Origin of the sequence: Burkholderia sp. Bp9142 (assembly GCF_003853415.1) — a bacterium.
Taxonomy (GTDB): domain Bacteria; phylum Pseudomonadota; class Gammaproteobacteria; order Burkholderiales; family Burkholderiaceae; genus Burkholderia.
Genome location: NZ_QTPP01000003.1, coordinates 1 through 326,046 on the forward strand (window position 1 = coordinate 1; position 326,046 = coordinate 326,046).

The following is a 326,046-nucleotide window of genomic DNA, read 5'->3' on the forward strand; positions in this document are numbered from 1 at the left end:
GGTGGACAGCGACGTGATCGAGCTGTTAGCCGACGAGAGCCCCGTCGACGTCGACGACGAAAGCGAAGTCACCGAGCTATTGGTCGAGCTGAGGCCCGTGGACAACGAATTGATACCCGTCGAAGTCGAGGTGGACAGCGACGTGATCGAGCTGTTAGCCGACGACAGCCCCGTCGACGTCGACGACGAAAGCGAAGTCACTGAGCTATTGGTCGAGCTGAGACCCGTGGACAGCGAACTGATACCCGTCGAAGTCGAAGTGGACAGCGACGTGATCGAGCTATTAGCCGACGACAGCCCCGTCGATGCCGACGTCGACAAGCTCGCGATGCTCGACGTCGTCGTGCTGGCGACAGCAAAAAGCTGGCTGCCGTTGATGGCGTCCGTGCTGTTCGCGCTGACCAGGCCGGCGGCGACGTTCTGAATGCGTCGCTCCGCGCCGGCTGCGCCGACGCTGACCACGCCGGCAGCAGAACTCGCGCCGGCGTAGGTGCCGAACGTCTGGCTGCCGATCGTCGTGCTGCTGACGGTGCCGGTGCCGCCGGTGGCCGTGTTCGCCGTGCCGGTCGTGACCGCATTGGCGCCGAGCGCGACCGAGCCCGCCACGTTCGCGTTGGAACCGGCGCCGAATGCCTGCGCATTGGTGGCGCTGGAAACCGCGGTATCGCCGATCGCGATGCCGCCGGCCGAGGTAGCCGTGCTGCTGTTGCCCAATGCGACCGAGCCTTGGCCGGTCGCGGAATTGGCGTTGCCGATCGCGACGGCACCCTGGCCGTTCGACGAATCGTTCGCGCCGAGCGCGACGGCGCCCGTACCGATCGCCGAGTTCGGATCGCCGATCGCGACCGCGCCGTTGCCCGTCGCCGTCTGGCCGCGACCGATGGCGACGGCGCCGCCTGCTGCCGTGCTGCTGTTGGCCGTCGTGCCGCTCGAGCCGATCGCGACGTTCTGTCCGATTGCTCCGGAGACGACGCCGTCGCCTTGCGCGATGCCGTAAGCACCGTTGACGGTTGCGCCGCGACCGAGCGCGATACCCGAGGTCGCGGTCGACGCGACGGACGACTGCCCGCCGATGGCGATGCCGTCCGTCGCGGCCGATTGCGCTCCCTTGGTTGCGTTGCTGCCGATCGCAATCGAGCCGGCACCGGATGCGATGGTGGAGTTTGCCTGGGACAGCGGCGTCGTGCCGTTGCCGCCCGCGCCGCCGATTGCGACCGAGTTCAGCGCGTTTGCGGTCGAGCCGAAGCCGAGCGCCGTCGCCGCCGTGCCGCTGGCCGTTGTTTCGAGGCCCGCCGCGACGCCCCACAGTCCGGCCGATGACTGCATGCCGTTGGCGACGGCGCCGTTGCCGGTCGCTTGCGCGAACGAGCCATAGACGGTGACGCCGGTCCAGCCGTTGCCGTTGGCGTTACAGCCGGCAACGATCGAATACGTGCCTGAGCCATCCCCGGCCTGGTTCGCCGTGCCGCCCGGGTTGACGCGGCCGACTGCGCCGTTGCTCCCTGTAAAGCAGGTTTGCACGGTTGTCAGGGTGTTGGCCTCGGCGAAGCCCGGCAACCCGATCGCCAGCGCGGCGGCGACGGCGACCACCACGGCCGACTTGTTCGGCTTGCCCCGTGCCGAATCGTGTTCCGATGCAGCGACCCAGGCGCCAAGGGCTTCGTTCCAGATCGAGCGGTATGTGCGGTTCATGTCCTGCTGCCTCCAAATAAGCACGCCACACACCGGTCTCTTTCATTAGATGAATATGCCGTGCGCTTGCGCGAATCTCAAAATTGATGGGCGGAGTTTATTTGAGGTGATATTTGGAGATTGACAAACAGTGAAAAATGGAAGGTTTTGAAACTTAAAAGATAGTTAATAAATCACGTGTTGATGTGTCTGCAAAGAATGAAGTTGAAAAGTCATGGAATGCTTGGTGAATGGTTGTGGATGGTTCGGAGATTTTCTAGATAGTGTATAAAAATCAATGACATACGTGTGTTTTGTGCGCTAGGTGACAATTTGACCCGACATAAAAGTAAGACAAATGAAATGGCAAACGTTTGCGCGTGGCGTTCGTCTTTCAAAACTGTAATGTCAGGTGGTGTGCTAATCGATATCGATTTGAGGTTCTTGTTAAGTTATTAATCTTGTATTTTATTGGGATTTTTAATTCTATTTATAGATTGCGTGGATAATCGAGAAAATATGAAAAGCGAATCGTTGAGGTATGCTGATTTGCGCATCGCGTCGGCCGCGCACGCCCGTGGGGCGGGCCTTCCTCAAGTGGCCGACCTCATGAAGTTGTAAAAAAGTGCTACAGGCGGATCGCCCCTGCAACGGGGATCTGATTTCGAATTTGTCCTATTGATGGCGATTTATGTCGCGCGTTAAGGCCCCATTGAACCGAATGTCTGCTCGCCGTGCGGCGGGCCGGTAACCATAGCCGTTGTGGTGGTGACAGGTTGTGCCCCCGATGACTGGCCGGCGACGCGCAAGGCGGGGGCAACGGGAGGAGCGTCGCCGCGACGATTTGACCCCTGTTCGCAAGGGTTAGCCGGCTAGCGGAAGGGTGACGTTGAAGCGCGTCGAATAGGCATCGTCAGGCTGTGACGGGCGCGCAGTGGCCGGTGTGACGTCGCGCGTGACGCGGCGGATTCCGGCCGGGGTGTGTTCGTTTTCGTCCGAAGGGGAGCCGGCGTGCGGATGGCAACAGCCGCAGGGCGAGTCGGGTTGCGCCACCCCGTCCGGACGACGCAGCACACGATTCCGGACAAGACATCGGTGGGCTGCCATGCGCGCCGGTCCGCGCCGCCTGCAACCCGCCGCCCGCCGCCCGGCGCCGCGGCGTTATTTCCGCAGGAAGCGCAGTGCCAGGCGCGCCATGCGCGGGACGAACATCGGGCGCAGCAGTCGCGCGTCGTACCCGGCCATCCGCCGGTCGTTCTCGGTGAGGCACAGCTCGATCAGCTCGCGCGGGTTCAGCGCATCGCCGATGTCGGCCGTGCTCGTCGCCGGGAAATTTGCGTCGCGCGCGACGCCGTCCGTATCGATCCCGCGCGCGATGCCGGCTCGCTCCCGGATCAGGAACGCCCACACGGCCGCAACCCGTGCAAAGAACCAAGGCCGGCGCCACCACGGCAAGTTGCGCCAGTACCACGCGTACCAGTTCACGAAGAACAGGATGTGGCGGCCTTCCTCCTGGATCACGGGTTCGAAGGTGTCGACGAGTTCGGCAGGGAAATAGCCGGAGCGCTGCGCGGAGCGGAACAGGCCGAATGCGAAGAAGCTGTCGATGCACTCGCTGAAGCCGGTCATCATCCACGCCCACTCGAGGTCCTTCGGCGCCGGATAGGCTGGTTCCGGGGCGAGCTCGATGCCGTATGCCTGGACCAGCTTCGACAGCACGACCTTGTGCCGCGCCTCCTCGCCGCCGTCCATTTCGAGCGCCTGGCGCAGCAGCGGATCATCGACGGTGGCTGCGAAGGTGGCGACGCGGATCGACGCGCGCCCTTCGGTTTGCACGGCGATGTCCCAGATCGGCAGCGACGTGAGGCGCTTGAGTTCGTCGGGTTTGAGCGGCGGCCAGTCGATGACGGCCGGCTTGTACGGGTTGTGCGTATCGAGCAGCATGCGGCAGAACATCTGCCTGTGCGCATCGGAACCGATCCTGACCGGACCCTGACGCTCGAAGGTCCAGTTGCGCATGGCATGATCTGCCGCTGCATGCTGTTCCTGCAGCGTGTCGGACATGGCTGTTGTTATGCGATTACGAGACGAAAGATTCTTGCATAGCTTCCGTAATCGCGCGTTTTCGTGCGGGCACGCGTTGCCCGGCGCCGTGCTCAGGCCTGCGTGTCGACCCAGAGGCGCCCCCAGCGGGACGCATACGCGAGCGCGTGTTCCTCTTCGAAGAAGAAATCGATCGCGTCGAACGACACGGCGCGCGGCGACGGACCGCCGCCTGCCTTTTCGATCGTCAGGTTGGCGGCGAACAGCCCGTTCGGCAGCCGGGCGGCGGCGGGGGCGACTTCGTAGCCCTTGTAGCGGATCGTGCGGTTCATGGCGTACGCATGGAGGGTTCGGGCTTTCAGCGTACGAAAACCCGCGGCCCGCGTGAACCAATCTTTCGGCCAATGCAAATCACGTGGCGGGCCGAATCGTTATCGGCGCGGGGAGCCGGCACGAAGCAGGGGTGTCGCCGCGGTAGGCGCGCCGGACGTTCGGCGCGCGCGGGCGTCGGGAGGACTGCGGTTACTGGTTGGCGATCTTCAGCACGGGGGCGAGCGCGTCGACTGATGCGGCATGCGTGGCCGCGCGATGCGACGCGAACGCGAGTGCGAACTCCGCTGCTTGCGAGCCGACGGTCTCGAGCTGCGCGACGACCTTCGGATCCGAGCAGCTGTCGGCGCTGTCGAAGCGCGTTTCGAGCGTGTTGACGGTCGCGCCGAACGGCGTCGGCCAGCCGCGCAGCGCATGGACGATCGAACGCAGCGACGTCAGCACGGTGCCCGCGGCTTGCCAGCCGTAGGCCGTGACGATCAGGCCGACCGCGCGGCCGTCGAGATACGGACGCTCGTCGGCGCGCAGTTCCTCGAGCGTGTCGAGCGCGTTCTTCACGAGGCCGGACACGCCGCCGTGATAGCCGGGCGTCGCAATGATGATCGCATCGGCTTCGCGCACGGTGTCGATCAGCTCTCGCTGCGCGTCGGTCAGCGTCTTGTGTTCGGGGGCGTAGTGCGGCAGCGTATGCAGGAACGGGCCGTCGAACAGGCGCGTGCGTGCGCCGGCGGCCTGCGCACCGCGCAGCGCGAACGACAGCGCGCGCTCGGTCGACGACGCGGCTCGGGTGGTGCCGCCGATGCCGACCACGAACGGGCGGCGGTGTTGATCGAATGCAGTCAAGGGGCGCTCCTTGGGGATGGCTTGCCCGGCTAAGCACAGGCTTAAAACCAGATGGTAACGACCCCGCCGCCACTCTGAAAACGACTTTTCGTTCTATCGATATGCCATGCACGCGGGTCGGGCGCGTGCGCGGCGACGCAGATGGATAGCAGAAATGCTTGGTTGGGACGGCGGGCCGCGCTCGATAAGATGGGCCCGTCTCCTCCATGATGTCTCTACTGACATGGGTTGGCCCCGCCGCGCGGATGCAGGCGGGGCTTTTTTTCGTGCGGCGCCGGAAAGGGGGCGCGATTCACGGGCGTTACTCGAACACCGGCCGGAAGAAGCTGCGCTCGTAGCTGACGATGCAGCGCGTTTCCTCTGCGTAACGGAATGCGGCCTGGCAGGCGGGATCGGTCTTCGAGCGTTCGCGGTAGCGCTCGTATTCGGCAAGGCTCGGGAACGAGAACATCGCGAGCGCGATGTCGTTCGCGCCTTCGGAAGGCAGGAAGTAGCCGTGATGCGTGCCGCCGAACTGCTCGACGAGCGGAATCCACATCCTGCCGTAGGTTTCGAACTGCTCGAGTTTGTACGGATCGATGACGTAGCGAAGGAAGCAGGTGACCATGGGCGCTCGCGGTGCGGTGAAGGATCAACGAGTCTGGATCGCGTCACTGACCTTGTCAACGAGGAAGCGGCCGGCTTGCGCGAGCATCGTGCATCGCGAGCAAGGGATCGCGCGTGCGGAATCGCGTCGTCGAGGATGTGCGCGTCGCGCATTGCTTGCGTGAACAACGATCGGTATTTTCAGCGAGGTGTCCGAAGCTGCCGAAGGCGCGGACATGCACGCCATCGTGCCGTCGTGCCGTCGTTCCGCTTCGATCCCTCACGATCTTTACGACATTTTTTCTTGCGACGCACCGCGGCACGCTCCTAGACTTCGGCCATCCTGACCACGGAGCGCTGCCATGTCGATACCCCGGAACACGATCGCCGAACGTTCGCCCGCCGCGCCGCCTTCCGTGCGTGCCGACAGGGTCGTCGTGCGGCGCTTCGATCCGGCATTCGACAGCTATGCGCAGCTCACCGCGCTGCTGCATCGTGCGTTCGCGCGACTCGGCGCGATGGGACTCAACTGCACGTGCGTCGACCAGGCCGAGGACGTCACGCGTCGCCGCGCGGAAGCGGGCGAATGTCATGTCGCGGTGTCCGGCGGTCGTGTGATCGGCACGATGACGCTCTACGCAACCGATCCGTCGTCGCCGTGCTCGCTGTACCGACACGACGGCGTCGCGAGCGTGCGGCAGGTGGCCGTCGATCCCGGCTGGCAAGGCGGCGGAATCGGCGCGATGCTGCTCGCGTTCGCCGCGCGGTGGGCCGCGTTGCGCGGTTATTCGCTGCTCGCGCTCGATACGCCGTATCCCGCATCGCATCTGCTGGCGTTCTATCGGGCTCAGGGCTTCGACGTCGTCGATATCGTGCGCTTCGCCGGCAAGCGCTACGACAGCGCAATCCTGTGCAAGCGGCCGGTCGCATGTCTCGCGCGTCGCATGGCGCCGGCATCGCGGCGGGTCGGGCGGCATGTCGCGGTTGCGCAATCTCGTGCGCCTCGCGCCGTCGCGGCGATCCGGGGCGACTGGCGTTTGCGTCGCGGCGTGCGCGCCGCGGCGATGGGCGCGGCCGGCGCGGCCAGCTGCCGCTCGTCGCCGTGGCGAACGCGTCAGCACGGCCGCGCCGCGGCACGACAGGCGCGTGTGGTGCCGGCCTGATTTGGAAAATTCATTCGTGGGGCTGGCCATCAGAAGGGCCGATCGCGGCGTCATGCTCCTCACGAATACGTTGAGTATTCGCTTCGTCGCATTCCTTGCGCTCGGCCCTTCTGATGGCCAGCGCAAGCCCGTTATTAGCGTGAACAGGCCCTGGTGGCGCGGCCTTACTCGTCGCGCTTGCCCGGTTCGCCGCCGCGCGCGAGCCGCCATGCGATCGCGCCGAGCACACCGACCGCGACGACCAGCGCGCCCCACAGCACGTAACGGCGCGTCGCATCCCTATCGGTCGACGGCTCCGGCGTGACCGCCGAGGCCGGCAACGCGGCGCCGACGCGCGCGGGCCGCACTTCCGGCGCCATTCCGACCAGCAGCGCATCGCGGCTCACGGCCGACGACGGCAGCGACGCATTGCCGACGCCGAGCGTGAATGGCGGCGTGCCGCGTGCGACGAAGGTCAGGGCGGCCGGGTGCCAGCCGACCGCGACGGCCGGCTGACCGCCGCCGAGTCCGCCGTTGCGCATGTCGACGACGATCCGCCACGCGCGATCCGGATTCGGCGCGAAGGCCAGCGGCGGGTTGCGCTGTTCGCCGCCCTTGCCCTGCAGCCGGAACAGCACGGCGCCGGCGACGTCGCGCCACGGCGTCTGCGCGTCGGGGCGACTCTGCAGGGTTGCGCGCGCAACGGTATTGGGCTGCGGCAGGTCGATGCGCACGCGGTCGACCGGATACGCGCCGTCGGTGTCGAACAGATACTCGCCGGGCGTGCTCCCGGCCCGCACGTGCACGGCGTCGCGCCATTGGCGCGGCACGGCCGCGGTGTCCGCCGTGCGCGCATCGCGCGGTTGCGTCTCGATCTCGATCGCCCCGATCGCGGGCGCGCCGTCGAGCCAGTCGAGCCGCAGGTAACGCGGCCCCGTGCCTTCCAGCACGATGCGTTCCTGTACCAGCATGTCGCCGCCGCGCCCGACCTTCAGGAGTTGCGTGCTGCCGAGCGAGCGCCAGCTGCGCAGGTCGTCGCTCGCTTCGACGGCGACGCGCCCCTGGTAGCTGTCGTCGCTCACATGCACGAGCAGCGCGTCGACCTCGCCGTCGGCATGCGACAGGTCGACGAGATCGGCCGCGTGCTTCGCGGGCGCCGGTGCGGTGACGGCCGCGCGCAGCGAGCCGTCCGGCGCGACCGACACGCCGAGCGGCGCGTGGCCGTCGTCGGGGCGGGACGGCGGCAGCGGGAACCAGTGCACCGGCGTGCGCGACGGCGGCACGGCGGCCGCCGCGGGTGCATCGAGCGAATACGGCACGGGTTCGCCGGCGCCGTTGAAGATGCGCACGTCGCCGAGGTCGTCGCGCCGGCTGGCCGCATATGCGGCCTGCGGCACGGTGAGCTGGTAATACGCGGCGCTGCCGTCGAGATCGAGCGAGAAGCGCCGGGCGACGCGTTCGGCGCCCGGCGTGCCGTCGGCCGCCGCGAACGACGTCAGCAGGCTCAGGCCGAGCAGGGCTGCGAGTCGTTTCATGGCTGGTTGTCGTCCCGTTGGGCCGCGGCCTTCGGCGGCAGCGGCGAGAAATAGCCGATCAACAGCAGCAGCACGCCGATGCCGATGAACGACACGATGCGTTCGATGCCGGTGACGTGCGACAGGTCGAACAGGAACAGCTTGATCACGGTGAGCGCGAGCAGCGCGGCGCCGACGAACCACAGCGGACGCAACCCGCGACGCGTGGCCCAGATCATCGTCGCGAGCGCGCAAAGCGTCCAGTACACCGAAACCGACGCCTGCACGAGCGTCGATTCCGCCATGGCGTCGAATGCGTACGGCACGCCGGTCCAGTGATGCAGCGTGCGCAGCAGGATCGCGTTCAGCCACAGGAAGGCCGTCGCGCCGGCCGCGCCGAGCAGCTCGACGCGATAGTTGCCGAATGGCCAGCCGAGCTTGCGCGCGCGCACGAACCACGACGCGGCGAGTGCATAGACCACCACGAGCACGAGATCGAGCGGATTGAGCAGCGGGATGCGCGCCCAGCTGCCGCCGTCCTGCGTGAAGTTCGCGTAGAAGGTCCAGACCCACATCACGACGATCAGCGGCAAGGACGCGAGCGCGCATACGCGCGCGATGCCTTCGCGGCGCGTCAGCCACATGCCGGCGAACGCGAACAGGCTCCAGCCGACCATGAACACCTGCTGGATCCCGAACGACGACAGCACGGTGTCGGTGTCATACGCCAGATGGAAACGGTGATGCAGCGTGCGCAGCAGCAGCGCGTTGAACCACAGGAATACGGTCGCGAGCCCCGCGAGATCGGCCGCAAGCGGATGCCAGGTGACGCCGAGCGTCTTCAGGCGGCGCAGCCAGGTGGCGAACGCGACGAAGATCAGCAGTTGCGCGACGTCGAGCGGATTGAGCAGCGGCAGCCAGAACAGCGGCGACGCGTCGCCGTCGCTCGTCACGCTGGCGATGCTCCACAGCCACAGCAGCGCGGCGAGCGGCGCGGCACCCCATACCTGGTACGCACGCGGGAACGCGGCGACCGGCCAGCGCAGCCGCGAGCCGGGGCCCGCCACCAGCAGGAGCAGCGCGCCGAAGCCGTAGGCCCACGCACTCCAGCTCCACGCGCCTTCGGGCACGAACGCGCGCAGGCGCCAGAAGCCTTCGAGCGAGCATAGCCCGCACAACGTCCAGAACATCAGCGTGTGCAGCGGCGCGATCACGGGGACGGGGATGGCCGCGACGGCCGACGTTTCCGTCGCGCCCGTCGTGCCGCGCGACTGACGCAGCAGCAGCGCATAGCATGCGATGACGGCGATCGGCCACGCGAACGCACCCATGCCCGACAGCGGCGCCTCGTGCGAATCGAACGCGCGCATTGCGAGCAGCGCGAGCACCGGCGTCAGCGCGAGCGCCGGCCATTCGGCGATCGGCCAGGCGAGCTTGCGGCGCGCGACGTGCGCCAGCCACGCGGTGCCGGCGGCGAACAGCGCGGTCGCATCGACGACGAAGCGGTCCGCATGCAGATCGACGTGACGGCTCGCGTAGACGAGGATCTCGTGCAGCCCGCCGCTCAGCCACCACAGCAGCCCCCACGCCGCAGCGGCCGCGCCGACATCCGGCATCCACGCATGCCATGCGCGCGCTTCGTCGCGCCCGTGCAGCCACCAGCCGGTGAACAGCCCGGCAAGCGCGATCAGCAGCATCGCGATATACGCGCTGTTGAGCACCGGCAGCGAGCTCGCGTCGGCCGGCCCGAGCAGGCTCGTGAAGAATGCGCCGGCCGCGGCGACCTGCATCAGCAGGCCGAAGCCGAACGGCGCAAGGCGCTTCTCGCGCACGCCGACCCACACGATCGCCGCGCCTTCGATCGCCCATGCGGCGCTCGTCGTCGGACCCGAGAACGCGAGCGGCACCGCGAGCGTCGCGAAGATCACCGCGAGCGCGAGCATCGCTTCGAACAGCAGCGCGAGACGATCGCGGCGCCGTGCGAGCCATGCGGCGACCGCGACGTAGAGCGCAGACAGCGCGACGGCGCTCCACGCGAGCCCGAACGGCATGTCCTTCACGAGCGACGCCTGCAGCGCGGTCGCGACGATCGGCGTGCCGAACACGAGCGTGCCGTCCACGTAGTGGCGCAGTGCCAGTTCGCGTTTCACCGCGTACAGCAGCGCAATGCCGACATACATCAGGAAGAACAGGATCAGGAACGGTTCGGTGGTGGCGAACAGCGCGGGGCGGTACGCCGTCACGCCCCACGCGGAGCCGATCGTGAAGGTGAACACGAAGCCGAGCAGGTTCAGCGGACGCCAGGCCTTGAACCACGCGATCGCGAAGATGCCCGTGTTCAGCAATGCGTAGTAGCTGAACAGCGCGACATGGCTGCCATGGCCGGTCGACAGCAGCACCGGCGCGAGAAAGCCGCCCGCGCTTCCCATGAACGCGAGCGGCAGCGCGTTCTGCTTCACCGCGAGGAAGGCGCTCAGTGCGCACACCGCGACCATCAGCGGGAACGCCGCGCCGACCGGCAGCAGCGCATAGAGCTTGGTCGCCGCGAAGATCGTCAGGTACAGGATGCCGATGCCGCCGCCCTGCAGCACGAGGCCGTACGCCGCGCGGCGCGCACGCACGCGCCAGCCGATCGCGAGCAGCGCGGCCGCGGCGAGCGCCGTGCCGGCCAGGCGGAATTCGATCGGCAGCAGGTTGTTGTCGGCCGCGTACTTGAGCAGGAACGCGACGCCGAAGAACAGCACGACGATGCCGACGCGCACGACCGTGTTGCCGCCGAGCAGCCAGTCGCGTGCGGCGCGGAGCGCGCGTTCGGCGATGCCGGGCTCGCGGGGCGCCGGCGGGGCGGGCGGGGCAGGGCGGGCGGTCGTGGCGGGCGGATTCGTCGTGGCGCGGGCAGCGGCACCCGCTTCGTTCATCCGCGCGGCGGCTGCCGGTGCGGGAGCGGGTGTGAACGTCGACGACGGCGTGTCGGCATTCGCGACGGCGGGCTGCACGGACGGCCGCGGCGGCATTGCGGCGGGCGCGGGCGTGACGGTGACGGACGTCGCCTGCGCGGCGCTGCCTGTTTCGGGGGCACCGGCGGCACCGGCCTTTGCGCCGGCGAGCTGGCCGCGCAGCACGGCGAGCTCGCGCGTGAGCGTGTCGACCGTCGCTTCGAGACGGGCGACGCGATCGGCGAGCGTCGCGGGCGGCTGTTGCGGCGTCGCGGGAGTCGTCGATATTGGGGCCGTGCCGCCGCTGTCGCGCTTGCGTTGTTGCAGCGCGTGGCCTATGCAGAATCCGATGGCCGCACCGAGCAGCGTGCCGTTGGCGGCGGAGAAATCCCCGAACAATGCGGCGATACCGCCCACGATGAAACCGATTGCGGCCAAAGCCCAATTCATCGCCTAGCTCCCTCTCTCATTTCGTTTTCGTCCTTCGATCGCCGCGCGGGCCGATCGAGGCTGTTTCGGCATGGCCGGCAGGCGAACCGGCATGCGTGCACCGCTGGCGCCGCGCCGCGCGCAAGGCGCGCGGCGACGTCGCAATCAGTGTGGTTGCCGGCAATGTATCACAGCGGCCATGCGGGATTTTCTGGGTTGCGCGCGGGCCGCGAAACGTGGCTGTCGCGCGTTCGCCGTCCGCGACTTTCGTATGACCATTCTTTTTGTTCGTACGGGATGAGCCGTACGGTTCGATCGGACGTGAAGTTGTCCCAAAGCGACGCGCGTGAATCACGCCTGGGTGCAAAGCGACGCCGCTCGAGCGCCACGCTGCTGCGCACAACTCCCGCGCGTGATGCCCGTCGTTGCTGGCCGTGCGCGTATTGCATTGCCGCAATCGGGTACCCCCGCGCGCCGCGTCCCGTGTGGCGGGGCTGCCGGGTGTGTCGTATTTGCGCAAGCGTTTGTCGTAATTCGTCGGCAGGTCGGGGTTTTTTCTGGCAACTATGTAGGCACGCTATGACACGCGTGAGTCCCCGCTACACGAGGAGAAGGTTTCAATGGATGCCCCCAAGGTCGTGGTCGAAGGTCTGTGCAAGGTGTTTGGAAGCAATCCGCAGCAGGCGCTCGACATGCTCGCTGCCGGTGCGACGAAAGATGATGTGCTCAAGCGTACCGGTCAGGTGGTCGGCGTGCACAACGTATCGTTCGACGTGCAGGAAGGCGAAATATTCGTGCTGATGGGCCTGTCCGGCTCCGGCAAATCCACGCTGATCCGCCTCGTGAACCGGCTGGTCGATCCGAGCGCCGGCAAGGTGATGATCGACGGGCTCGACGTCGCGTCGGCACGCCGCTCGGCGCTGACCGCGCTGCGCCGCAAGGACATGAGCATGGTGTTCCAGTCGTTCGCGCTGATGCCGCATCGCACCGTGGTGTCGAATGCCGCGTTCGGCCTCGAGGTCGCGGGCGTCGGCAAGAAGGAGCGCGAACGCCGTGCGATGGAAGTGCTCGAGCAGGTCGGCCTCGCACCGTTCTCGCACAAGCTGCCGTCCGAGCTGTCGGGCGGGATGCAGCAGCGCGTCGGCCTGGCCCGCGCGCTGGCCGTGAACCCGTCGCTGATGATCATGGACGAGGCGTTCTCCGCGCTCGATCCGCTCAAGCGCCGCGAAATGCAGGACGTGCTGCTGCAACTGCAGAAGGAGCAGCGCCGCACGATCATGTTCGTGTCGCACGACCTCGAGGAGGCGCTGCGCATCGGCAACCGCATCGCGATCATGGAGGGCGGCCGGCTCGTGCAGGTCGGCACGCCGCAGGACATCATCGCGAACCCGGCCGACGACTACGTGCGCGCGTTCTTCGACGGCATCGACACGAGCCGCTACCTCACGGCAGGCGACCTGATGCAGACGGGTGCCGTGCCGACCCTGTCGAAGTGCGATGCCGCGAACGTCGCGGCGACGCTGAATGGCAGTGCCGAATACGCGTTCGTGCTCGACGCCGGACGCAAGATCCGCGGCTTCGTCACGCGCGATGCGATCGGTCAGGACACGCCGTCCGTGCGGCCGATCGAAAGCATCCGGCGCGATGCGTCGCTCGAACATGTCGTCGCGCGCGTGGTCGCGAGCCCGAATGCACTGCCGGTCGTCGACGACGACGGCTGCTATTGCGGCTCGGTCGATCGTGCGCTCATCCTGAAGGCCATCACGCGTTCGCGAGGCTCCCATGTCTGAAATGATTCCGCTCGGTACCTGGGTCGACCAGTCCGTTCACTACCTGCTCGACCATGACGCGGCGACGTTCGATGCGATCGGCCGCGCGATCGAGGGCCTCGCCGCATTCGTCGAGCACAGCCTGCAGGCGATCCCGATGTGGCTGATGATGGCGATCTTCATCGGCGTCGGCTTGTGGCGCGTGGGCTGGCGCTTCGCGCTGTTCACCACTGCGTCGCTGCTGCTGATCTTCGCGACGGGCTTCTGGGACCAGACGGTCATCACGCTCGGGCTCACGCTGTCGTCGACGATCGTCAGCCTCGTGCTCGGCATTCCGCTCGGCGTCTGGGCCGCGAAGAGCAAGTGGGTCGCCGCCATCGTGCGTCCGATCCTCGACCTGATGCAGACGATGCCCGCGTTCGTCTACCTGATTCCGGCCGCGATGCTGTTCGGTCTCGGCCGCGTGCCGGGGATCCTGTCGACGGTGATCTTCGCGATGCCGCCGGCCGTGCGCCTGACGAGCCTCGGCATCCGTCACGTGAACCGCGAGATCGTCGAAGCCGGCCAGGCATTCGGCTGCACGCCGTGGCAGCTGCTGTACAAGGTGCAGTTCCCGAATGCGCTGCCGTCGATCATGCAGGGCGTGAACCAGACGATCATGATGGCGCTGTCGATGGTGATCATCGCGTCGATGGTCGGCGCGGGCGGCCTCGGCAACGACGTGCTCGCGAGTATCCAGCGCCTCGACATCGGCCTCGGCTTCGAAAGCGGCCTGTCGGTCGTGCTGCTCGCGATCATTCTCGACCGCATCACCGAAAGCTTCGGCCGTGCGCCGGGCACCGCGAAAGCACCGCTGTTCTCGGGCCTGAAGCAGCTGTTTCGCGTGAAGGCTGCACCCGCTCAAGCCTGATCCGCCGGCGGCCGGTTCGTCTTCCGGCCGCCTTCCCCGATTCGACACCGGCTTTCCGCGGCGCGCGCCGCGGGGCTGGCGTCCTGCAACCTGCTCAACCGTTCGCCAGGAGCCCGATGTGACGTCCGCCGCCGCCGCCGTGCCCGCCGCTTGCGTTTCACCGGTTTCGTCCCTTGCCCATTTCGGCTTCCTGACACTGCCGAATTTTTCGATGATCGCGTTCTCGAGCGCGGTCGAAGTGCTTCGGATGGCGAACTATGTCGGGCGCGCCGACCATTACCAGTGGTCGATCTACTCGCTCGACGGCGCTCCCGTGCATGCCAGCAACGGCATCGCGGTGCGGCCGACCCAGGCGCTCGACTACGCGAACCTGCCCGACGTGATGATCGTGTGCGGCGGGATTCGCATCCGTGACGTGGTCGACGACGGCGCGCGCGACACGCTCGCGGCGCTCGCCGAACGCGGGCTGCCGCTGGGTGGCATCTGTACCGGCGCGTATGCGCTGATGTCGGGCGGGCTGCTCGACGGCTATCGCTGTACCGTGCACTGGGAGAACCTGTCCTCGCTGCATGCGGAGTTTCCGCAGGTGGGTTTCGCCGACGAGCTGTTCGTCGTCGACCGCGACCGGCTCACCTGCACCGGCGGCACCGCGCCGCTCGACCTGATGCTGAACCTCGTCGGCATGCGTTTCGGCCAGCAGCTCGCCGCGCAGGTGTCGGAGCAGTTCATCCTCGAGCGCATCCGCAGCTCGACCGACACGCAGCCGATTCCGGTCGATGCGCGCGTCGGCTTCTCGCGCGCGGAGCTGATCGAGGTCGTGCGGCTGATGGAGGCGAACATCGAGGAGCCGCTGTCGCTCGAGGAACTCGCGCGGCTCGTGCGGCTGTCGCAGCGGCACCTGCAGCGAATGTTCAAGGTGTACCTGAACGTGTCGCCGACCCACTATTACCTGACGCTGCGGCTGAAGCGCGCGCGCGACCTGCTGCGCACGACCGACGCGTCGATCGCGCGCGTGACGACGACGTGCGGATTCCATTCGCCGTGTCACTTCAGCAAGGCGTATCGCGCGCAGTTCGGTCACGCGCCGAGCTACGAGCGCCGGCTGCCGGGGCGCTGACACGACCCGCACGAGCCATTCGGTTCGCGACGCCGCCGGGATCGCGGCGCGCGGCTTCAACCATCGATCCCGCACCCATGAAAAACGACGTCACTTTGAGGAGAAGACAGATGAAGCGCCTATTGATCGCAGCGGTATGCGGGATCGGGATCGCGGCACCGATGTCGGCGGTTTATGCGGCCGACCCGCCCGTGTGCAAGAACGTGCGCTTCGCGGACGTCGGCTGGTCCGACATCGCGGCCACTACCGGCATCGCATCGACGATGCTGCAGGGGCTCGGCTACGCGCCGACCAAGACGATCGCGTCGGTGCCGATCACGTTCGCCGGCATCAAGAGCAAGCAGATCGACGTGTTCCTCGGCTACTGGTCGCCGACGATGGACCCGATCATCCAGCCGTTCACGAAGGCCGGCACGATCAAGGTGCTCGCCACGCCTAACCTGACCGGCGCGAAATACACGCTCGCGGTGCCCGACTACGTGTACCAGGGCGGCCTGAAGTCGTTCGCCGACATCCAGAAGTATGCGGACAAGCTCAACGGCAAGATCTACGGGATCGAGCCGGGCAACGACGGCAACGCGCTGATCAAGAAGATGATCGACGGCAACCAGTTCGGCCTCGGCAAGTTCAAGCTGGTCGAGTCGAGCGAGGCCGGGATGCTGGTCGAGGTGAACCGCGCGGTCCGCGACAAGCAGTGGATCGTGTTCCTCGGCTGGGAGCCGCATCCGATGAACGTGCAGATGAAGATCGATTACCTGACCGGCGGCGACGACGTGTTCGGCCCGAACTACGGCGAAGCGAAGGTGCTGACGGCCACGCCGCCCGACTACGCGCAGCGCTGCCCGAACGTCGCGAAGTTCGTGTCGAACCTGCAGTTCACGACGGCGATCGAGAATCACGTGATGGTGCCGATCATGAACAAGCAAGAACCGAACAAGGCCGCGGCCGAGTGGCTGAAGGCGAACCCGCAATCCCTCGACAAGTGGCTGGCCGGCGTGACGACGATCGACGGCAAGCCGGGCCTGCCGGCGGTGAAGGCGTATCTCGGCGTGCATTGAGCAGGGTGTTCGGGATTTTCCCACGTTTGATTGAGATTTGACCGTGGCTATATGCCCCCGAATGACAGGGTAGTGACCTGTGGTTCGGGGGCTTTTTCATGCTTGTCCGTCGTTCACCATTTCAGATGATTGCGAAAATGAACGATGGAAATATAAGAACAATGAGTTATTCGAATTTCGAACTCGTATGATTGAAATCCCCTTCAGGATCGCGCATTTTGGTGTCGTTCATCCATACCAAATTGACGAAGGGGAATCGGCATGTCGCGCGAGCAGATAGCATCTACTCATTCATTCACTGCCATTGGCTCGCTGGCCAAGCGCAATGGGTGGATCCTCGGGGTCAGTAGTGGGCTGACGGTTGCCGGGCTCACAGTCGCCTGCGTGGATGGCATCGTTACAGTTGAGGATGACAGCGAGGCCGCCATTGCGGATGGCGCATGATCCGCTATTTTCTCGCCCGAGGGGATCGCGGCGGTAGCGCGACAATCATGGAAGGCCTGCCGACTGTCACCTGCTCGAATCCACCTCCGAGCGTACATATCGCGACGCTCGATATGAAGACCTACTGCACGGCGTGCGGGCAGGAGGGATTTATCGCCCCGAAAGGGCCTCGGTGGCCCGGTACCGGGCCGAATGGCAAGGCCTGGGCGCTGAGCGGAGATGTCAACGTTTGCGGGTGCAGTCCTGCGCCCGTGTTCCAGGCCAAGCGTGGCATGAGCATGTCATTCACGGCCGAGCAATTGGCGGCGTTGACGGGGCAGGTTCCACATCACTTTCATTCGGCGTCTGCCACCGCCGACGAGCACGATGAGCAGTACGTTTTGTGCGACGAACGAAGCGGTCGACCGCTTGCACATGTTCGGTACCGCATATACACAACGTCAGGTCTGGTCATCAGCGGTGTCACGGATTGGGAGGGACACACGCGACGCATAACAACACGTCGCGCCGAAAAACTCAGGCTTGAGGTCATGGAGAACAATCGCGATGACCTGTAACGAGTATGTATGCGTTCACGATTCGGCGGTGACCAACACGAGGCAGGGTTCGAAGCTCAAAGTTTTCCTTACGCTCGATGGCCCGCCAATCTGCCCGACGATGACCGACGCAGAATTCAGAGAACTGATGATGGAACTTCGCGATGAAGAGGTTGGCCTCGTGGCGGAGCGGCTCAGAAGATTGGCGGAGTGGGCGCCGGCGGAACGTAGGCGTGTCTGGACGTGGTTTGGCACCGATGGCGACGAGATCCGCCTCAGCCTTGTCACCGGATTGACTGCAACGCTCGAAGTTATGCGGTCACTGCGTCCCGGGAATTTCCTGAGAGCGCATCCCGATCTGGATAGATCCCTTGGATGTTTGCCCACCAACAAGCATGTTGGAACCGTTGCGCACGTATGCGGTCCTGACACGGCTACGCACACGATAAGTATTCACGAGGAGTTTTGTATGATTCGTGATCGAAGCCGGGCGGCTACCTCGAAGTTGTCAACTATTATCCACGAGTGTACGCATTTCAAAGATACGTTTGGAGCGGGCGATCCAAAATATGGAATCACGCGCTTTCTCCCGGAGTGGGGGCAAGCTAACCCGGAGCTGGCAATTAGAAATGCGGACAGCATCGCGGCATACGTTATTTGGCTTGATTAGCGGGGCGGTTTTCCTGTTTGTGACGGCAAATTCCCATGCTTGTGCGGGATCGGAGAGTTTTCCAGGGCAAAATTTTGATCTCATGTTCGAGAAGAATTCGGCATCGGTGAGCGCGGAGCAAGTGGCGAAACTGAGGGGCTGGGTTTCGAATATACTGTCGAATTTTCCGAATCGCGAGGGCGTAGCCGTGACCGGCGTAGCCGAATCGGAAGAGGTCGAACCCGAAGCACTTTCTGCCAGACGTGCCGCGATTGCACGCCGTCTATTGCAGCATTTCGGGCTGACGCACGAGCGCTATGCAATTCATGGTTATGTATATAAGCGCATGAGCGTTCATGACAGTGAAAATGCGAAGCGGGTTGAAATTACATTGCTCCCGGGCTGCTCCGATAATTGACGCCCTGTGAGGCGGGGCGGCGTCGGGGATTGTCCCACGCTGTCGCCTCGCGATATCGGGCCCGCCACTCACGACCCCTTGGTCGCCGCCGGCACGTCGAACACGCGATCGAACGCCCACTGGAACACGAACGCGTAGCAGAAGAAGAACGCGAACAGCCCGATGTCGACGACGAATGCGTCGAACCACGAGATGTCGAGCCACCCCGACACGACCGGCACGAGGATGAAGATCAGCCCGCCCTCGAATCCGGTCGCGTGCAGGATCCGCCGCCCGAGCGTGCGCTTCGGCTGCCGGCGCGACGCTTCCCAGCGCTCGAACAGCGCGTTGAAGAGCATGTTCCACAGCATCGCGATCGCGGACATCGTCGCCGACAGCGCACCCGAATAGACCAGGTCCTGCCTGAAGAGCGCCGCGATCACGGGCGAGATGCAGGAAATGGCGATCACTTCGTAGAGCACCGCCTGCGTGACCCTGCGCGATAGGCCTTGCACGTTGTTTCTCCGGTTCGACCGTGGTTCGACGGTTGCTGCCGCGGCACCGTGCCGCGACGTCCCGCAAGGCTACCGGCGTTGCGCACCCGCTTCAATTCACCTAATCTCACCCGGATTGAATCGAATTCAACCCGGCCGGATCCGGCCCGCGAGGCCCCGTGTTCTCGAAAATTCCCCTGACTGCATTGCGTGTATTCGAGTCGTCCGCGCGGCTCGGTGCGTTCAAGGCGGCCGCCGATGAACTCTCCGTGACGCCCGCCGCCGTATCGCATCAGATCAAGTCGCTCGAAAGCCGGCTCGGCGTGCTGCTGTTCGAGCGCGGCGCGAGCGGCGTGCGGCTCACGGAGGAGGGCGAGCGCCTGTTTCGCGCGTGCCACGACGCGTTGCTCGGCATGAGCCGCGGGCTCGACGCGGTGCGCCCCGCGGCGGCCGACGCACGCACGCTGGTGCTGACCACCACGCCCGCATTCGCCGCGATGTGGCTGATTCCGAGGCTCGGCTGCTTCCGCCGCGTCGATCCGCAGTTGCACATCAAGGTGGAAACCGGCAACACGCTCGTCGATCTCGAACGCGATGCGCGAATCGATCTCGCGATACGCGCGACGTCGCGCACGTTTCCGGCGCTGCACGAGATCGCGCTGATCGACGAGTATTTCGGCGCGTACGCGGCGCGCGACTTTGACATCGGTTGCGCCGACGAGCGGCTCGAGTTGATCGAGACCGCGTGGGATACGCCGCTGCCGGTGTCGATCGACTGGGCGTCGTGGTGTCGTGCGGCCGGCCGCGAAGCGTGGCTCGAGCGCGCGGTGTTTCGCCATTACGACGACGAGCATTACGCGCTGCAGGCCGTGCTGCACGGGCAAGGCGTCGGGCTGCTCAGTTCGGTGCTGGCCGCCGAGCACGTCGCGCGCGACGCGCTGACGCCGATCGAATCGTCGGTGCGGCTCGCCGGCGCGCGTTTCGTCGCGCTGTGCCGGCCCGGAAGGGAGCGTGAGCCGCAGGTGCGGCGGTTTCTCGACTGGCTCGAGGCGGAAATCGCACACACGCGTGCGGCGGTCGCGCGAATCGCGCCGGCTGCGTGAAGCAACGGCCGGGCGCTGGCATGCCGCCGCGGTGCGTGCGGGTCGTTCGTTACGCGAAACGCACGCAATACACCGGCGGCAAATGCGCGGAGACCTGCCGCCAGGTGTCGCCGCCGTCACCGGACGTCCATAACCCGCCCGTCGTCGACGCCATCGCGAGACGCGTGCCGGAGTCGTCCACCGCGAGCCCGTGCCGATACACGAGGTCATAGGCCGGCGCAGGCGGCAACCCGTTCGACAGGCTCTCGAAACTGCGGCCGCCGTCGCGCGTGCGCGTGACGACGAACCGGCCGTTCACCGGAATCCGGCACGCATCCTTCACGGCCGGTACGAACCACGCGATGTCGGGGTCCGCCGGATGCACGGCGACCGCGAAGCCGAAGCTCGACGGCTGCGCTTCGATGCGCTGCCAGTACGCGGCGCCGTCGGTCGAGCGGAAGATCGCGCAGTGATGCTGGGTCCACAGCACGTCGGGATTGGCCGCGCACTGGACGACGCGGTGCGGATCCTGCACGTTGGGCTCGCCGCGCCGCTCGGGCGGCATGTAATCGGCTTCCATGCCGTCGGCGCTGACACGCCAGGTCGCGCCGCCATCGAAGGTCTGCCAGACGCCGCCGCACGAGATGCCGATCGTCACGTGCCGGCTGTCGCGCGGATCGACCATCACCGAATGGATGCCGGGCGCGTCGTAGCCGCCGCCGAACCACTCGGGGCGCTCCGGGCGATCCCACAGCGCGCGGTTGAGCACCCACGAATCGCCGCCGTCGCCGGAGCGGAACAGTCCGCCGGGTATCGTGCCGGCCCACAGTACGCCCGGCTCGTCGGCGCCGCCGGTTTCGAGCGACCAGATCTGCTGAAGCGTCCAGGGCGGGCGCGGCGGGGCGGGCGCCTCGTCGTCCGCATCGCCGGCGCCTGCGTGTGCGCCGGCATCGGCGCGCGGCGCGTCGGCGGGCTGCGGCGGATACACGGGAACCGCGCATTCTTCCCATTCGGCCGCGCCGGCGCGTCGGCGGTGCAGTTTGACGCCGAAATGGCCGAGATTGAGCGCCGCATACAGCGTGCCGTCGCGCGGGTCGGCCAGTGCCATGCTGACCGGTTCGCCGATGAAGTGCGGCTCGCCGAGCGACCAGCCGCCGTTGCCGTCGGCGTGCATCACGAACAGGCCCTTGCGGGTCGCGACGAGCAGTCGATCGTTCATGTCGGGTGTCTCCTGTGGGCGCGGTCGGGCACGTGCTTCGATGCGGATGCGTCCCCTTATCCGCCCGACAACGCCTGCACGACGTAGACGCGGCTGGCATCGCCGAGTACATCGGACAAATGCTGCCGGTCGCGCACCGGCTGGCCGTCGATGAATACCGACAGGTGCTTTCTCAGCGCGCCCTGGTCGTCGACGATGTAGCCGCGCAGCCGCGGCTGTTCGCCGAAGACGGTTTCGAGCGCTTCGCCGAGCGTGCGGGCGTCGATGTCGCGCTCGGGCGTATCGATATGCCGCTGGATCGACGCCGCGAAGAAGAGGTGGGCCATGACAGTGGCTGGCAGGAGCCGCGCGGGGGAACGGTCTGTAGTTTAGGCGATCGATCGGGCCGGCGACGCAGCGATGTTGCTGCGCCGCGCAATGGCCGATTCGCGCGTTCCGCCCGGCTATGCGTACTTGTCGCCGACCATGCTGCGGATCGGATGCGTGTCATAGACGATGATCATGCGCTCGATGCGCGCGTCGTCGTCGAATTCGAATACGTCGACGCACTCGAACCGCACGGCGGAGCCGTCTTTCAGTACCCAGTCGTAGACGAAATAGCCGGTGGCCCGACGTGCGCCCGTCGCGCTGACGCAGATGTCGATCGGCGTGATCCGGCTTTGTCCGGATGCCGCCGCGACTTTTTCGAAGAAGGGCTGCGGCGTCATCCAGCCGAGAAACGGCGAGCAGATCCGCGCGTCCGGCGCGAACAACGCACAGATCGCAGCGACGTCGCCGCGTTCGAGCGTTTTCAGGTAGGTATCGACCTGCCGCGTGTATAGTGCGTCGGACGAAGAGACCATGGTATTTCTCCGCTGATTGTTGAACGAGCCATCCGCGACAGCCGTCGCGATCAGGTTCAACCACGATAGCGATGCAGCGATGACCGAACAAACGAAAAATCCGCAACCCGGGTATGCCGCCAGCGCATATCCGCTGGCGGATCTGACCCGCGCGCTGCCGCCGCTGACGGCGTTCCAGGCATTTGTCGCCGCCGCCGAACTTGGCAGCTTCAACCGGGCCGCCGAGCATCTGTGCCGGACCCAGGGCGCGGTGAGCCGTCAGGTGCAGCAACTGGAAGCGCACTACCGATGTGCGTTGTTCGTCCGCCATCCGTCGGGATTGACGTTGACCACGGAAGGCGGCGCGTTGCTGACGGTGGCCGTCGACGTACTCGCGCAACTGGCGCGGCACGCTCACGCCCATGCGCATTCCGCGTCGACGCTGACGTTGCGGTTGCCTTCCACGTTCGCGATTCGCTGGTTGCTGCCGCGGCTGTCGGCGCTCAATCATGCGTTGCCGCGGACCGAACTGCGCATTCACACGTCGGCGGACGACACACCGGATTTCACCGGTGCCGATTTCGATGCCATCGTCGTGCGCGGCACCGGAAGCTGGGCGGGCATGGCGGCGGTCCCGCTGTTCGACGAATGCCTCACGCCAATGTGTACGCGCGAGGCCGGCGCGTCGTTGAAGTCGGTCGCCGATCTCGCGCATGCGACGCTGCTGCATCCCGCGCGCGATCGCGACGAATGGCGATGCTGGCTCGACGCCGTCGGCGCCACGCAGATCGACCCGGGCACCGGGCTCGTATTCGATACGCTCGAACTGACGCTGACGGCCGCGGCTCAGGCCCACGGCGTCGCGATCGGCGACCCGCGCATGGCGGCGGATCGGCTGGAAGCCGGAACGCTCGTCGCACCGTTTCCGGACGTGGTGCGCAACGGTCTCGGCTATTACCTCGTCTACCCGGTGCAGCGCGCCGCGCAACCCGCGATTCAAGCACTCTCGGACGTCCTGACGCGCCTCGCGCGTGAGGATTGAGATCGCAACAAGCGTGCGTCGGGCGGTTGGCTAAACCGGAATCGACCGCCCGCGCATCCGGATCCCGAGCCGCACGAGGCCGATCACAGCATTCGACAGCCAGGTGAGCAAGCGCGGCATGCCGCGCCGGCGGATATCGAGCAGCAGCACGATCCGCACTTCGTCGCTGTCGTTCCATGCCTCGTGCACGAAGGTGTCGTCCCACAGCAGGAAGCGGCCTTCCTCGAGCCGGTATTCGCGGCCGTCGACCTTCAGCACGGCGGCCGGCGTGCCGTCCGCGCGCTTCGGCATCGACAGCACCAGATAACCGCGCAGGATGCCGCGGAACGGCCCGCGGTGCGGCGGGATGTGCTTGGCCGGCGCGAGGAACGACAGCGACGCGGACAGCACGTCCGGCGACGCCGCGACGAGCGATGCGACGGTCGGGCAGCGCGACAGGTTGCGCGGGAACGGCTGGCCATAAGCCTGCATGATGAACATCCGCCAGTCGCGCGCATCGTTGGCCGAGATGTCGTGCTGCTCGCGCATGATCTCGTGAAAACGCGGGATGCGCGGCAGGTCGCGCGCGACCGCCAGCGCTTCCGCACGGATCGCGGGCCACGCCCGGACAAAACGCTCGGCGTCGGGAAACGCGGCCGTGTCGAGCACGGCGCCGCCGTCGATATGGCGGTCATACAGCGTGCGAAGCAGGCCGGCTGCATAGTCGTAAGCGACGGACATGATCGAGGGGCGGTCCACAGGGTGTCGTCAGTCTGCCCCACGCGCGGTGGGGCCTGCGTTACGTCAGGTTACGCCGGCTGACGAAAGAATGACAGTTCGTCGAACGTCCGGCGCGCGCGGTCCGGGACGCCGGGAATAAACGGACGCCTCGCGTCGTCATACGGGATGTAGCACGTCGTCTCGTTGACTTCAGAGGAGTGGAGCATGAATACGCATTGGCTGGTGGCCGCCACGGTGGTGGCGATTTCCGTCGCGACGGTCGCGACGACTGCGTCGGCACAGGCACTGACGCGCGCGCAGGTCAGGCAGCAACTGATCGACGCTGAAAACAACGGGCTGCGCTTCGTGACCGACACGTCGTATCCGGACGTGAGTCCGCTATTGCGGCGGCAGGTCGAACAGATGCCGCAGCATCAGGCCGAGACCGCGGTCGGCAGCGATCCGGCCGCGACTTCCGATGCGGGGAGGCCGGCGGTGCTGCCGGCCCGCCCGCCCTCGGCCGCGTGCGTGGGCCCCGAGAGCTTCTGCACGCCCTATTTCGGAAGCTGACACGGTGGCCCGCGTCGGCGGGTTAGACATTTACCACGTTTGATCGGTACGCAACATTGAAGGAGTTTGTGATGAAAACTTGTATCGTACTACTGATGATGATCGGCGCACTCTCCGGTCAGTCCGCATTCGCGCAATCGAATGCGCCGCTTACGCGTGCCCAGGTTCGCGAGGAGCTGATCCGTCTGGAGGCGGCCGGGTATGACCCGTCGAAGGGCGACGACGGCGAATATCCGGCGGACATCCAGGCCGCGCAAGCGAAGCTCGCCGAGCAGGATCAGGCGAGGATGGCGGCTTCGGCAGCCGCGCATGCGCAGGCCTCCGGCATGCCGGCGCAGGTCGGCAACTAGGGCGCCGATATGTACATATGCGCCTTCAGGCCGTCGTGTTCGCGTTCCGGCAATACGCATGCCGTTCGCGGCGCGCGGCCTGGACGAACGGTACGGACGGCCATGCCGTCGATTGCGCGCCGCTTCGCGCGGCGCCGCGATCGTCTCGTCGTCCGGTTCCGATGGGCGCGCCGGTCGAGCGCAGGATGAGCAGGGATCCGGACGATATCGCGATCCGTACCGGCCGGGTTTGCGCCCGCGACGGCGTGCCGGGAGGCGAGTGGCGAGCCTACCAGGGCATCATCCGTTGCATGACCTGGTCGCGCAGGACGAAACGATGCGCGACCGCGGCCGCGACGTGAAGGCAAATACCGCCGAACAGCACCCACGCGAGGATGCCGTGCACGTCGCCCATCGCGTGCCCGAATCCCGATCCGGCCGCCGACAGCGCCGGCAGCGGGACGATGCCGACCAGCGTCACGGCCCATGCACGCGACGACGCATTGATCCAGCCGAGCAACGGCACCGCGATCAGCAGTGCATAGAGCGCGAAATGCGTTGCGCCTGACAGCGCGCGCATCGTGGGCGTCAGTTCGTCGGCGGGCGGACGATGCGTCGCGCGCCAGAGTACCCGACAGGCCATCGCGGCGAGCAGCGCGGTGCCCACGATCAGGTGCGCGGCGATCAGCCCGACCGGGCGGGTATCGCGATGCACGTCGGGCATCGTCCAGCCGATCACATACTGCGCGACGACAAGCGCCACGATCAGCCAGTGGAGAAGGCGCGCGACGGCGTCGTATCGGGTGGGCGTAGACATGAAAGCTCCTGGCAAGCAGTGGGACCGCATCTTTCGACGGATTCTACGGCGGGATCGTTAACGAGACGTTAAGGGCGCGCCCGCGCGCCGGGTTCGGCCGGTAATGCGACAAGGGCGGAGCCGCATGGTCGATTCGTGTGCAGGCGTCTGCAATCGCGTGCGCCCGACTTGTGCACGCAACGCAGCGAATTGTAATGGCGCCGTCTCACGCGTCGCCGATCATGACGAACGCTTGAGGTTTGCCGCCGGTATTCCCGCTACGATCGGCCGCGATATTCAAGCGGCGTTCTTCGTTTCCCTTCAATTCGGTTTCAGATTGACCCGCGCAACGCGAACGGGAGCATCTTCACCGTGACACCCTCGACGATCGGGCGCTGGCGAGCCCACCTGCTGATCGCTGCGCTGGCCGGCATGTTCATTCAATGTTGCGTGCTGGTGTCGTTGCTCGTATTGCGCGTGCCCGAAGCATTCTTCACCACGATGATGTTTCGCGCGTGGGCCTTCGTTGCTGTCGGGACCGCCATCCTTGCTGCCCGCAAGCTGTCCGAGGCGGCGTTCAGGGCAGCAGCCGTCCGCGGACACGTGCGTGTGACCGGAATCGATCGACGCACGGTAGTCGTGTCATCTGATTGCGCATACCGTTTGCTTGTCGTCCTTCATATCAGGCTCAACGGGAACCGGTTCGCCCGGGTGTACGCGTAAGCGCACCTTCGCGCCTGCCGGTGCCGGTGCCGGGCCGGGATGGCATGGGCAATCACGGGGGGAAGCATGGTTTTGCTGCATCTGTTGCACTGGCTGGGCCCGGCACTGTCGATCGCCTGCGGGATCGGCGCGGTGCTGGGCATTGCATACGTCGCGGTGGCGAGCGTGTTGATCGGCCGGTTCTTTTCGCGGCCGGTGGCGGTGCCGTGCGACTATCCGGGCGTGACCGTCGCGAAGCCGCTGCACGGCGACGAATGGCATCTCGTACAGCATCTCGAAAGCTTCTTCGTGCAGGATTATCCGGGGCCGGTTCAGTACCTGTTCGGCGTGCACGATGCGAGCGACGCCGCGCTCGCGGCCGTCGACGTGTTGCGCGCGCGCTATCCCGGCGCGAACATCAAGGCTGTCGCGGATGCGCGGCTTTACGGGCCGAACCGCAAGATCGCCAATCTCGTCAACATGCTCGAACACGCGGAGTATTCGGTGCTCTGTCTCGCCGACAGCGACGTGCTGGTCGAGCGCGATTATTTGCGCGCCGTCGTCGGCGCGCTACAGCAGACGAATGTCGGGATCGTGACGAGCGTGTATCGCGGCGTCCCATCGCCCGGCTTCTGGCCCGGCGTTGCCGCCACAATGACGAATTTCCACTTCCTGCCCGGCGTCGTCACCGGGCTCTTCATCGGGCGCGCCCGGCCGTGCTTTGGTCAGACGATAGCGATCACGCGCGCGACGCTCGAACGCATCGGCGGGCTGACACGCTTCGCACATCACCTGGCCGAGGATCACGCGCTCGGCGAGGCGGTTCGGCAGATGGGCGCCCATGTCGCGATCCCGCCGTTCGTCGTCGGGCATGCGTGTGTCGAAGAAACGTTCGCGACCCTGTTTGCGCATGAATTGCGCTGGAGCCGCACGATCCGCGCGGCCGATCGGCCCGGTCATGCCGGCTCGGTACTGATGCACCCGCTGCCGCTCGCGCTGCTCGCGGTGCTGCTGTCCGGCGGCGCGGCCGCCGCCTGCTGGCTGACGGTCGCGGCGCTCGTCGCGCGGGCGTTGCTGGTGCTCAGGACGATCCGTGCGGCCCGCGTCGGCATGCGCGGCGCAATCTGGCTGCCGTTCGTGGACATCCTGCAGTTCGTGATCTTCGTATCGAGCTTCTTTTCGTCGCAGGTCATCTGGCGCGGCACGCGCTTTCGCGTCGACCGCGAAGGGATGCTGTCACCGGCGGGCGAATCATGACGCAACGGGAGACGACCGCGGGTGACACCCGCGCGGAGCCGCCGCCCGCGCGCCGCGACGCGCGGCTCCGGCATGCGGGGCGCGCGGCCGCGCTCGCCGGTCTGGCGATCGCGGTGTGGCTGATCTGGCGCGAGCATCCGCTGGAAATCCTGCAGCGCCTGCAGACCGCCGGCGCCGGGCTGGTGGTCGCGGCGCTCGCGCATATCCTGCCCATGCTCGCGAATGCGTGGGACTGGCGGATGCTGATCGGCGGCCGGCGCCGGCCATCCTTCGCGACGATGCTGAAGCTCGTCTGGATTCGCGAGTCGATCAACGGATTGTTGCCGGTCGCGCGGATCGGCGGCGAAATCGTGTCGTTCGGTTTGCTGCGGCAGGCGGGCGTGCGGCCGGCGACCATCGTGGCGAGCCTCGTCGCCGACATGCAACTGACGCTGATCAGCCAGCTGGTGTTCGCGCTGGCCGCGATTGGCTATGTGCTCGGGCATGCGTCGTCCGATGCCGCGCGCGTGGCCGCGAACCTTGCCATCGGCATGGCCGCGCTGGTGCCGGTGCTGCTGCTGTTCGCGCTGATGCAGCATGCGCGGCCGTTCGAGCGCGCGATGCGGGTGCTCAATCGTGTGACGAGCGGCAAGGTGGTTGCACTCGTCGGCGAATCGGCGCGCACCGATCAGTCGATTCGGATGATCTGGCGCAAGACCGGCACCGTGGTCCGCTATCTGGCGATCTGGCAGACGCTGCAATTCATCGGCTATGCGCTGGAAATCTGGCTCGCGCTCCATTTTCTCGGCGCGGATCCGACCTTCGCGCAGGCGCTCGCGATCGAGGCGTTGATCCAGTTGCTGAGCAGTGTCGCGTTCGCGATGCCGGGCGGACTGGGCGTACAAGAGGGCGGGTTCGTGCTGATCGGCGGACTGCTCGGGTTCGACGCGCCGACCTGTCTGGCGCTGGCTGGTGCCCGCCGCGTGCGCGATCTGCTGTTCTATCTGCCGGGCTTGCTGGCGTGGCAGCACGCGGCCGGCGCGGCGCGCTCGCCGGACGGAACGAAGCGCGCATCGATACGCAGCGGGGAATCCGCCGGGCCGCGCTGACGCGGCCTGGCGCTGCCTGCCCGACGAGCGGGCAGCGGCGCTGCCGCCGCGCCGGGCGGCGCGGCCGTCAACGCCGTTCGTCGGCGATGTAGCTGCGGATCACGTCCGCGAACGACGTGTCGCCCGTCAGTCCGAGCGCTTGCGCGCGCGTCGTGTCCCAGCGGCCCGGCCAGCTGCCGACGATCTTCTCGACGCGTTCGTCCGGCGCATGGCGGATCCGCTTCACGACGTCGTCGCCCGCGACTTCGCGCAGCGCCGCGATCATCTCGTCGACCGACACCGACAGGCCGGGCAGGTTGATCACGCGCTTGTTGCCGAGCTTCTCGCTGTCGAGCTCGCAACCGGCGACGAGCGCTTCGATCGCGCCGCGCGGCGACAGCAGCCACAGCCGCGTGGAACCCGGCACCGGGCACACGCTTTCCTCGCCGTTCAGCGGCTCGCGGATGATGCCGCTCGCGAACGACGACGCGGCCGCGTTCGGGCGGCCCGGCCGCACGCTGATGGTCGGCAGCCGCAGCACGCGGCCGTCGACGAAGCCGCGCCGCGCGTAGTCGCACAGCAGCAGTTCGGCGATCGCCTTCTCCGCGCCGTACGACGATTGCGGATTCAGCGCGGTGTCGTCTTGCACGACGTCGGGCAGCACGCCGCCGTAGACGGCCACCGAGCTCGTGAACACGACGCGCGGACGATGGCCGCGCGCGCGGCACACCTCGAGCAGCGTGCGCGACGCGTCGAGGTTGATCCGCATGCCGAGATCGAAATCGGCTTCGGCCTGCCCGCTGACGATCGCCGCGAGGTGGAAGATCGCGCCCGTCTGCGTGTCGATCGCGCTTTCGAGCACCGCGCGATCGGCGATGTCGCCGACGATCGACGTCACGCGCGCGTCGCCGAAATCGCTGCCCTTGACGACGTCGAGCAGCACCAGCTCGTCGATCCTGCCGGTGCGGCCGTCGGGGCCGGTCAGCTCGCCGCGCTCGAGCAGCTTGCGCGCGAGACGCTGGCCGAGAAAGCCGGCGCCGCCGGTGATCAGTACTTTCATGTTGTGAGCCCTCTTCGGAATGCCTGGATTACAGATACGGCTTGAGCCAGCCGAGCCCTTCGGACGTGCCGGCCTTCGGGCGATACTCGCAGCCGATCCAGCCGTCGTAGCCGAGCGCGTCGATCAGCGCGAACAGATACGGGTAGTTGAGTTCGCCGATGTCCGGCTCGTGGCGCTCGGGCACGCCGGCGATCTGGATGTGGCCGATACCCGCGAAATCGCGCTTGAGCTTCATCGCGAGGTCGCCCTCGACGATCTGGCAGTGATAGCAGTCGAACTGCACCTTCAGGTTCGGCGCGCCGACTTCCGCGCAGATTTCATGCGCGTCGTCCTGGCGGCTCAGGAAATAGCCGGGCATGTCGCGCGGGTTGATCGGCTCGATCAGGATCGTGATGCCTCGCGCGAAGGCGGCCTGCGCCGCATGCCGCAGGTTCGCCACGTAGGTGTCTCGATGGCGCGCGCGGTCGGCGCCCGGCGCGACCATCCCGGCCATCACGTGCAGCTTCTTGTTGCCGAGCACGCGCGCATAGTCGAGCGCCTGGTCGATGCCGCGCCGGAACTCGTCCTCGCGGCCCGGCAGCGACGCGATCCCGCGTTCGCCGGCGGCCCAGTCGCCGGGCGGCGCGTTGAACAGCGCCTGCTCGAGGTTGTGCGCGTCGAGGCGCGCGCGGATGTCCTCGGCGGCGAAGTCGTACGGGAACAGGTACTCGACGGCCTTGAAGCCGTCATGCGAGGCAGCGGCGAAGCGTTCGAGGAACGCGTGCTCGGTGTACATCATCGAGAGGTTGGCGGCGAAGCGGGGCATGGCAGCGGCTCCTGTGAATGAATGGGGCGGGGCGCACGGCGCCCCGCGTCGAATGGCGGATCGGCAGGCAGCGGATCAGCGGATCAGCGGTTCACGAGTTTCGCGGGCGTGAGCCACACGGCGATCGCACCGATCACGAGCATCGCCGCGAGCACGTACATGCCGGAGGACGTACTGTGCGTGGCGTCCTTCAGGTAGCCGATCACGTACGGGCTCGCGAACCCGGCGAGGTTGCCGACCGAGTTGATGATCGCGATCCCGGCGGCCGCGGCGGAGCCGGCGAGGAACGCGGTCGGCAGCGACCAGAACAGCGGGGCGCAGGTCAGCACGCCGCCGGCCGCGAGCGACAGGAACACGATCGACACTGCCGTATTGTGCGAGTACGACGCGGCGACCGCAAACCCGGCCGCGCCCATCAGCGCCGGCACGATCAGGTGCCAGCGGCGTTCGCGGCGCTTGTCCGCGCTGTGGCCGAACAGGTTCATCACGACGATCGCGACGACGAACGGGATCGCCGACAGCAGGCCGATCTGGAGCGTATCGGTGATGCCGGTGGACTTGACGAGCGTCGGCATCCAGAACGTGAGGCCATACTGGCCGGTGACGAACGCGAAGTAGATCAGTGACATCCACCACATGCGCGGGTCGGAGAACACGGCCTTCAACGAATGACCGTGCTGCTGCTGTTCCTGCGGCTGCGCGGCGATTTCGTCCTCGAGCAGCTGCTTCTCGCGCGCGTCGAGCCACTTCGCGCTGCGGATGCCGTTGTCGAGATACAGGATCGTCGCGATGCCGACGAGCAGGGCCGGCACGGCCTCGATCACGAACATCCATTGCCAGCCGTGAAAGCCCGAGCCGCCGTGAAAGCGCTCCATGATCCAGCCCGACAGCGGGTTGCCGAAGATGCCCGACACCGGAATCGCCGACATGAACACCGCGATGATCTTCGCGCGGCGATGCGACGGGAACCAGTACGTGAGGTACAGGATCACGCCGGGGTAGAAGCCGGCTTCCGCGAGACCGAGCAGGAAGCGCAGCACGTAGAACTGCGTCGGCGTCTTCACGAACGCGAACACGGCGGACAGCAGGCCCCACGTGATCATGATCCGCGCGATCCAGATGCGCGCGCCGATGCGGTGCATCAGCAGGTTGCTCGGCAGCTCGAACAGGAAGTAGCCGAGGAAGAAGATGCCGGCGCCGAGGCCGAACACGGTTTCGCTGAACGCGAGGTCCTGCGACATCTGCAGCTTCGCGAAGCCGACGTTCACGCGGTCGAGATACGCGACCACGTAGCAGAGCATCAGGAACGGCACGATGCGCCAGAACACTTTCTTGTAGGTGCGGTCGAGCTCGGCCGGTTGGGCGGGCGCGGCGGGCGAGCGGCTTGCGGCCGCGTCGAGTGCAGTCATCGTCGTCTCCAGGGATATTGTGTGCCGGCAGCGCGTACGCCGCCGGATTCGTGTGTGTGCTGACGGAAGGGCCCGCGCACACGGCGGGCATGGGAATCGGTGTGGAGTCCTGCGCGATTCGTGCGCGACGCGTTGCGTTACCAGCGCGCGCCGAAGGTCTGGCGCAGCTCGTCGAGCGCCGCGTCGGACAGCGGCTCGGGCTTCGGGTCCGTCATCAGCCACAGCCGCGCGGTTTCCTCGAGTTCCTCGAGCGCATACGACGCGTGCGACACCGACGGGCCCCACATCACCGGGCCGAGACGGTCGAGCAGCACGCCGCGCACCTGGTCGGCGAGCGCCGCGACTTCGGCCGCGACGGCCGGGTCGCCGGGACGGCGATAGCGGATCAGCGGAATGTGGCCGACCTTCATCACGTAGTACGGCGTGATCGGCGGCAGCACGTCGGTGTCGCGCCACACGCCCGCGAGCGTCAGCGCGACGAGGTGCGTCGAATGCGTGTGGACGATGCCGTTGGCTTCGGTGTTGCGCGCGTAGATCCCGCGATGCAGCGCGAGCGTCTTCGACGGCTTGCCGCCCGATACCGGCTGGCCGTCGAGGCCGACCTTCGCGATGTGGTTCGGGTCGAGCCGGCCGAGGCACGCGTCGGTCGGCGTGATCAGCCAGCCGTCGGCAAGCCGCGCGCTGATGTTGCCGGCGCTGCCGACCGCATGGCCGCGCGCATACAGGCTCGCGCCGACGACGCAGATCTCTTCGCGCAGTTTCGCTTCGTTGCTCATCATGCGGCTCCGTCGAGTGCGCGCAGCGCCTTGTCGAAAAAGTCCACCGTGCCGAAGTTGCCGGACTTCAGCGCGAGGGCGAGCGGCTGCGCGTCAATGGTGGCCGTGGCCGGCACGCCCGGATCGATCTGCGCGCCGATCTGCAGCGACTTCACGTCGAGCGCCTGCACGACCGCGCCGGACGTCTCGCCGCCGGCCACGACGAACTTGCGCACGCCGAGCTCACGCAGGCCGCGGGCGATCGCCGCGAGCGTGCTTTCGACGAGATGGCCGGCCGCTTCGACGCCGAGCGCCTGCTGGACGTTCCTCACTTCGTCGGGCGTCGCGGTCGCATAGATCAGCACGGGTTGCGGCAGGTGCGAGCGTGCGAAGGCGAGCGCGGCATCGACGACGGGTTCGCCGCGTGCAGCCGCGAGCGGATCGACGCGGAAGCTCGGTCGCGTCGCGCACCATTCGGCGACTTGCGCGTTGGTGGCCTTCGACGCGCTGCCGGCGAGCACGGCCGACAACCCGTCGATGCGCGGCAGCGAGGCCGCGTTGTCGCGCTGGGGCAGCAATTCCGCGCGACGGAAATTCGCCGGCAGGCCGAGCGCGACACCCGAGCCGCCGGTGACGAGCGGCAGGCCCGCGCATGCTTCGCCGAGCACGTAGAGGTCGCGATCCGACAGCGCGTCGGCGATCGCGAAGCGTGCGCCTTCCGCGCGCAGCTGCTCGATCCGCGCGCGTACGGCCGCCGCGCCCAGTGCGATCGTGTCGTAGCGGATCAGTCCGACGGGCGACTTCGTCTGCCGCTGCAGCACGCGCACGAGATTCGCGTCCGTCATCGGCGTGAGCGGGTGGTTCTCCATCCCCGATTCGTTCAGCAGCACGTCGCCGACGAACAGGTGGCCGCGGAAGATCGTGCGGCCGTTCTCCGGGAACGCCGGGCAGGCGATCGTGAAGCCGCCGCCGGCCGCATCGAGCAGCGCGTCGGCGACGGGCCCGATGTTGCCCGCGTCGGTCGAGTCGAACGTCGAGCAGTACTTGAAGAAGAACTGGCGGCAACCCTGCGCGCGTAGCCATTCGTAGGCGGCGAGCGATTGCGCGACGGCGTCGGCGGCGGGAATCGTGCGCGATTTCAGCGCGACGACGATCGCGTCGGCGTCGACTGCCGTGTCGACTGCGGCGCCGCCGGCGGGCACGCCGATCGTCTGCACGGTACGCATGCCGCTCTTGACGAGCATGTTCGCGAGATCGGTCGCGCCGGTGAAATCGTCGGCGATGCAGCCGAGCAGGGGACGGGAAGCGGAAGCGGTCATGGCAGGCACGTCGTTCGAATCAGCGGGCGGGCGGCAGCGTGATGCCGGGGAAAGTCTTGATCACGGCGGAATCGTCCTCGCCGCCGTGGCCGGCGCTCGACGCGCTCATGAACATCTGGTGCGCGGTGGCCGACAGCGGCAGCGGGAACTTGCTGCGGCGCGCGGTATCGAGCACGAGACCGAGATCCTTCACGAAGATGTCGACGGCCGACAGCGGCGTGTAGTCGCCGTTCAGGATGTGCGGCACGCGGTTCTCGAACATCCACGAATTGCCGGCGCTGTGCGTGATCACGTCGTACAGCGCGTCGGCATCGACGCCTTCGCGCAGGCCCAGCGCCATCGCTTCGGCGGCCGCCGCGATATGCACGCCGGCCAGCAGCTGGTTGATGATCTTCACCTTCGAGCCGATGCCGTGCGTGTCGCCGAGGCGGTAGACCTTGCCGGCGATCGCGGCGAGCACGTCGTCGCAGGCTGCGTATGCGGCGGCGGGACCCGACGTCATCATCGTCATCTCGCCCGACGCCGCGCGCGCGGCGCCGCCGGACACCGGCGCGTCGAGCATCTGCAGGCCCGCGGCCTCGATGCGCGCGCCGAGCGCGACCGCGAACTCGGGCGCGACGGTCGCACTCGCGATCACGACGCCGCCCGGCTGCATCGCCGCGACCGCGCCGTGCTCGCCGAACAGCACCGTTTCGGTCTGCGCGGCATTGACGACGAGCGTGACGACGACGTCGCACTGCGCGCCGAGTTCGGCCGAGCTCGCGCAAGCCACGCCGCCTTCGGCCGCGAACGCCTGCAGCACGGTGTCGCGCACGTCGCATGCGTGCACGCGGAACCCCGCGCGCAGCAGCGAGCGGGCGACGCCGAGGCCCATCGCGCCGAGGCCGATGACTCCAACATTTCGTGACATGGTCAACCTTGATTGATTCGGGAGAGGTTCGGGACAACGGCGGCGCGGGTTCAGCCCGGGCCGCCGCATTCAGCATTCAGCAACCGGTCATCAGCAGATGCCGGCTTCCGCGAGACGGCGGGCGGCGTTGTACATGTGCGTGCGCGCCGCGTTGCGCGCCGCCATCGGATCGCGGGCGCGGATCGCGTCGGCGATCGCCGCGTGTTCCTCCCGCACCTGCCGCGAGAAATCCTCGCGCGTCGCTTCGTTGCGCCGCGTGACCTTCACGCCGGCCTCGAGGTACTGGTTCAGGAACTGCAGCGTCTTCAGGAAATACGGGTTGCCGGTGACGGCCGCGATCGTGCGGTGGAACGCGACGTCTTCCGCGACGCCGTCGCGCCCTTCCGCCACCGCGTCGTCGATCTTGCGCAGCGCATCGTCGATGTCGGCCATGTCGTCGGCGGTGTGGTGCAGCGCGGCTTCGGCCGCGACTTCAGCCTCGATCGCGCGGCGCACCGCGAGCAGGTGCGGCAGCGAACTCGCCTCGACGGCTTCCGCGTAGTCGATCCGCAGCGGCCGGATCGCGCCGTGCTGGTTCACGTACACGCCGCTGCCCTGGCGCGGCTCGACCACGCCTTCGTTCTTCAGCCGCGAGATCGCCTCGCGGATCACGGTGCGGCTCACGCCGAATTCCTGCGCGAGCACGGCTTCCGTCGGCAGCTTGCCGGTGGCCGAGAAACTGCCGGCTTCGATCTGCTTCAGCAACTGCTGCGCGACGTGGTCGCTCATCGCACGGGCGGGAATTTTCTCGAACATGACGCTCTGGTTTGTAAGGTGATGTGGTCATCATACAAATTTGCGTGTGCGTCGGCATCCGGAATAACCCGCGATTCACGGCGCGCAACGTCGGCCAAGCTGATTGGAACCGGTTCCAATCAACGCGAACATGCGGCGATCGTGCGCGGTTCGACGCGCGCTCGGAGGAGGAAAGGGGGGGCGCGCCGCGACGGCGCGCGATCGTCAGTCGGCGATGTCTTCGACGGGATCGGGATCGGCCGCCACCGGCACGCCGGCTTCCGCGACCTCCCCGCCGCGCTCGCGATAGGTCGCGGGCGGCACGCCGAACTGCTTGCGGAATTCGCGGCCGAGGTGCGATGCGTCGGCGAACCCGCAGCTCGACGCGATATCGGCGACGGTGCGGTCGGAACTGGTCAGCAGCCATGCGGCCGTGCGCAGCCGCACCTGCTTCGCGAACGCCTGCGGGCTCTTGCCCGTCTCGGCCTTGAACAGCCGCTCGAGCTGGCGGGTCGACATGTCGAGCTTGCACGCGAGCTCATCGAGCGGCAGCGCGCGCCCGACATGCTGTTCCATCAGGAGAATCGCGCGCTTGACCTTCGGATGCGTGGCCGGCTCGAGGCCCGGCGGGTGCGGCTGCGGCGCATTGCCTTTCTGCATCTCGCCGACGAGCAGGATGCGCAGCGCCTTCTGCACGGTCGCGTGGTCGAAATGGCGCAGCAGGATCGCGGCGGCGACGTCGATCGACGCGCGGCCGCCCGAGCAGGTGATCCGGCGCCGGTCGATCACGAACAGGCGGTCGGCGATCAACAGGTCGGGATCGGCGCTCGGGAAGCGTTCGATGAAATCCCAGTAGTGGAACCAGCTGACACAGGTGCGGTAGCCGTCGAGCACGTTCGCGCGCATCAGCGTAAACACGCCCGTGCAGATCCCGACCACCGTCGCGCCGCCCGCCGCCGCGCGGCGGACGAACTCGAGCGTTTCCGGACCGGCTTGTGGCCCCGAATGCAGCAGCCCGCCGACCACGACCACGTAGTCGAACGGCTCGGCGCTCTCGAAGGTTTCCCACGGCGTGATCTGGATCCCGCAGCTCGCGCGCACCGGCGCCAGCGTTTCGCCGATCACGCTCCATGCGCAGCGCACGGGCTTGCTGTAGTCGCCGTCGTCGGCCGACAGCCGCAGCATGTCGACGAACCCCGAGAAGGCCGTGAGCGTGAAGTTCGGCAGCAGCACGATGCCGAAGCGGATGCGCCGCGGCGCCGGTTCGGCGAGGGGGGAAGCGGGTACGTCGGGTGTCATCGCGGTCAATCTCGTCACGCCGGGAAGGCGGGTCTCACTCGTTTCACTGGGTTTGCGGGGACGTCTGCCGGGCGCTGCAAACGCCGGTCGACTTGTGCTTTTGCGTCGCCAATCATCGCCAAAGCGCACTTTCGGACCGTCCTGCGCGGGGCTTGGCGGCGCTATCCCACGCCGATGCCGTTTTTGTTCTATCGGCCAATTTTACGCTTTGATGTACTGATGCCAACGACATTTCACGTACGCCCACCCAGAGGAAGCCAGATGAACGTCAGCGCGTTCGACCTGTTCAAGATCGGCATCGGCCCGTCCAGTTCGCACACGGTCGGCCCGATGATCGCCGCATGCCGCTTCGCGTCGCACATCGAGGACGCGAACCTGCTCGGCTTCGTGCGCCGCGTGCGGGTCGAACTATACGGCTCGCTCGGTGCAACGGGCAAGGGCCACGGCACCGACAAGGCGGTGCTGCTCGGCCTCGAGGGCCACCTGCCGGACACGATCGATCCGGACCTGATCGAGCCGCGGCTCGCCGGGATCCGCGCGGAGAAGTCGCTGTCGCTGCTCGGCAAGCAGACGATCCGCTTCGACGAGAAGGAGAACATCGGCTTCTATCGCAAGCTGATGAGCGGCACGAGCATCGTGCACCCGAACGGGATGCGCTTCCAGGCGTTCGACGAGCACGGCCAGCTGCTCGTCGAGAAGGAGTATTACTCGATCGGCGGCGGCTTCGTCGTGAACCGCGACGGCGATCGCGTCAACGGCGTGCGCGCCGCGGCCGACGTGCCGTATCCGTTCCGCACCGGCGACGACCTGATGCGCCAGTGCCGCGAACACGGGCTGTCGATCGCCGAGCTGATGCTGCGCAACGAATGCACGCTGCGCCCCGAGGACGAAGTGCGCGCCGGGCTGCTCGCGATCTGGCGCACGATGGCCGCGTGCGTCGAGCGCGGCTGCAAGGTCGAGGGCGACCTGCCGGGCCCGATGCGCGTGAAGCGCCGCGCGGCCGAACTGAACGCTCGCCTGCGTGAGCGTTCGGAGGAGTCGCTGCGCGACCCGCTGTCGATGCTCGACTGGGTCAACCTGTATGCGATGGCCGTCAACGAGGAGAACGCGGCGGGCGGCCGGGTCGTCACCGCGCCCACCAACGGCGCGGCCGGCGTGATTCCCGCGGTGCTGCACTACTACGTGAAATTCGTGCCGGGCTCGAACGAAGCCGGCATCGTCGAATTCCTGCTGACGGCCGCGGCGATCGGGATCATCTACAAGGAAACGGCGTCGATTTCCGGCGCGGAAGTCGGCTGCCAGGGCGAAGTGGGCGTCGCGTGCTCGATGGCCGCGGCCGCACTCGCCGCGGTGATGGGCGGCACGCCCGACCAGGTCGAGAATGCAGCCGAGATCGGCATGGAGCACAACCTGGGCATGACCTGCGACCCGGTCGGCGGGCTCGTGCAGATCCCGTGCATCGAACGCAACGCGATGGGCGCGATCAAGGCGCTGAACGCGTCGCGGATGGCGCTCAAGGGTAACGGCCAGCACTACGTCTCGCTTGATTCGGTGATCAAGACGATGCGCGAGACGGGTGCCGACATGAAGACGAAATACAAGGAAACGTCGCGCGGCGGTCTTGCCGTGAACGTCATCGAATGCTAACGAAGGATCACTAACATGAGCCGCTACTCGATATTCAGCCTGTTCCGCAACGGCCTCTCGTATCACGAGAACTGGGAAAAGCAGTGGAAGAGCCCGGAACCGAAGAAGGAATACGACGTCGTGATCGTCGGCGGCGGCGGCCACGGCCTCGCGACCGCCTACTACCTCGCGAAGGAGCACGGGATCACGAACGTCGCGATCCTCGAGAAGGGCTGGATCGGCGGCGGCAACACCGCGCGCAACACGACGATCGTGCGCTCGAACTACCTGTGGGACGAATCGGCCGCGCTGTACGAGAAGGCGATGAAGCTGTGGGAAGGGCTGTCGCAGGATCTCAACTACAACGTGATGTTCAGCCAGCGCGGCGTGATGAACCTCGCGCACACGCTGCAGGACGTGCGTGACACCGAGCGCCGCGTGAACGCGAACCGGCTGAACGGGGTCGACGCCGAATTCCTGACGCCCGCGCAGATCAAGGAAATCGAGCCGACGATCAACCTGAACAGCCGCTACCCGGTGCTCGGCGCATCGATCCAGCGCCGTGCGGGCGTCGCGCGTCACGACGCGGTGGCCTGGGGCTTCGCGCGCGGCGCGGACCGCGCCGGTGTCGACATCATCCAGAACTGCCAGGTGACGGGCATTCGCCGCGAAGGCGGCGCGGTGGTCGGCGTCGATACGGTGAAGGGCTTCATCAAGGCGAAGAAGGTCGCGGTGGTGGCAGCCGGCAACACGACGACGCTCGCCGACATGGCCGGCGTGCGTTTGCCGATCGAAAGCCACCCGCTGCAGGCGCTGGTGTCCGAGCCGATCAAGCCGGTGGTCAACTCGGTGATCATGTCGAACGCGGTGCACGCGTACATCAGCCAGTCCGACAAGGGCGACCTCGTGATCGGCGCGGGTATCGACCAGTACACGGGCTTCGGCCAGCGCGGCAGCTTCCACATCATCGAAAGCACGCTGCAGGCGATCGTCGAGATGTTCCCGGTGTTCTCGCGCGTGCGGATGAACCGCCAGTGGGGCGGCATCGTCGACGTGTCGCCGGACGCGTGCCCGATCATCACGAAGACCGACGTGAAGGGCCTCTATTTCAACTGCGGCTGGGGTACCGGCGGCTTCAAGGCGACGCCGGGCTCGGGCTGGGTGTTCGCGCACACGATCGCCCGCGACGAACCGCATCCGCTGAACGCGCCTTTCGCGCTCGACCGCTTCTACACGGGCCACCTGATCGACGAGCACGGCGCAGCTGCCGTGGCGCACTAAACCGACCATTGGAGAAAGAAACATGTTGCTGATCGAATGTCCGTGGTGCGGGCCGCGCGCCGAATCCGAGTTCACGTGCGGCGGTGAAGCCGACATCGTGCGCCCGGTTGCGAACGAGAACATGACCGACCGCGAATGGGGCGAATACGTGTTCATGCGCGAGAACAAGCGCGGGCTGCACCGCGAGCAGTGGCTGCACACGCAGGGCTGCCGCCGCTGGTTCAAGGTGACGCGCGACACGGTCACCTACGATATCAAGGGCTACGAAAAGTTCGGTGGCGCAGCTGCCGGCAACGCACACGAAGAGGGCACGAGCAAATGAGCCAGAAAGACCGCCTCGGCACCGGTGGCCGCATCAATCGCGCGATTCCGTTGACCTTCACGTTCAACGGCCGCACGTATCAGGGCTTCCAGGGCGACACGCTCGCGTCCGCGCTGCTCGCGAACGGCGTGCACTTCGTCGCGCGCAGCTTCAAGTACCACCGTCCGCGCGGGATCGTGACGGCGGACGTCGCGGAACCGAATGCCGTCGTGCAGCTCGAGTCCGGCCCGTACACGGTGCCGAACGCGCGTGCGACCGAGATCGAGCTGTACCAGGGCCTCGTCGCGACGAGCGTGAACGCCGAGCCGTCGCTCGAGAACGACAAGTACGCGATCAACCAGAAGCTCTCGCGCTTCATGCCGGCCGGGTTCTACTACAAGACCTTCATGTGGCCGCGCAACATGTGGCCGAAGTACGAAGAGAAGATCCGCGAGGCCGCCGGCCTCGGCAAGGCGCCCGAGGTGCTCGACGCCGATCGCTACGACAAATGCTACGCGCACTGCGACGTGCTCGTGGTCGGCGGTGGCCCGTCGGGCCTCGCCGCCGCGCATGCGGCCGCGACGGCCGGCGCGCGCGTGATCCTCGTCGACGACCAGCGCGAACTCGGCGGCAGCCTGCTGTCGTGCCGTGCGGAAATCGACGCGAAGCCCGCGCTGCAGTGGGTCGAGAAGATCGAGGCCGAACTGCGCAAGCTGCCCGACGTGACGATCCTGTCGCGCAGCACCGCGTTCGGCTACCAGGACCACAACCTGGTGACGGTCACGCAGCGCCTGACCGATCACCAGCCGGTGTCGATGCGCAAGGGCACGCGCGAGCTGCTGTGGAAGGTCCGCGCGAAGCGCGTGATCCTCGCGACCGGCGCGCACGAGCGTCCGATCGTGTTCGGCAACAACGACCTGCCGGGCGTGATGCTCGCCGGCGCGGTGTCCACCTACGTGCATCGCTACGGCGTGCTGCCGGGCCGCAACGTGGTCGTGTTCACGAACAACGATCGTGCGTACCAGACCGCGCTCGACCTGAAGGCGTGCGGCGCGAAGGTGACGGTCGTCGATTCGCGTGCGTCGTCGAACGGCGCGCTGCCCGCGGCCGCGAAGCGGCAGGGCGTGACGGTGATGAGCGGTGCGGTCGTGACGGCCGCTTCGGGCAAGTGGCGCGTATCGTCGGTCGACGTCGCGTCCTACTCGAACGGCCAGACCGGCGGCAAGCTGCAGTCGCTGCCGTGCGACCTCGTCGCGATGTCGGGCGGCTTCAGCCCGGTGCTGCACCTGTTCGCGCAGTCGGGCGGCAAGGCGTGCTGGAACGACGAGAAGGCGTGCTTCCTGCCGGGCAAGCCCGTGCAGGCCGAGGCGAGCGTCGGTGCGGCCGCGGGCGAGTTCGGTCTCGCACGTGCGCTGCGGCTCGCGCTCGACGCGGGCGCCGAAGCGGCGAAGGCCGCGGGCTTCACGGCCGCGCAACGCCCCGTCGCGCCGCAGGTCGCGGAAACCGTCGAAGGCGCGCTGCAGCCGTTGTGGCTCGTCGGCAGCCGCGAGGCCGCCGCACGCGGGCCGAAGCAGTTCGTCGACTTCCAGAACGACGTGGCGGCCGCCGACATCCTGCTGGCCGCGCGCGAAGGCTTCGAGTCGGTCGAGCACGTGAAGCGCTATACGGCGATGGGCTTCGGCACCGACCAGGGCAAGCTCGGCAACATCAACGGGATGGCGATCCTCGCGGGGGCGCTCGGCAAGACGATTCCGGAAACGGGCACGACGACGTTCCGCCCGAACTACACGCCCGTGTCGTTCGGTACGTTCGCGGGGCGCGAGACGGGCGACTTCCTCGACCCGATCCGCAAGACGGCCGTGCATGAATGGCATGTCGAGCACGGCGCGATGTTCGAGGACGTCGGCAACTGGAAGCGGCCGTGGTACTTCCCGAAGAACGGCGAGGACCTGCATGCGGCCGTGAAGCGCGAATGCCTTGCGGTGCGCAACAGCGTCGGCATCCTCGACGCGTCGACGCTCGGCAAGATCGACATCCAGGGTCCGGACGCGGTGAAGCTGCTGAACTGGATGTACACGAACCCGTGGAACAAGCTCGAGATCGGCAAGTGCCGCTACGGGCTGATGCTCGACGAAAACGGGATGGTGTTCGACGACGGCGTGACGGTGCGCCTCGCCGACCAGCATTTCATGATGACGACGACGACCGGCGGCGCGGCGCGCGTGCTCACGTGGCTCGAGCGCTGGCTGCAGACCGAATGGCCCGACATGAAGGTGCGGCTCGCGTCCGTCACCGACCACTGGGCGACGTTCGCGGTGGTCGGCCCGAAGAGCCGCAAGGTCGTGCAGAAGGTGTGCCAGGACATCGACTTCGGCAACGAGGCGTTCCCGTTCATGAGCTACCGGAACGGCACCGTCGCGGGTGCGAAGGCGCGCGTGATGCGGATCAGCTTCTCGGGCGAACTGGCCTATGAAGTGAACGTGCCGGCCAACGCGGGCCGCGCGGTGTGGGAAGCGCTGATGGCGGCCGGTGCCGAGTTCGACATCACGCCGTACGGCACGGAAACGATGCACGTGCTGCGTGCCGAGAAGGGCTACATCATCGTCGGCCAGGATACCGACGGCTCGATCACGCCGTACGACCTCGGGATGGGCGGGGTCGTCGCGAAGTCGAAGGACTTCCTCGGCAAGCGTTCGCTGTCGCGCTCGGATACGTCGAAGGAAGGCCGCAAGCAGTTCGTCGGCCTGCTGACCGAGGACGAACAGTTCGTGCTGCCGGAAGGTTCGCAGATCATCGCGAAGGACACGCAGGTGTCCGCGACCGATCCGACGCCGATGCTCGGCCACGTGACGTCGAGTTATTACAGCCCGATCCTGAAGCGCTCGATCGCGCTGGCGGTGGTGAAGGGCGGCCTGAACAAGATGGGCGAGAGCGTCGTGATTCCGCTGGCCGACGGCCGCCGCGTCACCGCGAAGATCTCGAGCCCGGTTTTCTACGATACCGAAGGGGTGCGCCAGAATGTGGAATGAAACGAGAAACCAGGCGCCGGTGGCGGGCGCGGGCGTGACGCTTGAATCGCCGTTCGTCGGCGCGGCCGATGTGCTGAAGCCGCACCAGGCGCGCGCATCGAAGAAGTTCACGCTGCGCGAGCGGCCGTTCCTCGACCTCGTGAACGTGCGCGGCGAGCTGAGCGACCCGGCATTCGTCAGCGCGTTCGAGCGCGTGGTCGGCTGCCGGCCGCCGTCGGTGCCGAACACGATCGCGCGCGGCGCCGAGTACGACGTGCTGTGGCTCGGCCCCGACGAGTGGCTCGTGCGCTCGAACGGGCCCGTCCAGGCGGGCGTGCTCGAGGCGCAGCTCGCGGAGGCCGTGCAGGGTTCGTATGCGGCCGCCGTCGACGTCGGCAGCGGCTACACGGTCGTCGAGATCAGCGGCGAACGCGTGCGCGACGTGATCGCGCGCGGCTGCCCGCTCGACCTGCATCCGCGTGTGCTCAAGCCGGGCCAGTGCGCGCAGTCGCACTACTTCAAGTCGCCGATCACGCTGATCCCGACCGGCGACGATACGTTCGAGATCGTCCTGCGTCGCAGCTTCGCCGACTATTTCGTGCGCATCATGCTCGACGCCGCGGCGCCGCTCGCATCATGAAGCCGTTCGACGAACCGTTCGTGGCGATCGACGCGCCGCGCCTGCGCGGGCGCGGCTGGAGCGTGTTCGTCGACGAACTGAAGGTGCCCGCGCGCATCGGCATCCACGCGCACGAGCACGAGGCGCCGCAGCCGATCGTGATCGATGCGCGGCTCGGATATCGCTGCGAGCCGAGCGAGCAGGGCGAGTGGATCGATTACGACGGGTACTGCGCGCGCGTCGCGTCGTTCCTGTCGCACAAGCCGCATACGCGGCTGCTCGAAACGCTCGTCGCCGATCTCGCGGTGCTGTCGTTCCGCGAATGGCCCGCGCTGGAGTCGCTGACGCTGTCGATGTACAAGCCGAAGATCCGGCCGGGGACGAAGCGCGTCGGCGTGTCGCTCGACTGGACGCGCGGGGATTACCTGCGGTGGACGGGGGCGGCGGGGCAGTTGTGACGGGCTGAGCGGCCCGTATCGCTTCGAAGGCGGCGCGTCATGACGATGTCATGACGCGCCGTTTCTCTTTGCAGCGCTTATGCAGCGCCGCTCAGCACCGGGTAATCGACATACCCGCGCGCGTCGCCGCCGAAGAACGTCTCGCGCTGCGCGTCGTTCAGCGGCGCGCCCGTCTTCACGCGCGTCACGAAATCCGGGTTGGCGAGCACCATCTGGCCGTACGCTTCGAGATCGGCGAGACCCGATGCCACATCGGCACCGATCGCGTCGCGCGCGCGGCCCGGGCGGTTCAGGATCAGCGTGCCGCGCCAGCGCGCACGCAGGTCCGCGAGCAGCGATTCGTCGCCCTGATGCATCACGTGCAGGTACGCGAGGCCGAGCGCGTCGAGCTGCGTCGCGAGGTAGCGATACAGGTCGGCGCCTTCCGGACCTTCGTCGATCCCCCACAGCGTGGTGCCGGGCGACAGGCGGATCGCCGTGCGATCCGCGCCGATCTCGTCGGCGATCGCCGCAGCGACCTCGATCGCGAAACGTCCGCGATTCTCGATCGACCCGCCGTACGCGTCGGTGCGCGTATTGGCGTTCGGCGCGAGGAACTGCTGGACCAGATACCCGTTCGCGCCGTGGATCTCGACGCCGTCGGCGCCGGCCTCGATCGCGCGTCGCGCGGCGAAGCGGAAGTCGTTCACGGTGTCGCGCACCTCGGCCGTCGTCAGCGCGCGCGGCGCCGGAATCTGCTGCATGCCCGTCGCGGTGAACATCGGCACGCCCGGCGCGATCGCCGACGGCGCGACGCCCTGCCGGTGATGCGGCGTGTTGTCGGGGTGCGACATGCGGCCGACGTGCATCAGCTGGATGAACAGCCGGCCGCCGCGCGCATGCACGTCGTCGCTGATCGTCTTCCAGCCGGCGACGTGCGCGTCGGTATAAATGCCCGGCGTCGTCAGGTAGCCCTGGCCGTCGTCGGACGGCTGCGTGCCTTCGGTGACGATCAGCCCGAGGCCCGCGCGTTGCGCGTAGTACTCGGCGGCCCATGCGCCGGGCGTGCCGTCGAATGCGGCGCGGCTGCGCGTCATCGGTGCCATCACGAGGCGGTTGTCGAGCATGTACCGGCCGACGCGGACCGGGTCGAACAGTTGCGGCGTGTCCTGGTCGGCACGGACCGGAACGAACAGTTGTTTCATCGCGTTTTCCTCATCGAAGTTCGGGATGCGCCACCAGGGCGATGCCGCATCGGGCAGCGGCCGCACGCGTTGCGCCGGCCTCGCCTCCACGCCTGCATCATCCATTGCTTCTTTTTCGAGATAAACCGGGTATCGTGGAGAACATTGATCCATTGATGGAGCAGTCAGCATGGAACTGCTGAACGACATGGCGCTGTTCGTGGAGGTCGTGAAGGCGCGCGGCTTTCGCAGTGCCGCCCAGACGCTGGGCATGCCGAATTCGACGCTGTCGCGGCGGATCGGCGCGCTGGAAAAGGCGATTGGCCTGCGCTTGCTGCATCGCACGACGCGCCGGATCGAGCTCACGGAGGCCGGGCAGCTGTACTTCGAGCGCTGCAAGCGTATCGTCGACGAGGCGCGGCTCGCGCACGAGCAGCTCGGCGGGCTGCTGGCCGAACCGGCGGGCGTGCTGCGCGCGTCGTTTCCGGTCGATTTCGCGGTGATCTACCTGACGCCGCTGATCGTCGAATTCGCGGCACGGTATCCGAAGCTGACCTTTGATTTCGAGCTGACGTCGCGGCGCGTCGACCTGGTCAGCGAGCCGTTCGACGTCGCGATCCGCATCGGCGAATCCGCGGACTCGCAGCTCGTCGCGCGGCGGCTCGCGACGTTCCGAAACGCCCTGTATGCGTCGCCACGCTATCTCGAACGCTCGGGCGAGCCGCTCGAACCGGACGACCTGACGCGCCATCAGTGCCTGAGCGTGCAACGCGTCACCGCGTGGACGCTGCGCCGCGGCGAGCGCGCGGTCGAGGTGCCGGTGGGCGGACGGTTCGTCGTGAACAGTGTCGGCATGAACCGGCAACTGGCCGTGCACGACGCGGGGATCATCCAGTTGCCGGAGGAAGTGGTGGCCGACGACGTGGCCGCAGGGCGGTTGCGCCGCGTACTGCCTGAATGGGAAGGGGTGCCGGTGCCCGTCTATGCGATGACGGAAACGCGGCTGCTGCCTGCGAAGACGCAGGTTTTCATCGAGTTTCTGCGCGCGCATTTCGCGCGGGAGTGACGGGCGGAGCGTGCCGTCGTGCGTTCTGCTGCTTCAGGATGCGCACGCGCGCATGGCGCGCGGCGCGCTTACCTCGCGTTGCGGCTCGCGGCGGGCGCAGCAGTCGACGAATCGCTGACCGGCACCATGTGCGCCTTCCCGTCGCTCGCGGCGTTCGCGCCGTCTTCGGGTTCGAGCACGAAGCGGAACGTGTCGACCCGCTGCATCACCTTCGCCGCATACGCATTCGATCCGCCGTAGCTCTTCAGCCCGGCCTGCACGTTGCCGCCGGCTGCCCGCACGTAGCCCGACAGGATCTTGGAGCCGACGTCGACGTTCGCATTCGGCTCGGTCAGATCCTTCACGTCGCGCAGCATGCCGCGGTGCGCGGCCGGCACGACCTGCATCAGCCCGGTCGCGCCACGCTGGCCGCGCGCCTTTTCCTGGAAGCGCGATTCGATCGAGATAATCGCGTAAACGAGTGCCGGAGGCAGTGAATATTTCGTCGCAGTGACGCTCACGATATCGGCGAGCTTCGCGGCGCGCTCCTTCGCGACACCGAATTTCTTCGTCAGGTACGAGGTGATGCGACGGTTTGCTTCGTTTGGCTGATCGTTCGCGAGCGGCGCGGAGGCTCCGGTCGGCGCGGATGCGGCGGCTTCGGGCGCGGAGGCAGGCAGCGCGGGTGCCTGCTGCGCCGTGGCCGGTTGCGCAATGCCGAGCGAAAGCACGATCAGCCAGAGAAACCGTCGTCGCATGGTGGAGGGCGGGAAAATGGGAGGCGCATAGTATATCGGCCAATTGTCCGGTGCGTTCGAGCGCAGGCTCGAATGAAAGCGCGATGTAGGCTTGTATCGATGTGCGCCGTGTGCAGGCGGGATCGTTGTACGAACACGCATCGGAGTCCGGATCAAGCGTGGTCCGATTTTTTCGTGCGCCCTTTTTGCGGGCGGAGCCGCGACTGCCGGTGTGCTAGGCCCGCCGTGCGCTCGCCACCCGCCCAAGCGCGCCGATCGCATCGCTGACCAGCACGGCGAGCAGCCCGACGATCACGCCGCCCTGCAGCACGAACGCGGTGTTCGACGTCTGCAGGCCCGCGATGATCACGTCGCCGAGCCCGCGCGCGGCGACCGTCGACCCGATCGTCGCGGTGCCGAGATTGATCACGACCGCGAGCCGGATGCCGTTCACGATCACCGGGAACGCGAGCGGCAGCTCGACCGACACCAGTTGCTGCCAGCCGCTCATCCCCATCCCGCGGGCGGCTTCGACGACGTCGCGCGGCACGTCCTCGAGCCCCGCGATCGTGCTCTCGAAAATCGGCAGGAGCCCGTACAGCACGAGCGCGATCAGCACGGGTTTCAACCCGAAGCCGACGGCCGGCACCGCGAGCGCGAGCACCGCGACCGGCGGAAAGGTCTGGCCGATGTCGACGACGCTGCGCGCAACGGGCAGGAAATCCGCGCCGGACGGCCGCGTGACGGCGATGCCGGCCGCAACCGCGACCAGCGTGCCGATCAGGCTCGACAGCGCGACGGTGCCGAGATGCGCGAGCGTGAGGTCGAGCAGGCTCGCGCGATCGTAGATGACCGGCGCGCCGTTGTCCGCGAACGGCGCGAACACGCCCTGCAGCCACGCAGGCCGCAGCAGCAGCACGAGCAGCAGCACGAACGCGGCCGCACGTGTGACATACACGGGCAGCCGCCGCGGCCGGGGCGAACGCGCGTGCCGCGTCGTCATGCGGGCTGCCTCGCGTGCGCGCGGATTGCGTCGAGCGTGATGCGGCGCGCGTCGCGCCCGTTGCCGTCGCCGACCGGCAAGGCGTCGACGCCGCGCCACAGCAGTTCGGATACCGCATCGCGCAGCGTGCGCGTCGCGGCGATCGGTTCGCCGTCGGCGTGACCGGGTTCGGCCACCGCATCGATCGGCGTCAGCGCCAGCAGGCGCAGCGGCCGGTCGACGCCCGCGACGAGCTGCTCGACCACGCCCGCCGCCGGTTTGCCGAGAATCTCGGCCGGCGACGCGACCTGCAGCAGCCGGCCGCCGTCCATCACCGCGATCGTATCGCCGAGTTTCAGCGCTTCCTCGATATCGTGCGTGACGATCACGACCGTGATGCCGAGGCGGCGCTGCAGCGCGTACAGATCGTCCTGCGCCTTGTTGCGGATGATCGGATCGAGCGCGCCGAACGGCTCGTCCATCAGCAGCATCGCGGGCTCGGCCGCGAGCGCGCGCGCGACGCCGACGCGTTGCTGCTGGCCGCCCGACAGTTCGTGCGGCAGCTTGTCCGCGAACTCGGACGGCGTGAGGTGAAACAGTTCGAGCAGTTCGCGCACGCGCGCGTCGATGCGCGCGGCCGGCCAGCCGAGCAGGCGCGGCACGGTCGCGATATTGCGCGCGACGCTCCAGTGCGGGAACAGGCCGTGCCCCTGGATCACGTAGCCGATGCGCCGCCGCAGCTGCTCGGGCGGCACGCTCGCGGTGTCGACGCCGTCGATGCGGATCGTGCCGCTGGTTGGCGCGATCAGCCGGTTGATCATCCGCAGCAGCGTCGACTTGCCGCTGCCGGACGCGCCGACGAGCGCGGTGATCGTGCCTTGCTTCATCGTCAGCGACACGTCGTCGACGGCGGCGACGTCGCCGAAGCGTTTGCCGATGTGTTCGATCTCGATCATGCAGTACGTCCCTTCGCGAGGGTGGTCGCGGCTTCGAACACGACGGCGGCTGCCAGCGCGAGCGCGATCGTCGGGATCGCGCCGAGCAGCACGAGATCGGCGGCCGACTGGCCGATCCCCTGGAAGATGAAGGTGCCGAATCCGCCGCCGCCGATCAGCGCGGCGACCGCGGTCAGGCCGATGTTCTGCACGAGCACGATGCGCACGCCGCTCAGGATCACCGGCAGCGCGAGCACGAGGTCGACGCCCAGGAGCCGCTGCGCGCGCGTCATGCCCATCGCGCGTGCCGCTTCGGTCACATGCGGCGGCACCTGCTCGAGTCCGACCACCACGCTCGACGCGATCGGCAGCAGCGAGTAGAGAAACAGCGCGAGCACGGCCGGCGCGACGCCGATCCCGCGAATGCCGAGCGCGGCCGCGAGCGGCACGTGCGCGGCGAGCAGGCCGAGCGGCGCCATCATCAGCCCGTACATCGCGATACTCGGGATCGTCTGCACGATATTGAGCACCGGCATCACGACGGTGCGCACCGGTGCCATCCGCGCGCATGCGATGCCGAGCGGCAGGCCCGCGACGAGGGCGGCCGCGACCGAACCGCCCGCGAGCGAGACGTGCCGGATTGCCTCGCGCCAGAAGTCGTCGTTGCGCACCGCGTATTCGCGCATCACGGACAGGCCGTCCCACCCGCCGCTCGCGAGCGGCACCGATATCGCTGCCATGGCGACGGCGAGCGCGACGAGGCGCCGCCACGGGCCGAACGCGAGCCGCGCGAGTGCGTCCGCGACGAGCACGGCCCACGCGAACAGCAGCAGCCAGACGCCTGCCGCGGGCGAAATCCGCGCGAGCATGTCGTCGGGCGGGACGACGTGCGCCGCGGCCGCGCCGACCGCATAGGCGAGCGTCGCGAGCCACGTGCAGCCGGCCGCGAGCCGCCAGGCGGGGCGGCTCGCCGTCATCGCCCACAGCGCGCCGACGGTCCACAGCGCGGCGAGCGCGGCACCCTGGACGGCGGGCAGCGCGGCGAACACCGACAGCCCCGTGCCGGCCGCGATGCGGTTCGGGCGCAGCACCATGAACGGCGTGCCGAATACCGCGACGATCGTCAATACACCGATCAGGATGCCGACCTTGTCGAGCGTGATGCGCCGCGCGGACGCCACCGCGCGACCCGTCACTTAACGAAGCCCTTCGACTTCAGGTAGCTTTTGGCGACGCCGGCCGCCGGCTCGCCGTTGATCTGGATGCGCGCGTTCAGCGTCTGCAGCGTCTTCAGGTCGAGGCTCGCGAACACCGGCTTCAGGTAGTCCGCGATTTGCGGATGCGCCTTCAGCACGGCTTCGCGGATCACCGGCGTCGGCGCATAGACGGGCTGCACGTGCTTGTCGTCGTCGAGCACGACGAGGCCGCTCGATGCGATGCCGCCGTCGGTGCCGTATACCATCGCCGCGTTCACGCCGTCGGTCTGGTTTGCGGCGGCCTTGATCGTCGCGGCCGTGTCGCCGCCCGACAGCACGACGAGCTGATCGGGTTTCAGCTTGAAGCCGTATGCCTTCTCGAACGACGGCAGCGCGGATGCGCTGTTCACGAATTCGGCGGACGCCGCGAGCTTCAGCTTGCCGCCGCCCGTGATCCACTTGCCGAAATCGGAGAAGGTCTTCAGGTGCTGCGATTGCGCGATGGGCGCGAGCACGGCGACGCCCCATGTGTTGTTCGCGGGCGCCGGTGCGAGCCAGACGAGATGGTTCGCCGCGTAGTCGAGCTTCTTCGCGGTGTCGTAGCCCTGGCCTGCGTTCTTCCACAAGGGATCGTCGGCCTTGTTGAAGAAGAACGCCGCGTTGCCCGTGTACTCGGGGTAGATGTCGATCTCGCCGCTCGTGAGCGCCTTGCGCACGATCGGCGTCGTGCCGAGCGCGATCTTTTCGGTGACGGGGATGCCGTGGGCCTTCAGCACCTGTGCGATGACGTTGCCGAGCAGGTTGCCTTCGGTGTCGATCTTCGACGACACCACGACGGGCGTGTCGGCGTGCGCGCCGGGTGCGACGACAGCGGCGGCGAACGCGAGGCCCAGGATCCGGGCGGGCAGGGCGAGCTTCATCAGGGCCATTCTCCAGAACGGGGGGCGTACGCCGAAAGTTACTTGACTGAGCCGGCTTTGGCAAACCGCGTGCGGCAGCACGTCCACAGCACGCGTGGGGGTAACGCGCGCGCGTCACGCGCCGTTGTTACACTGGAACGCATTCCCGTCTGCGGACACTTGCCCACATGAAGCCCGAGCTGCTGGTCCTTATCGCGCTGCGCGGTGACGCGCACCGCCAGATCACCGCGTCGTACGACGTCCACCATGCACCGACTGCCGAGGAGCGTGAGCGCACGATTGCCGAACGCGGCGGCACGATTCGCGCGGTATTGACCAACGGCAGCACGGGCCTGACTGCCGCTGAAATCGATCGCCTGGCGCAGCTCACGTTCGTCAGCGCGCTCGGTGCCGGCTACGAGCACATCGACGTCGCGCATGCGAAGGCGCGCGGCATCACCGTGGTGACGGGCGCGGGCACCAACGACGATTGCGTCGCCGATCACGCATTCGCGCTGCTGCTCGCCGCGGTGCGCAACGTCGTGCAGCTCGATGCGAAAACCCGCGCGGGCGTCTGGCGTGAGGGGCTGCCGATGCCGCCGAACGTATCGGGCAAGCGGCTCGGCATCGTCGGGCTCGGCAAGATCGGCGAGAAGTGCGCGCGCCGCGCGGCCGGCTTCGACATCGAGATTGGTTATCACAACCGTTCCGCGAAGGATGTTCCGTATCGCTATTTCGAGCGCGTCGAGGCGCTCGCGCACTGGGCCGATTTCCTGATCGTCGCGACGCCGGGCGGCGCGGGCACGCGCCACCTGATCGATCGCGCGGTGCTCGATGCGCTTGGTCCCGCAGGGTTTCTCGTCAACGTGTCGCGCGGCAGTGTTGTCGATACCGCTGCTCTGGCGGATGCGCTGCGCGAACGGCGCATCGCGGGCGCGGGGCTCGACGTGTACGAAGGCGAGCCGGAGCCGCCGCGCGCGCTGACGGCGCTCGACAATATCGTGCTGACACCGCACATGGGCGGCTGGTCGCCGGAGGCGCTCGATCGCTCGGTGCAGCAGTTTCTCGACAATGCGGCGCGGCATTTCGCGGGGGAGCCGGTGCTGACGCCGGTGTGAGCGACGCGGGGGCGGCACGTGCGCAAGGCATGAAAGGGCGGGCCGGGGCGAAGCAGTACCGGCACGCGTTTATCGCCACCCGCGCGCGAAGATGAGAAAAAATTGCGTCGAGACCGCGAATTCAGAGCCGAATTATCGATCAGGCTGAAATAACATTTCACTCCATCAAGTCCGGCAACTGGCCGGATGCGTGCCGCACATGGAGACGATCGATGAATCCCCCCGCCATACCGCTGCCGGCGCTCGAGCTGGATGGAGCGCTTCTGCTCGACCAACTGCGACAACTCGGTGAAATCGGTGCCGATCCCGAAGCCGGTGGCCGGACCCGGATCGCGCTGACGGACGACGAGCGGGCCGGGCGCGATCTCGTCGTCGCGTGGATGCGCGAGCTGGATCTCGACATTCAGGTCGACCGGATCGGCAACATTTTCGGGACGCTTCGCTCCGAATCCGACGACGGCAGCGAGCGCCCACTGATGATGGGCTCGCATATCGATACCGTGACGAATGCCGGCGCGCTCGACGGCTGTTACGGCGTGCTGGCCGGCCTTGCCGTCGCACGGGCCTTTCGTCGCGCAGGGATCAAGCCGCGGCGCTCGATCGCGATCGGCGCATTCACGAACGAAGAGGGCATCCGCTATCAGCCGGACATGATGGGTTCGCTCGTCCATGCCGGCGGCATGTCGGTCGACGCTGCGCTGGACACGGTCGGCATCGACGGCACGCGCCTGGGCGACGAACTCGCACGGATCGGCTATGCGGGCGAACTCGAACCCGGCGCGATCGTGCCGCACGAGTACGTCGAACTGCACATCGAGCAGGGGCCGATCCTCGAGGCCGAGCAGATCCGCATCGGCGTGGTCGAGAACCTGCAGGGCATTTCATGGCAGCAGGTCACCGTGCAGGGGAACGCGAACCATGCCGGCACGACGCCGACGCATCTGCGGCATGACGCCGGCTGGACGGCGGCGGCGGTCGCGACCTTCCTGCGCGAACTGACGGTAGCGAGCGGCACGACCCTCGCGACGATCGGCATGCTGCGCATCGAACCGAACGTCATCAACGTGATCCCGCGCAAGGCCGTATTCACGGTGGACCTGCGCGACCCGGACGAATCGCGCCTGCAGGAGGCGGAGAAGCGCCTTGCCGGGTTCCTCGACCAGGTGGCGGCGCAAGAGGGGGTCCGGATCACGACCGAGCGGCTCGTGCGTTTCGAGCCGGTCGTGTTCGACGCGGGCCTTGCCGACGAAATCGAGGCGTCGGCGCGGCGGATGGGGTTTTCGCATCGCCGGATGACGTCGGGCGCCGGCCACGACGCGCAAATGATCGCGCGCATCGCGCCGGCCGCGATGATCTTCGTGCCGAGCCGCGGCGGGATCAGCCACAACCCGCGCGAACATACCGACGACGATCAGCTCGTCGACGGCGCGAAGGTGTTGCTGGACGTCGTACTCAGGCGTCTCGTGGCCGGTTGAGCAGGGTTGGCGATGAAGAAAGGCGCCGCGCGCCGGTGAAGCATCGTCGCGCGGCGCCTGCGGTACGTGGCGTTCGGCACTGGGTGCGTGCGATCGTTCGCGATCGCACGCGCATGGCCGTCACGCGTGCCGGCTGACCTCGCCCGCTCAGGACGACACCAGCGGCACCGTCACCGACGTGCCTGCCGGATCGAGTGCGAGACCCGTGCCCGGTGTCGGCCGCAGCGTCGCCTCGTTGTCGCTCGACAGCACCACGAGGCCGAGCTTGTGGCCCGCTTCGAGCTTGTAGTCGCGCGGCATGAACGTCAGCTTCAGGTCATACGGCATCCCCGGCAGCACGGGCTCCGAGATCCAGTCCGACACGCGATTGCGCGGATCGGTCCATGCCCGCGTGACGATCGTCGCCGTGCCGTCCGGCGCGCGATCGACCAGCAGCGCCGTCACGTTCGCGACGCCGTTGAAGGTCAGCCGCACGCGCGCGGTCGCGGTGCCGGACAGGCGCGTCGCGGCCGTGAACGGGGCCGTCTCGAAGCGGCTGCGATGCTCGCCGGTCGCGGCGTTCGCCAGCGTGAGCGCGGGAATCGACGCATCGTCGGTGAAGCGTGCGAGCGGGCCGCCGTTCGGCATCCGCAACAGCGTGCCGGTGCCGGTGCCGTCGCCGCCCGCGAAATACGCGACCGGCGTGGCGCTGCGCGCGGCCCAGTCAGCTTCCTTCAGCAGCGTGCCGTCGGCCTGCGCGACCACCGCGCGCGGATCGCGCTCGACGCCGTTGTCGACGCCGATCAGGTAGCGCGTGAACCAGCGGTTCACCTCCACCGTCCACGCGTCGGCCATCGCCGGCACGCGGGTCGGGTCGGTGTGCTTCAGGCGGTGCAGCCACAGCTGCGTCGGCACGCCCTGGCGCCGCATCGCGAGATACCACGACGTCGACTGGTCCACGCGCACGTTGTCGTCGGTCAGCCCCTGCGCGACGAGTGCCGGCGCGACGGCGTGCGCGGTCGGGATGTCGCGCGCGGCCCAGAATGGCGAATAGTCGCCGGTCTTGCGGTCTTCCTGCTGCAGCGCCTCGTCGATCAGGTGCGTGCAGCGCTCCGGATGCGCATTCGTCAGCAGCGCCTTGATATAGACATCGACGTCCTCGCCCTGATAGCCCTCCGGCGCGCGCACGAGCCCGCCCGAGCGGTAGTAGCCGTACATGTTCGACAGGCCGGCGATCGGCACGATCGCGTCGAGCCCGCGCGTGCGCAGGCTCGCGACCATCTTCGGCAGCGTGCCGTCGTACGACACGCCGTACATGCCGACGTGGCCCGTCGACCAGTTCGCGACGACCGCCTTGCCGTTCGCATCCTTCGCGCTCGCATCGCGGCCGAGCCAGCGGATCACCGACGCCATCGCGACGGATTCGTCGCGTGTGAGGATCGTCGGGCAGCCGTCGGAACCGGCGGTGCCGAGCGAATCCGCATAGACGATCGTGAAGCCGCGCGGCACGAAGTAGCCTTCGATCCATGAACGGCCGGCCGCGGCTGCTTCGAGCTGCTGCAGCATTTGTACTTGCGGTATCGCGGCCATGATGCGGGCGGAGGCGGCGCCGGCGGCCGCCGCGGGATGCGGCGTGCCGTCGAGTTCGACGTCGACGTCGTGGTTGGGGCTGTCGGCGAGCCCTGCATAGTACGGGCTCGCGAGCACGATGACCGGCGTGCGGGCGCCGTTCGCGGTTTCGGACGGCCGCACGATGCGCACGTGAATGCGGTCGCGCGTGCCGTCGCCGTCGGAATCGACCGGCGTGTCGACCCACGCGTTTTCCTCGATCGTGCCGCCCGACAGCGACGGCTGTACCTGGCCGTTGCTGATCACCGGTTTGTAGCGTCCGCCGCTGGCGGGATTCGCGTACGGAACGCCCGACGGCGACATGCGCGATGCGAGCCCTTGCGCGCCGGCCGCCGATGCGGCGCCGTCGTCCTGCTGACCTTGACCTTGCGCGAGTGCGGACACGCCCGCCACGCTGCCGCCGTCGTCACCGCCGCACGCGGCGAGTGTTGCCGCTGCAACGAGCGCGGGCAGCCATGCGCGACGCGATCCTCTGACATGAAATTGCATTGCCGACCTCGTTCTTTTGATTGTGTGTAGACGACCGGTCCGCGATACGCCCCCTGCGGGCCGGGCCGATTACTGCATGCGACGAAGAGGAAACTGCACCATCGGGAAGACGGCGGCGCCGCGAGTCATGCAGGACTGCGAATCAAGTGAACGCATGCCGCGCGTCCTTCCAGATGAAGCGGAACGACACCACTCGATGAGACGGGGATGTTGCGAGTTGCGGTGCTGCGCTGCGGAAACACGTGACGCGATGCGCGTGCGGCGACGGAATGAAACGGATCGGCGGCTTCGGCCGCGCCGCGCATCGTGATGGCTTGCCGGTTCGCGTTTGCTTTCCGGAAGCTTGCGCAAAACTTATCTCAGTGAAAACGCCGTGTCAAACTTTTTTAGCTGAGGGTAAATAAAGTTTCGGCGCGTTGCCGATGCGGGGCGGGTGGTGCGATTGCGTCGCGCGCGTCCGGCGACGCGCCTGCCGTTGCTTCGTATCGCGTCGCCCGGATGCAAAACGGGCGATGACGAATCGTATTCGCCACCGCCCGCTCGCTGAGTGCCGCCAGCCTTCCTTCCATTCATGCACGCCTGCGTGCCGTCACCCGTCGTCGGCCTTCGCCTGCAGATCCTTCAATCCCTGAATCACGACCAGCAGCGCGCGCCCGTGCTCGTCGGAGCCGTCCCAGGCGTCGACGATCGCGTCGCGCAGCAGATCGTTGTAGCGGCGGCGCGCCGGGCCGGTATCGACGCCGTAGAAACTGCATAGCTTGTTGAATGGCGCGCTGCGCCGCAGCCGATGCCCGTTGGACAGCCGCAGGCGCGACACGGTCGGCTGGCTGACCCCGGAAAGTCGCGCAATTTCGCTGGACGAGCGTGTGTCCGCCATCAGGCGGCGTAACAGGTCTTGTACAGGAAAATCATGGTCCGGGGCTTCCATGCGATGCATTATACCTATACAGTTACGGTTGTTGAATGGGCTTGCTGTCACCAGCGAGGCTGTATCCCGAGAAAGTTGATGACACTGAAACACCTCCCTCCCACGTTCTGCTGGACGAAGATCGGTACCGAGTCCGGCGAGGAACTGCCGACCGTCGTGCTCCGCAAGGAATGGGAGCGCCGGCTCGGGGGCGGGCGTTTTCTGTGGGGCATCAACCAGCCGCTCGGCAGCAGCGCGCAAGTCGCCGCGCATCGCACGGGCTCGCTGCTCGCGCTGTTTTCGCCGGTCGCGTCGCGCACGCGGCCGGGCGAGCGCAAGCGCGAGAACGCGCTGCTGTGGAATGCATGGATCGACGCCAGCGGCCAGGTACGGCCGCTGCCACCGCACACGTTCATCGCGAGCCGTTCGACGCTGCCGTCGGGCCGGCGTCGCGAACAGCACTACGCGCTCGTCTGCGCGTCGTCCACCGCGCTGACGGTCGGCACGCAACTGCGCGTGTTCCCGGATCACCTGCGCAGCGTGAGCACCGGCAAGCCGCTCGGCGTCGCGCAGGGCGCGGCCGTGGTCGACTGCATCGGGCGTGCGAAGGAGCAAACCGGCAAGAGCTATCCGCTCGCGCTGTCGGTCGAACTCGAAGCGCCGTATTTCGTGCGGCTCGCGCAGCCGTGCGTGCTGAAGGCGCGCGATCTCGCCGAGGTGAACAAGGCGACGCGCGCTGGCGATTTCGATCGCTTCGTCGAGCTGGTCGCGCGCTTGCGCGGCGAGTCGCCGACGGATGCCGTGCGCGGCGTCACGCGCGATCTGTTCGACGTGCCGCCGATCGAAACGGCGGCCGCCTACGTCGCGCCCACGCATGTCGCGCGGCTGCGCAGCCGGCCCGCGGCCGAGCATCCGCGCGAGCCCACCGGCGATCTGTTCGATCTGTCGCCCGGTGAAGCGGCGGCGTTCGGCGGTCTCGTGCTTCCGCGCATCGGGCGCGCATGACGTTCGCGCCGCCGATGCGCGGCGCGTGACGCAGGGCAGGGCTGCCGAATGCGCGTGCAACGACACGCGCGGCCGCCGTCTCGGCGCGCGCAAGAATTTGTTGCAATCTCGTCGTAGCGGATCGGCGAGCGTCGCGCGACAATCGCCACGAAGCGCGCCGCGCGCCGCGCGGTGGCCGTGCGTCGACAGGCTGCCTGCCGTCGTTCACGCCGCCGACATGCGCGCCACGCACACTGAGCGTCGGCTTGCTTCACACAGCAACCCTGAGGGAGAAGTGTCGATGTCGACTCGCATCTGTTCGCGGGAAGCCCGGGCCGCGCAACGCTTCGTCGAGGCGACGCGCAACGTCGATCAGGCGTTTCGCGCGGTACGCGGCGAAAGCGACGACGACATCTCGTCGGCCGAATATGCACGTGCGATGTCGCGCCTCGATCGCGCGCTCGACGAACTGGCGCGTGCGCAGGAATGCTTCGATCGCGTGGTGAGCGCCGACACGGCGCGCGGCATCTGAATGCGCGGCTTCTGCATTCGCTTGCGCCGCTGTCGTCTTCCGTTTTTCGTTTTCGTTGTTTCGCCGCGTCGCGTGACGCCTGGCGTGACGACGTGCCATGCACCCGCTTGCCGGACGAGAGCGTCCGGCGCGTCAGCCGTTCATCCCCCACCTCCCAGCCATCGCACGCGCCGCATCATGCCGGCGGGCCGCGCGCATCCGGTTTCAGCGGACGAACATCACACCTTCCGCCCTTCGACCGGATAGCCGGGATCCGTATAACCGTGCGTCGACGCATGCCCCGGCGGCACCAGCGAATCGACGAAGCGTTCGTCGTCGGGGCCAAGTTCGAGCGTCAGCGCATCGACGTAGCTGTCCCAGTGCGCCTCGGTGCGCGGCCCGGCGATCGTCGAGCTGACGATCCGGTTCTTCATCACCCACGCGAGCGCGAACGCGACCGACGTCGTGCCGCGCGCCGCCGCATGCGCGGCCACCTGCCGCGCGACGTGCAGCGACTCGGGCCGCCATTCCGTCTGCTGGATGCGCCGGTCGCCGCGGCCCGCACGCGAATCGGCGGGCGGCTGAGTGCCCGGCGCGTATTTGCCGGTCAGCACGCCGCGCGCGAGCGGGCTGTACGGCACGACGCCGATGCCGTAATGCGCGGCCGCCGGCAGTTGTTCCACTTCGGCCGTGCGATCGACGAGGTTGTACAGCGGTTCGCTCGCAACCGGACGGTCGATGCCGAGCTGGTCGGCGACGCGCACGATTTCGGCGATGCGCCAGCCCTTGAAGTTCGACAGCCCGACGTAGCGCACCTTGCCCTGCCGGATCAGGTCGGCCACCGCACGCATCCCTTCTTCGAGCGGTGCATCGGTCAGCGTGCGATGGAAATACAGGATGTCGATGTAATCGGTGCCGAGCCGCTTCAGGCTCGCGTCGACCGATTCGCAGATCCATTTGCGCGACTGGCCCTGACGGTTCGGCCCGGCGTCCGGTCCGGCCGGATAGCCGAACTTCGTCGCGACGACCCAGCTGTCGCGATGCCGCGCGATCGCGCGGCCGACGATTTCTTCCGAGCGTCCGGCGTGATAGACGTCGGACGTGTCGATGAAGTTGACGCCCTGGTCGAACGCCTTGTCGATGATGCGCGCCGACGTCGCTTCGTCGGTTTCGCCGCCGAACATCATCGCGCCGAGACACAGCGGCGACACTTTCAGCGCGCTGCGCCCGAGATAGCGGTAATCCATGCAAGAGGCTCCATGCGGGCGAGCGCCCGCGCCGGTTCAGGTCAGTTGAATCGGTGCGCAGGTCGCGCTCACACGCCCGCTTCGTCGAACACGCGCTTCGCGATCGGCAGCGCCGAGCTGGCGGTCGGCCAACCCGAATAGAACGCGAGATGCGTGATCGCCTCGATCAGCTCGTCGCGCGTGATGCCGTTGTCGAGCGCCTTCTTCAGATGGAACAGCAGCTCGTTCACGCGATACAGCGCGACGAGGCTCGCAACCGTGATCAGGCTGCGATCGCGCGGCGACAGGCCGGGGCGCTGCCACACGTCGCCGAACAGCACGTTGTCGGTGTAGTCGGCGAGGGCCGGCGCGATCGCGCCGAAGGCCTGGCGCGCGGCGGAAGTCGGTTCGGACATCGAGGGCTCCGGAGGACGTGGAAGACATCGACGATGGTAGCCACCGACGCGCTTATCGATAATCCCCAGGAATGCGCATGCACTTATCGAACCGGCTCATGAATGGCCGGGGTGGCGCAGCGCGTCGACGATCAGCGCGAACGCGCGCGACGATTGCCGCCGGCTCGCGTAGTACAGGTGATGGCCCGGAAACGTCGGACACCAGTCGTCGAGCACGCTGACGAGCCTGCCGGCGGCGACGTGCGGCGCGGCGAGCTCGGCCGGCACGTAGGCCAGGCCGTAGCCGGCGCGCGCCGCGTCGAGCATTTCGTAGGTGCCGTTGAACGTGACCTGGCCGTCGACACGCACCTGCAGCGTGTCGTCGCCGCGCGCGAGTTCCCATGCGTACAGCGCGCCGTGCGTCGGCAGGCGCAGGTTGATGCAGTCGTGCGCGACGAGATCCTGCGGCGTCGCGGGCGGCTCGCGCTCCGCGAAATACGCGGGCGCGCCGACGATCGCCATCTTCAGGTCCGGCGAGATGCGTACCGCGATCATGTCCTTCGCGACCTGGTCGCCGAGCCGCACGCCGATGTCGAAGCGTTCCGCGACGATGTCGGACAGTCCGTAGTCGGTCACGAACTCGACCTTCAGGTCGCGGTAGTCGCGCAGGATCGGCGACAGCTTCGGCCACAGCAGCGTGCGGATCACGTAGTCGGTCGCGTTGATGCGCACGGTGCCGGCCGGCTTGTCGCGCAGCTCGGCGAGCGCGGACAGTTCGGCCTCGATTTCGTCGAAGCGCGGCGCGAGGTTGAGCAACAGGCGCTCGCCGGCTTCGGTCGGCGCGACGCTGCGCGTCGTGCGCGTGAGCAGCCGCACGCCGAGACGCGTCTCGAGCGAGCGGATCGTATGGCTGAGTGCGGATTGCGACACGCCGAGCCGGGCGGCCGCGCGCGTGAAGCTGCGCTCGCGCGCGACGGCGATGAAGGCGAGCAGGTCCGCAAAGTTGTCGCGCGGCATGGAGGAAGTCGGGTGGTCGATGCCTGCGCATCCTACCATCGGGTCCGTCGCGCGATGCAACGGCGCAAGGGCGCGGCAGCGCCGCGCGCGTCGGGCCGCTCGCGTCACGCCTGCCGGATGGCGCGCGACGCGGGGGTGCGGATCCTATGCGTAGCCGCCGTGCTGGAACGACGCCGCGAAGAACTGCATCTGGTAGCGGATCGCATGCGCCCAGTAGTCCCACGTGTGACCGCCTGGACGCTCCGCATAGTCGTGCGGCACGCCGAGTGCGACGAGTCGTTGATGCAGCGTGCGGTTCGAGCCGACGAACGAGTCGTCGCGGCCGCAGTCGATCGTCAGGTCGAGATGCGCACGGACGAACGCGCGCGCGCTTTCGACGATCGCGTTGCGGTTCCAGAACGACGGATGGCGGCCGGGATCGCCGAACACGTGGTCGATGCCGGGCTCGTCCTCGCAGCAGCGCGGATCGACCGCGCCGCTGATGCTGCCGACCGCGCCGAACGTGTCGGGCCGGTCGAGCGCGATGCGCAGCGCACCGAAGCCGCCCATGCTGAGCCCGGTGATCGCGCGCGCGCCCTTGGCCGAGATCGTTCTGAAATGGGTGTCGACATAGGACACGACTTCGTCGCCGACGAAGGTTTCGTAGCGGCTGCCGGAGTCGAACGGGCTGTCGATGTACCAGCTTTCGTGTCCGCCGTCGGGCATCACCAGGATCACGTGATAGCGATCGGCCAGCGCGGCGATCCGCGTGTTTGCGGTCCAGTCGGTGTGGTCGCCGCCGGAGCCGTGCAGCAGGTAGACGACCGGGAAGCGTTCGACGCTGCGCTCAGGCCCGTGGCGCAGGCGCGCGTAGTCGTCCGGCAGCACGACGGTCGCCCTCAGTGTCTCGTTCATCGCCGCGCTCGGGATCGCGACGACCCGCGCCTGAAAGGCGAGGGCCGGGCCCGCGACGGCGAGCAGCAGCAGTAGCCAGAACGTGCGTACCAGGTTCATGGAGCCTCGCATGTGTCGTTTCCGTTCGGCAGTCGGGCATCGGGAAAACCCTGTTGGACGACTCTAGCAACCGCGCCTTTCAGCCAAATTTCGGCGAATCCTACGAGTTGTCAGGTGGCCGGCGCGCAGCCTGGCGGCCGCGCGCGTCAGTCGAGACAGCGCGCGAGCGCCTCGCGGAACGCGGTGGGCCGCTCGGCCGGTATCAGATGCCCGCAGCCGCCGATCGTGTCGAAACCGGCACAGCGCGCGAGCGCCCAGTCCGGCACATGCCAGCCCGCGCGCGAGCGTTCACCGGCGACGAGCCACACCGGATGGCGCTCGAATACTTCAGCGAGCGCTTGCAGATAGCCGGGTTCGCCGGTCGTCGCGACGACCGAGCGCCCCATCGCGCGCAGCGTCGAGGCAGGCTGATGCGCGAGCCAGCGGCGCGCGTCGTCGAGCTGGCGCGGCGACGGATCGTCGATCGCGCCGCGCAGCCAGCCGGACGGATCCCCGCGCAGGCCGTCGAGCATCGCGTCGGCTTGCGCGGGCGACATGCGGCCGACCGACGCCGACCAGAACGCATCGTCGAGCGTGAAGTTGCCTTCGACGTTGACGATCCGGCGCACGCGCGCCGGATGCGCATGCGCGAACAGCATCGCGATCGCGCCGCCGACCGAGTGACCGACGAGGTCGACCGGCTGCGCGCCGTAGTGCGCGTCGACGGCCTGCCGCACATGCTCGACCTGGGCGGCGAGCGTGATCGCGTCGAACGGCGCGCCGCGGTGGATGCCGTAGCCGAGCAGGTCGGGCGCGAGATGCGGGCCGGGCCATTCGGGCACGTCGAACGTGCCGATGAAACCGTGGATGAAGACGACGGGCGGGGTGGGTTCATTCATGCGGCGGCCGAGGAAGCAAGGGGCGGCAATTCGAGTTCGGCGAGCAGTTCGTCGAGTTCGAGCACGTGCGTGCGGTCGTGGTCGAGCAGCTCGCGCACGAGTTCGTCGAGCGACATGCGCCGGATGCCGTCGCGCAACCCGCAGCGTGCGAGTTCCGGCGGGTGCAGCGCCGCGGCCGTCGCGCACAGCGCGGCGCGTCCGGTGCGGAATGCGGCGAGTGCGTCGTCGAGCGGCTGGGCGAGGTAGTCGCGCTGTGCGGCGAGCGCGGTGCCGTCGACGGACGCGATCACCGGCAGCTCGTGCGTGCGCACGACATCGATGCGTTCGGCGAACACGGCGTCGAGGTCGCGCAAGTGACACGCATGTTCGATGAGCGAGAAGCCCGTGCCGGCCGGGCGGCGCGTGGCGAGCGCGGCGGGAACCTGCGCGGCATACGCGGCGATCCGGGCTGGCATCGCGGCCAGCGCGGCAACGACGCCGGCGAACGGCAGCACCTGCGGATACGCGCTGAACACCGCGCCGTAGCTGAACAGTGCGCCGCCGATCCGGCCGCGCGCCTGCACGACGTCGTGCCCGTGACGGCGCATCACGTCGGCGACCATCGCGCCGCAGAACTGGCGGGCGGTCGTATCGGCTTCGATTTCGGGGAACTTGTGCGCGATCTCGTGCTGGATCGCGCCGATCGCGGCGACGCCGACGCGCGACAGCGCCGCGAATTCGACATAGCGCTCGGGCTGCGCGATCAGCGCTTCGAGCTGCGCGCCGAGCGGCGTCGCGCGAAAACGGTCGAAACGGGAATGCATGACGAAAGCACCTCGCTTAGTAACGTGTCAAAACGATACGTTACTAAGCGAGGTGCCGTCAATCCCCGTCGATCCACTGGTTCGGACGATTCGGCCGGGACGCCCGCATCGTTGCCGCGGCGGCGCCCGGCCCGGGCCGGCTCATGCGTTGTGCTGACGGTCCATCTCCGCGCGCAGCCGCGCCTCCTGTTCCTGCAGCTCCGGCGTGAATGCTTCGCCGAAGTCCTCGGGCGAGAAGATCTGGCGAATCTCGATGTCCGATTCGCTCGGCATCGGATTCGGGCAGCGCTTGACCCATTCGACCGCTTCTTCCATTGAATTCACCTGCCATAGCCAGTAGCCGGCGATCAGTTCCTTGGTCTCGGCGAACGGGCCGTCGATGACGGTCCGGTCCTTGCCGGAGAAATGCACGCGCTTGCCGCGCGAACTCGGATGGAGCCCTTCGCCGGCGAGCATCACGCCGGCTTTCACGAGTTCCTCGTTGTACTGGCCCATCGCGGCCAGCAGTTCGGTATCGGGCATCGCGCCCGATTCGGAAAAGGCCGTTGCCTTGACGATCACCATGACGCGCATTGTTGGACTCCTTGAACGGGAAAAGGGGAATCCGCTGTCGCCGGCCGTGCGGACGGCAAAACGAGCGGTTACGACACTACGACGCGCGGCGATCGCGCGAATCGACATCGCACGCCAAGGAAATTCGATGACCGGTGACGGGGGCGGGCGATGGTCGTGGGGACGACATTCAGCCGCGGCCTGACGCGGCGAGCCGCGTAAGCCGATCCATTCCGGTGCGGATCGATCGCGCGGCGGCGTGCCGGAATCGCCGGTCAAAACTGGTATGCTGATCAGCATTACATTCATGCGGAGGGCGCCATGGCAACGAAGGAAGTCTCGAAGAAAAAGTACCTGAAGATTCTGAACAAACGCCTGCGGGCCGAACCGGGCGCACCGGACGGCGCGTCGTTCGTGTTCTTTCCGCTCGGCGCGAAGGCCAAGCAAGCGACGGGCGTCGTGTCCGGCGAGCCGCGCAGCAAGCGCGAACTCGCGGTGATGGCCGCGATCCAGAGCAAGGCGGCCGCCGAATACGTCGTGACCGGCGTTTGACCGGCGAGCCGCCCGCCCGCGGGCGCGTGAGCGCTACGCTGCGGCGGCCGCCTCGCAATGAGCAATCACACCGGCGATCACGCGCGGAATGTCGTGCGTGATCGCCGGGCCGTGCATCGGCAGGATGATGTCGAGATCGAGCGCCTGGATGCGGCGCAGCGCGCTCGCCAGGTGCGCGAGCGACGGCAGGTAGTCCGAGCGCGTGATTGCGTCGAGGATCGCGGGCAGCGGGTCGTCGGTCTCCTCCCTGCCGAAGCGCATCAGGATGTCCGACGACAGCAATGCCTTGTACGCCGGCAGATACACGACGAGCGCATCCCACTGATGCACGTGCTTCGTGAAGACCGGCACGACGCCGGTGCCCGACAGTGTCGTCGGCTCGCCGTCCTTCAGCGCAATCGTGCGCACGCCGAACACGTCGGCGAGTCCCCAGGTACACATCGGATGTCCGTACGCGACGAGCGCCGGGTTGACCGCGAGGAAGTCGGGCAGCGCGCCCATTTCGTCGGCCTCGAAGTGCGGGACGATCACGCTGCTGACCATCGAGGGCGCGATGCCGACGGTGTCGAGCGCCGCGCTCAGTTGCGTGAAATTGGAACGGGTGCCCGTTTCGACGCACAGCACGTCGCCGTGCGGCGATCGTACGAAGAACTGGCTGAAGCACAGGTTCAGCGTGTCGACGTAGGTCGTCGCGCGAAACAGGCCGTCGCGGACGGCGTCGATTCGGGAGGCGCTCATCGGGGATCCTCGCGCAGGGAAGGGGGAGCCGCGCCGCCCGCGCACCGCGGGTTGCGGTGCGGCAAGCGGCAGCGGTCGATCTTCCGAATCAGTCTAGCAGCGCTGCCCCGGATTCGCGAACCGGGGCGACCCCGCGGCCGGGCCGCGTCAGTTCTTCAGCTTGTAGCCGGTGCGGAACATCCACGCGACGATCGCGAGCAGGATCGCGAGGAACAACGTGGTCGCCGCGAGGCTGATCCCCACGTGCACGTCGGCGAGCCCGTAGAACGACCAGCGGAAGCCGCTGATCAGGTAGACGATCGGGTTGAACAGCGTGACGATGCGCCACGCGGGCGGCAGCATGTCGACCGAATAGAAGCTGCCGCCGAGGAACGTGAGCGGCGTGATGATCAGCAGCGGCACGAGCTGCAGCTTCTCGAAGCTGTCGGCCCAGATGCCGATCACGAAGCCGAACAGGCTGAAGGTGATCGACGTCAGCACGAGGAACAGCACCATCCAGAACGGATGCAGGATGTGCAGCGGCACGAACAGGCCGGCCGTCGCGAGGATGATCAGCCCGAGCAGCAGCGACTTCGACGCGGCCGCGCCCACATACGCGATCACGATCTCCCAGTACGACACGGGCGCCGACAGGATCTCGTAGATCGTGCCCGTGAAGCGCGGGAAGTAGATGCCGAACGACGCGTTCGAGATGCTCTGCGACAGCAGCGACAGCATCACGAGGCCCGGCACGATGAACGACCCGTAGCCGATTCCGTTCACGTCGCTGATGCGCGAGCCGATCGCCGAGCCGAACACGACGAAGTACAGCGACGTCGAGATCACCGGCGCGATGATGCTCTGCATCAGCGTGCGGCGCGTGCGGGCCATTTCGGCGCGGTAGATCGCGCGGATGCCGTGGAAATTCCAGTGCGCCATGTGTGTTACGCCCCTTGTGCGCCGTTGCGGCGGTTGTCGATCAGGCTGACGAAAATGTCCTCGAGCGAGCTCTGCGTCGTATGCAGGTCGCGAAAACCGATGCCGGCCGAGCCGAGCGCGTTGATCAGCTTCGCGATGCTCGCGTCGTCGCGCTGCGAGTCGTACGTATAGACGAGCGCCGCGCCGTCGTCCGCGCGGTCGAGCCCGAATGTGGCGAGTTCGGCCGGCACGGTCGCGAGCGGATGCTCGAGCTGCACGGTCAGCTGCTTCTTGCCGAGCTTGCGCATCAGCTCGCGCTTTTCTTCGACGAGCACGAGTTCGCCGCCGAGGATGATGCCGATCCGGTCGGCCATCTCCTCGGCTTCCTCGATGTAGTGCGTGGTCAGCAGGATCGTCACGCCGCTTTCGCGCAGCGAGTCGACCAGCTTCCACATGTCGCGGCGCAACTCGACGTCGACGCCGGCCGTCGGCTCGTCGAGGAACAGGATGCGCGGCTCGTGCGACAGCGCCTTCGCGATCATCACGCGGCGCTTCATGCCGCCCGACAGCGTCATCAGCTTGTTGTCGCGCTTGTCCCACAGCGACAGCGCCTTCAGCGTCTTCTCGATGTGCGCCGGATCGGGCGCCTTGCCGAACAGGCCGCGGCTGAACGACACGGTCGCCCAGACGGTTTCGAACGCGTCGGTCGTCAACTCCTGCGGCACGAGGCCGATCATTTCGCGGGCGGCGCGGTATTGATCGCGGATGTCGTGGCCGCCGACCGTCACGCGGCCTTCGGTCGGCGTGACGATGCCGCAGATCGAGCCGATCAGCGTGGTCTTGCCCGCGCCGTTCGGCCCGAGCAGCGCGAAGATCTCGCCGGGGCGGATGTCGAGGGTCACGTGCTTCAGCGCCTGGAAGCCGGACGCGTAAGTCTTGGAGAGGTCGGAGACGGAAAGGATCGGTTGCATGCTCACGGATGGCACGGCCGGTCGGTCCGACGCCGCGCGCCGCGCGTGCCCGGTGCCGCCGCCGTGAAGCGGCCGGTGTCGGGGGCGGCATGGCGAACGGGCGTCATGTCGAACGGCGTTGTGGTGCGGGATCGCAGGACCGCCATATTAGCAACCGGAAGATGGAATTGCATTTTGACGGAAAGGGTATGTGATGCCGGTGCGGGATTTGCAGGAAATGCCCGGGTGCCAGTCAATAATGCGATGCTTTATTTGAATCGAGCGAACAATGCGCGCCGTTTTCGCTCGATCGGACGGCGATCGCGCGTGCGCACGGCAGCGGGACGGGCGGGGCGGCCGACTGTGCAGCCCGAACGCTACCGCGCCGTACCGGGACGGCACGCGCCACGCGGTGCTGCCCGGCAGCTGCGGCACGCTCGCGATCATCGACTTGCAAGAGGGCGCCGCGGCATGCACGCGGGCCGCCGAAGGCCGGCCCGCCGGGCCTCGCGCGGGTTGACCGCCGTCATTCGAACGCGCGTTGTACCCTCGGGTATTTGTCTGAGCAAATAAATTGAAGGCCGTTTGAAAAATTGTCAAACACCCTGCACGCACTAGGATCGAGGGGGGCGGCGCGTTTGGAACTCTGCATCCATTTACTTGTGCGTTTCGTCCGATCATAGTCTCGAAAACGACGCATCACGATAACGAATCAAGCGTACGTACGGAGACCAATACATGAGACGCCTATCCGAGGGCCCGGCAGCACTGCCGTTTCCGCGTTTTTCGCCGGATGCGGGCGCGACGCGAGTCGCGCGCCTGCATCATCGCATCGCGTTGCCGCTGTAGCGACGCCCCCCATTCCGTTTCGACTTCCCCGATGGCGCCGTGCCGCATGACGGCGCCGCCGGATAGCGCTTGCCTGCCGCGGCGGTCGTGATCGCATCTGCTCGACCTGCAACGCGGCGCGCATTGCGCGCATCGTCATGCGCCGCGCACGCTCGCGGCGGCGCGATACCAACCGGCGGGCCACGCAGCCCGTCCGGACGAGACCTGTCGTATCTGAAAAGGAGGGGTTGATGCTTTGCATTCCTGAATGGCGGAAGGCGGTCCTGTCGTGCGCCGTGCTGGCGCTGCCGTTCGTCGCCGGTTGCGGCGGCGGCGACGATCCGGGCCCGATCAACGTGCCGCAGTGCTCGGGCAGCGCATGCGGGCCGAGCGGTGCCGAAACGACGCCGCCCGTCGTGACGAAGCTGTGTCCGGATTCGCTCGATTACACGACCACCTACACGGGCGGTTCGGGCAGCGGCGAATACGTGAAGGTGAAGTTCGACACGACGAAGCTCACCTACCAGATGCAGTTCATCGAATCGTCGGTGCCGACCTCGGCGGGGCAGGTCAACGACACGCGTGCGGGCCTGACGATCAGCGGCGCGTTCCATCATCCGGCCAACCTGCCGACGGCCGAGCAGAACCGCTGCGCGTTCGTGCTCGACAGCGGCGCGACGAGCGACGGCGCGTATTCGGTGACGATCAAGCGCACCGATCCGCCGATGCTGTTCGTCGGGAACGGGGTGGTCGGCGGCGGGATTCCGGGCGCGACGATCGCGTTTCCAGGCATCGAACTCCTGCCGGGGCTGTTCCTGGGCACCGTGCCGTCGCGCACGTTCGATTTCTATCCGTTCATCGGCTTCACCGACACCGAGACCGATTTCACGAAGGTCGCGGGCAACTACAACGAAGTGGGCATCCACCTGTCGCCGCTCGGCGGCAATGCGCAGAGCGCGAGCGGGCCGGTCGGCTGGGAGCCGGACGTCGTCAACTGGAACCAGACGTTCAATGCGGACGGTTCGTGCACGATCACGCCGAACAGCGACTACTCGTGCCAGACGACCGGATCGCCGTGGACGCTGCGCAAGAACGCGGATGGATCGAGCGACAACGTGTTCGTGAGCAATGCGGTGGCGAACCCGTTCGGCACGCCCGTGTATCCGCTCGCGGGGCAGGGGGCGTCGCTCGTGATCGCGCCGAGTCAGGCGAAGGGCATCATGATCGTCGGCAAGCTGAATGGCGTGCGTGTGCCGGTCGTGATCCGCGTCGGCTACAACCACGTCGATGCGGGCAATCTGCTCGCGTCCGTCGCCGATCCCGAAGTCGGCATCTCGATGCTTTCGTCGACGACCGCGATCGCCGCGAATTCCCTGAAGGGCGGCTACATCGGCGCGACCAGTGCGTCCGCATGCGGCGTCGTGACATCGACCGGCCAGGCGAACGCGCTGGCGACGGCGGGCCCGAGCTTCGACGTACACGTGCCGCACCCCGACCTGCCCGGCACGTTCACCAATGGCGCGTTCTATTCGGAGGCGGGCAGCTGCAACGACGGCACCGCCGTGTCGACGATCGCCGCGAACTACACGTCGACGCTGTTCCAGGGCGCCACCGCGGCGTTCATCGATCCGCAGACGTCGTCGGTGAGCTCGCAATTCGCACTCGACTACACGCAGGCCACGCCCGGCAAGATCAAGGTCACGGTCGCGCAGGACTTCAACGCGAAGGGCGCGAACGGCAACGTGGCGATCTTCGGCAAGGGCGACACGGGCTGGCTCGTGACGGCCGGGAATGTCTACGCGATGGTCGTCAACAACAACAAGGTCAATCCGTTCTTCACGGTCGGCGCATTCGTCCAGTAACGGCGCACTGAACCCGGAACACCGGCGGCGCACGCGTCGCCGCCGGCGAATCAAAATTCAAGAGGATTCCTATGAATGTGAAGAATTGGATGGCCGCGGCATCGCTCGCGCCCGTGCTGGTTGCCTGCGGCGGCGACGGCGACCCGCCGCCCGCGCCGGTAGTCCGGCTGTGCCCGCAGACCATCGACTACAACACGGTGTTCATCGGCGGGTCCGGCTCGGGCGAACTCGTGAAGGTGCAGCTCGACACGACGAAGATGACGTACCGGATGACCTACCTTGCATCGCCGGTGCCGGCCACCACCGGCACGGTGCAGCCGACGCGCGACACGGCGCCGGCCAACGTCGTCGACGGCACGCTGGCCGACGAGACCGGCCTGCCGACCGTGAAGCTGAACCAGTGCACGTTCCGGATGCAGAACGCGAGCCTCGACCCGAGCCGGCCGGCACGCCTGTTCCTCGGCGAAGGCGTGCTGGGCGGCGCGATTCCCGGCGCGACGATCCAGTTCGACGGCGTGATCGGCGTCGGCAGGATTGCGAAGACGACGTTTCCGTATTACCCGTTCATCAGCTTCTCGTCGCTCGAAACCGACCTGTCGAAGATCGCCGGCACGTACAACCAGCTCGGCTACCACCAGGTGCCGTCGCAGAACTTCCAGCCGGTGGCGCTCGACCAGCAGGTGACGATCAACGCCGACGGCAGCTACGTCGAGACCGACAACTTCGGCAGGAAGAACGGCGGGCAGGCGCTCGCGTCGAGCGCGACCGTGAACCAGCCGTTCATGCTGCGTGCCGATGCGCCGGCGTTCCAGTCGCTGAACTACCAGCCGCAGATTCCGCCGACGCTCGCCGCGCTCGATCCGGCGAAGGCCGGCAAGGGAATCCTGATCGTCGGCAAGCTGCGCAACCAGCTCGTGCCGATCTTCATCCGCACCGGCGCCGCGAACGCGGACCTCACGCAGGGCCAGCCGAGCGCGGACGACGAATCGGGAATCTCGTTCCTGAGCCCGCGGGCGGCGGTCGTGCAGGGCTCGCAGAACGGCGAGTACACGGGCGTCGACAGCGCGTTCAACTATCGCGCGACCGCGCTCGTCGGCGCGCAGGCGACGCTGCTCGACCCGTTCAACGCATCGCAGGCCGCGCTCACGCGCGCGCTGAACCTCGATTACACGCAGCAGGTGCCGGGCGTCGTGACGACCGTGCATGCGGACGCGGCATCGGGGCCGGCAACCGGCAAGTTCGTGTTCACCGGCGGTGTGTTCGGCTTCCTCGACATGGCCGATACGAGCAATCCGTACTTCACGGTCGGTGCGTTCGTGCAGTGACCACGCGCGGATGGAGACACGGTGGCGCCGCGCGCAGGTGCGCGGCGCCCGGACAGAATGAGGGGGAGACTTCATGAAGAAGCTGATTGCCGCAGGTGTCGTCGCAGGCGTGTCGACGCTCGCATCGGCCCAGCAGGCGGGCGACAACGTCGCGACGCTGGGCTGGCTGCACATCATGCCGCAGGATTCGACCAACGGGCTGACGACGAATCTCGCAAACATGCCGATCAACGGGCCGCTGCGGCTGCCCGGGTCGTTCACGTCGCCGGGCACGAGCCTGACGGTCAACAACGCCGATACGGTCGGCCTCACGCTCACGCACTTCTTCACCGACCATATCGCGGTGACGTCGGTGCTCGGCGTACCGCCCGAGTTCACGCTGACCGGACACGGCGTGATCCGGCCGCCGGGCCCGGCCGGCGCGCTCGGCAGCGTCAATATGGACAATCCGGCGAATCAGCCGGCCGTGAAGAATGCGCGGCAGTGGAGCCCCACGATCATTCTGCAGTACTACTTCAATGCACCGACTGCGAAGTTCCGTCCGTTCGTCGGGATCGGCGTGGCCTACAGCTGGTTCAGCAACATCGAACTGAACGGCAACTTCGCGAAGGACATCAACGAAAACCTCGGCAGCGTGCTGGCTGCCGGGGCCGGCAAACCGGGGCCGACGTCGGTGGAGGGCAAGGCGTCGTCGTCGTTCACGCCGGTCTACAACGTCGGCGCGAGCTATGCGATCGACAAGCACTGGGGGCTCACGGCGACGCTGACCTACATGCCGCTGAAGACCTATTCGTCGCTCGTGATCAAGGCCGCCGACGGGTCGACGCTCGCGACCACGCGCACGCGGCTGAAGGCCGATCCGCTGATCACGTTCGTCGGGATTTCCTACAAGTTCTGAGCCGCCCGGCGCGCAGCACGCGTGCCGGCGGCTTCCTGCGACCGAGCGGCCGGGGCAATCCGGCCGGGACGTCGCGTTCCTGGCGGCGTGCCGCCATTTGTGAAGAGAGGGGGCAGTTCAAATGAGCATTCGCAAAATCGTATCGCTTGTTGCTGCAGTGGCATTCACCGCGGTGTCGGCCGCGCCTGCATTCGCCGTGACCGTTTCGCGCGCCGATGGTCAGGCCATGAATCCGAACGGGGAGCCGTTCTCCGCGACGGGCCTCACGGTCCTGGCCAAGGGGGCGATCAACGCGAGTTGCAACGCGACGTTCAACGGCACGATCTCCTCGACGGGCATCGTCAACATCACGTCGACCACGTTCACGGGCGGTGCGACGTGCGGCCTGATCAGCGGCAGCGCGACCAGCGCGGCGCCGTGGACGGGCCAGGCCGACAGCACGACGCAACTGTCCATCAACAATGCGAAGGTGACCGTGTCGCTGCTCGGCACCTGCGGGCCGAGCAAGGTCGTGACGACGTGGAGCGATCCGAACTCGTCGCTGACGTTCAACAACGCGGTGCTGACGCCGGACTGCACGGTCAGCGGCACGGTCGCCACGTCGCCGAAGTTCCACGTGCAGTAAGCGTCGCGTGATCGAGGCCGGGCGCCCGCCATGGACGAGGGCCGTGCAAGGATGTGTGGCGGGCGTTCCGGTTTCTCGATGCGTTCGCGTCGTCGCGCGTATCGGCGCGACGACCGGCTGGCCGCCTGCTTCGCGATCCGATGCAGGTGGCCATGCAGCGGGCCGGTGCGACGCACCGCGCCGCCTGCTTCGACCGAAGCCCGAAACGAAACCACCATTCCGATTCGCCAGAACCATTCCGGACCACCCATGCTCACCGACCCAGCGAAGTATGGCGATGCCCGCGGTGCGACGCCTGACCGGCTGCGCACGGCCGCGTGGCTGCAGTACCTGATCGAACATCTGCATGAAGCGGCTTGCGTGACGACGGCCGACGTCGACGCAACGGACGGTCCGCCGTCGCCGCGCGCGGCACGCGTGCGGGCGGGCGTGAACCGGTCGCACGAAGCGATCGCCGTCCTGCACGCACTCGCGCCGTGGATTGCGACGGACGGCGGCGGTTGCGTGTGCGACGCGGGCTATCCGCCCGGCGCGTGCATGCACGTGCCCGACGCGCGGCAGCTTGCGCACGCCGAGCGATGCTGCCCGGGATCGCGCGCGGTATTCGAAGCCGCGCATGGCTTCGTCGATGCGTGGGCCTTCGACGATCCCGACGACGGCTGGGCCGCGCTCGAGCGGATTGCCGTCGGCGTCGGATCCCGCGGCGGCGGCGCCGACGAGCATGAAGTGCGGGAACCCTGCGCGAACGGCGAAGCACCGCCAGCGAAGCACCTGAGAGAACGACGCGCGGCCGTCGCGGCGGCCTGCGTGGAGCCGTCGGCCCGGCCGGGGGCCGTCATCGACGCGATCGTGCTGCGCGTCTGCGGGCCGCGCGACGATGCCGCACGCATCGACGAGATGGCCGCGCTCGCGATGTTCTGCGCGGAGCTGGCCGCCGGCCAGGGGATATCCTTTACCGCGTACGGCGGTCAGCACAATCTCGTGGCGCGCGCGATTCGCGAACGTCGCACCGATCTTGCGTCGGTGGACGGCCTGCTCGCGGCGGTGTCCGCGTGCCGGCTCGACCGGCTCGTCGGCGCGGGCAGCTTCTGGGCGTATTACCTGCTGGCGGGCATCGTGATCGCGGCGCCGGACAGGGTGCGCGAATTCGCACGCCGCTTCCATGGCGACGCGTGGCAGGCGTGGCTCGATGAAACACTGGCGTGGCCGGCGGTCGGCCGCTTCGGATTGAAGGAGGATGTCGCGTTCGACCGTTTGCGCGGCGCGATGAGCCTGACGTCGCGATCGAATCCGATCGTGCGCGCGAAACGCGTGCGGCCGAGGGCGGCGGCCATCACGCGGTTCAGTACGGGCGCCGACAGCGTCCAATGAAAAACGGCTCGAGGCGAGAACGCCCCGAGCCGTGCATGTTGCTGCTGCCGCCGCCGCTGTGCACGGGGGCGGGGTGCTGGCGCGGTTACGCCGTCTCGGGCTGCCGCACCGCCTTCGCGACATTCCGCGCCATCGCTCCGTTGGCGACGAAGTAAGGCACGTCGACCCGCGCCAGCGGCTTGCGGCCGCGGATCTTGTCCGCGATCTTCTCCGCGATCATGATCGTCGGCGCGTTCAGGTTGCCGGTCGTGATGATCGGCATGATCGACGCATCGACCACGCGCAGTCCTTCCAGCCCGTGCACGCAACCTTCTTCGTCGACCACGGCCATGTCGTCATGGCCCATCTTGCACGAGCACGACGGATGGAACGCGGTTTCCGCGCGGGCCCGCACGAACGCGTCGAGTTCCTTGTCGGTCTTGCAGTCGGCGCCCGGGTTCAGCTCGCGGCCGCGATAGCGGTCGAGCGCGGGCTGCCGCATGATCTCGCGCGTCGCGCGGATCGCGTCGCGGAACTCGCGCCAGTCGAGCGCTTCGGCCATGTAGTTGAACAGGATGCTCGGATGGTCGTTCGGATCGCGCGAGCGCAGCTTCACGCGGCCGCGGCTCGGCGAACGCATCGACCCGACGTGCGCCTGGAAGCCGTGCATCTCGATCGCGTTCGAGCCGTTGTAGTTGATCGCAACCGGCAGGAAGTGATACTGGATGTTCGGCCACAGGTCGTCGTCGCGCGTGCGGATGAAGCCGCCCGCCTCGAAGTGGTTGCTCGCGCCGAGGCCGGTGCCGTTCAGCAGCCATTCGAGGCCGATCTTCGGCTGGTTCCACCACTTCAGCGCCGGATACAGCGACACCGGCTCCTTGCACTCGTACTGGATGTACATCTCCAGGTGATCCTGCAGGTTCTGGCCGACGCCGGGCAGGTCGAGCACGACCGGGATGTCGAGTGCCTTCAGCCACGCGCCGGGGCCGACGCCCGAGCGCTGCAGCAGTTGCGGCGACGCGATCGCGCCGCTGCACACGAGCACTTCGCGGCGCGCATGCGCGGTCGCGCGCTCGCTGCCGCGCAGGTACGTGACGCCCGATGCGCGCTTGCCGTCGAACAGGATGCGATCGGCGAGCGCGTGCGTGACGATCTCGAGGTTCGACCGCACCTTCGCCTGGTCGAGGTAGCCGCGCGCGGTGCTGGCACGGCGGCCCTTCGGCGTGACGGTGCGGTCCATCGGGCCGAAGCCTTCCTGCTGATAGCCGTTCAGGTCGTCGGTGCGCGGATAGCCGGCCTGCACGCCCGCATCGACCATCGCCTCGAACAGCGGGTTCACGCCCGGCTTGCTGGTCGTGACCGACACGGGGCCGTCGCCGCCGTGATAGTCGTTCGGGCCGACGTCGCGCGTCTCGGCCTTCTTGAAGTACGGCAGGCAGTCGAGATACGTCCAGTTCTCGAGCCCCTTGTGCGTCGACCAGTTGTCGTAGTCGAGCGCGTTGCCGCGGATGTAGCACATCCCGTTGATCAGCGACGAACCGCCGAGCCCCTTGCCGCGGCCGCATTCCATCCGGCGGTTGTCCATGTGCGGCTCGGGGTCGGTCTCGTAGGCCCAGTTGTAGCGACGGCCCTGCAGCGGATAGGCGAGCGCCGCCGGCATCTGCGTACGGAAGTCGAAGCGGTAGTCGGGGCCGCCCGCCTCGAGCAGCAGCACCGTCACATCCGGATCTTCCGTCAGGCGCGTCGCGAGCACGTTGCCCGCGGAACCGGCGCCGCAGATGATGTAGTCGTATTCGCGTGTCGTCATGACGGGGTATCTCCTATCGTTCTCAAAACACCGGGTTGTAGCGGCCGAGCTCGACCTGTACCGACTTGATTCGAGTGTAGTGTTCGAGCGTCGTGATGCCGTTCTCGCGTCCGACACCGGATTGCTTGTATCCGCCAACCGGCATCTCGGCCGGCGATTCGCCCCACGTGTTGATCCAGCAGATGCCGGCTTCGAGGCGGTGGATCGTGCGGTGCGCGCGCGACAGGTTCTCGGTCACCACGCCGGCCGCGAGGCCGTAGCGCGTGTCGTTCGCGCGAGCGATTACTTCGTCCTCCGATTCGAAATCGAGGATGCTCATCACCGGCCCGAAAATCTCCTCGCGGACGATCTTCATGTCGTCGCGGCAGTCGCCGAACACGGTCGGCGCGACGTACTGGCCGCTGCCGAAGTGACCGTCGGTCAGGCGCGTGCCGCCCGCGAGCAGCTTTGCGCCTTCGGCCTTGCCGCTCTCGATGAAGCCGAGCACCTTGTCGAGCTGCGCGGCCGACACGAGCGGGCCGAAGTTGGTGTCGGCGTCGGTCGGCTTGCCGACGCGAATCCGCTTCACGCGTTCGAGCACGCGCTGCGTGAACGCGTCCTTGATCGAGCGATGCACGAACACGCGCGTGCCGTTCGTGCAGACCTGGCCCGAGCTGAAGAAGTTGGCGGTGACCGCGATGTCGGCCGCGCGGTCGAGGTCGGCATCCTCGAACACGATCAGCGGCGACTTGCCGCCGAGCTCCATCGTCACTTCCTTCAGCGACGACGCGCCGGCCAGCGACATCACCTTCTTGCCGGTCTCGACGCCGCCGGTGAACGACACCTTCGCGATGTCCGGGTGACCGGTGAGCAGCGCGCCGACCGAGCCGTCGCCCTGCACGACGTTGAACACGCCGGCCGGCACGCCGGCTTCCGTATAGATTTCCGCGAGCTTCAGCGCGGTGAGCGGCGTGACTTCGCTCGGCTTGAACACCATCGCATTGCCGGCCGCGAGCGCGGGCGCCGTCTTCCAGCATGCGATCTGGATCGGGTAGTTCCATGCGCCGATGCCCGCGCACACGCCGAGCGGCTCGCGGCGCGTGTAGACGAACGACTCGGCGCGCAGCGGCACCTGCAGCCCTTCGATCGCGGTCGCGAGGCCCGCGTAGTACTCGATCACGTCCGCGCCGGTGACGATGTCGACCGCGAGCGTCTCGCCGATCGGCTTGCCGGTGTCGCGCGTCTCGATGGCCGCGAGTTCGTCGTTGCGCTCGCGCAGCAGGTCGACCGCGCGCCGGAGGATGCGCGAGCGCTGCATCGCGGTCATCGCGGCCCATTCGCGCTGGCCTTCCCGGGCCGACGCGACCGCGCGGTCGACGTCGGCCGCGCTCGCCTGCTGCACCTGCGCGAGCAGTTCGCCGGTGGCGGGATCGACGGTGTCGAAAGTCTTGCCGCTGGTGGCATCGACGTAACCGCCGCCGATGTAGAGGCGCTGCAAACCGTATACGGACATGAGGATCTCCTTGTTGGCGACTGCGTGACGCGTCAGTCGGACGCGAGCAGCAGGTCGATGTAATCGTGGGTGAGCTTCAGTGCAGCCCGGGTGTCGATCGGGCCGCCGGCGAGCGCGCCGCGCAGCCACAGGCCGTCGATCAGCGCGGCGAGGCCGCTGGCGGCTTCCCGCGCCTTCGCGCGCGGCAGGGCCTTGGCGAACTCGGCGCACAGGTTCGAATGGAGGCGCCGCGTGTTGACGTGCTGCAGGCGCTTGAGCATCGGGTCGTGCATGCTCTGCGACCAGAACGCGAGCCAGGTCTTCATCACGGGCGCGCTGACCTGCGTGTCGTCGAAGTTCGCGGCGGCGATCGCGCGCAGCCGCGAACGCGGGTCCTTGCGAGCGGCGACGCGGCGCTGCGTGGTGGCGGCCCACAGATCGCGCAGCACGTGCCGCATCGTGGCTTCGAGCAGGCCGTCCTTGTCGCCGAAGTAGTGGCTGACGATGCCCGTCGAGATGTTCGCGCGCTGCGCGACCGATGCGAGCGTCGTGCCGGGCAGGCCGGCTTCGTCGATCGAGCGCAGCGTGGCGTCGATCAACTGTGCGCGGCGGATCTCCCGCATTCCGACTTTCGGCATCGCGAACTCCTTCGCCCGGACGGGCCGTTCCTGGAAGTCGAGAGCTTAGCGGTTTTTTATTGATCGTTCAATCAACAAAAAATGAGGGTCCGGTGGCGAATTGGCAGGCCGGAGGACTGCGGGCGATGTTCTGCCGCGATTGTGCAGGTGCGAAAAAAGAATTGAAAGGATGTTAAATAATTTTAAGTTTGTTTAAAACGATTCCAGCGAGGATGACTCAATGGTTTGGAAAATTTCCGGATTCGAATCATTACATGTCGAAAGAATGTCTAGTTATGTGAGAATCGCGGAAATCCGTGAATCAGAACGCTTGGTGTCGAGATCGGTGGTTTATGGAAATTCGTTTCAATCGGGCGATTGAATTCATGTATGTGATTGAATTTAAATGGAACAAGAGGCGAATCGGCTTGTATTGTGCCGAGCCGGCAAACGATTGCGGTCGCGTTGCAATCGATTCCGCTTACCATAAAAAATGCCGAAAAAATTTGAATCGGGCGTATTCCAGGGTGGAGTAGAGGGGATCGTTGGGATGACTTGAGCAAGTAATATTGCTCATATTAATATGGCGCCGCATTACGAGGAATGAATCGGCGCCGCGGGTATTTGCCGCGGTGCGTCGGCAATGGGCGCGGCCAACGGCCGCGTCACGGCCGGCGCCAGTCATTGCGCACCTGCAGCATGCCGCGACGCCGAGACGCCGCATCCACCGGAGAACGACGATGCCGACCGAAAAACACTTGGTCCCGCTACCGAATGGTCTGAAGGTCTACGTCGAACGGAACGTGTTCGATCCGTCGTTCGACACGGCGATGCTCGTCAACGGCGCGCTCGCGACGACCGCATCGTTCGGGCAGACCGTCCAGTATCTCGGCGAGCGGATGAACACGATCTGCTTCGACCTGCCGTATGCGGGGCAGTCGCGTCAGCATAACCCCGGCTGCTTCATCCTGACGAAGGACGACGAGGCCGCGATCCTCCAGCATCTGGTCGAACGCTTCGCACCCGCGTTCCTGGTGTCGGTGTCGTGGGGCGGCGTCGCGTCGCTGTTCGCACTCGCGCGCGGCTGCCCGAGCGTGCGGCGCGCGGCCATCTGTTCGTTCTCACCGTTCCTGAATGACGCGATGGTCGACTACGTGACGCGCGCCCGCGACCACATCGCGGCCGGCGAAAACCTGAAGGCCGCGCAGTTGCTGAACGACACGGTAGGCCGCTACCTGCCGCGCATCATGAAGCTGTACAACTACCGCTACCTGACGCGCCTGCCGCGCGACGAGCAGGACCAGGTCGCGTTCCACGTCGACCAGATCCTGTCGCTGCAGCCGGAGCGCTACCTGAGCGAGTTCTCGAACATCGGCTGCGAGCTGCTGTTCGTGAACGGCGAGCGCGATGAGTACACGACGCCGGCCGACGTCCGCCAACTCGTCGCGCACGTGCCGCGCGCGCGCTTCGCGACGATTCCCGATGCCGGCCACTTCCTCGACATCGAAGGCCGCGCGCAGCGCGAGACGACACGCGCGGCGCTGCTCGACTTCTTCTGCGATGCGCCGCCCGTTGCCGCGGGCCTCGCGCTCGGCGCCGCGCACGCGTGCGTGTCCGCGCCAATGCCGGCGATGTCGTCGTGACGCAGCACGTCGCGCACCGGGCACGTCGGGCACATCCGAATTCCTATCCACACGAGGCAGGCCAGCCGTGAATATCGTTCAGACCATCGCCATCGTCGTTCCCTGGGCCGCGTGGCTCGCCTACTGGATCGCGACGTCGCAGGCCGTGAAGACGACCGTGCGCAAGGAGGCGTCGCGCTCGCGCACGCTGCAGTCGATTCCGCTGATCGCCGGCGGCGCACTGATCATCCTGCCCGACCCGACGCTGCACGCGCTCGTGCCCGACTGGCAGCGCTTCGGCCTGCAGGCGCAATGCGGGCTTGCGGTGCTCGTCGCCGGGCTGCTGTTCTCGGTGTGGGCGCGGCTGCATCTCGGCACGAACTGGAGCGTGTCCGTCACGCTGAAGGAAAACCACGAACTCGTGCGCACCGGGCCGTATGGCCTCGTGCGTCATCCGATCTACACCGGCTGCCTGATCGCGCTGGCCGGCGCCGCGCTGATCGGCGGCGAGTGGCGCGGCGCGCTCGGCGTCGCGCTCGTGTTCGCGTCGCTCGCGTACAAGGTGCGCGTCGAGGAAAGCTGGTTGACCGGCCATTTCGGGCCGGCGTATGCACAGTACCGCCGCGAGGTCGCGGCGCTGATCCCCGGCTTCTATTGATCCCCGCGAGGCGCGCGATGGCGAAGGTGATCGTGACCGCGATCGGCTCGGCGGGCGACGTGCATCCGCTGCTCGGCGTCGCGCGCGCGCTCGCGATGCGCGGCCACGACGTCGTGTTCTGCACGCATCCGCCGTTCGAGGCGGCCGCGCGCCGCGGCGGTTTCACGTTCGTGCCGGTCGGCACCGCGGCCGAGTACGAGGCCGCGATGGCGAACCCGGCACTGTGGGATCCGCGCACGTCGTTCCGCACGCTGTGGCAGGTGATCGCGCCCGTGCTGCGCCCGCATTACGACGTGCTGCGCGCGCTGACCGATTGCGACACCGTGCTGGTCGGCACCCTGTGGGCGTTCTCCGCGCGCTTCATGCAGGAGCTGCACGGCACGCCGTACGTGTCGGTGCAGGTGTCGCCGTCGACGTTGCTGTCCGCGCACGTGCCGCCGACGCACCCGCGCCTGACGATTCCGGCGCGCTGGCCGCTGCCGGTGAAGACGGCGCTGATGACGCTGATCGAGCGGCAGGTGCTCGACCGCGTCTGCGGGCCGGCGCTCAACGCGGTGCGCCGCGACCTCGGGCTTGCACCCGCGCGGCGCGTGCTGGGCCGCTGGCTGCATTCGACCGACGGCGTGCTGTGCCTGTTTCCCGACTGGTTCGCGCCGGCGCAGCGCGACTGGCCGGCCCGTCTTCTGCAAGGCGGCTTTCCGCTGTTCAACGATATTGCGAAACCCGACGATGATGTGGCACTCGATGCGTTTCTCGCGGCCGGTGAGCCCCCGGTCGTGTTCACGGCCGGTTCGACACGCGTCGATCACGCGGCCTATGCGCGCGCGGTGGCGGACGCGCTGCGTGCGACCGGCGCGCGCGGGATCCTGCTGAGCCCGCACGATGCGGCACCGGACCGCGACCGGCTGCTGGTGCGCCGCTTCGTGCCGATGCGCACGCTGCTGCCGCGTTGCCGCGCGCTCGTGCATCACGGCGGGATCGGCACCGCGGCGCTCGCGTTCGAGGCCGGCATTCCGCAGGTCGTGACGCCGTTCGCGCACGATCAGTTCGACAACGCGCAGCGCGTCGCGGCAAGCGGTGCCGGCATACGCGTCGACGGCCCGGTCGACGGTGCGCGTCTCGGTGCGGCGCTCAGGCGCGTGCTGAGCGAGCCCGAATTCGCCCTGTATGCGGAGCGCACGCGCGCGCTGATCAACGCCGCGCCGGACGGATGCGAGACGGCCGCGGATTTCATCGAGCGCTTTGCACCGAAGCACGGACGCGCGATCTCGCCGGCCACGGTCGCGATGGCGGGCGCATGAGCACGGCATCGCCGCTTCAGGACACGCCCGCCGCCTTCGATGCGCGCGAACCCGCCCCCGCCGCGCCGCCGGTGCGCGGCGCCCGGCTCGCGCTCCTGACCTTCGCGCTGTCGCTCGCGACCTTCATCGAAGTGCTCGACTCGACCGTGACGAACGTCGCGGTGCCGGCGATCTCCGGCAGTCTCGGCGTCTCGAACAGCCAGGGCACGTGGGTGATCAGCTCGTATTCGGTCGCGGCCGCGATCGCGGTGCCGCTGACCGGCTGGCTCGCGCGGCGCGTCGGCGAGCTGCGGCTGTTCGTCGGCGCGGTGCTGCTGTTCACGCTGACGTCGCTGCTGTGCGGGCTCGCGCGCGACCTGCACGTGCTGGTGGTCTGCCGCGCGCTGCAGGGGCTGTGCTCGGGGCCGATGGTGCCGCTGTCGCAGACGATCCTGCTGCGCACGTTCCCGCCGGACAAGCGCACCGTCGCGCTCGCGCTGTGGGCGATGACCGTGTTGCTCGCGCCGATCTTCGGGCCGGTGGTCGGCGGCTGGATCGTCGACAGCTTCTCGTGGCCGTGGATCTTCCTGATCAACCTGCCGATCGGGCTGTTCTCGTTCGCGGTCTGCACCGCGATGCTGCGCCCCGACGCGCAACGCGGCGCGGCCGGCCCGATCGACGTGCCGGGCATCGTGCTGCTCGTGATCGGCGTCGGCTCGCTGCAGGCGATGCTCGATCTCGGTCACGACAAGGGCTGGTTCGATTCGCCGCTGATCGTCACGCTCGCGGTGGTCGCGGGGCTCGCGATCGTGTCGCTGCTGATCTGGGAGGCGGGCGAGACGCATCCCGTCGTCGACCTGAGCCTGTTTCGCGACCGCACGTTCTCGTTCTGCGTGCTGATCATCTCGCTCGGGATGATGAGCTTCTCGGTGGTGGGCGTCGTGTTTCCGCTGTGGATGCAGGCGGTGATGGGCTACAACGCGTTCCACGCGGGCCTCGCCACCGCATCGCTCGGCGTGCTTGCGCTCGTGTTCTCGATTCTCGTCGGCCTGCATGCGCACCGCTTCGACGCGCGCGTGCTGGCGACGTTCGGCTTCCTCGTGTTCGCGGCCGTGCTCGCGTGGGACGCGCATTTCACGCTGAAGATGACGTTCGCGCAGATCGCCGCGCCCGGACTGATCCAGGGGATCGGGCTGCCGTGCTTCTTCATTCCGCTGACGGCCGCGACGCTGTCGCGCATTCCCGACGACCGGCTCGCGGCCGCGTCGAGCCTGTCGAACTTCCTGCGCACGCTGTCCGCCGCGTTCGGCACCGCGATGAGCGTGACGCTGTGGGACAACCGCGCGACCTATCACTACGACGTCGTGTCGCAATCGGTCACGCATGCGTCGGCCAACACGCAGCGCTTCGTGCACACGCTGAACGCGATGGGCGTGGACGGCGTGCGCGAGCTGACGACGCTGCACCAGGTCGTGATGCAGCAGGCGTACATGATGGCGACGGGCGACATGTTCTGGATGGCGAGCATGACCTGCCTCGTGCTCGCCGCGATGATGTGGCTGACGCGGCCGAAGCGCGGCGCGGCGGCTTCGTTCGGACATTGAGGAGAGGGGCATGGCGACACTCGGCGCACTCGTGATCCTGTATCACCCGACCGACGCGCAGCTCGCGGCGCTCGGCGCGTGGCGGCATGCGTGCGACGCGCTGCTCGTCGTCGACAACACGCCGCGGCCCGATGCGCGCGCAAGCGAAATGTGCGCGCGCGCCGGCATCGCGCTGCTGCATCACGGCAATCGCGGCGGGATCGCGGGCGCGTATAACGCGGGACTTGCCGCGCTGTTTCGGGAGAACGTCGATGCCGTTGCACTGTTCGACCAGGATTCGTCGGTGCCGGCCGGCTATTTCGCGACGATGCGCGATGCCTGCGCGGGGCTCGCCGGGCGCGCGTTCCTCGCCGGCCCGCGCATCTTCGACGAGAACGCGCGCAGCTTCCTGCCCGAACTCGCGACGAACGGGATCGCGTTGCGCCGCTTGCGCCTCGCGCCCGACGCGCCGCTGCAGCGTTGCGCGTTCCTGATCTCGTCGGGCTGCGTCGTGTCGCGCGCCGCGTTCGACGTGCTCGGCCGCTTCGACGAGACGCTGTTCATCGATCACGTCGACACCGAGTACAGCTTCCGCGCGCTCGCGCGCAACGTGCCGCTCTATGTGGTGCCGTCGCTGGTGCTGCCGCACCGGATCGGCGCGAAGCAGCGTCACGCGTTCGGCCCTTTCGAAATGACGTCGATGAATCACTCGTGGCAACGGCGCTACTACAGCGCGCGCAATGCGGTGCAGCTCGGGATGCAGTACGGGCTGCGCTTTCCGGTGGCGATCGTGCCGAACCTGCTGACCGTGTGGCAGGTCGTGCAGATCGCGCTCGTCGAGCGCGACAAGCGCGACAAGCTCGCCGGCATCCTGTTCGGCATCGCGGACGGCCTGTTCGGCCGGCTTGGCCCGCTCGAGCGCACGCGGCCGCGTCTGACCGCTCGCGCGCGGCGCGTCCGGCAGGGATGAGGGCGGAGATGGAACGCATCACGAAAGCGGCGCGACCGGCGCGGCGCGGGCAGGGTGGCTGGACGATCCTCGCGGCGGCCGCGCTGCTGGCGCTGGGCGGCTGCGTGCCGTCGGGGTTCCTGCCGTCGCTGTCACTGCGCGCACCGGCCGGCGACGCGCTCGCACAAACCGCGGGGCCCGGCGCGGACGGCATGTGGCCCGCGCCCGACTGGGTGAAGCAATTGCAGGATCCGCAGCTCGACGAACTGGTCGCGGAGGCGTCGCGGAACAATCCCGATCTGCAGGTCGCGCAGGCGCGGCTGCGGATCGCGCAGGCGCAGCTGCGGCAATTCGATTCGCTGACGGGATTGACCGGCACGGCCGGCGCGACGGTCAGCCGCGCGCGGATGCCGAAGCCGGGCGACGTCGCCGACGTGTCGGCCGGCGGCTATCGCGTGCCGGTCGAGATCTTCGGCGATCCGGTCGTGTCGCCGTCGTCGGTGTTCGTCGGGCTGAACTACCAGCTCGACCTGTGGGGCAGGAACCGCGCGGCCACGAAGAGCCTGATGTCGCTGCGCGACGCGGCGGGTGTCGAGGCCGAGCAGGTGCGGCTCACGCTCGCGGTCGCGATCGTCACCGTGTATTGCCAGCTCGACCAGGCGTACGCCGTGCGCGACCTGCTGCAGCAGAAGCTGAAGATCAGCCAGCGCGTGACGGCCGTACTGCGCGAGCGCACCGCGCGCGGCCTCGACAACGCATACGACGCGAGCGACGCGTCGATCAAGCGCAGCCGCCTGCTCGAACAGATCGCGCTGAACGACGAGCAGATCAAGCTCGCGCAATTGCAGCTCGGCGTGCTGTCCGGCCGCGGCCCCGAGCGCGGGCTCGCGCTGCGGCGGCCGCGCGTCGGCGCCTTCCCCGGCGGCGCGCTGCCCGCGCGGCTGCCCGCCGATCTGCTCGGCCGCCGGCCCGATATCGTCGCCGCGCGGCTGCGCGTCGAAGCCGCGTTCGCGAATGCCGATTCGACGCGCGCGCAGTTCTATCCGGACGTGAACCTCGTCGCGCTCGGCGGCGTGTTCGCGCTGACGCCCGCGTCGCTGTTCTCGCGCGATGCGCTCGCCGGCTCCGTCGGCCCGGCGGTCTCGCTGCCGGTGTTCGATCGCGGCCGCCTGAAGGCGAAGCTCGGCGCCGACGTCGCACAGGCCGACGTCGCGATCGGGCTGTACAACAAGACCGTCGACGACGCGCTCGGGCAGGTCGCGCAGATCGTTACGTCGCTGCAGACCGCACAGACGCTCGTCGCGCAGCAGCAGGACGCCGTCGCCGCCGCGCAGAAGATCGTGCGGATCGCGGCCGACCGACATCGGCGCGGCGTGCTGATGCAAAAGGATGTCGATGTCGCGGACCTGACGCTGATCGACGAACGCGCGCAGCTGATTGCGTTGCTCGGGCGGCAGCGGACGCTGCGCGTCGGGCTGGTCGGCGCGCTCGGCGGCGGATTCGATGCGAGCGCAACGATGGCATCGGCATCGGCATCGACGTTGCCGGTTGCGACGCGGACCGCGCAAGGCGCGCGGCCGAAGCGCGGCGGGGCGGCGAACGCCGCTGCCCGCAACGCGGCGAATGCCGGCACGCAAGCGCGTCGCGCGGACGCGTCCGGCAATGACGCCGCGCCGCTTGCGGCGCGGATCGACCCGCCGGCGGCGATCGTGACGCCGCGCGGGGCGACGAGCGATACCGCGAGCACCGGCACGCGCGGCACGGCACCCGCTGTCGCCGTCGCCGCCGGCTCACACGTGCCCGCGATCCCCCTGTTCCAGCATGACCGCCTGATCGTTACGCAAAGCGACTGATGCACCACGACAACCTTCATACCGCCGCGCAGCCGGCCGCACTGGACGATCCGGCACTCGACGCGCGCCGGGCGACGCGCCGCAAGCGCTTCACGCTGTTCGTCGCGGCCGTGCTGCTGGCCGCGCTCGTCTGGATCGCGTTCTGGCTGCTGCGCGACCGCTATGACGAGGACACCGACGACGCATACGTCGCGGGCAGCATCGTGCAGGTCGCCGCGCAGATCCCGGGCGCCGTGACCGACGTGCTCGTCGCCGATACGCAGGCCGTGCGTTCCGGGCAGACGCTCGTGCGGCTCGACGACACCGAAGCGTCCGTCGCGTTCGCGCAGGCGAAGGCGCAGCTCGTGCAGGCCGTGCGGCAGGTCGCGAACGCGAAGATCTCGAACACGATGTACGTGGAAGCCGTGAACGCGCGCCAGGCCGACCTGTCGCTCGCGCGGCGCGCGCTCGCCGCGCGTTCGGGCGCGTCGGTCGAGATCGTCGCGCCGGAGGAACTGGCCCGCGCCCGCGCGGCGGTCGCCGGCGCGCAGGCGAACCTCGCGGCGGCGCAGGCGCAGCTCGAAGCGGCGCGCGCGCTCGGCAGCAAGCTGCCGGTCGACGAGAGCCCGGCCGTCGTGCAGGCCGCCGCGCAATTCAAGCTCGCGTACCGGAACCTGAAGCGCACGACGATCGTCGCGCCGGTCGACGGCACGATCGGCCAGCGTTCGGTGCAGGTCGGCCAGCAGGTCGGGCCCGGCGTGCCGCTGATGTCGATCGTGCAGCTGAACCGGCTGTGGATCGACGCGAATTTCAAGGAAGGGCAGATCCGCCACATGCGCGTCGGCCAGCCGGTCGACGTCGTGTCGGACCTCTACGGGTCGCGCGTCGTCTATCGCGGCCGCGTGCAGGGCTTCTCGGCCGGTACCGGCAGCGCGTTCTCGATGCTGCCGTCGCAGAACGCCGCCGGCAACTGGATCAAGGTCGTGCAGCGCGTGCCGGTCGTGATCGCGATCGATCCCCGCGACCTGGCCGCGCATCCGCTCAGGGTCGGGTTGTCGATGCGCGCGACGGTCGACACGCGCAACCGCGACGGCCATGCGCTCGACAGCGAGCCGCCGACGCCGGCCGTCAGCACGCGCATGCACGACGGCGTCGCGAGCGACGCGGAAGCGGCCGCCGCCGCGATCATTCGGGAGAATCAGGGCGGGTAACGCGCGCCCGGCTGGCGGGGCCGGCCGATCGCGCCGATCCGCCGGGCCCCGTGGCCGCGCGTTCCGGCCTTCCGCGCGCCCGCCTTCCCGCCGTCTTTCCGGCCCGACTTTCGGGTTTCCGCCATCGATGTCGGTACCGTTCAAACGCATGTCGGGTTTGAGACATCGGCGCCCCCGCCTCCGGGACTACTCTCGAACAGCACGTTGCAGGTGCGCCGCATCCGCCGGCGCGCAGCAGCGCCATCCAACGAGACATGGAGACAATACGATGAGCAGCAATCGAGGTGTCGTCTATCTTGGACCGGGCAAGGTCGAAGTTCAGAAGATCGATTATCCGAAAATGGTCGATCCGACCGGCCGCGCGATCGGCCACGGTGTGATCCTGAAGGTGGTGAGCACGAACATCTGCGGTTCCGACCAGCACATGGTGCGCGGCCGCACGACCGCGCCGGTCGGTCTCGTGCTCGGTCACGAGATCACGGGCGAAGTGGTCGAGGCGGGCCCCGACGTCGAGACGCTGAGGATCGGCGATCTCGTGTCGGTGCCGTTCAACGTCGCGTGCGGCCGCTGCGCGATGTGCAAGGACACGCATACGGGCGTGTGCCTGAACGTGAACCCGTCGCGTGCCGGCGGCGCATACGGCTACGTCGACATGGGCGGCTGGATCGGCGGCCAGGCCGAATACGTGCTGGTGCCGTACGCCGACTTCAACCTGCTGAAATTCCCGGACCGCGACCAGGCGATGGCGAAGATCCGCGACCTGACCTGCCTGTCCGACATTCTGCCGACCGGTTATCACGGCGCGGTGACCGCGGGCGTGAAGCCCGGTTCGACGGTCTATATCGCGGGCGCGGGCCCGGTCGGGATGGCGGCGGCCGCATCGGCGCGCCTGCTCGGCGCGGCGGTGACGATCGTCGGCGACATGAACGCGGAACGCCTCGCGCACGCGCGGGCGATGGGCTTCGAGACGGTCGACCTGTCGAAGGACGCGTCGCTCGGCGAGCAGATCGAGCAGATCCTCGGCGTGCCGGAGATCGACTGCGCGGTCGACTGCGTGGGCTTCGAGGCGCACGGCCACGGTTCGTCGGGCCATTCGGAGGAAGCGCCCGCGACGGTGCTGAACTCGCTGATGGAAATCACGCGGCCGGCCGGCGCGATCGGCATCCCGGGCCTGTACGTGACGGACGATCCGGGCGCGAAGGACAAGGCCGCGCAGCACGGCAGCCTGAGCATCCGCTTCGGCCTCGGCTGGGCGAAGTCGCACTCGTTCTTCACGGGCCAGACGCCGGTGCTGAAGTACAACCGCAACCTGATGCAGGCGATCCTGTTCGACCGTCTGCCGATCGCGAAGATCGTCAACGTCGAAGTGATCTCGCTCGATCAGGCGCCGGAAGGCTACAAGAAGTTCGACGGCGGCGCGCCGCGCAAATTCGTGATCGATCCGCACGGTTTGCTGGCAGCCTGACGCACGAACGACGGGCATGAAGCGGGCGGCACCGGCGACGGTGCCGCCCGTTTTCGCTGTGTTCCGGCGAGCCCATGCACACGAACGGCAAGGACGCGCCCTGGAGCCCAGCGGGCGTCGCGCGTTGCCGTGCATTCGTCGACCGACTTCGTTTCGCGGCGCAAACCCAGGTGTTGCGCATGCCGGTTTGGAGGAATCGGTGCCGCGCAGCGCGCTCAGTGTCCGCGATAGACCATCGCCAGTTTGGCCTCGGTCGCCACGGCTCGACGTCCATGGCGCGTATGCTGGCTCACGCGGCGGATCGCATGTGTGCGCCGCGCGGCGGCACCGTCTTTCCCGTCGGCGACGCGAATGCCGCCTCGCATGCGGGATGGCTCGTGCAGCGGCGGTGCGTGCCGCGCGACCATTGTCGTCGCTTGTCGCGTTGCGGGCGGGCTCGTGTCGGCACCGACGCGCGGCAGGTCGATCTCGTCCTGCTTGGCGTCGGCGTGCTTGGCGCCGGCCTGCATCGCGTCGGCAGGATGAAACGCATGGACGGGCGCGGGCACGACCGGCAACGTCGGCGCGTCAGCCGGCCGCAGACCGGCCTCGATCGCCACCGGGCCCGGCGCGCCCTGGCCGCGACAGACCGGATTGGCCTTGCATGTCCGATCGAACGTCACATAGCCGCCGACCAGGAGCACGAGAGTCAGGATGCTCAGGATCGGCGCGCTCGATGCGCTCGGGCGCCGGACCGCCGCGCTGCGCACCGCGGCCGCGACGCGCGACGACCACGTCGGAACGGGTTGCGCGTCGTGCGCAGGAGCGGACTGCGCGGCATGCGTATCGTCGCTCCGTTCGCGCAGCGGCGCGAACGGCCAGTCCCCCAGTCCGCAGACGGGGCACTGTTCGACGGCGCGGAACGCCATGAAACCGCATTTCCGGCAGCGCTGGCTGACGGCATCGCGCGGCTCGGCGCGCAGGTTCAGTGCGCCGCGCAGCGTGTCGCGCGTGCGGACTTTCCGGGTGGGCAGGACTTGCATGGTCGTTGCTACCACGTCTGTCGTTGCCGCCCCGCGAGTGTCCCGATGGTCTGCATCGCGTCCTCGACTGCAGGGGTCCACGGCCGGCCATAGTTCAGCCGGACATAGCGGTGGAAGGCGCCCGTCATGGAAAAGATCGGCCCGGGCGCGAGGCTGACGCCGTTCTCCATCGCGTCGCCGAACAACTGCATCGCATCCACGTGCGGCGGCAATTCGATCCACAGGAAATACCCGCCGCGCGGAGCATGCACCGCCGTGTCGGGCGGAAAGTACGCGCGAACGGCCGCCAGCATCTGCGCCTGGTGCGCGGCCAGGTTGCGCCGGAGCCTGCGCAGGAAGCGGTCGTACGCACCGTTGCGCAGGTAGCTGGAGACGGCCATCTGCGCGGGCACGTCGGCCGCGGGCGCGCTCGCGTTCTTCACCTGCCGGATCTGCTTCACATAGCGTCCGGCCGCGACCCAGCCGACCCGGAAACCGGGGGCGAGGCACTTCGAGAACGAACCGCAATGCAGCACCAGCCCGCTTTCGTCGTACAGCTTCGCAGGCCGCGTCGGCGTCGGGCCGAAGTGCAGTTCGCCGAACACGTCGTCCTCGATCAGCGGCACGCGGTGCGACGCGAGCAGGTCGATCAGCGCGCGCTTGCGTTCGTCGGGCAGCGTCGCGCCGGTCGGGTTGTGGAACGAGGTCATGAACCAGCACGCGCGCACCGGATGCGTGTCGAGCGCGTCGGCGAGCGCATCGAGATCGAGGCCGGTGCGCGGATCCACTGGAATTTCGATGGCCTTCAGATGCATCCGCTGCACGGCCTGCAGCACCGCGTGGTAGGCCGGACGTTCGATCGCGACGATGTCGCCGGGGCGCGTGAGCGCCTGCAGGCTCAGCGTCAGCGCTTCGGCCGCGCCGGTCGTGATGACGATTTCTTCCATCGGCAGCGATGCGCCCGCGTTCAGGTAGCGCAGTGCGATCTGGCGGCGCAGCGCTTCGTGGCCGGGCGGCAGTCCGGCCAGCAGTTTCGCGCGGTCCATGTTGCGGGCCGCCGCCGCCGCATACCGCCACAGGCTGCCCATCGGAAACAGCGAATAGCTGGCGAACGCGGAACCCAGCGGCACGATGTCGTCGCACTTGAGCGAGTCGAGCAAGCGGAACAGCACATCGTCGTCGCCGGTTTGCGCCGCGGCCGGTTTGCGCGGTGTGTCGTGACCCTCGCGCACGCGTTTGTCATCGACGTTCGCAACGAAATATCCGGAACGCGCGCGCGCGGTGATCAGGCCCTCGCTTTCGAGCGTGTAATACGCACGAAACACGGTGGACGGACTTACACGGTAAGCGCGGCACGCTGCGCGCACGGTCGGGATGCGCGCGCCGGCCCCGAGGTCGCCACGCCGGATCGCGTCGGCAATCGTCTGCGCGAGCACCGCATATCGCTTCATGCCTGCCCTCCGGCCGATCGCGGCCGTCGCTGAGAAAAGAGTAGCACGGCATCCGTCGCGTTCAATCCCGCCCCCCCAATCGCCGATCCGCATGGCGCTGATCCGCATGTTTTCGATCGACTCTGATCCTTTTCTTCAGACCAGCGAACGGGCATTCTTCGCAAGTTTTATTCTCCGATGCCCGATCGATACGGAATTCACACTGCCCGACGGCGGATCCGTGACCTCGCGCACCGCGCGCGGGGTCTTGTCTACAGCGTCCTTACCTTTTTCCGGAAGCAACCCGCGTGAAATCGAAGTTCCTCGCCGCGAGCCTCGTGGCCGGCATCGCCCTAGACCTGTTCAGCGGCGCTGCCGCGGCAGCCTGTATCAACAATCCCCCGACGCAGTCCAATGCGTCGTTTCCCGCCGCGCTGACCGGCAAGCTCGTCTATCACAGCTACGTCAAGTACGGCGACGGTACGAGCCAGCTGTTCCTGTACGACTTTTCCGCCCATGCGCTCACGCAGCTGAGCAAGAGCACGTGGGGCATCACCGATCCGATGAATGGCGTGTTCAGCCCCGACGGCAAGTGGCTCGCGTTCATGGGGATCAGCAACGGCGCCTGGAACGTGTTCATGCTGCAACTCGGCGCCGGCACGCCGCCCGTCAACCTGACGAACAGCACGGGCGCGACGCGCAACGAGGATCCGAAGTTCAGCGCGGACGGCAAGACGCTCGTCTTCAAGCAGAACGGCGACGTGAAGCAGGGCACGCTGTCGTACACGAGCGCGGGCCCGGTGTTCACGTCGGTCGTGAGCCTGACGAACGCGCCGGCCGGCGCCGAATACTCGATGCCGTTCCTCGCGCCGGATGCGAGCGCCGTGTACTACGCGACGGGCACCGGTTCGAACATGGGGCTGATGAAGCGCACGATCGCGACTGGTACGACCGCCACGTTCGATCATCCGGCCGGGCTGCAGACCTACTATCCGATCGTGCGCGGCGACGGCGTGGTGTTCTATGCGCGCTGGAAGGACACGGGCGGCGCGGACCAGATCTATACGAAGACCGCGGATCCGGCGTCGACGCCGAACGCGCTGCCGATCAACGACTGCATGAGCAACAACTCGGACCCGGCGCCGGTGAGCGGCACGAACTACGTGTTTTTCTCGTCGACGACGGCGGGCGGCTACCAACTCTACGTCGGCGACGCGACGACCGGCCAGCGCTGGAGCCTGTCGCAGTTCGGCGTGAACGCGGACACGACCAAGGCGAAGCTCGGCTCGAGCTACCACGGCGGCCCGGCCGCCGCGCAGCCGACGCTGCTGTCGCAAGGGCGTCCGGCCGCCGCGTCGGCGAGCTACAACGCGTCGCTGACGCCGGACAAGGCGTTCGACGGCAACACGACCAGCACGCGCTGGGATTCACCGGAAGGCGCGGGCGTCGATCCGCAATGGATCTCCGTGGATCTCGGCACGGTGAGGAAGATCAGCAGCGTCGATCTCTACTGGGACGCGGGCGCGCTCGTCTACCAGATCCAGACGTCGAGCGACAACGCGAACTGGACGACGGTCTATTCGACGAACAACGGCGTGTCGTACGGTCACGTCACGCTGCCGAACCTGAACGCGCAGGGGCGCTACGTGCGGATGCTCGGCACGAAGCGCGCGACGCAGTGGGGGTATTCGCTCGACGAGATGCAGGTGTGGGGGTCCTAAGTACCAGCAAAAAGGCGGCCTTCGACGAGGCCGCCTTTCTTATCGCGCCGCGCGCGCGTCACGCATGAATCACGTGGGCCGGAAACGCCGACCCGGTAGCCGCCGCCCCCTGCGCGAGCGGCGCGACCTGCTTGCGGCGCTCGCGTGTCGGCGCGACGCCGAACGCGTCGCGATAGCTCTTGCTGAAGTGGCACGCCGACTGGAAGCCGCACGCCATCGTGATGTGCATGATCGACATGTCGGTCTGCAGCAGCAGCTCGCGCGCGCGGCGCAGCCGCAGCGTCAGGTAATAGTGCGTGGGCGTCATCCCGAGGTGCTCGCGAAACAGCCGCTGCAGCTGGCGTTGCGACATGTTCGCGAGCCGCGCGAGCTCCTCGCGCGACAGCGGCTCCTCGATGTTGTTCTCCATCAGCGAGATCACTTCGAACAGCGACTTGTTCGCCGAGCCGAGCCGCGCGACGAGCGGCATGCGCTGTTGCGCGCTCGTGTCGCGCACGTGTTCGACGATGAACTGCTCGGCGATCTGCGTGACGCGCGCGGTGCCCACGCGCGCGGCGATCAGGTTCAGCATCATGTCGAGCGGCGCGACGCCGCCCGTGCACGTGATGCGGTCGCGGTCGACCACGAACAGTTCCTTCAGGAAGCGCGTGTCCGGAAACTCTTCCTTCAGCGCCGACATATTCTCCCAGTGGATCGCGCACGCGTAGCCCGCAAGCAGCCCCGACTTCGCGAGTGCATAGGTGCCCGTGCACAGGCTGCCGAGCGGTAGCCCCATGCGCGCGAAGCGGCGCAGTGTCGACAGATGGGCGGGCGTCGTCGCGCGCTGCACGTCCACGCCGCCGCACACGAAGACGATGTCCGGCTGCCCCACGCATTCGGCCGGGCCCGTGTCGACCGTGAGTCCGTTGCTCGCCGTGACCGGGCCGCCTTCCGGGCTGATCACCGACCAGCGGTAGAGCGGCTGCCCGCTCAGGTAGTTCGCCATCCGAAGCACCTCGATCGCATTGGTGAACGCGATCATCGTGAAGTTCGGTAAGGGCATGAACGCGAAGTGGGATAGCGACGCTGTACGGTCGGGCGACATGGGGGGCGTTCCTTGAATCTCTAATAGCTTTTGGCCCGAGGGGCACAAATCGGGCTACGGTATTGTGTGAGCGAGCGCAACAAGCGTGCCATACGGCTAAACCCTAGCTCCATACGTCGCATGGGCGTCAGGCCGATGTTGCGCTGCACCGTAACCGGGCTGCGCTGCACCCCGGACGCGCAGCACGGGCACCGGCGAAGTGCCTGTCCATGGGTGAACGGCAAACGGCGGTTTCCTGGGTCATCGTAAAAAGCACGACCGGTCACTTGTACAAAACGGACGTGCATGGCGGAAAAGGCAAAGAACGCGTCTAAATTCATCAATCCGCCGAAAATCCGAACGACAAGAATAGAGCCGTCGGCAGCCTTGCACTGGATGCGCTGGAAACCCAGGTACGGCGGGCCTCGAGCTTCGGTTTCACGCCCTTTATTCTTCGTCACGGACGCACTATGTCGAACACCCAGCCTTTCTTCTCGCAGCCCCTCGCCGAGCGCGACGCGCCGGTGCGCAGCGCCATCCTGAAGGAGCTCGAGCGCCAGCAGTCGCAGGTCGAGCTGATCGCGTCGGAAAACATCGTGTCGCGCGCGGTGCTGGAAGCGCAGGGTTCGGTGCTGACCAACAAGTATGCGGAAGGCTATCCGGGCAAGCGCTATTACGGCGGCTGCGAATTCGCGGACGAGGTCGAGGCGCTGGCGATCGAGCGCGTGAAGCAGATCTTCAACGCCGGCTACGCGAACGTGCAGCCGCACTCGGGCGCGCAGGCCAACGGCTCGGTGATGCTCGCGCTGGCCAAGCCGGGCGACACGGTGCTCGGCATGTCGCTGGACGCCGGCGGTCACCTGACGCACGGCGCGAAGCCGGCGCTGTCGGGCAAGTGGTTCAACGCGGTGCAGTACGGCGTGAACCGCGACACGATGCGGATCGATTACGACCAGGTTGAAGCGCTCGCGCACGAGCACAAGCCGAACCTGATCATCGCCGGCTTCTCGGCTTACCCGCGCGCGCTGGACTTCGCGCGCTTTCGCGCGATCGCCGACAGCGTCGGCGCGAAGCTGATGGTCGACATGGCGCACATCGCGGGCGTGATCGCCGCGGGTCGCCATGCGAACCCGGTCGAGCATGCGCACGTCGTCACGTCGACCACCCACAAGACGCTGCGCGGCCCGCGCGGCGGCTTCGTGCTGACCAACGACGAAGAGATCGCTAAGAAGATCAACTCGGCCGTGTTCCCCGGCCTGCAGGGCGGCCCGCTGATGCACGTGATCGCCGGCAAGGCCGTCGCGTTCGGCGAAGTGCTGCACGCGGACTTCAAGACCTACATCGACAACGTGCTCGCGAACGCGCAGGCGCTCGGCGAGGTGCTGAAGGCGGGCGGCGTGGACCTCGTCACCGGCGGCACCGACAACCACCTGCTGCTGGTCGACCTGCGCCCGAAGGGCCTGAAGGGCGCGCCGGTCGAGCAGGCGCTGGAACGCGCGGGCATCACCTGCAACAAGAACGGCATTCCGTTCGACACCGAGAAGCCGACCGTCACGTCGGGCATCCGCCTCGGCACGCCGGCCGGCACGACGCGCGGCTTCGGCGTCGCGGAGTTCCGCGAAGTCGGCCGCCTGATTCTGGAAGTGTTCGACGCGCTGCGCGCGAACCCGGAAGGCGACCACGCGACCGAACAGCGCGTGCGCCGCGAGATTTTCGCGCTCTGCGAGCGCTTCCCGATTTACTGATCGACGACCCCCACAAAAGCAGAGACTGGAGCGAGAGGCAGATATGAGCACGCTGCATCAGGACAGCATCATCATCGACGGACTGAACATCTCGAAGTTCGAGAAGCCGGTGTTCGAGGACATGCGAAAGGGCGGCATCACGGCCGCGAACTGCACGGTATCGGTGTGGGAAAACTTCACCAAGACCGTCGACAACATCGGCGTGATGAAGAAGAAGATCCGCGAGAACGGCGAGCTGCTGACGCTGGTGCGCACGACGGACGACATCTTCCGCGCGAAGAAGGAAGGCAAGACCGGGATCATCCTGGGCTTCCAGAACGCGCACGCGTTCGAGGACAACCTCGGCTACATCGAGGCGTTCGCCGACATGGGCGTGCGCGTCGTGCAGCTTTGCTACAACACGCAGAACCTGGTCGGCACCGGCTGCTACGAGCGCGACGGCGGGTTGTCGGACTTCGGCCGCGAAGTGATCACCGAGATGAACCGCGTCGGCATCATGGTCGACCTGTCGCATGTGGGCGGCAACACGTCGTCGGAAGCGATCGCGTTCTCGAAGAAGCCGGTGTGCTATTCGCACTGCCTGCCGTCGGGCCTGAAGGAACATCCGCGCAACAAGAGCGACGCGCAGCTGAAGGAAATCGCCGACGCCGGCGGTTTCGTCGGCGTGACGATGTTCGCGCCGTTCCTGAAGCGCGGGATCGAGGCGAACATCGACGACTACATCGAGGCGATCGACTACGTCGTGAACCTGATCGGCGAGGACGCGGTCGGCATCGGCACGGACTTCACGCAGGATTTCGCGAAGGAATTCTTCGACATGCTGACGCATGACAAGGGCCGCTATCGCCAGCTGACGAACTTCGGCAAGGTGATCAACCCGGACGGCATCCGCACGATCGGCGAATTCCCGAACCTGACCGCGGCGATGGAGCGCCACGGCTGGAAGGAGTCGCGCATCCGCAAGATCATGGGCGAGAACTGGGTGCGCGTGTTCAAGGACGTGTGGGGCGCGTAAGCGCCCGCCGAGCCGGCCGAACCGCCACCCGCGATTCAACACGAGAACAATCGGGACGTGCCCGCACCAGTCGCGCGGGCGCGCGGACGATCACATGCCAGCGCCCGAGTCGCGCGGCGATTTTTCCTCACGGAGTCACCACGATGCAACCGCAACTGCCGATCAACGTCGATCCCGATACCGGCGTCTGGACCACCGACGCGCTGCCGATGCTGTACGTGCCGCGCCACTTCTTCACGAACAACCACGTCGCCGTCGAGGAAGCGCTCGGCGTCGAAGCGTATGCCGAGATCCTCTACAAGGCCGGCTACAAATCCGCGTACCACTGGTGCGACAAGGAAGCGAAGCTGCACGGGCTGACCGGCATGGCCGTGTTCGAGCACTACCTGAAGCGCCTGTCGCAACGCGGCTGGGGCCTGTTCTCGATCATCGAGGCCGATCCGGCCAGCGCGCGCGCGAAGATCGAGCTGCGCCACTCGTCGTTCGTGCTCCAGCAGCCGGGCAAGGAAGGCAAGCTCTGCTACATGTTCGCGGGCTGGTTCGCCGGCGCGATGGACTGGGTCAACGACACGACGCCGGAAGGCAAGGGCGCGCCGCGCGCGCAGTCGAAGGAAGTGCAGTGTGCCGCCGAGCATCACGACCACTGCGTCTTCGAAGTGTCGCCGATCGCGCACTGATGTACTGACGTAAAGACACAGCAACACAACAACACCCGCAACACGAGACATTCGAACGCCAGAGGTCGCCTGCGATGCGTTATCCCCACCTGTTCAAACCCATGCAGCTGAACCAGCTGACGCTGCGCAACCGGATCGTCAGCACCGCCCACGCGGAGGTGTATGCCGAGCCGGGCGGCCTGCCGGGCGACCGCTACATCCGCTATTACGAAGAGAAGGCGAAGGGTGGCGTCGGCCTCGCGATCTGCGGCGGCTCGAGCCCCGTGTCGATCGACAGCCCGCAGGGCTGGTGGAAGTCGGTGAACCTGTCGAACGACAAGATCATCGACCCGCTCACGCGTCTCGCCGACACGATGCACAAGCACGGCGCGAAGATCATGATCCAGGCGACGCACATGGGCCGCCGCTCGTCGTTCCACGGCGAGCACTGGCCGCACCTGATGTCGCCGTCGGGCGTGCGCGAGCCGGTGCACCGCGGTAACGCGAAGATCATCGAGATCGAGGAAATCCGCCGCATCATCGGCGACTTCGCGGCCGCCGCGAAGCGCGTGAAGGCGGCCGGCATGGACGGCATCGAAATCTCCGCCGCGCACCAGCACCTGATCGACCAGTTCTGGAGCAAGCGTTCGAACCACCGCACCGACGAATGGGGTGGCAGCCTCGAGAACCGTCTGCGCTTCGGCATCGAGGTGCTGACGGCCGTGCGCGAGGCGGTCGGCAAGGACTTCTGCGTCGGCCTGCGGATGTGCGGCGACGAATTCCACGAGGACGGCCTCGATCACGAAGCGCTGAAGGAAATCGCGCAGGCGATGTCGGAGACGGGCCTGATCGACTACCTGAGCGTGGTCGGCTCGGGCGGCGATACGCACAACACGATCGCCAACTGCATGCCGCCGATGGCGCTGCCGCCGGAGCCGTTCGTGCACCTCGCGGCCGGCATCAAGTCGGTGGTGAAGATCCCGGTGATGCACGCGCAGAGCATCCGCGATGCGGGCCAGGCCGAACGCCTGCTCGCGAACGGCATGATCGACCTGGTCGGCATGACGCGCGCGCAGATCGCCGATCCGCACATGGTGATCAAGATCCGCGATGGCCGCGAAGACGAAATCAAGCAGTGCGTCGGCGCGAACTACTGCATCGACCGCCAGTACAACGGCCTCGACGTGCTCTGCATCCAGAATGCCGCGACGTCGCGCGAAGCGACGATGCCGCACATCATCGAGAAGTCGCGCGGCCCGAAGCGCAAGGTGGTGGTGGTCGGCGCCGGCCCCGCGGGCCTCGAAGCGGCACGTGTCGCGAAGCTGCGCGGCCACGACGTGGTGCTGTTCGAAAAGAACACCGAAGTGGGCGGCCAGGTGATGATCGCCGCGAAGGCGCCGCAGCGCGAACAGATGTCGGGGATCATCCGCTGGTTCGACATGGAAACCAAGCGCCTCGGCGTCGATCGCCGCCTCGGCGTCGCTGCCGACGAGAAGATGATCATGGCCGAGAAGCCGGACATCGTCGTGCTCGCGACGGGCGGCTCGAGCTTCACGTGGCAGGTGCCTGCCTGGGGCGTGGCCGAAGGCCTGGCCGTCAGCTCGTGGGACATCCTGACCGGCAAGGTCGAGCCGAAGCAGAACGTGCTGCTGTTCGACGGCGTGAGCACCCATGCGGGCGCCGGCGTCGCCGACTTCATGGCGAGCCGCGGCTCGAAGGTCGAGGTCGTGACCCCCGACGTGAAGGTGGCCGACGATTGCGGCGGCACGACGTTCCCGATCTTCTATCGCCGCCTGTATGCGCTCGGCGTGATCCCGACGCCCAACACCATGCTCGATCGCGTGTATGAGGAAGACGGCAAGAAGATCGCCGTGCTGCGCAACGAATACACCGAGGAACTGGAAGAGCGCGCGGTCGACCAGGTGGTGATCGAGAACGGGTCGTCGCCGAACGACGAGCTGTACTGGAAGCTGAAGCCCGAGTCGGTGAACCGCGGCCAGATCGATCCGCACACGCTGTTCGCGGCCGAGCCGCAGCCGTGCCTGTCGGAAGAACTGGGCAACGGCCGCTTCCTGCTGTTCCGTGTCGGCGACTGCATCTCGATGCACAACGTCCACGGTGCGATCTACGACTCGCTGCGTCTCGTCAAGGATTTCTAAAGATGAATCCGGCTTTCCTCATTACCGCACTGCTGTGGCTGTCGGTGGCGGGGCTCGCGTTCGCGGTCGCGAAGCGCTCGTCCTACTGGCGTCTCGGGCGCGCGACCGCACCCGGCTCGTTCGGCGTCGCGAACCTGTTCGCGATCCCGAAGCGCTACTTCGTCGACCTGCACCACGTGGTCGCCCGCGATCCGTACATCGCGAAGACCCACGTCGCGACCGCCGGCGGCGCGATCGGCGCGATCGCGCTGGTGTTCGTCAACTACGGCCTGGCGATCTACTCGCCGTGGCTCGACAAGCTGATCTTCCTCGCGGCGCTCGCGATGCTGGTCGGCGCGGTGTTCGTCTGGCGTCGCCGTGCGGCGAAGGATGTGCCCGCGCGGCTGTCGAAAGGCCCGTGGAACACGCTGCCCTGGCTGCTCGGCTCGTTCGCGCTCGGCCTCGTGCTGTTCATGGTGGTGCCGACCGCCGCGATGTCGGGTGCGTTCGCGGTGCTCTGCGCGCTGCTGATCGGCGTCGGCGCGTTCGCGATGACGTTCGGCGCCGCGAAGGGCGGCCCGATGAAGCATGCGATCGCCGGCCTGCTGCATCTCGCGTTCCACCCGCGCCAGGAGCGTTTCGCGGCAACGCGCGAGTCGTTCACCGGCAACGGCACGGCCACGCCGCCGACCGCGCTGAAGCTGCCGGACATCGAGCACGAGGAGTATGGCGTCGCGAAGCCGGTCGAATTCCGCTGGAACCAGCTGCTGAGCTTCGACGCGTGCGTGCAGTGCGGCAAGTGCGAAGCCGCGTGCCCCGCGTTCGCATCGGGCCAGCCGTTGAACCCGAAGAAGCTGATCCAGGATCTCGTCGTCGGGATGGCGGGCGGCACCGATGCCGCGTATGCCGGCAGTCCGACGCCGGGCCTCGCGGTCGGCCAGCATCGCGGCGAGCCGAACGGCCCGATCGTGTCCGGCCTGATCGAGGAACAGACGCTGTGGTCGTGCACGACCTGCCGCGCCTGCGTGCAGGAGTGCCCGATGCTGATCGAGCACGTCGACGCGATCGTCGACATGCGCCGCAACCGCACGCTGGTGCACGGCACGGTGCCGGGCAAGGGCCAGGAGGTGCTCGCGAACCTGCGCGAGACCGGCACGATGGGCGGCTACGACACCGCCGCGCGCTACGACTGGTCGGTCGACCTGAACGCGCCCGTCGCGCAACCCGGCAAGCCGGTCGACGTGCTGATCGTCGCGGGTGAAGGTGCGTTCGACATGCGTTACCAGCGCACGCTGCGCGCGTTCGTGAAGGTGCTGAACAAGGCGGGCGTCGACTACGCGGTGCTCGGCGGGACCGAAACCGACACCGGCGACGTCGCACGCCGCCTCGGTGACGAAGCGACGTTCCAGCAGATGGCGAAGCGCCTGATCGGCACGCTCGGCTCGCTGTCGTACAAGCAGATCGTGACGGCCGACCCGCACGTGATGCACAGCCTGCGCAACGAATACCGCGCGCTCGGGCTGCGCGTGACGGTCAAGCATCACACGACCTTCCTCGCGGAGCTGGCCGACAGCGGCAAGATCGCGCCGAAGGCCGTCGAAGCGCTGCGCGAGAAGCGCACCACGTATCACGACCCGTGCTACCTCGGCCGCTACAACGGCGAGACGGAATCGCCGCGCAAGCTGCTGAAGACGATCGGCATCCAGGTCGTCGAGATGGAGCGCAACGGCATGCGCGGCCGCTGCTGCGGCGGTGGCGGCGGTGCGCCGCTGACCGACATCCCGGGCAAGCAGCGTATTCCCGACATCCGCATCGCCGACGCGCGCGCCATCGGTGCGGACGTGGTCGCGGTCGGTTGCCCGAACTGCACGGCGATGCTCGAAGGCGTCGTGGGCCCGCGCCCCGACGTGCTCGACGTGGCCGAACTCGTTGCCGCCTCGCTGGAGTGAATCGATGAACACGATCAAACGAATCGATCCGCGCCGGCCGTTCATCATCACGGCCGCGGGCCTGAAGCGCATCACGCTCGGCGAGGAAGGCAGCGCCGACGCGAGCGCCGCGCAGTGGTCCGCGCACGGTCATGGCGCCGCCGCGAAGCCGCGCCGCGCGGTGCAGGACCCGAAGCACGTGATGCTGGTGGTGGCGCACACCGAGCGCGGCGCGCTCGACGACCATGCGCGGCAGGCGATCGCCGCCGCCGCGGTGCTGGCCGACGCGCAGACGGAAGTCGCGCTGCTGGCATTCGGCGAACTGAAGGATGACGCCGCCGAACTCGGCGTCGACAAGCTGATCGAGCTGGCCGGCTTCGACCGTCGCGCCTTTGCGCCCGAAAGCGAATTGCAAGCCTTGCAGGCATGCGCCGCGGCGCTCGCGCCGAAGCACGTGTTCGTGCCCGACAACGCAACCGGCGACGGCGATCTCGGCCGGCGTTACGCGGCGGCCGCCGGCGCGAGCGTCGCGACCCACGTGGTCGAGATCGACGCGAAGCATGTCGGCGCGTATGCGCGGGCCGGCCGTGCGTTCGCGACGCGCGGATTGCCCGACGTGATCCTGCTCGCGCAGAACGCGGTCGAGCCGAAGCTGCCGTTCGTCGGCGCGGGCGAGCGCCTGGCCGCCGACTTCATTCGCCCGGCCGGCGACGCGGCGCAGCCGTATCGCGACCTCGGCCTCGAGGAAATCGATGCGGCGCAGGTCGCGCTGGAGGAAGCCGACTTCATCGTGTCGGCCGGCAACGGCGTGTCCGACATCGGCGCGTTCGAGCAACTCGCCGGCGCATTCGGCGCGGCGATCGGCGCGAGCCGCGTCGCGGTCGACAACGGCCACTTCACGCGCGACAAGCAGGTGGGCGCGACCGGCAAGACGGTCGAGGCCAGCGTGTACATCGCGTTCGGCATCTCGGGCGCGGTGCAGCACCTGCAGGGGATCAAGGACTGCCGCCACGTGATCGCGGTCAACCTCGACGGCAGCGCGCCGATCGCGAAGCGCGCGAACCTGACGGTGGTGGGCGACGCGCAGGCGACGATCGCCGCGCTGATCGAACAGGTGCAGGCCGCGCGCGCGTCGCGCGGACAATCGTCGACCGCGGTCGGCACCCGTGAAACCGAAGGAGTCGCAGCATGAACGCCCCCCGCCAGTTGCAACGCATCGCGGTGCTCGTGTCCGTGGGCCGGCACCCGGTCAGCGGCACCGCGCGCTACAGCCGCAATGACGCGGCCGCGCTCGAGGCCGGCCGCCAGCTCGCGGAGAAGCATCGCGCGCAGCTCGACGTGATCCATGCGGGCGACCCCGCCAATGAAGCGCTTGCCGAATACCTCGCGCTCGGCGCACGGCAGGTCGAGGTGCTGGCCTGCCGCGACGGCGACGATGCCGTGCACGCACTCGCCGCGCGCGTCGAAGGGTACGACCTGGTGCTGACCGGCACCCGCGCCGAAGGCGCGTACGACACCGGGATGCTGCCGTATCGCGTCGCCGCGACGCTCGGCTATCCGCTCGTCGGCTCGGCCGTCGACGTGACGGTCGACGGCGGCCGAGCGGCGGTCCGGCAATTCTTGCCGAAAGGGCTGCGGCGGCGCGTCGACGCGGCGCTGCCGGCCGTCGTCGCGGTCCATCCGCTCGCCAACGTGGCGCCGCGCTACGCGTATGCGCGGCTGCGGGCCGGCGCGATCCGCCCGGCGCTCACGTCGACCGGCGCGGATGCCGATGCGGCTGCCTGGAAGGTCGGCCCGATCGAGCGTAAACCCGTAAAACTGGTCGCCGCCGAGAAGCGTTCCGGGCATGCCCGGATGCTGTCGGCGACGACGACCGAAAGCCGCGGCGGCAACGTCGTAAATGAAGGGAGTTCAGTCGAAAAAGCACAAGTGATCCTCGCGTATTTGCGCGAGCATCAGCTCATCGACTACTGATGTTGATGCCTGTCGGCAACCACACTGGGATGCAAGGAATCCGGAGCAAACGATGAAAGTATCGGCAGACATTCGTGCACTGATCGAGCGACGCAAGGAAGGCCATAGCCTCGAGGCGCCGTTCTATACGAGCGAGGACATCTTCGCCCTCGACATGGAGGCGATTTTCCGCCAGCACTGGATCCAGGTCGCGGTCGAACCGGACGTTCCCGAGCCGGGCGACTACGTGACCGTGGAACTGGGCAGCGACTCGATCCTGATCGTGCGCGACGATGACATGGAAATCCGCGCGTTCCACAACGTGTGCCGCCACCGCGGCGCGCGCCTGTGCAACGAGGATAAAGGCTCGGTGGGCAACATCGTGTGCCCGTACCACAGCTGGACCTACAACCTGACCGGCCAGCTGATGTTCGCCGAGCACATGGGCGAGCAGTTCGACCGCTGCAAGCACAGCCTGAAGTCGGTGCACGTGCAGAACCTCGCGGGCCTGATCTTCGTCTGCCTCGCCGAGGAGCCGCCGGTCGATTTCGCGCAGCTGCGCGCCGAGATGGAGCCGTACCTGCTGCCGCACGATCTGCCGAACGCGAAGATCGCCGCGCAGGTCGACATCATCGAGGAAGGCAACTGGAAGCTCACGATGGAGAACAACCGCGAGTGCTATCACTGCGTCGCGAACCATCCGGAGCTGACGATCTCGCTGTACGAATACGGCTTCGGCTACCAGCGCTCCGACGCGAACGCCGAAGGCATGGACGCGTTCGCGGAAACCTGCGTGCGCCGCGGCAAGGAGTGGGCCGAGATGGGCCTGCCGTCCGCCGAAATCGAGAAGCTGAGCGACGTGACGGGCTTCCGCACGCAGCGCCTGCCGCTCGACCGCCACGGCGAATCGCAGACGCTCGACGCGAAGGTCGCATCGAAGAAGCTGCTCGGCCAGTTCGACCAGGCCGACCTCGGCGGCCTGTCGTTCTGGACGCAGCCGAACTCGTGGCACCACTTCATGAGCGATCACATCGTGACGTTCTCGGTGATTCCGCTGTCGGCCGGCAAGACGCTGGTGCGCACCAAGTGGCTCGTGCACAAGGACGCGAAGGAAGGCATCGACTACGACGTGAAGAACCTCACGGCCGTGTGGAACGCGACCAACGACCAGGATCGCGCGCTCGTCGAGTTCTCGCAGCGCGGCGCGACCAGCAGCGCGTACGAGCCGGGCCCGTATTCGCCGTACACGGAAGGTCTCGTCGAAAAATTCTCGGCCTGGTACATCGGCCGGCTCGCCGAAAAAATCGGCGTGTAGTACTTAGCAGCGAACAAGCGGAGCAAGACATGATGCGAGATGCGGCCCATTTCGAGCCGGCGGACAGCCGGGTGACGCACCCGGCGTTCTGGAGCGCGCTGCCGGAGCGCTGGACGAGCGACGTCGAGGAAACGCTGGTGTGCTGCCACGTTCGGCAGGAAACCCACGACGTGAAGAGCTTCTTCTTCCGTTCGCCGCAAGGCCGTGCATTCTCGTTCGAGCCCGGGCAGTTCATCACGCTCGAACTCGACATCGAAGGCGAGACGATCAACCGGTGCTACACGATCTCGTCGTCACCGGCGCGGCCGCACACGATCTCGATCACGGTCAAGCGCGTGCCGGGCGGCAAGGTGTCGAACTGGCTGCACGACAACCTGCAGCCGGGCGCGTCGGTTCGCGTGCTCGGCCCGGCCGGCGAATTCACGTGCGCGCGGCATCCGGCGCGCAAGTACCTGTTCCTGTCGGCCGGCTCGGGCGTCACGCCGCTGATGTCGATGAGCCGCGCGCACCATGATCTCGCCGAGGATCGCGACATCCTGTTCGTGCACAGCGCACGCACGCCGGACGACATCATCTTCGCGCGCGAGCTCGACCTGATCGCGTCGAACCATACGAACTTCCGCACGTCGTTCGTCGTCGAGCGCGTCGGTGCGCGCACCAACTGGCCGGGCGTCACGGGCTTCCTGACGCTGCCGCTGCTGAAGCTGATCGCACCGGACTTCATGGAACGCGAGATCTTCACGTGCGGCCCCGCGCCGTACATGAAGGCCGTGCGCGACCTGCTCGACGAAGCCGGCTTCGACCGCAAGCAGTATCACGAGGAAAGCTTCTCGTTCGAAACGCTCGCGCAGACCGCGAGCGACGACGTGCTCGCCGAACTCGTGCCGGCGGCCAACGACGGCGACGTCGCGACGAAGCAGTACACGGTCAGCTTCGCGAAGAGCAACCGCGAGATTGCGTGCGGCTCCGGGCAGCACGTGCTCGATGCGGCGCGCCAGTCGGGTGTGCGGCTGCCCGCGTCGTGCACGCAGGGCATGTGCGGCACCTGCAAGGTGAAGCTCGTGTCGGGGCAGGTGGAGATGAAGCACAACGGCGGCATCCGCCAGCGCGAGATCGATCAGGGCATGGTGCTGCTGTGTTGCAGCAAGCCGCTGTCGGACCTCGTGATCGACAAGTAGTCGAAGCAAGCCATTGGCTGTCCGGGTGCGTCGCGTCCGGACAAGCATCCGTCGGAAAACAACGATACCGCGGATTTGTGGTTGAAGAACCTAGAGAGGCAACGCGCGGTTAGCGCATATCAAGGAGATCGACCATGAAGTTGTTCGGAAAGCTGTTGTGGACCGGCGCACTGTCGGCAATGGTGGCACTGAGTGCGTCGGCACTCGCGGATACGAAGCCGACGCTGAAGATCGGCTATGTAGAAGGCTGGGACGACAGCGTCGCGACGTCGAACGTCGCCGCGCGCATCATCGAGAAGAAGCTCGGCTACCAGGTGCAACTCGTGCCGGTCGCGGCCGGCGTGATGTGGCAGGGCGTCGCGCGCGGCGACCTCGATGCGACGCTGTCCGCGTGGCTGCCGGTCACGCACGGTTCGTACTGGGACCAGTACAAGGCCAAGGTCGTCGATCTCGGCGCGAACTTCAACGACGCGAAGATCGGCCTGATCGTGCCGGCCTACGTGAAGGCGAAGAGCATCGATGACCTGAACGCGGAGAAGGCCGACTTCGGCGGCCGCATCGTCGGGATCGACGCCGGTGCCGGCGTGATGCGCAAGGCCGACGAGGCGATCAAGAGCTACGGCCTCAGCTACTCGCTGATGCCGAGTTCGGGTAGCGCGATGACGGCGGAACTGGCGCGTTCGGTCAACGCGAACAAGCCGGTGATCGTCACTGGCTGGGCACCGCACTGGATGTTCGCGAAATGGAAGCTGCGCTTCCTCGAGGATCCGAAGAAGGTGTTCGGCGGTGCGGAGCACGTCGACAGCGTCGCGAATCCGGGCCTCGAAACGAAGGCGAAGCCGGTGGTCGTGTTCCTGAAGAAATTCCAGTGGAAGCCGGGCGAGATCGACAGCGTGATGCTGGCGATCCAGAACGGCTCGAAGCCGGAAGCGGCCGCGGATGCATGGATTGCAGCGCATGCAGACCGTGTGAATGCGTGGACTGAAGGCGCACAATAAGCCCGCGGCGATTCGCCGCAATAAATAGATGACGAGACAGTCCGGGAAAGGTTGGAAGGAGTGCGAAATAATCGCACTGCGACACGGCCTTATCCCGGAATTATTTTTTTGATTCTGCAAGAAGGCACGTAAGTTGTTACACTAGCGCCCTTGTGCGGAGTCATCTGCTTTGCATCGGACCAGAGTAAGCGCTGAAGCGCTAACTCTGATCGAGAGGAGGAATTGGATGAGTCAAGCAGGACTGCGTGCAAATCGCACCAGTGATGTCGAGGCAACCATCTCACATGATTCGACGGGCCACACGCTGCATCGTGGCCTGACTTGGAAAGACGCATTCTGGGTAACGAGCGGTGTGCCGGCAGGCGTGCTGTTCACGATCGGCGGCGTATGCGCGACGATCGGCCAGCCCGCGTGGGCGATCTGGATCGCCGCGATCACGATGGGGCTGATTCAAAGCGCGACTTATGCGGAAATATCGGGGCTATTTCCTCATAAATCGGGTGGCGCGTCGGTGTATGGCGCGATCGGCTGGGTCCGTTACAGCAAGCTGATTGCCCCGGTTTCCGTGTGGTGCAACTGGCTCGCGTGGTCGCCGATGCTCGCGCTCGGCTGCGGCCTCGCGGCGAGCTATGCACTCACGAGTCTCTTTCCCGCCGACGCGGCGGTGCTGCAGTGGCAGCTCAAGGTTGCGGATCTCGGTTTCATCAAGCCCGGTCTGTCGCTGCGAATCAACGCGATCTTCATCATCGCGACGATTCTGCTTCTCATCACGTTCAAGCTTCAGCACAGCGGCGCGTCGAAGGCTGCGCGCACGCAGCGCATTCTCGGCATCGCATCGCTCACGCCGCTCCTGATCGTCGGCATCGTGCCGTTCGTCACCGGCGACGTGCCGATGTCGAACCTGCTTCCGCTGCTGCCGCTCGGTCACGATGCGCACGGCAACCTCACGGCCGCGACGTTCGGCTCGTGGAACGGGCAGGGCGTCACGATGGCGCTCGGCGCGATGTTCATGGCCGGCTGGGCGTCATACGGTTTCGAGACGGCTGTCTGCTACACGCGTGAGTTCCGCGATCCGCGTCGCGACACCGCGAAGGCGATCTTCTGGTCGGGGGCGCTGTGTCTCGTCGTGATGACGCTCGTGCCGATGGCGTTCCAGGGCGCGCTCGGCACGCAGGCGATGCTCGATCCGGCGATCGGCGACGGCACCGGCGTTGCGGCCGCGATGGCGAAGATCGTCGGCGGAGGCGCATGGGTCGCGAATGCGGTCATCGTGATGCTGATGCTGTCGATCCTGCTGATCGTGATGACGTCGATGATGGGTTCGTCGCGCACGCTGTACCAGGCCTCGGTCGACGGCTGGCTGCCGAAGTACCTGTCGCACGTGAACGAGCACGGCTCGCCCACGCGCGCGATGTGGACCGATCTCGGCTTCAACCTCGTGTTGCTGATGATGTCGGACTACATGACGGTGCTGTCGATCTCGAACGTCTGCTACATGCTGTTCGTGTTCCTGAATCTTCAGTCGGGCTGGATCCACCGGATGGATCGCGGCAACTGGGATCGGCCGTTCCGCTGCCCGACCTGGCTGCTCGTCGCGGGTTCGATCTGCGGCTACGCGAACCTCGTCTATGTCGGCGCGGGCGCGAACCTGCAGGGCGAAGGCACGCTGCGCAACGGGCTGATCGCGATGCTGCTGATCGTGCCGGTGTTCCTGTATCGCCACTACTGGCAGGATCGCGGCCGTTTCCCCGCGCAGATGCAGCGCGACATGGAACTCGAGGTGCCGAAGCGCGCGAGGTGGCTGAACCTGATGCCGTATGCGGCGCTGATCGGGGCCGGGCTCACGATCTGGCTGTCGTACTACTTCGCGTGGGTGAGGTAAGCGGCTGACCGCGGCACGCGCCGTGCGCGACGAATCCGGACACCGCACCCGGGGCCGTCGTGCGAAGCGTCGAACGGCAAGCGATAAAAAACCGACCGGCGAGTGCCGGTCGGTTTTTTTTGCTGCTTGGCGAACCCGTGCGGGGAGAGCGCGCGACGCGCTTACGGAAACACCACCGTCCGATCGCCGTTCAGGAACACCCGCCGCTCGATGAATCCCTTCACCGCGCGCGCGAGCGTGATGCATTCCACGTCGCGGCCGACCGCGAGCAGCTGCTCGGGCCGCAGCGCGTGATCGACACGTTCGACCACCTGCTCGATGATCGGGCCTTCGTCGAGATCGTCGGTCACGAAGTGCGCGGTCGCGCCGATCAGCTTCACGCCGCGCGCATGCGCCTGGTGATACGGCTTCGCGCCCTTGAAGCCGGGCAGGAACGAGTGATGGATGTTGATCGCACGGTTCGCGAGCTTCGCGCTCGTTTCCTGCGACAGCACCTGCATGTAGCGCGCGAGAATCACGAGTTCGGCGCCGCTCGACTCGAAGAAATCGAGCCACTGCGCTTCCTGCTGCGCCTTGGTGTCGGCCGTGATCGGGAAATGACGGAACGGCAGACCGTGCTGCGCGGCGAGCGGCTCGAAGTCGGGATGGTTCGACACGATGCCCACGATGTCCATCTTCAGCTCGCCCATCCGCCAGCGGAACAGCAGGTCCGCGAGGCAGTGCTCGAGCTTCGACACCATGATCAGCACCTTCGGGCGCGCGTTCACGTCGTGGATCGCCCATTGCGTGTCGCCGTCGCGGCCGCCGAGCTCGGCCGCGATCGGCCCGAACTCCTGGCGCAGCGCGTCGATCTGCAGCGTCTCATCCGTCGGATGAAACACGCAGCGCACGAAGAAGTGGTTGCTGAGATCGTCGTCGAACACGTTCAGCGCATCGACATAGCAGCGATGGCGCTCGAGAAAGCCGACGACGGCGGCGACCTGGCCGGCCGCGCTCGGGCACGACAGCGTCAGGACGAATTGATCGGGGCGTGAGTCGGCGGTCATGAGGTTCCTCGAATGTCTTGGGGCGCGAACCCGCGCGGCGGCGCACCGGGCGCCAGGCTACGCGGGTAGCGGGAGACTCAAGTAAATCAGGACGATTCGGGCACGGATAGAACCAACCCGCCGTGTGGCTGGTATCGGCGCGCCAGCCCCGCCCGGGCGGGCGCCGGCGCGCTGGCAGCCGCCCGGCGGACGTCAGGCGGGGGTCTGCTGACCGGTCGGACGGCCGTTCAGGCCGGCGCGCACGCGTCGAGCAGCCAGCGGCGGAACACGTGGGTCGCGTCCGGCTCGGGCCGCTGCGGCGGCCGCACGAGGAAGTAGCCGCGCGACGTCACGACGGGCGCGTCGACGAGCTTCACGAGCTGCCCGGACGCAACGAGCTCGTCGACGAGCGGCGACCAGCCGAGCGCGACGCCCTCGTCGAGCAGCGCTGCATGGATCACCAGCGCATAGCTGTTGAAGGTCACGCCGCGCGCGTCGGCCGGCGCGTCGAGGCCGTGCGCGTCGAACCAGCCGGCCCACGACAGCCAGCGCTCGGGGCGCGTCGGCTGCACGTGCAGCAGCGGCAGCGTATGCAGGTGCTCGGGCCGTGTGACTTGCGGGTGCGCCGCGCGGAACGCGGGCGAGCACACGGGCGTGACGGATTCCGGAAAGAGCCGCGCGGCCGTGCACGACGGCCAGTGGCCGTCGCCGAACAGGATCGCGATGTCGGCGTGGTCGCGCTGCGCGTCGTAATCCTGTGACGTGACGACCCGCACGTCGACGTCCGGCATCACGCGCTTCAGCCCCGCGAGGCGCGGCATCAGCCAGTAGGTCGCGAAACCGAAATCCGTGACGATCGTGAGCGCGCCGTGCTCGCGGCGCGCGCGCAGCGTCGCGGTGGCGCCGCGCAGCGTGTCGAGGCTCACCCGCACGGCTTCGTACAGGCACTGGCCGTCGCTCGTCAGCGTGACGCCGCGCGGGCTGCGCTCGAACAGCGGCACGCCGAGTTCCGCCTCGAGCTGGAACACCTGCTGGCTCACGGCCGGCTGCGTCGAGCCGAGCTCGCGCGCGGCGGCCGTGAAGCTCTGGAGACGGGCGGCCGATTCGAACGCGCGCAGCGCCTGCATCGACGGTAACGGTTCGGATTTCGACATAAGTCTCTCTAATGGCCTCATAAGGGCCGAACGCCTTCCCGCGCGAATTCGGGCGGGTGATAGTGCTTCGGACGGCACGGCGCCGCGCCAGGCCTTCCAGGATTCTAGCCAGTCGCGGCCAGTGCGCGCGGTACTTTCTGCAGGCCGCGTCCGTCTTGCCGGCTGCTTCGCTGCACGAGCGTCGCGCCGTTTCGTTCGAACACCGATTTCCCCACGACCGCGATGACGAACCCGACTCCCAACATCCTGATCCTGATGGCCGACCAGTTGACGCCGTTCGCGTTGCCGGCATACGGCAACCGCGTCGCGCGCACGCCGACGCTCGATCGCCTCGCCGCGCAAGGCGTGGTGTTCGATGCCGCGTATTGCGCGAGCCCGCTGTGTGCGCCGTCGCGTTTCTCGCTGCTGACCGGCAAGCTGCCGTCGGGTATCGGCGCCTACGATAACGCCGCCGAATTGCCGGCGCAAACGCTGACCTTCGCGCACTACCTGCGGGCCGGCGGGTACCGCACGATGCTGTCCGGCAAGATGCATTTCTGCGGCCCCGACCAGCTTCACGGCTTCGAGGAGCGGCTGACGACCGACATCTATCCGGCCGACTTCGGCTGGGTGCCGGACTGGGATCATCCGACCGAGCGGCCGAGCTGGTATCACAACATGAGTTCGGTGCTCGAGGCCGGCCCGTGCGTGCGCACGAACCAGCTCGACTTCGATGACGAGGTCACGTTCGCGGCCAGGCAGAAACTGTACGACGTCGCGCGCGAACGCGCGGCCGGGCACGACGCGCGGCCGTTCTGCATGGTCGTGTCGCTGACGCATCCACACGATCCGTATGCGATCACGCGCGAATACTGGGATCTGTACAGCGACGACGAGATCGACATGCCGGCCGTGCGGCTCGACGCGGAGCAGAGCGATCCGCATTCGCGGCGGCTGCGCTTCGTCTGCGAAAACGACCGCACGCCGCCGACCGACGCGCAGATCCGCGCCGCGCGCCGCGCGTACTACGGCGCGACGTCCTATGTCGACGCGCAGTTCGGCAGCGTGCTGGCCGCGCTCGAGCAATGCGGGTTCGCCGACGACACGATCGTGATCGTCACGTCCGATCACGGCGACATGCTCGGCGAGCGCGGGCTCTGGTACAAGATGACGTTCTTCGAAGGCGGCTGCCGCGTGCCGCTGATCGTCCACGCGCCGGGCCGCTTCGACGCCGCGCGCGTGCGCGGGCCCGTGTCGCACGTCGACCTGCTGCCGACGCTCGTCGACCTGGCCGGTGCGGCGCCCGCCGGCGGCTGGCCCGACGCCGGATGGCCGGACCCGGTTGACGGCGCGAGCCTCGTGCCGCATCTTCAAGGCGCGCCCGCGCACGACGTCGCACTGGGTGAATACCTCGCGGAAGGGGCGGTCGCGCCGGTCGTGATGATCCGCCGCGGCGACTGGAAGTACGTGCATTGCCCGGCCGACCCCGACCAGCTCTACCACCTCGCCGACGATCCGCGCGAGCGCACGAACCTGGCCGGCCTGCCCGAAGCCGCCGACGTGCTCGCCGCGTTCCGCGCGGAGGCCGCGCGGCGCTGGAACCTGCCGGCACTCGACGCGCAGGTGCGCGCGAGCCAGCGGCGGCGCCGCTTCCATTACGCGGCGACGACGCAGGGCCGCATCCAGGCGTGGGACTGGCAGCCGTTCACCGACGCGAGCCAGCGCTACATGCGCAATCACATCGAACTCGACACGCTCGAAGCGATGGCGCGCTTTCCGCGCGTCGGGCGCTGAACGTATCGCATCGCGCTCATTGACGAACGACGGAGGAAGCAAACCATGAAACGGCAATCCCATGCAGCAATCCGGAGGCTCGGCACGGCGCTCGCCACGGCCGCGTGCGTGGCGGCGATGCAGCCCGCACACGCCGCCGACCCGCAGACGTGCCGCGACGTGAAGATGGCGGCGCCCGGCTGGACCGACATCGACGCGACGAACGCGATGGCCGGTGTCGTGCTGAAGGCGCTCGGCTACCGGCAGGACGTCGCGAACCTGTCGGTGCCGATCACGTACCAGGGCTTGAAGAAAGGGCAGGTCGACGTGTTCCTCGGCAACTGGATGCCCGCGCAGGCGCCGCTCGTGAAGCCGTTCGTCGACGAGAAGTCGATCGACGTGCTGCACGCGAACCTGAGCGGCGCGAAGTTCACGCTGGCCGTGCCCGACTACGTCGCAGCCGCGGGCGTGCGCACGTTCGCCGATCTCGCGCGCTACGCGGACCGCTTCGGCGACAAGATCTACGGGATCGAGCCTGGTGCGCCCGCGAACCAGAACATCAAGCGGATGCTGTCCGACCATGCGCTTGGCCAGGCGAACTGGTCGCTCGTCGAATCGAGCGAGACGGGGATGCTCACGCAGGTCGAGCGCGCGGTGCGCGACAAGCGCTGGATCGTGTTTCTGGCCTGGGAGCCGCACCTGATGAACACCAAGTTCCACCTGACCTACCTGTCGGGTGGCGACGCGTACTTCGGGCCGAACTACGGCGGTGCGACGGTCAATACGGTGACGCGCCCGGGCTTTGCCGGCCAGTGCGCGAACCTGGCGCGCTTGTTCCGGCAGATGACCTTCTCCGTCGACGTCGAGAACCGGATGATCGCCGACATGCTCGACAACAAGACGACGCCGTCGCTCGCCGCGCAGCATGCGCTGAAGGCCGAGCCCGCGCTCGTCGCAGGCTGGCTCGACGGCGTGACCACGGCGGCCGGCGCACCCGCGCTGCCGGCCGTGCGCGCGGTGCTCGACGGCCGCTGACCTGCCTCCGGGCGGCCGGTTTTTGCCGCGCCGCCCGTCTCCGTGTTTTCCCGACCAGTCGCATCGAGACCATTTGGTGTCGCCTTCAGACGGGTGGCAGGAAATATGGGTTTGTATTTTTCGCCAATGGCTTCGTTATTGCGGAAAACGAAATGCCGAAGCCAGCGGACGTAACGAATTCGAATCAGCCGGCGTATTGCGGCGCGCGCCAGGCCACGGTTCTTTCCATCGAACGGTTCAGGGAGGGTGGTCGACAATGAAGCAAAAGAAAGTTGCCGTAGCCGCCGCGCTTGCATGCGCGGCCTGTATTCCCGCCATCGGCCACGCGCAGAGCAGCGTGACGCTGTACGGGATCATCGACGCGGGCATCACGTACGTGAACAACACGGGCGGCTCGCACGTGGTCAAGTTCGACGACGGCATCGCGTACGGCAACCGCTTCGGCCTGAAGGGCACCGAAGATCTCGGCGGCGGCCTGAAGGCCGTGTTTACGCTCGAGAGCGGCTTCCACCTCGGCAACGGGCAACTCGGCTTCGGCGGGGCGGAGTTCGGCCGCCAGGCTTATGTCGGCCTGCAGAACGACTGGGGCACGCTGTCGTTCGGTAACCAGCTGGACATCACCAACGAGCTCGTGTCGATCTACAACATCTCGGCATGGGGCAGCGGCTATGCGATCCACCAGGGCGACTTCGACCGCTTCAACGGTGACCGCCTGCCGAACTCGGTGAAGTTCCTGTCGAACGACCTGAACGGCTTCAAGGTCGGCGCGATGTATTCGTTCGGCAACGTCGCCGGCAACTTCCACCGCAACAGCGCATGGAGCGCGGGCGCGAGCTTCACGAAGGGCGACTTCTCGATCGGTGCCGCGTACACGCGCCTGAACAACCCGAACGGCATCTATGCGTTCGACCCGTACGCGATGATCGGCACGCACACGTTCCTCGGCCAGCAGACCGTCACCGTCGATCCGGCGACCGGCGCGCGCACCGACCTGTTCGCGAACACCGCGATGGACGTCGACAGCCAGGGCACGTTCGGCGTCGGCGCGAGCTACACGATCGGCAAGCTGACGCTCGATGCAAACTACTCGTACACGACGATCAAGGGCTTCGGCCAGTCGTCGCACATGCAGGTGTATGAAGGCGGCGGCCTGTACCAGTTCACGCCGGCGTTGAGCTTCATCGCGGGCTACCAGCACACGCGCTTCGAAGGCCACCACTGGAACCAGGGCACGGCCGGCCTGCACTACCTGCTGTCGAAGCGCACCGACGTCTACATTTCCGGCGACTACCTGCGCGCGTCGCAGGGTGTCGATGCGGTGATCGGCTACAGCTTCACGCCGTCGACCACGCAGACGCAGGCCGATGTGCGAATCGGGATGCGGCATTCTTTCTGAGTGGGGTGGGGTAGATCTTTCGACGTCTTCAGCGAGGTCTCTCTTTGGCGCGAACCGCGGTTCGCGCTTTTTTTTTGCGCGGCGGCGGGGCCGCGCAGTGTGCGCCGGGGGCGCCGGCGCGGCGCGAGCGTCCGGCAGGGGCGGGCCGGTTGGCGATATCATCGCCGTTTGGCCGCATCGCACCTCGCCGATCGCCCGCTTCCTTCCGATGACGTCTCTCCGATGACCACCCCGTTACCCGAATCCCGTCCGCCGTCGCCGTTACCCGCCAACCTGTTCCGCCACGCACCGTTCCAGCGCTTCTGGGGCACGCGCGTGATGTCGTCGCTGGCATTCCAGATCCTGTCGGTCGCGATCGGCTGGTACGTCTATGCGCTCACGCACAGCGCGTTCGCGCTCGGTCTCGTCGGGCTCGCGCAGTTCGTGCCGATGTTCGCGCTGACGCTCGTCGTCGGGCAGGTGGCCGACCGCTACGACCGCCGGCGCATCGCGACCATCTGCCAGGGCGTCGAGGCGCTGGCTGCCGGCGTGTTCCTGCTCGGCGCGGCGCAAGGCGGGCTCACCGCAACGGGCGTGTATGCGCTCGCGGCGATCGTCGGCACCACGCGCGCGTTCGAATCGCCGTCGGTGTCGTCGCTGCTGCCGGCCGTCGTGCCGCGCAGCGACCTGCCGCGCGCGACCGCGCTATCGACGTCCGCGAACCAGGCCGCGCAGATTCTCGGGCCGGCGTTCGGCGGGCTGCTGTACGGCGTTGGTGCGCCGGTCGCGTTCGGCACGAGCGTCGTCGCATTCGCGATCGCGGCGGTGCTGAGCAGCACGATTCCGCTGCGCAGTGCGCCGCCCGCGCGCGAGCCGGTTACGCTGCGTTCGGTGTTCTCGGGCATCGCGTTCATCCGGCGCGAACCGGCGATCCTCGGCGCGCTGTCGCTCGACTTGTTCGCGGTGCTGTTCGGCGGCGCAACCGCGCTGCTGCCGATCTACGCACGCGACATCCTGCAGGTCGGACCGTGGGGGCTGGGCGCATTGCGCGCGGCACCCGCGGTCGGTGCGCTCGCGGGCACGCTGTGGCTGACGCGCTTTCCGCTCAAGGGGCGGCCGGGCCGCGCGATGTTCGGCGGCGTGATCGCATTCGGCATCGCGACGATCGTGTTCGGGCTGTCGAAGAATTTTGCGCTGTCGCTCGTCGCGCTGGCGGCGTTGGGCGCGTCTGACGTGGTCAGCGTCGTCGTGCGCCTGTCGCTCGTGCAACTGCGCACGCCGGACGACATGCTCGGTCGCGTGAGCGCGGTCAACTCGCTGTTCATCGGCACGTCGAACCAGCTCGGCGAATTCGAATCGGGCGTGACGGCTGCGTGGTGGGGCGCGCCGGCGGCGATCGTGGTCGGCGGCGCGGCGACGATCGCCGTTGCGCTCACGTGGATGCGCCTGTTTCCGACCTTGCGGAACATGACGTCGCTGGAGCGCGATCATTGAGCCGATGTCACGGCCGGATGCATCCGCCTGAAGCCGGCCTTGTTCACGGCAATTTATTTCAAAACGCTTTCTATTTTCAATCAATTGCCAAACGGAATTCGACCTGGATAATCGTCTGATTAATCAGACGGGCAGCCGTCGTTTCGATTGGGTCGAAGCGATGGCGCCGGAAACCGTGAGCGCCGGCCGGATTCGACGAGGCGGGAAACCGAAAAGGGGCTATTCCATCAATGCCTTGCTGCGCCGGGCTTCGAGCGATTATTCATCGGATGAAATGACCGATGAGAATTACGGAATCTATTCTACTAATTACAATTAACTTTCCGTAATTTTTCGAAACATAGCCCTTTCGTATGACGAAGCGGTTATCAATTGAAACAATAAGAAATATCTGGAATGATACCGATTCTCATTTTCATGACCGCTGCGGCGACTGCGCCGCCGGTCACTCGTCAACCGTAGCCAGCCAGTGTCGTCGTCGGCCTGATCGTCGTCGCCCAGCGAGCCAACGCATCCGTGCCTCGTGCGCGCATCGCCGCGCGTTCCACGCGGGGCGGTTTCATTCCGACTGGATTTCCATGCCGAACAGGACCCCGTTCGCGAGCGCGCTCGCGCTGGCCTTTGCCTTGCCTATTGCTTCGCCCGCACTCGCTCAGAGCACGAGCGCCGAAGCGTCGCCCGCCGCCACCGCGAAACCGGGCGCTGCGTCGCCGGCCGCCGCCGCGACCGCGCGCGACGCGCTGCCGACGATCAGCGTCACGGGGCAGGCCGTGCAGCAGGACTTCCAGGCCGAGCGCTCGACCGTCGGCGCGAAAACCCCCACCGCGCTGCGCGACATTCCGCAGTCGGTCACGGTGATCAACAAGGCGCTGATGGAATCGCAGGGGCTCACGTCGTTCCAGGACGCGCTGCGCAACGCGCCGGGCATCACGATCGGCGGCGCGGAAGGCGGGCAGATCGGCAACAACATCAACCTGCGCGGTTTCACCGCGCAGAACGACATCTATCTCGACGGTTTCCGCGATCGCAACCAGTACTACCGCGACACGTTCGACCTCGATTCGGTCGAGGTGCTGTACGGTCCGTCGTCGATGCTGTTCGGACGCGGTTCGACGGGCGGCGTGATCAACCAGGTGTCGAAGAAGGCGAACCTGAAGCCGTCGGCCGAGGTGTCGACGACGATCGGCACCGACGATCACTACCGCACGAGCGTCGACCTGAACCGGCCGCTCGGCGCGACGTCGGCGTTCCGCATCAACGCGTTCGGCCAGTCGCTCGGCTCGACGCGCGACGTGATGAAGAACAAGGACTACGGGATCGCGCCGGAGCTGCGCTTCGGCATCGGCACGCCGACCGAGGTCACGCTGTCCGCGTTGATCCAGCACAACTACGACATGCCGGACTACGGCGTGCTCGCGGTCAACGGCCATCCGGCGCCGGTGCCGAAGAACACGTTCTACGGCCTCACCGACGACCGCACGATCCAGGACGTGCAGACGGTGTCCGCGCGCATCGATCATCGCGTCAACGACGCGCTGACGATCAGCAACCGCACGTCGTTCTCGCACTCGATGACCGACGCGCGCGAGACGGCCGCGAACGCGGTGCTGACCGGGCCGCGGTCGTCGAGCACCGCGCTGGCGAACGGCAACTACACGTCGTTGCCGATGTCCGCGCTGTATGTGAAGCTCGCGAGCCACGATCGCGTGATCGAAAACCATTCGGTCGACAACGACACGATGGCGCATTTCAAGTTCGACACGGGCTTCGTGAAGCATGACCTGATCGCGGGCGTCGAGTTCGGGCACGACAGCTACACGAACCAGGCGTACACGCGCAGCGGCCTGCCGATCCTGTCGCTGATCAATCCGGCCTACCTGTCGTCGACCGCGGCCAACGCGACGCAGACGCCGGCCAACCATGCCGAATCGGGCGCGACGACGCTCGCCGCCTACATGAACGACACGGTGTCGATCGGCCGCGACTGGAAGTTCGTCGGCGGGCTGCGCTGGGACCGCTTCCAGGCGCATCTCGCGAACACGGTGAGCGCACCCCGCTACGCGTCGCAGACGAACTATTTCACGAGCGTGCGGGCCGGCGTGATCTACCAGCCGACCGAATCGCAGTCGTACTACTTCTCGTACGGCACGTCGTTCAACCCGTCGCTCGAGACGCTGACGGTCACGAACAACACGCAGAACCTGTCGCCCGAACACACGAAGTCGTACGAGGTCGGCGGCAAGTGGGATCTGCTGAACGACAACCTGTCGGTCACGTCGGCGCTGTTCCAGCAGGAGAAGAGCAATGCACGCACGCTGACGTCGACGGGCGAATACCTGCTCGAAGGCGACATTCGCGTGCGCGGCTTCCAGGCGAGCGTGACGGGCCACATCACGCCGAAGTGGCAGGTGTTCGGCAGCTACACGTACATGAACGGCGTGATCCTGAGCGCGCTCGACGGCACGCAGGGCAAGACGCTCGCGAATACGCCGCGCAATACGTTCACGCTGTGGACCACCTATGCATTCACGCCGCACTGGGAGATCGGCGGCGGCCCGACCTACATGTCGGGACGCTACGCGGCGAATACGAACTACGTTCAGGTGGGCGGCTACACGCGCTGGGATGCGACGGCCGCGTATCACGCGAAGCAGTGGGACCTGCGCCTGAACCTGCTGAACCTGACCAACAAGTTCTATTACGATGCGCTGATCCAGTCGGACGGCGGTCGCGCCGTGCCGGGCATCGGGCGCACGTTCCTCGCGACGCTCGACTACCGGTTCTGAGCAGTACGCATGCCGTCCCGTTATTCGATGAAACAGGTGGAACGATGCTTGTACACATACCGAACGTGCTGACGCCCGAGCAGGTGGGCATGATGCGCGACCGGCTCGACCGGGCGGGCGACGCGTGGGTCGACGGTCGCGCGACGGCCGGCTACACGGGCGCGCCGGTCAAGCGCAACCAGCAGATCGCCGAGCACTCGCCGGTCGCGCGCGAACTCGGCGACGTGATCCTGGCCGCGGTCGAGCGCAATCCGCTGTTCATCAGCGCGGCGCTGCCGAACCAGGTCTATCCGCCGCTGTTCAACCGCTACGAAGGCGGGATGACGTTCGGCAGTCACGTCGACGGCGCGGTGCGCGTGCTGCCGAACGGCGTGAAGCTGCGCACCGACGTGTCGGTCACGCTGTTCCTGTCCGCACCGGACGAATACGACGGCGGCGAACTCGTGATCGAGGACGCCTATGGCGTGCAGCAGGTCAAGCTGCCGGCCGGCGACATGATCGTCTACCCGGCGACGAGCCTGCACCAGGTCACGCCGGTCACGCGCGGCGTGCGGGTCGCGAGCTTCTTCTGGGTGCAGAGCCTCGTGCGCAGCGATGCGCAGCGCGCGCTGCTGTTCGACATGGACACGGCGATCCAGCGGCTCAACGCAAGCGGCGCCGATACGCAGGCGTGCCGCAGCCTGGTCGGCTGTTATCACAATCTGTTGAGAATCTGGAGCGAGACGTGAGCGTTGCCGATCCCATCGAAATCGACGCGGCACCCGCATCGCGTGTCGCGCCTGGCGCGCGTCCGGCCGGCTCCGGCGGCACGCGATCGCGCCGCGGCACGTTCATCAAGTGGCTGCGCAAGGTGCACGGCTGGGTCGGCCTGTGGGGCGCCGCGCTCGGCCTGCTGTTCGGCGCGACGGGGTTCCTGCTGAATCATCGTGCGCCGCCGCTGCGGATCCAGACCGGTGCGCCGCATGTCGAGACGTTGCGGCTCGATGTGCCCGATCCCGAACCCGCGTCGCCGCGTGACCTTGCACAATGGTTGCGTACGCAACCGGATCTGCATCTGCCGGAACGCATGGGCCGCGTGCAGCAGGAGCCCGAGCATCCGGTCGCGTGGGGCGACCGCGAGACCGTGCAGCCCGAGCACTGGCAGCTCGTGTTCGCGTCGCCGCGTGAAAGCGTTGCCGTCGACTACTGGGTCGGCAGCGACACGATGACACTCAAGCGCACCGGCAACGGCACGCTCGCGTGGCTGACGAACCTGCACAAGGGCGTCGGGCTGAGCATCGGCTGGGTGTTGCTCGTCGATACGCTCGCCGGCGCGCTGATCCTGCTGTCGCTGACGGGCGTGCTGTTGTGGACGGAACTGAACAAGCGCAAGACGATCGGCGCGGTGCTCGTGGTCGGCTCGATCGTTGCGATCGTGTGCGCGGCCGGCGTGTAACGCTTGACGGTCAGGCGCCGGCGTCGCGCGTGACCTGTACGGCCGTGCCGTAGCAGATGACTTCCGTGATGCCCGAGCCGATCTCGGTCGAGTCGTAGTGCATCGCGACGATTGCATTCGCGCCGAGCTTGCGCGCATCGGCGAGCATCTTGTCGAATGCCTGCTGGCGCGCCTTCTCGCACAGCGACGTATAGAGCGTGATGTTGCCGCCGAAGATGGTCTGCAGCGCCGCGCCGAACGAGCCGACGATCGAGCGCGAACGCACGATGATGCCCTGTGCGACGCCGAGCGAGCGGACCGTCGTATGGCCGGCCAGGTCGAACGCGGTCGTGACGCGCTCGGGCGTGAGATCGCTGATTGAGCGGGAGAAATCGGTCATGGCGGTGCACCGTGGTGCGGAAGTGATCGAACGACGATTCTATCCGGAACGGGAAACGCGTTCGAACGGGCGCCTGACTAGCGCGCCCGTTCTCGGCCGGGCCGGCCGAGCCCCGGTCAGTGCTTGACGGCCGTGCTGGCGTCGCCGCCGAGATCAACCGCATACGCGAGCGCCAGCTTGCCGAACTTCAGCGCGTGGTTCGCCTGCCGATCCGAATTCTCCAGCGTGTCGTTCACGGTATGGATGGTCGGACTGTCGTTCTGGTCGGCCTCGAACGGGAACGACGCCGGGTAGCCCTGCGCATTCCACGACGCATGATCCGAGCACGCATACCCGCACTGCGACGTGCCGATCGAGAGTTCCGGCAGGTAGGTCTTCGCGAGGTTCGTCAGATAGGTGTTCTGTGCGGCGTTCGTGTAGTCGGTGATCAGGTAGATGTCTTTCGGATCGCCCTTGTAGTTCGTCATGTCGAGCTGCAGCACGCCGACCACGTTCGCGTTCTGCGCGCGGAACTGCTTCGCGATCGCCTTCGAGCCGAGCAGGCCGGCTTCCTCGGCTGCGTAGCCGACGAACTTGATCGTCCGCTTCGGCCGATAGTCGTTCGCGAGCAGCACGCGCAGCGCTTCGGTGAGGCTCGCGATGCCGGATGCGTCGTCGTCGGCGCCGGGCGAGCGCGTGTTTTCCGTCGTGCGGCCGACCGTCGAATCGAGGTGCCCGCCGAGCACGATCGTGCCGGCGGCCGGATCGCTGCCGCGGATCGTCAGGATCACCGATTTCTGCGGAAAACCGGTATGCGCGAACTGCTCGACGGCGATGTCGGCACGCGAGCCGGCGAGCTGCTTCCACTGCAGCGCGAGCCAGTCCGACGCGGCGACGCCGTGCGACGTCGTGTAGTAGCGGTTCGTGAAGCCGGACAGCGACGTGATCGTGCCGACGATGTTGCTGGCCTGAAGTTGCTGGAGCCAGGTGTTGATCTGCGGCGCGTTCGATACTGTGTACGCGGTCAGGGCGGCCCGCTTCGCGACTGCCGCAGGCACCGGCTGCAACGCCTGGCGCGCGTCGTCGAACGAATCGTGCACGATGTAGCCGGGCCCGTGGCCGCGCGCATGGTGTACCGCATGCGCGAGTTCGCCGAGCCGGGAATCGTCGATCTCGACGACATGCACGGTTTCGCGGCGCACGGCGCCATCGGCCGCCTTGCCGGCGTCGATTGTGGTGCTGTATTGCGCGGTTGCGCTTGTGTCGATGCGTTGAAGCTGCTTGAGCGCGGTGTCGCCGAGCGTGATCCATACGGGCGTCGCGTGCGCCGCGGCGGCGCTCAGCAGCATGCCGCCGAGTGCGGCGCTCAGGCGGGTCAATGTCAAGGTAGGCATGTTCGATCTCGTGAGGGTAGCGATGTCGAGGAAGAGGGGGTGCCGCAGATCGTGCGACGCTCCCCCGCCTGCTGCGGAATTACGACTTCTGCGGCACGGTCACGCCGTACGTGCAGCTCTGGTTGTACGCATTGCCGATTGCCGTGAGCTGTGCGCTGCTGTAGCCGAGCGCGGCGGCGGCCGTCAGCACCGCCTGCGCGGCGGCCTTCTGGTTCGTCGAGCTGTTGGTCATCGACAGCCCCTTCAGGAACGCCTTGTCCATCGCCTGCGCGCCGATCGCGTCGCGCGCGACGAGGTTGCACGACGCCCAGTACTGGCCGGCCGTGTGGATCTCCGCGCCGCGTGCCTGCGCATACGTGCGCCCGACGTTCCAGTTCGTCACGCGGCCGCCCCAGTATTCGTTGTGGCCGTCCCAGTTGTAGACCCAGTGATACTGCGCGTCGGACGGGCTCCACTGGTTGAAGTCGCGGCTGTACGCGGCGGCGAGGTAGTCGCCGGTGCCTTCCGACAGGCCTTCCTGTTGCGACAGGCCGCCGTTGGTCACCCAGTCGTGGATGCCGTGGCCGAGCTCGTGGATCACGACGTCGGCATCTTCCGCATCGTCGACGCCGCCCTGCCCGAAGGTCAGCCGGCCGCTGCTCGACGAGTACGACGAGTTGTCGTCGCCCGATTCGCCGTGCGGGTCGTACTGCACGCCGCCCGTGTACTGGTACGGCAGCGCCTTGATGCCGAGCGTCTGGTTCACGTAACGGAGGAACGTGTCGATGTGGAAGTACGTGTTCACCGCCTCGAAATACAGGTTGCCGCGCGCGAACTCGAACGCCGGCGTCGCCTGTGCCGGGCACGCGTTGTCGCGCGGCGCGTCGAAGTCGACGCACGACGCATACGGGCCCGACAGCACGTAGCGCGCGCCCGACTGCGCGAGCTCCTTCAGCGTCACGCGCGCGCGCGCGGCCGTGAGCTGCGTGGAATCGGCGTCGCTGTTGTCCTTGTAGCCCGTGCTGCCGTAGCTGCTCTTCGTCGACGAAAGCGGATCGGGCCGGAATACGAAACCGGTGCCGTCGGTCGCATAGAGCGCCTTGTCCTCGGCGCGCAGCACTTCACCGCTGTCCGCGTCGATCAGCAGTTCCCAGTCGCCCTTCGGGCCGTCCTGCGGGCGGCCGCGCACCTTCCACGCGGTATGCGTGCCGGCCTTGTCGACGAACGCGACGCGTTGCGCGTCGAGATTCGTGAAGCCGCTGACGCCGAGATACGCGCGCGCGCGGTCGAACGCCTGCTGCTGGTCGACGGCCTGCGCCTTGTGCGCGGTGGCGACCACGCCGTTGATCGTGTTGCTCGCGACGTACAGGATGCGGCCGTCCTTCGCGACCGTCACCGCGATGTCGCTACCGTACACGGGCAGCCCCGCCGCCTGCTGCTGAAAGCGTACGACGGTGAAGTCGGCGTCGCTGCGCTCCGATGTCACCGCGAGGCTCGCGAGCGCGGCCGGGTCGAGCCCGAGCTGCGTTGCCTGCGACGCGACGAAATCGCGCGCGGTGGCGGCGGGCGTGGCGGCCGCCTTCTTCGCGCGATACGCGGGGTTGTACAGCGTGACGGCGACGCCGTCGGCGCGGAACTGCCCCGCGGCGGTATCGGCCTTGGCCGCGGCCGGTGCCACGCCGCGCGTCAGGCTTTCGCGCAGGCTCGACGCCTGCGGGTTCGCGACCTTGGTATCGGCCGCGCTGCCGCCGACGATGCCGAAACCGAGCGCGAGACCCAGGGCGAGCGGCAATGCTTTGCGTGATGTCTGCATACGTGATCCTCATCTCAACGGTTGGACACGCCTGCACGCTTGTGGCGAGCAGGCACGACACGGCCCGCGCGCCGGCTCGATGGAACCGGTGCGGCGAAGCGGTGCTGGGAGATTCGACTGACTGAGGACGACTAAGCGTCAGGTCGAAGCGAATCGGAAAGGACAGGCGGCGGGGAAGCGAACGGCAGGCAGGTGCGGCGACGGCGAAGCGAGCATCGTCATGTCATACCCCTCGGATCGGCATGGATATCGGTTCGGCAGCCTGCGCGGCGCGACGTGCGTCGGACCCGGGCTCTCATCTCCTTAGGGCTGCCTATCTAATTGCGAGGTATGTTACAGAACATTTTCAGCGACTTTGCAAATTATTTTCGAAGGCCGCTTCGGTCCGTCGATCAATCGCCGATATTGTTCAGAGAATGGCGGGAAACGCTGCCGGCGTGCGCAATAGCGCGCCGGATTGTACGCAAAAGCAGCGCCGTTCAGCGCGTCGCGCGGCGGTCGCTGCGCGGGCTCACGCCGAAACGCGAGCGGTACGTGCGCGAGAAATGCGATGGCGATTCGAAGCCGCATGCGACGCACACCGCCGTGATGCTCATGTCGGTCTGTTGCAGCAGCTCGCGCGCACGATCGAGGCGCAGGTTCAGGTAGAAGCGCGTCGGCGTGTCGTTCAGCGTCGCGCTGAACAGCCGTTCGAGCTGGCGCCGCGTGATCGACACGTCCTGCGCGAGCGCGTCGGAGCCGAGCGGGTTCTCCATGTGCCGCTGCATCGTGTCGATCACCTGGATCAGCTTGCGGTTGTGCACGCCGTAGCGCGCGGCGATTTCGAGCCGCTGGCTGTCCGAGCGCTGCCGGATGCGGCTGACGACGAACTGCTCGGAGATCGCCGCCGCGAGATCGGCGCCGTGCCGCCGGCCGATCAGGTCGAGCATCATGTCGATCGACGCGGTGCCGCCCGCGCAGGTGATGCGCCGGTCGTCGATCTCGAACAATTCCTGTGTCGCGTTCAGGCCCGGGTAGCGTTCGCGGAATGCGGCAAGCGCCTCCCAGTGCAGCGTGAGCGTTTGCGATGCGTCGAACAGCCCGGCCTCCGCGAGCACGAAGCTGCCGGTGTCGATGCCGCCGAGCGTCGCGCCGTGCCGGTTCTGGCGGCGCAGCCAGTCGCCGAGCGCGCGGTCGTAGCACACGAGCGGATCGAAGCCGGCGACCACGAACACCGTCCCGACCTGCGCGACGTCCGCGTATGCGGCTTCGGCCGCGACCGGGATGCCGTTGCTCGCGGCGACGGGCGCGCCGTCCGCGCTGATCACGTGCCAGCGGTACAGCTCGGTGCGAAACCGGTTCGCGACGCGCAGCGGCTCGACCGCGGACATGAAGCCGAGCGCGGAGAAGCCGGGCAGCAACAGGAAGTGGAAATCCTCTGGCATCGGGGCGTGGGGTGGAGTCGGGGGGGCGTCGCGCGCTGCGCGGCGAGCGGCCAGGGCAGCCACACGCCGCGCCCGGCTCGCGGGCGTCGCACGTTCAACCACGGATTATCGCGGGTTTTGCGGGCGGTCAGCGCGTTTTTGCGTGGCGCACCGTCCGGCGCGCCGTCGTCGAGGGCAGTTCGCCGAACTGGGCCTTGTACGCGTTCGCGAAATGCCCGAGGTGGATGAAGCCCCAGCGCGCGGCCGCCTCGCAGATCGGCAGGTCGGACTGCCGCGTGTCGAGCAGCAGGCGTCGCACCTGCGCGAGGCGCAGTGAGCGCGTGTAGTTCAGCGGGCCGGTCTGCACGACCGACTGGAAGCTGTTCTGCATCGTGCGCCGGCTCACGCGCAGCTGCGTGCACAGGCTCAGGATGTCGACGGGCGCTTCCGGGTGCTCGATCACGTAGTCGTGCACGCGGCGCACGATGTCGGCGTGGCACGCATGCGTGAGGCGGTTTGGCGGCTCGGGCATCCGGTAGGTGAGGAGATCGACGAGCACGTTGGCGACATCGCAGCGCAGCTCGGACTGCGCACGGGGCGCGTCGAACATGTCGGGCGCCGACAGTACGCGTTCGAGCAGCGTCGCGAGCTGCACGCTCGCGCGTTCGCGCGCGGCGACCGGCACATCGACGACGCCGCGCCGCAGCGTGCGCGTGTCGAGCCGGACGTCGGCGGCATCCTCGATCTGCTGCGTCAGCTCGGGATCGACAGCCACGCCGATCAGCGACATGTCGTCAGGAGAATGGAGTTCGAAAGGCGCGCCGCCGCGCGCCATCACGATCGTGCCGCGTTCGATGCGCGCATCGCCGAACGCGAAGGTGCCCGAGCCGGTGAGCGGCATCCCGAACACCGTATGGCCGGGCGGCAGGCGCCCGCGCTGGATGACGCGCACGTTCGCCGCCTCCTGGAACAGCTGCACGCCGTCGAGCTCCACGTGCTTGACCGCGCTGCGATACGAGCCGGAGCCGATCTGGTCGTAACGCTGGTCCCAGCCGCGCAGCGCCTCGGCATGCCGGTCTGCGTCGTCGAACCTCTGGTGAAACACGAGCACGGCGCCTCCGGCGATCGTTCGGACCGCGCAAGATTAAACCGACCGCGCGGTCGGTGCAATACGGATGAGCGCTATTCCTCCGGGGGTTTTCGAGGGGTCGGAAGCTGCCGGCAACAGGCGCCTTTCAGGCGGTTTTCCAATATCCCGAATCGGCACGCACGCGTTGCCGGTCCGGGTGCTGAACGGATTTATTGTCGAACTACAGTCGCCCCACATAACGTGAATCCCAACTGGAGGCGACATGAGAACAAGGCGACGCACCGCGGCTTACGCGGCGACGCTGGCGTTCGCGGCGGCGTGGGCCGGCAGCGCGGACGCGACGGAAAAGCCTGAGGAACTGGTCGTGCAGAAGATGCCGCCGTGGCATCCGCACGAGGTGTACGTCGTCGATATCGCGATGCCGACGATGACCGACGGGCGAATCTTCGTGTACGACGCCGACGCGAGGAAGCTGCTCGGCCAGATCGACGGCGGCTTCGCGCCCGGCCTCGCGATCTCGCCCGACCACAAGACGAGCTTCATCGCGACGACCTATTTCTCGCGCGGCTCGCACGGCACGCGGACCGACGTCGTCGAGATGACCGACAACACGACGCTCGATCACACGGGCGAGATCGTGATTCCGGCGAAGCACGGGCAGCACGTGCCGTCGCCGTACAACACCGCGTTCAGCGCGGACGGCAAGCGGCTGTACGTCGCGAACATCACGCCGGCTGCGTCGGTGACGGTGATCGACGCGGTGTCGAAGAAGGTGCTGTCGGAGATCGACACCGCGGCATGCGTGCTCGCGTATCCGTCGGGGAACGACCGCTTCGCCGCGCTGTGCGAAAGCGGCAAGGCGCTCACCGTCACGCTCGACGCGAACGGCAAGGAAGCGAAGCGCACGATGTCGGACGCGTTCATCGACGTCGACAACGATCCGGCCTTCATCAACGCGTCGCGCTACCACGGCGGCTATCTGTTCACGACGTACCACGGCAACGTGCGCGGCGCCGATTTCAGCGGCGACAAGCCCGCGTTCGGCAAGTCGTGGTCGTTGCTGACCGACGCCGAGCGCGCCGAGGGCTGGCGCCCGGGCGGCATGCAGCAGACGGCCGTGCACGCGAAGCAGAACCGCTACTACGTGCTGATGCACAAGGGCGGCGACGGCACGCACAAGGATCCCGGCACGCAGGTGTGGGTGTACGACCTGAAGACGAAACAGCGCGTCGCGCGCTGGGATCTCGCGCAGCTGAAGATCGATCCGCTCGTGTCGATCCAGGTCAGCGAGGATGACAAGCCGCTGTTCTACGGGCTGACGGGCACGTCCGATCTCGTCGTGATGGACGCGCGCACCGGCAAGCTGCAGCACGTCGAGAAGCAGATCGGCAGTACGTCGACGCTGCTCGTGAACCCGTGAGGCCGCGATGACGCTCGATCCCGTACTCGCCACCAGCGCGCAGGCCGGCGCTGCCGTCGTCGTGCTGCTCGGCGCCTTCGCGAAGATGCGCCGGCCTGCGGCGTTCCGGCAGGCGCTCGCCGGCTATCGCCTGCTGCCCGATGCGCTCACCGTACCCGCCGCGTTCGCGATTCCGCTCGCGGAAGCCGTCGGCGCCGCGGCGCTGCTGTTTCACGAGACACGCATGACCGGCGCGCTCGGCCTGATCGCGTTGCTGCTCGTCTTCGCGGCCGGCATGACGATCAACATCCTGCGCGGCCATACCGACATCGACTGCGGCTGTTCCGGTTTTGCCGCCGCGCGCGCGGATGCGCCGCGCGGCATCGGCTGGCTGCATGTCGCACGCGTGCTGCTGCTCGTCGTGCTGGCCGCGACCGCGTTCGTCGAGCCGGGCAGCCGCGCGGTCGTGTGGTTCGACTATCTGACGCTGTTCTCTTCCGTGCTGCTGATCGTCTGCGCGCTGCTCACCGTCGACGTGCTGCTCGCCAACGTACCGCGCCTTTCCCATCTGAGGAATTCATGATGCAAACCGCTCTCACCGTTTCCACCGCCTTGCTGTGGGTCGCCGTTCTCGCGCTCGGCGCGATCTGCCTCGCGCTCGTGCGCCAGATCGGCATCCTGTACGAACGCATCATGCCGGCCGGCGCACTGATGATCGACAAGGGCCCGGCAGTCGGCGCGATGGCGCCGACCTTCGAACTGACCGACATTCGCGGCTCGCAGGTGAAGGTCGGCGGCATCGATGCATCGGGCAAGGCGACGCTGCTGTTCTTCCTGTCGCCGACGTGCCCGGTCTGCAAGAAGCTGCTGCCGCTGTTGCCGTCGCTGCAGGCGAGCGAATCGACGCCGGTGAACATCGTGCTCGCGAGCGACGGTGATCGCGATGAACACACGCGCTTCGCGCAGAAGCACGACCTCGCGCGTTTCCCGTACGTGCTGTCGCAGGAACTCGGCCTCGCGTACCAGATCGGCAAGCTGCCGTATGCGGTGCTGCTCGACGACACCGGCACCGTGCGCGCGAAGGGGCTCGTCAACACCCGCGAGCATCTGGAGAGCCTGTTCGAAGCGAAGGAGCGTGGCGTTGCATCGCTGCAGCAGTTCGTGCACGGCGATCACGACCACGGCGGTCACGAAAAGCACGCGCAGCGCGCGTGATCGGCCGACCCTCTTTCAACGTCAACGGAGGACAACGACATGGGCCTGTTTGATTCATGGTTCGAGCGGTCGGCGCGTGGCGTCGCGCAGCATAGTTCGCGGCGCAGTGCGATGGCGAAGCTCGGCAAGGTGCTGGTGGGGTCGGCGATGCTGCCGCTGTTGCCGGTCGATCGCACCGCGTATGCAGCGGATGCGGCGTCCGGCGCATCGGCGGCATCCGGTGCCGCCGCGTCGGGCGCAAGCGACGATCCGATGAGCTGCGATTACTGGAAATACTGCGCGATCGACGGCTGGCTGTGCAGTTGCTGCGGCGGCACGTCGAGCAGCTGCCCGCCGGGCACGACGCCGTCGCCGATCACGTGGATCGGCACCTGCCGCAATCCGCACGACGGGTCGGACTACATCGTGTCGTACAACGACTGCTGCGGCAAGACGTCGTGCGGCAAGTGCTTCTGCAACCGCAACGAGCGCGAGAAGCCGCTGTACAAGCTGTCGCTGAACAACGACATCAACTGGTGCATGGCGAACGGCAATTCGAATTATCACTGTTCGGTTTCGGTCTTGTTGGGAGCAGCCAAGCAATGAACGTGAAGCAAGCTGGAATGATCGTGGTCGCGTGCGTGGCGGCTGTCGCGGGTTTTGCGTTGCCGGGTTTGGCCGGTGCGCAGCAGGCCGTCCATTACCCGGCGGGCAAGAGCCTGTTCGACGCGCAATGCGCGGTGTGCCACCAGGCGGGCGGCAAGGGGCAGGACGGCCTCGCGCCGCCGCTGACCGAGTATCCGGGCAAGTACGCGACGGCAGAGGCGGGCCGCGCGCAGCTCGTCGCGACGCTGTTGCACGGGATGTTCGGCGAGATCAACGTGCACGACAAACGCTACAACTTCAAAATGCCGTCGTTCGCGAGCGCAAGCGATGACGATATCGCGAACGTGCTCAACTACGTCGTGTTCGATCTCAACGACAAGCACGGCGACGCGAAGCCGTTCACGGCAGCCGACATTCGCGCGGCGCGTGCGAAGGAGATGGACGGCACGGCCGTTCACGCGCAACGTGCGGTCGTGACGAAGGGGCTGGGGCTGTGAATGCCGGATGCATTCGGCGTCGTGGCCGGCGTGCGGTGGCGTTGCGGATCGGGGCATTCGTGACACGCCGTCTGTCTTCGGTGCTGGGGGTTGCTGTCGCGGCATGCGCGATTGCCGTACCCGCACATGCCGACGGCGTGACCGACACCACACGCGCGCACCAGCACTGGGTGCTCAACTGCATGGGCTGCCACACGGCGACGGGCGGCGGCATTCCGGGCAAGGTGCCGCCGCTCGCGAACTCGCTTGGTTATTTCACGCATCTGTCAGCGGGGCGCGAGTACGTGATGCGCGTGCCCGGCGCGTCGAATTCGGCGCTGTCGGACAAGGATCTCGCCGACGTGCTCAACTGGGTGCTCACGACGATGAACCGCGATGCGCTGCCGCGCGATTTCAAGCCTTATACCGCGGCCGAAGTCGCCGCGCATCGACGGCCGGCGTTTTCTGACGTCGCGACGGTACGTGCCGGGCTGGTCCGCGCGCTGCACGAGCGCGGGGTCACGGGTGTGTCGGATCGGTACTGATCGGCTTCGCCGATGAAGCTTCGGTACCGGGAACGGCGGATTGGCGGTATTCAGGGCGGCGCGGTATCCCCGCGCCGTCACGCGCGGATCAACACGACGCCGAGGATCAGGCACGCCGCGCCGGCGATGCGTATTACGTTGACCGGATGCTGCGGCGCGTAGCAGTTTCCCGATCGAGAACACCGAATTGGCAGCGCGCCATTTCCGCGTTACGCTCGTTTCGCCGGTCGACGCCGGCGCTGAATGGATCGTGGGAGGCTCAAATGGCGATCGAATACTTTGCAGAGCGCAATCCGGTCACTCGAAACCAGCCCCGGTCGCTGGCGACCAAGGCTGGCGATCTGGTGTTCGTGTCCGGTCAGGTGGCGAGAAACGAAGACGGGAGCCTCGTCGCAGGCGGGATCGAAGCGCAGACGCGTCAGACATTGAAGAACGTCGCCCACGTGCTCTCGCTGGCGGGATGCACACTCGGCGACGTGGTGAAAACCACTGTCTGGCTCGAGGACGCGCGCGACTTCGCGGAATTCAATCGTGTCTATGCGGAGTTCTTCCCGGGGAACAAGCCGTCACGATCGACCTTGCAGGCGACGAACATGGTCGGTACCAAGATCGAAATCGAGGCGATTGCCTGCAGGCCCTGAGCGCCGAGAGCGGTGTGCCGGGTATCCGGGTGAGCGTCGGATCGATGCCCGCATCCATGAAAATGGATGGCGGATGGCGGCAAGCTCGAAATTTTTCGGCATATCGGTAGTTGCGATGGTCGTGCGTTATCGAGCCGGCGGCTCAAAGCCCCTTTTGCGCAGAACGGCTATCGCTTCGGCCGATGTCAGTAATTGGATCAGCGCCTGCGCCGCGGCGGGATCCTTCGTATCGCGGCCGATGCCGGCGGTGTAGACCGTGTCGTGCTGGAGTTCGCGCGGCAGCAGACCGACCAGCCGGACGCCTGGGACATCGACGATGTTCGGCACCGTGATGACGGTCGCATCAGCCGTGCCATCCGCCACGGCCGCGATGACGTCGCCGCCCCGCACGGGTACGAGATGCGGCCTGACCGTGTCCGAGATGCCAAGCCGGTCGAGTAGTTCGACGAGCCAGGCTCCGCTCCCGCTCTCCGGCGACCACGACAGCGAACGCAAGTTGACCAGTGCCTGCCTGAACGCGTCGACCGTCGCGATAGTCGGCACGGGGACATCCGCGCGCGCGGCCATTCCGACCGAAGCTTTCGCGACGTCGGTACGCGTGATCGATACGATTTTGTCTGCTTTGATCAACGCGTCGATCTGGCCGGGCAGCAGGATCGCGACGTCGAATGCTTCCCCGGCTTCGATCCGGCGCTCCAGCGTCGTGGCGTTGTCGAACGTCGTCACGAGTCGTTGGCCGGTCTTCGATTCGAACGCGGGCGCGAGTTCGGCGAGTGTCGCTTTGAGCGTCGGCGTGCTGAACACCTTGAGGCCGTCCGCGCATGCCACACTGATGCCGGCGAGCATCAGCAACGCAACGAAACACCCATTCAACAGCATCCTGATGATCATCGCCGTCTCCCCGTCCGAAACGTCCACCGGCCCCGGCATGCGGGTGCGCAAGGCCGTCCCGGTTACCATCATAGGCTGGCGCTTGATCCAGATATAATTTCAAATCGGCATGGCGTGATCACGAAATGGAATAGGTTTGGGCATGGACGGCGACCGAATCCGACGACGACTGAAGTTGCGCGATCTCGACACGTTGATGACGGTCGTCAATACGGGTGGGATGCGGAAGGCGGCGCAACAGCTTCACATGTCTCAGCCGGCCGTCTCCAAGGCGATAGCGGACTTGGAAAGCGTTCTCGGCGTACGGCTCGTCGACCGCAGCCACCACGGCGTCGTACCGACCGTGTTCGGACAGGCGCTGCTCAAGCACGGCGCGGCGATCTTCGACGAATTGCGGCGTGGCGCCGTAGAGATGGCGTTTCTCGCTGACCCCGACGCCGGCGAACTCAGCATCGGATGCGTGGAAACGATCACGGCAGGGCTGGCCGCGGCCATCATCGAGGATATGTCGCATCGACATCCGCGCCTGGTTTTCTCGGTCGCGTCGGGTGATGCGCCGGTGCTGCAGACTCACTTCCTGCGCGAGCGAATCTGCGAACTGGTCATCGCGAGACCCTACACGGCCGTGCCCGACCCGGACATGAACGGAGAGCCGCTGTTTCACGAGCAACTGCGGATAGTCGTGTCGAATCACAGCGAATGGGCGGCGAAGCGGCGCCGATTTACGCTCGCCGATCTCGTCGATGCGCCGTGGATTTTGTCGCCGAACGAAGTCGCGCCGCATTCACCGATCTTTGAAGCGTTTCGCGCGATCGGGGCGGAACCGCCGTACGCCCGCGTGCTGACCGGCTCGCTGAATCTGCGCCGGACATTGCTTCGCACCGGGCGTTTCATAACGGTGATGCCGCACTCGCTGCTGCACTTCGGCCCCGATCAGGATTGGATCAAGGTGTTGCCGATCGATCTGCCGACCTGGGCCGTACCGACGATGCTGATCACGTTGAGGAACCGCACATTAAGTCCGGTCGCCGAGCGGTTCGCCGAACACGCGCGCAGACTGGCCAGGTCGCTCGCCGAAAGCTGATCGCTGCCGTCAGGGAGGCGCCGAGGCGATGCGTGTGATGTCGTCAGGCCGATCGATGTACGAAACGCGCATGCGTGTCCGTGTGCCCCAGGCTTCATGTGCGCACCGCACAAATCCCCAAAATCCCCAAGTGGCAGCTGGCATTCGTTAGAATCGTTCGTCGTAGAGGCAAAACGCATATTTGCATCGTGCGCAGCGGTACCGACTCACGCATACCGCGCCCCCTCATCCCATGCTTCATCCTTTACCGGAGGCGAACGTGCCAGGATTACTTCCCGATGTCGACCGCGACGGGCTCCTCGAATATTCGGTGGTGTACACCGACCGGTCGATCAATCACATGTCGCAGCGCTTCCAGGGCGTCATGCGCGATATTTCCGCCGCGCTGAAGAAGGTCTACAACGCGAAGGCGGCCGTCATCGTCCCGGGCAGCGGGACCTTCGGCATGGAAGCCGTGGCCCGGCAGTTCGCGACGAACAAGAAGTGCCTGGTCATCCGCAACGGCTGGTTCAGCTTCCGCTGGTCGCAGATTTTCGACATGGGCAGCATCCCGTCCGAATCGATCGTGTTGAAGGCGCGTCCGGTCGAATCGGGCAGGCAGGCGGCGTTTGCGCCGGCCCCGATCGAAGAAGTCGTCGCCGCGATTCAGGAACACAAGCCGGATCTGGTCTTCGCTCCGCACGTCGAAACCGCATCCGGGATGATGTTGCCCGATACGTATCTGCGCGCGGTGGCCGACGCCGTGCATGCGGTCGGTGGCATGTTCGTGCTGGATTGCATCGCGTCCGGCACGATCTGGGTCGATATGGAGAAGAGCGGTGTCGACGTGCTGATCAGCGCGCCGCAAAAGGGCTGGAGCGCGTCGCCGGGTTGTGCGCTGGTGATGCTCAGCCCGCTCGCGCGCGAGCGCATCGATGCGACGACCAGCACCAGTTTTGCCTGCGATCTGCGCAAGTGGCTGCAGATCATGGAAGCGTATGAGAACGGCGGCTTCGCGTACCACGCGACGATGCCCACGGACAGCCTTGCGACGCTGCGCGACGTCATCAAGGAAACGGAAGCATACGGCTTCGACAAGGTGAGGGCGGAGCAGCTCGAACTCGGCACGCGGATTCGCGCGTTGCTGGCCGAGAAGGGTTTCAGGAGCGTGGCGGCCGAAGGCTTTGAGGCGCCGGGCGTCGTGGTCAGCTACACCGACGACGACGACATCCGGTCCGGCAAGAAATTCGCCGATGTCGGCATGCAGATCGCGGCCGGCGTGCCGCTGCAATGCGACGAGCCGGCGGATTTCAAGACCTTCCGCATCGGCTTGTTCGGTCTCGACAAACTGCATGACGTCGATGCCGCGGTCGCGCGGTTTGCGAGCGCACTGGAACGGGTTCTGTAGCGCGTCGATTCGGTGTAACGGTACATGGCGGCGCATGAAGCGAAGACGTCGATGCCTTCGACTCGACCAAATGCGCCGCCTGAACCGCCGACTCTGGCTCCGGCCGCTTGCAGCGCACGTCAACCATCGGCGTTTGCGGCAATTCATTCAGATCGATTGCAGCCGTTCGACAACGTACTGGCTGACGATGAGATCCAGGTGCGCACCACCGGCATTTTTATAAACCGTGCGCTCTTCAGCCGAACGATGAAACGCCGACATCCGGCACAGATCGAACAGGTCTCCTTCGATATCATTCGCCTGTATCGCTTGCGTCTGCATCGGAATCAGGATGTCACCTGATTGCGCGGCGTTCTCGCGGTCGTCCACGAAAATGCGCGCTCCTCTGAGCACATCGCAATCGGCCTCCTGCATATCCGGCCGGTACCCGCCCACCAGATCGACATGGGTACCGGGCCGCACGAACTCGCCTCGAATCATCGGTGTGGACGTGCTGGTGGCTGCGGTAATGATGTCTGCGCGGGCCACGGCGGCATCCACGTCGTCGACCACGCAGACCTCGATGTTTCTCGCCTCGAGGTCCGCACGCGCGGCATCCAGCCTGGACGCTGTGCGATTCCACAACAACACCTGACGAATGGACGGACGGATGTGGAGATAGGCATCCGTCAACGACCTTGCGACCGGCCCCGCACCCAGGACGAGAAGGACCTCGCTGTTCTCGCGGCTCAGTTTCCTTGCCGCCAGCGCGGAATCGGCCGCGGTCTTCCATCTCGTGATTTCCGGGCCGTCGAGCATGGCGACGATGCCTTTGGTCCGCTCGTCCAGAACCAGAAACGCAGCCTGCTCCGTTGGCAACGGCGGGCTGGCCAGGCTATTGGCGGGAAAGAGGGAGGCAATTTTGAACCCGGCGCCCTTGCCGGGCAGGATGACGCCCCGGCTGAACAAGCCAAAGCTCGCATCCCCGATGAAATAACTGTCGCCGATGGGCCGGGAACCGGCGTGCCCGTCGTGCAACGCGTCGAGCACCCCGTCCCAATCGAGTACCGACCTGATCTGTTCCGCTGAAATGATTTGCACGTTCAACGCTCCTGCTGTTGCGGCCAGATGTCTCCCAGGGTGTAACCCTCGGGGAACGGGTCGTCGTGATCGAGCACGATGGTGCTGATCCCATGGATCCAGCTGGTGCCGGCCAGGGTAGGAACCACGGCGGCCTTGTCGCCGATGCGGGCCTCTTCCACGAGCCGACCGGTGAAGACGGTACCCAGGATGCCCTGGTGCCGGAAATCCTGATGCAGCGGCAATTCGCCCTTGGCGTGCAGCACGGCCATCTTGGCGCAGGTGCCGGTGCCGCAGGGGCAGCGGTCGATCGCGCCGGTCCAGGTGGACGGGTCATCCCAGGAGAGCGGCCCGGTCGGCATGGTGACCACGTTCTTCCAGTCTGCGTTGCGGTCGTCTGCGGGGCCGGACAGTTGCGAGATGGTGATGCCCACGCCCGGATAGTCCGGGTGCGCGACCGGCAACTGCTCGATGGCAGCCTGCCGGATCAGCGCGGAAACCCGCGTGATCTCCTTTCCGTGTTCGGGCTTGAGCTCGAGCCCCGGGAACTGGCGCACGTCGGCAATCGCGTAGAACATGCCGCCCCAACCCACGTCGACCCGCACCTTGCCCAGATGCGGCACGTCGATGACGGCATCCAGGTGCGCGGCAAACGCCGGTACGTTCCTGAACGTCACGCGCTTGACCTTGCCGTCCTTGCACTCGGCGGTGAGGCGGATCAGCCCGGCCGGCGCTTCCAGCGTCAGTTCCGTCACGGGCTCCTGCATGGGCAGCATGCCCATTTCCAGCAACACGGTGGCCACGGAAATGGTGTTGCCGCCCGACATCATCGGATACTCGACCTGCTCGAGGATGATGTAGCCCGCGTCCGCATCCGGGTGACACGGCGGCACGACGATGTTGCAGCAGTGCGCCGGGTAGCCGCGCGGCTCGCGCAACAGCAGCTTGCGCAAGCCATCGTCGTTGGCCTCCAGCCATTTCATCCTGGCGTGGACGGTGTCGCCGGGAATGTGCGGAATGCCACCGGTGACCACCCGCATGGGAATACCCGAATGCGTCTCCACCGCGTGAATGGTTCTCTTGAATCCCATGTGCCGGTTTCCTCTTCAGCGCCGCCGACCGAGTGCGGCGTGAAGGGAAATTTATGCCCGTTTCGCGGATAACTTAAGCGACATTTCCTCCGGCATTCCTTCAACTTTTGGTTGAAGATGCCGCCGCCTTTGCCGGGCAGGGCCGGTTCGGTACAGGCGCTCAGCGTTCCGGTGTGCCGGGGGCGGGGCCCGTTTCATCGGCAGCGGGATGCCGCGCGAGCTGCTGCCTGACCCACTGGCAGAACTGCTTGCACACGACGGCGTCCGCCTTGTCTTTTCGGACCGACAGGTAGTGGCCGCGATTCTTCATCACCGTCTTGTGCGGCAGCGGACGCACGAAGTGGCCGCTTTGCACCAGGTCGCCCACGAGGTGATGCCAGCCCAGGACGACGCCCTGGTGAGCCAGGGCCAACTGCACGATGCCCGGATAGTCGTTGCTGGTGAATAGCTGGCGCGGAATGTCCGCGCGCCAGCTGGTGTCGACGTCATGCAGTGCCAGCCAGACTTTCCAGTCGATATGCTCGGAGATCTGCGAACGACCATAGGCGCTGATATCCAGCAATGACATGTCCAGCAGCCTTTCCGGCGTCTCGACGGGGCCATGATCCCGCAAATACTGCGGTGTGCAGACGGGATAGACCTCGTCGTCGAACAGGTGCTCGCTATCGTATCCGTCGCGCATGCTGGCCAGCTTGGCGATGTAGACGTCCGGCTGCACACCTGCTTCCATCGAGATGAAATTTTGCGTGGCCAGGACCGTGAGCTCGATATCCGGATTGGCTTGAATGAATTCGGGCAGCCGCTTGTGCAGCCAGAGTGCCGAAAATGCCGGTGAGCAGCAGACGATGAGCGTCTGCCTGGCGGGAACCTTCTTCCGCAGGCGCTCGGCGGCCTGATGGATATTGATCAATGAAAGCTGGGCGGCGTCCTTGAACATCTCGCCATCGGCGGTCAGGGTGACGGCCCTGCCTGAACGGACGAAAAGCTCCGTACCCAGGTAGTCCTCCAGTTCCCGCACCTGCTTGCTCACCGCCGCGGGCGTCACGCTCAATGCATTGGCCGCCCCGGTAAAGCTGTTGAATTTAGCGGCCGCAAGAAATGATTTGATGGCGCGCAGAGACAGCGCACCGACCAATGTTTCGCTCATTTCAAACCGAGGCGCCATGGCGATTTCTACAGACGTTAGGGGATGGGACCAAGTCCGACGCACGGACTCGCGTTGGATGGCGGGAAGCGAATGGTCGCTCGCCGTCGAGCCGGCTAATGCACGCCAAAGTCGGATCGAAGCTTTCTCAGCTTGAACGGCGTGACGTTGTATTCGCGTTTGAACCAATGTATCAGATGCGAACTGTCCGTGAAGCCGCACTCGTATGCAATCTGAGTCACGGACCGATCGCTGTTGATGACCATCCATTTCGCGGCTTTCAGGCGCATGCTCCGCCAGTACTGCAGCGGCGCGACGCGCAGATGCTTCTTGAAAAGTCGCGTCAGTTCCCGCTCGGTCGTGCCGATCGACTGTGCAATGCCGGCGATCGAACCCGGTTCGAACGTGCGTTGCCTCATCAGACCCACCGCGTTGACGACTCGTCGATCGGGGCAATGCAGGCCGACCTCGTCGTCATTCTTCAGCGCCTGTATTTCTTCGAAGCCCCGGTCGGCCATCAAGTAATGGAGCGCCTTGTGCGATCGCGTCTTTCCGCAGTGAGTCGTCACCAGGTGCATGGCGAGATTGATCGCGGCAAGACCGCCGGGGCATGTAATGAACTCGCCGTCCGCCACGACCGGCGCATCCGTTACGGCGATGATGTCCGGAAAATTGCGTTGCATCGCTTGCGCGAGCGAGAAGTGAACGGCGCATCGCCTTCCTGCCAGATAGCCCAGCTCGGCAAGCATGAATTGACCCGTGCATAGGCCGATAACGGGAACGTGCGCTTCGACGCAGGATTGTATGAATCGGTAAAGCTCGTCGGGGATCGGCTCCGCACTGTGGAGCAAGCCGCCGTGCACCACGACGTAGTCGTATTCGGACGGATCGCCGAAGAGCCGGGTCGGCACCATCGGAAAGCCGCAACTCGATCGAATCGGCGAATGATCGTGAGACAGCAGGTCCCACGAGCAGTAGATCTGCCTGCTGAAGTCCGCTTCATCTGCCGACAGGCGCAAAAATTCGACGAAGCACGACAGCGACATCAGCGTGAAATCCGGCGTCGGTGCGATGCCGATCCTGAGCGGCGCATCGACCTCGGGTGCGGACTTGCCCGGCCGAAGAAAAGAATAGTCGCCCCGCATCCGATGTCTCCGCCAGTCGTGCCATTGATTGTCCGAAACGTACAATTTTTTCGCTTGGCCGGCAATTATAGTTTTCCGCGTCAACACCCACACGGCGCGGAGGCCCCCATGAAGATCTCGAAAATTTCCCTGTACCAGGTCGATTTGCCCTTGAAGGAGGGCGCCTACAGCTGGTCGACGTTCTCGTTTGCATCGTTCGACTCGACCGTTGTCGTCGTCGAAACGGACGTCGGGCTGGTCGGCGTCGGCGAAATCTGCCCGCTCGGGCCGTCGTATCTGCCGGCTTATGCCGAAGGCGCCCGCGCCGGGCTCGTGAAGATCGCGGAGGGACTGATCGGGGAAGACCCGTGCCAGATCGGCCGGATCAATGTCCGCATGGATGAGCTTCTCAAAGGTCACCCGTACGTCAAGTCAGCCCTGGATATGGCGTGCTGGGACATTCTCGGCAAGGCAACCAGCCAGCCGGTATACAACCTGCTCGGCGGGCGCCTGCAGGACCAGGTCAAGCTCTTCAAGGTCGTCACCCGGCAGGATCCGGACGCAATGGCGACGAAGATCCGCGAGTATCAGGACCAGGGCTTCAGGCAGTTTCAAATGAAGGTGGGCGCCGGAGCGGACGCCGATATCGAGCGGATCCTGAAAGTGTCGGCCGAACTGCGCCCGGGCAATGTCCTGGCCGCCGATGCGAATACCGGTTGGCGGCAGCACGAGGCGCTACGCGTCGTCAAGGCGATTCGCGACGTCGATATCTACATCGAGCAGCCGTGCCCGAGTTACGAGGAGTGCCTCGCTGTCCGGCAGCATACCGATCATCCGATGATCCTCGACGAGTGCATGGAAGACATTCGCGTGCTGATACGCGGCTGTCAGGATCGTGCGATGGATGTCGTCAATCTGAAGGTGAGTCGCGTCGGCGGGCTGACGAAGGCCAGGCAATTCCGCGATCTGGCCGTGACGCTGGGAATCTCGCTCACGATTGAAGACACGTGGGGCGGCGAGATCGCGACGGCCGCGCTTTGCCATCTCGCGCACTCGACGCCATCGGGCTTTCACTTCCAGTCGTCGGCGTTCCACGAGTATCACGGTCTCACGATCGCGTCGGGCGGACCGGAACTGACGGACGGTTATATGTCGGTATCGGATCAGCCGGGTCTTGGCGTCAAGCCGAAGATGGAGGTGCTCGGCGATCCCGTCGCCGTCGTTGGTCGGGCGGGTTAGCCGAAACGTAGCGGGGAAGGCGGCCGTGCTCAGGCAGCGGTCCGCGGGCCGCTGCCCGCGAGGCGATCGATCGTCTCTGTTTCGTTGCAACACGCCTTGCTGCCACGCAGCTTCAAGTGTGTTGCAACGACGGGTCGAATCAGCGCGGTCGGAGTGCAATGACTACATCACTTGTTTCAAAGTGCGTCTCGAAATGGAGCTTGGCAACCCTCTGCCTTATTGCGATAGAACGCGTCGATATAGGTTGTCATGACGTTGCAGTACGCCGCGATCGACAAGATGCCGCCTCAGTCGGGCGTAGTCGGTTGTGAATAGCTGACAGATTCTGGATATCTCCGATTCGGTGTAGGGCGTATCCGGGGCGAAAGCCGTCGCGATCTTTTCGATGGCGAGATCCGTTTCCAGCTGTCGATCGCTCAAATCTTCAGCGCTGCGATGCTGTCGATCGGCAATGTCGTTCCACACGGTGTCGACATCCGAAAGTCCATGCTCGTCCCGTTGAATGAGGCCGATGTTCAGCAGCCGAGTCACGATCTTGCTGACAGCCTTCGCATCGATGCCGGCTTTCTCCGCGATATCGGCGAGGCGATTGACGCCGAGGACGATCGCGGCGTAAACGGCGCGCGTTTCACGCGACGTCATCGCGGCAATGATTGCGTCCTTGCGAAGACGATGGTTCAACGTTTCCTCGCCAATCGTCAAATAGCTGCTGCGAATCGGAATTTCTCCGAGTGCGACAAGGTCGGACTGCAGCGGCTGGGACCGGAACACGCGTTCATTTTGTTGACGCTTCCGAACGATACCCAAGCCACTCTGCCGGTATTTGTGCAACTCCGGCAGTGTTACCAGCTCGAATGAATCGTCCAGCCTGCGAAACAGCTCCTCCCAGATCGGCGTCCTGACTCTGCGAACGCGCTGAGCACCTTCCATGCTGACGGTGGTCAACATGGTCGGCTCGTGCAGGCACAGGTAGCCGCCAGGCGCGATACGGTCCCAAAGTGTCGCGACGAAACGGACGTCGTCGGCCGGCGTGCCCGCATCGATCCACGCGATGTCTATCACGCCCCATGAAGCGATGGTGGCTTCGTCGAGTGCGTAGAAGTTGCGTTTGACGAATGTAACGAGGCCCTCGTCGACATCGTTATTCTTCAACGCATCCCACGCTTCTTCGGCCGAGGAGCCTTCAGCCGTGAAGTCGTCGATGGTGATCAGCCTGGGGTGATAGTTGTCGGGAATTCCGGTCGGGTCGAGGAGCGCGCTTCGCTCCTGCCATGTCGACGCATCCAGCAAATTCTTGTCGTGCTGCCAATCCTGCCGCGCCTGTTCGAGCGCCTTCGCGATGAAAACCGTGCTGTCGCCGGCGCCTATTTCGACGACTGTAGCGGGGCGCGCCATACGAATGAGCGTGGAGATCAGATTGGCGCTGTTCTCGGTACCCATTCCAGGTCTAATCATGTGCACGGGAGTTCTCTCCAGAAATCAATCTCAACATGCCGGCTTCCACAAAGTGGACGATGTTCGGGGGCAGTGATTCAGGTAACTCGGTCGAGGGCTTGGGCGGGGAGAATATATGTCGAGAAGTTTCGCTCAAACGGATGGTTCGACCGTTAAGCTGGTTGATGGCAACGCGTCCGAATCCTGGGGCGTTCGTAATGATGCAGGTGGGTTCGATCAAATAGCGAACCGGTGGAGAAGCAGGGAATACCTGGTCAGTCTCGATGAACCCATGTCGATACAGTGCAACCAATAGCGTGCACGCTTCATGCGCCACGCCATTGATTTCCATGTACTGCAACGCCCCTACGGTTGTCCCTTCGGTGAGCGCCTCGACGTCTTCATGGCGAAACCCTCCAAACGCCTGCGCGCTCTCAACCACGACAAGCGATGATCGAATTCCACGCGTACCGACAAGCTGGGGGGTATTGCGGGTAATGCGTGCTGACCTGGACCATCTGACCGAGCGATCCGGAGCCAGGAATTCAGGACAGGTTGCAAGCGGGTTCCGCAATTCCGGCGGCATTGACTTGCTGAGGGTGTAGCTGACATGACCTTCGGCGTGGTGGCCCAGGAGATACTCGGCGAGCTGCCAGGCATAGCCTCCCGTGCCCTGATAAAAGTTGGGTCGAATAGGGTCTGTTCTCATGGTTGCTCACGCCGATTTCAATATGACAATTGCTGTTGCCATGCCCACCGCGGCCCCGTCTTGCACTTCGGATGCAATCACCTTGTCGACCGTGAGGCCACTGGCCTCCGCGATGGGGGCCAGTGCCGACGGCGTCCACATCCGGTCTCGTAGATCACATACGACCCCTTCGATATTCCCGTGTTCATTTCGTCCCGACTGCGCGAAGACCGATCGATGCATGATCAGTTTGTCGCTGTCGTATTTGTAGGCCCACCAGATGAGCGCGGCTTCCCCGTTGCTCCGCCGAAATGGCACCACCGTGCATCGTTTGTCCATGAACGAAAGACGCTCGGGTGTGCCGTCACCGAAGACGGCGACCATGATCCTCGATTCGGAATTGCGCAACTGCGTCTTCGCGCTACGCAACAGTACTTCGAGCTTATCGTCGTCCAGAACGAAATTGATGGTCGCATCGCCGAACGTCACGACGTCGAAGTGACGTTGTGTGATTGGCGTCGGCAGATCAAATATGTCGCCCTGGAGCGCGTGAATGTGGCTGTGACCGATGAACGCATTGAAGCGATTGATGGCAACGGGGGAGATGTCGACGCCAAAGCTCTCCTGCAGCGCGAATTTCCCGGCGAGGTGCAGGAGCAGCCGGCCATCGCCGCAGCCGAGATCGAGAATACGGTGTCCATCGCGGACAATGGATTCCGCGGCGGCGAAATCCCATGTCGCACGGACTGTCGTCAATTCATACTCGTCGAATAGCGGCTCGTCGAAGTAGTAATGGCTGACTCGGAGATCCGCTATACCCGATGTCACGATGCGATCCAAAGGGGCTTGCAGTTTGATCGATTTCGTATCGTTCGGCTTCGATCCGAAGCGTCCTATGCGATCCATCGTCAGGCTCCTTTTGTGACCATGCTTGGTCGGTTTTTGACATTCAACGCGATGCCGCATGCGCCGATAATCGCCGTTGCGACTCCCACAACCACGAGAGCCATGCTCACGTGTGCCGTACTGATCATGCCGGCGCTCAGAAAGCCGAGAAACACCGAAGTCTGGATGCAAAATATATAGGCTGGCATCAGGTCGACACGCCGCTGCGGATCGATCGCCTTCATCATGAAACTTGCCGTGAGTGCGTTCTGGATGCCGTTGGCCGATCCGATCAGAAACGCGGCGCACATGATGAGCCATGCAGCGTCACTCAATGCGAGCCATAAAATGCCGGCGCCGATGACACTGGCGGCGATCGAGGCGCCGGCGGCATCACCGCGCCTCGCAAACAGACCGGCAAATATCACGGGACCGACGATCAGACCCACACTCAATGCGCTGATGACGAGTCCATAGATTTCTGCACTGAATTGCAGTTCAGTACGCACTCGAAATATCAGCAGCACATTGAGCGTGGATGTCAGCACGACCGTCATCAACAGTGGAGCGACCGCACGGATCACGCCGGCCGTGCGAACGAGACCGAGCAGGTCGAGTCTTCCCTTCTGCTTGGCTTGCATGGAGGCCTGACTGGATGTGTGGCTGAAGGAATCCAGCGCCTTGAAGCATAATGCAGTGACAGGAGCGGCGACCAACACCAGCAAGGCCAGCGTCAATAGCCCCCGTGAGTGGTCGGCCATGCCATACAGCAAACCGCCGAGGGCAGGGCCGCCCACGTAACCCATGTTCCGCACCGATTGCGTAATCCGATTGACGCGATCGATGTGCCGCTCTTCGTTTGTATAGCTCGGAATCGCGACCATGATTGCTGCCCACAGAAGAGACCCCGTGGATCCGAGTGCCATCGACACGACGATGTAGCCCCAGAACTGATTGGCCAGGGACGCTGCTGCGATCAGAAGCGACTGAAGGAGAAATACCGCGGGAATCGTTTTGCGAGGCCCGATCCTCTGGAGGATCAGGGGGGCGATCGGGCCGGACAGCATGCCTCCGATGAGACCGACGGCAAGCAATATCGATACCGATGAAGTATGGTCAGCCAGCCTCAGTGCAAAGGTCACTTGAGCGGCTTCATCAGCGAAGCTGCCAAACGACAGGGAGATGCAGATAAAGACGAACGCCCATCGACCTCTGATGCCCATCAAAGTGCCCCCCACCGTGCCAGCGACGCGGCTACATTCAGCAGATCATCGTTAAGCAGTTTGTCTTTTCCGCTTGATAAATCTGCAATGTCGACTTGCAGCCCGGCAGACAGGTGATTCAGAAAGTCGTGCAGTGCGCGACTGTATCTGAAGCTGCCGCAGTGGCCGTTGGCCGCGATCAGGATCTCGCCGTCTTGCAATACAGGCATCCACTGCAGGGTGCTTATGGCGTTGAGCTCAATGACATCGTCCAGTTCATCGACCTCGACGATCGGACGGCCGACATTCAGGCGGCTGCTGGTGTCCGAGACGAGTTGGGAGATCATCATTCGTCGTTTCAGAGACGTGCCATCAAGCAATGCCTTCAGGGACGAAAGCAAAAGCTCGTCATCGGGATTCAGGCTCGCGATGCCTGAAGAACGTACGTCATGGCGGGTGCGATTGGGTGCCTGGAGCAGGCTCTTCACGTAGTTCGCATTTTGTTGCGAATCGTTGCCGGTTTCCCAGAAAGCGATATTCACGTTGACTGAAACGTCAGATTTCGTTTCGGCAACGTGCAGCCAGTTTTCTGGGAAATAGGTCACTCGATTCGTTTTGTTCTCTAGCGGAATGCCTTCGGATTTGAATGGTTCATAGTCAGGGAATCGCACGCCAACAAGATCCGACCTGGTTCCGGGCCAGGTGAACATCGTTTTTCCGTCACGCAAGGTGAATCCGAAATTATGTGCGTGATCTACATGGATTCCAATATAGGTCGATGAATATCGGCCAATGAAACAATCGATATCGACGCGGCCGCCAGGCCGATAACCTATTGACAAGGCGAGTTGGTCTGAAAATGCCTTTGCGACATCCCAGATGATGGGGCTTGCCGCATGAAGTCCATAGTACATGACCGTCCATTCGTCGCCGCCCGCAAGTCGATCAATTCTCGATACATAATCCTCGATCGTGTCATCGGTGGCCAGTGCAAGAAAATCAGCGAGAGGTTCCGATGTGCGCTTTCCATTCAAAGCGGTTATGGCTTCGGACTGGAGGTTGCGGGATCGAATGTCGTTCGCGCAGGCCGCATATTGCTTGAGCGCGCCCAGTACATCTTTGTCGGTGAATGGAATCTGCGATGTGGTCAGCTCTGTCGCTTTCTTACCCCATAATTCTTTCGCAAATTGTGGCGACAAAAATGTGACCATATTCGACTCTCCATTCACGGGAACATGGATAGGTGAGCAAGAGGCAACATCCCTTGCTCACGGAACAGATTCACTACTGCTTCGGCATTACCGTGCCTCTCATGCAGTCTCGACGATCGCCATTACTTCTTCATCGTTACGCTGCGCATACTTGACATTGGCCATAACCGGCTGGACCTCGGCATCGTTGCGCTGGGCGTATTTGACATTGGCTACAACCGGTTCGATCTCGACGTCGTTACGCTGAGCGTATTTCACGTTGGCCACAACCGGCTCGACTTCGATAGCGGTCAATTCGTGGCTTCTCGTTATGTCTTTCAAGGAAATCGTCATATTGATGCTCCTTTTTAACGAAACGGAATTTAGAGAAAGTGATGCGAACATCCTTGCTTTTTTCACTAAGGGGTTGCCCGCTGAGAAAGAGTGCATCAAGTCCAATCTCTATGTCAAGCATTTGTAAGAAAGATAAATGTAATCGATCCCTATATCTACGGCGCGTGCCGGGTGGCTTTATATGGATAAATGGGGGGCTGTGGAAGTAGGGTGGCTCATTTCGTTTTTGTGCGAAATGGCTATTGTTGGGTGTATTTTTTGTTCGATTGCCTGATAGAAATGCCGGGGCTTATTTATCTGGGCATCGCCGCTGATTGATAATGGTTTTGCATATATCTCAATTATTTCTCAAAGGTAGGGAGAAGGTCATGCTGCGCATGATGATGGCGGCATGGTGGCGTGATTTTGGGAAGCGTTTGCGATTGCAGACGCGCACGCGGCGGTCCTATAGCTCCACTGAGAAACATTGCGTTCGCGGCCGCATGGCGCGGTCCCCGACTCGTGTGTGCGCGCTGTCAGTGAAACGCGTCTGATGGGTGGGCGACGATGAACCGCTGATACGGCACGGTGAAGTTTCGCAACGGGAAGAGGTCGATCTTGGTCTTGCGGTGCGCCACGCTTACTGGACGGGGACGTCATTCGGCGTGGCGCGTCGAGTGTTGGCACCACTGCGATATCGCCGGGCATCGGCGTCTGGGATCGATCTATGGTGCCGTACGGGGTTGCGGCATGTCCTGCGTAGGCATAACGCTCTGGAAGCCCGGCTGCGCCGGCGCCAGCGCGGGAAGCCGCCGTTCAAATCGATGTTCCCGATTTACAAGGAGAAGCCCCGACAGGAACGTGTTTGCCGGTTGACCGCATCGACCAAGCTGCTGCTTTGTCGATGGGACGAGAGGGTGTCTAACGGTGGCCTCTATTGATTGCCATTCGCTCCGAGGGGCGTGCGCCGCGTCTTCCGGCAATGTGCCTTCTATCCGACTCGTAACGAAGCGATTTCCCAATGCAGTACTCGCATAGGCACTGTCAGCGCAGGAGAGCGCCGCTTCAATCGCGTTGGCTTATTGGCCGATTAGGGTATGGGGTGTTCGCTTGCGCCCGCTGATCGACGGGGTCGGCCGCAGCCGACCCGCGTCAAGCGATTGCTTCGGAAGCAATCACACCGCCGCGTTCCGATTGGCCTCGATCACCGTCAACGCCGTCATGTTCACGATCCGCCGCACCGTCGCACTCGAGGTGAGAATGTTCACCGGCCCGTTGACGCCCAGCAGGAACGGCCCCACCGCGACGTTACTACCGGCCTCGGTCTTGAGCAGGTTATAGGCAATATTCCCCGCATCGACGTTCGGACACACGAGCAGGTTCGCGGCACCCTTCAGCGGCGACATCGGCAGCAGCCGCGACCGCAGCGTCTCATCGAGCGCACAGTCGCCATGCATTTCGCCATCCGCCTCGATATCCGGCGCATGCGCGCGAATGATCTCCAGCGCCTGGCGCATCTTCACGCCCGAAGCCGCGCTCCCCGACCCGAAGTTCGACCGAGACAGCAGCGCAGCCTTCGGTGTGAGATTCAGCCACTCCATCTGCCGTGCGGCAGCGATCGTGAATTCCGCGATCTGTTCCGCGTCGGGGTTGTCGTTGACGTGCGTATCCACCAGCGCGACCGTGCGCTGATTGAGCAGCAGGATATTCATCGCCGCGTAGGTCGACGCATCGGGCTTCTTGCCGATCACTTCGTCCACGAACCGCAGGTGATTGTGATATTCGCCGACCGTTCCGCAGATCATCCCGTCCGCATCGCCGAGGCGCACCATCATCGCGCCGATCAGCGTCAGGCGACGCCGCATTTCGACACGCGCCATTTCCTTCGAGATGCCGTCGCGGCAGCGCAGTTCCCAATACGTCGTCCAGTATTGCGGGAAGCGCTCGTCGTATTCCGGATTGGTCACCTCGACATCCTGGCCGAGACGAAGGCGCAGGCCGAACCGCTCGATCCGCGCCAGCAGCACCTCGGGACGCCCGACCAGGATCGGACGCGCGAGCTTCTCGTCGACGATGACCTGCACCGCGCGCAGCACGCGCTCGTCTTCGCCTTCGGTGAACACGATGCGAGCTTTCCCGCCGTCGCGCACGAGCTGGCGCGCGGTCGCGAACAGCGGCTTCATGAACGCGCCGGAGTGGTAGACGAACTGCTGCAACTGCTCGACATACGCATCGAGATCCGCGAGCGGGCGCGTCGCCACGCCGCCTTCGATCGCCGCCTTGGCCACGGCCGGTGCGATACGGACGATCAGACGCGGATCGAACGGCTTCGGAATCAGGTATTGCGGACCGAACGACACTTCGTCGCCGCCATAGGCCGCCGCGACGACATCGTTCTGCTCTTCTTCCGCGAGGCCGGCGATCGCGTGAACCGCGGCAATTTCCATTTCGCGGGTGATCGTCGTTGCGCCCACATCCAGTGCGCCGCGGAAAATGTACGGGAAGCACAGGACGTTGTTGACCTGGTTCGGGAAATCCGAGCGGCCCGTCGCGATCACGACGTCGTCGCGCGTCGCATGCGCGAGTTCCGGGAAAATTTCCGGCGTCGGATTGGCCAGCGCGAGAATCAGCGGACGCGCGGCCATCGCCTTCAGCATGTCCGGCTTCAGAATGCCGCCGACCGACAGCCCGAGGAACACGTCGGCGCCGCCGATCACGTCGGCCAGCGTGCGCGCGTCGGTTTCCTGCGCGAAGCGTTCCTTGGCCGGATCCATCAGCGTGGTCCGGCCGCGATAGACGACGCCCTCGATATCGGTCGCCCACACATTCTCGATCGGCAGCCCGAGGTCGACCAGCAGGTCCAGACAGGCCAGCGCCGCGGCGCCGGCGCCCGACGTCACGACCTTCACGTCCGAAATCGACTTGCCGACCACCTTCAGCCCGTTGATGAACGCGGCCGCGACGGTGATGGCGGTGCCATGCTGGTCGTCGTGGAAGACGGGGATCTTCATGCGCTCGCGCAGCTTGCGCTCGACCGTGAAGCACTCGGGCGCCTTGATGTCCTCGAGGTTGATCCCGCCGAACGTGGGCTCGAGGCCGGCGATGATGTCGACGAGCTTGTCCGGATCGGTCTCGTTGATCTCGATGTCGAACACGTCGATCCCGGCGAACTTCTTGAACAGCACGGCCTTGCCTTCCATGACCGGCTTGGACGCGAGCGCGCCGATGTTGCCCAGACCCAGCACGGCGGTGCCGTTGGTGATCACGCCCACCAGATTCCCGCGGCTCGTGAAGCGGCGCGCCTGCAGCGGATCGGCGGCGATCGACTCGCACACGCTGGCGACGCCGGGCGTATAGGCCAGTGCCAGATCGCGCTGCGTCACGAGCGGCTTGCTGGCGACGACCGAGATCTTCCCCGGGGTCGGAAACTCGTGATAGTCGAACGCGGCTTGCTGCTGGGTCTCTGTCTGTTTCATGTTCTTGGGTCCGGGCATGCGCGTCAGGCCAGTCCCGACGCGATCCATGGCAGTGATTCTAGGGATCGCCCATAAGGAGATGATTCTGTTTTAATATCGGTCCATCACTTTTTCATGATGGGTGCGTGGCCAGGCAATGACATTCGACGCGAACGACGTGGTCAGGCGCCTTGGCGCGCGCCTGAAGATGCGGCACCTGATGCTGTTGCTGCAGATCCAGCAGCACGGGTCGCTGACGCGCGTCGCGGAGCACATGGCCAGCAGCCAGCCCGCCGTGACGAACGCGCTGTCCGAGCTGGAAAGCATGTTCGGCACACCGCTGTTCGAGCGCTCGTCGCGCGGGATGCGGCCGACCGCGCTCGGTTCGGTCGTGCTCGAGCGGGCCAGGGCGATGCTGAAGGACCTCGACCATCTCGCCCGCGAGATGGAGGCGGTCGCGGCCGGCCATGCGGCGCATCTCCATATCGGCGTGATTCCGTTTATTTCGGGCCAGATGCTGTCGGCGGCGCTCAAGCGCCTGCAATCCCGGATGGAACGGCGCCTGACCGTCACGGTCCACGAAGGCACCAGCGACCAGTTGCTGCTGCAACTGAAGGACCACAGCGTCGACCTCGTGATCGGGCGCGCATCGTCGGCGATCGATCTGGGGCAGGTCTCCTTCGAAGTGCTGTACCAGCAGCAGCCGCGGATGATCGCGAGCCGGCGCCTCGCCGCGAAACTGGCCCGCACGCAGCTCGACTGGCACAAGCTGCACGCGCTGGACTGGATTCTCGGCGCGCCCCACACGCCGATGCGGGAACAGGTGACCGACCTGTTCCTGTCGGCGGGGATCGCGCCGCCGGTGCCGATCGTCGAAAGCTACTCGTCGAAACTGATCGGCGAAATGATCGCGTCGAGCGACGACGCGGTGTCCATCGTGCCGGCCGATATCGCGGAAGAAATGGTGCGCATCGCCGGGGTGGCGATCGTGCCTTACTCGCTGGTCTGGACGCTGCCGCCCATCGCGCTGTTTACCCGTGCCGCCGAATCGCATGCGCCGACGCGGGACTTGCTGGTCCAGGCACTGCGCGAGATCTGCAGGGAAACCTACGTCGAAGTCCCGCGATAAGGCTTCGGGAGCCGGTCCATGCCCGCGGGGCCGGGCACCGCATCACGCCCGCTCGAACACCGCCGCCAAGGCACGTCCGGTCTGTTTCCTTCACGCCGCATCCGGACAAACCCCCGCACATCAAAATCCGCCCAGAACCCCCACCGCACAAGCCACTGCCCGCGCATAGTGGTTTCCACCCATAGTCGCAAACAGTCAAGAACAGGTCGCCGCCGGTCGTCTTGCGACCAATATGGCTCGTTACTTTTACACCCACGATGCAGGCCGGGACGCACTCCGCGAACCCGTCGGACATCGGTCCAACCGGGAGAGAAACCTTGAAGTCGACAAAGATCGCCGCGTTCGTCGCGGCCGTGCTGGCGACCGGCGCGTTCGCGACCGCGGCGCAGGCCGAAACGGATGCCGCGACCTGCCGCAACGTACGCTTCGCGGATATCGGCTGGACCGACATCACGTCCACCACCGCGCTCGCCTCGACGGTGTTCGAAGGGCTCGGCTACAAGCCGACGACGACCATCGCGTCGGTGCCGATCTCGTTCGCCGGCCTGAAGAGCAAGCAGCTCGACATCTCGCTCGGCTACTGGTGGCCGGTGCAGCAAAAGCAGCTCCAGCCGTTCCTCGACAGCAAGTCGATCAACGTGGTCGAACCGCCGAACCTGTCGGGCGCGAAGGCGACGCTCGCGGTGCCGAGCTACGAATACCAGGCCGGCCTGAAGACCTTCGAGGACATCGCGAAACACCGCGCCGAGCTCGACGGCAAGATCTACGGGATCGAGCCGGGCAGCAGCGCGAACGCGACGATCCAGAAGATGATCGACACGAACCAGTACGGCCTCGGCGGCTTCAAGCTGGTCGAATCGAGCGAGGCGGGGATGCTCGTCACGGTCGAGCGCGCGATCCGCGAGAAGAAGTGGGTCGTGTTCCTCGGCTGGGAACCGCATCCGATGAACATCCAGATCAGCATGAACTACCTGTCCGGCGGCGACGCGGCGTTCGGCCCGAACTACGGCGAAGCGCGTGTGTACACGCTGACGGCGCCCGACTTCATCTCGCGCTGCCCGAACGCGGGCAAGCTCGTCGAGAACCTGCGCTTCACGACGCAGCTCGAGAACCAGCTGATGCAGTCGGTGATGAACAAGACGAAGCCGGCCGACGCCGCGAAGGCGTACCTGAAGAAGAATCCGCAGGTGCTCGATGCCTGGCTCGCCGGCGTCAAGACGTTCGACGGCAAGGACGGCCTGCCTGCCGTGAAGGCCTATCTCGGCCTGTAACGGCCCGTGCGCGCCGTATGCGTGCGGCGCGCGGCGAGAATCATCTGCAGTACGACGTAAATTGAGCGATACACATCGTATCCAGCACCGAATCAAGCGAGGGCATACAGCATGAACCACGAAGTCATCATCACCTGCGCGGTCACCGGCGCGGGCGATACGGTCGGCAAGCATCCGGCGATTCCGGTCACGCCGAAGGAAATCGCGGCGGCCGCGATCGAAGCCGCGAAGGCCGGCGCGACGGTTGCGCACTGCCATGTCCGCGATCCGCAGACGGGCCGCGGCAGCCGCGATCCGAACCTGTACCGCGAAGTGGTCGACCGGATCCGCTCGGCCGACGTCGACGTGATCATCAACCTGACGGCCGGCATGGGCGGCGATCTGGAAATCGGCCCGGGCGAGGACCCGATGCGCTTCGGCAAGGGCACCGACCTCGTCGGCGGCCTCACGCGCCTCGCGCACGTCGAGGAACTGCTGCCGGAAATCTGCACGCTCGATTGCGGCACGCTGAATTTCGGCGACGGCGACTACGTCTACGTGTCGACGCCCGCGCAGCTGCGCGCCGGCGCGAAGCGCATCCAGGAACTCGGCGTGAAGCCGGAGCTGGAAATCTTCGATACGGGCCATCTGTGGTTCGCGAAGCAACTGCTGAAGGAAGGACTGCTTGACGATCCGCCGCTGTTCCAGCTGTGCCTCGGCATTCCGTGGGGCGCGCCGGCCGACACCGGCACGATGAAGGCGATGGTCGACAACCTGCCACCGGGCGCGCACTGGGCGGGCTTCGGGATCGGCCGCATGCAGATGCCGATGGTCGCGCAGGCGATGCTGCTCGGCGGTCATGTGCGCGTCGGCCTCGAAGACAACATCTGGCTCGATCGCGGCGTGCATGCGACCAACGGCACGCTCGTCGAGCGTGCGCGGGAAATCGTCGAACGCCTCGGCGCTCGCGTGCTGACGCCGGCCGAAGGGCGTCGCAAGCTCGGCCTGCCGGCGCGCGGCGAGCGTCTGCTCGAACGCCGCGCGGTGGCCGAGTTCGCGTGAGTTTTCAAAGCGGATTCCGATTCAATGCGGCGGCGCGCGCACGAGCGCGCCGCCGTCCGATTTCCCTCGATTTGAAGGATGTGTTGACATGGCTGTGAAGACCGACATCAGGACGTTCGCCGCGATCGGCACCGGCGTGATCGGCAGCGGATGGATTTGCCGTGCGCTTGCGCACGGTCTCGACGTGGTCGTCTGGGACCCCGCGCCGGGCGCGGAAGCGCGGTTGCGCGCGAACGTCGCGAATGCCTGGCCCGCGCTCGAGCGCGTCGGCCTCGCGCCGGGCGCCGATCCCGCGCGGCTGCGCTTCGAATCGACGATCGAGGCCTGCGTCGCCGACGCGGACTTCGTCCAGGAAAGCGCGCCCGAGCGCGAGGCGCTCAAGCTCGAACTGCACGAGCAGATCAGCCGCGCGGCGAAGCCCGACGCGATCATCGCGTCGTCGACGTCGGGGCTGCTGCCGACAGATTTCTACGCGCGTGCGGTGCATCCGGAGCGCTGCGTGGTCGGCCATCCATTCAATCCGGTCTACCTGCTGCCGCTCGTCGAGGTGCTCGGCGGCGCGCGCACGTCGCCGGAAGCGGTCGACGCGGCGATGGAGATCTATCGCAAGCTCGGCATGCGGCCGCTGCACGTGCGCAAGGAAGTGCCGGGCTTCATCGCGGACCGGCTGCTCGAAGCGTTGTGGCGCGAGGCGCTGCATCTCGTCAACGAGGGCGTCGCGACGACCGGCGAGATCGACGATGCGATCCGCTTCGGCGCGGGCATCCGCTGGTCGTTCATGGGCACGTTCCTGACCTACACGCTGGCCGGCGGCGACGCGGGCATGCGACACTTCATGCAGCAGTTCGGCCCCGCGCTCGAACTGCCATGGACGAAGCTGGTCGCGCCGACGCTGACCGACGCACTGATCGACCGCGTCGTCGAAGGCACGAGCGAGCAGCAGGGCACGCGCAGCATCAAGGAACTCGAACGCTATCGCGACGAGTGCATTACCGAGGTGCTGAAGGCGATCGCCGCGGTGAAGGCGCGGCATGGCATGCGATTCGAGGATTGATTGAACATGACAGGCGATACCCCGCTGACGATTTACCGCGACGTCGTGCGGCCCGAGTGGGTCGACTACAACGGCCATCTGCGCGATGCGTTCTATCTGCTGATCTTCAGCTTCGCGACCGATGCGCTGCTGGAGCGCATCGGTCTCGACGATGCCGCGCGTCGCGAGCGGGGCCGCTCGGTCTATACGCTCGAAGCGCACGTGAACTATCTGCAGGAGATCAAGGAAGGCACGCGCGTGCGCGTCGATGCGCGAGTGATTGCGCACGACGCGAAGCGGCTGCACCTGTATCTCGAACTGTTCGCGGACGGGCACGACGGCGCGGTGTCCGCGAGCGAGCAGATGCTGCTGCACGTCGACACGCGCGGCGGCGCGAAATCGGCGCCGTTCGACGACGACGTCGCCGCGCGCGTGGCCGAACTGCACGCGTTGCAGCGCGATTGCGCGGCGCCTGCGTATGCGGGCCGCGTGATCGGATTGCCGCCGCGCCGCTAGTGCCGGCGACGACGGGGCGCATACGATGCTCGAACCGGAAATCGCCGCGTTCGTCGCGGCCGTCGACGCGGCGTATCCGGCCGACACGGCAGCGCGCTCGCCCGACGAGCAACGCCGCCTCTACGATCGCTTCGCGGCCGCATGGACACCCGCCGAACTGCCGGCCGGCATCGTGCGGCACGATGCGGTGTGGCACGCACCGGACGGGCACGCGATCGCGCTGCGGCGCTACGCGCCCGCTCAGCGCGAACCGCGCGGCACCGTGCTGTTCTTTCATGGCGGCGGCTTCGTCGTCGGCTCGCTCGACAGCCACGCGCTGATCACCGCGCAACTGGCGGCCGACACGGGGCTGGCCGTGATCGCGGTCGACTACCGGCTCGCGCCCGAGCATCGCGCGCCGGCCGCACTCGCGGACTGCCTGGCCGTCACGCGCGCCGCGCGCGATGCATGCTGGCCGTTCGTCTCATGCGCACGACCGCTGACGCTCGCGGGCGACAGTGCCGGCGGCAATCTCGCGGCCGCCGTCGCGACTGCGCTGCGCGATGCGGGCGAAGGCGGCCTCGACGGAATTGCGCTCGTGTATCCGATGCTCGGCATCGAACCGCAATCGCCGGCGCGCGAAACGGAAGCGCACGCGCCGATGCTGACGCTCGACGACGTTCATCGCTATCGCGCGCTGTACTGGGGCGGTGAAGGAGACGTTGCGCCGAACGATGACGATCCGCTGCTGCGCGCATCGGTGCCGCTTGCCGTGTCGCGTTTCGACGGGCTGCCGCCCGTGCTCGCGATCGGCGCGGAACACGATCCGCTGCGCGACGATGCACGCGTCTATGTCGAACGCATTCTCGCGGCCGGCGGCGCCGCGCGTTACTGGCGGGGAGAGGGGCTGGTGCACGGCTGCTGGCGCGCGCTCGGAACGAGCCCGCAGGCGGCGCGGATGCACCGGATGATCGGCGCGTTTCTGCTCGCACCACACGCGTAGCGGGCGTTTTCCGGGAGGCAACGATGCAGGCAGCGCAACACCGTATCGAGGACTGGCGGACCTTTTCCGCCGACGCGGCCATTGCGGCGGCGACGATCGGCGATGGAGCGGTGGACGTCGAGTGGGGTGACACGCGACGATCGCCGTTTCACTTCGACTGGTTGCGCGACAACTGCGCGTGTTCCGCATGTGTGCATGCGGTCACGCGCGAACAGGTGTTCGAGATCGCCGACACGCGCGAGGATCTGTCGGCACTCGCCGCGCATGTCGAAACCGACGGCGCGCTGCACGTCGAGTGGAACGACGGGCATCGCAGTACCTGGTCGCCGGGATGGTTGCGCGCGCATGCCTACGACGATGCGTCGCGCGCGGAGCGCCAGGCCGCGCACGGGCGGCACGTGTGGGTCGGCGACGATGAGACGGCGATCGGCGTGTTCGCGTGGCGTGACGTGATGGAGGACGACGGCGCGTTGCGCGCATGGCTCGCCGCGTTGCAGCGCACGGGGCTGACGCTCGTCGAGGGCGTGCCGGCCGAACGCGGCCGGGTCGACCAGATCGCGCGTCGTATCGGCCTGATCCGCGAAAGCAATTTCGGCATGCTGTTCGATGTCGAATCGAAGCCGCGACCGGACAGCAATGCCTATACGTCGCTCAACCTGCCGCCGCACACCGACCTGCCGACGCGTGAATTGCAGCCGGGCGTGCAGTTCCTGCATTGCCTCGCGAACGACGCAACGGGCGGAGACAGCATCTTCCTCGATGGCTTTGCGCTCGCGGATGCGCTGCGGCGCGAATATCCGGCCGATTTCGGGCATCTTGCGTCGACGCCGTTCGAGTTCTGGAACAAGAGCGCGAACAGCGACTACCGCTGTTCGGCGCCGGTGATCGGGCTCGATGCGCGTGGCAACGTGACCGAGGTGCGTGTCGCGAACTTCCTGCGCGGGCCGCTCGATGCGCCGGCCGGATCGGTCGCGGCCGTCTACCGCGCGTACCGGCGGTTTCTTGCGCTCGCGCGCGAGCCGCGTTTCCGGGTGCAGCGCCGGCTGCGGGCGGGCGACATGTGGGCGTTCGACAACCGGCGCGTGCTGCATGCGCGCACCGAGTTCGATCCGTCGACGGGCCGCCGGCATCTGCAGGGCTGCTACGTCGATCGCGACGAACTGCTGTCGCGCTGGCGTGTGCTGTCGCGTGCCGTACCTGCGGCAGCCGCGGAGCGCTGATCGGCGCATACGGCATCGTTACGCATACCTCGCCGGGAAAAAGCGCCCGGACGCATGGCGCCCGGGCGAAGCCACCCGCTGCCGGGCGGCGGAGGTATGCGTTTCACAAAAAGGTCGAGCCCGCATGGCGGGCTCGTCCGGATACGACTTCATCGCGCGATGCGCGGTGCGCCCGCCGGGGGCGCGTCGGCTTACTGGCCGAAGAAGACCGAGTCGCGAGCGTTCGACGACGCTGCGGCGGCCGGGGCGCCCGAGTGGACGACCGGAGCCGGTTGCGCGCCGTAGCCGCTGGCGTCGGCACCATGAACGCGCGCTTCCGCCGACTGGATGTCGTTCGGGTAGTACGGGCTCGACAGGCCCGGCTTGTAGCCGGCTTGTTCGAGCTGGACCAGTTCGTTGCGGACTTGTGCGCGGGTCACGGTGCTTTGTGCGAAAGCGCCGAACGAAGCGGACAGGGCGACAGCGGCAACAACTGCGGAAACGAGCGATTTCATGATGACCTCCGGTGTTTTATTGGGTTCGCTTTCGACACCATGTCTGCAGCGATTGACTAAATCTTAGTCACCGGATGGTTCAGGGTAAACGCTGATTTTGACGATAGATTGTTTCCTGCGTGGTAACAGTGGCACGTCGAATCATGCTTTCATCGAGCTTTCATTTCCGTAAATGCAATAAGTGACGAATGGGCGGCCGTGCGGTTCAGCGCATTTCGGCCGCCGTGTCGAACGGGCTGGCCGGCGGCCGGCCGGCGGGCACGCCGGCGCTCAGGAAACGCACGCCCGTCGCGGCCTCCGACGCTTCCCAAAGCAGCGCGGCCGCGGCCACGTCGCGCGCCGCGCGCGGCACGCTCGCGAGCGCCGGCAGGCCGCGCGACTCGAACCAGCCGGACGGCCCGACGTACGAGCCGCCTGTCAGGTCGGGTGACGTCGCCGCATGAATGGCGGGCAAGGCACCCTGATCGGCCGGTTGCGCGAGATAACGGTTCGCCGCGCGCATCAGCGCGGCGCGGGTGGGCGAACTGTCCATCGCGGGGCCCGCGAACTGCAGGTTGGTCGCCGCGTAGCCGGGATGCGCGGCGACGCTGATTCCCGCGAACGCCGCGCGCTGGAAGCGGCGCTGCAGTTCGATCGCGAACACGAGGTTCGCGAGCTTGCTGTCGCAGTACGCGAGATAACGGTTGTAACGGTGCTCGGCGCGCAGGTCGTCGACGCGGATCCGGCCGCCGCGGTTGAAGCCGCTCGACATCGTTACGACACGCGCCCGACGCGCGGCGCGCAGCGCCGGCAGCAGATGGCCGGTCAGCGCGAAATGGCCGAGGTGGTTGGTGCCGAACTGCATCTCGAAGCCGTCGCGCGTGTGCCGCAGCGGCAGGAACATCACGCCGGCGTTGTTGCAGAGGATGTCGACGCGGCCGTGGCGGTCGGAGACGTCGGCGGCGAAGCGCTCGATCGACGCGAGATCGGCGAGGTCGAGCGGATCGACCTCGACCCGTGCGCCGGGATGGAGGCGGCGGATCGCATCGGCGGCCTGCGCGGCACGCGCGGCATCGCGGCAGCCCATCACGACGGTCGCGCCCTTGGCGGCCAGGGTTTCCGCGATCTGCCAGCCGAGGCCGCTGTTGGCGCCGGTCACGACCGCGACCTTGCCGCCTTGCGCCGGGACGTGGCGCGCGCTCCATGCATGCATGTCTGCCTCCAGCGGCGTGGCCGGTGCGCCACGACGCGTAATCGTTACATTGAGTGGTGTAACGATAGTCCGCGCAGGCGGGACAGACAAGCAGGGGAATTAGACCGGCGCTTCTAGGGCGGGCCTGCGTATCACGCAGCCGGCCCGGGCACGCAGCTGGCGGACGTTATCGGCTGCCTGCCAGGGCGAGCACTTCGGCGGCGGAGATCATCGCGGCCGCGTTCGCGGGTGCCGGGCGCTCGGCCGGGCGGAATACTTCGTCGCCGCGCTGGATGACCTGGCGCGACAGCGCGCAGGTGCCGGTGCGCTGCGCGAAGCGGCGGCGCCAGCGCTGTTCGCCGTAATGACAGCGGCCGGGCTCGACCCAGCGTACGACGAGCAGCGTATCGGAACGTTCGAGAATTTCGACGTGGACGTCGGCGGGATCGAGCGCAGGCAGGGATTTGGAGGCCTTCATTTGCCGTTTCCTAAAGCTCGTGCGGTTCGGCCGTGGCAGTGGATGTCACTACCCAAAGACGAATCCGTAGCGGTTTCCATGAGTGGTGCGCTAAATGTAAGCGTCTGTGACCGGAAAAAACATCCTGTCTGGCTCAAATTACCTTTTGCCGATTTAGAAACAATCGACGCGCATTTTCGTGAGAAACCAGCGACAAAAGCGCCCCGGACGCGAAGCGCCCGGGGCGGAAAATCGGGCCGCGCCACCGTGTCTGCTCGCTCAGTCACGTGGACACCGCGGGGGACGGAGGTACCCGTCAGGGATCGGCGACGGGCGGGGCGGTGTACCGGGAAGCGCGGTCCGGCAACGCCATGATCGCGCGCGCCCCCGGTTGAGACCCTGACGGGGACATGACTTTTCTGTCAGTTTCGCCCGGCGCGCCGCGCGGCACGGGCATCCGCAACCGTCGCAAACCCCCGTCGGTATTGGCTTTGCACGATGTGCGGTCAATCGCCGGCGTCCGAAAAAGAGGCCCCGCTAACGCCGGAGGCTCCGCCCTCGGCCTGATTCTGCCGCTGGGGAAAACACTGAATCCCACGTTCGTGACAAATCCGGAATCCGCACCTATGATTGGTTGGACCTTTAGTCCTTTGTGCCAATGAGCCGGCATGTCCGGCTTTTACAGGAGGGTGCTCATGAGATTGCAGGGCAAGCGCGCGCTGGTGACGGCGGCCGGGCAGGGTATCGGCCGCGCGACGGCGCTGCGGTTCGCAAGCGAGGGCGCCGACGTGCTGGCGACCGACATCAACGAAGCCGCGCTCGCGCAACTCGCGGCCGACGCCGAGCGCGCGGGCAGCCGGCTGGCGACGCGGCGGCTCGACGTGACCGATGCGGGCGACGTCGCGGCACTCGCCGCGCAGGAGCGCGCGTTCGACGTGCTGTTCAACTGCGCCGGCTACGTGCACCACGGCTCGATCCTCGACTGCGATGACGCCGCCTGGGCGTTCTCACTGAACCTGAACGTCACGTCGATGTACCGGCTGATCCGCGCGTTGCTGCCGGCGATGCTGGAAGCGGGCGGCGCGTCGATCATCAACATGGCGTCGGCCGCGTCGAGCGTGAAGGGCGTGCCGAACCGCTTCGTCTACGGCACGACCAAGGCGGCCGTGATCGGGCTGACCAAGGCGGTCGCCGCCGATTTCGTCGAGCAGCGCATTCGCTGCAACGCGATCTGCCCGGGCACGATCGAGTCGCCGTCGCTGGAACAGCGGATCGCCGAGCAGGCGCGCACGCGCCAGGTGGCGACCGACGTCGTGCGCCAGGCGTTCGTCGCGCGCCAGCCGATGGGCCGCATCGGCACCGCGGACGAAGTGGCCGCGCTCGCGCTGTATCTCGCGTCCGACGAAGCGTCGTTCACGACCGGCGCGATTCACCTGATCGATGGCGGCTGGTCAAACTGACCGTGTCGAACTGACCACGCATCCCTATTCACTTTCCGCTTCCGTTCAAACGACATGAAACTGCTGAGATTTGGCGACAAACACCATGAGAAACCGGGCCTGCTCGATGCGCAGGGCAAGATCCGCGACCTGTCGGGCGTGATCGACGACATCGCCGGCGATGCGCTGACGCCAGCATCGCTCGCGCGGCTGCGCGACATCGAGCCATCGTCGCTGCCGTTGGTCGACGGCACGCCGCGGCTAGGCGCATGTGTCGGCCGCGTCGGCAAGTTCATCTGCATCGGGCTCAACTATTCCGACCACGCGGCCGAATCGGGGATGGAAGTCCCGAAGGAGCCGGTCGTGTTCGGCAAATGGACGAGCGCGATCTCGGGGCCGAACGACGACGTCGAGATTCCGCGCGGCTCGGAGAAGACCGACTGGGAAGTCGAGCTCGGCGTCGTGATCGGCCAGGGCGGCCGCTATATCGACGAAGCCGATGCACTGTCGCACGTCGCCGGCTACTGCGTGGTGAACGACGTGTCGGAGCGCGAATACCAGCTCGAACGCGGCGGCACGTGGGACAAGGGCAAGGGCAACGACACGTTCGGCCCGCTCGGCCCGTGGCTCGTGACGGCCGACGAAGTGCCCGATCCGCACGCGCTGCGGCTGTGGCTCGACGTCGACGGCCACCGCTACCAGAACGGCACGACCGCCACGATGGTGTTCCGCGTGCCGCACCTGATCAGCTACCTGAGCCGCTTCATGAGCCTGCAGCCGGGCGACGTGATCTCGACCGGCACGCCGCCGGGCGTGGGCCTTGGCCAGAAGCCGCCCGTCTATCTGCGCGCCGGGCAGGTGATCACGCTCGGCATCGACGGGCTCGGCGAGCAGCGCCAGCGCACCGTGCAGGCCTGATTCCCTTTAACGGACCGTTCGCCATGCCTATCATTCGATCGATGCGCGTCCTCGACGTGCGCTTCCCGACCTCGCGCCAGCTTGACGGCTCCGATGCGATGAATCCGGACCCCGATTATTCGGCGGCGTACGTCGTGCTCGAAACCGACCAGGACGGGCTCGAAGGTCACGGGCTCACGTTCACCATCGGGCGCGGCAACGAGATCTGCTGCGCGGCGATCGACGCGATGCGTCACCTCGTCGTCGGCCTCGACCTCGACTGGATCCGCGAGGACATGGGCCGCTTCTGGCGGCACGTGACGTCGGACAGCCAGTTGCGCTGGATCGGCCCCGACAAGGGCGCGATCCATCTGGCGACGGGCGCCGTCGTCAACGCGGTGTGGGACCTGTGGGCGAAGGCCGAGGCCAAGCCGCTGTGGCGGCTCGTCGCCGACCTGAGCCCCGAGGAAATCGTGCGCGCGATCGATTTCCGCTACCTGACCGACTGCCTGACGCAGGGCGAGGCGCTCGACCTGCTGCGCCGGCAGGCGCCGGGCAAGGCCGCGCGGATCGCGGCGCTCGAGCGCGACGGCTACCCGTGCTACACGACGTCGGCGGGCTGGCTCGGCTACAGCGACGACAAGCTGCGCCGGCTGTGCCGCGAGGCGGTGGACGCGGGTTTCGACTACGTGAAGCTGAAGGTCGGCGCGAACCTGGAGGACGACATCCGGCGCGTGACGATCGCGCGCGAGGTGATCGGCCCCGAGCGCAAGCTGATGATCGACGCGAACCAGGTGTGGGAAGTCGACGAGGCGATCGACTGGGTGCGCGAGCTGGCGTTCGCGAAACCGTGGTTCATCGAGGAGCCGACGAGCCCCGACGACGTGGAAGGGCATCGCAAGATCCGCGAGGCGATCGCGCCCGTGCAGGTTGCGACCGGCGAGATGTGCCAGAACCGCGTGCTGTTCAAGCAGTTCATCGCGCGCGGCGCGATCGACGTCGTGCAGATCGACGCGTGCCGGCTCGGCGGCGTGAACGAGATTCTCGCGGTGATGCTGCTGGCCGCGAAGTACGGGCTGCCGGTGTGTCCGCATGCGGGCGGCGTCGGGCTGTGCGAATACGTGCAGCATCTGTCGATGATCGACTACGTGTGCATTTCCGGCACGAAGGAAGGGCGCGTGACCGAATACGTCGATCACCTGCACGAGCATTTCGTCGCACCGTGCGTCGTGCGCGGCGCGGCGTACATGCCGCCGACGGCGCCCGGCTTCTCGATCGAGATGAAGCCGGAATCGCTCGAGCAGTATCGGTTCCGCGGCTGAAGCACGTGGCACGATGTGCCGCGCACGGCCTGCGCGGCCACAACCTGAACGACGGAGACGCGAAGTGGATTTGAATCTGCAAGACAAGGTCGTGATCGTGACCGGCGGCGCGTCGGGCATCGGCGCCGCGATCTCGATGCGGCTGGCCGGCGAAGGCGCGATTCCGGTGGTGTTCGCTCGCCACACGCCGGACGATGGCTTCTGGCGCGAACTCGCGCAGAAGCAGCCGCGCGCCGTGTGCGTGTCCGTCGAGTTGCAGGGCGACGCGCAGTGCCGCGACGCAGTCGCACAGACCATCGCTCGTTTCGGCCGCATCGACGGCCTCGTCAACAACGCGGGCATCAACGACAGCATCGGACTCGACGCCGGGCGCGACGCCTTCGTCGCATCGCTCGAGCGCAACCTGATCCACTACTACGTGATGGCGCACTACTGCGTGCCGCACCTGAAGGCGACGCGCGGCGCGATCGTCAACATTTCGTCGAAGACGGCCGTCACCGGGCAGGGCAACACGAGCGGCTATTGCGCATCGAAGGGCGCGCAGCTCGCGCTGACGCGCGAATGGGCCGTCGCATTGCGCGACGACGGCGTGCGCGTGAACGCGGTGATCCCGGCCGAGGTGATGACGCCGCTCTACCAGAGCTGGATCGCCGGCTTCGACGACCCGGACGCGAAGATCGCGGAAATCGCCGGCAAGGTGCCGCTCGGCAAGCGCTTCACGACGGCCGACGAGATTGCCGACACGGCCGTGTTCCTGCTGTCGGCGCGCGCATCGCACACGACGGGCCAGTGGCTGTTCGTCGATGGCGGCTATACGCATCTCGATCGCGCGATCGGCTGAGGACGGCGAGCCATGCAACCCGACCCGAACCTGAACACCGCGCCGCCGCTGATCGCGTTGACCGGCGTCAGCAAGCGTTTTCCGGGCGTGCAGGCGCTCGACGACTGCCACTTCGACCTGCGCGCCGGCGAAGTGCATGCGCTGATGGGCGAAAACGGCGCCGGCAAGTCGACGTTGATGAAGATCCTCGCGGGCGTGTATCAGAAGGATGAAGGCGAGATCCGGATGGACGGGCGCGCGGTGGAGATCGACGATCCGCGCGCCGCGCAGGCGCTCGGGATCGGCATCATCCATCAGGAACTGAACCTGATGAACCACCTGAGCGTCGCGCAGAACATCTTCATCGGACGCGAGCCGCGCGGCCGCTTCGGCGTGTTCGTCGACGAAGAGAAACTCAACCGCGACGCGGCCGCGATCTTCGCGCGGATGCGGCTCGATCTCGATCCGCGCACGCCGGTCGGCCGGCTGACGGTCGCGAAGCAGCAGATGGTCGAGATCGCGAAGGCGCTGTCGTTCGAGTCGCGCGTGCTGATCATGGACGAGCCGACCGCGGCGCTGAACAACGCGGAAATCGCCGAGCTGTTCCGCATCATCGGCGACCTGCGCGCGCACGGCGTCGGCGTCGTCTACATCTCGCACAAGATGGACGAGCTGCGCCAGATCGCCGATCGCGTGACCGTGATGCGCGACGGCAAGTACGTCGCGACCGTGCCGATGGCCGGCACGTCGATGGACGCGATCATCGCGATGATGGTCGGTCGCCAGCTCGATACGACGTTCCGCACGCCGCCCGATACGTCGGCCAACGAGGTCGCGCTCGAAGTGCGCGGGCTGTCGCGCGGCCGCGCGATCCGCGACGTCGGCTTCACGCTGCGGCGCGGCGAGATTCTCGGCTTCGCGGGGCTGATGGGCGCGGGCCGCACCGAGGTCGCGCGCGCGGTATTTGGCGCGGATCCGGTCGACGCGGGCGAGATCCGCGTGCACGGCAGGACCGTGACGATCCGCACGCCGGCCGACGCGGTCGCGCACGGGATCGGTTATCTGTCGGAGGACCGCAAGCACTTCGGGCTCGCGGTCGGGATGGACGTGCAGAACAACATCGCGTTGTCGAGCATGCGCCGCTTCGTGCGCCGCGGCATGTTCCTCGATGCACGCGAGATGCGCGACACCGCGCAGTCGTACGTGCGCCAGCTCGCGATCCGCACGCCGTCGGTCGCGCAGCCCGCGCGCCTCCTGTCGGGCGGCAACCAGCAGAAGATCGTGATCGCGAAGTGGCTGCTGCGCGATTGCGACATCCTGTTCTTCGACGAGCCGACGCGCGGCATCGACGTCGGCGCGAAAAGTGAGATCTACAAGCTGCTCGACGCGCTCGCCGCCGACGGCAAGGCGATCGTGATGATCTCGTCGGAGTTGCCCGAGGTGCTGCGCATGAGCCACCGGATTCTCGTGATGTGCGAAGGGCGCGTGACCGGCGAATTGCGCGCGGCCGACGCCACGCAGGAAAAGATCATGCAGCTCGCGACGCAGCGCGAGTCGACCGTATTGTCCTGATTACGACGCTTACCCGATCATGTCCAACGATACGCATCCCGTTCCGCCCCTTGCTTCCGGCGACACGCCGGCCGCCGCATCGCGCCTGAAGTCGCGCTTCTTCAACCCGGCCGCGCGGCAGAAGCTGCTCGCGTTCGCGAGCCTCGTGCTGCTGATCGCGTTCTTCAGCTTCGCGTCGTCGAACTTCCTCGAAGTCGACAACCTCGTGTCGATCCTGCAGGCCACCGCCGTGAACGGCGTGCTGGCCGTCGCCTGTACCTACGTGATCATCACGTCGGGCATCGACCTGTCGGTCGGCACGCTGATGACGTTCTGCGCGGTGATGGCCGGCGTCGTGCTCACGAACTGGGGCATGCCGCTGCCGCTCGGGATCCTGGCCGCGCTGTGCTTCGGCGCGCTGTCGGGCAGCGTGTCGGGCTTCGTGATCGCGAAGATGAAGGTGCCGCCGTTCATCGCGACGCTCGGCATGATGATGCTGCTCAAGGGGCTGTCGCTCGTGATCTCGGGCACGCGGCCGATCTACTTCAACGATACGCCGGGCTTCACGTCGATCGCGCAGGATTCGCTGATCGGCAGCCTGATCCCCGCGCTGCCGATTCCGAACGCGGTGCTGATCCTGTTCCTCGTCGCGATCGGCGCGTCGATCGTGCTGAACCGCACCCTCTTCGGCCGCTACACGTTCGCGCTCGGCAGCAACGAGGAAGCGCTGCGGCTGTCCGGCGTGAACGTCGACGCGTGGAAGATCGCCGTCTACACGTTCAGCGGCGCGGTGTGCGGGATCGCCGGGCTCCTGATCGCGTCGCGGCTGAATTCCGCGCAGCCCGCGCTCGGGCAGGGCTACGAGCTCGATGCGATCGCGGCCGTCGTGATCGGCGGCACGTCGCTGTCGGGCGGCGCGGGCAGCATCGTCGGCACCATCATCGGCGCGTTCATCATGAGCGTGCTGACCAACGGCCTGCGCATCCTGTCGGTCGCGCAGGAATGGCAGACGGTCGTGACGGGCGTGATCATCATCCTCGCCGTCTACGTGGACATCCTGCGCCGGCGCCGCCGCTGACGCACGCACGAACACGAACACGAACACGAACACGAACACGAACACGAACACGAACACACATGCGCTTCACCGCCGGCCGGGCCGGCATTTCAGTCGATACCAACCAAGGAGACGCGAAGTGATCAGGAGCAAGGTGTTGAACGCGATCGTCGGGCTGACGTTCGCCGTCGGCGTGACGGCCGGCGCGCAGGCGCAGGAAACCTATATCCCGCTGATCTCGAAGGGCTTCCAGCATCAGTTCTGGCAGGCCGTGAAAGCGGGCGCGATGCAGGCCGCGAAGGACTACAAGGTGAAGGTGACCTTCGAAGGCCCCGAAACCGAGGCGATGGTCGACAAGCAGATCGACATGCTGTCCGCCGCGATCGCGAAGAAGCCCGCCGCGCTCGGCTTCGCGGCGCTCGACAGCAAGGCCGCGCTGCCGCTCCTGAAGAAGGCGCAGGCCGAGAAGATCCCGGTGATCGCGTTCGACTCGGGCGTCGACAGCGACATCCCGGTGACGACGGCCGCGACCAACAACAAGGCCGCCGCCGCGCTCGCCGCCGACAAGCTCGCCGCGCTGATCGGCGACGAAGGCGAGGTGGCCGTGGTCGCGCACGACCAGACGAGCCGCACCGGCATCGACCGCCGCGACGGCTTTCTCGAGCGGATGAAGTCGGCGCACCCGAAGGTGAAGGTCGTCACCGTGCAGTACGGCGAAGGCGACCAGCTGAAGTCGACCGAGGTGACGAAGTCGATGCTGCAGGCGTATCCGAAGCTCAAGGGCCTGTTCGGCACCAACGAAGGCTCGGCGATCGGCGTGGTGAACGGCGTGCGCGAGATGAAGCGCAAGGTCGTGATCGTCGGCTACGATTCGGGCAAGCAGCAGAAGGACGCGATCCGCAGCGGGCTGATGGCCGGCGCGATCACGCAGAATCCGATCGGGATCGGCTACAAGACGGTTGAAGGGGCCGTGAAGGCGATCAAGGGCGAGAAGCTGCCGAAGGTCATCGATACCGGTTTCTACTGGTATGACAAGACCAATATCGACGACCCGAAGATCACGGCGGTGTTGTACGACTGAGCGTGACGTGATGTGATGCTGCGGGTAACGGCGAACCACGAGGACACCATGGGCGCAGTACGTATCGATTCCCACCAGCACTTCTGGCGTTACCGCGCGGCCGACTATCCGTGGATCGGCCCCGGGATGGGCGTGCTTGCCCGCGACTACCTGCCCGACGCGCTATGGCCGCAGATGCATGCGCAGGCGCTCGGCGCGTCGATCGCGGTGCAGGCGCGCGCCGGGCGTGACGAGACGGCGTTCCTGCTCGATCTCGCCCGCGACGACGCGCATATCGCGGCGGTGGTCGGCTGGGAGGATCTCGGTGCGCCGGCGCTCGCCGATCGCATCGCCGAATGGCGCAGCCCGAAGTTGCGTGGTTTTCGTCACCAGGTGCAGGACGAAGCCGACGTCGGCGCGTTCGTCGCGGATCCCGCGTTCAATCGCGGCGTCGCGTGGCTGCAGGCGAACGGCTATGTGTACGACGTGCTCGTGTTCGAGCGTCAGTTGCCCGACGTGCGCGCGTTCTGCGCGCGGCACGATGCGCACTGGCTCGTGCTCGATCATGCGGGCAAGCCCGCGCTCGCCGAGTTCGACCGGGACGCTACGGCATTCGCACGCTGGCGCGCCGGGCTGCGCGAGCTGGGCGCGCTGCCGCACGTCGTGTGCAAGCTGTCGGGGCTCGTGACCGAGACGGACTGGCGGCGCGGCCTGCGCGGCCGGGACATCCGGCACATCGAGCAATGCCTCGATGCGGCGCTCGACGCGTTCGGCCCGCAGCGGCTGATGTTCGGGTCGGACTGGCCCGTGTGCCTGCTCGCGGCGTCGTATGACGAGGTGGCGTCGCTGGTCGAGCGCTGGGCCGAAGCGCGGCTGTCGGCGGCCGAGCGCACCGCGTTGTGGGGCGGCACGGCCGTGCGTTGCTATGCGGTGCCGGACGACGCGAGGCCCGGCATATAAAATAGGCGCGAACGGCCTGACGCACCATTCGTCAGACCGTCGCAACGCAACCGCTTACCTGTATCAACGTATGTCCATCCAGCCGATTCAGAACCGCCGCCTCTACCAGCAGATCGCCGACAAGCTCAGCGCGATGATCGAGTCCGGCGACTTCCCGCCGGGCAGCTACCTGCCGCCCGAGCGCGAACTGGCCGAGCAGTTCGGCGTGTCGCGCACGTCGGTGCGCGAGGCGCTGATCGCGCTCGAGGTGAACGGGCTCGTCAGCGTGCGTGTCGGCGATGGCGTGAAGGTGCGCCAACCCGAGGCGGTGGCCGCGCCGCAGCCGCAGATCGACACGACGGTCGCGCCGTTTTCGATCGTCGAGATCGATCCGGAACTCGGCATCGCGCTCGACCTCGATACCGAAATCCCGCCGTTCGCGTTGTTGCAGGCACGCCGGCTGATCGAGCCGGAAGCCGCGTCGCTCGCCGCGAAACATGGCTCGGACGCGCAGATCGAGGGGATTCACGAGGCGTTCCTGCGCAACCAGGAAGACAACCGCAGCGGCTCGCTCACGCATCCGGGCGACCGGCTGTTCCATATCCGCATCGCGGAAGCGAGCGACAACCCCGCGTATGCGCTGATGATCAAGCAGTTGCTCGCGCACAAGTACGACCTGATGTTCCAGCGGCTGCAGTCGCTGTACATGCCGAACGACATGCCGCATCGCTCGGAGCTGGAACACCGCGCGATCCTCGACGCGATCCGCGCGCGCGACCCGGAGGCCGCGCGCCGCGCGATGGCCGAGCATCTCGACGAGGTGATCCGGATCTTCGGCCGCGCGCTCGACTGAGCGCGCGTTCAGAAGCGGTCGGCGCGATAGGGCGACGGATCGGTGAACGGCGTTTCGCCCGTCATCATCTCGGCCAGCAGGCGGCCGGAGACGGGGCCGAGCGTGAGCCCGTGATGGTTGTGCCCGAACGAGAACCACAGCCCGCGATGCGCGGGCGCGGGGCCGATCACCGGCCGCATGTCGGGCGTGCACGGCCGGAAGCCGAGCCACGGCTGCGGATCGAGCCGTTCGCCGAAGCCGAACACCGGGCGCGCGACGCGTTCCGCGCGATCGAGCTGCACGCCCGTCGGCGGCAGTCCGCGCCGCGCGATCTCGACGCCGGTGGTCAGCCGCAATCCGCGCCGCATCGGCGCGATCACGTAGCCGAATTCGCGATCGACGATCGGCGCCGACGGCGCGCCGCGTTCTGACGGCGCGTAGTGCATGTGATAGCCGCGCTTCTCGCGCAGCGGAATCGTGTAGCCGAACTTGCCGAACACCGTGTCGGACCACGGGCCGAGCGCGACGACCACGGCCGGCGCGGCGATCCTGCCTTGCTCCGTCGTGACCTGCCAGCCAGGCGAAAGCGCGTCGAGGCTCGCGGCATCGCCGGTGAGCAGCGTGCCGCCGCCTTGCACGAAGAGTTGTGCATAGGTTTTGACGAGCGCGGACGGGTCGACGACGCTTTTCGGATCGAGCCAGTGGAGTGCGCCGCAGAAGCCGGCGGCGAGGCTCGGTTCCTGCGCGCGGAGTGCCGCGGCATCGAGCGGCGTGATGCCGAGCCCGTGACGACGCGCGGTGAGTCCCGCATCGGCGACCGCGCGTTCGAACGCGGCCGGCGTGCGAAACGCTTCCATCCAGCCGCTGGCACGCACCAGTTCCCCTGCGCCGGCTCGCGCGATCAGCGCGTCGTGCTCGACGATGCAGCGCTCGATCAGCGGCAGCATGTCGCGCGAGGCCGCCGCGTGACGCATCGGTGCCGACTCCCACCAGAAACGCGCGAGCCACGGCGCGAACGCGGGCAGCGACGTGCCGTGCCAGTAGAGATCGGTGGAGCGGTTCAGCGCGTAGCGCATCAGCGTGAACGGGCTGCGCGGGAACGGATACGGCTCGATCGACGAGCGCTCGATCAGCCCGGCGTTGCCGAAGCTCGTGCCTTCGCCGGGCGCGCCGCGGTCGACGAGGGCGACCTTGCGGCCGCGATCCTGCAGGTGCAGCGCGGCGGAGACGCCGACGATGCCTGCGCCCAGAACGATTACGTCGAAGTCCATCGGTGGTGGTGACGGCGGTTGATGTCGGTGGCAAGCCAACGTTATGGACGAGGCCGAATGCCGGATACCGCATCGACATGCGGCTGCTTGTTAGGATACTCGCTATGTCGTTCGATTCGCAAAATCAGGATGCGGCTCAGCGGCTCGCACTTCACGATGGGCGACATTGTGTGCGTCGCTCCTGCGCAAAGTGTCGGTCGGGATGCGTGGCTTAGGCTCGCGCGTCGCCACTACTCGAACTTGTAACTCCATGATTTAAAATGGATTCGAATCGCCGGTCAGGGCGGCGTTCCGGACCGTGTCCGGTGCGCGCGTTTCGTGCATGTCGAGCGTGTCGGTGGCGAGCGACGCATGTGTCTATCATGCTGCTGAAGTTGGCTTATTGAATCGATAGAGAAACTGGATGAAACGAGAACCCGTTGAAGGCGTGCAGCCCGAGGTGTTGCGTTGGGCGAGAGAAACGGTCGGACTGTCGATCGACGAAGTAGCCACCATGCTTCGCATTCCTTCGACCGAGGTTGTTGACTGGGAGGCGGGCGCCGGGGCGCCGACCTACGTTCAACTCGAGAAGCTCGCGTATCAGGTCTTCAAGAGGCCGCTCGCGGTCTTCTTTCTTCCGGCGCCGCCCGATGAGAAAGTGCCCCAGCGTGAATTTCGGACGCTCCCTGAAGCGGACATGCGATCGCTCACCCGCGACACTTATCTGCAGATCCGGCAGGCGCAGGCGTTTCAGCTATCGCTCAGGGAAGTGTTCGGCGGGCGTAATCCTGCGGATGACAGGATCTGGAAATCCTTGTCGCTTTCGCTGTCGGAGTCCGTATCTCAACAGGCAGAGCGGGTGCGTGATGCGCTCGGTATCACGCTCGATGAACAAGCGTCGTGGCGTAATGATGACCTCACCCTCAAGCAATGGCGAAAGGCCATCGAAGAAGCGGGCATTTTCGTTTTCAAGTCGGCCTTCAAGCAGCGCGAGATTTCAGGCTTCTGCTTGATGGACGATGCATTCCCGATCATTTACCTCAACAACAGTACGACGAAGACGCGTCAGATATTCAGTCTTCTGCACGAACTGGCACACTTGCTCTTGAGCATGAACGGCCTGAGCAAGCTCGATTCCGGCTATATCGATGCGCTTCCGCACGCCGAGAGGAAAATCGAGCGATTCTGCAACGCCATCGCGGCGGAAGTACTGATTCCGCATGCGGCATTCGATCGTCTCGTGTCGGCGCTTCCCGCCGATGCAGAGTCCGCGTCCGAGGAGGCGTTTGCCGAACTGGCCAGCTATTTCGGGGTGAGTCGAGAGGCCGTGCTGCGGCGCTTGCTGGACCAGGGGCGAGTCAGTCAGGCGTTCTACAAGCGCAGGGCGACGATCTGGTCGGCGCAACGTAGAGAGGCAACAGGCGGAAGCTACTATGCGAACCAAGGTGCATATCTGAGCGACCGTTTCGCGCGAGAAGTCGTCGGTCGTCACTACCGGCATCAAATCACGCTCGAGCAAGCAGCGGACTTTCTTGGTATCAAGCCCAAGAACTTTGCGGGATTTGAAGCGCATGTTCTTCATGGGGCCGGTGCATGATCTATGTGTTCGACACCAGTTCCATTCGATCACTGCAACATTTCTATCCACGCGTGTTCCGGAGTATCTGGGATGGTATCGAAAAGCTTGTAGGCCAGCGGCGATTGATTTCTACGAGAGAGGTGTTGAACGAGATCGAGCGACAGGCCGTGAGCGCCGATGTATTGGCGTGGGTGAAAGGCAATCGATCCCTGTTCACGACGCCAACCGCGAACGAACTGCGGTTCGTCGCAGTGATTTTGAAGATCAGGCATTTTCAGGCACTGATCGGGCAACAGCAGCGTCTCAAAGGCACACCGGTCGCCGATCCGTTTGTCATCGCCTGCGCCAGGGGCTGCCGAGGGACGGTCGTAACCGAAGAGGGGGGGCAGCGTGTGGGCGACGGGCTGGTGCCCAAGCCGCATGCTGCGAAGATACCCAACGTATGTGCGCATTTCGAGATTCCATGCATTGATCTCGAAGAGTTCATGCACCAGCAGGATTGGCGGTTCTGATCCAACGAACATCAACTCACCCGGAACCGCTTTCCCCAACCGCGCGAGCACGCGCGTCTCGACCTCCGCCATCCGTAGCGCCTTCCGCACGCCGTCGATACCGTGTCGGAAGCCGAAATTCCTGTCGCGTGCTTGAGCGACCTGAACGTGGCGTGTAGTGCGCCGCCGAAGAACGTATGAAGTTTGACGTTCTCGGTTGAACAATCCGCTGATCAATCTGCCGCTGTCGACGCTGAATCGGTGCGGTTTGCCGCAGCACTGATTCAGCATACGTTCCGAAGTGATTCGCGGGTGTATCCCACTGGTTTGGGATACGAATTTTTACCTAAGATGGAAGCAATCGTGCGCGTGATACGGTGCCGGCACGCGCATGGCAAGCAGGGGCAGCGCCGGGAACGACTGCAGCAGATGTTTCCATCATGGATGCGAGTGTGTGCGCGACGGCTGCGAGTCATGCAGCCGCATCGACGCCAGCGGGCGCGGCGGCAATCGCCGCGCGGACGGCGTCCGGCCGGTCGGGCCGAGTCGCCGCGTTGCGCCACGCGTTCATCGCAATCGTTTGCGTTCTGAGCGTTGTACCGGCCGTCCTCGCCGGGGCGCCTGTCGATACGGACGACCCGGTCGACACGGTGCAACTCGCCGCCGCCACGACCCTCGTCAATCCGACTAGTCCCGCCTTTTCATCACACGACTCCGCCGTGCGCCAGGTCGTGCTCGGCATCGTCAGTTTCACGCGCTGGCCGACGACGCCCGTTCGCCTGCATCTGTGCGTGACGGGGCGGCCCGACTACGCGGGCGACCTGACCGACCCGATGCAGGCCGGCTCGACCGTGCTCGACGTGCAGCGCGTCCGCTTCGACGATGCCGCGCTCGGTATCGCCTGCGACGTCGTGTATCTCGGCACGCTGGGAAGCGACGAGCGCGCGCGGGTGCGAGCCGCGCTGGCCGGCCGCCCGGTGCTGACGATCGCCGAACACGATCCGTCCTGCACCGCGGGCGCGATGTTCTGCCTCACGGTCGAAGGCGAGCGCATCACGTTCGACATCAATCTCGACGCCGTCGCGCGCAGTGGCGTGCACGTGCATCCGAATGTGCTCAACCTCGCGCGGCGGCCGCTGACGCCATGACACGTTCCGCGCCCACCATTTCGTCTTCGCGTGTGCCGCGCCCGACGCTGCAAAGCGTGTTGCGCCGCGCGCATTTGCGCCTGGCCTTCGTCGCGGTTGCGATGGCCGCCGTGTCGCTGATCGTCGTCGCCGTGATCGCGCTGCGCGCCTATGCCGGCAACAACCTGACCCTGCTGGCCCGCTCGCTCGGTTATACGGTCGAGGCGGCGCTCGTGTTCGGCGACCGTGTCGCGGCGAACGAGGCGATCGCGATGATCGCCAACGAGGAGGACGTCGCGCAGGTCGTGGTCACTGATAGCAAGGGGCAGTTGTTCGCGACCTGGAAGCTGCCTGCCGGCGGCCGGATCGCCCGGCTCGAGCGCGGCGTCGCCGATCTCGCGCTGCCCGGGCCCGCGACCGTCCCGGTGATGCACGACGGCGTCATCGTCGGTCAGGTCATCGTGCGTGGCCGCGGACATCAGTTCTTCGGGTTCCTGCTCGGCGGCGTCGGCGGCATTCTCGGCTGCCTGGCCGTCAGCGTGCTCGGTGCGTACGTCAGCTCGAAGCGTCTGCTGCGCAACATCGTTGCGCCGCTGCGCGCGCTCGCCGGCGTCGCGCACGCCGTGCGGCGCGAGCGTGCGTTCGCGCGACGCGTCGAGCCAGCGGTGATCGCCGAGCTGAACCAGCTCGGCGACGACTTCAATGCGCTGCTCGACGAATTCGAAGACTGGCAGAACACGCTGCGCGACGAAAACGCGTCGCTCGAACACAAGGCGACGCACGACGCGCTCACGGGACTGCCCAATCGCGCGCAGTTCGAGTCGCGTCTGTCGCTGGCCCTCTGCGATGCCGTGGTGACGGGGCAGCGGGTCGCCGTCCTGTATCTCGACTGCGACCGCTTCAAGGAGATCAACGACTGCTTCGGGCACGATGCCGGCGATGCGGTGCTGGTCGGTATCGCGGCGCGGTTGCGCACGCAGGTGCGCGAGACCGATCTGGTCGCGCGCCTGGGCGGCGATGAATTTGCGGTGATGGTGACGGCTGTGCGCGAAGCGGACAGCGTGTGCCGGATCGCCGACGAGATCTTGTCCGGCATGGTGCCGTCGATCGAGCTGTCCGACGGACGCATGGTGGCCACCATGATGAGTGCCGGCGTTGCGCTGTATCCCGATCACGCGTCGGACGCGAGCGGCTTGCTGCGCGCGGCGGATGCCGCGATGTACCGCGCCAAGCGTGCGCGGCCGGGGTCGTGGCGGTTGGCGGAAGGCGTTGCCGGGCCGGTTTGAGGTCCATCGTTTCGCGCTGCGGGCGAGGCAGCGGCGGCGGGATAAGGAGCGCACGCGATGCGGGCGCGTACGAAGGGGTCGATGATGGAAAACTCGTTGCCAGTGAGCATTGGGAGGATGTGCGTCGGGAGCGCGGTGCTGCTGTGCTTGCTGCTTGGCGGGTGCAGTACGCCGCCGCCGCTTCATCGGGGGCTCACGCAGACGCAGGTCACGGCGCTGAAGTCGGCCGGGTTCCAGGAGACCGGGCAGGGGTTCGAGTTTGGGTCGAGCGGTCCGATCCTGTTCGATTTCGATCGGTATAACCTGAAGCCGGATGTGAGGCGGATTGTCGAGCGGATCGGGCGGACGTTGAAGTCGGCGGGGATCAATGGGGTGCGGGTTTATGGGTACTCGGATGAGGAGGGGGCGGAGGCTTATGACCTGGAGTTGTCGAGGCGGCGGGCGGAGGTAGTGGCGATCGAGCTGGTGGATGTCGGGTTGGACGGGAAGCGGATTGCAGTTGTCGGGAAGGGGAAGCGCGATCCGGTGGGAGATAACCGGACGGTGGCGGGGAGGGCGCAGAATCGGCGGGCGGCGATCGTGGTTTCGCCAAGGTGAGCGGGGCGTTGTCGCGGTGTGAGCGGGGGGCAGCTAGCAGGCAAGCTTGTCAGCTTGTACACGCAAACACGGATACTGGAATGTCTTGGTACGGCCATGACGATACATGTCCCGACATGACATGCGATCTGCGGCGACGCGGGTATCGCACAAGACGCAATCATTGACCCGCCGGCGGCTGATTCGCTTTCTATACTATTTACGTTGATCGAGTTATCAAGGGCATGCGTGCATCAACCACGCACACGTCCGACAAATCCCGGGGTAAACGAAAGCTGCACCGGCCGCAAACGCGAGTGGCCGGCCGGTGAAGTTCGACCCGTGCATGGACGGAGACACGGGGATGGGCTCCTTAACCATCGGAGGCAATATGGCGACATACATCGTATTGATGAATTGGACTGACCAAGGTGCGCGATCCGTGAAAGACACGGTCCAGCGAGCGAAAGCGTTTCAGGAAGGGGCGCAGGCGATGGGCGTCACCGTCAGCGCGCTCAAATGGACGCTTGGGCCTTACGACATCGTCACGACACTCGATGCGCCCGACGACGAAACCGTGACGCGGCTGGGACTGATGCTGGCGCAGTTAGGCAATGTTCGAACCGTCAGTATGCGTGCTTTCGGCGAAGCGGAAATGGAGACGATCGTCGGCGGCATGAAGTGAAGCCTTGACGCGCGAGATGCAACCAGCCATCGACAGAGGGGAGACAGGTCTCTTGGAAGCCGGCTGGTTGCATTCGCATCGAGGTGTCACGGGTCTATAGTTCAACCGAGCACTGATCCGCTAGATGTGCTGGAGGGGTTCGCCGAGTTTGCAAGCTCAATGCTACATAGCCATTCGACGTCATACAGCAAGGCTTTTCAACAAGCAATGAGTGAGTTAAAAGCGTCGATGTAGGTTTGAGCGTACTTTTTGGTATTAGGTCTTGTCAGGCACGGCGCAGGTATTGCTGCTGCATCGTTGGGGTGACGGTTGCAGATGCTGCGGTGGGTTGCGTGCTCGTGTGACCGAGAAAAGTTGCTTTGGCAGCCCGAGTTTGCCAGCGGCCTGAACGGGACCGCTCGAAGTTCGCCATCCAGCCAGTTGTCGGCGATGGCGAGTGGCGGCTACCTATTGACGCCCGCGTAGCATCAACCGACAGTGCTCTCACGCTCCACCACGACCCTTGTCGCCACGAGATGAACGGCCGCTTTCGCGAAAGCTGCCCGGCAGAAGCGGTCGCTTGCGGCTGACGCCGCCGGCGACTAACGGCCATGACGAGTCACTCGCTCGCTCTGCCGTTATGACACTCGGACGACGGCTCCATCCAGCAAACGGCCGTTCAACTGGCGAAGTCGAATGTTACTTCATCAGTCTTTGCGGCGATTGAAGTCCGCCAGCCCGATGGCGAGCTCGTCGGTATTGTCTGCCGGGCCAATCTGATTCGTGCGCTCGCAAGGGTGCCCGAGAAGACCATGCCGTCGGAAACGCCAGATGGCAGTGAGCTGCCCGACGCGGTGCTGACCGAGCTGCGCGAGTGGCCCTGGGCGTTGCCGCGGGAGAACGTCATCATAAGCGACAGTGTCGTGCATCGTTGGGGTGTCATCGAATCTGAAGAAGCGCGCCGCGCGATCCTTACCACTGCGGAAGGCGTACCTTGCGTGAAGCGCGTCGAAATCCAGATCGAGCATCCGGGTATCATGCCGACTTACGTAGCTGAGACCGGTGGCGCGGACTCAACCTGTCGAAATCTCTCTCAATTTGTCGGAACATATCTGCGCCGCAGATTGCCACTGTTACCGCCCGCGGGTCTTTTCACCCAGTCTTGCTCTTGGAACGGTGAAAGCAGAAGTTAAGGAAGGCTAATTGTATTTCCGGGATTGTTCCCTATCCTTGAAAGTGATGGTACGTGCGCCCCAGGCGTAACCAAGCAGACAGAGCGCATGCGGCTCTATCCTTGTTTGCGAGGCGGCCATGAACAACAACCCACGCATCGCCGCGTTCCGGCGCCTTCCCGCGTGCTGCGCCGGTTCCCTCATCGATTCACGGCGTCGCCGCCTCTTGCAGGCCGCGGCAGCCGCCGCGCTCGCCACCGGACTCGCCCCTTTGGTCCGTCCCCACCCCGCGCGGGCTGCCACGAAGCATACCCTCAGAATTCTTCAGTGGAATCATTTCGTGCCGGGCTACGACAAGTGGTTCGACGGCACCTACGTGAAGGAGTGGGGTCAGCGCCACGATACCGAGGTCATCGTCGATCACGTCGGCATTCCGGCGCTGGCCACGCGTGCCGCCGCCGAGGTCTCGGCCCAGAAGGGGCACGATCTCTTCATGTTCCTCTCACCGCCTCCGGTGTACGAAGAGCAAGTGATCGACCACCGCGAAATCTACGAAGAGTGCCAGCGCAGGCATGGCAAGCCGGTTGACCTGGCGGTGCGCAGCACCTACAACCCCAAGACCCGAAAGTACTTCGCGTTCTCCGACAGCTTCGTACCGGACCCCGTGAATTACCGCAAGGACTTGTGGGATGAAGCCGGTTTGCCGCCGCCGGACAGTTGGGACGACGTGCTGAACGCCGGGCGCAAGATCAAGCAGACAAAAGGCATTCCGGTGGGCATCGGCCTGTCGGCCGAACTGGATACCGCCATGGCCATGCGCACCATCCTCTACGCATTTGGCGGTTCCGTGCAGGACGCACACGGCAACGTGGTGTTGAATTCGCCCGGCACGCTGGAGTCGGTCAAGTACGTCCGGGCACTGTATCGCGACACCATGACGCCGGAAGTGCTGGCGTGGGATCCCTCCTCGAACAACCGCGCCATGTTGGCGGGCAAGATTTCACTCTGCCTGAACGCCATTTCCATCACGCGCGAGGGCGAAAACAAGAACATTCCGGTCACACCCGACATCTGGCTGACGCAGGCCCTGCGCGGACCCGCGCAGCGCATCTGCCTGGAGCATGTGATGGACTGCTACGTGATCTGGAAATTCGCCGAGAACATTGCCGGCGCCAAGCAGTTCCTTGTGGACTATATCGACAACTTCCGCCAGGGCTTCATCGGCAGCGAGTTCTATAACTTCCCATGCTTCCCCAGCACCGTACCGGACCTCAAAAAAATGATCGAGGACGACCCCAAGGCCAAGCCACACGACAAGTACAAGGTGCTGGGCAACCTGATGGTGCAGGCCACCAATGTCGGCTATCCAGGTTATGCCAACGCCGCCATCGACGAAATCTTCAACACCTGGGTACTCAACACCATGTTTGCGAGGGCTGCAACCGGCGACGCCACGCCAGAAGACGCTATCCGCGACGCCGAGGCCGCCTGCAAGCGGATCTTCGCCAAATGGCAAGCCAGAGGGCTGGTGTAGACGGCGGTCGACGGCCGCCGGCGCCGCAGGACGCCCGCAGTCCGCAGCGATTGACGCCACGCCCCTCACAGAACAAACACCACCCGGACCGCCATGGCGACAGTGGAAACCCGCTCGCTGACGAAGCGCTTCGGCGACACCACCGCCGTCGACGGGATCGACCTCTCCGTGCGCGAGGGCGAATTCCTGGTGCTGCTCGGCCCGTCCGGCTCGGGAAAAACCACCCTGCTGCGCATGATTGCCGGGCTGGAGGCGCCCACCTCCGGCGATGTCCTGGTTGGCGGTCGCATCGTCACCGGCCTCCCGCCGCGCGCCCACAACATGGCGATGGTTTTCCAGAGCTACGCGTTGTATCCGCACCTGACAGTGGCCGGGAATATTGCCTTCCCGCTGGAGGCCCAGCACGCGGCGCACAACACTATCGGGAGCAAGGTCGAGTGGGCCGCAACGCTTTTCGGCATCGATCATCTCCTGACACGCAAGCCGCGCGAGCTTTCCGGCGGCGAACGCCAGCGCGTGGCGCTCGCGCGCGCGGTCGTGCGCGATCCCGTGACCTTCCTGCTGGATGAGCCGCTGTCCAACCTTGACGCCAAACTCCGCGCCTCTGCGCGCGACGAACTGAAGCAGATTCAGCGCCGCCTGGGCACGACGACCATCTACGTGACCCATGACCAGATCGAAGCGCTGGCACTCGGCGACCGCGTGGCGGTGCTGGACCACGGCCGCATGCGTCAGCTCGACACGCCGCAACAAGTCTATCTGCATCCGGCCGATCGCTTTGTCGCCACGTTCATTGGCTTGCCCCCGATGAACCTGATCGCCTCCGACGACGTGGAAACCGGCTTCCGTCCCGAGCATTTCCTGCCACAGGAGCTCTTCGACGACGATGCGCAACTTGAACGCCTCCCGGTGAGCATCACGCGCATCGAATACCTTGGCGCGGATCGACTCGTGTACGGATTGCTGGAACCGCCGCAGCCCCCGGTCAAGGTCGTCTCCAGGATACCGTGTACGGCAAACATGGCGCTGCAGGCTGGAACACGGCACCTCTTCGCCGTTCGACGCGCCGATCTCTGCCGCTTCGACGCGCGTTCCGGCGCCAGCCTGGACCCGGTCCCCAGTGCGCCATGAACGTGTCCCCAAGCTCCCCACCGACTTCGGGCCGCGGAATGGCGCACGCGCCGTGGGACGATCGCTGGCTGGGTCCCCTGATGCTGGCGCCCGCGCTCGTCTATATCGCGCTGTTGCTTGGCTTCCCGTTCCTGTTGTCGATCTGGTACAGCATGACCGATGTCACGGTCGGCAGTCAGGCGGCTCGATTTGTCGGGGCGGAGAACTTCCGGCACGTCGTGCAAAGTCCCCAGTTCTGGAAGTCGCTGGGCAATGCGCTGCTGTTCACGCTGATTTCACAGGCGCTGGTGGTGGTGCTCGCGAAGATACTTGCGCTGGCGCTGGCGCGCGATTTTCCTGGCAAGTGGCTGGTGCGCCTCATGATCCTGCTGCCGTGGGTCGCGCCGATCTCGCTGGGGTCGATCGGCTGGCTATGGATTTTCGACCCGGTCTACAGCATCATCAACTGGACGTTGCGCGCGCTTGGCGTGGTCGGCCCCGGCGTGTGGCCGATATGGCTGGGCCAGCCCGATCTGGCGATGGCGTCGGTCATCGTGGTGGATGTCTGGCGGTTGCTTCCGCTCGCCACCGTCATCATCCTGGCCGGCATGCAAGGCATCCCGCACGAACTGCACGACGCTGCTGCCATGGACGGCGCGGGCTTCTGGCGGCGGCTTTTCCGGATCGACATTCCGCTGTTGATGCCGGTGATGCTGGTGGCGCTGTTGTTCGGCATCGTCTTTACGTTGACCGACATGATCATCATCTACGTGCTCACGCGCGGTGGCCCCTACGATACGACCCAGGTGCTGGCCAGCCTGGCGTTTTTCACCGGCATCCAGGGCGGCGACCTGGCCGAAGGTGCGGCCATTTCGCTCTTCCTGTTTCCGTTGCTGGTGGCGGTGGTCGCGCTCCTGCTAACGGTGGCGCATCGCGCCGAGGTGGTCTGACATGCCTGTCGACTCGGCAACGGGAGGTTGGAAGGCCGCATGGATAAGCGCGCGCTGGCGCGCGCGCGGTGCGCAACTCGCGGCATTTATGACGCTGGCCTCCTTTGCCGTGTTCTGCGCCTTTCCCTTCTACTGGATGCTGATTACCACCTTCAAGGACGTGCACGACCTGATCAATACGGCAAACAACCCGTTTCTGTTCAACCTGCCGCCCACGCTGGAGAATTTGCGCGTCCTGTTCCAGGAAACCCAGTATGTGCGCTGGCTCGTCAACACACTGCTGGTGGGCGTGGTGGTGGTGATCATCACGCTAGTGCTGGCCGTACCGGCCGGCTACAGCCTGGCGCGGCTCACCGGGCGGCGGGGGCGGCAACTGGCGGTCGCCATCTTCGTCACCTACCTGATCCCGCCCACCATCCTCTTCATCCCGTTTTCGCGCATCATCGGCGCGCTAGGCCTACAGGATTCGCTGTGGTCGCTGGTGCTCGTGTACCCAAGCTTTACCGTGCCCTTCTGCAGTTGGCTGATGATGGGTTTTTTCAAAGCGGTACCTCGCGATATTGTAGAAGCCGCAATGATGGATGGCTTGAGTCACTTCGGCGCATTCCTGAAAGTTGTTGTGCCGCTTTCGTCTGCCGGTATCCTGACCGTCGTTATCTTCACCTTGACACTGGTGATGCAAGAGTTTGTCTATGCGCTCACGTTCATCACCAACTCTTCACAATACACCGTCAGTGTTGGCGTGCCGACCTTCCTGGTGCGCGGCGACGTCTACTTCTGGGGCTCGCTGATGGGCGCATGTCTTGTCGTCAGCCTGCCGGTCGCGCTGATCTACAACGTCTTCCTTGACCGCTTCGTGGCCGCTTTTACCGAAGGGGCTGTGAAGTAGCGGTGCCGAATGCTATTCGATGCGGCGCCTGGCACATCTCCCGACAGAGTTAACCTAAACTCAGTGCGTGACGCATTTCACAACAAGCTCGGGCGTGTCCCTGGAAGGGCCTGTTCACACTAATTGCAGACGTTGTCGAGGCACGGCGTGCGCAGACTTGCCGCCACGATCGCGTTGCGCAGCGAAGAGGACCTCGTCCGTCATGTGCCTAAATCGCTGACGGCGCGAGCCTTTGTAGAGTATCGGATTCACGCGCCTCAGCACCGCGCGGCCCGCCGCCGGTGCGTCTGCCGAAATCACGCGACGGGTGCAACAAATGGGGGCCCGTCGCGATACGTTGAGGGAGCGATCATGCGCGCACTCGACATCATGACTCCGTCCGTCGTCACCGCCACACCGGACATGACGATCCACGACGCGGCAAGACTGTTCGTCGACAACCATATCAGTGGGATGCCGGTCGTCGACGCGAAGGGACAGGTCGTCGGCATCGTCTGCCAGGGCGATCTGCTGCATCGCGCGGAAAACGGCACTGGCCACGGGAAGCGTCCGTGGTGGCTCGAATTCCTGTTGTCATCGCCTCGCGAGCAGGCCGCGAGGTATGTGAAGGAGCACGGGCATCTCGTCGGCGACGTGATGTGCGATCAAGTGATTTCGATTTCCGAGGACATGCCGCTCGATCAGATCGCGGACCTTATGGAGCGCCGGCATCTCAAACGCGTGCCGGTGCTGAAGGACGGCGAGCTGGTCGGAATCGTGAGCCGTTCGAACCTGATCCGCGCCCTCGCGAGCGTCACGCCGTTTGTGGATTCCGCTTCGCACGACGATATTAGCCTGCGCGACGCGATAGTCCGGGAAATGCACGGGCAGCGCTGGAGTTTGCCGAAACAGTGCGTGCTCGTCAAGGACGGCGTCGCGCATCTATGGGGTGTGATTGAGTCCGAGGAGGAGAAGCACGCGATCCGCGTTGCGGCCGAGGCCGTGCCCGGCGTCAAGCGCGTGGAGAGCCACCTGGTGTTCCCGAGCGTGATTCCGACGCTGTAGTCCGCACGCCGTCGCGAGACGGGCGTGCAGGTCGATTCGCACGCGGTGATCGATGACGGAGATCGTGACGGTCATATTCAATCCGGCGGGCTGCTCGCGACGGACCGCGCCCGCCATGTTCGACAGAGACCGGCATGTTTCAACGTGCTCAGTTAGCCGCTCGTTTACGGCATGCGTTAGCCCAGTGTGGACAATGAAGGGAATGTCCTTTGTACTGCCGGGAGCAGTCGTAATTCTGTTGCCGTTTGGAACGGCAGCTTCGGGTCGACTCCGGTCCGCTGATGATCTGCGAGCGCGAGCACGGATTAGGGGTGGGCTTGCCCAATCGCGCTCGCATGGGCGCGACCACCACGGCTGCGATCACTGCCGAACGGACGGATCAAGCCCCTCGACCAATCGCATCAGCGCATAAAGTGCCCTTGCTTCAGGACCCGCGTGCAAGTGCTCGAACTGTTGCGCCGCGTGTTCACAAACAGCGGGTGCCGGTAAGGTCCGGTCGTTGATATTGCCTATCGGCGTGTCAAAGTGCGGGCCGAAGGGCAAACAGCCCCGGCGTGAAACACACATGAAACCGGGGCTGTCGGGTACGTCAATGCAGTTGTCGCTTTAGATCGGAAAGTTCCGAATGCATCGTATTTACTGCATTCATGATCTTGGCATCAAGACTGCCGGCCTGTTGGCAAGCACGCTCTGCACGATCACCGATTCGTTCGAGATCGTCGACGCATTGCCGAATACGATCTTCATCGTTGGACGCCATGAGCTTCTTCGCCGATTTGCATTCCTTGTCCAACTCATCCATCCAGTTGATCAGCTCCTTTGGAATCGTCCTGTCGGCGTGACAGGTACGTGATGCCTCGCTCACGGTTTGCTGCAGATGGGTAAAGCGCTTTTGGATTTCACTGGCTTGCAACATGATGAACTCCTCCTTGAACGTCGGTTCCAGATGAGCTCAGGCAGCAGATAACTCCGGCGTTGCCCGTGGTATCGCCAGTCGCTCGCTTCAATCGGCCGGCGGCAACACTGCATTGCATCAAATGCTGCAACCGAGCCCGCGGAACGTGTAAGTTCTAGTGTAGGCCACTACCGCAGGGAGTAGTAATCCGGGCAGGCCGCTAGGATGCGACATCGACGTGACACTCCGTGCACCGCCGAAGGCGCAGGCTGATTGCTCGAGGCAATATCTCCTGTGCGCTTGCGCCCAGGGAGCTGCAAGGAGCTGCAAGGGCTCCGGACCCCGAATACGCATGGCCTTGGATGCCGGACTCGTCGTCCCATCGGTAAGCGATCGATAAAAGACAGAAACCGGCCATCAAGGGACTATCGCCAAACATCGGTGGATGGCGGTTAGCTAACGCAAGGCGGCCACCGCAAACCGAAAGTGGCCGACCGATTGACGAGCGTAGCCGATGCGCCCGCTACCTTTCGCCATCAGAGTTTACGGCGAAACATCGGGCAACCGCGGATGCTCCTGCCGCTTTCCAGGAGCTGGTTTAAAGGGACTTTGCTAGAAGCCCATTGGCCCTATTGAAGGGGGCAGGTCATTATGCTTCCCGCACAGGATCCTTACGATTTCCAATCAATTAATTCAACGCTGAAATAAGAACATATGTGATCCTAAAAGAGACGCATGAGGATGAGATTGTCAGTGTGGTGCATTAAAAAAGTTGAAATGACTTGACACGCGCCCTTCGCTAACTATCCTCAAAAGGCACCAAGCTTTCTTAAGCTTTTTTCCGACAAAGAGAGGAAAGAAATGTCGCATTCGACGAAGACCGCGTCGGAACTGAGTGCCGATGCGAAGAAGATGTATGCGGAGAGCGCCGCCCGCTCTCTGGAGGCGTTGGTGTCCCGGCTGAAAGCTGACAAGGAGTTTGTGTCGGCGCTCGAGAAATCCCCCCGGCAAGCGCTTGACAGCGCCGATATCAGGCTGGAGAAGGAAGCCATCGAGCTGCTGATCGCAACAGATCCCGGGCGCTTCGACAGAGCTTGCGATTCGCTGTTCGAGATACTCGATCCGAATCTTCTTTCCAAGCTTGTCGATCCGTCGTGTGGGATCTCAATCAAACCCGACAAAAATTCATATGGCTTGAAGTTCGTACCGCGAAGCGCCTAAGAGAAGTTTCAATCAAGAGGCTCAACGATAGCGGGTTGAACACCTGGCAATGGCGCGCATTCTACTCATCAACCTCGCCAGCCTTCCGATGCCGGGGAATGTACCCATTTTCCCGATCGGCGTCCGATGTATCCAAGACGCTCTGCGCGTGGAGGGACACGATGTCGAACTGATGGACTTCGTGGAACGGCCCGGTGCGTTGCGCGATCTTGGCTGGGTTAACCAGGAGTGGGACATTATCGGGTTGTCGATTCGGAATATCGACCCGATCGACTTGGCATGCGATGGACATGTTCGGGAATACGAGCAATTTGTCGAAATGGTTCGGGGCGCTCGCACGTCGGCGCTACCGTTGCTGGTTGCTGGAGGTCCGGGATACAGCCTCTTTGCTCCAAGTCTGCTCGAGAGGCTCGATCTTGACGTCGGCATAGCCGGTCCAGGCGAAACGACGATGATCGAGATCGCCAGAAACCCACGGAGGTTCATCGGCGCTCGTACGGTGATGAGGGGCGACCGTTATGCGGGATTTGTGAGTCGGGTGCTGTGTCACCCCGATTCGCTGATGAGGGCTTATTCCAATAGCCAGGATTCAATGATCGGAGTCGAGACGCGTCGGAAGACCTGCTTCCAGAGGTGCGTCTATTGTCCATATGCATATATCAGCGGCGATAACGCCGGCGACGAAAAGCCCATCGAGCTTTTGGCCCGTGAGATCGAGAGTATTCATGCTGCTGGATTTAGACAGATCTTTTTTACCGACAGCATCTTCAACTCCCAACCGAGCGCAAAGGGCGTCGTTCGAATGCTTGCAGATTCCAGGTTCGACGGGTTGGCGTGGTCCGCGTATTTCTCACCGATGCCTTTCGACGACGAATTTGCCGAACTGTTGGCCGGGAGCGGAGTAGAGTCGATTGTGATATCTCCGGACAGCCTCGATGAGCGGATGATGAGACTGCTTGGGAAGAACTTTAATCTTGCGGCTGTCAGGCGCGTTATTTCTCGATGCCGGGCGCATAGTTTGCGTTTGAGGGTGAACATCGTGTTCGGTGGGCCCGGCGAAACCCGCGAGAGCGTCGCGAACACCGCTCGATTTGCAAATGAATTGCTTGACGCCGACGAGCTTTCGATCCATGTGGGATACCGAATTCTTCCCCGTACATCGCTCGCGACCCGGACTCGCCTGGCGGAGCGCGATCTATTGAACCCGACGTTCTACCCGTTCGATGAGAATCTCGTGCGATGGATTATCGAGGACATGGACGCACGATTCCTGAGTCCGACCGTGATGATGAATCTACTGGCTGGTCGTGCCTCGGCACGCCGCATGGTGAAGCTGTTGCCGCCCGAAGCCAGCGTTAATGCGCTTGAAAAATTTCCCTATTTGGCACTCAGTCGCCAAGGCGGGTGACATGAGCTCCGCGACACCCTATTCGTGCAGGGCGATGACACCGGCAGACGCAACGTGGCTGACGAAGAACGAACTGCTCTGGCTCGCGCCTCCGGCGTTGACCACCGAACTTGCCGCCCCCGATTTTTACACGTGGATGGGACTCTTTTTTGGCGACGAGTTGATTGCATTGCATCGGGGCATGCGATGGGGATCTTGGCTGCTGTTCAAAGGACTCATCGTTGCGCCCGCGTATCGCGGCTCGCCGGCCGGAATCCAGTTGGCGATCGCGCTAAGAGAGTACGCAAGGTCTATCGGTTACGCCGGTGTCATCGTATGGGTGGAGCCCGGCAAGCCGGAACGTGGGATTGCCGCGATGCTTCGCATGAAAAGACACGGCCCGCTCGTGCACCGGTTTGAGTTTCCGCTTCCGTGTGCAGCGGAATGTCTCGCGCGCGGTTTCGTCACTCCGATTTACGCGAACCGGATCTCGATCCGCCGACGGGGCCGTCCGATGGTCCCGAATCTCGTGGCATCGTCGCATGACGGCGGTTCGGTTTTCTACTGGGTGTCGGATGATGGGCGGCTGGTACTGAGTGGAAATCCATGCGGGTCGGTTGAAGATCTCCCCGACCTGATTTCCGAAGTCGTGCCGATCGCACAGTCAGTCGGCGCCACAGCGATTGAATTTCCGATCCTGGCCCATGATGTCGAGGCGATGATCGCGTTTGTGTCGAAGGGGGCGCGACGGCTGAGCCGCACGCCGGTATATCTCGGCCTGCACATGTTCGATGCGTGCGCGCCGGCATGCGAATCGTCGGGCGCCGAAGATAGCGAGGCTGAGCGATGTGCGGCGCGATGAACCCAGGCGTGGCGAGAAGTATTTGCCTTGCTCAATCGCCCGAAGATGCAGTAAACGAGTTCAGGCACAGGTCCCTTGGCGCGATTGAAGTCTGTGACATGCTCTCAGAGGACGCCACGATTCCCTGGGAGCGCGGAACCCGCACGGTTCAACTCAGCGATGATTCGGGCCGCACAACGGACATGACGGTATGTCTTCCAACCTACCGACCCGGAACACGACTCGGGGCTGTCGTGTGTCTCCATGGTGCCGGCAGCCGCGGGGATGAGTTGTGCGCTTACTTCCATGGCGTCGCTCAAGCGGCGAACGTGGCAGTGATTTGCCCGACAGCGGGAGTTGCGCCGGACAAAACATCGAATCTTGAACTCGCCGGACTGCTGGGTCGGCGGTTCAGGCACGCAAGATGGATTCCCACATACGGCGACTTTCCGATGCAGGCGTTACGTTGGGCGCGCTCAACGCTCGGGGTGGATCCCGATCGCTGCGCAATCATCGGCCACTCGATGGGTGCGATCGCGACCTGGGCCCTGGCCATGCGTTTTACGCATGCATTCTCCGCTGCGCTACCCATTGCCGGTGCGGCTTCCATGTGGGAGATGTTTGGGCCCGACCGCGAAACCGACGCGCTGCTTCCTAATTTGCGCAAGCTTCCCTTGTTCGTGGTTCATGGTGCAGCCGACACCCAGATACCGATAGAAATGTGTCGCGGTCTTATGTCGAGACTGCAGGCGATGGGACACCGAGACTTCGCATACGTTGAAATTCCCGACGGTGAACACCCGCTTGCCACGATGCAAATGACGGCTGGTGTCCCGCACTATGATCGAATGGTGAGCTGGCTGTTTCGACGACATCGCCAGAGATGGCCGATGCATGTGGAGCACCAGGCGGTCGATGAAAGTCACGGCCGCGCGCATTGGATCGAGTTGCGCGCTATCGAGCGCGGTCCGACCGCATCGGTTGTCGGCCGAATCCTCACCGGTGAGCTCATTCAGATTGAAGTCTCGGGAGCGAGACAGCTAAGACTTCACTTGCACCACGAACTCGTTAAACCCGGCGATATCACTGTAGCGGTCAATGGCAAGCGCATTCCGATTCGCTTTTCTCCAACGCTTCACGACATCGTTCGGTCATTCATCGGAAACGTCGATCCCGGATTAGTGGCAGAGCAAGTCATCGCACTTGATCTCGGGACCGAGAGCGGACAGTGGAGGGTCGATTAGATGCCTGGCAGATCCGAGCTGAGAGGCTATCTCCTTGCGCGCGGCGCAGAGCAGGAGGAGCTATTCAAACTGGCGCGCGCCGCTCGCCTCGAGCGCTTCGGCGACGAAGTCGTATTGCGAGGAGTGGTCGAGATCACCAATACCTGCCGCGTGAACTGCGATTATTGCCCCATGCGACGCGACAACGCTTCACACAACGAGCGCTTTTCATTGTCGAGCGAAGAGATAGTTCGGTCTGCTCGCGCCGTTCGACAGTTGGGGATCAACGTAGTCATGCTTCAGGGCGGCGAGACGACTTCCATATTGCTTGCCGTCGAGGAAGCCATACCCGCAATCGTCGATTTGTTCGACGGACAGGTCGAAATACTACTCAATCTGGGTTGCTTCCGACGTGAGCGATATGTGCGGCTACGTGAACTGGGCGCCACCAGCTATATCCTCAAGCATGAAACCAGTGATGCCGAACTGCACCATAGGCTTCGACACGAGTCCTTGCGGTACAGGCTCTCGTGCTTGCGTGAGCTCATCGGCCTCGGTTACAGGGTGGGTACCGGCATCATCTCCGGTCTCCCCGGGCAGTCCATCGACAGCATTCTTGACGACTTGGAGCTGGCTGGCGAGCTCGGTGTTGATATGTGCAGCGTCAGCCCGTTTATTCCGGCGAGCGACACACCTCTTGGCAGCGTGAGTCCCGGCGACGTGGATCTCGCGTTGAATATCATCGCATGCCTGCGCCTCGCCTATCCGACAATCCTGATTCCGTCCGTCAGCGCGCTAGAACGTGCCGGAGTGGCCGGCCAGAGCCGTGGACTTCAGGCAGGGGCCAATGTGCTCACCGTCAACTTCTCCCCGGCCGAACGACGGGACAGCTACCTGATCTATGGAAGAAGTCGTTTCGTGGTAACCGTCGACCATGTTCACGAAATCGTTCGATCCGCGGGGCTGCGCACGCGCGGTTCGCTGTACGTGACGTTGCCGCTCGAGGCGGCTCGTGGGACCTCATCCGCGAAAGAGCCTCAATATCCTGTCGAAAAGTTGTGACTCGCAACCTTCGTACTCCATGGAACCGCCCAACCTATCTCATGCCAATGATCGGGCTGTCGAGCGATACCGGGCCTTGACCGAAAACGCAGACCCGAACCATTCCGACAGTCGACGGTGCCTGGCCGACATGGCGTGCCGTTCCGGCGCATGCATCGATGCATCGCCGGTGGGTGAGCGGAACGGATTCGTGTCGATTCTCTCTCGATGCCTCGATGAGGCACACGTTCGTGCAGCAGACGTCGTGGCGCTCGAGGGGCTATCCGCGGCCGAGACGCTGATGGCGATGGTCGCGGCGTGGCGCGTCGAAGCGATTCCCTTTCCGGTGCCTCATGGCATGCCAATTCCCTATTGCGATTTCGTCGTGACAGCCGGACCTCGTGTCGCTCCTGGAAATGGCATGCCGGATCATAGGGGCCTTGCGCAGACAGCGATGTTGCATCTGACATCAGGTTCGACCGCTCACCCAAGGGTTGTCAGGCGCAGCGTCGCCAGCGTGCTGATCGAGGCAGCTGGGTATGAGCGTGGCTTGTGCCTGAGGCGATCGGATGCAGTGCGTGTCCCGGTGCCTGTTACGCATTCGTTCGGGTCAGGTGTCGCGGTCAGTTCGCTCCTCTGCGGCTGTCACGTTCTCGTCGATCCCGTCCGGATACCGTCTCGTCTTGCTGCGGAAGTGGACGCAGGTGGAATTTCTACGCTGGTGCTGACACCACCGCTTGCACGGCTGGTGACAGAGACTCGTCCGCTGGGCCCCCCGAGATTGGTGACTGCCCTTGTGGGTGCCGGAACTATGACCGATGAGTTGAGCCGCCGTTTTAGGGAACGGTTTGGAATTTCGCCCACGTTTGGGTACGGCTCCACCGAAACCGGTGGAACCTTTATTGGCTTGGCGGGAATCGGCAATCCGATCGACGCCATTGACATCGTGGAGCCGGCGCCGGGATCGGCGGGTGAACTTGTGCTTCGGCTGCCGTCACCCTTGTCAGGGTATGTGGGAGAAACGCCTCCATCGAACCGCGAATGGAGAACCGGTGACCTGGTGGATCGAACAATCGGCGGCGTCGTTCACTATGTCGGGCGCAAGGCGGGTCCGTTGCGGGTCAATGGTCGGTTTGTCGATATTGCGCCGTATGAGGCCGCGCTTTCCGCCCTCCCTGATGTTCAGGCCGTGGCCTTTCTCGCTCTGCCGGGTATCGTGCGCCCAGAGATCGAGGAGCTATACGCTGTTGCCGAGAGCCGGAATCTTGTGGCCGGACAGGTGATCGCGGTGCTAGACCCGCTTGCCCGTTCCGGTGTTGCGTGTCGGGCGTTCATCGTCGAGCAGCTTCCGCGCAACGAGGTTGGAAAGCTCGATCGCCGTGAATTGGTTCGCATGATTCGAGGTGGCTATACATGAATGCGCCGGGCTCACCGTTTTGCCGAGTAACTCCGTCGGCCAGCGTCGAAATATGCGTCGGTCTCATCGCCAGACTCCTCTTCCTGCCCGAGCCTCGACCGGCGGGTAGACCTTCGTTCGCTGAATTTCTATTCTCGCCTGCAATGCGCTATGACGAACTCAAGAATCTTGGGGTCGACTCTCTTGCATGGATGACGCTTCTCACCGATCTGGAGGATCTGCTTCGCATCCGATTTGACGATGCTCTACTACTGGCCGACACGATTTCGGTGAACGATGTGGCACAGGTCATGGCAGAAGTATTGCACCGGGACGAAGCCAGTCGCGATCTCCCCGGCGGTGAGGTCAGGCGGGCCTCTTCGTGTGGCGAGCGATACTGGATCATCGATGACTTTCTCTCTGTCGATGAATTCGCTGCACTCAAGGAAACCATGTGTAATGCGAAATACACGAGAATCGCCAGTGTGGTTTCCCCGGCTCTGGATGGCTTTGCGCTTCGCTCGAGCGGCAAGGTGTTGGCGCATGACACGCACGCGCCCCCAGGTGACCCTGATGCTCCCATCGCTTCGATCCTTCGAGCCGTTCGCGATACGCCGACAGTATATGGTCGGGCGGGCGAAGATTGGACCATCGTCAGCTTCGCATTCTGGCAGTATCCGCCCGGCGCTCGGCTCGGTTGGCACAATGACACCGGAGAAGGACGATGCGGCGAGTTTGTTCTCTATCTACATGAGGAATGGGGGCCATCGTGGGGCGGGGAACTGATGCTTCTCGACCGGGATCTCGGCGTGGGCGCCAGCGCGTCGGGGAACCCGGCTTTCGCTCTCGAAGCCGCATTAAATCAGTCTCAATCCGAACTAACGGCGATAGTGCCGCGCCCCAATCGGCTGGTGATGATCAAGGCGGGAACGGCACATTTTATCAATAGAGTGGACGCTTCGGCGGGTGATGCACGGAGGTGTTCGTTGACCGGATTTGCTTCAAAACGTGTGCGCGATCAGCTCGACCCTGAATCGAGACTGGAGCGGCTGGGCGTATTGATGGGATGGCGTCCGAAAGTCCAGGTATCTTGAGCGCGAGTATCAAACCGGAGCCGTGTCACTGATGAACCAATGGATCCCAGATGCGTTGTCCAGCCTGGAAGCATGGACCGCCGAGAAGGGCATCGAGCGGCAATCGATTCGCCGGATTCTCGATGGACTCGCGATAACCGCGCGCGACGAGATCGCTGGACATGCGAGGTGCCAAAGACCCAAGGTGTATTTTCCCGATCTTGCGACCAGGGAATGGTGGGATAGAGAGGAATTTTCGTGGAGCGAAGCAATCGAATTTGCGGCACCGCGGATCCTGGAAGAATTGGAAAGCGCAGGCGGCGTGGAAATGGGCGAGACTGAAGATAGCTCAAAGGTGCTGGGCCGTTGGTCCGTGCGCTATCTCTCGTGTATGGGACGTCCTGACCGTGAGAATGCCAAAGCCTTTCCCATGACGCTGCAGGCGCTGGCACCGATTTCCGGCGCAACGTCCGCGGGTATGACTTATTTCTCGGTAATCGCAGGCGGCACGCACATTCTGCCTCACTACGGCTTTACTAATGCCCATCTACGCTGTCACTTACCGTTGGTCACAAACGAAAGGTCCAGAATTCGCGTCGGTGAAGAGATTCGAACGTGGCGACGGAACGAGGTGTCGATATTTGACGATACGTTCGAACATGAGGTGTGGAACGAGGCGGAGGAACCCCGCGTCATTTTGCTCTTTGACATTTTCCACCCCGCACTTAGTGGTTTTGAAGTCGACGCTCTGACACTTGTGATGCGCACGATTCGCCAACATCATATGCGTCCCCATTGGCGTTCCCTTTTAACCGGGTTGGCCCCTGGCAAAATTCCTGACGATGATCAAAGTGTCCCAAAGTACTAGTTGGAGCCGGGGCACAGTCGCCAGGCCTCGGAATCGTTAGACTGTACGGTACCGTTGGAATGCGGCGTGAAACGCGGAACCTGTCGAATTTGGGGAAACGATAACTATGGACGTCGAGTCGATACGCCAAATGTCAAGGCGGCTGACGCCGAATGAAGTTTGCGCTGAGCTTCTCGCCCTCAGTGTTGTCGAGTATAGCTACTCGCCGGCCGCGATCATTACCGTTGAACTCCGTGCAGCGAGAGGCCGTATTACCGATACGGGAAGGGGCATGCGGCTTAAACCCGATCAAGGCTTTGAGCTTTCACATGCGGAGCGCGCACTTACAAGCTTCTATCCGTGTCTGCCGTCCAGGCCGGAAGTTGAATCGGTACTTCGCGAGCATATCTGGCATGAGCACGGTTCAGTGGGGCCAGCGCTTGCCAACTTTGCTTGTGCTTCCTTTCAGTTCATCAGCATGCGAGAAGGTCAAGCTTGGCAGCAGAACTATCGTTACGGTACACCGGTCGCCCCCCCAAAGAGGCTCGGCCGTGCGGACACGACCGGTACGACCATCGACTTTGAAACGACCGCGCCAATAGACTATGACGTGGTGGCTGAACTCGTGGATGTCCTGACTGCCCGTATCCCGGGCCTCCACATCGCTCTGCGGCCCGGCTGAGTATCTGGCTGGCGCTGCCCTGCGGCGCCAGCCAGATACTCAGCCGGTACACGACGGATTCACACCTTGGCAAACCAGTCGTTGCGCGTTGCGCAACGACCCTCCGAATAGCCGCCGGGAAACGCGTTGGCGACCTCGATGGCCGTTCAGGTACGACAAATCGAACACGAAATTGACGATACGGGCACTCTGCCTGCGATTGATCGCGTTCTGCAAACGTGATCGTGGGCGTCGCCCTATTCGACGGCAAACTGGCCTGGGCGAGCATCGCGATAAGCGGCCGGCGTTCAATGGCCAACGGCCATTCGGCAGGAATGTCGCCAACGGCAGCAACGGGTCGATTGTGGTCTGTAGAAGGTATAGAAAGCAAAGGTTTCCAGCGAACAACTTCCTTGTGTCCGGAAGTCCGAAAAGACCAGGCAACAGTTGCTTCTGTATCGAAACGTGCTCCTGCCGTGAGTGAAGCCAATTCATTCGAACTGTTTCGAATCGTCGCGTTCCGAACCCGATCGACGTCTGCCTCGGTTCACTTTTCCCGTCTACACCAGCGCTGCAAGTTCGCAAACGAAATTGACTGGCTATGCCCAATGGCTAACGTTCGCACAAGCCGCCAATATTTGGCGTTGGCGATGGTCTAATGGGAAGTGTTAGATGCTGATCGCGCGAGCGAGTGGACGCGACGCAACCAGTAAGCCTCGCCGAAGCATCGCCTTCTTCGAAACAGAAACAAAGGAGGAATCCAAAGCGTTGAAACGCCGCAGTAAACGAGCGCGGGCCGCAAGTGCTACCAACACTCACGACCCGCTGACCACAGCCAACTGAACAGGAGTTGCCCATGGCTAAGGCGAATGATAAAGCACGTCCCCCGATTACGGAACGCTTCGTGACGGTCCAGGAAATCTGGGGTGTTCCGAAAAACTACAGCGTCAGGCCCGAGACGTTTTATCCGTATATGAAGATCGGCGGAATGTGGCTGGTCAAAGACGTGGGTTTTGATCCGGGCAAAAAGGTGCGGATAGCGGTCGAGCCGGGAAGGCTGGTCATTACGTCGATGTGAGATAGGGCGGCCGCGCTGCACATCCGCTCGATTCATCAGGACGCGGATCAACCAATCGGCTAGTGTGGCGCGATCAACTACATCCAGACCGTGATCGCCGATGAATCGGCGATAGAAATGGCCGCGCAGACACCAACGCGCGGCCTAGCTAAACTTCAACTCTCGCAAAGGCGAGCCTCAACGCTGTATGCGACCGTGTCGCACGGAGTCGCACGCGCGCCGGGTAGGGCAGCCGTTATCGGCCACCACCAAACATCACCAAGCAATATTGCAAGAAGACCGCGACGTCCCCGCACCGCCCGTAGCCGTGCAATGGGAACCCGCACCGTCGTCATAGAACGTCCGCGTTTCCGGTTGCGGCACCGACGGATCGTACGGATTCGGCGCGCTGTGCGGACCGCGCGCTGCATCGAAAGGCCGCGTCGGCGCATACGGGCTCCTGCCGCCCGGAGCTTGTGACCCATTGGCCCGCAGATATTCATTCCAGTTCAACTCGAGCTGTTCGTGTCTAGGCAACGTGCGCCCGAAGCTATCACTCCCACCCGCACCGAGCGCGACGCGATTCGAAGGCCATACGGAACCGGCGGATTCATGTTCACCCGAGGGCTGCGGCTGAAGCGTATCGCCTGAAACCTGCAATGGCCGCGTATCAGGCGTATCGAACGGACTACGTTCGACCGGTGCCGCGTACTTCACGCGCGGCGTCGTCCGTGTCGCGCGCCCATTATCCCGAGCCGCGGCCCGACGTTCCGAGCGAAACACATTGGCACTGCCTGAACGATCGACCAGCGAATCGCGGCCCGAAGCGGCGGCGGCAGAAACAGAAAGCGCACAAGCAAGCGCGGCAGCGGAAGAAAAACGGAGAGGAGGATTCATCGGGATCCGAACCGGGTGATATGCAATGAGAGAAAAAACGGCAGATCACTGGCTGGCGGCTGGGCGACGGAGGGGCGTCGAAGCGGCCCTGAAGCGACTACGAGGCGCGGCGGACGCGACACGCAGGAAGGCTGGCTGGATTGCAGAGGCGAGTTCGAATTATTTCATAAAAATAACAACAAGCTTTCGTGTCGGCCTAATGTGTCAGAAGACAGAAGGATTGACCGCTTCAACCCAGCGCCCCGCATCGGTGCACGCCAACGCAATCCTCAGTCGATTGATTTAAATACATCGGACCCTATAAACCAAAAAGATCACACACCGCGAGTCCAAAAATCGCCAAACACCTTATCCAGAAAGGAACAGCCCCATCAACCCACCCAAAATCGCAACCCGATTGCACCCACGGCAAACGTTGCCACCCCCCACCCAGTTGCTCCCAGAGCGCCACCCCAACCCCGGTAAGTTTCTCCGTGTTTTCCCTCATAGAGCAGGCATTTTTGACAGACGATTTAAAAACGCCCATATAATTTCGGCTGCCTTGCCAACGGCTGTCGGACCATCCCTCCGAACTAGCGATTTGGCAAGCGGGGCAGGCGAAACGCTTGCGCAATGCAAGACGCATCACGATGTCTTTCCGAACCAGACGTCCCCTTCGGGGACTGCAAGAGCCGGGCCCCGCTACGCATCATCCATCCGCAGGTCCGTCTTCATGTGTCTCGGGCGTGTCCCATGTCCTCGCCCCGGGTGCTGTTCGATTGCGCAAGTCATGCCGCCTTTGCCCGTATGACTAACAACATCGAGGAGCTCCTGATGACGCTGTCCCGTCTTACGTCCATTTCCGTCGCCGCCGTGCTGTTCGCCGCCGGCGCCGCCGCCGCGCAAGCGGAAACCGTGAAGATCGCCATCGCTGGTCCGATGAGCGGCTCGGTCGCCCAATACGGCGACATGGTGAAGGCCGGCGCGCTGACCGCGATCGAACAGATCAACGCGGCAGGCGGTGCGGGCGGCAACAAGTTTGAAGTCGTCATGATGGACGACGCGTGCGAACCGAAGCAGGCCGTCGCCGTCGCCAACAAGATCGTCAGCCAGAAGATCAAGTACGTGATCGGCCACGTGTGCTCGGGTTCGACGATCCCGGCATCCGACATCTACGAGAACGAAGGCATCGTGATGGTCACGCCGTCGGCCACCGCGCCGCAGCTGACCGAAGGCAAGAAGCGCCACTTCATCTTCCGCACGATCGGCCGTGACGACCAGCAAGGCCCGGCCGCCGCGCACTACATCATCAACAACGTGAAGCCGAAGAAGGTCGCGATCCTGCACGACAAGCAGTCGTACGGCCAGGGCATCGCGTCGTCGGTGAAGAAGGACCTCGAAGCCGCGAAGATCCCGGTCGTCCTGTTCGAAGGCATCAACGCCGGCGATTCGGACTACTCGGCGATCATCACGAAGCTGAAGTCGCAAGGCGTGGATTTCGTCTACTTCGGCGGCTACCACCCGGAAATGGGCCTGCTGATGCGCCAGGCGCGCGAGCAGGGCGTGAAGGCAACGTTCATGGGGCCTGAAGGCGTAGGCAACAAGGACGTGACGGCGATCGCCGGCCCGGCTTCGGAAGGCATGCTGGTCACGCTGCCGGCGGACTTCTCGGCCGACCCGGCCAACGCAGGCCTCGTGAAGGCCTTCGCGGACAAGAAGCGCGACCCGAACGGCCCGTTCCAGATGCCGGCGTACGCAGCGGTGAAGATCATCGCCGACTCGATCGCGGGCGCCAAGACGACCGACCCGACGAAGGTCGCCGCGTACATGCACAAGACGACGTTCGACACGCCGATCGGCAAGGTCGCGTACGACGCACCGGGCGACCTGAAGGCATTCAAGTTCGTCGTCTACACGTGGCACAAGGACGCGACGAAGACCGCCGCCAAGTAACACGGAGTACCCGCCCGCGCACCCGCCCTGTCCGAGACCCGGACGGGGCGCGTGCGTATTGGTCGCGCATCCGCCCAGCGCGCGGCCAAGGGGCGGCCCGAGACGACACCGTGCGTTGCGCGCGGCCGAACGCCGTGATCCGGCGACGGCATGCGACCCAGCGCCAACGGGAGCTTCCCGCACATGACTGACTTCTTTCCTCAATTCGCCCAGCAGCTGGTCAACGGCCTGACGCTGGGTGCGATCTATGCGCTGATCGCCATCGGCTATTCGATGGTCTACGGCATCATCGGCATGATCAACTTCGCCCACGGCGAGATCTACATGATCGGCGCGTACGTGGGCCTCGTGACCCTCACGGCAATCGGCATCTCCGCCGGCTATCCGCTGCCGCTCGTGCTCGGCGCCGCACTGATCGTGTCGGTGATCGTCACCGGGCTGTACGGCTTCGCGGTCGAGCGCGTCGCGTATCGTCCGCTGCGCGGCGGCCCGCGCCTGGTGCCGCTGATCTCCGCGATCGGCATGTCGATCTTCCTGCAGAACTACGTGCAGATCGGCCAGGGCGCGCGCGACGTGTCGGTGCCGGTGCTGATCTCCGGCGCGTTCGAGATCCATCTCGGCGGCGACTTCGACGTGACCGTCCCGTATGCGCGCCTGCTGATCGTCTGCGTGACGATCGTGCTGATGATCGCGCTCACGCTGTTCATCTCGCATTCGCGGATGGGCCGGGCGTGTCGCGCGTGCGCCGAGGACATGAAGATGGCGAACCTGCTCGGCATCGACACGAACCGCGTGATCTCGTTCACGTTCGTGCTCGGCGCGATGCTGGCCGCCGTCGGCGGCGTGCTGATCGGGCTGACGATCGGCAAGCTGAATCCGTATATCGGCTTCGTCGCGGGCATCAAGGCGTTCACCGCCGCAGTGCTCGGCGGGATTGGCAGCATCCCGGGCGCGATGCTCGGCGGCGTGCTGCTCGGCCTTGCTGAAACCTTCGCCGCGGGCTACATGCCGGCCGAGTACAAGGACGTGGTCGCGTTCGGCCTGCTCGTGCTGATCCTGCTCTTCCGCCCGACCGGCCTGCTCGGCAAGTCGGACATCGAAAAGGTCTGAGGGAGACGCAGATGAGTCAAGTCATTTCCATTCGCCGCCCGGCGGCCGACGCTTCGGTCGGCCAGGCGCTGAAGAATGCCGTGGCCGCCGCGCTCCTGACGGCGATCCTCACGATTCCGGTGCTCGGCCTGCAGTTGAAGCTCGAAGGCTATCAGGTGGTGCTGACGCCGCACTGGCGCCCGGTGTGGATCGCGGTCGCGGCCGTGTTCCTGTTCCAGCTGTTCAAGCCGTGGCTCGTGCGCGCGAAATCGGCGGTGAAGCTGCCGGCGGCGCCTGCGATGGGCGCGCAGCAGCAGCGCGCGATCATCTGGGTGCTGCTCGCGGTCGGGCTGGTGTGGCCGTTCTTCGGCTCGCGCGGCGCGGTGGACGTCGCGACGCTCGCGCTGATCTACGTGATCCTCGGCCTCGGGCTGAACATCGTGGTCGGCTTCGCGGGGCTGCTGGATCTCGGCTATGTCGGGTTCTACGCGGTCGGCGGCTATACGTACGCGATGCTGAACCAGTATTTCGGGCTGTCGTTCTGGGCGTGTTTGCCGATCGCGGCGATCGCGGCGGCGACGTTCGGCTTCCTGCTCGGCTTCCCGGTGCTGCGCCTGCGCGGCGACTATCTCGCGATCGTCACGCTCGGCTTCGGCGAAATCATCCGCCTGCTCGCGAACAACCTGACGAGCCTCACGGGCGGCCCGGACGGCATCTCGAGCATTCCGAAGCCGACGGTGTTCGGCTTCGAGATGGCGCGCTCGGCGAGCGTCGAAGGCGCGAAGACCTTCCATGAACTGATCGGGCTGGAATACAGCGGCGAGCACATGGTGATCTTCCTGTACCTGATCGCGCTGGTGCTGGTCGGCTTCACGCTGTTCGTGACGAGCCGCCTGATCCGCATGCCGATGGGCCGCGCATGGGAAGCGCTGCGCGACGACGAGATCGCATGCCGTTCGCTGGGTCTGAACCCGACGCGCATCAAGCTGTCGGCGTTCACGCTCGGCGCGGCGTTCGCGGGCATCGGCGGCGCGTTCTTCGCGGCGCGTCAGGGCCTCGTGAATCCTGAATCGTTCACCTTCATCGAATCGGCGCTGATTCTCGCGATCGTCGTGCTCGGCGGGATGGGCTCGCAGCTCGGCGTGATTCTCGCGGCGATCCTGCTGACCGTGCTGCCGGAAGTCGCGCGCGGCTTCGCCGAGTACCGGATGCTGATCTTCGGTCTGGTGATGGTGTTGATGATGATGTGGCGTCCGCAGGGCCTGCTGCCCGCGAGCCGTCCCCACGTGGAGCTGCCGCAATGAGCGCGAACGCAGAATTGTTGAAGGTCGCCGGGCTGCAGATGCGCTTCGGCGGGTTGCTCGCGGTGGACGGCATCGATTTCGACGTGCGCCGCAACGAGGTGTTCGCGATCATCGGGCCGAACGGCGCGGGCAAGACCACGGTGTTCAATTGCGTCGGCGGTTTCTACAAGCCGACCGGCGGCGACGTCGTGCTCGACGGCCACGCGATTGGCGGGCTGCCGAGCCACCAGATCGCGGTGAAGGGCCTGGTGCGCACGTTCCAGAACATCCGCCTGTTCAAGTCGCTGACGGTTGTCGAGAACCTGCTGGTCGCGCAGCATCGCAAGGTGAAGTCGGGGCTGCTGCCGGGCCTCTTCTCGACGCCCGCGTATCGCCGCGCCGAGCAGGAAGCGCTCGAGCGCGCGGCCGTGTGGCTCGACCGGATGGGGCTGACGTCGGTCGCCAACCGGCCGGCCGGCACGCTGTCGTACGGGCACCAGCGGCGTCTGGAGATCGCGCGCTGCATGATCACCGAGCCGCGCCTCTTGATGCTCGACGAGCCGGCGGCCGGTCTCAACCCGCAGGAAAAAATCGAGCTGCAGCACCTGATCGACACGCTGCGCCACGAGTTCGGCGTATCGGTGCTGCTGATCGAACACGACATGAGCCTCGTGATGGGCGTATCGGACCGCATCCTCGTGATGGAGCACGGCCGGCCGATCGTGATCGGCACGCCGGAAGCGGTCCGCAACGACCCGCGCGTGATCAAGGCGTATCTGGGGGAAGAGTGATGCTGAAGCTGGAACAGGTCCATACGCACTACGGCGCGGTCGAGGCGCTCGCGGGCGTGTCGATCGAGGTGAACAAGGGCGAGATCGTCACGCTGATCGGCAGCAACGGCGCCGGCAAGACGACGCTGATGATGACCGTGTGCGGCACGCCGCGCGCATCGTCGGGCCGCGTGCTGTTCGAGGGCAACGACATCACCGCGATGTCGACGCACCAGATCATGCGGCAGGGGATGGCGATCTCGCCGGAAGGGCGGCGCGTGTTCCCGAGCCTGACGGTGCTCGAGAACCTGAAGATGGGCGGCTTCTTCGCGAGCCGCCACGAGATCGACGACGGCATCGAGCACGTGTTCAAGCTGTTTCCGCGCCTGAAGGAACGCGCGGCGCAGCGGGCCGGCACGATGTCGGGCGGCGAGCAGCAGATGCTGGCGATCGGCCGCGCGCTGATGAGCAAGCCGCGCCTGCTGCTGCTCGACGAGCCGACGCTTGGTCTCGCGCCGCTCGTGATCGCGCAGATCTTCGACATCATCCGGACGATTCGCGACGAGGGCGTCACGGTGTTCCTGGTCGAGCAGAATGCGAACAAGGCGCTGGGTGTGGCCGATCGCGGCTACGTGCTCGAAACGGGGCGCGTGGTGCTCGCCGATACGGGCGCGAACCTGCTCGCGAACGACCGGATCAAGCAGGCGTACCTCGGCGGTTGACGAGGGAAGCCGCCGGCCTGCAACGGGCCGGCGGTCTACCGGAATTTTGTAGCTGATTCGGCTTCGATCGTAGCGAATTCGGCTACATTCCGACAGAAACTTGCGCGGTCAGTCTGGAACGTTTGTGCACATCCAGCGACAGGCGGACGGCGTCATCCGGTACGCGCGGCGGAACCAGCGACCCAGGTGGCTCTGGTCGGAGAAACCGGCATTCGCGGCATCCGCGGCGGCCTCGGCCGGCGTGCGGCCGGCCGCGAGCAACCGGCGCGCGGCGCGCAGGCGCAGATGCACCACGTATGCGTGCGGCGACGTGCCATACGCGGACTGGAACAGCCGCGTGAGCCGGAAGCGGTCGATGCCGGCGCGCGCGGCTACTGGCCGCCGCCATACAACTCGTTGAGACGCTGGAGTTCCCCCGACTTCTGCATACGCAAGTATTCCTGCTTCACTTGCGCGCGCGTGAGCCCGGTCGGTCCGCCCGCCTGCGAGCCGGCGCTGGGCATGCTGCCCATCGACGTCGCGCTGATCGCCGCGTTGGACGGCTTGCTCGACGCCGCCGCGGCGCCCTCGTCCTGAGCCCGAGCGAGCCCCGATGCGCCCACCACACAGATGACGGCCACTGCCGCCTTGTACATGCTCTTCATCGTGGCACCTCACATGAAAAAGCGATGCAACCACCACCACGCGACCGACGCGGATTCCGCAACGTCCGCGTAGGTCGACACGCCGCATGCGTGCGGCTGATTCCGCCGCAATTGCATTGCGTCGGACAAATTCCGGATGTCGAACGCCGCAATGGATTCGTCACGCACATGCAACCGGAATGGCGGAATGATAGAACCCGCGCGCCGGATTGACGCCCTCTTGAAAGGGGGTAAATGCCGTCGTTGTCATGTGGAATGTCTAAGCTGGATGGGTATCGCGGAACGTGTGAACGAATCCGGCGCACGCTCGAGGAGCGCATTCATGTCTGACAAGCACGTCGCGCTAACCAGTCATATTCGTCGGCTCTGTTCGCTCGCCGTCGAGCCGCATCTCGTCATTCCTCATGTGATTGAGGCGACCCGGCGCATCGTCGGTGCCGATTGGGGCATGTTCTTCTATGCCGACGAGCACTACGCAGTGTCGGACGTGTGCAGCGAAAACGATGCTGTGTACACATTATTGCCGACGTATTTCGCGAACATCCACAACACTTCCCGGCAGGAGGTGCTGGGCATCACGTTTTCCGATGCGATGCGCCGCGGGCGCGGTTTCGACAACAGCGCACACTACGACGATGCATTACTGTCGAGCGAGATGTATGCGGACCTGTGGCGGCCGGTGTCGATGCGCCACTGTCTCGAGCTGACCGCGACGGACGGCACGCGCGGCTGGGGCAGCCTGCTGCTGTCGCGCGCATCAGGCTGTCGTCCGTTCTCGGAACAGAACCATCGCGACATCGAACCCGTGGCACGGCATCTTGCCCATGCGCTGTCGCGGCCGGTGCAGCCAACGCTGCACGAATCGGAATGCAGCCAGTCCGCCATCATGGTGGTCGACGACGATGGCCGGCTCCTGCTGCACAACGCAGACAGCATCCGGATGCTGTCGCTCGCGACCGGCGAGCCGCTCGCGTTCTATCGTCACGAACGCTTGCCGGACTGGCTCACGCCGCTGCGATCGAACATCAACCGGATCTGGCGCGGCTATCCGGCGCCGCCCCCGACGGTCGAGCGTCGCAATAATGCAGGCCGTTTCCGGTTCATGGCCTATCGATGCACCGACGCGGCCGCAATGCAACGCGATTTCGCGATCGTGATCTATATCGAACACTTTCCGCCGCTCAAGCTGACGATCGAACGGCTCGGTTTCGCGTTCGGCCTGACCGAACGGCAGCGCGAACTCTGCGAGCAGCTCGTGCTGGGCCGCTCGCACAGCGAGATTGCGCGTGGCTTCGCGCTGCGCGACAGCACGGTCGTCGATCATGTTCGCAAGATCTATCGCAGGCTCAACGTACATAATCACGACGAGTTGCGCAGCTTGTTTCGGATCGGGAGGCATGACTAGGCGATGGGGCGCGCGGCGCGGCACGCCGCGTCCTGCTCGAACCTTGCCGCCCGCTGTGTGCGTGCGGCGTTGCGCTTGTCGTTCTGCTCGTCATTCTGTTACCGCGCGCGTCCAATCGCCTGTTCCAGCAGCGACAGCCCGAGATCGATTTCCGCTTCGCTGACCGTCAGCGGCGGCGCGATCCGGAACACGCCGCCCATGCCGGGCAACTGCACGATGTTCATGCTGAGCCCGAGGTTCATGCACTCGCGCGTGATCTTCGCGCCGAGGCCGTCCGCCGGTTCCTTCGTTCGCCGATCCTTGACGATCTCGACGCCGAGCAGCAGTCCGCGCCCGCGCACGTCGCCGATGCAGTCGAAGCGCTCCATCAGGTCGAGCAGCCCGCGCCGCAGCCGGTCGCCCATCACGTTCGCGCGCTGGACGAGGCCGTCGCGCTGCACCACGTCGAGTACGCGCAGGCCGACCGCGGCCGGCAGCGGGTCCGACACGTGCGTCGTGTAGAACAGGTAGCCGAGCTCGTGTGCGCGTTCCTCGATCTGTGCCGACGTGACGACGGCCGCGAGCGGTAGCCCGGCGCCAAGGGTCTTCGACAGCGTGAGGAGGTCGGGCGTCACGCCGTCTCGCTGGCACGCGAACATCGTGCCGGTGCGTCCGACGCCGGTTTGCGCTTCGTCGAGGATCAGCAGCATTCCGCGCTCCTCGCACTTGCGCTTGAGCGCCGCCATGTAGCCTTCGGGCAGTTCGATGATGCCGCCCGAACTCAGGATCGGTTCCGCGATGAACGCCGCGAGGTTGCCGCTCGACTGGCGATCGATCAGGTCGAACGCGTAATCGAGTTCGGCGAGATAGTCGTAGGTGCCGTTGCGTTCGAAGCGCGGCCGGTACGTGAACGGCGCCGGAATCGCGAACGAGCCGACGGCGGCCGGGCCGACGCCCTTGCGGCCGGCGCTGTATGTGGCCGACGCCGCGGCGCCCGTCATGCCGTGCCACGACTGCGCGAAGCCGACGATCTCGTACTTGCCGGTGACGAGCTTCGCCATCCGGATCGCCGCTTCGTTCGATTCCGCGCCGGTGCTCAGCAGCAGCGCGCGATCGAGCCCGGGCGGCGTGATGTCGGCGAGGCGCGTCGCGAGGTCGACGACGGGGCGCGACAGCATCCCGCTGAACAGGTGATCGAGCTTGCCCGCGTATTCGCTGATGACGGAGACGATCTCCGGGTGGCTGTGCCCGAGCACCGCGCTCATCTGGCCCGACGTGAAATCGAGGATCGCGCGGCCGTTGGCGTCGTAGACGAAGCTGCCTTGCGCGCGCTCGATGATCATCGGCTCGAACGTGCCGCCGTAGCGGATCAGGTGCTGCCTGGCGTTGTGCCAGAAGGTTGCGTCGTCGTTCAGGGACATCGGGCTTCTCCGGACAAGGGCAGGGATCGCTTGCAGTCTAGGCGCCGGTCTGGTTTTATGGAAACGAATAGTTCTTATGCAAGGTAGAAAAGGAGCTAATACCTTGGGACGCTCGCTCGAAATCGACCTGCTGCGCTCGTTCGTCGTCATCGCCGAGGTGCGTTCGTTGAGCCGCGCGGCGGCGCGGGTCGGCCGCACGCAGTCCGCGCTCAGCCAGCAGATGCGGCGGCTCGAGGAGAGTGTCGACCAGCCGCTGTTCCAGCGCACCGGCCGCGGCGTGCTGCTGACGCACCCCGGCGAGCGGCTGCTCGTGCATGCGCAGCGCATCCTGCGGCAGCACGACGAGGCGATGGCCGATCTGTGCGGCACGGGGTTGTCGGGCACCATCCGGTTCGGCTGCCCGGACGATTACGCGGCCGTGTTCCTGCCGTCGCTGCTGCGGCAGTTCTCGAGCCAGCATCCGCAGGCGATTGTCGAGGTCGTGTGCGGGCCGACGCCGCGGTTGCTTGAACACCTCGACAAGCGGGCGGTTGATCTCGCGATGATCTCGTTGCCGGACGATGGGTCGACGGACGATTTCATCCGTCGCGAGCAACTGGTCTGGATCGGTTATCCGGGGCTGGACGCCGCGCAGTTCGATCCGTTGCAGCTCGCGCTTTCCGATCCCGATACGCTCGATCACATCGCGGCCTGCGATGCATTGCAGCGCGCGGGCCGTGATTATCGCGTCGCGTATGCGAGCAGCAGCCTGGCGGGGCTGACCGCGCTGGTGCGTTCGGGGCAGGCGTTCGCGGTGATGACGCAGACGGCGGTGCCCGCCGATCTGGCGATCCTCGCCGGCGATCGCGGGTTGCCGCTGTTGCCGACGGTGGGCATTACGCTGCGGTTCGACCGGAAACGGCCGTCGCATTTGACGGCGGTGTTTGCGGAGCACATTCGGGCGGTGTTGCCGGTGCTGTAAGGACGGGGCAGTGCTTTTGCGTGATCGCTCGAGAAGCCGGCAACTCGGCAAACCATTCTGATGAGCGGACAGTCTCTCGTGTCGAGATACCCTGCGTATCCCGGATTCAAACGACATCGCGGCGAACACGGCACAAACAAAAAAACCGCGAAGCGTTGCGCTGTCGCGGTTTCTTGCAAATGCCCGAAACACGGTGAAAACCGTATCTGGTGCCGACGGCGAGACTCGAACTCGCACAGCTTTCGCCACTACCCCCTCAAGATAGCGTGTCTACCAATTTCACCACGTCGGCACTGCAGGGGCGCAATTCTAGCGTCACATTGTGCATTTGTGAAGGGGGTGTGACACGGTTGCGGGGGAGGCGAAAGCGATCCCGGTAAAATTCGCCGGATCGATCCGACGATCATCGCAACCGCAACCTGTTTCCTCCCCGTGACGACGACCCTCGAACAACTGCAGTCCGGCCAGCTGTCGGGCGCCCGGCAACTCAAGCTCGCGTGCGGGCTGACCGAATTCCCGCGCGAGATCTTCGATCTGGCGGACACGCTCGAAGTACTCGACCTGTCCGGCAATGCGCTGTCCGCGCTGCCGGACGACCTGTCGCGGCTGCATCGCCTGCGCATCCTGTTCGCGTCCGGCAACCGCTTCACCGCATTCCCCGAAGTCCTCGGCACGTGTGCGCAGCTCGACATGATCGGCTTCAAGGCGAACCGGATCCGCACGGTGCCGCGGGGTTCGCTGCCGCGCGCGCTGCGCTGGCTGATCCTGACCGACAACGAAATCGACGCACTGCCCGCCGACATCGGCGCTTGCTCGCGCTTGCAGAAGCTGATGCTCGCGGGCAACCGGCTGCGGGCGCTGCCCGCCGACATGGCGGGCTGCCGTGCGCTCGAACTGGTGCGCCTGTCGGCGAACCGGCTCGACGCGCTGCCGGACTGGCTGCTGCGCCTGCCGCGTCTCGCGTGGCTCGCGTCCGCGGGCAATCCGCTCGGCGCCGCGCCTGAAGCAGCGGCTTCGGCCGAGCCGGGCGTCGCGGACATCGACTGGACGTCGCTCACCTGCGGCCAGAAGCTCGGGGAAGGCGCATCGGGCGTCATCTACCGCGCGCAGTGGCGGGCGGACGGCCAGGCGCCGCGCGCGGTCGCGGTCAAGCTGTTCAAGGGCGCGGTGACGAGCGACGGCCTGCCCGACTGCGAAATGGCCGCCTGCCTGCATGCAGGGCGCCACCCGAACATGATTCCGGTGATCGGCAAGGTGCACGGCCATCCGGACGGCACGCACGGTCTCGTGATGGCGCTGGTCGATCCGGCGCTGACGAATCTCGCCGGGCCGCCGAGCTTCGCGTCCTGCACGCGCGACGTGTATGCGGCAGATGCGCGATTCGAGCCGGCAGCGGCGGTGCGGATCGCGCACGGCATCGCATCGGTCGCCGCCCATCTCCACGCGCGCGGCATCATGCATGGCGACCTGTACGCGCACAACATCCTGCGCGACGACGAGGGCGGCGCGCTGCTCGGCGATTTCGGCGCGGCGTCGGTCTACGACGTGAACGACCGCGAGCGCGCGGCGCGGCTCGAACGGCTGGAAGTCAGGGCGTTCGGCTATCTGCTCGGCGAGTTGCTCGACAGAAGCGAGCCGCGTGCGTGGCAGGGTTCGCCCGCACTCGAAGCGCTGGTTGCCGCGTGTCTGAACGAGGATATCGATGCGCGGCCGTCGTTCGACCGGATTGCGGCCGTGCTGGGCGCGTGGAAGGATTGACGATTCCGTCCGCGCTCCGGCGCCGGCAGGCGCCGTGCTGATGCTTATGCCTGCCGAGCGGTCAGCAGCCTGATCCCGAGACCGACGAACAGCAGCCCGCTGGCGCGCTTGGCCGCGCGGACGAACGGGCTGGCGCCGATGCCGTGATGAAGCCGGCGCACGCCGAACGAATAGACGCTGTGCACCACGACGACGGTGCATGCGATCGTCGCGTACATCACGACGAACTGCATCGCGAGCGGGCGATCGTGCGCGATGAACTGCGGCATGAACGCCGACACGAAGATCATCGTCTTCGGATTGCTGCCCGAGACGAACAGCGCTTCACGGAACAGCTTCCTGCGATCGGGCATGGCGGTCTCCGTTGCGCCGGTCGACGCAGCGGCCTTCCGGTCGCCGCGCAACTGCCGGATGCCCAGAAAGATCAGATACGCGGCACCGATGATCTTCATCGCGATGAACAACGGCGGCATTGCCGCCAGCACCGCGCCGACGCCGAGTGCGACGAGCACGACCACCACGGCCTGCGCGACGAGGTTGCCCGCGATCGTCGCGGCGGTGCCGCGTGACCCGTATCGCACCGTGTTGCGGATGACGAGCAGCACGTTGGGGCCCGGCGACAGCGTCGTGACGAGATAGGCTGCGGCAAACAGCATCCAGGTCTGAATGGACATGCGGCGCTCCGGGAGACGGGTTCGGCGATCGGGGTGAATCCGTGCATGATGCCACGACCATGCGAATCACCCCGACCGACGCACGACATCAACGCGTGTCGCGCACGCAGTATGTGGCGATCGACAACGGCGCATCGATTGCCGACGGCCGCGTGATCCAGGCGACCCACGCCGCCCATAACCCGCAGACGATCAGCACGGCGACATTCAGCGGTGTCCGGTAGCGGACGATCCGGTCAGCCAGCGGCAGGCGTTCCTTGCTCATGTTCGTCTCCATCGGTCGTTGCGTATGCGGCATTACTGGCCGGTATAGGAAGGCGCCTTCGCGTCGCAGCTCACGGACACCGTCGAGCCGTCGGCGAAATGCAGCCGGAACGGCACCTTCGCGCCGGGCGCGACCGGCTTGCGCGGCTCCTCCAGCATCACGTGATAGTGCTTCGGCCTGAATGTCACGGTGCCGTGCGCAGGCACGTCGACCGCGTCGACGTGCACCATCTTCGCGGTGCTGCCGGCCGTCTGCGTTTCGTGGATCATCGCCATCCCGTACGCGGGCGTATCGATGCCCGTGAGGGTGACGGGCTTGTCGCCGTCGTTCTTCAGCGTGAAGTAGCCGGACGACGGCACCGTCGCCGGCATCGTGCGGATCCAGCACGCATCGGCCTGTACGGTCGATGCGGCGAACGTGGCGGGCGCTTGCAGTGCCAGCAGGGCAAACAGCAGGCTGGTCGGAATCGAGCGTTTCATCGGTTGTGTTCCTGATCGGGTATCGAAGATGGCCGCGCGAGCGTCGTCTGCATTACTTCAGCGTGAACGAGTAGTGACCGTGCGTGCGATGCCCGTCGCTCGCCACTGCAACCCATGCGACCGTATACGTGCCGGGCGTCAGGTTCGCCAGCGCGACCTGCATCCGCTTCCGGTTGCCGGCGTCGACAGCGGATTTCCCGTCGGCGACCGACTGGCCGTGGCTGTCCGTGACCGCAATCGAACTGAATGCGGGTTCGAGCGTTTCGCTGAAGTCGATCGTGACTGCGTGCGGCGCGCTCGACAGCGTGGCGTCGGCGGCCGGCTCGAGGGTTTTCGGATGTGCGTGTGCGTGAGCGGCCTGCGCGACGACGAAGCAGAGTGCGACGAGTGCGCCGCGGACAAAGGAGGTGGTTTTCATGGCTGGGTGATTCCGTTGGAGATGGCAGGGAAACGATGCGTTCCGCGTGTCGCCGCACGTTCGCGCACGAGCGCATGCACGGCACGACGCCGCAAGCGATACGGTGAAACGTGATCGTCCTTCGAAACGTGACACGTCATGCACGCGCAGCGCGTGCGGACGGCGCGATGCGCGACGGCATCACGCGCGGTGACGACGAATCAGGACGCGAACGGCGGGGCGCGCGGTTGCGCGGCCGTGAGCGGCAGCGTGCGGCGCAGGCTTTCGAAGCGGGTTGCTTCGCGATGCAGGAGGAGTTGAACGTTGGCCGCGAACGTGAGTTCGGGCGCGGGCAGGGCTGGCGTATGGGCAAGCAGGCTGCAATAGCCGCAAGCCTGCAGATGGGCCTGCAGGCTCGTCGACGACGCATCGCCCGCGTGATCGCCGCCAGCCGGCCCGGCCGTGCAGTAACCGGCGAGCAGCGCGTCGACGCGGCCTTGCGTGGTCAGCGCCTGCGAGATCGTCGGCGCGAGCGCCGTCATCAGGATGGCGAGCATCCCGATCAGACTGACGATCTTCCGGAGACGACGACTCAGCATGCGATGCGCGGCGGCGGGTGGACGGCGATGGTGCGGATTATGCCACGCGCCCGCAGCGCATCGCATGCGGGCACGCGGATACCGGGAATGACGCGCGGCGCGCTTACGCGTGCTTCGCCAGATATTTCGTGATCAGCATCATCTGCGCGGCCCAGCCCTGATCGTTCATCTCGCGCGCCTTCGCACGGCGCGCCTCGATCAGTTGGTCGAAACCCGTTTCGGTGACCGTCAGCAGCGTGCCGCCGTCGGTTTCCGCGAGCATGAAGGTGACGAGCGTCATCGGCTCGGACGCGTAATCGACGTTCGGATCGATCGCGAACGGGTGCCAGCGAAAGGAGAACAGTTGCTTCGGCTCGACGCGATCGACGACGATTTCGAACACGGCGCCCGCATACGGCTCCTGTGCCTTGGCGACGTCGTCGTCGACGCGCGTCGGCGTGATGCGGCCGAACAGCGGCCGGCCGGCCACGAACGGCCCGTCGAACGTCACGCCGAACCAGGTGCCGAACTCCCCGGCATTGCTGACGGCTTCCCACACGCGCGCCAGCGGCGCGGCGAGCACGGCTTGTTTCTCGATGGGATCGATTGGCTGGGTCATCACATTCTCCACGCAGGCATCATCGTTGCGGGACGGCGCGCGGCCGCGCGCCGCGATCAGTCGATCATCTCCGCGTCGGGCACGTCGAGCACGACATCGGAGGTCGCGACGGCCACGCACGGCAGCGTATAGCCGTCGGCCTTTTCGTCGCGGCTCAGTCCCGGCCATTCGATCGTATAGCGTACGCTTCCGCTGACGATCCTGCACAGGCAGCTGCGGCACGTGCCGTTGCGGCACGAGCGCGGCAGCCTGACGTGCGCGAACGCGGCGGCTTCGAGCAGCGTCAGCGAATCGGGGGCGTCGAACGTCGCGCCGAGCGGCTCGATGCGCACGAGAGGCGGGTGGTCGGGATCGGTCATGGGTCGAAGCGGGCGGCGAAACGGGCGGCGAAGTGGGCGGCGAAACGGGCGGCGAAGCGGCGGCAAGGCGAGCGCCAAGCATACCCGAAGCCGCATGCGGCCGGCCCGGACGTCAGTGTCGCCGCAGGTAGCGGTACACGGTATTGCGCGCGAGTCCGAGCTCACGCGCGGCGGCCGATACGTTGCCGCCGTGCCGCGCGAGCACCGCGTCGATCACCGCGGCCTGGTGGCTCTGCAGCGTCGTCGCTTCGCGCGTGTCGGCCGCTGCGGCGGCTTGCGCCGCGGGCGCGTGGTCGCAGTCGAGCCAGAAATCGTCGGGCAGGTGCGCGAGCGTGATTTCGGGTTCGTCCTCGGCGAGCATGCCGGCCGTACGCAGCACGTTGGTCATTTGCCGCAGGTTGCCGGGCCAGCGGTGCCGCATGAACGCGTCGAGCACGTCGGCCGCGAGGCGGCTCGGCATCGGTTCGCTGCGCGCGAGCCGCGCGAGGATCCGCTCGACCAGCGCGGGCAGGTCGGTGCGCGCGGAGAGCGCCGGCAGCGTGACCGCGAGTCCGTTGATCCGGTAGAACAGGTCTTCGCGGAACGTGCCTTCCGCGATCATCGCGCGCAGGTCGCGGTGGGTCGCGCAGACCACGCGCACGTCGACCGGCACCGCGCGTGCGCCGCCGAGCGGCATCACCGCGCGCTCCTGCAGCACGCGCATCAGCCTGACCTGCTGCGCGAGCGGCATGTCGCCGATTTCGTCGAGAAACAGCGTGCCGCCGTCGGCCTGCGCGATCTTGCCGGGGCTGCCGCGCTTGCGGGCGCCAGTGAAGGCGCCGTCCTCATAGCCGAACAGTTCGGCCTCGATCAGCGAATCCGGCAGTGCCGCGCAGTTGACCGCGACGAACGGGCCGTCCGCGCGTGGCGAAGCCTGGTGCAGCGCACGCGCGAGCCATTCCTTGCCGGTGCCCGTCTGGCCGAGGATCAGCAACGGCAGGTCGCGTCCGCGGATCTTCGCGACGCGTTCGAGCACGGCGGCCATTCGCGCATCGCCGGTGTCGAGTGTCGCGAACGTGATTGCGTCGGGGTCCGGCGCCCGCACGCGCACGGCGGGCGCGGGCGGCGTGACGGCGACGGTCGTCTTGTGTGCTTCCGCGAATTCGCAGCGCGCGAGCACGCGCACGCCGGTCGACAGCGTGAGGCGGAACGGTGCGCCGGGCGCGCGGGCCGCCTGCTGGGCGAGCTGGCCGAAGTGCATCCCGAACAGCGCATCGCAGCCTTGATGCTGCAATGCATCGAACGTTGCGCCGAGCTGGAATTGCGCGCTGCGGTTCGCGGCGATCAGCCCGCCGTCGGGGCCGAACGCGACGAGTCCGGCGAACAGCGAGTCGACGCAATCCTCGTGAGCGTGGAAGCGCAGCCGCAGCGCTTCCGCGCACTGGTTCGCGAACAGGTGGTTTTCGATCAGCTGCGCGGACATCCGCACGAGCGCGAGCGTATGGGGGCTGAAGCCGCGCGGATCGCCGCTCACGTCGAGCGTGCCGAGCGTGCGGCCGAACGGGTCGATGATCGGCGCGCACGAGCAGGTGAGGATATGGTTCGCGCGCAGGAAGTGTTCGGGCCCATGCACGGCGACTGCCTGGCCCGAGGCGAGCGCGGTGCCGATCGCGTTGGTGCCGCGTGCGCCTTCGGCCCACGACACGCCGGTGCACAGTGCGACGCGGTTGGCTTTCTCGATGAAGTCCGCGTCGCCGATGCTGTGCAGGATCACGCCGTCGGCGTCGGTGAGCAGCACGAGGCTTTGCGTGTCGGCGATCTGCGAGTGGAGGTTCTCCATCACGGGGCGCGCGTGCGCGAACAATGCGTGGTTCGTGTCGAGCAGTTCGCGCAGCGCGAGTCGCGACAGCGGCGAGAAATCGGGGCGCTCGTTTGCGCGCAGGCCGACCGCGGTTGAACGGGCATGCGCCTGCGCGAGCAGGTCGTTGCGGCCCGCGGTGGCGGGCAGCACGAAAGATTGAGGCATGTCTTGTCTCCTGTCGGCCTCAGTTAGCGCTTTAGCGCTTACTGAGGCCCCATGCTTCGCGGTCGGTCCAGTTAGCGCTTTAGCGCTTACTGAGGCCCCATGCTTCGCGGTCGGTCCAGTTAGCGCTTCAGCGCTTACTGGGGCCCCATGCTTCGCGGTCGGTCCAGTTAGCGCTTTAGCGCTTACTGAGGCCCCATGCTTCGCGGTCGGCCCCAGTTAGCGCTTCAGCGCCAACTGGAACGCCATGCTTCGCGGTCGCTCCACCTTGACGCCTTGCACCGCACCATCCGCCGCCCGGGCCGCCGCGATCGATATCGCCTCATCATACAAGCGCGGCGCGCGTTGCGCGACCGCGTACAAAAACCGCTTGCTTTTAAGCACCCGCCTGCAATGATGGAAATGGAACACGCACGCGCCGTGTTCCGCATCGCAACATGCATGCGACGTGACATGCATCCGTTCGGGAGACGCATCATGGTTCGGACGGAACTGAGAGTCGTGCTGGCGGCCATCGCCACCTTCATCATGCTGGGCGGCATCGCCGTGGCGATCCACGGTCTGCTGTTCGACCTGATCGACGCGGTGCAATACGGTGCGGCCGCGATCGCGGTGGGCGCCACGACCGCCGCGATCTCGCTGAACATCTGGCCCACCGATCCTCATTGATGCCCATTCGGCAAACGGTGCCGGATGTCGTGCTGGTCTGAGGAAATGCGCGTCGGAACGACGCACATCGCAAATTTTGCCTCCTGCGCGAAACCGTCTAAAGTGGAATGCAACCGGCATGCATTGTCCGCGCCATACCCCGTGGTCGTGCCTCTGCCGGCGAGCCCGCGTACATATTCGTCCGGCCGGTAGCGGACGACGAACGCGGTCATGTGTTTTCTACCGGACAGGCGGCTCCCATGCAGATCCATTTCACGAATGAGAAGCCCGAATATTCGGGGCGCGACCTGATGCTTGGATTCACGGCGCTGGTCAATGGCGAGCGCGTCCAATGTCAGATCACCGCCGAGGCGCTGGAGGACCATTTCGGTGCGGCATCGCCGCGCTTCGAGGACATGGTCGGTGCGTACGATCAGCACCGCGAGCGCATCGAGGCGGCCGCGCGGCGGCTGTTGTCCGAGACGCGCGCGCAGTGCGTGACGCTGCGCAGCGGCTACGTGCGCTTCTACGAGGCGAACTGGCGCTGAGCCGGACGACCGGGCGGCGACGGAGCGGGCGCCGCATACCGGCGCCCGTGTCGTATCGGTGTGCCTGACGCATCGGGCGGCGGGTACGCGCGTCACGTCCCGGACGTTCGTGCGTGTTCGTATCCGGCTGTCCCCGATCTCGCCGACCATCGCCCCAATCCCGCAAGACGATCGATCGCTTCGGATCACGTATCGTTTCCGTTGTGCACGATCGCCGCATGGCGTGTGCCGCACCCGGAATCAACAACGCCACCCGAAGGTGGCGTTGTTTCATCGCGCGTCGCACCGAGGCGCGCGCATCACTCGCTGCCGAGATAGAAGAAGCGGAACAGGAACACGGCCGCGATGATCCACACGATCGGCTTGACCGAGCGGGCCTGGCCCGTCAGCAGCTTCAGGCCGCCGTACGCGATGAAGCCGAACGCGACGCCGTTCGCGATCGAGTACGTGAACGGCATCAGCAGCGCGGTCAGCGCGGCCGGCACGGCTTCGGTCGCGTCGTCCCACGGCACGTCGACCATCTCGCGCAGCATCAGGCACGACACGTACAGCAGCGCCGGTGCCGTTGCGTAGCCTGGTACGACGCCGGCGAGCGGCGCGATGAACAGGCACGCGAGGAACAGCACCGCGACGGTGATCGCCGTCACGCCCGTGCGGCCGCCGGCCTGCACGCCCGACGCGCTTTCGATATACGCGGTGGTCGACGACGTGCCGAGCACCGAGCCCGCGACGATCGCGGTGCTGTCGGCGAGCAGCGCCTTGTTCAGGCGGTGCATCTTGCCTTCGACGAGCAGGCCCGCGCGGTTCGCGACGCCCATCAGCGTGCCGGTCGCATCGAACAGCTCGACGAGGAAGAACACGAGGATCACGTTGATGATGCCGGTCGACAGCGCGGCGCCGATGTCGAGCTTGAACAGCGTCGCATCGATCGACGGCGGCGCGGAGAACACGCCGTGGAACTGGTTGTCGCCGAAGAAGAACGACAGGATCGTGACGCCGATGATGCCGATCAGGATCGCACCGCGCACGCGCAGGTGGTCGAGCGTGACGATCGTGAAGAAACCGATGATCGCGAGGATCGTGTCGTGCTTGTGCAGGTCGCCGAGCGTGACGAGCGTGGCCGGGCTGCCGACGATCACGCCCGACGTCTTCAGCGAGATGATGCCGAGGAACAGGCCGATGCCGGCGGTGATCGAGATGCGCAGCGATTTCGGAATGCCGTTGACGATCGCTTCGCGCACGCGGAACAGCGTGACGAGCAGGAACAGGCAGCCGGAGATGAACACCGCGCCGAGCGCGGCCTGCCACGTGAAACCCATCCCCTTGACGACCGTGTAAGCGAAATATGCGTTCAGGCCCATGCCGGGCGCGCAGGCGATCGGGTAGTTCGCGTACAGCCCCATGATGATCGACGCCAGCGCCGCGACGAGGCAGGTCGCGACGAACACGGATTCCTTCGGCATGCCGGCGTCGCCGAGGATCGCGGGGTTGACGAAGATGATGTAGGCCATCGTCAGGAACGTGGTGACACCCGCGAGTATTTCGGTGCGGAAGTCGGTGCCGGCTTCAGCGAAGCCGAAATACCGCTTGATGGATTCCATATAGGCGTTTCTCCGGTCGGGTTGTCGTGTTGCTTGTTGTTTGTGCCGAATTGTTGTAAAGGCAGCACGCGGCCGGGCTACTGTAACCAGCCACTATTGCCACGCTATCGGCGGATTGTAATAGCGCGGATAGCTCGGACGATATAGTTGCGGGGCACGATCGGCCGCGTTCGCGCGAACGGTCGGACAGGCCGGCCGCGCGAGGAAGGCGCGCATTTTACCGGTTCGCGCGAAGCGGGCGGGCGGAAACGATGGAAACGATTCGATGGCGGGCGGGCCGTGCCGGCCGATGCGGGCGCAACGGCGTGCCGGACGCGCAGCGCGCGGCCGCAACACGATGACATGCGACTGCAATGGCCTGCCCGCAAGCTGGACGAATGCAGGGCGGTCGCGGCGCGTGCGCGAACGCGCGCATGACCGGCGCGGGTGCGCGACGGCGTGCAGCGGCCATTCGTCAGTCCAGGCGGTTGCAGATATCGGGCTATCCTGCGCCGAAGCCGTCCCGTCCGCAACTGTCATTTCGCGATGCGGGCCCGACTGTGGTTTCTGTGTAAAAGATTGCAAGACGTCATCGCGTTAACCGGCAACTCTTTCTAGGATGGATACACCGCGCACACACGCCGGCCGGTAGTTGCCGACGCGGGGGAGTCGCAGTCCGTGCAGGCCAGGCGGTGAAGTGCGGTGACGGTCGTTGCGCGTTCGGGCAGGCGCGACCGGTTGCGATTGCCCGACGCGGGTTCGTCCGTAATCACGGAGGTCAGCATGTTGAACTGGATCAGCCGTTGGGCGATGCGGCACGCCCCCACGCCGGAAAAAACCGCTGCGTCGATGCTCGTGACGGCGCGCATGGAACTGTTCACAGCCGAACAGCGCGTCATCGATGCGAAATTACAAGCGGATTACTGGCGCACACGGGTGTCATTTCTCGAGGAGGTGCAGAAGCAGGGCATCGACCCGTGGGTGACCTCGCAGGCGACGCAACGCCCCGACCTTGATTCCACTCCCCGCAGCACGGGCCCGCGTCTCGCCGCCAGCACCTGATGCATGCGATGCATGTGACGGTTGCGCACGGCGCGCGATCGCACGCGGCACGCACGCGCGTGCCGCGTCATTCGATGCGCACCTGCGGCGCGTTGCGCCGCGGGTGCGTCCGTTTCCGGATGCGGTGATTCCGCGCGTTCCGGTGTCCCGTTGCGCGCGTGAGAGCGCATCGTCAATCCCGTCTTCGCCATCGTCCGGCGAGCAAACGTCGCATGCGCGCGAGCGTGCGTCTCAGTCGGTCGCCGCGCCGCACGTACGCCGTCGTGATCGACGCTTCGGCCGCCCGGTCGTCATCGGAGCCGAGCCAGATGCGATCGCCGCGCGCGATGCGCAGCACGTCGCCGGGTTGCACCCAGTAATCGTCGATGCTCGGCGGGCGCGTGATCCACAGCGGCGCGCCGTGCGCACGAATTTCCGCATCGCTCGGCGCGCGCCAGGTCAATGTCGTGCGCGGCGCAACCGCGAAACGGATCACGACGGTCGGTAACGCGATCGCGCCGGCGCGGCGCGAATCGGGACGGTCGAACAACGGGCTTGCCTGGTCCATCGTCTTCTCCATTCGTTGAGCCGGACGGATGACGCGCACCAGAACAAAAAGGCCTCATCCGTTTCCGGTGAGGCCTTGTGTGACATGCGGTACTGCTCGGATGCTAACGCACAAGCGCCTCCCGTGATCCATTCTTTCGAATGTTCACCGGGCAATGATTCGCGATGGCGATGAGCTTGAACGTAGGCATGCGAACGAGTTTGTCGATGTCGTACGGCGTTGTCAACGACTATTTTCGAGACAGACGGCGATTACGCGTCGCGCTGCGCGAGGCCGTTCACGAGCAGTTCGGACAGCAGGCCCGTCATCCCGTTCGGATGGGTGGCGGCGCGCGCCTTCAGCTGTTCGACGAGTTCGGCGTTGAGCTTGCACGCGAACGGCACGAGGCCCTGTTCCTGGTCGAGCTTGCGCTGCGCGCGGCGATCGAGCTTCTCCGCTTCCTCGGCGCCCTTGCCGAAGCGCGCGGAGCTCGACTGCTTCATCGCGTGCGTCAGCTTGAGCGCCTTGTTCTTTTCTAGATCGGTTTTCTTCATGGCCATCGCGGCACCTCCGGGAAATGAAGCCGCGATTGTACGCATTTCGGCGGGCGTCCCCGCCGAAACCGTCGCGAACCTGCTTGCGAACCCGCTTGCGAACCCCGTCACGCGCCCTTCGTCGTGCCCCAGTTGCCGCCGTGCGCGGCGGCTTGCGCGGCCGGCGAGCGCGCCAGATACGCAAGCGCCTGCTCGGTCGAGCCTTCATGGTGCGGCGTATAGCCCGGCTTGAAGTAGCGCAGCGCCGCGCCGATCACCTTCCAGAACGACGGCAGGTGGCCGCGCCGCGCACCCTTCCACCACGACAGAACGAAACCCGGATAGCGGCCGGCGGCCGGGTCGCGCCGGTACATGAACCGCGCGCCGCTCGTGATGAAGTAGAGCAGCAGCACGATCACGAACGCCATGTGCACGCAGCGCTCCGGGTAGCTGCCGCCCATGTGGTTGTAGATGTCGAAGGCGACGGTCCGGTGCTCGACTTCCTCCGCGCCATGCCAGCGCAGCAGGTCGACCATCGTCGGGTCGGCGCGGCTTGCGTCGAGCCCGTGCGCGTTGAGCACCCAGTTGCCGAGATAGCCGAAGAAATGTTCGAGCGATGCGATCACCGCGAGCTGCTGCCGCAGCCAGAAGCGCGTGTGGCCGATCTTCAGCCCGAACGGCGCTTCGCCGAGCACGCGCGTGAACAGCCAGTTCAGCTTCCGCGTGAACGGCTTCGTGTCGATCCCGTGCCGGTCGTAGTAATGCTTGAGCACGCCGCCGTGCGAGCGCGAATGCACGGCTTCCTGGCGCAGGAAGCCTTCGGCCTCGTCGCGCAGGCGCGCGTCGGTGATCTGCGGCAGCGCCTTGTTGTACACGCGGCAGAACCACAGCTCGCCTTCCGGGAACAGCAGGTTCAGCGTGTTGATGATGTGCGTGCTGCCCGGGTCGTCCGGCACCCAGGTGATCGGCGTGTCGCTGAAGTCGAACTTCACGTGCCGGGCCTTGATCTTGTGAGAGTCGGCGGTAGCGGTCATCGGTGTCTCCGTTCCTGTGTGGCGTCGTGCGCCGTCAATGCGATGCCATGCTGATGCGGGCGAGCATCCGGCCGAGCCACGGCATGAAGCGGCCGACGAAGCGCAGCGCGTGCGCCTCGGTGCCGACCGCCACGACCGGCCGGTTGCGCAGCACGCCGTCGACCATCGCCTGCGCGACGGTCTCGGGCTTCAGGCCGCGCATCTGGTACAGCTTCGTCGCGCGCTTGCGCAGCCGTGCCTCGTCCTGTGCGTTGGCGCCCGCGTATTGCGTCGACGCCATGATTCCGGTTTCCGCGAAACCCGGGCACACGGCCGTCACGCCGATGCCTTGCTCCGCGAGTTCCGCGCGCATGCATTCGCTGAGCATCAGCACGGCGGCCTTCGTCGTCGCGTACGCGGGCAGGTCGCGCGACGGCCCGAACGCGGCGGCCGACGCGGTGTTGACGATGTGGCCGCCGGTGCCGCGCGCGGCCATCTGTCGTGCGAACAGCCGCGAGCCGTGGATCACGCCCCACAGGTTCACGTGCAGGATGCGCTCCCAGTGCCGCTCGCTCGTGTCGAGCATGCCGCCGGCCATGCCGATGCCCGCGTTGTTGATCACGACGTCCGCGCCGCCGAGTTCGCTGCCGACCCACGCCACAAGTGCCTCCATCTCGTCCGCGGACCCGACGTCCACGCGTTTCGCGTGTGCCCGCGCGCCGGTCAGCCCGAGCAGCAGCGCGGTGCGCTCGGCGCTCGCGAGATCGATGTCGCACGCGACGACCGTCGCGCCTTCGCGGGCGAACGCGAGGGCCGCGCAGCGGCCGATGCCGCTGCCCGCGCCGGTGACGACCGCGACCTTGCCGCTGAAGCGGCCGCTGGTCGCGCGGCGGCGTGCGTTCGCGAGCGCGGGCGGTTCGTCGCCCGATTCGACCGCGTCGATCAGCTGCTCGGCGAGGCCCGCGAAGCGTGCGGGATCGGCGAGCGGCAGCCAGTGGCCGGCCGCGACTTCGCGACGGTAGTACTGCGGCACCCAGCGCGACAGGTTCTCGGACAATGCGGGGCTCACATACTTGTCGCCGAGCGGCACGATCGTCTGCACCGGTGCGTGCGCGTAGCGTTCGCGCGGTGCGAACAGGCAGCGGATGAAGTTCGCGCGATAGAGGCGCACGCCGCGCGCGCCGTCGTCGGCCTGCGTCGCACGCGGCGCGGCCGGTGTCTTCTCGACCCGGCGCAGCAGGCCCGGCCAGGCGCGGCCGAGCCACAGCCGCCAGCCGAGCTCGGGGATGAACGGCAGGTGGAACAGGTACACGTACCACGAGCGCACGAGCTGGCCGCCGAGCCTGGCCAGCGACGCGGGCGTCGGGTGCAGCACGCGTTCGCGCAGCCAGAAGCCGACGTGGTCGAGGCACGGCCCCGAGCACGACGTGTACGACGCGATGCGGCCGGCGAGCCGCGGATCCGTAACGAATTCCCAGCCCTGGATCGAGCCCCAGTCGTGCGCGACCAGATGCACCGCGCGGCCGGGGCAGAGCGTGTCGATCACCGCGATGAAGTCGTCGGTCAGCTTCGCGAGGTGGTAGTCGGCCGTGCGCTTCGGCACGCCGGACAGGCCCGCGCCGCGCACGTCGTAGGCGATCACGTGGTGCTTGCGCGCGAGCAGCGGCGCGACCTGCTGCCACACGCTGCTGTCGTCGGGGTAGCCGTGCACGAGCACGACCGGCGAGCGGGCCGGGTCGCCCCAGGTCCTGACCGCGAGCGTCAGGTCGCCGGAGGCGACGGCCGTCTCGTTGTGAACCGATTCGAACAGGGCCAGCGGCGCTTCGTCGGAAAGAGGCTGCATCGTGAGTCCGTCGTTCAGGGATTCGGGGATTCGGGAGGAAGGCGCGACGCGTGCGCGTCAGGCCGCGGCCGGCACGGTCGCGACGGCCTGCGCGCGTTCGGCCTGGCGGCGCTGCCAGCGGCGCACGTGCGGCAGGTCGTCGTCGAGCCAGTACGCGTCGTCGTCGGTGATCACCAGCAGTTCCTCGAATTTCGCGCCGACGCCGGCAAAGCCGAGATGCGGCTCGACGGCCCACAGGCCCGGCACGGGGGCATGTTCGGAGCGGCGGTCGATCGACCACAGCGGCGACCAGCCCTGCTGCTTTGCCGCGCGGCCCTGGTCGAGCAGCAGGTTGCGCGTCGCGTTCAGCCCGAAGCGCGCGACGAAGCGCGGCTTCGACAGCTTGTGGATCTTCGCGACGCGATGCGCGAGCACCTTGAACGGATAGGCCTTGTGGCGCGGCTCGACGCCCTGGCGGCGGCATAGTGCGTCGACTGCCTGCGCGACCTCGGCCATCGGGCGGCGCGCTTTCACGAGCCGCACGATCATGTCGCGATGGTCCATCAGGTCGTCCTGCAGCTGTTCGAGGATCGGGTTCTGGCCGAGGCAGTGCGCGTAGCCGACGTCCGCGACGATCCCGTTCAACACGGGCGCGACGTCGAGGATCACGGGCATGTCGGTTTCGAGCTGACGGTTGCCTGGGAAGAACGCGAGGTTGAAGCCGCCCATGTGCTTGAGGCCGGAGAAGCCCTCGAACGCGGTGCGGTCGCCGAACCACGCGAACGGCTTGTGCAGCCAGTCGTGCACGCCGTGGTCCTGCAGCCATTCGGTCAGCAGGCGCGTGGCTTCCTTCTCGGTGATGCCGGGGTAGAGCATCGCGCCGACGGTCTCGACGCAGCGATAGGCAAGCTGCTGGACCGCGCGGAATTGCGGCAGCTCGTCGAGGTGGACTTCCGGCAGCGGGTGGTCGGCCATGATGCGTCTCCAAATGTCGGCCGGCGTTGGCGCTTCAGCGCTTGTCGACCGGTGTGGGTGCTTCAGCACTGACTCCGGTCCCGCGCATGGCGCACGCCGGTCCTGTGCAAAGCGGGGGGCGCTGATCCGGAATGCATCCGCGGGTATTCCCGTCGCGAATTATTCAGCCAGCATTTAATGTGCCATTGATTAATGTAACGATGATAGCCGGTTCGGCGCGGCACGCCAGCCCCCGGGGGTGAGGATTTGTCCTAATGAAGGGCTGAAATGGAGGGGAGACTCTAGGTTTCCAGGGGGTGGGGCGGATGAACGCCGGCGTGCATGCGTGGGGATCGGGGGCGCCGGCCGGAAGGTGTCGCGAGCGGTGCCGGTGCCGGCGCCGGCCCGGATGGCCGCGCGTGCGGCCGCCTCGTGACGGCCCGGCATGTCGCGCCGGATCAACTCCCCGTCGCATCGCGGCGCGACGCTGTCAAATTGCCGAAATAATTTCGTCACATCATTCGCCCCCGGTTCGGAGCCGTCCCGGCTTCGCCGCGCCGATGAGCCGCCGGTGCGCGGTGTGCCGCGCGGGTAGCGACCGAAGCCGATTCGACATTTCCCACGGAGAGAGACCATGCAACGCCGCCTGTTCATGAATACCCTTGCCGCGGCGACCGCTGCGACGTCGCTGATGCTCAAGGCCGGCACGGCCAACGCGAAGCGTGCAACCGCGCCGGATGCGCTGGATCCGGGCCGCTGGTCGCCGTTCAACGCCGCGCGCCTGCAGGCCGTGCTTGACCAGCATGGCGTCGCGAGCGCGCGCTACGACGAAAAGCGCCGCCCGTACGCGGTGTTCGACTGGGACAACACGTGCATCATGAACGACTGCGAAGAGGCGCTGCTGATGTACCAGATCGATCATCTGCAGTACAAGCTGACGCCGGGCGAATTCGTCGACGTGATGTGGAAGGACGTGCCGAAGGGCGCCTTCATGAAGGACTACACGACGGTGGACGGCAAGCCGGTGACGATGGAAGACCTCGCCGCCGACGTCGAATCCGACTATCGCTGGCTCTACGCGAACTACAAGGGATTCGGCGGCGACAAGAGCCTCGACGAGATTCGCGAGACCGATCAGTTCAAGGATTTCCGCGCGAAGCTGTACTTCATGTACGACGCGATCTGCGACACGCATCCGCTCGAGATCGGCTACAAGTGGATCATCTACTTCTACCAGAACATGACGACCGCCGAGCTGCAGGCGATGGCGGAAGCGTCGAACAACCACGGCATCGGCGACGCGCTGCGCAAGGTCCGCTACGAAAGCCCGAAGACGCTGCCGGGCAAGGCCGGCGTGGTGGCCGACACGCATTTCCACGGCATTCGCATTCATGAGGAAATCCGCGCGGTGATGCACACGCTGCGCGCGAACGGCATCGACGTGTACGTGAGCACGGCGTCGCTCGACGACGTCGTGCGCGTGTTCGCCGGCAATCCGAACTACGGCTACGGCGTGCCGCCCGGGAACGTGATCGGCCTGCGCCTCGACATGCGGGACGGCAAGTACACGAGCACGTATCCGGCCGGCTGGCATTTCAACTGGGGGCCCGGCAAGACGGTGGGCATCCGCAACGTCCTCGAGTCGAAGAAGGGCTACGGCCCGCTGCTGGTGTTCGGCGACAGCGACGGCGACGCGTGGATGCTGCGCGACTTCAAGGACACCGCGGCCGGCGTGATCGTCAACCGGATGAAGAAGGGCGAGATCGGCGCGGACAGCAAGCTCGCGGCCGAGCAGATCGGCAAGCCGGACGCGCGCTTCCTGCTGCAGGGCCGCGACGAGCACACGGGCCTGATGATCCCGGACGAGAAGTCGATCAAGTACGGCAAGACCGATCGCAAGCTGCTGGCTTGACAGGCGCCGGCCGCCGGGCCGTTGCGGCCCGGCGTCCGGCGGGATGGCCGCGCCGCGCGGGCCGGAACACGAGCGTCTCAGCGCTCGCGCGGCGAGCCGAGCCGCTCCAGCAACGCCCCCAGCAGATCGATCGGCAGCGGAAACACGATCGTCGAGTTCTTGTCCGCCGCGATCGTCGTCAGCGTCTGCAGATAGCGCAACTGCATCGCCTGCGGCTGCAGCGCAAGCCGCTGCGCGGCCTGCAGCAGTTTCTCCGACGCCTGCAGTTCGCCTTCCGCGTGAATGACCTTCGCGCGCCGCTCGCGCTCGGCCTCGGCCTGCCGAGCGATCGCGCGCACCATCGTCTCGTTCAGGTCCACGTGCTTGATCTCGACCGTCGACACCTTGATGCCCCACGCGTCGGTCTGCGCGTCGAGCGTCTTCTGGATGTCGGCGTTCAACTGCTCGCGCTCGGCGAGCAGCGCATCGAGCTCGTGCTTGCCGAGCACCGAGCGCAGCGTCGTCTGCGAGAGCTGGCTCGTCGCGTCGAAGAAGCGCGCGACCTGGATCACGGCCTTCTCCGGATCGACGACGCGGAAATACACGACCGCATTCACCTTCACCGACACGTTGTCGCGCGTGATCACGTCCTGCGGCGGTACGTCGAACACGACGGTGCGCAGGTCGATCCGCACGACCTGCTGGACGATCGGGATGATCAGCACGAGCCCCGGCCCCTTCACCTTCCAGAACCGGCCGAGCATGAACACGACGCCGCGCTCGTACTCGCGGAAGATGCGGATCGATGACGCGACGAGCACCACGGCAAAGACGATCAGGACGCTGCTGAAGCCGAACGTGTAACCGATCATGAAGGTTCTCCTTGATGTTGTTCTTGCGCCGGCACGTCGTAGAGCGGGGCGACGGTGAGCAGCAGCCCGTGGCGGCCGGTGACGCGCACGCGGCAACCGGCGGCCAGCGGTGCGCTGCTGGCGACGCGCCACCGCTCGCCGTGCACGAGCGCCCAGCCGCCTGCCGACGGCGCGACGTCGGCGGCGCCAAGCGGCTGGTCAGGATGGAGGCCGTCGTCGAGCACTTCGCCGATGCTGCCGACCATCGCCTCGGCGCCCGTCACGACCGGGCGCCGCCGCGCGCGCAGCGCGACGCTCGACACGCCGGCGACGAGCAGCCCGCCGCCGAGCCCCAGGCTCGCGATCACCGGCCACGGAATCCCGTAGCCGGGCACGTCGGTGTCGATCAGCATCAGCGCACCGATCGTGAACGCGACGATCCCGCCGAAACCGAGCACGCCGAAGGTCGGCAGGAACGCCTCGGCCACCAGGCAGCCGAGACCGAGCAGCACGAGCGCGAGGCCCGCATAGCTGATCGGCAGCAGTTGCATCGCGAACAGCCCGATCAGCAGGCAGATGGTGCCGGCGACGCCCGGCAGCACGAAGCCGGGGTTCGCGAATTCGAAGAACAGCCCGTAGATGCCGATGGTCAGCAGGATCAGCGCGACGTTCGGATCGGCGATGATCGACAGGAAGCGGTTGCGCCAGTCGGGCGCGAGCACGACGAGCGGCGCATGCGCGGTCGCGAGGTGCAGCGTGCCGGCGGTCGTCGTCACGGTGCGGCCGTCGAGCTGGCGGGCGAGGTCGGCCGGGTCCTGCGCGATCAGGTCGACGACATGCTGCGCGCGCGCCTCGTTCGCCGACAGGCTCACGGCTTCGCGCACCGCGCGCTCGGCCCATTCGGCATTGCGTCCGCGCAACTGCGCGAGGCCGCGGATGTAGGCGGCGGCGTCCTGCATCGCCTTGCGGATCTCGGTCGACTGCGTGTCGTTCGGCAGCTCGGCGGGTGTCGAGGCGGCGCCGGAGGCACCCGATGCCCCGGCCGGCGACGGCCTCGTCGTGCCCGGCGTACCCGGTGTACCCGGCGCACCACCGATGCCGAACTGCACCGGCGACGCCGCGCCAAGATTGGTGCCGGGCGCCATCGCGGCGACGTGGCTCGCGTAGACGATGTAGGTGCCCGCGCTCGCGGCCCGTGCGCCGCCGGGCGCGACGAACGCGGCAACCGGCACCGGCGAGCCGAGGATCGCCCTGATGATCTGCCGCATCGACGTGTCGAGCCCGCCGGGCGTATCGAGCTGCAGGATCGCGAGCGGCGCGTGCTCGCGCGCCGCGCGCTCGAGCGAACGGACGATGAAGTCGGCGCTGGCCGGCCCGATCGCGCCGTTGACCGGAATCACGACGACCGGCGCCGCTGCGGCGGGCGCGGCGGCGGGCGGCGGGGCGGCAACCGCCGCGCATACGACGAGCAGCGCCGCAAACAGCGCGGCGCGCGCGACCCGCGCGGACAGCGGGTGACGGGGGCGGCCATCGGGCGATACGGCTGACGGCGGCCCATGACGATGAATGCGCATCGGGGCGTCCGGGCGGCGCGCAGCCGCACGCCGTCCGGCTCGCGGAAAGGGCGTTGGCCCGATGATTGAAGATTAGGCGGTTTCTGCGGAAAGCGCGAAGGCGGGGCCGCCGGCCGCGCACTCAGCCGCCGCCGCCCCGCGCGAGCGCTTCTTCCCGGTACTCGGCCGGGCTGCGCCCGCTCCATTTGCGAAACGCGCGGTAGAACGCGCTCGGTTCCGCGAAACCGGTGGCGGCCGCGACGTCGGCGATGGTCCGCGACGGATCGGCCAGCGCCTCGAACGCGAGGTCGCGCCGCAGCGTGTCCTTGATCGACTGGTATGCATGGCCTTCCTGGTGCAGCTTGCGGCGCAGCGTCGCCTCGGCCACGTGCAGCCGCGCGGCCATCCCGCCCGCACCGGGCCACGCGGCGGGCGGCATCCCGCGCAGCACCGTGCGCACGCGCTGCGCGAGCGCGTTCGGGTTGCGGTACTTGACGATGAAGCTGGCCGGCGCGTTGCGCAGGAACGTCTTCAGCGTCTTCGCGTTCTGCACGACCGGCAGCGTCGCGAATTCGGGATCGAAATCGACATACGAATCGGGCTGGTTGAACCGCATGTCGTCGCACAGCATCGACGGGTATTCGTGGTCGGCCGGCGGCGTGTCGCAGCGGAAGCTCGCGTGCAGCACCGGGATGCGCCGCCCGATCAGCCAGCAGGTGAGCCCGTACACGATGATGAAATAGGTCGCGTACGTAAACATCGCGGGCGCGGCGGCGCTGTTGCGGTGCACGAAGCGCAGCCGCACGCGCTGCGGGTTGGCGTCGAGCTCCGCGTGCAGGTCGTCGAGCACGCAGTGCATGAAATTCACCGCGCGCGCCATCGCGTGCAGCCCGTCCTGCGCGGACAGCGCGGCCTGGCTCATCGCGATGAAGCTGCCGCTGCGCATCGGGTGGCGATCCTGCCCGAAAAACTCGTCGTCGAGCGCGCGCGCGATCGCGTTCCACAACGCGCCGTATTGCTGCGCGGACACCCGCGCACGCGGCTGCACGAGCAGCGCGGGCGCGATGCCGGCCTGCGCGAGCAGCGGCTCGGCCGCGACGCCGCGCCGGGTGGCGAGCGCGACGCTGTAAGCGACGAGGCTGATCGCGACGGTGCCCTTGTCTTCCTGCTTCATCGAAGCCGCCGGTATGGCAAAAACGCTCAGTGTAAATGAGCGGCGCGAGCATCGAACAGTCGCGCGCGCTTGCCTACACTTGTTGCATCGAAACGGAAGGTCGGTCGCGGCACGCGGCCGCGGGAGACAGCAGCGCCATGGACGAGCTTTACACCGAAGACCAGCGGATGATCCGCGACGCCGCGCGCGCGTTTGCCACCGAGGTGCTGGCGCCGAACGCCGCGCAGTGGGACCACGACGCGCACCTGCCCGACGCCGTCGTCGCGCAGCTCGGCGAACTCGGCCTGCTCGGGATGATCGTGCCGCAGGAACTGGGCGGCGCGTATACGGATTACGTCGCCTACGCGCTGGCGATGGAGGAGATCGCGGCCGGCGACGCCGCGTGCGCAACGCTGATGAGCGTGCACAACTCGGTCGGCTGCGGGCCGATCCTCGGCTTCGGCACGCCCGCGCAGAAGGATCGCTGGCTCGCCGAGATGGCGGCGGGCCGCATCATCGGCGCGTTCTGCCTGACCGAGCCGCAGGCCGGCTCCGAAGCGAACAACCTGCGCACGCGGGCGGAGCTGCGCGACGGCAAGTGGGTGCTGAACGGCGCGAAGCAGTTCGTGACCAACGGCCAGCGCGCCGGTGTCGCGATCGTTTTTGCCATGACGGACCCGGAAGCCGGCAAGCGCGGCATTTCCGCGTTCCTGGTGCCGACCGACACGCCGGGCTTCATCGTCGGCAAGCCGGAGAAGAAGATGGGCATCCGCGCATCCGACACGTGTCCGATCACGTTCGAGAACTGCGCGATTCCGGAAGAAAACCTGCTCGGCAATCGCGGCGAAGGGCTGAAGATCGCGCTGTCGAACCTCGAAGGCGGCCGCATCGGCATCGCCGCGCAGGCGCTCGGCATCGCACGCGCCGCGTTCGACAAGGCGCGCCGCTACGCGGGCGAGCGCGTGCAGTTCGGCAAGCCGATCGCCGAGCACCAGGCGATCCAGCACAAGCTCGCCGACATGGCCACGCAGATCAACGCGGCGCGCCTGCTCGTGCATCACGCGGCGAAGCTGCGCACGGCCGGGCTGCCGTGCCTGTCGGAAGCGTCGCAGGCGAAGCTGTTCGCCTCCGAGATGGCCGAGCGCGTGTGCTCGGACGCGATCCAGATCCACGGCGGCTACGGCTACCTCGCCGATTACGAAGTCGAGCGTCATTACCGCGACGCGCGTATCACGCAGATCTACGAGGGCACCAGCGAAGTGCAGCGGATGGTGATCGCGCGACAGCTTTGAGTCGCGACGCGCGCTCCACCGGCCACCACGCAAACCGATAGACAGGCAGGCAAACAAACAGACAGGGCACGAGGGTATCGCGGCAAACGCGGCACGCAACGACGTGACCGTGCGCCGCGCAACACGGAACCGGGCATGCGCTGCAGCACATGCGCCGGCTGACCGCTGGGCATGGAGACTGGACGGAGACGACACATGACGGTACAGGCATTCCTGGACGCACGCGACTTTCTGCTGCGCCATCGCACCGACTACGAAACCGCTTACCGCGATTTCGAATGGCCGGTGCTCGATGCGTTCAACTGGGCGCTCGACTACTTCGATCCGATGGCGCGCGGCAACGACACGCCCGCGCTGTGGATCGTCGACGCGGCAACCGGTACGGGCGACCCGTATTCGTTCGCGCAGATGTCCGAGCGCTCGTCGCGGATCGCGAACTGGCTGCGCGGCATCGGTGTCGTGCGCGGCGACCGGATCCTGCTGATGCTGCCGAACCGTGTCGAGCTGTGGGACGCGATGCTCGCCGCGATGAAGCTCGGCGCGATCGTGCTGCCCGCGACCACGCAGCTGTCGGCCGACGACGTGCGCGACCGCGTGCGGATCGGCGGCGCCAAATACGCGATCGTCGACGAGAACGAAACCGCGAAGTTCGAACAGGCCGATCTCGGCCTCAAGCAGAAAATCGTCGCCGGCGCGCCGCGCGCGGGCTGGCTCGCGATGAACGACGGCTACGCGGCGAGCGCCGCGTTCGAGCCGGACGCCGTCACGCAGTCGAACGAGTCGATGCTGCTGTACTTCACGTCGGGCACGACGTCGAAGCCGAAGCTCGTCGAGCATACGCACCGCACCTATCCGGTCGGGCACCTGTCGACGATGTACTGGGTCGGCCTGCAGCCGGGCGACATCCACTGGAACATCAGCTCGCCGGGCTGGGCGAAGCATGCGTGGAGCTGCTTCTTCGCGCCGTGGAACGCGCAGGCGTGCGTGTTCGTATTCAACTACGCGCGCTTCGAGCCGAAGGCCGTGCTCGATGCGCTCGTCAAATACCAGGTGACCACGCTGTGCGCGCCGCCGACCGTGTGGCGCATGCTCGTGCAGCAGCCGCTCGCGTCGTTCGACGTGAAGCTGCGCGAGATCGTCGGCGCCGGCGAGCCGCTGAATCCCGAGATCATCGAGCGCGTGAAGAAGGCGTGGGGCATCACGATTCGCGACGGCTACGGCCAGACCGAGACGACCTGCCTGATCGGCAATACGCCGGGCCAGCCGGTCGTCGCGGGCTCGATGGGGCGGCCGCTGCCCGGCTACCGGATCGCGCTGCTCGACCCGGACGGCGCGCCCGTCAGCGAAGGCGAGGTCGCGCTGCCTATCGGCCCTGACGTGACGCGACCGGTCGGGCTGATGAACGGCTATGCGAACAATCCCGACGCGACGGCCCACGCGATGCGCGACGGCCATTACCGCACGTCGGACATCGCGATGTGCGGCGACGACGGCTACTACGTGTACATCGGCCGCGCGGACGACGTGTTCAAGTCGTCCGACTACCGGCTGAGCCCGTTCGAACTGGAAAGCGTGCTGATCGAGCATCCGGCGATCGCGGAAGCGGCCGTCGTGCCGAGCCCGGATCCGGTGCGGCTGTCGGTGCCGAAGACCTTCATCACGCTGCGCCAGGGCTACGAGGAAAGCCCGGCACTCGCGCTGGAGATCTTCCGCTTCTCGCGCGAGAAGCTCGCGCCGTACAAGCGCATTCGTCGCCTGCAATTCGCGGAGCTGCCGAAGACCATCTCGGGGAAGATCCGCCGCGTCGAGCTGCGCCGCCGCGAGATCGAGCGCGGCGACGATGCGACGACGCGGATGCCCGGCGAATACTGGGAAGAGGATTTCGCCGCCGACCTGAAATGACCTGCCGCGGGCCGTGCGCGCCGCATGCAGCGGCCGCTGCCCGTAAAACCGATTGAACCGGCCGCGCGTCGCATGACGCTACACGGCCCACTGCAAGGAGAGCACATCGATGAATGCGAATCCGACGCCCCAGACGGGGCAAGACGTGCCGACGGTCAAGCTGCTGATCGACGGCGCCTTCGTCGAGTCCGCCACGAGCGAGTGGCGCGACATCGTCAACCCGGCGACGCAGCAGGTACTTGCGCGCGTGCCATTCGCGACCGTCGCGGAAGTCGACGCGGCCGTGCAGGCCGCGCACGCCGCGTATGCGACGTGGAAGAACACGCCGGTCTCCGCGCGCATGCGCATCATGCTGAAGTTCCAGGATCTCGTGCGCGCGAACCAGCAGCGCATCGCGAAGACGCTGACGGCCGAGCAGGGCAAGACGCTGCCCGACGCCGAAGGCGACATCTTCCGCGGCCTCGAGGTGGTCGAGCATGCATGTTCGGTCGGCACGCTGCAGCTCGGTGAGTTCGCGGAGAACGTCGCGGGCGGCGTCGACACCTACACGCTGCGCCAGCCGCTCGGCGTGTGCGCGGGCATCACGCCATTCAATTTCCCCGCGATGATTCCGCTGTGGATGTTCCCGATGGCGATCGTGTGCGGCAACACGTTCGTGCTGAAGCCGTCCGAGCAGGACCCGATGTCGACGATGGAACTCGTCGAGCTCGCGGTCGAGGCCGGCGTGCCGAAGGGCGTGCTGAACGTCGTGCACGGCGGCAAGGAAGTCGTCGACGCGATCTGCACGCATCCGCTCGTGAAGGCGATCTCGTTCGTCGGATCGACGGCGGTCGGCACGCACGTGTACAACCTCGGCAGCCAGCACGGCAAGCGCGTGCAGTCGATGATGGGTGCGAAGAACCACGCGGTGGTGCTGCCCGATGCGAACCGCGAGCAGGCGATCAACGCGCTGGTCGGCGCGGGCTTCGGCGCGGCCGGCCAGCGCTGCATGGCGACCTCCGTCGCGGTGCTGGTCGGCAACGCGCGCGACTGGCTGCCGGACATCGTCGCGAAGGCGAAGGCGCTGAAGGTCAACGCGGGCTCGCAAGCGGGCACCGACGTCGGGCCGGTCGTGTCGCGCGGCGCGAAGGCGCGCATCCTGTCGCTGATCGACGCCGGTACCAAGGAAGGCGCGAAGCTCGAACTCGACGGCCGTGACGTGAAGGTCGCCGGTTTCGAGGAAGGCAACTTCATCGGGCCGACGATCTTCTCGGGCGTGAAGCCCGACATGACGGTCTATACGCATGAAATCTTCGGGCCGGTGCTGGTCGTGATGGAAGTCGACACGCTCGACGAAGCGATCGCGCTCGTCAACGCGAACCCGATGGGCAACGGCGTGGGCATCTTCACGCAAAGCGGCGCGGCCGCGCGCAAGTTCCAGAGCGAGATCGACGTCGGCCAGGTCGGCATCAACATCCCGATTCCGGTGCCGGTGCCGTTCTTCAGCTTCACCGGTTCGCGCGGCTCGAAGCTCGGCGATCTCGGCCCGTACGGCAAGCAGGTCGTGCAGTTCTACACGCAGACCAAGACGGTTACCGCGCGCTGGTTCGACGACGACACGACGGCCGGCCCTGTGAACACGACGATCCGGCTGCATTGAGCCGCGGAGGACACGACCATGAAGATCGGTTTTATCGGACTGGGCCACATGGGTGCGCCGATGGCGCTGAACCTGTTGAAGGCCGGCCATGAAGTGCATGCGTTCGACCTGAGCGCCGATGCATTGCGCGCGCTGCAGGACGCCGGCGCGCAGGTGGCCGCATCGCCGCGCGACGCGGCATCGGGCGCGGCGTTCGTGATCACGATGCTGCCGGCCGCGCCGCACGTGCGCTCGGTGCTCGCCGGCGAGAACGGTGTGCTGGCCGGCCTCGATGCCGGCGCGACCGTGATCGATTCGAGCACGATCGACCCGGCGAGCGCGCAGGCGTTCGGCGCGCTCGTGCGCGAGCACGGCGGCGCGTTCGTCGACGCGCCCGTGTCGGGCGGCACCGGCGGCGCGGCGGCCGGCACGCTGACCTTCATGGTCGGCGGCAGCGATGCCGATTTCGAGCGCGTGAAGCCCGTGCTCGCCGGCATGGGCAAGAACATCGTCCACTGCGGTGCGACGGGGATGGGGCAGGTCGCGAAGGTCTGCAACAACCTCGTGCTCGGCATCTCGATGGCGGCCGTGTCGGAAGCGATGTCGCTCGGCGTCGCGCTCGGCATCGACCCGAAGGTGCTGGCCGGCATCATGAACACGTCGACGGGCCGCTGCTGGAGCTCGGACACCTACAACCCGTATCCGGGCGTGATCGACACCGCGCCGTCGTCGCGCGGCTACAGCGGCGGCTTCGGCACCGACCTGATGCTGAAGGATCTCGGCCTCGCGAACGATGCCGCGAAGCAGGCGCGCCAGCCCGTCTATCTCGGCGCGCTCGCGCAGCAGCTGTACCAGGCGATGAGCAGCCGCGGCGACGGCCAGCTCGATTTCTCGGCGGTGATCCGCCTGTACCAACCGGCCACGAAGAAGGACGCCTCATGATCGAACTGGACTACGTCGACGACGGCGCGATCGCGTGCGCGACGCTCAAGCGTCCGCCCGCGAACGCCTTTACCGCCGACGGGCTGCAGCAGCTGCAGGAGACCGTCGCGGCACTGAATGCGAACCCGCGCGTGCGTGCGCTGGTGATCACCGGCGACGGCCCGAAGTTCTTCAGCGCGGGCGCCGACCTGAACACGTTCGCCGACGGCGACCGCGCGGTCGCACGCGCGATGGCCGCGCGTTTCGGCGCGGCGTTCGAGGCGCTGCATGACGCGCGCATCGTGACGATCGCGGCGATCAACGGCTATGCGATGGGCGGCGGCCTCGAATGCGCGCTCGCGTGCGACCTGCGGATCGCCGAGACGCACGCGCAGATGGCGCTGCCCGAGCCGTCGGTCGGCCTGCTGCCGTGCGGGCTCGGCACGCAGACGCTGCCCTGGCTCGTCGGCGAAGGCTGGGCGAAGAAGATCATCCTGGCCGGCACGCGCGTTGACGCGGCGACCGCGCTCAGGATAGGCCTCGTCGAGGACGTGGTCGAAAGCGGCGCGGCCCGCGATGCGGCGCTGGCGCTCGCGCGCAACGTCGCGCGGCAGAGCCCGCATGCGGTCGCCTACAGCAAGGAACTGATCGGCCTCGCGCGCCGCGGCGTGCCGCGCGGCGCGGCGCTCGCGGTCGAGCGCGAGCGCTTCGTCGACCTGTTCGACACGAACGATCCGCGCGAAGGCGTGGCCGCGTTTCTCGGCAAGCGCGCGCCGCAGTGGCACACCGATGGAGACGCGCAACGATGAGCACGCCGGTCACGACTCATGACAGCTTCGCGCAACCGGCACCGGAGGTGCTGTTCCGCGTGGTGAACCGCGTCGCGCTGATCACGCTGAACCGGCCGGCCGCGCTCAATGCGTTGTCGTATCCGATGATCGGCGAGCTGGCCGCGCGCCTCGAGCGTTGCCGCACCGACGACCAGATCGTCGCGGTCGTGCTGCGCGGCGCGGGCGAGAAGGGCTTCTGCGCGGGTGGCGACGTGCGCGCGCTGTACAGGATGGTCGCGCAGCGCGAGACCTGGCTGCCGTTCTTCGTCGACGAATACCGGCTCGATTACGCGATCCATACGTTCCCGAAGCCGGTGGTCGCGCTGATGGACGGCGTGACGATGGGCGGCGGGATGGGGCTCGCGCAAGGCGCGGCGCTGCGCGTCGCGACCGAGCGCAGCAAGATCGCGATGCCCGAGACGCGCATCGGCCTCGTGCCCGACGTCGGCGCGACGCATTTCCTGTCGCGCATGCCGATCGAGCTCGAGCTGTACGTGGGGCTGACGGGCGCGATGCTGTCCGGCGCCGACGCACTGAGCGCGAAGCTCGCGGACCTGTGCGTGCCGTCGTCGTGGCTCGATACGTTCGAGACGCGCATCGAGAGCGTCAAGTGGGACAGCGACGTGCTGCCCGCGCTGCGCAAGGTGTTCGAGCCGCCGTGCAACGTCGTGCCGCATGCGGCGCTCGACACGCAGATGGCGTGGATCGTCCGTCACTTCGACAAGCGCTCGACCGTCGAGCGGATCGTCGCGACGCTGAAGCAGGAGCTCGCGCGCGACGAGCTGTCGCGCGAGCACCGTCAATGGCTGCAGGCGACGCTCGATGCGCTTGCCGGCCATTCGCCGACGATGCTGTGCGTGACGCGCGAAGCGCTGCTGCGCGGCCGCCAGATGACGCTGGCCGAGTCGTTCCGGATGGAGCTCGGCATCGTGGCGCGCGCGATCGAGGAAGGCGACTTCCGCGAAGGCGTGCGCGCGCATCTCGTCGACAAGGATCGCAAGCCGCGCTGGGCGCCGGCGTCGCTCGTCGAACTGCGCGCCGAGCGCGTGCGGCATTTCCTGACGTCGCCGTGGAAGCTGTTCGCGCATCCGCTCGCCGATCTCGGCGCGGCTTGATCGCGGCGTGACGGCCCGGCGCGCCCGTGCGGCGCGTCGGTTTCACCCCGCTTTCTTTATGCTCGCGTGTTCCGGGCGCTCGATCATCGGCGGCACCGCCTGCACGAGCGCATCGATCACGCAGCGCGTCTTGCGCGGCAGGTAGCGCGTCTTCGGCCAGATTGCGTGGATGTCGCCTTCGCACACGAAGCAGCGGTCGAGCACGACGACCATCTCGCCGCGCTTCACGTAATGATCGAGCAGCCAGCTCGGCAGCCATGCGATCCCGAACCCCGATGCGCCGGCCGCCGCGATCGCCTGCACGTCGTCGAAGCTGAGCTGATGCGGCATGTCGACGCGCACCGTCGAGCCGTCCGGCGCGCGCAGGTCCCATGGTTGCGCGACGCCCGAGCGTGAATACGCGATCGTCCGGTGGTGCTTCAGGTCGTCGAGCGATTGCGGCATCCCGTAGCGCGCCAGATACGACGGTGCTGCGCCGAGGCTCCCGTATTGCGTGCCGAGCCGCCGCACCGCGAGGCTCGTGCTGTCCGCGAGCGGGCCGATCCGCACCGCGAGATCGATCCCTTCCTCGACCAGGTCGACGAACCGGTCGGTGATCGACACGTCGATCCGCAGGTGCGGATAGGTGCGCGCGAGATCGAGCACGATCGGCGTCACGCAGTGATGCCCGAACGCGAGCGGCACGCTCAGGCGCAGCTTGCCGCGTGCTTCGTTGCGGCCGCAATCGAGATCGGCTTCCGCCGCTTCGAGTTCCGACAGCGCGCGCACGCAGCGGTCGTAGTACGCCTGGCCGTCGTCGGTCAGGCTCTGGCTGCGGGTCGTGCGCTGCAGCAGCCGCGCGCCGAGCCGCTTCTCGAGCCGCGCGATCGCCTTGCCGACCGCCGAGCGCGTCATGTCGAGCCGTTCCGCGGCGAGCGCGAAGCTGCCGGATTCCACGACCTGGACGAAGGTCGTCACGCCGTCGAGTCTGTCGGTCATCGTGGGTTGTGCTGATTGCGTCCTGGGATTCCCCAGTCTGGAGAAATGGACGCGTCAATGGGGAGGAGGATTCTCACTATAGTACCGATTCCCGTCCAGCGTGCGTCGCCGGCCGCACGCGGCGAATCCTTCTCACCTGGAGGCGCGCGGCCCGTTGCGGGCCGTCGCGCAAGACGCATGACGCTATCCCACTCCCGCAGGAATGCGGTCGCGCTCGCGGCCGTCTGTCTCACGTCGCTGATGTTCGGCCTCGAGATCTCGAGTGTGCCGGTGATCCTGCCGACGCTCGAACACGTGCTGCACGGCGACTTCAACGGCATGCAGTGGATCATGAATGCGTACACGATCGCGTGCACGACGGTGCTGATGGCGGCCGGCACGCTCGCCGACCGGTTCGGCCGCAAGCGCGTGTACGTGATCGGCACCGTGCTGTTCGGCGCGACGTCGTTGCTGTGCGGGCTCGCGCCGGACGTGCCGGTGCTGGTCGCCGGCCGGCTGCTGCAGGGCGCGAGCGGCGGCGCGATGCTGATCTGCCAGATCGCCGTGCTGTCGCACCAGTTCCGCGAGGGGCGCGAGCGCGGCCGCGCGTTCGGGATCTGGGGCATCGTGTTCGGGATCGGTCTCGGCTTCGGGCCGATCGTCGGCGGCGCGATCGTCGCGCTGGCGAGCTGGCCGTGGGTGTTCCTCGTGCATGCGCCGCTCGCGGCCGTCGCGCTCGTGCTGATCGGCGGCGCGGTGCGGGAGTCGCGCGATCCGCATGCGGGCACGCTCGACGTCGCAGGCATCGTCACGCTGTCGCTCGCGGTGCTGGGTCTCGCGTTCACCATCACACAGGGTGCGGAGTCGGGGCTCACGAGCGCGGCCGGCATCGGCGTGCTCGGTGCGACCGTGCTCGCGCTGGCCGGCTTCCTCGTCGCGGAGCGCGCGAGCGCGCGGCCGATGTTCGACTTCTCCGTGTTCCGGATTCGCGCGTTCACGGGGGCGATCTTCGGCTCGATGGGGATGAACTTCAGCTTCTGGCCGTTCATGATCTACCTGCCGATCTGGTTCCAGGTCGCGCTCGGCTACGACAGCGTGAGCGCCGGCCTCGCGCTGCTCGCATACACGCTGCCGACGCTGGTCGCGCCGCCGTTCGGCGAGCGGCTCGCGCTGCGCTTCGGGCCCGGCGTCGTGATTCCGGGCGGGCTGTTCACGATCGCGGCCGGTTTCGCGCTGATGCGGATCGGCAGCAGCGTCGACCCCGCAAGCTGGCTCACGATGCTGCCCGGCTGCGTGATCGCCGGCATCGGGCTCGGGCTCACCAACACGCCGGTCACGAACACGACGACGGGCGCGGTGCCGGGCTCGCGGGCCGGGATGGCGTCGGGCATCGACATGAGCGCGCGGATGATCTCGCTCGCGCTGAACATCGCGGCGATGGGTTTCGTGCTGGTCGCGGGGATCGTCGCGAGCCTGAAGGCCGGCGTTGCGGGCGCGGTCGACGCGGGCGCGCTGCGCGCGCTGGCGCAGCAGGTCGCGTCGGGCCGCACCGATGGGCTGCAGGCGATCGCGCCGGCGCTCGCAAAGGCCGACCCGACCGGCGCTGTGTTACACGCGGCGCTCGTGCACGGGTTCGGCTGGGTGATGGTGTACGGCGCCGCCGGCGTGGCCGTGCTCGCGACCGCGAGCGCGGTGGCGTTCGCGCCGGCGCGGCGCAGGGCGGCGGTGTGCGAATGATGTGGCAGGGCGGGGCGCGCGGGCCCGCCTGCCCGCCTGCGGTCAGGACGTGCCGCCGCCCAGTGCGCGGTAGAGCGTCATCTGGTTGTTGAGCCGGTTCAGCCGCGTCAGTTCGTCAGCACTTTGCGCGTCGCGCAGCCGCTGCTGCTGGTCGAGCCACGGCTGCACGGCCGTCGCGCCAGCCGCGAATTGCGCGGCGGCCAGCCGTTCCGCGCGCTGAGCCTGCGTCAGCGACAACGCGCGCTGTTCGGCCTCGCGTTCGAGCTGCACGCGCGCCGACAGCGCGTTCTCGACTTCCGCGAGTGCGCTGTAGAGCCGCTGACGGAAACCGACGACGGCTTCCTCGTACTGCGTCTTCGATACCTTGATCTGCAGTTGCATCGTGTTCCACTGGATGAACGGCAGCGCGAGGCCGAGCCCGAGCGTGCCGACCGGGTTCGTGAGCACGCGCTCGAGGCTCGTGCTCGACGTGCCGGCGTTGCCGGTCAGCGTGAACGCCGGATAGAAGCTGGTGCGGGTCGCATCGACCTGAGCGAGCGATTCGCGCAGCCGGAACTCGGCCGCGCGCAGGTCCGGGCGGCGGCCGAGCAGGCTGGCGGGCAGGCCGGCCGCGACCTCGGGCGGTGCTGCGTCGGGCAGTGCCGACGGTTCGGCGGCCAGCTGTTGCGGCGGCCGGTCGAACAGGATCGCGAGCGCGTGACGATTCTCGGTGCGTTGCTGGATCAGCTGCGTCTGTGCCGCGCGTTGAGCCGCCACGCTCTGTTCGGCCTGCGCGAGGTCGAGCCCCGACACGGCGCCGGCCGCGTGGCGCGAGCGGACGATCGCGAGCGTACGCACCGCATACGCGATGTTCGCGTCGCCGAGTGCGATCAGCCGGTTCAGATAGCCGATCCGCCAGTACAGCGACGCCGTCGTGCCGATCAGCGACAGCCGTGCGGCTTCGAGATCGGCGGCGGTCGCATCCGCTTCCCAGCGCGCGGCGTCGCGCAGCGCGGCCAGCCGGCCCCACAGGTCGATTTCGTAGCTGAGCGAGCCGGTAACGCCGCTCGACCGGCTCATCCGGTGCGTATCGAGCGTGCGCGACACGGCGCCGTTCGCACCGAGCGAAACGGCGGGCGTCAGGTTCGTGTCGGCGAGCCCGGCCTGCAGTTGCGCGCGGTACACGCGAATCGCCGCGATCGCGAGATCGTTGTTCGCGCGCAGCGCGTCGTCGATCAGCGCGTCGAGTTGCGGATCGCCGAAGCTGCGCCACCAGTCGCGCGTCGCGGCCGGCGAGCCGGCGGACACCGGCGCCGCCCAGTTCGCGGGCATGGCGGCCACAGGCAGCGGTGCGTGGCGCGCCCCCGTGCAGCCGGCCAGCAGCGCGGCCGCGCACGCGCACGCGAAGGCGCCGAGGCGGTGAAGCGATGCGGATTGCGTCATGGCCGGGCTCCGTCAGTCGCGTGCGAGCGCATCGATCGGATCCAGCCGCGATGCGTTGCGTGCCGGCATGAAGCCGAAGATCACGCCGGTAAGCGTCGAGCAGACGAACGCGGTGATGATCGCGCCGGCGGAAAACACCATCTTCCACTGCGCGACGAACATCGAGAACACGGCACCGAGCCCGAACGACAGCGCGATCCCGATCGTGCCGCCGAGCAGGCAGACGAGCACGGCCTCGACGAGGAACTGCTGCAGGATGTCGGACTGCCGTGCGCCGACCGCCATCCGGATGCCGATCTCGCGCGTGCGCTCGGTGACCGACACCAGCATGATGTTCATCACGCCGATCCCGCCGACGACGAGCGAGATCACCGCGATCAGCGACAGCAGCAGCGTCAGCGACTGACCGGTCTTCTCGACGGTCTTGACCACGCTGTCCATGTTGTACGTGAAGAAGTCCTTGCGGCCGTGGCGCCGGATCATCAGTTTCTCGATGCTCTTCTCGGCGGCGGCGCTCGGCTGCCCGTCGCGCACGCGCACGGTGATGCTGTCCAGGTGGCGCTGGCCGAACAGCCGGCCGCTCGCGGTGGTATACGGCACCCACACGTTCAGGCTTTTCACGCTGCCGAACGCGCTCTTCTTGTCGGCCGTGACGCCGATCACGACGCACGGCACGTTGTCGACCAGGATCACTTCGCCGATCGCCTTGCCTGTCGCGCCGAACAGCTTGCGGCGCGTGTTCGGGTCGATCACGGCGACCTGCGCCTGACGGCGTACCGCTTCGTCGTCGAATGCGATGCCGCGCGCGAATTGCATCCCGCGCGCCTGGAAGAAGCGGGCGCCGACCCCGCTCACGAGCGCGTTCACGTCGATGTTGCGGTAGCGCAGCAGCAGCGTGCGCGACGTTTCGGGCGTCGCGCTGTCGACGTACGGCTGCTCGGCGAGCGCGGCGACATCGGCGGGCACGAGCGTCTGGATCGAGTCGGCGCGGCTGTCACCCCAGTCGGTGCCCGGATAGAGGTTGATCGTGTTCGTGCCGATGCTGCCGATTTCGTCGAGCATGTAGCGCTTCGCGCCTTCGCCGATCGCGACGATCGACACGACCGACGTGATGCCGATGATGATGCCGAGCATCGTCAGCAGCGTGCGCAACCGGTGCGACACGAGTGCGATCCACGCCATTCGGCAGGCTTCGGCGAAGTGGCCGGTGCCGGCCGTGAAGCGCCGGGCGCGGGTGTCTTGCGCGGCGGGCGGTGTCGTGTCGTCGCGGTCGTGCGCGGATGGCGCGCCCGTCGTCGCGTCTGCGTGTGTCGCGCCGAGCCCCGCTTCGGCGAGCGCTTCCGCGTAATGGCGATTCGGCTGGTCGGCGACGATCTCGCCATCGCTGATCTCGATGATGCGCCGTGCATGACGCGCGACGGCCTTGTCGTGCGTGACGATCACGATCGTATGGCCGAGCGCGTTCAGCTCGTGCAGGATGCGCAGCACGTCCTGGCCGCTCTTCGTATCGAGCGCGCCCGTCGGTTCGTCGGCGAGGATCACCTGGCCGCCGTTCATCAGCGCACGCGCAATGCTGACGCGCTGCTGCTGGCCGCCCGACAACTGGCCGGGCCGGTGATGCATGCGATCGGCGAGCCCGAGGCGCGCGAGCAGTTCGCGCGCCCGCTTGTGCCGTTCGGTGCGCGCGGTGCCCGCGTAGATCGCAGGCATCTCGAGATTCGCGACCGCGTCCACGTGCGGCAGCAGGTGGTAGCGCTGGAACACGAAGCCGAAATGCTCGCGGCGCAGCTGCGCGAGCTCGTCGCTGTCGAGCATGTGCGTGTCGCGGCCGCCGACCGTGTAGGTCCCTGCGCTCGGATGGTCGAGACAGCCGAGGATGTTCATCAGCGTCGACTTGCCCGAGCCCGACGCGCCGACGATCGCGACGATCTCGCCCGCGTCGATCGACAGGTTCACGTTGTTCAGCACGACGACGTCCTTGTCGCCGGCCGGGAAGCGCCGCGTGACGGCGGCGAGTTTCAGCAGGGGGGCGCTCATCGTCACACCAGGTCCGCGAGCGGCGCGTGCTCGTCGGCGGCAGCTTCGCCGATCACGACGCGCTCGCCGTCCTTCAGGCCGGCCAGCACCTCGACGCGCACGTTGTTGTTGATGCCGATGCGTACCGCACGCGATTCTGTGCTGCCGTCGGCGCGCAGCACGCGGACCGCATACGTGCCGTCCTTGCGTTTCTCGCCGAGCGCGGCGGCCGGCATGCTGAGCGCGTTGCGCGCGTTGTCGAGCACGATGCTGACCTGTGCGGTCATCGAGATGCGCAGCCGATGCTCGGGATTCGGCACATCGAACAGCGCGTTGTAGAACACGGCGCTGTTCGGCTTCGTGCTGCCGCCCGCGCCGCCGAGCGTACTCTGCGCGTCGGCGTAGTTCTGCGGCGCCGGTTCGATCGCGCGCAACTTGCCGTAGTGTCGCTTGTCCGGTTCGCCGAGGATCGTGAAATATGCAGTCTGACCGGCATGCACGCGGATCACGTCGGCTTCCGAGATCTGCGCCTTGACGGTCATCGTGTCGAGGTCGGCGAGCTTCAGGATCACCGGTGCCTGCTGTTGCGCGATCACGGTCTGGCCTTCCTGCGTGACGATCGCGACGACTTTTCCATCGATCGGCGCGACGATGCGCGTATAGCCGACGTTGGCCTGCGCGGTCTCGATCTGAATGCGGGCCGAGCGGATCTGCGCGGCGAGCGACGCGAGGGTGGCGCGCTGTACGTCGAGCGCCGCGCGCGCGGCTTCGAAGGCTTCACGGGATGTCGCATCGTCGGGCAGCATCGCCTGTTGGCGCCGGAATGCGAGTTCGGCTTGCGCGAGCTGCGCGGTGGTCGATTGCTGCTGCGCGCGCAGGCTTTCTTCGCTGGCGCGCGCCTGGCGCAGCGCGTTCTCCGAGATCACGGGATCGATTTCGGCGAGCCATTGGCCTTTCGTGACCTTGTCGCCGAGCTTCGCCTTCAGCGTCTTCAACTGCCCGGACACCTGCGCACCGACGTCGACCTGCCTGAACGCCTGTAGCGCGCCGGTCGCGAGCACCGAGTTTTCGAGATCGCTGCGTGTGACGGGCGCGGTCAGGTAATGAGGACGCTTGTCGGGTGCGCAAGCCTTCAGCGCGACACCGGCGGCAATGGCGGCGACGGCGAGGGTGGCCAGCACGATGCGCGGGCGGCGATGGGTCTTCCGATTCATGAGAGCGCGATGAAGATGAGGCTGTGCCGGCGGCACGTGCGGCCGGGCAGGGTGATCCGGGCGGCGGCGCATGCCGCGCGCGATGCCTGCGGCGGCGTTGGCGCACGCATCGCACGGGTGCGACGATCCGGATCAGCTGCTGATGGTAAGCGACGCGTTCTCGTCAGTTCGTATCGAAAGTGTGCTGAATTGTGCGAATGGTGCGCCGACGCGGGGGCCGCGCGGCCTCTTTGTTGCGATCTGTGAAGATCGTGCGCGCAGCGGCGTTGTACATGCTCGCGGCAGCGTTACCGCCGCGCAGCCACGATCGCCATCATCGGCCGGTCGCGTGCCTCGTCGAGCGCGGGCAGCGAGCGGTTCAGGCGGCTGTAGCCTTCGAAGAAGGCGGGATCGTCGTAGATGTGCTGCGTCATGCGGCGTGCCTCGTGTCTCGTGCGAATGCGGCGCGCGATGCCGCGCGGCCGGTTCCGCGCGCTTACGCGCCGCCGCCGCGTGCGTCGATCCTGCGTTGCGTATCCGCGTCGACGATCGCGCGGATCGCGCCGAACAGCGGCGCCGCGTCCGTGTAGCGCCGGCCGTAGCCGAGATTGAACGCGTAGTCGAAGCCGGGCGGATTGCTGCCCTGGTTGTGCTGCAGGATCGTCTCGAGCTTGTCGAGTGCCTTCGCGGCGCGCGCTTCCGGTGTTTCGGCTGCCTTGTATTCGTCCCACAGTGCGACGATCTCGTCGCGCAGCGCGCGATCGAGCCCGGCCGTCAGCGTCAGCAGGTCGTCGCGTTCGTGCGTGCTCTTGTCCGGATGCGCGGCCTGCTCGATCGCGGGGATGTCACCGTGCAGCGCTTCGCCGAGATCGTGGACGACGCACAGTTTCAGCAGTTTCGTCGTGTCGACGTCGGGCAGCGCATCGGCGAACACGAGCGCCATCAGGCACAGCCGCCAGCTGTGTTCAGCCGTGCTTTCGGCGCGGCCCGTCGACGTGTGGCCGCTGCGCAGCACGTCTTTCAGGCGTTCGGCTTCGCGCAGGAAATCGAGCCGCGCGTGGATCGTGTCGAGGTTCATCGTCAGCGCAATGCGTGAATGGAGCCGTCAAGCGTACGCCGTGCGCACGCGCTGCGTCCACGCATGAAATATGCGTGCCGAGCACGGGTCCGGCGACTTGCGCGCGTGCTACAGCGTTTCGACGAGCCGCGCGGCGGAGCCGTCCGACAGCGTCATCCGCGTCCACCGGCAGGTGCTGCCGCGGATCGGCACGACGCGCGACGCATTGGCACCCGTCGCGAATTCGACGCTCGGAGGCCCCGCGCGATCGTGCCAGCCGAGCGGGTCGAGCGCGGCCTCTATGCGGACGATCTCCGGCGACGCATAGCGCCACAGCGACGTGCCGAGCAACGCGGGCAGCGGTCGAGAGAACTCGGCCGCGCGCGACGGCGAGCACGCGAGCAGACGATGCGTGAGGTCGCACACGAGATGCAGGCGGGCCGTACTGCCCGCGATCAGCCGGGCGAGTGCGCGGTCGCCGGCCGAATCGAGACGCGCGGCAAGCAGCCGCTCGGCGGACACGCTCGTCGGGCGACATCTGCTGGATGCCGGCTTCCCAGCGCGAGATCGTCGATTGCGCGACGCCGAACAGCTCGGCCGCGTGGCTCTGCTTGATGCGATGCAGCGTGCGCCAGCGCTTGAGTTGCGGGCCGAGGGGCGGGGTGTGAAGTGGCGAGGCCGTCATGTCGATGCTCCGGTTTGCGCGCCCCGTGCGAGCGAGAGCATTTGCGAGTTGCCGCTGCCGCCCGCACGGGCCGTTACATGTTCCGCAGGCGCGAGTCGCGCTCAGGCGGCTTTCGCTGTCGGAAGCGGAATTCTCGCGTAGCGCCCGCCCGTCGTCGAACCGGACATCTGCCGCGGCAGCGGGTTGCGCGTCTACCGCGCGGGCCACATGCATGGCGCGCCGGAACTGGCGGAATCGCACGGCGCCGTGCCGGCAACGTTTTCGCGAGGCTTTCAACCGGCTCCACCATATCTTATTATTCGACCAAAGCGGCGCGCGCCGGCCGCCATCGGTCATGTCGACGCATGACGCGCCGGTCAGCATTCCCGCCTTCCGACTTCCGCATCGCACGATGCGCGGTCGGCACGACAGGGCACGCGTGGCCATCGCGTATCCCAAAAAAAGATACGAGGGCGCAATGGTACGACTGGTCTTGCTGCTGCTGGGCATCGAATATCTGCGAACGCGCTGGCGCGGGCTGACCGTGCTGGGCTGGCTGTGGGTCGTCGCGGGCGTCGGCATCTTCATCGACGCGCTCGACGGCGCGCTGCATTTTCCGATCGAACTGTTCGCGTGGCTATTCCTGGTCGAGGGGCTCGCGACGCTCGCGGTGGCCGGCAGCGGCGTCGGCGGGCAGCGCATCCTGCGCTACGTGAAGGGCATCGCGGTCGTGGTGGCCGCGGGACTCGTGTTCGCGGGCCATCACCATGGCCACTTCCTGCTGTCGATGATCTTCGGCACGCTGTTCCTCGTCGACGGGCTGCTGCAGTGCACGTCCGCATGGATGGTGCGTTACCGGCGCTGGAATGTCGCGTTCGCGTGGGGCGTCGTCGAGATCCTGCTCGCGATCTTCTTCTACCAGCCGTACCCGACCCACTATGCGGGCACCGTGCCGTACTGCCTCGGCCTGCTGCTGATGTTCGGCGGGATGCACATGCTGAGCCTCGCCGCGCGCGTGCGGTGGCTGACGCGCAACCCCGCGTTCGTCACGTCGCCGGCGCCGGCGATCGTGCCCGACATCGACGCGGCGCCGGACCTCCCTCGCTTCACGCAATCGGAATGGGATGGCCCGCCGGCCGACCAGGAGCGCGCGCTCACCGTGCACGTGTGGACGCCGACCGGCACGTCGAAGGCCGAAGCGCAGCGCTATCCGGTGATCGACCGCTACATCGCGGCGGTGGACGTCAACGGCGTGATCTCGACCGGCCATGCGGCGCTGGAGTCGCCCGAGGGCATCTACATCAGCCTGTATCCGGCCGTCGAGATCGATCGTTCTCCCGACGAATTCACGCGAATCCTGCGCGCGACGCGCGAGAACGACGTGCCCGGGTTGTTCCAGCCCGACTACGCGACCGAGTCGAACGCGTGGTGCCCGTCGACCGTGCGCGTGCGGATTCGCAACTACGATCCGGTGAAGCTGGAGGCATTCTGGTCGTCGTACCGGCAGACGGTCACGTACAACCTCACGCACCGCAACTGCTCGAGCACCGTGTCGAACGCGCTCGAAGCGGCACTCGACGGCGCGGTGTGGCGGCTCAAGGGCACGCGGGCCGGGTGGGGCGCATTCGTCCGGCTGCTGCTCACGCCCGAGCTGTGGGTTGCCGCGCAGATCCGCAAGCGCGCGGTGACGATGGCCTGGACGCCCGGGCTCACGCTCGACTATGCGCGCGCGCTCAGCATGCTGGCCGATCCGCGGCCATTCGCGTGGTGGAAGGTCGCGCGCTCGGCCGTGAAGGCGATCATGGCATCGCGGCGGGCGTGGCGCGAGCAGGACAGCGCGGCGCTGTCGCCGGGTGGATCGGAAGCCGCGTCGATGAAATAGTCGCGCGGCGCCGGATGCGGTGCGGGCGTTCCGCGACGATGAGCCGCGGCCCGGCGGACATATTTCGTTCGTCTTCATATTCGTGCCACGTTGCGGCGGCAACAATCGCGGGCAGACATTCGACAATCTTGCGGCGCATCCCGCGACCGCAAGCCCTTTCCGAGGAAACGCCATGCTCAAGACGCTCGCCCGCGCCGCGGCCGCACTCGCCGTCGCATCCGCCTCGCTGCACGCCGTCGCGCAGACCAGCTACGACTACCTGTTGCTCGCGGCTTCGTGGGAGCCCGGTTTCTGCGCGTCGCACGACACGCCGGAGTGTACGAACCTCGCCGGCACGTATGCGGCGACGAGCTTGTCGCTGCATGGTCTGTGGCCGAACCGGTACGACGGCAACCAGCCGTTCTACTGCGGCGTGCCGCAGAGCGACGTCGATCTCGACAACGCGCACCAGTGGTGCAGCATGGATGCGTATCCGGTCAGCACCGCGACGCGCAACACGCTGTCGGCCTACATGCCGGGCGTGGCGTCGTGCCTCGACAAGCACGAATGGTTCAAGCACGGCACCTGCTCGAATTCGGCATCGCCCGACACGTACTGGAACCAGGCGACCGGCATGATCAGCCGGCTCGGCAACACGTCGTTCAACGCGTTCCTGCAGGCGAACGCGGGCAAGACGGTGACGCGCAACCAGTTGCTGTCCGCGTTCGAAGGCGCGTTCGGCAGCAATACGCGCAGCGCAGTATCGCTGAAATGCACGAAGACCAACGGCGTCAGCTATTTCACGGAAGCGTGGATCGCGGTGAAGACGAGTGCGACCTCGCAGTTTCCGAGCGCGGCGTCGCTCGTGACGGACGGCAATACGCAGGGGACGTGCCCGACGTCGGGCGTGTATATCGCCAAGTAACGCGCGAAGTTGGGTGGAATGCGCCGGCCGGAAGCGTTCCGGTCGGCGTTGTGCGGGCGTTGCGCGGCTACGCGAGCAGCCGCAGCGCGTCCGCGAGCGACAGCACCGTCGTGCGCGTCTCGAACGCGGTCACGAACAAATGTTCGTGCACGACCTGATCCGGGTCGTAGCAGCAGTCCTTGACCGTATACAGCCGGAAATCCGCGTCGCTCGCGTGCGCAACCGACGACAGCACGACGCCGGTCGACGCAATCCCGACCAGGATCAGCGTATCGATGCCTTGCGCGACGAGCCGCGCCTGAAGGTCAGTGCCGAAAAACACGCTCGCGCGATGCGCGGCGATCAGCGGCTCGGTGTCCAGCCGCCCGAGCTCCGGGCACGGGCCGTCATTGACGAACAGGCCGAGCTGCTTGATCCCTTGCCCGTTCTTGTTGCGCGGACTGACTTCCGGATAGCCGGGGCTGAAGCGGAGATTGGCGAAGCAAACGTGGACGCCGCCGGCCCGCGCCGCATCGCACAGCCTGCGCGTGTTGGCGAGCAGGGCGGGCGCGACCGAGGGAAAGAGGCCGAGGATGTCGGTTTGGTAGTGCATCACGACCAGTGCGGTTTGCGCGGGCACGATCGGCGGAATCGGTGCGCTCGCGCCTGCGTGGCGAGTCGCTGCGAGATCTGGAGCGTGTTCCGGTTGCATGACTGATGCTCTCCCATGAGTCACTTCGGTGTGTTCGGAAAATCGATCGCTCCGTATACGTTGTCAATCGTTCGAGCGCCAGCGTGCTGGAACTCCGCAATATAGCCCGACGCCGTCATTCCGATGCCGACCGAGCGGGCGAGTGCCGCGCTGCCTTCGACGACCGGATTCGGCCACGAGTGGCCCGTCGACGCCGGCGCTGGCATTGCCGACAATCGTCCATCAAGACTCCAGCGCCATGAGGCGCGCCAAAAATGCTTGTACGTCGGTTCACCGAAAACGATGCGCCGTGTCGGCATGGATGGGCCACTGGATTTCAACACCTGAATCGTTCAGGCCGCGTTAGCGGATCCGCGTCCCCCTTGGCTTACATGCTCAGATTCCTATGCAAACTCCCGCTCTTCCACTTTCTCTTTGAACGAATCCGTTTTACTGGTCGGGGCCGCCTCACAAGCACCGTAGTTGTAACCGCCATAGCGCGCGAACATTTGAATGTCGTTCCCTCCGAGGCGACGCTTTTGCAACGCGTATGCTCGAGCGGATTCGGAGAGGAAAAACCTATGTTCGCCGTGATCCGACTCCACACTCAGCAACGACTTCTCGGTCAGTTCAGCAACGCCGCTGGCAACGTCAGACGGCTTATACGTCGTATCACACACTAGCGCGCGCAACGCGTCGAAAGTAAAAGCACTTTCGAATGCCGCAGCGTGACCAAACAGTTTCTGACTTGATGGGCTCAGCGACGCAAAGCTCCAGTCGAAGCTGGCCCGTAACGTCTGGTGGTGCGCAAGAGCGGTCCTGTATCCCTGCGTCAGCAATGCGAATCGATCGTCGAGAAATCCGTGAACCCCTCGAACGCCCAATGCACCGACACGTCTGACTGCCATTTCGATCGCCAAAGGATTACCGTCGAGTCGACGACAAATATCCCCAACGAGATGGGCGCTTTTTCTTAAAGCATCAACGTCGCAACCTGACTGTTGCGCGCGCTGCAAGAACATTTGCACTGCCGCACAATCCAGAACCTCGGTGGTGGATGAACCCGGGAGTGACACATCGAGCGGGGGTACCTGGAAGACGACCTCACCTCGTACCCGCAACGGTTCGCGGCTCGTTACGAGTACCTGCAAGTTGTTACGCCGCATGCCAAGTAAATCGACAAGTCGAGCGACCGCATCGATGACGTGCTCTGCGTTGTCTAGCACTAGTAGAGTGCGGTCTTGCGGCAAAGCTGCGACTAGCTCGTCGATCCCCGACCTGTCGTCCCGTATCGACAGGCCGAATGCCGTAGCAACCTTTTGCAAAACCGTTTCCGGAGAGGCAGCAGCGGCAAGCTTGACGAACCGTGTGATATCAAAGCGGCCACATGCCGCCGCATGAGCAACTTCCATTGCTGCGCTTGTTTTCCCGACTCCACCGGCGCCCACCAGTGTCAATATATGCGTCGTGTCCAGTAGTGCCGCGATATTGGAGATCAGTCTGTCGCGTCCCGTGAGTGCCCGGTGCCGTAGCGGGATATCGCCGTCGCCCTGCCTGGCTGGCGTAGCCACCGTCAAATTCGCGCCGGGGGCCTGCCTTTGCGTTAGCAGGTAACCGCGACCGGGTACGGTCAAGATCAGGTCGCGCTGCGGCCCGAGCAATTTTCGCAACGCGGAAAGGTGCACATGCAGATTGTTTTCTTCAACGACCGTTCCGGGCCAGACCGCGTCCATCAATTCATCTTTCGTTACGAGACGTCCCGCCGCTGACAAAAGTACTGCGAGCACGTCAAAGGCACGCGAACCGACATGGATAGTCTCCCCATTACGTCGCAATGAGCGCGTCGACAAATCGACTTCGAGTGTGCCTAGCAACATGGCATCAGGCCTCATCAATCAGACAAACCGGGCCACTGAGCCAGCAACCCCTGCTTTCATCGGCCGGATCGCGGAAGTTCACCGTAATCGCGGACGGACGTCCCATCGCCACGCCCTGACGCACGACGACGCCGCGTACGCCCCGGGCGACGAGCCCATGGCGATGCGCGCCGAACAGCAGCGCTGCCGCTGCGATGCCGGTCGCCGCGTCCTCCGGATAGCCGGATGCGCGCGGGAATTGCCGTGCCTCAAACACGTGCGGTGCATCAGGATCGTACGAAAACGGATACAGACCGGTCGACGACAGGGCGTCGCATAAGGCTTTGACGAGGTCCAGCTTCGGCGTGATCGCATTCAGCCGTGAGGTCGTGCGGACCGGCACCAGCGTTTTGGTGCGGCTCGTCGTCGCGTTGACGATGCCGAGAGGCAGCAGATCGCTCGCATCAAGGTTCAATGCATCGAGTGTTCTGGCGATCAGCGCCGCGTCAATGACCGGCTCGACGCGTCCCGCAGGCTGGCTGACTTCGATCCGCGCGTCGGACGGGTCGTACCGTGCCTCGACACTGCCGCTCAGCGACTCGATCAGCGCCGTGTTCGTGCACCAGGCGCCGGTGTGACGCAGCAGCCACAATGCGCCCAGCGCCGCGTGTCCGCACATCTCCATTTCGTGGTCGGGCACAAAAAAGCGGAAGCGGAAATCGTGGCGCGGGTCGACGGCGCGCATCACAAACCCGCTTTCCAGGCCATACGCGCGGGCCACGTCTTTCATTTGCGCCTCGGACCAGCCGTTCGCGTCGAGCGCAATCGGGGCCGGATTGCCGCCTTCGTCTGTGGTGGAAAATACTCGTACAAGTCGTACTCGTTGTACGATGCTCATGCGCTTGTTCCCTAACTCATCCCGCCTATCGGGTTGCCGCCTTTTGTGAAGCTAGCGCGAAGGCCAGCCCGTCGTCCCTCGCAGCATGCACGATCGGCGGTTTTTCTTCGCTTCCATTTGGGACGGAACATACTCACTATTGGGCCATGGCGGTTGCGTTAGCGTGTTGCCGCAATCCACCCGACACTCCCAAGTCGCAGGTTCTCCTCATGTTTTATCAAACGTCTAAATCGCACATTCCCGCCGACCGCGTGGCCGCGACCTGTCGCATCACGATGGCCGATTACGTGACGTCGTGGCACGAGCATGAAGAGTTCATGTTCCTGCTGCCCCATCAAGGCGCGCTGACGCTGACTTCGGAGCGTTCGAAGCACGCGCAGCGCATCAGCGCCGGCGTGCTTGCGATGGTTCCGGCCGGGATTTTTCACGACACGGCGAGCAATCGCGGAGAGCATTGCCATACAGCGGTATATGTGGAGCGCGACTTTGTTTCGTTTTGTGCGCGCAAATCCAATGGTCGGATCGCCAGGGGCGAGGCACCGCGCTACTGCGCGCCGCCACATGCACTGCTTGGCGCGCTGCGTTTGCAAAGACAGTTCGACGCGGCCGACAAAACGGGGGAAGCACATGATATGTCGCGGTATCAACACGATCTGGTCGATCGGCTGATTGCATCAGCGTGCGTGGAGGCCGTGCTAAGCGCCGCACCGAGCGGTGCCGATCCGAAGGTTTCGCGCGGGCAGTTGGTCTGTGAAATTAAGGCGTATCTTGACGTCATGCTGGCGGAGCGGATTGATATCGAGGCAATCGCTGCGGAATTCGGCATATCGCGACGGCATCTCACTCGCATCTTCCGCGAGGAGACAGGCGAAAGCGTCACCGCTTATCAGCTCCGACAACGTGTAACGCGCGCGCGTTCGCTCTTGAACGTTCCCGGCACGACCGTGCTGTCGGCGGCCTTGAGCGTAGGGATCGGATCGCCGTCCTACCTGGCAAGGCTATTTAACAAGTTCGGTATGCCTTCGCCCCGCGATCTAAAGGCAACGGGGGTGCTCGATGCAACTGACGCTTCTTCGCTTCTGTCAACTCCGCCAGACTCAAACCTTCATCCGGTAAATCCTGGCGTACCTAACCGCACGCGATAAGGGGGCTGCCGGCGGTTTGGACGCAGCGGTTCCAGACTGTGACACTGAACGGCGGATTCTGATGGCTGTTATCGAGAATTTCGAAAGTCTGCTCGGGGCCGATTGCTGCCGATGGTCGAATTCCCCATTGCGCGCACCGGCATGCGTGGATATGAACCTGCCGCCGTTGCGCCAGATGACGCACGCCCAACTTCGCCACCTCAAAAAATCGACCTTCCCGAATAAGTCGTCAACCACTCCAAAGCCCGGGTCCCCGCCAGCGAGTTCCCGTTAGCATCGAGCCCCGGCGCCCACACGCACACGGCCATCTCCCCCGGCAGCACCGCGACGATCCCGCCGCCGACGCCGCTTTTCGCCGGCAGGCCGACGCGATAGACGAAGTCGCCCGCCGCGTCATAGGTGCCGCAGGTCAGCATCAGCGCCGACAGCCGCTTGGCCGAACTCGCGTCGACGATCCGCTCGCCGGTGACGGGCGCGACGCCGCCGTTCGCGAGAAACAGCGCGGCTTGCGCGAGCTCGACGCAGTTCATCGTGATCGCGCACTGGCGGCAATACGCGTCGACCACCGTGTCGGGCGGCATCTGCATGTTGCCGAAGCTCGCCATGAAATGCGCCATCGCGCGGTTGCGTTCCGCGTGCTGGAGCTCCGACAGCGCGACGCGCGAATCGTAGTCGACGTCGATCGCGCCGATCAGCCGCCGCACGAATTCGACGAGCGCGGTCTCGGCTTTCACGAAGCGGCGGCACAGCACGTCGGTGACGACCAGCGCGCCGGCGTTGATGAACGGATTGCGCGGCTTGCCGCGCTCGCTTTCGAGCTGAACCAGCGAATTGAACGCGTTGCCGGACGGCTCGCGGCCGACCCGCTCCCACAGCGCATCGCCGAGCAGCTGGAACGCGAGCGTGCACGCGAACAGCTTCGAGATGCTCTGGATCGAGAAGCGCTCCCGCGCGTCGCCGACCGTGTAAACGTTTCCGTCGAGCGTCACGACGGCCATCCCGAACTTGTCGGCGGGCACCGTCGCGAGCTCGGGAATGTAGTCGGCGACGCGTCCCTGGCCGATCCAGGGGGCGAGTTCGGTGTGGATGCGTTCGAGGATCGGCTGGTAGTTCATCACGTGAGGCAGGGCGGGCGCGCGGCCCGGTTTTCGCGGAGCCCGTATGGAACCGTTTCGGCGCCGGTTCGTCAAGCGCGGCGGCCATCGCGCCCTTATTTTCGAAATCGGCAAACAGGTGATCGGCGGGCGCAGTATCATGCGGTACGTTTCGGCCGATGGCCGGCAGCCGGCGCAAGCCCGCCGCCGCCGCGGTCTCCCCGTATGATCCGACCGCTGCCCATGTCTTTTCGCATCCTGCTCGTCGAAGACGATACTCGCCTGTCCACGCTGATCGCCGGCTACCTGCGCAAGAACGACTATGAAGTCGATACTGTGCTGCATGGTGACGCCGCCGTGCCGGCGATCCTGTCCACGCGCCCGGATCTCGTCATTCTCGACGTGAACCTGCCGGGCAAGGACGGTTTCGAGATCTGCCGCGAGGCGCGCAAGCAGTACGACGGCGTGATCATCATGGTGACGGCGCGCGACGAGCCGTTCGACGAACTGCTCGGCCTCGAATTCGGCGCCGACGACTACGTGCACAAGCCGGTCGAGCCGCGCATCCTGCTCGCGCGGATCAAGGCGCAACTGCGCCGCGCGCCCGCGCGCGCGGCCGAAGGCGCCGCGCCGCAGCCGGAGCGCTATACGTTCGGTCAGTTCTCGATCGACCGCACCGACCGCTCGGTCGTGCTGCCCGGCGGCGGCTCGCCCGACCTCACGTCGGCCGAGTTCGACCTGCTGTGGGTGCTGGTGTGCCATGCAGGGGAGGTGGTCAGCCGCGACGACCTGATGCTGCAGCTGCGCGGCGTCGAGTTCGACGGCCTCGACCGCACGATCGACGGGCGCATCTCGAAGCTGCGCCGCAAGCTGCACGACGATGCGGGCAACCCGCAGCGGATCAAGACGATCCGCAGCAAGGGTTACCAGTTCAGCAAGCATGCGTGGGCATGACGCCGCACCGGCGCGACGCCGCCGGCCGCCGCATCCCCGCATCGCACGATAGCCGGAAGCCGCGATGATCCGACGCACCCGTTCGCACCCCGATGCACCGCCGCTTTCGCCGCCGCGCTATGTCAAATGGCGCTGGCTGCATTTCCGCCGCGCATGGACCGACACGCGCGCCGACCGCATTCCGAGCTGGTCGCGCCTGTACGTGCGCACCTACGTGCACCTGCTCGGCCTCGTGCTGCTGACCGCGCTCGTGCCGGCGCTCGCGCTGTGCGTCGTGTTGTCGCCGGAAGTCGTGTGGCACGCGTTCGACGCGCTGCCGGGCGATGTCTGGATCGTGCTCGCGTTCGTGTTCGCCGCGCCCGCGCTCGCGGCGTACCGGTGGATGCGGCCGGTCTGGTCCGATCTCGTGATGGTGCGCGAGCGCGCGATCGACTTCACCGGCGGGCGTTTCAACACGCGCGCGCGGGAGTCGCACAGCGTGATCATCGGCCCGCTCGCGCGCACGCTGAATGCGCTCGCGATGCGCATGGAGCGGCTGATCGCCGCGCAGCGCGACCTGACGAACGGGATCTCGCACGAGCTGCGCACGCCGCTCGCGCGCGTGCGCTTCGCGCTCGAGATGCTGCGCGAGCCGGGCTCCGCCGCCGAATACCACGGTGCGCTGGAGAGCATCGCGCAGGACGTGACCGAGCTCGAGGAGCTGATCGACATGAGCCTCACGTATGCGCGGCTCGAATACAGCTCGCTGCAGTCGAACCTCGAGCTGACCGCGCCGGTCGCGTGGTTCGAGCACCAGGTCAGCGATGCGCAACTGCTGTATCCGGAACGCGCGATCGAGTCGCGCATCGCGATCGCGTCGGACCTGCGCGTGAAGATGGACCGGCGGCTGATGTCGTACGCGATGCGCAACCTGCTGCGCAACGCGAGCAAGTATGCGAAAGCGCAGATCGTCGTCGGGATCGCGATCGAGCACGGCAACATCGCGATCTTCGTCGAGGACGACGGCCCGGGCGTGCCGGAAAACGAACGCGAGCGGATCTTCGATGCGTTCGTGCGCCTCGACCGCCGCACCGGCGGCTACGGGCTCGGCCTCGCGATCACGCGGCAGGTGCTCCACGCGCACAACGGCCGGATCGCGGTCGTCGACCCGGCTGAACTCGGCGGCGCGCGCTTCGAGATCAGCTGGCCGATCTGACCGCCTGTCCGGCGCGGCCGGGGCACGAGGCCGCCGCGCCGCGGATGCCGCCGCGGCGACCGCCGCACGCCGGGATCAATACGTGCGGCCGAGCTGCAGGTAGATGTTGCGCCGCCCGCCCGGCGCGAGCGCGACGCCCATGTACAGCGGACCGAACGCGGTCGACAGGCTCGTGAAGAACGTATAGCTCTGCTTGAGCGTGCCGCCGCCGACCTTCACGCCGCTCGACCACACGTTGCCGACTTCCGCGCTGGCGCCGACCGACAGCGCCTTGATCGGGGACGCGTTGAACGTCATCAGCTGGTTCATGTAGGTCACGTTGCCGTACGCGAGTTCGTTGCCGGTCAGCTGGTCGGCCGCATACGCGGCCAGATGCTGGAACCCGCCGAGCGTGAAGTTGAACGCGTTGATCAGGTTGGTGCCGCCGATGCTCTTGCCGCCCTCGATCGTTGCACTGACGCTGTGCCGGCCGAACTGCTGCGCGATCATCGCCTTGCCGTAGAGCTCGGTGTAAGGCGTATTGGACGTATCGGCGAGGTCCTCCGCGGACTGGCTGTTGTGCGACCACAGCGACCGTTCGACACGGAATTCGCCGTAGTAGCCGCGGCGCGGGAACATCGGATCGTCGAGTTGATCGATGACGAGCCGCGCGCGCGCGGTCAGCGCCTGCGACGTGAAGCTCGGCCAGATCAGCGTCGAGCTGCCGTCGTCGAACGGGAACGGCAGGTTGTAGTTCGGCGAGCCGTGCCCGGTCGCGTAGCCGATACCCATCCGGAAGTCGCCGAGCCGCGCGATCGGCAGGCCGAAGTCGAGCCCGGTGCGCGCCGTCTGCATCAAGTACTGGTTCAGCTTCACCTCGCCGCTGTTGTCGTACAGGTTCACGTAGCGACGCTGATATTCCGCATAGGGCGAAATATACAAACCGTATGCGGCCGGCAACGGCTGCCGCAATTCGACGCGCGCCGACTGCAGGTCGCTGCCGATCGTCGTGTCCGCGCGGAATTCGAGGCCCGATTCGGTGAGCCACGGACGCCGGTAGCCGACGTGCAGGCGGAAGCCGCCCTCGTCGGTCGAACTGCTCGACATCCCGACGCCGAACAGCAGGAAATTCGGCCCCCAGTATTTCTCGCGCGCATCGATCTCGAGCACGTTCTCGTCACCGTGGCTCACGATCTGCTGCGACACGCTCTCGAAATTGCCGCCGGTCGTCAGCCCGAGCAGGTCCTGGCTGACGGTCGCCGGATCGTAGGTGTCGCCCGGTTTCACGTGCAGCGCGTCGCTGACGACACGCTTCGGCACGCCGCCGGTCGTCTTGATCTCGATCCGCGTGATGCGGATCGGCGGCGGCAGCGGTTGCGCATGCGCGGACCGGTAAGCCGCGTACTGTTCCGGCGTGAGCGCGAAGTGCCTGAGCCGCGGCAGCGCCGCGGTCGCGGCGGCCGCACCGGCGGCGATCGCCTGCTTCGCATTCTGGAAATCGGTGAACGCGAGCGCGCCGAGGTCGGGCGTGAGCAGCACGTCCTGCGCGGCGAGCTGCTTGCGCTGCGACGTGACGTTCTGGCGGATCAGGATGCCGACCATCTGCTGCATCACGTCGGCCGGCGACGCGAGCGCGTCGAGCGGACGCAGCGGCGAGCCGATGTCGACGGCGATCACGACCTTCGCACCCATCTGCCGCGCGGTGTCGACCGGCAGGTTGCTGACGAGCCCGCCGTCGACGAGTGCGCGGCCGTTGATCTCGGCCGGCGCGAACAGGCCGGGCATCGCCATGCTCGCGCGGATCGCGAGCGGCAGCGAGCCGCGATCCAGCACGACCATCTGGCCCGTCTGCAGGTCGGTCGCGACCGCGCGATACGGGATCGGCAGCTGGTCGAACGGCTGGTTGGTCGGCACCGCGGCCGTCCAGTTCGCGAGCAGCGCCTGCAGCCGGTTGCCCTGCACGAGGCCGACCGGCGCCTTCACGCCCTTCTTGCCGAAGCCGAGCGTCAGGCTGTTGATGTACAGGCGCTCGTCCTCGCGGCTGCTTTGCGGCAGGTCGGCACGGTCGGTCACGTCGAATGCGATGTCGGCCAGGTTCACCTCCGACAGCCGCTTTTTCATCTCGTCGGCGGCCATCCCGCTCGCATACAGGCCGCCGACCACGGCGCCCATGCTGGTGCCGGCGACGCAGTCGATCGGGATGCGGTTGTCCTCGAGCACCTTCAGCACGCCGAGGTGCGCGTACCCGCGGGCGCCGCCGCCGGACAGCACGAGACCGATCGACGGCCGGCCGGCCGGACCGCCGTCGGCGTTGCAGGTCGGCGCGGGCGTCGCGGCGGGGGCGGCGCCCGTCGTGGCAGATGCCGCCGGTGCGGCGGCAGCGGCCGCCGTGGCGGTGCGGGTGGCGGTGTCGGCGGCCGGCAGGGGCTGCGCGGCAACGGTGCAGCACCAGAGCGCAGCGAGCGTTGCGCCGAGCTGGCGCACCCTTGGCCAGCGGAGAGAAGCGGTCGCTGTCATGGTGGAATACTGGGCGTGATCGGGCGTCGGACGCCTGCCTGGAGCAGGCAAGACCGAGAGATTACCGTGTTTTACAAGCGCAACGCGAGAGGCCGATGCGTAGCCGCAGGCCTGCCGAAACGCGTTTTCGGCAATTTCGTCGCGAAAAAATCATCGGAATTGCTTAAAGTATCGGCACGATTTGCCGCTAAGTCCGTGATGGGGCTGCAAAGACGCGCCGCGGGGATGCGGCATGGCCGTTCCGGCCCGTTCGTTCGAAAAAAGGGCTTGATATGTCGACACCGCTGTTCGGAAAGTTGTTTGCGCAACCCGTTGCGATCGACCCTGGAACAGCGAGTACGCGGATCTATACGCACGAGCGCGGCGTGGTGCTGAACCAGCCGTCGGTCGTCTGCTTTCGCAAGGGCGGCGCGTCCGACGCGCGGCCGACGCTCGAAGCGGTTGGCGAACTCGCGAAGGCGCTGCTCGGCCGCGAGCCGGCGCATCTCGAGGCCGTGCGGCCCATGCGGCACGGCGTGATCGCCGATGCGCACGCGGCCGAGCAGATGATCCGCCGCTTCATCGACATGTCGCGCACGCGTTCGCGCTTCGGCCGGCGCGTCGAGGTCACGCTGTGCGTGCCGTCGGATGCGACGGCGGTCGAGCGTCGCGCGATCCGCGAGGCCGCGTTCGCGGCCGGTGTATCGGACGTCGAACTGATCGAGGAAGCGCTTGCCGCCGGGCTCGGCGCGGGGCTGCCGGTGACCGAGCCGGTCGGCTCGATGGTCGTCGACATCGGCGCCGGGACGACGGAAGTCGCGGTGATCGCGCTGGGCGGCATCGTCTACCGCGAGGCGATCCGCGTCGGCGGCAACCAGTTCGACGCGGCGATCGTCAACCACGTGCGCAACCTGTACGGCGTGCTGCTCGGCGAGCAAACCGCCGAGCGCGTGAAGCAGACGATCGGCTCGGCCACCCGCGCCGTGCCGCGCACGTCGACGCGCGCGATCGGACGCGGCGTCGAGGACGGCCTGCCGCGCTCGATCGAGCTGTCCAACCACGATGTGGCGGACGCGCTGGCCGCGCCGCTCAAGCAGGTGATCGGCGCGGTGAAGTCGGTGCTGGAAAACGCGCCGGCCGAACTCGTGACCGACATCGCGCATCGCGGCGTGGTGCTGACGGGCGGCGGCGCGCTGCTCGCGGATCTCGAACGCTTGCTGCGCGACGAGACCGGGCTGAGCGCGCGGATTGCCGACGAGCCGGCCACCTGCGCGGTGCGCGGCGCCGGCGAGGCGATGGGACGGCTCGCGATGTGCCGGGTGGATTGACGCCGGGCCGGCGCCCGCTCGGCAAGGTTCGTTGAAAGTGTTTCGAACCGCAAACGCCGGTCGCTCCTTTCCCGTTCCGGATTTTCCTCGCCGTTTCACGTCGAATCCGGTGCGCTATTCCATTGGTGAAACCGGAGTCGCCGGCGCCGAATGATCATCGACGATCCGGATTTCGGGCTTCACTCGCGCCGGATTCGAAAGTGATGTGTCGGATGTTGAAAATTCCTGCTGCCGATGCGGTCGATCGAAACGGTCCGCGATTATCAGAGCCAACTGCCGTTACCACCCCGTATATATCAAGATATAAAAACTCGATCGCACATGCTGCATGGCGATTGGTGTTTTCACTGATATCGCGGATACCCGGTAGCTTTGTCCGATATCGCGCGGAATGACCGCCGGATATCGAGAAACCCGATCGCCGGGCGTGCGGATCAAAGTAAAAAATACGCGCCGCGCGCCGCCCTCGCTCCGCTGGATAAACATCGACTGGAAAACCCTTTTTTTTTGATCTAGCCTTGTCTGACTAAAAGCAGAGCGGTAATCAAATCAACCAGAAAGTCGCTGCTTAAAAAACAGGGGGCCACCATCATGCCGTCCGGCTAGTTCTGCATTTGCAAACGAGAATCGATTAACTCGTAGTTCATCCACGAATAAACCGACGTCGTATCGCGACCGCCGGAGGGGACCCTTGCGTCCCGAATTTTGCGCCGTCGCCGGTTCGACTCAACGGCCATGTTGACGCCGAGGGGAAAGCATGAACATTGCGCATTCGAAGAAGAGCGGAGAGCCGTTTCCGAGACTCCTGTTGCCGACGGGCATTTTCCTGGCATTGTCCGGCGCGGGCATCGTTCCCGCCTACGCAACCTGTTCGACGGCAGGCACCACGGTGACCTGTTCGGGCGTCGCGAATCCGCTGGCGCCCAGCTATTCGAACAGCGCCAACAACCTGAACGTCACGGTCAATCCCGGCGCGAGCGTCGGTGTCCTGCTCGGCGTCGGCGGCACCGCGATGTCGTTGACCGGCAACAATGTCATGCTGACCAACAACGGCACCATCGATCCGTCCGCGCTCGGGACGGGTCTCGGCGTGCTGTCGAGCGGCGCGGTGGTCGGCAATGCGGCGGCGAGCACCACGATCGTGACCAACAACGGCACGATGAACGGCTCGACCGGCGTGGCGATCAGCGGCGTGACGGGCATGGCGCTGTCGGTCCAGAACGGCACGGGCGGTACGTCGACGATCAACAACACCGGCACGATCGGCTCGAACCCGCTGGTCGGCGCGACCCTCACCGGCGCGGACGCGCCCGTGGTCGCTGCATACGGCGGCGGCACGGTCAACATGACGAACAGCGGGACGATCACTGGGCGCGTGTCGCTCGGGTCGAACGGCACGCCCGGGCTGGGCAATACGTTTACCAATTCGGGCACGATCAACGGCAGCGTGTCGATGGGCGCGAACAGCACGAACACGTTCAACGCGGTCACGGGCTCGTCGGTCAACACGGCGGGCGGCACCGGCGGCGCGTTCAACATCACGGTCGGCCCGGTCACGCTCGGCGTGGCGGCGACGGGCGTCGTTGACGGCGGCGCGGGCGGCAACAACACGCTCAACCTGCAGCAGGGCGCGTCGGCAAACGGCACCATCGCGGTCAACAACTACATCAACTTCAATCACCTCAACGTCCAGGCCGGCACCTGGACGATCAGCGGCGCATCGTCCGCGCAGGACGCGACGCTGGCGGGCGGCGTCGCGATCATCGACAACAATGCGTCGCTCGGCACGGGCACCATCACGGCCACCGGCGGTGCGCTGCAGGCAGGCGCCGCCGGGCTCGCCGTCAGCAACAACGTGGATCTCGGCGCGGGCGGGCTGACGGTGCAGGGCGCGACCGGGCTCACGCTGTCGGGCACGGTGGCGGGCAGCGGCGCGCTGACGAAGAACGACAGCGGCACGCTGACGCTGGCGGCCGCCAACACGTATACGGGCGGCACGAACCTGAACAGCGGCGGCCTCGTGGTCGGCAACGGCGGAGCGCTCGGCGCCGGCGCGCTCAATGTCAACGCATCGGCTTCGCTCGACTCGAGCACGAACGTGACGCTCGGCAACGCGGTCAATCTGGCCACCGGCACGACGCTGACGATCGGCGGCAGCAACAACCTCGGATTGTCCGGCACGATTGCCGGCGCCGGCGGCCTCGTGAAGAACGGCGCGGCGACGACGACGCTGACGGGCGCGAACACGTACACGGGCGACACGACGATCAATGCCGGCACGCTCGCGCTGGGCGCGGGCGGCAGCCTGGCGGCGAGCGGCACGGTGAACCTCGCCGGCGCGGGCGCGACGTTCGACCTGGGCGGCGCTACCGGGACGCAGACGATCGGCTCGCTGGCCGGCTCGGCCGGCACCAACGTCAACCTCGGCGGCAATTCGCTGATACTCGACGGCAGCGTCAATACGACTTACGCCGGGACGATCGGCGGCACGGGCAGCCTGACGCTGTCCGGTACCGGCACGCAATCGCTGACCGGCACGAACGTCTATTCGGGCGGCACGAACCTGAACGGCGGCAACGTCGTCGTCGGCAGCAATAGCGCGCTGGGCGTCGGCGCGGTGAACGTCAACGGCTCGTCGACACTCGACGCGACCACCAACGTGTCGCTCGCGAACGCCATCAACATCGCCACCGGCACGACGTTCACGCTCGGCGGCAGCACCGGTCTCGGGCTGGGCGGCACGATCTCCGGCGGCGGCGGGCTCGTGAAGGACGGCGCGGCGGTGCTGACGCTGAGCGGCGCGAACAATTACTCGGGCGGCACGACGCTGAACGCCGGCGCCCTCGTGCTCGGCAATGCCGCGGCACTCGGCACGGGCGCGCTGACCGTCGGCGGCACGGCGACGCTCGATACGACCACGAGCCTGGCGGTCGGCAATGCGATCGATCTCGGCGCGGGCGTGACGCTCACGCTCGGCGGCAGCAACGCACTCGGGCTGGGCGGCGCGATTTCCGGCACGGGCGCGCTCGTGAAGGACGGCGCGGCGACCACGACACTGACGGGCGCGAACACGTATAGCGGCGGCACGACGATCAACGCGGGCACACTGGCGATCGGCGCGGGCGGCAGCCTCGCATCGACCGGCGCGGTGAATCTCGCCGGCGCGGGCGCGACGTTCGACCTGAGCGGCGCAGCGGGCGCGCAGTCGCTCGGCGCGCTGTCCGGTGTCGCGGGGACGAGCGTCAATCTGGGCGGCACTGCGCTGACGCTGGGCGGGACGGCAAGCGGCACGTTCAGCGGCACGATCGGCGGCACCGGCAGCCTGACGCTCGCCGGCACCGGCACGCAGACGCTCAATGGCGCGAGCACCTATTCGGGCGGCACGAACCTGAACAGCGGCACCGTGATGCTCGGCAACAACGCGGCGCTGGGCACCGGCACGTTGAATGTCGGCGGCGCGGCGACGCTCGATACGAACGCGAGCCTGTCGGTCGCCAACGCGATCGATCTCGGCACGGGCGCGACGCTCACGCTCGGCGGCAGCAATGCGCTCGGGCTGGGCGGCGCGATTTCCGGCGCGGGCGCGCTCGTGAAGGACGGCGCGGCGACCACGACGCTGACGGGCGTGAACACGTATACCGGCGGTACGACGATCAACGCCGGAACACTGGCGATCGGCGCGGGCGGCAGCCTCGCATCGACGGGCGCGATGACGCTCGCCGGCGCAGGCGCGACGCTCGATCTGAGCACTGCGTCGGGTGCGCAGTCGGTCGGCGCGCTGACTGGTGCGGCAGGCAGCACCGTGAACCTCGGCGCGAACGCGCTGGCGCTGACCGGCAGCGGCAACGGCACGTTCAGCGGCACGATCGGCGGTACGGGCAGCCTGACGCTCGCGGGCACCGGCACGCAGACCCTGACGGGCGTGAACACGTACACCGGCGGCACGAACCTGAATAGCGGCACCGTGATGCTCGGCAACAACGCGGCGCTGGGCACCGGCGCGTTGAATGTCGGCGGCGCGGCGACGCTCGACACGAACGCGAGCCTGTCGGTCGCCAACGCGATCGATCTCGGCACGGGCGCGACGCTCACGCTCGGCGGCAGCAACGCGCTCGGGCTGGGCGGCGCGATTTCCGGCGCGGGCGCGCTCGTGAAGGACGGCGCGGCGACCACGACACTGACAGGCGCGAATACGTACACGGGCGGCACGACGATCAACGCCGGCACATTGGCGCTCGGTTCGGGCGGCAGCCTTGCATCGACGGGCGCGGTGAATCTCGCCGGCGCGGGCGCGACGTTCGACCTGAGCGGCGCAGCGGGCGCGCAGACGATCGGCGCGCTGACCGGTGCGGCAGGCAGCACCGTGAACCTCGGCGCGAACGCGCTGACGCTGAACGGCAGCGGCGCCGGCACGTTCGGCGGCGTCATCGGCGGCACCGGCGGCCTGACGGTCGCGGGCACCGGCATTCAGACGCTGACCGGCAGCAACACGTATACGGGCGGCACCACGATCGCGGCGGGCGGCACGCTGCAGCTCGGCAACGGCGGCACGTCGGGCAGCGTGGCCGGCGACGTCGTCGACAATGGCGCGCTGATCTTCAACCAGTCCGCCAACGTGATGGTCGCGAACGTGCTGTCCGGCACCGGTTCGCTGACGCAGGCGGGCAGCGGGCAACTGACGCTGACGGGCATCAACACGCTGAGCGGCCCGACCACCGTCGGCGCGGGTACGCTCGTCGTCAACGGTTCGCTCGGCCAATCGAGCGTGACCGTGCAGAACGGCGCGACGCTGACGGGCACCGGCACGGTCGGCAGCCTCGTGGTCCAGGGCGGCGCGTTCGCGGCCGCGTCGCAGCCGGGCGCGGCGCTGAACGTGGCCGGCAACGTCACGTTCCAGCCGGGCTCGACGCTGCAGGTCGCGGTCACGCCGCAGCAGAGCGGCAGCCTGTCGGCGGGCGGCTCGGCCACGCTGAACGGCGGCACCGTGCAGGTGCTCGCGAACCAGGCCAGCTACCAGCCGAGCACGACGTACACGATCCTCAGCGCATCATCGGGCGTGCAGGGCACGTTCAGCCAGGTGAATTCGAACTACGCGTTCCTGATGCCGACGCTCAGCTACGATCCGAACCACGTGTACCTGCGGCTCGTCGCGAACGGCACGTCGCTGCCCGACGTCGCCACGACGCCGAACCAGCGTTCGGTCGCGACCGCGATCGGCGCGCTCGGTGCCGGCAATACGCTGTACGACAAGGTGCTGACGACCGATGCGGCCACCGCGCGTCAGGCCTACGGGATGCTCGACGGCGAACTGCAGGCGAGCCTGAAGAGCATGCTGCTGCTCGACAGCCGCTATGTGCGCGATGCCGTTACCGATCGCGTGCGGCAGGGCCTTGCGCCGGGATCGGGGCCGCTCGCCGCGCTGTCGTCGGGCGGCGCCGCGCTGTGCGGCGACAACACGGCCGGCGTGAGCGCCCCGGCGATGCCGCCGGAACGCCGGACCGGTTCGCGCGACGGCTGTTACGGCGGCACGCCTTATCAGCCGGTGGTATGGGGGCAGGCGTTCGGCGGCCGCAGCCGGCTCGCCGGCGACGGCAACGCGTCGACGATCAACCGCAGCATGACGGGCTTCATCGCCGGCGCCGACATGGCGCTCAACGACAAGTGGCGAGCCGGTCTGGCCGCGGGCGTCACGCACGGCTCGCTCGACAACGGCCAGAGTTCGTCCGCGTCGGTCAACAGCTACTACCTGTCGCTGTACGGCGGTGCGCAGTACGGTGCGCTCGGCGTGCGCGGCGGCGCGTCGTACACGTGGTACCGGATCAACAGCGACCGCTATCCGGGCTTCGCGGGCTTCTCCGATCACGATTCGGCCGGCTACAACGCGAATTCGGCGCAGGTGTTCGGCGAAGTCGGCTACGCGCTGCCGGTCGGGCCGGTCGCGCTCGAACCGTTCGCGGGTCTGGCCTACGTGAACCTGCATACCGACGGCTATACGGAAAGCGGCGGCGCCGCCGCACTGCGGGCCGGCGGCCAGACGACCCACGTCGGGTTCTCGACGCTCGGCCTGCGCGCCGCGTCGCAGCTCGGCACGATCGCGAGCGGCACGTTCACCGCGCGCGCGACGGTCGGCTGGCGGCATGCGTTCGGCAACGTGCGGCCGTCGTCGGCGTTCACGTTCGCGAACGGCGGCACGTCGTTCCAGGTGTCGGGCGTGCCGATCGGCCGCGACAGCGCGGTGCTCGAAGCGGGCATCGACGCGAGCATCACGAAGCGCCTGACGCTCGGCCTCACGTTCAGCGGCCAGTACGGCAGCGGCGTGCGCGACAACGCGGTGCTCGGCAACATCCTGTGGAAGTTCTGACAGGCATGTAACCTGCGTGCGCAGGCGGCGCGATGCGGCGATCGATTCGCTGCGTCGCGCCGTCTCGCCTCGTCGCTGCGCGCGCCCCCCGTTCTGGCCTATCCTGTGCGGAAACACGCGACGCGCGCCGCGCGTTGCGCCTCGACACAGGAGCATCGATGCCGAATCACGCCGAAGCCACCACGACGCAGGCGCCGCAAGTCGCGCCTGTCCCTCCGACTCAAGCGTCCGGCCCCGCATTCATCGCGCCCGAAGCCGATCCGCAGGCGCTCGCGCGCAACAACCAGTACGTGCTGAAATCCGGCGACGCGTTCGTGGTCAGCGACGCGCTCGGCGACGTCAGCGGTCACGACGACGGCCTGTTCGTCGACGACATGCGCGTGCTGTCGAAATGGCGTCTGACCTTCGGCGGCCGCGCGCCGTCGCTGCTGTCGGGCGCGACGAGCGCGGACAACGCGTCGTTTACCGCGCACCTGACGAACCGTCCGCTGCCGCCGCTCGGCGGCCGCGAGACGCCCGAGGGCGTGATCCACATCGAACGGATGCGCGTGCTCGCGGGCGACGTGCTGTACGAAGCGCTGACGCTGACGAACTACGGCGAGAGCGAGGCCGAGGTGCCGCTGTCGCTGTCGTTCGCGGCGGATTTCAAGGACATGTTCGAAGTGCGCGGCACGCGGCGCCCGAAGCGCGGCACGGTGGCCGCGCCGCGCGTCGACGCAGGGGCGGTGCGGCTGCGCTACGACGGCCTCGACAAAGTCGAGCGCAACGTGACCGTGCATTTCTCGCCGGCACCCGACGCGCTGTCGGTCGATCGTGCCGACTACACGCTGACGATCGCCGCGCAGGCATGCGTATCGATCTACCTGACCGTCGACGCGACGCTCGGTCAGGCGCACCACGGCGAGGGCCCGGGATGCGGGCGTGTCGCGCTGCGCACCGCGCTCGTCGGCGTGCATCGCGAAATGCGTTCGCGCCGCGAGTCGATGGCGCGCGTGAACACCGGCAATCCGCTGTTCGACGCGTGGCTCGACCGGTCGCTCGCGGATCTCGGGCTGCTCACGACGCAGCTCGACACCGGGCCGTATCCGTATGCGGGCATTCCGTGGTTCTCGACCCCGTTCGGCCGCGACGCGGTGATCACGTCGCTGCAGCTGATGTGGCTGCAGCCGTCGCTCGCGCGCGGGGTGCTGCGCTTTCTCGCGGAGCACCAGGCACGCGAGACGTCCGCGTTCCGCGATGCCGAGCCCGGCAAGATCATGCACGAGTTCCGCCGCAGCGAAATGGCCGCGACGGGCGAGGTGCCGTTCGCGCTGTATTACGGCGGCGTCGACACGACCCCGCTGTTCATCGTGCTCGCGGGCGCATACGTCGAACACACTGGCGACGATGCGCTGATCGACGAGCTGTGGCCCGCGCTCGAGCGCGCCGCGCAGTGGGTGATCGACAAGTGCGACCGCAATCCGTACGGGCTGCTCGATTACCAGCGCACGTCGGAGCGCGGTCTCGCGAACCAGGGCTGGAAGGACAGCCACGATTCGGTGTTCCACGCGGACGGCCGCTTCCCCGACGGCCCGATCGCGCTCGTCGAAGTGCAGGCGTATGCGTGCGCGGCGCTCGACGCGATGTCGATGTGCTCGCACCGGCGCGGCCACGCGGCCGATGCGACGCGCTACGCACTGCGCGCGAAGATGCTGCGCGATCAGGTCGAAGCGCTGTTCTGGATGCCGGAGGGCCAGTTCTACGGGATCGCGCTCGACGGTCACGGCGACCTGTGCCGCGTGTTCGCGTCGAACGCGGGCCATCTGCTCGCGTTCGGGCTGCCCGACGCGGAGCGCGGCGCGGCGGTCGCGGGCGTGCTGGGCTCGACGCTGTTCCAGACGGGCTGGGGCATCCGCACGCTCGCGGCCGGCCAGCCGCGCTTCAACCCGATGGCCTATCACAACGGCTCGGTGTGGCCGCACGACAATGCGCTGATCGCGCGCGGGCTTGCGCGCTACGGCGACAAGACGGCCGCGGTGAACCTGCTGCGCGCGCTGTTCGAGGCGGCGGTCAGCTTCGAGATGCGGCTGCCGGAGCTGTTCTGCGGATTCCCGCGGCGGCGCGGCGAACCGCCGACGGCCTATCCGGTCGCCTGCCTGCCGCAGGCGTGGGCGGCCGGTGCGCCGTTCATGATGCTGCAGGCGTGTCTCGGCGTGAGCGTCGACGCGGCGCGCCACGAGGTGCGCGTCGAGCGCCCGGCGCTGCCCGAAGGCGTCGACTGGCTGCGCATCGACGACCTGCGGGTCGGCGACGAAACGGTATCGCTGACGTTCCGGCGCGTCGACGGCCAGGTGGTTGCGTCGGCGGCGCAGCCGGGGCGGGTGAAGGTGGTCGCGGTGCTGTAGCCGGCTGCACGGACGTTGCGCAATGTCGCGCCACGACCGCGCGCAGCGGCATAGAATCGTGACATGACCCTTGAACGATGGTGGAGGCACCTACGATGACGACCGACAATCGGCCCGACGACGGCGAGCAAAAGCTCGAGAACCTGGAAGCGGCGGTCGACCACCTGCACAAGTCGATCGAGTCGCAGAGCATCGCGGCGGGCGCGGCGAAGGGCATCCTGTTCAGCCTGATCGAAACGCTCGGCGCGCTGATCGGCGATCCCGACCTGCCCGAACATGCGCGCTCGGGCTACGAGGCGCTGCGCGACAAGGCGAGCGAATTGCGCAGCGGGCTCGACCGGCATTGACGAACCGGCAGCGCCGGCGTTGGCCGCACGGCCCGCGCCGGTGCTGCCCAATCCTGCGCGGCGTGCACAAAACCTCATGCGCTCAATGAGTTAGCCGGACGATGCGCAGGATATCCACAAGCTTGCCAACACAATCTGTGGAGAACCGGCTGGCCCCGAACCGGACGCGCAGGGCCCCCTGCGAGGTCACAAACGATGCCGCGTCGTTGACCTGCCGGGCCCGATCTACTGAATCTTCTTTTGTATCAGTGTGTTACGTGTCACATCGGCGGAATATCCACAGGCTTGCCAACAAAATCTGTGGATAAGTCTGACGTGATTGCTTCTTGAGGGTTGAGGATCCCGCGTGCGGCGGCCGGTGCGCCGGATCCCGTGCGCACCGGCTGCCCGATGCGCGCATCGTCACGGTAAATCGTGCGCGATCAACGGGTTAGGTCCCGGGTACCCAGGATATCCACATCCTTGCCAACAAAATCTGTGGACAAGCCGGGGCCGTCAATCGACTGCCGCCGCGTCGGCCGCTTCCGCGACGATCCAGTCGCGAAACAGCGTCATCGCCGGCGTGAGCGGCTTCGACTTCAGCGACGTGAGCCAGTAGCCGCCCGCACGCACGTCGATGTCGAGCGGCCGCGCGAGCAGGCCGAGCTGCAGTTCGCGCGCGAACATGCAGGCCGGCGCGAGCGCGATGCCCGCGCCCTGCATCGCGGCCTCGACCATCAGCCGCGACGAATCGAACACGGGCCCGTTGACCGACCAGGGTTCGAGCTGCGCGGCGTCGAACCAGCCGAGCCATTCGTCGGTGCGGTACGAGCGCAGCAGCGTTTCGTTCGCGAGATTGGCCGGCCGCGCCAGCCGCCGCGCGATCTCCGGCGCGCACAGCGCGGTGAGCGGCGCGTCGAGCAGCCGCTCGTTGCGCGTCGCCGGCCAGTTGCCTTCTCCGAAGCGGATCGCGAAATCGAGGCCCTCGGCCGCGAGGTCGACGACGTTGTTGTTGGTCCGCAGCCGCAGCTCGACGAACGGGTGCGTGTCGCCGAAGCGCTTCAGCCGTGGCATTAGCCAGCCTATGGCAAAGGTGCCGACCACGCCGAGCGTCAGCACCTCGTGGAAGCGCCCGCCCTCGAACTGCTTGAGCACGGTCTCGATCCGGCTGAATGCGTCGCTGAGCACCGGCAGCAGCGCGCGTCCTTCGTCGGTGAGCCCGAGGCCGCGCGGCAGCCGGGTGAACAGCGCGCAGCCGAGCCGTTCCTCGAGCGAGCGCACCTGCTGGCTCACGGCCGCCTGCGTCACGCTCAGCTCGAGGCCGGCGCGCGTGAAGTTCAGGTGGCGGGCCGACGATTCGAACGCGCGCAAGGCATTCAGCGGAAGATGAGGACGGAGCTTCGTCATAAGAATTTCTTGTATCAGCGCTCAATTATCGTTGCTTGTCAGGCAACCGTAAAGTCACGATAGTGCTGTCTCGCCGGCCGGCCGTTCTGCATCCATTCCACCACCAGAGAGACATGACATGACTTACTCATCGCAACGTCGAACCCTGTTGCTGGCCGCCGCGACGGCGCCGCTCGCCCTGACTGTCGCGGCGTGCGCGTCGCCGCCGGCCGCGGGGCAGGACGTGTCGTCCGCGACATCGTTTGCCGCGCTCGAGCGCGCGGCGGGCGGCCGTCTCGGCGTGTGCGCGATCGACACCGCGAGCGGCCGGCGTGCGCAGCATCGCGCGGACGAGCGTTTCCCGTTCTGCAGCACGTTCAAGGCGATGCTGGGTGCGGCGGTGCTCGCGCAAAGCGTCGCGCGTCCGGGGCTGTTGCAGCAGCGCGTGATGGTCGGGCAGTCCGATCTCGTGAACTACTCGCCGGTGTCGGGCAAGCATGTCGGCACCGGGATGACCGTCGCCGCGTTGTGCGAGGCGGCGATCCAGTACAGCGACAACTCGGCCGCGAACCTGGCGATGAAGCTGATCGGCGGACCGTCGGCGGTGACCGCGTATGCGCGCTCGATCGGCGACGACACGTTCCGGCTCGATCGCTGGGAGACCGAGCTGAACACCGCGTTGCCGGGCGACCCGCGCGACACGACGACGCCGGCGGCGATGGCCGCGAGCATGCGCGTGCTCACGCTCGGCGACGCGCTGCCGGGCGCGCAGCGTGCGCAGCTCGTCGCATGGCTGCGCGGCAACAAGGTCGGCGACAAGCGGATTCGCGCGGGCGTGCCGGCCGGGTCGCAGGTGGCCGACAAGACCGGCACCGGCGACTACGGGACGACGAACGACGCGGGCGTGATCTGGCTGCCGTCGCGCGCGCCGATCGTGCTCGTCGTGTACTACACGCAGGCGCGTGCCGATGCGAAGGCGAAGGACGACGTGATCGCGGCCGCCGCGCGCATCGCGGTTGCGACGTTCGCTTGAGCGGGCGGCGCGGCGTGCGTGATCGACGGATGGATGACGCGAGGAATGCACGCCGTGCCGCAGTCGTGACCGGCATGTCGAAACGTTGTGCGATCAACGACTTGGGTCACGCATGCTCAGGATATCCACATCCTTGCCAACACAATCTGTGGACAAGCCTGCAAGCGGTCGCGTTCGTGGCAACGACCGCCTCGATGGCATGCGGCACGCGTTGCGCCGGCCCGCTTGCACGGTTCGAAGCGGCGCGGACAAAGTCTTTCGGATCAAGTGCTTGTGCGTGGTATGCGCAGGCTATCCACACGCTTGCCAACACAATCTGTGGACAAGCGGCGTGGCGCGCGCGACACGCGGCGCTTCGCGTCGCGTGACGATGCGCGAGCGGCACCCTGCCTGCCGCGTGCCGTTTTCGAGGCGGCGCGGACTAAGCCTTTCGGATCAAGCGCTTGGCCGTGGTATGCGCAGGCTATCCACATGCTTGCCAACACAATCTGTGGACAAGCCTGCCGGGCCGCCTGCTCGAAGTTCAGCCATGCCGATCGTCGAGCGCGGGCCAGCGCGCGAATGCGAACACCCACAACATGATGAAGTTCAGGACCGGGACGAACATCGTCAGGATCCACCAGCCCGAATGTCCGGTACGCCGAACGATGCGGACATACGGATAGACGACGATCGCGACGAGCACGAGCGAGACGAGCAACTGCCATGCGGTGAAGTGGTGTTCCATGGTCTTCCTCGGTGGATGTGTCGTTGTCCGATTACGGGCGGAACGGCCGGCCCGTGGTGCCGTCGCGAGAAGGCGCGTGATGCGTGGCCGCGCACGGCTCGTGTGATCCTGACGCGTCGCGTGTGCGGGCGTCAAGGTGCGGGCGGGGTGCCGCTGCTGCACGGAATCGTCCGTCCGGGCGCGCGGGTGAATCGCGCGGTGCCGCAACGGTGACGCGGCACATGAATCATTGGCCGATCAACGGGTTAGTCGAGGCTTGCTCAGGATATCCACAAGCTTGCCAACACAATCTGTGGGTAAGTGGCGGGACGGCACGCGTCGTGCATCGTCAAGGTGCCGACGTGGCATCGTGATGCGAAGTGCGGCGAACCGGCGCGTATGACGGCCCGGCGCGCGCCGCGTCTGCATCACGCGTGCCAAAGTCCGTCGGATCAAGGGCTTAGCGTCGCGGTGCGCAGGATATCCACAAGCTTGCCAACATTTTCTGTGGAGAAGTCCGCGTCGCGATCGGGCCGCACGGCACAGCGTGCAAACCGCGCGCGACGCCGCTTCGTGCGTCGGCTCACGCGGTGCAAATGCCCGCCACGGCGACCTTCCGGAACAAGTGCGGGCTCGCGACGGCAGACGACGGATAGGCCGAGAGCTTGGCGACGAACTCGGGATGCGTGAAGGCCGCGCGAAACGCGTCGGTCGACTCCCAGATCGCATGGTTGAAGTAAGTCGGGCTGTCGCCGAGCGCGCGATGCAGCTGCGTCGCAATGAATCCCGGCTGCCGTTTCATGAACTCGGCGTCGTCCTTCCACACGGCCAGGAAATCGGCTTCATCGGCCGGGTCCAGCGTGAAGACGTTGACGAGGACGACGGGGCTCGCGTCGATGCCGAGCTGTTGCTGGATCGGAAAGGCCGGATCCATCGGTTTGAAATGAGGCATGGGGCACTCCTGTGAGTCGTGGGTCAAGGGGGCGATCACGCTTGCTCGTCCGGCGCGTGGGCGGCGGACATCGCTGACAGGACGCGAATCGCCGCATCGAGGTCGGTCGAACTGAACTGGCCGGAGATGTCGCGGACATGCTGTTGCCATTGCTCGACCACCGCCTGATAGGCCGCGGCACCGAGCGGGGTCAGCGCATACAGCGGAGAGCGCTTGTGTGTCGGGTTCGGCAGCGGCTGCACGAGGCCTTCTTCCGTCAGCACGTTGATCTGTTTCAGGACGCCCTGCCGCGTGATGCCCATGGTGTCGGCGATCTGCGGGATGTTCGGGGCTTCCGGCGCCATCGAGATGGCGCCCAGCACTTGCCAGCGCGCGCTGGTCAGGCCGTGCGGCGCGGCAAAGGTGTTGCCCCATTCGATCAGCAGGCCGTTCAGCCGGAAGACGGACAGCGCGACGGTGGTCAACTTGGCGAGTTTCGTCATGGTCGGGAGGCGCGATAAATTGACAACTACTTTACGTAATGGACAACCAGTTGTCAAGTTTGATCGCATGTCGCCCCGCTTGGCGCATTCGCTGCGCACGACCGCCAAACCCTTTCAGATCAATGGTTTGTCACCGTTAGCGGCCGGTTGTCCACAAGCTTGCCAACACAATCTGTGGAAAAGCCGCGCATCAGGCGTGCGTCAGGCCGGCACGGGAAAGCGCACCGTCACGGTCAGCCCGCGCCCGCCTTGCGTCGTGCCGAGCGCGACCGTCGCGCGATGCTGTTCGGCGATCCGCTTGACGATCGACAGCCCGAGCCCGCTGCCCGACGACGTGGCCGCCTGCGCGCCTTCGCCGCGATAGAAGCGCTCCCAGACGTCCGAGCGCTCGGCTTCCGGAATGCCCGGGCCGTCGTCGGCGACTTCGAGCACGGGCGTCGCGCCGTCAAGGCGCGCCGACACGTCGACACGCGCACCGTCGCCCGCGTAGCGGATCGCGTTGTCGACGAGGTTGTTCAGCAGCACGCGCAACGTCTCCATGTTGCCGGCGGCCATGACCGGTGCCGACACGATCGCGCCGAGGTCGATGCGGTGCGCATCCGCGACGCGCGTGCGGTCGGCGACCACCGAGCGGCACAGCGCGGCGAGATCGACGGGCGTGGATGCCGCGGCGGACGCCTGCGCATCGGGTTCGAGGCGCGCGAGCGTCAGCAACTGTTCCGCGAGGTGGCCGAGGCGCGTCGTGCCCGCGTGGATCTGGGCGAGGATCTGCTCGCGTTCTTCGGAGGTCGCCGCGCGCCGCAGCAATTGCGACTGGATCGACAGCCCCATGATCGGCGTGCGCAGCTCGTGCGCGGCATCGGCGATGAAGTGGCGCTGCAGCGTGAACGAACGATCGAGCCGCGCGAGCAGGTCGTTGATCGCTTCGGCGAGCGGCCGGACCTCGTTCGGCATTGACGCGACGTCGACCGGTTCGAGATTGTTCGCATTCCTGCGCTTCAGGCCCGATGCGATCGTGCGCAGCGGACGCAGCCCCGCGCCGATGCCGAACCACAGCCCGATCGCGAGAACCGGCAGCATCGAGAACACCGGCCAAAGCAGGTGCACGGCGATGCCTGCGATCGCCTCCCAGCGCGCATGGCGTGCCTGCGCGAACCGGATCGTCGTGCCGCCGCGTTCGGTGACATAGGTGCGCCACGGCTGGCCGCCGACATCGACGCTCGCGATGCCCGTTTGCGCGGGCGGCGGCAGTGTCGATTTGCGATCGGTCGAATAAACCAGCGTGCCGTTGCGCCAGACCTGCAGCAACACGGCGTCGGGATCGCTGGCCTCGAAGTCGTGCTTGCCGTCGCCGTGATTGCGGAACGACAGCTCGCCGTTCGGGCCGACGACGATCTGCTTCGACATGCTGCGCATCTGGTCGTCGAGGAGATCGTCGAGCTCGCGCAGCGCGCCCCAGTAGGTGCCCGCGCTTGCAACCAGCCCGATCACGCATGCGGCGGGCAGCAGCCACGTCAAGAGGCGCCGCCGCAGCGACGCGCTGCGCCAGCGCGCGATCGCGTGTTGCAGATTCGTCATGCGCCGTCACCGATCCGGTAGCCGACGCCGCGCACCGTGCGAATCATGTCGTGGCCGAGTTTCTTGCGCAGGTTGTGGATGTGCACCTGCACCGCGTTGCTCTCGATTTCCTCGCCCCAGCTGTACAGCCGTTCCTCGAACTGCTCGCGCGAGATCACCGCGCCGGGGTCGCGCATCAGTTCGTGCAGCAGCACGAATTCCTTCGGCGACAGCGTGACTTCGTCGTCGTTGAGCCAGACCAGGTGCTTGACCGGATCGAGCCGCAGCGGGCCGATGGCGAGCGTCGTTTGCGCGCGCCCCGCATGGCGGCGGTTGACCGCGCGGATGCGGGCGAGCAGCTCCTCGAGCACGAACGGCTTGACGAGGTAGTCGTCGGCGCCGCTGTCGAGCCCGGCGATGCGGTCCGGCACGCCGTCGCGCGCGGTGATGATGATCGCGGGCAGGGTTTCGTCGCGGCGGCGCAGCGACGCGAGCACCGACAGGCCGTCGCGATTCGGCAGCCCGAGGTCGAGCAGCAGCAGCCCGTAGCCGGTCGAGCGCAGCGCGAGCGCCGCGGCGTCGCCGTCCTTGACCCAGTCGACCGCGAAGCCCTCCTGTTTGAGGCCCTGTTCGAGCCCGCTGCCGATCAGCGGATCGTCCTCGACGAGCAGTACGCGCATGGATTCGTGTCTGTTGGCGGGCGCGGGCGCCCGGGATTCCCATGATAAGCGCAGGTGTCTTAGGCCGAGCTTAAAGGGCGGTAGCCGGTCGCGCTTTCGTACTCGTCCAATGCGGCACCGTGTCGCTTCGGCGCGCCTTCAGGTTTGCTTAATCTTACGGTCCGTAATCTTGGTGCGTCGCGTTCAACGGGGCGCGGCACCACATCGAAGAAGAGGAACGCAATCATGAAACACCTGGCCAGAATCCTGACAGTCGCGCTCGCGACGCTGCCTGCCGCCGTCTACGCGCAATACACCGGGCCGTCCGCGCTCGCGACGACCACCGTGAAGGAACTGCTCGCGAACGGCAAGGACGATCAGCACGTGCAGCTGCAGGGGCGCATCGTCAAGCACGTCGGCGGCGAGGATTACGAGTTCGCCGACTCGACCGGCACGATTCGCGTCGAGATCGACCACAAGCTGTGGGCGGCCGGCCAGCCCGTCAGCGACAAGAGCGAGGTGAAGGTGACCGGCGAGTTCGAGCGCAAATGGTCGGGCCGCGTGAAGGTCGATGCCGACCACGTCGAAGTGCTGCGCTGACCGATGCGCGCGGGGCCGGTGATACCATGGACGACCGGTTCCCGTTCTCACCAAGATGGCTGCCAATTTCGATGAACTCGCGTCCCGGATCCGGGCGCAATTTTCCGAACTGAGCCCGCAATTCCAGGCGGGCGCTGCATTTCTGCTCGATCATCCCGACGAGGTCGCCACCTCGTCGATGCGCAAGGTCGCGCAGCGCGCGCAGGTTCAACCCGCGTCGCTCGTGCGGCTCGCGCAGCAATTCGGTTTCCCCGGCTGGAACGAGTTGCGCGACCTGTGCGTCGCGCGCGTGCGCGCGCGTCCCGAGCCGCTCACGCAGCGTGCGCGCTCGCTCGTGCGGCCCGACGCGAAGGCGTCGCTCGCGCATGACCTGCTTGCCGCGCAACAACACAACCTGTCGGCCACCGCCGCGCAGAACGAGCACGCGCTCGTCGATGCCGCGAAACTGATCCGCAAGGCGTCGCACGTGCATGTCGCGGGGTTTCGCTCGTGCTATCCGGTCGCATTCGGCTTCGTGTACGGCTATCGGCTGTTCCGTCCGACCGTGTCGCTGCTCAACGGCGTCGCCGGTTCGCTCGAAATGGAGCTGAGGACGATCGCGAAGCAGAGCGTGACCGTCGTCGTCAGCTTCGCGCCGTATTCGGCGGAAGCGACGCGCGTCGCGCAGGCGGCGAAAGCGCAGGGCAGCAAGATCGTCGCGATCACCGACAGCGCGGTGTCGCCGATCGCGCTGCACGCGGATGCGCAACTGATCTTCACGCACGACAGCCCGTCGTTCTTCCCGTCGCTGGTGGCCGCGCACGCGATGGCCGAAGCGCTGGTCGCGCAGTTGCTGGCACTGGAAGGCAGCGATGCGATCGCGGCGCTCGAGCGCACGGAAGCGGAACTGCACGCGAAGGGCGCTTACGTCGTTTGACGCGGTACCTGCGGCTGCAATCCTGCGTCATTCACGATTCAACCGGACTCAACCGATAACGTTCACATACGAGGTGAGCGACGCGGGCGTTCGCAAGCAGAGAACGTTCGCAAGCAGATCGTCGCGCCGCTCATCCGATTCAACGAAAGCAGGGCCGGCTCGAACGACTTCCGTTCGCTGGCCGTGGTCGTGACGGATGGCGTGCCGCAAGCCGTGCGCGACCTCGCCAATCCGGACGGCGTGCGGATCGACGGTCGCGCGATGCGCTTTTCCGAAGCCGTCACCGACGTGTTGCTCGGCATCGACGGCGGGCCACCCGCAGCGGAGTAGGCGACTGCGGGCCGGCAGCGGACGGGCGGTGGCGCCGGCCCGCACGTTGCCGGCTGCCGGCCCGCAGTCGGCGCACCGGCTTTTTTCCTGTCGCGCGACGACATTTCGGCGAACGCTGAAACGTCGTGCGCATGACTGGCGTAAGCTCATCCGTCAACTTCTTCCGGGAGTCCGAGATGACCCGTTCCGATCTTCAAGCCCGCCACGCCGAGGCCTTCCGCGCACTGCATGCACGCCCTGGCGCCTTCATCATCCCGAACCCGTGGGACGCAGGCACCGCGCGCCTGCTTGCGATGGCCGGCTTCGAGGCGCTCGCGACCACGAGCGCCGGCTATGCCTTTTCGAAAGGTCAGCCCGACAATGCGATCGGCCGCGACGCGATGCTCGATCACATCGCCGAGATCGTCGCCGCGGGCGGCCTGCCCGTCAGCGCCGATCTCGAAAACGGCTTCGGCGACGCGCCCGACACGGTGGCCGAAACGATCCGGCTCGCGGCCGAGGCCGGCGCGGTCGGCGGCTCGATCGAGGACGCGACGGGCCGCGCCGACGCGCCGATCTACGCGCGCGAAGCGGCGATCGAGCGCATTGCGGCGGCGGTCGACGCGGCGCGCGCGCTGCCGTTTCCGTTCACGCTGACCGCGCGGTGCGAAAACTACCTGCACGGCCGCGACGACCTCGCCGACACGATCGCGCGGCTCGTCGCCTATCGCGACGCGGGCGCCGACGTGCTGTATGCGCCGGGCATCACCGATGCGGACGAAATCGCGGCGGTGACGCAGGCGGTCGGCGCGCCCGTGAACGTCGTGATGGGGCTGCGGGGCGGGTTGCTGAGCCTCGATGCGCTGGCGGCGCTCGGCGTGAAGCGCGTGAGCGTCGGCGGCGCGCTGGCGCGGGCCGCGCTCGGCGCGTTCCTGCGCGCCGCGAAGGAGATGGCGCAGGAGGGCACGTTTACGTTCACGCAAGCGGCCGTGCCGGGGCGCGATATCAACCGCTGGTTTGCGGCACCGGATAATTCACCGGTTTTATTCGGGGAATGAGCGAAAGTAAATCGTGGGATCGTTCCCAGTGGAAAGTTTGATTGACTATAATCAACCGACTCCGCGTCCGGATTAATCGGCGGTGACGACGCAAAATACATCGTCTATTCTCTGCATTCCGCCCGTTTGACCGGAGCCGGCGCGCAAGCCGTGCCGGATCGGGCGATCGAGTGTGCGCCATGCGCGTCGATGCCGCGCATTGTTGCATTTTCCGGCCAGTACATTTTTTTGTGCGCGGGAGTTGCCGTCCGATTTTTTGATTGATAATCTGCGGCACGTTCGAATGAACGGTTGGTGGGCCGCCGATAATATCGATATATAAAAATGCTGAGAGAGCGATGACGATCCGAGAAAATCAACGCTTCAGGTTGCGCGTCGGCGATGTCGTGACGCTGAAAACGGGCGGGCCGCGCATGACCGTCACCTATGCCGGGCCGGTCGTGTTCGACGACGGCGACTGGCTGATCTGCCAGTGGTTCGATGAACACGGCGAATTCCGGCAGGAAATGTTCCATCACGACACGGTGGTGCCCGAGCCGCGCGCGATTTCGGCCGGACGCGTACGCATGCGGATGCAGTCGCACCGCTACCGGTCGGCTGCCTGACCGCCAGCTGTCGTCGCGATGCGGCCACGCCCGGTGCCCGCGCCGCGACATTTCACGCCAGCCCGAAACATGCGGCGGCGCGCCGCGCCGATACTGTCCGCATGAACCCGACCGATCCCATCGCAGCGGTCACGCACCGCGATCCCTATCCCTACTACGCGGCGCTCGTCGACGGGCCGCCGCTCGCGTTCGAAGCCACGCTCGGCCTGTGGGTCGCGAGCCGCGCGGCCGCCGTGACGGCCGTGCTCGGTCATCCGGCCTGCCGCGTGCGCCCGCTGGACGCGCCCGTGCCGCCTGCGTTGCGCGGCACGACGGCCGGCGCGCTGTTCGGCGAGCTGGTGCGCATGAATGACGGCGCGTCGCGGCACGACCTGCCGAAGCAGGCGCTGCGCACGGCGCTCGCGCCGATCGACACGGCTGCGCTGCGCGACCGCGCCGCGCAGCTTGCCGCGCGGCGCTTGCCGGCGCCGGGCGATGCCGGCGCGCTGAACGCGTGGTGCCTGACGGTGCCCGTCTGCGCGGTTGCCGATCTGCTCGGCTTCGACGAGGCGCGGCTCGACGAGATCGCGGCGCAGGTCGTCGATTTCGTCGCCGCGCTGTCGCCGCTGTCGGATGCCGCGGCACTGGCCCGCGCGAGCGACGCGGCGCGGCGGTTGCTCGACCGGATGACGGAGCGCGTCGCGCAGACGCATGCGCACGACGGCACGCTCGTCGCGGCCGTGCAGCAGGCGGCCCGCGCGTCGGGCTGGCAGGCAAGCGGTGCGCTGGTCGCGAATCTCGTCGGGCTGCTGTCGCAGACCTGCGAAGCGACCGCCGCGTGGCTCGGCAATGCGCTGGTGGCATGGCACGGGGCAGTGGAAGCGGGCGCCGCGCGCGTCGCGCCGGACGCCGCCGCGCTCGACGCATTCGTTGCTGAAGCCGGGCGCTTCGATTCGCCGGTGCAGAACACGCGCCGCTTCGTCGCAGCGCGCACGACGATCGAAGGCGTGACCGTCGAAGCCGGCGACGCGATCCTCGTCGTGCTTGCCGCCGCGAACCGCGACCCGGCCGTGCATCGCGATCCGCACCGGCTGATGCCCGGCCGCGCGGCCGGGCCGAATTTCGGCTTCGGCACGGGGCCGCATGGGTGCCCGGGCGAGCGAATCGCGCGGGCCGTGACGGCGGGGGCGTTCGGGGCGTGGCTACGTGCGGGTGGCGGGCCGCCGCGCGGCGGGCTGGCGTGGCATTACCACGCGTCGACCAACGTCAGGATGCCGAGGTTCGACGCAGTGCGGTAACGGGGAAAGAGGGACTTAACGGCAGCCTTGCTTCTCCGCCCATTGTTCCTGGGCGGCGACGCGGCGCTGCACGCGCTCGACGAGACCGGTCGAGAAGGTCCGCATGCTGATGCCGCGGCGTTTGGCGAGGATGGTTTGCGCGACGTCGGTTTGCGGGTTCGGCTGGCATGCCCAGTACAGTGTCATCAGCCAGCCGATGCCGGTCCACCCGAACAGCGCGTTGAACATCGCGACCGTCAGCTTGTCGTGCCGGCCGCGCCGGTCGGCAATGACCGCCGGCAGAAAATAGATCGCGATCGCGGCCACCGAACCGGCCACTTGAATCAGGACTGCGTTCTGCATGTTGCTGCTCCATCCCAACTGCAATGGGACCGATTGTCGCGCTTTTTCCGTTCGTGTGCTGGCAATTGATTGTTGCGTTTTTAGTGACGATCAGCCCGCTTCGGCATCCGCCGGCTGCACTTCGTTGCTCAGCGAGAAACCTTCGTCGAGCCAGCCGGTGATGCCGCCGATCATCAGCTTCACCGGCCGGCCGAGGCGCGCGAGCCGGATCGCCGCGCGCGCGGCGCCGTTGCAGTGCGGGCCCGCGCAGTACACGACGAACAGCGTGCCGGCCGGATGGCCGGCGAGCTTGCCGGCGATGATCTTGCGGTGCGGCAGGTTGCGTGCGCCGGGCACGTGGCCGGCCGCAAATTGCTCCGGACTCCGCACGTCGAGCAGCACGAAATCGGGCGCGCCGGACGCGAATGCATCGTGCACGTCCCAGCAATCGGTCTCGAAGCGCAGCGACGCTTCGAAGTGCGCGAGGGCGGCGGCGCTGTCGGCGGCGGGGACGTCGGTGACGTATGACATGAAAGGCGCTCCTGAGGAACGGCGCGGAATGCGCCGGAATGAGGGGCAGTATCGCGGTTCCGCAGCTTTTCCGGCAGTGGCGCGATCGACAAGTTCCGGTAACATCGCGCCATGCACAATCATCTCGTCGTCGCGCTCGCCTACGATCGCCTCTGCACCTTCGAATTCGGCTGCGTGGTCGAACTGTTCGCCCTCGAACGCCCCGAGCTCGGGGTCGACTGGTATCGCTTCGCGGTCTGCGCGAGCGAGCCGGGGCCCGTGCGCGCGGCGGGCGGCATCACGGTCGCCGCGCCTTACCGGCTCGCGATGCTCGATCGCGCGGATACCATCGTGATTCCCGGCTGGCGCGATCCGGATGAACCGCCGCCGGAACCGTTGCTGAAGAAACTGCGGGCCGCGCATCGCCGCGGCGCGCGGCTCTGCTCGATCTGCTCGGGCGTGTTCGTGCTGGCGGCGGCCGGCGTGCTCGACGGCCTCACGGTGACGACCCACTGGCGCTATGCGGAGAAACTGCAGGCGCGCTATCCGGCGCTGCGCGTGAATCCCGATGCGCTTTACGTCGACGAAGGGCAGGTCGTCACGTCGGCCGGGTCGGCGGCGGGGCTCGACATGCTGCTGCATCTCGTGCGCCGCGATCACGGCGGCGCGATCGCGAACCGGGTCGCACAGCGCCTCGTGCTGCCACCGCATCGCGACGGCGGCCAGGCGCAGTTCGTGCCGCGCCCGGTGGCGCCGGGCGGCACCGACCGGCTCGCGAAGCTGATCGACTGGATGCGCGCGCACGCGGCCGAGCCGCACACGCTCGCGTCGCTCGCCGCACAGGCCGCGATGAGCACGCGCACGCTGCAGCGCCAGTTCGCGGATGCGACGGGGATGTCGCCGCTCGCATGGCTGATCCGCGAGCGCGTGAACGTCGCGAAGGACATGCTCGAAGCGCATCCCGGGCTGTCGCTCGCGCAGGTCGCGGCGCGCGCGGGGTTCGGTTCCGAGGAATCGCTGCGCCGGCATTTCCGGCGCGTCGCGGCGACGAGCCCGGCCGCATACCGGCGCGGGATGGATCGCGGCGTCAGACCGCCGGACGCGTGAGCGTCGCGTCTTCTCCTGCCTCAGCGGCGCCCGGCCGTCGGTCGCTTCTTGCTGACTTCAAGCGCGCGTAAGATGGCGGTCGCCGTGCGGCGATCCGATCCACGCATGCCGCGCATCCCGCGCCGCTGCAGGAAGCCGCCATTGATCCCTCACAACGACAAGGACAATCACCATGGGCCTGCTGGGAAAGCTGTTCGGAAAGAAGCCGCGTGACGAAGCCGCGTCGCCCGCGCCGTCGGCCGGAGCGCCAGACGCCCCGGAAGCATCCGAAGCGGCCGGGCAGAACGGCCCCGACATCGCGCCCGAACTCGCGCCCGCGCTGAACGCATTCCAGGCCGGCCGGCACGAGGCCGCGATCGCGGCGGCCGCGCCGCACGCGGAGCGGCTGGCCGATGCGGCGCGCCTGTGCGCGCTGTCGTACTCGGCGATGAAGCGTTACCCGGATGCGTTTCCGTACTGGCTCGCGTTGTTCGAGCACGAGCCGAGCGCGCACAACGCGGTGCAGCTCGCGACGACGTCCGTGATGTGCGACGAAGTGGAGCGCGGCGAAGCGTGGATGCAGAAGGCCGCCGAGGTCAATCACGACACGCACGAGCAGTCGGATGTCGCCGCGCGCGTGAACTTCATCTCCGCGCTGATGCAAGGCGGCCACCTGCGCGAGGCGCTGCCGCATCTCGCATGGGTGCGCGACGTGTACGGCCATGTGCGCATCACCGATTCGACCTTCCTCTACATGCGCGGCATTCCGTTCTTTTCTTCCTTCCTCGAGAACAGTCTCGAGATCCTGAAGGCCACGCAGCCGGCCGACGCGATCGCGCCGTGGTACGGCGAACTGAAGGGCAAGCTCGACGAAGAAGGCGAGGCGCAGCTTGCCGCGTGGGTCGGTCAGCTGGCGGCGTAACCGGCGGGTCATCCCGCGTCGCGATGCCGGCCGCGTCCTGCCGGCGCGGCGTCGCGACGCGCGTGCTCAGCGCGTGTTGGTATCGCGTGCGGTTTCCTTGATGCACGCGATCCGGTACACGCCGTCCTCGACTTCGACGCCGTGCGTGTCGTGCGTGAAGCCGGGGAAGCGCAGGTCGAACTGCTCGAGCGCCTTCAGGTAGCCGAGCAGCGGGCCATCGGCCGGCCCCGCGTTCTCGCCGGGCATCAGCAGCGGGATGCCCGGCGGATAGGGCACGACGCCCGTCGCGACGGTGCGGCCCGCCATCTCCGCCAGTTCCAGCATCTCGATGTCGTTGTGCACGAGGTGCTCGAACGCCTCGGCCGGGCTGAAGTCGGGCTGCGGCAGCGTCGAGAAGCCGCGGGACATCATCTCGGTCGTCTTCAGGTCGCTCATCGCGCTGAACATCAGGTCGCACAGCTCGCGCAGGCCGAGCTTGCCGTAGCGATCCGGATAGCGCGCGGCGAGTTCCGGCAGCGCCTGTTCGAGCGGCGCGTTCGCGTCGTAGTCGCGCTTGAAGTCGAGCAGCGTGTTGACGAGCGTGCCCCACTTGCCCTTCGTCACGCCGAGCGAGAACAGGAACAGGATCGTGAAGTCGGTCGTCTTCTCGACGACGATCCCGTGCCGGTCCAGATACGCGGTGACGACCGACGCCGGAATGCCGACCGGCATCAGCCCGCCGTGCGGCGCGACGCCCGGCGTGACGATCGACACCTTGATCGGATCGAGCATGCAGTAGTCGTCCTCGATCTCGCCGAAGCCGTGCCACGTATCGCCCGGATGCAGCACCCAGCACGACGGATCGGTGGCGAGCAGCGTTTCGTCCGCTTCATGGAAGCGCACGCGCCGGCCCGTCTTGCGATCGACCACGGTGTCCGGCTGCCAGCCGTTGAAGAACCAGTCGTCGTTCTCCTCGCATTCCGCATGCAGCCGCGCGAGCATCCGGCGGAACGAGACGGCCTCGCGGATCGCGTCGGTCGTCAGCGCCTCGCCGCCGGGGCCGTCCATCATCGCGGCGCTCACGTCGTTCGACGCGATGATCGCGTAGTTCGGCGACGTCGACGCATGCATCATGTACGCCTCGTTGAAGCGCGCATGCTCGATCGGGTTGCGGCCGTCGCGGACATGGATGAACGACGCCTGCGACAGCGCGGCGAGCAGCTTGTGCGTCGATTGCGTCGCGAACACGGTCGGCTTGCTCGCGTCGTGCTGCGACGGATCGCCGTGCATCGCGTGACGGTCGCGGTAGATCGGGTTGAAGCGTGCATAGCCGTACCACGCTTCGTCGAAATGCAGCCGGTCGACGCTCTGGCCGAGCAGTTCCTCGACGCGCGCGACGTTGTAGCAGAGACCGTCGTAGGTCGAGTTCGTGATCAGCGCATGCACGGGCGTCGGATCGATGCCGTCGCGGCCGCGCACCAGCGGGTTCGCGTCGATCGCGAGGCGCACGGCGGCGGCCGTGAGCCGTTCCGGCATGATCGGCCCGATGATCCCGTAATGGTTGCGCGACGGAATCAGGTAGGTCGGGATCGCGCCGGACATCGTCATCGCATGCTCGGCCGACTTGTGGCAGTTGCGGTCGCACAGCGCGACCTGGTTGCGTGTGACGCTCGCCATCAGGATCACGCGGTTCGACATCGACGAGCCGTTCGTCACGTGATACGTGCGGTGTGCGCCGAACACGCGCGCCGCGTAGCGTTCGCTTTCGCCGATCGGGCCCGAGTGGTCGAGCAGCGAGCCGAGTTCGCCGACCGAGATCGACAGGTCCGAGCGGAACAGCGCTTCGCCGAAGAATTCGAAGTACGCGCGGCCGACCGGCGATTTCAGGAACGCGGTGCCGCCGGTGTGGCCCGGCGTGTGCCACGAGTATTCGTACACGCGCGAGAACTGCGCGAGTGCGCGGAACATCGGCGGCAGCACGGTCTCGCGATAGCGTTCGATCGCGGCGACGATCCGCCCGCCGATGAAGGCGGTGGTGTCCTCCAGCAGCCAGATGAAGTCGTCGGCCTTGCGCATCGCGTCGACGGGAATCGCGGCCGCGCTCGCCCGGCTCGCGAGCAGGAACACCGGCACCGTCGCGTTGCGCGCGCGCATCGCGTCGAGCACGGCCTGCGCGGGTGCATGACCGGGATCGTTGCCGAGTTCCCAGTTGAGCAGCAGGCACTGGATCGCGGGATCGGCGTCGACCACCGCGCGCGCGTCTTCGGCGGACGTCGCGATCACGACGTCGACGAGCCGCGTGCGCAATTCTTCGGCGAGCGCGCTGGCCGCGCGTCCGGTGGCCGTGCGTTCGTCGATGTCGTGCTGCACGAGCAGCGCCTTCATGCCGAGGCGGCGGAACGCCGGTTGGGTCAAGGAAGCGGTCATGGGTTATTCCCCCGTTTGCTGGGTTGCCTGGACGCCCGCGGCCGGCGAGCGTGCGTGAAGGAGGTCGGCCTCGTGTCGGCCCACGGAGATCCAGAAGGTCGCGACGAGCGCGACGATGGTGACGCCGAGCGCGAGATAGCGCACCCAGCGCGGCGAACGGCCGCCCGGATGGACGTGGGTTTCCTCGATTTCGCGCTGGCGGTTGATCGACAGCTCGTAGAACACGATCGTCGCGATCACGAAGATCAGCGACCAGCGCGTCTGCTGGCCGTCGGAGCCGACCATCGCCCACAGTGCGTAGACGGCGCCGATCAGGCCGACGATCGTGTAGAAGGTGAACTGGTGCGACGGCATCTTGCCGTAGCCGAGCACCTTGATCGCGATGCACGAGTAGATGTACGGCAAGAGCGTCATGATCACGGCGATCGACGCGATCTTGCCGAACTGCTCGCTCGCGCTCGGCGACATCGTCGCCAGCACCTGCACGGACATGATCACCGCGACGATCGCGAGGCCGGCAGACGGCACGTTCTTCGAGTTGACGCGCGCGAACACGCCGGCGAACAGGCCGTCGTCGGCCGCGGCCTTCGCGGTCTGGCCGACCAGCAGCGTCCAGCCCGCGAGCGAGCCGAGGCAGCCGAGCGCCGCGCAGATCGCGACCGCGTTCGCGGCGGTGTCGCCGAGCGCGAGCCGCGCGGCATCCGCGAACGGCGCGCTCGACGCGAGCAGCGCCTTGTTCGGGATCATCCCCATGATCACGGTCGAGCTGAGCACGTAGCAGACGGCCGCGAGCACGACGCCGCCGACGGTCGCGATCGGCACGTTGCGCGACGGGTTCTCGACGACGCCGGCCGACACCGACGCACTCTCGACGCCGATGAACGCCCACAGCGTGAAGTTCAGCGTCGCGCCGATCGCGCTGAAGCTGCTTGCGCCCGACACGTTCCAGCCGGCGAAATACACGTCCTTGCTGAACCAGAACCAGCCGAACACGGCCATCCCGAGGATCGGCACGAGCGCGAAGATCGTCGTGACCGACTGCACGCGGCCGACCACGTTCGGCCCGAGGATGTTCGCGTAGGTGAACAGCCAGATCACGAAGATCTGCGCGAGCGCGAACACGAGCGGGTCGCGCAGCATCGGGAAGAAGTGCGTCAGATAGCCGAGGCCGGCGACCGCGAGGCCGACGTTGCCGAGCACGTTCGCGAGCCAGTAGATCAGGTTGGTCTGGTAGCCGATGTACGGGCCGAACGACTTGCGCGCATACGCGTACGGGCCGCCCGCGGCCGGGTCGATCGCGGCGAGCTTCGCGAACACGAGCGCGAGCGACACGGCGCCGACCACGGTGATCAGCCAGCCGAAGATCGCGATGCCGCCGGTGGCGGCGAGGTTCGCGGGCAGCATGAAGACGCCGGAGCCCATCATGTTGCCCGCGACCATCAGCGTGGCGGGGATGACGCCGATTTTCGGCGCGGAAGTCGCGGCTGGCGCGGCGGCGGATCGGGAGGAGGACGAGCTGGCATCCGACATGCGAGGCTCCTTGAGTGAACGTGACGCGGTTGAGGTGGCGCGGCCCGGCGCCGGTCGACGATTCCGGAATGGATCGCCGTTTTATTAAACGACGTCATGTTATATCGTCCATCGAATCGGTTAATGGTTAACGCTGAAATTTAATGGGTTAAATTTTGACGAATGTCATTGAAATTACCGGATTGGTGGTTCCGTGCGGAGCTGGCGGGGCAGTGTGGAAGGATCGATGCGGGTTGCTGCGGTGATGGCGGAAGCCGAAAATCAGGCTGATCGACATTGGGTGGATAATTCATATTCTTGTCCAACTGGTTAAATCATTTCGTGATGTAAATAATGCGGCCGTTCATGATCGAATGTGTCGATTATGATCGGGCGCGTTGAACAGACAGGCGCGCCGCCGGCGTGCATGACGATCTTTTCTTTCGAAGGGTGATGCCGATGCTGCCTTCCCGTTTGCCGTTGATCCAGGCCCCGATGGTCGGTTCGCTGAGCGCGCTTGCAATCGCAGTCTGCGAAGCGGGCGGGCTCGGCTCGCTCGCCTGCGCGGCGCTCGGTCCGCGGCAATTGCGCGACGAGATCGTGGCGATCCGCGCGCGCACGCAGGCCCCGTTCAACGTGAACTTCTTCTGCCATGCGCCGCCCGCGCCCGACGCCGAGGTCGACGCGCGCTGGCGCGCGGCACTGGCCGGCTACTACGCGGAAGCCGGGCTCGATCCGGCCGACGTGAAAGGCGGCGCGGGCCGCGCGCCGTTCGACGACGCGATGTGCACGGTCGTCGAGGAATGGCGGCCGGCCGTCGTGAGCTTTCATTTCGGGTTGCCGGACGACGTGCTGCTCGAGCGCGTGCGCCGCACGGGCGCGCAGGTCGTATCGTCGGCGACGACCGTCGAGGAAGCGCGCTGGCTCGACGCGCGCGGCGTCGATGCGATCGTCGCGCAGGGTGCGGAGGCCGGCGGCCATCGCGGGATGTTCCTGACCGACGACATTCACGCGCAGCCGGGGCTGTTCGCGCTGTTGCCGCAAGTCGTCGACGCGGTGCGCGCGCCGGTGATCGCAGCCGGCGCGATCGCCGACGGCCGCGGCATCGCGGCCGCGTTCGCGCTCGGCGCACGCGCGGTGCAGATCGGCACCGGCTACCTGCTGACGCCGCAGGCCGGCCGCTCCGCGCAGCACCGCGCGGCGGTGCGGGCGGCGCGCGACGACGGCACCCGCATGACCAACCTGTACACGGGCCGGCCGGCGCGCGGCCTGCTGACGCGTTTCATGCGCGAGCAGGGGCCGATGAGCGCGCTCGCGCCCGCGTTCCCGCTCGCGACGGCCGCGGTCGATCCGCTGCGCGGCGCATTCGAACGGCAGGGACGCGACGATTTCTCGCTACTGTGGGCGGGCGAGGCCGCGGCGCTCGCGCGCGAAGAGGACGCCGGGGCGCTGACGCGACGACTGTGGGACGACGCGCTGGCGTGCGCGGCGGGGCTGCGCGACGCATTCCCGCCAGGCGTCTGAACGGGCGCGGAAAGCGGCTTGGGAAAGCGGCTTGGGAAAGGGGCTCGGGAAAGGGGCTCGGGAAAGGGGGCCGGGGACCCGCCCGAAGCGGGCCGCGGAAAGGGTCCCGGAAAGACTCCCGGAAAGGCTCCCGGAAAGGCTCCCGGAAAGGCTCCCGGAAAGGCCCCGGCCGGGGGCCAACGGCGTATCATCCGGGTTTTCGTCAGCCCGATCCAGGCACCCCACCATGACCTCCGTCGACACGACCCCCGTCCTCGACCATGACAAGCTCGTTACCTTCGTCGAGCGCAAGTGGAACGATGAAATCCTCCACGCACTGACCGATTACATCGCGATCCCCGCGAAGAGTCCCGCATTCGACCCCGACTGGGCGCAGCGCGGCTATCTCGAGCGCGTCGTCACCGATGCCGCGCAGTGGGCCGAACGCCAGCCGGTGAAAGGCCTGAAGCTCGAGATCGTGCGCCTGCCGGGCCGCACGCCCGTGATCTTCTTCGAAACCCCTGCAACGCGCTCGGGCAGCACCGACACGATCCTGCTGTATGGCCACCTCGACAAGCAGCCCGAATTCGACGGCTGGCGCGCGGACCTCGGCCCGTGGACGCCGAAGTTCGAGAACGGCAAGCTGTACGGCCGCGGCGGCGCCGACGACGGCTACGCGATCTACGCAAGTCTCGCGGCGCTCGGCGCGCTCGACGAGCAGGGCGTCGAACGGCCGCGCTGCGTCGGCCTGATCGAGACCTGCGAGGAGTCGGGCAGCTACGACCTGCTGCCGTACGTCGACGCGCTGCGCGACCGGCTCGGGCAGGTGTCGCTCGTCGTGTGCCTCGATTCGGGCGCCGGCAACTACGACCAGATGTGGCTCACGACGTCGCTGCGCGGGCTGGTGTCCGGCGACCTGCAGGTCGAGGTGCTCGAGGAAGGCGTTCACTCGGGCGTCTTCGGCGGCATCGCGCCGTCGAGCTTCCGCGTGATGCGCCAGTTGTTCGAGCGCTTGGAAGATGCGAAGAACGGCAACCTGCTGCCGGGCGTGTTCCATTGCGAGATTCCCGACAGCCGCGTGCGCGAAGCCGACGCGGCCGCCGCGATCCTCGGCGACACCGTGTGGAAGGGGCTGCCGTGGGCCTGCGGCGCGGACGGCAAGCCGGTGCTGCCGACCACGACCGATCCGCGCGACGCGCTGCTGAATTCGACCTGGCGCCCGTCGCTGTCGGTGACGGGCGCGGCCGGCCTGCCGGCGCTCGCCGACGCGGGCAACGTGCTGCGTCCGCGCACGGCGTTCAAGCTGTCGCTGCGCCTGCCGCCGCTCGTCGACGCCGCGCAGGCCGTGCAGCAGCTGAAGGCACTGCTCGAACTCGATCCGCCGTACAACGCGAAGGTCACGTTCAAGCCGGACGCGGGCGCCGCGACCGGCTGGAGCGCGCCGGATCTCGCGCCGTGGCTCGCGTCGTCGCTCGACGCCGCGTCGCGCCGCCACTTCGGTGCGGACTGCGCGTACATGGGCCTCGGCGGCACGATCCCGCTGATGAACGTGCTGCAGGAAGGTTTCCCGGCCGCGCAGTTCATGGTGTGCGGCGTGCTCGGGCCGAAGTCGAACGCGCACGGCCCGAACGAGTTCCTGCATGTGCCGTACGCGAAGAAGCTGACCGCGGCGGTGGCGGACGTGATCGCGTCCGCGCGCTGAGCGTTCGGGCTGCCTCTTCCGCCCTCACCGGATCCCACCCGACCAGACGGAGCCTTGCCGATGACCGCGCCGCCGCCCCCCGATACCGACCCGCCGCCCCCCGATACCGACCCGCTGCGCATGCGCGCCGAACCGCTGCACGCATTCGTCGCGGCACTCTGGGAGCGGGCCGGCAGCAGCGAGCGCGAGGCGCGGCTCGTCGCCGATCACCTGGTCGGCGCGAACCTGGCCGGTCACGATTCGCACGGGATCGGAATGATCCCGAACTACGTCGCTTCGTGGCGGGAAGGGCAGCTGCAGTTGAACGGTCACGCGTCGATCGTCCGCGACGGCGGCGCGGTGCTGACGATCGACGGCGGGCGCGGCTTCGGCCAGGTGATCGCGTTCGAGGCGATGGTCGAAGGCATCGAGCGCGCGCGGCGCATGGGCATCTGCGCGATCGGGCTGCGCGACGTCCATCACCTCGGCCGCATCGGGCACTGGGCCGAGCAGTGCGCGCGCGCGGGGCTCGTGTCGTTCCATTTCGTCAACGTGCCGGGCGACCTGCTCGTCGCGCCGCTCAACGGCACCGATCCGCGCTTCGGCACGAATCCGTTCTGCGCCGCATATCCGCGCGCGGGCCGGCCGCCGCTGCTGCTCGATTTCGCGACGAGCGCGATCGCGTACGGCAAGACGCGGGTGGCGTACAACCAGGGCAAGCGCGTGCCGGCCGGGTCGCTGATCGATCATCGCGGCCAGCCGACCGACGAACCGGCCGTGATGCACGAGCAGCCGTTCGGCTCGCTGCTGCCGTTCGGGCTGCACAAGGGCTATGCACTGGCCGCGATGTGCGAGATCTTCGGCGGCGCGCTGGTCGGCGGGCATACGACCTACGGCGACACGCTGCAGAAGACGAGCGCGATCGTCAACGGGATGCTGTCGGTGCTGATCGATCCGGACGCGTTCGATGCGGCCGATGCGCAGCGTGAGGCCGATGCGTTCGTCGCGTGGGCGAAGGCGTCACCGCAGGCGGGCGATGTGCCGGTGCGGATGCCCGGCGAGCCGGAGGAGGCGAGCCGCGCCGCGCGCGGCGCGGACGGCATTCCGGTCGATCGTGCGACGTGGCGGCAGATCCGCGCAAGCGCGGCGGCCGTCGGCTTCGACGACGCGGAACTCGACGTGTGGACGCAGCGCTGCACGGCGTTCGAATGAGCTGGCAAGCGGAGAAGGCGCACGGCGAGGAGATCGCGTACCAGCTCGCGCCGCTCGGCAAGGTCGAGGTCGCGCGGTTCTTCAGCGGCGCCGCGATGCGGCTCGACGGCGTGATGTTCGGCTTCATGTCGCGCGGGTCGCTGTTCCTGCGCGTCGACGACGTGAACCGTCCGGCGTTCGTTGCGGCGGGGATGGGGCCGTTCTCGTACGAGCGGCCCACGCGCACCGTTGCGCTCGAGGGCTATTACGAAACGCCGGCCGACGTGCTCGAGGACGCGGGCGCGCTGTTCGACTGGTGCCGCGGCGCCTATCGCGCGGCGCTGCTGGCGGGGGCGCCGAAGCGCAAGGCAAAGGTAAAGGCGGCGCCAAAGACGCCGTTGGAATCGAAACCGGCTACGAAGCGGTGTGCGAAACCGTCCGCGAAGCCGACGCCGAAACCGGCATCGAAGCCGGCCGTGAAATCCGGCGTGAAGCGCAAGCAATCGTAGTGTCATCGACGCGTCGCCTGCCCCGGATACGCGAAAACATCAAGCCGGCCACCCGCATCTTCCCCGTGCTTCACAACGGTGGCTTCGACGTTTATGATCGGCGCGGATCGCGTCCGTGTCTGGCTCGACCCGCGCCTGCCCTGACGGCGGTCACGCGAACGGCGCATCGTAAGCCGCGCGAATGCTTCCCCCCACTCATCGTTCCAGACGGAGATAGCCGATGCTCGTCCTGATTCTCGGTTTAGCGATCTTTCTCGGTGTGCATTCGATCCGGATCGTCGCGGACGGCTGGCGGTCCGCGACCATCGCGCGGATCGGCGAGAAACGCTGGAAGGGCCCCTATGCGATCGCGTCGATCGTCGGCTTCGTGCTGATCATCTGGGGTTACGGGACCGCGCGCCAGGGCGTGACGCTGCTGTGGGTGTCACCCGTCGGTGTCCGGCACCTCACGGGCATGCTGACCGCGATCGCATTCGTGCTGATCGCCGCGGCCTACGTGCCGCGCAACCGCATCAAGACGCTCGTCGGCCATCCGATGGTGGCCGGCGTGATGGTGTGGGCGGTCGCGCACCTGCTCGCGAACGGCACGCTGCATGCGGTCGTGCTGTTCGGCGCATTCTTCGTGTGGTCGCTGGTCGATTTCGTCGTGTGGCGCGCACGCGACCGCCGCGACGGCGTCCGCTATCCGGCCGGCAGGCTGTCGGGCGATGCCGTGACGATCGTGGCGGGGCTCGTCGCATGGGCCGTGTTCGCGCTGTTCCTGCACGGCCCGCTGATCGGCGTGCGGCCGTTCGGTTGAACACGCCGGCCCGCAACGCTTGACGAGCGGGGCGCACAAGCCGCCCCAGGCGCCCGCGACATCGATGCAGGCGCATGACGCGCCCTGGCTCGACGCACGGACGCCTGCCTGAGCGCGCGATCGGCGCGCGCGCGTCAGATCGGCTTGACGAACAGGCCGACGGTCAGCGCGGCGCCGATGCAGACGATCGCGATCCGCAGCACGCGCTCGTTCACGCGGTGCAGCGCCCACGCGCCGAGCAGGCCGCCGACGATCGCGCCGCCGCCGAGTGCGATTGCCGCCTGCCAGTGCAGGTGCGGCGAGGTCAGGAACAGCACGACCGCCGACGCGTTCATCACGCCCGCGAGGGCATTCTTGGTCGACATCGCGTGACGCGGCGACAGGCCGGCCATCGTCAGCGCGGCCATCATCAGGAACCCGATGCCGCCGCCGAAGTAGCCGCCGTAGATCGCGATCAGGAACTGCGAGATCGCGGCCGTGACGGGGCCGAGGTGCTGCGTGCCGGCGCCCGGCTTGCGGAAGAAACTGCCCCATGCGAACACGACCGTCGCGAACAGCACGAGCCACGGCACGAGGTGCGAGAAGATCGACGACGGGGTTTTCAGCAGCAGCAGCCCGCCGAGTGCGCCGCCGACCACGCTGATCGCGAACAGCGCGCGAAACGGCAGCTTGCCCGCGCCGCGCACCATGTTCCGGCTTGCCCAGCCCGTCGTGACCTGGCCGGGAAACAGCGCGACCGTCGACGTGATGTTCGCCGCGAGCGGCGACATCCCCGACACGATCAGCGCGGGCAGTGTGACGAACGAGCCGCCGCCCGCGAGGGCGTTCTGCAGGCCGGCCCACAGGCCGGCGACGATGATGAGAGCGAGCATTCGTGCGGGAGCGTAGAGGTGGTGGGTCGCGCGGGCCGGAGGCGCGCGCGGGGGTCGCCCGATGGTAATGCAGGATCGCGGCGGCGCAAACAGGGGCAAGCGTGCAGTGTGTCGTACGCAGGGCGGCGGCCGGTCGACGCGGGGCGTTGCGCCGGGCTTCAGGCCATCCCCGCCGTGCGCACGACCGGCGCCGCGTTACCCGTTCGGCTGCGCGCCGGCGTCCTCCGCAGCCGCATCGCCGTCGACGTCCGGATAGACGAGCGTGCCGTCGTCCCGGATCACCGCGCCGGCCGTGAGACGCGCGGGCTCCACGCGATTGCGGCCCATGATGTGCAACACTGTTTCGCCGCGTGCGATCAGGTAGTCGGACACGATGCGCCGGTGACAGCGCCACCACACGGCTTCCGAACACATGATCGCGCAGCGCTGCCGGTGCCCTTGCGCGACCAGCTGGTCGAGGCCCGTTCGAAACTCGGATGACAGCGCGTAGTCGGCGTAGCGATGGAAGCTGCGGTTCGTCCAGAAGTCGTTGACCTCGTCGGGCACGCCGCGCGACTTGCCGCGCAGGCCGCCGAGCGCCGCGATGTGTTCGTACGCGATATCGACGGCGGCCAGTGCGTCGGGGAGCGTCGCTTCGTTGAACTGCGGATTCGTGCGCGAGCGCGTCATCTTCCGGATATCGGCAAGCAGTGCGATATCGACCGCGTCGAGCAGGTCGACGAATTCGTCGAGCGTGCGGTTCGAATGGCCGATCGTGTAGAACGGGAGCGTCACGCGTCGTCCTTGCCCGCCATGCGTTCGAGCACGCGGCCGCGATGCGCGGCGATGTGGTCGGTGCGGTCGCTCTTGATCTCGTATTGCGGATCGTCGGGCGACGCGCGGTGGCGATGCCCCTTGTAGTCGAAGTCCTGCGTGTGGATCGCGATGATCGTGCCGGTCACGTAACCGGCTTCGGAATTCCAGCGAACATGGTCGCCCAGCTTGAACGGCGTCGTCATGCGGGGGCCTCCTTGAATCGATGCGGTGTCGTCTGTCGTTGCCGTACGCATTATCGGCGCTGGCCGCGCACGAAAAAAGATAGGGATGGCTGGATAGGGCCGTGTTGCTGGCGCAAGCGTCATGCCAGCGACGTTGTTGGCGCAAGCTCTGGCGGATCGAATGACCGCGATCCGCGCCTGCCGTAGTGTCGAGTTGCACGTAGGTCGCGTGCCGTGCCACCCGGGACGGAATATCGCGTCAAACGCGTAGCCACTCGCTGTCTGGCCGGCGAAGTGTGTTGATCCATTTCGCGAGCAGCAGCGGCTACGCGCTGCGCTTCAAAGATCCGTATTTTCAAGCAGTGTCTTCAACTGAGCCAAAAAATGATCAACCGGCGGCGTCGCCACACCCGGGCGCTTGGCCAGATCGTCGTACCGGCGCACCCGAATCGCCTCCTGCGCGTAGGGTTTGCCGATAAACGCTTCGACCTCTTCCCGCGACATCAAGCCCCCCTGCAATTGAAGCGAGCGGATCGAATCCGGTGCGAGGCACTGCGTATATTCCTGTTCGACCGTGCACAGATAGCGTTTCGCTGCCACGTGCAGCCGGATCGGTTCGGTCACCGCGGGACCGAAGTACTGCGCAAGCCAGCGCGCTCCGCGCTCTTCGTGCGTGTCATCGATGCCTCTGGCTGCGCAATCTTCCCCAAGATCATGAATCATATGACCAGCGTCATGAAGAAAGGATGCGGCAATCAGGCTGGCCGGTTCGTTATTCGCCTCCGCCAGCGCGCCCGCCTGCAAGGCGTGCTCCTGTTGCCGTACGGCAGTCAGTCCATATCGCCCCTGGGCAGCATCCGTATAGAGGACGGCAAGTTCGTTCAGGATTGAGGACATCAAATTCTCCTTTCGGTTGTCACAACGTTAAGCTCGACATGAGCGATTCGATAGATGTCATCTCAGCCGAACCGAGACGACACCGGTCGCCAGCATGGGGGGCGTCAGATCTCACGCGACGGCCGCAGGCTCCACGTCGAAGGGCGTGTCGCCTAGCAACTGGACCCGTGACCGGTCTGCCACGATTCGTCCCTTTTGCATCACCACCGCACGCTTCACCACCGACGCGACAAAACTCAGGTCTTGATCGACGATCAGCATCGACAACTGGTCTTCCTGCGCGATCCTGTTCAGGAGGTCCGACAATTCATCACATACCGACGGTTGGACACCGTCCGTGATCTCGTCAATGAGCAACAGCCGCGGGACCGTGATCAGTGCCCTTGCCAATGAAAGCAGTTGACGCTCGCCGCCGGAAAGTGCGGCACCCGGCCGTTTGAGCAGGCGATTCAGCCGGGGTATCCGGGCTAGCACTTTCTCGATAGCGTGTTCGCGCCGGCCACGATCCGCAAACGATGCGAGACGCAGGTTCTCCATCACGGTGAGCTTCGGAAAACCAGTGCATCCCTGCGCCACCAGGCTGATTCCGGCTTGGCTCCTCAGGTGAACGGGCACCCCATGGATCGGGGCCCCGCGCCAGGTAATCGTTCCGGATCGAACCGGCAAGGTGCCCATCACGGCGCGCAAGAGCGACGTCTTGCCCATGCCGTTGTAGCCGACGACACCCACGATCTCCCCGTCGCCCATTGCCAGATTCGTGCCGTGCAAGACCGGAGCGTCGTCATAACCGGCAGTCACGTCCTTAAGAATGAGCATCGCCCGCTTCCTTCTTTCGACCGAGGTAAACGTCGCGCACGGTTTCGTTTGCCTGAATGTTGGCCATCGTGTCCTCGGCGAGGATTTCCCCTTTGTGGAATACGGTTACGCGTTGCGCAAGACGCGCAATGAAGTCGAGATCGTGTTCGACGACGATGACGGTGGCCTGTTTGTTGAGGAGTTTGATCAGTTCCACCGTCTTCAGCATCTCGCTCGAGGTCATGCCCGCTGTCGGCTCGTCCAGCAAAGCCAGGCGGGGGGCACTGGCTCTGAGCATCCCCAGTTCGCACCATTGGCGATGCGCGTGCGACAGGCTGCCGACCGGCATGCCGGCCATTTCTTCCGTAAAGCCGATTTCCTCGAGCGTCGCCGCTACCTTGCTTGACGCGCGGCGCCTGGACAAACCCTGACCGCGCAGGGCCAGCCAGATGCTTTCGCGCACACTGAGGTTCGGATACACGCTGGGAATCTGGTTCTTGATGGCAATGCCCAGCCGCGCAACCTGGAAGCTGGGGAGGGCGCTGACGTCCGCTCCGGCAAAGTACACCGATCCGCTGGTCGGCCGGTATTGATGCGTCAGGCATTTGAACAACGTGCTCTTGCCTGCACCGTTCGGGCCGATCAGACAACGTATCTCGCCGGGAAACACCTCGAAATCGACGTTGTTGACGGCGCGCACCGCGCCAAACTGTTTCACCAGCGCATGAGTCGAAATGATGGGCGTCAGCTTCATTCGGGTGCCCTCGATATCGGTGCAATCCGGCGGAGCCGGACGCTCCTGGTCGTGATCCACGGCAGAATGCCCTGCGGAACCAGCAGCACGAAAACGATGATCACGGTGCCGAACACCAGTTCGGTGTTGATCGTCTGGCTTGTCCCGAGGTAGCTCGCCAGCAGTTGGAAGCCGAGGCTCGCCACCACGGGGCCGGCCAGGGTGCCCAGGCCGCCTGCGATAACCCACAGGACGAATTGCGACGCCTGGGACAGGTCAAATGCGTTGGGACCGACGAACCCCGAGACCGACGTATAAAGCGCCCCGGAAAGTCCGGCTGCCATCGCGCTGAGTGCATATCCCAGCAATTTGTACAGGCGCACGTCGTACCCGAGTAACTCGCTTCGCAATTCGTTCTCCCTGATCGCAGCCATCACACGACCGGTTCGATGCTCGCGCAACCACGTCAGCGCCGCGTAGACGATGGCCAGGGACATCACGCAGGTAACGAACGTCGCCTCGACCGACAGTTGCGCCGCCGGCTGGCCGGGAATGTTGAGACCCGGCGCGCCGTTGATCCCGTTGAACCCGCCAAGCGGAACGCTCCCGAGGTGGTAGAACGGATCCGCCGTGCTGCTGAAAAACGAAAAGAAGATCAACGTCACGCACAGGGTGATGACCGAGAGGTACACATCGCCCAGGCGACTGAAGAACAGGAAGTAGCCCAGCGCGAGGGATACCACGACGGCGAGGGCGACGGCGACGACGATCGCCCACGTGCTGCTACCCGTATTGAGGGCGCACAGCGCATAGGCATACGCACCGAGACCGAAAAACGCGGTATGTCCGAGACTGAGAACGCCCAGCGTCCCCCACACGAACGCGAGGCCCAGGCCGCCGATGGCCAGCGCCGCGTAACCCGACCATGCGACGAGGTGGAACGGGTCGAGCAGGTACGGCGCGCAGATGCCCGTCGCGATGAGTACAAGAAAGAAGGTATGTCTGATGATGAGTTGACGCATGTTAGTGCTCCCGGGTCCAGAGTCCGGATATGCCCTTCGGATAGATGCGCAGCAGGACAATCGCTACCAGCAACAGGGCCGCCTGTCCGACGATGGGGGTTGCAAGGTAGGAGACGAGCGCCTCGACCGGACCCAGGACCGTGGCCGCTGAAATCAGCCCCATGACTGGCGAGCCGCCGCCGCAAATGACGGAGACGAAAGCCTTCGCGATGTAGGCGGCGCCCATGTGTGGCGTGACGCCCGAGATCGGCGCCAGCAGCGCGCCGGCAAAACCGCTCAAGGCTGCACCCAATGCAAAGGTCACCGCGTAGATTCGCTGCCGGTTGAAGCCGAGCACCGACACAAGCTCCGGATTGAGCATTGCCGCGCGCGCGATGAGTCCGAAGCGCGTTCTCGTCAGCGCGAGAAAACCGAGCCCGACCAGCGCGAACGAAATTGCGACGATCGCGATCTGGTAGACACCCAACGTATAGCCGCCCTGCCCGATGGGGATATGCCCGAGCGGGGCGCTGACGCCATTGATCGTGTTTCCAAAGATCGCGGTTACCCCGCCAGTCAGAAACAGGCTCAGGCCCCACGTTGCCAGCATTGTCCCGACGAGATTGCCGTACATGCGCCTGATGATCAGGCGCTCCACGACGTACCCGATGAGGCCCACGGTCAACGGTGCCGCGAGAAAGATCGCAAGCCAGATGTTCAGCCCGAGACGGGACGCCAGGATGGTCGCGTACCCACCCAGCATCAGAAACTCGCCATGCGCGAAATTGATGACCCGCATCATGCCAAAAATGACCGCGAGCCCCGAACTGATCAGTGCCAGCACCGCGATGGCATTGACGATCGTGAAGGCCAGAATCAGCGTTTTGTCCATGTTTCACCCGCGCATCGTGCGTCGCGACAGGAAGTCTTGCGCGCGACGGTCCCACGTGGTCCGCCGCGCGCCATCCGTCACAACGGCACACAGCACTCAAAGTTGCGGTTGCAGAAATTCGGTCTGGGCAGGATATTGGGGAACGTTGCATCGGCCGCCATACGGGTCGGGACGAATCTGCGTCTTCGTCTCGATGAGGTGCCATCTGCGATCCTGTACCCGGATGATGTGGACGTCCTGAGTCGTATGATGGGTCGTGCCGTCGGTGACCATCTTTCCACCCGGCCCCTCCCAGGTGATACCGCTTTCCCAGGCCTTCATCACGGCATCGCGATCGAAACTCTTCGCCCGCTTCACGCACTCGGCCCACAGCATCACGCCGTTGTAGCCGCCGATCGCCTCCCCGCTGAGGTAGGGGTGATCCTTGCCCATCGCGTTGGTGAAGCGGTTCAGGAAGTCCCTGTTCTGCGGCGTGTCCAGTTCCTGGAAGTAGTTGTAGGCCGCATAGATGCCATTGGTCTCCTGCGGCGAAAGCACCTCGTGTTCGAGGCCTGCACCGAAGATCATGGAAACGATCGGGATTTTCTTCAACATGCCGGCCGCGGCCCATTGGCGATAGAACGCCATGGCAGGGCCGCCGACCAGGCACGAATGAATGAAATTCGGCTTGGCCGCCTGAATCTTCGCGATCGCGGACGTAAAGTCCGTCGTGTCGAGCGGGTAGTAGTCGTCGGCCACGACGCTGCCGCCTTCGCGCTTCGCCATGACGTGGTTCCAGGCGCCGAACGTGCGTGGCGCGTTGTAATCCGACGCGATGTAGTAAAGCTTTTTTCCGAGATTCTTGAACGACCACTCCAGCAGCGGGACGATCTGCTGGTTCCCCTCGGTATTGACGCAGAAGGTGTTCTGCTCACAGACACCGCCTTCGTAGACGGACCCGTAGAAGAACGGTACCCGGTACTTGCGGAGAATGGGACGGGTCGCTTCCCGGGCTGCACCGGTAAGCGCACCGATGGCCATCACGGCACGTTCACCAAGCGCGGCCTGCTGGGCATACTGGGGATACTTGTTGATGTCGGACTGCGCGTCGTAGGTCTTCACGACAACCTGTTTGCCCAGAAGGCCGCCGGCCTTGTTCAACTCCCTGGCGGCGAATTGCGCGCACAGGTTGGCGCCGACGCTATAAGCATTGAATGCACCCGAGATGTCATACAGTGCCGCGACCGTCACCGTGTCAGAGCCTGCAACGGCCGAAAACGGAAAGGCTTCAGCCAGTGCTGCTCCCGATAGCGCAGCCGCGGATTTCATGAAACTTCTTCGTGTGACGTTCATTTTGCACCATTAGGTATGCGAAGTAATATGCGTTATGCGACGCACAGAAAAGACGATTTATTACTGGTCTGACTGCATGCGCTGCACCTGATGACCCTTGTCGCGATTCGGGTTGTATCGAAACCGTGGACTGCGGTCGAGGAACTCGTGGTTGTGAATCACGAGCCCGGTGTCGTTGAAAAATGCGATCGAATAGGCCGGCGGTTCGAGGCTCGTCACGATCCCGCTCTCGGCAAAGTCGAGCGCCGTCTGATGGTTCAGGCCCGCGAGCGTGCTGAACGGGATGTTGCGCCACATGCCGGACACCGGCCGATGCACATGTCCGAAGAACACGTGCCCGATATTGTGTCGTTCGACGACCGCGGCAAATGCTTCAGGATTTCGCAGCATGATGGTGTCCATCGACTGAAGATGGATCCGGAACGGCGGATGATGCATGAACAGATACGCCGGCTTGCCGGCCGCTTCGCCAAGCCGTGCGTCGAGCCATGCCTGACGCTTCTCGCAATACCATCCTGCGTGCGTGCCATCCTGCTTCGTGTCCAGAAAAATGAACCGCCCGGCAGGCGTGTCTGCGTACGACTGGATGAAACCGTGCTCGTCTGCCTCGGCGTCGGGAAACACGTTCCGGAACTTGCGCCGGTCATCATGGTTGCCCACGACCAGGCGGACCGGAACGGGGAAGTTGCGCAACGCATCGCGCAGCACGACGTAGGCTTCCTCGTCGCCGTCATGCGCGAGATCCCCGGTCATGATGCACATGTTCGCATCAGCGTGATGGGTCGCCACGTGCGCCAGGCAGGCATGCAACCTCTCCTGCGGATCGCTTTCAAACAGCTGCTGGCCCGGCGGGACCAGATGGACGTCAGTGATATGAATGATTTTCATTGATTGACCGGCAAATTTTCCTGGTGCATCGAGTGTTACGTCGCCTTGCGCCACAGCCGGGCTGACGCGATTTCCGCCCCCTGCACCATGGCCTCGAGCTTCTTCCATGCGATATCGGGATCGACCGTCTTCATGGTGGCGAGACTGGCGAAACCGCAGTCCGTACCGGCAATCACGCGCTCGCGCCCGACCAGATCGGCATACTGCTGGATTCGTTGTGCCACGACTTCACGGTGTTCGATGTAGTTGGTGCAGGTATCGATCACGCCTGGCACGATGATCTTGTCGTCCGGAAGGGGCGTTTCCCTGAACAGGCTCCATTCATGCGCGTGACGCGGATTCGCCGCTTCGAGCAGGATGGCCATGGGGCGCGCGGTAACGATGAGATCGAAGATCTCGTGCAGGTCGATATCGTGATGATGCGGGGATTCGTAGTTGCCCCAGCACAGGTGCATCCGGACGCGATCGGGCGGGATATCCCGCAACGCATGATTCAGCACCTCGACGAGCAGCGCGACTTCGTTCCGGAACTCCGCGACGCCGAGCGGCTCGGCACGGAAATGACGCCCCAGCGCCAGGTCAGGGCAGTCGACCTGCAGGATCAGGCCGGCGGCGACGATTGCGTCGTATTCATGCTTCATCGCATCAGCCAGCGCATAGAGATAGGCTTCGTGGCTCGGGTAGTGCCGGTTCGGCATGTAATGCGCCATGATGCCGGGCGAGGAGGCGTTCATGAAGCCGTCCTCGTGCGCCACGTTCGCAAGCGCCGACTTGAAGTTGGCGATGTCCGTCTGCAGTTCGGCTTCGCCGCGATACGCGATCGGGCCAATGCATGCGGGCGTCTGGATATCGAGGTTCACACGCCTCGCGAAGTTCGGAAACTCGGTGAGCTCGGAGAGCGCGAGCGTTTGATTGGCGCCGGTGAGGCCGCTCAGACGATTGCGTGCGTAGGTCGAATACGCGTACTTGCTCATCTCGCCATCGTCGATGATCGACACGCCCAGATCGGCCTGCTTTTTCACCACCTCGGCGACGGCGGATACCACCTGTTCCGGGAAGCTGGATGCCTGTCCGGGTTCCAGCGTGCCCATCTCCTTTGCGTACAGCATCTCCTCCAACGGAAGCGGCCGTGGCAGGCTGCCGACGTGGGTGGTCAGTATGCGATCGCTGCTCGTTTTCATCGTTGCTTCCTCCAAAACATACGGCTGGATTGTGTGTCGACCGGGGCCGACCGTTTCACCAATCGTATCCAGTACGATTGACCTGAATAAGTCGTTTTATTAGTTTCGCTAATGCATGACGGGGCATGTGCTGGCGATGCGTCGTGTTGTCCGGCATTGCCAGCCGCCCCCGGTTTGCTCTTCCGAAACCTGAACCCCGGCCGCCTTTCAATCAGATGAATTCGAAACCGCCCGGACCGAGTTCGACATCGTGATAATGGGCGCGCGCCACATCCGGATGTGAACGGATTCTTGCCTTGAGATGATTGGTTCCGACATCGTGAAAGAGAGGGTTGGCAGGATCTTTCGTGATGCCGCGAACCGCCCGCTTCAGATCACCGGTGACGCGAAGCTGCGGCAACGGCGCAAGCAGATTCGCCCCAAGAAAGAACGGCACGGAATATCGGCTGACGCCGGCCGGTGGGGTAATCACGCGATGGACGTCCGCGCGAACGAAGCCGTCGGTGATCATCTCCAGCAGTTCGCCTGTATTCACGATGAAGGAGCCTTCAATGGGCGGCGCGTCGATCCATTCACCTGACGACGACTGCACCATCAGGCCGGGATGATGATCATTGAGCAGGATCGTGATCAGCCCGCCGTCCTTATGCGAACCGACACCCTGCTGGTTCTCGACGCGATCGTCTCCGGGGTAACGAACGATTTTCATATGTTGCGCCGGATGCGGTTCGAACATGGGTTCAAACGTGTCTTCCGGCTCATTGATGGCAACTGCGATGGCTTTCAGGACTGCTCTGCCAACGCGGGTCACCTCGGCCTGGTATGCGGTGATTACCTCCCGCATTTCAGGCAATGCCGGTGGCCATTGGTTGGGCCCGATCGCGCGTTTCCATGGTGCGTCATCGTGCCGAATCGGAAGTGCGGGCCTGTCGGTATCGAAATCGACCTGCTCGCGCCAGTCCTTCTTGCCCCCCGTAAGTTCGAAGCCCACGCGGTTGTAGCCACGGAAATGCGGCGACTTCACCATCTCGATGGCAAGTTTTTCTTCGTCGGGCAGCGCGAAGAACTGCCTCGCCACGTCCAGTACACGACGCGTAAGCGCCGGGTCGACCGAGTGACCGGTCAGGTAGAAGAACCCGTGGTCATAGAGCATGGCGCGCAGATCCGCGACAAAGCGGGGACGCGTCAGCGGAGAGTGAAACAGCGAAAGATCGACGGTGGGTAAGGAGATTGTGCTCATTGCTTCATTGGCCCTCGGCAGGCATCGGCTGCTGGAATGAAGCAACTTTAATCAGTGTGGTTAACGTTCCGGTGACGTCATATTAGTTGTACTTATGCAAAACGTCTGTCTCAGCGTGCTTGCGGCCGGCAGCGGCTATCAGCACGTGTCGGCGCGTCCTGCGACAAGCATTCAGGTGGCCAGTGCCACATCAAAGAAGGAACGAACGAAGTGCAGGGCCCGGCGCCCGCTCGTGGTGACGAGATACGTTTTGTAGAGCCGATCCATCTCCTGAACGGGCCGGGAAGTGAGTTCGTCTTCGGGATACATGCTGTCCTCGAGCGCAATGGCCACACCGAGTCCATGCAATACGGCCTCCTTCATCACCGGGTAGCTGGTCATCTCGATCAGGTCCGTCAGACCGATTCCCAGCTTGCTGCATGTCGCACGCACCTCCCGGGCGGTGAGCGTCCCTTCGCCGGGAAGGATGAGCCCATTCGCGGTCAGCTCCGTGAGCGAGACCGTGTCCTGCCTCGCGAGCGGATGTTCCCGTCGCAGCATCGCGACCATTCTCTGCGAGAGAAGCTCCTCGCGATACAGGCCGGGAAGATCCGCAGGATCGGTGACGATCGCGATATCGACCTGGGATCCCTCGAGCCGTTGCATGGAGGCCGCCCAGGAGACGACGGAAAAGTTGATCTTGACCCCGGGGAAGAGCCGCGAAAACGTCGCGATCAACGGCATCGCAGGACGGGGTGCATTGGCGACTACGGTCAAATGACCGGTCGACAACATTTCGTAAGCACCGATCTTCTCGGACACCAGTTGCTCCAGCACCCGCATCTGATCAGTGAGCGCAAACAGTTCAATCGCCGGCTTGGTCGGCTCCAGACCTGCACGGTAGCGCGTGAAGAGCGGCGCGCCGATCCGCTTTTCAAGATTCGACAGATGCTGCGTGACGGCCGACTGTGTGATGCCCAGCGCGGCCGCGGCATCCGTCACGCTCCTTTGCCTGAACACTTCGGTGAACGCCGCGATCTGGTGTGAACTGAGTTTTCCAGGTTGCATCTCGCCTCGCAGTTGGCATTAGCTGGACTTATAAAACGACACTTCCGGGTAAATTCCGCTTGGTACTTTACATCGGCGCCGGGCAAGAAGGAAAGGGTCCGACGGCCGAAGGCATCAGCGGGAGACTGTGTCTCGCCCCCGTGCGAGGTTCCATGGCGAAAGGCGGCGTTATCTCTTTAATGTAAATAGGACTGCAAATGAAAATGAAGATCGGGCTGTTGGCCGGAGCACTTGCTGTGGCGTCTGCGTCAACGATGGCCCAGAGCAGCGTAACGCTATATGGGGTCATCGACGAAGGGCTGAATTTCAGTACGAATGTATCGGGCAAGTCGCTCGTGGCCCTGCAGAGCGGTTACACGCAGGGGAGTCAATGGGGATTGCGCGGTGTCGAGGATCTCGGCGGCGGTACCTCCCTGGTATTTCAGCTGGAGAACGGTTTTGACCTGAATAGCGGCCAGCTCGGGCAGGGCGGGCTGGCATTCGGACGCCAGGCATTCGTCGGTTTTACCAACCGGCAGTACGGCACCCTCACGATCGGACGCCAGTACGACACGTTCTTCTTCTTCGTCGCGCCGTTGACGGCCAATGGCAACTGGGCCGGCTTTGCGTTCACTCACCCCTACGACAATGACGACACGGAAGGCTCGACCCGGGTCAACAACGCGGTTCAGTATACGAGCGCGAACTACCGTGGCTTCCAGGTGGGTGCCACATACGGCTTCAGCAACAGCACAAACTTCGCGAATAACCGGCAGTACAGCGTCGCGGGTCGATATACCAATGGTGGCTTCTCGGTTGCGATGGGCTACGAGGAGCAGAACGCCCCGGGTAGTTCGTCCTCCGGCGCCATCAGCAACGGTAGCGATGACACGATCAAGGCCGACCGCTTGCGGAGATTCGGCGCCGGGATCAACTATGAAACCGGACCCGTCACTGTCGGCCTTGTGTATACCTACGCCCATGCGCTTCGACCGGTAAGCTCGACGTATGCTGGATCCCTGCTGCCCGCCAGTGGTGCGAACGTTTCGTCGCTGGCGTTCAACAATATCGAGATCAATGCAAAATATCAGGTGACGCCAGCCTGGTTTCTCGGCGCCGAATATGTGTTCACGCGGGCGAACTACAACGTATCCGGCACAACCCAACACCCGAACTACCACACGGTGGGGTTAATGTCCGACTACTTCCTCTCGAAGAGAACCGATGTGTACGTCCAGGCGGTTTATCAGCACGCTGGCGGAGATGCTACGGGATCGGTGATGGACACGGCCTATGTGATCGGATCCGGCGGCCCGTCATCTTCCGACAACCAGGCACTGGTGCGGCTCGGGATCAGACACAGGTTCTGAGCGTGGTCTCGGGGCGCTTGATCCCTGCCGGGGCACGGCCGCCTCCGACCCGGTCGCCGCAGTCCTGGCGTCGCGATACTTTGCTTCTACCGGCCCATGTTTTTTGGGGTGGCCATTCGGTTGTGCTGTCGCCCAAAGATGGCCTTCCCGGGGCCGCTCGCACAGTGCGCGGGAAAAATGCCGCCCCGCCGTAGACGATCGATACCAATCGGAGTGGACTCATTTGTTCCGCGCGTGTCACAAAAGAGTCAATGTGCGACGGTAGAGTTTGCACATCGATGACATGCGAAACGCCCAAATGACTCCTGCCCGCCGGTTCTTGACCATCCCGTGCACAAGGTTGCGCCGCGATCTGCTTTTCGCCGGCCGGCCGCTCAAGTTGTGGTTGTTGCGGCAAGCCGGAACACCAATCTGCCGGGTTGTCGCGTATTGGCCTTTGTTTGCCGCAATCCGGACGGGATTGACCGCGGACACGGGCTTCACCTGGATATTGGAAGGTGCCGCATGCTGACAGTCAATGAACTCAGCGTGACCTACCCCAATGGTTTTACAGCGCTGCACCCGACTTCCGTGCAGTTCCATCGCGGCGAAGTCACGGTGCTGCTCGGTGCGTCCGGGGCCGGCAAATCGACACTTCTGCGTTGCCTGATCGGTCTTGCCACGCCGACTAGCGGCCAAGTGTCGACTGCGCGTCAAAGCAATATTGCTGCGAGCGCCGCCGCGCTCCGTGTTCACCGGCGGCGCGCCGGCATGATCTTTCAACATCATCAACTGATCCAGCGTCGCACGGTCCTGCAGAACACGCTGATGGGGCGCCTCGCGGCGCATTCGACGTGGCGAAGCCTGTGGCCCTTGCCCGCTGCGGATGTGCGGATTGCGCTCGGATGCGTCGAGCGAGTCGGCCTATTACCCCACGCGATGAAACGTGTTGATCAATTGTCCGGAGGGCAGCAGCAACGCGTGGGCATTGCCCGGGCGCTCGCGTCCCGGCCGGAACTGCTGCTGGCCGATGAGCCCGTTGCGAGTCTCGATCCCGCGTCAGCTGACGGCGTCATGAAGCTGGTCCGTGATATCTGCAAGGAGGACGGCCTGACGGCCGTCGTCAGCCTGCATCAGGTTGAACTGGCAAAACGCGTCGCGGACAGGATCGTTGGCCTTCGCGGAGGCATGGTGGTGTTCGACGGATCGCCAGCGTCATTCTCGAGCAGGCACGCGGACGCGCTTTATACGCACGGCGCATTCGTGCAGTCGACCAGCACGGATGCTTCAAACACCGGCAACGCGGCTATGTCGCATCCTGCGAGCGGCACCTGAGCATGTCGCGCGCCATTGAACGAACGAAACGAACCATGAAGCTACGATCCTTTCACTCGCGCATCGACCGTGCACTTGCGACGATCTTGATCACTGCGGCCGCGGGATTATCCGCGCTTGTCGCGCACGCCGCGCCCGCGGATCCGGACACGCTCAAGGTTGCGCTGATACCCGAGGAAAATCCGTCCACGATCATCCAAAGCAATCAGGCGTTCAAGGAGTATCTTGAGCGAGCCACCGGCAAGAAAATTGAACTCGTTGTCACGCTCGATTATTCGGCGATGTTCGAAGCTGCACGCTTCAAGCGGATAGACCTCGGCTACTACGGCCCGATGCCTTACGTGATGGCGAAGAGCAAGGCGGATATCGAGCCTTTGGCCGCATTGGTGACTCATGGCACGCCGAGCTACCAAGGCTGCATTATTGCGAGCAAGGCGGGTGGTGTCAGGACGCTGGGCGATGTCCGTGGCAAGACCTTTGGTTTTACCGATCCCGCCTCCACGGCCGGGCACCTGCTTAGCCGCTTGATGCTGCTGAAGCTCGGGATGGTAGCTGGCAAGGATTACCAGTATCAATTCCTCAATGGCCATGATGCGCTTGTACTTGCCGTGCAGAACAATCGCGTACAGGCTGGCGCCACAACCTGTCCGCTGCTCGAGTCGTTTATCCAGCGCAAGATCGTGGATCCGGCCCGTCTCGAGGTGATCGCGCGTACAAGTCCGATTCCCAATTATCCGTGGGCGGTGCGCGCCGACCTTTCGCCGCCGCTCAAGGAAAAGCTTCGCACGGCCCTCCTTACCCTGAAGGACCCCAGGATCCTGACCGTATTCCACGGCGAAGGCTTCGCGCCGATCTCCGACAAGGATTTCGACGGTTTGCGTGAAGCGGCGGAAAAACTCGACATCGATACGAGCGGGAAAAAGAAGTGAATACAACTTGTGCCTCGACAGGCGTCGGCATGCAAGCCGATATTCCCGAACTGATCCGTCTGCATCGCAGGCGTGCGCTGCTACAGCGTGCCGTGCTTGCAACGTTCCTGCTGGTGGGGCTTCTTTCGCTGTATATCGTCGGCCTGTTCGACATCGATCGTCTCGTCAGCGGCGTGCCGGCCTGCTTGACCATCCTGCGCGAGATGATGCCGCCTGATTTCTCACGCTGGCCCGAGTGGGTCAAGCCACTCGCCGATACGTTCGCCATGAGCGTCGCGGGTACCGTAATCGCGGTACTGCTCGGCATTCCGCTCGCACTGTGCGCTGCGGCGAACAGCACACCGCACTGGACTGTCTATCGTGCTGCCCGAATTGTTCTGAATTTCCTGCGCGCAGTGCCCGAACTGATCATGGGTATCTTCCTGGTTGCCGCGGTCGGCTTCGGTGCCTTGCCCGGTGCGTTGGCCCTTGGTCTGCATTCGCTTGGGATGGTAGCGAAATTCTTCGCGGAATCCATCGAGCATGTGGACGCCAAACCGCTCGAGGCGGCCGTGGCGATGGGCGCCACGCCGATGCAGGTGGTATGCCATGCGTTGCTGCCGCAAGTCGTGCCGCAGTTGGCCGACACGATCATCTATCGCTGGGAATACAACTTTCGCGCTTCGACGCTGCTTGGCATTGTCGGGGCAGGCGGTATCGGTTTCGAAATGATGGCGGCGCTGCGCATCTTGAAGTATCAGGAGGTTTGCGCGTTGATGCTCGTCATCTTCGTTGGGGTGACGCTGGTTGACGGCCTTGGCGGCGCGCTGCGCAGGCGCCTGAAGTAATTCCGCTGTCGCGGTCTTTCACTATCGATAGGGTTCGTGCTTGCTGCTGGTGCCTGCCTGCTTGAATCGGTACGGCCGGATCTGATGTATTGGTCGACCGCGGATTACGTGCAGCACAAGCACGCGCCAGGAACAGCAGCGGCGAACCGCTTCCATGCGATGATCGACCGCTACCTTTGCGTCTCTACCGGCGCGTCAACGCACATTGCGAAGATTGCGCCGTAGAGCGATCACAATACTTCAGCCCATGCCGTCGGCTCGCACGAGAGCGTATCTCGAAACGCCAGTCGCGATGGACAATTCATGCATCGAGCAGAGCGGCAGCTGCTTTCTCGTCCGTGATGAGGACGTGGCAGAGCTTTGCGCTTATCGCTGCCTGAATAATCGGCACCTTGTGAACGCCGCCGGCCGCCAGTACGAGTTCGGGGATCTTTCGGATCTGCATCAACGTCGGATGTACGACGCATCTGGCAATCGGGTGATCGACCGTTGCGCCATTTTCATCGAGGTAATGACCGCAAACGTCGCCTACGGCACCGGCTTCGCGCAATGACCTGCAAGTGCCTTTTGAGATGACGTCGTATTCGAGCGCCTTCGACAGGTCCGAGAGATCGATTGCGCTCAGCAGCGCCATGTCGACCTGCGCCGTCATGTTCAGGACGGTGCGCACCGGTTCGCTCGCAGTCAGTGCCTCTCGCAGTTTTGCGCTTTCTGCAATGAGCGGGGCGGTCATGTAGTAGCAGGTCGCATCGAGGGCGCGCGAGAACAGCGATGCATTGTCAAATGGGTTGATCAGTGTGCTTTTCGAGAGCCCCCCGCACATCAGGACAACCGTATTGCCCGCGCCTTGTCGTCGCACGATGTTCTGCGCGGCCGCATTGATGGTGCCTCCCCAGGAGATACCCAGCGTTGCACCGCTTTGCAGGTTATCGCTGATGTATTTGCCAGCCGCGGCGCCTACGACTGTACGCACGTCAGTATCGTCCGAAGCGGTTGGCACGACGATCACCTGGCGCAGCTGATATCGCTCGCGCAGTCGCGCCTCCAGGTCCATGCACGCGCCAAACGGACTGTTGATCGTGATCTGGACAAAGCCGTTTGTCCGCGCGTCATTGAGTATCCGGTTGACCCGCTTTCGCGTGAATCCAAGGTGCTGGGCAATGGTTTCCTGGGTGAGTCCTTCCTTGAAATAGTGCCAGCAGACGCGCGCCATCAACTGCGCGTCGATGGATCCTTCATCACCCTCAATTTCGTTGCGTGTTGCCATTTTTCTCGCTCGTGATCGATACAGCGGAGGTCGTGTACACATCCATGTGAGGCGGCGCCAGTGTAGGCGAAAAGGGTCGTCAGGGGCAAATGTGTCACCATCGTCACAAAAGAGTAATGACTCAAATGTACCATTGCGATCACATTTGAGTCGATGATGGATGTTGACGGGAAGGAACGGACGTGGAAGCACAAGACGCAATGGCCCAGGCGCGTAAGGTGGTATTCGTATGTTGCGATGGCCTGAGCCGGAGTTGGATTTCAGACGAGCGCACGCCGGGTCTCGCACGCATGAAGCGCGAGGGGGGCTGGTTTGACCGTCACCGGGCGGTGTTCCCGTCTGTCACGCGTGTGTCTGCCGCCACGATTGCCACGGGTTGCCTTCCGGTGCGCCACGGGCTGCACGGCAACCGGATGGGATTGTGTGAAGCAGGGCGCGTAGTGGTTCGGGACGTCGGCGCGCCGGACTTTCGTGAACACATGCGTCGAGCGACAGGGCAAACCCTCAAGATGCCGACACTCGCGCAGCGCGTCGCGCACCTGGGACGCGCTGTCGCATTTTCCAACGTGTCGCCTGGTGCCGCGTATTTTCTCGATCCGGAACACTTCGGATACGTTTATCACCGGGCCGGCTCGTATGGACCTGGTGGTGTCAGGGAAGCCGGTACGGCACACCTTGACGTGACGCATGATGTGGGCGGCGATCTTGCCATGACCCGTCGCTTCTGCAACGAAGTGCTGATGCAGCGAAAGCCACCCGTGGCGATGCTCTGGCTGGCCAATCCCGATCTCACGCTGCACGGCGCGCCACTAGGCGGTCCGGACCACCTGGCTGCGATGCGTAGCATCGACGGGTACGTGCAGATGGTTGTCCGGACTGTAGAGCGCCTGCGCGAGACAGGAGAAGACATTCTCTTGCTCGTCGGGTCGGATCACGGGCAGGAAACGATCGGCGAAACGGTCGATCTGGAAGCGCACCTGTCGTCCCGGGGATGTGAGCGTGAGCTCGCCCAGGGTGACATTGCCGTCGCGAGTCAGGGCACGGCCGCGCTGCTCTACGCGACCGGGCGCGCGCGAAGCAAACTTGAAAGCATGCTGGCCGAGCTCGCTGCGATGCCTTGGGCGGAAAGCGTCATATCGGGTGAGTCGCTCATCGATGTCGGCCTGCCTCACGACGAGGAAATCGTTGCGGCCATCAACATGGGCGTGATGAACGCGGCCAACGAGTTCGGCGTGCCGGGGCGCCGGTGGATCGCCGCGGAACCGGGGAAATCTCCCAGGGTCGGGGATGGCCAGCATGGCGGTTGGGGGGGAGAGGAGACGTCTCCGTTTCTCGTTGTCGACTATCCCGGGCTGGAGGCCGGGCCGGTGTCTGCGCGGACGCACCTGGCCGATATCGCGCCTACGGCGCTGACGTTTCTTGGCCTTCCTGTCGACGGTGTTGACGGGCGCTCGCTGATCGCAATGAACCGGGATGGTGCCATCGGGCTTGCGTCGTGCCTCGATTCTGCTGACGTTCAGCCAATTCTGGAAGGAAGCTGAAACGTTCAGGAAGTGGCTTTGTTGTGTTGACGTTCACCCATAGGTGGCCGTGCAAATTCGGACAGTCGTGAGCCAGCGAGAATGCTGGCAAAGGAACCGAACACATGACGAAGAGAACCCGACTGGCGCACTCAGCGGCGTTCAAAGCGAAGGTGACGCTGGCAGCGGTCAAAGGCGAGCGCACGCTGGCCGAACTGGCGCAGCAGTCCGATGTGCATCCGAACCCGATCACGGAATGGAAGCGACAGTTGCAGGAGCGTGCGGCAGACGTGTTCGGTGTGGCAGGCGCGCCATCGAGCGAGCCGCCGGTGGGCGTAAAAACGCTGCACGCGCAGATCGGACAGCCGACGCTGGAGAACGATTTTTTGCCAGGAGCGCTAGCCATGCCATGATTCCCCCCTCTTGCTCCCATGAAATTGCCGTGCTAATTTTTCATGAAATTAACCGGCGGAAATTTCACGGGAGCCCGCATGTTCGTGCAGTCCGACCGTCACGTCGCAAGCTACTACGCCGGCACCTGCCCGGCGCCGATCCTGCTGCGTCCGGAACTGGACGAACGCATCGACGCCGACGTGCTGGTCGTCGGTGCGGGCTTCAGCGGGCTGCACACGGCGTTGCGCCTCGCGCTCGCGGGCAAGCGCGTGGTCGTGCTCGAGGCGAGCCGCGTCGCGTGGGCCGCATCGGGCCGCAACGGCGGACAGGCGCTGCTCGGCTGGTCGTGCGACATGCAGCCGCTCGAGGATTCGCTCGGCCGCGACGGCGCGCGCGTGCTGTGGGACAGCATGCGCTGGGCCGCGGCCGAAGTGCGCGAACTGCCGGCACGTCATGGTTTCGACATCGACTACCGGCCCGGCAGCCTGTGGGCCGCGGTGCGGCCGCGCCGCGTCGCGATGCTCACGCAGGCCCGTGACGAAGCTGCGGAGCGCTGGGGTTACGACCGGCTGCGCGTGATCGGGCAGGACGAAATGCCGGAATGGATCGGCAGCGCGCGCTATCTCGCCGCGCTCTACGATCCCGAGGCCGGCCATCTGAATCCGCTGAAACTCGCGCTCGGTCTCGCGCAGGCGATCGAACGGGCCGGCGGCCGCATCTTCGAGCAAAGCCGCGTGCTCGACTGCCGCGAGACGGCCGTCGGCCACGTCGCCCGCACCGCGCACGGCGAAGTGCGCGCGGACGTGCTGGTGCTCGCGTGCAACGCGTACGTCGACCGGCTCGATCCCGAGCTGTCGCGCCGGCTGCTGCCGGTCGGCACCTACCAGGTCGCGACCGCGCCGCTTGCGCCGGACGTCGCACGCTCGCTGCTGCCGCGGAACAGCTGCGTGATCGACAACCAGTTCGTGCCCGACTACTTTCGCCTGAGCCCCGACAACCGCCTGCTGTTCGGCGGCGGCTGCACGTATCTCGGCGGCATACCTGCCGACATCGCGGCGGTGACGCGCCCGCATCTCGAACGCGTGTTTCCGCAACTGAGCGGCGTGCCGCTCGACTACGCGTGGGGCGGCCACATCGACATCAGCATGCGACGCACGCCGGACATCGGCCGCCGCGGCCAGCGTTTCTGGCTGCAGGGCTTCTCGGGGCACGGCGTGCTGCCGACGCTCGCCGGCGCGCGCGCGGTCGCCGATGCCGTGCTCGGCGACGAGCGCCTGCTCGCGCAGTACCAGCGCATCCGCAACCCGCGCTTCCCCGGCGGCGACCGCATGGCCGCGCCGCTCGAAGCGATCGGCAAGGCCTGGTACCGTTTGCGCGATACCGTCTGACGCACCGGAATTCATCATGAACGAACAGGAAGAGATAGAAAGTCTGGCGATCCTGATCCGCGACCTGCGCAAGCATCGCAAGGTCACGCTCAACGATCTCGCGGAACGGATCGGCCGCTCGGTCGGCTTTCTGTCGCAGGTCGAACGCGGGCTGTCGCGCCCGACGGTCGCCGACCTGACCGCGATCGGCGAGGCGCTCGGCGTGCCGACCACGTATTTCTACAGCCTGAGCAAGCCGCGCAGCGTGCCGTGGGTCACGCGGCCCGACGAGCGGCGCACCGTGTATTACGCGGCCGGCATCACGGACATCCTCGTGTCGCCGAACATGCGTTCGCGCTTCTCGATCCTCGAGAGCCATCTCGCGCCCGGCGCGAGCAGCGGCGAGCGCTCCGTCGACGACAGCGACGAGCAGGGCGGCTTCGTGCTCGAAGGCGAGCTGACGATCTGGATCGACGGCGATGACACGCCCGTCACGCTCGGCCCGAACGACGCGTTCCAGTTGCCCGCGCACCAGCGGTTTCGTTACGCGAACCTGGGCGATGCGCCGACGCGCGTGATCTGGGTGTTCACCTGAGTTGTCGGCGGGGCGGCCTGACGGGCCGTCGCGCCGTGCTGCCGGTTTGCAGTACTGATCGACATCGGGCATGTGACGTGCCGCATGCCGATGAGTCCGGTTCGCCGCGACGCGGCACCGCCATACAAGACATGGAAAGGATGAGACATGGCTGACGTCGTTCCCGTGCTGGTCGATGAAGTCCGCGCATTCCGGCAGGCGCATCCCGAGATTCGTTATGTCGACCTGATCTGTCTCGACCTGCCGGGCCACTTCTACGGCAAGCGCTATCCGATCGATGCGCTCGAGAAGGTCGCGTCCGGCTCGCTGCTGAAGCTGCCGCAGAACTGCGTGCTGCTCGGCACGCAGGGCGGCCTCTACAGGATCGGCGATTACTGTTTCAACGACGGCGACCCCGACGCGCCGCGCCGCCTGATCCCCGGCACGCTGAAGCCGGTGCGCTGGGAGCGGCAGCCGCTCGCGCAGATGCTGATCAGTTCCGACGGCACCGATGCACCGATCGAGTTCGAGCCGCGCGAGGTGCTCGCGCGCGTGCTGCGGCGGTTCGCGGCGCGCGGCATCCGGCCGGTTGTCGCGTTCGAGCTCGAGTTCTACCTGTTTGCCGCGCAACTCGCGGAAGGGATGCCGCAGTATCCGCGCGATCGCCTGAGCGACGACCGCGACGACCAGCCGAACATGCACATCGAACGCCTGTCGCGGTTTTCCGACGTGCTGCACGAGATGGTCGAGGCCGCGTGCGAGCAGGGTGTCGACGCGACGGTGATCACGGCCGAGCTCGGGCCCGGCCAGTTCGAGATCAATTTCGGCCATACCGACGACGCGTTGCGCGCGGCCGACTGGTCGGCGCTGTTCTGCCGCAGCACGCGCGGCGTCGCATTGCAGCACGGCTATCGCGCGAGCTTCATGGGCAAGCCCTACCTGCATGCGCCGGGCAGCGGGATGCATGTGCACGTGAGCCTGTACGACGACGCGGGCCGCAACCTGCTCGCCGCAGACGGGCAACGGCCGCTGCGGCATGCGGTGGCCGGCTGCCTCGCGCTGCTGCCGCACTGCATGCCGGTGTTCGCGCCGAATCACAACGCGTTCCGCCGCTACGGATCGATGGTGAACGCCGCGAGCCGTGCAAGCTGGGGCTTCGAGGATCGCGATGCGTGCATCCGGATTCCGGAATCGGATGCGCGCAATCTGCGCATCGAGCATCGGCTCGCGAGCGCGGACGCGAACCCGTACCTGGTGCTCGCGGCGATCCTGGCCGGGATGGAGCATGGGCTCGACGCGCGGAGCGAGCCGATCGCGCCGCTCAACGACGATCGCGGCAGCGGGATCGATTTTCCGAAGGAGATGCTGTCGGCCGTCGCGGCGATGCAGGATCACGCGGCCGTGCGTGAAGGGCTCGGCAGCGAGTTCGTGATGGTGTACTGCGAGAACAAGCGGCAGGAGGAGCTGGATTTTCGCAACGAGATCGGCGCGCGGGAGTATCGGTGGTTTCTGTGATGGTGCGGCACCGGTGGTCCATTCGCGATGCGTCGCGCGGTTCGTCCGTGCCTTTTCGGGCAGATGTATTGCAGCACGGAAGGTGCCGCGCCGCGAAGCGACTCGCGGCACGGCACCCGAGCAACGCTTACTCCCCGAGCTTCGCCGTCACGCACCCCGTGCTCGCGCATTCGCGCTCGCGTTCGCGCAGGAACGACAGGCGCGATTGCGTCGCGTCGATCGCGCACTGGAGGTTCACGAGGTAGCCGTCGTCGCGCGTTTCGCTGCAGCGGGCGTCGCGCTGCTTCATCCACGCGAGCTGGCCTGTCTTCAGCTTCGCCTGCTGGTCGCCGCTCAGCTGCTTGCGAACGCGCCCGTATTCGTCGTTCAGTTCGCGGTCGAGCTGCGAGAACTCGTTGCTGCTGCAGTACACCTGGTCGAACGCGCTGCGCGGTTTGCCGCAGCCGGCCGCCTGCGCGGCGAACGGAACGGCAAGCGCGAGCAGCGCGCAGGATGCGAGCAGATTCTTCTTCTTCATGGGTGGTGCTCCTCACTGGGTGAAAACCGTTGAAACCGACCGGCGCCAGTCTTTACCTGGCCGCCGTACACGCATCGATCCCGCCCGCGATCGCGGTGGCGAGACGCTGGATCGTCTCGCGCTGCGCGAGCCGCTTTTCCTCGTCGGGATTGACGATCACGCCGGCTTCGACCAGCACGGCCGGAATCGGCGCGGTGCGCAGCACGACGAGATCGTCGAAGCGGTGGATGCCGAGTTGCGGATCGATCAGCGGACGGTTCTCGCCCTTGATCGGCTGTGCGTGATACAGCGACGGCCGTTCGCCGGCCGCGACCAGCCGCTCGGCGATCGACTGCGCGCAACGCAGGCTTTCCGTGTAGTGCGGATTGCGCGCCGACACGAACACGGCGAAACCGCGGAATTCGCGTTGCCGGCCCGCGTCGATGAACTGCTGCTGCATCGAATCGTGATGGATCGACACGAACAGGTTCGCGTCGGGCGCCTGCGTCGAGCGCTGGTCGAGCGCGATCTCGCGACCGTCGGCCGACGTGCGCAGCACGCGATCGCCACGTGCGACGAGCTGTTCGGAAACCGCGGTGGACAGGTCGAGGTTGTACCGGTATTCGACGCGGCCGCTTGCGCCGGTTGAACCCGGATGAGCCGGCGTATGGCCGGTGTCGACGACGATGTAGCGGCCCGAGGCCGGTTGCGCATCAGGACTTGCGGCATCGGCCGCATGCAGCGCCGGCGGCGCGCCGAGTAGCGGCGCGCACGCGAGCAGACGCACGGCGGCGCGCGCGAACGGGCGAAGGCGTCGAACGGTTCGGTTTGTCATTGTTGTTGTCGAGGAGGGCATACGGCGCGTCACATGGCGCGGCACCGTCGGCCTGCTCAATGCAGTCGGAATGTCGCGCGATTATAGCCGTTGCCGGCGGCGCCGCAATGACGAATTGAACGCCGCCGCACGCGCCGGAAACCGGCACTCACGCGAGCACGCGCCGGGCCGCGAGCATGCCCCAGTACGACGCTTCCTCGAACAGAGACAGTCCTGACAGATCCGCATGCGCGAACACGACGGGGCCGTCGGCCTCGCGCAGCGCGAGCAGCCCCGGCCGGCTCAGGAAGCCGACGTCGGGCGTCGCCATCGCGTGGCCGCGCACGGTGATCTCGAGCGCGGTCGCATGCTTCCACAGCTCGCGTCCGTACACGGCCTGCAGGTCGATCGCCGCCTGCTCGCGCAGCGCGTCGGGCTTCGCCTGCGCGAGCCAGCGGCGCGTATCGTCCGGCGCGTGCGTGCTCAACGCCTGGTAGGCGGAGAACACCGAGCGCGTCGGCGGCGACATCCGGATCAGCTGATGCGTCGACACGACATAGCCGAGCCCCGCGCCGTCATAGACGACGTTGTCCCACGCGAGCGGCACGCCGGCTTCCTCGGCCGGCATGCCGTCGAGCAGGAAGTTGGACACGAGCCACGGCGCACGCGGCGGCAGGTCGCGCGCGGGATCGAAGCCGTACGCGTGAAGCTGCGGAAACACGCGCGCCGCGACGAACAGCGGCATCGCGCTCACGACGCGCCGCGCCTTCAGCGTGAAGGTCGACAGCGTACCGTCGTCGGCGACGCGCGCGCACAGCACGTCGACGCTGCCCGCGCGCTCGTTCGCGCGAACGGCGAAGCCGTCCCGTGACCATGCGTTCGAACCGGTGCGCGCGGTGATCGAATCGCTCAGCTTCGTCACCATCGCATGCAGCCCGTCGGGCCAGGTCAGCACCGCGCCGTCACCCGCATTGCGCGCATGGCCGCCGCGCGACGAGAAGTAGTGCAGGCCGGCCCACGCAGACACATGCTCGTAGCCCGCGCCGTAGTCGTCGCGGCAGCAGTAGTCCAGGTACCAGTGCAGCGCGGTCGCGGTGTAACCCTCATCGAGCAGCCACTGCTTGAACGAGCGCCGGTCGAGCGCGCGCCAGCGCGGGTCGCGCGACGATTCCGCGATCGGGATGCAGAACACCTTGCGGCCGTCCGCGCCGCGCGCGGTGCGCAGGTTGTCGGTGTACGCGAAGAAGCGCGTTTGCTGCGCGAGCGCGTCGGCGTCGAGGCCGGCGGTCGGCACGATGCCGTCCTGCCACTGGCCGCCGATGAACAGCCGTTCGTCGGGCGCGTGCACGAGTGCGCGCTCGTCGTACACGGGTTGCGCGGAAAACGGTGCCGACTCGATCACGCCGAGATCGGCGAGCATGTCGCGCAGGTGCGCGGATTCGAGCGACGGCAGCGGCAGGTAGTGCGCGCCCTTCGGATAGCCGAGCTCGCCGAAGCGGCCGCCGGCCGCATTGCCGCCGAATTCGGGGCCGGCGAGCACGACGAAGCGTTGATGGCCGGCGCGCGCGAGCTGCCACGCGCACGACAACCCGGCCGCGCCGGCGCCGAGGATTGCGACGTCGGTCTCGATCGTGCCGGACGGCGGCGGCAGCGCGGCGTGGTCGCGCAGCGCATGGCCTTCGCGCATGCCGGGGTAGCCGACGTGCGGCGTCGTCTCGATCCAGCCGGTGCGGCCGCACGCGGCGAGCGACGTGGCCGCGGACGCGACGAGGAAGGTGCGGCGATCCATCAGCGCAGCACGTGCTTCCAGTCGTCGTCGAAGCGGCGCACGAGCGGCTGGTCGTTGAGTTCGTTCGGCGACATCGGCAGCGCCGGCATGTCGGCCGGGAAGTGGAACATCTCGGCGGCCGTCTGCGTGTCGAGCCAGCGCGCCGGCACCGAGTAATGCGTCGGCACGGTGAAGTCGCGGCGCTTGCCCGCGATCACGAACCCCCAGTCGCCGAACGACGGCACGTAGCAGTGGTACGGCCAGGTGTTGAGCCCGGCTTCGTGCAGCGTCGCGATGATGGTCCAGTACGCGTGCGGCGCGAAATACGGTGACGTCGACTGGATCACCGCATAGCCGTTCTCCGACAGGTGGCGCGCCAGCAGCCGGAACACCGGCACCGAATACAGCCGGCCGAGCCCGAAGTTGGTCGGATCGGGGAAGTCGACGACGATTGCGTCGTACACGTCGGCGTTCGATTCGAGCCAGCGCACCGCGTCGGCGTTGATCACGTGCACGCGCGGGTCCTTCAGCGCGCCCTGGTTCAGCTTCACGAGCGGCGCCGAGGTCGAGAACAGCTTCGTCATCGCGGGGTCGAGATCGACGAGCGTGATCTGCTCGAGGTTGCGGTGCTTGAGCAGTTCGCGCACCGCGAGGCCGTCGCCGCCGCCGAGCACGAGCACGCGCCTTGCCCACGGCAGCGCTTCGATCGTCGGATGGATCAGCGCCTCGTGATAGCGGTGCTCGTCGCGCGACGAGAATTGCAGGTTGCCGTTCAGGTACAGCCGCATGTCGTCGTGCCACTGCGTGAGCACGATGCGCTGGTACGGCGTCGTTTCGGAATAGATCGTCTCGTCGCCGTACACGCCGTGTTCGGCCCAGTGCGTGATGCGGTCCGACAGCGCGAAGCCGGCGACGAGCAGCCCGATCACGAGCGATGCGCGCATCAGCTTGCCGCGCACGTTGCGGATCTCGTCGCGGAACAGGTGCGTGGTCCACAGCGCGACGAGCGCGTTCAGCAGCCCGAACAGGAAGCTCGTGCGCAGCAGGCCGAGACGCGGCGCGAGCACGAGCGGGAAGACCAGCGAGACGGCGAGCGAGCCGAGATAGTCGAAGGTCAGCACCTCGCTGACGGTATGGCGGAACGCCTGGCGGCGCTGCTGGAACGCGCGCATCACGAGCGGGATCTCCATCCCGATCAGCAGGCCGAGCGCGAGCACGAGCGCGTAGAGCGCCGCGCGGAACGGCGCGGCCAGCCACGCGAACACCGCGAACAGCAGCGCGGCCGACACGCCGCCGAGCAGGCCGACGAGCATCTCGATGTCGACGAAGCGGTCGAGCACGTCGTCGTCCTCGACGAACTTCGCGAGCCACGAGCCGATCCCCATCGCGAACAGGTAGCAGCCGATCACCGACGAGAACTGCAGGATCGAATCGCCGAGCAGGTAGCTCGACAGCGCGCTGCTGATCAGTTCATAGCCGAGCCCGCACGACGCGAGCACGAGGATCGACAGGACGAGCGCGCGCTTATGCAGCATGGCGCGTCCGTTGTGCAGTGTTCGTCAATGTGGATATACTGGCGCGGATTTTCGAGCGGCGGCCCTGCGTGGGCCGATCGGCGACGGGGCGGCGAATCGAGCACGGAATCCGAGGAAAAGAATGAATAGTGCCTATCTTTATGCGGTTCATTTACTGTCGGCGTTCGTGCTGCTTTTCGTGTTCGCGGCAGTGTACCTGAAGGTCACCCCGTTCGACGAACTGGCACTGATCCGCGACGGCAACGCGGCCGCGACGCTGTCGTTCGGCGGCGCGCTGGTCGGCTTCTGCCTGACGCTCGCCTCCAGCATCGCGCACAACTCGACGCTCGGCGAAGTCGTGCTGTGGGCTGTCGGCGCGATGGCCGTGCAGCTCGTCACCTATGCGGTGCTGACCCGCCTGATTCCCGGCATGAATCATGCGATCGAGGATCGCAACGTCGCGATGGGCGGCCTGATGGGCGCCGCGTCGCTCGTCGTCGGCATCATCAATGCCGCCTGCCTGACCTGACGCGCCACGCGCTCGAGGAGACCGACATGAGTCTGGGTTCGTTTATCCGCAAGCAGTTCATCGATGTCCTGCAATGGACGGAAGACACCGACGGCGTGCTGGCCTGGCGCTATCCGATGGAAGACCAGGAGATCCAGTACGGCGGCCAGCTGACCGTGCGCGAAACGCAGGTCGCGGTCTTCGTCAACGAAGGCAAGGTCGCAGACGTGTTCCAGCCCGGGCTGTACAAGCTGGAAACGCGCACGCTGCCGGTGCTCACGTACCTGAAGAACTGGGACAAGTTCTTTCAATCGCCTTTCAAGTCGGACGTCTACTTCTTCAGCACGCGGCTGCAGCTCGGCCGGCGCTGGGGCACCGCGCAGCCGGTGACGATCCGCGATCGCGAATTCGGCTTCGTGCAGCTGCGCGCGTTCGGCATCTACTCGTACCGGATCGTCGATGCGGCCGCGTTCCACCGCGAGGTGAGCGGCACGCGCGCGCAGTACACGGTCGACGATCTCGAACAGCAGCTGCGCAACCTGGTCGTCACCGCGATGAGCACGACGTTCGGCTCGGCCGACGTGCCGTTCGTCGACATGGCCGCGAACCAGACGCTGTTGTCGCAACGCGTCGCCGAGGCGCTGGTGCCGGTGTTTACGCGCTACGGCCTCGCGCTCGATGCGTTCGCGGTCGAGAGCGTGTCGCTGCCGGCCGAGCTGCAGAAGGCGCTCGACCTGCGGATCGGCGCGGGGATGGCGGGCGATCTCGCCCGCGCGACGCAATACCAGACCGCGCAGGCGATCCCGCTGGCCGCGCAGAACCCGGGCGGCATCGCGGGCGTCGGCGCGGGCCTCGCGGCCGGCGTGGCGATCGGGCAGGCGATGGCCGGCCAGATCGCGGGCGCCGCGCAACCGGCGCCGCCCGCACCGCCTGCGCCCGTCGCGGCACCGGTCGCCGCCGCGCAACCGGCCGCACCGGCCGACGGGACCGATTACGTGCAGCGCCTCGAACAGCTGAAGGCACTGCTCGACAAGGGTCTCGTGACCGAGGAAGACTATTCGCGCGCGAAGGCGGAAATCCTCGCGAAGCTCACCCGGTAAGCGTCGCGCATGTTCAGTACTTCGTGCCCCCAGTGCGGCGCGCCGGTCGAGTTTCGCTCGGCGGCGGCGGTGATGGCCGTCTGCGCGTTCTGCCGCAGCACGCTGCTCAAGCGCGGCGCCGACGTCGAACGCATCGGCGAGCTCGCCACGGTGCTCGACGACGCGTCGCCGATCCAGATCGGCACGGCCGGACGCTACGGCAAGCGCACGTTCACCGTGCTCGGTCGCATCCAGATGACCTACGACGCCGGCACGTGGTGCGAGTGGTACATCGTGTTCGACGATGGCGCGTTCGGCTGGCTGTCGGATGCGTCGGGCCAATACGCGGTCACCGTGCGCGAGCCCGACGATGCGTCCGGCGGCGCGTGGCCCGCGTTCGGCACGCTCGAACCGGGCATGCGGATCGATCACGGCGGCCGCGCGTACCTGGTGTCCGACGTGCGCACCGCGCGCTGCACGGGCGGCGACGGCGAGTTGCCGTTCCGGGTCGATGCGGGCTGGGAAGCGCGCGTCGTCGACCTGCGCACCGGCAGCGCGTTCGCGACCTACGACTATTCCGACGCCGATGCGAACGGCGGGAGCCCCGCCGTCTATACGGGCGAGGCACTGGAGTTCGACGCGCTCGCGTTCACCGGGCTGCGCGATGCCGACACCGATACGCGCGAGAAACGCGGCGCGGCGATGGTGCCGTTCGCGTGCCCGAGCTGCGGCGCGCCGCTGTCGTATGCGCCGAACGTGGCCGACTACGTCGTGTGCGGCAGTTGTCATGCGGGCGTGCAGTGCACGGCCGAGCAGCAGACCGTGTTCGCCGCGCAGCGCAAGCTCGATGCGGTGAAGGGCGCGCTGGAGCTCGGTGCGACCGGTACGTTCGACGGCGTGAAGTACACGGTGATCGGCATGATGCGCTGCCGCGTGCCGGGCGACGACGAGACATGGGACGAATACCTGCTGCTGAACCCGAAGCGCGGCTTCCTGTGGCTCGTGCAGAGCGAAGGGCGCTGGGAGCGTGTGCAGGTGCTCGATCACTGGCCGGCGATCGGCAGCGAGTCCGACGTGACCGAAGGCGGCAAGACTTATCGACTGCGTGAGACGTACGACTCGGAAGTCGTGTACGTGGTCGGCGCGTTCAACTGGCGCGTGCAGGTCGGCGACCGCACGTCGATCGTCGACTACGGCTGGCAGAAGGACAAGCTCACGCGCGAGCGCAGCATCGCGGAAATCGTCTGGTCGCGTGCGCGACCGTTGTCGGCCAGCGCGCTGGCCGAACGCTTCGGCACACCGGCGCTCGCGTCGGCGGCGGTTGCGCCCGCAACGGGTTCGGCCGGGAAGTCGACGGGCCTGTTCGACGCGAAGTACCCGCACAGCTTCGCGCCGCTGCCGATCGTGTTCAGCGCGCTGCTCGTGATCTTCAACATGGGCGCGCTGTTCTCGTTCAGCAGCCGCTCCGTCTACGTGCTGATCGGCCTGCTCGTGCTGTGGCTGCCTGAATGGCTGTGGAAGGGCTTCGCATCGGATGGGGGCAACGCCTGATGCGGCACATTCTCTACGGACTCTACGGGCTGATCGTCGTCACGTTGTTCAGCTGCACGTCGCTGGGCGGCAGCGGGTCGGGCGGCAGCGGGTGGGGCAGTTCGTCGGCCCGCAGCGGCTACTCGTCGTACGGGTCGCACAAATGACGGCGCGCGACGGGATCGCACCGCCGCGTGCGACGTTGGGCTCGCACGTGCTGGCCGATCTCGCCGGCATCGACGCGGCGCTGCTGCGCGATGCCGCGCGGCTCGAGGCGGTGCTCACCGACGCCGCGCAGCGGGCGGGTGCGCGCGTGATCGGCGCGCATTTCCATCATTTCGGCGGCGAGCATGGCGTGACGGGCGTCGTGCTGCTCGCGGAGTCGCACATCACGATCCATACGTGGCCCGAGCACGGTTTCGCGGCCGTCGACGCATTCATGTGCGGCGCCGCGCGTGCGGCCGATGCGGTCGATGCAATCGCCGCCGCGCTCGGCACGCTCGCGCAGGTCCGGCAGCAGGTGGCGCGCGGGGGCGCGTGAGCGACGCTCAGTGCGGCCACGCCTCGGCTTCGGCCCAGCGCTTGAACGAGTCGAGACGCCGGCGCGTGTGCACGAGGTAGAACGCGCCGATCAGCGGTTCGAGCAGCCAGCGCAGCCACGCCGGTTGCGCGCGGAAGTGGTACGTGAACTTCACTTCGGTCGTGCCCGGCGTGCGCTCGGTGAAATTCCAGCTGCCGCTGAAGCGTTCGAGCACCTTCGGCCCGTCGACCATTTCGACGGCCGCGACCTGCGGCGGGCGATACGAGATGTAGCGCGACACCATCGTCGCGCCCGACTGGCTGCGGCAGAACGCATCGACGCCGACGTCGGCCGTCATCCCGTCGAGCAGATACGCGTCGACGAGGAACATGTCCCACACGAGCCGCCGCGCATAGTCCTGCGACCAGGTGAAGAGGCGTCTGCGATCGACGCCGACGATCCGGCTGACTGAGACCATCATGATGGCGGGCGCAACGGCGCGGAACAGGATGAAATCAAGTGTAACCCGCCGGCGCCGCGCATTTCTTTAGACTTCGTCAAGTCGAGCGCATGCTCGATTGACCTTCCACGGGAATTCCCCTACGATCGATTCCGTGCCTTCGGGACAGACCCGAAGCGTTTCAATCTCTTGAGGGAGCCTCATGAGTACGCAACAGAACCGGCGCTTCGACGCGCTCGTTTTCATTGGTCGTTTCCAGCCTCCGCATCGTGGTCACCTGAACGTGCTGAAGTCGGCACTGAGCCGGGCCGAGCGCGTGTGCGTGCTGATCGGGTCGACCGACAAGCCCCGCACCATCAAGGATCCGTTCTCGTTCGACGAGCGCCGCCAGATGCTGGCTTCGCTGCTCGATGCGTCCGAGCGCGAGCGCGTGACGGTCGCGTCCGTGCAGGATTCGACGTACAACGACGGCGACTGGGTGCGCTGGGTGCAGGATGCCGTGGCCGGCGCGCTCGGCGACGTCGCGCAGCGCAAGGTCGGGCTGATCGGCCACGAGAAGGACGCCACGTCGTATTACCTGCGGATGTTCCCGCAATGGGAGCTCGTCGACGTCGATGCGACCGAAGACATTTCCGCAACCGAAATCCGCGACCAGTATTTCGCCGAACGCACCAACAGCTTCGTGCAATGGGCGGTGCCGGAACCCGTATTCGGCTGGCTCGAGCGTTTCCGCACGCAGCCGGAATTCGCGCAGCTGAAGGCCGAGGCGGAATTCATTGCAGGCTATCGCAAGGCATGGTCGGCCGCACCGTATCCGGTCACCTTCGTGACGGTCGACGCGGTGGTCGTGCACTCGGGCCATATCCTGCTCGTGCGCCGGCGCAGCGAACCGGGCCGCGGCCTGTGGGCGTTGCCGGGCGGATTCGTGAACCAGGACGAACGGCTCGACGCGGCGTGCATCCGCGAACTGCGCGAGGAGACCGGCCTGAAGCTGCCGGAGCCCGTGCTGCGCGGCTCGATCAAGGATCGCCAGGTGTTCGATCATCCGACCCGCTCGCTGCGCGGCCGCACGATCACGCACGCGTGCCTGTTCAACTTCCCGACCGGCGAGCTGCCGCGCGTGAAGGGCAGCGATGACGCCGACAAGGCGCGCTGGGTGCCGCTCAACGAATTCGCGCAGATGCGCAACGTGATGTTCGAGGATCACTTCGAGATCGCGTATCACTTCCTGGGGAAACTGTGATCCGCTGATTCCCCGGATTCCGGTCCGCCGCGACAGACGCGGCGGCACTTCAACGGCCTAGAGGAGCTCTAGCCATGCAACACGATCCCGGCGGCTTTGCCGCGGTTCTCGCCAATCCGATCCTCAACACGGATTCGTACAAGGCTTCCCACTTCCTGCAATATCCGCCCGACGCGCAGGCAATGTTCTCGTACGTCGAATCGCGCGGCGGCCGCTACGACCGCACGCTGTTCTTCGGCCTGCAGATGCTGCTGAAGGAATATCTGTGCCGGCCCGTCACGCACGCGATGATCGACGACGCGCGCGATTTCTTCGCGGTGCACGGCGAGCCGTTCAACGAGGACGGATGGCGTCATATCGTCGAGCATTACGACGGCTATCTGCCCGTGAGGATCCGCGCGGTGCCCGAGGGTTCGATCGTGCCCGTGCACAACGTGCTGATGACCGTCGAGTGCGACGATCCGAAGGTGTTCTGGCTCGCGTCGTATCTGGAGACGATGCTGTTGCGCGTGTGGTATCCGGTGACGGTCGCGACGCGCAGCTGGCACCTGCGGCAGACGATCCGCCGCTTTCTCGAGAAGACCGATGACGATCTCGCGCAGTTGCCGTTCAAGCTGCACGACTTCGGCGCGCGCGGCGTATCGAGCGCGGAATCGGCCGCGATCGGCGGCGCGGCGCACCTCGTGAGCTTCATGGGTTCGGACACGGTGCTGGGCGTGCTGGCCGCGAACCGCTTCTATCGCGAGCCGATGGCCGCGTATTCGGTGCCGGCGGCCGAGCACAGCACGATCACGTCGTGGGGGCGCGAGCGCGAAGCCGATGCATACCGGAACATGATCGCCCGCTTCGGGCTGCCGGGTGCGATCGTGTCGGTCGTGTCGGACTCCTACGATCTGTTCGCCGCACTTGAAATGTGGGGCGGCCCGCTGCGCCAGGCGGTGATCGACTCGGGCGCGACGCTCGTCGTGCGTCCCGATTCGGGCGACCCGGTGACGATCGTGCTGCAGACCGTGCGCGCGCTCGACGCATCGTTCGGTGCGACCGTGAACGGCAAGGGGCGGCGCGTGCTGAATCGTGTGCGCGTGATCCAGGGCGACGGCGTCGACGAGGAGTCGATCGGGGCGATCCTTGCCGCGCTCGACGACGCGGGCTATGCGGCCGGCAACGTCGTGTTCGGGATGGGCGGCGCGCTGCTGCAGCAGGTGAATCGCGATACGCAGCGCTTCGCGATGAAGTGCTCGGCGATCCGGCGCGATGGCGTGTGGCACGACGTCCGCAAGGATCCGGTCACCGATCAGGGCAAGCGCTCGAAGAAGGGCCGGCTGACGTTGCTGCGCAATCGCCGCACCGGCGAGTACCGGACGGTGACGCTGCCGGTCGCGTGGGACGATCGTGCGCTGGAAGGCGAGTGGGACGATGCGCTCGAAACCGTGTTCGATACCGGGCGGATGCTGGTCGATACAACATTCGCCGAGGTACGGGCGAGGGCGCACGCGGCGGAGGCGTGAGGGCGGCGGCGGGGTGGTCATTCACCCCGCCGCTTTCGGTGCTCATCGTTCGTCGGCCAGTGTGCGGCCGCTGCGTTCCGCCGCACGCGCCGCGTCCATCGCCCGCGCGAGCGCATCGAATACCGCCGGCCCCTTGCAGCGGGACACGTTGAAGCGCATGAACGACGTCGCGCAGTGCGATGCGCTGAACACATCGCCCGGCGCGAGCACCACATCGTGATCGAGCGCATGGCGCGCAACGCGCGCGGCATCGAGCCCGTCGGGCAGCTCGGCCCACACGAACAGGCCGCCGCGCGGTTCCGTCCAGATCCCGAGCCCGGCGCGCGCGAGCCGCCGGATCGTTTCGCCCATCGCATCGGCCAGTTGCGCACGCAGGCTGTCAAGATGGCGCCGGTACGTGCCGTCGACCAGCAGCCGATGCACGACGTTCGCGCCGATCTGCGCATTGCCGAACGACGTCGCGAGCTTCAGGTCGACGAGCGCATCGATCCACTCGGGGCGCGCGGCGACATAGCCGCAGCGGATCGCGGCCGACAGCGTCTTCGAGAAACTGCCGATCGATACCACGCGCGACAACCCGTCGAATGCCGCAAGGCGCGGGGCGGGCGTGCTCTCGAAATCCGCGAAGATGTCGTCCTCGACGATCAGCAGGCCGTGCTCGGCCGCGAGCGTCAACAGCCGGTGCGCGACCGGCGGTGCGAGCGTCGCGCCGGTCGGGTTGTGCAGCGCCGAGTTGGTGATGTAGAGCCGCGGCCGGTGTTCGGCGAGCACCTGCTCGAAGCGCGCGAGATCGGGGCCGTTCGGCGTGTACGGCACGCTGACGATCCGCGCGCGATGCGCGCGCAGCAGTGCCTGGAAATTGAAGTAGCACGGATCGTCAAGGACGACGGTGTCGCCCGGCTCCAGCAGCAGCCGGCAC

At 66.2% G+C, this 326,046-nt stretch carries 296 protein-coding genes, 1 tRNA gene and 5 pseudogenes; 166 read left to right on the forward strand and 136 right to left on the reverse strand.

Annotated features, from left to right (window positions below):
- From DIE22_RS04240 to DIE22_RS04260, 5 genes are all read right to left on the reverse strand, one after another.
- A partial coding sequence (locus DIE22_RS04240) for an ESPR-type extended signal peptide-containing protein (protein WP_260426607.1) occupies positions 1-1,692 on the reverse strand: 1,692 nt, incomplete at its 3' end.
- Positions 1,693-2,832: 1,140 nt separating this feature from the next.
- Complete coding sequence (locus DIE22_RS04245) at positions 2,833-3,735, reverse strand: ferritin-like domain-containing protein (protein WP_124604601.1); 903 nt, start codon at positions 3,733-3,735, stop codon at positions 2,833-2,835.
- Positions 3,736-3,827: 92 nt separating this feature from the next.
- The gene (locus DIE22_RS04250) at positions 3,828-4,046 is read right to left on the reverse strand and encodes a transcriptional regulator (protein ID WP_124494970.1); all 219 of its coding nucleotides are present in this window, start codon (positions 4,044-4,046) and stop codon (positions 3,828-3,830) included.
- A 190-nt stretch (positions 4,047-4,236) separates the two neighbouring features.
- Positions 4,237-4,887, reverse strand: a complete 651-nt coding sequence (locus DIE22_RS04255; RefSeq protein ID WP_059466925.1) for an NADPH-dependent FMN reductase — start codon at positions 4,885-4,887, stop codon at positions 4,237-4,239.
- A gap of 301 nt (positions 4,888-5,188) precedes the next feature.
- Positions 5,189-5,494: an NIPSNAP family protein gene (locus DIE22_RS04260; RefSeq protein WP_124494972.1), complete on the reverse strand. Its 306-nt coding sequence runs from the start codon at positions 5,492-5,494 to the stop codon at positions 5,189-5,191.
- A gap of 340 nt (positions 5,495-5,834) precedes the next feature.
- Between DIE22_RS04260 and DIE22_RS04265 the strand changes: the two genes are divergently transcribed.
- The gene (locus DIE22_RS04265) at positions 5,835-6,635 is read left to right on the forward strand and encodes a GNAT family N-acetyltransferase (protein ID WP_124604602.1); all 801 of its coding nucleotides are present in this window, start codon (positions 5,835-5,837) and stop codon (positions 6,633-6,635) included.
- 164 nt (positions 6,636-6,799) lie between these two features.
- Here DIE22_RS04265 and DIE22_RS04270 read toward each other — a convergent pair whose 3' ends face one another.
- Positions 6,800-8,149, reverse strand: a complete 1,350-nt coding sequence (locus tag DIE22_RS04270) for a DUF3999 domain-containing protein (protein ID WP_124494975.1) — start codon at positions 8,147-8,149, stop codon at positions 6,800-6,802.
- A complete protein-coding gene (locus DIE22_RS04275; protein ID WP_124604603.1) occupies positions 8,146-11,514 on the reverse strand; it encodes a DUF2339 domain-containing protein in 3,369 nt (1,122 codons plus the stop codon). Before DIE22_RS04275 ends, DIE22_RS04270 begins: the two co-directional genes overlap by 4 nt.
- A 360-nt stretch (positions 11,515-11,874) precedes the next feature.
- Between DIE22_RS04275 and DIE22_RS04285 the strand changes: the two are divergent.
- The 7 genes and pseudogenes from DIE22_RS04285 to DIE22_RS38060 all read left to right on the forward strand — a co-directional run.
- A pseudogene (locus DIE22_RS04285) lies at positions 11,875-13,283 on the forward strand (glycine betaine/L-proline ABC transporter ATP-binding protein); the annotation flags it as partial.
- Positions 13,276-14,172: a choline ABC transporter permease subunit gene (gene choW, locus DIE22_RS04290; RefSeq protein ID WP_124604604.1), complete on the forward strand. Its 897-nt coding sequence runs from the start codon at positions 13,276-13,278 to the stop codon at positions 14,170-14,172. The pseudogene DIE22_RS04285 and the gene choW, both read left to right, overlap by 8 nt.
- Before the next feature lie 118 nt (positions 14,173-14,290).
- On the forward strand, positions 14,291-15,289 hold the full coding sequence (locus DIE22_RS04295) for a GlxA family transcriptional regulator (protein WP_124494981.1): 999 nt from the start codon (positions 14,291-14,293) through the stop codon (positions 15,287-15,289).
- A gap of 110 nt (positions 15,290-15,399) precedes the next feature.
- Positions 15,400-16,347: a choline ABC transporter substrate-binding protein gene (locus DIE22_RS04300; protein WP_124494983.1), complete on the forward strand. Its 948-nt coding sequence runs from the start codon at positions 15,400-15,402 to the stop codon at positions 16,345-16,347.
- A 440-nt stretch (positions 16,348-16,787) separates the two neighbouring features.
- Entirely contained in the window at positions 16,788-17,348 is a 561-nt protein-coding gene (locus DIE22_RS04305) for a hypothetical protein (RefSeq protein ID WP_124494987.1), read from the forward strand.
- 28 nt (positions 17,349-17,376) lie between these two features.
- Positions 17,377-17,997 carry a M35 family metallo-endopeptidase gene (locus tag DIE22_RS04310; protein ID WP_260426608.1) on the forward strand — a complete coding sequence of 207 codons (621 nt, stop codon included), beginning with the start codon at positions 17,377-17,379 and terminating at the stop codon, positions 17,995-17,997.
- Positions 17,998-18,079: 82 nt separating this feature from the next.
- Entirely contained in the window at positions 18,080-18,394 is a 315-nt protein-coding gene (locus tag DIE22_RS38060; RefSeq protein ID WP_185640540.1) for an OmpA family protein, read from the forward strand.
- A 68-nt stretch (positions 18,395-18,462) separates the two neighbouring features.
- On the opposite strand, the gene DIE22_RS04320 is transcribed toward DIE22_RS38060, so the two are convergent.
- Positions 18,463-18,888, reverse strand: coding sequence for a PACE efflux transporter (locus tag DIE22_RS04320; RefSeq protein WP_124604607.1), 426 nt, complete (start codon positions 18,886-18,888; stop codon positions 18,463-18,465).
- Positions 18,889-19,046: 158 nt separating this feature from the next.
- Here DIE22_RS04320 and DIE22_RS04325 point away from each other — a divergent pair, with 158 nt between their 5' ends.
- Entirely contained in the window at positions 19,047-19,970 is a 924-nt protein-coding gene (locus tag DIE22_RS04325) for a LysR substrate-binding domain-containing protein (RefSeq protein ID WP_124494995.1), read from the forward strand.
- Between the two features lie 49 nt (positions 19,971-20,019).
- Here DIE22_RS04325 and DIE22_RS04330 read toward each other — a convergent pair whose 3' ends face one another.
- From DIE22_RS04330 to DIE22_RS04340, 3 genes are all read right to left on the reverse strand, one after another.
- On the reverse strand, positions 20,020-21,168 hold the full coding sequence (locus DIE22_RS04330) for a WD40/YVTN/BNR-like repeat-containing protein (RefSeq protein WP_124604608.1): 1,149 nt from the start codon (positions 21,166-21,168) through the stop codon (positions 20,020-20,022).
- Between the two features lie 56 nt (positions 21,169-21,224).
- On the reverse strand, positions 21,225-21,494 hold the full coding sequence (locus DIE22_RS04335) for a MoaD/ThiS family protein (protein ID WP_060107490.1): 270 nt from the start codon (positions 21,492-21,494) through the stop codon (positions 21,225-21,227).
- 117 nt (positions 21,495-21,611) lie between these two features.
- A complete protein-coding gene (locus tag DIE22_RS04340; protein WP_124494998.1) occupies positions 21,612-22,010 on the reverse strand; it encodes a nuclear transport factor 2 family protein in 399 nt (132 codons plus the stop codon).
- 79 nt (positions 22,011-22,089) lie between these two features.
- On the opposite strand from DIE22_RS04340, the gene DIE22_RS04345 reads away from it, so the two are divergent.
- On the forward strand, positions 22,090-23,031 hold the full coding sequence (locus tag DIE22_RS04345; protein WP_124604609.1) for a LysR substrate-binding domain-containing protein: 942 nt from the start codon (positions 22,090-22,092) through the stop codon (positions 23,029-23,031).
- A gap of 30 nt (positions 23,032-23,061) precedes the next feature.
- Here the strand turns inward: DIE22_RS04345 and DIE22_RS04350 are convergent, their stop codons facing one another.
- On the reverse strand, positions 23,062-23,751 hold the full coding sequence (locus DIE22_RS04350) for an aspartyl/asparaginyl beta-hydroxylase domain-containing protein (RefSeq protein ID WP_124495002.1): 690 nt from the start codon (positions 23,749-23,751) through the stop codon (positions 23,062-23,064).
- A 204-nt stretch (positions 23,752-23,955) separates the two neighbouring features.
- Between DIE22_RS04350 and DIE22_RS04355 the strand changes: the two genes are divergently transcribed.
- Together DIE22_RS04355 and DIE22_RS04360 are read left to right on the forward strand one after the other, a co-directional pair.
- The gene (locus DIE22_RS04355) at positions 23,956-24,300 is read left to right on the forward strand and encodes a DUF4148 domain-containing protein (protein ID WP_124495004.1); all 345 of its coding nucleotides are present in this window, start codon (positions 23,956-23,958) and stop codon (positions 24,298-24,300) included.
- A 71-nt stretch (positions 24,301-24,371) separates the two neighbouring features.
- Positions 24,372-24,650: a DUF4148 domain-containing protein gene (locus DIE22_RS04360; RefSeq protein WP_124495005.1), complete on the forward strand. Its 279-nt coding sequence runs from the start codon at positions 24,372-24,374 to the stop codon at positions 24,648-24,650.
- A 268-nt stretch (positions 24,651-24,918) separates the two neighbouring features.
- Here DIE22_RS04360 and DIE22_RS04365 read toward each other — a convergent pair whose 3' ends face one another.
- Positions 24,919-25,446 carry a cytochrome b gene (locus tag DIE22_RS04365; protein WP_124495007.1) on the reverse strand — a complete coding sequence of 176 codons (528 nt, stop codon included), beginning with the start codon at positions 25,444-25,446 and terminating at the stop codon, positions 24,919-24,921.
- 351 nt (positions 25,447-25,797) lie between these two features.
- On the opposite strand from DIE22_RS04365, the gene DIE22_RS04370 reads away from it, so the two are divergent.
- The 3 genes from DIE22_RS04370 to DIE22_RS04380 all read left to right on the forward strand — a co-directional run bounded on the left by DIE22_RS04370 (position 25,798) and on the right by DIE22_RS04380 (position 28,472).
- Complete coding sequence (locus tag DIE22_RS04370) at positions 25,798-26,148, forward strand: hypothetical protein (protein WP_124604610.1); 351 nt, start codon at positions 25,798-25,800, stop codon at positions 26,146-26,148.
- A gap of 66 nt (positions 26,149-26,214) precedes the next feature.
- Positions 26,215-27,384, forward strand: a complete 1,170-nt coding sequence (gene hpnI, locus DIE22_RS04375; RefSeq protein WP_124604611.1) for a bacteriohopanetetrol glucosamine biosynthesis glycosyltransferase HpnI — start codon at positions 26,215-26,217, stop codon at positions 27,382-27,384.
- Positions 27,381-28,472, forward strand: a complete 1,092-nt coding sequence (locus tag DIE22_RS04380) for a lysylphosphatidylglycerol synthase domain-containing protein (protein ID WP_124495013.1) — start codon at positions 27,381-27,383, stop codon at positions 28,470-28,472. The genes hpnI and DIE22_RS04380 overlap by 4 nt, the downstream gene beginning before the upstream one ends.
- A gap of 67 nt (positions 28,473-28,539) precedes the next feature.
- On the opposite strand, the gene denD is transcribed toward DIE22_RS04380, so the two are convergent.
- The 8 genes from denD to DIE22_RS04420 form a co-directional block, all read right to left on the reverse strand.
- The gene (denD, locus tag DIE22_RS04385) at positions 28,540-29,511 is read right to left on the reverse strand and encodes a D-erythronate dehydrogenase (RefSeq protein ID WP_124495015.1); all 972 of its coding nucleotides are present in this window, start codon (positions 29,509-29,511) and stop codon (positions 28,540-28,542) included.
- A 28-nt stretch (positions 29,512-29,539) separates the two neighbouring features.
- Positions 29,540-30,316, reverse strand: a complete 777-nt coding sequence (gene otnI / locus DIE22_RS04390) for a 2-oxo-tetronate isomerase (RefSeq protein ID WP_124495017.1) — start codon at positions 30,314-30,316, stop codon at positions 29,540-29,542.
- 83 nt (positions 30,317-30,399) lie between these two features.
- Positions 30,400-31,725, reverse strand: a complete 1,326-nt coding sequence (locus DIE22_RS04395) for an MFS transporter (protein WP_124495018.1) — start codon at positions 31,723-31,725, stop codon at positions 30,400-30,402.
- Between the two features lie 137 nt (positions 31,726-31,862).
- Complete coding sequence (locus DIE22_RS04400) at positions 31,863-32,504, reverse strand: aldolase (protein WP_409410182.1); 642 nt, start codon at positions 32,502-32,504, stop codon at positions 31,863-31,865.
- A complete protein-coding gene (gene otnK, locus DIE22_RS04405; protein ID WP_124604612.1) occupies positions 32,501-33,799 on the reverse strand; it encodes a 3-oxo-tetronate kinase in 1,299 nt (432 codons plus the stop codon). Before otnK ends, DIE22_RS04400 begins: the two co-directional genes overlap by 4 nt.
- A gap of 19 nt (positions 33,800-33,818) precedes the next feature.
- Positions 33,819-34,709, reverse strand: coding sequence for an L-threonate dehydrogenase (gene ltnD, locus DIE22_RS04410; RefSeq protein WP_124604613.1), 891 nt, complete (start codon positions 34,707-34,709; stop codon positions 33,819-33,821).
- A 90-nt stretch (positions 34,710-34,799) separates the two neighbouring features.
- On the reverse strand, positions 34,800-35,504 hold the full coding sequence (locus tag DIE22_RS04415; RefSeq protein ID WP_124604614.1) for a FadR/GntR family transcriptional regulator: 705 nt from the start codon (positions 35,502-35,504) through the stop codon (positions 34,800-34,802).
- Between the two features lie 204 nt (positions 35,505-35,708).
- Positions 35,709-36,782: a GlxA family transcriptional regulator gene (locus DIE22_RS04420; RefSeq protein WP_124495026.1), complete on the reverse strand. Its 1,074-nt coding sequence runs from the start codon at positions 36,780-36,782 to the stop codon at positions 35,709-35,711.
- A 261-nt stretch (positions 36,783-37,043) separates the two neighbouring features.
- On the opposite strand from DIE22_RS04420, the gene DIE22_RS04425 reads away from it, so the two are divergent.
- From DIE22_RS04425 to DIE22_RS04450, 6 genes are read left to right on the forward strand one after another with little or no spacing between them, the layout of a single operon-like run.
- Positions 37,044-38,429: an L-serine ammonia-lyase gene (locus tag DIE22_RS04425; protein ID WP_124495028.1), complete on the forward strand. Its 1,386-nt coding sequence runs from the start codon at positions 37,044-37,046 to the stop codon at positions 38,427-38,429.
- A 15-nt stretch (positions 38,430-38,444) separates the two neighbouring features.
- Positions 38,445-39,689, forward strand: coding sequence for a sarcosine oxidase subunit beta family protein (locus DIE22_RS04430; RefSeq protein ID WP_006480591.1), 1,245 nt, complete (start codon positions 38,445-38,447; stop codon positions 39,687-39,689).
- A 22-nt stretch (positions 39,690-39,711) separates the two neighbouring features.
- Positions 39,712-40,011 carry a sarcosine oxidase subunit delta gene (locus tag DIE22_RS04435; RefSeq protein WP_124495031.1) on the forward strand — a complete coding sequence of 100 codons (300 nt, stop codon included), beginning with the start codon at positions 39,712-39,714 and terminating at the stop codon, positions 40,009-40,011.
- On the forward strand, positions 40,008-43,019 hold the full coding sequence (locus tag DIE22_RS04440) for a sarcosine oxidase subunit alpha family protein (RefSeq protein WP_124495033.1): 3,012 nt from the start codon (positions 40,008-40,010) through the stop codon (positions 43,017-43,019). The genes DIE22_RS04435 and DIE22_RS04440 overlap by 4 nt, the downstream gene beginning before the upstream one ends.
- Positions 43,009-43,638: a sarcosine oxidase subunit gamma gene (locus tag DIE22_RS04445; protein ID WP_124495035.1), complete on the forward strand. Its 630-nt coding sequence runs from the start codon at positions 43,009-43,011 to the stop codon at positions 43,636-43,638. Before DIE22_RS04440 ends, DIE22_RS04445 begins: the two co-directional genes overlap by 11 nt.
- Positions 43,635-44,075, forward strand: coding sequence for a dihydroneopterin aldolase (locus DIE22_RS04450; RefSeq protein WP_006749884.1), 441 nt, complete (start codon positions 43,635-43,637; stop codon positions 44,073-44,075). Before DIE22_RS04445 ends, DIE22_RS04450 begins: the two co-directional genes overlap by 4 nt.
- Before the next feature lie 77 nt (positions 44,076-44,152).
- Here the strand turns inward: DIE22_RS04450 and DIE22_RS04455 are convergent, their stop codons facing one another.
- Positions 44,153-45,259 carry an alkene reductase gene (locus tag DIE22_RS04455; RefSeq protein WP_124604615.1) on the reverse strand — a complete coding sequence of 369 codons (1,107 nt, stop codon included), beginning with the start codon at positions 45,257-45,259 and terminating at the stop codon, positions 44,153-44,155.
- 169 nt (positions 45,260-45,428) lie between these two features.
- On the opposite strand from DIE22_RS04455, the gene DIE22_RS04460 reads away from it, so the two are divergent.
- Positions 45,429-46,304, forward strand: coding sequence for a LysR family transcriptional regulator (locus tag DIE22_RS04460; protein ID WP_124604616.1), 876 nt, complete (start codon positions 45,429-45,431; stop codon positions 46,302-46,304).
- 68 nt (positions 46,305-46,372) lie between these two features.
- Here DIE22_RS04460 and DIE22_RS04465 read toward each other — a convergent pair whose 3' ends face one another.
- From DIE22_RS04465 to DIE22_RS04485, 5 genes are all read right to left on the reverse strand, one after another.
- Entirely contained in the window at positions 46,373-47,041 is a 669-nt protein-coding gene (locus DIE22_RS04465) for a lytic transglycosylase domain-containing protein (protein WP_124495041.1), read from the reverse strand.
- A gap of 214 nt (positions 47,042-47,255) precedes the next feature.
- Positions 47,256-48,023, reverse strand: a complete 768-nt coding sequence (locus DIE22_RS04470) for an ABC transporter permease (RefSeq protein WP_124604617.1) — start codon at positions 48,021-48,023, stop codon at positions 47,256-47,258.
- The gene (locus tag DIE22_RS04475) at positions 48,020-48,958 is read right to left on the reverse strand and encodes an ABC transporter ATP-binding protein (protein WP_124604618.1); all 939 of its coding nucleotides are present in this window, start codon (positions 48,956-48,958) and stop codon (positions 48,020-48,022) included. The genes DIE22_RS04470 and DIE22_RS04475 overlap by 4 nt, the downstream gene beginning before the upstream one ends.
- Entirely contained in the window at positions 48,955-50,133 is a 1,179-nt protein-coding gene (locus DIE22_RS04480; protein ID WP_124495047.1) for an ABC transporter permease, read from the reverse strand. The genes DIE22_RS04475 and DIE22_RS04480 overlap by 4 nt, the downstream gene beginning before the upstream one ends.
- On the reverse strand, positions 50,130-51,053 hold the full coding sequence (locus DIE22_RS04485; protein ID WP_124604619.1) for an ABC transporter substrate-binding protein: 924 nt from the start codon (positions 51,051-51,053) through the stop codon (positions 50,130-50,132). The genes DIE22_RS04480 and DIE22_RS04485 overlap by 4 nt, the downstream gene beginning before the upstream one ends.
- A 167-nt stretch (positions 51,054-51,220) precedes the next feature.
- On the opposite strand from DIE22_RS04485, the gene DIE22_RS04490 reads away from it, so the two are divergent.
- Together DIE22_RS04490 and DIE22_RS04495 are read left to right on the forward strand one after the other, a co-directional pair.
- Positions 51,221-52,150, forward strand: a complete 930-nt coding sequence (locus DIE22_RS04490; RefSeq protein WP_124604620.1) for a 2-hydroxyacid dehydrogenase — start codon at positions 51,221-51,223, stop codon at positions 52,148-52,150.
- Positions 52,151-52,362: 212 nt separating this feature from the next.
- The gene (locus tag DIE22_RS04495) at positions 52,363-53,625 is read left to right on the forward strand and encodes a Zn-dependent hydrolase (protein WP_124495053.1); all 1,263 of its coding nucleotides are present in this window, start codon (positions 52,363-52,365) and stop codon (positions 53,623-53,625) included.
- Between the two features lie 147 nt (positions 53,626-53,772).
- Here DIE22_RS04495 and DIE22_RS04500 read toward each other — a convergent pair whose 3' ends face one another.
- On the reverse strand, positions 53,773-55,722 hold the full coding sequence (locus DIE22_RS04500) for a Xaa-Pro dipeptidyl-peptidase (RefSeq protein ID WP_124604621.1): 1,950 nt from the start codon (positions 55,720-55,722) through the stop codon (positions 53,773-53,775).
- Positions 55,723-56,311: 589 nt separating this feature from the next.
- Entirely contained in the window at positions 56,312-56,650 is a 339-nt protein-coding gene (locus DIE22_RS04505; RefSeq protein ID WP_044844401.1) for a helix-turn-helix transcriptional regulator, read from the reverse strand.
- 78 nt (positions 56,651-56,728) lie between these two features.
- Between DIE22_RS04505 and DIE22_RS04510 the strand changes: the two genes are divergently transcribed.
- Positions 56,729-57,634 (forward strand): hypothetical protein, encoded by a 906-nt coding sequence (locus DIE22_RS04510; RefSeq protein WP_124495057.1) that lies wholly within the window; start codon positions 56,729-56,731, stop codon positions 57,632-57,634.
- A gap of 280 nt (positions 57,635-57,914) precedes the next feature.
- A complete protein-coding gene (locus DIE22_RS04515; protein WP_124495059.1) occupies positions 57,915-58,145 on the forward strand; it encodes a hypothetical protein in 231 nt (76 codons plus the stop codon).
- Positions 58,146-58,363: 218 nt separating this feature from the next.
- Here DIE22_RS04515 and DIE22_RS04520 read toward each other — a convergent pair whose 3' ends face one another.
- The 7 genes from DIE22_RS04520 to DIE22_RS04550 all read right to left on the reverse strand — a co-directional run bounded on the left by DIE22_RS04520 (position 58,364) and on the right by DIE22_RS04550 (position 64,009).
- Positions 58,364-59,371: an aldo/keto reductase gene (locus DIE22_RS04520; RefSeq protein ID WP_124604622.1), complete on the reverse strand. Its 1,008-nt coding sequence runs from the start codon at positions 59,369-59,371 to the stop codon at positions 58,364-58,366.
- A gap of 68 nt (positions 59,372-59,439) precedes the next feature.
- Positions 59,440-59,766 (reverse strand): carboxymuconolactone decarboxylase family protein, encoded by a 327-nt coding sequence (locus tag DIE22_RS04525; protein ID WP_124604623.1) that lies wholly within the window; start codon positions 59,764-59,766, stop codon positions 59,440-59,442.
- Between the two features lie 96 nt (positions 59,767-59,862).
- Positions 59,863-60,762 (reverse strand): LysR family transcriptional regulator, encoded by a 900-nt coding sequence (locus tag DIE22_RS04530; protein ID WP_124604624.1) that lies wholly within the window; start codon positions 60,760-60,762, stop codon positions 59,863-59,865.
- A 144-nt stretch (positions 60,763-60,906) separates the two neighbouring features.
- Complete coding sequence (locus DIE22_RS04535) at positions 60,907-61,755, reverse strand: alpha/beta hydrolase family protein (RefSeq protein WP_185640555.1); 849 nt, start codon at positions 61,753-61,755, stop codon at positions 60,907-60,909.
- 146 nt (positions 61,756-61,901) lie between these two features.
- A complete protein-coding gene (locus DIE22_RS04540; RefSeq protein WP_124495067.1) occupies positions 61,902-62,633 on the reverse strand; it encodes an alpha/beta fold hydrolase in 732 nt (243 codons plus the stop codon).
- Positions 62,630-63,436: a DinB family protein gene (locus DIE22_RS04545; protein WP_124495069.1), complete on the reverse strand. Its 807-nt coding sequence runs from the start codon at positions 63,434-63,436 to the stop codon at positions 62,630-62,632. Before DIE22_RS04545 ends, DIE22_RS04540 begins: the two co-directional genes overlap by 4 nt.
- Before the next feature lie 141 nt (positions 63,437-63,577).
- On the reverse strand, positions 63,578-64,009 hold the full coding sequence (locus DIE22_RS04550; protein WP_124495071.1) for a YciI family protein: 432 nt from the start codon (positions 64,007-64,009) through the stop codon (positions 63,578-63,580).
- A gap of 300 nt (positions 64,010-64,309) precedes the next feature.
- Between DIE22_RS04550 and DIE22_RS04555 the strand changes: the two genes are divergently transcribed.
- Complete coding sequence (locus DIE22_RS04555; RefSeq protein ID WP_124495073.1) at positions 64,310-64,540, forward strand: hypothetical protein; 231 nt, start codon at positions 64,310-64,312, stop codon at positions 64,538-64,540.
- A 33-nt stretch (positions 64,541-64,573) separates the two neighbouring features.
- On the opposite strand, the gene DIE22_RS04560 is transcribed toward DIE22_RS04555, so the two are convergent.
- From DIE22_RS04560 to DIE22_RS04570, 3 genes are all read right to left on the reverse strand, one after another.
- Positions 64,574-65,278 (reverse strand): MBL fold metallo-hydrolase, encoded by a 705-nt coding sequence (locus DIE22_RS04560; protein WP_124604625.1) that lies wholly within the window; start codon positions 65,276-65,278, stop codon positions 64,574-64,576.
- 147 nt (positions 65,279-65,425) lie between these two features.
- Positions 65,426-66,196, reverse strand: a complete 771-nt coding sequence (locus tag DIE22_RS04565) for an ABC transporter permease (RefSeq protein ID WP_124495077.1) — start codon at positions 66,194-66,196, stop codon at positions 65,426-65,428.
- 5 nt (positions 66,197-66,201) lie between these two features.
- Positions 66,202-67,146 carry an ABC transporter ATP-binding protein gene (locus DIE22_RS04570; RefSeq protein WP_124495079.1) on the reverse strand — a complete coding sequence of 315 codons (945 nt, stop codon included), beginning with the start codon at positions 67,144-67,146 and terminating at the stop codon, positions 66,202-66,204.
- 1,058 nt (positions 67,147-68,204) lie between these two features.
- Between DIE22_RS04570 and DIE22_RS04580 the strand changes: the two genes are divergently transcribed.
- From DIE22_RS04580 to DIE22_RS04600, 5 genes are all read left to right on the forward strand, one after another.
- The gene (locus tag DIE22_RS04580) at positions 68,205-69,815 is read left to right on the forward strand and encodes a DUF2957 domain-containing protein (protein WP_124604626.1); all 1,611 of its coding nucleotides are present in this window, start codon (positions 68,205-68,207) and stop codon (positions 69,813-69,815) included.
- A 71-nt stretch (positions 69,816-69,886) separates the two neighbouring features.
- The gene (locus DIE22_RS04585) at positions 69,887-71,140 is read left to right on the forward strand and encodes a DUF2957 domain-containing protein (RefSeq protein ID WP_124604627.1); all 1,254 of its coding nucleotides are present in this window, start codon (positions 69,887-69,889) and stop codon (positions 71,138-71,140) included.
- Between the two features lie 73 nt (positions 71,141-71,213).
- Positions 71,214-72,038, forward strand: a complete 825-nt coding sequence (locus DIE22_RS04590; RefSeq protein ID WP_124495085.1) for an OmpW family protein — start codon at positions 71,214-71,216, stop codon at positions 72,036-72,038.
- Positions 72,039-72,159: 121 nt separating this feature from the next.
- Positions 72,160-72,663, forward strand: a complete 504-nt coding sequence (locus tag DIE22_RS04595; RefSeq protein WP_124495087.1) for an activator protein — start codon at positions 72,160-72,162, stop codon at positions 72,661-72,663.
- A gap of 249 nt (positions 72,664-72,912) precedes the next feature.
- Positions 72,913-74,034, forward strand: a complete 1,122-nt coding sequence (locus tag DIE22_RS04600) for a hypothetical protein (RefSeq protein ID WP_124604628.1) — start codon at positions 72,913-72,915, stop codon at positions 74,032-74,034.
- An 85-nt stretch (positions 74,035-74,119) separates the two neighbouring features.
- On the opposite strand, the gene betA is transcribed toward DIE22_RS04600, so the two are convergent.
- Genes betA through betI form a run of 3 tightly spaced genes read right to left on the reverse strand, consistent with a single transcriptional unit; the run spans position 74,120 to position 77,929 of the window.
- A complete protein-coding gene (betA, locus tag DIE22_RS04605) occupies positions 74,120-75,820 on the reverse strand; it encodes a choline dehydrogenase (protein ID WP_124604629.1) in 1,701 nt (566 codons plus the stop codon).
- 22 nt (positions 75,821-75,842) lie between these two features.
- Positions 75,843-77,312, reverse strand: a complete 1,470-nt coding sequence (betB, locus tag DIE22_RS04610) for a betaine-aldehyde dehydrogenase (protein ID WP_124495093.1) — start codon at positions 77,310-77,312, stop codon at positions 75,843-75,845.
- A gap of 32 nt (positions 77,313-77,344) precedes the next feature.
- On the reverse strand, positions 77,345-77,929 hold the full coding sequence (betI, locus tag DIE22_RS04615) for a transcriptional regulator BetI (RefSeq protein WP_124604630.1): 585 nt from the start codon (positions 77,927-77,929) through the stop codon (positions 77,345-77,347).
- Between the two features lie 719 nt (positions 77,930-78,648).
- Here betI and DIE22_RS04620 point away from each other — a divergent pair.
- From DIE22_RS04620 to fdhA, 8 genes are all read left to right on the forward strand, one after another.
- Positions 78,649-79,551 (forward strand): alpha/beta fold hydrolase, encoded by a 903-nt coding sequence (locus DIE22_RS04620; protein WP_124604631.1) that lies wholly within the window; start codon positions 78,649-78,651, stop codon positions 79,549-79,551.
- 67 nt (positions 79,552-79,618) lie between these two features.
- The gene (locus DIE22_RS04625) at positions 79,619-80,188 is read left to right on the forward strand and encodes an isoprenylcysteine carboxylmethyltransferase family protein (RefSeq protein WP_124604632.1); all 570 of its coding nucleotides are present in this window, start codon (positions 79,619-79,621) and stop codon (positions 80,186-80,188) included.
- 17 nt (positions 80,189-80,205) lie between these two features.
- Positions 80,206-81,489, forward strand: coding sequence for a glycosyltransferase (locus DIE22_RS04630; RefSeq protein ID WP_124604633.1), 1,284 nt, complete (start codon positions 80,206-80,208; stop codon positions 81,487-81,489).
- Positions 81,486-83,072, forward strand: coding sequence for a DHA2 family efflux MFS transporter permease subunit (locus DIE22_RS04635; protein WP_124495103.1), 1,587 nt, complete (start codon positions 81,486-81,488; stop codon positions 83,070-83,072). The genes DIE22_RS04630 and DIE22_RS04635 overlap by 4 nt, the downstream gene beginning before the upstream one ends.
- Before the next feature lie 10 nt (positions 83,073-83,082).
- Positions 83,083-84,021 carry a glycosyltransferase family 2 protein gene (locus DIE22_RS04640; RefSeq protein ID WP_124495105.1) on the forward strand — a complete coding sequence of 313 codons (939 nt, stop codon included), beginning with the start codon at positions 83,083-83,085 and terminating at the stop codon, positions 84,019-84,021.
- 8 nt (positions 84,022-84,029) lie between these two features.
- Positions 84,030-85,853: an efflux transporter outer membrane subunit gene (locus tag DIE22_RS04645; RefSeq protein WP_185640541.1), complete on the forward strand. Its 1,824-nt coding sequence runs from the start codon at positions 84,030-84,032 to the stop codon at positions 85,851-85,853.
- Positions 85,853-87,043: an efflux RND transporter periplasmic adaptor subunit gene (locus tag DIE22_RS04650; RefSeq protein WP_124495107.1), complete on the forward strand. Its 1,191-nt coding sequence runs from the start codon at positions 85,853-85,855 to the stop codon at positions 87,041-87,043. The genes DIE22_RS04645 and DIE22_RS04650 overlap by 1 nt, the downstream gene beginning before the upstream one ends.
- A gap of 268 nt (positions 87,044-87,311) precedes the next feature.
- On the forward strand, positions 87,312-88,508 hold the full coding sequence (gene fdhA, locus DIE22_RS04660) for a formaldehyde dehydrogenase, glutathione-independent (RefSeq protein ID WP_124495111.1): 1,197 nt from the start codon (positions 87,312-87,314) through the stop codon (positions 88,506-88,508).
- 215 nt (positions 88,509-88,723) lie between these two features.
- On the opposite strand, the gene DIE22_RS38065 is transcribed toward fdhA, so the two are convergent.
- Both DIE22_RS38065 and DIE22_RS04670 read right to left on the reverse strand, forming a co-directional pair.
- Positions 88,724-89,530: an ATP-dependent serine protease gene (locus tag DIE22_RS38065; RefSeq protein WP_185640542.1), complete on the reverse strand. Its 807-nt coding sequence runs from the start codon at positions 89,528-89,530 to the stop codon at positions 88,724-88,726.
- 8 nt (positions 89,531-89,538) lie between these two features.
- Complete coding sequence (locus DIE22_RS04670; protein WP_124604635.1) at positions 89,539-90,960, reverse strand: PLP-dependent aminotransferase family protein; 1,422 nt, start codon at positions 90,958-90,960, stop codon at positions 89,539-89,541.
- Between the two features lie 287 nt (positions 90,961-91,247).
- Here DIE22_RS04670 and DIE22_RS04675 point away from each other — a divergent pair, with 287 nt between their 5' ends.
- On the forward strand, positions 91,248-92,660 hold the full coding sequence (locus DIE22_RS04675; RefSeq protein ID WP_124495117.1) for a discoidin domain-containing protein: 1,413 nt from the start codon (positions 91,248-91,250) through the stop codon (positions 92,658-92,660).
- A gap of 58 nt (positions 92,661-92,718) precedes the next feature.
- Here DIE22_RS04675 and DIE22_RS04680 read toward each other — a convergent pair whose 3' ends face one another.
- A complete protein-coding gene (locus tag DIE22_RS04680) occupies positions 92,719-93,744 on the reverse strand; it encodes a GlxA family transcriptional regulator (protein WP_124495119.1) in 1,026 nt (341 codons plus the stop codon).
- 20 nt (positions 93,745-93,764) lie between these two features.
- Positions 93,765-94,184 carry a hypothetical protein gene (locus DIE22_RS38645; protein ID WP_260426609.1) on the reverse strand — a complete coding sequence of 140 codons (420 nt, stop codon included), beginning with the start codon at positions 94,182-94,184 and terminating at the stop codon, positions 93,765-93,767.
- Positions 94,185-94,193: 9 nt separating this feature from the next.
- Between DIE22_RS38645 and DIE22_RS04690 the strand changes: the two genes are divergently transcribed.
- From DIE22_RS04690 to DIE22_RS04740, 11 genes are all read left to right on the forward strand, one after another.
- Positions 94,194-95,468 (forward strand): serine hydroxymethyltransferase, encoded by a 1,275-nt coding sequence (locus DIE22_RS04690; RefSeq protein ID WP_059600252.1) that lies wholly within the window; start codon positions 94,194-94,196, stop codon positions 95,466-95,468.
- A 43-nt stretch (positions 95,469-95,511) separates the two neighbouring features.
- On the forward strand, positions 95,512-96,483 hold the full coding sequence (locus DIE22_RS04695; RefSeq protein ID WP_124604636.1) for a dipeptidase: 972 nt from the start codon (positions 95,512-95,514) through the stop codon (positions 96,481-96,483).
- A gap of 143 nt (positions 96,484-96,626) precedes the next feature.
- Positions 96,627-97,160 (forward strand): DUF5943 domain-containing protein, encoded by a 534-nt coding sequence (locus DIE22_RS04700; RefSeq protein ID WP_006488993.1) that lies wholly within the window; start codon positions 96,627-96,629, stop codon positions 97,158-97,160.
- A gap of 74 nt (positions 97,161-97,234) precedes the next feature.
- Positions 97,235-99,298 (forward strand): NADH:flavin oxidoreductase, encoded by a 2,064-nt coding sequence (locus DIE22_RS04705; RefSeq protein WP_124495125.1) that lies wholly within the window; start codon positions 97,235-97,237, stop codon positions 99,296-99,298.
- 2 nt (positions 99,299-99,300) lie between these two features.
- The gene (locus DIE22_RS04710; protein WP_124495127.1) at positions 99,301-101,226 is read left to right on the forward strand and encodes a (Fe-S)-binding protein; all 1,926 of its coding nucleotides are present in this window, start codon (positions 99,301-99,303) and stop codon (positions 101,224-101,226) included.
- Positions 101,227-101,230: 4 nt separating this feature from the next.
- Complete coding sequence (locus DIE22_RS04715) at positions 101,231-102,397, forward strand: electron transfer flavoprotein subunit alpha/FixB family protein (protein ID WP_124495129.1); 1,167 nt, start codon at positions 101,231-101,233, stop codon at positions 102,395-102,397.
- Positions 102,394-103,179 carry an electron transfer flavoprotein subunit beta/FixA family protein gene (locus DIE22_RS04720; protein WP_124495131.1) on the forward strand — a complete coding sequence of 262 codons (786 nt, stop codon included), beginning with the start codon at positions 102,394-102,396 and terminating at the stop codon, positions 103,177-103,179. The genes DIE22_RS04715 and DIE22_RS04720 overlap by 4 nt, the downstream gene beginning before the upstream one ends.
- 52 nt (positions 103,180-103,231) lie before the next feature.
- Positions 103,232-104,473 (forward strand): aromatic ring-hydroxylating dioxygenase subunit alpha, encoded by a 1,242-nt coding sequence (locus DIE22_RS04725; protein ID WP_124604637.1) that lies wholly within the window; start codon positions 103,232-103,234, stop codon positions 104,471-104,473.
- A gap of 29 nt (positions 104,474-104,502) precedes the next feature.
- Positions 104,503-105,651 carry a hybrid-cluster NAD(P)-dependent oxidoreductase gene (locus DIE22_RS04730; RefSeq protein WP_124495135.1) on the forward strand — a complete coding sequence of 383 codons (1,149 nt, stop codon included), beginning with the start codon at positions 104,503-104,505 and terminating at the stop codon, positions 105,649-105,651.
- A 134-nt stretch (positions 105,652-105,785) separates the two neighbouring features.
- Positions 105,786-106,649, forward strand: a complete 864-nt coding sequence (locus tag DIE22_RS04735) for a glycine betaine ABC transporter substrate-binding protein (RefSeq protein ID WP_124495137.1) — start codon at positions 105,786-105,788, stop codon at positions 106,647-106,649.
- A gap of 226 nt (positions 106,650-106,875) precedes the next feature.
- Positions 106,876-108,531: an APC family permease gene (locus DIE22_RS04740; RefSeq protein ID WP_124495139.1), complete on the forward strand. Its 1,656-nt coding sequence runs from the start codon at positions 106,876-106,878 to the stop codon at positions 108,529-108,531.
- A 161-nt stretch (positions 108,532-108,692) separates the two neighbouring features.
- On the opposite strand, the gene purU is transcribed toward DIE22_RS04740, so the two are convergent.
- Both purU and DIE22_RS04750 read right to left on the reverse strand, forming a co-directional pair.
- Positions 108,693-109,577, reverse strand: a complete 885-nt coding sequence (gene purU / locus DIE22_RS04745; RefSeq protein ID WP_124495141.1) for a formyltetrahydrofolate deformylase — start codon at positions 109,575-109,577, stop codon at positions 108,693-108,695.
- Between the two features lie 227 nt (positions 109,578-109,804).
- Complete coding sequence (locus DIE22_RS04750) at positions 109,805-110,731, reverse strand: choline sulfate utilization transcriptional regulator (RefSeq protein ID WP_124495143.1); 927 nt, start codon at positions 110,729-110,731, stop codon at positions 109,805-109,807.
- A gap of 201 nt (positions 110,732-110,932) precedes the next feature.
- Between DIE22_RS04750 and betC the strand changes: the two genes are divergently transcribed.
- From betC to DIE22_RS04790, 7 genes are all read left to right on the forward strand, one after another.
- Positions 110,933-112,483: a choline-sulfatase gene (gene betC / locus DIE22_RS04760; RefSeq protein WP_124604638.1), complete on the forward strand. Its 1,551-nt coding sequence runs from the start codon at positions 110,933-110,935 to the stop codon at positions 112,481-112,483.
- 45 nt (positions 112,484-112,528) lie between these two features.
- Positions 112,529-113,497, forward strand: coding sequence for a choline ABC transporter substrate-binding protein (choX, locus tag DIE22_RS04765; protein ID WP_124604639.1), 969 nt, complete (start codon positions 112,529-112,531; stop codon positions 113,495-113,497).
- A 256-nt stretch (positions 113,498-113,753) separates the two neighbouring features.
- Positions 113,754-114,893: a porin gene (locus DIE22_RS04770; protein WP_124495149.1), complete on the forward strand. Its 1,140-nt coding sequence runs from the start codon at positions 113,754-113,756 to the stop codon at positions 114,891-114,893.
- A 222-nt stretch (positions 114,894-115,115) separates the two neighbouring features.
- Positions 115,116-116,366, forward strand: coding sequence for an MFS transporter (locus DIE22_RS04775; RefSeq protein WP_124495151.1), 1,251 nt, complete (start codon positions 115,116-115,118; stop codon positions 116,364-116,366).
- A 578-nt stretch (positions 116,367-116,944) separates the two neighbouring features.
- Positions 116,945-119,152, forward strand: coding sequence for a TonB-dependent receptor (locus DIE22_RS04780; RefSeq protein WP_124604640.1), 2,208 nt, complete (start codon positions 116,945-116,947; stop codon positions 119,150-119,152).
- Positions 119,153-119,196: 44 nt separating this feature from the next.
- Positions 119,197-119,880 carry a Fe2+-dependent dioxygenase gene (locus DIE22_RS04785; protein WP_124495155.1) on the forward strand — a complete coding sequence of 228 codons (684 nt, stop codon included), beginning with the start codon at positions 119,197-119,199 and terminating at the stop codon, positions 119,878-119,880.
- Positions 119,877-120,587: a PepSY-associated TM helix domain-containing protein gene (locus DIE22_RS04790; protein ID WP_124604641.1), complete on the forward strand. Its 711-nt coding sequence runs from the start codon at positions 119,877-119,879 to the stop codon at positions 120,585-120,587. Before DIE22_RS04785 ends, DIE22_RS04790 begins: the two co-directional genes overlap by 4 nt.
- A gap of 10 nt (positions 120,588-120,597) precedes the next feature.
- On the opposite strand, the gene DIE22_RS04795 is transcribed toward DIE22_RS04790, so the two are convergent.
- The 5 genes from DIE22_RS04795 to DIE22_RS04815 all read right to left on the reverse strand — a co-directional run bounded on the left by DIE22_RS04795 (position 120,598) and on the right by DIE22_RS04815 (position 126,645).
- Positions 120,598-120,966 (reverse strand): YbjQ family protein, encoded by a 369-nt coding sequence (locus tag DIE22_RS04795; protein WP_124495159.1) that lies wholly within the window; start codon positions 120,964-120,966, stop codon positions 120,598-120,600.
- A gap of 116 nt (positions 120,967-121,082) precedes the next feature.
- On the reverse strand, positions 121,083-122,339 hold the full coding sequence (locus DIE22_RS04800) for a M20/M25/M40 family metallo-hydrolase (RefSeq protein WP_124495161.1): 1,257 nt from the start codon (positions 122,337-122,339) through the stop codon (positions 121,083-121,085).
- Positions 122,340-122,418: 79 nt separating this feature from the next.
- A complete protein-coding gene (locus DIE22_RS04805) occupies positions 122,419-124,131 on the reverse strand; it encodes a M36 family metallopeptidase (RefSeq protein WP_124495163.1) in 1,713 nt (570 codons plus the stop codon).
- A 479-nt stretch (positions 124,132-124,610) separates the two neighbouring features.
- Complete coding sequence (locus tag DIE22_RS04810) at positions 124,611-125,555, reverse strand: GlxA family transcriptional regulator (RefSeq protein ID WP_124495165.1); 945 nt, start codon at positions 125,553-125,555, stop codon at positions 124,611-124,613.
- A gap of 127 nt (positions 125,556-125,682) precedes the next feature.
- Positions 125,683-126,645 carry a helix-turn-helix domain-containing protein gene (locus tag DIE22_RS04815; RefSeq protein ID WP_124495167.1) on the reverse strand — a complete coding sequence of 321 codons (963 nt, stop codon included), beginning with the start codon at positions 126,643-126,645 and terminating at the stop codon, positions 125,683-125,685.
- 241 nt (positions 126,646-126,886) lie between these two features.
- Between DIE22_RS04815 and DIE22_RS04820 the strand changes: the two genes are divergently transcribed.
- From DIE22_RS04820 to DIE22_RS04850, 7 genes are all read left to right on the forward strand, one after another.
- Complete coding sequence (locus tag DIE22_RS04820) at positions 126,887-128,044, forward strand: amine dehydrogenase large subunit (RefSeq protein WP_124495169.1); 1,158 nt, start codon at positions 126,887-126,889, stop codon at positions 128,042-128,044.
- Positions 128,045-128,051: 7 nt separating this feature from the next.
- Positions 128,052-128,606, forward strand: a complete 555-nt coding sequence (locus tag DIE22_RS04825) for a MauE/DoxX family redox-associated membrane protein (RefSeq protein ID WP_124495171.1) — start codon at positions 128,052-128,054, stop codon at positions 128,604-128,606.
- Entirely contained in the window at positions 128,603-129,238 is a 636-nt protein-coding gene (gene mauD, locus DIE22_RS04830) for a methylamine dehydrogenase accessory protein MauD (protein WP_124495173.1), read from the forward strand. The genes DIE22_RS04825 and mauD overlap by 4 nt, the downstream gene beginning before the upstream one ends.
- A gap of 39 nt (positions 129,239-129,277) precedes the next feature.
- Positions 129,278-129,823 carry a methylamine dehydrogenase light chain gene (locus tag DIE22_RS04835; RefSeq protein WP_044847763.1) on the forward strand — a complete coding sequence of 182 codons (546 nt, stop codon included), beginning with the start codon at positions 129,278-129,280 and terminating at the stop codon, positions 129,821-129,823.
- Positions 129,820-130,320 carry a cytochrome c gene (locus DIE22_RS04840; RefSeq protein ID WP_124495175.1) on the forward strand — a complete coding sequence of 167 codons (501 nt, stop codon included), beginning with the start codon at positions 129,820-129,822 and terminating at the stop codon, positions 130,318-130,320. Before DIE22_RS04835 ends, DIE22_RS04840 begins: the two co-directional genes overlap by 4 nt.
- Before the next feature lie 35 nt (positions 130,321-130,355).
- Positions 130,356-130,844 carry a c-type cytochrome gene (locus DIE22_RS04845; protein ID WP_124495177.1) on the forward strand — a complete coding sequence of 163 codons (489 nt, stop codon included), beginning with the start codon at positions 130,356-130,358 and terminating at the stop codon, positions 130,842-130,844.
- 263 nt (positions 130,845-131,107) lie between these two features.
- Positions 131,108-131,485, forward strand: a complete 378-nt coding sequence (locus tag DIE22_RS04850; protein ID WP_124604642.1) for a RidA family protein — start codon at positions 131,108-131,110, stop codon at positions 131,483-131,485.
- A 126-nt stretch (positions 131,486-131,611) separates the two neighbouring features.
- Here DIE22_RS04850 and DIE22_RS04855 read toward each other — a convergent pair whose 3' ends face one another.
- A complete protein-coding gene (locus DIE22_RS04855; protein ID WP_185640543.1) occupies positions 131,612-132,376 on the reverse strand; it encodes a substrate-binding domain-containing protein in 765 nt (254 codons plus the stop codon).
- Positions 132,377-132,518: 142 nt separating this feature from the next.
- Between DIE22_RS04855 and DIE22_RS04860 the strand changes: the two genes are divergently transcribed.
- Both DIE22_RS04860 and DIE22_RS04865 read left to right on the forward strand, forming a co-directional pair.
- Positions 132,519-133,460 carry a LysR family transcriptional regulator gene (locus tag DIE22_RS04860; protein WP_124495183.1) on the forward strand — a complete coding sequence of 314 codons (942 nt, stop codon included), beginning with the start codon at positions 132,519-132,521 and terminating at the stop codon, positions 133,458-133,460.
- Positions 133,461-133,719: 259 nt separating this feature from the next.
- On the forward strand, positions 133,720-134,847 hold the full coding sequence (locus DIE22_RS04865) for an aminotransferase class V-fold PLP-dependent enzyme (RefSeq protein ID WP_124495185.1): 1,128 nt from the start codon (positions 133,720-133,722) through the stop codon (positions 134,845-134,847).
- A 147-nt stretch (positions 134,848-134,994) separates the two neighbouring features.
- Here the strand turns inward: DIE22_RS04865 and DIE22_RS04870 are convergent, their stop codons facing one another.
- The 4 genes from DIE22_RS04870 to DIE22_RS04885 all read right to left on the reverse strand — a co-directional run bounded on the left by DIE22_RS04870 (position 134,995) and on the right by DIE22_RS04885 (position 139,286).
- A complete protein-coding gene (locus tag DIE22_RS04870) occupies positions 134,995-135,927 on the reverse strand; it encodes an ornithine cyclodeaminase family protein (protein WP_124495187.1) in 933 nt (310 codons plus the stop codon).
- 2 nt (positions 135,928-135,929) lie between these two features.
- Entirely contained in the window at positions 135,930-136,997 is a 1,068-nt protein-coding gene (locus DIE22_RS04875) for a proline racemase family protein (protein WP_124604643.1), read from the reverse strand.
- A 160-nt stretch (positions 136,998-137,157) separates the two neighbouring features.
- Entirely contained in the window at positions 137,158-138,144 is a 987-nt protein-coding gene (locus tag DIE22_RS04880) for a LysR substrate-binding domain-containing protein (protein ID WP_260426611.1), read from the reverse strand.
- 113 nt (positions 138,145-138,257) lie between these two features.
- Positions 138,258-139,286: a GlxA family transcriptional regulator gene (locus DIE22_RS04885; protein WP_124604644.1), complete on the reverse strand. Its 1,029-nt coding sequence runs from the start codon at positions 139,284-139,286 to the stop codon at positions 138,258-138,260.
- A gap of 54 nt (positions 139,287-139,340) precedes the next feature.
- On the opposite strand from DIE22_RS04885, the gene DIE22_RS04890 reads away from it, so the two are divergent.
- On the forward strand, positions 139,341-140,504 hold the full coding sequence (locus DIE22_RS04890) for a cis-3-hydroxy-L-proline dehydratase (RefSeq protein ID WP_260426612.1): 1,164 nt from the start codon (positions 139,341-139,343) through the stop codon (positions 140,502-140,504).
- Positions 140,505-140,720: 216 nt separating this feature from the next.
- On the opposite strand, the gene DIE22_RS04895 is transcribed toward DIE22_RS04890, so the two are convergent.
- The 7 genes from DIE22_RS04895 to DIE22_RS04925 form a co-directional block, all read right to left on the reverse strand.
- On the reverse strand, positions 140,721-141,944 hold the full coding sequence (locus tag DIE22_RS04895; RefSeq protein WP_124495197.1) for a DUF2087 domain-containing protein: 1,224 nt from the start codon (positions 141,942-141,944) through the stop codon (positions 140,721-140,723).
- 7 nt (positions 141,945-141,951) lie between these two features.
- Entirely contained in the window at positions 141,952-142,647 is a 696-nt protein-coding gene (locus DIE22_RS38650) for a hypothetical protein (protein WP_260426613.1), read from the reverse strand.
- A gap of 6 nt (positions 142,648-142,653) precedes the next feature.
- Positions 142,654-143,532 carry a bifunctional 2-polyprenyl-6-hydroxyphenol methylase/3-demethylubiquinol 3-O-methyltransferase UbiG gene (locus DIE22_RS04905; RefSeq protein ID WP_185640544.1) on the reverse strand — a complete coding sequence of 293 codons (879 nt, stop codon included), beginning with the start codon at positions 143,530-143,532 and terminating at the stop codon, positions 142,654-142,656.
- 2 nt (positions 143,533-143,534) lie between these two features.
- Positions 143,535-144,734, reverse strand: coding sequence for an MFS transporter (locus tag DIE22_RS04910; protein WP_124495199.1), 1,200 nt, complete (start codon positions 144,732-144,734; stop codon positions 143,535-143,537).
- Positions 144,734-145,924, reverse strand: a complete 1,191-nt coding sequence (locus tag DIE22_RS04915) for a hypothetical protein (RefSeq protein WP_124495201.1) — start codon at positions 145,922-145,924, stop codon at positions 144,734-144,736. Before DIE22_RS04915 ends, DIE22_RS04910 begins: the two co-directional genes overlap by 1 nt.
- Before the next feature lie 99 nt (positions 145,925-146,023).
- Positions 146,024-146,257: a hypothetical protein gene (locus DIE22_RS04920; protein WP_124495203.1), complete on the reverse strand. Its 234-nt coding sequence runs from the start codon at positions 146,255-146,257 to the stop codon at positions 146,024-146,026.
- Positions 146,258-147,411: 1,154 nt separating this feature from the next.
- On the reverse strand, positions 147,412-149,712 hold the full coding sequence (locus DIE22_RS04925; protein WP_124495205.1) for an NADP-dependent malic enzyme: 2,301 nt from the start codon (positions 149,710-149,712) through the stop codon (positions 147,412-147,414).
- Between the two features lie 136 nt (positions 149,713-149,848).
- Between DIE22_RS04925 and DIE22_RS04930 the strand changes: the two genes are divergently transcribed.
- From DIE22_RS04930 to DIE22_RS04965, 7 genes are all read left to right on the forward strand, one after another.
- Positions 149,849-150,820, forward strand: a complete 972-nt coding sequence (locus tag DIE22_RS04930; protein ID WP_124495207.1) for a LysR substrate-binding domain-containing protein — start codon at positions 149,849-149,851, stop codon at positions 150,818-150,820.
- Between the two features lie 317 nt (positions 150,821-151,137).
- Positions 151,138-152,091, forward strand: a complete 954-nt coding sequence (locus DIE22_RS04940) for a choline ABC transporter substrate-binding protein (RefSeq protein ID WP_124495211.1) — start codon at positions 151,138-151,140, stop codon at positions 152,089-152,091.
- Positions 152,092-152,202: 111 nt separating this feature from the next.
- Positions 152,203-153,132, forward strand: coding sequence for a 3-keto-5-aminohexanoate cleavage protein (locus DIE22_RS04945; RefSeq protein ID WP_124495213.1), 930 nt, complete (start codon positions 152,203-152,205; stop codon positions 153,130-153,132).
- An 88-nt stretch (positions 153,133-153,220) separates the two neighbouring features.
- The gene (locus tag DIE22_RS04950) at positions 153,221-154,186 is read left to right on the forward strand and encodes an L-carnitine dehydrogenase (protein ID WP_124495215.1); all 966 of its coding nucleotides are present in this window, start codon (positions 153,221-153,223) and stop codon (positions 154,184-154,186) included.
- A 6-nt stretch (positions 154,187-154,192) separates the two neighbouring features.
- On the forward strand, positions 154,193-154,681 hold the full coding sequence (locus tag DIE22_RS04955) for a thioesterase family protein (RefSeq protein ID WP_124604645.1): 489 nt from the start codon (positions 154,193-154,195) through the stop codon (positions 154,679-154,681).
- 25 nt (positions 154,682-154,706) lie between these two features.
- Positions 154,707-155,663: an alpha/beta hydrolase gene (locus tag DIE22_RS04960; RefSeq protein ID WP_124495219.1), complete on the forward strand. Its 957-nt coding sequence runs from the start codon at positions 154,707-154,709 to the stop codon at positions 155,661-155,663.
- Positions 155,664-155,686: 23 nt separating this feature from the next.
- Entirely contained in the window at positions 155,687-156,883 is a 1,197-nt protein-coding gene (locus DIE22_RS04965; protein ID WP_124495221.1) for a TauD/TfdA family dioxygenase, read from the forward strand.
- Between the two features lie 191 nt (positions 156,884-157,074).
- Here the strand turns inward: DIE22_RS04965 and DIE22_RS04970 are convergent, their stop codons facing one another.
- The 3 genes from DIE22_RS04970 to DIE22_RS04980 form a co-directional block, all read right to left on the reverse strand.
- Positions 157,075-157,377, reverse strand: a complete 303-nt coding sequence (locus DIE22_RS04970; protein WP_124495223.1) for a DUF4148 domain-containing protein — start codon at positions 157,375-157,377, stop codon at positions 157,075-157,077.
- Between the two features lie 205 nt (positions 157,378-157,582).
- Positions 157,583-158,569: an oxidoreductase gene (locus DIE22_RS04975; RefSeq protein WP_124495225.1), complete on the reverse strand. Its 987-nt coding sequence runs from the start codon at positions 158,567-158,569 to the stop codon at positions 157,583-157,585.
- Positions 158,570-158,735: 166 nt separating this feature from the next.
- A complete protein-coding gene (locus DIE22_RS04980) occupies positions 158,736-159,026 on the reverse strand; it encodes a DUF3331 domain-containing protein (RefSeq protein ID WP_006749506.1) in 291 nt (96 codons plus the stop codon).
- A gap of 674 nt (positions 159,027-159,700) precedes the next feature.
- Between DIE22_RS04980 and DIE22_RS04985 the strand changes: the two genes are divergently transcribed.
- From DIE22_RS04985 to DIE22_RS05025, 9 genes are all read left to right on the forward strand, one after another.
- Entirely contained in the window at positions 159,701-160,465 is a 765-nt protein-coding gene (locus DIE22_RS04985; RefSeq protein WP_124495227.1) for an SDR family oxidoreductase, read from the forward strand.
- A 54-nt stretch (positions 160,466-160,519) separates the two neighbouring features.
- Positions 160,520-161,362 (forward strand): ureidoglycolate lyase, encoded by an 843-nt coding sequence (locus DIE22_RS04990; RefSeq protein WP_124604646.1) that lies wholly within the window; start codon positions 160,520-160,522, stop codon positions 161,360-161,362.
- 23 nt (positions 161,363-161,385) lie between these two features.
- The gene (locus DIE22_RS04995; RefSeq protein ID WP_124495231.1) at positions 161,386-162,663 is read left to right on the forward strand and encodes an L-fuconate dehydratase; all 1,278 of its coding nucleotides are present in this window, start codon (positions 161,386-161,388) and stop codon (positions 162,661-162,663) included.
- Positions 162,664-162,727: 64 nt separating this feature from the next.
- On the forward strand, positions 162,728-163,504 hold the full coding sequence (locus DIE22_RS05000; protein ID WP_124495233.1) for an SDR family oxidoreductase: 777 nt from the start codon (positions 162,728-162,730) through the stop codon (positions 163,502-163,504).
- Positions 163,505-163,516: 12 nt separating this feature from the next.
- Positions 163,517-165,055 (forward strand): sugar ABC transporter ATP-binding protein, encoded by a 1,539-nt coding sequence (locus DIE22_RS05005; RefSeq protein WP_124495235.1) that lies wholly within the window; start codon positions 163,517-163,519, stop codon positions 165,053-165,055.
- Between the two features lie 19 nt (positions 165,056-165,074).
- The gene (locus DIE22_RS05010; RefSeq protein WP_124495237.1) at positions 165,075-166,112 is read left to right on the forward strand and encodes an ABC transporter permease; all 1,038 of its coding nucleotides are present in this window, start codon (positions 165,075-165,077) and stop codon (positions 166,110-166,112) included.
- A 118-nt stretch (positions 166,113-166,230) separates the two neighbouring features.
- A complete protein-coding gene (locus DIE22_RS05015; RefSeq protein WP_124495239.1) occupies positions 166,231-167,172 on the forward strand; it encodes an ABC transporter substrate-binding protein in 942 nt (313 codons plus the stop codon).
- A 48-nt stretch (positions 167,173-167,220) separates the two neighbouring features.
- Positions 167,221-168,111: an amidohydrolase gene (locus tag DIE22_RS05020; protein ID WP_124495241.1), complete on the forward strand. Its 891-nt coding sequence runs from the start codon at positions 167,221-167,223 to the stop codon at positions 168,109-168,111.
- A gap of 70 nt (positions 168,112-168,181) precedes the next feature.
- Positions 168,182-168,943 (forward strand): FadR/GntR family transcriptional regulator, encoded by a 762-nt coding sequence (locus DIE22_RS05025; protein ID WP_124495243.1) that lies wholly within the window; start codon positions 168,182-168,184, stop codon positions 168,941-168,943.
- 8 nt (positions 168,944-168,951) lie between these two features.
- Here DIE22_RS05025 and DIE22_RS05030 read toward each other — a convergent pair whose 3' ends face one another.
- Positions 168,952-170,193, reverse strand: coding sequence for an FAD-binding oxidoreductase (locus DIE22_RS05030; protein ID WP_124495245.1), 1,242 nt, complete (start codon positions 170,191-170,193; stop codon positions 168,952-168,954).
- A gap of 403 nt (positions 170,194-170,596) precedes the next feature.
- Here DIE22_RS05030 and DIE22_RS05035 point away from each other — a divergent pair, with 403 nt between their 5' ends.
- The 6 genes from DIE22_RS05035 to DIE22_RS05060 all read left to right on the forward strand — a co-directional run bounded on the left by DIE22_RS05035 (position 170,597) and on the right by DIE22_RS05060 (position 175,916).
- Positions 170,597-171,769 carry an XRE family transcriptional regulator gene (locus DIE22_RS05035; RefSeq protein WP_124495247.1) on the forward strand — a complete coding sequence of 391 codons (1,173 nt, stop codon included), beginning with the start codon at positions 170,597-170,599 and terminating at the stop codon, positions 171,767-171,769.
- On the forward strand, positions 171,766-172,263 hold the full coding sequence (locus DIE22_RS05040; protein ID WP_124495249.1) for a PIN domain-containing protein: 498 nt from the start codon (positions 171,766-171,768) through the stop codon (positions 172,261-172,263). The genes DIE22_RS05035 and DIE22_RS05040 overlap by 4 nt, the downstream gene beginning before the upstream one ends.
- Positions 172,264-172,682: 419 nt before the next feature.
- On the forward strand, positions 172,683-173,390 hold the full coding sequence (locus DIE22_RS05045) for a YfiR family protein (RefSeq protein WP_124495251.1): 708 nt from the start codon (positions 172,683-172,685) through the stop codon (positions 173,388-173,390).
- Positions 173,387-174,655, forward strand: coding sequence for a diguanylate cyclase domain-containing protein (locus DIE22_RS05050; RefSeq protein ID WP_124495253.1), 1,269 nt, complete (start codon positions 173,387-173,389; stop codon positions 174,653-174,655). The genes DIE22_RS05045 and DIE22_RS05050 overlap by 4 nt, the downstream gene beginning before the upstream one ends.
- An 84-nt stretch (positions 174,656-174,739) precedes the next feature.
- Positions 174,740-175,252, forward strand: coding sequence for an OmpA family protein (locus DIE22_RS05055; protein ID WP_124495394.1), 513 nt, complete (start codon positions 174,740-174,742; stop codon positions 175,250-175,252).
- Positions 175,253-175,622: 370 nt separating this feature from the next.
- Entirely contained in the window at positions 175,623-175,916 is a 294-nt protein-coding gene (locus DIE22_RS05060; protein WP_124495396.1) for a GYD domain-containing protein, read from the forward strand.
- Between the two features lie 686 nt (positions 175,917-176,602).
- On the opposite strand, the gene DIE22_RS05065 is transcribed toward DIE22_RS05060, so the two are convergent.
- Positions 176,603-176,923 (reverse strand): hypothetical protein, encoded by a 321-nt coding sequence (locus DIE22_RS05065; protein WP_124604647.1) that lies wholly within the window; start codon positions 176,921-176,923, stop codon positions 176,603-176,605.
- Between the two features lie 283 nt (positions 176,924-177,206).
- On the opposite strand from DIE22_RS05065, the gene DIE22_RS05070 reads away from it, so the two are divergent.
- From DIE22_RS05070 to DIE22_RS05090, 5 genes are all read left to right on the forward strand, one after another.
- On the forward strand, positions 177,207-178,601 hold the full coding sequence (locus DIE22_RS05070) for an ABC transporter substrate-binding protein (protein ID WP_185640545.1): 1,395 nt from the start codon (positions 177,207-177,209) through the stop codon (positions 178,599-178,601).
- A gap of 93 nt (positions 178,602-178,694) precedes the next feature.
- On the forward strand, positions 178,695-179,732 hold the full coding sequence (locus DIE22_RS05075; RefSeq protein ID WP_124495257.1) for an ABC transporter ATP-binding protein: 1,038 nt from the start codon (positions 178,695-178,697) through the stop codon (positions 179,730-179,732).
- Positions 179,729-180,661 carry a carbohydrate ABC transporter permease gene (locus tag DIE22_RS05080; RefSeq protein WP_124495259.1) on the forward strand — a complete coding sequence of 311 codons (933 nt, stop codon included), beginning with the start codon at positions 179,729-179,731 and terminating at the stop codon, positions 180,659-180,661. Before DIE22_RS05075 ends, DIE22_RS05080 begins: the two co-directional genes overlap by 4 nt.
- Position 180,662: 1 nt before the next feature.
- Complete coding sequence (locus tag DIE22_RS05085; RefSeq protein ID WP_124495261.1) at positions 180,663-181,550, forward strand: carbohydrate ABC transporter permease; 888 nt, start codon at positions 180,663-180,665, stop codon at positions 181,548-181,550.
- Between the two features lie 351 nt (positions 181,551-181,901).
- Positions 181,902-182,594 carry a CBS domain-containing protein gene (locus DIE22_RS05090; RefSeq protein WP_124604648.1) on the forward strand — a complete coding sequence of 231 codons (693 nt, stop codon included), beginning with the start codon at positions 181,902-181,904 and terminating at the stop codon, positions 182,592-182,594.
- Positions 182,595-183,183: 589 nt separating this feature from the next.
- Here DIE22_RS05090 and DIE22_RS05095 read toward each other — a convergent pair.
- Positions 183,184-183,510 (reverse strand): hypothetical protein, encoded by a 327-nt coding sequence (locus tag DIE22_RS05095; protein ID WP_124495263.1) that lies wholly within the window; start codon positions 183,508-183,510, stop codon positions 183,184-183,186.
- Between the two features lie 840 nt (positions 183,511-184,350).
- Here DIE22_RS05095 and DIE22_RS05100 point away from each other — a divergent pair.
- The 10 genes from DIE22_RS05100 (at position 184,351) to DIE22_RS05145 (ending at position 194,257) form a co-directional block, all read left to right on the forward strand.
- The gene (locus tag DIE22_RS05100) at positions 184,351-184,710 is read left to right on the forward strand and encodes a hypothetical protein (RefSeq protein ID WP_124604649.1); all 360 of its coding nucleotides are present in this window, start codon (positions 184,351-184,353) and stop codon (positions 184,708-184,710) included.
- A gap of 49 nt (positions 184,711-184,759) precedes the next feature.
- Positions 184,760-186,118: a radical SAM protein gene (locus DIE22_RS05105; protein ID WP_124604650.1), complete on the forward strand. Its 1,359-nt coding sequence runs from the start codon at positions 184,760-184,762 to the stop codon at positions 186,116-186,118.
- A gap of 1 nt (position 186,119) precedes the next feature.
- On the forward strand, positions 186,120-186,959 hold the full coding sequence (locus DIE22_RS05110; RefSeq protein WP_124604651.1) for a hypothetical protein: 840 nt from the start codon (positions 186,120-186,122) through the stop codon (positions 186,957-186,959).
- 98 nt (positions 186,960-187,057) lie between these two features.
- Positions 187,058-188,182 carry an alpha/beta fold hydrolase gene (locus tag DIE22_RS05115; protein WP_185640546.1) on the forward strand — a complete coding sequence of 375 codons (1,125 nt, stop codon included), beginning with the start codon at positions 187,058-187,060 and terminating at the stop codon, positions 188,180-188,182.
- The gene (locus DIE22_RS05120; protein ID WP_124604653.1) at positions 188,183-189,223 is read left to right on the forward strand and encodes a radical SAM protein; all 1,041 of its coding nucleotides are present in this window, start codon (positions 188,183-188,185) and stop codon (positions 189,221-189,223) included.
- A 76-nt stretch (positions 189,224-189,299) separates the two neighbouring features.
- A complete protein-coding gene (locus tag DIE22_RS05125) occupies positions 189,300-190,619 on the forward strand; it encodes a class I adenylate-forming enzyme family protein (RefSeq protein WP_185640547.1) in 1,320 nt (439 codons plus the stop codon).
- Positions 190,616-191,692, forward strand: coding sequence for a 2OG-Fe(II) oxygenase (locus tag DIE22_RS05130; RefSeq protein WP_124604655.1), 1,077 nt, complete (start codon positions 190,616-190,618; stop codon positions 191,690-191,692). Before DIE22_RS05125 ends, DIE22_RS05130 begins: the two co-directional genes overlap by 4 nt.
- Before the next feature lie 31 nt (positions 191,693-191,723).
- On the forward strand, positions 191,724-192,539 hold the full coding sequence (locus tag DIE22_RS05135; RefSeq protein WP_124604656.1) for an aspartyl/asparaginyl beta-hydroxylase domain-containing protein: 816 nt from the start codon (positions 191,724-191,726) through the stop codon (positions 192,537-192,539).
- A gap of 106 nt (positions 192,540-192,645) precedes the next feature.
- Entirely contained in the window at positions 192,646-193,200 is a 555-nt protein-coding gene (locus DIE22_RS05140) for a hypothetical protein (RefSeq protein WP_124604657.1), read from the forward strand.
- An 835-nt stretch (positions 193,201-194,035) separates the two neighbouring features.
- Positions 194,036-194,257: a SymE family type I addiction module toxin gene (locus DIE22_RS05145; RefSeq protein ID WP_185640548.1), complete on the forward strand. Its 222-nt coding sequence runs from the start codon at positions 194,036-194,038 to the stop codon at positions 194,255-194,257.
- A 255-nt stretch (positions 194,258-194,512) separates the two neighbouring features.
- On the opposite strand, the gene DIE22_RS05150 is transcribed toward DIE22_RS05145, so the two are convergent.
- A complete protein-coding gene (locus DIE22_RS05150; protein ID WP_124604658.1) occupies positions 194,513-195,133 on the reverse strand; it encodes a hypothetical protein in 621 nt (206 codons plus the stop codon).
- Between the two features lie 813 nt (positions 195,134-195,946).
- Between DIE22_RS05150 and DIE22_RS05155 the strand changes: the two genes are divergently transcribed.
- From DIE22_RS05155 to DIE22_RS05175, 5 genes are all read left to right on the forward strand, one after another.
- On the forward strand, positions 195,947-197,065 hold the full coding sequence (locus DIE22_RS05155; RefSeq protein ID WP_124495404.1) for a branched-chain amino acid ABC transporter substrate-binding protein: 1,119 nt from the start codon (positions 195,947-195,949) through the stop codon (positions 197,063-197,065).
- 183 nt (positions 197,066-197,248) lie between these two features.
- Positions 197,249-198,175 carry a high-affinity branched-chain amino acid ABC transporter permease LivH gene (gene livH / locus DIE22_RS05160; RefSeq protein ID WP_034181013.1) on the forward strand — a complete coding sequence of 309 codons (927 nt, stop codon included), beginning with the start codon at positions 197,249-197,251 and terminating at the stop codon, positions 198,173-198,175.
- Positions 198,176-198,186: 11 nt separating this feature from the next.
- Positions 198,187-199,458 (forward strand): high-affinity branched-chain amino acid ABC transporter permease LivM, encoded by a 1,272-nt coding sequence (locus DIE22_RS05165; protein ID WP_124495271.1) that lies wholly within the window; start codon positions 198,187-198,189, stop codon positions 199,456-199,458.
- Positions 199,455-200,228, forward strand: a complete 774-nt coding sequence (livG, locus tag DIE22_RS05170) for a high-affinity branched-chain amino acid ABC transporter ATP-binding protein LivG (protein WP_124495272.1) — start codon at positions 199,455-199,457, stop codon at positions 200,226-200,228. Before DIE22_RS05165 ends, livG begins: the two co-directional genes overlap by 4 nt.
- Positions 200,228-200,929: an ABC transporter ATP-binding protein gene (locus tag DIE22_RS05175; RefSeq protein WP_006484776.1), complete on the forward strand. Its 702-nt coding sequence runs from the start codon at positions 200,228-200,230 to the stop codon at positions 200,927-200,929. Before livG ends, DIE22_RS05175 begins: the two co-directional genes overlap by 1 nt.
- A gap of 108 nt (positions 200,930-201,037) precedes the next feature.
- Here DIE22_RS05175 and DIE22_RS05180 read toward each other — a convergent pair.
- Positions 201,038-201,304, reverse strand: a pseudogene (locus DIE22_RS05180) (helix-turn-helix domain-containing protein); the annotation flags it as partial.
- Positions 201,305-201,760: 456 nt separating this feature from the next.
- On the opposite strand from DIE22_RS05180, the gene DIE22_RS05190 reads away from it, so the two are divergent.
- On the forward strand, positions 201,761-202,978 hold the full coding sequence (locus DIE22_RS05190) for a helix-turn-helix transcriptional regulator (protein WP_260426614.1): 1,218 nt from the start codon (positions 201,761-201,763) through the stop codon (positions 202,976-202,978).
- A gap of 98 nt (positions 202,979-203,076) precedes the next feature.
- Here the strand turns inward: DIE22_RS05190 and DIE22_RS05195 are convergent, their stop codons facing one another.
- Positions 203,077-204,378 carry an aspartate aminotransferase family protein gene (locus DIE22_RS05195; protein WP_124495276.1) on the reverse strand — a complete coding sequence of 434 codons (1,302 nt, stop codon included), beginning with the start codon at positions 204,376-204,378 and terminating at the stop codon, positions 203,077-203,079.
- Between the two features lie 76 nt (positions 204,379-204,454).
- Here DIE22_RS05195 and DIE22_RS05200 point away from each other — a divergent pair, with 76 nt between their 5' ends.
- Complete coding sequence (locus tag DIE22_RS05200) at positions 204,455-205,339, forward strand: LysR family transcriptional regulator (protein WP_185640549.1); 885 nt, start codon at positions 204,455-204,457, stop codon at positions 205,337-205,339.
- A gap of 207 nt (positions 205,340-205,546) precedes the next feature.
- Here DIE22_RS05200 and DIE22_RS05205 read toward each other — a convergent pair.
- A tRNA-Leu gene (locus DIE22_RS05205) sits at positions 205,547-205,631 on the reverse strand.
- A gap of 140 nt (positions 205,632-205,771) precedes the next feature.
- Between DIE22_RS05205 and DIE22_RS05210 the strand changes: the two genes are divergently transcribed.
- Positions 205,772-207,097: a leucine-rich repeat-containing protein kinase family protein gene (locus DIE22_RS05210; protein WP_124604660.1), complete on the forward strand. Its 1,326-nt coding sequence runs from the start codon at positions 205,772-205,774 to the stop codon at positions 207,095-207,097.
- 44 nt (positions 207,098-207,141) lie between these two features.
- Here the strand turns inward: DIE22_RS05210 and DIE22_RS05215 are convergent, their stop codons facing one another.
- From DIE22_RS05215 to DIE22_RS05245, 8 genes are all read right to left on the reverse strand, one after another.
- Complete coding sequence (locus DIE22_RS05215; protein WP_124495292.1) at positions 207,142-207,771, reverse strand: LysE family translocator; 630 nt, start codon at positions 207,769-207,771, stop codon at positions 207,142-207,144.
- Positions 207,772-207,859: 88 nt separating this feature from the next.
- Positions 207,860-208,036 (reverse strand): hypothetical protein, encoded by a 177-nt coding sequence (locus tag DIE22_RS38070; protein WP_185640550.1) that lies wholly within the window; start codon positions 208,034-208,036, stop codon positions 207,860-207,862.
- A 32-nt stretch (positions 208,037-208,068) separates the two neighbouring features.
- The gene (locus DIE22_RS05220; RefSeq protein WP_124495294.1) at positions 208,069-208,515 is read right to left on the reverse strand and encodes a copper chaperone PCu(A)C; all 447 of its coding nucleotides are present in this window, start codon (positions 208,513-208,515) and stop codon (positions 208,069-208,071) included.
- 52 nt (positions 208,516-208,567) lie between these two features.
- Entirely contained in the window at positions 208,568-208,933 is a 366-nt protein-coding gene (copC, locus tag DIE22_RS05225) for a copper homeostasis periplasmic binding protein CopC (RefSeq protein WP_124604661.1), read from the reverse strand.
- A gap of 200 nt (positions 208,934-209,133) precedes the next feature.
- Entirely contained in the window at positions 209,134-209,511 is a 378-nt protein-coding gene (locus DIE22_RS05230) for a DUF2946 domain-containing protein (RefSeq protein WP_124604662.1), read from the reverse strand.
- Between the two features lie 103 nt (positions 209,512-209,614).
- Positions 209,615-210,109: an SRPBCC family protein gene (locus DIE22_RS05235; protein ID WP_124604663.1), complete on the reverse strand. Its 495-nt coding sequence runs from the start codon at positions 210,107-210,109 to the stop codon at positions 209,615-209,617.
- Between the two features lie 56 nt (positions 210,110-210,165).
- Positions 210,166-210,468: a 2Fe-2S iron-sulfur cluster-binding protein gene (locus DIE22_RS05240; protein WP_124495302.1), complete on the reverse strand. Its 303-nt coding sequence runs from the start codon at positions 210,466-210,468 to the stop codon at positions 210,166-210,168.
- A 112-nt stretch (positions 210,469-210,580) separates the two neighbouring features.
- Positions 210,581-212,473: a sigma-54-dependent Fis family transcriptional regulator gene (locus DIE22_RS05245; protein ID WP_124495304.1), complete on the reverse strand. Its 1,893-nt coding sequence runs from the start codon at positions 212,471-212,473 to the stop codon at positions 210,581-210,583.
- 390 nt (positions 212,474-212,863) lie between these two features.
- On the opposite strand from DIE22_RS05245, the gene DIE22_RS38655 reads away from it, so the two are divergent.
- Entirely contained in the window at positions 212,864-213,139 is a 276-nt protein-coding gene (locus DIE22_RS38655; RefSeq protein WP_311767427.1) for a DUF2964 family protein, read from the forward strand.
- On the opposite strand, the gene DIE22_RS05260 is transcribed toward DIE22_RS38655, so the two are convergent.
- Entirely contained in the window at positions 213,133-213,351 is a 219-nt protein-coding gene (locus tag DIE22_RS05260; protein WP_124495310.1) for a hypothetical protein, read from the reverse strand. The two genes, DIE22_RS38655 and DIE22_RS05260, sit on opposite strands and share 7 nt — an antisense overlap.
- 27 nt (positions 213,352-213,378) lie before the next feature.
- Between DIE22_RS05260 and DIE22_RS05265 the strand changes: the two genes are divergently transcribed.
- On the forward strand, positions 213,379-213,666 hold the full coding sequence (locus DIE22_RS05265; RefSeq protein WP_014898618.1) for a DUF1488 domain-containing protein: 288 nt from the start codon (positions 213,379-213,381) through the stop codon (positions 213,664-213,666).
- Between the two features lie 299 nt (positions 213,667-213,965).
- Here the strand turns inward: DIE22_RS05265 and DIE22_RS05270 are convergent, their stop codons facing one another.
- Complete coding sequence (locus tag DIE22_RS05270; RefSeq protein WP_124495312.1) at positions 213,966-215,267, reverse strand: NCS2 family permease; 1,302 nt, start codon at positions 215,265-215,267, stop codon at positions 213,966-213,968.
- Between the two features lie 762 nt (positions 215,268-216,029).
- Between DIE22_RS05270 and DIE22_RS05285 the strand changes: the two genes are divergently transcribed.
- Positions 216,030-216,308 carry a hypothetical protein gene (locus tag DIE22_RS05285; protein WP_124495316.1) on the forward strand — a complete coding sequence of 93 codons (279 nt, stop codon included), beginning with the start codon at positions 216,030-216,032 and terminating at the stop codon, positions 216,306-216,308.
- A gap of 172 nt (positions 216,309-216,480) precedes the next feature.
- Here the strand turns inward: DIE22_RS05285 and DIE22_RS05290 are convergent, their stop codons facing one another.
- The 5 genes from DIE22_RS05290 to DIE22_RS05310 form a co-directional block, all read right to left on the reverse strand.
- Positions 216,481-216,855 (reverse strand): DUF2917 domain-containing protein, encoded by a 375-nt coding sequence (locus DIE22_RS05290; protein ID WP_124495318.1) that lies wholly within the window; start codon positions 216,853-216,855, stop codon positions 216,481-216,483.
- A 251-nt stretch (positions 216,856-217,106) separates the two neighbouring features.
- On the reverse strand, positions 217,107-217,394 hold the full coding sequence (locus DIE22_RS05295) for a hypothetical protein (RefSeq protein ID WP_124495320.1): 288 nt from the start codon (positions 217,392-217,394) through the stop codon (positions 217,107-217,109).
- 101 nt (positions 217,395-217,495) lie between these two features.
- Positions 217,496-218,401: a metal-dependent hydrolase gene (locus DIE22_RS05300; RefSeq protein WP_124604664.1), complete on the reverse strand. Its 906-nt coding sequence runs from the start codon at positions 218,399-218,401 to the stop codon at positions 217,496-217,498.
- 34 nt (positions 218,402-218,435) lie between these two features.
- Positions 218,436-220,223: an SDR family oxidoreductase gene (locus tag DIE22_RS05305; protein ID WP_124604665.1), complete on the reverse strand. Its 1,788-nt coding sequence runs from the start codon at positions 220,221-220,223 to the stop codon at positions 218,436-218,438.
- Between the two features lie 57 nt (positions 220,224-220,280).
- On the reverse strand, positions 220,281-221,177 hold the full coding sequence (locus DIE22_RS05310) for a M24 family metallopeptidase (protein WP_124495326.1): 897 nt from the start codon (positions 221,175-221,177) through the stop codon (positions 220,281-220,283).
- Positions 221,178-221,790: 613 nt separating this feature from the next.
- On the opposite strand from DIE22_RS05310, the gene DIE22_RS05315 reads away from it, so the two are divergent.
- Positions 221,791-223,068: a haloacid dehalogenase-like hydrolase gene (locus DIE22_RS05315; protein ID WP_124495328.1), complete on the forward strand. Its 1,278-nt coding sequence runs from the start codon at positions 221,791-221,793 to the stop codon at positions 223,066-223,068.
- Between the two features lie 77 nt (positions 223,069-223,145).
- Here the strand turns inward: DIE22_RS05315 and DIE22_RS05320 are convergent, their stop codons facing one another.
- From DIE22_RS05320 to DIE22_RS05330, 3 genes are all read right to left on the reverse strand, one after another.
- Complete coding sequence (locus DIE22_RS05320; protein ID WP_124495330.1) at positions 223,146-223,919, reverse strand: slipin family protein; 774 nt, start codon at positions 223,917-223,919, stop codon at positions 223,146-223,148.
- Positions 223,916-225,472 carry a nodulation protein NfeD gene (locus tag DIE22_RS05325; protein WP_124604666.1) on the reverse strand — a complete coding sequence of 519 codons (1,557 nt, stop codon included), beginning with the start codon at positions 225,470-225,472 and terminating at the stop codon, positions 223,916-223,918. Before DIE22_RS05325 ends, DIE22_RS05320 begins: the two co-directional genes overlap by 4 nt.
- A 121-nt stretch (positions 225,473-225,593) precedes the next feature.
- Positions 225,594-226,625, reverse strand: a complete 1,032-nt coding sequence (locus DIE22_RS05330; RefSeq protein ID WP_124604667.1) for an AraC family transcriptional regulator — start codon at positions 226,623-226,625, stop codon at positions 225,594-225,596.
- A gap of 137 nt (positions 226,626-226,762) precedes the next feature.
- Between DIE22_RS05330 and DIE22_RS05335 the strand changes: the two genes are divergently transcribed.
- From DIE22_RS05335 to DIE22_RS05360, 6 genes are all read left to right on the forward strand, one after another.
- Entirely contained in the window at positions 226,763-227,896 is a 1,134-nt protein-coding gene (locus tag DIE22_RS05335) for an acyl-CoA dehydrogenase family protein (RefSeq protein WP_124495336.1), read from the forward strand.
- A 195-nt stretch (positions 227,897-228,091) separates the two neighbouring features.
- Positions 228,092-229,798 (forward strand): AMP-binding protein, encoded by a 1,707-nt coding sequence (locus DIE22_RS05340; protein WP_124604668.1) that lies wholly within the window; start codon positions 228,092-228,094, stop codon positions 229,796-229,798.
- A 109-nt stretch (positions 229,799-229,907) separates the two neighbouring features.
- Complete coding sequence (locus DIE22_RS05345; protein ID WP_124604669.1) at positions 229,908-231,437, forward strand: CoA-acylating methylmalonate-semialdehyde dehydrogenase; 1,530 nt, start codon at positions 229,908-229,910, stop codon at positions 231,435-231,437.
- 18 nt (positions 231,438-231,455) lie between these two features.
- On the forward strand, positions 231,456-232,358 hold the full coding sequence (gene mmsB / locus DIE22_RS05350) for a 3-hydroxyisobutyrate dehydrogenase (RefSeq protein WP_124604670.1): 903 nt from the start codon (positions 231,456-231,458) through the stop codon (positions 232,356-232,358).
- On the forward strand, positions 232,355-233,146 hold the full coding sequence (locus DIE22_RS05355; RefSeq protein WP_124604671.1) for an enoyl-CoA hydratase: 792 nt from the start codon (positions 232,355-232,357) through the stop codon (positions 233,144-233,146). The genes mmsB and DIE22_RS05355 overlap by 4 nt, the downstream gene beginning before the upstream one ends.
- Positions 233,143-234,282, forward strand: coding sequence for an enoyl-CoA hydratase/isomerase family protein (locus tag DIE22_RS05360; RefSeq protein ID WP_124604672.1), 1,140 nt, complete (start codon positions 233,143-233,145; stop codon positions 234,280-234,282). Before DIE22_RS05355 ends, DIE22_RS05360 begins: the two co-directional genes overlap by 4 nt.
- 42 nt (positions 234,283-234,324) lie before the next feature.
- On the opposite strand, the gene DIE22_RS05365 is transcribed toward DIE22_RS05360, so the two are convergent.
- Positions 234,325-235,260, reverse strand: coding sequence for a LysR family transcriptional regulator (locus DIE22_RS05365; RefSeq protein ID WP_124604673.1), 936 nt, complete (start codon positions 235,258-235,260; stop codon positions 234,325-234,327).
- Positions 235,261-235,437: 177 nt separating this feature from the next.
- On the opposite strand from DIE22_RS05365, the gene DIE22_RS05370 reads away from it, so the two are divergent.
- Positions 235,438-236,976, forward strand: coding sequence for an MFS transporter (locus DIE22_RS05370; protein WP_124604674.1), 1,539 nt, complete (start codon positions 235,438-235,440; stop codon positions 236,974-236,976).
- A gap of 42 nt (positions 236,977-237,018) precedes the next feature.
- On the opposite strand, the gene DIE22_RS05375 is transcribed toward DIE22_RS05370, so the two are convergent.
- The 6 genes and pseudogenes from DIE22_RS05375 to DIE22_RS05400 all read right to left on the reverse strand — a co-directional run bounded on the left by DIE22_RS05375 (position 237,019) and on the right by DIE22_RS05400 (position 243,349).
- Positions 237,019-238,398 (reverse strand): efflux transporter outer membrane subunit, encoded by a 1,380-nt coding sequence (locus tag DIE22_RS05375; RefSeq protein WP_124604675.1) that lies wholly within the window; start codon positions 238,396-238,398, stop codon positions 237,019-237,021.
- Positions 238,399-238,410: 12 nt separating this feature from the next.
- Positions 238,411-240,435, reverse strand: a complete 2,025-nt coding sequence (locus DIE22_RS05380) for a MacB family efflux pump subunit (RefSeq protein ID WP_124604676.1) — start codon at positions 240,433-240,435, stop codon at positions 238,411-238,413.
- A 2-nt stretch (positions 240,436-240,437) separates the two neighbouring features.
- Positions 240,438-241,628, reverse strand: a complete 1,191-nt coding sequence (locus DIE22_RS05385; RefSeq protein WP_124604677.1) for an efflux RND transporter periplasmic adaptor subunit — start codon at positions 241,626-241,628, stop codon at positions 240,438-240,440.
- Positions 241,629-241,915: 287 nt separating this feature from the next.
- A complete protein-coding gene (locus DIE22_RS05390; protein WP_260426616.1) occupies positions 241,916-242,041 on the reverse strand; it encodes a hypothetical protein in 126 nt (41 codons plus the stop codon).
- A 62-nt stretch (positions 242,042-242,103) separates the two neighbouring features.
- Complete coding sequence (locus DIE22_RS05395; protein WP_124495358.1) at positions 242,104-242,685, reverse strand: HD domain-containing protein; 582 nt, start codon at positions 242,683-242,685, stop codon at positions 242,104-242,106.
- 108 nt (positions 242,686-242,793) lie between these two features.
- Positions 242,794-243,349: pseudogene (locus DIE22_RS05400) on the reverse strand (helix-turn-helix domain-containing protein).
- A 457-nt stretch (positions 243,350-243,806) separates the two neighbouring features.
- Between DIE22_RS05400 and DIE22_RS05405 the strand changes: the two are divergent.
- Positions 243,807-245,210: an HdeD family acid-resistance protein gene (locus DIE22_RS05405; protein ID WP_124604678.1), complete on the forward strand. Its 1,404-nt coding sequence runs from the start codon at positions 243,807-243,809 to the stop codon at positions 245,208-245,210.
- A 172-nt stretch (positions 245,211-245,382) separates the two neighbouring features.
- Positions 245,383-246,114, forward strand: a complete 732-nt coding sequence (locus tag DIE22_RS05410; RefSeq protein WP_124495362.1) for a ribonuclease T2 — start codon at positions 245,383-245,385, stop codon at positions 246,112-246,114.
- 67 nt (positions 246,115-246,181) lie between these two features.
- On the opposite strand, the gene DIE22_RS05415 is transcribed toward DIE22_RS05410, so the two are convergent.
- The 4 genes from DIE22_RS05415 to DIE22_RS05430 all read right to left on the reverse strand — a co-directional run bounded on the left by DIE22_RS05415 (position 246,182) and on the right by DIE22_RS05430 (position 249,538).
- The gene (locus DIE22_RS05415; protein WP_124495364.1) at positions 246,182-246,805 is read right to left on the reverse strand and encodes an isochorismatase family cysteine hydrolase; all 624 of its coding nucleotides are present in this window, start codon (positions 246,803-246,805) and stop codon (positions 246,182-246,184) included.
- A gap of 20 nt (positions 246,806-246,825) precedes the next feature.
- Complete coding sequence (locus DIE22_RS05420) at positions 246,826-247,125, reverse strand: hypothetical protein (protein ID WP_124604679.1); 300 nt, start codon at positions 247,123-247,125, stop codon at positions 246,826-246,828.
- A gap of 63 nt (positions 247,126-247,188) precedes the next feature.
- Positions 247,189-248,661 (reverse strand): winged helix-turn-helix domain-containing protein, encoded by a 1,473-nt coding sequence (locus DIE22_RS05425; protein ID WP_124495368.1) that lies wholly within the window; start codon positions 248,659-248,661, stop codon positions 247,189-247,191.
- Between the two features lie 4 nt (positions 248,662-248,665).
- Complete coding sequence (locus DIE22_RS05430) at positions 248,666-249,538, reverse strand: PhzF family phenazine biosynthesis protein (RefSeq protein ID WP_124495370.1); 873 nt, start codon at positions 249,536-249,538, stop codon at positions 248,666-248,668.
- Positions 249,539-249,747: 209 nt separating this feature from the next.
- Here DIE22_RS05430 and DIE22_RS05435 point away from each other — a divergent pair, with 209 nt between their 5' ends.
- On the forward strand, positions 249,748-250,683 hold the full coding sequence (locus tag DIE22_RS05435; RefSeq protein WP_260426617.1) for a helix-turn-helix transcriptional regulator: 936 nt from the start codon (positions 249,748-249,750) through the stop codon (positions 250,681-250,683).
- A gap of 200 nt (positions 250,684-250,883) precedes the next feature.
- On the opposite strand, the gene DIE22_RS05440 is transcribed toward DIE22_RS05435, so the two are convergent.
- Positions 250,884-251,798 (reverse strand): glutaminase, encoded by a 915-nt coding sequence (locus DIE22_RS05440; protein ID WP_124495372.1) that lies wholly within the window; start codon positions 251,796-251,798, stop codon positions 250,884-250,886.
- 46 nt (positions 251,799-251,844) lie between these two features.
- Here DIE22_RS05440 and DIE22_RS38075 point away from each other — a divergent pair, with 46 nt between their 5' ends.
- From DIE22_RS38075 to DIE22_RS05450, 3 genes are all read left to right on the forward strand, one after another.
- Entirely contained in the window at positions 251,845-252,006 is a 162-nt protein-coding gene (locus DIE22_RS38075) for a hypothetical protein (RefSeq protein WP_185640551.1), read from the forward strand.
- Positions 252,007-252,020: 14 nt separating this feature from the next.
- Complete coding sequence (locus tag DIE22_RS05445) at positions 252,021-252,731, forward strand: response regulator (protein WP_124495374.1); 711 nt, start codon at positions 252,021-252,023, stop codon at positions 252,729-252,731.
- Between the two features lie 64 nt (positions 252,732-252,795).
- Positions 252,796-253,926: an ATP-binding protein gene (locus DIE22_RS05450; protein ID WP_124604680.1), complete on the forward strand. Its 1,131-nt coding sequence runs from the start codon at positions 252,796-252,798 to the stop codon at positions 253,924-253,926.
- Between the two features lie 75 nt (positions 253,927-254,001).
- Here the strand turns inward: DIE22_RS05450 and DIE22_RS05455 are convergent, their stop codons facing one another.
- Positions 254,002-256,422 (reverse strand): patatin-like phospholipase family protein, encoded by a 2,421-nt coding sequence (locus DIE22_RS05455; RefSeq protein ID WP_124604681.1) that lies wholly within the window; start codon positions 256,420-256,422, stop codon positions 254,002-254,004.
- A gap of 272 nt (positions 256,423-256,694) precedes the next feature.
- On the opposite strand from DIE22_RS05455, the gene DIE22_RS05460 reads away from it, so the two are divergent.
- From DIE22_RS05460 to DIE22_RS05475, 4 genes are all read left to right on the forward strand, one after another.
- Complete coding sequence (locus DIE22_RS05460; protein WP_124604682.1) at positions 256,695-257,729, forward strand: rod shape-determining protein; 1,035 nt, start codon at positions 256,695-256,697, stop codon at positions 257,727-257,729.
- A 757-nt stretch (positions 257,730-258,486) separates the two neighbouring features.
- Positions 258,487-264,090 carry an autotransporter domain-containing protein gene (locus DIE22_RS05465; protein WP_124604683.1) on the forward strand — a complete coding sequence of 1,868 codons (5,604 nt, stop codon included), beginning with the start codon at positions 258,487-258,489 and terminating at the stop codon, positions 264,088-264,090.
- A gap of 158 nt (positions 264,091-264,248) precedes the next feature.
- Positions 264,249-266,474: an amylo-alpha-1,6-glucosidase gene (locus tag DIE22_RS05470; RefSeq protein ID WP_124604684.1), complete on the forward strand. Its 2,226-nt coding sequence runs from the start codon at positions 264,249-264,251 to the stop codon at positions 266,472-266,474.
- Positions 266,475-266,569: 95 nt separating this feature from the next.
- On the forward strand, positions 266,570-266,821 hold the full coding sequence (locus DIE22_RS05475; RefSeq protein ID WP_011659343.1) for a hypothetical protein: 252 nt from the start codon (positions 266,570-266,572) through the stop codon (positions 266,819-266,821).
- 495 nt (positions 266,822-267,316) lie between these two features.
- Here DIE22_RS05475 and penR read toward each other — a convergent pair whose 3' ends face one another.
- The gene (gene penR / locus DIE22_RS05480) at positions 267,317-268,207 is read right to left on the reverse strand and encodes a beta-lactamase transcriptional regulator PenR (protein ID WP_124604685.1); all 891 of its coding nucleotides are present in this window, start codon (positions 268,205-268,207) and stop codon (positions 267,317-267,319) included.
- A gap of 118 nt (positions 268,208-268,325) precedes the next feature.
- Between penR and blaPEN-bcc the strand changes: the two genes are divergently transcribed.
- Positions 268,326-269,219, forward strand: a complete 894-nt coding sequence (gene blaPEN-bcc, locus DIE22_RS05485; protein ID WP_124501306.1) for a PEN family class A beta-lactamase, Bcc-type — start codon at positions 268,326-268,328, stop codon at positions 269,217-269,219.
- A gap of 523 nt (positions 269,220-269,742) precedes the next feature.
- Here the strand turns inward: blaPEN-bcc and DIE22_RS05490 are convergent.
- The 5 genes from DIE22_RS05490 to DIE22_RS05510 all read right to left on the reverse strand — a co-directional run bounded on the left by DIE22_RS05490 (position 269,743) and on the right by DIE22_RS05510 (position 273,596).
- Complete coding sequence (locus tag DIE22_RS05490; RefSeq protein WP_124501307.1) at positions 269,743-269,946, reverse strand: hypothetical protein; 204 nt, start codon at positions 269,944-269,946, stop codon at positions 269,743-269,745.
- A gap of 562 nt (positions 269,947-270,508) precedes the next feature.
- Positions 270,509-270,877, reverse strand: coding sequence for an antibiotic biosynthesis monooxygenase (locus tag DIE22_RS05495; protein ID WP_124501308.1), 369 nt, complete (start codon positions 270,875-270,877; stop codon positions 270,509-270,511).
- A gap of 35 nt (positions 270,878-270,912) precedes the next feature.
- Positions 270,913-271,359, reverse strand: coding sequence for a MarR family winged helix-turn-helix transcriptional regulator (locus tag DIE22_RS05500; protein ID WP_124501309.1), 447 nt, complete (start codon positions 271,357-271,359; stop codon positions 270,913-270,915).
- A 201-nt stretch (positions 271,360-271,560) separates the two neighbouring features.
- Positions 271,561-272,937, reverse strand: coding sequence for an ATP-binding protein (locus DIE22_RS05505; RefSeq protein WP_124501310.1), 1,377 nt, complete (start codon positions 272,935-272,937; stop codon positions 271,561-271,563).
- Positions 272,934-273,596 (reverse strand): response regulator, encoded by a 663-nt coding sequence (locus DIE22_RS05510; protein WP_124501311.1) that lies wholly within the window; start codon positions 273,594-273,596, stop codon positions 272,934-272,936. The genes DIE22_RS05505 and DIE22_RS05510 overlap by 4 nt, the downstream gene beginning before the upstream one ends.
- Positions 273,597-273,821: 225 nt before the next feature.
- On the opposite strand from DIE22_RS05510, the gene DIE22_RS05515 reads away from it, so the two are divergent.
- From DIE22_RS05515 to DIE22_RS05540, 6 genes are all read left to right on the forward strand, one after another.
- Complete coding sequence (locus tag DIE22_RS05515) at positions 273,822-274,175, forward strand: NirD/YgiW/YdeI family stress tolerance protein (RefSeq protein ID WP_124501312.1); 354 nt, start codon at positions 273,822-273,824, stop codon at positions 274,173-274,175.
- A gap of 55 nt (positions 274,176-274,230) precedes the next feature.
- Positions 274,231-275,091 carry a MurR/RpiR family transcriptional regulator gene (locus tag DIE22_RS05520; protein ID WP_124501313.1) on the forward strand — a complete coding sequence of 287 codons (861 nt, stop codon included), beginning with the start codon at positions 274,231-274,233 and terminating at the stop codon, positions 275,089-275,091.
- A 183-nt stretch (positions 275,092-275,274) separates the two neighbouring features.
- On the forward strand, positions 275,275-275,421 hold the full coding sequence (locus tag DIE22_RS38085) for a hypothetical protein (protein ID WP_185640559.1): 147 nt from the start codon (positions 275,275-275,277) through the stop codon (positions 275,419-275,421).
- 176 nt (positions 275,422-275,597) lie between these two features.
- Positions 275,598-276,458 carry an isocitrate lyase/phosphoenolpyruvate mutase family protein gene (locus tag DIE22_RS05530; RefSeq protein ID WP_124501314.1) on the forward strand — a complete coding sequence of 287 codons (861 nt, stop codon included), beginning with the start codon at positions 275,598-275,600 and terminating at the stop codon, positions 276,456-276,458.
- A gap of 338 nt (positions 276,459-276,796) precedes the next feature.
- On the forward strand, positions 276,797-277,063 hold the full coding sequence (locus tag DIE22_RS05535; protein ID WP_124501315.1) for a YodC family protein: 267 nt from the start codon (positions 276,797-276,799) through the stop codon (positions 277,061-277,063).
- Positions 277,064-277,164: 101 nt separating this feature from the next.
- Positions 277,165-278,340 carry a cytochrome P450 gene (locus DIE22_RS05540; RefSeq protein ID WP_124604686.1) on the forward strand — a complete coding sequence of 392 codons (1,176 nt, stop codon included), beginning with the start codon at positions 277,165-277,167 and terminating at the stop codon, positions 278,338-278,340.
- A gap of 15 nt (positions 278,341-278,355) precedes the next feature.
- Here DIE22_RS05540 and DIE22_RS05545 read toward each other — a convergent pair whose 3' ends face one another.
- On the reverse strand, positions 278,356-278,682 hold the full coding sequence (locus tag DIE22_RS05545) for a superinfection immunity protein (protein ID WP_124501317.1): 327 nt from the start codon (positions 278,680-278,682) through the stop codon (positions 278,356-278,358).
- A 90-nt stretch (positions 278,683-278,772) separates the two neighbouring features.
- Entirely contained in the window at positions 278,773-279,192 is a 420-nt protein-coding gene (locus DIE22_RS05550; protein ID WP_124604687.1) for a rhodanese-like domain-containing protein, read from the reverse strand.
- Between the two features lie 111 nt (positions 279,193-279,303).
- Here DIE22_RS05550 and ftrA point away from each other — a divergent pair, with 111 nt between their 5' ends.
- Both ftrA and DIE22_RS05560 read left to right on the forward strand, forming a co-directional pair.
- The gene (gene ftrA, locus DIE22_RS05555; protein ID WP_124604688.1) at positions 279,304-280,278 is read left to right on the forward strand and encodes a transcriptional regulator FtrA; all 975 of its coding nucleotides are present in this window, start codon (positions 279,304-279,306) and stop codon (positions 280,276-280,278) included.
- A gap of 172 nt (positions 280,279-280,450) precedes the next feature.
- Complete coding sequence (locus tag DIE22_RS05560; RefSeq protein WP_124604689.1) at positions 280,451-281,179, forward strand: hypothetical protein; 729 nt, start codon at positions 280,451-280,453, stop codon at positions 281,177-281,179.
- Positions 281,180-281,245: 66 nt separating this feature from the next.
- Here DIE22_RS05560 and DIE22_RS05565 read toward each other — a convergent pair whose 3' ends face one another.
- Positions 281,246-283,585: an Orn/Lys/Arg decarboxylase N-terminal domain-containing protein gene (locus tag DIE22_RS05565; RefSeq protein WP_124501321.1), complete on the reverse strand. Its 2,340-nt coding sequence runs from the start codon at positions 283,583-283,585 to the stop codon at positions 281,246-281,248.
- A 3-nt stretch (positions 283,586-283,588) separates the two neighbouring features.
- A complete protein-coding gene (gene adiC, locus DIE22_RS05570) occupies positions 283,589-285,115 on the reverse strand; it encodes an arginine/agmatine antiporter (RefSeq protein WP_124501322.1) in 1,527 nt (508 codons plus the stop codon).
- A 432-nt stretch (positions 285,116-285,547) separates the two neighbouring features.
- On the opposite strand from adiC, the gene DIE22_RS05575 reads away from it, so the two are divergent.
- From DIE22_RS05575 to DIE22_RS05595, 5 genes are all read left to right on the forward strand, one after another.
- On the forward strand, positions 285,548-286,618 hold the full coding sequence (locus DIE22_RS05575) for a nitronate monooxygenase family protein (protein ID WP_124604690.1): 1,071 nt from the start codon (positions 285,548-285,550) through the stop codon (positions 286,616-286,618).
- A gap of 226 nt (positions 286,619-286,844) precedes the next feature.
- Positions 286,845-288,299 (forward strand): M20 family metallopeptidase, encoded by a 1,455-nt coding sequence (locus DIE22_RS05580; RefSeq protein ID WP_124501324.1) that lies wholly within the window; start codon positions 286,845-286,847, stop codon positions 288,297-288,299.
- Positions 288,300-288,359: 60 nt separating this feature from the next.
- Positions 288,360-289,490: a malate/lactate/ureidoglycolate dehydrogenase gene (locus tag DIE22_RS05585; RefSeq protein WP_124604691.1), complete on the forward strand. Its 1,131-nt coding sequence runs from the start codon at positions 288,360-288,362 to the stop codon at positions 289,488-289,490.
- Positions 289,487-289,978 (forward strand): TfoX/Sxy family protein, encoded by a 492-nt coding sequence (locus DIE22_RS05590; RefSeq protein WP_124604692.1) that lies wholly within the window; start codon positions 289,487-289,489, stop codon positions 289,976-289,978. Before DIE22_RS05585 ends, DIE22_RS05590 begins: the two co-directional genes overlap by 4 nt.
- Before the next feature lie 220 nt (positions 289,979-290,198).
- Positions 290,199-290,777 carry an NnrU family protein gene (locus DIE22_RS05595; protein WP_124501327.1) on the forward strand — a complete coding sequence of 193 codons (579 nt, stop codon included), beginning with the start codon at positions 290,199-290,201 and terminating at the stop codon, positions 290,775-290,777.
- Between the two features lie 134 nt (positions 290,778-290,911).
- Here the strand turns inward: DIE22_RS05595 and DIE22_RS05600 are convergent, their stop codons facing one another.
- The 13 genes from DIE22_RS05600 to DIE22_RS05660 all read right to left on the reverse strand — a co-directional run bounded on the left by DIE22_RS05600 (position 290,912) and on the right by DIE22_RS05660 (position 302,632).
- A complete protein-coding gene (locus DIE22_RS05600) occupies positions 290,912-291,649 on the reverse strand; it encodes a sulfite exporter TauE/SafE family protein (RefSeq protein ID WP_124501328.1) in 738 nt (245 codons plus the stop codon).
- 195 nt (positions 291,650-291,844) lie between these two features.
- A complete protein-coding gene (locus tag DIE22_RS05605) occupies positions 291,845-292,423 on the reverse strand; it encodes a DUF488 family protein (RefSeq protein ID WP_124501329.1) in 579 nt (192 codons plus the stop codon).
- Positions 292,420-292,647 carry a DUF2945 domain-containing protein gene (locus tag DIE22_RS05610; RefSeq protein WP_124501330.1) on the reverse strand — a complete coding sequence of 76 codons (228 nt, stop codon included), beginning with the start codon at positions 292,645-292,647 and terminating at the stop codon, positions 292,420-292,422. The genes DIE22_RS05605 and DIE22_RS05610 overlap by 4 nt, the downstream gene beginning before the upstream one ends.
- A 318-nt stretch (positions 292,648-292,965) precedes the next feature.
- Entirely contained in the window at positions 292,966-293,523 is a 558-nt protein-coding gene (locus tag DIE22_RS05615) for a phosphohydrolase (protein WP_124501331.1), read from the reverse strand.
- Positions 293,524-293,634: 111 nt separating this feature from the next.
- Positions 293,635-294,339 carry an ABC transporter ATP-binding protein gene (locus DIE22_RS05620; protein WP_124501332.1) on the reverse strand — a complete coding sequence of 235 codons (705 nt, stop codon included), beginning with the start codon at positions 294,337-294,339 and terminating at the stop codon, positions 293,635-293,637.
- Positions 294,326-295,072 (reverse strand): ATP-binding cassette domain-containing protein, encoded by a 747-nt coding sequence (locus tag DIE22_RS05625; RefSeq protein ID WP_124501333.1) that lies wholly within the window; start codon positions 295,070-295,072, stop codon positions 294,326-294,328. Before DIE22_RS05625 ends, DIE22_RS05620 begins: the two co-directional genes overlap by 14 nt.
- Positions 295,069-296,073, reverse strand: coding sequence for a branched-chain amino acid ABC transporter permease (locus DIE22_RS05630; RefSeq protein WP_124604693.1), 1,005 nt, complete (start codon positions 296,071-296,073; stop codon positions 295,069-295,071). The genes DIE22_RS05625 and DIE22_RS05630 overlap by 4 nt, the downstream gene beginning before the upstream one ends.
- A gap of 1 nt (position 296,074) precedes the next feature.
- The gene (locus tag DIE22_RS05635; protein WP_124604694.1) at positions 296,075-296,944 is read right to left on the reverse strand and encodes a branched-chain amino acid ABC transporter permease; all 870 of its coding nucleotides are present in this window, start codon (positions 296,942-296,944) and stop codon (positions 296,075-296,077) included.
- Between the two features lie 96 nt (positions 296,945-297,040).
- Entirely contained in the window at positions 297,041-298,252 is a 1,212-nt protein-coding gene (locus tag DIE22_RS05640) for an ABC transporter substrate-binding protein (protein WP_185640552.1), read from the reverse strand.
- An 84-nt stretch (positions 298,253-298,336) separates the two neighbouring features.
- Entirely contained in the window at positions 298,337-299,272 is a 936-nt protein-coding gene (locus DIE22_RS05645) for a phosphodiesterase (RefSeq protein WP_260426618.1), read from the reverse strand.
- Positions 299,200-300,345 (reverse strand): cobalamin-independent methionine synthase II family protein, encoded by a 1,146-nt coding sequence (locus tag DIE22_RS05650; protein ID WP_124501337.1) that lies wholly within the window; start codon positions 300,343-300,345, stop codon positions 299,200-299,202. The genes DIE22_RS05645 and DIE22_RS05650 overlap by 73 nt, the downstream gene beginning before the upstream one ends.
- A gap of 211 nt (positions 300,346-300,556) precedes the next feature.
- Positions 300,557-301,585 (reverse strand): isopenicillin N synthase family oxygenase, encoded by a 1,029-nt coding sequence (locus DIE22_RS05655; RefSeq protein WP_124501338.1) that lies wholly within the window; start codon positions 301,583-301,585, stop codon positions 300,557-300,559.
- A 171-nt stretch (positions 301,586-301,756) separates the two neighbouring features.
- Positions 301,757-302,632 (reverse strand): LysR family transcriptional regulator, encoded by an 876-nt coding sequence (locus tag DIE22_RS05660; RefSeq protein WP_124501339.1) that lies wholly within the window; start codon positions 302,630-302,632, stop codon positions 301,757-301,759.
- Between the two features lie 197 nt (positions 302,633-302,829).
- Here DIE22_RS05660 and DIE22_RS05665 point away from each other — a divergent pair, with 197 nt between their 5' ends.
- The 5 genes and pseudogenes from DIE22_RS05665 to DIE22_RS38660 all read left to right on the forward strand — a co-directional run.
- On the forward strand, positions 302,830-303,981 hold the full coding sequence (locus DIE22_RS05665) for a porin (protein WP_124501340.1): 1,152 nt from the start codon (positions 302,830-302,832) through the stop codon (positions 303,979-303,981).
- 504 nt (positions 303,982-304,485) lie between these two features.
- Positions 304,486-305,295, forward strand: a complete 810-nt coding sequence (phnC, locus tag DIE22_RS05670) for a phosphonate ABC transporter ATP-binding protein (RefSeq protein WP_124501341.1) — start codon at positions 304,486-304,488, stop codon at positions 305,293-305,295.
- A gap of 35 nt (positions 305,296-305,330) precedes the next feature.
- Entirely contained in the window at positions 305,331-306,224 is an 894-nt protein-coding gene (gene phnD / locus DIE22_RS05675) for a phosphate/phosphite/phosphonate ABC transporter substrate-binding protein (RefSeq protein ID WP_185640553.1), read from the forward strand.
- A gap of 29 nt (positions 306,225-306,253) precedes the next feature.
- Entirely contained in the window at positions 306,254-307,051 is a 798-nt protein-coding gene (phnE, locus tag DIE22_RS05680) for a phosphonate ABC transporter, permease protein PhnE (protein ID WP_124604695.1), read from the forward strand.
- 33 nt (positions 307,052-307,084) lie between these two features.
- Positions 307,085-307,228: pseudogene (locus DIE22_RS38660) on the forward strand (phosphonoacetate hydrolase); the annotation flags it as partial.
- Positions 307,229-307,352: 124 nt separating this feature from the next.
- On the opposite strand, the gene DIE22_RS05690 reads toward DIE22_RS38660, so the two are convergent.
- Positions 307,353-308,318, reverse strand: coding sequence for a sugar-binding transcriptional regulator (locus tag DIE22_RS05690; protein WP_124604696.1), 966 nt, complete (start codon positions 308,316-308,318; stop codon positions 307,353-307,355).
- Positions 308,319-308,500: 182 nt separating this feature from the next.
- Here DIE22_RS05690 and DIE22_RS05695 point away from each other — a divergent pair, with 182 nt between their 5' ends.
- The 5 genes and pseudogenes from DIE22_RS05695 to DIE22_RS05715 all read left to right on the forward strand — a co-directional run bounded on the left by DIE22_RS05695 (position 308,501) and on the right by DIE22_RS05715 (position 313,687).
- Positions 308,501-309,859 carry an alkaline phosphatase family protein gene (locus tag DIE22_RS05695; protein WP_124604697.1) on the forward strand — a complete coding sequence of 453 codons (1,359 nt, stop codon included), beginning with the start codon at positions 308,501-308,503 and terminating at the stop codon, positions 309,857-309,859.
- Positions 309,860-309,963: 104 nt separating this feature from the next.
- Positions 309,964-310,224 (forward strand): annotated as a pseudogene (locus DIE22_RS05700) (transposase); the annotation flags it as partial.
- A 105-nt stretch (positions 310,225-310,329) separates the two neighbouring features.
- On the forward strand, positions 310,330-311,619 hold the full coding sequence (locus DIE22_RS05705; RefSeq protein ID WP_124501347.1) for an FAD-binding oxidoreductase: 1,290 nt from the start codon (positions 310,330-310,332) through the stop codon (positions 311,617-311,619).
- 16 nt (positions 311,620-311,635) lie between these two features.
- Positions 311,636-312,193: a helix-turn-helix domain-containing protein gene (locus DIE22_RS05710; RefSeq protein WP_124501348.1), complete on the forward strand. Its 558-nt coding sequence runs from the start codon at positions 311,636-311,638 to the stop codon at positions 312,191-312,193.
- Between the two features lie 147 nt (positions 312,194-312,340).
- Positions 312,341-313,687 (forward strand): glutamine synthetase family protein, encoded by a 1,347-nt coding sequence (locus DIE22_RS05715; RefSeq protein WP_124501349.1) that lies wholly within the window; start codon positions 312,341-312,343, stop codon positions 313,685-313,687.
- Positions 313,688-313,814: 127 nt separating this feature from the next.
- Here the strand turns inward: DIE22_RS05715 and DIE22_RS05720 are convergent, their stop codons facing one another.
- The 4 genes from DIE22_RS05720 to DIE22_RS05735 all read right to left on the reverse strand — a co-directional run bounded on the left by DIE22_RS05720 (position 313,815) and on the right by DIE22_RS05735 (position 318,300).
- Positions 313,815-314,204, reverse strand: a complete 390-nt coding sequence (locus tag DIE22_RS05720) for a lysozyme inhibitor LprI family protein (RefSeq protein WP_124501350.1) — start codon at positions 314,202-314,204, stop codon at positions 313,815-313,817.
- Positions 314,205-314,256: 52 nt separating this feature from the next.
- Positions 314,257-315,018 (reverse strand): N-acetylmuramoyl-L-alanine amidase, encoded by a 762-nt coding sequence (locus DIE22_RS05725; protein WP_124501351.1) that lies wholly within the window; start codon positions 315,016-315,018, stop codon positions 314,257-314,259.
- Between the two features lie 148 nt (positions 315,019-315,166).
- Entirely contained in the window at positions 315,167-316,786 is a 1,620-nt protein-coding gene (locus DIE22_RS05730; RefSeq protein WP_124501352.1) for an FAD-dependent oxidoreductase, read from the reverse strand.
- Complete coding sequence (locus DIE22_RS05735; protein ID WP_124604698.1) at positions 316,786-318,300, reverse strand: polyamine aminopropyltransferase; 1,515 nt, start codon at positions 318,298-318,300, stop codon at positions 316,786-316,788. The genes DIE22_RS05730 and DIE22_RS05735 overlap by 1 nt, the downstream gene beginning before the upstream one ends.
- Positions 318,301-318,421: 121 nt before the next feature.
- On the opposite strand from DIE22_RS05735, the gene DIE22_RS05740 reads away from it, so the two are divergent.
- From DIE22_RS05740 to speD, 5 genes are read left to right on the forward strand one after another with little or no spacing between them, the layout of a single operon-like run.
- Complete coding sequence (locus tag DIE22_RS05740; protein ID WP_124604699.1) at positions 318,422-318,808, forward strand: DUF350 domain-containing protein; 387 nt, start codon at positions 318,422-318,424, stop codon at positions 318,806-318,808.
- A gap of 26 nt (positions 318,809-318,834) precedes the next feature.
- Positions 318,835-319,887: an SPFH domain-containing protein gene (locus DIE22_RS05745; protein ID WP_124501355.1), complete on the forward strand. Its 1,053-nt coding sequence runs from the start codon at positions 318,835-318,837 to the stop codon at positions 319,885-319,887.
- Between the two features lie 9 nt (positions 319,888-319,896).
- Positions 319,897-321,417: a DUF4178 domain-containing protein gene (locus DIE22_RS05750; RefSeq protein ID WP_124501356.1), complete on the forward strand. Its 1,521-nt coding sequence runs from the start codon at positions 319,897-319,899 to the stop codon at positions 321,415-321,417.
- Entirely contained in the window at positions 321,417-321,563 is a 147-nt protein-coding gene (locus tag DIE22_RS38090; protein WP_185640554.1) for a hypothetical protein, read from the forward strand. Before DIE22_RS05750 ends, DIE22_RS38090 begins: the two co-directional genes overlap by 1 nt.
- Positions 321,560-321,937: an adenosylmethionine decarboxylase gene (gene speD / locus DIE22_RS05755; RefSeq protein ID WP_124501357.1), complete on the forward strand. Its 378-nt coding sequence runs from the start codon at positions 321,560-321,562 to the stop codon at positions 321,935-321,937. The genes DIE22_RS38090 and speD overlap by 4 nt, the downstream gene beginning before the upstream one ends.
- Before the next feature lie 7 nt (positions 321,938-321,944).
- Here speD and DIE22_RS05760 read toward each other — a convergent pair whose 3' ends face one another.
- On the reverse strand, positions 321,945-322,397 hold the full coding sequence (locus DIE22_RS05760; RefSeq protein ID WP_124501358.1) for an SRPBCC family protein: 453 nt from the start codon (positions 322,395-322,397) through the stop codon (positions 321,945-321,947).
- 181 nt (positions 322,398-322,578) lie between these two features.
- On the opposite strand from DIE22_RS05760, the gene DIE22_RS05765 reads away from it, so the two are divergent.
- Positions 322,579-323,619, forward strand: a complete 1,041-nt coding sequence (locus DIE22_RS05765; protein WP_124501359.1) for a bifunctional nicotinamide-nucleotide adenylyltransferase/Nudix hydroxylase — start codon at positions 322,579-322,581, stop codon at positions 323,617-323,619.
- 74 nt (positions 323,620-323,693) lie between these two features.
- Positions 323,694-325,127, forward strand: coding sequence for a nicotinate phosphoribosyltransferase (locus DIE22_RS05770; RefSeq protein ID WP_124604700.1), 1,434 nt, complete (start codon positions 323,694-323,696; stop codon positions 325,125-325,127).
- A gap of 42 nt (positions 325,128-325,169) precedes the next feature.
- Here DIE22_RS05770 and DIE22_RS05775 read toward each other — a convergent pair.
- On the reverse strand, positions 325,170-326,046 hold an 877-nt coding region (locus tag DIE22_RS05775; RefSeq protein ID WP_148093197.1), incomplete at its 5' end, for a PLP-dependent aminotransferase family protein.

Excerpts from the sequence above, each read along its gene's own strand:
- DIE22_RS04465 (WP_124495041.1), bottom strand. The coding sequence starts at position 47,041 with ATGCGACGACGGTTTCTCTGGCTGATCGTGCTTTCGCTCGGCATTGCG.
- DIE22_RS04560 (WP_124604625.1), bottom strand. The coding sequence starts at position 65,278 with ATGAGCGCCTCCCGAATCGACGCCGTCCGCGACGGCCTGTTTCGCGCG.
- DIE22_RS04820 (WP_124495169.1), top strand. The coding sequence starts at position 126,887 with ATGAGAACAAGGCGACGCACCGCGGCTTACGCGGCGACGCTGGCGTTC.
- DIE22_RS05320 (WP_124495330.1), bottom strand. The coding sequence starts at position 223,919 with ATGATCGGTTACACGTTCGGCTTCAGCAGCGTCCTGATCGTCTTTGCC.
- DIE22_RS04775 (WP_124495151.1), top strand. The coding sequence starts at position 115,116 with ATGACCACCCCGTTACCCGAATCCCGTCCGCCGTCGCCGTTACCCGCC.
- hpnI (WP_124604611.1), top strand. The coding sequence starts at position 26,215 with ATGGTTTTGCTGCATCTGTTGCACTGGCTGGGCCCGGCACTGTCGATC.
- DIE22_RS05735 (WP_124604698.1), bottom strand. The coding sequence starts at position 318,300 with ATGCTGCATAAGCGCGCGCTCGTCCTGTCGATCCTCGTGCTCGCGTCG.
- DIE22_RS04895 (WP_124495197.1), bottom strand. The coding sequence starts at position 141,944 with ATGGGTACCGAGAACAGCGCCAATCTGATCTCCACGCTCATTCGTATG.
- DIE22_RS04495 (WP_124495053.1), top strand. The coding sequence starts at position 52,363 with ATGAATCCCCCCGCCATACCGCTGCCGGCGCTCGAGCTGGATGGAGCG.
- speD (WP_124501357.1), top strand. The coding sequence starts at position 321,560 with ATGACGGCGCGCGACGGGATCGCACCGCCGCGTGCGACGTTGGGCTCG.
- DIE22_RS04535 (WP_185640555.1), bottom strand. The coding sequence starts at position 61,755 with ATGAACCTGGTACGCACGTTCTGGCTACTGCTGCTGCTCGCCGTCGCG.
- DIE22_RS05635 (WP_124604694.1), bottom strand. The coding sequence starts at position 296,944 with ATGGACAAAACGCTGATTCTGGCCTTCACGATCGTCAATGCCATCGCG.
- DIE22_RS05445 (WP_124495374.1), top strand. The coding sequence starts at position 252,021 with ATGTCTTTTCGCATCCTGCTCGTCGAAGACGATACTCGCCTGTCCACG.
- DIE22_RS05520 (WP_124501313.1), top strand. The coding sequence starts at position 274,231 with ATGGCTGCCAATTTCGATGAACTCGCGTCCCGGATCCGGGCGCAATTT.
- DIE22_RS05340 (WP_124604668.1), top strand. The coding sequence starts at position 228,092 with ATGACGGTACAGGCATTCCTGGACGCACGCGACTTTCTGCTGCGCCAT.
- DIE22_RS05500 (WP_124501309.1), bottom strand. The coding sequence starts at position 271,359 with ATGACGAAACTCGCCAAGTTGACCACCGTCGCGCTGTCCGTCTTCCGG.
- DIE22_RS04340 (WP_124494998.1), bottom strand. The coding sequence starts at position 22,010 with ATGGTCTCTTCGTCCGACGCACTATACACGCGGCAGGTCGATACCTAC.
- DIE22_RS04485 (WP_124604619.1), bottom strand. The coding sequence starts at position 51,053 with ATGAAGCTCGCCCTGCCCGCCCGGATCCTGGGCCTCGCGTTCGCCGCC.
- DIE22_RS04920 (WP_124495203.1), bottom strand. The coding sequence starts at position 146,257 with ATGACGATTTCCTTGAAAGACATAACGAGAAGCCACGAATTGACCGCT.
- DIE22_RS05660 (WP_124501339.1), bottom strand. The coding sequence starts at position 302,632 with ATGCAACCTGGAAAACTCAGTTCACACCAGATCGCGGCGTTCACCGAA.
- DIE22_RS38090 (WP_185640554.1), top strand. The coding sequence starts at position 321,417 with ATGCGGCACATTCTCTACGGACTCTACGGGCTGATCGTCGTCACGTTG.
- DIE22_RS05730 (WP_124501352.1), bottom strand. The coding sequence starts at position 316,786 with ATGGATCGCCGCACCTTCCTCGTCGCGTCCGCGGCCACGTCGCTCGCC.
- DIE22_RS05330 (WP_124604667.1), bottom strand. The coding sequence starts at position 226,625 with ATGAAGCAGGAAGACAAGGGCACCGTCGCGATCAGCCTCGTCGCTTAC.
- DIE22_RS04850 (WP_124604642.1), top strand. The coding sequence starts at position 131,108 with ATGGCGATCGAATACTTTGCAGAGCGCAATCCGGTCACTCGAAACCAG.
- DIE22_RS05240 (WP_124495302.1), bottom strand. The coding sequence starts at position 210,468 with ATGACCGATCCCGACCACCCGCCTCTCGTGCGCATCGAGCCGCTCGGC.
- DIE22_RS04735 (WP_124495137.1), top strand. The coding sequence starts at position 105,786 with ATGAAGTTGTTCGGAAAGCTGTTGTGGACCGGCGCACTGTCGGCAATG.
- DIE22_RS05650 (WP_124501337.1), bottom strand. The coding sequence starts at position 300,345 with ATGAAAACGAGCAGCGATCGCATACTGACCACCCACGTCGGCAGCCTG.
- DIE22_RS04635 (WP_124495103.1), top strand. The coding sequence starts at position 81,486 with ATGAGCACGGCATCGCCGCTTCAGGACACGCCCGCCGCCTTCGATGCG.
- DIE22_RS04360 (WP_124495005.1), top strand. The coding sequence starts at position 24,372 with ATGAAAACTTGTATCGTACTACTGATGATGATCGGCGCACTCTCCGGT.
- DIE22_RS05215 (WP_124495292.1), bottom strand. The coding sequence starts at position 207,771 with ATGTCCATTCAGACCTGGATGCTGTTTGCCGCAGCCTATCTCGTCACG.
- DIE22_RS05295 (WP_124495320.1), bottom strand. The coding sequence starts at position 217,394 with ATGGCCATGAAGAAAACCGATCTAGAAAAGAACAAGGCGCTCAAGCTG.
- DIE22_RS38065 (WP_185640542.1), bottom strand. The coding sequence starts at position 89,530 with ATGCAAGTCCTGCCCACCCGGAAAGTCCGCACGCGCGACACGCTGCGC.
- DIE22_RS05560 (WP_124604689.1), top strand. The coding sequence starts at position 280,451 with ATGGGCCTGCTGGGAAAGCTGTTCGGAAAGAAGCCGCGTGACGAAGCC.
- DIE22_RS04595 (WP_124495087.1), top strand. The coding sequence starts at position 72,160 with ATGAGCATTCGCAAAATCGTATCGCTTGTTGCTGCAGTGGCATTCACC.
- DIE22_RS05540 (WP_124604686.1), top strand. The coding sequence starts at position 277,165 with ATGAACCCGACCGATCCCATCGCAGCGGTCACGCACCGCGATCCCTAT.
- ftrA (WP_124604688.1), top strand. The coding sequence starts at position 279,304 with ATGCACAATCATCTCGTCGTCGCGCTCGCCTACGATCGCCTCTGCACC.
- DIE22_RS05625 (WP_124501333.1), bottom strand. The coding sequence starts at position 295,072 with ATGAAGCTGACGCCCATCATTTCGACTCATGCGCTGGTGAAACAGTTT.
- DIE22_RS05545 (WP_124501317.1), bottom strand. The coding sequence starts at position 278,682 with ATGCAGAACGCAGTCCTGATTCAAGTGGCCGGTTCGGTGGCCGCGATC.
- DIE22_RS05050 (WP_124495253.1), top strand. The coding sequence starts at position 173,387 with ATGACACGTTCCGCGCCCACCATTTCGTCTTCGCGTGTGCCGCGCCCG.
- DIE22_RS05315 (WP_124495328.1), top strand. The coding sequence starts at position 221,791 with ATGCAACGCCGCCTGTTCATGAATACCCTTGCCGCGGCGACCGCTGCG.
- DIE22_RS04510 (WP_124495057.1), top strand. The coding sequence starts at position 56,729 with ATGACACTGAAACACCTCCCTCCCACGTTCTGCTGGACGAAGATCGGT.
- DIE22_RS04455 (WP_124604615.1), bottom strand. The coding sequence starts at position 45,259 with ATGAAACAACTGTTCGTTCCGGTCCGTGCCGACCAGGACACGCCGCAA.
- DIE22_RS04960 (WP_124495219.1), top strand. The coding sequence starts at position 154,707 with ATGCTCGAACCGGAAATCGCCGCGTTCGTCGCGGCCGTCGACGCGGCG.
- DIE22_RS04430 (WP_006480591.1), top strand. The coding sequence starts at position 38,445 with ATGAGCCGCTACTCGATATTCAGCCTGTTCCGCAACGGCCTCTCGTAT.
- DIE22_RS04695 (WP_124604636.1), top strand. The coding sequence starts at position 95,512 with ATGAGCACGCTGCATCAGGACAGCATCATCATCGACGGACTGAACATC.
- DIE22_RS05530 (WP_124501314.1), top strand. The coding sequence starts at position 275,598 with ATGACCCGTTCCGATCTTCAAGCCCGCCACGCCGAGGCCTTCCGCGCA.
- DIE22_RS05010 (WP_124495237.1), top strand. The coding sequence starts at position 165,075 with ATGTCCAACGATACGCATCCCGTTCCGCCCCTTGCTTCCGGCGACACG.
- DIE22_RS04265 (WP_124604602.1), top strand. The coding sequence starts at position 5,835 with ATGTCGATACCCCGGAACACGATCGCCGAACGTTCGCCCGCCGCGCCG.
- otnK (WP_124604612.1), bottom strand. The coding sequence starts at position 33,799 with ATGACCGCTTCCGCTTCCCGTCCCCTGCTCGGCTGCATCGCCGACGAT.
- DIE22_RS05510 (WP_124501311.1), bottom strand. The coding sequence starts at position 273,596 with ATGCGCGTACTGCTCGTCGAGGACGATCCGCTGATCGGCAGCGGGCTC.
- DIE22_RS05475 (WP_011659343.1), top strand. The coding sequence starts at position 266,570 with ATGACGACCGACAATCGGCCCGACGACGGCGAGCAAAAGCTCGAGAAC.
- DIE22_RS05260 (WP_124495310.1), bottom strand. The coding sequence starts at position 213,351 with ATGACCGCGTTCGTCGTCCGCTACCGGCCGGACGAATATGTACGCGGG.
- DIE22_RS05335 (WP_124495336.1), top strand. The coding sequence starts at position 226,763 with ATGGACGAGCTTTACACCGAAGACCAGCGGATGATCCGCGACGCCGCG.
- DIE22_RS05565 (WP_124501321.1), bottom strand. The coding sequence starts at position 283,585 with ATGACCGCTTCCTTGACCCAACCGGCGTTCCGCCGCCTCGGCATGAAG.
- DIE22_RS04245 (WP_124604601.1), bottom strand. The coding sequence starts at position 3,735 with ATGTCCGACACGCTGCAGGAACAGCATGCAGCGGCAGATCATGCCATG.
- DIE22_RS05490 (WP_124501307.1), bottom strand. The coding sequence starts at position 269,946 with ATGGAACACCACTTCACCGCATGGCAGTTGCTCGTCTCGCTCGTGCTC.
- DIE22_RS04795 (WP_124495159.1), bottom strand. The coding sequence starts at position 120,966 with ATGACCGATTTCTCCCGCTCAATCAGCGATCTCACGCCCGAGCGCGTC.
- phnD (WP_185640553.1), top strand. The coding sequence starts at position 305,331 with ATGAAGCTACGATCCTTTCACTCGCGCATCGACCGTGCACTTGCGACG.
- DIE22_RS05310 (WP_124495326.1), bottom strand. The coding sequence starts at position 221,177 with ATGGCCGACCACCCGCTGCCGGAAGTCCACCTCGACGAGCTGCCGCAA.
- DIE22_RS05655 (WP_124501338.1), bottom strand. The coding sequence starts at position 301,585 with ATGAGCACAATCTCCTTACCCACCGTCGATCTTTCGCTGTTTCACTCT.
- DIE22_RS04880 (WP_260426611.1), bottom strand. The coding sequence starts at position 138,144 with ATGAGCGAAACATTGGTCGGTGCGCTGTCTCTGCGCGCCATCAAATCA.
- DIE22_RS04840 (WP_124495175.1), top strand. The coding sequence starts at position 129,820 with ATGAACGTGAAGCAAGCTGGAATGATCGTGGTCGCGTGCGTGGCGGCT.
- DIE22_RS04670 (WP_124604635.1), bottom strand. The coding sequence starts at position 90,960 with ATGAAGCGATATGCGGTGCTCGCGCAGACGATTGCCGACGCGATCCGG.
- DIE22_RS05435 (WP_260426617.1), top strand. The coding sequence starts at position 249,748 with ATGTTTTATCAAACGTCTAAATCGCACATTCCCGCCGACCGCGTGGCC.
- DIE22_RS04570 (WP_124495079.1), bottom strand. The coding sequence starts at position 67,146 with ATGCAACCGATCCTTTCCGTCTCCGACCTCTCCAAGACTTACGCGTCC.
- DIE22_RS04780 (WP_124604640.1), top strand. The coding sequence starts at position 116,945 with ATGCCGAACAGGACCCCGTTCGCGAGCGCGCTCGCGCTGGCCTTTGCC.
- DIE22_RS05535 (WP_124501315.1), top strand. The coding sequence starts at position 276,797 with ATGACGATCCGAGAAAATCAACGCTTCAGGTTGCGCGTCGGCGATGTC.
- DIE22_RS04970 (WP_124495223.1), bottom strand. The coding sequence starts at position 157,377 with ATGAAATCGCTCGTTTCCGCAGTTGTTGCCGCTGTCGCCCTGTCCGCT.
- DIE22_RS05505 (WP_124501310.1), bottom strand. The coding sequence starts at position 272,937 with ATGACGAATCTGCAACACGCGATCGCGCGCTGGCGCAGCGCGTCGCTG.
- DIE22_RS05715 (WP_124501349.1), top strand. The coding sequence starts at position 312,341 with ATGGCTGACGTCGTTCCCGTGCTGGTCGATGAAGTCCGCGCATTCCGG.
- DIE22_RS04525 (WP_124604623.1), bottom strand. The coding sequence starts at position 59,766 with ATGTCCGAACCGACTTCCGCCGCGCGCCAGGCCTTCGGCGCGATCGCG.
- DIE22_RS04585 (WP_124604627.1), top strand. The coding sequence starts at position 69,887 with ATGAATGTGAAGAATTGGATGGCCGCGGCATCGCTCGCGCCCGTGCTG.
- mauD (WP_124495173.1), top strand. The coding sequence starts at position 128,603 with ATGATGCAAACCGCTCTCACCGTTTCCACCGCCTTGCTGTGGGTCGCC.
- DIE22_RS05580 (WP_124501324.1), top strand. The coding sequence starts at position 286,845 with ATGACCTCCGTCGACACGACCCCCGTCCTCGACCATGACAAGCTCGTT.
- DIE22_RS05045 (WP_124495251.1), top strand. The coding sequence starts at position 172,683 with ATGGATGCGAGTGTGTGCGCGACGGCTGCGAGTCATGCAGCCGCATCG.
- DIE22_RS05455 (WP_124604681.1), bottom strand. The coding sequence starts at position 256,422 with ATGACAGCGACCGCTTCTCTCCGCTGGCCAAGGGTGCGCCAGCTCGGC.
- DIE22_RS05110 (WP_124604651.1), top strand. The coding sequence starts at position 186,120 with ATGAGCTCCGCGACACCCTATTCGTGCAGGGCGATGACACCGGCAGAC.
- DIE22_RS05720 (WP_124501350.1), bottom strand. The coding sequence starts at position 314,204 with ATGAAGAAGAAGAATCTGCTCGCATCCTGCGCGCTGCTCGCGCTTGCC.
- livH (WP_034181013.1), top strand. The coding sequence starts at position 197,249 with ATGACTGACTTCTTTCCTCAATTCGCCCAGCAGCTGGTCAACGGCCTG.
- DIE22_RS04475 (WP_124604618.1), bottom strand. The coding sequence starts at position 48,958 with ATGATCGAGATCGAACACATCGGCAAACGCTTCGGCGACGTCGCCGCC.
- DIE22_RS05030 (WP_124495245.1), bottom strand. The coding sequence starts at position 170,193 with ATGGACTTCGACGTAATCGTTCTGGGCGCAGGCATCGTCGGCGTCTCC.
- DIE22_RS05070 (WP_185640545.1), top strand. The coding sequence starts at position 177,207 with ATGAACAACAACCCACGCATCGCCGCGTTCCGGCGCCTTCCCGCGTGC.
- DIE22_RS04490 (WP_124604620.1), top strand. The coding sequence starts at position 51,221 with ATGAAGCCCGAGCTGCTGGTCCTTATCGCGCTGCGCGGTGACGCGCAC.
- DIE22_RS04855 (WP_185640543.1), bottom strand. The coding sequence starts at position 132,376 with ATGATCATCAGGATGCTGTTGAATGGGTGTTTCGTTGCGTTGCTGATG.
- DIE22_RS05120 (WP_124604653.1), top strand. The coding sequence starts at position 188,183 with ATGCCTGGCAGATCCGAGCTGAGAGGCTATCTCCTTGCGCGCGGCGCA.
- DIE22_RS05440 (WP_124495372.1), bottom strand. The coding sequence starts at position 251,798 with ATGAACTACCAGCCGATCCTCGAACGCATCCACACCGAACTCGCCCCC.
- DIE22_RS04730 (WP_124495135.1), top strand. The coding sequence starts at position 104,503 with ATGATGCGAGATGCGGCCCATTTCGAGCCGGCGGACAGCCGGGTGACG.
- DIE22_RS04355 (WP_124495004.1), top strand. The coding sequence starts at position 23,956 with ATGAATACGCATTGGCTGGTGGCCGCCACGGTGGTGGCGATTTCCGTC.
- DIE22_RS04770 (WP_124495149.1), top strand. The coding sequence starts at position 113,754 with ATGAAGCAAAAGAAAGTTGCCGTAGCCGCCGCGCTTGCATGCGCGGCC.
- DIE22_RS04805 (WP_124495163.1), bottom strand. The coding sequence starts at position 124,131 with ATGCAGACATCACGCAAAGCATTGCCGCTCGCCCTGGGTCTCGCGCTC.
- DIE22_RS05040 (WP_124495249.1), top strand. The coding sequence starts at position 171,766 with ATGATCTATGTGTTCGACACCAGTTCCATTCGATCACTGCAACATTTC.
- betC (WP_124604638.1), top strand. The coding sequence starts at position 110,933 with ATGACGAACCCGACTCCCAACATCCTGATCCTGATGGCCGACCAGTTG.
- DIE22_RS04520 (WP_124604622.1), bottom strand. The coding sequence starts at position 59,371 with ATGGATTACCGCTATCTCGGGCGCAGCGCGCTGAAAGTGTCGCCGCTG.
- DIE22_RS05550 (WP_124604687.1), bottom strand. The coding sequence starts at position 279,192 with ATGTCATACGTCACCGACGTCCCCGCCGCCGACAGCGCCGCCGCCCTC.
- DIE22_RS38075 (WP_185640551.1), top strand. The coding sequence starts at position 251,845 with ATGGAACCGTTTCGGCGCCGGTTCGTCAAGCGCGGCGGCCATCGCGCC.
- DIE22_RS04275 (WP_124604603.1), bottom strand. The coding sequence starts at position 11,514 with ATGAATTGGGCTTTGGCCGCAATCGGTTTCATCGTGGGCGGTATCGCC.
- DIE22_RS04445 (WP_124495035.1), top strand. The coding sequence starts at position 43,009 with ATGTGGAATGAAACGAGAAACCAGGCGCCGGTGGCGGGCGCGGGCGTG.
- DIE22_RS04975 (WP_124495225.1), bottom strand. The coding sequence starts at position 158,569 with ATGCATGCATGGAGCGCGCGCCACGTCCCGGCGCAAGGCGGCAAGGTC.
- DIE22_RS05370 (WP_124604674.1), top strand. The coding sequence starts at position 235,438 with ATGACGCTATCCCACTCCCGCAGGAATGCGGTCGCGCTCGCGGCCGTC.
- DIE22_RS04645 (WP_185640541.1), top strand. The coding sequence starts at position 84,030 with ATGGAACGCATCACGAAAGCGGCGCGACCGGCGCGGCGCGGGCAGGGT.
- DIE22_RS04750 (WP_124495143.1), bottom strand. The coding sequence starts at position 110,731 with ATGAGGCCATTAGAGAGACTTATGTCGAAATCCGAACCGTTACCGTCG.
- livG (WP_124495272.1), top strand. The coding sequence starts at position 199,455 with ATGAGCGCGAACGCAGAATTGTTGAAGGTCGCCGGGCTGCAGATGCGC.
- DIE22_RS04435 (WP_124495031.1), top strand. The coding sequence starts at position 39,712 with ATGTTGCTGATCGAATGTCCGTGGTGCGGGCCGCGCGCCGAATCCGAG.
- DIE22_RS04715 (WP_124495129.1), top strand. The coding sequence starts at position 101,231 with ATGAACACGATCAAACGAATCGATCCGCGCCGGCCGTTCATCATCACG.
- purU (WP_124495141.1), bottom strand. The coding sequence starts at position 109,577 with ATGACCGCCGACTCACGCCCCGATCAATTCGTCCTGACGCTGTCGTGC.
- DIE22_RS05095 (WP_124495263.1), bottom strand. The coding sequence starts at position 183,510 with ATGTTGCAAGCCAGTGAAATCCAAAAGCGCTTTACCCATCTGCAGCAA.
- DIE22_RS04300 (WP_124494983.1), top strand. The coding sequence starts at position 15,400 with ATGAAGCGCCTATTGATCGCAGCGGTATGCGGGATCGGGATCGCGGCA.
- DIE22_RS05300 (WP_124604664.1), bottom strand. The coding sequence starts at position 218,401 with ATGACCGCTACCGCCGACTCTCACAAGATCAAGGCCCGGCACGTGAAG.
- DIE22_RS04555 (WP_124495073.1), top strand. The coding sequence starts at position 64,310 with ATGGCAACGAAGGAAGTCTCGAAGAAAAAGTACCTGAAGATTCTGAAC.
- DIE22_RS05020 (WP_124495241.1), top strand. The coding sequence starts at position 167,221 with ATGGGCGCAGTACGTATCGATTCCCACCAGCACTTCTGGCGTTACCGC.
- DIE22_RS04995 (WP_124495231.1), top strand. The coding sequence starts at position 161,386 with ATGCCTATCATTCGATCGATGCGCGTCCTCGACGTGCGCTTCCCGACC.
- DIE22_RS04530 (WP_124604624.1), bottom strand. The coding sequence starts at position 60,762 with ATGCCGCGCGACAACTTTGCGGACCTGCTCGCCTTCATCGCCGTCGCG.
- DIE22_RS05100 (WP_124604649.1), top strand. The coding sequence starts at position 184,351 with ATGTCGCATTCGACGAAGACCGCGTCGGAACTGAGTGCCGATGCGAAG.
- DIE22_RS04945 (WP_124495213.1), top strand. The coding sequence starts at position 152,203 with ATGAACCACGAAGTCATCATCACCTGCGCGGTCACCGGCGCGGGCGAT.
- DIE22_RS05610 (WP_124501330.1), bottom strand. The coding sequence starts at position 292,647 with ATGACGACGCCGTTCAAGCTGGGCGACCATGTTCGCTGGAATTCCGAA.
- DIE22_RS05600 (WP_124501328.1), bottom strand. The coding sequence starts at position 291,649 with ATGCTCGCTCTCATCATCGTCGCCGGCCTGTGGGCCGGCCTGCAGAAC.
- DIE22_RS05405 (WP_124604678.1), top strand. The coding sequence starts at position 243,807 with ATGGTACGACTGGTCTTGCTGCTGCTGGGCATCGAATATCTGCGAACG.
- DIE22_RS05355 (WP_124604671.1), top strand. The coding sequence starts at position 232,355 with ATGATCGAACTGGACTACGTCGACGACGGCGCGATCGCGTGCGCGACG.
- DIE22_RS04785 (WP_124495155.1), top strand. The coding sequence starts at position 119,197 with ATGCTTGTACACATACCGAACGTGCTGACGCCCGAGCAGGTGGGCATG.
- DIE22_RS05425 (WP_124495368.1), bottom strand. The coding sequence starts at position 248,661 with ATGTTGCTAGGCACACTCGAAGTCGATTTGTCGACGCGCTCATTGCGA.
- DIE22_RS04420 (WP_124495026.1), bottom strand. The coding sequence starts at position 36,782 with ATGACACCCGACGTACCCGCTTCCCCCCTCGCCGAACCGGCGCCGCGG.
- DIE22_RS05760 (WP_124501358.1), bottom strand. The coding sequence starts at position 322,397 with ATGATGGTCTCAGTCAGCCGGATCGTCGGCGTCGATCGCAGACGCCTC.
- DIE22_RS05465 (WP_124604683.1), top strand. The coding sequence starts at position 258,487 with ATGAACATTGCGCATTCGAAGAAGAGCGGAGAGCCGTTTCCGAGACTC.
- DIE22_RS05105 (WP_124604650.1), top strand. The coding sequence starts at position 184,760 with ATGGCGCGCATTCTACTCATCAACCTCGCCAGCCTTCCGATGCCGGGG.
- DIE22_RS04810 (WP_124495165.1), bottom strand. The coding sequence starts at position 125,555 with ATGCCAGAGGATTTCCACTTCCTGTTGCTGCCCGGCTTCTCCGCGCTC.
- DIE22_RS04270 (WP_124494975.1), bottom strand. The coding sequence starts at position 8,149 with ATGAAACGACTCGCAGCCCTGCTCGGCCTGAGCCTGCTGACGTCGTTC.
- DIE22_RS04680 (WP_124495119.1), bottom strand. The coding sequence starts at position 93,744 with ATGTCGCCCGACCGTACAGCGTCGCTATCCCACTTCGCGTTCATGCCC.
- DIE22_RS04365 (WP_124495007.1), bottom strand. The coding sequence starts at position 25,446 with ATGTCTACGCCCACCCGATACGACGCCGTCGCGCGCCTTCTCCACTGG.
- DIE22_RS05415 (WP_124495364.1), bottom strand. The coding sequence starts at position 246,805 with ATGCAACCGGAACACGCTCCAGATCTCGCAGCGACTCGCCACGCAGGC.
- DIE22_RS05385 (WP_124604677.1), bottom strand. The coding sequence starts at position 241,628 with ATGAATCGGAAGACCCATCGCCGCCCGCGCATCGTGCTGGCCACCCTC.
- DIE22_RS38070 (WP_185640550.1), bottom strand. The coding sequence starts at position 208,036 with ATGAGCAAGGAACGCCTGCCGCTGGCTGACCGGATCGTCCGCTACCGG.
- DIE22_RS04710 (WP_124495127.1), top strand. The coding sequence starts at position 99,301 with ATGAATCCGGCTTTCCTCATTACCGCACTGCTGTGGCTGTCGGTGGCG.
- DIE22_RS04985 (WP_124495227.1), top strand. The coding sequence starts at position 159,701 with ATGAGATTGCAGGGCAAGCGCGCGCTGGTGACGGCGGCCGGGCAGGGT.
- DIE22_RS05115 (WP_185640546.1), top strand. The coding sequence starts at position 187,058 with ATGCTCTCAGAGGACGCCACGATTCCCTGGGAGCGCGGAACCCGCACG.
- DIE22_RS05665 (WP_124501340.1), top strand. The coding sequence starts at position 302,830 with ATGAAAATGAAGATCGGGCTGTTGGCCGGAGCACTTGCTGTGGCGTCT.
- DIE22_RS05305 (WP_124604665.1), bottom strand. The coding sequence starts at position 220,223 with ATGCAGCCTCTTTCCGACGAAGCGCCGCTGGCCCTGTTCGAATCGGTT.
- DIE22_RS05025 (WP_124495243.1), top strand. The coding sequence starts at position 168,182 with ATGTCCATCCAGCCGATTCAGAACCGCCGCCTCTACCAGCAGATCGCC.
- DIE22_RS04440 (WP_124495033.1), top strand. The coding sequence starts at position 40,008 with ATGAGCCAGAAAGACCGCCTCGGCACCGGTGGCCGCATCAATCGCGCG.
- DIE22_RS05150 (WP_124604658.1), bottom strand. The coding sequence starts at position 195,133 with ATGAATCCTCCTCTCCGTTTTTCTTCCGCTGCCGCGCTTGCTTGTGCG.
- phnE (WP_124604695.1), top strand. The coding sequence starts at position 306,254 with ATGCAAGCCGATATTCCCGAACTGATCCGTCTGCATCGCAGGCGTGCG.
- DIE22_RS05285 (WP_124495316.1), top strand. The coding sequence starts at position 216,030 with ATGTTGAACTGGATCAGCCGTTGGGCGATGCGGCACGCCCCCACGCCG.
- mmsB (WP_124604670.1), top strand. The coding sequence starts at position 231,456 with ATGAAGATCGGTTTTATCGGACTGGGCCACATGGGTGCGCCGATGGCG.
- DIE22_RS04705 (WP_124495125.1), top strand. The coding sequence starts at position 97,235 with ATGCGTTATCCCCACCTGTTCAAACCCATGCAGCTGAACCAGCTGACG.
- DIE22_RS05495 (WP_124501308.1), bottom strand. The coding sequence starts at position 270,877 with ATGCCTCATTTCAAACCGATGGATCCGGCCTTTCCGATCCAGCAACAG.
- DIE22_RS04915 (WP_124495201.1), bottom strand. The coding sequence starts at position 145,924 with ATGGTCACATTTTTGTCGCCACAATTTGCGAAAGAATTATGGGGTAAG.
- choX (WP_124604639.1), top strand. The coding sequence starts at position 112,529 with ATGAAACGGCAATCCCATGCAGCAATCCGGAGGCTCGGCACGGCGCTC.
- DIE22_RS04630 (WP_124604633.1), top strand. The coding sequence starts at position 80,206 with ATGGCGAAGGTGATCGTGACCGCGATCGGCTCGGCGGGCGACGTGCAT.
- DIE22_RS04505 (WP_044844401.1), bottom strand. The coding sequence starts at position 56,650 with ATGGAAGCCCCGGACCATGATTTTCCTGTACAAGACCTGTTACGCCGC.
- DIE22_RS05080 (WP_124495259.1), top strand. The coding sequence starts at position 179,729 with ATGAACGTGTCCCCAAGCTCCCCACCGACTTCGGGCCGCGGAATGGCG.
- DIE22_RS04460 (WP_124604616.1), top strand. The coding sequence starts at position 45,429 with ATGGAACTGCTGAACGACATGGCGCTGTTCGTGGAGGTCGTGAAGGCG.
- DIE22_RS04725 (WP_124604637.1), top strand. The coding sequence starts at position 103,232 with ATGAAAGTATCGGCAGACATTCGTGCACTGATCGAGCGACGCAAGGAA.
- DIE22_RS04580 (WP_124604626.1), top strand. The coding sequence starts at position 68,205 with ATGCTTTGCATTCCTGAATGGCGGAAGGCGGTCCTGTCGTGCGCCGTG.
- DIE22_RS04930 (WP_124495207.1), top strand. The coding sequence starts at position 149,849 with ATGACATTCGACGCGAACGACGTGGTCAGGCGCCTTGGCGCGCGCCTG.
- DIE22_RS04740 (WP_124495139.1), top strand. The coding sequence starts at position 106,876 with ATGAGTCAAGCAGGACTGCGTGCAAATCGCACCAGTGATGTCGAGGCA.
- DIE22_RS04335 (WP_060107490.1), bottom strand. The coding sequence starts at position 21,494 with ATGGCCCACCTCTTCTTCGCGGCGTCGATCCAGCGGCATATCGATACG.
- DIE22_RS05470 (WP_124604684.1), top strand. The coding sequence starts at position 264,249 with ATGCCGAATCACGCCGAAGCCACCACGACGCAGGCGCCGCAAGTCGCG.
- DIE22_RS04565 (WP_124495077.1), bottom strand. The coding sequence starts at position 66,196 with ATGGCGCACTGGAATTTCCACGGCATCCGCGCGATCTACCGCGCCGAA.
- DIE22_RS05265 (WP_014898618.1), top strand. The coding sequence starts at position 213,379 with ATGCAGATCCATTTCACGAATGAGAAGCCCGAATATTCGGGGCGCGAC.
- DIE22_RS04330 (WP_124604608.1), bottom strand. The coding sequence starts at position 21,168 with ATGAACGATCGACTGCTCGTCGCGACCCGCAAGGGCCTGTTCGTGATG.
- DIE22_RS05220 (WP_124495294.1), bottom strand. The coding sequence starts at position 208,515 with ATGAAACGCTCGATTCCGACCAGCCTGCTGTTTGCCCTGCTGGCACTG.
- DIE22_RS05410 (WP_124495362.1), top strand. The coding sequence starts at position 245,383 with ATGCTCAAGACGCTCGCCCGCGCCGCGGCCGCACTCGCCGTCGCATCC.
- blaPEN-bcc (WP_124501306.1), top strand. The coding sequence starts at position 268,326 with ATGACTTACTCATCGCAACGTCGAACCCTGTTGCTGGCCGCCGCGACG.
- DIE22_RS05195 (WP_124495276.1), bottom strand. The coding sequence starts at position 204,378 with ATGTCCCTGAACGACGACGCAACCTTCTGGCACAACGCCAGGCAGCAC.
- ltnD (WP_124604613.1), bottom strand. The coding sequence starts at position 34,709 with ATGTCACGAAATGTTGGAGTCATCGGCCTCGGCGCGATGGGCCTCGGC.
- DIE22_RS05390 (WP_260426616.1), bottom strand. The coding sequence starts at position 242,041 with ATGACGCAGCACATCTACGACGATCCCGCCTTCTTCGAAGGCTACAGC.
- DIE22_RS04395 (WP_124495018.1), bottom strand. The coding sequence starts at position 31,725 with ATGACTGCACTCGACGCGGCCGCAAGCCGCTCGCCCGCCGCGCCCGCC.
- otnI (WP_124495017.1), bottom strand. The coding sequence starts at position 30,316 with ATGCCCCGCTTCGCCGCCAACCTCTCGATGATGTACACCGAGCACGCG.
- fdhA (WP_124495111.1), top strand. The coding sequence starts at position 87,312 with ATGAGCAGCAATCGAGGTGTCGTCTATCTTGGACCGGGCAAGGTCGAA.
- DIE22_RS04875 (WP_124604643.1), bottom strand. The coding sequence starts at position 136,997 with ATGGGATTCAAGAGAACCATTCACGCGGTGGAGACGCATTCGGGTATT.
- DIE22_RS04990 (WP_124604646.1), top strand. The coding sequence starts at position 160,520 with ATGAAACTGCTGAGATTTGGCGACAAACACCATGAGAAACCGGGCCTG.
- DIE22_RS05155 (WP_124495404.1), top strand. The coding sequence starts at position 195,947 with ATGACGCTGTCCCGTCTTACGTCCATTTCCGTCGCCGCCGTGCTGTTC.
- DIE22_RS04860 (WP_124495183.1), top strand. The coding sequence starts at position 132,519 with ATGGACGGCGACCGAATCCGACGACGACTGAAGTTGCGCGATCTCGAC.
- DIE22_RS05640 (WP_185640552.1), bottom strand. The coding sequence starts at position 298,252 with ATGAAATCCGCGGCTGCGCTATCGGGAGCAGCACTGGCTGAAGCCTTT.
- betA (WP_124604629.1), bottom strand. The coding sequence starts at position 75,820 with ATGACGACACGCGAATACGACTACATCATCTGCGGCGCCGGTTCCGCG.
- DIE22_RS04305 (WP_124494987.1), top strand. The coding sequence starts at position 16,788 with ATGATCCGCTATTTTCTCGCCCGAGGGGATCGCGGCGGTAGCGCGACA.
- DIE22_RS05765 (WP_124501359.1), top strand. The coding sequence starts at position 322,579 with ATGAGTACGCAACAGAACCGGCGCTTCGACGCGCTCGTTTTCATTGGT.
- DIE22_RS04550 (WP_124495071.1), bottom strand. The coding sequence starts at position 64,009 with ATGCGCGTCATGGTGATCGTCAAGGCAACGGCCTTTTCCGAATCGGGC.
- copC (WP_124604661.1), bottom strand. The coding sequence starts at position 208,933 with ATGAAAACCACCTCCTTTGTCCGCGGCGCACTCGTCGCACTCTGCTTC.
- DIE22_RS05630 (WP_124604693.1), bottom strand. The coding sequence starts at position 296,073 with ATGCGTCAACTCATCATCAGACATACCTTCTTTCTTGTACTCATCGCG.
- DIE22_RS05175 (WP_006484776.1), top strand. The coding sequence starts at position 200,228 with ATGCTGAAGCTGGAACAGGTCCATACGCACTACGGCGCGGTCGAGGCG.
- choW (WP_124604604.1), top strand. The coding sequence starts at position 13,276 with ATGTCTGAAATGATTCCGCTCGGTACCTGGGTCGACCAGTCCGTTCAC.
- DIE22_RS05075 (WP_124495257.1), top strand. The coding sequence starts at position 178,695 with ATGGCGACAGTGGAAACCCGCTCGCTGACGAAGCGCTTCGGCGACACC.
- DIE22_RS05270 (WP_124495312.1), bottom strand. The coding sequence starts at position 215,267 with ATGGAATCCATCAAGCGGTATTTCGGCTTCGCTGAAGCCGGCACCGAC.
- DIE22_RS04500 (WP_124604621.1), bottom strand. The coding sequence starts at position 55,722 with ATGCAATTTCATGTCAGAGGATCGCGTCGCGCATGGCTGCCCGCGCTC.
- DIE22_RS05190 (WP_260426614.1), top strand. The coding sequence starts at position 201,761 with ATGATAGAACCCGCGCGCCGGATTGACGCCCTCTTGAAAGGGGGTAAA.
- DIE22_RS04345 (WP_124604609.1), top strand. The coding sequence starts at position 22,090 with ATGACCGAACAAACGAAAAATCCGCAACCCGGGTATGCCGCCAGCGCA.
- DIE22_RS04400 (WP_409410182.1), bottom strand. The coding sequence starts at position 32,504 with ATGATGAGCAACGAAGCGAAACTGCGCGAAGAGATCTGCGTCGTCGGC.
- DIE22_RS04925 (WP_124495205.1), bottom strand. The coding sequence starts at position 149,712 with ATGAAACAGACAGAGACCCAGCAGCAAGCCGCGTTCGACTATCACGAG.
- DIE22_RS05740 (WP_124604699.1), top strand. The coding sequence starts at position 318,422 with ATGAATAGTGCCTATCTTTATGCGGTTCATTTACTGTCGGCGTTCGTG.
- DIE22_RS05130 (WP_124604655.1), top strand. The coding sequence starts at position 190,616 with ATGAATGCGCCGGGCTCACCGTTTTGCCGAGTAACTCCGTCGGCCAGC.
- DIE22_RS04650 (WP_124495107.1), top strand. The coding sequence starts at position 85,853 with ATGCACCACGACAACCTTCATACCGCCGCGCAGCCGGCCGCACTGGAC.
- DIE22_RS05345 (WP_124604669.1), top strand. The coding sequence starts at position 229,908 with ATGAATGCGAATCCGACGCCCCAGACGGGGCAAGACGTGCCGACGGTC.
- DIE22_RS04260 (WP_124494972.1), bottom strand. The coding sequence starts at position 5,494 with ATGGTCACCTGCTTCCTTCGCTACGTCATCGATCCGTACAAACTCGAG.
- DIE22_RS05140 (WP_124604657.1), top strand. The coding sequence starts at position 192,646 with ATGGACGTCGAGTCGATACGCCAAATGTCAAGGCGGCTGACGCCGAAT.
- DIE22_RS04700 (WP_006488993.1), top strand. The coding sequence starts at position 96,627 with ATGCAACCGCAACTGCCGATCAACGTCGATCCCGATACCGGCGTCTGG.
- betB (WP_124495093.1), bottom strand. The coding sequence starts at position 77,312 with ATGTCCGTATACGGTTTGCAGCGCCTCTACATCGGCGGCGGTTACGTC.
- DIE22_RS05460 (WP_124604682.1), top strand. The coding sequence starts at position 256,695 with ATGTCGACACCGCTGTTCGGAAAGTTGTTTGCGCAACCCGTTGCGATC.
- DIE22_RS05595 (WP_124501327.1), top strand. The coding sequence starts at position 290,199 with ATGCTCGTCCTGATTCTCGGTTTAGCGATCTTTCTCGGTGTGCATTCG.
- DIE22_RS04620 (WP_124604631.1), top strand. The coding sequence starts at position 78,649 with ATGCCGACCGAAAAACACTTGGTCCCGCTACCGAATGGTCTGAAGGTC.
- DIE22_RS05135 (WP_124604656.1), top strand. The coding sequence starts at position 191,724 with ATGAACCAATGGATCCCAGATGCGTTGTCCAGCCTGGAAGCATGGACC.
- DIE22_RS04950 (WP_124495215.1), top strand. The coding sequence starts at position 153,221 with ATGGCTGTGAAGACCGACATCAGGACGTTCGCCGCGATCGGCACCGGC.
- DIE22_RS04910 (WP_124495199.1), bottom strand. The coding sequence starts at position 144,734 with ATGGGCATCAGAGGTCGATGGGCGTTCGTCTTTATCTGCATCTCCCTG.
- DIE22_RS05035 (WP_124495247.1), top strand. The coding sequence starts at position 170,597 with ATGAAACGAGAACCCGTTGAAGGCGTGCAGCCCGAGGTGTTGCGTTGG.
- DIE22_RS05725 (WP_124501351.1), bottom strand. The coding sequence starts at position 315,018 with ATGACAAACCGAACCGTTCGACGCCTTCGCCCGTTCGCGCGCGCCGCC.
- DIE22_RS05395 (WP_124495358.1), bottom strand. The coding sequence starts at position 242,685 with ATGAACCTCGACACGATCCACGCGCGGCTCGATTTCCTGCGCGAAGCC.
- DIE22_RS05515 (WP_124501312.1), top strand. The coding sequence starts at position 273,822 with ATGAAACACCTGGCCAGAATCCTGACAGTCGCGCTCGCGACGCTGCCT.
- DIE22_RS04450 (WP_006749884.1), top strand. The coding sequence starts at position 43,635 with ATGAAGCCGTTCGACGAACCGTTCGTGGCGATCGACGCGCCGCGCCTG.
- DIE22_RS05450 (WP_124604680.1), top strand. The coding sequence starts at position 252,796 with ATGATCCGACGCACCCGTTCGCACCCCGATGCACCGCCGCTTTCGCCG.
- DIE22_RS05590 (WP_124604692.1), top strand. The coding sequence starts at position 289,487 with ATGAGCTGGCAAGCGGAGAAGGCGCACGGCGAGGAGATCGCGTACCAG.
- betI (WP_124604630.1), bottom strand. The coding sequence starts at position 77,929 with ATGCCGAAAGTCGGAATGCGGGAGATCCGCCGCGCACAGTTGATCGAC.
- DIE22_RS05290 (WP_124495318.1), bottom strand. The coding sequence starts at position 216,855 with ATGGACCAGGCAAGCCCGTTGTTCGACCGTCCCGATTCGCGCCGCGCC.
- DIE22_RS38650 (WP_260426613.1), bottom strand. The coding sequence starts at position 142,647 with ATGAGAACAGACCCTATTCGACCCAACTTTTATCAGGGCACGGGAGGC.
- DIE22_RS04350 (WP_124495002.1), bottom strand. The coding sequence starts at position 23,751 with ATGTCCGTCGCTTACGACTATGCAGCCGGCCTGCTTCGCACGCTGTAT.
- DIE22_RS05005 (WP_124495235.1), top strand. The coding sequence starts at position 163,517 with ATGCAACCCGACCCGAACCTGAACACCGCGCCGCCGCTGATCGCGTTG.
- denD (WP_124495015.1), bottom strand. The coding sequence starts at position 29,511 with ATGAAAGTACTGATCACCGGCGGCGCCGGCTTTCTCGGCCAGCGTCTC.
- DIE22_RS05065 (WP_124604647.1), bottom strand. The coding sequence starts at position 176,923 with ATGCTCGATCTGGATTTCGACGCGCTTCACGCAAGGTACGCCTTCCGC.
- DIE22_RS38060 (WP_185640540.1), top strand. The coding sequence starts at position 18,080 with ATGTTCGAGAAGAATTCGGCATCGGTGAGCGCGGAGCAAGTGGCGAAA.
- DIE22_RS04380 (WP_124495013.1), top strand. The coding sequence starts at position 27,381 with ATGACGCAACGGGAGACGACCGCGGGTGACACCCGCGCGGAGCCGCCG.
- DIE22_RS05710 (WP_124501348.1), top strand. The coding sequence starts at position 311,636 with ATGAACGAACAGGAAGAGATAGAAAGTCTGGCGATCCTGATCCGCGAC.
- DIE22_RS04825 (WP_124495171.1), top strand. The coding sequence starts at position 128,052 with ATGACGCTCGATCCCGTACTCGCCACCAGCGCGCAGGCCGGCGCTGCC.
- DIE22_RS05745 (WP_124501355.1), top strand. The coding sequence starts at position 318,835 with ATGAGTCTGGGTTCGTTTATCCGCAAGCAGTTCATCGATGTCCTGCAA.
- DIE22_RS04720 (WP_124495131.1), top strand. The coding sequence starts at position 102,394 with ATGAACGCCCCCCGCCAGTTGCAACGCATCGCGGTGCTCGTGTCCGTG.
- DIE22_RS04835 (WP_044847763.1), top strand. The coding sequence starts at position 129,278 with ATGGGCCTGTTTGATTCATGGTTCGAGCGGTCGGCGCGTGGCGTCGCG.
- DIE22_RS05645 (WP_260426618.1), bottom strand. The coding sequence starts at position 299,272 with ATGGAAGAAGCTCGAGGCCATGGTGCAGGGGGCGGAAATCGCGTCAGC.
- DIE22_RS05615 (WP_124501331.1), bottom strand. The coding sequence starts at position 293,523 with ATGTCCTCAATCCTGAACGAACTTGCCGTCCTCTATACGGATGCTGCC.
- DIE22_RS04640 (WP_124495105.1), top strand. The coding sequence starts at position 83,083 with ATGGCGACACTCGGCGCACTCGTGATCCTGTATCACCCGACCGACGCG.
- DIE22_RS05200 (WP_185640549.1), top strand. The coding sequence starts at position 204,455 with ATGCAAGGTAGAAAAGGAGCTAATACCTTGGGACGCTCGCTCGAAATC.
- DIE22_RS04590 (WP_124495085.1), top strand. The coding sequence starts at position 71,214 with ATGAAGAAGCTGATTGCCGCAGGTGTCGTCGCAGGCGTGTCGACGCTC.
- DIE22_RS04905 (WP_185640544.1), bottom strand. The coding sequence starts at position 143,532 with ATGGATCGCATAGGACGCTTCGGATCGAAGCCGAACGATACGAAATCG.
- DIE22_RS04425 (WP_124495028.1), top strand. The coding sequence starts at position 37,044 with ATGAACGTCAGCGCGTTCGACCTGTTCAAGATCGGCATCGGCCCGTCC.
- DIE22_RS05360 (WP_124604672.1), top strand. The coding sequence starts at position 233,143 with ATGAGCACGCCGGTCACGACTCATGACAGCTTCGCGCAACCGGCACCG.
- DIE22_RS05085 (WP_124495261.1), top strand. The coding sequence starts at position 180,663 with ATGCCTGTCGACTCGGCAACGGGAGGTTGGAAGGCCGCATGGATAAGC.
- DIE22_RS05090 (WP_124604648.1), top strand. The coding sequence starts at position 181,902 with ATGCGCGCACTCGACATCATGACTCCGTCCGTCGTCACCGCCACACCG.
- DIE22_RS04415 (WP_124604614.1), bottom strand. The coding sequence starts at position 35,504 with ATGTTCGAGAAAATTCCCGCCCGTGCGATGAGCGACCACGTCGCGCAG.
- DIE22_RS05230 (WP_124604662.1), bottom strand. The coding sequence starts at position 209,511 with ATGCTGAGTCGTCGTCTCCGGAAGATCGTCAGTCTGATCGGGATGCTC.
- DIE22_RS05325 (WP_124604666.1), bottom strand. The coding sequence starts at position 225,472 with ATGCGCATTCATCGTCATGGGCCGCCGTCAGCCGTATCGCCCGATGGC.
- DIE22_RS05145 (WP_185640548.1), top strand. The coding sequence starts at position 194,036 with ATGGCTAAGGCGAATGATAAAGCACGTCCCCCGATTACGGAACGCTTC.
- DIE22_RS05750 (WP_124501356.1), top strand. The coding sequence starts at position 319,897 with ATGTTCAGTACTTCGTGCCCCCAGTGCGGCGCGCCGGTCGAGTTTCGC.
- DIE22_RS05705 (WP_124501347.1), top strand. The coding sequence starts at position 310,330 with ATGTTCGTGCAGTCCGACCGTCACGTCGCAAGCTACTACGCCGGCACC.
- DIE22_RS05055 (WP_124495394.1), top strand. The coding sequence starts at position 174,740 with ATGGAAAACTCGTTGCCAGTGAGCATTGGGAGGATGTGCGTCGGGAGC.
- DIE22_RS05585 (WP_124604691.1), top strand. The coding sequence starts at position 288,360 with ATGACCGCGCCGCCGCCCCCCGATACCGACCCGCCGCCCCCCGATACC.
- DIE22_RS05770 (WP_124604700.1), top strand. The coding sequence starts at position 323,694 with ATGCAACACGATCCCGGCGGCTTTGCCGCGGTTCTCGCCAATCCGATC.
- DIE22_RS04955 (WP_124604645.1), top strand. The coding sequence starts at position 154,193 with ATGACAGGCGATACCCCGCTGACGATTTACCGCGACGTCGTGCGGCCC.
- phnC (WP_124501341.1), top strand. The coding sequence starts at position 304,486 with ATGCTGACAGTCAATGAACTCAGCGTGACCTACCCCAATGGTTTTACA.
- DIE22_RS04690 (WP_059600252.1), top strand. The coding sequence starts at position 94,194 with ATGTCGAACACCCAGCCTTTCTTCTCGCAGCCCCTCGCCGAGCGCGAC.
- DIE22_RS05430 (WP_124495370.1), bottom strand. The coding sequence starts at position 249,538 with ATGAGCATCGTACAACGAGTACGACTTGTACGAGTATTTTCCACCACA.
- DIE22_RS04800 (WP_124495161.1), bottom strand. The coding sequence starts at position 122,339 with ATGCCTACCTTGACATTGACCCGCCTGAGCGCCGCACTCGGCGGCATG.
- DIE22_RS38655 (WP_311767427.1), top strand. The coding sequence starts at position 212,864 with ATGATGGAAATGGAACACGCACGCGCCGTGTTCCGCATCGCAACATGC.
- DIE22_RS04885 (WP_124604644.1), bottom strand. The coding sequence starts at position 139,286 with ATGCGGGGCGACTATTCTTTTCTTCGGCCGGGCAAGTCCGCACCCGAG.
- DIE22_RS04515 (WP_124495059.1), top strand. The coding sequence starts at position 57,915 with ATGTCGACTCGCATCTGTTCGCGGGAAGCCCGGGCCGCGCAACGCTTC.
- adiC (WP_124501322.1), bottom strand. The coding sequence starts at position 285,115 with ATGTCGGATGCCAGCTCGTCCTCCTCCCGATCCGCCGCCGCGCCAGCC.
- DIE22_RS05365 (WP_124604673.1), bottom strand. The coding sequence starts at position 235,260 with ATGACCGACAGACTCGACGGCGTGACGACCTTCGTCCAGGTCGTGGAA.
- DIE22_RS04250 (WP_124494970.1), bottom strand. The coding sequence starts at position 4,046 with ATGAACCGCACGATCCGCTACAAGGGCTACGAAGTCGCCCCCGCCGCC.
- DIE22_RS05235 (WP_124604663.1), bottom strand. The coding sequence starts at position 210,109 with ATGACCCAGCCAATCGATCCCATCGAGAAACAAGCCGTGCTCGCCGCG.
- DIE22_RS05380 (WP_124604676.1), bottom strand. The coding sequence starts at position 240,435 with ATGAGCGCCCCCCTGCTGAAACTCGCCGCCGTCACGCGGCGCTTCCCG.
- DIE22_RS05165 (WP_124495271.1), top strand. The coding sequence starts at position 198,187 with ATGAGTCAAGTCATTTCCATTCGCCGCCCGGCGGCCGACGCTTCGGTC.
- DIE22_RS04470 (WP_124604617.1), bottom strand. The coding sequence starts at position 48,023 with ATGACGACGCGGCACGCGCGTTCGCCCCGGCCGCGGCGGCTGCCCGTG.
- penR (WP_124604685.1), bottom strand. The coding sequence starts at position 268,207 with ATGACGAAGCTCCGTCCTCATCTTCCGCTGAATGCCTTGCGCGCGTTC.
- DIE22_RS05690 (WP_124604696.1), bottom strand. The coding sequence starts at position 308,318 with ATGGCAACACGCAACGAAATTGAGGGTGATGAAGGATCCATCGACGCG.
- DIE22_RS04965 (WP_124495221.1), top strand. The coding sequence starts at position 155,687 with ATGCAGGCAGCGCAACACCGTATCGAGGACTGGCGGACCTTTTCCGCC.
- DIE22_RS05575 (WP_124604690.1), top strand. The coding sequence starts at position 285,548 with ATGCCGATGCTGCCTTCCCGTTTGCCGTTGATCCAGGCCCCGATGGTC.
- DIE22_RS05375 (WP_124604675.1), bottom strand. The coding sequence starts at position 238,398 with ATGACGCAATCCGCATCGCTTCACCGCCTCGGCGCCTTCGCGTGCGCG.
- DIE22_RS05060 (WP_124495396.1), top strand. The coding sequence starts at position 175,623 with ATGGCGACATACATCGTATTGATGAATTGGACTGACCAAGGTGCGCGA.
- DIE22_RS05620 (WP_124501332.1), bottom strand. The coding sequence starts at position 294,339 with ATGCTCATTCTTAAGGACGTGACTGCCGGTTATGACGACGCTCCGGTC.
- DIE22_RS04600 (WP_124604628.1), top strand. The coding sequence starts at position 72,913 with ATGCTCACCGACCCAGCGAAGTATGGCGATGCCCGCGGTGCGACGCCT.
- DIE22_RS04540 (WP_124495067.1), bottom strand. The coding sequence starts at position 62,633 with ATGAATGAACCCACCCCGCCCGTCGTCTTCATCCACGGTTTCATCGGC.
- DIE22_RS04980 (WP_006749506.1), bottom strand. The coding sequence starts at position 159,026 with ATGAAGGCCTCCAAATCCCTGCCTGCGCTCGATCCCGCCGACGTCCAC.
- DIE22_RS04545 (WP_124495069.1), bottom strand. The coding sequence starts at position 63,436 with ATGCATTCCCGTTTCGACCGTTTTCGCGCGACGCCGCTCGGCGCGCAG.
- DIE22_RS05245 (WP_124495304.1), bottom strand. The coding sequence starts at position 212,473 with ATGCCTCAATCTTTCGTGCTGCCCGCCACCGCGGGCCGCAACGACCTG.